We start from the raw sequence: 451965 nt of genomic DNA on the forward strand, positions 1-451965 counted from the left end.
CTTCCTTCATTTCGCGAAACTTCGCATGCTCTCGTGCGCTGTGAAGTTCCTCGGCAGTCATGTCGTTCATTGCACTCTCCCTATCGCACGCAGGATACCGCAAGCCGCAGGCCGAGTAAAACCTATGTGACGCGGGCGCGGAAATTGGGCTAAGGACCAAGGCGATGGCCATGTTGCCCTTCCGACCCACGCCGTTCTTCGCGCAGAAGAACCGGGCGTTCTGGAACCTCCAGCTCGGGGGTTGGGGCGGTGTGTTCCTGCTGCGCACCATGTCGGCCTTCGCGAACGGGCAGCCGTGGGATTTCCTGCTCGTGATCCTCATCACGACGATTACCGGCTTTTCGATCAGCCTCGTGCTGTCGGTCGGCTATCGCCAGCTGATCAACCGCCGCCCGCTCGTCACCTGGGGCGCGACCGCGATCATCCTCGCCTTCGCGGTGAGCCTCTACGCCTTTATCGACAGCTGGGTGCTCGACCTCTACCGGCCCGACAGCGAGGCGGGTTTCGCCCAGCGCTTCTTCGGCCTGTTCTTCGTCGACCTGACGCTGCTCGGCGCGTGGTCGGCGCTGTACTACGCGATCAATTTCTTCCTCCAGGTGGAGGAGCAGGCCGACCGGCTCGAGCGGCTCGAGGCGCAGGCCACCAGCGCGCAGCTCGCCATGCTGCGCTACCAGCTGAACCCGCATTTCCTGTTCAATACGCTCAATTCGATCAGCACGCTGGTCCTGCTCAAGCAGACCGAGCCGGCGAACGCGATGCTCACCCGCCTGTCCAGCTTCCTGCGGCACACGCTCGTCACCCAGCCGGGCGGCAAGGTCACGCTCGCGCAGGAAGTCGAGACGCTGAAGCTCTATCTCGGGATTGAGAAGATGCGTTTCGAGGAGCGGCTGCGGACCGATTTCCAGATCGACGAGGATGCCGCCAAGGCGTGCCTGCCGGCCATGCTGCTCCAGCCGCTGGTCGAGAATGCGATCAAATACGCCGTCTCGCCGCAGGAAGAAGGCGCGCGCATCAGCCTGTCGGCGCGCATCGTCGGACAGCGGCTGCGCATCGCCGTTTCCGATACCGGGCCGGGCATGCAGTCGGATAACCGCGGCCAGACGCTACCCGATGCGATTACCGGCAGCGACTCGGTTTCGACCGGCGTCGGCCTCGCCAATATCCGCGACCGGCTTGCACAGGCCTATGGCGATGACCACCTATTCGAAATACGCAGCCCCGCGCGCGGCGGTTTCACGGTGATCATCGAATTGCCGTTCGAGGAAGCGGAAGAAAACCCTTCACCCGGCGCCGCGCCGACCCCCGTCACGGACCAGACCGTAGCGCCGCTGCTGCCCCCTGCGACGGCGCGCCATCCGATTGGAACTTGAAATGACTATTCGCACCATCATCGTCGACGACGAGAAACTGGCCATCCAGGGCCTGCAGCTGAGGCTCGAGCCGTTCGAGGACGTGGAGGTGATCGACACCTGCGCCAACGGGCGCGAGGCGATCCGCAAGATCAAGACGCTCAAGCCCGACCTCGTCTTCCTCGACATCCAGATGCCCGGCTTCGACGGGTTTTCGGTGGTGAAGGGCATCATGGAGATCGAGCCGCCGCTGATCGTCTTCGTCACCGCCTTCCAGGAACACGCGATCCGCGCGTTCGAGGCCAATGCGGTGAACTACCTCATGAAGCCGGTCGACGAGGACAAGCTCGCCGACACGATCGAGCGCGTGCGCCAGCGTATCGCGGAGAAGAAGTCCGCCGAGGAAGCCGAGAAGCTGATGAACGTGCTGACCGAAGTCGCGCCCGATGCGGCGGAGGAATTCTCCGAAGGCGACGGCGAAAGCAGCGAACGCTACGAGAAGCTCATCAACGTCAAGGATCGCGGCCAGATCTTTCGCGTCGAAACCGACTCGATCGAACATATCGAGGCGGCGGGCGACTACATGTGTATCTACACCGGCGACAATTCGCTGATCCTGCGCGAGACGATGAAGGATCTCGAACGCCGCCTCGACCCGCGCAAGTTCCAGCGCGTCCACCGTTCGACCATCGTGAACCTCGACCAGGTCCGGCAGGTGAAGCCGCACACCAATGGCGAATGCTTCCTCGTGCTGGATTCCGGTGCCGAGGTAAAGGTGAGCAGGTCCTACCGCGACGTGGTCGCGCGTTTCGTGCATTGATGGTTTGCGAAGCCGCATCCGCGGCTTCGTCCTCGCTAGATGTGCAGCAAGCTGTACCCGCTGCGGGCGGGCGCCCTTGCGGACCCTGCGGGTCCGTCTAGAGAGTAAGCTATGACTTTTACTCTCAATGGTTTCGACCTCGAGGCTTTCGTTCGCGACACGCTGGCCGAGGATCTGGGCGAGGGGCTGCCCGGTGGCGGCAAAGACGTTACTTCCGAAAGCGTGATACCCGCCGATGCGCGGTTTTCCGGCGTCATGGACAGCCGCGACCCGATCGTCGTCGCGGGACTTCCGGTGGCCGAGGCGTTCTTCCGCGCGCTCGATCCGGGCATGACCATCGAACTGCTGGTCGAGGAGGGCGAATCCGTAGCGCCGGGCACCGACCTGATGCGGCTCGAGGGCAATGCGCGCGCGATGCTCACCGCCGAACGCAGCGCGCTCAACACCGTCCAGCACCTCTCCGGCATCGCGACCATGGTGCGCGAATATGTCCTTGCGATGGACAATCCCGACTGTACGCTGCTCGACACGCGCAAGACCATTCCCGGCCTGCGCCCTCTCGAGAAATACGCCGTGCGCATGGGCGGGGGCAGCAACCACCGCATGGGGCTGTGGGATGCCGCGATGATCAAGGACAACCACGTGCTCGTCGCCGGATCGGTCGGCGAAGCGGTGCGCCGCGCGGTCGATGCGGGAGTGAAGGACATCATCTGCGAAGTCGACCGGCTCGACCAGATCGAACCTGCGCTCGAGGCCGGGGCGACCCGCCTGCTGCTCGACAATATGGACCCGCCCACCCTGCGCGAGGCCGTCGCCATCGTCGCTGCGCGCGTGCCGACCGAGGCGAGCGGCGGAATCAATCTCGACACGATCGAGGCGAAAGCGGCGACCGGGGTCGATTACGTTTCCGTCGGCAGGCTCACCCAGAGCGCGCCCGCGGCCGACATCGGACTGGATTTCACGCCGCTATGATCGAGCGCGCGGTACGGAGCGGCGGCGCGCTCCTGTTCTTCCTTCTCGCCTTCGCCCTTCCGGCTACCGCAAATGCGCAGGCCTACCAGTGCCGCATGCCTGCGAGCATTGCCGTCCCGCAAGTGCGGCCCGATGCTCCTGCGCGCCAGCTTCCGGTCACCGGCTACACGCTCGCGATCAGCTGGAGCCCGGAGTTCTGCAAGGGCCGCGAAGGACAGGCGCGTCACCGCACGCAATGTTCGGGAAGGAACGGTCGCTTCGGCTTCGTCGTGCACGGGTTGTGGCCGGAAAGCCGGGGCAGCTGGCCGCAGTGGTGCCCGACCGCCGGCCGCCTGACCCCTGCCGAAACGCGGCGCAACATGTGCATGAGCCCGTCCGCCGCGCTGCTCGCGCGCCAGTGGGCGAAGCACGGCAGCTGCATGACGCGCCGCCCGGACACCTATTTCAAGGTCACGCGCATCCTGTGGGACTCGCTGCGCTTTCCGGAGATGGAGCGCCTCTCGCGCGAGGACGAGCTCACCGCCGGCCGCCTGCGCGAACGTTTCGTCGCAGCGAACAAGGGCTGGCGCGCCGATGCGGTCGGCCTCAAGCTCAACCGGCGCGGCTGGCTGCACGAAATCCGCCTGTGCTACGACAAGCGCTTCCGCCCGACCCGCTGCGACGCGGCGCGCTACGGCGCGAAGGACGGCGCGCAGCTGAAGATCTGGCGCGGGCTGTAAGCGGTGGACCTGAAGACACTCGGCGATAGCATTGCGCGCAGGCAGGCGGACTGGTGGTCTTTGCAGCGATATACTTCGTGATCCCGATCGAGCTGGCACTTTCGGCCATCGGGGCGAACTGGCAGCAGATCGGGATCTCCTACGCGGTTCTCTACGGAGTGATCGGGCTGGTCGGCCTCGGCGGCCACACCTCGGGCGAAAAGATCGGCTGGATCATGATCCTCGGCATGTTCTTCACCATTCCCGGCATCCCGGTGCTGTGCCTGCTGCTGAAGGGTTTCGGGGTCGCCACCTGACACGGCACGGCGAACGTTGATCTGCATCAATGACAGGTGGGCCGCAAAGAACCATCCTGCCTCCATGATCGAAATCGAGCGCCTGTCCGGCAGCGCCCACCGCATGGTGGTGATCGCCCAGTTCGACCAGTCCGATGCCGAGAAGCTGGTCGCATTCGCACGCGAGCGCCTCGACGCGGGCGGCTGCGGCAATTTGCTCATCGACGTGACATCGGTGAGCGACTTCACCTTCTCCGCCGTCGCCATCGAAATGGCGCATGTGCCGACGCTGGTGAAGTTCATCTACTCGCTCGGCAGGATTGCCGTCATCTCCGACGATGCATGGGTCCGCACCGGCGCGCGCCTCGAAAGCGCATTGCTGCCCGGCGTGGCTTACGCAGTCTACGACGACGACGAGGCCGATGCCGCGCGCGCATGGGTGCTTGGCGAGAGCGAAGGCGCGCATGCAGGGGCAGTCAGCGAGATCGAAATCGGCAAGCCCGGTATCCTCGCCTTCGAACTGGCGGGCCGGCTCGACCGCGAGGAATCCGAACGCGCCATCGCGCTGGTGCGCAAGCGGCTCGACGAAACCGGATCGTCGCGCTTCATGCTGGTCATCCGCAACTGGCACGGCTTCGACCTCGACCGCTTGGCGAGCCGCGAGGTGTTTTCCGGCAAGCTCGAGGTCGCGCGCAAGCTCGAACGCTATGCGATCGTCGGCGCGCCGAAATGGGTCGGCAAATATGCCGAGTTCACCGGGCTGTTCGTCGACGGCGAGATCAAGGCGTTCGACCTCGACCAGCAGGACGATGCGATCGCCTGGCTCGAAAGCTGAGGCCTAGCGTCTTTCCCTGAAGAACCCGCGCAGCATCTCCGCTGCCTGTTCTTCCCCCATGCCCGAATAGACTTCCGGCCGGTGCAGGCATTGCGGATGTTCGAACACGCGCGCGCCGTGGTCGACCGCGCCGCCCTTGGGGTCGGGTGCGGCGTAGTAGAGCTTTGCAATGCGCGCGTGGGAGATCGCTCCGGCACACATGGCGCAAGGCTCCAGCGTGACCCACAATTCGCACCCTTCGAGCCGCTCGTTGCCAAGTGCGCTCGCCGCCTCGCGGATCGCCGCGATCTCGGCATGGGCGGTCGGGTCGTGCGATTCGCGCGGATGGTTGCGGCCGCGCCCGATGACCTCGCCATCGCGCACCACGACGGCCCCGATCGGCACCTCGCCGGCCTCGGCAGCCTCTTGCGCGAGGGCGAGCGCCTGTTGCATGGGATCGGGAAGCGGCCAGCGGGTCATCGCAATGCCGCTAGCCCGCACCGCGCCGGGGCGCAACTTGGCTTGACGATTCGCCCCCTCACCGCTATGCGCGCGGCCTTCCGGGAAAACCCGAGTTTTTCATAGGGCCACCGAATCGCTTTGGCGGCCCGTAACTGCGAACGAACGAGAGATATCATGTCGCGCATTTGCGAACTGACCGGCAAGGGCCGCCAGGTGGGCAACAATGTCAGCCACGCCAACAACAAGACCAAGCGTGTCTTCCTGCCGAACCTGCAGAACGTCACCCTGCTGAGCGAAAAGCTCGACCGCAGCTTCAAGTTCCGCGTGTCGACCCAGGGCCTGCGCTCGGTCGAGCACAACGGCGGTCTCGACAACTGGCTGCTCAAGACCAAGGACGAGAAGCTGAGCTCGCGCGCCCTCAAGGTGAAGCGCGAACTCAAGAAGGCCGTCAAGGACGCTGCATGATTCGGGTGCGGTCAGGACATCCGTCCTGACCTTGCGGCACCGAACCATTGCAATAATGCTCAAGGGCGCGTGGCTCTGCTGCGCGCCTTTTGCTTTGCCTGCGATCCATCTGGCTTGGGCACCCAGCGCAGTTTCGCCAGGAGCGTACGCTGCAGCGTCGCATTGTTGTCGTCCGAGATCATCCAGAGGACGAAGCTGCCGTCCTCCTGCGGCACGACAGCCAGCCCCTCGTAATTGTCCTGCGGCAGCGCATCGCCGAAGTCGGCGAGCAACTCGCCGCTCCATTGCGCATCTTCTTCGAGACCGCGCGGATCGGCGATGAGGAGGCGGCTGCGGAAACCGGGCGGGATGCCCCATACGAGCTTCCTCGCAAGGATCAGCACGCGCCCGTCAGGCAGCGTCGCCATATCGACCGGGCGGAAGCCATCGGCCAGTTCGATAGCGAACCGCTGTGCCTTGGCGCCTTCCGTCGGGTCGCCGTCGAACACCAGTCCCGTATGGACCGAGCCGAACAGATTGCGCGGCCCTTCCGACAGCACGACGAAGCGTCCGTCCGGCAGGCGCGTCATCGCTTCGGCCCCCGAATTGGCCCCGAAGGCCTGCATGCGTTCGGGGCGCACCTGCGCCTCCAGCTCAAGCGCGCTCGTGCGGCGCTCGATCGTGTTGGTGCCTTCATAGGCGAGCCAGATCGTGTCGCTGTCCGGATCGCGCGTCATCGCTTCCACGTCGACCAACCCCTTGCGCGTGGTCGAATCGCCGCCGGTCCTCCCGAAGCGCGGTGCAATGGCTGCGTCGGATGGATCGAAGCGCAGGTAACGACCCGCATCGCTCGCAGCGAGCAGGCTGCCGTCATCGAGCGCGACAAGTGCGGAATAGCTGCCGAAGTGGCTGTTGGGGGTGGTCAGCTCCCACACCGCCTCGACCGTGATTTCACCCAGCTTCGGGCGCGCGACATCGAGTTCCCGAGCACCTAGGATCGACCGCTCGTCGAATGGCCTGGATGCACTGCGCAGGAATGTGCCCGGCGCGAGCGCCAGTGCCAGCAGGAGGGTGAGAATTACGCGGCGCATTGCCATGCCGCCCCCGAGTTCGCGCGCGACTTACCGGTCAGTTCATCGGCCCGGCGAACAGCAGGGGATCGAGCCGCGCGTCGCGCCACTTGATGCCCCAATGCAGGTGCGGGCCGGTCGCGCGGCCGGACGAGCCGATATTGCCGATATACTGGCCCTGCTCGACCCGCTCGCCCTCCTTCACCGCGATCTTCGAGCAATGCAGGAAGGCGCTGTTGAGGCCGTTGCCGTGGTCGATGATGAGCAAATAGCCTTCGAGGCTGAAAGGCTGCTCGGTCGCCAGCACGACAACCCCGTCGGCCGGGGCGACGAAAGGCGTGCCGCTGCCGCCGGTCGCGATGTCGATGCCGGAATGGTAGCTGCCCGGCTCGCCGCGATAGATCCGCTGGGAGCCGAAGCGGCCCGAAATACGCCCCTTCACCGGCCAGATGAAATCCTGCGTCCAGCCCTGGCTGTCGGCATTCACGCTGCGCGCGGCATTGATCTTTTCGAGTTCGGGTCGGCGGCGCTCCATGAAGGACGCGCTCGGACCGCCGCTGCGGCGCGCGACATTGACCCGCTCGATATTCCACGCGCGCTCCGAGACCGGAATCTCGCGGGTGATCGTGCGGCCGTCGGCGAGAGTTGCGACCAGCGTCTTGGCCGAACCGGCGTCGCGGTCGAAAGCCGCGAAGAAGCGGCGATTGCCGTCGAGCATCAGCGGCTCGCCGTCGATCGTCACCGATACGGTCCCGCGCGGTGCGGAGCCGCGCAGCCAGCCACCTTGCGTGATCTGGCCGTCGAACTGGAATTGCGGCTCGACCGGCATGGCGATGTCGTCATCGTCCGCCACCGCATCGGCGGCTGCGAGCGTGGTGCCAGCCGTATCGTCGTCCGCCTCGCCGCCCGCCGCAGCAGTGCAGGCGACCAGGGTCAGGCCGAGCGCACCGGCAAGACCGGCAAGACGGAATGGCGAGATGGAAATCATTCGCGGCCCGACAGGCGGCGCGTAGCGACAGCGGCGCTGGCGTAGGGCTCCTGATGCTCGACGCTCCAGTAGCGGAGCTCCTCGAGCGGGACGATCTCGCCCGTCACCGCACAGGTGACGTGCTGGCCGGGCTTGAGCACACGGAAGCCGTTCGGCCCGTAGGCGAGCTTCGCTTCTTCGTTTCGGGATGACATCAACATGGGTGCGCCTCTAGCATTGCCGGTGGTCGGTCTCAATCAATCGAACAAGTCGTCCTGCGCGGGCGAGGTTCCGGATTGCTTGCGTTTCCTGGCTGTGTTGGCAGGTCGTGCTTGAGCAGGGGCTGAATGACCCGCTTTTGCATGAGCGGCGGAACCGAGCGGGGCTGCAGAAATCGAACCGTCGGCGAATTCCACCTCGAAGCTTTCCGCACTGCCCGCGACCTTGGCGCTTCGGATGAGTTCGCCCGCCTTGTCCTTCACCAGCACGAAGCCGCGCGCCAGCGGTGCTTTCGGATCGAGTGAGGCATGCAGCCGAGCCAGCGCGGCAAGCCGCTCGGCTGCCCGCGTCGCGCGGTCCTGCAGCAGTTCGGGCCGCAGGCGCAGCGCGGACAGGCGATCGCCTGCGCGTGCGAGCCGCTGGTTGAGCATGGCGGGCGAAAGGCGCAGTGCCCCAAGTCGCTCGCGCCCCCTCGCAGCGGAATCGTTCAACCCGCGGCGCAGGCGCTCGGCCAGATCGTCGAGCTTCTGGGCCTGCGGCTGGAGCAGTGTTTCGGGCGTCGGCAGTCGCTCGGCGCGCGCAGCCAGCCGTTCGCGCCCGAGCGAGACCGGGCGCAGGATCGCGCGCTTCTTGCGCAGGGCGAAGTCGTCGAGCGTTGCGGAGAGTTCCGCCCGCACCGGCACCGCCATTTCCGCCGCGGCGGTGGGGGTCGGGGCCCGGCGGTCGGCAGCATAGTCGGCCAGCGTCGTGTCGGTTTCGTGCCCGACTGCGGAGATCACGGGGATCGGCGATTCCGCAATGGCGCGGACCACGATCTCCTCGTTGAAGCTCCACAAATCCTCGATCGAGCCGCCGCCGCGTGCGACGATCAGCAGGTCGGGCCGAGCGACCGGGCCGCCCGGTTCGATCGCGCCGAAGCCGCGCAGGGCAGCTGCAACCTGTTCGGCGGCGCCCTGTCCCTGCACCAGCACGGGCCAGACGATGACATGGCTCGGGAAACGGTCGGCAAGGCGGTGGAGGATGTCGCGGATGACCGAGCCGGTCGGCGACGTCACGACACCGATGGTGCGCGGCAGGAACGGCAGCGCCCGCTTGCGCTCGGGCGCGAACAGGCCTTCCGCCGCCAGCCGGGCGCGGGTCTTTTCCAGAAGGGCGAGCAAGGCACCCTCGCCCGCGACTTCCATCCGGTCGATCACGATCTGGTATTTCGAGCGACCGGGATAGGTCGTCAGCTTGCCGCTCGCGACCACCTCCAGCCCGTCTTCCGGGTTGAACGGCAGCCGCCCGGCATTGCCGCGCCACATCACCCCGTCGATCACCGCCTTCTCGTCCTTGAGGGCGAGATAGAGGTGGCCCGATGCTGCGCGCTTCACGCCCGAAAGCTCGCCGCGCAGGCGCACGAAGCCGAAGCGATCCTCCACCGTGCGCTTGAGCAGGGTCGAAATCTCGGTGATCGTGAGCGGCGCGGCGTTGTCGCCCTGCTTCTCGCGCGCTACCAGCCCGCCATTGCCGTCACTGGGATCGGGAGAAACCATGAATATCCTTCTGCTCGGATCGGGTGGGCGCGAACATGCGCTGGCCTGGAAGCTGGCGCAATCCCGCCTGCTCGCTGGAGACGAGGATAGGTTGTACGCCGCGCCGGGCAACCCCGGTATCGCCGATCATGCCCAGTGCATCGATCTCGATACGGCGGACCACGGCGCGGTCATCGCCTTTTGCGAGGGCGAGCGTATCGGCCTCGTGGTGATTGGCCCGGAAGCGCCGCTGGTCGACGGGCTCGCCGATTCGCTGCGCGAGGCCGGGATCGCCGTGTTCGGGCCTTCGAAAGCCGCCGCCCAGCTCGAAGGCAGCAAGGGCTTCACCAAGGACCTGTGCGAGCGCGCCGGCATACCGACTGCCGGCTATGTCCGCACGACCTCGCTCGACGAGGCGGTCCGCGCGCTCGACACTTTTGCCGCTCCCTATGTCCTCAAGGCCGACGGCCTCGCGGCGGGCAAGGGCGTGGTGATCGCCGCGACCCGCGAGGAAGCCGAAGCCGCGCTCGCCGACATGTTCGGCGGCCAGTTCGGCGAGGCTGGCGCGGAAGTCGTGATCGAGGAATTCATGGAGGGCGAGGAAGCGAGCTTCTTCGCGCTGACCGATGGCGCGACGATCCTGCCCTTCGGCACCGCGCAGGACCACAAGCGTGTCGGCGACGGGGACGTCGGCCCGAACACCGGCGGCATGGGCGCCTACAGCCCGGCCCCCGTGCTCGATGCGACGCTGTGCGGCGAAGTGCTCGAACGCATCGTCGTGCCCACGGTCAAGACCATGGCTGACGAAGGCATGCCCTATTCGGGCGTGCTCTACGCGGGCCTCATGCTGACCGAGGAGGGGCCCAAGCTGATCGAATACAATTGCCGTTTCGGCGACCCGGAATGCCAGGTGCTGATGATGCGGCTGGAAAGCGACCTCGGCGAACTGATGCTCGCCTGCGCCAACAATGCGCTCGGTGCGCAGCCGCCGGTCAAGCGCTCGCGCCAGACCGCGTTGACCGTCGTCATGGCAGCGAACGGCTATCCCGGAACGCCTGAAAAGGGCGGCGCAATCGATCTCGGCGAGGCCGAAGCTGGCGGCGCGAAAGTCTTCCATGCAGGGACCAAGCGCGAGGGCGAGCAGCTTGTTGCGAGCGGCGGCCGTGTGCTCAACGTGACCGCGATGGGCGACAATGTCACCGCTGCACAAAAGGCAGCCTACGAAGCGGTCGATGCGATCGACTTCCCGACCGCTTTCTGCCGCCGCGACATCGGCTGGCGCGAGATCGAGCGCGAGGCGAAAGGCTAGGCCGGTTTGACGCCGCGCAATTGCACGGCGCTGCGGCGCGTCCTAGACTGATCGCCCTTCGAGGAGCTTTCGACCATGCGTTCCATCCTGATTGCTGCCCCTGCCTTCCTTCTCGCCGCATGCCAGTCTTACGGTTCGGCCAGTGAACCGAACTCGGCAAGCGAGGCTGAAATCGTGAAGGAAGGGCCGAGCTGGGAGATCGAGGATATCGCCTTCGCGCAGGCCGCGTGCGGCGGGTGCCATGCGGTCGAGGACCCAGGCCTGTCGCCCAATCCGGAATCGCCGACTTTCGCCGAAATCGCGCGCCGCCGCGGTGTAACGCAGGCGACGCTGGCGACTTACCTGCGCGATGCGCACAATTATCCCGAGGCGATGGACTTCGAGCTGACCCAGCAGCAGGCAGACGCACTCGCCGCCTATATGATGACGCTACGCTGAGGAGCAGTTCGCGCTCAGCCAGTTGATAGCCGCCTGCTCGGCATCGGCCGCGGGCGTTTCGATATCCGGCACGATCGGTCCGTCGGCCACGCGCTCGAGCCGGTCGGCGGCATTGGCCACGGTCACCACCAGCCGCGCTCCGTCGCTCAGCGGGAAGGTCATGTTGGCGGTGCTGAACCCGCCCGAAGGCTGGCCGAAGCTCCGCACGCCTTCGCGCCCGATCAGCGCCAGCGCGACCATCTCGCCAGCACTGATAGTCCTGCGGTCGAGCAGCACTGCGACCGGCGCATCTTCGTTGGCTAGCCTGAAAGCGGGGCCAATCGCGGGATCAACCTCGCGCGCGCCCATGATGCCTTCCTCGGTCCGGGTCCAGGGCACCAGCCCGGTCTTGGTCACGAAATAGCCGAAGGCGCCTTCGCCGAGCAGCGGGTCGAGCCCCCACAGCATCGGCCACATATTGCCGCCGGTATTGCCGCGCAGGTCCACGACCCAGCCGCATGTGGCTTCGCTATCGAGCCGGGAGAGCGCCTGTTGCAGCGCGAGGGAATATTGCGATGCCAGCTCCTGCCCGCCGCGCAGCATGTTGAGCTGCGGAATGCTGACATAGCCCACGCCCTCATGCGCCATGCGCCCTTCGGGCAGCGGCGGGGCCTTGGGTTCGGGAGCGTCGGGACCGTTCTCGCGGCGATCCTGTTCGAGCACCTGCGGGGTGATAAGGAAGCTGTGCTTCTCGCCCAATTCGTCGATCAGCAGGCGGATCGCGAGATAGGTGTCACCGGTCGTCTCGGCGTCTTCGATCAGCCCGCGAGCGCGCGGTTCGAGCTGCGACCAGTCGACCGTCTCGGTCTTGTAGTGCCGCTCCTTCAGGAGCTTTGCGGCATGGTCGAAATAGGCTGCCGCCTCTTCGCTCGGCGCGGCGCTGAGCGGCGCGGCAAGCGAGGTGACCAGGCATGTGAGCGACAGGGCAATGAAACGCATGGCGACCTCCCGCCACGCGCTCTACCGCCTTGTTCCTGAACGGCAAATGGCCGCCGGATCAGCCGAGCTTTTCGGCCATCAGCGCCTTGAGATCGACTTCCGGACGCGGACCGTAGTGCGAAATCACTTCGGCCGCCGCGATCGCGCCGCGCTTGAGGCACTGCTGGAGGCTTTCGCCCTTGGCGTGGCCCGACAGGAAGCCTGCTGCGAACTGGTCGCCCGCGCCGGTCGTGTCGACGACCTTGTCGATCGGCTCGGCGGCGACTTCGGCGCGCTCGCCATTGGCAACCGCGATGGCGCCCTTCTCGCTGCGGGTCGCAACGAGGACCGGCACCTTCGGCGCGACGGCTTCGACGCCCGCATCGAAATCCTCGAGGCCGGTCAGCGTCGCCAGCTCGTGCTCGTTGACGAACAGGATGTCGATCACGCCGTCGTCGATCATCGAACGGAAATCGTCGCCATGCCGGTCGATCACGAAGCTTTCCGAAGCGGTGAAGGCGATCTTGCGGCCTGCGTTGCGGGCAACGTCGATCGCCCGGCGCATCGCGCGGCGCGGCTCTTCCGGATCCCACAGATAGCCTTCGAGATAGAGGATCGCGCCGCTGGCGATCAGTTCCTCGTCGAGCGCGTCGGCCGGCAGGTACTGGCCCGCGCCGAGGAAGGTATTCATCGTGCGCTCGCCATCGGGGGTGACGAAGATCAGCACGCGGCCGGTCGCCGGTTCGCCTTCGCGAGCGGGGGTGTCGAAATCGATGCCGGTTGCGCGCATGTCGTGGCGGAAGACTTCGCCGAGCTGGTCGTCGGCGACCTGGCCGATAAAGGCACACTGCAGGCCGAGAGTCGACAGGCCCGCGAGCGTATTCGCTGCCGAGCCGCCGGAAACCTCGCGCGAGGGCGGCATGGCCGAATAGAGTTCCTTCGCCCGGTCCTCGTCGATCAGCGTCATCCCGCCGCGGTTGAGCTGCAATTCTTCGATCAGCTCGTCCTGGCAGGATGCGATGACATCGACCACGGCATTGCCGATTGCGATTACGTCGTAACGGGGCTCGGTCACTGGGAAATCCTTGAATTCGGGAAAATGTGCCGCGCGCCTAGCCGCTATGGCGGCTCAGGCCAAGGCTTTGCGATTGACAGGGGGCCAAAAGCGGATTGAAGACGGACGGGATGATTTCCCTCCCCGCCGCAATGGGTCGCGCCGTCAGCCAGCTGAGCGATCCTGCCATCCTCAAGGTCCTGGTGAAGAGCGTGGCGATCACGCTCGGTATCCTCGTGGCCTTGGGGATCGCTGCCGGCACCGGGGTGGAAGCGCTGATCAGTGCCTATCGCTATGATTTCGGGGCGGAAATCGGCGCCATCGTCGCCGTGCTGCTGACCGTGGTCGGCGGCTGGCTGCTGTTTCGCGTCATCGCGCTGGCGGTCATCCAGTTCTTCGGCGACGAGATCGTGAAGGCGGTCGAGACGAAGCACTATCCCGATGCCCTAGCCAGTGCGCGCACGCTGACCTTCCGCGAAGAGCTGGTTGCGAGCCTCAAGGCGACCGGGCGCACTATCGGCTTCAACCTGCTGGCGTTCGTCGCCGCTATCCCGCTGATCGTCACCGGCGTCGGGCCGGCCATCGTGTTCTTCCTCGTCAACGCCTGGCTGCTCGGGCGTGAGCTGCAGGAACTGGCCTGGACGCGCCACCGCCACGATCCGGCTGCGCCCGCCCCGATCGGGCGGTTCGAGCGGCTGGCGCTCGGCGCGACCATCGCCGGGCTGCTCGTCATCCCGGTCGTCAACCTCATCGCTCCCGTCATCGGGGCAGCGACCGCCTGTCATCTCGTCCATCGCAAGAAGGAGGCGGCACGCGCCGCACCCGCCAATGCTGCGTAGAATTTCCCTCCTCGCCCTGCCCCTGCTGGCAGCCTGTTCGACCGTCACTCCGCCGCCGAGCCCCGGCACGACGCCCGATGCGCCGGTCACCCGCTCGCAGCCCTATGTCCCGCCGCCGCAGACGCAGCGCCCGGTCCAGCCGAGCACGCCGGGCGGTTTTCGCGCACCGCGGGTCATGAACCTGCCGGGTGTCGAAGGGCTGATCGGAGCCAATGCCGGGCAGATCACGCGCCAGTTCGGCGAACCGCGGCTCGATGTGGTGGAGGGCGATGCCCGCAAGCTGCAATTCAGCGGCGAGGCCTGCGTGCTCGACATCTATCTTTACCCGCTGTCGCCCGGAGCGGAGCCGACCGCGACCTATGTCGATGCGCGGCGCGCGTCCGACGGGCTCGACGTCGACCGGGTATCGTGCGTGAGGGCCCTGCTGCGCCGCTAGAAAAAGTAACTTGGATTTAAGGCTCTTGCGGCATCTTGGCGCGCGAAGACCGAGGGGCCAGCACATGAGTTTCCAGTTTAAAGAACTTGCACGTTCCGTCGCAGCCGACGGCCAGATCACGCCTGAAGAGCTGCTCGCACTGCGCCGGCTCGGCTGGGGCGATGGACAGATCACCCGCGAAGAGGCCGAGGCGATCGTCGAAATCAACCACGCCCTCTCCGAAACGAGCGGCGAGTGGGTCGACTTTTTCGTCGAGGCGCTGGGCGAATTCGTCCTCAACGGGACCGAGCCGCGCGGCATGTGCGACGAGGCGGAAGCCCAGTGGCTGATGTCCGCCCTCGACCAGGACGGCCGGCTCGAATCCATGGCCGAGCTCGAACTGCTCGTGCGGATCGTCGAGAAGTCGCGCAACGTGCCCCCCAGCCTGAAGAACTATGCCCTCAAGCAGATCGAGGCTGCCGTACTGACCGGCACCGGCCCGACCCGCTGCGGCGGCGAGCTGTCCGACCAGCACATAACCGGCGCCGAATGTCGCCTGATGCGCCGCATCATCTTTGCAAGCGGCGGCCATGGCCCGGCAGCGGTCACTCGCTACGATGCCGAAATGCTCTTCCGCGTGAAGGGCGAGACTCTCGGCGCGAACAATTCGCCCGAGTGGAAGCAGCTGTTCGTCGACGGGGTAGCGAATTACCTCAAGGGCTTCACGCTCGCCAATGCGCAGCTCGAACATGCCGTGATGAAGGACCTCGAAGCCTTCATTGCCGACAGCGAGGCCAGTGTCGGGCGCTTCATGGCGCGCATGGCCCGCGAAATGCCGCAGGTCCGCAACCATGTCGGCAAGGTGTTCGGCCACAAGCGTGCCGACTGGGGCTATACCGAGCGGGAAGCCGAGGGGAACATCGTCACCAATGCCGAGACCGAATGGCTCGAAAAGATGATCAATGCGGACGGCGAAGTGGACGAGCTCGAAAAGGCGCTGCTCAAGCGGCTCGAGGAAGACCTCGCCTGATCAGACCATAAAGCTTTCGCCGCAGCCACAGGCTCCCTTCGCATTGGGGTTTTCGAACACGAATCCGGCGGTGAAGTCGTCTTCCACCCAGTCCATCGTGCTGCCGACGAGGTAGAGCACGCTCGCCCCGTCGATGTAGAAAACGCCGCCGGGCGTTTCAATCTTCTCGTCGAACCCGGCCTCCTCGGTCACGTAGTCGACCGAGTAGGCGAGGCCCGAGCATCCGCGGCGCGGGGTCGAAAGCTTCACGCCGATCGCATCGTCGGGAGCCTGTGCCATCAGGTCGGCGACGCGCCGTTCGGCAGCGGGCGTCAGGGTGACCGCGGCGGGTCGTTCGCGCAGGGTCGCCTTGTCGGCCATCACAGCATCCCCAGTTCGAGCCGCGCTTCGTCGGTCATCTTGTCCGGGCCCCACGGCGGATCCCACACGAGATTGACCTCGGCATCGCGCACGCCCGGTACGCTTGCGGCGCGCAGTTCGACTTCGCCCGGCATGCTCTCGGCAACCGGGCAATGCGGCGTGGTGAGCGTCATGGTGACGATCACGCCAGCCTCGTCGTCGACCTCGACTCCGTAGATCAGACCGAGGTCGTAGATATTGACCGGGATCTCCGGGTCGTAAATTTCCTTCAGTGCGTCGATCACCGCCTGCTGCAGTTCGCCGCCGGGGCCGCCGACAGCTGCGCTTTCCGGCTTCTTCTGGAGGAAGCCTTCAAGGTAGTCGCGCTTGCGCTCGACCTTTTCGCTCATGGTTTCCACCGGTGTATCATCGACAGCGTCCTCGACCCGCGCACGCTTGGGCGGTTCGACATTGTCGACCTCTTCGACGGTGAACTTGGTGCCTTCGCTCATCCGAAAATCCTCTGGGTACGTTCGATCCCGCGCAGCAGCGCCTCGATATCGCTTTCGTCCGAATAGAGCCCGAAACTCGCGCGGGCGGTCGCGGGAACGCCGAGATGTTCCATCAGCGGCTGCGCGCAGTGGTGCCCGGCGCGGATCGCGACATTCTCTTCGTCCAATATGGTGCCGAGATCGTGCGGGTGAACCCCTTCCATCACGAAGGAGACGATCCCCGCGCTTCTTTCCGGCCCGAGCAGGCGGATCGAATTGATCCGCGACAGCGCCTCGCGCGTCTGGGCGGCAAGGCCGCTCTCGTGCTCGAACAGGCGCTCCATCCCGATCGCGTCGACATAATCGATGGCGGCATGCAGCGCGATCGCCTCGGTGATCATTGGCGTGCCCGCCTCGAAACGCTGCGGCGGCGGAGCATAGGTCGTCTTCGCGAAAGTGACCTTGTCGATCATCGAGCCGCCGCCCTGCCACGGGGGCATGGCATCGAGCAGTTCCTCGCGCGCCCACAGCGCGCCGATCCCGGTCGGGCCGTAGAGCTTGTGGCCGGAGAAAACGAAGAAGTCGCAGTCGAGCTCGTTCATGGCGAGACGCATGCGCGGCGCGCTCTGGCAGCCGTCGAGCAGCAGCTTCGCGCCGACTGCGTGCGCGGCCTTCGCCGCCCGTTTCGCACCCAGCACCGAGCCGAGCACGTTCGAGACATGCGCGAGCGCAACCAGCTTATGCTTGTCGGTCAGGTTCGCTTCGAGCCAGTCGAGGTCGATCAGCCCATCCCCGGTAAGCGGGCAGACGTCGATTTCGGCGCCCACGCGCTCGGCGAGCATCTGCCAGGGCACGATGTTCGAGTGATGCTCCAGCACGGAGAGCATGATGCGGTCGCCCGCGCCGATGTTCGCTTCGCCCCAGCTGGCAGCGACGAGGTTGATCCCCTCGGTCGCACCGCGCACGAAGACGACTTCGTTCTCGCTCGATGCACCTAGGAAATCAGCAGTGCGGCGCCGCGCGGCCTCGTAGGCGAGCGTCATCTCGGCCGAGCGCGAATAGACCCCGCGGTGGACGGTTGCGTAATCCTCGCCCAGCGCGCGGCTCATCGCTTCGATCACGGCTAGCGGCTTCTGCGCCGTCGCGGCCGTGTCGAGATAATGCCAGACCTTGCCTTCGCGGGTCTTCATGCCCGGAAAGTCGGCCTTGCGGTCGAGGATCACCGTTTCGCTCACAGCGAAGCATCCTCCAGGCTCGCCAGCGCGGCTTCGAGCAGGCGCTCGCGCTCAGCCTCGTCCTCGAGCGAGACCAGCGCATCGGCGATGAACGCCCGCACCAGCAGCGCCTTGGCGGCCTGCGGCGGGATACCGCGCGCGGCCATGTAATAGCGCGCCATTTCGTCGAGCTGGCCGACCGTTGCGCCATGCGCGCATTTCACGTCGTCGGCGAAAATTTCGAGCTGCGGCACGGCATTCGCGCTCGCCCCCTTTTCGAGCAGCAGGCCCTTGAAGTCCTGCGCGGCGTCGGTCTTCTGCGCATCGCGCACGACATCGATCGAGCCGAGGAAATTGCCGCTCGCACGGTTCCAGTGGACGGAGCGCACGACCTGGTTGCTGGTCGCCTCGGGTTCGGCATGGACGGCGTGGGTGACGAATTCGCGCACCGCCTCGCCGCCGCCGATGGTGACGCCGCCGAATTCGAAATGCGCGCCCTTGGCGAGCCGCACCTCGACTTCGACACGGCAGGACGCATTACCCGCGATGACGACATGCCATTCGGCCCGCGTGCCTTCGCCCAGCGTCAGCCGGTAGCGATGCAGCTCGGCCTTATCGGAGCCGACGACGAGCGCCTGCCGGTGCTCCTCGCCCGCAGCCAGCGTGACCTCCTGCCATGCGTCGAGCGCGCCGCTGCCGAGGCTTTCGAGCGCTGCCGTATCGGCATAGCGCCAGGCCTCGTCCTTGCGCGTTGGAAGGACCGCTGCCTCAGGCATCGGCCATCACCGCATCGTAGCCTTCGTTCTCGAGCCGCAGCGCGAGTTCCGGACCGCCCGTCTGGATGATCCGCCCGGCGGCGAGCACGCTCACCCGGTCGGGCTTCACCACGTCGAGCAGGCGCTGGTAGTGGGTGATGAGCAGCACGCCCTTGTCAGGCGCGCGCATGATCGCATTGATCCCCTCGCCCACCACGCGCAGTGCATCGATGTCGAGGCCGGAATCGGTCTCGTCGAGCACGGCGAACCTGGGATCGAGGATACCCATCTGGACCATCTCGGCGCGCTTCTTCTCGCCGCCCGAAAAGCCGACGTTCACGTTACGCTTGAGCATTTCCATGTCGAGCTTGAGCAGCTCGGCCTTTTCCTTCGCGAGCTTGAGGAACTCGCCGCCCGAAAGCGGTTCTTCCCCGCGCGCCTTGCGCTGCGAATTGAGCGCTTCGCGCAGGAACTGTACGTTGGAGACGCCCGGGATTTCGACTGGGTACTGGAAACCGAGGAACAGGCCTGCAGCGGCGCGTTCGTGCGGTTCGAGATCGAGCAAATCCTGCCCCATGAACTCGACCGAGCCGCCGGTCACTTCGTAACCCGGCCGGCCGCCGAGCACATAGGCCAGCGTCGACTTGCCCGCACCGTTCGGGCCCATGATCGCATGAACCTCGCCCGCCTTCACTTCGAGCGTGAGGCCGTTGAGGATCGTCTTGCCGTCGATTTCGGCGGTGAGGTTGTCAATCTTTAGCATGGTCGTTCCTGCTGTGGCGCTGGCGCGGGGCGCTCTGGCGCTGGTGTTCGCGGCGGGCTTCGCGCTTGTGAGCGATGCGTTCGCGCATGACGATGGTGAGGCGCTGGAGCACCTCGTCGATGTTCTCGAGAATGTCCTTCGCCGGAATGCGCATCACGCGGATGCCGACGGCTTCGAGGCTCTTGTCGCGGCGCTTGGCGAGCGCTTCGTTCTGCCCTTCCTCGTCGATCGCGAGCGCGAGGCCGAGGTTGTGGCAATTGAAGTCGACGATGGCCGAGCCGACCACCGCAAAGCGCTTGAACGTATAGCGCCCGAGGTCGGCCTTGGAGAAACGCTCCGCCAGCGCGGTATGGGCCTCGGTCGGGAAACGGCGCATCTCGCGCGCCTGCTCGTGCAGCGCATCGAGCCGCTTGTCGGAAATCTCCCAGCCCCGGCCCTTCTTCTTGAGATGGGGCGCGGTGTCGGCGGTTTCCGAGGGATCGCGTAGTCCGAGGGTCTTGCGGTTGGTCATGAATTTGCCGTCGATCCAAAGAATTGAGCCATGCCGAAGACAAATCCGGCTGCAATCAGGATTGCTACAGCGCCCCCGGCCAGAGCTTTGGCAATATTGCTGAAGTAGTTTTCCGGCAGACGTCCTTGCGTGGCCGCAGGCGCCTCAGGCAGGAAATGCGCTGATATGTTCTGGCTGGAGCTTATGTCACTTTCCGCCTGCTTGACGGTATCCAGAAGGAATTCGATCATTTCCCCGTTCTGCAGCGTGAGTTCGGCTGCAGGAAATGCGCCCTTGGCATCGGACAACTCACAGATCGCCAACTGAACCAAGGCGGCGGCGAGGATGGATCCGGTATGGTTGCGCGCCGCGAATCCGAGGTAAGTGTTGCCAAACTGGGGGTCGTACGGTGGCCACCCTTCTTCTTTGCTCATCTCTGCGCGCGGGATGACGTGGTAGTCGAAGCCAGTCTCCCGCCCATCAATCCTGACCGGGGTCCAGAAAGAGTGAGCTTCGTCGGCAAGATCGAACCCGTCGAAGAACGCAACCGAATAGCCTCGCTGGGCCAAGTGTTCGATGACGCGTCTAGCGCTCGGGATCGAGGCACGATCCAGATAGAGTTCGGTTTCGAGAAGGCTCAACCCACACTCCCTTCGAGGCTGATCGCCAGCAGCTTCTGCGCTTCGACGGCGAATTCCATCGGCAGCTCCTTCAGCACGTCCTTGGCGAAGCCGTTGACGATCAGTGCCACGGCCTCCTCCTCGTCCAGACCGCGCTGCATGGCGTAGAACAGCTGGTCGTCGGAGATTTTCGACGTGGTCGCCTCATGCTCGATCTGGGCGCTGGGGTTCTTCACCTCGATATAGGGCACGGTGTGCGCGCCGCATTCCGAGCCGAGCAGCAGGCTGTCGCACTGGGTGAAATTGCGCACGCCGTCGGCATTCGGCCCGACGCGGACGAGGCCGCGGTAGGTGTTGTTCGACTTGCCCGCCGAGATACCCTTGGAGATGATGGTCGAGCGGCTGCCACGACCGTTGTGGATCATCTTCGTGCCGGTATCGGCCTGCTGGTAATTGTTGGTCACCGCGACCGAGTAGAACTCGCCCACGCTGTCTTCGCCGTTGAGCACGCAGGAGGGGTACTTCCACGTGACCGCGCTGCCGGTTTCGACCTGCGTCCAGCTGATCTTGGACCGGTCGCCCTGGCACAGCCCGCGCTTGGTCACGAAATTGTAGATCCCGCCCTTGCCTGTCGCATCGCCGGGGTACCAGTTCTGGACGGTCGAGTACTTGATTTCCGCATCTTCCATCGCGACCAATTCGACCACTGCCGCGTGCAGCTGGTTCTCGTCGCGCATCGGCGCGGTGCAGCCTTCGAGGTAGCTGACGTAGCTGCCCTTCTCGGCAACGATCAGCGTGCGCTCGAACTGGCCGGTGTTTTCGGCATTGATGCGGAAATAGGTGCTGAGCTCCATCGGGCAACGCACGCCTTCCGGCACGTAGACGAAGGTCCCGTCGGAGAAGACCGCGCTGTTGAGCGTCGCGAAATAGTTGTCGCGCTGCGGCACGACGCGGCCGAGCCACTTCTTCACCAGCTCGGGGTATTCCTTGATCGCTTCTGAGATCGACAGGAAGATGACGCCCGCCTTCTTCAGCTCTTCGCGGAAGGTGGTCGCGACACTGACCGAATCGAACACCGCATCGACCGCGACCTTGCGCGCGCCCTTCACCCCGGCGAGCACTTCCTGCTCCGCCACGGGAATGCCGAGCTTGTCGTAGACTTCCTTGATTTCGGGATCGAGCTCGTCGAGCGATTCCAGCTGCGGCTTCTTCTTGGGCGCCGCGTAATAATAGGCGTCCTGGTAATCGATCTTGGGATAGCCGAGCTTGGCCCAGTCCGGCTCTTCCATGTCCTGCCACAGGCGGAAGGCCTTCAGGCGCCAGTCGAGCATCCATTCCGGCTCGCCCTTCTTAGCGGAAATGAACCGGACGGTATCTTCGTTGAGGCCCTTTTCGGCGAACTCGGTCTCGATCTCGCTCGACCAGCCGTGTTCATATTCGGCAGCCTTGGCGGCAGCCTCCTTCGCCTCGCGGTCCATCTCGGGTCGATCCTGCAGGTCGACGTCTTCGCTCATGCCACTTCCTTCTGCGCCGCAAGCTGCGTCAGCGGGATATCCGCCAGCGCGCCGCGCAGCGCCTCGTTCACTACCGGCCAATGGGGTTTGACCGCGCAATTATGGTCGACCGCACAATCTGTGCCGTCGATGCAGGCGGTAAGGGCAATCGGCCCTTCGACGGCCTCGACGATGTCAGCCACGGAAATCGCCGCCGCCGGACGGGCGAGCTGCAAGCCGCCCTTCGCCCCGCGCACCGAGCGCAAGAGGCCGGCCGCGGTAAGCTTGCTCACCAGCTTCTGCACGGTCGGTGCAGGCAGGCCGGTTTCGGCCGCAAGCTCGGACGCACTGACCCTGCCCCCGCCGCAATGGCGGGCCGCCTGGGTCATGGTGACCACGGCATAATCGGCAAGGTTCGACAGGCGCATCGGCTCTTCAACGGCAATTAAGACTGAATCGTTCCGAATTGCAGCTAGTGCGCAAAGCCGCCGTTTTCAACGCAAAACGCCTTGTTGCGAGTCGTTAGCAGCTTGTGCCTGGGCGCGTGGGTTCAGTCCGTAAAATGGCGCAGCGGGTTGAAGTTCTTGAGTTGCAGGAGGACTTGCAGGATCGGGTCCGACGGACCGCCGAGGCGCGAGGGTGTATAGCCGCAGAACCGGCGGATCTCGCGAACCATGTGCGGCTGGTCGTAGAAGGCTTCCGCGATCTGCGCTTCCTCCTCGTCGGTCAGGTCCTCTTTCGCCAGCAGCGCCGATGCCCGGACCGCGCGGAACTTGCGCGCGAGCGAAGCGGGCGGGAAGCCGAAATAGCGTTCCACCAGACGCTCGGCCTGGCGGCGCGAGTAAGCGAGGTTCGCGAAAAGATCATCGACGTCGGGATAAAGCGACTTTGCAATCCAGCGCAGGGTGGTTTCGATCAGCTTCTCATGGCGCGGAGGCAGGGCGCGCAGGCGCGGCTCGATCCAGTCGGACAGCCTGTCGCATGCTTCCTTCCCATCGATTTCCCCGGCACGGTAGGCGGTGTTGAGGTCGTGGGAGAAAGAGCTGATATCGGGTCCGAGCAATGTCTCGGCAGGCTTGATCCGGTCGAGGAATTCAGGCGCAGGCGTATCGGTCAATGCTGCCCAGCCGAGAGGCGAGAGCGATGCGCCATAGACGTGCCACGGGCCGCTGATCCGGAACGGAACGGCGGTGGTGAAGCCGCAAAACACATAGGCATCGCCCCTGACCGGGTCGGTCCCGGTAGGGAACTGCATTTCGCCTGCACCGCGCGGGAACATGACGAGCTGCCCCAGCGCGCCGGGATGCCGGTCCTCGATGATCTCGTCCTCCCAGATGAAATGGAAGTAGGCGAGGACGTGGCGCGCAAGGCGTTCGGGCGGATCGTAGTAGGTGAGAGAAAAACGGGGTGACATGACTAACCGGTTGCGACCCCGCTTCCATCAAGCCACCCCGAGTGCTGTCGATGAGAACACCGCGTACTCGAGATCGACAGACCCCCCGGGGAGCCCTTTAGCCAAGTGAAGTGCAATTCCATTGTATGTAGCCGACATTAACTGCTGTCCGGGTCCGTCGCAATTCCGGCGCCCCCGAACAGGTCGACCACGCCATAACCTTCCGGACCGAGCGTGTCGCTCGTGACAGTGAAGCCCTCGCCGCCGAGCCCGGTCGGCGTGCGGCCGGTAAAGCGGCGGATGTCGCGCACCATGTGCGCCTGGTCGAAGAAAGCATTGATCGCCTCGTCACGGATTTCGGACGGAACGTTCGGCTGCGACAGGATGGTCGCGGCGCGCATCGCCCGGTAGCGCTTCACGAGGCTCGCGGGCGGCTTGCCGAAGAACTTCTTGCACAGGCGCTGGACGTTTCGCTCGGTATCGCCGGTCGCCGCGATGAGCGCATCGATCGGCGGATTGAAGCTCGAGGAAAGCCACGCGACGGTTTTCTCGATGAATTGCCGTTCCCTGTCCGATGGCGGCAGGAGATTGTCGCGCAGGAAGGACGCAAGCGCCTCGCCCGCTTCCTGCGGCGTGCATTCGCCGGCCGCATAGGCATTCCCGATCGAGGCCAGGCTTTGCGCCACCTCGTCACCGATGAGGTCCTTTATGTGGTGAACCTGGTGCCCCGCGTCATCGACCGGCAGGTGGGCGAAAGACGCCCAGCCGAGAGACGTGAGCGAGATACCGCAGGCCCGCGCAGGCCCGGCGATGGAGAAGGGCGCGGCTTCCTGCATCGGAGCGACGACGAATGCGGGGCTGGACTCGCCAATGCGGTCTTCGGCGAATTGCATCCTCGCGGCGCCGGTCCCGAAAGAGATCAGCTGCGCCGAATAGGCCGGCAGGATGTCATCCAGCCGCTCCTCGTCCGTCGAGAACACGAAAAGCGTGTTCACATAGGGAGCGAGGTCTTCAGGGGCTGGGATGAATTCGAAGCGAAAACGCGGCTCCATCATTCCCCCATGATCGGTTCCGGACTTGCTTTGACCTCCGCGATCCAGGCGTCGACATTCTCTTCCATGATGTCGAGCGGCACCGGCCCGCTTGTCAGGATTGCGTCATGAAAACCCCGAATATCGAAGCGGGTTCCCAGTTCGCCGCGGGCCTTCTCGCGCAGTTCCATGATCTTCAGCTTGCCGATCATGTAGGCGGTCGCCTGCCCGGGATAGACCACGTAGCGTTCGATCGCCTTGCGGATATCGCCTTCCGGATTGGGGGTATTGTCGGTCAGGTACTGGATCGCTTCCTCGCGGCTCCAGCGCTTGTGGTGGATGCCGGTATCGACAACCAGTCGACAGGCTCTCCACAGTTCCATCCCCAACCGGCCGAAGTCGGAGTAGGGGTCGGTATAGAAGCCCATGTCCTTGCCGAGTTCCTCGGAATAGAGGCCCCAGCCTTCCGAATAGGCCGTCACCCCGCCGAACCGCCGGAAGGGCGGCACGTCGCCGAGCTGCGTCTGGATCGAGAGCTGCAGGTGATGGCCCGGCAGCCCCTCGTGATAGGCGAGCGCCTCGAGCTCGTTCTTCGACATGTCGCGAAGGTTGTAGAGGTTCACGTAATAGGTGCCCGGGCGCGAGCCATCGGGCGCAGGGCGCTGGTAGAATGCCTTGCCCGCGCTCTTCTCGCGGAATGCCTCGACCGGCTTGATGGTCAGCGGATCGGTCGGCAGCACGCCGAAAAATTCCGGCATGCGCTCGGCCAGCGCGTCGATCTTGGCCTGCGCGTCGGCGATATATTCCTCACGGCTGGTGTAGAAGAAGCGGTCGTCGGTGCGGGTGTATTCGAAGAAGTCCTGCAGGCTGCCTTCGAAGCCCACCTGCTTCATGATCGCGCGCATCTCGCCATGGATGCGGTCGACTTCGCGCAGGCCGATGTTGTGAATCTGGTCGGCGGTCAGGTCGGTCGTGGTGTAATTGGCGAGCAGCGCCTTGTAGTAGCCCGCCCCATCCTCGAAGCGCCAGATGCCGTCGTCGGTCGGTGCGATCGCCTGCTGGCGCTTCATTTCGGCAAGGAGCCGCTCGTAAGCCGGGCGGGCGCTCTCTTCCCAGCCGCGCAGCGCGTCTTCCTTCAGTGCCGTGCGCGCATCGTCATCGATGTCGAGCGCATCGACCTTGGCCATGAAATCCTCGAGGATGGCATTGCCGGTGCCTGCCGAGAGCAAGTTCTCGATGTCGGAGATGACATAGGGATAGACCCAGTCGGGCGGCATCACGCCTTTCGCCGCACGTTCGCGCGATTCGGCGGTCAGCGTGTCGACCACCGCGCCCATGCCTTCGATGCGGCTGGCGTAATCGGCAGCCTGGTCGGCATTGGAGACGCGGTGGATGTTGATCAGGAAGGCAGGCAGGCGGCTCTGCGCGCCGTTCATCTGGTCGAAAATGTAATCGTAGTCGCGATACGGCCACAGCGAAGCGCGGCGCTTCGCCAGCGCATCGAACAGGCGATAGGACAGCGCATCTTCCTGCGACATCTCGCGCTCGCCGAATTCCTCGCGCATGGTCTGGGCCGTCGACTGGAGCAGCCGGTACTCGCGCTCTTCGGCGGCATCGGAAAAATCGCCCCAGCGGCCGTAATCCTCGTCGCGAATCCCGCGATAGGACTTGGACAGCGGCGAGAGTTCCAGCTGCGCGGCATCATATTGCTCGAACAGCGTATCGATGTCGGCCGGGACCTGCTCGTCCGCGACTTCGGCGGCGGTGAGCGTCTCTTCCGGTTCGGCATAGGCGCCGGCGCAGGCTGCAAGCGAAGTGGTGGCGAGCGAAAGGGCGACGAGTTTCGCGACACGAAGGCTCATTTCAGGGGGTCTCCTCATCTTTATGGGGAGACCTCTAGACATGAATCTGCGGGTTTGACCAGACTCCGGGGAGTGCGCGCGGCGAGTGCGGGGAGGGCCGGATAAAAAAGGGGCGACCTTCCGAAGAAGGCCGCCCTCTAAAGTCAAGGAACTCTAGCATTGCTGCTTCGAGCCCTTCGGGTCGCAAGTCCTAACTAATGTGAGTCGCGATTCGGAGATTGTATGGAAGCGACACCTAATTGCTGAAATCGTGCTGTTTTCTGTAACAAAATTGTACAAAACCGCGCACCGCCGAGGGCAAACAACGGATTCGACAAGCGAATTCGGCGCGGTATAGGCGTTGCTGAAATGCTGTTTTCCCTCGCCCGCCCTGCGCTTTTCCTGCTCGATCCGGAGCGTGCGCACCGTTTGACGATCGCCGGACTGCGCAGCGCGCCTGCCCTGCCCAAGCCCCGATTCGGCCCGCTGGCGACGGAAGTCGCAGGCATCCGCTTTCCCAACCCGGTCGGTATGGCTGCCGGCTTCGACAAGGACGGGGAAGTGCCCGATGCGGTCCTCGGGCTTGGATTCGGCTTCACCGAAGTCGGCTCGATCACCCCGCGGCCGCAGGCGGGCAATCCAAAACCCCGCCTGTTCCGCCTGGTCGAGGATCGTGCGGTCATCAATCGCATGGGGTTCAACAATGGCGGCGCGCAGGCTGCTGCGGAGCGCCTCGAAGCACGCAAGGATCGTGGCGGCGTGCTCGGCATCAACATCGGCGCGAACAAGGATTCCGAAGACCGGATCGCCGATTACGCCGAGATGACCCGCATCATGGCGCCGCTCGCGACCTATCTCGCGGTCAATATCTCAAGCCCCAACACTCCCGGCCTGCGCGCGCTGCAGGACGAGGGCGCGCTGATTGCCCTGCTCGACGCGGTGTTCGACGCGCGGGGCAGCGAAGGACCGCCGGTGTTCCTCAAGGTCGCGCCCGACCTCGAACCTGCCGATGTCGATGCCATTTCCCGCATCGCGATCGACAAGGGTCTCGGCGCGCTGATCGTCTCGAACACGACGATCGACCGCCCTGCCCTCAAGTCCAGCCATGCGGGCGAGACGGGCGGCCTGTCGGGCGCACCGCTCAAGCCCAAGGCGCTCGAGCGGCTGCGCGATTTCCGCAAGGCGACCGGCGGCGCAATGCCGCTCGTCGGGGTCGGCGGGATTTCGAATGCCGAGGACGCGTGGGAGCGCATCCGTGCAGGCGCCAGCCTCGTCCAGCTCTACAGCGCGATGGTCTACGAAGGGCCGGGCCTTGCCGCGAAAATCGTCGCCGGGCTGGAACGGCTGATGAAGCGCGACGGCTTTTCGACCATTGCCGAGGCGGTCGGAAGCGAATAGCGCTTGGCTTCATGTTGAAGCGCTTCACCCTTCTCGCTGCGTCCGGCCTGCTGCTTGCAGGCTGCGCCACTTCCGCTCCGGTTTCCGAAACGAGCGTTGCATCCACACCGTCGCCGAGCGTCGGCGCAGTCAGCGCGGCCGATCCGCGGGCGGAGGACGCGGGCATGGCGATGCTGCAACAGGGCGGCAGCTCGGTCGACGCGGCGATCGCGACGATGCTCGCGCTCACCGTGGTCGAACCGCAGAGCTCGGGCATCGGCGGCGGCGGGTTCCTCGTTCGCGGGACGCCCGGCGGGGTGGTCGAGAGCTTCGACGGGCGCGAGACGGCACCTGCCGGTGCGACACCCGAATGGTTCCTCAACGATGACGGCTCGCTCCCGCCGTTCGGCGATTCCGTTCGCAGCGGGCTGAGCGTCGGTGTGCCGGGCAATATCGCGCTCGCGGCGCTGGCGCATGAAAAGCACGGCAAGCTGCCTTGGGCGAAACTGTTCGAGCCGGCCATTGCGCTCGCCCGCGAAGGTTTCGTCGTCAATCGCAGGCTGCACAATTCGCTCTCCCAGTCGAAGGACCGCGCCGCAAAGACCGTCAGCGGACGAGAGCTGTTCTTCACCGAAGCAGGCGAACCGCTGCCGGTCGGCACGCTGGTCGTGAACGAAGACCTCGCAAAGACGCTGGAACGGATTGCCGAGCGCGGGCCGGAAGAATTCTACGAGGGCGCGAATGCCGCCCTGCTCGCCGCGACCGTCTCCGCCGCAACGCCGCGCGATGGCGCGATGACCGAGGCCGACGTCACCGGCTACGAAGCGCAGCTGCGCGCACCGGTCTGCGGCAGCTACCGCGAACACCGTATCTGCAGCATGGGGCCGCCGACTTCGGGCGGGGTCGCGGTCATCCAGATCCTCACCCAGCTCGAACGCTTCGACCTTTCTGCGCTGGGCAAGGACAATCCGGTCACCTGGCACCTGTTCCTCGAAGCGCAGCGCCTCGCCTATGCCGACCGCGAGATATACCTTGCCGACAGCGATTTCATTTCGGTTCCGGTCGCCGGCCTGACCGACCGCGATTACCTTGCACAGCGCAGCGCGCTCATTTCGCCCGATGCACGCATGGCGAGCGTGGAGGCCGGCACGCCGGAAGGCGCGACGACCGCGCTGGCCGATGGCGACGAGCCGGAAGAGAAAGGCACGAGCCACTTCGCCGCGGTCGATGGCGACAATGTCATGGTCAGCTACACCTCGACCATCGAGGGCGCGTTCGGCTCGGGCCTGATGATGGGCGGGTTCTATCTCAACAACGAACTGACCGACTTCAGCCGCGCACCCGAGGTCGACGGCAGGCTGGTCGCCAACCGGGTCGAGGGCGGCAAGCGTCCGCGCAGCTCGATGTCTCCCACCGTCGTATGGGACCCCGAAGGCAAGCCGCTACTGATGGTCGGCGCGGCGGGCGGCAGCACGATTCCCGTGCAGACCGCGCGCAGCATCGTCGGCGTGATCGATTTCGGCCTGGGCGCGGAAGAAGCCCTCGGCCTGCCTTTCGTCATGGCGTTCGGAGACCGCGTCCTGCTCGAACAGGGAACCTGGCTCGAAGGGGCACAGGATGCCTTCAAGGCACTCGGCTATGGCGAGCTCATCCTGCGTGAGGCACCGGTCAAGGCGAATGCAATCCTGCGCGATGGCGACAGCTGGTCGAGCGCGCGCGATCCGCGTCTCGCCGACCAGGTCGAATCGCCCTGAGCGGCTGCTCGAAGCGCGCAAGCTTGCCGCTACGGCCTGCGCGGCCTAGAGCACCCGGCAATAACAGTTAGATAAAGACATCAGTGGGAGCAGTTGCCTTGCAGCTTTCCGATTTCGATACGGCGAACAATCTCGTCGAGCTTTTCCTCAGGCGCGCCGACGAGAAGGGCGATTTGCCGTTCCTCGGCGCCAAGCACGACGGCGAATGGCAGACCCAGAGCTGGCGCGAAGTCGCGGACAAGGTCTGCCTGCTGGCTGAGAACCTGCGCCGCATCGGGCTGAAGGACGGCGACCGCGTCGTCCTCGTGTCGGAGAACCGCCCGGAATGGTGCATCGCCGACCTCGCGATCATGGCGGCCAATTGCATCACCGTGCCGGCCTACATCACCAATACCGAGCGCGACCACGTCCATATCCTCGACAATTCGGGCGCGCGGGCGGTGATCGTCTCGACCGAGAAGCTGCTCCAGCCGCTCCATCCCGCGATCCAGGCGAGCGGCATCGCCGAACACGTCGTCGGCATCGAGGACCTGCACCGCCACCAGTCGGGCAGCTTCGATTATCACAGCTGGGACTCGATGCTCGCCGGGGATGCGGCCGAAGCGCGCAAGGCGGTCGAGGAGCGGATGGCGGATGTCGGGCGCGAGAAGACCGCCTGCATCATCTACACCAGCGGTACCGGCGGCGCCCCGCGCGGCGTGCTGCAGCACCACGGCATGATCCTGTGCAATGTGAAAGGCGCAGCCGAAATCCTCGCCAACGATTTCGGGATCGACGACGAGGAACGCTTCCTCAGCTTCCTTCCGCTGAGCCACGCCTACGAGCACACCGGCGGCCAATACCTGCCGATCGGCGTCGGAGCGCAGATCTACTACGCCGAGGGGCTGGAGAAGCTCGCCAGCAATATCGAGGAAACCCGCCCGACCATCATGGTCGTCGTGCCGCGCCTGTTCGAAGTGCTGCGCACGCGCATCATGAAGCAGATCGAGAAGCAGGGTAAGTTCCCGAACTACCTGATGGACAACGCCATCGCCATTGCCGAGCGGCAGAACGGCGGGCGCATGCGGCTTCGCGACAAGCCGATGAACCTGCTGATCGAGCGCACGCTGCGCCCGAAGATCCGCCAGCGTTTCGGCGGGCGGATGAAGGCGATGGTTTCGGGCGGCGCGCCGCTCAACCCGGATGTCGGCAGCTTCTTCGAGGCGATGGGCCTGACCATGCTGCAGGGCTACGGCCAGACCGAGGCCGGACCGGTGATCTCGTGCAACCGCCCGCGCGCCGGGCTCAAGATGGACACCGTCGGCCCGCCGATGGAAGGCGTCGAGGTGAAGATTGCCGACGACGGCGAAATCCTCGTGCGCGGCGAGCTCGTCATGCACGGCTACTGGCGCAACGAGGCGGAAACACAGCGCACGCTGGAAGTCGATCCGGCCGAACCGGATGCCGGTCCGTGGCTCCACACCGGCGACATCGGCCATCTCGACGAGAAGGGCCGGATCAAGATCACCGACCGCAAGAAGGACATGATCGTCAACGACAAGGGCGACAACGTCGCCCCGCAGAAGATCGAGGGCATGCTGACGCTCCAGCCCGAAATCGCGCAGGCGATGGTGAGCGGCGACAAGCGCCCCTACATCGTCGGCCTGATCGTGCCGGACGCGGAATGGGCGCTCGAATGGGCGCGGGCGAATGGCGAGAAGTTCGACATGACCGCGCTGCAGGACCTGCCCGCCTTCCGCAAGGCGGTGAACGAGGCGGTCGCGCGGGTGAACAAGGACCTCTCGGTGATCGAGAAAGTCCGCCAGTTCGCCTTCGCCGACGAGGCCTTCACCATCGAGAACGAGGAAATGACCCCCTCGATGAAAATCCGCCGCCACAAGATCCGCGAACGCTACCAGGAGCGGTTGGACGGCTTGTATCGCGGGTAAATCCGGGAAGGCTCGGACCCGAAGCCTGGTTGCGGCAGCCAAAGGCCGACCGGCCGCCGCGCCCACTGGCGCGAAAGCCTAAGGGGCCGGATGGCCCCGCCGGCGCCTGAGGCTCAAAGAAATTAAGCCGCCTCTTTCTCGATGAATTCGGGATAGAAGCTCGGGCGTGCGTCGCTCCAGCCGGGGGCGGTTGCGGCAGCTTCGCTCAGGCTCTGGAGCAGGATCTTGCGGCGCTGCGGGCGGATTTGCGGCAGGGCTGCGGCAGCGCAGAAGGCGCTCGGCAGCCACGGGCGCACTTCGGCACTCAGCAGGCGTTCGTAGAGGAAGCGGAAGGCGGAAAAGCCCTCGATCCGCTCCTGCGCGAGGTCGAAGGCAGCGACGCGGGTCAGCTTGCCGATGAAGCTCTCGATACCCTCGAGGCCGGTGTCGGCCGGAACGTGGTCACGCAGCGCCTTCAGGTCCTGGTAGGCGACGTATTGGCTGCGGATCGCGGCATTCTCGTCGGCCGTGCGGGCCCAGAGCTTGAAAGCGTCCTGCCGGCCGAGCCCGATATCGAGGCTGCGGCGGATATAGCGCTGTTCGGCGGCGGTGAAGCTCGCGAATTCGCGCATTTCGGCGATGGTCAACGATGCGGCACTGGTAGTCGGCATGGCGATACGTTCCCTGTTGCAGGGACACTGTCGCGCAGCATGGTTAATTTTGCGTTAGGGAGGCGCGCTCAAATCAATCCGGCGAGCGGGCTGCTCGGATCGGCATACTTGCGCGTTGCCATGCGTCCGGCGAGATAGGCCTCGCGCCCGGCTTCGACCGCCAGCTTCATCGCGCGGGCCATGCGGATCGGGTCCTTCGCCTCGGCAATCGCGGTATTCATCAGCACGCCGTCACAGCCCAGTTCCATCGCGACTGCCGCATCGCTCGCAGTGCCGACACCGGCATCGACCAGCACGGGCACGTTCGCGCCTTCGACGATCAGGCGGATGGTCACGCGGTTCTGGATGCCGAGCCCCGAACCGATCGGCGCACCGAGCGGCATCACCGCGACTGCGCCTGCATCTTCCAGCTGCTTCGCCGCGATGGGATCGTCGGTGCAATAGACCATCGGGTGGAAGCCCTCTTTCGCGAGCACTTCGCAGGCGCGGATCGTCTCGACCATGTTGGGATAGAGCGTGCGCGCTTCGCCCAGCACTTCGAGCTTCACCAGGTCCCAGCCGCCCGCCTCGCGCGCAAGGCGCAGCGTGCGGATTGCGTCTTCGGCGGTGAAGCAGCCGGCGGTGTTGGGGAGGTAGGTGACCTTCTTGGGGTCGATGTAGTCGGTCAGCATCGGCGCCTTGGGATCGCTGACGTTCACGCGGCGCACCGCCACGGTGACGATTTCCGCCCCGCTTGACTCGAGCGCGGCGGCGTTCTGCGCGAAATCCTTGTACTTGCCGGTGCCGACGATCAGGCGCGAGTTGAAGGTGCGCCCGGCGACGCTCCAGCTGTCGGCCTTGTTTGCCTCACCCTGCCCGCCGCCGACGAAATGGACGATCTCCAGCACGTCGCCATCGCCCAGCGGCGTGTCGCCAAGCTGCGAGCGCGGCGCGATCTCGCCATTGCGCTCGACCGCGACCTTGGCCAGTTCGAGATCGAGTTCGCGCACGAGGTCGGCGACGGTCTTGGCGGAAGTGCGGCGGGTCTCGCCGTTGACGATGACAGAAATCGGCTCGCTCATGGGGCGGGCAATAGCGCTCAATCCGTGTGGCACAACCTGTTTGCGCGCAGGTTGAGGATATGCGCGATCGAAACCAGCGCAACGCCGATGATCGTCAGCACCGCTTCATGCAGGCCATGCGGCAGGGCGAGCGCGCCGCCCATGAAGGACAGGCCCATCATCGCGACGACGAACGGCAGCGGGCGGCGATGCTTCAGCGCGCCCCAGCCGATCGCCACGGCAGCGACGACCAGCGCGATGACGAGGCCGAGCTCGTGCCAGATCGGGTTGAACAGCACTTCGCCGCCCAGTCCGAGGGCGGAAACGACCACGATGCTCGCAAGGCAATGCGCGGCGCACAGCCCGGAAAGGACCACGCCTGCACGGTCGAGCCTTGCTCGAATCGAGGAAACTGCCTGACGCATCGGAGCTCCCCATGTATGTTACGGTGTATCATTCTGCAAGCTGTGTTGCAGAGATTCGGCTTGCCTAGGCGGCAGGTGCTGCGCATTGGGAAGGCCATGACAAGCGCGCATGTCGATACCCCCGCGGCACAGGCCGCCTCCGCTCCGAACAATGGCCGTCCGCTCGCGATTGCCCGCTGGCTGTGGTTTGTCGCCGGTATGGTCGTGATCATGGTCATCGTCGGCGGGATTACCCGCCTCACCGAATCCGGCCTCTCGATCACCGAATGGAAGCCGATCACCGGCGCCCTGCCCCCTTTGAACGAGGCGGACTGGCAGGCCGAGTTCGAGCTCTACAAGCAGATCCCGGAATACAGGAATGTGACCGGCCCGGCCGGCATGACGCTGGCGGACTTCAAGTTCATCTATTTCTGGGAATGGTTCCACCGCCTGTGGGGCCGCCTCATCGGCCTCGCCTTCGCGGTTCCGTTGGCATGGTTCTGGGTCAAGCAGGCCATTCCGCAGGGTTACAAATGGCGCCTCGTCGCGCTGCTGGCGCTGGGCGGGCTCCAGGGCGCATTTGGCTGGTTCATGGTGCGCAGCGGCCTGTCGGGCGAGATGACCGATGTGAGCCACTTCTGGCTCTCGATCCACCTGCTCACTGCATTCTTCACGCTGGCGGGCCTCGTCTGGACCGCGCTCGACCTGAAGCGACTGGCGCAGATACCCGATGCGCGCCCGGCGAAGCTTACCGGCCTGTCGGTACTCGTCGCGCTGATACTGTTCGTCCAGCTGCTGCTCGGCGCGTGGGTCGCGGGGCTCAATGCCGGGCACGCCGCCTACGACTGGCCGCTGATGAACGGCATGGTGATGCCGGAATACGATAGCTCGCGCGGGCTGCTTTATGCGGTCACGCACGATCCCTTCCTGCTCCACTTCCTCCACCGCTGGTGGGCGTGGATCGCAGTCGGCGCATTGATCGTGCTGGCCCGCAAGGTCCGTCCGTTCGAGCGCAAGGCCTCGATCGCTATCCACACCGCCTTCGGGATCCAGATCCTGCTCGGCATCGCGACGGTGCTGACCGAGGTCGAGCTGTGGGTCGCAACCGCGCACCAGGGCGTCGGCGCGCTGCTCGTTGCGGCGACTGCCTGGGGCATGCACATCCTGGGGAGAGCACGATGACCGCAATGATCTGGAGCCCGTTCGCCTCCGAAGACGAGGCGAGCCTCGTCGCCCGCAAGCTGCTCGAGGAAAAGCTCGTCGGCTGCGCGAACATTGTGCCCGGCGTGCGCTCGATGTTCGACTGGGAAGGCGAGATTTACGAGGAAGGCGAAGTCGGCGTGCTGTTCAAGACCGACAATTCCCTGCTCGATCAAGCCGTTGCGCGCATTGAGGAATTGCATCCCTACGAAACTCCGGCCATTGTCGGCTGGCAATCCGATGCTGCTGGGGTCGCAACCGGCAATTGGCTCGGTCAGTTGGCAGGGAGCAAGAGTGGGACATCCAACAAGACGTGAGGCGCTCGCCCGCGCCGCGGGTTTCGCGGTGCTGGGTATCGGCCTTGCAACTCCGCTGGCAGCGCTGGCTGGCGCGCCGCACTTCGTGCCGCCGACCGGCCCTGCGCGGCTGAAGCGCACGCTCACGCGCGGCCTTTCGGGCGATGCTGCGATCGTCGTCCAGCGCAGCTGGGACGTCCGCTTCGAGCGCTCGTCTTCCGGCTACAGCCTGTCGGGCAAGCAGGTATCGGTCGCAGTCGATGCCCCGCCCGCGCTCGCGGCGCTAGCCGACATCGAACGCAAGAGGATCGCCGACGGCTTCCTGCCGATGGAGATCACCCCGGGTGGGATGATCGCGTCGCGAAGTGCAGTTCCCTCGAAAGAGGCGGTGGCCCAGGCGGTGGAAGTGGCAGCGCGCCTGTTCGAAGACGGCGGCATGCCGGCGCAAGATCGCGCGGCTGCAAATCGTTTCCTCGCGCACATCCACCAGTCGGCAAGCCAGTCGCTCAGCGCCCTTCCGACGGACCTGTTCATGCCCGTGTCCACTCGCCACCAGGCCAGCGAGGAAATCCTCGGCGCTGGCGGCGTGGCGGGCGAAGTAGGATCGGTTTTCACTGCCGAAATGGCCGAAAACGGCCATCACATGGCATGGGCGAAGCGTGTCGTGACCACCCGGATCGGTGGCGATGAGCGCGTGTCCTCGGACCTCTGGGAGCTCGTTTCCTAAGCCATCCGGACCGGACACGGTATTATTTTACCTCCGCCGAGACCCCCGGAAATGCTTGACTTGCACGCCGCAAGCGACCAATTGGCGCTCGCTGAGTGGCCCGGATCGGAAGATTCGGGCCCCATTGTTTGGCCGGACCCATGTGGGGAAGGCCGCACGACACTTAGGAACGGATACAAAGCCATGAAGGCTCTCACCAAGGTGACCCGGTCGATCAAGCCGGCCGAGGTCGAAAAGAAATGGCACCTGATCGATGCCGAAGGCCTCGTCGTCGGTCGCGTCGCTTCGATCATCGCCAACATCCTGCGCGGCAAGCACAAGCCGAGCTTCACCCCGCACGTCGATTGCGGTGACCACGTCATCGTCATCAACGCCGACAAGGTGAAGTTCACCGGCAAGAAGGCTTCGGACAAGCGCTATTACAAGCATACCGGTTATCCGGGCGGCATCAAGGAAATCAGCCCCGAGAAGGTTCTCGAAGGCCGTTTCCCCGAGCGCGTCCTTGAAAAGGCCGTCGAGCGCATGATCCCGCGTGGTCCGCTGGGCCGCCAGCAGATGAAGGCGCTGCACCTCTATGCCGGCACCGAGCACCCGCATGACGGCCAGAAGCCGGAAGTGCTCGACGTTGCCTCGATGAACCGCAAGAACAAGGCTACCGCGTGATGGCTGACGAAAAGAACACCGTTTCCGACCTGTCGGAACTCAAGGACATCGCCGGCGACGCTCCGGAAGCCGATGCCGCGAAGATCGCAGAATCGACCGCCCCGCTGCGCGAGCAGGAGCTCGACAAGCAGGGCCGCGCCTATGCAACCGGTCGTCGTAAGGACGCTACCGCTCGCGTCTGGCTGAAGCCGGGCACCGGCAAGATCACGATCAATGGCCGCGACCAGGAAGTGTATTTCGCACGTCCGACGCTCCGCCTGATCATCGACCAGCCGTTCTCGATCACCGATCGCCAGGGCCAGTACGACATCGTCGCCACCGTTCGCGGCGGCGGTCTCTCGGGCCAGGCCGGTGCGGTCAAGCACGGCATCTCGCAGGCTCTCGCCAAGTACGAGCCGGAGCTTCGCGCTACGGTCAAGGCTGCCGGCTTCCTCACCCGCGACAGCCGCGTGGTCGAGCGTAAGAAGTACGGCCGCGCCAAGGCACGCCGCAGCTTCCAGTTCTCGAAGCGCTAAGTTTCGAAGCTCGAACGAATTACGAAAAGGGGCGGTCCGGCAACGGGCCGCCCTTTTTCCATGTGCGCTATGCGGAGGGTGCGCGGTCGCGGCGCTCGACGTCGATCGCACCTTGGCGATCGACTGTCACGACATTGTAGGACGGGTCCGCCCCGCGCAGCCGGGTCGACAGCGTGCCCGCCCCGATCATGCGCATTGCATGGTTGCCGCGCGAGCGGACCTGGTCGAATGGCAGGTGGACATGACCCGTCAGCACTGCATCGGCCCCTGCCCTCGCCAGTTCCTCGAATGCCATGTCGCCGCGGATCGTCGGGTTCTTCCCGCCGTCCTCTGCCGGCAGCAGCGGGTGGTGGCAGGCGACGAGCTTGGGCCGCGGATCGCTGCGCAGTTCTTCCAGTCGCTGGAGCGCCGCATCGAGCTTGCGCCGCTTGACCACCCCGTCCGACCACGGAAAGCGCAGCTGCGCGCGCACATTGGTGTCGAAGGGCACGACGAGCACATGCTCCAGGCTGAGCTCGCTTCCCACCGCATCGCTCAACGCGCCGTAGCGCTTGTAGGGCTGGGTGAAGCGCTCCCACAGATTGTAATAGGGCATGTCGTGATTGCCGGGTTGCAGCATGATCGGCACGCCGAGCGAGGCGAACCAGTCCTGCGCCATGCGATACTGCCTGTGCGTCGCGCGCTGGGTGAGATCGCCGGTGCAGATCACCGCATCGGGCTGCTCGCGCGCGACATCGCTCGCGAACCAGTCGAGCGCCCCGCGGTCCTCGACCCCGAAGTGCACGTCGCTCACGTGGAAGATGCAGGTCGCTTCGCTGGCCATGTCAGGCGGTTAGCAGCCTTCTGACGTGTGTCTAGATACGCCCGCTCAGGATGAGCCACGCCGACAGGCCGTTGAGCAGCGAATAGATCGCATAGGCCCAAACGACGCTCGGCCAGCCGTTCGCGCCGAGGGCGAGCGCGGCCAGCAGTATGAGGAATTCGCAGGCGAAGGCGATCTTCTTCCCGTGCCCGCTCGAGAAGACCGACATCTGGCCCAGCAGCGGGTGGCCGCTTTCCATCACGGCCTTGTGAACGGCGAAATTGCCGATTCCGAACAAAAAGATGATCCCCAGAACAACAAAAGCAGCCATTGTGTCAGTTTCGCATAATCATTCGTCCGATGCCAACCGCCGTTTGTCGGACGTTTTTCGCCATCTGTCCGCAAGGCCCCTCCCCGGTCGGACGGATGACGCGTGTAATCGACCTCCGGATGCGACTCACCCGGCCGCTGCGTAGAACAACAATCAGCGGCAAGCCTTTCGCCCCCCTAACTCGGAAAGGCCCGCAGTTGGAGGAAGACTTATGAAACGCCCCCTTATCGCCACCCTGTCGGCAGCCCTGGCTCTCGGTACCGTTGCAGCCCCCGCAATCGCCGGTGAGACCCACCTCAAGGTCGCCTATGCCGACCTCAACCTCAACACCGTTGCCGGGCAGGAAACTCTCGAGCGCCGGATCGACGCGGCTGCCAAGAAGGCCTGTGGCTACGACGAGATCCGTACCGGTACCCGGATGCAGAACCGCGAAGTCACCCGCTGCTATCGCCAGGCCAAGAAGCAGGCGACCACGCAGATGGCCAGCGTCGTCAGCGACGCACGTCTCGGCGGCTAAACGCCCGGATCACCCCCTCACTCTCCTGCCGTGCGCACCCCGATAAGCCATGGCAGCGAGGCCCGGATCGGACCAGTCCCCCGATCCGGGCCTTCTTTTTTGCGCGGCAGCCACGCACCACCACACCCCGATCGAGCGGGGCCTTTTTCATGTGCAGTGCTGTCAGGATCGTGCCGCCTCAGCGGCCGGCCATCGCCTTGACCTTGGACAGGTAGGTGCGGCCGATACGCAGGGCCTCGCCATCCTCCAGTTCGACCGACCACACGCCGAGGCCGTCATGCCGCAGGCCGCGAATGGCTTCGCGCCGCAGGATGGTGGATCGGTGGATGCGGATGAACTCGGCAGGATCGAGGCGCTTCTCGAGCCCTGCGATGGTCTGCAAGAGCAGGTAGGTCCGGTCGGCGACGTAGAGGCGCACGTAATCGCGCTCCGCATCGATGCGGCTGACCTGGCCGACGTCGATCCGTAGCAGCTCCGAGCGATGCGGGACCCACAGCTCGGTGAGCCACTCGCTTTCCTTTGCGCTCACTTCGCCCTGGCGTTTGACTGCACGCTCGATCGCCCGGCCGAGCCGTTCGGGCGCGACCGGCTTGAGCACGTAGTCGACCGCGTCGAGGTCGAACGCCTCGACGGCGAAATGGTCGTGGGCGGTCACGAAGATCACCGCGGGCTTGTTTTCCTGGTCGGCCAGCTTTCGCGCAACCGAAAGGCCGTCCATCTCGGGCATGGTCATGTCGAGCAGGACGAGATCCGGTTCGAGCGCTTCGACCAGCCGCAAGGCGGCCGCGCCGTCATTTGCCGTGCCGACGACCGCAAGATCGTCGAGCTTGGCGCAGATCACCTGCATGCGCTCGACCGCGAGCGGCTCGTCATCGACGATCAGGGTGCGCATCGCGGGGGTCTTTTCGGTGTCGCTCATCTGTCCCTCACCCGTGCTTTCTAAGCGGGAGGCGAATCTCGGTGCAATAGCCCGCTTCGGTCGGGCCGGAGGTGATGCTGGCTTCCTTGCCGAACAGCGCTTCGAGACGGTCGCGGACATTGGTCAGTCCGATGCCGAAGCCCGGTTCGCCGAGGCCGTCGGCACCCGGGCCATCGTCGCACACGGTGACGGCGAGCCGCCCGTAATCCTCGCGCGCGGCAACGGTGATGGTCACCGGACGGGTAACCGGCGCAACACCGTATTTGACCGAGTTCTCGATCAGCGGCTGCAGGATCATGCCCGGAATGCGCGCATCCGACAGCTCGCCCGGCAAATCGAAGACCGGAATGAGCCGTTCGGGGAAGCGGACCGATTCGATCTCGAGGTAATGCGCCTGCAGCGCGAATTCGTCTGCCAGCGCGACATCCGAAGTCGGCTCGACCGCGAGGCTGTGGCGGTAGAAGCTGCTCATCGCCTGGATCATTTCCTCGGCGCGCTCGGGCTTGCCGGTCATCACCAGCGCGCTGAGCGAATTGAGCGAGTTGAACAGGAAGTGCGGATTGACCTGGTAGCGCAGCGATCGCAGCTCCGCCGCCTTGGCTGCGCTGCGGAAACGCTCGCCGCGCCGTTCGGCCGCACGCGCCTGCGATCCGGCGAACATGGCGAGATAGAGCGCAGCCCAGGAGAGAAAGAGGAAGTAGCGGCTGACCGCCATGTCGAGCAGGCCGAGCCACTGGAACTGCTCCAGCTCGGCTTCGCGGCGCGCCTGTTCCTCGGCCATAGCCTCTTCGAATTCCTCGCTGCGCGCACCGACGTCGTCGAGCACGCCGCCGGTGTCCTTCGGGCGCAGGCGGTTGAATTCGCGCTCCTGCACCTTCTGGTTGATCTGCTCCTGCACGGGGAGGAACATGACCTGGTTGATCTGCGCGATGAGGCCGGCCGCCGGCAGCGCGAGCAGCAGGGCGGCAGTGATCTTGACCCACATGGCACGCAGGTCGGTCAGGCGCAGCAGCAGCCACATTACCGTCGTGACAGCCACGCCGCCCATGCAGACCACCGCACGGCGCCAGAGCATCTCCTGCTGCAAATCCAGGCCGAAGGCTTGCTGCAGCTCGTAGGAAAGAATGAAGCCGCGGAGGGTGGTCAGCAGGAAATAGGCCACCCACAGGCCGATGATGGAAAGAGCGACGACCTTTACGGGAAGGGTCGGGTCTTCGTTAATCTGGTGTTCACGCGCCATTATGCCGCAACTTCTATCCCCCGCGCGCGCAGCAAGCCAGCGCCACGGTCGGCTGGAATCGCCCGTTCGTCGAGGGATTGGCGGCGCTGGACCGCCCGTCGGACCCTATGAGGTTTCGAGCAGGCCTTCCTCGGCGATCTTCTTCTTCCAGCGCGCCGGGGCGAGCGTGTGGACGTTGTTGCCCTGCGCATCGACCGCGACGGTGACCGGCATGTTCTCGACCGTGAATTCGTAGATCGCTTCCATGCCGAGGTCTTCGAAACCGACGACCTTGGCTTCCTTGATCGCGCGGGCAACGAGATAGGCCGCGCCGCCCGTCGCCATCAGGTAGGCGACCTTGAAGCGGCTGATCACGTCGACTGCATCGGCCCCGCGCTCGGCCTTGCCGATCATCGCGAGCAGGCCCTGGTCGAGCATCATCTCGGTGAACTTGTCCATCCGCGTCGCGGTGGTCGGGCCGGCGGGTCCGACGACCTCGCCCATCACCGGGTCGACCGGGCCGACGTAGTAGATCGCGCGGCCCTTGAAATCGACGGGCAGCTCCTCGCCCTTGGCGAGCATGTCCTGGATGCGCTTGTGCGCCGCATCGCGCCCGGTGAGCATCTTGCCCGAAAGCAGCAGGCGATCACCATGATCCCAGCTCGCCACTTCTTCCGGCGTCAGCGTATCGAGATTGACGCGCTTGGCCGCGCTGTCGGGCTGCCAGTTCACATCGGGCCATTCGTCGAGCTTGGGCGGCTCGAGATAGGCAGGCCCACTGCCGTCGAGCGTGAAATGCGCGTGGCGGGTGGCCGCGCAGTTCGGGATCATCGCGACCGGCTTGCCCGCTGCGTGGCAGGGCGCATCGTAGATTTTCACGTCGAGCACGGTCGACAGCCCGCCAAGCCCCTGCGCACCGACACCCTGCGCGTTGACCGCGTCGTAGATGTCGATCCGCAGCTTCTCGATATCGGTCTTGGGCCCGCGCTGCTTCAATTGCGCCATGTCGATCGGGTCCATCAGCGACTGCTTGGCGAGCTTCATGCAATGCTCCGCCGTGCCGCCGATACCGATGCCGAGCATGCCCGGCGGGCACCAGCCGGCGCCCATCGAGGGAATCTGCTCGATCACCCAGTCGACGATATTGTCGCTCGGGTTCATCATCTTGAACTTGGACTTGTTTTCGCTGCCGCCACCCTTGGCCGCGACATCGATGTCGACCCTGTCGCCCGGCACCATCTCGACCGAGAGGACGCAAGGCGTGTTGTCGCGCGTGTTGCGGCGGGTGAAGGCCGGGTCGGCGAGAATCGAGGCGCGCAGCTTGTTGTCGGGATGATTGTAGGCGCGGCGCACGCCCTCATCGACGACGTCCTGCAGGCTCATCGCCGAATCGAGGCGGCAGTTCTGGCCCCATTTGACGAAGACGTTGACGATCCCGGTGTCCTGGCAGATCGGGCGGTGGCCCTCGGCGCACATGCGGCTGTTGGTCAGGATCTGCGCGATCGCGTCCTTCGCCGCCGGGCCCTGCTCCGCCTCGTAGGCTTCGCCCAGCGCACGGATGTAGTCCATCGGGTGGTAGTAGGAGATGAACTGGAGGGCGTCGGCCACGCTCTCGATCAGGTCGCTCTCGCGGATGACTGTCATGTCGCTCATCGAATCCATACTCCTTCCGGTCGATTGCGGCCTCCCATAGAACCGCCCCGCCCCTAGCGTCAAAGCGCTTGGCCGATGAGCCTCTTGCGCCTATTGCGAGGGCCGTTGACCAACTGTGTTATTGGTGTAAGACACATGACTATGAATTTCGAAGCCGCCCGCCGTGCGATGATCGACAGCCAGCTGCGCACCAGCGGCGTGAACGAGGATTTCGTGCTCTCCCGCATGAGCACCGTCGCGCGCGAGGATTTCGTGCCGGAAGCATCGCGCAACGTCGCCTATATCGACCGCGCGATCCCGCTCGCCAATGGCCGCCGCATGGCCGCACCGCTGTTCTACGGTATGGTGCTGGCCGAAGCGCAGCCGTCTGCGGACGACAGCGTTCTGATCTTCGATGCCGGTAGCGGCTATCTCGCCGAGCTGGTCCGCCCGCTGGTCGCCTCGGTCGACACGGTCGATCCGGAAGAGGCTGCCGCCAAGTCGAGCAAGCGCAAGACCTATTCGCTCGTGCTGGTCGACGGCGCGATCGAGGAAGTCTCGCCGCATCTCGCAAAGCGTATCGCCGATGGCGGCCGGATCGTGACCGGCCTGTCCAGGGATGGCGTCACCCGCCTCGCCATCGGTCGCAAGACCAATAGCGATGTCGCGCTGCTGCCGCTCGCCGAGATCGGCATCCCGCGCCTTTCCGAATTCGACAAGCCGAAAGCCTGGAGCTTCTGACATGATACGACCGGGGGGGATTACAGCCCTGCTTCTCGGGGCAGCCTGCATTGCCACCCCGGCACAGGCCGACACGCTGCGCGAAGCGCTGGCTGAGGCCTATGTCACCAATCCGACGCTCGAAGCGGCCCGCGCCCAGCAGCGCGCAACCGACGAGACGGTGCAGATCGAACGCTCGCAGGGCCTGCCGGCTGTCGAAGGCTCAGGCGCCCTGACCGAGTTCCTGCGCCAGAACTCGACCAGCTTCTTCACCCCCGACCGCGTGCTGACCGCCGGTGTCGACCTTTCCGTGCCGATCTATTCGGGCGGCGCGGTCAGGAACTCGGTGCGTGCGGCCAAGGAACGCGTCGCGGCCGGCAGGGCGGACCTGCGCGGCATCGAGAGCGCGCTCTTCAGCCAGGTGGTCGCGGCCTATATGGACGTGATCCGCAATGAAGCGATCGTCGGCCTCAACGCGAATCAGGTCGACGTGCTCGCGGTGAACCTCCAGGCGACGACCGACCGTTTCGAGATCGGCGACCTTACCCGCACCGACATCGCCCAGTCGCAGTCGCGCCTCTCGCTTGCACAGAGCGACCTTCGCTCGGCGCAGGCCAATTTGATTGCCGCACGCGAGACCTACATCCGCCTCGTCGGCAGTGCGCCCGACGATCTCCAGCCGCCTCCGCCGCTGCCCGGCCTGCCTGCCTCGGCGGACGAGGCGGTCGACTACGCGCTCGAGAACAATCCCGACATCATCGCCGCGCGCGAGAGGGCGCAGGCCGCCGGATACGACATCGAAGTTGCCGGATCGCAGCGCCTGCCGCGCCTGTCGGTCTTCGCCGGCTACGACTACCAGAACACCCTCGGCAGCGTGGCCGACCGTCCGCTCGATCCGGACGATCCCAACAGCCCGACCGTGCCGAGCGACCAGACCGCCACGGCTGCACAGGCCGGTATTTCGCTGCGCATCCCGATCTTCCAAGGCGGCCGTCCCGCCGCGCTCCAGCGCCAGGCGACCGCGCGCGCCTCGGCAGCCTTCGAGCAGGTCATCGCCGCCGAACGCGAAGCGATCGCGCAGACCCGCGCCGCCTATTCGAGCTGGCTTGCGGCCAATGCGATCATCGAAAGCTCGCAAACGGCAGTCGATGCCGCCGAGCTCAGCCTCGAAGGCGTTCGCGCGGAAAACTCGATCGGCAACCGCACCATCCTCGACGTGCTCAATGCCGAGCAGGAACTGCTGCAGTCGCGCGTCCAGCTCGTCACCGCGCGGCGCAATGCCTATGTCGCAGGCTTCTCGCTGCTGGCCGCAATGGGCCGCGCCGAAGCGCGCGATCTCGGCCTCGACGACGAGGGCGTGCTCTACGACCCGGTGGTCAATTACGACCGGGTGAGCGGGCGTATCTGGGACTGGGACCGCGACCCTGCGCCGGAAGCCAAGTCCACGAGAACCGTTGACATTCCGGCCCCTACGGCGGAGATTCCGGCAAACGATTCACCGGCCGGGAACTGATTCACCGGCCACATCGGGGGCAAAGGGTCATGCGCCAGGACGGCGAAGCGTCGGTCGAGGAAATCCTCGAATCCATCAAGAAGGTCATCGCACGCGACAATCGCGAAGGCGCGCGCACGCTGCGCCAGAAGCGCGAGCGCGAGGGCGTTGCCGAGCACCTGCCCGAACCAGCCGATGCCGAAGAGGCGGAAGAAATCCTCGATCTCGGTGCTGCCGAATTCGTCGAGGAAGCCGATGACGAAGATGAGGGCGAAGAAGCGCTGATCACCGAATCGGCGCGCGCCTCCATGCGCGAAAACCTCGCTGCACTCGCCATGCTGGCCGAGCCCGGCGCGCAGCCGCAGATCGTTCGCTCGGGCGAAACCTCGCTCGAAGGGCTGGTGCGCGAAATGCTGCGTCCGATGCTCGCCGAATGGCTCGACAAGAACCTGCCGGGCATGGTCGAGAAGCTCGTCCGCGAGGAAATCAGCCGCATCGCCGGCAAGCGCGGCTGACGCCGCCCACACTTCGACGCTGCTGCAAAACCGCTTGGCGCTCGCCCGGCGAGCGGGTAACTGCGCGCGCATGATCAAAGCATTCGGGATAGCCGCCTCGCTTGCGGCGCTTGCCATTTCGGTTCCTGCCGCTGCCGACGACCACGCGGAAACGCGCCCGGCGATGAGCGCCAAGGACCTCGTCACCATGCCGCGCCTCGGTGCGCCGGTCGTGACCGGGGACGGACGCTACGCAGTCTACGGCGTGACCGACACCAATCCGGAAAGCTACGCGCGCAGCACAAGCTGGTACCTGCGCGATCTTGCCGATCTCGACGCCGATCCGGTGCTCCTCGATCTTCGCGGCAGTGCCTGGTCGCTCCAGTTCGGCAGCGACAACTGGCTCTACTTCCTGTCCGACCGCCCGCTCGACGGTGAAGGCGAAGACGACAGCTATGCCCGCGTCTGGCGCGTCGCGCTCGAAGCGAACGGCAACATGACCGGCCCGATGCTGGTGCTCGATCCGCACAACGGCATCGAGGGCTTCAAGCTCGCTCCCGATGCCAGCAAGATCGCCGTCTGGGCCGAAATTGCCCGGGAATGCGAGAAATTCGGCTGCGAGAACGACGGGAAGGCGCATCTGCCCGGCCCGGGCGACGGTCGTCTGTATGAAGGTAACGGCGGGTTCTACCGCCATTGGGACCAGTGGGAGACGCCGGGCACCTACAGCCGCGTGTTCGTCTTCGGCCTGGAAGATGGCGCGGCAGTCGGCGACGGCGCTGCGATGGACGGCGCGCTCGCCGACAGCGACCTCATCGGCGACACTCCGACCAAGCCGTTCGGCGGTGACGAGGAAATCGCCTGGGCGACCGATTCCTCCGGCATCTGGTTCGTTGCGCGCCGCGCCGGTGCCGACGAGCCGATGTCGACCAATACCGAGATCTGGTGGAGCGCGCTCGATGCAGCCGCACCGGTCAACATCACGGCGGACAACCCCGCCTACGATACCGCGCCCACGCCCTCGCCCGACGGCCGCTACCTCGCTTGGCTGGCCATGGCGCGGCCGAACTACGAATCCGACCGCCTGGTCGTGAAATTGCGCGACCTGCGCACCGGCGAAACGCGCGCGCTGACCGAAAGCTTCGATCGCAGCTTCGGCTCGCTCGCCTGGACGCCGGATTCGCGCTGGATCGTCGCCACGGCGCAGGACGTGCTCGATACACCGGCTTTCCGGATCGATCCGCGTAGCGGCAAGGTCGAGAAGCTCGACCTGATGGCCGGCAATGAAGCGCATATCGGCACGGTCACCCCGCTGCCGAACAAGCGCCTGCTGTTCACTCGCGACGCGATCAGCAGCCCGCGCGAGCTGTTCCTGTCGACCAACTGGAAACAGGCCCGTCCGCTGACCGACATCGGCACCGCCATCCTCGGCGAGCGCGCTTCGGTCGTGACCACGCGCTTCAATTTCCCGGGCGCGAATGGCGATACGGTATGGGGCCAGATCACCAAGCTCGAGGGCCATGAGGGCCCGATGCCCGCGATCCTCTACGTCCACGGCGGCCCGCAAGGCTCGTTCAACGACGGCTGGTCGAGCCGCTGGAACCCGCGCGTCGTCGCGAGCCAGGGCTATGCGGTCATCTCGGTCGATTTCCACGGCAGCACCGGATACGGGCAGGAATTCACCGACAGCATCAACCGCGACTGGGGCGGCAAGCCGCTCGAAGACCTCAAACTCGGCCTTGCCGCCGCGCTCGAGCTCGACCCGCAGATCGACGGCACGCGCGCCTGCGCCATGGGCGCGAGCTATGGCGGCTACATGATGAACTGGATCGCCGGCCAGTGGCCCGACCGGTTCGACTGCCTCGTCCAGCATGACGGCCTGTTCGACATGCGCAGCTTCTACTATTCGACCGAGGAACTGTGGTTCCCGCGCTGGGACTTCGGCGGCTCCTATGCCGAGCAGGCCGAACTCTACGAAAAGTGGAACCCGGTGAACCACGTCGACAAGTGGCAGACACCGATGCTGGTGATCACCGGCCAGAAGGACTTCCGCGTGCCCTATACGCAGGGCCTGCAGAGCTTCACCGTCCTGCAGGAGCGGAACATTCCTTCGCAGCTGCTGGTCTTCCCGGAAGAGAACCACTGGGTGCTCGGCGCGAAGAACTCGCTGCAGTGGCACAACACGGTCTTCGCCTGGCTCGACCGCTGGCTCAAGCAAGAGAAGCCCGCGGACGAGTGAGCAAGGAGGCAAAGCTCCGCAAGGCACGCCGCGCGCTCGACAAGATCGGCGGTGAGTCGCTCGATCGCCACATCTTCCTGTGCGCGGTGTCGGAAAAGCAGAAATGCTGCCGCCGCGACGATGGCAAGCTCGCCTGGGGCTATCTGAAAACCCGCCTCAAGGAACTGGGGCTGGCCGGGCCGAAGCAGGACGATGGCTCGGGCGGCATCCAGCGTACCAAGGCGGATTGCCTGCAGGTCTGCGCGATGGGCCCGATCGCCGTCGTCTGGCCCGACGGTGTCTGGTACCATAGCTGCTCGCCCGAGGTGCTCGAGCGGATCATCCAGGAGCACCTGATCGGCGGCAATCCGGTCGAGGATTATCGCCTGCGCGGTCCCGACGCCGCCTAGCGCCGATCCTCGTCTTCCATCAGGTCGGTCACGCTTTCGTCGTGGCCCGTCCCGCTGGAGAGGAAAATCAGCCCCATCAAACCTCCGGCAAGCAGCATCGAGAACCCGATGCCGAGCGCGATCGCGATGTAATAATGCACCGAGGCCTCGCTTTCGCCGTCGTAGAGCAGGGCGATCGCGAGCGCGACGACACCGATGGTCACCAGCAGCATGAAGCGCATGATCCGGCGATAGCGCGCCCAGGCGTATGCCGCGCTTTCCGGGTCGTCGAGGGGGGACTTGGGAATCATTTCGGGCAGCCTCATGCGCATGTCGTTCGCCGCTTTCAACCCGCGATTGGACGCCGCGGGGCAGGCGGTTTGGGGAATCGGGCTTTCCGTGGCACAATCCGCGAAAGGGAAAGGAGGTCCCGCCAGATGGAAATCGCCCAACTCATCGCCGGTCGCGCCAGCAGCGATGTCGTTACCTGCGAGGTCGACATGCCGGTCAGCCGCGTAATCGCCATGCTTGCCGAGAAACGCATCGGGGCGATCCCGGTCATGCGGGCGGGGCAGGTTGCCGGGATCTTCTCCGAGCGCGACGTCGTCTACCGCATGGCGGACGAAGGCGCGGCTTTCCTCGAGAGGACCGTCGGCGAGGTGATGACCGCGCCTGCCATCACGGTCGAGACCCGCACGACCGTGCTCGAAGCGCTCGGCCTGATGACGCGGCGCCGCATCCGCCACCTTCCGGTGGTCGAAAACGGCCACATGCGCGGCTTCATCTCGATCGGCGATCTCGTGAAATCGCGTATCGACGAAGTCTCGCACGAGGCCGAAGCGCTGCGCGAATATATCCAGACCGCTTGAGGAGGCGCGCGGGCGCTCCTAAATGGGCTGCATGGCCGAAGTGCTCACATTGACCGATGCCGCCGCAAAGCGCGTGGCGTGGATTGCCGAGAAGCAGGGCAAGCCCGCGATCCTGCGCCTGTCCGTCGAAGGCGGGGGCTGTTCGGGCTTCCAGTACAAGTTCGACCTCGCCGAAACGGCCGAGGGTGACGACGCGGTGAGCGAGACGGCCGGCGTGAAGCTGGTGGTCGATCCGGTCAGCCTCGACCTCGTCGGCGGAAGCGTGGTCGATTTCGTCGAATCGCTGGGCGGCGCGGCGTTCCGCGTCGAGAACCCCAATGCCGCCGCCGGCTGCGGCTGCGGCTCCAGCTTCGGTATCTAGTCATTCAAGTCTGACGAGGGCCGCAAGCGCGACCGCGGGCCGGCCGATCAGGCCGCCCCCGCGGAGGCATTTGCTCACCAAATAGGTCGCGAGCGCAAAAAGACTCTTAGACCCTCGTCGCTCGTTCAGGCATGAAGCGGCGCATGAAGATCGCCACCTACAACATCAACGGGATCAAGGCCCGCCTGCCGCGCCTCAAGGAATGGCTCGAGGAAACGCGTCCGACAGTCGCCTGCCTGCAGGAAATCAAGTCGATGGACGAAAACTTCCCGGCCGGGGAATTCGAGGAGATCGGCTACAAGGCGATCTGGCACGGTCAGAAGAGCTTCAACGGCGTTGCGATCCTCGTCGATGCGAATGTCGTACCCGATGGGCCGGTCGAAACGCAGCGCGGGCTCGGTATCGACGGCCCGAAAGAAGGCGAAGGCGAGCAGGCGCGCTATCTCGAAGCCGATGTGAACGGCGTGCGCATCGCCTGTATCTACCTGCCCAACGGCAATCCGCATCCGGGGCCGAAGTTCGACTACAAGCTCGCCTGGATGAAGCGCCTGCGCGAACGCATGGCCGAGCTATGGGCGCAGGAAATCCCGGCGGTCGTTGCCGGCGACTACAATGTCATCCCGGAAGACAAGGATGTCTGGTCGCCCAAGGCGATGGCATCCGATGCGCTGATGCAGCCGGAATCGCGCGATGCCTATTTCCGCCTACTCGGCGACGGCTGGACCGATGCGGTCGATACGCTCAACCCGCGCGGCGGAGTGTGGACTTACTGGGATTACCAGGCCGGCGCATGGCAGCGCGACCACGGCTTCCGCATCGACCACCTTCTGCTCAGCCCGGAACTGGCCGATCGCATGACCGCCGTCGGCGTCGACAAGGAATATCGCGGCCGCGAGAAAGCGAGCGATCACACGCCCGTCTGGGTCGAAATCGCCGGATAACGGAAAACGGGCCCCGCTCCGGTTGGGGAGCGAGGCCCGTATCTGGTCCCGTCCAGGGGCCGGTTACCGGTAGAAGGTGTGCGTCTTGATCGTCGCGCGCGCCTGCTTCGTGCGGGCCCAGCGCGGGCTCACGTAGTTGGCGTGGAAATAGAGCGAATCCTTCGCTTCGCTGTCCCACAGCCCTTCGTGCGCGATGCGTGCAATCTTCTTCGCGCGCTGCCACGCGTCGGTCGAGCGCGCGATGTTCGGCATGCGGCCGCCGCGGATGAAGGAGAACTGCTTGCGCTGGTGAACGACACCGCAATAGCTTTCCGGGAACACATCCGATTCAGCACGGTTGATGACCACCTGCGCAACGGCCAGCTGGCCTGCGAGCGGTTCGCCGCGCGATTCGAAATATACGGTGCCGGCAAGGCATTCCATTTCGCGCGAAAGCGACTGCGGGGCGTCGATCTGGGACACGAGCTCGTGCAGCGAATCCGCCTGGGGGGCGTCGCTTGCCTCGGTTGCGTCCTGTGAATTCGTTTCGGTTTCGTCCGGGAGCGGCTGGACCACTTCTTCCGAGACAAATGCGGGCACGACCTCTGCGGTCGCCTGTGCCTCGACTGCTTCCTGTTCGATCGCCGCCTGGGCGTTCGCGCCGGAAATCTCCGCGCTGGCAATCCCGGCAATGAGGGTCGCACCAATTGCGACCGCGCCGGTGAGGTGGGTCTTACGACTCATCGTACCTGGTCATTGAGCGGTGAACAGACACTGGCGCAGGCTGGAACCCGGTTCGCGTTGATTGCGATAAGGAAAGTTGGGTTCGATTGCAGCCTGCCGGCTGTTCCCCGTCTGCGTGCTAGCCGAGCGACCGAATTGCCGCCCGAACCGCCTGCGCACTCGGTTCGTCGAGGCGGCCAAATAGTTTCAATTGAAATTAAGTCAAGTCAGTCATGCTGCACTGCGACAAAACGTTCCGCATCCGCGACATCCAGCTCCACGATCCATAGATCGCTGTCCTGCGCACTGCGCTTGGCGATATATTCGTTGAATTCCTGTGGTTTTTCAGCGTCCTGCTCGCGCGTAAGGACGAATTTTCGCGACCCGTCGAGCTGCGGCATGCGCTCGTAAAGCCTTGCATTCGTGCCATTTTGCAACGTCACGATTAATATCGTGCCGGCATCGCGTTCACCCTTTGCGAGAACGGTCGCGAAACCCCCTGCAGCCTGCACCGCGCGAATCAGGCCGTTTACCTCGATATGGGCGGGAAGACGCTCGTCCACCGGCGGCGCTTCAGTCGAACTGGTAGCCGGGCAGGCCGGAGAGCGGGATGTGCGAGCGCATGAAGGTGCCCGTGCCGCGGCCGATCTCATCGCCCTCGGCATCGACCAGCCGCGATTCGGCGACGAAGACCCGGCGCTTGCCGCTGATCCACTGCCCTTCCGCAACGACCTCGCCCTCGCGCACCGGCTTGGTGAAATGGAGGTTGAAGGAGGTGGTCAGCAGGAAGCGATCGGTCACCAGCGTGTTGGCGGCGTAGAAGGCCGCATCGTCGAGCATCTTGAAATAGATCGTCCCATGCGCGGCGCCTGCCGCGTGGAACGACTGCGGGGTAACCTTGAAAACCAGCCGCGATTTGCCGCGAGCGGTGATCTCGAGCTTTGAATCGAACAGGTCGTTGACCGGCGCGGAGGCGTAGAGCTTCTCCAGCGCCCGAAAGTGGAGCTCGGCTCCGGTGGCGGGATCGTCAGGCGACGTCACGGTCCGAAACATTTGTCAGCAGGGCGAAGAGCGCCTCCGGGCTGGTCGCATCGGACAGCGCCTGGTGCGTCGCCTCGTCGCGCACGAGGCGCGAGATCGCGGCCAGTGCATGGAGGTGGCCGACGCCCGCATTCTCGGGAGAGAGCAGGCCGAAGACGAGATCGACCGACATGCCGTCCGCCGCAGCGAAATCGACCGGGGTCTCGAGCTTGAGCAGGACTGCCACCGGCCGGTTCAAACCTTCGATGCGCGCATGGGGAATCGCTACGCCGCGCCCGAATCCGGTGCTGCCCAGCGCCTCGCGCTCCTGTAGCGATTCGAGAACCGCGTCGCGGTCCACCGCATAGTTCCGCGCGAACATGTCGGCGAGAATCTCGAGTATCGACTGCTTGTTGGTGGCCGACCCCATGCACACGGCATCGGGAAGAAGTCGGAAGTAGGCGTCCATGATTTAGTCTTACGATCCAGTCACTTGGCCCGTCTTGCGCGAGCTTAGCATGCGTCCCAATTGGAATGGAATACCGGGTGGCCTCGGCCCCCTGCTCCCGGTCGATCCATCCGGTGGAAGCCCGCGACGCCGTAGCGTCAGCGGGGCTCAATGCGGTTCGACCCAGCCGATCGATCCGTCGTGGCGGCGGTAGACCATATTGTGCCTGCCAGTGCCAGCATTTTTGAAAAACAGTGCATTCGTATTGCGCAAATCGAGCATCATCACCGCATCGGCAACGCTCGCTTCGGGGATGTCGACCTTGGTCTCCGCAATGATCGGCGGTGCGTCGGGCGCTTCTTCCGTCTCGACCTCTTCGGCGGCGAAAATGGTATAGGCTGCCTCTTCCTCGCGCGCGGCATGATCGGCCTGTTCGTGGCGATCCTTGAGGCGGCGCTTGTAGCGGCGCAGCTGCTTGTCGATCTTGGCCGCAGCCTGGTCGAGCGCCTGGTGCGCATCATGCGCCTCGGCATGGCCCTTCACGATAGTGCCCTGCATCACATGGGTGACGATATCGCAGCTGAACGCGCCTGCCGGAGCCTTGCCGAACGTCACATGCGAGGAGATCGCGCGGTTGAAGTACTTCTCGACGATACCGTTGAGACGGTCGGACGCATGCTCCTGAAGGGCCGTGCCCGTTTCGACCTGGTGGCCCGAAATGCGGATATCCATAGTCGCTCCTCTTGTAGTCCTGTCCTGTCGGCGATCCCGTCTCAGTCACTCCAGATCGGTGACTCCATTTTCTTGATAAACGCCTGATGCCGCTCCAGTTCCTCTGCGGATGCGGAATGGGGGCGCGGCGCCCTGAATGTGCGTTCGATGCGCGTGGTGACCGAAGTGATCTCCTGCGTCACCTCGATCGTCTCGGCAGCGAGTTCGAGGCCGATCTGCCGCCCGCCGGTCAATTCGACATAGACCTGTGCGAGCAATTCGGCGTCGAGCAGCGCGCCGTGCTTCACGCGGTGGCTGCGATCGATCCCGTAGCGGGTGCACAGCGCATCGAGCGAAAGCTTCGCGCCGGGATGGCGCTTCTTCGCGATTGCGACGGTATCGACCATCCGGTCGAGCGAGATCGGCTCGCGCTCGATCAGGGCGAGCTCGTTGTTGAGGAAGCCGAAGTCGAAGCCCGCATTATGCGCAACCAGCGGCGCATCGCCGAGAAAGGCGAGCAGTTCGTCCGCCAGTTCGGCGAACAGCGGCTTGTCGGACAGGAAGGCGCTCGACAGGCCGTGCACGGCCTCGGCGCCTGCGGGCATGTCGCGCTGCGGATTGAAATAGGCGTGGTAGGTTTCGCCGGTCGCCACCCGGTTGACCATTTCGACGCAGCCGATTTCGACCATCCGGTCGCCCGTCTTGGGGTCGAGGCCGGTGGTTTCCGTGTCGAAAACAATTTCACGCATTGGTCAGGTTATCGGACTCAAATGCGCGTCGCACAAGGGGCCTGAAATCAATTTTTGCGCATCAATCCTTGCGCGGCGCTTCGGCCAGCTTCGGAATGAGGTTGTGCACCTGTGCCTCGGTTTCATGGAGCGCGAGACCGGTATCGATCACATGGTCGGCCCGCGCGCGCTTTTCCGCGTCGGGCACCTGGAGCGAGAGGATGTGCGCGAATTTCTCCGGCGTCATGTTCTCGCGTGCAAGGACGCGCTCGCGCTGGACCTCTGCAGGCGCTGATACCACGACGACGCTATCGACCGCCTCGTGTCCGCCCTTCTCGAACAGGAGGGGGATGTCGAACACGACGATTGGCGCACCAGCGTGCTCGATCAAAAATGCCTCGCGCTTGCGGGCGACGGCGGGGTGGACGATCGCTTCGAGCCGGGCGAGGGCGGTCTTGTCGCCGAACACCAGCTTGCCCAGCGCATCGCGCTCGACCCCGTTCGGGCCGGTCGATCCGGGAAACTCGGCCTCGATCGCATCGATCAGCTCGCCGCCTGCGCCCTGCATCGCGCGCACTTCGGCATCGGCATCGAACACGGGGACGCCGGCGCGCTCGAACATCTCGGCGACGGTCGACTTGCCCATGCCGATCGAGCCGGTGAGGCCGATAATGCGCGGTCTGGTCATCGGGACAATTCCTCCATCAATGCCGCATCGCCCTCGCGCGGCGGGGTTTCGCCGAAGAACAGGCGGAAAGCGGCGCGCGCCTGTCCGATAAGCATGGCGAGACCTTCGATCGTCGCAAAACCCTGCTTGCTGGCCGCGTCGAGCAGCGGGGTTCGGCGCGGCGCAGTTACGATATCGTAGACAAGGCTGCCGGGCGGCGCATGCGAGAGATCGAAGGCGAGGGCGGGCTGGCCCGTCATGCCGAGCGGGCTTGCATTCACCACGAGGTCGAAAATGCCCTCGCGGTCGTCGAAGACGAAATCGGTCGCAGCGCCAAAGTGATCGAGCGCGATCGCATGATGTTCGCCGCCGGGCGCGAGCTCGTCGAGCATCGCACGCGCCTTGTCCGGGTTGCGACCGGCAAGGACGAGAGTGAATCCCGCTTCCGACAGCGCAGCGACGATAGCCCGCGCCGCACCGCCTGTGCCAAGGATGCGCGCCATGCGAAAGAGGTGCGGCTTGCCCAGCTCTTCGCCGAGCGGCTCGAGGAAACCCGCCGCGTCGGTGTTGTAGCCGGTCAGCGTCCCGTCGGCTCCGCGCACGACGGTATTCACCGCGCCGATCTTTCGGGCAAGCGGATCGAGCCGGTCGAGCAGCGGAATGATCGCCTGCTTGTGCGGCATGGTAACATTGCACCCACGCCAGTCCGGGTCGCTCCGGCGCTCGCCGAGATAGTCCGCGAGACCCTCGGCAGTGACATGCTGCGCGCGGTAGTCGCCTTCGATCCCACTCTCACGCAGCCAGTGGCCGTGGATTGCAGGCGATTTCGATTGCGCGATCGGATCGCCGATCACCTCGGCATAGGGACGCTTGCTCATCGCGCGACCACGCCCTCTTCGCGCAGGGCCTCGAGCACCTGCAGCAGGGGCATGCCGAGGACCGTGAACTGGTCGCCGCGGATGGTTTCGAACAGGTGCGGGCCGAGCGCCTCGATCCGGAAGACGCCGACGCAATATCCGACCTCGGGCCATTCGGCATCGAGATAGGCGGCGATGAATTCCTCGCTCAGTTCTCGCACGCTGAGCGCCGCGCGGTCGTGGCCGACCCACAGCACCTGCTCGCCGCGCATGAGGGCGGCTGCGCTATGGAGCTGGATGGTCTTGCCGGAGAAGAAGCGCAAATGGCTTGCCGCATCTTCGCGCGATGAAGGCTTGTCGAACCGGCGGCCCTCGACTTCGACGAGGGAGTCGCTGCCGAGCACGATTGCATCGCCATGCGTGCGCGCCACATCGGCCGCTTTCGCCACTGCAAGCGCCTGCGCGATCTCTTCCGCCGGTGCGCCTTCCATCTCCGCTTCGAGCGCGCGCTCGTCGACGTTGGCCGGGATGCTCTCGTAGGCCAGGCCAAGCGCATCGAGCATCGCGCGGCGCGAGGCGCTTTTGGACGCCAGCACGAAGGAGCGAGGCTGGAGCGGCGAGACGCTCATATCGGCTTGCTGCCTTCGAACAGGTCCTCGCCGCGCCGCTCGCGCTCGCTCTTGAGGCGGATGACCGCAGCGGCCGTCTCCTCGATCGAGCGGCGGGTGACGTCGATTACTGGCCAGCCGTTGTCGGCAAACATGCGGCGGGCGAATTGCACTTCCGACTTCACCCTGTCGTTGTCGACATAGGACGTCTCGGTCGCCTCGTTGAGGCTGAGGAGCCGGTTGCGGCGGATCTGCACAAGCCGCTCTGGCGCGGTGGTCAGCCCGACGACCAGCGGCTTCTTCAGCTCGAACAGCTTCTTGGGCGGCGGGCTCTCGACCACCAACGGGATATTCGCAGTCTTGTACCCGCGATTGGCGAGGTAGATGCTGGTCGGCGTCTTCGAGGTACGCGATACCCCGGCAAGCACGATGTCCGCTTCCTCCCAGTTCTCCCACCCGACCCCGTCGTCATGCGCGATCGTGTAGTGGATCGCATCGACGCGGCGGAAATAGGCATCGTCCATCAGGTGCTGGCGACCGGGACGACCATGCGCTTCCTGCCCGAGCTGCGATTCCAGCGCCTCGGTCACCGCATCGAGCGCAGGTACGGCGGGCAGCGCAAGCTGGCGGCAGTGATCTTCCAGTCGCGCACGCGTTTCCGGATTGACCAGGGTGAACAGGACAAGCCCGGGATTGGCCGCAAGCTCGGGGACGATCCGGTCGAGGTGCTGGCGCGAGCGGACCATCGGCCAGAAATGGCGCACGATGTCCGCATCCTCGAACTGGGCGAGCGCGGCCTTGGCGACCATTTCCAGCGTTTCGCCGGTGGAATCGGATACCAGGTGCAGGTGGAGTCGGTTCACGCGCGCAGTCGCCTATCCGGCTTGTGGACAATGCGCGGCATAAACCACGGGATATCCCTGACGACAAGTTCGGGCAGGAAAACCGTGCCCGCTACGAGTCCTTCGATCGGCTTTTTTTCTCCAGCCCGGCAAGCTTCTCGACAGGCTGGGGAAAACGGGGAGAAAGAATCTTTGACTCAAGGTTCGTGCGGATTCGCAAGGGTGTCCAGACCCTGTTCAACCCGGGAGAAATCGGGCAGGGGCCGCCTGTCCCCAGTTTCCACAGGGCCAACAGACTCCTTCAATCCTTTTATAAATATCTATTTATTGTTTTAAGGACCCCTCGATGCCCGGTTCGCTTCTCGAAACCCTGCGCGGAAAACGCGCTGAGCAGGTCCCGCTCTGGCTTATGCGCCAGGCCGGTCGCTACCTGCCCGAATACCGTGCCTTGCGGGCGGAGAAGGGCGGGTTCCTCGACCTGGTCTACGATAGCGACGGGGCGGCGGAAGTGACGCTGCAGCCGATCAGGCGCTTCGGGTTCGACGGGGCGATCCTGTTCTCCGATATCCTGATCGTGCCCTATGCGATGGGCCAGAAGCTGGAATTCCTTGCCGGCGAAGGGCCCAAGCTCTCGCCCACGCTGGTCGACCATGCGCTCTTGAGCCTCGAGCCGGTACCCGATCGCCTTTCGCCGATCTACGAGACGGTCGCCAAGGTGAAGGCGGCTCTCGGTCCCGAGACGACGCTGCTCGGCTTTGCCGGGAGCCCGTGGACCGTCGCGACCTACATGGTGGCGGGCGAGGGCAGCCGCGACCAGCACGCGACGCGCGAAATGGCCTATCGCGACACCGCGGCCTTCGCAGCGATTATCGAGCGGATCGTCGATGTGACCGTCGGCTATCTCGAAGGACAGATCCGCGCCGGGGCGGAAGCGGTGCAATTGTTCGACAGCTGGTCGGGCAGCCTTGCCCCGCGCGAATTCGAACGCTGGGTCATTGCGCCCAATGCCGCGATCGTCTCGCGCCTGCGCGAACGCTGCGGCGATGTTCCGATCATCGGCTTTCCCAAGGGCGCGGGCGAGAAACTGCCCGCCTATATGCGCGAGACCGGGGTGGACGCAGCCGGCATCGACGAGACGGTCGATCCGGTATGGGCTGCGGCGAACCTGCCCGAAGGCATGCCGGTGCAGGGCAATCTCGACCCGCTGGTGCTGATGGCAGGCGGCGAAGCGCAGGATGCGGCCACCCGCGCCGTGCTTGAAGCGTTCGCGGAGCGTCCCCATGTCTTCAATCTCGGCCATGGTATCGGCCAGTTCACCCCGATCGAGAATGTCGAACGCCTCGTCGCCTTCGTGCGCGAGTGGAGGGGGTGACGCGCCGGGCCATAGGTCCTAGACGCAATCGCGATGCTTGAATTTCTCGCCTCGATCTATCCCTGGCTGAAGGCCGGACACATCATCTTCGTCATCTTCTGGATGGCGGGCCTGTTCATGCTGCCGCGCTTTTTCGTCTACCACCAGGAAGACGGTCCTGCCGGTAGCGATGCCGACGGCGTATGGATCGAGCGCGAGCGGCGCCTGCTCAAGATCATCCTCCTGCCCTCGATGATTATCGTCTGGGCGCTCGGCCTGCTGCTGGCTTGGGTCACCGGCGCATATGTCGAGGGTTGGTTCCACGCCAAGCTGCTCTTCGTGCTCGCGCTATCCGGCTACCACGGCTGGATGAGCGGCTATGCGAAGAAGCTGGCGCGTGGCGAGCGGACTCTCGAAGGCAGGAAGCTGCGCCTCTTGAACGAGGTGCCCGGCCTTGCCGCGGCAGTCGTCGTCGTGCTTGCGATTGTCCGCCCGTTCTGACCGATACGCCGAGCCGCTGATCAATTGACGAGGCCCGGCGTCAGGCGTATTTGCACACACATCAACCGGTTGAGCTTCCGACTCATACTGAAGCCGGGTCTGCTTTCTCCAAGCCCCTCACGACCTGCCGGCCACACCCCACTGGAATACCACTATGCATCTCAAAGACCTCAAAGCGAAAACCCCGGCCGAGCTCGTGAGCATGGCCGAAGAACTCGGCGTCGAAGGCGCCAGCACCATGCGCCGGCAGGACCTCATGTTCTGCATCCTGCGCGAGCTGGCCGACGACGAGGAATACGAAGAACAGATCATGGGCATCGGCACCATCGAGGTGCTGCAGGACGGCTTCGGCTTCCTGCGCTCGCCCGAAGCCAACTACCTCGCCGGTCCCGACGACATCTATGTTTCGCCGAACCAGATCCGCAAATGGGGCCTGCGCACCGGCGACACGGTCGAAGGCGAAATCCGCGCACCCAAGGATGGCGAGCGCTATTTCGCGCTGACCAGCCTCTCCAAGGTCAATTTCGACGATCCCGAAGCGGTTCGCATGCGGACCAATTTCGACAATTTGACGCCGCTCTATCCGGACGAGAAGCTGTCGCTCGACACGCTCGATCCGACGGTGAAGGACAAGTCGGCCCGCGTGATCGACATCATCTCGCCGCAGGGCAAGGGCCAGCGCGCACTGATCGTCGCGCCGCCGCGTACCGGTAAGACGGTGCTCCTGCAGAACATCGCCAAGGCGATTACCGACAACCACCCGGAAGTCTTCCTGCTGGTCCTGCTCGTCGACGAGCGTCCGGAGGAAGTCACCGACATGCAGCGCTCGGTGAAGGGCGAGGTGATCTCCTCGACCTTCGACGAGCCGGCAAACCGTCACGTCCAGGTCGCCGAAATGGTCATCGAGAAGGCCAAGCGCCTCGTCGAGCACAAGCACGACGTCGTCATCCTGCTCGATTCCATCACCCGTCTCGGCCGCGCCTACAACACTGTCGTCCCGAGCTCGGGCAAGGTGCTGACCGGCGGTGTCGATGCGAACGCCCTCCAGCGTCCGAAGCGTTTCTTCGGTGCAGCGCGCAACATCGAGGAAGGCGGCTCGCTGTCCATCATCGCCACCGCGCTGATCGATACCGGCAGCCGCATGGACGAAGTCATCTTCGAGGAATTCAAGGGCACGGGTAACAGCGAAATCGTCCTCGACCGCAAGGTCGCCGACAAGCGCATCTTCCCGGCGCTCGACGTCGGCAAGTCCGGCACCCGCAAGGAAGAGCTGCTGGTCGAGAAGGACAAGCTGTCGAAGATGTGGGTCCTGCGCCGCATCCTCATGCAGATGGGCACGGTCGACGCGATGGAATTCCTCCTCGACAAGATGAAGGATTCCAAGACCAACGAGGACTTCTTCGAAACGATGAACCAGTAAGGTTTGCATTCCCGTGGCCGGCGCTCGCAAGGTTGTCATTACCGGCGGGCCCGGCGCGGGCAAATCCACCCTGCTCGATGAACTGGCGCGGCGCGGCGAGCGGGTCGAACCCGAAGTCGCCCGCGCGATCCTGCAGGGGCAGGGCGGCATGGCCCTGCGAGCGGATGATCCGCACGGTTTCGCCCACGCCATGCTCGATGCCGAGCTTGCCTCCTGGCAGCGTGCGCATTCTTCGGGCGGGCTGACGATTTTCGACCGCGGCTTTCCCGATATTGCGGGTTTCCTCGCAGTCGAAGGCCTCGACATTCCCGAAGCTATCGAGCGTATCTGCCGCGACTACCGCTACGACGGGCCGATCTTCCGTGCCCCGCCATGGCGCGACATCTATCGCGGCGACGAAGAGCGCATCCAGACATGGCAGGAGGCAGTCGAAAGCGATGCCGCCGTCTCTGATGCCTGGCGCCGCTTCGGCTACGAGTTGATAGACCTGCCGCTAGCCCCGGTCGAGGAGCGGGTCGCCTTCATGCTCGGCCTATTGTGAGGCCTTCATCTTTTCGAGCATCGCGGCCATCTGCTCCCACACCTTGTTGACCGCCTTCAGGGGCCGCACCATCACTTTGAAATCGGTGATCATGCCATCCTCGTCGAAGCGGATGAGGTCGATGCCGTTGACGTGGATACCGTCCATCTCGGTGGTGAATTCGAGCATGGCGTTCTCGCCATCGACCAGCGTGCGGACATAGGCGAAACTGTCGTTGCCCAGCGTACTGCCCGCTGCCGAGAGATAGGCGACCACGATATCGCGCCCGCGCTGCGGCGTGTGGACGACGGGCGAGTGGAACACCGCGTCCTTATGGATGATCGATTCCAGCCCCTCGCGGGTGCTGCCGCCATCGATTACCTCGTGCCAGCGTTCCAGGCCTTCGCGTGCAGTCATGTTCGTCCCCTTCCTTCGGCACGGTCATGGAGCAGGGCGGGATTGCTGTCCACCATGGCGCAAACTTGCCTTTCGAACCGGTCGCGCTATTCCTGCGGCCATGTTGCGCCAATATCTCTACATCAGCACGGCACCCGGCCTGCCGCGGGAGGAAATCGAGAACATTCTCGAGGCATGCAAGCGCAACAACGAGAAGCGGGACGTCACCGGCCTGCTGCTCTACAACGGTCGCAATTTCATGCAGTTGCTCGAAGGCGATGCGGCAGACCTGTTCTGGGTCATGCGCAAGATCAGCAGCGACAAACGGCACAGCGGTATCTCGCGCCTCGCCGATATTGCGGTCGATGAACGCAGCTGTCCCGACTGGACGATGCGGCACGTCCAGATCGCCGACGATGTCGATGCTCGGCGCGCGAAGCTCGAAGCCGAGCTTCCGGACAATTTGCAGCGCAGGATCCGCGAGACGATCCTGAACTTCGCGATCCTGAACTAGCCGGCGCTCACACGGCGCGGCGGAAGCTCGTCGCCTGCGCGGCCTTCCAATGCCGCGCGAAGGCGGTGGCTTCCGGATTTTCCAGCAACGCACCTTCCTCGATAAAGGGATAGATCTTGTCGATCGCGTCCGAGCGGGCGCCATTGATGCGCTCTCGCATGTCCATCGGGCGGATTTCCCACGGGCTCTGCAAACCCATGGCGATGACGATCTCGCGCAGGGATTTGACCGTCTGGCGCTGGAACCGGGCGACGCGCGGCCCCTTGTCCTCGACGATCAGGCCCTGCTGACGCCAGGCTTTCTGTGTCGCGACGCCGGTCGGGCAATTGCCGGTATGGCAAGCCATCGATTGCACGCAGCCGAGCGAGAACATGAAGGGGCGGGCGGCATTGCACCAGTCCGCGCCCATGGCGAAGGCCTTGGCCATCTGCGCGCCCGAATGGAGCTTGCCCGACGAGGCGATCTTCACCCGGCTCTTGAGGCCCGTGCCGACCAGTGCGTTGCGCACGAAGACCATCCCTTCGCGCAGCGGCATGCCGACGCTGTTCGACAGCTCAAGCGGTGCCGCGCCCGTCCCGCCTTCGGCTCCGTCGACGGTAATGAAGTCGGGCGTGATGCCCGTTTCGAGCATCGCCTTGGTCATGGCGAAAATCTCGTGCGGCTGGCCGACGCACAGCTTGATGCCGACCGGCTTTCCGCCCGACATTCGGCGCAGCTCAGCAATCCATTCGAGCATTTCGATCGGCGTGGAGAAGGTCGAATGCGCCGCCGGCGAATTGCAGTCTTCGCCTTCGGGAATGCCGCGTGCCTCGGCGATTTCCTTGGTCACTTTGGTTCCGGGCAGGACGCCGCCATGGCCGGGTTTCGCGCCCTGGCTGAGCTTGATTTCGATCATCTTGACCTGATCGGCGCTCGCCCGGTCGGTGAACTGGTCGGGATCGAAACCGCCATCGCTGCGCCGGCAGCCGAAATAGCCGCTGCCGATTTCCCAGATCAGGTCCCCGCCATGCGCGCGGTGATAGCGGCTGATGCTGCCTTCGCCGGTATTGTGCGCAAACCCGCCCATCTTCGCGCCGAGGTTGAGCGCTTCGATTGCCCGTGCCGACAGCGAGCCGAAACTCATCGCGGAGATGTTGAGCAGCGCGCTCGAGTAGGGCTTCGTGCAATCCGGGCCGCCGATATCGAGCCGCCAGTACTCCGGCACACCCTCGTTCGGCTCGATCGAATGGCCGAGCCACTCGTATTCGTCGGAATAGACGTCAAGCTCGGTCCCCATGGGATGGGAATCGAGCTCGCCCTTCGCCCGCGCATAGACCAGCGCGCGTGCCTGGTGGCTGAAAGGACGCCCTTCGAGGTCATCCTCGACGATATAGGCCTGCGCGAAGGGGCGCAGGTCTTCCATGATCCAGCGGATCCGTGCTATCAGCGGATAGTTCCGCCTAAGTGCATGATTAGGCTGGAAGAAATCCCACACCGCGATCAGCGCGAGCGGCACCAGCAGGATGAGCAACCACACAGCCGGACGCCAGATCGTGCCGAGCCCGTAGGCTCCCGCGCACAAAGCGATGAGCAGGAGCGGTACGAGGTAACGCGGCGCGAGGATACGCACTGCCTTCGCTTAGCCCAGGTGCTGCGCGAAGAACTCCCAGGTCCGGCGATCGGCGACTTGCGCGCCTTCCTCGTCGCGCCGGTTGCCGTGTTCGGTCGCAAACCCGTGATCGAGCCCCTCGTAATCGTAGAGCGTCACTTTCTCGTGATCGTCGAGCGCCTCGTGCATCGCCTTTTGCGCATCGGGACCGACGAAGTGGTCGGCCGTCGGGATGTGCAGCAGCAGCGGGTTGGCGATCGCTTTCGCTTCATCGAGCATCTGGTCGATCATCACGCCGTAATAGCCGACCGAGGCGTCGATATCGGTGCGCGCGGCGGTCATGTAGGCAAGCCGGCCACCGAGGCAGTATCCGACGCAGCCGACCTTCTCGACGCCGGTTTCCGCGCGGATCCACTTGATCGTCGCTTCGATGTCGCGGACTCCGTCGTCCGGATCGTATTTGCCGAACAGGTCGAGCGCCTTGTTGAACTCGTCCTCGATATCCGGATCGAGCTGGAGGCCCGGCTCCATGCGGAAAAAGAGGTCGGGCGCAACCGCGAGGTAGCCTTCCTCGGCCCATTTGTCGCACTTGCGGCGAATGCCCGCGTTCACTCCGAAGATTTCCTGGATGACGATGATCGCCGCCTTGGGCTTGCCGGATGGTTTCGCGAAATAGGCAGAAAAGCTTTCATCGCCGGAAAGCGTGCTGATCGTGACGGATTCGCTCATTGGTAGTCTTCCCCTCGGGATTTGGGATTTGGACCGGAAACGCTTAACGCTTGCACCGCGCGCTTGCCAAACCCAGATTGCACAACACGTAATGGCCTAACGGAGGAAACGCGATGAAGGTCCAGATCGAAATCGACTGCACGCCCGAGGAGGCGCGGACCTTCATGGGCCTGCCCGATGTCGGCAAGGCGAACGACGTCTATGTCGATACCATCACCAAGGCGATGAAGGGCGCGTCCAATCCCGAACAGATGGCGCAGTTCGCCAAGCAGCTCGCGCCGATGGGCCAGATCGGGATGAAGATGTTCCAGAGCTTCGTCGAAGGCGCGGCGGCCGGCAGCCAGGGTGGCTCGCGCGGCGGCGGCAAGTCGGGCGACTGACGGGCCACCGGGCGCAATGGATACGATCTTCGCGCTCTCGAGCGGGCGGCCGCCTGCCGCGATCGCGATCGTCCGTATCAGCGGCCCGAAGGCGGGCGAGGCGCTGACGGCGCTTTCCGGCTCCCTCCCGGAACCGCGGCATGCAAGCCTGCGCCAATTGAAAGACCGGAAGGGCGGGGTGCTGGATAGCGCACTCGTCCTGTGGTTCCCGGGCCACGCGACCGCGACCGGCGAGGATCTTGCCGAACTTCATCTGCATGGCGGATTGGCCGTCGTTCGTGCCGTCGAAGAAGAGCTGGCGAAGCTCGATGGCCTTCGTGCAGCACAACCGGGCGAGTTTACCCGCCGCGCCTTCGCCAACGGCCGGATCGACCTCGCCGAGGCGGAGGGCCTTGCCGATCTGCTTGAGGCGGAAACCGAATTGCAGCGCCGCAATGCCATGGCGCTCGTGGGCGGGGCGTTCTCGCGGCAGGTCGAAGGCTGGCGCGAACAGGTGCTGTCGCTGTCCGCCGAGGTCGAAAGCGCTCTGGATTTCTCCGACGAAGACGATGTCGGCGAGGCCGATATCGATTTCGGTGCCAAATCGCGCAATCTTGTCGATGAATTGAGTGCCTGGCTGGCTCGTCCCTCGGCCGAACGGCTGAAGGAAGGTTACCGCGTGGTCCTTGCCGGCCCGCCGAATGCCGGAAAATCGTCGCTCTTCAATGCCTTGATCGACGACGAGGCGGCAATTGCAACCCCCATTCCGGGCACGACACGAGACGTTCTCGAGCGTCCCGTTTCGATCTCGGGCGTGCCCTTTACCTTTGTCGATACGGCAGGCCTGCGTGACGACGGTGACGATCCGATCGAGCGGATCGGGATCGAACGCGCGCGAGCCGAGGCGGCGAGGGCCGATCTCATTCTCTGGCTGGGCGATGAAGGGCTGGGACCGGATCGTGCGGTCGAGGTCGAAACGAAGATCGACATAGCTGGCGGCCGGGCAAAATCGAATGCCGAGTTTCGCGTATCTAGCACGACGGGGGAGGGTATCGATGCTCTTCGGACGGCGTTGGTCGAACGCGCGATGCGCTCGATGCCGCATCCGGGAGAACTGGCAATCCACCGCCGTCAGCGCGAAATCCTAGGCGAAGCTCATGAGGCGCTATCCTCTCTCGGGCAGCAACAAGACCTGTTGCTCGTTGCGGAACTGCTGCGTCAGGCACGGATCGCTTTCGATCGCCTGATCGGCCGTGCTTCGACCGAGGATATGCTCGACGCTCTGTTCGGGCGGTTCTGCATCGGAAAGTGAGCGATGGCGGGAAAGTGTTTCACGTGAAACATCGCTTTGACGATTTCCTCGCCGGGCGCTAATCGGCGCTCCATGCACTCCTACGAAATCATCGTAGTCGGCGGCGGACATGCCGGCGTCGAGGCGGCCTGTGCGGCTGCCCGCATGGGTGCGCGCACGGCCCTGGTCTCGTTCGAACGCTCTGCCATCGGCGCGATGAGCTGCAATCCGGCGATTGGCGGGCTCGGCAAAGGCCATCTGGTGCGCGAAGTCGACGCCCTGGACGGGGTCATCGGACGCGCTGCGGACGCAGGTGCGATCCACTATCGGATGCTCAATCGTTCGAAGGGCAGCGCAGTGTGGGGTCCGCGCGTCCAGGCCGACAGGCGCCTTTTCAAGGCGGAAGTCCAGCGCATCGTCGATCGGCAGGCCAACCTCGATATCGTCGAGGGTGAAGTGGCCGAACTCATCCTCGAAGGCGGCCGCGCAATGGGTGTGCGCCTCGCCGATGGGAGCGAGATTTCCGGCAAGGCAGTGATTCTGTGCACCGGGACCTTCCTCGGCGGAACCCTTTTCCGCGGTGAAGAGCGGATGACCGGGGGCCGTATCGGCGAGAATTCCGCACAAAAGCTCGCGGCACAGATGCGCGAGGCAGACCTGCCCATGGCGCGCCTCAAGACGGGGACACCGCCGCGGCTGAAGGGTGCGACCATCGACTGGGCGCGTCTCGAAGTGCAGGAATCGGACGGGGAGGGGTGGACCATGTCGCCGCTCTCCAAGGGGCGCCCGAACCCGGAGGTGTTCTGCGCGATCACCCGCACCAACGAGCGCAGCCACCAGATCATCCGCGACAACCTCCACCGCTCGCCGCTCTTCAGCGGGGCGATCGATGCGCAGGGGCCGCGTTACTGCCCTTCGATCGAAGACAAGATCCACCGCTTCGGCGACCGGGACGGCCACCAGGTATTCCTCGAGCCGGAAGGACTGGCCGACGATCTGGTCTATCCCAACGGTATCAGCACCTCGCTTCCGACCGACGTGCAGCTCGCGATGCTGCGGGCGATGGAAGGGCTGGAGCGGGTCGAAATGGCGGTCCCGGGCTATGCGGTCGAATATGACCACGTCGATCCGCGCGCGCTGACGAACGGCCTCGAATTGCGCGCGATTCCGGGGTTTTATTGTGCGGGACAGATAAACGGCACGACCGGATACGAAGAAGCGGCTGCCCAAGGGCTTGTCGCCGGAATGCACGCTGCGGCGAGTGTGCTCGGCAAGGAGCCGGTGAAGCTCGATCGCGCGAATTCCTATATGGCCGTAATGGTCGACGATCTCACCCTGCATGGTGTGACCGAACCCTACCGCATGCTCACCGCGCGCGCCGAATATCGCCTGCGCCTGCGCGCGAACAATGCGACGACGCGTCTGACCCCCCTTGGTATCGAGGCGGGGTGCATCGGGGAGGAGCGGCGCGCGTGGTTCGAACGGCGCGAGGACCTGCGCGGCAGGCTCACAGCGAATCTCGCCGAGCAAGTCGCTGCGACCGAGCTTGCTGATCAAGGCTTACCGGTTCGCAGGGATGGCGGGCGCAAGCCGCTTTCCGAATGGCTGCGGTTCGGCGGGATCGACCTTGAGGCACTCGCCCCTTGGGTGAGCGACGAATTCGCGCAAAACCCCGAGCTAGCCGAAGAGCTGGTGGAAGATGCGGCATACGCCCCCTATCTCGAACGGCAGGAGGCAGAATTGCGCGATCTCAGGGCCTCGTCCAGCGTTCGCCTCGACCCCGATTTCCCCTTCGGCGACGTACCGGGATTGTCGAACGAGATGGTCGAGCGCCTTAGCACTGCCAAACCCTCGGACATTGCTGCAGCCGGGCGGGTGAGGGGCATCACCCCCGCTGCTCTCTCCGCGCTGCTGGTCCACGCCCGCCGCCGCGAGCAGCGTGCCGCGTGAGTATTCTGACGACAGAAGCTGCCGCCAGGGACTTCGTCGCGGGTCTGTGCGACGAGGACGCCTTTGCGAAGCTCGAGCGCTTTGCGGAGTTGTTGCTATCTGAGAACGCACGCCAGAACCTGATCGCCAAGCCGACGGAAGCAATTTTATGGCAACGGCACATCGCGGACAGCGCCCAGCTGCTCGAGCATGTTTCACGTGAAACAACCGATCCGTGGCTGGACCTTGGTTCAGGCCCTGGCCTCCCCGGCCTCGTGATTGCAATCATGAGACCCGAAACACCGGTCGTTCTGGTCGAATCGCGAAGAAAAAGAAGCGATTGGTTGGTCGAAACCGCCCAGGCCTTGGGCCTCGCCAATGTCAGGGTCGAAGGCAAGCGTCTCGAACTGGTGGAGACGTTTCAGGCCGGGACAATCAGCGCGCGCGCCTTCGCCCCGCTACCGCGTATCCTCGACCTATCCGCAAGGTTCTCCACAATCGACACGCTCTGGCTGTTGCCCAAGGGGCGGTCGGCAAAGCAAGAATTGGATGACCTGCCGAAGCGACTCAGGCAAAAGTTCCACGTGGAACAATCGCGGACCGACGCTGAGGCAGGAATAATCGTCGGCCATTTGGGCAAGACGGCGCTCGCGAAGCTCGATGCGAAGCGCGCCAGAGGAGGGAATTGATGATCACCATCGCGATCGCGAACCAGAAGGGCGGGGTGGGCAAGACCACGACCGCAATCAACATCGCGACCGCCATGGCTGCAACCGGTTGGAAAACCTTGCTTATCGATCTCGATCCGCAGGGCAATGCCTCGACCGGCCTCGGCCTCGACGCTGCGCACCGTGAAGGATCGACCTACGACATTCTTGTCGACGAAGTGCCGCTTTCCGACTGCATTCACCCGACCGATATCCCGGGGCTCGACATCGTGCCGGCGACGGTCGATTTGAGCGGTGCCGAAGTCGAGCTGGTTTCAGTCGAAGATCGTACAGCGCGCCTGCACGCGGCCCTCGCAAACCACCAGGGGCACGAGATCTGTTTCATCGACTGCCCACCCTCGCTCGGCCTCCTGACGCTGAATGCGCTTGGCGCGGCCGATACGCTGCTCGTGCCGCTTCAGTGCGAATTCTTTGCGCTGGAAGGGCTTAGCCAGCTTTTGCAGACCGTCGAGCGCGTCCAGCAGCGCTTCAATCCCGATCTCGGGATCGTCGGCGTCGTCCTCACCATGTTCGACCGGCGCAACCGCCTGACCGACCAGGTTGCGGACGACGTGCGAGATTGCCTTGGCGAGCTGGTTTTCGAGGCAGTCATCCCGCGCAACGTGCGCCTGTCCGAAGCGCCGAGCCACGGCATGCCGGCGCTGATCTACGATCACAACTGCGCGGGGAGCCGCGCCTATATCACGCTGGCGCGCGAATTGATCGGCCGCCTGCCCGAGAGGAGGAAAGCCGCATGAGCAATCCGACCGATCCGATCCGTTTCTCTGTCCCGTCGCGCAGTGCGGCGGACAAGAAGAAGAAACTGGGCAAGGGACTCGGGGCGCTTCTCGGCGAAACGCGCCGCGAAGAGCCGCTCGTCAGCGAACGCCGTCCTGCACCGGCCAAGGGCGATGAGGCCGCAACTTCGCCCACCTCGGGCCTGTCGTCGCTTCCGGTGTCCGCCATCGAACCGCTGCCCGGCCAGCCGCGCCGGTTCTTCGACGAGGACGCGCTGAGCGAACTGGCGGCCTCGATCGAGGCGCGCGGTGTCATCCAGCCGATCATCGTGCGACCGCTTGCGGGTGGCCGCTACCAGCTCGTCGCCGGCGAGCGCCGCTGGCGCGCAGCGCAGAAAGCGCGCTTGCACGAGATTCCGGCGCTGGTGCGCGATCTGGAAGAACGTGAAGTCATGGCGTTGGCCCTGATCGAGAACATCCAGCGCGAAGATCTCAATCCTGTCGAAGAAGCGCAGGCTTATCAAAGACTTGCCGATGACGAGGGGATGACCCAGGCGGAGATCGCCAAGCTCGTCGACAAGTCGCGCAGCCATGTCGCGAACTTGCAGCGCCTGCTCGGCCTGCCGGACGATGTCCTCGCGCTGGTTGCCGAGGGCAAGCTCTCCATGGGCCATGCGCGTGCGCTGATCGGGCATGACGATGCGCTGGCGATCGCGCGTGAGGCCGTGGCGAAGAAACTGTCGGTGCGCGAAGTCGAAAAGCGCGTGCGCCAGGGCGCGACCGAGACCAAGCGGGCGACGCGCACGTCGCGCGATCCCGCGAAGGATGCCGACATTGCCGCGGTTCAGGCACATCTCGAGGAATTCCTCGGCCTGCCGGTCAAGATCAAGTCCGATGCGGACCCGCGCACCGGTGCGGTGACCATCCGCTATCGCACGCTCGATCAGCTCGACCTGATCTGCCAGCGCCTCACCGGCGGCGACATCTAGCGCTGCAATAAGCCCTGCGCAGGCCCGAAACGCCAAGCGGCGGGGGATAGAACGTGCCTGCGCGGTCCGTTCGCTTGTCGCGTGAATCGCGCAAACCTATGCTTTCGCGCGTCGCAATGCGCCTGCCGAACGCCCGGCAGGTGGGATCACGAGAGCCACGCACGCCTTGGTCGTATTTCGCCGCCTTCCCCGTCCCAGCCGCTGGAAACGGCTTTTCGGCCGCTCGCCGGAATTCCGCGCGCTGCTGTGGGAATGGATCGTGCCGCTGCTCTTCGCCGCTGCACTCGCCGCCGCGAGTGTGGCGGGCGCATTCCGCCTGTCGGACGGCTATTTCTTCGACCTGGTGACCGGTTTCGAGCCGGGGCGCGACCCGAAGGTCGTACTGGTCGAGCAGGACAAGGCCTATCTCGCACGCGGGGCAGGCCGGCACGCCGAATTGGCCTCTGCGAGCAAGGAAGCCGGCGCTGCGGGTATAGGATTCCGCGATGGGCGGGAAATTGCGCCGCGCAACTTCACGCAGACGGATACGGCGGTAACTGCGGGCTTCGGTGCCGAGCCAGTGCCCGCCAGCACAGCCTGGGCGCTCGCAACCGGACCTGAGCCCCTGTCTCCCGCAATCGCTGCCAGCGCGACCCTGATCGCTCCGGCGCAATACGGCATCTATCGCCGCCAGATGCCCGCGATCGAGGGTGTGGACGGTCCGATACCGACATTCGAGACGGCATTGGCCGGCGCCGCGCTGTCCGGTGAGACTTTCTATGTCCGCATGCCGCGCGCGCAGAACATTCCGCGCATCACCGCCACCCAATTGCTCGACCGCAGCTTCGCCCCCGGCGAGCTCGAAGGCCTGCGCCTGCTTGTCCCGCCCGCAAGCGAGGGGGCGCAGGCCAGGTTGACGACACCGCTCGATCCCGGTGCGCGCTCGGTCACGGCGAGCGTTTTCAGCGCCTATGCCGTGCAGGCACTGGCCGAAGGGCGCGCGGTAACGCTCGCGCCGCTCTATCTCGTGGTTCTCGCGCTGGTCGCCTTCTGCGTGTCGACGAGCCTGCTGTTCCGCCGGGTCGATGCCAAGCGCTTCCTCGCGCCGGTCGTTATCGTTGTTTCCTTCGTCGCGCTGGTCTGCGCAGCCGTTTTGCTGGTCTTCGGCAATGTCCTCGCGCCCGTTACCGCGATCGTGACCGGCATCGTCGGCGTGAGCCTGTGGCAGGTCATCCGGCGCGAGCGCATCCAGGACATTCGCCTCAACCGGGTGCTCGAGCGGGCGATCAACCTGTCCTTCGGCCGGGCGGCTTTCCAGGAGCAGCGCCAGATCCCCGCATTCCTGCGCGATGCATCCGATGTCCTCGGTTTCGCGCGCAGCATGGTCCTTGCACGCGAGGGGCAGGGCAAGTGGCAGGTGCTCGCTGCCCGCGATGCCGAACTGGGTGAGCTTGCGCTCGAAACCCGCGCGGCGCGACAGGTGCTGCGGGAAGCTTCGCTCAGGCGGCGCAGTGTTGCCGGGCAGGATGTCGCGCCGTGGGAAGGCGAGACACGCATCGTGTCCCTGTCCGAACCCGACGCGGAAACGGAAGCCTACTGGCTGTTCAATCGCCCGCGCAGGAGCGAAGCGGCACGCGCTCCGCGCTTGGCCGAAGCGCTTGCCCTGAGCGTTCGCCAGATGCAGCGCTGGCGCGACGTGCTGCTCGGCGGGAACAGCCTGACCGATCGCTATCGCCCGGTCGACGAGCGGGTCTCCGCTGCGGCGACGCTGATTACCGTGCAGGGCGAGCAGGTCCGCCAGGGGCTCGATGCACTCGATACGGCGGTGATGGTCTTCCACATTGTCGGCTTCCCGATCCAGGCCAATGCGACGATGGATGCGCTCTACGAAAGCGCCGGGCTTCCGCGAGAAACGACCAGCCTGCGCCAAGCGCTGCTCGCCTTCACCGAGCTGGAGGAAGGCCAGGTCGACGGGATCATCCGCGATCTCGTGCTCAACGGGGGCGAGATGCGCGTGCCGATGCGCGATTTCGGCACGCGCCAGCGGATGCTGCGCATCGCCGCGCCCGACCGGGTGGCGCGCGACTGGGAGCGGGTGATCGTGATGGAAGCAGTCGACATTTCCGAGCTCGACCAGCTCGCCGAGCTTCGCCTCGCCGTGGGCATGTTCATCGACCAGCAGCTGCGCAACGATCTCGAAGCGATCAACCTCGGCGCCGCGGTTGCATCGGACCCGCGCATCGCCGCCGACAAGCTGACCCGCGTCGTCGGCCGGATCAGGGACGTCGCCGCCCGCGCGACCGACCGGCTGGAGCAAGTGTCCGACCTCCTGAGCGAACGGCCCGAAGACATCGCCGGCGCAAGCTATCCGATCGATGCGCGCAAGGCAGTCGCCACCGCGATCGAAAAGGCCGAACCCTTTGCCGAGGAAATGCAGGTCACGATCGGTTCGAAGCTTCCGGGCATCAGCGGCTTCACCGTCGCCGAACCGCAGATGCTGACCGACATGGTCGAGGCGATGCTGCGCCTCGTAATCGCCGATACACCGGCAGGCAGCCAGGTCGACATCCTGCTGGAGGAACTCGACGGAAAGAGCTTCGTGCGCGTTTCCGGCGGGTTCGGAACGCCGTTCGAGCGGCTGATGGCGGCCTTCGATGCAGGTGCGGGCGAAACGCTTGCCGAGTTCCAGATCATTTCCGCCGGCATCCGCGAGGCGCTCGGCTGGGGCGGCGCGGTCTCCTACTGGTCCGCGGTCGGCAAGGGCTACAAGTTCAATATCCAGATGAGGCGCATAGGATGAGTTCGGCCAGGATCCTGATAATCGACGACGACGATCTCCTGTGCGACATGGTCGCCTCGATCCTCGAGCTCGAAGGCTACGAGACGGCTTTCGCGCACAATGGCAAGCAGGGGCTGGCGGCGCTGGAGGAGGGCGAATATGCGCTCATCCTGCTCGACCTCGTCATGCCCGAGATGGATGGCCTGCAGTTCCTGCGCACCGTCGGGACCAAGCATCCCTCGCATCCGCCGATCGTCGTCATGTCGGCCTCGGTCACCGCCGATATCTTCGAGGAAGGCAAGAACATCGGCGTTGCGGGCATGATCAAGAAGCCGGTCAAGCCGGGCCTGCTGACCGAAACCGTGCGCGCCGCGCTGGCCAAGGGATAAGGCTGCGCGATGCGGCACGGATGATGTCATGACGCTGCCGATCTTTCCCGAAGGCGGCCTTGCCAGCTCGGTGATCACCACCGTCTGGGTCGGCGTGTTCGTCCTGTGCTTCTTCAACCTGCGCTTCGGCTGGGTGCTCTCGGGCCTCGTCGTGCCGGGGTATCTCGTGCCGCTGATCATCGTGAAGCCGCTGGCGGCCGTGGTGATCGTGATCGAGGCGATCCTTGCCTACACGCTTGTCTGGGTCTTCTCGGAGAAGATCGGGCGCGGGCGCTATCCGAGCCTGTTCGGCCGAGACCGCTTCATGGGGCTTATCCTTGCAAGCGTGCTGGTGCGGCTGGTGCTTGACGGCTTCGCCTTGCCGGTTGCCGCCGAGTGGCTGGCGACCAACTGGAACCAGCAGCTCGACTGGCGCAGCGACTTGCAGAGCTTCGGCCTCGTCATCATTTCGCTGATGGCGAACCAGTTCTGGAAACCGGGGCTGCTGCGCGGGCTGGGCTCGCTCATCGTCGTGACCGGGCTGACGTGGCTGATCGTGCGCTACGGGCTGATGGAGTTCACCAATTTCCGCATGAGCGGGGTGAGCTACCTCTACGAGAGCCTGTCGAGCTCGGTCATCGCCAGCCCCAAGGCCTACATCATCCTGATCCTCACCGCGCTCTATGCCTCGCATATGAACGTCAAATACGGCTGGGATTTCTCGGGCATCCTGATCCCGGCGCTGATCGCGCTGCAATGGTACCAGCCGACCAAGATCCTGACCTCCTTTGCCGAGGCGATCGTAATCTACATGATCGCCCGTGCGCTGCTCAAGACGCCCTGGCTGGCCAATGCGACGATCGAGGGCGCGCGCAAGATGCTGCTGTTCTTCAACATCAGCTTCGCATTGAAGCTGCTCGTCGGCCATGCGCTGGTGCTGATGGCGTGGGATGTGAAGACGACCGACTTCTACGGCTTCGGCTATCTCCTTTCGACCCTGCTGGCGATCAAGGCGCACGACAAGGACATCTTCCCGCGCCTGATGCGCTCCACCTTGCAGGTCTCATTCGTGGGGGCAGGGGTCGGCAACCTAGTCGGCTTCCTCCTCGCCCTCGCGATACCGGCTGCGACGATCCAGCTTGGGTCGGGCTTCCGCGAAGGGCAGGCGGCGCGGGAGGATCGCCTGTTCGTCGCGGCAGTGGGCGATGCCTATCTGCGCGCGGCGCGCGGCACCAGCGCAGCCCTGACGAGCGAGAATGCCCGCGCGCTCGGCGATACGATCGAATTGCTCGAGGCGGATTTGCCGCCATTGCAGGCAGGGGCTGCCGCATCCGCAGGTGGCTGGTCGGTCGAGGTGCTGGGCGAGCGGCTGGTCGCGATCACGCGGACCGACGGGGAGGGGCGCGACCTGCTGCTGTTCGATCCGCAGGCGACGCGCGACCTCGCGGTGGTGGTCGAGGACCCGACTGCTTTCGCCGGGCTGTCGAGCGCGGCCCGGGTGATCAGGCGCGAGCAGGATGCCCGCTGGCTGATAATCGCCGCGCCCGATGCCCCCGGCACTTTGCCCGGCGAAACGGTTGTCGGCACTTTCGCGCAGAAATCCAAGGCTGGGCGATTGGCTATCCGGGCCGCCGGTGCGGGGCAGGGCGTGTCGCTCAGGCTCGCCGGCGAGGCAGGCTCCGTAGTCGATGTACGTGCGCTGCGGCCGATCCTGGGCGAGGGACGCGTGAGTTTCGATGGCATCGGGCGCTCGCTTGGCGAGAGCACCGTGTTCGGCGGAAGCCTGCTGCTCGACCAGGCAGCCCTGGCGCGACTGCTGCCGCCCGTATCGACGCGGGCACGCGGTGGATGTGTCGCTAACCCCGGTAACGAGGGACAGCCACGCATAACGAACGAAGAGCAACTCGCCTTCCTGCGCTTCGAAGTCGTCGATCCGCTCCTCGCCGATGTCGAGCGCAACTTCCTGACCGCGCCGCCGGCCGCCAATGCGCGCGCCATCGGCATGGCGATCGATCGCTGCACAATCGACGGCGGAAGCTTCATCCGCCTCGCTTCGCTGCCGGCGAGCTGGGACGGGCTCTATCTCTTTGCGCCCTCGGGCGACCCGGGCCTGCTGATCCAGGGTTATCTCCGCCGCGAAGTTCGCAGCACCGAGGCGCGCGATCCCGTGGCCGATCCGGAGCTTTCAGACCGCGCGGTGCGCTTCTTCACGCGTACCGACGCGCGCTACGCCTTCCTCGCCCCGCGCGAGCTGCAATATGACGAGGACCAGTCGCACGCCTTTGGCGTCGTGACGCAGGCAGCCATGCTGGCGCGCGATCCGCTCGAAGGGCAGGTCATCCAGTTCCGTCCGCGCCCGACGCGTGCACCCGGAAGCGGGCGCGCGGGTGAAATAGTCCTCGTCCCCGACAGGGTTTCGCTCGACGGGTCGGGCGAGCGCGATCTTCTCGCATTGTTCGAGCGCGCCGGGATGGAAGCGAGGGTTGCGGGCCGAAGCGAGGCGGATGCGGGTTTCGAAGCCTTCCCCTATCGCGCGCTGCAGGCGGCCCAGCATTTCGCGCAATACAGCTACACGATCGCCTTCGTACCGCGCAGCGAGGAGGGCGAGGAATGATCCGCCTCGGCACCCTCCTGCGGACCATTGAGCTTCTCGCGCTAGCCGCTGTTTTCGTCGCGGGCTGGCTCGCCTTGGGGCGGGACCTCGTCGATCTCGTCACCTCCGAGCGGATCGAAGGGCAGTCGGATGTCACGCCGGATTCGCGCTATCTCGTCTACGCGCTGCAGGAAGAGCGTCCGACGCCGTTCGTATTCTCGCGCCCGACGCAGCTCTTCCGTATCTCTTCGCTGCCGGTCATCGAACGCGAGGCGTGGGAGGCGACGGATAGCTGGAGCTACGGCTATCGCCTCGTCATGCGTGACAGCTCGGGCACTATCGTCGAAACCCGCGACATCTTCTCGCGCTCGCTCAGGCCCGACCGCATCCTGCCCTACAAGCGGCCGATCCGGTTCTTCCGCGGCGACGATGCGCTGATTTCGCTGAGCGACGACCTGGTGGTCGAAAGTGCAACTCCCATCGCATCGGTCGAGATGACCCCGGTCGAGGCGGATGCAGGTGTCGAGCAAATCGCAGTGCGGGTCTACCAGCGCCTGCCCTACAGCGATGCCGCCGCGCGCGCGGAATTCCAGCGTCGCAGCCCCGAAGAGCGCGCCATCTACGGCCGCGCGTCGGCGCTTCCGGCGGATATCCTCTCCGATACCGAGAAGGGCAACATCATCCGCAATCGCTGGCGGATCGTTGGGCCGGCCGGGGTTGCGGGTAGCGATTACACCGTGCGCATCGTCTACGAAGGGCGCCTGCCCGAAGCGCAGGAGGCGCAGCGATGAAACGCGCGCGCTTCTGGGCTATCGCCATGATTGCCGTGGCCGCCGCTTCGCTTCTTGCCGCCGACCTGTTCGGGCCATTCCTTCGTTCGGAGAGCTTCCATCGCCCCGGACGGATCGAGTTCGCGCGGGCGAAAGGACTGTTCGGCGACTGGCTTGCGCCGGGACAGGCGGGCGGCACGCCGGCAGGCTTCGAGCGCGCGGTCATTACCGATATCGAAGGCGCGAAGCTGCTTCGCGAACGTCCGGAGGATTGCCGCGGGCGGGGCGTCTACATGGCGCGCGATGGTTCGGCCCGCCCGCTCGCGATCGTCGCACCGCATCACGGGGCCGACCGCCATACCGGCCCGCTTGCGCTCGCCCTGTTCCGCGAAGGCGATGCGAAGGCGCTCGCCTGGAATTCCGCGCCGCGCCGACCGAGCGAGCGCTGCCCCGGCGGCGGCGATGTCGCGCGCGAGGCGCGGCATCACATGACAGCCTTCTCACTCGCCTTTGCCGAGGCCTTTCCGGGCGGACGGATCGTCCAGATCCACGGTTTCGAGCGGACCCGGCGCGAGACGGCTGCAGGAGCCGATGCGCAGATCATCGTCAGCGAAGGGAGCGATACGCCGTCCGACCGGCTGCTCGAGCTGGCCGACTGCCTGTCGATGCGGCTCCATCCGATCGAGGTGGCGGTCTACCCGATCGACGTGCCCGAGCTGGGCGCGCTCACCAACCGGCAGGGCCGCGCCTTGCGCGAGGCGGGCTTCGACGGTTTCGCGCATATCGAGCTGTCGGCCGAGCTGCGCCGTCGCCTGCTTGGCGACCGGGAGCTGCGCGACCAATTCCGCGCCTGCCTCGAGGACGGCCTCGCATGAGCCGCGCGCAGACTGCCCTCGATCACGCACTGCGGACCGGTATCGCGCCGACGCTGGTCGGCATTTACGACGATATCATCGCGGAAATGGTCGCGGCGAGTTCCAGCGCCGACGAGGGCGGCTGGGCCCCGCATTGCGCCGGTGCGACCGCGTTCGCGCGCACGAAGCTTGCGCGGATCGCCGAGCTGCATTCCGACGCGGCGCTGTTCAATGCGCGCTTCGCCAACGTCTCGGACGAGAAGGAGCGTCATGCCGCCATCCTCGACTTCGCGCGCAAGCTCGGGTCCGAGGGGCGCAGGCTGCGCGGCGATCGCCGGGGCCTGAGCGCCTATTTCGACGACGATGCGGTGCGCGAGCGCTATCGCCGACGCGTGGGCGAGGCCGAGCGGGCGCTCGCCTTCGCGCTCGAGCGGGCCGGGCTGTTCGCAGGACAGGCGCTCGCCAATGGCGAGATCGATGCGCAGTCGAAACTCCTCGCGCAGGACCTCGCGAACCTGCTGGTCGACACGCGCGCCTATCGCGGCGATGCGCGGATCAGGCAGTCGGCCCACCGTGCGCTCAAGCATATCGCCGAACTGTCCTCCGGCACGCTCGACGGGTTCTGGGTCGATGTCGCGATCCGCGATACGCGCCGCGCCGCGCTCGATGCGACCGAGAGCACATGGGCGCAGTGCGATGCCTTCGATACGCTGCTGGCACTCTCGCCGACCTCGCTATTCCCCGTGCTCGACAAGCGGCTCGCTGCGACGAGCGACCGCGGCAATGCTCTGCAGCAGGACAACCGGCTGTTCGTGCGCCGCCACCTTGCGCGCATGCTCGCGCGGGCGGTTGGGGAAGAGGAACGGCTCGCCACCTATCTGCGCCGTCTCGCCAACGACCGCGACGGTGCGGTCAGGCAGGCGGTCGCCGAGAGCTTGCCGCTCATGCCCGCGGAATATTTCGGCGGGCTCAGTGCCCGGTTGCGGGTCGACCGCGATCCGCAGGTGCGTGCCATGCTCTTCGCCGATCCCGAAGCGATGATCGGGACGGGCGGGCTGGATGGCTACATGCCCCATCTCCTGCGCGTGCTTTCACGCGACGAGGAGGAGTTCGTCCTGCGCGTCGCGATCCGCGCAGCGGCCGTGACCTGCGAGATGCTGGCCGAACTGGGCGATCCCGCACTTCGAGCGACCGGCTCCAAACTGCGCGCAGCGCTGGGCGAATTGCGCGAGCGGGTGGAGAGCCAGAAGATCCGGCGCTGGGCCGGCGAGGCTTCGGAACGCATATGGCTCGCCTGCGATGCGGAAGCGTGCGCGCTGGCAAACGAGATCGCGTCCCTTGCTGCACCCTTGCGCGAAGGCAGCGGCCGCTCCGTCCCGCAAATTCGCCAGGAGGTGCGCGGCGATCCCGACAAGGTCGGGCGGGTCCTCGCAGTCCTCGCGCAGGGCGGGTTCGGTTTCGACCTCACCGAAGCGCGCAGACCCCGGCTGATCCGCGGCGAACGCTTCAAGGCGCGGCTCTGGCGCATCCTCTTCGAGCTCGGCATCAGCGCGACCGACAAGCGCCAAGCGTTCCGCCATACGATCGGACGCGATTACGAGGGCACCGTGCTCGCCCCGCCTGCGCGCATGGCGGAGCTTGCGCCGACCAAGGTACCGGGTGAGCCGCTGTTCGTCAGCGCGGAAGGCGGTTGGCGCAACTATCTGCCGCTGCTCGACCATGTCCTTTCGGCAATCGACCAGGGTCGCACCGTGCGCATCTTCACCAGCGAGGGACGCACGCTGATCGTCCCGCCGAGCGGTCTGTTCGCGCGCTTTCGCACCTATTGGAAGATCAGCCGCGATTTCGCGCGCCTGTCGGGCCTGCGCAACAAGGGCGAAGGCTATGCCGAGGCGCTCGCCGCGCATGGCGTGGCGCTGGTCTACGAGCCCTACGAGGAGATGGTGCAGGAAGACGTACCCGCGCCCAGGCCCGACCCGTCCGTGGTCAAACTGTTCGAGCTGGGCGGTTTGCTGCTCGCCGTGCCGGTGCTGCTCGACAATGCGGTGACCTATTTCGCGACCGTCTTCGCCAATACGCTGGTCCAGCTGGGCGCCTTCGTCGCGATAGCCTTCGCGTGGTTCTTCGGACGGCACATTGTGCTTGGCTGGCATGCACGGCGCGTGCGGCGGGACATCCCGCTCGTCCTTGGCGGGTGGGGCACGCGCGGCAAGTCGGGGACCGAGCGACTAAAGGCCGGGCTGATCAATGCGCTCGGCCCGCCGCTCGTATCCAAGACCACCGGCTGCGAGGCGATGTTCCTCCAGGGCGAGCCCTTCGGCGGGCTGACCGAGATGTTCCTCTTCCGCCCCTACGACAAGGCGACGATCTGGGAGCAGTACAACCTGATCTCGATCGCGCGCCGGCTGAAGGCGCGGGTGTTCCTGTGGGAATGCATGGGGCTCAACCCCGCCTATGTCCGCGTGCTCCAGCAGGACTGGATGCGCGACGACATCGGGACGATCACCAATACCTATCCCGACCACGAGGACGTGCAGGGCCCGGCCGGGCGCAACATCCCGGAAGTCATGTGCGAGTTCATCCCGCACGATTCGATCCTCCTCACCACCGAGGAGGAGATGCTGCCGATCCTGCAGGAAGGGGCGGAGAAGGCGAACACACGGCTGCGCGCGGTCAACTGGCTGCAGGCCGGGCTGATCCACGAACGCCTGCTCGACCGCTTCCCCTATGCCGAGCACCCCTACAATATCGCGCTGGTCACCGCGATGGGCGACGAGCTGGGGCTCGAGGCGGATTTCTGCATCAAGGAAATGAGCGACCGCGTCGTCGCCGACTTGGGCGTCCTCAAGATCTACCCGCGCTCGACGATCGACGGGCGGACGCTCGAATTCGTCATGGGCATGTCGGCCAACGAGCGCTTCGGTGCGATGGGCAACTGGGACCGCATGGGCTTTGCCGACCACACGTTCGAGCGCGACCCGGGCATTTTCGTCTCGACCGTGGTCAACAACCGCGCCGACCGCGTGCCGAGAAGCCGGGTGTTCGCGCGCATGCTGGTCAACGACGTCTCGGCCGACCGGCACGTGCTCATCGGATCGAATATCGAGGGGCTCATCGGCTTCATCGAGGAAGAGTGGGACGCCTATGCCGCGAAGCTGACGCTGGTCGATGACGAGAAGGAGCCGCTCGCCATCCTCGACGCTCTGGCTGAAAACCAGCGCATCCCGCATTCGCGCGAGGCGATTGCTGCGCGGATCGCCGCGATGCTGACCGGCCTCGAAAGCCCTGCCGAGACGCAGGAAGTGCTCGCCGCACTGGATGGCGGTTCGCTCGACGCGATGGTGCAGGAACGGGTGCCCGCCCACGCCGACGAAATCGCCGCCCATGCCGCCGAGCTCGGCGAGTTGCACGCGCGCTACGAGAAGTTGCGCGGCGCAATTTCTTCCGGCGGCAATCCGGCTGGCCAGGATGGCGAGATGCGCGCACTGATGCGCGATGCCTTCATGCGCAAGCTCGTGCCCGTGCGCGATTTCTACATGAAGGGCGAGAACATCGTGCGGCTGGTTGCTCGCCAGACGCCGCCGGGCCTCGTCAATCGCATCATGGGCATGCAGAACATCAAGGGGACCGGGCTCGACTGGGTTTATCGCTGGCAGGCATGGGAAACCGTCCACCGCGCCTGCGAGGAAGCGCTGGGCGATGATCCCGCGCTGGTCGAACGCGGGCTGGCGCAATTGCAGACCTTCCAGGAATTCGGCGTGCTGAGCGAGCGCAAGGTCGAGGAAACGGTCGGAGCCCTGCGCAATTCGGACAATCTGCCGCAGGGGTTCGGGCAGGCGCAGCTCGACGGCATTCTCGCCCGGCTGAAGGAGCAGGTTTCCGCGTTTGGAGGCGACGAAACCGCAGATTCGGCCGATTCCGGCGCGAAAGACGGCGTTTTCGCGCGTTTTCGCGGCTATTTGCTCGATCTGGCGGAGGGATTTCTCGATGGCGGCGATGCGATCAAGCGGCGGCGCAAGGCGGACCGGATCTATCGCCTGCTGATCGAGGAGCGAATCAGCACGCCGCGCGCCGCGCTCGAGCTGAAAAAGCTCACATCGCGCCAGAAAGGCGGCTGGTTGGGGGCTGCGCTGGCGGAAATGCCCGCCAGACTGGGCAGAAACTAGAAGCGGTAGCCGATCCGCAGGTCGAGACGCGGCGCATCGGCATCGAAACGCATGTCGTTCGAGTTGCGGAACTCGTAACTCGCCTGCAAGCGCCCGTAGAGACCCCGGCTGCGCCCGTAGGCCAGGCCGATTTCGGGGGCGATCATCGTGTCGCGGCGCCTGTCCGCGGTCGGGTCGTCGGCAACGTAGCGTTCGTCATAGGTCCAGCGGCGGAATTCGACTTCCGGGCGCAGGCGCAGGTTCTTCGCGATCGGCACGCTGTAGCGCACGGCGGCGATCTGCCGGTCGTAGCTGCGGCGCACCGCGGTGCTGTCGATATTCTCGACGCGGAAGTCGGCGCGAATCCAGTGCCAGCTGCCGAGCCGCCGATTGTACTGGGCATCGAAACGCCAGCCATTGCCGGTCGAGCGGGCGAGATCGTCATATTCGCGTTCGCGGTACTGGGCGCGCAGGCGGACGCGGTTCTTGCGGTCCTCCCACTTTACTTCGGCCCGGACGCTGGTCTGGTCCGCCTCGCGCGATTCGAGCGTGACGATGTTTTCCGAGTGTCGCACTTCGACGGCGACCTCGACTTCGTCGGACAGCTCCTGGCGCAGGGTCAGGCCCGCTCCCACGCTTTCGCGGGTCGGGCGGGTATCGTCGGAATAATCGAAGATCGTCGCGTCGAGATCGAACTGGACGCTGGTGCGTCCGTTCTTCCAGGTGAAATCGGCCGAAGCGCTGGCGCCCACGCCGGAGCTTTCGACATCGGTGCCTTCGAACACGGCACGCTCGGCCTGGACTGCGCGAACGGATATGTCGCCCCCGACCTCGATGCCGTCCTTCGCCTGCGCTGCGTGCGGTACGGACAGCGCCGTGCCGATGGCGCACAGGGTCGTAAGCGCATGTTTTTTCAGGAAGGACATGGCGTCACGCCGCCTCCTCGAGCAGCGCGCGCGAACGTTCGAGCGCGTCCTGCAGGTTCTCCAGCGAAGCTTCGCGCAGGATGTCCACGCTCTCGCCAGCCGCATCGCTCAGTGCGTCCTCGCCGAACGCACCTGCCGTACCGGCGAGCTTGTGCAGGAGATCGCGGATGCGTGCGATCGTATCGGAAGCATGGTCGCGAGCGTCGGTCGCATCGCAGAGCAGGGCGAAGGTTTCCGCCTTGCGCAGTTCGTAGCGCATCTTGAGTGCAGCGCGCGGACCGGAAGGGCCGGTTTCGCTCGCAGGCTCGCTTTGCGGCGCCCAGGCGGCGACGGCTGCCGCCAGATCCGCGATCGAAACGGGCTTGGCGAGATAGGCCTGCATCCCGGAATCGGTGTAGGACTGGATCTCGGCCGGATTCACGGCAGCGCTGACTGCGATGATCGGCAATTCCTGCTCGGTAATGCCTTCGGCGCGCAGGCGCTTGGCCAGTTCGACACCGCCGAGCACCGGCATGATCGCATCGGCGAACAGCAGTGCGAAAGGCTTGCCGCGCTCGCGGGCGATACGGATGCGCTCGAGCGCCTCCAGCCCGTCGTCGGCAGTTTCGAGATCGATCCCGACCCGCTGCGCCATGAGCGACATCAGCTCGCTCGCAATCGGGTTGTCTTCTGCCAGCAGCGCACGCGTGCGCGATGCCGCCCGGGCAGGGGCGACAGGCTGTGCGGGAGTGCCAGCATCAAGTGGGCGCGGTTGAGCCATCGAGGCTCGTTTCGCAGCCCATGGTTAATTTGTGCCTAAGAAATTCCCGGGCGGGGAAGATTTACGCGAGCTTAGTCGCCCTTGGCGGGCTTCACGGTCCGCGTCTTCACGCGCTGGGTCTTTACCGGCTCGATCACGCGGCGGCGGGTCACTTCCTCGACCTCGACTTCCTCGTAGACCGTTTCCGGCTCGGTCACATATTCGACCGTCTCGCGAACGATCGTCTTGCGCTCGACCGGGATCATCACCGGGACATACATCACCGGCGCCGGGTAATAGGCATAGCCATAGGCGTAGGGATGGCCGTAGCCCTGGTGGCCATATCCGGCGAGGTAGCGGTCGAGGTAGTCCTCGCAATAATCGCGCGCACCGCCCTCGCGGTCGGCACGATCGACCGCGGAGCCGATCGCTGCCCCGGCAAGTCCGCCGACGCCTGCACCGATGAGCGTTCCGGCGAGCCGGTCGCCATCGGCGATGCGATTGCCGATCAGCCCGCCCGCTGCTGCGCCGAGGACGCCGCCGATGATGTCGCCGTCGCCGCCGCGCTCCGAGGAACGATAGCGCGCACGGCAATCCTCGAGCCATGCATCGCGGTCGAACTGCATCGGCTGCGGCGGCATCGCGTGATGCGGCATCTGCTGGCCGTGAGCCATGTGCGGCGCGGGCATGCTGCGATGGCGGATGATCTCGTAATGCTCTTCGCGCTCATACCCGGCTTCGGGGGCGGTTTCGTACTCGACCTCATATTCATTATGCGCGGCGGTTTCGACTTCGGTCACGGTTTCATAGACCGGTTCCGCACGGCGCAGGGGGATCGCCTTGGGGGAGGGGAGCGGCTGGACCACCGGCGCAGGCTCGAACACCACTTCCGGCATGGGCGCAGGTTCGGCGACCGCTTCGACTACCGGTTCCGCAACGGCCTCTTCGACCGCGTATTCGTAGGTCCGATCTTCATAGGTCATTTCCTGCGCGCTTGCGCTGGTCGCAAGAGCGGCGAGGCTGGCACCGACGGCGAGCGTCGAAATCCGGCGGGTGGTCATGCAATTTCCCCTTGAACATGCTGCACGCATTGCGCGCGTTAAGGGAAAATATACCAAGCGAGCGCGCAGAGTCCCCGCGCTTGGCGCGCAGTGTCCCGTTTCGGGGCGAACTCGCGACTAAATCGCGTTGGCGAGCCGCAGCGCGAGCGCTTCGACCCCGGCTGCATCTTCCTCGTCGAACCGCGCGAGTTCCGGGCTGTCGATGTCGATCACCGCGATCACTTCGCCGTCGCGCTTGACCGGCACGACCACTTCCGAGCGGCTCGCGGCATCGCAGGCGATATGGCCGGGAAAGTCGTGCACGTCGCGCACCAGCTGGGTCTCGCCGGTCGAGGCCGCGGTGCCGCACACGCCGATGCCGAAGGGAATGCGGATGCAGGCCGGACGCCCGGCGAACGGGCCGAGCACGAGTTCGCCGTCGACGACGCGGTAGAAACCCGCCCAGTTGATGCCGGGCAGGAACTCCCACATCAGCGCGGCGACATTGGCCATGTTGGCGACCGCGTCGCTTTCGCCATCGACCAGAGCGCCGGCGGCATCGACCAGCTGGCGATAGCGTTCCGGCTTGGGAAGGTCCGCATCGGGTTTGAAATCGTACATGGCAGTCCATCTAGGGCGCTGCGCCATTGCCGCAAGCCCCGCTTGGCCCTATTCCTCGCGGCCATGACCAGAACGCGCAAGATCATCCTCATCGTCCTCCTCGTCCTGTTCGGGCTCGGCCTCCTCGTCTGGTGGCTGCTCCAGGGCGATACGGCAGAGCTTTCCGTCGACGAGGTTTCGGGCACCGACCCGGTGCTTTCGGCCCCCGAGGGCGAGGCCATCCCGACGGTGAATATCGCCGAGCCGATCGGCTGGCAGGCGGACGAAGTGCCGACGGTCGCCGAAGGCCTGGCCGTGACGCGTTTCGCCGACGGGCTCGACCATCCGCGCGTCCTGCAGGCACTTCCCAACGGCGACATTCTCGTAACGCTGACCCGCGCGCCGAAGAAGGAAGGCGATGGCGGGATCACCGGCTGGATCGCCAACCTGCTGATGAGCCGTGCGGGCGCCGGCGGTGAATCGCCCAACCAGGTCGTGCTGCTGCGCGATGCGGACGGCGATGGCGCGGCCGAAGGGCGCTTCGTCCTGACCGAAGCGGTCGACAGCCCCTCGGGCATGGCGTGGCACGACGGCATGCTCTACGTCGCCAATCACGACAGCCTCGTCGCCTTTCCCTACGAACCGGGTGCGACCGAAATCACCGCCGAGCCGCGCAAGCTGATGGACCTGCCGCCGGGCGGTGGCCACTGGATGCGCAATATCGAGATCAACCCGGCCGGAACGAAGGTCTATGTCGCTGTCGGCTCGGTCTCGAACATCGGCGAGCAGGGTATGGAGATCGAGGAAGGCCGCGCGGCGATCCACGAATACGACATCGCGAGCGGCACTTCGCGCATCTACGGCGCGGGGCTGCGCAATCCCAACGGCCTTGCCTTCAACCCGTGGAGCGGAGAGCTCTGGACCACGGTGAACGAGCGCGACATGCTCGGCTCGGACCTTGTGCCCGATTACCTGACCAACGTTCCCGTCGGCGCGCAGTACGGATGGCCATGGGTTTATTATCGCGACAATATCGACGAGCGGGTCGACGGCCCGATCCCGACCTACGTCACCTCCTATGCGCGCAATCCCGAATATGCGCTCGGCCCGCATGTAGCGGCGCTTGGCCTCGTGTTCTCGCAGGCCGGTCACCGCATGGGCGAGGCGTTCTCGCAGGGCGCCTTCATCGCGCGGCACGGTTCGTGGAACCGCAAGCCCGCATCGGGCTACGACGTGGTCTATGTCGCCTTCGACGAGCGCGGCAATCCGCAGGGCAAGCCGGTGCCGGTGCTGACCGACTTCCTCAACGGCAAGGGCGAGACGCGCGGACGGCCGACCTGGGTCGAGTGGGCAGCCGACGGCTCTCTGCTGGTGAGCGACGATACCGCCGGCATCATCTGGCGGGTGATCGCTCCGGGCGCGGCGCCGGGCGGCGAGATCGTGCGCCAGCGCTCGGAATCGATGCCGCCGCAACGCGAACTGCGCGGCGATCCCTCGGCGGCCTTCACCGACGATTTCGCGCGCGAAGTGCCGATGCCGATCAACTGATCAGGGGTTCGCCAGCGCCTTCCCGGCGCGGCCGGCGATCTCGGTGATATATTGCCACGCCGTGCGCCCTGAGCGGGCGCCCCGCTGCGCGGCCCATTCGATCGCGTCACTCTCGCTCCAGTCGAGGCCGTAGCGCTCCGCATAGCCTGCAACGATGGCGAGATAGTCGTCCTGCGAGCACGCATGGAAGCCGAGCACGAGGCCGAAACGGTCGGCCAGCGCAAGCTCGTCGTCCGCCCGGTCGCGCGCGTGGCGCTGCTCGCCCGCGTCCATTTCGCGCGAGAGGATCGCGCGGTAGTTGCTCGTCACCGCAAGCCTGACATTGTCCGGCCGCGCCTCGATCCCGCCTTCTAGCAGGCTGCGCAACCGGCGCGGGCCTTCCATCGAGCCGGGTACGAAGCCGAGATCGTCGACATAGACGAGGAAGCGGCGTTCAATTTGCGCGAGATCGCGAAAGAGCGCGGGCAGACCGTCGATCCGTTCTGCGGAAAGCTGGATCAGCGCGATATCGCCGATCGCGCGTTCCTGTACGTCGGCGACGACCGAGCGCACCAGCGCCGACTTGCCCATGCCGCGGCTACCCCACAGCAGCATGTCGTGCGCGGCGACGCCCTTCGCATGCCGTTCGACATTGGCGAGGGTTGATGCCTTCTGCCGGTCGATACCGCGCATGAGGTCGAGCGGCGGTGCATCGATCCGCTCGATGCCGCGCGTTTCGGAGCCGGCCCAGACATAGGCCGGGCTGTCCGACCAGCGCGAGGCATCGTCCCGCGCCATGGCTATCAGCCTGCCAGCTGCTCGGCGTCGAGCGCGTAGAGCAAATCGGCCCCGCCGATCGCAGCGGCCTTCATGCCGAGCGCCTCGGGCACCACGTGGTCGAGGAAATAGCGCGTCGTGACCGGCTTGACCTTCGCCAGTGCCGGAGCCTCGCCGCCTTCGACCGCGCGCGCCTGGCGCAGCAACTGCCAGCCGGCGACCGCGATGGCCGACATGGCGGTGAAGGGCACGCTGCCCGCTAGGCGATCGTCGAGCGAACCCTCGTCGCGCATCCACTTGGCGATGGCCGCGCAGTCGCCGGCGAGCTGGAACAGCGCCGGCTCGTCCGCCGCGTCGCGCGCGATGTCTTCCATCAGCGCGGCATAGACCTCGCCATTCTCGAAACCGAGCTTGCGGGTGACGAGGTCGGCGGCCTGGATACCGTTGGTGCCTTCGTAGATCGGCGCAATGCGCGCGTCGCGATAATGCTGCGCCGCGCCCGTTTCCTCGACGAAGCCCATGCCGCCGTGGACCTGCACGCCGAGGCTCGCGACCTCGATGCCGGTGTCGGTGCCCCATGCCTTGATCATCGGCACAAGCACTTCGCCGCGGCGCTTGGCAGCTTCGTCGCCCAGCGTGCCGCGATCGACCTGGCCGGCGGTGTAGTAGAGCAGCGCGCGCGCACCTTCGGTCAGTGCCTTCATGCGCAGCACCATGCGGCGCACGTCGGGGTGCTCGATGATCGAGACCGGCGTCTTGTCGGGCGCGCCCGCGCGGGCCGACTGGACGCGCTCCTTCGCGTAATACAGCGCCTGCTGCAGCGCGCGCTCGGCGATCTGGACGCCTTGGCTGCCGACATTGATGCGCGCATTGTTCATCATGGTGAACATCGCCATCAAGCCGCGGTTTTCCGCGCCGACCAGCTCGCCCACGCATTCGCCGTTGTCGCCATAGCTCATGACGCAGGTCGGCGAGGCGTTGATGCCGAGCTTGTGCTCGAGGCTGACGCAGCGCAGGTCGTTCTTCGGCCCGAGCGAGCCGTCCTCGTTCACATGGTACTTCGGCACCACGAAGAGCGAGATTCCCGCGCTGCCTTCCGGCGCACCCGGTAGGCGCGCGAGGACGAGGTGGATGATGTTCTTCGCCAGCTCGTGCTCGCCCCAGGTGATGTAGATCTTCTGGCCCTGGATCAGGTACTTGCCCGCATGCTCGCCATCTTCGATCGGAGTGGCGGTCGCGCGCAGGGCGCCGACGTCGCTGCCGGCCTGCGGCTCGGTCAGGTTCATCGTGCCCGACCATTCGCCGCTCACCAGCTTCGGCAGGTATTTCGACTGCTGCGCTTCGCTCCCGTGATGCTCCAGCGCCTCGATTGCGCCGACCGACAGCATCGGCAGCAGGGTGAAGGCCATGTTCGCCGTGCCGAGGTTCTCGATCACGTTGCAGGCGAGGGTGAAGGGCAGGCCCTGGCCGCCGAATTCGGTCGGCGAGGCGATCGCGTTCCAGCCCTGCTCGACATAATGCTCATAGGCTTCGGCGAAGCCGTCAGGCAGGCGCACGACGCCGTTTTCGAGCACCGCGCCTTCGAGGTCGCCGACGCGGTTGAGCGGGGCGAATTCGCCGGCGGCGAACTGGCCGACGCCTTCGACGATGGCTTCGACCATGTCCTCTTCGGCGGCGGCATAGCGCTCGCTCTCGGCAAGGTCGGCAATGCCTGCGTTGACGCGGATGGCGAGAAGCTGGTCGTTGGTGGCGGGCGAGAAGGGGGTCACGGCTTTGTCGAGTCCTCTTGGCTTTGGGCTGCATCACCTATAGCTCGCAGGCATGACGGGCAAGAACGCTACGGAAACGCTACGGGCGGACGCGGCGGGAATCGCGCATGCCGCGGCGATTCTCGAACGGGGCGGTCTTGTCGCGGTTCCGACCGAGACCGTCTACGGCCTCGCCGCCCGTGCCGACAGCGCAGAAGCGGTCGCGCGGATCTACGCCGCCAAGGGCCGACCGAGCTTCAATCCGCTGATCGTCCATGTCCGCGATGCAGAGCAGGCGCAGGCCTATGCGCAGTTCGATGAGGCGGCGAGCCTGCTGGCCGAGAACCACTGGCCGGGGCCGCTCACGCTCGTCCTCCCGCGCAAGAAGGACGCAAACCTCGCACCCGCCGTCACTGCGGGATTGCCGACCATTGCGCTTCGCGCACCCGCGCATCCGGTGATGCATGAACTGCTCGGTGCGGTAGACTTCCCGCTCGCCGCGCCATCGGCCAATCGCAGCGGCTTCATCAGCCCGACCAGCGCTGCGCACGTCCTTGCCTCGCTCGACGGGCGGATCGATGCAGTGATCGACGGCGGCGAAAGCGAGGCGGGGCTGGAATCGACCATCGTTGCGATCCGCGAGGGCGGCAAATGGGACGAACTGCGCCCCGGGCCATTCGATACGGCGGCGATGCACCGCTTCTACTACGACCGACCGCTCGATCCGGAAGCGCATCGCGGTGGGGTCGAAGCACCGGGGCAATTGTCGAGCCACTACGCGCCCGGAAAGCCCGTCCGGCTCGAAGCGAGCGAGGCTCGCAACGGTGAATTCATGATCGGCTTCGGAGATGTCGCGGGCGACTGCACGCTCTCGTCATCGGGCGACCTGACCGAGGCGGCCGCCTCGCTCTATCGCTGTCTCCACGAGGCTGCTGTCTCGCAGCAGCCCGAGATTGCCGTCGCACCGATCCCGAACGAGGGCATCGGCAAGGCGATTAACGACCGCCTGCGCCGTGCTGCGGCCTAGCGCTTCGCATCAGTCGTCGACCGGTTCGACCGGGATCGTCGGGATGAGCTCCTCGATTTCGGCATAGGTCTCGCGAGCGTCTTCGCAGGCGTCCTCGTCGCCATCGAGGCAATCTTCGCGCTGCTTGGCATATTCGCGTTCCAGCTTGCCGAGCCGTTCTTCGCGCTTGCGGATTTCGCGCCCGCGCTTCTCGTCCGCTTCGGACTGGCTGGTCGTCGCCAGGTCGACCGCCTTGCCCGCAACCCGGACCGGCGCAGTCGCCACGTCGAACGCGGTCTTGGCGATGCACCCGCTGAGGAACATGCTCGATGAAACCAGTACCGAAACGAAAATGCCGCGCATGGACGATCCCTCCATGCGCGGCACTATAGGCGCGGTTTCTGGCGCGTCGATGAATTACGTGTTCGGTTCGGTTTCGACGTCGTCGCAGATCAGCTTGCCCGACCCGACCGTATTGGCCTTGCAGGTCGCGCCGCCCGTCACCGTAACGGTGCCCGAGCCGAAGATGTTCGCCTCGACATCGCCGCCGGATGCGAAAATCGCCTTGCCAGAGCCCGCGATGTTGATGTCGGCCGAACCGACCGTGATTTCGGCCATCGAGGCTTCTCCCGAACCGCCGAGATTGAAGTCGAGGCTGTCGGCCGTGCCCGAGCCGGTGAAGCTGCCGGAGCCGCCGATGTTCACGTCGAGCCTGCCGGCCTCGACCGAAGCCGCGCTCGCTTTGCCGGATCCGCCGATCGAGACAGTCGCGTCGCCCGACAGGCGATCGGCCTCGATCGTGCCCGAACCGGCGATATTCATCGTGTCGAGCGAAGGGATGGTGACGCGGATGGTCGCCGTGTTGTCGCCGCTCCAGTTCTTGCCTTCGCGATAGACGGCGAAATTGTCGCCGTCGCGGTCGAAGCGCAGCTTGTCGGTTACTTCCTCGTCGCCTTCGACCTCGATGGTGAAAGCATCGCCGGTGGTGACCACGATATTGTCGGGCCCTGCCAGCGTCACACCGGTCGGGGCATCGCCAGAGGTGTCGAATTCCGAGAGCGGAACGCCGTCGCCGTCGATCTGGATGTCCATGTCGTTGCAGGCCGCCAGCGTCGTCGCGAGGCCGATCGCGTAGAGGGGGCCGAGAATGTTGCGCGGGGTGAATTTCATCGTCGTCTCCGGTTTATCCCTGGTGGTGCGGACGGTCAGTCCAATTTCTTCGGCTTCTTGGCCTTTTTCGCTTTCTTGGGCTTAGCAGGCTTGGCCGGCTTCGCTGCCTTGGCGGGCTTTGCTTTCTTCGCCTTTTTCGCCTTGGGCTTTTCCGGCGCCGCAGGCGCTTCTTCCTCTGCCGGCTCGTTGGCGACCTTGCGCGCGAACTCCTTGCGGCGCGCGTCCATCGGCGGGCGCTCGTGCGGCCCGCGGTTCTCGCGCGGCGCGCAGTGGATCTTGCCCGAGCCGAGCGAAGTCGTCGTGAGCTTCGCATTGCCGAATACCATCAGCGTGCCGGAGCCCATGGTGGTCGCTTCGATCGCACCGTCGCTGGCGACCATTGCGTGGCCCGAACCCGCCAGGGTGATCTTCGCGGTTTCGACCTCGCAATGCGCGAGCATAGCCTTGCCGGAACCGGCGACATTGAGCTTGAGCTTTGCAGTGCTGCCGTCTGCCACCAGCATGCCCGAGCCCATGAGGTTCGCCTTGAGGCGCTCGATGGAAATCTCGTCGAGGACGATGATGCCCGATCCTGCAATGACGACCTTGGCCTCGGCTGCGAGCGCATTGGTCGAGATCATGCCCGAACCGGCGACGACGAGCGTGCGGGGGGCGGGCATGGTGACCTCGACATGCGCCACATCGCGCCCGTCCTTGCGCATGATGACCAGCCGGCCATCCTTGAGCGAATAGCGCAGGGCATCTGCGCCTTCGCCGCTCGCATTGATGCGGAAGGTCTTGCCCTCGGTGATTTCGACATTGGTCGAGCCCATCACGATAAGCTTTTCCGGTGCGGGCTGGGTCAGGTCGAGCTCGTCGAGCGTCTGGCCATCGTGCTCGCCGTCGAAATGGAAGCGGGCGCCATCGAAGCGGAAATTGGTCTTGTCGAACCGGAAGTTCTTGTCGTCGAACTTGCCCGACATCGCGGCTCCGACAATCGTTCCGACATTCCTCAGGATATCGTTGAGCATGGGGGTTCTCCAGCTAATGCGTATTGCTGATATAATACAGCAGGCATCCGCCTTCAACACCCCCAACGAAAAGGGCCGCCCAATCGGACGGCCCCTGTCGATACGAGAATGTCGCCCGTCGATCAGGCGTCTTCGGTGTTCTCGTAATACTGCGGCGCATGCTCGCGCAGCACGTCGAGGATTTTCTCGAGCGCGGTCGCCTCGTCGGTCTTCTCCATCGCCGCGAGTTCGCGGGCGAGACGGCTCGAGGCCGCTTCGAAGATCTGGCGTTCCGAATAGCTCTGTTCCGGCTGGTCGTCCGGACGGAACAGGTCGCGGGTGACTTCGGCGATCAGGACGATTTCGCCCGAGTTGATCTTGGCCTCGTACTCCTGCGCGCGGCGCGACCACATGGTGCGCTTCACCTTCGGCTTGCCCTTGAGGGTTTCCATCGCTTCCTTGAGCGTCTTGTCGCTCGACAGCTTGCGCATGCCGATCGATTCGACCTTGTTGGTCGGGACGCGCAGGGTCATGCGCTCTTTCTCGAAACGCAGGACGTAGAGCTCGAGCTGCATGCCCGCGATCTCTTCATTCTGCAGTTCGATCACGCGACCGACACCATGCTTGGGGTAAACGACGTAATCGCCCACGTCGAAGGCGGGAGCCTTGGCTGCCATACACAGTCCTTTCTAGCGGTCGGGAGCCCCCGGAAGCGACGAAAACCGACCCTTCGCCCGGGCCGTGTCAGCCCGGTCGGAACCGGATTGTGTTGTCGCGAGTGGTCCTGACCTTTCCGTTCTATCCTCCGTCGCCGGGACCAAACCGGCGCGGTTGATGGATTATATAACACAACCGCAACAAAATTGCGAGTCTTTCGCCTTTCAGCCTTGACTGCCCTCGGCATGGCGTTCGCGCGCGGCATTCAGCTCGGCTCCGAAGAGGAACAGGAAGGCGCTGAGATACAGCCAGGTCAGCAGCACGATGACCGCGCCGAGCGAGCCATAAGTCGCGTTGTAATTGGCAAAATTCGCCGAATAGTAGCCGAAGGCGGATGTCGCGATGAGCCAGCCGATCGCGAACAGCAGCGCGCCGGGCCACAGCGCCGGCCATCGGGGCGGCTGGCGACGATGCGGCGCTACCCGGTAGGCGAGCGCCGCTCCGCCGAATCCGGTCGCGCCGAGCAAAGCGAAAGCGGCTATGCTCGCGGCAATGCCGCCCAGCGCACTGGTCGCAGCGATCGCGAAGGCGGACACGCCGAAAGCCACGAGCGCGCCGATGGTGAGCAGGATGGCCACCAGGTTGAACTTGAGGATGTTGCGCGTCTCGTCCGCGCAAAAGGCGACATTGAGCGCGGTGATGATCGAGCCGGCACCGCTACGCGCGCTGAACAGCGACACGGCGAAAGCGGTGAGGAGCCCGAGACCCTTGGCACCTTTCGAACCCTCGACCACGCTGCGCAGCTGCTCTCCGACCAGATCGGCCGCCGATGCGGGCAAATTGCTCGCCAGCACCGCGACATGGCGCGCGACCGTAGCCGGCTCGGCGACAAGGCCATAGATCAGCACCGCCACGGCGAGCAGCGGCACCATCGCGAGGAATGCGAAATAGGCGATTCCCGCCGCAGTCAGCGAAATCGTGTTTTCGGTCGAGCGTGCCCAGGCGCGTTTGAGCAGGGTCAGCATGGCTGCGACCCGGGTGCGAAGATCAATCGCCTTCGCCCGGCTCCGGGGTGAAGTACTTCTCGAACTTGCCTTCTTCGCCCTTGTGCTCGTCGGCGTCCTCGGGCGGATCCTTCTGGCTCGTGATGTTCGGCCATTCGGCGGAGTACTTGGTGTTGAGCTCGAGCCACTTCTCGAGACCGTCCTCGGTATCGGGGAGGATCGCCTCGGCCGGGCATTCGGGTTCGCACACGCCGCAATCGATGCATTCCGAAGGGTTGATGACCAGCATGGTCTCGCCTTCGTAGAAACAGTCTACCGGGCACACTTCGACACAGTCGGTGTACTTGCATTTGATGCATGCGTCGGTGACGACATAGGTCATTGCGGTGTATTCCCTTGTTTCCTGCCCGCCGAGCGGGCCGTGCCCTGCGCTGCTATGGCGCTTTCACCCGCCGGGTCAAGCACCCGATAGCAGCTTTGCGCTTCATCAGCCGGTCCGCGCCGCACCGGCAATTGCTCAATCGCGACGACCGTGACCGGGTTCCCGAACGGCAAAGTGAGGACGTCGCCGACGCCGACCGGCTGGCTGCACCGGGTCACCCGCTCGCGGTTGAGGCGGATGTGCCCGCCATCGACCATCCGCTGCGCCAGGCCCCGCGTTCGCGTGAAGCGGCACCAGTGCAGCAGGCGGTCTATGCGCATTACCGGATGAGGTCAGCCAGCCCGGCGAAAGCATTGCCCTCGCGCGGCTTGGAGGGCTTGGCGCGTTCCTGCTTGCGGCGCGAAGGGCGCCACTCGAAGAAACCGGGCGCGGGCGGACCGAACGCCTTTTCGGCCAGCGCCTTGCCCGGCTGGTGGCGGAAACCTGCTGCGCCGAGCAGTCGGCGGAAGCTGTCGGGCGTGAGGCCGGTCGAGATGGCGAGCGAGGGGTCGAGGATGAACTTGCGGTTCTTCGACTTGGCGCGCGCTTCGTGTGCGGCGCGCAGCACCTTCTCCGCGACATCGACGCGCACCGCCTGTCCGCCGGCCGGGCGATAGCCCGAAGGCAGCTTCCTCTCGCCCTCGATCACCGGGATCATCGCTTCGTTGAGCGCGCGGCGATCGATGCCCATCGCGTTGAGCAACTTGCGCGGTGCAGGCTTGAGAAGGGCGGGGGCGAAAATGTCGAGCGCGCCGAAAGTGACGCCAAGCCGCCTCAGGAACGGCCGCATTTCCTTGGGCAAATGCTCGATCCCCGCCTTTTCGCGGCCGACATAGCCGTGACCCGAAATAACGTTGAGCAGCAATGCGCGGGCCTGCGACCCGGCATTGGGGTCCTGCGTCGCAGCTTCCATTTTCGCCAGCGGCTCAAGCGGTTCGAGCTGCTTGGCGAGCCAGGTATCGAGCGCCGCAACCAGCTTGGCGCGCGCTTCGTCCGGCAGCGCGTCGAGCTCGCGCGCAAGATCGAGCCGCGGCCTGGTCGGCGAACCCTCGACCACGAGCCTGGCGAGCAGGTGCCCGTCCCAGCGCAGCGCTCCCTTCTCGATGGTTACGCCGTCGAGCCCGCCGGCAACGAGGGCCTCGGCCCGCTCGGAAAGGATGCGCGGCAGGGCCTTCTCGCCTGCCGCGAGCAGCATCTTGCGATCGGCATGGTTGGCCGAATGGTCGACGGTGAAGCGGAAACCCTCGATCCGGCCGATCGCCTCGTCCTCGACCAGCAGGCTGCCGTCTTCGGCCAGCGTCACGGGCAGTAGGGAAGCATCCTGTCCCAGCGATTTCATCAGGATTGCAGTCCTTCTATTCACAAAACGTTCGGTCAGCCGGGCATGTAGCGCATCCGACAGCCGCGCTTCCACCGCCCTTGCGCGCGCAGCCATCTCGTCGCGCGCGAGCACCCAGTCGGGGCGCTGGCAGATGTAGGCCCAGCTGCGGATCGCCGCGATCCGGCCCTGCAGCGTATGGATGTCGCCCTGCACATTGTCGAGTTCGGCAATGCGCGCAGCGGCGAAGTCGGCCCCGATATAGCCGCCCCGCAAATCCTGCCACAGCCGCGCGACGAAGCGTGCATGGGTGTCGGGCCCGACCTGGCGGAAGTCGGGCAGCGAGCATGCTTCCCAGAAGCGGCGGACATTGCCTGCCCCGCGCACCCCGTCGGCAAGCGGCGTTTCCGCGAGGCGTTTGAGCACGGCAAGGTCGATCGATTCCGGGACGAGGCGCAGCTCTTCCTCTTCCGGTTTCGCCTCGAGGTCGGCGATCAGCGTCGCGATACTGTCGAACCGGGGTTCGGCCTCGCGCCAGAAAAGGCGGGTGATCGGGCGGAAGCGGTGTTCCTCGATCGCGTAGATCTCTTCCTCGGAAAACTCCGCCGGCTCGGCATGATGCCCGCCGACGCCGGAAAGCGTCCCGAACGTCCCGTCCTGCTGGTGTCGCCCCGCGCGCCCGGCGATCTGGGCCATTTCGGAAGGAGTCAGGCGGCGCTGCTTGACCCCGTCGAACTTGGCGAGCGAGGCGAAGGCGACGTGGCGCACATCGAGATTGAGGCCCATGCCGATCGCGTCGGTCGCGACGATGTAGTCGACCTCGCCCGCCTGGAACATGGCGACCTGCTTGTTGCGCGTTTCCGGGCTCAGCGCGCCCATCACCACCGCGCTCCCGCCGCGGAACCGGCGAAGCATCTCGGCCACCGCGTAGACCTGTTCGGCACTGAAAGCGACGATCGCGCTGCGCGGGGGAAGGCGCGAGAGCTTGCGCGCGCCGGCATGGGTGAGGGTGGAAAAACGCGGCCGCTCGATGATCTCGGCCCTCGGCACCAGCGCGCGAACCATCGGCTCGAGCGTTGCCGCGCCGAGCAGCATGGTCTCCTCGCGCCCCCGTGCGTGGAGCAGCCGGTCGGTGAATATATGCCCGCGCTCGCGATTGGCGCCGAGCTGCGCCTCGTCGAGCGCGACGAAGGCGTGGCCGCCGCCATCGCGCGGCATGGCTTCGGCAGTGCAGCAGAAATAGCGCGCTTCGGGCGGCTCGATCCGCTCCTCGCCGGTGATCAGCGCGACCTGTTTCTCGCCCTTGATCGCGACGACCCGGTCGTAGACCTCGCGCGCGAGCAGGCGCAGGGGAAAGCCGATGGCGCCGCTCGAATGGGCGCACATGCGCTCGATCGCGAGATGCGTCTTGCCGGTATTGGTGGGCCCGAGAACCGCCTTGATCGTGCTGTCCGTCACCCCCCTCATGTGGCAGCGCACATGCCGCGCGACAACCGCTGGCCCCTCGTCCGGGCGCGGGACACGCAGCTTGTCGACAGCCAAACGCACTTGACCGCAGATTAAGGCGATATTTACTTTAATTCCCGACGAACGAGGCGATAAGGCCACGAGTGGGTCTGGCCGCCGGTTTCTGGCGGCCCTTATTGGAGGGCGCGTTGTACAAACCGCGCAAAATCGAGGATTCCGCCGAGGCGGAGAATGGCAAGGACGTGCCCTGGCGGGCCGTGACCCTTGCGCATTCGCAGATCCTCGGAAAAGACGCCCCCGAACCCGCCCGGGTCGAAGAAGAGGCACATCATCGCCTCCAGCGCGGCGACGGCCTGCGCGAACGCTTCGACGAATGGCGTCATAACACTTCGGAAAAGATTGCCGCGATCGACATCGCGCCGGACCTTGCCGAGGCGATCGGCAGTCGCCGCTGGTTCCGCGGGCTGGGCACCATGCTCGCCCTGTCTGCAGCGGCGCTCGCCTTCTGGCCCGATTTCTCGCCGGTCGAGGCAGCGCCGGCGATGGATATCGACCAGACCTCGCGCGACGAATTCCGCAGCCAGATGATCATGCCGCTCGCGCTCGGCGCGGACAGCGGGCGCCACATGGGTGCAACCCCGGCGGTCAAGGAACTGGCCCGAGCGCCGGAGCGTCCGCAGCTCATGCTGGTGGCGACGCTTTCGCAGGGCGACAGTTTCGAACGCATGCTCCAGCGAGCAGGCGTCGGCAGCGGCGATGCGCAGCGGGTGAGCGAGCTCGTCGCGCGTAGCGTCGACCTGAAGGATATCGAATCCGGCACGCAGGTGGACATCACTCTCGGCCGCCGCGTGTCTCCCGGCACGCCGCGCCCCCTCGATGCGCTGAATTTCCGCGCCCGTTTCGACCTCGAACTCGCGGTCGAGCGCAATGGCGACAATCTCGCACTGCGCCGCATTCCGATCCGGGTCGACGAAACACCGCTCCGCATTCGCGGCACCGTGGGGCAGAGCCTCTACCGTTCGGCGCGTGCAGCAGGCGCTCCGGCGAGCGCGGTGCAGCAGTACCTCAAGGCGCTCGGCGAGCAGGTCGACATGGACCGCTCGGTCCGCGCCACCGATACCTTCGATATGATCGTTTCCTACCGCCGCGCGGCGACCGGCGAGCGACAGGCGGGCCAGTTGCTCTATGCCGGGATCGATCGCGGCGGGCAGCCGAACATCCAGCTGATGCGCTGGGGCAAGGACGGCCGTTTCTATGAGGCGTCGGGCGTCGGCGAACAGCGCAGCGGCCTGGTCCGCCCGGTTCCGGGCTCGATGAGCTCCGGCTTCGGCATGCGGCGCCATCCGATCCTCGGCTATCGCCGGATGCACTCCGGGCTCGACTTTCGCGCTTCCTACGGCACGCCGATCGTGGCCGTGACCGATGGGCAGGTGAGCGGGGCAGGCCGGATGGGCGGCTGCGGCATCGCGGTGCGGCTTTCGCACGGCGGCGGGCTGCAGACCCGCTATTGCCACATGAGCCGCCTTGCCGTGCGCAGCGGCCAGAATGTGCGGCGCGGGCAGGTGATCGGCTATGTCGGCTCGACCGGCCTCTCGACCGGGCCGCATCTCCATTACGAGATGTATCGCGGCGGCCGGGCGATTAATCCGCAAAGCGTCAACTTCGTCACCCGCGCGCAGCTGGAAGGCGAGGAACTGCGCCGTTTCCGCGAATCCCTCATCCGCCTCAAGACTGTCGACGAAGGCGCGGCACTGGCCGATCTCGAGCGCACGCCGGTTGAAATGGTCGACGAGGAACCCGCGCGCGAAATCGACAAGGTGGACCAGCCGAAGAAGGTCGGCTGACGGGGCGACTGACCGGGCGACGCGCAAGGCCGATTGAACCGGCCCGCCAATTGCGGCACACAGCCTCCCCATGACTGCCAGCTATCCCAATACGCGCCTGCGCCGGACCCGCGCTGCGGCGTGGAGCCGTGCGATGCACCGCGAAACCGTGCTCACGCCTGCCGACCTCATCTGGCCGCTCTTCGTCACCGAGGGGCAGGGCGTGGAGGAACCGGTCGCCACGCTTCCCGGCGTTTCGCGCTGGTCGGTCGACGGGATCGCCGCGCGCGCGAAGGAAGCCGTCTCGCTCGGCATTCCCTGCATCGCGCTGTTCCCCAACACCCCGCAGGACAAGCGCAGCGACGACGGGGCCGAAGCGCTCAACCCGGACAACCTCATGTGCCGCGCGATCAAGGCTGTGCGCGATGCCTGCGGCAGCGACATCGGCATCCTGACCGACGTCGCGCTCGATCCCTATACGAGCCACGGGCAGGACGGGCTGCTCGACGATGCCGGCTATGTCGTGAACGACGATACGGTCGCGGTGCTGGTCGACCAGGCGGTCAACCAGGCGGACGCGGGCGCGGACATCATCGCTCCGTCGGACATGATGGACGGCCGCGTGCGCGCGATCCGCATGGCGCTGGAGATGAACGCGCATCCCAACGTCCAGATCATGGCCTATTCGGCGAAGTATGCCTCGGCCTTCTACGGCCCGTTCCGCGATGCGGTCGGCTCGGGCGGGCTGCTGAAGGGCGACAAGAAGAGCTACCAGATGGATCCGGCGAACGGCGACGAGGCGCTGCGTGAAATCGAGCTGGATATCGCCGAGGGCGCGGACAGCGTCATGGTGAAACCGGGGCTTGCCTATCTCGACATTATCTGGCGCGCGAAAGAGCGCTTCGGCGTGCCGGTCTTCGCCTACCAGGTGAGCGGCGAATATGCCCTGATCGAAACCGGCGCTGCAGCAGGGATCGGCGACCGCGATGCGCTGCTGATGGAGAAGCTCATCGCCTTCAAGCGCGCGGGATGCAGCGGCGTGCTGACCTATCACGCGCCGGTCGCTGCCCGCCTGCTCGGAGCCTGACATGAGCGATTTCCGACACGAAACCGAGCGTCTGGTCCTGCGCGACTTCCACGGCGATGCGGACTGGGACGCGTTTTTCCGGGTCACCAATACGCCTGCGGTCATGCAATGGCTGCTCGGCGTGCTCGACGAGGACGGCATGCAAATGCAGCGCGGCCGGGTCGAAGCCTGCGCCAGGCGCAATGGCTTTTGCTTCTGGCTGATCGAGCGCAAGGACGACGGCGGTCACCTGTCGGGCGAAGTGCTCGGCTTTTGCGGCCTCAAGCGCGCCGATGCACCCGGGTCGAGCGTCGCGGACGAGTTCGAGATTGGCTGGCGGCTGCGCGAAGATGCCTGGGGCAAGGGCTATGCGAAGGAAGCCGCGCGGGCTGCGCTCGACCTCGCATTCGAGCGTTTCGGGGCCGAGGAAGTCCATGCTCTCACCGTCGATCCGAATGCGCCGAGCTGGGGGCTGATGATCGCGCTCGGCATGCAGCGGCGCGAAGACCTCGACTACGAGGACGAGCGCTTCGAGCCGCCCTTCCGCGACACGATCGTGTATTCGATCGACCGCGAAGGCTGGCGCAAGGCTCGCTGAAAAGGCCCGCTGAAGGGGTCTCTGGAGCGACTTTTCAAAGGGAATATTAACCATCGCAGCCTAACGCATTCGGGGCCGGATGCTGCGCGCCACCCGGGTCGCCAGGGGCGCTGAGGCAGGTCCGGATATCAGGGGGTTTTTCATGTTCGGACCGGCTCGGCTGCTCTTCACCGTAACCATTCTTACGGGCAGCTTCCTTCTCTTCCTCGTCCAGCCGCTCGTCGCGCGCATGGCGCTGCCGCTGCTCGGCGGCGCGCCCAATGTCTGGAACAGCGCGATGCTGGTCTACCAGGCGCTGCTGCTCGGCGGATATGCCTACGCCCATGCGCTTTCCACCCTGCCGATCCGGCGGCAGGCGATGATCCATCTCGCGCTGCTACTGGTCGCGGTGGTTTTCCTGCCGATTACCCTTGCCGAGCTTCCGCCCTCGCGCCCCGGGCTCGAGGCGCTGTGGGTCCCGGCACTGTTCGCACTGACCATCGGCCCGCTGTTCTTCCTCGTTTCCGCGCAGGCACCGCTGATGCAGCGCTGGTATGCCGCCGACGGCAAGGCGGGCGATCCCTATTGGCTCTATGCCGCGTCCAATGTCGGCAGTTTCGCCGGCCTGCTGAGCTATCCGCTGCTGTTCGAGCCGAACATGCCGCTCGACATGCAAAGCGGGATCTGGGCCGCGGGCTACGGCCTTCTCATCCTCCTCGTCGCGCTAGCCGCCTGGTCGCGCTGGAAGGGCGAGGACGTCGCCGCCCCGGTCGTCGCCGAAATCGAAGCCGAGGCCGAAACGGGCAACGACAGCATCGGCTGGCGCACCATCGCCCTGTGGCTCGCGCTTTCGGCAGTCCCCTCGGGCCTGATGCTCTCGACGACGACGCACCTCACGACCGACATCGTCGCAATGCCGCTGCTGTGGGTCATTCCGCTCGGCCTGTACCTGCTGAGTTTCTCGCTCGCATTCGCCGAGAAGAGCAATCTGGCCGACCTGTTCGTCAAGGTCGCGCCGGTCATAATCCTGTTCGCCGGCAGCCTTGCCATGCTGAGCAAGTCGCTGGCCGGCTTTTCGGGAGCGATCGCCTCGATCCTGCTGCTCTTCGTGGTCGCAGTTGCGCTTCACCGCCGCCTGTTCGCCCTGCGTCCCGCGCCGGAAAAGCTCACGCTGTTCTACCTCATGATGAGCGCGGGCGGTGCATTGGGCGGTCTCTTCACCGCGCTGTTCGCCCCGCTGATCTTCGACTGGGTGTGGGAGCACCCGATCCTCGTCCTCGCCGCCGCAGCCCTGCTTCCGGCACTGGCCCTGTTCGACTGGCAGGCGAAGTTCGGCATCGAGGGTGGCAAACGCCGGATCGCCACGATCGGCCTCGTCGTCCTGGCGGCAATCCTCGCCTTTGTACTCGTAAGGGCAACCGACAATGGTTCGGAAACCCTCGCATTCGTCGCCATGGCCGCGCTCTTCGTGCTCGGCGCGCTCGCCATCGGCAAGCGCTGGGCATTCGTCGCGGTGCTGCTCGCGCTGATGGTCGGCCGGGGCGGGGCGGAAACGCTCGAGACCTCGTTCGAAGGCGCGCGCGAGCGGAGCTATTTCGGCATCTACCGCGTGCAGGACAATGCGGAGACCGGCACGCGCGACCTGGCGCATGGCACGACGCTGCATGGCCGCCAGTTCCTCGATGCGGAGCGCAGGCTCGATCCGACGAGCTATTACGGCCCGACCGGCGGCGTCGGCCTCGCGCTGCGGGCTGCCGATGCGATGCACGGTCCCGATGCGAAGATCGGTATCGTCGGCCTCGGCGTGGGCACGCTCGCCTGCTATCGCACGCCGGATCAGGACTGGACACTCTACGAGATCGACCCGGTGGTCCTCGGCTATTCGACGGCCGGCCAGTTCTCCTTCCTCGACGAATGCGCGCCCGATGCGGAAAACGTCATCGGCGATGCGCGGCTCGAACTCGAGAAGCGCTCGGACGAGGAATACGACGTGCTGGTGATCGACGCGTTCAGCTCCGACAGCATCCCGCTGCACCTGCTGACGTCGGAAGCACTCGACATCTATCGCGGCGCGCTGGCCGAAAACGGCGTGCTCGTGTTCCATATCTCGAACCGCTACATCGACCTCGATCCGGTGATGGCCGCGCATGCCGAGGCGACCGGCTGGTCGGCACGCATCCGGCGCGATGCTCCGAAATCCGAAGTGCTCACGGCATCCGAATGGGTGGTGATGGCCCGTGACAAGTCGCGGCTGACTGAACTAGAGGCTCTCTATCCCGATGCGAAATGGTCGGACCTGCCTGCGCCCAAGGGCAAGGTTTGGACCGACGATCACGCATCGATCCTGCCTCACCTGCGGTGGGGCAAGCTGACCGGAGAGTGAGAATGACGAGCCGCCCTGGCGTGAACATCATCCCGATCCACGGGAAAACACCCAAGATCCACGAGACCGCCTTTATCGCGCCCGGCTGCACGATCATCGGCGATGTCGAAATCGGGGCGGGCAGTTCGATCTGGTACAATTGCGTGTTGCGCGCCGACGTTTTCACCATCCGCATCGGCGAGCGGACCAATGTGCAGGACGGCAGCGTCCTCCACTGCGACCCGCCGCGCCCCGGTGACGAGGGCGGCTCCCCGCTGGTGATCGGCGACGACGTGCTGATCGGCCACATGGCGATGGTCCACGGCTGCATTATCGAGGACCGCGGCTTCGTCGGCCTCGGAGCGATCGCGATGAACAAGGCGGTGATCGGCTCGGATGCCATGCTCGCCGCCGGCGCGATGCTGACCGAGGGCAAGAAGATGGGCCCGCGCGAATTGTGGGCCGGCCGCCCTGCGAAGAAGCTCAAGGACCTGACCGACGGCGCGATCGCCGGCATGCGCATGGGCGTGATGCATTACGCCGAGAATGCCAAGCACCATGCCGATGCGGTCGCTGCGGCCATGGGCGATGGCACGTCCCAAGCCTGATTTTCCCGATCGCGCCGCGATCCTCGCCCTGGCCGATGACGAAGGCAGGCTCGCGCTCAGGGTGACGCCCGGCGCACGCAGCGAATCCCTGTCGATCGATGGCGGCAAGCTGATCGTCCACACCCGGGCCAAGCCGCAGGACGGTGCCGCGAACACTGCGGTTCTCAAGCTGCTGGCGAAGGCGCTCGGCTGTGCGCCGTCCAGCCTGACCCTGTTGCGCGGCGCAACTTCGCGCGAGAAGTTGGTGCAGGTTAGTCCCTGATCAACGCCCGTAGCGCTTCGATCCGGTCCGCCTCGTGCGCGGGCTTGTCCCAGCGGATGCGGTGGATGCGCGGGAAGCGCATGGCAAGACCCGACTTGTGGCGCTTGCTTTCATGTACGCTGTCAAATGCGACTTCGAAAACGAGGCTCTTGTCGGTCTCGCGCACCGGGCCGAAGCGGTTGATCGTCTTTTGGCGCACGTGGCGGTCGATTTTCTTCAATTCCTCGTCGGTGAAGCCCGAATAGGCCTTGCCGACCGGCAGCAGGTCCGCACCCTGGTCCGGATCGCCGTCCCAGCAGCCGAAAGTGTAGTCGGAATAGAAGCTCGAGCGCTTGCCGCTGCCGCGCTGCGCATACATCAGCACGCAATCGACCAGCAGCGGGTCGCGCTTCCACTTGTACCAGTATCCGACCCGCCGCCCGGCGATATAGGGGCTGTCCTTGCGCTTGAGCATGAGGCCTTCGATCGCATCGTCGCGCGCGCCTTCGCGGATTTCGGCGAGATGATCGAAATCGCGCGCCTCGACTAGCTGCGAGAGGTCGAAGTGGCTGTTGGGCAGTTCGCCGAGCAGTTTCTCGAGCGTTTCGCGCCTCTCGCTCCAGGCTTGCTCGCGCAAATCCTCGCCGCGCCATTGCAGCACGTCGTAGAGGCGCACGAAGGCGGGGCTTTCGGTGAGCATCTTCTTCGATACGGTCTTGCGCCCGAGCCTTTGCTGGAGCGCGTTGAAGCTCGCCGCGCCCCCTTCCTCGCCGCCCTGGACCGCGCCGCGCACCAGTAGCTCGCCGTCGAGTATGCCCGGCACTTCGAGCGCATCGACCATTTCGGGGAAGGTCTGCGAAATATCGTCGCCCGAACGCGAATAGACCCGCGTTTCGCCGCCCGCATGGACGAGCTGGACGCGGATGCCGTCCCATTTCCACTCGGCCGCGTAATCGGCGAGGTCGACTTTCGTCTCCTCGAGCGGATGGGCGAGCATGAAGGGGCGGAACAGCGGCATGTTCTCGGTATCGGGCGGGTCCGCGCCTTCCGCTGCCCAGGCGAACAGCTCGGGATAGGGCGGCTCCAGCCCGTGCCAGTATTCCTCGACCTTCTCGACCGGCACATCGAAGGCCTGCGCGAAGGCGACCTTGGCGAGGCGGCTCGATACGCCGATCCGCATCGCACCGGTCGCAAGCTTGAGCAGCGCATAGCGGCCCGACGGGTCGAGCCGGTCGAGCAGCCGGGCGAGTTCGACCGGCGCGGTGCTGCGGTTGGTCGAGGATAGGATTTCAACCACTTGGGCAATGCTCGGCGCTGCCTTGGCGTCACTGTCGGGCGCGGGCCACAACAGGCTCGCGGTTTCCGCCGTATCGCCGACGAAATCGCGACTCAGCGTCCAGAGCACCGGGTCGATCCGGTCCTTCATCAGATTGCGGATGGTCGAGGATTTTACCGCGGGAAAGTCGAGCCCGTCGGACAAGGCGGCGAGCGCCCAGCCGCGATCGGGGTCGGGCGTCGCAAGCAGGTATTCCGAGATCAGCCGCAGCTTCTCGTTGCGGCTGCGCGTATAGACCAGCGCGTCGATCAGGGCGGCGAACTCCTCCACGCCTCAATCGTCCTCGTCGTCGTAGCCGACCAGCGCGAGAGCGCGGGCGCGGCGCTGGTTCAGCTGGCACCAGCGCAGCAGCGCTTCCTCGCGGCCGTGGGTGATCCAGTTCTCGTGTGCATCGACCTCCTGGATCGTGCGGGTGAGCTCGCCCCAGTCGGCGTGGTCGGAAATGACCAGCGGCAATTCGACATTGCGCTGGCGGGCACGCTGGCGCACGCGCATCCAGCCGCTCGCCATCGCAGTGACCGGATCGGGCAGGCGGCGGCTCCAGCGATCGTTGAGCGCGGATGGCGGGCTGACGATGACATGGCCGCGCATCTCGTCCTTCGTATGATCCGCCACTAAACGCAATTCGCCGAGGTCGACGCCGAGCTCTTCGTAGAGGCGGCACATCTTCTCCATCGCGCCATGGAGGTAGATCGGCTGGTGATGGCCGGCGCGGCGCAGTTCCGCGATCACGCGCTGCGCCTTGCCCAGCGCATAGGCGCCGACCAGCACGCAGCGGTCGGGATGCGCGTCGAGCCGGCCGAGCAGCTTGGCCATCTCGTCCTCGATCGGCGGGTGGCAGAACACCGGCAGCCCGAAAGTCGCCTCGGTGATGAAAATGTCGCAGGGCACGACTTCGAACGGCGGGCAGGTGGGGTCATGACGGCGCTTGTAATCGCCTGTAATAACGACCCTTTCACCCGCATGCTCGAGCAGGATTTGCGCGCTGCCGAGGACATGCCCGGCGGGGAAAAAGGTCGCGTCGACATCGCCCGGCAGGCGGATCGTTTCGCCATATTGGACCGGGATCGCCTTGTGCGGGATTTCGCCCGCATCGTCTTCAGCCCCGGTGCGATAGCGCAGTTCCATGATAGCGAGCGTCTCGGGCGTGGCGACAGTTTCGCCATGCCCGCCGCGTGCATGGTCGGCATGACCGTGGGTCACCAGCGCCTTGTCGACCGCGCGCGCCGGGTCGATCCAGCAATCGGCCGGCACGACATGGATGCCCCAGGGCTCGGGCCTGATCCAGGAGAAGGGTGCGCGCATGGTGCAACAACGAGAAGGGGTGCGAACCGTTTCCGGCGCGCGCCCCTTCGTATGTTCCGGCTGGAAAAGCCTAGCTCTTGTCGTCGCCCTTGCCGCCGTCGGCAGCGCCTTCCTCGGGCTTCATCGGAGCCTTCTTTGCGGGGGCCTTTTTCTTGGCCGCGGTCTTGCGCTTGGGCTTGGCCTTGGGCGGAGCAGGCGTGAGCTCGAAGCTCGGCTTGCCGTCCTTGACCGTGACATGCACCTCGCCGCCATCCGACAGCTTGCCGAACAACAGCTCCTCGGCGAGCGGCTGCTTGATCCGCTCCTGGATGAGGCGGCCCATCGGGCGCGCGCCGTAGAGCTTGTCGTAGCCCTTGTCGGCCAGCCAGTCGCGCGCATCCTTGTCGAACTGGATGTGGACGTTCTGCTCGGCCAGCTGCAGTTCGAGCTGGAGGATGAACTTGTCGACCACGCGAGCAACGGTGCTCTTGCCGAGATAGGCGAAGGGCACGATCGCATCGAGACGGTTGCGGAATTCGGGGGTGAACATCTTCTTCACCGCCTCGTCGCCCGCGTCTTCCTTCGACACGTCGCCGAAGCCGATGCCCTGGCGCGCCATGTCGGACGCGCCGGCATTGGTCGTCATGATGAGAACGACGTTGCGGAAGTCGACCGTCTTGCCGTGGTGGTCGGTCAGGCGGCCGTTATCCATCACCTGCAGCAGGATGTTGAACAGGTCCGGGTGCGCCTTCTCGATTTCGTCGAGCAGCAGCACGCAGTGCGGGTTCTGGTCGATCGCATCGGTCAGCAGGCCGCCCTGGTCGTAACCGACATAGCCCGGAGGCGCGCCGATCAGGCGCGAAACGCTGTGGCGCTCCATATATTCCGACATGTCGAAGCGCTTCAGCTCGATGCCCATGATCGAGGCGAGCTGGCGCGCGACCTCGGTCTTGCCGACGCCGGTCGGGCCGGAGAACAGGAACGAGCCGATCGGCTTGTCCGGATCGCGCAGGCCGGCACGCGACAGCTTCATCGCGGTCGACAGGCGGTGGATCGCCTCGTCCTGCCCGAAAACGACGTGCTTGAGGTCGCGTTCGAGGTTCTCGAGCGCCTTCTTGTCGTCCTTCGAAACCGATTTCGGCGGGATGCGCGCCATGGTCGCGATAACCGCCTCGATTTCCTTGGCGGTGATCTTCTTCTTGCGGCGGCTGGGCGGCACGAGCATCTGCATCGCGCCGACCTCGTCGATCACGTCGATCGCCTTGTCCGGCAGCTTGCGGTCGTTGATGTAGCGCGCCGACAGCTCGACCGCGGTCTTGAGCGCGTCGGGCGTGTACTTGACCTTGTGATGGTCCTCGAACGCGCTGCGCAGGCCCTGCAGGATCTTCACCGTGTCGTCGATCGTCGGTTCGTTGACGTCGATCTTCTGGAAGCGGCGCAGCAGCGCGCGGTCCTTCTCGAAGTGGTTGCGGAATTCCTTGTAGGTGGTCGAGCCGATGCAGCGGATCGAGCCGTTCGACAGCGCGGGCTTCAGCAGGTTCGAGGCATCCATCGCCCCGCCGCTGGTCGCACCGGCGCCGATGACGGTGTGGATCTCGTCGATGAAGAGGATCGCCTCGGGCATCTGCTCGAGCTCGTTGACGACCTGCTTCAAACGCTCCTCGAAGTCGCCGCGATAGCGCGTGCCGGCCAGCAGCGCGCCCATGTCGAGCGAGTAAATCACCGCGTCCTTCAGCACGTCGGGCACTTCGCCTTCGACGATCTTGCGCGCAAGGCCCTCGGCGATGGCGGTCTTGCCGACGCCGGGATCGCCCACATAGAGCGGGTTGTTCTTCGAGCGGCGGCACAGGATCTGGATCGTGCGGTCGACTTCGGGACCACGGCCGATCAGCGGGTCGACCTTGCCGGCCTCCGCCTTGGCATTGAGGTTGACCGTGAACTGGTCGAGCGCGGTTTCCTTCTTGTTGTCGGCCTTGCTCTCTTCAGCCTGGCCTTCCTCGGCACCCTTGGGCGCTTTCGATTCGAGCTGCTTGCCGCCCTTGCCGATGCCGTGGCTGATGAAGCTCACCGCATCGAGGCGGCTCATGTCCTGCTGCTGCAGGAAATAGACGGCGTAGCTGTCCCGCTCGGAGAAGAGGGCGACGAGCACGTTCGCTCCGGTCACCGTATCCTTGCCCGAGGACTGGACATGCAGGATCGCGCGCTGGACGACACGCTGGAAACCGGCGGTCGGCTGCGGATCGGAATCGTCCTCGGTCTTGAGCGACTGGTATTCCTGGTCGAGATACTGGCGCACCACGTCGCCGAGCTCGCCCGTGTCGACCCCGCAAGCGTCCATCACCTGCACCGCGTCCTCATCCTCGATCAGGGCGAGCAGCAGGTGTTCGAGCGTCGCATATTCATGGCGCCGGTCCGAAGCATGGGTCAGCGCCGTGTGGAGAGTCTTCTCGAGGTTCTGGGCAAAGCTGGGCATTCAACAGTCTTTCGTCGATGGAGACGGATATCCCCTGAACAGGGAGGATGAGAATTCGTGGTTAACATGGCCTAAACGGCCCGCACACGAAGCATTGCTATCGATATAGGAACGGGCCGGCTGATTTCGACCCCGCCCCTTCACGATGATGGCTTCCCGAACAGGGCATCGGCGGCCGCGCGGTGGGCGGAGGCCTTGTCGCGATGCGATTTGACCCGCTCGATCTCGGCTTCGAGCAGGGCGATGCGCTCGTCCAGCTCGTCCTGCGAATAGGGGCCGAGGTCCTCGCCTGCGAGCTTGCTCGCGGCATCGCCCTTGGGGCGCGGGAGGTCGTCGAGATCCATCGCCGACAAGTCTCGCCGGAACAGGCGCTTGCTGTCAATCGATCCCGCGTCTATTTCGGCGCATTCGTGCGGCCGCTGTCGCGCGTTCGCAACAAAGCTGCGCATTGGGGGCATGATGGCGCACGAATTACCGACAACCATGAAAGCCGCGCTGTTCGACCAGCCGGGCGATGCCGACGCGCTTGCGCTCGGCGAAGCGGAAGTGCCGATGCCGCGCGCGGGCGAGGTGCTGATCCGCGTCGCCTATGCGGGGGTCAACCGGCCCGATGTGATCCAGCGGCAGGGCCACTATCCCGCACCGCCCGGTGCCTCCCCGATCCTCGGGCTCGAAGTCGCAGGCGAGATCGTCGCGCTGGGCGAGGGTGTCGATCGCGAGTGGCTCGGCCAGGTCGTCTGTGCGCTGACGCCGGGCGGGGGCTATGCCGAGTTCTGCCGCACTCCGGTCGAACATTGCCTGCCGGTCGGCGATGCCTTGCCGCTCGACCATGCCGCGGCAATTCCCGAGACCCTGTTCACCGTGTGGCACAATGTCTTCCAGCGCGGCCACGCGCGCGAGGGCGAGCGCCTGCTGGTCCACGGCGGCACCAGCGGTATCGGGACCATGGCGATCATGCTCGGCAAGGCCTTCGGGCTCGAGGTTTTCGTCACCTGCGGCAGCGCGGAAAAATGCACTGCGGCGGAAAATTTCGGCGCCGATCATGCGATCAATTACCGCGAGGCCGATTTCGTCGAGCAGGTCAGGGAACTGACCGGCGGCGAAGGCGTGCATGTCGTGCTCGACATGGTGTCCGGCGATTATGTCGCGCGCAATCTGAAATGCCTCGCCGAAGACGGTCGCCACGTGACGATCGCGGTGCTCGGCGGGATGAAAGCCGAACTCAACATGGCCTTTATCATGAGCCGCCGCCTGACGCTGACCGGCTCGACGCTCAGGCCGCGCAGCGATGCATTCAAGTCGCTGCTATGCGCCGAGATCGAGCAGAACGCCTGGCCGCTGTTTCTCGACGGCGAGATCTGCCCGGTGATGGACCGCACCTTCCCGCTCGCCGATGCGGCGCAGGCGCACCGGCGGATGGAGCAGGGCGAGCACATCGGGAAGATCGTGCTCGAGGTCGCAGCGGGCTGACCTCGCGCAGCTCTCGCGCCGCTTGAGAGACTGACCCCAAACTGTCGCGAATTCGCTGAATCGTCACCGAAATGTGACGAGCGCGTCACACGTGCCTGTCATAGGCTCGGGGCAAATCGGTTGCTTCGAAGGGGTCCCGCCATGACCGATATGCCGTTCCCGCCCATTCCCGGTTTCCCGGCCGGCGACAATGTCGCGGACTTTCCCGCGCCCAAGCCGAAGGTCCCGGAAAAGACCATCGGTGAGCGCCGCCGCTTCCGCACGATATGGATCAGCGACATCCATCTCGGCACCAAGGGGTGCAATGCCGAGCTGCTGATCGACTTCCTCGACCATACCGATAGCGAGACGATGTATCTCGTCGGCGACATTATCGACGGCTGGCGCCTGAAGAAGAAGTTCTACTGGCCGCCGGAACACAACGACATCGTCTGGCGCATCCTCAAGCGTGCGCGGCGCGGTACGCGGATCGTCTTCATTCCTGGCAATCACGACGAGATGGTGCGGCCCTTTTCCGGCATGAATTTCGGCGGCGTGGAGATCATGCGCGCTGCGTTCCACGACACCGCCGATGGCCGCCGCCTGATGGTGCTGCATGGCGACGAGTTCGACACAATCATGCTCGCGCACCGCTGGCTCGCCTTCGTCGGCGACGCGCTTTACCACCTGATGATGAAGCTGAACGGCTGGGTCGCGCGGGTGCGCACCATGCTGGGCCTGCCCTACTGGTCGATCTCCAAGGCGGCCAAGCACAAGGTCAAGAACGCGGTCGAGTTCATCTCGAAATACGAGGAAGTGGTCGCCCGTGCCGCTGGCGAGCGCGGCGTCGATGGCGTGGTCTGCGGCCACATCCACACTGCCGAAATCCGCGAGTTCGAGCATGAGGGCAGGCGGGTCGAGTATTTCAACGACGGCGACTGGGTCGAAGGCTGCAACGCGCTGGTCGAGCATTTCGACGGGACGATGGAGCTGCTCCACTGGCCCGACGAGATGGCGAAGCGCGAAGCTGTGCCGGAGGCTGCCGAGCCAGGCGAAGTCGCAACCGAGCTGGAGGCGGCATGAACCGGATGACCCGCTTTGGCGCCGGCGACGTGTCGACCCACTCGCCCTTTCCGCATCGCATTGCGATCGTCAGCGATGCCTGGCTTCCGCAGATGAACGGCGTCGTGCGTACGCTGGCGACGACCTGCGACATCCTGCGCGAGTGGGGGCACGAGGTGACGGTAATCTCGCCCGACCGGTTCCGCTCGATGCCGTGTCCCACCTATCCGGAAATCCGCTTGGCTCTTGCGCCGCCGGGGGCCGTGGCACGCCAGCTTGCTGAAGCCCGGCCGGACGCGGTCCATATCGCGACCGAGGGTCCGCTCGGGCTCGCGGCGCGACGCTATTGCGTTGGGCAGGGGGTACCGTTCACGACCGCCTATCACACCCAGTTCCCCGACTATGTCGCCAAGCGCACCGGCATCTCGCCCGAAGTGTTCTGGCGCTATATCCGCTGGTTTCACAAGCCGGCCGAGCGGGTCATGGTCGCGACCGAAAGCATCCGCAGCGAATTGCGCGAGCACGGCCTTGAGAACCTGCATCACTGGAGCCGCGGGGTCGATCTCGAGTGCTTCACGCCCGATGCGCCGCTTCCTCCCGAGTATGCGACCCTGCCGCGCCCGATCATGCTCTATGTCGGACGCATTGCGGTCGAGAAGAATATCGAGGCATTCCTCTCTTGCGGTTACCCCGGCAGCAAGGTGGTGGTCGGCGATGGTCCGGCGCGCGCCGAACTCGAAGCTCGCTTCCCAGAGGCCCGTTTCCTCGGCAAGCGCATGGGCCGCGACCTCGCCGGATGTTACGCCGGTGCGGATGTCTTCGTTTTCCCGAGCAGGACCGACACTTTCGGCCTCGTCATGATCGAGGCGCTTGCCTGCGGCACGCCCGTCGCTGCATTCCCGGTCGCGGGGCCGGTCGATATCGTCACCGAGCCGACCGGAGCCTTGTCCGAAAACCTCGACCGCGCGATTGCCGCCGCCATCTTCTGCGACAGCGACGACTGCGCCGCCTTTGGCAGCACCTTCAGCTGGGAAGCGGCGACGAGGCAGTTCCTCGCCGGCCTCGTCTCGCTGGAGGAAGAAGCGCTGGCAGCCGCCTGATCAATAGGCGGGTAGCGCCTCGTCCATCGGCTGGCCGTATTCCGCCGCGTCGGCATCGGGATCGCTCATCGGTTCCGCACTGCTCGGGGCAATGGTCGTTTCCGAGTAGCTTTCCTCGTAATCGTAGCTCGGGCCCGAAGCGAAGCTCGGCATGCCGAAGGCCATGTTGCCGATCTCGTCGGTCAGCTGCACGGCGATGGCGACGCTGTTGATCGAATGGCCGAGTTCGCGCGCAGCGATATGCGCGCCGCCGCCATTGCCATAGGCGTCTGCCCAGTCGCGCAGGTCCTCTTCGAGCGAATCCTCGACCTTGTCTTCCGCGACGTATTTTTCCTCGCCGTCCATGAACACCGGGATCGCCGGCACGTCTACTGCCGCCGCGATGCGGCTGTTCTCGCCTTCGCCGGTGACGGTGAAGAGGATGGTCGCATCCTCCCAATCGCCATGCGCAGGGATGGTGAAGAGCACCTGCCCGGGGCCAGGCGTGCTGCGTTCCACGCGCTTGAGCGATAGCAGGCCGCTCATCTGGTTGGCGTCGATCTTGTTGAGTGCGGCTTCGACGTCGGCGGCATTGCCCGCGACATCGACCGTGAAGTCCGTTCCATCGCCGCATCCGGCCAGCGCCAATGCGGGAAGAATCACCATTCCCTTGCGAATCATTTTGCGTCCCCTCCCAAAAGAAGTCTGGGAGGCGGAATAAATATAAAAGCAAAACAAAGTTTTAAGTCGGGCAGGTAGGGCGGGCGAAGGTGGAAGTGCTTGCCCCCTCGGCCCGCTTGGCCTAGATCAGCCTCGCAACGGCCGCTCCGAAAGGGGCGGCCCTTCTATTTTCAGGTCCCGGAACGAGCCGGGCGGAGAAACGAAATGGCAGACCAACCCAAACCGCTCATGCCGCATGCGACCGCCACCTGGCTGGTCGACAACACCGGCCTCAGCTTCGAACAGATCGCCGAATTCTGCGGCCTGCACATCCTCGAAGTGCAGGCGATGGCGGACGATCTTGCCGGCAGCAAATACACCGGCCGCGACCCGCTGCACTCGGGCGAACTGACGCAGGAAGAAATCGACAAGGGCCAGGCGGATTCGTCCTACGTCCTCAAGATGCAGAAGGCCCCGGTCGAAGTGAAGCGGACCAAGGGCCCGCGTTATACGCCGGTTTCCAAGCGCCAGGACAAGCCGGACGGCATCGCCTGGATCCTGCGCAACCACCCGGAAGTGTCGGACGCGCAGATTTCCAAGCTGATCGGCACCACGCGCAACACGATCACCGCGATCCGCGAGCGTAGCCACTGGAACATCCAGAACATCCAGCCCAAGGATCCGGTCACGCTCGGCCTGTGCTCGCAGCGCGAGCTCGATGCCGTCGTCGCCAAGGCGGCCAAGAAGGCCGGGATTACCGACGCGGCTCCCGACGGCGAAGCAGCAACCAGCGACAAGGATCGCCTGATCGAGGAACTGCGCGCCGAACGCGATGCGAGCGAGAAGGCTGCCGCCGAAGCCGCGCAGGAAGCCGAAGCCGCTGCATGGCTCGAAGCCAAGCGCGCTGGCGAAGCTGCCGAGGGCGAGGGCGAATAAGCCTCGAGAGAAGCCGCAAGGTTTCGAAACAAAACGCGAAACAGGCGCTCCGGAGCGATCCGGGGCGCCTTTTCGCTTGCGCGCAGGTGATCGCTCCTGCATCTAACTTACATGGATGTCAGTAAGGTCGCCTATCACCATCCCAAGCCCTGGGACATGCCCATCGCCAAGCTGTCGGTGCCCGACATGTTCGCCCGCAGCGTCGCCGCATCGCCCGATGCACCGCTCGCGGAATTCATGGGCCGCACTTTCAGCTACCGGCAAATCCATGCGCAGGCGCGCCATTTCGCCGCCGCGCTGCAGGCGATGGGGTACAAGAAGGGCGACCGCATCGGCCTCTTCCTGCCCAATGTCCCGGCCTATATCGCCGCTTATTACGGCGCGATGATCGCCGGTGCGACGGTGGTCAATTTCTCGCCGCTCTATTCGGTCGACGAACTCGCCCATCAGGTCGAGGATTCGGGCACGCAGCTGCTCGTCACGCTCGATGTCGCATCGCTGTTGCCGACCGCGCTGGAAGTGCTGGAGAAGTCCTCGCTCGAGCGGCTGGTGGTCACGCGCCTGTCCGAAGCCCTCCCGACGGTAAAGGGGGTTGCGCTGAGGCTGCTGGGCCGCAAGCAACTCGCCCCGATCCCCAAGCGCGACGACGTCCTGCGCTGGGCGGACATCGTGACCCATGGCGAGCCGCTGAAAATCTCCATCGATCCCGAAGCCGATATCGCGCTGCTGCAATATACCGGAGGCACCACCGGGACGCCCAAGGGTGCGATGCTGAGCCATGCAAACCTCACTGCCAATGCGCAGCAGGTCGACGGCCTCGACCCGTTCGAGGACCGCGACGTAATCCTCGGCGTGCTGCCGTTCTTCCACGTTTTCGCCAATACCTGCGTGCTCAACCGCACGGTCCTGAAGCGCGGATGCATTTCGATGCTGCCGCGCTTCGACGCGAAGGATGCGCTCAAGACGATCGACCGCGTGAAGCCGACCAGCTTCCCCGGCGTTCCGACGATGTACCAGGCGCTGCTCGACCACGAGCGGATCGGGAAGACCGATTTCTCCTCGCTCAAGGTCTGCATCTCGGGCGGCGCGGCCCTGTCCGCACCGACGCGCGAGAACTTCGAGGCGGTTTCCGGCGCGCGCGTGGTCGAAGGCTATGGCCTGACCGAAAGCAGCGGCGTCGTGTCTGCCAATCCCTATGTCGGCGCGCGCCAGCCCGGCACCATCGGGCAGGTCCTGCCCGGCACGCTGGTGCGCCTGCTCGACAAGGAAGATCCGACCAGGCCCGCGCCTGATGGCGAGCCGGGCGAGCTGATCGTCAACGGCCCCCAGGTCATGCAGGGCTACTGGAACCGGCCCGAGGCCGACAAGGATGTCTTTGTCGAACTCGACGGGGAGCGCTGGCTGCGCACCGGCGATATCGCGGTGATCGGCGAGGACGGCTTCATCCAGATCGTCGATCGCAGCAAGGACATGATCTCGGTCGGCGGGTTCAAGGTCTTCCCGAGCCAGGTCGAGAACGTGCTGGTCGACCATCCGGCGGTGAAGGAAGCGCTCGTGATCGGTATGCCCGAGGATTACCGCGGCGAGGTGCCGCGCGCCTTCGTGACGCTGAACGAAGGCAGCGAGATCGCCGCGCAGGACATCGCCAAGTGGCTCAACGAACGCATCGGCAAGCACCAGCGGGTCGACAAGGTCGTCATCCGCGAAGAGCTGCCGAAGACGATGATCGGCAAACTCGACCGCAAGGCCCTGCGCGCCGAAGTCATCGACGACTGATCGCTACCGGAAGGCAGGCGCGCAAGAAAATGGGCGCCGTCCTCGCGAACGGCGCCCCTCTCCCACCTGTGAATTTCGTTTAGCCCGCGAGCGAGAGTTTCGGCTCGCCGTCGTCGCCGTCCTTCGGCGCGCCGTCCTTGCGTGTGACCGGCGACTGGGCCGGCGTATCGCTGCCGGGAACGCGGTGCGTGAAACGGCCTTCGACTTCTGCGCCTTGCTCGATGGTGAGCGTGTCGTAATGCACGTCGCCCTCGATCTTGGCCGAACGCAGCACGACGAGGTCGCGTGCGGTGATCGAACCGCGGACCGTGCCCGCCATGCGCGCGCTTTCCGCCTTGACCGCACCCTGGATCACGCTGACTTCGCCCTGCACGAGCGATGCGCATTCGATGTCGCCCTCGATCTTGCCGTCGACATGCAGCTCCGTGGTGGCGCTGACGTTGCCGGTGATGGTGACGTCGGTTCCGATGACCGAGAAAGTGCCGCTGTTGTTCGCCATCGGCTTAGGCACCGGCCTGCTTGGCCGAGCCTGCTGCTCGGACTTCTTTGAGAACATTGGGGGCTTTCTCCAGGAAAGGACGCGGATTGACCGCGCGATTGTTGATGCGCACCTCGAAGTGAAGGTGCGGGCCGGTCGAGCGCCCGGTGCTGCCGATGGCGCCGATGACGTCGCCCGCGTCGACCTGCTGGCCGACCTTGGCGTTGAAACGCGACATGTGGGCGTAGCGGGTCATCAGGCCGTTGCCGTGGCTCACTTCGACCGTCTTGCCGTAGCCCGACTTCCAGCCGACGTAGGTCACGCGGCCCTTGGCTGCCGAGTGGATCGGTGCGCCCATCGGGCCCTTGAAGTCGAGGCCGGAGTGCATGGCACCGGCGCGGGTGAAGGGATCGCTGCGATAGCCGAAGCCCGAGGAGATCGACGCACGGCTCGCCGGGGCGACCTGCGGGATGCCTTCGAGCGTACGCTCGAGCGCGGTCATGCGCGCAAGGCTGAGGCCGAGACGCTCGAAACGCGGGTCGAGGTCGCCGTTAGCGGCGCTTGCCAGCTGCTCGAGCGGACCACCCATCGCGCTGCGATCGGCATTGCGGATCATGCTGTCGGGGTTGAGGCCGAGATCGCGGATCGCCTTCGCGGCGCGAGCGGCGCGGCGGTCTGCGAAGCGGGTGAGGCGCTCGACGAAAACGAGCTGGCGGGCTTCGATCTTGGCGAGAGCGGCAGCTTCGGGGATCAGCGCGCTGACCTTGTCGACGGTCGCCTGCGCCTCGGTCGAGGAATCGCTGACGGTTTCTTCCGCGCGCACGTCGTCGGGCAGGCTATCGACCATCGCCTCGATGAATTCCTGGCGCTGCTGTAGGTCCGCGGCGACGTCGTCGAGCTGGTTGGAATAGGCGTCGAAACGCTCTTCCTTGGTCGCGACGCGCGCTTCGCGATCGAGCAGCGAAGCCCGCTCGGCCTCGGCGCGATACTGGCTCCAGCCCATCACGGCCATGGAGATGGCCCACGCGAAAAGCGCCGCCACGGCAATCGAGGCGGCGGCGATCTGCATGCGCGAAGTTATCTTGATGAAGCGAACCTGGCCCTGCGATCGCATGAAGAACTCGCGATCCGGAAACCAGGTGGCCAGGCGACGTCCCATACCGCCGGCAGTTCGTGAATTGTCCAAAGCGACCCCGTTATCGTGGCTTTTTGATTGATCGGGGCGCTAGCACGGGATTTCGGGCGCGTCGAATCGGAGTCGCGCGCGACTAGGCGAGTCGAAGGACTCGCGCGGTGAGTTGTTGTGAACCTTCTCACCTGAATGCCCAATGTCCGGGATTCGAAGCGGTTCCCGAAAGCGCTGACAATTTCCGATACGCTTGGTAACGACAGTCTACGAATGACCCGGAATCGCGATCTTCCCCAACGATTCAACCGCTTGCGGGGCGAGTCGTGAGAATCGGTCTGCTCGGCGGCAGTTTCAACCCGGCGCATGGCGGGCATCGGCGAATCTCCTTGTTCGCGAAAGAGGCCTTGGGGCTCGACGAAGTGTGGTGGCTCGTTTCGCCCGGAAACCCGCTCAAACCGCGGGCCGGAATGGCCCCCTTGACGTCACGCGTGCACTCCGCACTGGCAATGGCAAGGCGCGCCCCGATCCGGGTGAGCGCGATCGAACGGCAGTTCGGGACGCGCTACACGATCGACACGCTCCACGCGCTCAAACGGCGCTTTCCCGACCACGACTTCGTCTGGCTGATGGGCTCCGACAACCTTGCGCAATTCCACAGGTGGAAGGATTGGCGCGGCATAGCGCGTGCCATGCCGATTGCGGTCATCGCGCGACCCGGCTATGATGGCGATGCTGTTGCAAGCCCCGCAATGGCCTGGCTCGGAAGGCACCGCGTCTCCCCGGCCAGACTGAAATCGAGGGGCAGATGGAGTTCGCCGGCACTGGTGACCTTGCGTTTTGATCCCGACCCGCGTTCGGCCACGGCTATCCGCCGCGCCGATCCGGACTGGGCTTCGCGAATGCCCGATCGCTCGCCGCGCGACCAACTCACGCACAGGTTGATAGAGGAACCCGTCGCTTGACGCGTCAGTTACCTCGACATCGGCCCGCGTGCCACACCAACACCAGGAGCAATGACACCGCCTATGAACCAGGCGCAAACCGATATCGCCGCAAACGGCAATGGCATGACTAGCCCCGGCAACGCCGCCGACTTCGAAGCCGAGGAGGGCAGCGTGCTCGCCCTCGTGCTCGAACAGCTCGACGACGACCAGGCGCAGGACGTCGTGGTCATTCCGCTGGAAGGCAAGTCGAGCATCGCCGATCACATGGTCATCGCCTCGGGTCGCTCGACCCGGCAGGTGGCGTCCATGGCGCAGAAGCTGGCCGAAAAGATCAAGCAGGGCGGCTTCGGCCCGGCCCGGCTCGAAGGCCTGCCCGCTGCGGATTGGGTGCTGATCGATTCCGGTGACGTCGTCGTCCACCTGTTCCGGCCGGAAGTGCGCAGCTTCTACAACCTGGAACGCATGTGGGCATTCGGCGACGCCCCGCCGGTCGCAGCAGGCACTGCCTGACCTGACCTTTCGTGCCCGCAAGGCGCGCGGGCAAAGGATCGTTTGAAGCCATGCTCCTGCATGTGATCGCGCGCGGGAAGATCGCCCGCTCCCCCGAAGCGGACCTCGTCGCGCGATACGAGAAGCGCCTTACCTGGCCCGTCCGGCTGACCGAACTGCCGGAAACGGGCGGGAAAATTCCCGAACCGCAAACCCCTTTCCGCACCGTGCTGCTCGACGAGCGCGGAAAGGATATGCCGAGCGAGAAGCTGGCCGAAGTGCTCGGCCGCTGGCGCGACGACGGCATCCGCGAAACGCGCTTCGTGATCGGCGCGGCCGACGGCCACTCGCGCGAGGAGCGGGCCGAGGCGGATCTGCTGCTCGCATTCGGCAAGGCGACCTGGCCGCACCTGCTCGCCCGCGCGATGCTGATGGAGCAGCTCTACCGCGCGACGGCAATCCTTGCGGGTCATCCCTATCATCGGGCAGGGTGACGCCATGACGCGTCGCTATCTCGCTCTTTTCTCTTCGGCCGCACTCGCCGCACTCGTCGGCGGGGTCGCGCTTGCGCAGGGTGATGCGCCGGTCGAGGACGCCGATGCGATCCGCAAGCAGCTGCGCGATGCCCAGCGCGAAGCGCGTCAGGCGGAAGAGCGCGGCGAGCGTCTCGAAGCAGCCGCGCGCGAGGCGACCGAGGCGGCGGAGAAGACCGCGCGCGAAGCAGCAGCGCTTGCCGCGCGCATCCAGCAGGCCGAGGCGGGAATTGCGGCGGCCGAAGCACGCGTCGCTCTCATCAATCGCGAACGCAGCCAGCTGGCGAGCCGGCTTGCCGAACGGCGTGAGCCGCTCGTGCGCCTGACCGGCGCGCTGCAGAAACTCGCGCGCCGACCGGTCGCGCTTTCGGCGCTCAAGCCCGGTTCGCTGAGGGAGACGGTATACCTTCGCGCCATGCTCGAAAGCACCATCCCGCAGGTGCGCGAACGCACTGCCGCGCTGCGCGCCGAGATCGCGCGCGGCAAGGAGCTCGAGCGAGAGGCGAACCAGGCGCTCGCCGTCCTGCGCGATACGGAAACCCAGCTCGGCGATCGCCGCAAGCGCCTTGCCGCGATCGAGACCCGCCAGCGGCTCGCCTCGCGTCGTGCGGGCGGCGACGCCAGCCGCGAGAACGAGCGCGCCCTTGCTCTTGCAGAACAGGCGCGCGATCTCGACGAATTCATCGAACAGCTCGACCGCGCCGGCAGCCTGCGTTCCCAGCTGGCCGCCTTGCCCGGCCCCGTGATGCGCCCGGCAGAACCCGAACAGGCAGCACCTGTCTCGAACCCCTCCATTGCCGCATCGCCCACCGCAGCTGGCAGGCTCGCCTTCCAGCTGCCCGTTTCGGGCCGGACGGTCTCGGGCTTCGGCGAGCAATCGTCGGGCGGTGTCCGATCGACCGGCCTGACGCTGCGCCCGCGCGACGGTGCGCAGGTCGTCGCACCGGCCAAGGGCCGCGTCGCCTTTGCCGGGCCCTATCGCGGCTATGGACGGATCGTGATCCTCGAGCATGACGGCGACCTCACCAGCCTCGTCACCGGACTTGCCCGGACCGATGTCGCGGTAGGCGACGATCTGGTTGCGGGCGCCCCGCTCGGCGTCGCAGGCGTCGGGCAGCCCGAGGTGATGCTCGAAGTCCGGCGCGAAGGGCAGCCGATCAATCCGCTCGCCTTCATCCGCTAGTTAAGCCGCCCTGCCGCAATCGCGCCGCTTTGGGACGCCGCAGAATTCCTCATCTGGCGTTCAGGCGCCGCGCGCGATAGATTGTGCACAAAGGAAAGGCTCGACCCGATGAAATTTGCCGCACTTGCACGCTCTGCCGCCCTGGTGACCGCCGTGGCGCTGATTCCCGCCACTACGGCCGGGATGGCACAGGTGGACGGCAAGGCCGGGCCGGAGTTTTCCAAGCTCTTCGCGACCTACCAGCGCATCAAGGCGAATTACGTCGAGCCGGTCGATGACGAGAAGCTGATTCGCGGTGCGATCGACGGCATGCTCGCCTCGCTCGACCCGCATTCGGCCTATCTCGACGGTTCGGACCTCGAACGCCTCGAAACCATGATCGACGGCAATTATTCGGGTCTCGGCCTGTCGGTCGTGATGGACGATGGTGCGGTCAAGATCATTTCGCCCTTCCGTGGCAGCCCTGCCGATGAAGCCGGCCTAAAGGCGGGCGACTTCATCACCCACCTCGATGGCGAGCTGATCTACGGCGGCGACCTCGACGAAGCGGTCAGCCGCATGCGCGGGCCGGCAGGCACCTCGATCCGCCTGACCGTCTACCGTCCGGGCCGCGACGAGCCGTTCGACGTCAGCGTGACGCGCGGCGTGATCGAACTCGAACCGGTGACGCATGAAATCGCGGCCGGGAATATCGGCATCATCACCGTCAACGAATTCAGCCGCGACGTCGGCGCCGACGTGTTCGCCTCGTGGCAGGCGATGCGCCGCGAAGCGACCGGCCGGATCAACGGCCTCGTCCTCGACCTGCGCTCGAACCCGGGCGGTTCGCTCGACGAGGCGGTGGCGCTGTCCGACCTGTTCCTCGACAAGGGCCGCATCGTCTCGCAGCGCGGCCGCGCGCGGGGCGAAACCGTGCTCTACGATGCGGAGACCGCGTTCCGCGGCCAGATCGCGGAGGGCATTCCGATGGTCGTCCTGATCGATGCAGGCTCTGCTTCGGCTTCCGAGATCGTCGCCGGCGCGCTGCAGGACCACCGCCGCGCGGTGATCATGGGCGAGCGCAGCTTCGGCAAGGGCAGCGTGCAGTCGCTCCTCATCATGGGCAACGACAGCGCGCTCAAGCTGACCACCGCGCGTTACTACACGCCGGCGGGCCATTCGGTGCAGGAAGGCGGCATCAAGCCGGATATCCGCGTGCCGCAGCTGTCCGATCCCGACCTGGCGCGCCGCGCGAAATTCCAGATCCGCGAATCCGATCTCCGCGGCCATCTCGTCAACGAGGTCGGCCTCGCCGACAAGGATCTCGAAACCGACAAGTCGGCCGATCCGCGCTTCACCAAGACGGCGGAAGAGCTGAAGGAGCAGGGCATCGAGGATTACCAGCTGCATTACGCGCTGGAGACGCTGCGCCGCACTGCGCCGAACACGGTTGCGCGCCGCGACTGAGGCATTTAGCGCCGCCGGCATGACAATTTCGCCTTCGGACCGGCTCGCACAGCGACTCGCGCTCGGTATCCCGGCGCTGCTGCTCGGCGGTGCCTATATTTCCGAATACGGTTTCGGCCTGTTCCCGTGCGAAATGTGCTGGTGGCAGCGCTATCCGCATTTCGTCGCCATCGTGCTCGGCCTCATTTCCTATTTCGCCTCGCCACGCCGCCTGTGGATCGCGCTCGCCGCGCTGGCGGTCGTGGTTTCGGGCCTGATCGGAGGTTTCCATGCGGGCGTCGAATACGGCTGGTGGGAAGGTATCACCGATTGCGCGACCACCCAGTCGGGCGGCGGCAATGCACTCGACGATATCTTCAATGCGCCGCTGACGCGCTGCGACCAGGCACCTTGGAGCCTGTTCGGCGTTAGCCTTGCAGGTTGGAATTTTCTCATCTCGACGTTCGGCGGGCTGGCAGTGCTCGGCCTGCTGGCGCGAAGGAAGACTGTATGAGCAAGCATGTGACGACAAAGCCAGACACGGCCTCGATGATCCGGGTCGACCAGGCGGGCGAATTCGGCGCGACGCGCATTTACGAGGGCCAGCTCGCGGTCATGGGCGACCGGCATCCGATGTCGGCAGAAATTGCCCATATGGCGGCGCAGGAAGAGGTCCACCGTGCCAAGTTCGATGCGCTGATGGCGCGCCGCGGCGTTCGCCCGACGGCATTGCAGCCGTTCTGGTCGGTTGCCGGCTATGCGCTCGGCGCGGGCACGGCGCTGCTCGGCCCCGAGGCTGCGATGGCCTGTACCGCTGCGGTCGAGGAAGAGATCGACAAGCATTATTCCGAGCAGCTCGATGCGCTGGAAGAAGACGGGAGCGATCCCGAGCTCGCCGCCATGATCGAGCAGTTCCGCGAGGAAGAGCGAGAGCATCGCGACACCGCGATTGCAGCGGGCGCGGAGAAGGCTCCGGCCTATCCGCTGCTGTCGGGCGCGATCCGCCTCGGCTGCCGCGTCGCGATCAAGCTCGCCGAGCGCGTTTGATCTGGCCGCTTTCGCACCCATTTCGCTTCATATAGAGTTCACGCCTGCCCGCCGATGGTGGCGGGAGTATTTCGACCGACAGGAATTGCCATGAAAACGCTGATCGCCGCTTCGCTTGCTGGTTTCGCCCTTATCGCCGCGCCCGCCGCTGCGCAGGACGAGGCCGAAGCGCTCACCGACGATGTGCAGACCGCGATCGTCTATGGCGACGATGCCGCTCCGCCGTGCCCCGAAGGTCTGATCTGCGTCGTGGCGCGCCTGCCGGAGAACGACCGCTACCGCATTCCGGAAAACCTGCGCTTCAGCGAAGACCCGGAAAACACCGCCTGGGCGCAGCGCGTCGAGAAGCTCGAGCTGATCGGCGATTTCGGCATCATGTCCTGCTCGACCGCCGGTGCCGGTGGCTTCACCGGTTGTACCCAGCAACTGCTCGAACAGGCCTATGGCGAAAAGCGCACCGGCGCGAACGTCCGCTTCAGCGAGCTGATTGCAGCTGCGCGTGCCGACCGCCTTTCGCAGATCGACGAGCAGGCGGCCGAGGAACAGGCCCGCGTCGAACAGATCGAGCGCCAGTACATGGAGCGTCTCGAACGCGAGCGTGCTGCCGAAGTGCCGGGCGAGGGCGAGGAAGAACTGCCCCAGCCCGACGAGAACTGAGCAAAAGCGGAACAGGGCAAACGCGGCCTTAACCTTGCGCTGCTAGGGGGCGGGGCATGACCACGCGCACTATCCTGACCGTATTCGGCACACGCCCCGAAGCGATCAAGCTCTTCCCCCTGTGCCACGCGCTCGAAGCCGATGCGCGGTTCAATTCGCGCGTCTGCGTGTCCGGCCAGCATCGCGGCATGCTCGACCAGGTGCTCGAGATTGCCGGGATCGAGCCGCATCACGACCTCGATGTCATGCAGCCCGACCAGTCGCTCGACGCGCTTACCGCGCGGCTGTTGACCGGCCTCGGCGAGGTCATGGACGCCGAGAAACCCGATTTCGTGGTGGTGCAGGGCGACACTGCAACGGCCATGTGCGGTGCGCTCGCTGCCTATTATCGCAAGATCCCGGTCGCCCATGTCGAGGCGGGCCTGCGCAGCGGGAACATCCACCATCCCTGGCCCGAAGAGGTCAATCGCAAGGTCATCGGCAGTTTTGCCGCGCTCCATTTTGCGCCGACCGAAACCGCGGCCGAGGCGCTGCGGCGCGAGAATGTCGACCCGGCAAGCGTGCATGTCACCGGCAACACGGTGATCGACGCGCTGCACTGGATCACCGCCAAGATCGAGAGCGAGCCCGGACTCGCCAGGGACCTCGCCCCGCTGGAGGAGCGCTTCGCAGGCAAGCGGATCATCGGCGTCACCAGCCACCGGCGCGAAAATTTCGGTGGCGGGATGGAAGGCATTGCCGAGGCGATCCGGCGTCTCGCCGCGCGCGAGGATGTCGCGATGATCTTCCCGGTTCACCTCAATCCGAACGTGCGCAACGTGATGAATGCCCAGCTCGCCGGGCTCGACAACGTCGCGCTGATCGAGCCGCTCGACTATCCGCATTTCGCCCGCCTGCTCGACATCGCAGGGATCATGCTGACCGACAGCGGCGGCGTGCAGGAGGAGGCGCCTGCACTCGGCAAGCCCGTGCTCGTCATGCGTGAGACGACCGAGCGCCCCGAGGGTGTCGAGGCCGGGACTGCGAAGCTGGTGGGCACGGATGCCGACCGGATCGTCGAGGAAGCGACCCGCCTGCTCGACGACAGGGATGCCTATTCGGCCATGGCGAAGGCGCACAATCCCTTCGGCGACGGCAAGGCGACGCAGCGCATCGTGGAGCTGCTCGCAAGCTAGTCCCATCATTACCGCTATGTTTACCACTGCCGCGTAAGGCTGACCGCCGAAGTAAAGGCAGGACAGCAATGCGCGGCGATACCAAACCGGACGTATGTGTAATCGGGCTCGGCTATATCGGGCTTCCCACGGCAGCGATCATCGCCCGGGCGAATTGCCCGGTGACCGGGATCGACGTGTCGCAGCACGTGGTCGACACGATCAATCGCGGCGAGATTCACATCGAGGAAGTCGATCTCGACGGGCTGGTGCGCGGCGTCGTGCAGCGCGGCATGCTCAAGGCATCGACCCAGATCGTCCCGGCCGACGTATTCGTGATCGCCGTGCCGACCCCGTTCGAGAAGGACGGCCAGCACACCCCCGACGTATCCTACGTGATGGCGGCGGCGACCGAGGTTGCCGGCGTGCTCAAGAAGGGCGACTGCATCATCCTCGAATCCACCTCGCCGGTGGGCACGACGGAGCAGATGCGCGACCTGATCGCCGGGCTTCGCCCCGACCTCAAGCTGCCGGGCCTCACGACCGACACGCCGGATGTCTCGATCGCCTACTGCCCCGAGCGCGTCCTGCCGGGCAAGATTCTCGAAGAGCTGACGCATAACGACCGCTCGATCGGCGGCATCACCCCGCGCTGTGCGCGCAAGGCGCTCGCCTTCTACAAGCGCTTCGTGCGCGGGACCTGCGTCACCACCGACGCGAAAAGCGCGGAGATGACCAAGCTGGTCGAGAACGCCTATCGCGACGTGAACATCGCTTTCGCCAACGAGCTTTCGATCATCTCCGACGAAATGGGGCTCGATGTGTGGGAAGTGATCAAGCTCGCCAACCGCCATCCGCGCGTGAACATCCTCACGCCGGGTCCGGGCGTCGGCGGCCACTGCATCGCAGTCGACCCGTGGTTCATCATCAACGGTGCGCCCGAGCATTCGCCGCTGATCCGCACGGGACGCGAAGTGAACGATGCGAAGATGCACCACGTCGTCGCGCGCGCGGAAAAGCTCATTGCCGACAACCCGGGTGTGCCGGTTGCCTGCCTCGGCCTCGCCTTCAAGGCGAATATCGACGATTTCCGCGAAAGCCCGGCGCGCTTCGTCGCCTCGCGGCTGGCGCGCAAGTTCGGATCGCAGGTGTCGATCGTCGAGCCTTACGCGGGCGAGCTACCGATCGAGTTCAAGGATACCGGCGTCGAGCTGGTCGACCTCGACCACGCGCTGGAGAACTGCGGGATCCTGATCGTGCTGGTCGACCATGACGTGTTCAAGGTCGTGCCGAGCGAAGAACGCGCCCAAGCGCTGGTCTACGACACGCGCGGCATCTGGCCCGATGCGAGCATGGAACCGCGCAAGGAAGGCCTGCGCCTCGCAAGCTGATCGTTGAAGATGCGGTGCCAGCCCGCTCCCCCGCCCAGCCACCCGATATCGTGAACCGGTAGCCTATCGGGTGGCTGGGCGGGGGAGTGGGCCGGAACCGACTAGACCCGATAATAATCCCGATACCAGGCGACGAACTGGCGGATGCCCTCGCGGTAATCGGTTTCAGGCTTGTAGCCCGTCAGGCGGCGAAGCAGGTCTGCATTGGCCCATGTCGCGGGCACATCGCCCTTCTGCATGTCCATGTAGTTGCGCTTGGCCTTGATGCCGCATTCCTCCTCGATTGCCTCGATGAAGTCGAGCAGCTTGACCTTGTCGGAATTGCCGATGTTGACCACGCGGAACGGCGCGACGGGCGAGAGGCTGTCGCCTTCCTCGATGTCGTCCTTGCTTTCCGGGCGCTGGGGCACAGCGTCGATCAGCAGACGGATGCCGCGCACGAGATCGGTCACGAAAGTGAAGTCGCGGTACATCTCGCCGTGGTTGTAGATATCGATCGGGGTGCCTTCGAGGATACCCTTGGTGAACTTGAACAGCGCCATGTCGGGCCGGCCCCACGGGCCATAGACCGTGAAGAAGCGGAACATGGTCGTCGGCAGGTTCCACAGATGCGCATAGCTGTGCGCCATCGATTCGTTCGCCTTCTTGGTCGCGGCGTAGAAGGTCATCTGCGTCTCGACCCGCTCCAGCTCGTCGAACGGCATCTCGTCGTTCGCGCCGTAGACCGAGCTGGTCGAGGCCATCAGCAAATGGTCGACTTCCAGCTCGCGCGCGCATTCCATGATGTTGAACGTGCCGACGATATTCGCATCGAGATAGGCGCGCGGGTTCTCGAGGCTGTAGCGCACGCCCGCCTGCGCCGCGAGATGGACGATGACGTCGGGCTTTTCCGCCAGCATCAGTTCGCGCAGCGCGTCGAAATCCTCGAGCATGCCGATATGCGCGCTGAAATGCTGGTTCTGCAGCAGCATCTGGTGGCGGCGTTCCTTGATGCGCACGTCGTAATAGTCGGTCATCCCGTCGAAGCCGACGACTTCGAAGCCCTCCTTCAGGAGCAGCTGTGCGAGGTGGAAACCGATGAAACCGGCGGTGCCGGTGACGAATACCTTTCGCATGGAAATGTGCCTTCGTGGATTAGCGGGCGCCGAAGCCGCCTGCGATGACCCTCAGGGTCTTCAATGTGATCAGCAGGTCGAGCCACAGCGAGATGTTCTTCACGTAGTAGAAATCGTACCGCAGCTTGTCGGTCGCGGTATCGACCCCGGTGACGTGGCCCTGGTTGACCTGCGCCCAGCCTGTCAGGCCGGGGCGGACGATGTGGCGATAGGAATAGAACGGGATTTCGGTCTCGTACCATTCGGACAGGCTGAGCGCTTCGGGGCGCGGGCCGATCCAGCTCATGTCGCCCTTGAGCACGTTCCACGCCTGCGGCAGCTCGTCGAGCCGAACTTTGCGCAGGAAGCGCCCGACGCGGGTGATGCGATCGTCGTCGTCCTTGGTCATGGAATCGTGGCGCTGCGCATCGACATGGTCGTCGACCTTGCGCTCGCGCATGGTGCGGAACTTGACCATGCGGAAGACCTCGCCGCGAAAGCCCATCCGTTCCTGGACGAACAGCACCGGCCCCCTGGAATCGAGTTTGATCACGAGCGCGATGCCGAGCATCAGCAGGATCAGAACCGGCGAGAGCAGGATCACGGCGAGCACGTCGACCAGGCGCTTGGCGGCCATGTAGGGCAGGTTGGGGATGAGCGAGCCGAGCACGTTCTCGCTCAGCTGGTCGATCCGCACCTGCCCGGTCTCGAGCTCGGTGATCTGGCGGTAGTGATAGACCGGAATGCCCTTGAGGGCGGCCTTGGCGAAGAGGCGTTCCCATTCCGGGTGATGGTCGAAATGCAGGTCGCCGACGACCGACCCGTTGAGATTGCCGCTGTCGATCAGCGCCTCGAACTCTTCCTGCGAGGCGACCGCGACATGTTCGGGGCGCGGGCGCATCTCGGTCACTCGTCCGCCCGGCACGATATATTGCGCCTTGTTGCCGAGCCGCGTCCAAGCGGTGAGGACGTAGCTCGTCACCAGCGTCGCACCGGCGCACAGGCCGAACAGCGCGATCGAATAGGGCGAGCGCAGCATGCCGATCACCGCTGCCGCCGCCGCGAAAGCGAGCAGGTTGACCGGGATCACATAGGACAGGCGCCGCGCCTTGGCATATTGGCGCAAGCGCGAGAGGACGTACCAGCTCGCCACTGCTGCGCCGGTCGTCGCAGTCACCGTACCGACAACATAAGGCGCATCGATTAGTTCGGCCCGCCCGATCAGCCAGATGGCCGTCGGCATGGCGATCCCGAGCGCGAGATAGCAGAACAGCTGCACGCTCTGGTAGGCGAGCGGGTGGGTTCGCTGGAGCGCCTTGGGTTCGGCTTGCTGCATCAGCATAGGTCAGTCCCTCCGCCCGCAAGGCCTGCGGGCGCTGCGATCAATCCAATCCTGGCGGCCCTCCCACCGGGCCGCGGTCGAAGTCAGCCGAAGTCCTGCTCGAGGAACGGCTGCGATTTAACCACTTCGTCGATCCGCTGGAGCTGTTCGAGCAAGCCCTTGAGGCGGTCGAGCGGCACGGCGTTCGGTCCGTCGGACTTTGCGTTCGCCGGATCGGGGTGCGTTTCCATGAACAGGCCCGAGACGCCGACGGCAACTGCCGCGCGCGCGAGGACCGGAACGAATTCGCGCTGGCCGCCCGAGCTCTTGCCCTGGCCGCCGGGAAGCTGGACCGAGTGCGTTGCGTCGAACACGACCGGGCGACCCGTCTCGCGCATGATCGCGAGGCTGCGCATGTCGGAAACGAGGTTCTGGTAGCCGAAGCTCGCGCCGCGTTCGCAGACCATGATGTTGTCGCCGTCGTGCCCGGCTTCCTTCGATGCGGTCACGGCCTTCTCGACGACATTGGTCATGTCGCCCGGCGCCATGAACTGCGCCTTCTTGATGTTGACCGGCTTGCCGGCGGCAGCGACCGCCTGGATGAAATCGGTCTGACGCGCGAGGAAGGCCGGGGTCTGCATCACGTCGACCACTTCGGCGACGGCGGCGACCTGTTCCTTCTCGTGCACGTCGGTCAGCACCGGAATGCCGATCTCGCGCTTCACCTTGGCGAGGATTTCGAGGCCCTCATGCAGGCCCGGACCGCGGAAGCTCGTGCCCGAGGTGCGGTTCGCCTTGTCGAAGCTGCTCTTGTAGACGGTGTGGATGCCGAGCTCGTCGGCGATTTTCTTGACCGCTTCCGAAGTGCGCAGCGCCATGTCCTCGGATTCGATGACGCAGGGGCCCGCGAAGAGGAAAAAGGGCTGGTCGAGCCCGACAGTCTTGCCGCAAAGTTTCATGATCGTTTTGGTATCCGTCGAATCTGTGTGCTTGGAGGAAAGCCGATAGGCTTCGTAAATGCCAGTTTTGTGGCAGTCGCTTGACAGACGCCACTATAACATTGGTGCAGCGATGAAAAGTGGCGTCAGTCGATGCCCATGACCTGCAGCGACGCCTCGATATGCGGGATGTCGCTCGGGTTGTTGAGTTCCCATATCTCCCACTCGGGCGACTTCACCTCGACCACGCGGATCCTCGCGCCGAGATCGAGGAAGCGCAGCTGCTCCAGCCCTTCGAGCTGTTCGAGCAGCGTCGGCTCGCCTGCGACATAGCGGCGGAGCGCTGCCGGACGATAGGCGTAAAGGCCGATATGCAGCAGCACCGGAAGCGGCCCGTCGCCGATCTTGCCAAGGTCGAAATGGGGGATGATGCGCTTGGAGAAATAATGCGCATCGCCCGCGCTGGAGACGGCGGCGAATGTCCCGCCGACGATCTCGCGCTTCTCGTCCGCGACCAGCTTTTCATAAAGCGTGCGTCCGCAGCGCACGACCGGCGTCGCGACGTCGATCGAAGGGTCGGCGCGCATGGCGGCGATGAGGTCCTCGACGAACCAGTCGGGAATGAGCGGCGCATCGCCTTGCAAATTGACGACGATTTCCGGCTCCTCGTCGAGCGAGGAAAGCAGCTCGGCGCAGCGCTCGGTCCCGTTGCGGCAGTCCGAAGAGGTGTAGATCGCCTCGGCCCCGAAGCTGCGCGCGGCATCGAGGATTTCGTCGCTGTCCGATGCGACCACTACGCGGCTGGCCGAGCCGACACGCTTGGCGGCTTCCCAGCTGCGCTCGATCAGGGTCTTGGCCTCGCCCGAGGCACCCTTCAGCTCGGCAAGCGGCTTGCCGGGATAGCGCTGCGAGGCATAGCGGGCGGGAATGACGATGAGGATGTCGCCGGACATAGCTGGCTCCGTTGAATGATTGCGAGCGCGCTAGGCGTTCGGGCCGGTCGCGGCAAGTTCCGCAATGGCTTGGCGGTAACGCTCGATGACGATGGAAACGTCGTATTCCGCCGCCATCTTGGCGCGGCCCGCATCGCCCATTGCCTGGCGCTCTTCGGGTGAAAGCCCGGCGAAGCGCTCGAAGGCTTCGGCGAGGCTTGCCGCATCGCGTACCTTGCACAGCAGGCCCGACTTGCCGTCGTCGACTACAGCGCGGCAGCCGGGGACATCGGTGGTGATGACCGGGCGGCCCATGGCAGCGGCTTCGATCAAGGATCGCGGCGCGCCTTCGCGGTAGGAGGGCAGGACGACGCAGTGTGCTGCCTCGACGAAGGGGCGCACATCGTCGGTCGCGCCGAGATACTCGACGCTTCCATCGTCGAGATAGGGCTGCAGCTCTTCTTGCGTAATCGCCGTGCGGTTGGCCGCGCCGAGCGGGCCGAGCAATCTGAAACGGCAATCGGGGCGACGCTTGCGAACCATGCGCGCAGCTTCGAGGAATTCCATCGTCCCCTTGTCGCGGATCAGGCGCGAAATCATCAGGAACGAGAGGCCGCCATCCTCTGCGGGAAGCGGGCTCGCCGCGAATTGCGCGAGGTCGATGCCCGATCCCGGCAACAGCCGCATCTGCTCTTCGCGCAGGAGTCGGTTTTCGAGCAGGAACTCGCGGTCATCGGCATTCTGCACGAAGACGACCGGCAGCTTGCCCATGCCGCGGCGGTACAGCAGCTTTCCGGCGAGGAACATCGGCTTCGAGCCGAGGAAAATCGTCCCGAGCCCGGTGACATTCGGCAGGAAGGGCACGCCCATTCCGCCTGCCGCCATCGCGCCGAAGATGTTGTTCTTGATCGTGTAGCTCAGCACGATGTCTGGCTCGAGCGCACGGAAATGGCGGCGGAAATGGCCGACCATGCCGAGGTTCTGCGCAACACCCAGCCCGCGCACATCCATGGCGAGGTCGACGAAACGCGCACCGAGGCTTTCGAGCTTCTCGGCAGTCTCGTCGCGCGGGGCGAGGATTGTCACCTCGTGCCCGTCAGCCAGCAGCGCCTCGACCAGCGGCCGCCGGAAATTCCAGATATTCCACGCCGCGTTGACGGTCAGGACGATGCGCATCGCGCGAACCTCCGCTCAGGCCCGACGCTCAGGCAACGCCGGCGCGCAGGCAGTCGTGGATGTGGACGAGGCCGACGAAGCCGCCATCCTCGTCGAGCACCGGCAGTGCGCTGATCTTGCGCTCGTTCATCCGCGCCATCGCTTCCTTGAGCAGCATGTCGCTTTCCGCGGAAAGCGGGTCGCGCGTCGCCGTATCGATCGCGGTGCGGTCCATCAGCCCGTCGAGATTTCGGCGCAGGTCGCCATCGGTGATGATGCCGGCAAGCTTGCCGTCCTCGCCGACCACACCGGCAACGCCGAAGCCCTTGGCGCTCATTTCGACCAGCACTTCGCCCATCGGCTGGCTGGCAGAGACGACCGGCAATTCCTCGCCCGTGTGCATCACGTCGCGCACGCGCAGGAACTGTGCGCCGAGCTTTCCGCCCGGGTGGAAGACATGGAAATCCTCCTTCTGGAAGCCGCGCATCCGCATGACGGCAACCGCGAGCGCATCGCCCAGCGCGAGCGTGCAGGTGGTCGAGGTCGTCGGGGCCATGCCGACGCTGCACGCCTCGGGCGCCTGCGGCAAAAGCAGCGCGACATCGCCCTGGCGGGCGAGCGTGCTCTCGCCATTGCGGGTGACCGCGATCATCGCGATGTCGAACCGCGCGATATAGGCGAGCAGCCCGTGCAGCTCCGCCGTCTCGCCCGAATTGGAGATGACGATGCAGACGTCGTCCTTCGTGATCATGCCGAGGTCGCCGTGGCTCGCCTCGGACGGATGGACGAAGAAAGACGGCGTGCCGGTCGACGCCAGCGTCGCGGCGATCTTGTTGCCGATATGGCCCGACTTGCCCATGCCGGAGACGATCACGCGCCCCTTGCAGTCGTGCATCATCTGCGCCGCGCGGTCGAAATCCGCACCCAGCGCATCGGCCATCTGCTCGAGCGCGGCAATTTCGGTACGAAGCACTTCGGCGCCGCAGGCCGAGGGGCTGATTTCGCTGGTCATGTCGGTACTTTCGAGTTGTTCGGGGCGCCTCTTAGCGGCGTCAGTCGATCAATTCGAGGCCCAATGCGGCGATTTCTTCATCGCTCCTGCAAGTGAACATCCAGTCGCGCCGGTGCTTGTCGGCAACGATCGTCTCGCGGCGGGCAAATCCCTCCTCGCGGATATGGAACCAGCGATAACCGAGGCTTTCCAGCAGCTTCATCATTTCCGGCACGCGTTTGGCGCGGCGCAGCACTTCGCACACCATGTCGGGCTTGTGACGGGCGAGGAATTCGCGCGCACCGTCGAAGACTTCCATTTCGAACCCTTCGACATCGATCTTCACCGCGACGGGTCCGGGGCTGTCGAGGTGAAGGTCGTCGAGGCGCCTCATCGGCACGCGAACGCCGTGATCGGTGCTCCAGCCAATGTCGACCGAGGAGGCAAGCTGCCCGTCGGACTGGTTGTAGGGGATGCGGATTTCGCCGTCCTCTCCGCCGATCGCGACAAGCCGCGGGTGGACCCGGTCGCCGAGATCGTTGCGCAGTGTGTTCTCCCACAGGAGGAGGAAATTCTCGCCGACGATCTCGTAGGCATAGGCCTGCAGGCCAGGGTTCGATCGCGCGGCTGCAAGAGCGAACAGGCCGGTGTAGGACCCGATGTCGAGAAAGGTCGCGGCGTCGCGCGAGAATGCCAGCGCGGCCTTGAGCGCGTTGCGATCCTGCCCGCTGTCGAGCTGGCCCGCGCCCCAGAACACTTCCTGCGCGACATGGCAGCGATGTGGCTGCGCCAGCGAAACGCTCGCCCCGCTATCGAGCACCAGCCTGCTTTCGGGCACATTGACCGGCAGGCGCTTCTGCCAATTGCCCGGAAGCGCGCGCGCTGTACCGACCGCGACACGGCTGATCGGGCGTGCGGTCAGTAATCGCCGCGCAGTAGACTTAAGGATTTGCTTGATCGGCCCTCCCTCCAATCGCCGACTTGTCTAGCCGGGGCGAGTAGAGGGCGCAAGAAATCCAAGAAAACTGGAGTCGATACCCGTGCGTTGCCTTGCGAAATACCACAGCAGGATATTCCAGCAGACGCTCGCTCCGACATTGGCGAGGGCCGCTCCGATCAGCCCGTAGGCCGGGATAAGGGCGAAACACAATGCGACATTGATCGCCAGCGCGACGGCAGTCGTTCGCATGGCGATGAATTCGCCGTGGCTCATGATCAGCAGCGCATGCGCCATGCCGATCCCTGCGCTGAAGCAGAAGCCGAGCGAAACGATCAGCGCGGGTGTTGCGGCAGGGGCGAACTCCGGGCCGAACAGCAGCGTGAAGAGCCACTCTCCCGCTATCAGCAGGACAATCGGCAGCGGCAGTGCGGTCAGCAGGGCGAGCCGGGCGAGATAGCGAGCCGATTGCGCCGCAGACGCGGTATCGCCTTGCGCCAAGAAGTTGGAAAAGCGCTGGCCGGCCAGCATGTTGAGCGCGATGTAGCCGAAATTGGCCAGCATCGCGATCTGCAGCCCGGCGCGGTAGAGCCCGGTTTCTTCCGCCCCGCGCATACCGCCAAGGAGGAGCAGGTCGATATAGCCGTTGAGCTGCACCAGCCCCGCGCTCCCGGCGAGGGCGGCGGCACTGGCGATCCACATACGCCGCGTCTCGGGATCGACGTCGCGCAAGGGGCGAACCTGCGTTACGCGTGACAGGATCCATTGCCCGACGACTGCGCTCGCCAGTGCTGCAACGGCAACTGCGGCGAAGACGCCAAGCATGGTTTGCGCGAGGCCTTCGGGCTGCAGCAGCGCCCAGACCAGCCCGATCCCGCAGATGAGCAGTGCCGGGCGCAGTATCATCTCGGGAATCTGCGCGAGGGCAGGGCGGTCGATCCCGCGCAGGCTCGCCATCCGCAATGCGCTGACCTGGTCAGCCAGCAGCGCAATGGCGAGCAGGCCGATGGCGGAAAAGGCCACCGGCTCCAGCGCCTGCGCGATATCGTTGCTGCCGAAGGAAACGGCGAGCGCGCCTGCGACCATTGCAATCGAAGCGGTCACGAGAGCACCCATCGCGCCATATCGCGCCATCGATCGGGAGAGCCCGTCGAGGCGTCCCTGCTTCGCAACGCTCCTGAGCAACATCCCGGCCCAGCCGTTGGAAATCGGCACGGCGGCAAGCATCATCAGGGCGATGCAGAACGAATAGACGCCCAGCGCCTCGGTCCCGAAAGCGCGGGCCAGCACGATCGACACGCCAACGCCGAGCCCGGTTCCGACGACCCGCAGGCCGGCAACCGACACCGCCTGGGAGATGAGCTTGCGCAGCATCAGCCCGCCCGGCCGTGCTGCCACGCCTGGAACATCAGTACGTTCCACAGCAGCGTTTCATGGTCGCGCTTGCCGGACAGGTGCTCCTGCCAGCGGCGACGGATGGTGTCCGCGTCGAGCAGGCCGCTGCGGGCCAGTGCATCGCGCGACAGCTCGCTCTCGGCCCATTCGCGCAGGCCTCCGCGCAGCCAGCGGCCGACGGGGATGGAAAAGCCCGCCTTGGGCCGGTCGACCAGTTCGCGCGGGACGCGTGCGTAAAGCATGTCGCGCAGCAGGCGCTTGCCTTCCTTGCCGCCTGCGCGAAGTTCCTCCGGCAGCGACCAGGCGAAGCGGAAGAGATCGCGTTCGAGATAGGGCGTGCGCGTTTCGAGCGAGACGGCCATCGCCGCGCGGTCGACTTTTACCAGCACGTCGTCCGGCATGTAGTTGGCCGTATCGACCAGCATGGCACGCTGCGCGAAATCGAGCGCGGCGGCGCGCGCGTCCTGCCGCTCGCTAAGGCGCGAAAGGCGCGCATCGACCGACAGCATCGTCTCCGGCGCATCGGCGGTTGCCAGCAGCCGGTCGTGGAATGCGCGCTCGTCCTGCGTTGCCAGCACGCGGGCGAGTTTCTGGACCTTCTCGCTCGCGCGCCCTGCGGCGAGCTCCTTCGGCGCGAGCGGACCGGCGAGCCTCGTCGCCCCGTCGATCAACCCCTGCGGGATCGCAGCCAGCGCGCCGCCTGCGGCCTTGCGCAGCGGGGCGGGCAGTCCGGCGACGCGGTTCCACACGCGGGGGCCGTTGAAATAGCGGTTGTAGCCGCCGAAAATCTCGTCGCCCCCGTCGCCAGACAGCGCGACCGTCACATGCTCGCGCGCCATCTGCGAGACGAGGAAGGTCGGCACCTGGCTCGAATCCGCGAACGGCTCGTCATGCACATGCGCGATGCGCGGGATCGCGTCCTGCACCTGCGCGGGCGTCAGGACGAGCTCGGTATGGTCGGTCCCGAGATGCTCGGCGACGGCGCGCGCGGCGGGGCTTTCGTCGAAGCCGGGCACGTCCATGCCGATCGAGAATGTGCGCACCGGGCGGTCGGCCTGCGCCTGCATCAGCGCGACCGTCATCGAGGAATCGATCCCGCCCGACAGGAAAGCGCCGAGCGGTACGTCCGACATCAGTCGCCTGCCGGCCGAAGCCATCAGCAGCCGGTCGCCTTCCTCCCGCGCTTCCCGTGCAGAGCCTGCGAAAGTCGCACCTCGCGCCGCGAGCGCATCGCCTACCGCGTCCCACCAGGCGACGGGCTGCGGCATTCTTGCCTCGCGTATGTCGTCGAGCTTGACGGTGATGCGGTGCGCAGGCGGTAGCTTGGAAATGCCCTGCCAGATCGTGCTCGGGCCGGGGATGTAGGAATATTTGAAGAAGTCGCCGAGCGCATCGAGATCCATCGCGGGCGCGAAACCCTCGAGCGCTTCCATCGATCGCAGCTCGGAGGCGAACAGCAAACTGCCCTGCCACAGGCCGTAGTAGAGTGGTTTCTCGCCGAAAGCGTCGCGGACCAGCGTCAGCTCGCGCGTCTCGCGGTCGAACACCGCCATGGCGAACATGCCGTCGATCCTGTCTAGCACCGGCTGGATGCCGTCGCGCGCGAATGCTTCGAGTACGACCTCGCTGTCGGAATGACCGCGCCATTCGATCGGGCCGTATCGCGCTTCGAGATCGGCGCGGATGTCGAGGTAGTTGTAGACCTCGCCATTGAAGGCGAAGGCCATGCGGCCATCGTGCGAGACCATCGGCTGCGCGCCGCTCGGCGAAAGGTCGATGATCGAGAGGCGGCGGTGGCCGAGCGCGATCTGCGCCTCCCCATCGATCCACGCGCCATCCGCGTCCGGCCCGCGATGGACGATGGCATCGGTCATCGCCGTCAGCGACGCCGCCGCATCACCGACCGCTCCGAAGCCGAAAAATCCTGCCAGCCCGCACATTGAATTTCAGCCCCAGACCAAGTGTTCACGGCATACGGCGTAGCCGAGTGCGCGCCGCACATACTTTGGCAGGCCGCGGTTGCACAGGCCCTTGAACAGGCGCGGCATCAACTCAAAGGATGATTGAGCCTCGAGGCCCTCCAGAGTGGCGGGAGCCGCACAGACAGAGATGTCCCGCTTGCTGAGCGCGAAAGCCAGCATCAGCGTATCGCCCGAAACTATCGCGTGGGGATATTGCGGCGATCGCCACAGCAATCCCGAGATCTGCCCCTCAGGCGCCAGGCGGAAAATCGTGCCGTAGTCGGTAGAGGCATCGCTACTGATTGCCATGTTGAGGAGCGCCCGATGCACATCCGGCTCGAAATTACCGATCAGGGCGGTGCGGCCGTCGGCCAGTTCGAGCGGAAGGAACTTGCTCGCGTCCGATGGGAATGGAAGCGGGTAGGGCTCTTGCCATTCCCCTCCCACAAGTTCGGCCGCCCATAGCCTTCGATCCTCGGTGTTGTTGTTGCGAAGGATCACGTGTGCGGAATCTTGCTCGTTGGACATGACTACCGGCTCGTCGGGAAGATGCATGCCGAGCAGGCCAGGTGGAGGGGAATCAGGCCGCGGCAAGGGCTCGCTCAATTGCCAGGAATCGTCTCCGTCCACGCTTCGGGCAAGATAGGTCACGCGGTCTTGGTCGCGCACCGCCATCATCTGCGATTGTCCGAAACGACGCGGCGAATAATTGTTCAGGAAGCCTTCCAGGACGACACGGTTAGGCCGCCAGCCGCGCCCGTCGCCGAGCCATTCGCTTTCCAGGATGGCGATATTTCGCTCCTCCCTGTGCTCGGCCGAATTGGCGAACCTTTTCCCGTTGCGGAAAAACGTGTCGCCCGTGTGAGTTGCATGCCAGGCAAAAAGCTTTCCGTCCCGCTCGACGAAACCCCGCGCAATGATTCCGTGCCCGGCGACCGGCTCGGCAAGGATTTTTGGCGCGGTCCAGGTCGTGCCGTCGTTCGAAGTCGCATATTCGACAATGCTTCCTGGCTGGTCCTCGACGCCGTACCATCGGCTGAACATCACGAAGTATCGCCCATCGTACCGGGCAAGATAGGCATGGTTGCGGTACGGAAGGTCTCCATCGGCATTGGCCGTGCCGCCGGTTGCGACAAGCTCGCAGCTGAGAGGCAAATCCCTGATCTCGGTGGCTGTAAGCCTCGGGGCCGCTCCGTCGGGAATGCCTTGCTCGGAATAGTCGGAAATGCGGCTCGCGGGGCCAAGGACGAACCAGCCTATGCAGGCAACGAGCATCAGCGCACCCAATGCGGCGATCCCCGCAATCGCGCGCCGTATTCGCACCCTTGGGCTCTTCCGCTTGGTCATCCTTCTCGGGCTATCGGAGCTTTGTCCTTTGCTCCTTCGAGCAACGCTTCCCAATGATCGATAACCGCTTCGGCGGAGTACTCGGTGACACTCGCCGGTGCCGCTTCGCCGAGCGTGCGGCGTGTTTCGGGTTCCCGCATCAGCCTGCGCATCGCCTCGGCCAGCGCCTCCACCCGGTCGCTGCCGGGATTGACGAGGATGCCGTTCACGCCGTCCTCGATCAGCTTGGCGGGGCCGGCACAATCGGAAAAGCCGATGACCGGCCTGCCGCTCGCCATGGCCTCGATCGCGACCAGCGCGAGCGATTCATAGCGCGAGGGAACGACGGCGAAGGCAGCGCGGGCATATTCCGGCGGGACGTTCTTCTGCACGCCTGCCAGCTCGATCCGATTGCCATGCTTCGCCTGCGCGACAAGTGCCTCGATCTGCGGGCGAGTGACGCCGTCGCCGACAAGCCTCAGTCGCCAGTCGGGAAACTCGCCTGCGACGAGGTCGAAGGTTTTCACGAGTACGTCCTGCCCCTTTTCGACGCGCAAGCCGCCGACGCACAGGATCACTTTCTCCGGCTCGATCTCTCGCGCCGGGGCGAAGCTCGCCATGTCGACCGGGTTCGGCACGACGACGAGGTTGTCGCGGCTGGCGGGCGGATGCTCGTCGCGGATTACGTCGGAGACGACCGTCTTGGCGTAGCTGTGCTTCTGCACGAAGCTGACGAGTGCGCGCTGCAACGGGCGATCCTCGAAATGGGCCGCCGCCGTATGCTCGCTAAGCACCAGCGGCACGCCGGTCCCGAGCAGGCCGAAAAACACCGGCACATAGGTCGAATGCATGAACGCCGCTGCCGCATCGGGCTGGAGCTCGCGTGCGAGCCGGTGGAAGCGGCGCAGCGTAATCGGCACGGTCCAGCGCGGCGTCGGAACACCCGGTTCGCCGAACCCGAGGCGGTGGACCGGGATGTCGGGCGAGACATCGTAAAACAGGTCGCGCTCGAGCCGGTCGAAAGTGGCGATCGATACTTCGTGGCCGCGCGCGGACAGCGCGTTGGCCACGTCGACGAACACGCGCTCGGCCCCGCCGCCCTCGATGACCAGCCCCTTGATGGCAAACAGCAAACGCATGACCGGGCCTTAGGCCGCATCCTCGCCAGCGACCGGCTCGAGATCGATACGGGTCGGGCGCGTGACGAGGATTTTGGAGTCCTCGTCGAGCGGCTTGATCTCCTTGGCCGGATTGCCGCCTAGCAACATCATTTCGGACGTGAAGGCCTTGGTCACGACGCTGCCGATCCCGACGATGCAGAAGTCTCCGATTGCCGAGCGGGGCACCATCTGGATGCCCGAACCCATGTATGTATTGCGCCCGATGCGGATAGGCCCGTCGAGGTGGCGGTTGTGGGTCCACAAGCTGGACAGACGGCCGCCGAGAATGGCGTTGTCGCCGATCGTCACGCCGCCAGTGAAGTCGACTTTGTGCTGGGCGGTGATGATGCCCGCCTCGCCGAGCACGAAGTGGCCCGCTTCCTCGGCCGAAGCTGTCTTGCCGCTGTCGATATCGGCGTCGATGATCGAATTGATCTCGTTGAAGCGCGTGATCGAGCAGCGGTCGCCGAGCGTCACCGATCGTCCGCCGCGGATGATATTGCCGAAGCCGATTACCGCTTCGCTGCCCATGACGAAACGCTGGCAATGGATTACGAGGTTGCCGTGCCCGATGCGCGCGCCATCGGCGATTTCGCATTCGCCCGCGATCAACAGGCTAAGGCCGATCCTGACCTTCCGCCCGATCCGGTAGCCGAACACTATCCGGTAAAACGGCACTTTGAGGAAGGACGGCAGCGGCGCGATCAGCACCGCCAGCACCAGCCAGAGCTTCCCGGTTCTCCTGTTTACGCGCACGACTGACCCGCCACCCGTCAGAGCGGCTGCGGCGCGCGCATGTAGCCGGGCCGGTCGACGCCGAACGCCTGCAGGATCGAAGGCGCGACCTCGGTGGTCGAGATGCGATGGCTTTCGAATTCGCTGCGTTCGCCCAGGTCCTGCGGATCGTAGATCATCATTAGCCCTTCGGGGATGTGATAGGCGTTGGCGCCCGCTGCATCCTGCAAGTGAAGGTTGGTGAAGCCGAAGCTGCCAGGGTCGACCTTGTCTCCTTCGAACGTGACGACGAGATCGTCGATGTTCTCGGCCTTGAGCTCGAGGCGGAGCACGCCCGATCCAAGGTCCTGCACATCGATATGGTGCCCGCCGATGTCGAGCGCACCGAGTTTCTGAACGAGACGCTGGCGCGCATCTTCGGAGACCCACACGTTATATTGCGGGGCCATCGAGGGGCGCCGGTCCCATTCGCCCTCGGCAAGGCCCATCGCTGCCATCAGGCGCGAGAGGTTCGAGATCGTGACTGCGGTGTTGACCGGCTTGCGGTCTTCGACGGCGGCCTGCCCCATGCTCGTCGTCACGACCAGCTGGAACCCCGGGTTGCGGTCGCAGAAGCGCATCAGGTCCGACAGCTGGCTGTTCGCCTCGCGGATGGCGAAGGGGATTTCGCCCGCCCACTGGCTGGCCCAGTCCTCGGAGAAGCGGCCTGCCTCGTAGTCCTGCGGGAACAGCGCGGGCCAGTAGCGGTGCATCGAGGATGCGACGTGGTTGGTGAAGAAGAACGAGGCATCGGGCTTGTCCGCCGCGAGCGCCTGCAGGAAGAAGTCGAATGCAATCTGCGTCTGCGAGGTCCGGCGACGCACGATGCGGTCCTTGATGATCCGCTCCGAGGCGAGCTGCTTGCCGATCTTGCCGACGGTTGCCGGGCGCAGGCCAAGACCCGGCGCGCGGCGCAGGAAATCGACCGCGCCGCGAAGGGGAATGCCGCTCTTCACGTTGAGCGCGTTCTGCTCGACCATCGAGATGTTGAACTGCTGGAACGCTTCGTACTTCTGCGGGAAGCATTCGGGTCCGGCGGCGAAGGTATCGGGCACGAAAAAGGCGTATTCGTTCGCATCGGCCGGCAGCGGATAGCTGTGCAGCGATCCGAACACGCCGACCTTCTTGCCCGCATTCTTGAGCAGCGACCAGATCGGAGGAAGCTCGCGGTTCACATGCGACAGGTCCATCCCGAAGTCGGAGATGCCGTGTTCTTCATTGATCACGCCGCGATGAAGGGTCGGCCAGGTAATCCAGGGCGAGAGATGGCCGGTATCCTCGGCCACGGTTTCGTACTTGCGGGCGTGGGCGGCGAGGCGCCCGAGCGCGTTCATTTCCGGCAGCTTTGCGAAATGTTCGAAGATCCGCCGGGGAACTTCGTTCAATTCGTAAAAAATGGTCTTCTTCGGCTGCATTAATATCGCTCCGCAGAAATCATTCTGCACGTTCATATAGCTGACTGGGTTGCACCGGCCATAGTTGACCGACTATCGAAAACCTAGGGGAAATCGCCAGCCTGGAGCGGTCGCCCGCCAGAACTTTCGAGCGAGCTTGCTTTCATGTGGCCTTATCTGACTTTCATCGCGATTTTCGCAATTCCTGCGCTACTGCTCAACCGGCAGGAGATCTCGCGCCCTTATGCCGTGCTGGCATTTCTCGCCATCGTCCTGTTCGTCGGGCTGCGCCATCACGTCGGGATGGACTGGAACAACTACCTGCGTCTGATCTTCCAGGTCGACACGGCCCTCGACCTCGAGCGCTCCCTCTCAGTCAGTGAGCCGGGCTACTCGCTGCTCATGCTCATCTCGACCTACACCGGGATCGGGATCTACTTCGCCAACTTCGTGACTGCGATCGTGTTCGCCGCCGGGCTGATCATGTTCGCGCGCACATGTCCGTCGCCCAAGCTGGCGCTGCTGGCAGGAATTCCGTTTCTCACCGTCGTCGTCGCGATGTCGGCCAACCGGCAGGCGCTTGCCGCGGGTATCCTGATGATCGTGCTGTCGAAGTGGCGGACCAGCCCGGTCGCGTGGAAAGTCGGCCTGATCGCGCTTGCTGCCACCTTCCACTACAGCGCCGCGATGATGCTGATCTTCGTCGCCTGGGAAGCGAAGGTGCCGACTGCAGCGCGGATCGTCATGGGCGCAGTCTTCTTCGTCGTCGCATTCTACGTCCTCAACCAGCTCGGCCGCATCGAGTATGCCGCAACGACCTATCTCAGCGACGAAGAGCACGCGCAATCGAGCGGGTCGTATCTCCAGATGCTGCTGACGATCGTGCCAGCGCTCGCCCTGCCGCTGCTGTGGCGAAAACGGGACCTCCTGTTCGGGCCGACGATCATCCGGCGCATGGCGATCTTCGCGCTGGCGATCGCACCGGTTGGGTATTTCTTCCCGGTGGTGACCGCCCGCATCCTGATCTACTTCTTCCCGATGACGATGTATGCGATTTCCGCCCTGCCGAATATTTTCGCAGAACGCAGCAGGCCGATCGCCAGCATCGTGATCACCTTCACGCTCATCGGGCAGATGGTCGCATGGCTGACCTATTCGGCGAACAGCCTGCCGCACTTCCCCTATCGCAATTTCCTGCTCGTCGACGAGATCGAGCTCGAAACCGGGGTCGATTTCTAGACCAGCTCCAGCAGCCGGGCGATCTGCAGCCGTGCGCCGGGTTCTATAGCCGACCAGGCCTCGTCGAACGCCTCGCCGCGCGAGGCGCCGGTTAGTCGCGCGATTGCGCTGGCCAGTGCCTCTTCGCTTTCGACCAGCAGCGGATAGCGTGCGTAGAGCAGGTCAGATTGCAGCGGCGAGAGGCTGGCGACGATAACCGGCTGGCCGAGGCGCAAGCCATCGGTCATGACGGTCGAGGGCGTGGTGATCGCAGCGGAGAATTCAGCGAGCGCTTCATAAGGCAGGTCGGCAGGCCAGCGCGTGAAACCCGCCTTAGCGACTGCCTCCTGGAGCCGCTCGCGTTCGCTGCCTGGCACGATGTCGATCTGCGGGTGCGGTCGCCAGAATATGCGCGACGGGTCCTGCCCGGCCGCCTTGGCTGCATCGGCAACCCATTTGACCAGGCGGCAGTCGAGCCGCGAGCCGTGCTCGGCGAAGGCGGGGTGCTGCAGGTGCGTGTAGGACGTCAGCAGAGCCCAGTCGCCATTGCCCTGCGAAACCGCGGGTCGCTCGATCGGGATATGCATGCAGCGACCATAGGCCGGAAGTTTTTCGCCAAGCGCAGCATCGGCCCCGCTCGGGAATTGCGCCACGTCCGACAGTCCGGCGAAGGCCCAGCCGATATTCGTCCCGTGAACTGCGTGGATCGTGCGGATGCCGCTGGCCTGCATGGCCTGCTCGAGCTGGGAGGTATCGGCATTGCCCGTGTGGGCGAATATCGCGCGCTCGGTCGGCAGCCCGCTCGCGGCTTGGTGCCACCAGCGTGCATGTGCAGTGCCCAGAGCCATGCGAAAAGCCATGCCAATCCGGTCGCGAAAGGCGATCCTGCCCCGGTAGCCACGAGTTTCGCGCAGCCCTCGGGTGAGCAGGGAGATCGCTTGCGGAAGCGCTCCGATTGCAGCGCCCAGCGTTACCGGACGAATGTAAAGCGCGCCTTGCAGCTGGCCGTCGGGGTCGAAATTGCGAGCGGCGGCCTCGACGCCTGCCGCTGGCCGACCGACAAGGAGAACCTCTTTCTCCGCTACCTCATATTCGGCGAGCGCACGGCGCAGGTGGCGGGTGCGGGTGCTGTCCTCGGCATGTGCGGCGAAGACCGTCGCACCACGTTCGAGCAATCTGCGTGCCTTGCCCGGCGAAGTGCCTCCGTGCCGCGCAAGCAGCCACAGGAGGGTGGCGAGCGCGATGATGCTTGCAGCGATCTGGGTAAGCAAGCCGCCGCCCGCCGCGTCGTCGTCGCCAGTCCCGGCCGGCCCCATGGCGGAATGTGCGGCGAGTTCCAGTCGCCACAGCAGGTCCTCGACCTCGTCGACCGACCGCGTGGTGCGCGCCGTCGCATCGACGACCGGGTCGAGAGTGTCGCGCTCAGCCACCGCGCGCCATCGCCGCGATGTCGGCAAAAACCCGCTCCATTGCGCCGCGTCCCTCGGTCACGAACCTTTCGAGCTTCGCCCGCTCCTCGCCATGCCACTGCGCGGCGCGTTCGAGCAGGGCGTCGTCGATATGCGAGGCGTCGGGGATCGCGCGCCATGGCTCGAGCCCCGCATCCGCCAGCGTGGCCTCGATCTTGTGCGTGTTCGACCCGAGCGCGAGCAGAGGCGTTCCGGCGGCGAGCGCGAAGATCATCATGTGGAAGCGGCCCGTCACGATCAGCTCGCGCTCGGCGACAAGCGCGGTGAACTCGTCGCGCTCGTCGGTCTGCATCTGGTAGTCCTGCCACGTCGCGCGCAAGGCATCGCGTGCATGGAGCGGGTTGAGCAGCGCCGTCACGCTCGGATCGTAGCGCTTGAGCCAGCGCAGCATCTCCATCGGCGCGAGCGAAAGCTGGACGATCGGCAGCGGCTCGGCATCGATCGCCCACATCTTGCGATAGAGCGCGAGCGCCTTCGGCCCCTGCACGCTGTCGCAATAGCCGATGCCTTCGCGCGGCTCCCCGGCAAGCGGCGCATGGTAGAGCGCCAGGTCCGGGATGCGGCGCGGGGTGAAGCCATGCCCCACGAGTTCCGCCTCGCTGGCGCTTTCGCGTACGGTGACGATGTCGAAATCGCGCAGCATTTCGAGGCTCTCGGCCGAGTTTTCCTGCCACGTCGAATTGACCAGGAAAGCCTTCTTGCCGCGTTCCTTCGCATAGGGCCCGGCAGCGAGCAGCGCTTTGCCGGCCGGCCTGTCGTGATGGATCGTGCCCTCGCCGTTGACGATGATGCAGTCCGCCTCGCGGATGGCCGAGCGGACCGCGTCATCCTCGCGCCAGTTGGCATGGGCAGGCGCGCGCGCGACGATCTCGATGCCGTTCTTCGCGGCCAGCGTGTCGATCGTCTCGATGACGGTGGTGCAGCCGTGGTGGCGGTCGACCCGCGTATCGTTGAGCAGCACGGCCCGCACCGGGGCTGCGGCGCTGGCGGCTTCGCCCGTCACAGCCGGCCGTCGCTCTCTTCCTTGCCGAAGAGGCCCTTGGCATCGAAGAAGGCCGCGCCGTCCTTGCCATGCTCGCGCACGGCGGCGGCGCCCGCTTCGGCGAACTGGTGGTGTCCGACGGCGAGCAGGACCGCATCGTAGGCGCCGTTCGCCGGCTTGTCGGCAAGCGGGCGGATGCCGAACTCGTGCTCGGCCTCGTCCGCGTCGACCCACGGATCGTAGACGTCGACATCGGCGTGAAATTCCTCGAGCCGGTGAACGACGTCGGCGACCTTGGAATTGCGCAGGTCGGGGCAGTTTTCCTTGAAGGTCAGGCCAAGCACCAGAATGCGCGCCCCTGCCACCGGCAAACGCTTCTTGAGCATCAGGTGGACCAGACGGTCGGCGAGATAGTCGGCCATGGAATCGTTCACCCGGCGACCCGCGAGGATCATTTCGGGGTGATGCCCGACCTGCTGCGCCTTGTGGGTGAGGTAAAAGGGATCGACGCCGATGCAGTGCCCGCCGACGAGGCCCGGGCGGAAAGGCAGGAAGTTCCACTTTGTGCCCGCCGCTTCGAGCACGTCGCGCGTGTCGATGCCCATCTTGTCGAACAGGATCGCAAGTTCGTTGATCAGCGCGATGTTCACGTCGCGCTGGGTGTTCTCGATAACCTTGGCGGCCTCGGCCACTTCGATCGAGCTGGTCTTGTGGGTGCCTGCCGTCACCACTTCGGCATAGAGCGCATCGACCGCGTCGGCGACGTCCGGGGTGGAGCCGCTGGTCACTTTCACGATGGTGGCGAGGCGCCGCTCCTTGTCGCCCGGATTGATCCGCTCCGGGCTGTAGCCGGTGAAGAAATCCTCGTTGTGCGTAAGGCCCGAGACCCGCTCGAGCACGGGCACGCAAACCTCGCGCGTCGCGCCCGGATAGACGGTGCTCTCGTAAATCACGACGTCGCCTTTCGAGAGCGCGGCGCCGACGGTTTCCGAAGCCCTGACCAGCGGGGTGAGGTCGGGACGGTTTGCATCGTCGATCGGCGTCGGCACGGTGACGATGTAGACGCCGCAGTCCTTCAGGTCCGCCGGGTTGCAGCTGAAGGTGAGCTGCGACGCGGCGGCGAGGTCGCCTGCCTCCACCTCGAGCGTCTCGTCATGGCCTTTCGCGAGGTCGGCAACGCGCTTTTCACGGATGTCGAAACCGACGACCTTGCGCTTCTTGCCGAACTCGACCGCGACCGGCAGGCCGACATAGCCGAGCCCGATAACCCCAATCGTCTTGTCTGAAAGGTCCATGCGACACCAATTCCTAAGCCTGTGGCGCGGCGAGGTGCCGGCGCCCGTATCTACGTCGCGCGGTGCCTTGGGGAAGCCCCGCGCCTGCGTCAACCATGCATTCGATCCCGCGCCGCGCAACCGGCAGAGACACTTGACATAAGCGGCCCGCGAACCGAAACCCCGCGCGCATTCCGGCCCGGACATGACGTCCGGACCCAGTCGCGCCAGTTTTGCACGGATCGGGCCTTTTTCAGACATGAAGATCATTCGCAGCGAGTCTTTTGCCGCTGTTCGCCATGGCTGGGTCGCACTGGCTTTGTTCGCGGCGGTCGTCGCCGTCTTCGGCGGTAGCTCGCGCTTCGACGCGATCCAGCTGGCCGCCCTGCGCCCGCTTGCGGCGCTGTTCCTGATCCCGGCGATCTATTTCTTCGCGCGCGACCGCGTGGCCGATTTTCGCACGCCGCTGGTCCTGCTCTTGTTGCTCGCCGGGTGGATGGCGGTGCAGCTGATCCCGCTGCCGCCGGGCATTTGGCAGTCCCTGCCGGGCCGCGGTCCGGAGGCCGAGATGGGCGCAGCGCTCGGCATGAACGATATCTGGCGGCCGATCTCCATGGTCCCCTCGCGCACGCTCAATGCGCTGGCGAGCCTTATCGTGCCGATAACCGGCTTCCTCCTCGTCGCGTCGCTCGGCGCGAACAGGCGCACGCTGATCCTGCTGATCGTCGCGATCGGTTCGGCCAATGCCGCGCTCGGCCTGCTGCAGATCGTCGGCGGCAATCCCGACCCGCTCTATTTCTACGAGATCACCAACCGCGGTTCTCCGGTCGGCTTCTTCGCCAACCACAACCATTCCGCCGTATTGTCCGCGCTGACCCTCGTCGCGATCGCCTACAGCATCGCAATGCCGGAAATGGGTTTCAGCGAGGCGCTGCCCCGCATCGGCCTCGGCGCGCTGTTCCTGCTGGTCCTGCTCGCCGCGCTGGTGGGCGGTTCGCGTGCCGGCCTGCTGACCATGGTCCTGGCGCTGCTGGCGAGCGGTTTCCTGCTGTGGCTCGCAGTGCGGGTTTTCGCGCACAAGCGCATCCGTCACGGCGGGCAAACCGAAATCCGCCTCAAGGCGCACTGGATCCTGGCGCTCGCGGCAGTCGCGATCGTCGGCATCGTCGCAGTGTTTATCAGTGCGGATCGCATTCCGGCGCTGGAGCGCGTCGCGGCATCGGGATCGTTCGAGGACCTGCGCTGGGGCCTGCTCCCGACGCTCGGCACGATGATCCTGTCCTACGGCCTGCTCGGCAGCGGGTTCGGATCGTTCGAGGAAGTCTATCACATCCACGAACCCGACAGCCTGATGATCTCGTCCTACGTCAACATGGCGCATAACGACTGGGCCCAGCTGCTGATCGAGGGCGGCATTCCGGCCATTGCGATCCTCGTCGCCTTCTGCCTCTGGCTCTTCCGCACGCTTGCCTCGACGCCGTGGAGCGGACCGGCAGGTTTCGGGCGGCTGGTCTTCTGGCTGAGCGTCGGCGCGATCATCGCATTCGGAAGCCTGGTCGACTATCCGCTGCGCGCGCCGCTGTTCCAGCTGGTCGCGGTCTGGCTCGTCGCGCTGCTGTGCGTGGAGCGAGCCACTTTCAGGGACGGGCGCTAGGGACGCCTCGCGCCGCTACGGCGGCATGCCACGAACAGGGCAGGGCGCTGCTCTGGAAAAACATCTTTGACTATGCCAAGCCGACGGTTAAGGCCGCACGGGAACGGGATTTGAAGGGTCCGATGACGAGATTTACCAGCAAGTTGATTGCCGCCTTTGCGCTGGCAACGGTCCTGACGGGCTGTGCCAAGGACCGCAGTTTCGGCATGTCTCCCGATATCGAGGTCGCACAGCTCACCGAACTGCCCGCGCCGGCAGGGGTGACCGCCTATACGGTCGGCTCGCAGGAGCGGATCGAAGTGACCGTGCTCGATGCTGAGCGCCTGAGCGGCACTTACCTGACCGATGCCGAAGGCTACATCGCCTTCCCGCTCGTCGGCGACCTCTATGTCGGCGGCAAGACGCCCAACCAGGTCGCGCAGATGATCGCGGACCGGCTGCGCGGCGAATACATCGTCAATCCGCAAGTGCGCGTGCGCCCGGCCGAACTGCCCGTCCCGTCGGTTTCGATCGGCGGCGAGGTGGAGCAGCCCGGCACTTATCCGGCAGCGACCTCGCAGTCGCTCATTCGCGCGATCAACAATGCCGGCGGCCTGGCGGAATACGCAAAGTCGGACGACGTGCTGATCATGCGCGTCGTCGAGGGGCAGCGTTACATCGGGGTCTACAACATCGAAGGCATCCAGCGGGGCAATTACGCCGATCCGCTGATCTATCCGGGCGATATCGTCACCGTCGGCGATTCCCCTTCGCGGCGCACGCTGGATACAATCCTCCAGTTCATCCCGCTGCTTTCGACCAGTGCGATCCTGATCGATCGCACATTCAACTGATCGCGAGGGGTCCATGAACGCGAACACCACCACCGGCGATTACCCGGTCGTAAATCCCGCCCACGAAGGGCCGGGAAGCGATTTCTTCGGGCTCGACCTGGAACGCTTCTACATCCAGGCGCTCAACCTGAAGTACTGGATCCTCGGCATTCTCGCGCTTGGCCTGCTGGCCGGCGTGGTCGCAACCCTGCTGGCCACCAATCTCTACCGCTCGACCGCGCGGATCGAGATTTCGCGCGTGGTATCGAATGTTACCGATGCCGAACCGATCGAAATCGAGGGTCGCGGCGCGGACATCCAGTATTTCAACACGCAGTACGAACTGCTGGAATCGAAATTCCTCGCACAGCGCGTGATCGATGCCGGCAACCTCTCGCGTGACGAGGAATTCCTCACCGCTTTCGGTCTCGACGGCGGCGGTGAAGTGTCCGAGAGGCAGATCGAGCGGATCCTCCTGTCCAACGTGACGATCGACCCGGTCCCGAACTCTAGCCTCGTCGACATTCGTTTCTCCAGCCCGAGCCGCGCGGTTTCGGCCACGCTTGCGAACCTCTGGGCGCAGGAGTTCCTGCAGGCGAACTACGAGAAGCGCTTCGGAGCGAATATCGAAGCGCGCGAATTCCTCGAAGAACAGATCGAGGAACTGCGCGAGCGGCTGGCGCTGTCCGAGAAGGAATTGATTGATTACGCGAACGCCAACGAGATCGTCATTCTCGAGGCGAACCCGGATGGCGAAGGTTCCGAGACTGCCAGCAGCACGCTGGTCGGCGCGGAGCTCGCCTCGCTCAACCAGGCTCTCGCCGAAGCGACCGCCCAGCGCATCCAGGCGCAGGCTGCGCTGCGTGCCGGTGCGCGAAACGAATCCGGGGCCCAGGCGACTGCCGCCCTGCGTTCGCGCCTTGCCGAAGCACAGGCCCAGCTCGCCGAACTGCGCGCGAAATTCGGCCCCGGCTATCCCGAGATCAAGGCGAAGGAAGCCGAAGTCGCATCGCTGCGCGAAGCACTGAGCGGCGAAAGCGCGATCGACAACCAGGACGTCCAGGCCGCCTTCCGCAAGGCATCGCTGCAGGAACAGCAGCTGCGTGAACGGCTGAACCAGGTGAAGGGCACCTTCCTCGGACAGCAGAACCAGTCGATCCAGTACGGCATCCTCAAGCGCGAGGTCGATACCAACCGCCAGCTCTACGAAGCTCTCCTGCAGCGCTTCAAGGAGCTGGAAGCTGCCGGTGCGGGCAAGAACAACATGACGTTGATCGACGCGGCCGAACCGGCCGGCGCGCCCTATTCGCCTTCGCTGATCCGCAACCTGCTCGCCGGCCTCGTGGTCGCGCTGCTTGCCGCGATTGCCCTCGTCTACCTGCGGGAGACGATGGACCAGACGGTGCGCGATCCCAACGACGTGCGCCGCCGCCTCGGCCTCGCGCCGATCGGGCTCATCCCGCGCGTCGAGGGTGGCGATATCGTCGAGGATCTCGAACAGCGCAGTTCGGAACTGTCGGAGGCCTATGCCGCCGCACGCACGAACCTCGCTTTCCTCACGCCGAACGGTGCGCCGCGCGCGATCATGCTGACCTCGACCCGCCCGAACGAGGGCAAGTCGATTTCGGCCGTGGCACTCGCGCGCAGCTTCGCCCAGCTCGGCAAGCGCGTGCTGCTGATCGACGCCGACCTTCGCCATTCGGGCCTGTCGGACTTCATTGGTATCGATGCCGACCCCAAGCATGGCCTGAGCGCTGTGCTGTCGGGCAACAATGGCGACCTCAAGTCCTCGATCATCCCAATCGAGCCGCACGGGTTCGACTTGCTGCCGACCGGTCACAAGCCGCCGAACCCGGTCGAGCTGCTGGCAACCGATCGCCTCGCCCAGGTCGTGCGCGAAGCGGGCCAGCACTACGACCAGGTCCTCGTCGACGGTGCCCCGGTCCTCGGCCTTGCCGATGCGCTGGAAGTGTCGAAGGCAGTCGAAGGCGTGATCTACGTCGTCGAATCGAACGGCGTGAACATGCGCGCGATCGAAAACGCCCTGTCGCGCCTGCGCTCTGCCAATGCGACCGTCTTCGGCGCGCTGGTGACCAAGCTCGACCAACGCAACTCGACCTATGGCTACGGCTATGGCTACGGTTACGGCTACGGATATGGCGATGGCGAGGCCGACGAAAAGCCGGCGTAAGCGCGGGCCGAGCATTGCCGATCCGGCACGTGCGATCGTCGCCGTGCTGGCCGGCCTGCTCATTGCGGCCCTGCTTGCCCTGCAATCGATCAGCAGTGTCACGACGCGGCGTGCGCCCGACCTTGCCGTCTCGCTCATGCCGCTCAACGGCCTCGCGAAAGAGCAGCTCGCAGCGCGCCAGTTTACCGGCGGGGTGACGAAAGCGGACGAGGTCGTGCCCTCGGCCAAGGCCGCTACGCCGAGCGCGAGCGGAGCATTCGCCGGTGAGGCGCTGACGCCCAAGGCGATCGCGATCCTCGCGCTTGCCAGTGCCGACCCGGCGCAGCGCGACCGTATCCTTGCCGCTGCCACCAGCCTCAACCGCCGCGACCTGTTGCTGCAAGGCCTCGTTCTCGAAGAGCAGGTGAAGGCGCGCGACTATGCCGGTTCGCTGGCTACGCTCGACCGGCTGATGCGCGTCCATCCCGAACAGAAGCCTGCGCTGTTCCCGCTGCTGCAGCGCGCGCTGTCGGAAGACGACGCCATTCCCGCCTTTGCCGAAATCCTCGACGGGAGTTCGGACTGGCATGACGATTTCCTCGAGTTCGCAGTGCGCGATCCCGCTTCGCTTGCCGGGCTCGCCAGCCTTCGCGAGAGCGGCGATGTCGGCAGCGAGGAATTCGAGCGCCGCCTGATCCAGGGCCTCGCCGACAATGGGCAGGTCGACCGTGCCTATTCGCTGTTCCAGCTCGCCAGCGGGAAGAGCGCGGCACGCGGCACTGCCGGTCCGATCGACTGGCAGGCCGACTACGCCCCGTTCGACTGGCGCTTCGCCGACGAAGGCGGTTTCCGCGCCCAGCAGGGCCGGTTCGAGGAGCAGGCCGAAATCTACGTTCGCGGCGGCAAGGGCGGCCTGATCGCCGATCGCCTGATCCGCGCGCCCGCCGGCCGCTTCGCCATTCGCGCGACGCACCGCATCCAGCCGGTCGACCAGGTGCGCGACGTGCGCCTCCAGCTGCGCTGTGCCGGGAGCGAGACGCCCTTCTTCGACGAGCGTTTCGGGCGCGGGGAGAACCTGTTCGAAGTGGGCAGCGCGCCTGCCGGCTGCGAATTCATGAGCGTCGGCATCCAGGCGCGTGCCTGGTCGGGTCGCTCCGCGCTTCGCGGAACGATCGACCGGCTCGAAATCGTGACACTGGCGGCGCGGCCCGAACCGGCTGCAGCTGAAACCGAAGAGGCGTCCGGGGACGAGTAAGCCCGGCGAACGGGTGCCGCGCTAGTCGAGCGCGATGTCCGGCGCGTCTTCCTGCTTCATGCCGACGACGTGGTAGCCCGCATCGACATGGTGCGTCTCGCCCGTCACGCCCGAGCTCAGTTCGGACAGGAAATAGAGGCCCGAGCCGCCGACATCGTCGATCGTGATATTGCGCCGTAGCGGCGAATTCAGCTCGTTCCACTTGAGGATGTAGCGGAAGTCGCCGATCCCGCTCGCCGCGAGCGTCTTGACCGGTCCGGCACTGATCGCGTTCACGCGGATGTTCTGCGGGCCGAGGTCGTTGGCGAGATATTTCACGCTGGTCTCGAGCGCCGCCTTGGCGACCCCCATGACGTTGTAGTGCGGGATGACCTTCTCCGCGCCGTAATAGGTCAGCGTCAGGATCGACCCGCCTTCCGGCATCATCGCCGCCGCACGCTGCGCGACCGCGACGAGGCTGTAGGCCGAGATGTTCATCGTCATCAGGAAGTTGTCGAGGCTGGTGTCGACATATTTGCCGCGCAGTTCGTTCTTGTCGGAAAAGCCGATCGCGTGGACGACGAAATCGATCGTCTCCCAGCGCGCCTTGAGCGTTTCGAAAGCCTCGTCGAGCGCGGCCATGTCCGACACGTCGCAAGGGAAGGTAAAGTCAGAACCGAGCTGCTCGGCCAGCGGCTTCACGCGCTTCGCCAGCGCATCGCCCTGGTAGGTGAAAGCCAGCTCCGCGCCATGTTCGGCGAGCTGCTTGGCGATACCCCAGGCGAGGGACTTGTCGTTCGCGAGGCCCATGATCAGGCCGCGTTTTCCTTGCATCAGACCGCTCATGGGTCGTCCTCCTCGTTATCCGCGTCTTCGGCCGCCTCCTCTTCGGGGGTCACGGCGAGCGCGGCATTCAATTCTGCTCCGACGACCATCCCTAAGCCGACCAGCCAGAAAAAGAAAAGCGCGATCATGATGCCGGCGAGGCTGCCGTAGGTCAGGTCGTAGGTGAAGAACTGCCGCAGGACCGGCGGCATGGCGATGGTCACCGCCGCCCACCACAGCGCGACCAGCAGCGCCCCCGGCCATTTCGGGTAGCGGCGATGGCGATAGGCGCTTGGCGTCAGCGTGTAGAAGAGCAGGTAGATCGAGATGAAAATGCCGACCGCGGTGACGATATGCGACAACGAGAGGTGCGGCAGGGATTCGTCGAGCCTGGGCAGGAATGCATCGATGAACTGCTGGAGGGTCGAGATGACCACCTGGCCGAGCAGGCTGACGATCAGCAGGATCACCGCAGCGATGATCATCACGAAGGAGAACAGGCGATAGCGCCAGAAGGCGAGCGTCGCCTCGGTGCCGTATGCCCGGCGCAGGATCTCGCGGATGGTCTCGATCAGGCTGGAGACGGTCCACAGCCCGACCCCGGCGCCGACCCACAGCAGCCAGCCGCTGCGCGCATCGATCACATTGAGCGCAACCGGCTCGATCACGTTCGCGACCATCGGCGGCAGGGCGGAGAGAACCGCCGTCACGGTTGCCGCGCGCTCGTAATCCTCGCCGATCAGCGAGACGATGGCCGAACCGAGGATGAAGAAGGGAAAGATCGCGAGGATCGCCATGTAGGCAAGGTTGCCCGCATGGATGAAACCGTCGTTATACGAGCCGACCAGCGTGCGCTTGACGACTTCGAAGAAGCGGGTGCCCGGCCCGATCCGGTGATTGACGTGATGGGCGAGGGTGCGCGCTTCCTTGCGGCGTGCTTCAGGGGACAGCGAATGGACCAGCCGTTCTTCCGGTTCTCCCGGATGTTGGTCGCTCACGTATCTACACCCCGAGCTTGCTGCGTGGTTCGCCCTCGTCCTTCCACCCTTCGAGCCGCTTGGCAAGCGCTTCGAGGTCCTCGGGAAGCTGGATTTCCAGCGTCACCAGCTGGTCGCCGCGCGACCCGTCCTTCTTGGAAAAGCCCTTGCCTTTGAGGCGCATGACCGTCCCGCCATGCGTGCCGGGCTTGATCGTCAGCATCACCGTGCCATCGACGGTCGGGCATTTGACCTTCGCCCCGTTCACCGCCTCGTCGAGCGTGATCGGCAGGTCCATGCGCACGTCGTGGCCGTCGCGCTGGAAGAACTTGTGGCGATCGACCGCGATGGTGACGATGCCGTCGCCCGCGCCGCCCGGCCCCTGCTCGCCCTTGCCCTTGAGGCGCATCTGCGTGCCGTCCTCGACCCCGGCGGGAAGCTTGAGATCGATCGTCTTGCCGTCGGCGAGGGTGATGCGCTGGTCCGCGCGCGTCGCCGCCTCGACGAATGGCACGCGCAGGCGATAGGCGATGTCGGCACCTTTTCGCGGGGGAGGCGGGCGGCGCTGCTGGCCGAAACCGCCTGCAGGACCGCCGCGGCGCGCACCCCCGCCGCCGAACAGCCCGTCGAAAATATCGCCGAGGTCGAGCCCCTCGTTGCCGAAGCCCTCGAAATCCTGCGCGCGGTAGCCACGCTGGCCCGCGCCGCCGAATCCGCCGCCCATCCCGGCGAAGGGATTGGCCGGATTGCCCTCGGCATCGATCTCGCCGCGATCGAACTGGGCGCGCTTGTCCTTGTCGCTCAGCAGGTCGTAGGCGTTGGTGACTTCGCTGAAGCGCTCGGCCGCCTTGGGGTTGTCCTTGTTGCGGTCCGGATGGAGCTCCTTCGCCAGCTTGCGATAGGCGCTCTTGATCTCCTGCTCGGAGGCCGTGCGTGAAACGCCAAGAGTTGCATAGGGATCGCTCATGGCGTGTTAGCTAGGTGCTACAGTCTTTTCGCGCAAGCCGGATAGGCTTTGCACCGTGCGCGCTCGCGGGTAGGGGAGGCGCATGGCCGACCGTATTCCCGACGATCCCGCGCTCACCGAAAGCGCCATCCCCGCCTCCGATCCCTTCGCGATATTCGAAGAATGGTTCGCCGAGGCGCAGGATAGCGAGCCGAACGATCCCAATGCCATGGCGCTGGCGACCGCAACGCCGGAAGGCGCGCCATCGGTGCGCATGGTGCTTTTGAAGGGACACGGGCCGGATGGCTTCGTGTTCTACACCAACGCCCAAAGCCGCAAGGGGGGCGAGATCCGCGCCAACATGCAGGCCGCGCTCCTCTTCCACTGGAAGAGCCTGCGCCGCCAGATCCGCATCGAAGGCCCGCTCGAGGAAGTGAGCGCGCAGATGGCGGATGACTATTTCCATTCGCGCCCGCGCAAGTCGCAGGTCGCCTCGGCGGCGAGCGACCAGTCGCGTCCGCTCGATGACCGGCAGGTCTATTACGACCGCGTCGCGCAGGTCGAAGCCGAATATCCCGAGGGCGACATCCCGCGCCCGTCGCATTGGACGGGCTTCCGCCTGCGCCCCACTGCCATCGAATTCTGGCTCGACCGTCCGGGCCGGATGCACGACCGCCGCCGCTTCACCCTGTCGGGCGCGGCGGATGCGCTCGAATGGGACAGCACGCTGCTCTATCCATGAGCGAGAACCGCACCTGGCTGGCCAAGAGCGCTGCGGCCGCGTCGATCGTCACGGCGCTGTTCCTCATCGCTCTCAAGGCATGGGCGAGCGTGGAGACCGGCTCGACCGCCATGCTCGGCAGCCTTGCCGACAGCGCGCTCGACCTCATCGCCAGCATCGCGACTTTCATCGGCGTGTGGATCGCAGCGCAGCCGGCGGACGAAGACCACCGATTCGGCCATGGCAAGGCGGAATCGCTTTCGGCCATGTTCCAGGTCATGCTGATCGCGCTGTCTGCGGCAGGCATCGGTTTTCGCGCAGTGCTCCAGCTTGCCGAGGGCAACCGGACGAGCGCTGCCGAAGAAGGCATCGCGGTCTCGACCATCGCCATCGTCGCGACACTCGCGCTGCTGGCGTGGCAGAATTACGTTATCCGCCGCACGCGCTCGGTCGCGATCAGCGCGGACCATGTGCACTACCAGTCGGACCTGCTGCTCAACCTTGCGGTCATCGCGGCGCTCGCGCTCGACCAGTATGCGGGCTGGAAACAGGCCGACCCGATCTTCGGCCTCGCGATTGCGGCATGGCTCCTGTGGGGAGCATGGCGCGCTGCGAGCGAGGCGATCGACCATTTGATGGACCGCGAATGGCCGGAAGAGAAGCGCCAGCGCTTCGTCGAGCTGGCCGCGAAGCATCCGGAGCTTTCAAACCTCCACGACCTGCGCACCCGCACCAGCGGAACGCATGACTTCGTCCAGTTCCACGTCGACATGCCGGGCGACATGACGGTCGAGCAGGCGCACGACATCATCGAGCGGGTCGAGGCCGACCTGATGCAGCATTTCCCGCAGATGGAACTGCTCATCCACATCGACCCGGAAGGCCATGTCGACGAGCCGGACAATCCGCTCGCCGAGCAGGACGAATTCGAGAAACTGGAGAAGGGCGAATGAACCTACCCTACTGGCATGTCGACGCCTTCGCCGACGCCCCGTTCAAGGGCAACCAGGCGGCGGTCATGCCGCTCGAGGAATGGCTGCCCGACGATGTGCTGCAGGCGATCGGCGAGGAGAACAATTTCGCCGAGACCGCTTTCGTCGTGAAGGACGCGACCGGCGAGGCGGACTGGGAACTGCGCTGGTTCACCCCGACCTGCGAGATTCGCCTGTGCGGCCATGCCACGCTCGCTTCGGGCCATGTGCTGCTCGGGCGCGATGGCGGAGAGCGAGTGACGTTCCGCACGCGAAAGGTGGGCATCCTCGAAGTGCGGCGCAGCGATGCCGGCTACGAGCTTGCCCTGCCGGCCATCCCGACGACGCGCGGCGAATGGCCCGAAGCGGTCGCACTGCTGGGCGACGAGCCGCTCGAGGTGTGGCGCAATCCCGATGGCTACGATATCTTCCTGTTCGGCAGCGAAGCGCAGGTGCGCAGCCTCGATCCCGACGTGCGCGGTCTCGAGAAGCTCGGCGACAACCAGTTCATCTGCACTGCGCCGGGCGAGGATTTCGATGTCGTAAGCCGCGTCTTCGTACCCGGCGGCGGGGTCGACGAGGACAGCGTCACGGGCTCGGCCCATGCGGTGCTGACCTATTTCTGGGCGAACCGGCTGGGGCGGGCGAGCTTTACCGCCCACCAGGCCTCGCAGCGCGGCGGCGACCTTTCCTGCCGGCTCGACGGGGACCGCGCATGGCTCGGCGGCCCCTGCGTCACCGTGATCGAGGGTAGCTTCTACCTCTAGGGGTAAAGCGCGAGCACGTCGGCTGCTTCCTGCAGCATGGCTTCGCGCTCCGGCGCATTAGAGTGGCCGAGCCGCACCAGCGTCAGCTTCTGTTCGGGCGAGACGATCACATACTGGCCCATGTGCCCGATCATCGCGAACACGCTCTGCGGCGCGCGGTCGGGGAAGAGCGGGTGGTTGTCGGTCAGTTCGGTCGGCCGGTTGAGCCACGTCTGGAAGCCGTAATGCGCCGAACGCGGGCTGGGCGTCGTCATCAGCTCGACCCACTTGCGCGGAAGGAGCTGCGAGCCGCGATAGGAACCCTTGTTGCGCAGCCAGTCGCCGAAACGCGCCCAGTCGCGCGCCGTCGCATGCATCAGGCTGCCGCCGATCAGCGTGCCGCTCGCATCGTATTCCGGAACCACCGATTCCATCGCCAGCGGGTCGAAGATGCGCGCGCGCAGATAGGTGTCGACTGCATTGCGGCGAATTTCCGGATCCTCGCTGCCGGTGAGCACGCGGGCCGCGATGTCGGCAAGGATGACGGTGGTGTTGCTCGAATATTCGAAGGTGGCACCCGGCTCTGATTCGAGCGGCTGCGAGGCGGCGAAATCCGCCATGTCGTCGCGCCCGTCGAGGAACAGCATGCGCACCTCGCTGCTGTCGTAGGGCGGGCTGCCCGCTTCGGTATGCTCCAGCCCGGAGCGCATCTGCAGCAGCTGGCGCAGCGTTATCTCGCCGCGCGGATCGCCCGGGCGCGACCAGCGCTCGATCGGCACCGATTCGTCGAGCCGCAGCCGCCCGTCGGCGACCAGCATGCCAATCATGGCGGCGGTGACGGTTTTCGCCATCGACCAGCTGACGAAGCGCGTGTCCGCGTCGTAGCCCGGCGCATAGCGTTCGGCGACGATCTCGCCGCCGCGCATGAGGATGACCGCGCGCGTTTCGCCGAGGCCTTCCTTGGTGAAAAGGTCGTCGATCTCGCGCGCCAGCCGGTCCTTCGGAGCGCCCGCATCCTCCGCCACGGCGGCCAGCGCCTCTTCGGTCAGCGGGGCGGGCTCGGTCGGTGCATCGCCGCAAGCGGCAAGGGCTGGAACGAGCACGGCGGCGGCGATAAGGGATGCGAAACGCGAAGGCATGGTCGCCTCACTCGCGCAAGGAAACGGGTATTTCAATGGCCAATAACGCGCGCAAGTCCGGGACGGGCAAATGGCTCTGGGCGATCGGCGGTGTCGCATTGCTGATCGGCGGCGGAGCTTGGGCCTATGGCGAGGAAATCGACGGGCAGGCGCAGGCCGGCACGGCCTATATGGCCCGCGTCGCCTGCTCGTGCCGCTTCGTCGGCGGGCGCAGCCTCGACGATTGCGAGAAGGACAAGCTCGACGGGATGGAGCTCATTACCCTGGTCGACGATGTCGAGGAAAAGAGCGTCACCGCGCGCTTCCCGCTCGTTGCCGCCAATACCGCGACCTATCGCGAGGGTTACGGCTGCGTGCTGGAGGAATGGCGGGACTGAGCGAGGCCGCTCAGGCTTCGACCCGTTCGGTCGTCTCGATCCAGCCGCCGCCGACGACGCGCTCGCCGGCATAGATCACCGCCGCCTGTCCGGGGCTGACGCCGTATTCCGGTTCCTCGAAGCGGATCACCGTGGTTGCGCCGTCGCCCAGCGGGCCGTCGAGCGTGACGGGGACGGGCTTCGCAAGGCTGCGCACCTTGGCGGTGAGCGGCGCGTCGGGCAGCGGACCGATGCGGTTGGTTTCGATGATGGTGGCCGATTTCACCGCGAGCATGCGGCGCGGACCCACGCGCACTTCGGCGCTCTCGGCATCGATGCCGAGGACGTAGAGCGGTTCGGGCTGCCCGCCGATCTCGAGGCCTTTGCGCTGGCCTACGGTGTAATGGATGATGCCCTTGTGCTCGCCCAGCGTTTCGCCGGTCGCCGCATGGACGATGGCGCCGGGGGTGCCGCCTTCGGGGCGCATTTTCTCGACGATCTTGGCATAATTGCCGTCGGGCACGAAGCAGATGTCCTGGCTGTCGGGCTTGGCCGCATTGCGCAGGCCCGCCTGCTCGGCCAGCTCGCGCACCTGCGTCTTGGGCATGCCGCCGAGCGGGAAGCGCAGGAAGTCGAGCTGCTCCTCGGTCGTCGCGTAGAGGAAGTAGGACTGGTCGCGCGTCGCATCGAGCGCGCGGTGCAGTTCCGGTCCGGCAGCACCCTTCACCCGGCGCACGTAGTGGCCGGTCGCAAGGCAATCCGCGCCCAGCTCGCGCGCCATGCGCAGCAGGTCGGTGAACTTGGGGCCCATGTTGCAGCGGATGCAGGGGACCGGCGTGCGCCCGGCGAGGTAATCGTCGGCGAACTGTTCGACCACTTCCTCGCGGAAGGCGCTTTCGTGATCGTAGACGTAATGCGCGATGCCCAGCCGGTCGGCCACTGCGCGCGCATCGGCAATGTCGTCGCCCGCGCAGCATGCGCCCTTGCGCCCCGTTGCCGCGCCGTAGTCGTAGAGCTGGAGGGTGATGCCGATCACCTCCGCCCCGCTGGCTGCGGCGAGCGCGGCCACGACCGAGCTGTCGACGCCGCCGGACATGGCGACGACGATGCGGCTTTCGCTTGCCGGGCGGGCAAGATCGAACAGCGCGCCCGTATCGAGCGAGGGATCGAACAGCGTGGTCGGGGACATGGGCGCGCCCTTTACACACAGTGCCGCCGGAATGCGAGTCTTGCGAGGTATTGAGGGCGGCGGCGCGCGTCCGGTAATCCTAACCCCGGGTAAAGCCGGAATTTACCCGATCTTGACCTGTCGCCTTTATCGGAGGGCGAATGATGGAACACGCTCCCTTTGTTTCGGCCGTGAAAGCCGATGCGGATTCGCAGGAATTGCGCCGCCTCGACTGGAACGAGCTGGTCGCGCGCTTCGCTGCCGCGAACGAGCTGCGCCACACGTTGCGGGGGTCGCGTCGCGGCTCCGCACGGGTCGGCGATGGCAGTTTCGCACGGCTGGCGCAGGCCGGGAGCGGCACGGTTAACCTGTCTGAGGGCGGCGTTAACCATTCCGATTTAGCTCATGGCAAAACGCCGTCCCCCAATATCAAGTCCGACGCGCTGCCGAGCGGCACGAGCGCGGAAACCGGCGATAGAGAGTGCAAATGATCGAGAACCAGAAAATCCGCCCCGCACAGGTAATCGGCCCGCTCGGCGAACCGCTGACGCTGGACGATCTTCCCTCGCCGAAGACCAAGCGCTGGGTCGTGCGCCGCAAGGCCGAGGTCGTCGCTGCCGTCAACGGCGGATTGCTGACGATCGACGAAGTGCTCGAGCGCTATGGCCTCACGCTGGAGGAATTCGCTTCCTGGCAGCGCGCGGTCGACCGTTCCGGCATGCAGGGCCTGCGCGTCACGCGCATCCAGCACTACCGCGATCTCTACGAGCGCCAGCTCAAGTACTGAGTGCCGCCTGATCGGCCTGTCCACAGGGCAGGCTGACAATTCCCCTACGAAATCCTATCCCTTTGCAACCGATCGCCAACCAGGCGGGGGAACCGGTTTGCCCGGCGGAACGTTATTCTTCTGCCGGCTTCCGGCGCTAAAGGAGGAATAACAATGGGTTGGATTGCTACCATCATTCTCGGCGGCATCGCCGGCTGGCTTGCAAGCATCGTGATGAACCGCGATGCCTCCATGGGGATTTTCTGGAATATCATCGTCGGCGTGATCGGCGGCCTGATCGGCAGTGCGATCGGTAACGTCACCGGCTTCCTGACCGACGATGCAGGTTGGATCATGTATCTCATCACCGCATTCGTCGGCGCAATCGTGCTGCTGGCGGTGGCGAACATGGTCCAGCGCGGACGCGTTCGCTAAAACACTGCAATTATTGAACTACCGACGGGGCGGACCTTCCAGCAAGGTCCGCCCCATCTCGTTTCGGGGAACCATTCGTCGTCCACAAAAGTCGTCTGTCGAGAGTGGATTTTCCCCTTAGCCCAGCATGTCTAAGCCTTCTTGCACGTGGTGACATAGGGGTGTAATACACCCTCAAGCCGCATCAAGGGGTAAGGCATGAATTACGAAACGACCGTGCGCGCCGACCACGGTTCTGCTCTCGATGTTGATAATGCGGACTTCGCCGAAGGCGAGGCGCCTTCGCGCACGAAGCGCAATGTCCTCATCGTGGTCGGGATCATCATCGCGCTCGCGGTGGCGATCGGCCTGTGGTTCTTCAACCAGAACGGCGAAGCTGGCACGGCCGCCATGGCCGACCGCGAAGAGCAGGCTCCGGCCATCACCGTCGTCTCCCCCGGCGCATCGACCATCGAAGGCACGATCACCGCGACCGGCACGCTTGCCGCCCGCCGCGAACTGCCCGTCGGCATCGCCGGCGAGGGTGGCCGCGTGGTCAGCGTCCCCGTCGATGCAGGCGACTGGGTTTCAGCAGGCCAGGTGCTTGCCGTCATCGATCGCTCCGTCCAGACCCAGCAGGCTGCCAGCGCTGCAGCGAATATCGAAGTCGCCCGCGCCGATGCGCAGCTTGCACAGAGCAATCTCGACCGTGCGCTCCAGCTGGTCGAGCGCGGCTTCATCTCGAAAGCCGACATCGACCGCCTGACCGCGACGCGTGATGCCGCAGCTGCCCGGGTCAAGGTCGCGCAGGCCCAGCTGTCCGAACTGCGCGCCCGCAATGCACGGCTCAATGTCGTTGCCCCGGCTTCCGGCCTCGTGCTCGAACGCAACGTCGAGCCGGGCCAGGTCGTTTCGGCCGGTTCCGGCCCGCTGTTCCGCATCGCGCGCGGCGGCGAGATGGAACTGATGGCCGAAGTTAGCGAAAACGAGCTCGCCCAGCTTTCGCCCGGCGTTCCGGCGACCATCGTTCCGGCAGGGACCGACAAGGAATTCACCGGCCAAATCTGGCAGCTTTCGCCGACGATCAATGCGCAGAGCCGCCAGGGCACGGCGCGCATCGCGCTGCCCTATGCGCCCGAACTGCGCCCGGGCGGTTTCGCCAGCGCGCGCATCAACAGCGGCACCATCGTCGCACCGATGTTGCCCGAAAGCGCGATCATGTCGGATGAGGAGGGCAGCTTCGTCTTCGTCGTCGACGGCGAGAACAAGGTCCAGCGGCGCGCGGTCAAGACCGGCATCGTGACGCTCAACGGCATCGCGATCACCGAAGGTCTGACCGGCGATGAACAGGTCGTGCTGCAGGCAGGCGGCTTCCTGACCGAAGGCGAGACCATCTCGCCGGTGAAGGCCGAGGAGTAAGCCGCAATGAATTTCCGCAACATCTCCGCATGGTCGATCCGCAACCCGGTCATTCCGCTGGTTGCCTTCACCGCGCTGCTTTTCGCGGGGCTGCTCAGCTTTGCGCGGATGGATGTGGTGAACAACCCGGACATCGAATTCCCCGCGGTGCAGGTCAACATCTCGCAGCCCGGCGCCGCGCCGAGCGAGATCGAGAACCAGATCACCCAGCGGGTCGAGGCCGCGGTGCGTGCGGTCAACGGCGTCAACACGATCAACTCGACCGCGAGCGAAGGTAACAGCTCGACCTTCATCGAGTTCGAGATCGGCACCGACCCGAACGATGCCGTGGCCGAAGTGAAGAACGCGGTCGATACGGTCCGCGGCAGCCTGCCCGACGGCATCCTCGAACCGCGCATCCAGAAGGTCGAGATCGCCGGCGGCTTCCTCGGCATCTACGCGGTCGAAGCCGACGACATGACGATCGAACAGCTTAGCTGGTTCATCGATGATACGGTCGCCAAGCGCCTGCTGGCAGTCGACGGCATGGCCGAAGTCGGCCGCTTCGGCGGCGTCAATCGCGAGATCGAAGTCATCCTCGACCTCGACCGGATGCAGGCCCTCGGCGTCACTGCATCGCAGATCAATGGCGTGCTGCGGCAGGACAACCTCGATGCTGCAGGCGGCATGGCCGAAGTGGGCGGCACCCGCCAGTCGGTCCGCGTGCTCGGCAACAACGATTCCGCATACGACCTCTCGCAGCGCCAGATCCGCGTCTCGGGCGGCCAGACGGTCAAGCTCGCCGACGTCGCCACGGTGCGCGACGGCTATAGCGAGCGAACCTCGATCAGCATGGTGCGCGGCAAGGAAGTGGTGAACTTCTACATGTCGCGCGCGAAGGGCGCGTCCGACGTGACCGCCTTCGACCAGGCCAAGGTCATCATCGACGAGATCGATGCCGAGAACCCGGGCGTATCCTTCATCCCGCTGTTCAACACGGTGAAATACACCGAGGAGCAGTACGAAACCTCGATCGCTGCGATGGTCGAAGGCGCGCTGCTTGCGGTCGTGGTCGTGTTCCTCTTCCTGCGCGACTGGCGCGCGACGATCATCTCCGCCGTCGCCATCCCCCTGTCCGCGATTCCGACCTTCTGGTTCATGGACCTGCTCGGGTTCAACCTGAACCAGCTGTCCCTCCTCGCATTGGCCCTCGTGGCCGGGGTCCTGGTCGACGATGCGATCGTGGAGATCGAGAACATCGTCAGACACATGCGAATGGGCAAATCCGCCTACCAGGCGTCGATCGACGCGGCCGACGAGATCGGCCTGCCGGTCGTCGCGACCAGCTTCTGTATCGTCGCGGTGTTCCTGCCGGTCGGCCTGATGCCCGGTATCTCCGGCCAGTTCTTCAAGAACTTCGGCATCACCGTGGTCGTCGCCGTGCTCATGTCGCTGGCGGTAGCCCGCATGATCACGCCGATGCTGGCGGCCTATTTCCTCAAGGCGAAGGGCCATGCCGCCCATGGCGAGGGCAAATGGATGGACCGCTACATGGCCGTCCTTCGCTGGTCGCTCGACCGCGGCAAGATGTACGACCGGCGCGAAGGCCTGCCGGGCCCGAAGCGTCGCTGGCTCTACGTCATCGCCTTCATCGCGACGATCCTGGTCATGCTCGTGGTGCCTGCCGGCGTGGTCATGGCGAGCCATGGCATGATCGCCGGCCTCGGCATCCCCGATGCCGTGGGGACTGCGATTTCGTCCGACCCCGATTCCATCCTCGCGCTGATCGCGACGCGCATCATCGGCATCCTCCAGTTCGCCATCGCCATCGGTCTCGGCTTCGCTGCCGGCTGGCTGACGCTCAAGCTCATCGGCCTGCCGTGGCGCTTCTTCGGCGAACGCATCGGGCAGTCGTGGAAATATCTCGAGGCGCGCTTCTACGACCACCGCGCATGGATGCTGATGGTCGGCTTCTTCTCGCTGATGTTCACGATCCTGCTGTTCGGCACCGTGCCGGCGCAGTTCCAGCCGAACATCAACAGCGAGAACAGCCGCGTCGAAATCGAGATGGTGCCCGGCACCACGCTCGCGACGACCCAGCGCGTCGCGCGCGAAGTTGCCGACATCCTCTACGAACAGCCCGAGGTCGACATGGCGCTCGAGCGGGTCCGCGAAGGCCAGGCGACGATCTACATCACGCTCAAGGAAGACCGCGAGAAAACCTCGATCCAGTTCGAGCGCGATCTTGCCCCGACGCTGGCGAAGATCCCCGACGCGCGCGTGCGCTTCCAGTCGCAGTCCGGCGGCTTCGGTTCGGGCCGCGACCTGACCGTCATGCTGGCAGGCTCCGATCCGGAGCTGCTTGAAGCGACTGCGCAGCAGCTGGTCGAGGAAATGAAGGGCCTCGACACGCTCGTCGCGCCGCGTATCAGCGCCGACATCAACCGGCCCGAGATCATCATCGAGCCGCGCGAAGACCTCGCTGCCGAGCTCGGCGTGAGCACCATTGCACTCAGCCAGACGATCCGTATCGCGACCATGGGCGAGATCGAGCAGAACGCGGCGAAGTTCTCGCTGTCCGACCGCCAGATCCCGATCCGCGTCCGCCTCCCGCAATCCTCGCGGCAGGACCTGACGACGCTGCGCAACCTGCCGGTCCCGACCTCCTCGGGCGGTTCGGTCCCGCTCGAGCGCGTGGCCAACATCCGCTTCGGCTCCGGCCCGACGGCGATCCAGCGCTACAACCAGAACCGCCGGGTACTGGTCGGTGCCGACCTTGCGCAGGGCGTCATCAAGGGCGAAGCGCAGCAGCAGGTCGATGCCTTGCCGACGCTCGCCAACCTCCCGCAGGGCGTCATCCGCGACGTGGTGGGCGAGGACGAGTGGCAGCAGGAACTGGTCAGCAGCCTGTTCACCGCGATCATCGCCGGCTTCCTGCTCGTGTTCGCCGTGCTGGTCCTGCTCTACAAGCGACTGATGAGTCCGCTGGTCAACATGACCTCGCTGCTGCTCGCGCCGCTCGGAGGTATCTTCCTCGTCTGGCTCGTCGGCCAGCCGCAATCCATGCCGGTCTATATCGGCGTGCTGCTGCTGCTCGGCATCGTCTCGAAGAACTCGATCCTGCTGATCGACTTCGCGATCGAGGCAATGGATGCAGGGGTCGAGAAATACGAGGCGATCGTCGATGCGGGCCACAAGCGTGCACAGCCGATCGTCATGACCACCGTCGCCATGACGGCGGGCATGGTGCCGATCGCGCTGTCGCTTTCGGGTGACGGGGCATGGCGCGCACCGATGGGCACCATGGTCATCGGCGGCCTGATCCTTTCGACCGTGCTGACGCTGCTGATCGTTCCCGCGGGCTTCAGCCTGGCGGACGGTTTCGAGCGCCGCGTCGGTCCGTGGATGCGCCAGCGCTTCCTGACCTATCGTCCCGGTGATGCCGGCTCGCGCGGCGGGCATGGTCCCGAAACGCAGCCGCAGCCGCAGCCCGAAGGCCCGACCCCGGCGACGCGAATTTCGCCCGACGAGGGCCACCCGGCCGAGTGAGCGATAACCCCGATGCCGCGGTGACATCCGCCACGCGCCTGCCGCCCGACCGGGCGCGCAGGATGCGCTGGACCGCGACTGCGATGCTGTTCGTGATGGCGGCGGTGTTCGTCCTCACCAAGCAGTATCTCGGCGTGCATCCGGCGTGGGGCTACGCCCATGCCTTCGCCGAGGCCGCGATGGTCGGCGGGCTGGCCGACTGGTTCGCCGTCACCGCGCTGTTCCGCCATCCGCTCGGCATCCCGATCCCGCACACCGCGATCATCCCGGAAAACAAGGACCGCATCGCCGATACGATGGCGCAGTTCCTGCGGGAGAATTTCCTCACCCCGTCGGTCGTCGCGCGGCGCATGAGCGGGATGAATGTCGCAGGCGCAATGGGCGATTTTCTAGTCGCGCCGCAGGGCGAAACGCGCTCGCGCATCACCGGCGGCGCGGCGGAATTGCTCGCGGAAATCCTGGAATCGCTCGATCCGGCCCGGCTCGGCACACAGGTCCGCTCTGGCCTGAAGGGGCAGGTCGCCAAGATCGACGTCGCCCCGCTGCTCGGCCGGATGCTCGAAAGCGCGATTGCCGACAACAAGCACCTGCCGCTGATGGACGGGCTGATCCGGTGGACCGGCCTGACGCTCGAGGACAATGAGGAAACCGTCCGCGAGATCATCAAGACGCGCGCTAATGCCGTGCTGCGCTGGACCGGCCTCGACGAGCGGATTTCCAATTCGGTGCTCGACGGGCTCTATCGCCTGCTCGCCGAAGTGCTGGTCGATCCCGAACACCCGCTGCGCGGCAAGGTCGAGGAAGGCCTCGCGACGCTCGCGCAGGACTTGCAGCACGATCCCAAGACCCGCGAGCGGATCGAGAACCTCAAGCGCGAAATGCTCGAGAACCCCGCCGTCGCCGAATGGTGGATGGGCGTGTGGGAGCGTATCCGCCAGTCGCTGATCCGCCGTGCACGCGATCCCGACAGCCAGCTCGGCGGCGACTTGCGGCAGAGCCTCAGCGAACTGGGCGAGGCGCTCAAGAAGGACCAGCGCCTGCAGATGCAGGTCAACCGCTTCGCCCGCCGCACCGCGGTCGGCGTGGCGACGCGCTATGGCGACCAGATCGTCCAGCTCGTTTCGGAAACTGTGCGCCGCTGGGATGCCCGCACGCTGACCGACCGGGTCGAGGGCGCGGTCGGGCGCGACCTCCAGTTCATCCGCATCAACGGCACGCTCGTCGGCGGGCTGGTCGGCATGACCATCCACTTCATCGACAGCCTGATCTGATGGCCGGCCCGTGGCTCGAGACCGAACGGCTTGAGCTGTGGCAGCCCGATGTCGCCGACATCCACCCGCTGTTCGCCATCGTCTCCGAAGAGAACACGCGGCGCTACCTCGGTCCCGAGCCAACCATGCCCGACCACTTCATGCGCTTTACCCGCAATGCGGGCAGCTGGAGCCTCTATGGCTACGGCCTCCTGATGCTCCGCGAGCGCGGCGGCGACGGGCGACTGCTCGGCAATTGCGGGATATTCCATTCCTTCCGTGGGCTGGGCGAGGATTTCGACGACCGGCCCGAGGCGGGCTGGATCCTGAGCGAGGAGGCGGCGGGCAAGGGCTATGTCGGCGAGGCCATGCGCGCGATCTTCGACTGGTTCGATCGCGAGTTCGGTGCCGAGGTCGTGTGCCTGATCGAACCGGCCAACGCCCCGTCGATACGCCTTGCCGAAAAGCTCGGCTTCGAGCCGCTGCGCAGGGCAAACATGCCTGACGGATCGCCGGTCAACCTCTACCGCCGCCCGCCACCCGCCAGCTAGCCTGCCCGCAAGCGGCGCGATTTCTCTACAATCGGGTCATGGCAAAGGACCTTGCCCCTCCTACAAGCTGGCGCGAGTTCGAATTGCGCAGCGGCGAGCAGGCCGTAATCAACGGCGCGATGATGTGCGCGGTCTCCGACGCTTGCCTGCGCGTTGGTTCGGGCGCGAGCCTGCTCACGGCAGCGACGCTGTGGCACAGCAGGCGGCACGACGGCCTCGCCTCGTCGCTCTACTATGCGACACTGGCTGCAGCCGATGCCGGGCGGCTCGATCCGGAGACCCGCCACCGCCTGCTCGACCTGCTCGGGACGGTCGTCTCGCGCCTGCGGACCCATGCGGCGCAGGTCGAATGCGCGCGATATGCTGCGGCCATCGGTGCCTTCGATGCGCCCGCCGCGCTCGATGCAGCGAGGCGCCTTGCGACGATGGACAGTGCCGGGCGGCAGCCCGCGCCAAGGCTCTCCCAGGCGCCGGTCGGTAGTCATACCTAGCGCCGCGGCAAGCGCCCGGGAAAGCGGCATCCCTATCCTGACGAGACCGGACACGCGCCAGGGGAGCCGGAATGCCGTCACTTGCCAGCAGGATCGAGGAAGTCGCTTCGGCGATAGTGGCAGAACGCGGCCGCGAACAGGAGCGAGCCGACCGGCACTTCCGCCAGTTGCTCGAAATGCTCGGGCCGCGCATCCGCTATCTCGGCGCGCGCTACGGCCTGTCGGACATGCGCGAGGATGCATGGCAGGCCTGCGCGCTCGGCATCCACCGCGCCCTGCTGAGCTACGAACCGGGCAAGGCCAGTTTCTCGACCCATGCGACATGGCAGATGCGCGGCGAATTGCAGTCGCTGCGACACAGGGTCAGGCTCGACCAGCGCGATAGCGCCAAAGCCGCCGGGATCACCACGGTGGCGATCGAGGGACTGCGGCAGGGTGAGGCCCGGCAGTTGTTCGAGATCGTCGACGACGAGGCGCAGCCGGATGTCGAGCGCGCGGCTTCCGACCATCTCGCCTATCGCTCGATCAGCGCCCTGCTCGACCGCCTCGAGGCTACGCCTTCGGACCGATCGACCATGCTCGCGGCACTGTTCGGCGATTCCCCCCTGGGGGCCACCCGCGAACAGCGAGAGAAAGACCGGCAGGTCGTGCGGCGGCTGTCCCGCAATTGCCGCAAGCTGGTCGCCGGCTGAGCGGTTCGGCGCGGGCCGGGGTCCGGACAAAGAAAAGGCGGCAACGCAACGAAGCGAAGCCGCCTTTGCTTTGGATCGTCTAGCGCCCCGTGCGCCCGATGCTCACGCGCATCGGGCAGGGGCGCGGCAGGATCAGAGCTTGTCGGTAAGCTCCGGCACTGCCTTGTAGAGATCGGCGACAAGACCGATGTCCGCGACCTGGAAGATCGGTGCGTCCTCGTCCTTGTTGATCGCAATGATCGTCTTGGAATCCTTCATCCCGGCAAGGTGCTGGATCGCACCCGAAATGCCGATGGCGATGTAGACTTCCGGTGCGACGATCTTGCCGGTCTGGCCGACCTGGTAGTCGTTCGGCACGTAGCCAGCGTCGACCGCGGCGCGCGATGCACCGATGCCTGCGCCGAGCTTGTCGGCCAGCGGGGTGATGATCTGCTCGAAGGTTTCCGCGTCCTTGAGGGCGCGGCCGCCCGAGACGATGACCTTGGCGCTGGTCAGTTCCGGACGCTCGCTCTCGGCGATTTCGGCGCTGACGAAGCTCGAGATACCGGCGTCGCCCGGGCCCGAGATAGCTTCGACCGTGCCCGAACCGCCTTCGGCAGCGGCCTTGTCGAAGGCAGTGCCGCGAACGGTGATGACGAGCTTGGCGTCCGACGATTCGACCGTGGCGATCGCGTTGCCGGCGTAAATCGGACGGGTGAAGGTCTTCTCGCCTTCGACCGAAAGGATGTCCGAAATCTGCATCACGTCGAGCAGGGCTGCGACGCGCGGCGCGATGTTCTTGCCGGTGGTGGTGGCCGGAGCGACGAAAGCGTCGTGATGGCCCATCTGGTCGGCGATCAGCGGCGCGAGGTTTTCGGCCAGAGCGTGTTCGTAGGCGGGATCGTCGGCGAGGTGGACCTTGCCGACACCGGCGATCTTGGCGGCTTCGTCGGCGACTGCGGCGCAGCCCGACCCGGCGACCAGCAGGTGAACTTCACCCAGCTTCGAAGCGGCGGTGACGGCGGCAAGGGTGGCATCCTTGACGCTGTTGTTGTCGTGTTCGACCCAAACGAGAGTTTTCATGTTCTGAATCCTTGTTCTGTCTCGGCCCGCTTACGCGATGCCCAGGGCCTTGATCTTGGCGACGAGCGCATCGACGTCTTCCACCTTCTCGCCCGCCTGGCGGACCGGCGGTTCGGAGACGTTGGTGGTCGTCAGGCGCGGCGCGATGTCGACGCCGTAATCGGCCGGCGACTTGGTATCGAGCGGCTTTTTCTTGGCCTTCATGATGTTCGGCAGCGAAGCATAGCGCGGCTCGTTCAGGCGAAGGTCGGTGGTGATGATCGCGGGGAGCGTCAGCTTCACGGTTTCGAGGCCGCCGTCGACTTCACGCTTCACGACGACGCTGTCGCCATCGACTTCGACCGTATTGGCGAAGGTGCCCTGCGGACGCTCCATCAGCGCGGCGAGCATCTGGCCGGTCTGGTTCGAATCGTCGGAGATCGACTGCTTGCCGAGCATCACGATGCCCGGGTTTTCCTCTGCCGCGATGGCCTTGAGGATCTTGGCGACCGCGAGCGGTTCGACATCGACGCCGTCTTCGACTTCGACGAGGATCGCGCGGTCGGCACCCATGGCGAGCGCGGTGCGCAGCGTTTCCTGCGCCTTCGCCGGACCGATCGAGACCACGACGATCTCTTCAGCCTTGCCCGCTTCCTTGATGCGGATGGCTTCCTCGACGGCGATTTCGTCGAACGGGTTCATGCTCATCTTGACGTTGGCCAGGTCGACACCCGAACCGTCCGCCTTGACGCGCGGCTTCACATTGTAATCGATGACCCGTTTGACGGGGACGAGGATCTTCATCGTGTATCCTTCCTCTCTAGAATCGTTGGCGACCGCCTAACTTGCGTTTACGTAAACGTCAAGTTGGCCCGCCTCTCGGAATCCCAACGAATGCGCAGCTGCGCCCGTTCCGGCGACGCTAGGTGATTTTGCCGCTTGCCGCTACAACTCTCGGGCAGAGGAGGGCGATATGCGGGCAATCGGGAAACTGGCGCTGGCGGTGCTGGCCATGTGGGCACTGCCGCTGGGGGCGCAGGAAACGCGGGTCGGCGAGGAAGGCTTCGAATCGCCGCCTGCGACACTCGCGCAGATGGACTGGCTGGTCGGGCAATGGGCGGGCAAGGGCATCGGCGATGCGCCCGCGATGGAAAGCTGGCTCCCGCCGACGGGTGGCACGATGGTCGGGACTTTCGTGCAGGAAAGCGGCGAGGGCGGTATCCAGTTCACCGAACATCTCTACCTGATGGAGGAAGAGGGCACGCTCGTCCTGCGCCTCAAGCATTTCAACGCCGACCTCACCGGATGGGAGGAGAAGGCCGACATGCTCACCTTCCGCCTCGTCGCGATCGAGGATTGCGCGGCCTATTTCCACGCGCTCACCCTCAGGTGCGACAAGGGGGACGATGGCGAGGACGGGCTGGTCGCAGCGGTGCGGATGCAGTCCGGCGCGGAACTGCTGTTCCGGTTCGAGCGAATGGGCGACGCTGTGCCCGATGCGCCTGCTCCGCAGTGCGGCGAGGCTGCTTCGACCGCTGAGATGAACCAGTGCTATTCTTCGCTGCTCACCAGGGCGGCGGACAGGCGCAAGCAATATGTCGAAGCGGCAAGCGCGCTCTACGCTGATGCACCGGACGTGCAGGCTGCCATCGTCGAAGCCGAAGCGGCGTTCGATATTTACCGCGACCGTGAATGCAGGGCGAATTTCCGCAAGTTCGGCAATGGCAGCTTCCGCACGACTGCGCTGCTCATCTGCGCACTCGACATGACCGATGCACGCACGCGGACCGTGTGGAACAACTGGCTGGTCCCGATGGCCGACGGCGAGCAGCCGGTGCTCCCCGAACCCGGGCCGACACGCTGACGAGCTGACACGCAAGAAAAAGGGCCCCGCCAGCGACGTGCTGGCGGGGCCCTTGTCCCTATTGCTGGTCCGAGGCGGTTATGCCGCCTGCTTGACCTCCGCGACGATCTTGCGCGCGGCATCGCCGAGGTCGTCGGCCGGAACGATCGGCAGGCCCGAGTTGGCGAGGATTTCCTTGCCCTTCTCGACATTGGTGCCTTCGAGGCGGACAACCAGCGGAACGTCGAGCTCGACTTCCTTCGCGGCGACCACGATGCCTTCCGCGATCGTGTCGCAGCGCATGATGCCGCCGAAGATGTTGACGAGGATGCCCTCGACCGCCGGGTCCTTGAGGATGATCTTGAACGCCGCGGTGACCTTCTCGGTCGTCGCGCCGCCACCTACGTCGAGGAAGTTCGCCGGGAAGGCGCCGTTGAGCTTGATGATGTCCATCGTCGCCATGGCGAGGCCCGCGCCGTTGACCATGCAGCCGATGTTGCCGTCGAGCTTGATGTAGGCGAGGTCGTATTCGCTCGCTTCGACTTCTGCCGGGTCTTCCTCGGTCACGTCGCGCAGTGCTTCGACGTCCGGGTGGCGGAACATGGCGTTGCCGTCGAAGCTCATCTTGGTGTCGAGCACGAGCAGCTTGCCGTCTTCGGTTTCGACCAGCGGGTTGATCTCGAGCATCTCGCAATCGAGATCCATGAAAGCGGTGTAGAGCTGCTTGGTCAGCTTCTGGCACTGCTTGTTGAGATCGCCCGTCAGCTTGAGCGCGAATGCTGCCGCGCGGCCGTGGTGCGGCATGAAGCCCTGCGCCGGGTCGATGGTGATGGTGGTGATCTTTTCCGGGGTCGAGTGGGCGACTTCCTCGATGTCCATGCCGCCTTCGGTCGAGACGATCATGGCGACGCGGCCGGTTGCACGGTCGACCAGCATCGAGAGGTAGTATTCCTTGGCGATGTCGACGCCGTCGGTGACGTAGAGGCGGTTGACCTGCTTGCCGGCATCGCCGGTCTGGACGGTCACCAGCGTGTTGCCGAGCATTTCCTTGGCGTTCGCTTCGACTTCCTCGACGCTCTTGGCGAGGCGGACGCCGCCCTTGGCGTCGGGGCCGAGTTCCTTGAACTTGCCCTTGCCGCGGCCACCGGCGTGGATCTGGGCCTTCACGACATAGAGCGGGCCGGGCAATTGCTTCGCGCCTTCGACCGCTTCTTCGACGGTGAGGGCGGCATGGCCGGCGGGTACGCCGATGCCGTATTTCGCGAGCAGTTCCTTGGCCTGGTATTCGTGAATGTTCATCGAGCTGTCCGTTTCTGCGGGAAATGGGAATCTGCGCCGCGCATAAGCATGGATGGCCGCGCTTGAAAAGTGTCGTCTCTCAACCCTAGAGCAATTCGCATGATCGATCGTTCCCGCCTTGCCGATATCGTGCGCGAGGCCGGCCGCATGGCACACGACCTGTGGCCGGGCGCGGGCGGCGCTCCGCAGGCGTGGGAAAAGGAGCCGGGCAGCCCGGTGTGCGAGGCCGATATCGAGGTCGATCGCTTCCTCAAGCGCGAGCTTGGCGCGCTGCTTCCCTCGGCCGGGTGGCTGTCGGAAGAGACCGCCGATCACGCGGACCGGCTCGACAAGGGCCTGATTTGGCTCGTCGATCCGGTCGACGGGACGCGCGATTTCCTTCGCGGACGCACCGGCTGGGCGGTTTCGGTCGCGCTGATCAGCGAAGGGCGGCCTCTTATCGGAATGCTCGATGCTCCGGCGCGCGAGGAGAAGTGGCTGGCGATTGCGGGCCAGGGCGCATGGCGCAACGACGAACCTCTCAAGGCGTCGCGGCGCAGCGAGTTTACCGGCGCGCGCGTTCCCGCCGACAGCCTGATGAAAGTCGACCAGATTCTCCAGACGGTGGACAAGCCGAACTCCATTGCGCTGCGAGTCGCAATGGTGGCAGCCGACGAGGCGGACCTCGTTGCGACCCTGCGCTGGGGTTTCGAATGGGATATCGGCGCAGCGGCCCTGATCGCGCGCGAGGCGGGCGCGGCAGTGACCGACGCCTTCGGCAAGCAGCTCGCTTACAACAAGCGCGACCCGCGCGCCTTCGGACTGCTCGCAAGCGCGCCGGGCATCCACCGCGATGCAGTCGCCCACCTTGCCGAGCGGGCCGAGATCATCGCGCGGGACAAGTAGGGCGCCCGCCATATGAAAAGGGCGACCCGCGGGCCGCCCTTCTCGTAATCCTGACCGCTGAAGATCAGTTGCCTTGCGCAGATTGCGCCTGGGCTACGTCTTCCTGCGTGATCGGGATGATCTTGATCTCGACACGGCGATTAAGCGCGCGGCCCGATTCGGTCGAGTTGTCGGCGATCGGTGCAGTCTCGCCGAAGCCCTGCCAGCGAATGCGCGCAGAACGCACACCGCGCGACGACAGGTAGTTCGCAACCGCTTCGGCGCGCTGTTCGGACAGGCGCTGGTTAAACGATTCCGAACCGGTCGAATCGGTATGGCCGTAAACGTCGACCAGGCTGTCGGGATAGCGCACGAGGCTTTCGGCCACGGAATCGAGCGTATCGCGGAAGGCCGGCTTGATCGTGTAGCTGCCGACGTCGAAGGTCACGCCGTCGGGCAGGTTGACGAGGATGGCCGAACCATCGTCGACTTCGGTCACGTCGACGCCGGAACCGGCGGTCTCTTCCTTCAGCTCCTTGATTTGCTGGTCCATCTTGTAGCCGACCACGCCGCCGGCAACGCCGCCGACGCCCGCGCCGATGATGCGCCCGGTCTTGCCGCCGATGACACCGCCGAGCAGGCCGCCCAGCACCGCACCGCCGACACCGCCGATTGCGGTGCGCGAGACTTTCTGCTCACCGGTATTCGGATCGGTCACACAGCCGGAAACCGTCATCAGGGACAGAGCCGCGAAGCTCGAGACGAGAATTTTTGCTTTTTTCATAGTGGGGTACTCCCCTTCCTCCATGGTTACGCGGAACCGGTACGGCCCCACCGCTGCCGCCCGCGTTCAATAACAATACCATCGAGATGCCGTTCGCGTTCCTGAACACGGTTTTTGGGCACGCACGGGCTGGCGCGGCCCGGCATTTCTGCTAGCGCTGGAGGCGTGACACCATTTCCCTGGACCGACCTGTTCATCATCGCCGGGCTGATCGTGCTCAACGGCGTCTTCGCCATGTCCGAGCTGGCGATCGTTTCCGCGCGCACATCGCGCCTCAAGGCCGCGGCAGAGAAGGGCAGCCACAGCGCCAAGACTGCGCTCGCGCTGGCCGCGCATCCGGGCAAGTTCCTCTCCACCGTGCAGATCGGCATCACGCTCGTCGGCATCATTGCCGGTGCCTATTCGGGTGCGAGCCTCGGCGGCCCGGTGGGCGAGCGGCTGGCGGCGGCCGGCTTCCCGGCGGAGTATGCCGACCAGGCGGGCTTCGTGCTGGTGATCGTGCTGACAACCTATTTCAGCCTCGTCGTGGGCGAGCTGGTGCCCAAGCAGGTGGCCTTGCGCGCAGCGGTTCCGATCGCGCTGGTCATGGCGCGGCCAATGGACCTGATCGCCCGGATCGCCGCGCCTCTGGTCTGGGTGCTCGATACCTCGTCCGGCCTGCTCATCCGCCTGCTCGGCGTGCGGCCCGGTGGCCAGTCGAGCGTCACGGCCGAAGAGCTGCAGATGATCTTCGCCGAAGCGAGCCGGACCGGCGTGATCGAGGACGAGCAGAGCCAGATCCTTGCCGGTGTCGTCCGCCTCGCCGAGCGTCCGGTGCGCGAAGTGATGACGCCGCGCACGGAAATCGACTGGATCGACATCGATGCAGACGAGAAGGAAATCCGCAAGACGATCGAGGATACGCCGCATTCGCTGCTCCCGGTCGCGCAAGGCTCGCCCGACACGATCATCGGCGTGGTCAAGGTGCGCGAGGTCCTCGCAGCCCTAGTCGCGGGCAAGCAGGTCTCGCTGCGCAAGCTGCTGCGCCGGGCGGAAACCGTGCCCGACCAGCTCGATGCGCTGGATGCCTTGCGCGTGCTGCAGGGTTCGGGCGTCGCCATGGCGATGGTGCATGACGAATATGGCCATCTCGACGGGATCGTGACCCCGGTCGACCTGCTGACCGCGCTGGTCGGCCATTTCGAGAGCGACCGCGACATCGGCGATGCCCCGCCGATCGTCGAACGTCCCGACGGCAGCCTGCTGGTCGCGGGCGGCACCACAGCGGATGAGCTCGCAGACCGGCTGGGCCTCGATTATGGCGAGCAGCGCGAGTTTGCGACTGCCGCCGGCTTCGTGCTGTCGGTGCTGAAGAAACTGCCGAGCGAAGGCGAAAGCTTCACCGAGCAGGGCTGGCGCTTCGAAGTTGTCGATCTCGACGGACGCCGGATCGACAAGCTGCTCGTCAGCCCCGAAAAGGACTAGGACGCTTCTCGGCCACTAGGGCCGTATGAGCGAGGATATCGCACCCCGGATGGGGCGCGAGCCAACCTTCCAATTAACCCGGAATAACCGTTGAGGAGTTCGGGCCGTCGCCTTCGGGTGCGGCGATGATGTCGCGCGTCACGCGGCCCTTGGCGACCGTGTTGGTTTGCGGGTCGCCGATGCTCGAGCGGATGCCCGGAGCAGCCGAACCGGCGCGGTCGAGCGCGCTGGTTTCGACCGAGCTGCGCGGGGCCGGGCCGCCGAACAGCACTTCGAGAGCCTGCTCGCTCGCGCTGCCTTCGCTCGGTCGCGGAGCGCCAGGAGCGGGCGGGGTCAGGTTGAAGTCCGGCGGGACCACCAGCGGGGCCTGGCGGCTCACCGCCATCTCGTCCGGACGTTCACGGCCGAGGATACCGCCGCCGCTGCCGCAAGCCGCGAGCATGGCCGAGGTGCCGGCAATCAGGAGGATCTTGGTGGTGTTACGCATTGTCAGGCTCTCCGCGGCCATCGGCCGGTTCAGTCGTTGCTTCGTCTTCGTCCTTATCGCGAACGAACAGCGCGCGGGCAAGGATGATGACGACGCCGATGGTGATAGCCGCATCGGCGATGTTGAAGATCAGGAACGGGCGGAAGTCGCCCACGTGGAAATCGGCATAGTCGAGCACGTAGCCGAGCCGGAAGCGGTCGACGATATTGCCGAGCGCGCCGCCGAGGATCATCGACAGGCCGAGGATGTCGGCGAAGTTTTTCTCGCGCATCATCCACACGGTGACGACACCGGCGATGAGCGCGGTGAGGGCGACGAGGCCCCAGCGCATTTCCGGGCTGGTCGCCTCGAACATGCCCATGGAAACGCCGAAATTGTGCACCCGCGTCAGGTCGAAGAAGGGCAGCAGCTCGATATTCTCGCCCAGCTGCATGTCGAGATCGACGTCGATGATCTTCTTCACCCACTGGTCGACGGCGAAAAGCACCATCGCAAGGGCGAGGCCGAAAAGGCGCGGTCTGGTGAGGAAGCTCATGCTGCGGCGTCCATCGCTTCGACCACGCTTTCGCAGCGGTTGCACAGGTCGCCGTCTTCCTCGACTTCGGGAAGCAGGCGCCAGCAACGGCCGCATTTGTGGTCGGTTGTCCGGGAAACGCTCACCGTGTCGCTATCGCCGCGCTTGACTGACGCGGTGATGAACAGCTCGGCGAGTTGCTCGTCGGTGAAGCCTTCGGGCACGGCATCGGCCGGGACCGTCACTTCCGCCTCGAGGCCGGAGCGGATGACCTTCTCGCGGCGCAGCGGCTCGATCGCCTCGGTCACGCGTTCGCGCAGGTCGCGCAGCTTCGCCCATTTGGCGGCGTCCGCGCCGACCTTGGGCACGCTCGGCCATTCGAGCAGGTGGACGCTGCCCGACTGCTCGTCGTCTTCGGGATAACGTGCCTTCCACACCTCCTCGGCGGTGAAGACCAGCACCGGCGCGGCGTAGCGTACCAGCGCGTGGAACAACAGGTCGAGCACCGTGCGATAGGCATTGCGCTTGGGATCGTCCGGCCCGTCGCAATAGAGCGAATCCTTGCGGATATCGAAGTAGAAGGCCGACAGGTCCTCGTTGCAGAAATCGACGAGGTGGCGGGTGTAGGCGTTGAAGTCGTAATCATCGACCGCTTTGCGCAGCTTGTCGTCGAGATCGGACAGCAGCGAGAGGACGTAGATTTCGAGCTCGGGAATTTCCGCCGTGTCGCCCATGTCGCCGACGAAGCCGTCGAGTGCGCCGAGCAGGTAGCGGAAGGTGTTGCGCAGCTTGCGGTACTGGTCGCCGACGCCCTTGAGGATTTCATCGCCGATGCGGTGGTCCTCGGTGAAGTCGACCGAGGTCGCCCACAGGCGGATGATATCCGCGCCGTATTGCTCCATCACCTTGAGCGGATCGACCGTATTGCCGAGCGACTTGGACATCTTGCGCCCGTCGCTCGCCATGGTGAAACCGTGTGTCAGGATCTGGTCGAACGGCGCGCGGCCGCGCGTCGCGCAGCTCTGCAGCAGCGAGGACTGGAACCAGCCGCGATGCTGGTCGCTGCCTTCCAGGTAGAGGTCGGCGGGCCATTGCAGGTCCGGCCAGCGCCCCGATTCGAGCACGAATGCATGGGTGCAGCCCGAATCGAACCAGACGTCGAGAATGTCGGTGACCATCTCGAAATCGTCGGGATTGTGATCGGGGCCGAGGAAGGCGGCCTTGTTGGCCGAGTTCCAGGCATCCATGCCCTCCTCGCGCACGGCGGCGATGACGCGTTCATTGACTGCCGGGTCCTGCAGATAGGTCCCGTCGGGCCGCACGAAGAGCGTGATCGGCACGCCCCATGCGCGCTGGCGCGAAAGCACCCAGTCGGGGCGGCCTTCGACCATCGAGCCGAGGCGGTTGCGCCCCTTTTCCGGCACGAAGCGCGTTTCGGAAATGGCGCGCAGCGCACGCTCGCGCAGGGTCGTGTTGTCCTGGCTGACGAAAGGCGCGACTGCCGCGCCGAGCGGGCTGCCCGGGGCAACATCGAAATCGCCGGTGCCGAGCGGCTTGTCCATCGGCACGAACCACTGCGGCGTGCAGCGGAAAATGACCTTGGCCTTCGAACGCCAGCTGTGCGGGTAGGAGTGCTGGTAATCCTCGCTCGCCGAAAGCAGCGCGCCTGCATCGCGCAGGTCGGAGCAGATCGGGCCTTCAGGCGAATTGAACGGCTTGTTGATGACGCTGCGGCGACGCTCGTCTTCCCCGCCGAGCCAGTCCCAGTCATCGCGGTAGAGGCCGCCATTGGTGACGGCGAAGACCGGCTCGATGCCATGCGCCTTGCACAGCGCGAAATCGTCCTCGCCATGGTCGGGCGACATGTGGACGAGGCCGGTACCGCTGTCGGTGGTGACGAAATCGCCCGCAAGGAAGGGGCGCGGCTTGGCGTAGAAACCGCCAAGCTTGTGCATCGGGTGGCGAGCGATGGTCCCGGCGAGGTCGGAGCCCTTGCCGGACCATTCGACCGAATGGTTCGTGATGCCGATGCGCTCGGCGACCTGGGAAACCAGTGGCTCGGCGACGAGCACATGGCTCACAGAAGCTTCGCGACCCTCCATCGCGTTCACGTGCAGCAGGACGTAATCGACCTCCGGCCCGTAGGCCAACGCCTGGTTGACCGGTATCGTCCACGGCGTCGTCGTCCAGATCACCGCATGCGCGCCGACCAGGTCTGCAACCGGGCTTTCAGTGATCTCGAACGCCACGTCGATCTGGGTCGAGACGATGTCTTCGTATTCGACCTCGGCTTCGGCCAGCGCGGTTTCTTCCACCGGGGACCACATCACCGGCTTGGAGCCGCGATAGAGATTGCCCGCCTCGGCCAGCTTCATCAGCTCGGCGACGATCGTCGCTTCGCTTTCCTTCTGCATGGTGAGGTAGGGGTTGTCCCAGTCGGCGAGGATGCCGAGGCGCTTCAGCTGCTCGCGCTGCACGTCGACCCAGTGCTGGGCATAGGCGCGGCATTCGTCGCGGAACGCCTTTACCTCGGCCTCGTCGCGCCCGGCGCCCGAGAGGACCGGCTTGGTCTTCTTCGCCTTGCGGTACTGTTCCTCGACCTTCCACTCGATCGGCAGGCCGTGGCAGTCCCAGCCGGGGACGTAGGGCGCATCCTTGCCGAGCAGGTTCTGCGTGCGGCAGACGACGTCTTTCAGCGTGTGGTTGAGCGCGTGGCCGATGTGCATGTCGCCATTGGCGTAGGGCGGGCCGTCGTGGAAGATGAACTTCTTGCGGCCCTCGCGCGCCTCGCGCAGCTTGGAATAGAGGTCGATCTCCGCCCAGCGCGCAGCAATGCCCGGCTCCTTCTGGGGGAGGCCGGCCTTCATCGGGAAATCGGTCTTCGGCAGGAAGACCGTGTCTCGGTAATCGCGCTTTTCAGTCATGACGGGCGCGCGCTTAAAAGCCTTTTCGCTTCCGCACAATCTTTCTCCATCTGCGCCATCAGTTCATCGAGGCTGTCGAACTTCGCCTCGGGGCGCAGGAAATGGTGGAAGGCGACTTCGATTTCCTGTCCGTAGAGATCGCCCGAAAAGTCGAAGAAATAGGGCTCGAGCAATTCCTTGGGCGGCTCGAATTGCGGGCGCACGCCAATGTTCGCCGCGCCCTTCAGCTCCTCGCCGGTTGCGAGGATGCGGCCCGTCACGGCGTAGATACCGTACTTGGGCCGCAGGTAGCTCTCGATCGACAGATTCGCGGTCGGATAGCCGATCTCGCGCCCGCGCTTGTCGCCATGCTCGACGATGCCGCGAATGGCGAAGGGTCGGGTGAGCAGGCGGGCCGCTTCCTGCGGGTCGCCATTGCGCAGCGCTTCGCGAATGCGGCTGGAGGAGACGACTTCGCCCGTATCGCCGACCGGGCCGACGGTGCGCGCCTCGATGCCGCAGGTCTTGCCGACCTCGCGCAGCACGTCGACATTGCCGCCGCGCGCCTTGCCGAAGGTGAAGTCCTCGCCCGTCACCACGCCCGCCGCGCCGAGGCGCTTGCCGAGCAGCTCGGTGACGAAATCCTCGGCGCTGGTCCCGGCGAGCTCTCCATCGAAATGGAACACCAGCATCGCGGTCGCACCGGCGGCGAGATAAAGCTCCTGCCGCTGCTCCAGCGTGGTCAGGCGGAAGGGCGGTACGTCCGGCTTGAAGAAGCGCACGGGGTGCGGATCGAAAGTCGCGACAATGCTCGGCCGACCCTCTTCGCGCGCCCAGCGGATCGCCTCGCCAGCGACTGCCTGGTGACCCTTGTGGAAGCCGTCGAAATTGCCGAGCGCGATGATCGCGCCGTGCAGCGAATCGGGCACCGCCTCGCGATGGTCGAGCCACCTCATGCGCCCGGCTCCTCGCCTGCGCGGCAATAGGTCAGGAAGCTGAAGGCGGGCAGGCCGTTTTCTGCCGGGTGATCCTCGCGCGCGGCGACTTCCCATTCGGCGCCGAGCGGTTTCATGAAGGTATCGCCGGCGAATTCGGCATGGACCGCGGTCAGTTCGATGCGTTCGGCCATCGGGCGGAACACGTCGTAGACCGCCGCGCCGCCGATCACCGCGATCTCGCCGCTTTCGTTGTCCTTTTCCGCCAGCGCGCGCGCTTCGGAAACCGAGCGGGCTATCTCGACGCCGTCGCCGCCGAAATCGTCGCGCCGGGTAAGCACGATGTGGCGGCGGCCCGGCAGGAGGCCCGGGAGGCTCTCGAAAGTCTTGCGGCCCATGATCATCGGCTTGCCGAGGGTGAGCTGCTTGAAGCGCTTCAGGTCGGCCGGAATGTGCCACGGCAGCTTGCCGTCCCGGCCGATCGTGCCGTTCTCGGCGCGCGCGTAGATCAGGAAGATCGAACTGCTCACTGCGCGATCAGCCGTCCCATCCGGTGCGCGTGACATGACCCATCTTGCGCCCTTCGCGCGCCTTGGCCTTGCCGTAGAGATGGAGATGCGCGTGCGGGTCGGAAAGATGCTCGTGCGCGCTGTCGGCATCCTTGCCGATGATGTTGTCCATGCGCACGGTCTTCGCGATGGTCGAGGTATCACCCAGCGGCAGGCCGCAGATCGCGCGGATGTGGTTTTCGAACTGGCTCGTCGCAGCGCCTTCGATCGTCCAGTGGCCGGAGTTGTGCACCCGTGGCGCCATTTCGTTGAACACCGGGCCTTCGTGGGTCGCGAAGAACTCGAGCGTCAGCACGCCGACATAGTTGAGCGCATCGGCAACATGCCCGGCGAGCGCGCGCGCCTCTTCCGACTGCTTCACGATGACATCGCGCGCGGGCAGGGTGCTCTGGGCGAGGATGCCGCCGCGATGGTCGTTTTCCGGGCTGTCCCAGAAGCGCTTTTCGCCGTCCTTGCCGCGCACGAGGATGACCGAGAACTCGGCGTCGAATTCGACGAAGCCTTCGTAGATCGTCGGCACGTCGGGCACGCGCATGCCTTCTGCATCGCGTACCGTGTCGATCCGCCACTGGCCCTTGCCGTCGTAGCCGTCGCGCCGGGTCTTGAGGATCCCGGGCGCGCCGAGCCGGTCGACTGCGCTCGCAAGACCGCTCGCCGTATCGACCTTGGCATAGGCGGCCGGCTTTCCGCCGAGCCCTTCGACGAAGCGTTTCTCGCTCAGCCGGTCCTGCGCGGTTTCGAGCGCGCGCGCCGAACAGGCGAGCCGCGGTGCGATCGGGGCGAGCGGGCCGACCGGCACGTTCTCGAATTCCCAGGTGATCACGTCGCACTTCTGGGCGAAGGCAGCCATCGCCTGCGCATCGTCCCATGCGTTGCAGAAGAAGTCGTCGCACACTTCGGCCGCGACGCTGTCCTTCTCCGGCGCATAGGTGATGCAGTGATAGCCGAGCTGGGCTGCGGACATGGCCATCATCCGGCCGAGCTGGCCGCCGCCCAGGATCCCGATCGTGCCGCCCGGTGCGATCATTCCTCGGGCCGCTCCCCGACAGCATCGCTGCGCGCTGCGCGCCAGTCCTGCAAGCGCCGGGAGAGACCCTCGTCCGACAGGGCAAGAATGGCAGCGGCATAGAGCCCGGCATTGGTCGCGCCCGCCTCGCCGATGGCGAAGGTCGCGGTCGGCACGCCTGCCGGCATCTGGACGATGGAAAGCAGGCTGTCCTGCCCCGACAGCGCCTTCGACTGCACCGGCACGCCGAGCACCGGGAGATGCGTCAGCGCGGACAGCATGCCCGGCAAATGCGCCGCGCCGCCGGCCCCGGCGATGATTACATGGAAGCCCTCGTCCGCAGCCGACTTGCCGAAGTCGTACATCCTCTCGGGCGTCCGGTGGGCCGAGACGATACGCGCGTCATAGGCGACGCCGAGTTCGTCCAGCACCTTCGCCGCGCAGCACATGGTCGGCCAGTCGGACTGGCTGCCCATCACGATCGCGACCTTTGCTCCCCCCTTGGCCATCTCAGCTATCCTTCAAATAGTATCGCTCGCCCGGCGTCATCGCGTCGTCGAACTCGTAGATGATCGGCTGGCCGGTCGGAATCTCGAGCCCGGTGATATCCTCGTCGGAAATGTTCGACAGGTGCTTCACCAGTGCGCGCAGCGAATTGCCGTGGGCGGAAATGATCACCGTCTCGCCGCTCGAGAGCACCGGCAGGATCGCGCTTTCCCAATAGGGCAGCACCCGCTCGATGGTGAGCTTGAGGCTTTCGGTCTTCGGCACGTCGATCCCGGCATAGCGCGGGTCGCTCGACAGATCGTATTCGCTGCCCGGTTCCATTTCCGGCGGCGGAACATCGAAGCTGCGGCGCCAGATATGGACCTGCTCGTCGCCGTGCTTGTCGCGCGTTTCCTGCTTGTCGAGCCCGGTCAGCCCGCCATAGTGCCGCTCGTTGAGGCGCCAGTCCTTGGTTTCCGGGATCCACAGGCGGCCCGCTTCTTCCAGCGCCAGGTGCAGCGTCTTGATCGCGCGGGTCTGGAAGGAAGTGAAGGCGGTCGTCGGCAGGACGCCCTTGTCCTTGAGCAATACGCCCGCCGCCTTCGCCTCGGCGACGCCCTTCTCTGTCAGGTCGACGTCCCACCAGCCGGTGAAACGGTTTTCGAGGTTCCACTGGCTCTGGCCGTGGCGGACGAGAATTAGCTTGGGCAAGGAACTGCTCCTGCTTCGTTCGGGAGCACGTGCTGTTAGCTTTCCGCTCCGCCTTTGGAAAGCCCGCTTTCGCCCGATTCGCCGTCAATCTGGCGCGCCTGTGCCTTCCTGCGGCGCAGGTTCTCGCGCAGTTTTGCCGCTAGACGCTCCTCGCGCGACATATTCTTGTCCCGATCTTCACTCATGCGAAATCCCTTGGCGTTAATCGCACGAAGGCTCAAGCTTGGCTTGACATCGGGGCGATAGGCGACAATAGGCGCGCCCCTCGGACAGGCGCTGCTGTAGCTCAGTGGTAGAGCGCACCCTTGGTAAGGGTGAGGCCGGGAGTTCAATCCTCCCCAGCAGCACCATTCTCGCCGCAGGCGAGAATGTTATTTTCCGGCCTCAGGCGCCGGCGTTCGCATCCGCTCACTTGGCTATCCTCGCTCCCGCGGCTTTCGCCGCTCCGCTGCGGGCGGCACTTTGTGCCTATGGCTACCGCCACACCATTGATACGTCCCTCTTTCGCGATACAACGCGAGCCGAAGGCTTGCGCAAGGCCGACCGGCCGTCCGCAGCGACGCGACCTTCAGGTCGCACGAGCGAGGAGATCGCGCCCCGGATGGGGTGCGGGGAAAAAGGGACTCTCAGATGGACTTCACACTTACCGAGCAGCAGCGCGAACTCCAGGACGCGGCGCGCAAGTTTGCGCGGGCCGAATTGCCGGAGCTTGCGCGCGAGATGGAGGAGAAAGATTTCTCCGTCCCGCGCGAGATGATGCGCAAGTATGGCGAGATGGGTTTCCTCGGGGTCAACCTGCCGGAAGAATACGGCGGCCTCGGTCTCGGCCATCTCGAGGCGCTGCTGGTGCTCGAACAGTTCGCGATGATTTCCAATGCGGTCGCCTTCCCGATCTTCGAAGCGCTGGTCGGTCCGGTGCGCACGGTCGACAAGTTCGGCTCGGACGATCTCAAGGCCAAGATCATCCCGCAGGTCTGCGCGGGCGAGGCGACAGTTGCGGTCTCCATGTCGGAACCCAATGCCGGCACCGCGCTGACCGATCTCACCACCCATGCGCGCGAGGAAGGCGATCATTTCGTCCTCAACGGCTCGAAGCGCTGGACCAGCGGGGCGGGGCATGCGGAATATTACGTCACCTATTGCCGCCTGTCGGACGCACCAAGCGCGAAGGGCATCGGCGCATTGCTCGTTTCGAAGGACATGGAAGGCGTCAGCTTCGGCGCGCGCGAGGAGCTGATGGGCTTCCGCGGCATCGAGACGCGCGACATCCAGTTCGACGAGGTGCGCGTGCCCAAGGCGAACCAGATCGTGCCCGCCGGCGGCTTCGGCAAGCTGATGAGCGCCTTCGGCCTCGAACGCTGCGGCAATGCGACGCAGAGCCTCGGTGTCGCCGCAGCGGCGCTCGAACAGGCGCTGCAGTACACGCAGGAGCGCGAGGCGTTCGGCAAGCCGATCGTCGATTTCCAGGCGGTCCAGCTGAAGCTCGCCGAGATGGCGATGAAGGTCGAGGCCGCACGCCTGCTGATCTACCGCGCAGCGGTGAATGCCGAGAACGAGCCCGGCGGCCTGCCGAGCGTCTACGAATCGAGCGTTGCCAAGTGCTACGCCAACGAGATCGTGCGCGATGTCACCGCGCTCGGCATGCAGGTGATGGGCGGCTACGGCTATCACAAGGAATACGGCATGGAGCAGCGCCTGCGCGATGCTTACGCCTGGGGAATCGCGGGCGGCGCGATCGACGTGCAGAAGACCAACATCACCGCAGCGATGATCGGGCGCAGGTTCGACCAGCGGCGATAGGCTTTCGACCGATTTAGCCTTGCCGCCCAAGGGGGTGGGGCTAGAACATGGCGCCATGGACGAATTGACCAAGCTCGACCCGCGCTACGTAACCGTTTCGCGGATTTCCCTCGCGGCATCGGCGCTGCCGATCCTGATCGCAGCATTCGTGCTCGAGGGGGTCGATGTCCTGCCTTTCGGCGTGGTCATCGTGCCTGTGCTGCTGATCGCGGCCTTCGTCATCATCCGTATCCCGCTGCGCCGCTTCGAAGCGCGCGGCTATTCGATGAGCGAGGATCGCCTGCGCGTGGTGCGCGGGCTGCTGTTTCGCTCGGACACGGTGGTGCCTTTCGGGCGGGTGCAGCATCTCGACGTCGACCAGGGCCCGCTCGAGCGCGCTTTCGACCTTGCCACGCTGACTGTCCACACGGCGGGCGTGCACAATGCCTCGGTCCGCCTGCCGGGCCTTGCGCACGAAAACGCGGTCGCCATGCGCGAGGAAATCCGCGCGCATATCAAGCGCGAGACGGTGTGAGCCGCGCGTGAGCGAAGTCTCCGTACCCTCCACGGCCCCGCGCAGCATGGCTCCCGAGCGGCCCGAACCCGTACCGCAGCACACCAACTCGCTGAGCGTCGCCGCGCAGGCGCTCGCTTCGCTCCGCAATGCGCTTTTCCCGATGATCGCAGTGTTCTTCGGCTCGGGCTCGGGCGGCTTCGGAATGATGCTCGCGATCGGCATCGGGGTGCTGATCTTCGGTATCGGCATCATTGCCAGCTACCTGCGCTGGATGCGTTTCACCTACACGGTGGGCGAGCAGGACATCCGCGTCGAAAGCGGCATCCTCGCCCGCGCGGCCCGTTCGGTGCCTTACGAGCGCATCCAGGACGTTGCCCTGGAACAGGCGCTGATCCCGCGCCTGCTCGGCCTCGTCGAGGTTCGTTTCGAGACGGGCGCGGGCGGCAAGGACGAGCTGAAACTCTCCTATCTTGACGAAGCGGAAGGCGAGCGGCTGCGCGAACTCGTCCGCGCGCGCAAGGACGGGGTCGAGGCTTCTGGGGACACCGAAACCGCAGAGGGCGCTCCCGCCAAGGCCGAGGAACAGGGCGAACTGCTCTTCGCCATGGGCCCGACGCGGTTGGTTACCTTCGGCCTGTTCGAATTCTCGCTCGCGGTGTTCGCGGTGCTGATCGGCCTGACGCAGCAATTCGATTTCCTCCTGCCGTTCGACCTGTGGGACTTCGATGCGTGGGACGAGCAGCTTGCAGGGCCGGGCGCGGCGCTCGCCGGGCTCGGGCCTACCGCGCAGATCGTCGGCGGCATCATCGGCCTGGCAGCGCTCGTCGTAGTCGGTTTCGCGACCGGTGTGGTGCGTACGGTGACGCGCGACTGGGACTTCCGGCTCGAACGCACGGCCAAGGGCTTCCGCCGCCGCCGGGGCCTGTTCACCCGCACCGACGTGGTCATGCCGGTCCACCGCGTGCAGGCGCTCAAGATCGGCACGCGCATGATTCGCCGCCGTTTCGGCTGGCACGGCCTCAAGTTCGTCAGCCTCGCGCAGGATGCTGGCAATGCGAGCCACGATGTCGCGCCCTTCGCCCAGCTGTCCGAGATCGAGCCGATCGTTCGCGCAGCCGGGTTCGAGCCGCCTGCCGACGATCTCGACTGGCACCGCGCGAGCCGGAAATTCCGCACCGACAGCGCGCTGATCGAATTCGCCGTGCTCGCGCTGATTGCGCTCGGCGTGGCGATCTTCTCGCCGATCATGGAGCTGGCGCTGATCCCGCTCGGCATCGGTGTGCTGCTCGCCGCGCGGCAGCTGTTCCTGTGGCAGTACGACCGCAATGCGCTCACTGCGCGCCAGCTCTTCGTGCGCAGCGGCTGGCTCGCCCCGCGCACCGAGATTGCCGACCGGGTGAAACTGCAGTCGGTCGAGATCCGGCAAGGCCCGCTGGCGCGTGCGCGCGGCTATGCCACGCTGCACCTCGGGCTGGCCGGAGGTTCGCTGTCTGCCGAAGGCCTGCCGGCCGAACGCGCGGAGGAACTGCGCGAGGCAATCCTCTCCAGCATCGCCGGAACCGACTTCTCCGAACTCGTCGCCTAGCGCGCGAGGCGTCGCAGGATCGCGAAATTAAGCAGCACGCCGACGAGGCAGACCGCCCCTGCGACCCATGCGCTCTCGCTGTCGAAGACGCTCAGCAGCAGCGACCAGGGCAGTGCGAGGAACAGGGCGAACACCCCGCTCAACGGATCGGGTTCGATGCCGAACCAGCCGTTCGCGCTCATCGGGACCAGCGCCAGCGCGAAGAGTCCCGCGGCAAGATAGACCCAGGCGGCGCCCCCGAGGAGACGCCGCCACAACGGTTTATCGTCCGCCATCTATCAGCGTCGGCACTTCGGGTGCTGGCCGATGTCGCGGATGTCGTCGATCCGTCCGTTGACGGTGATCATCTGCAGGCACTGGCGCGAATCGCGCCGCCACCAGATCGTGTAGGAGCCGTTGCCGCTCTTGAACCCGTCGACATTGTCGAACCCGCGTTCGCGCAGGGCACTGTCGGCGCTCGAGGCGCGGGCACCTTCGAGGTCCTTGAAATAGACCGTCTGGTGATAGCCGCCACGACCGTGGTGGTAGCTGGTGTTGCGGTTACGCTGCGCAACGCCGGCCTGGTAGCCGCTCGAATAGGACTGCGAATTGTCCCAGTTGTGATAGGCGACCGAGTGCAGCCCGTCGTTGTAGCCGCGCTCGTAATGCGCCTCGTCGTTCACGTCGTCGTAGTGCTTGTTGTCGTCGTGGTGGTGCTTCTTGTGCCCGCCGAGCAGCGCGCCGAGCAGCAGGGCACCTGCCGCCACGCCGACTGCGGCGGCGACGTCACCGCCGCCGTCCTTCTGGTGGCAATCCGAATTCTTCGCATCGGTGATCGCTGTGTAGCGACCGTCATAGGTTTCCACGTGCACGCAGTTCTTGTGCTCGCGGTTCCACCAGTAGGAATGACGCGTGTTGTAGTCGCCGAGATTGCCGGTGATGTAGGTGTAGCCGCGTGCTTCGAGCGCGCTTTCGCCCGAGCTTGCCCTTGCGCCAACCAGGTCGGTGAGCGACCCGGCATTGCGAGCCAGCACCGGTGTCGCGACAAGCGCCGTGCAGGCGGCCAGTGCAACGGATTTCCTGAAAATACGCGTCATTCGACTCTCCCCTCGAGGTTTTCCGAGTCGCAAGCGTATCATAAGTTTGGAGAAACTCCGATGACGTAGCGTCAAAGACGCTCAGCCGGCCCGCAAATCGCTCCATTCGGGGTTCTCGTCGAACTTCTTCGCGACGTAGGAACAGCGTGCTTCGACCTTGAAGCCCTTCCTGCGCGCATCGGCGACGAGGTGCTCGACCAGCATGGCGGCGATACCCTTGCCGCCGATCGGCGGAGGCACCAGCGTATGGGTCGCGATGCGGACATTCTCGCCATCGGCCTCCCAGTCGAGATAGCCGCGATGGTCGCTGTCGGCGACATTGGCCGTATAGCGCCCGCCCGAACCGCGCACCGTGTGGGTTATCGTCACATCCACCAAAGAAGTTCTCCCTTCTTGCCAACTACGCGCGGCTGCGTCAGGGCGTTCCGCGATGGGCTCGAAGCAATTTCTCTCCGACAATGCCGCCGCTGTCCACCCCCGGCTGTGGGAGGCGATGCGCGCGGCCGACGAACCGGACGCGCCATACGACGGCGATGCGATCTCGCAGGAGCTCGATGCGCGCTTCACCGAACTGTTCGGGCGGGAGTGCGCCGCGCTGTGGGTCGCGACCGGAACCGCGGCCAATTGCCTTGCGCTTTCGACCATGGTCCAGCCGCACGGCGGCGTCGTGTGCCACGAGGAAGCGCATATCGAGGTCGACGAGGGCGGCGCGCCCGGTTTCTACCTCCACGGCGCGAAGCTGCTGCTGGCCGGGGGCGAAGGCGCGAAGATCACGCCTGACGGCATCGCCGCGGTGATCGACCCCATCCGCGACGATGTCCACCAGGTCCAACCGCATGCGATCTCTCTCACCCAGGCGAGCGAATACGGGCGCTGCTATCGCCCCGAAGAGCTTGCCGCGATCGGCGCACTGGCGAAGGAACGCGGGCTGGCTCTGCATGTCGATGGCGCGCGCTTCGGCAATGCCGTCGCCTTCCTCGGCTGCTCTCCGGCAGAAGCGGTCGGCCCGGCCGAGGCGCTGTCCTTCGGCTTCGTCAAGAACGGCGGGATGAGCGCGGAGGCGATCGTGTTCTTCGATCCCGACCTCGCCGATGTCGCGCGCTATCGCCGCAAGCGCGCGGGCCACTTGCAGAGCAAGGGCCGCTACCTCGCCGCGCAAATCGTGGCGATGCTCGAGAACGATCTGTGGCTCGACAATGCGCGCGCGGCCAATGCGGCGGCGGCGGAAATCGCCTCCTCCTGCGGCGGGCGGCTGATGCATCCGGTCGAGGCGAACGAGCTGTTCGTTCGCTGCACCGCCGAGGAACGCGAGGCTCTGCGCGCGCAGGGCTTCGGCTTCTACGACTGGGGCAGCGATGCGGCACGGTTCGTCACCGCGTGGAATTCCGACCCCGAGGCCGCTTCGGCGCTGGCGAAGGCCATCGCCGCGCTATGAACGCGCAGCAGCCGGGCGGTGCGAGCCTTCTCGAGCCGCGCAACCTTGCGGCCTTCATCCTCGTCAGCCTGATCTGGGGCGGGACATGGCTGGTCATTCGCGACCAGATTTCCGCCGTCTCGCCGACCTGGTCGATCTGCTACCGGTTCATCGTAGCGGCTGCCGGCATGTTCATGCTGGCAAAGATGCGCGGCGAGCCTTTCCGGCTGGGAGCGGGCGCATGGCCGTGGGTGCTCGCGCTCGGCCTCTTCCAGTTCTCGCTCAATTTCGGGTTCGTCTATCGGGCGGAAGCCTATGTCACCTCGGGCCTCGTCGCAGTGATTTTCGCGCTGCTCGTGGTGCCCAATGCGGTGCTGGGCAAGATCTACCTCGGCCAGCCGATCCGGCGCGAATTCGTCATCGGCTCCTCCATTGCCGCGATCGGCGTCGCAATGCTGTTCGCGCAGGAATACCGCGCCTCGCCCGCAACGCTCGGCGAAGTGCTGCTCGGCGCGGCGCTGTGCATCGGGGGCATCCTGTCTGCGAGCGTCGCCAATATCCTCCAGGCGACCGAGGGGGCGAAACGCCAGCCGCTGCTGACGCTGCTGGCATGGTCGATGCTGTGCGGCGCGGTGTTCAACGGCGTTGCCGCGCTGGCTCTCGACGGCGCGCCGCAATTTGACCCGCGCCCGGAATATGCGCTCGGCATTCTCTATCTCGGGCTTGCCGGTTCGGTCGTGACGTTCCCGCTCTATTACGGGCTGGTGCGCAAGGTGGGTGCGGGGACGGCCGCCTACAGTTCGGTGGTGGTGCCGGTAGTGGCGATGATCCTCTCGACCCTGTTCGAGGGCTTCGTCTGGGGGCCGCTGCCCGCCGCAGGGGCAGTCATCACGCTGGCAGGAATGGTGGTCGCGATGCGCGGCCGCAGCGCACCCCCGCCGCGCCGCGCTACGCCCGAGCCATGAGGGCGCGCAGCCCCTCGCGGTAGGTCGGATACTCCGGCTGCCAGCCGAGGACGCGTTTCGCCTTGCCGTTCGCGACGCGCCGGTTCTCCGCATAGAAACCGCGCGCCATGGGAGAGAGGTCGGCTTCCTCCATCGTCTGGAGCGGCGGCGGCTCGACACCGAGCAGGCGGCAGGCTTCCTCCGTCACCGCATTGCTGCTGGCGGGCAAATCGTCGCCGAGATTGTAGGCGCCTGCCGGAGCCTCGAGCGCAGCGAGCACCCCGCTCACGATATCGTCGACATGCACGCGGCTGAAGACCTGTCCGGGCATGTCGATGCGGTTCGCGCGCCCCTCGCGCACCCGGTCGAGCGCGCTGCGTTCCGGGCCGTAGATGCCGGGCAGGCGGAAGACCCGCGCGCCTTTCGCCAGCCACGCCGCATCGCATTCGGTCCGCGCGCTGCGTCGCCCGCCGCCGGTCGGGGTCGATTCGTCGACCCACGCGCCGCCCGCATCGCCGTAAACGCCTGTCGAGGACAGGTAGCCGAGCCAGCCGTGGCCCAGCGCATCGCCATAGCGATCGAGCACCGGGTCCGCGCCGCTTTCGCGATCGGGCGGGACGGAGGAGAGGACATGGCTCGCCGCCGACAGCGCTTTGCGAACCGCAGCCTCGTCGGCGAAATCGACATTGCCCGCGCTGCCGCTCGCATCGACCTGCCACCCGCGCTCTTCCAGCGCAGCGGCGATACGCTTCGCCGTATATCCCAGCCCGAAAATGAACATCCTCGCCATGCCCGCGTTGTAGCGGTTGGAGAGCCTCGCGAAAGGGAGTAGATGCAGCGCCCATGGATATAGCCCGCAACCCCGCCGTCACCGAAGAGAACACCCAGCTGGCCGATGCGCCGCCCGAGCCGAAGCAGCCGCCGCTGATCCGGCGCGAGGATTACCAGCCTTTTCCTTGGCTGGTCCCGCAGATTGCGATGAAATTCGACCTCGGCCTTGAGGCGACGCGCGTCGTTTCCACGCTGACCGTCGCGCGCAATGGCAATGCGCACCACTCGCCGACGATTCGCCTCAATGGCGACGGCCTGGAGCTGGTCTCGGTCACGGTCGACGGGGAGCCGGTCACCGACTGGTCGATGGACGAGGGCGATCTCATCCTGCCGCTTTCGGGCGACGCGCACGAAATCGAGATCGCGACCGAGATCGATCCTGCGGCCAACACGCAGCTCATGGGCCTCTATGCCTCCAACGGGATGCTGTGCACCCAGTGCGAGGCGGAAGGCTTCCGCCGCATCACCTTCTTCCCCGACCGGCCCGACGTGCTGAGCACCTATACCGTGCGCATGTCGGGCTCGAAGGAGCAATTCCCGATCCTGCTGTGCAATGGCAACAAGGTCGCGGAAGGCGAGGGCGAGAACGGCACCCACTGGGCCGAATGGCACGATCCCTGGCCCAAGCCGTCCTACCTCTTCGCGCTGGTGGCGGGCGACCTCGTCGCCAACAGCGGCACCTTCACGACCTGTGGCGGCCGCGAAGTCGAACTCAACGTCTGGGTGCGCGAGGCCGATCTCGCCCGCACCGACCACGCGGTCGAATCGCTGCGCAAGAGCATGCAGTGGGACGAGGAGGTGTTCGGCCGCGAATACGACCTCGACCTCTACAACATCGTCGCGGTGAGCGATTTCAACATGGGGGCGATGGAGAACAAGGGCCTCAACGTCTTCAACACGAAATACGTCCTTGCCGACCCCGATACCGCGACCGATGCCGATTTCGACGCTGTCGAAGGCGTGATCGCGCACGAATACTTCCACAACTGGTCGGGTAATCGCGTGACCTGCCGCGACTGGTTCCAGCTCAGCCTCAAGGAAGGCTTCACCGTGCTGCGCGACCAGCTGTTCAGCCAGGACATGCAGGGCGAAGCGGTCAAGCGGATCGAGGACGTGCGCATCCTGCGCTCCGCCCAGTTCCCCGAAGACAGCGGCCCGCTCGCACACCCGATCCGGCCGGATAGCTTCCGCGAGATCTCCAACTTCTACACCGCGACCGTCTACAACAAGGGTGCCGAAGTCATCCGCATGATGCGCACGATGGCCGGACCCGAGAAATTCCGCGCCGGGACCGACCTGTATTTCGACCGTCACGACGGCGAGGCGGCGACCTGCGAGGACTTCATCAAGGCGATCGAGGACGGGGCGGGGCTCGACCTCAAGCAGTTCCGCCTGTGGTATTCGCAGGCCGGCACGCCGAAGGTCGGCGTCGGCATGGAGCATTCGGGCGGCACGGTGACGCTGCGCCTCACGCAGCATGTCCCCGACACGCCGGGCCAGTCGAACAAGCAGCCGATGCAGATCCCGCTCAAGCTCGCCCTGTTCGACCGCGACAGCGGCGAGCACGACGGCGAAAAGCTGGTCGTGCTCGACAAGGCGGAAGACACCTTCACCTTCGACGGCTTTGCGAAACCTCCGGTACTGTCGATCAACCGCGGCTTCTCCGCCCCCGTCACCATCGAGCGGAGCCTCGCGAGCGAAGATCTCGTCTTCCTCGCCGCACGCGACGACGACAGTTTCGCCCGCTACGAGGCGATGCAGGAACTGGTGGTCGGCCATATCGTCGCCGCAGCGGGTGATGGTCTCAACGAGGCGGGCCGCGAGGCAGGGCGGGCGGCGATCCGCGAAGCCCTCGGCGCGATCCTGACCGACGAGAGCCTCGACGATTCGATGCGCGGCGAGCTGATGATGCTGCCGAGCCAGACCTACCTGATGGAGCAGATGCTGGTCGCCGACCCGGGCCGAATCCACGCCGAGCGCGAAGGGCTCAAGGCCTTCCTCGGCGAGGCGCTGAAGAGCGAATTCCACGCGCTCTACGACCGCGTCGAGAAGGTGCCTTACGACGGCGAGGGTGCACGCGGTGCGCGCAAGGTGAAGACGCAGGTGCTGGTCTATGCCGCTGCGAGCGACCCGGACAAGGCATCCGAACTCGCCGCCCACCAATATGCGAAGGCGGACAACATGACCGACCGCCAAGGTGCGCTGATGGTGCTCGCCGGGCTGCATACGGCTGCGCGGACGGACAAGCTGATCGACTTCTACCGCCGCTACCAAGGCAACGAGCTGGTGATCGACAAGTGGTTCAGCCTGCAGGCGATCTCGCTCCACCCCAATGCGATCGAGCATGTCAAGGCGCTGCGCGATCACGAGGACTTCACCATGCGCAATCCCAACCGGGTGCGCGCGCTCTACATGGCCTTCGCCGGCAATCCGCAGGCCTTCCACGCCGAGACGGGCGAGGGCTACCGCATGATCGCCGACCTCATCCTCGAACTCGACCCGATCAATGCCCAGACCGCGGCGCGCTTCGTGCCCTCGCTCGGCCGCTGGCGGCGGATCGAGCCGGTGCGCGCGGCGCTCATGCGGCAGGAGCTGGAGCGGATCGCGGCTGCGCCCAACCTGTCGCGCGACACTTACGAGCAGGTCAGCCGGTCCCTTGGTTGAGCCGCTGAGGGCCGGGATCCTCGGCGACATACCGCACGGCTTCATGACGCGGCGCGGCGGCGTGTCGAGAGGCATGGTCGCCGGCCTGCAATGCGGATTCGGCGCGGATGACGACGAGGATGCGGTGCGCGAAAACCGCCGCCTCGCAGCCGAAAGCGTACTGCCGGGCGGGACCCTCGTCACCGTCCACCAGACGCATTCTCCCGATGCGGTCGTGGTGCGCGAGCCGTGGAGCCTTGCCGACAGGCCCGAAGCCGATGCGCTGGTCACCGACCGGCGCGGCCTCGTGCTCGGCATCGTGACTGCCGACTGCGCCCCGGTCCTGCTCGCCGACGAGCGCGCTGGTGTCGTTGGAGCGGCCCATGCCGGCTGGCGCGGGGCGCATGGCGGCGTGATCGAGGCAACGCTTGCCGCGATGGAGCAACTCGGCGCCGGGCGCGGCAATATCGCCGCCGCCATCGGCCCATGCATCGCCCAGGCGAGCTACGAAGTGGACGACGGCTTTCGCGCAAACTTCGAGGAGGCCGACGAGCCCTATTTCGAGCGCGGGCGCGAGGGCCATTGGCAGTTCGATCTCGAAGGCTATGTCGCGCACCGCCTCGCCTGCGCGGGGGTGGGCCATGTCGAGCCAATGCGGCGCGATACCTATGCCGAGGAAGAAGCGTTCTATTCCTTCCGCCGGGCGACGCATCGCGGCGAGCCGAATTACGGGCGGCAGATGAGCCTCATCGCCCTGCCTGCGTGAGAATCGCGCACGCGCGGCCCGACCGGTTGCGCCCGAGCGAACGGATCGTGCCAAAAAGGCAGTTGGCACGCCGCGCTTTCCCGTCTATCAGCGCGCCCAAACCGGCACCGGAATGGCCGAAACGGGGTGTTCCCGCTGCAAGTGGGAGCGGCATTTACATGCAGGCAATCCGGCATCGGTCGAGAAAGCATTACCGCCGCGCGTCATGCGCGGAACCAGCTGTAGGGCAAGGCAGAATCAATGGCTGAAACCACTGGCACGGCGAATCCCGAAAATGTCGTCTCCGAAGACGGCGAGGGCGTCCGCCGCCGCGACTTCATTCACATCGCCGCAGTAAGCGCGGCCGGCATCGGCGGCGTTGCCGTCGTCTATCCGCTGGTCAGCCAGATGGCACCCTCGGCCGACGTCCTGGCCGAAAGCACGACCGAGGTCGACGTTTCGGGTATCGAGCCCGGCCAGTCGATCAAGGCGATCTTCCGCAAGCAGCCGCTTTTCATCCGTCGCCTGACGACCGAGGAAATGAACCAGGCGAATGCGGTTTCGCTCGGCCAGCTGCGCGATGCGCAGACGCTCGACGAGCGGACCAAGGAAGGTCACCGCGACGTTCTCGTCACCATGGGCGTGTGCACCCACCTCGGCTGCGTGCCGCTGGGTGCTGCCGAAGGCGAGAACAAGGGCGAGTTCGGCGGGTATTTCTGCCCGTGCCACGGCTCGCACTACGATACCGCCGGCCGTATCCGCAAAGGCCCTGCTCCGACGAACCTCGAGGTTCCGGAGTACGAATTCACCTCCGACACCGTCATCCGCGTCGGGTAAGAGGAAAGAGATCAGACCATGAGTTTTCCCTGGGCTCGCCAGTACGAACCGCAGAACGATTTCACCAAGTGGATCGACGAGAAGCTGCCGCTTCCGCGCCTCGTCTATAATGCAGTCGGCGCCGGCTATCCGGTTCCGCGCAACCTCAACTACATGTGGAACTTCGGCGTCCTCGCCGGTTTCTTCCTCGTCCTGCAGATCGTCACCGGCGTCATATTGGCCATGCATTATGCCGCCAATGCACAGGTCGCCTTCGCGACGACCGAGCACATCATGCGCGACGTCAACTGGGGCTGGATGATGCGTTACGCTCACGCCAACGGCGCGAGCTTCTTCTTCATCGTCATCTACCTGCACATCTTCCGCGGCTTCTTCTACTCCTCGTACAAGGCCCCGCGCGAGATGATCTGGCTGCTCGGCGTGGTCATCTTCCTGCTCATGATGGCGACCGCTTTCATGGGTTACGTGCTTCCCTGGGGCCAGATGAGCTTCTGGGGTGCCAAGGTCATCACCGGCCTGTTCGGCGCAATCCCGCTGGTCGGCGAGCCGATCCAGATCTGGCTGCTCGGCGGTTTCGCCCCCGACAATGCCGCGCTGAACCGCTTCTTCTCGCTGCACTTCCTGCTGCCCTTCGTGATCGCGGGTGTCGTCATCCTGCACATCTGGGCGCTGCACATCCCGGGTTCGTCGAACCCGACGGGCGTCGAAGTGAAGCAGGAAAGCGACACGGTTCCGTTCCACCCGTACTACACGGCGAAGGACGGCTTCGGGCTCGGCGTCATCATGATCCTCTTCACGATCATGGTGTTCTTCCTGCCGAACGCCCTGGGCCACCCGGACAACTACATCGAGGCGAACCCGCTCTCGACCCCGGCGCACATCGTTCCGGAATGGTACTTCTGGCCGTTTTACGCGATCCTGCGTGCCTTCACGATGGACTTCATCCTGCCGGCGAAGCTGTGGGGCGTCCTCGCGATGTTCGCGGCAATCCTGGTGTGGTTCTTCCTGCCCTGGCTCGACAAGTCGCCGGTGCGCAGCGGCCACTACCGCCCGCTGTTCCGCAAGTTCTTCTGGTTCGGCCTGATCCCCGCGATGATCGTCCTGTTCATCTGCGGCGGCGCGCCGGCTGAAGAGCCCTATGTGATGCTCAGCCAGATCGCCACGGCATACTACTTCCTCCACTTCCTGGTGATCCTCCCGATCGTCAGCTCGATCGAGAAGCCGGAGCCGCTGCCCTATTCGATCACCGAAAAGGTGCTGGGCGAAGATCCGAACGCCAAGCTCGGCGCGACCACCAAGGCCTGAGGACGAAAGAAAGATAGCGACATGATCCGTCTGTTTGGAATTCTGACCGGCCTCGTCTTCACCCTCGTGGTGCTGGTGGCCTTCGTGACCGGCGCCTATACGGCGGCGACCGAGGAAGCGACGCCGCATGCTCCCTACGAGCATCCGCGCGACATCGACTTCTCGTTCGACGGCCCCTTCGGCAAGTGGGACACCCAGCAGCTGCAGCGCGGCTACAAGGTCTACAAGGAAGTCTGCGCGGCCTGCCACGGCCTCAAGTACGTCGCCTTCCGCGACCTTGCCCAGCTCGGCTACAGCGAAGCGCAGGTGAAGGCCCTGGCAGCCGAATGGCAGGTCCCGGGTATCGATCCGGACACCGGCGAAGCGACCATGCGCGCCGGCGAGCCGACCGATTACTTCCCTTCGCCCTATCCCAACAATGTTGCGGCTGCCGCGGCGAACAACAACGCGATCCCGCCGGATCTCTCGCTGATCACCAAGGCGCGCGGAGACGGTTCGAACTACGTCGCGTCGCTGCTGACCGGCTACCAGGAGCCTTCGGCCGAGCTGCTCGCCGAATTCCCGGAAGTCGCTCCGGCACAGGGCCTGTACCACAACGTGTACTTCCCGAACCTCAACCTCGCGATGGCACCGCCGCTCACTTCGGACGGCCAGGTGACCTATGACGACGGGACCGAGGCGACGATCGAGCAGATGTCGACCGACGTGGCCGCGTTCCTGACCTGGACCGCAGAGCCGAAGATGCAGATCCGCAAGCAGACCGGTGTCTGGTTCCTCGGCTTCCTGCTCTTCGCGACCATCCTCGCCTATCTGTCGTACAAGCAGATCTGGGCAGGCATGAAGCCGAAGAAGCGCAAGGACTGATCGTTCTTCGCGATTGACATTCAGGGCGCCCCCGCACCAATCCGGTGCGGGGGCGCTCTGCGTTTGGGCGGACGTGGGAAATTGAGATGGGGGATGGAATGACGAGAGACGAGCTCAAGGCGCTGGTGCGCACCGTGCCCGACTTTCCCGAACCCGGCATCCAGTTCCGCGACATCACCACGCTCATCTCCCACGGCCTCGGCCTGTCGGCGGCGATCGGCCACATGGCCCAGCATGCGCGCGAGGCGCAGGCGCATGCCATCGCCGGAATGGAAGCGCGCGGTTTCATCTTCGGTGCGGGTGTGGCCACGCAACTCGGCCTCGGCTTCATCCCGGTGCGCAAGCCGGGCAAGCTGCCGGTAGCGACGATCGGCGTCGACTACGCGCTCGAATACGGCACCGACCGTCTTGAGATCGATCCCGGCGCGATCACGCAGCAGGAACGGGTGGTGATCGTCGACGATCTCATCGCAACCGGCGGCACGGCGCTCGCCACGGTGGACCTGCTGCGGCAGGCAGGTGCCACGGTCGAGCATGCGGTATTCGCCATCGACCTGCCCGACCTCGGCGGGGCCGACAAATTGCGCGAGGCCGGCGTCGAAGTCGCCTCGCTCATGGCCTTCGACGGGGCCTGATTGGCGCAGATCCGCTCTCTCGGGATAGATTCCCTCGCTCGGCCATTGATCGCCTGATATCCGAATTCTGGAGTGGATGTGGAAGAACAGGCTCTCGTAATTGCCCTCGTCGGCATGCTCGGCATCGGCGCGCAGTGGGTTGCATGGCGCACCGGCTGGCCGGCCATCGTGCTGATGCTCGCGGCCGGCTTCCTTGCCGGTCCGGTGCTCGGCCTGATGAATCCGGAGCACGCATTCGGCGAATTGCTCGAACCGATGGTCGCGATCGGCGTTGCACTGATCCTGTTCGAAGGCGGGCTGAGCCTCGACTTCCGCGAGCTTCGCCATTCGGGCGAAGCGGTCTGGCGCATGGCGACGCTCGGCGTGGTCATCGGCTGGGCGCTGGGTGCGGGTGCGGCGCATTTCGTTGCCGGACTAGCGGTGCCGGTCGCGGTGCTGTTCGGCGGCATTCTCGTAGTGACCGGGCCGACGGTCGTCATGCCGCTCCTGCGACAAAGCTCGGTCAAGACGCGGCCCGCTTCGATCCTCAAGTGGGAAGCCATCGTCAACGACCCGACGGGCGCGCTGTGCGCCGTCATCGCCTACGAATATTTCCGCAAGATCAGCGAAAACCCGGGCCAGAGCGTGTTCGAGATCGTCCCGCCGATGATCATCGCCGCGATCCTTTCCGGCCTGATCGGCTATGCCGCGGCAAAGGCCATCGCCTGGGCCTTCCCGCGCGGTGCGATACCCGAATTCCTCAAGGTCCCGGTGCTGCTGGTGACCGTCGTAGTGGTGTTCGTCTTCGCAAACACGATCGAGCATGAGGCGGGGCTCGTCGCGGTCACCGTCATGGGCGTCGCGCTTGCGAACATGCATGTCTCGAGCATCCGCTCGATCCACCCGTTCAAGCAGAACATCGCGGTCCTGCTCGTCTCGGGCATCTTCATCCTGCTGTCGGCCTCGCTGACGTGGGACGACCTCTACTACCTCGACCCGCGCCGGACCGAGGGTTTCCGCTTCATGCTGTTCCTCATCGCGCTGCTGTTCTTCGTGCGACCGGCGACGATCCTGCTCAGCCTGCTCGGCACGTCGCTGCCGTGGAACGAGCGGCTCTTCCTCGCCTGGATCGCGCCGCGCGGTATCGTACTCGTCGCGATCTCCGGTCTCTTCGCGCTGCGCCTCGGCGAGCTGGGTTTTGCCGATGGCAGCCTGCTCATCGGGCTGAGCTTCGCCGTGGTGGTCGCGACCATCGTCGCACACGGCTTCACGGTCGATCTCGTCGCGCGCTGGCTGGGCGTGAAGGGCACGACCCGCCCGGGCCTGCTGATCGTCGGCAGCACCCCGTGGACCATTTCGCTCGCCAAGCAGATGGAAGCGCTCAAGACCCCGGTCACCATCGTCGACCCGAGCTTCCAGCGCCTCGCGCTCGCACGGCGTGAAGGGCTGCCGACCTACCACGGCGAAATCCTCAACGAAGCCACCGAGCACAACCTCGACCTGACCCCGTTCCAGACGCTCGTCGCGGCGACCGACAACGAGGCCTACAATGCACTCGTGTGCAACGAGTTCGCCTACGAGATCGGGCGCGACAGCGTCTACCAGCTCGGCGAATCGACCGAAGAGACCGACCGCTACGCCCTGCCGCCGAGCATTCGCGGCCGCGCGATCTTCGAATCCGGTTTCGGGGTCGAGGACGTCAACGAACGCCAGCGCCAGGGCTGGGGCTGGCGCAAGACCAGGCTGTCGGACGAGTTTTCCTTCGCCGACGCGCAGGAGACGCTGCCCGAAGGCTCGCACATGCTGCTGGTCATGCGCGAAAGCGGGCGCCTGCGCTTCTTCACCCACGCCGCGCGGCCCGAACCGCGTTCCGGTGACACCATCCTGACTTTCGTTCCGCCCAAGACCGTGTCCGCCGAAGATGCGGCCGCGCGCAGGAAACCGGTCGAAGGCCAGCCCAAACCGCAGACAAGCTGATGCAACGAGAATTCGAAATGAAGCACCTCATCCTGTCTTTCACCGCAGTCTCGCTGCTCGCGTCATGCGAATATCGCGAGGACCCGCCCGAGCCGGAGCCGACCGAAAGCGCAACGCCGCGCGCGGAAGCGACCAATTCCATCTTCGATACCGAGGCCGGCGTCGAAATCGCGCCTGAGCCGCTGCTGCCGCTCGAGGTGACGGTCGGTTTCCCCGAAGGCGGCACGGAGCTGGACGAGGAGGCGATGCAGGCCATCTCGCAAATCCTCGAGAGCGAGCAACTCGCTTTCGGCGGTGCCATCGTCCTGCGCGGTCACAGCGATGCCGGCGGCAACGACACCGTCAATGAACGCACCTCGCGCGAGCGCGCCGAAGCGGTTGCAGCGCAGATGGTCGCGGCGGGCATTCCGGAGGATCGGATCGAGATCATCGCATTCGGCGAGCAGAACCCGCTCGAGCCCAATGCGCTTCCCGACGGCACGCCCAACGAGGAAGGCCGTGCGGCCAATCGCCGGGTCGAAGTGACGGTGGAAGTGCCCGAAGGCGCGGTGCGGAGGGCCTCGCCCAGCCCGGCAGCGAGCCCGAGCGGCGCGACCGGAAGCTAGTTGACCAGCGCGAGCACCCGCGCAGCCCATTCCGGCCGGCAGATGAGCAGGTCGGGCAGGTAGGTATCGGAATTGTTGTAGCGCAGCGGCGACCCGTCGACGCGCGAACAATGCAGGCCATGCGCCCGCGCCACTGCGACCGGCGCGCAATTGTCCCACTCGTACTGCCCGCCCGAGTGGAGGTAGATTTCCGCCTCACCGCGAACCACCGCCATCGCCTTCGCGCCGGCTGAACCCATCGGGACAAGCTCCGCCCCGATCGCCTCGGCGACTTCGACCGCTTCCTTCGCGGGGCGGGTGCGGCTGACGACCATGCGCGGGGTTTCCGCCGCTTCCGGCAAGGCAATCGGTGCATCCGAGCGCAGCACAGTCCCGCCGTTCAGCCCCGGAAGGCCGACCGCGCCGATGCTCGCCACGCCGTCGATCGCGAGGCCGACATGGATCGCCCAGTCGGAACGCTTCTCGCCATATTCGCGCGTGCCGTCGACCGGGTCGACGATCCAAACGCGCGACTTCGACAGGCGCTCGGGTGTGTCCTTGCTCTCTTCGGAAAGCAGCCCGTCGTCGGGGCGGTTCTCGCGGATCGCGGCGACGAGAAACTGGTTCACCGCCTTGTCGCCCGCATCACCCAAGGCCTTGCCGTCGAGCAGGCTCGATTCGCGCAGGTCGCAGGCGATCCGGCCCGCTTCCTCGGCGAGCCGTGCGGCGAGTTCTCCGTCGGTCATGCTCATTTGAGCGGGAGTATCCGTTCGACAATGTAGTCCGCAGCCTCTTCGACCGTCATATCCACCGTGTTGACGCGGATTTCGGGATTTTCCGGTGCTTCGTAAGGGCTGTCGATCCCGGTGAAGTTCTTAAGCTCGCCCGCGCGCGCCTTCTTGTAGAGGCCTTTCACGTCGCGCTCCTCGGCGACTTCCAGCGGCGTATCGACGAAGATTTCGATGAACTCGGTTTCCGCCATCATCTTGCGCACCATCTCGCGCTCGGCGCGAAAAGGACTGATGAAGGCAGTGAGCACGATCAGGCCAGCATCGGTCATCAGCTTGGCGACCTCGCCGATGCGGCGGATGTTCTCGATCCGGTCGGTCTCGGTGAAGCCCAGGTCCTTGTTCAGCCCATGGCGAACATTGTCCCCGTCGAGCAGGAAGGTGTGCCGGTTCATCAGGCTGAGCCGCTGCTCGACCGCATTGGCGATGGTCGACTTGCCAGAGCCGGACAGGCCGGTGAACCACAGCACGCGCGGCGTCTGGTTCTTGAGCGCGGCGTGATCCTCGCGCGTGATCGCGGTCGGCTGCCAGTGGACGTTCTGCGCACGGCGCAGGCTGAAATGCAGCATCCCTGCACCGACCGTCGCATTGGTAATCTTGTCGATCAGGATGAACCCGCCGAGCGCGCGGCTGTCTTCATAGGGCTCGAACACGATCGGCTTCTCGGTGTGGACCTCTGCCACGCCGATCGCGTTCAACTCGAGCGTTTTCGCCGCGAGATGGTCGAGCGTGTTGACGTTGATCTCGTATTTCGGAGCCTGCACCGTCGCGGTGACGTTCTGGCTCGCAAGCTTGAGCCAGTAGCCACGGCCGGGCTTCATCGCCTCGTCGCTCAGCCACACGATGGTCGCCTCGAACTGGTCGGAAGCCTCGGGCGGATCGTCCGCCGCGGCAATCACGTCGCCGCGCGAGCAGTCGATTTCGTCTTCGAGCGTCAGCGTGACCGACTGGCCCGCGACCGCTTCAGGGAGCGCGCCGCCGAAGGTCTCGATCGACTTGATCGTGCTGGTCTTGCCCGAAGGGACGACCCGTACAGCATCGCCCGGCTTGACCGCGCCGCTCGAAACCAGCCCGGCGAAGCCGCGGAAGTCGAGATTGGGGCGATTGACCCACTGCACCGGCATGCGGAAGCCGCGCTCCTGCGCGTGCGTATTGGCGAGGTCGACGCTCTCGAGGTGGTGGATCAGGCTCTGCCCGTCGTACCACGGCGTGTTGCCGGACGGTGCGGCGGTAATGTTGTCGCCGCGAAAGCCCGAGATCGGGATCGCGGTAAACTCCTCGATGCCGATCTCGTCCGCGAAGGCGCGATAGTCGGCAACGATCTGCTCGAAAGTGGCCCGGTCGTAATCGACGAGGTCCATCTTGTTCACCGCGAGCACGATGTGCCGGATGCCGAGCAGCTTGGCGATGTAGCTGTGGCGCCGCGTCTGGACGAGCACGCCCTTGCGCGCATCGACGAGGATCACGGCTGCATCGGCGGTCGATGCGCCGGTCACCATGTTGCGCGTATATTGCTCGTGGCCCGGGCAGTCGGCGACGATGAACTTGCGTTTCTCGGTCGAGAAGAACCGGTAGGCGACATCGATGGTGATGCCCTGCTCGCGCTCGGCGGCGAGGCCGTCGACCAGCAGCGCAAAGTCGATCTCCTGGCCTTGCGTGCCGACCCGCTTACTGTCGCTTTCGAGCGCGGCGAGCTGGTCTTCGAAGATCATCTTGGAATCGTAGAGCAGCCGCCCGATCAGGGTGGACTTGCCATCGTCGACGCTGCCGCAGGTGATGAAGCGCAGCAGCTGCTTGTTCTGGTGCTGCTCGAGATAGCTCTCGATATCCTCGGCGATCAGGCTGTCGGCTTCGTAGGAGGAACTGCGGTCGGCCATCAGAAATAGCCCTCCTGCTTCTTCTTCTCCATGCCGGCACCGCCCGCATCCTTGTCGATCACGCGGCCCTGCCGTTCGCTGGTGGTGGTGAGCAGCGTTTCCTGCACGACTGCAGACAGGGTCGTCGCCGTGCTCTCGACCGCGCCGGTCAGCGGCCAGCAGCCTAGTGTGCGGAAGCGGACCGAACGCATCGCGATCTCGGGCGTCTTGCCGAGAACCTTCTCGAGCCGCTCGACGTCGTCGGCCATGAACAGCCCGCCTTCCCATTCGAAGGTCGGGCGTTCGGCGGCGAAGTAGAGCGGGACGATCTCGATGCCTTCGGCCATGATGTATTGCCAGATGTCGAGCTCGGTCCAGTTCGACAGCGGGAAGACGCGGATGCTTTCGCCCTTCGCCTTCTTCGCGTTGTAGAGGTTCCACAGCTCGGGCCGCTGGTTCTTCGGATCCCATCCGTGGCTGGCGGTGCGGAAGGAGAATACGCGCTCCTTCGCGCGGCTCTTCTCCTCGTCGCGCCGCGCGCCGCCGAAGGCTGCGTCGAAGCCGTAATGGTCGAGCGCCTGCTTCAGACCTTGCGTCTTCCACATGTCGGTATGGAGCGGACCGTGGTCGAACGGGTTGATGCCGCGCTCGCGTGCTTCCTCGTTGTGCCAGACGAGCAGCTCCATCCCGCTCTCGCGCGCCATCTTGTCGCGCAGCGCATACATTTCGGCGAACTTCCAGGTCGTATCGACATGCAGCAGCGGGAAGGGCGGCGGCGCGGGGTGGAAGGCCTTGCGCGCCAGGTGCAGCATGACCGCGCTGTCCTTGCCGACCGAATAGAGCATGACCGGGCTGTCGGCCTCGGCCACCACCTCACGCATGATGTGGATGCTCTCGGCCTCGAGCCGTTCGAGATGGGTAAGCTCGCGCATATGCCTCGCGAAGTAGTGCGGGGGCATGCCGGCGCAATCAAGTTATGATTGCCGCAAGGAAAGCGCTCTATTGACGGAGCCAGCGCGCAGTGGCAATCGGCGCGACCGAGCGGGCGGGTATAGCTTAGTGGTAAAGCCCCAGCCTTCCAAGCTGGTTATGCGGGTTCGATTCCCGCTACCCGCTCCAACTTCCCAAAGCGTTGTGCAAGCTGGAGCGGTCGAGCGAAGCGGGTTCGATTGTCCTCGCTCCGCTCGTTCATCTACGCGGCTTCGCCGCTTCGATTCCCCGCTACCCGCTCCAACTCGCTCCCCCGAAAATCAGTCCTCCCACCAGTACCTGAGGCGCCGGGACGAACCGGTTTCGACCTCGTTCATGGTCGCCGCATCGTACATCCGGCCGCCGACCATCACGCGTTCGATATCGTCGGAGTTCGAAATATCGACGGTGGGGTCGGCCGAAAGCACCAAGAGGTCGGCGAGCTTGCCCGCCTCGAGGCTGCCGATCTCGCGGTCCATGCCGAGCGACCTTGCCGGGATGATGGTGCCTGCGCGCAAAGCCTCGGTCGGGCTCATCCCGCCGCGCACGAAGCTCCACAGCTCCCAATGCGCCGCGATGCCGGCCTGCTGGCCGTGCGCACCGATCGAGACGAGCACGCCCGCATCGGCGAGCTTTTTCGCCTCGCGCGCATTGTCGTCGTCGACGAAGGCCCAGTCGGGCGCCTTGGTCCGGCGCGCGGTCGATGCGAGCAGCTGGCGCGGCGGGGTGTGGACGAGCAGCGGGTTGTCGAACACGTCGGTCGCCTGGCGCCAGTAGGGATCGCCTGCAAGGCCGCCATAGGTCACCACGATGGTCGGCGTGTAATTGGTGTCGCTGCCGCCGAAGAACTGCACCACGTCGTCGTAGAAGATGTTGAGCGGGACATTGTGCTCGACCGTCGAATTGCCGTCGGCGACGAGGTTCATGTCCATGCCGAACAGCGAGCCGCCCTCGGCCACCACCAGCATGTTCTCGGCGCGCGAGGCGGCGACGACCATCTGGCGCTGCTCGCGGCGCGGCTGGTTGTAGTTCTTCACCGCGACGCCGCCCTGCGCCTTGATCCGGCGCACATGGGCGAGCGCATCCTCATAGCTGTTGATCTCGGCATAAACGCTCGGAGCCTTCGCGCCATAGATGATCTCGCCGGTCGAGAAGAGGCGCGGGGCAAGCAGCTTGCCTGCACGCTGGCGTTCCGATGCAGCGAAAATCTGGCTCGCCGAGGAACTGGGATCGAACATCGTCGTCGTCCCGAGTGCGAGCTGCTGGACGAGGGTCCAGTTCTGCTGCGGGACGAGATCGGCAGTGCCCTGCGGCCCGTGCGCATGCGCATCGACGAGACCGGGCATGATGACCTTGCCGTTCATGTCGACTTCGCGGAAGCCGGCGGGGATCGCCACGTCGCCGCGAGTGCCGACGGCGCGGATACGGTCGCCTTCGACCAGCACCACGCCATCCTCGATCGCGCCTGCGCCGTCACCGGTCATGGTCAGCACCCGCGCGCCGGTCAGCGCGAGGCGCGTATCCGGGACGGCCTTGGCCTGCGTCATCGCGAGCGAGACACCGGTGGTCGGCGGGGTGAAGTCGGTCTCGGCACCGGGCGCAGAGGGGAACAGCGCGCCGGTCGACACGGTGTAGAGCGTCGGGCCGAGGCTCCAGTGCAGGCGGTCGCCATCGCGCGACCAGCCGATGTAGTCCGCGCCGCCCTTGCTCGCGCGGGTCACGGGAAGCGCGCTCGATCCCTTGTCGACCGAAACGCTCGCGCCGCCCGGAAGCAGCGGCATGGCGAAGACCTCGTAGTTCTGGCGGAAGGCAACGAAACGCCCGTCCGGCGACACGCGGTAGTCGTTGACCAGCTCGCCCGTCGCATGGGTGCGCTCGTCCTCGCCCTCGAGGTTGGTCGAGACGAGCTGCAGCCCGTCGCCGCCGCGCAGCATGAAAACGCGGTCGTTCGCAGCGCCGAACTGCGGCGAACCGCCGCTGCGGCTGACGAGCTGTGCCCGGCCGCCGCTTGCCGGAACGCGGTAGACGCCCGGGTTCTCGGAATATTCGGGCGCGGTCAGGTAGCCGCCGCTGCCTTTTTCGAAGACGATGGTCTGGCCGTCGGGCGAGAATTGCGGGTTGCGATAATGGCCCGGCTGGCTCGTCACCATGCGCTCGCCGCGGCCGCGTGCATCGACCGTCACGATGCGGCCGAGCCCCTCGTCGCTCCAGCGCACGAAGGCGATGCGGCTGCCGTCACGCGACCATGCGGGGAAAGCCTCGAGGCTGTCGTCGCTGCTCGCCGTCAGCCTGCGCGGTTCGCCGCCGCCGGTCGATTTGACGTAGAGTTTGCCCAGCGTCTCGAAGACGACCTGCCCGCCGTCGGGCGAGACGCTGGCGTATTTCGGGATCGAAGTGGTGAAGCTGTCGGGCGCAACCTTGATCACCGGATGCGGCGCAGAGGCGATCAGGCGAATGTCCTTCACGCGGAAGGGAATCTCGCTCGCCTGGCCGGTCGAGGCGTTGACGCGGTTGAGCTTGCCGCCCGCCCAGAACACGATGTCGCGGCTGTCGGGCGTCCAGTCCATGTTCGGATAGACCCCGGTGACCGCCCAGGTTTCCTGCACGTCCTGGTCGAGCGCGCCGTAGACCATGCGCTCGGTCCCGGTTTCGAGGTTCTTGACCCACAGCTGCGACTGGTCCTTGTCGCGCCGCACGAAAGCGATGCTCTTGCCATCGGGCGAAGGCGTCGGGCGGACCGCGCCGCCAAAGCCGTCGACCGCAGTGGTGATTTCGCCGGTCTCGACGTCGTAGCGCTCGATCGCGAAAATGCCGGAATTGGAATCCTGCGCATATTCGAAGATCGGTCCGCCGGTCGTATTGCGCGTGTAGTAGATCGCACTGCCGTCGGGCGAATAGGTCGGCTCGCCCAGTTCCTTCTGGTGCGTCTCGTTCGGGCGCTTGACCAGCTTTACGCCGCCGCCGCCCGAGACGTGGTAGAGCCACACTTCACCCGTGCCGAGCGAACGGCCGGTGGTGAAATGCTTCTTCGCCGCGATGAAGCGCCCGTCCGGGCTCCAGCTCGGCTGGTTCAAGAGCCGGAAGCTTTCCCTGGTGAGCTGCTGCTTGTTGGAGCCGTCGCGGTCCATCAGCCAGATATTGTCGCCGCCTGCTCGGTCGGAGGTGAAGGCGATGCGGCTGCCATCGGGCGAAAAGCGCGGCTGCACTTCCCATGCGAGACCTTCTGCAATGCGCGTCGGCGTGCCGCCGGAAATCGGCATGGTGTAGATGTCGCCCAGCAGCGAGAATGCGAGGGTCGAGCCGTCGGGGCTGACGTCGACATCCATCCAGCTGCCCTCGTCGACATCGATCTCGACCGGGTTGAGGTCGAAGCGCGGCGGGTTGGTGACATCCCATTCCTTGCTTTCGCCATTGTCCGAGGTGTCTTCCGTTTCTGCGCCAGCGCCGAGCGGGGTGGCCTCCTGCGCGGACACGGCGGGGGCGACGAGCAGCGCGGCAAGGACCGATGCGACGGTATATTTCATGAAAACGACTCTCCCTGTTCGTTGCGCCGGTTTGTAGGAAGCCGCGGCGTCCAAGTCCATCGCGCCGGTCGAACCCGCATGCGTGTTAACCGGCGCGCAACAAGTCCCTGCGAAACTTGCATTTGACCGGGCGAGTGTCCGGGCGCATCCTGCGCAAAGCCATCGGGGAGTCCGCTGGCGTTACATCAATCGAGGGAGTCTCGATCATGGCAGACCAAGCCAAGGGCCAGCGCGCCCATTTCGGCGTCTTTATCGGACGCTTCCAACCCCTTCACATCGGCCACGAATACGTCATCCGCGAAGCGCTGGAGCGTGTCGACAAGCTCATCGTGCTCGTCGGTTCGGCCAATGTCGCGCGCGATCCGCGCAATCCCTTCAGCTATGCCGAGCGCGAGCACATGCTGCGCGCGGCCTTCGCCTATGAAATGGCGCAGGGACGGCTGATCGTCGAGCCGCTCGACGACCATCTCTATTCCGACACCGCCTGGGTTGCCGAAGTGCAGCGCCGGGTGCGCGAGATCGTGCTGCGCGAAGGCAATCCGGAAGGCTTCCCTGCCAACGGGATCAAGGATTTCCGCATCGCGCTCGCCGGCTACGGCAAGGACAATTCGAGCTTCTATCTCAAGCTCTTTCCCGAGTGGGACAGCATCCAGATCGACAGCCAGCACGGCACTTTCGGCGCGAGCGACATTCGCGACCGGCTGTTCCGCCGCATTCCCGAAGTGCCCTCCTCGATCCTGTCGAAAGGTGTCGCCGAACAGCTCGAGGAGTTCGCGAAGGGCGAGGCGTTCAAGATGCTGCTCGCCGAGCGCGAGTATCTCGATGCCTATCCGCAGGAATGGGGCGAGGGGCCATTCGTCACGGCCGATGCGGTGGTGATCCAGGCGGGCCACATCCTGCTCGTCGGGCGCGGCCAGTTGCCCGGCAAGGGCCTGCTCGCGCTGCCCGGCGGCTTCGTCGGCAAGGACGAGCGAATCCGCGATGCGGCGATCCGCGAGCTGCGCGAGGAGACGGGGATTTCCGATAGCAAGGGCCAGATCCCGCCGGCCATGCTGTCCAGCTTCATCGAGGATAGCGCGACGCGCGTGTTCGATGCGCCGGGCCGTTCGCTGCGGGGGCGGATCATCACCCACGCGTTTCTTTTCCGCCTGCCCGAGCGGCGCAATCTCGCGAAAGTGAAGGGCGGCGACGATGCGGCCCACGCGCGCTGGTACCGCCTCGGCGAACTCGAGCCGCAGATGCTGTTCGAGGACCACTGGTCGATCATCGAGCAGATGGCCGACCTCTGATTTCACCGGCGCGGGGGAGCCTCGCGCCACCAACACCCCAAGCATGTGAGGAGTTCACATCATGCAGAACCTGATCCTGGCTACCGACAGCTACAAGCACAGCCACTTCCTGCAGTATCCGCCCGAGGCGCGGCTGATCAGCGCCTATGGCGAGAGCCGTACCAACGGCTTCGCCGACGAAGTGCTGTTTCTCGGCCTGCAGCCCTTCCTGATCGACTATCTCGGCAAGCCGGTGAGCGCTGCCGATGTCGACGAGGCCGAAGCGATCTGCGCCGCGCACGGCGTCCCCTTCAACCGCGCAGGCTGGGATGCGATCGTGAGCGAATACGGCGGCTACCTGCCGCTGGAAATCAGCGCGCTGCCCGAAGGCGCGATGGTCCCGACCTCGGTCCCGCTTTTCCAGGTGGTCAATACGGACGAGCGCATGCCGTGGCTGACGACCTTCATCGAAACGGCGCTGCTGCGAGCGGTGTGGTATCCCACGACGGTCGGCACGCTCAGCCGCAAGTGCAAGAGTGTGATTGCCGCAGGGCTCGAGCAGACGAGCGAAGACCCGGCCGGGCAATTGCCCTTCAAGCTGCACGATTTCGGCGCACGCGGCGTATCGAGCGGCGAAAGCGCTGCGCTCGGCGGGATGGCGCATCTCGTCAATTTCGCCGGGACCGACACGCTCGAAGGCATCATGGCGGCGCGGCGCTATTACGGCGCCGACATGCCCGGCTTCTCCATCCCGGCAGCCGAGCACAGCACGATGACGAGCTGGGGCGAAGCGCGCGAGGCGGCAGCCTACGAGAACATGCTCGACAGCTTCGAAGGCGAAGGCGGCCTCGTTGCGGTCGTCTCCGACAGCTACGATCTCGACAATGCGGTCGAGGCGATCTGGGGCGGCAGCCTGAAGGACAAGGTCCTCTCGCGGCGGGGCACGCTGGTCGTGCGGCCCGACAGCGGCGACCCGGTCGAAACGCCTGCCCGCACGCTTGCGCGGCTGTGGGAGATCTTCGGGGGCGCGACCAATGCCAAGGGCTACCGCGTGCTCGACCCGCATGTCCGCGTGATCCAGGGCGACGGGATGAACGTCGACAGCATCGAGCGGCTGGTCGCCCGACTGGTGTCCGACGGCTTCGCGATTGACAACATCGCTTTCGGCATGGGCGGCGGGCTGCTGCAGCAGGTCAACCGCGACACGCTGCGCTTCGCGATGAAGGCAAACGCCATGCGCGATGCCGAAGGCAGCTGGCACGACGTCTCGAAGGATCCGAAGACCGATCCGGGCAAGGCGTCCAAGGCCGGGCGCCAGGCGGTGGTCGAGGAAAACGGCCGGATGGTTGCACGCAGGCTCGACGAGGTCGACGCCGGTGCCGACCTGCTGCGCCCGGTATGGCGCAATGGCGAGATGCTGGTGCGGCATTCCTTCGAGGACGTGCGCAAGCGCAGCTGGTCGTAGGAGCTGCCCAAAACTGAACGGGGCGGCGCGCCGTTGTGGCTGCGCCGCCCCGTCTGGTGTTCGCGAAAGGGGGGAGGGGTCTTTCGTCGAAAGCCGGGCATACCGGCCCTGGAAGGTCGGCATGCCCGACCCGTTGCAACCCGAAGGGCACTTGAAGCGCTCTTCGCGTCGCGAGGGTTAATAGGGATGCGATCACCCGCCCGCATGTCACCAATACGGGGGACGCGTCGCGGGTCTTGGTATTCAGCCGACAGCCATGTTGTCGATCAGGCGTGTGCCGCCGATCCGCGCTGCCACGAGCATTCGCATCGGCTTTTCAATGGTTTGCGTAAGAACTTCGAGGCTCGCAGCATCGGCGAGGTCGGCATAGTCGACCCGGTCGAAGCCTGCGCCCAGTAGCTCGTCCTCGAATGCGGCAAGCGTTCGCGTCACGTCCTGCCCGTCCTCGATTCGCGCGATCGCTTCCTTCATCGCGCGCGGGAGCGTGCCGGCGGCCTCGCGCTGTTCCGGCGAGAGGTAGCGATTGCGGCTCGACATCGCGAGCCCGTCCGCCTCGCGCACGGTCGGCACCCCGCGAATTGCGGAGACATGCGGGCGGGTGAGGTCGAGGTCGCGCGCCATGCGGCGGATCACCGCAAGCTGCTGCCAGTCCTTCTCGCCGAAACAGGCGATGTCGGGCAGCACCTGGTGGAACAGCTTGTTCACCACCGTTGCCACACCGTCGAAATGCCCGGGCCGGTCGGCCCCGCAAAAGCCCGAGCTCACCCCGCTCACGCTGATCGAGGTGGCGAAACCGCCCGGATACATTTCCTCGACCGTCGGCGCCCACAGCAGGTCGATGCCCTCAGTCTCGAGCATCCGGCTGTCTTCCTCCAGCTGGCGCGGATAGGCGTCGAGGTCCTCGTTCGGGCCGAACTGCGTCGGGTTGACGAAGATCGAGACGGCGACCGTGTCGGCCAGCTTCTTCGCCTCGCGCACCAGCGTCAGGTGCCCTTCATGCAGCGCCCCCATGGTCGGGACGAGCGCCAGCGTCCTGCCGCCCTCGCGCAATTTTGCGACGGCGTTTCTCAACACATCGAGATGGTTGACGGTTTGCACGGCTTCGGCCCCTCCGATAAACACTTGAACGGGCCCGCAGATAGACCCCGGTCCCGCCTCGTAGCAAGCAGCAGGAAGGCCAGCGCACGTGTCGAATACCCGCCCGCACCGTATCACTTTCGCCAATGAGAAGGGCGGCACGGGCAAATCGACCACGGCTGTGCATGTCGCGGTCGCGCTTGCCTATCGGGGGGCGAAGGTCGGCGCGATCGATCTCGACCCGCGCCAGCGTACCATGCACCGCTATTTCGAGAACCGCGCAGAGACCATGCAGCGCCGCGCGATCGACCTGCCGACGGCCAGCTGCGAAGTGTTCCGCGGCGACAGCACTCAAGAGCTCGACGCGATGATCGAGCGTGTCGGCGAAGGGATGGATTTCATCATCCTCGATACGCCGGGCCGCGACGACCAGTATGCCCGCCACGCCGCAACCGGTGCGGACACGCTGGTCACGCCGCTCAACGACAGTTTCGTCGATTTCGATCTCATCGGGCAGGTCGACGCGGAAACCTTCAAGGTCCGCCGCCTGAGCTTCTATGCCGAGCTGATCTGGGAAACGCGCAAGACGCGCGCGATGCAGCAGCGCAAGGAAATCGACTGGGTCGTGGTGCGCAACCGTTCCGGCCATGTCGAGGCGCGCAACATGCAGCGTATCGAGAAGGCGCTGCACGAATTGTCCAAGCGCGCCGGCTTCCGCGTGGTAAAGGGCCTGTCGGAGCGCGTGATCTACCGCGAGCTTTTCCCGAGCGGGCTGACCCTGCTCGACAAGGGGCACCTGGGCGAACTTGGAACCAGTCACCTCGTCGCGCGTCAGGAGATGCGTGCGCTGCTCGCCGGGTTGCATCTCAATATCCCGGAGCGAAATGGCAGCCCGCAGCTGGAGCTGGCCTGACACGTGCTCAAATACGCGCTCATCATCGGCCTCTTCGTGCTGATCTTCCGCTGGGCGCTCGGTGAATGGCCCTGGGCCTTCCTGTCCACCAAGTCGACCCGCAGCCAGGCGATCTTCCAGGCGCGCAGGCTACTGCGCGTGGAAAGCGGCGCTAGCAGGAATGACATAATCGCAGCGCACAAGCGGCTCGTCGCCATGGTCCATCCGGACAAGGGCGGCAGCAATGCGCAGGTGCACGAGGCGGATGCCGCGCGCGACCTGCTGCTCGACGAATTGCCCGACGAAGGAGCGCGGCCCGAATGACTCATCAGTTCCACCCGACCGTGCTGCGCGAATATGATATCCGCGGGATAATCGGCGAAACGCTCGGTCCCGACGATGCGCGCGCGATCGGGCGCGGGTTCGCAACCCTTTTGCGGCGCGCGGGCGGGACGACGGTGGCGGTCGGTTACGACGGGCGTGTCAGCTCGCCGATGCTCGAACACGCGCTGGTCGAAGGGCTGACGGCGAGCGGCTGCGACGTCGTGCGGATCGGCATGGGGCCGACGCCGATGCTCTATTACGCGGAAGCCTCAGCCGAAGATGTGCAGGGCGGCATTCAGATAACTGGCAGCCACAATCCCGCCAATTACAACGGCTTCAAAATGGTACTTCAGGGCCGACCGTTTTTCGGGGCGGACATCCTGAAACTCGGTGAAATGGCGGCCGCGGGCGACTGGGACGACGGGGCGGGAAGCTCCTCCACCCGCGATGTCCTCGACGCCTATATCGAGCGCATGCTCGAGCCCCTCGCGTCCATCGATGCAGGCGCGCTCGCCGGTATCAAGGTCGGCTGGGACGCGGGCAACGGCGCGGCCGGCCCGGCGCTCGAAAAGCTCGCCGCCCGGCTTCCGGGGGAGCATCACCTGCTGTTCACTGAAGTCGACGGTTCGTTTCCCAATCATCATCCCGATCCCACTGTCGAAGCCAACCTGGCCGACCTGAAGACGCTCGTCGCCGAGAAGAACCTCGACTTCGGAGTGGCATTCGACGGCGATGGCGACCGGATCGGCGCGATCGACGGCGAAGGCCGTGTCATCTGGGGTGATCAGTTACTCATGATTTACGCCGAAGACCTCCTCGCAAGACTACCTAGTGCGACGGTGATCGCCGATGTGAAGGCGAGCCGCGCGCTGTTCGACCATGTCGCGAAGCATGGCGGCAAGCCGGTCATGTGGAAGACCGGCCACTCGCTGATTAAGTCCAAAATGAAGGAAACAGGCGCGCCGCTGGCCGGCGAGATGAGCGGCCATGTCTTCTTCGCCGACGATTACTACGGCTATGACGATGCGCTGTATGCCGGGGTCCGCCTGCTCGCCGCCTCCGCGCGGCTCGGCAAGTCGGTGACGCAGTTACGGGGCGAGATGCCCGCGATGGTCAACACGCCGGAAATGCGCTTCCAAGTCGACGAAGAGCGCAAGTTCGCCGCGATCGACGAGGTCAAGGCGCGGTTGGCGGACAGTCCGGCCGATGTCGACGGGACCGACGGCGTGCGCGTCACCACCGATGACGGTTGGTGGCTGCTGCGGGCCTCGAACACGCAAGACGTCCTCGTCGCGCGCGCCGAAAGCGAGGACGAGGCGGGCCTTGCGCGGCTCATCGCCCAGATCGACGAACAGCTTGCCTTGTCCGGCCTCGAACGCGGCGAAAGCGTGGGCCACTGATTTCTTCGCGAAAGGATCGCACGACCATGTTCCGCAAGACCCTGCTCGCCGCCGGTGCGGCTCTTTCGCTCCTGTCCCAGCCTGCCCTGGCGCAGGACGAAATGGCGACGGAGGATCCCTTCGCCAGCATGGCCGCGATGTTCGAGGCCGAGCCGCTGACCGAGGAACAGCTCGCGCGCCTGCCGCTCGCGACGCAGATCGTCGACAAGGTCATCCCCGAAGGCGCGATGCAGGACATGATGGGCGAGATGTTCAACGGCATGCTCGGCCCGCTGTCGGCGATGGCGCAGGCCGATGCACGCTCCTACGTCGCCGAGCAGCTCGGCCTCTACGGCATGGATGTCCAGCTGGAGGAAGCGCAGGCGCAGGAAATCGCCAATATGGTCGATCCCGCCTGGCGCGAGCGGCGCAAGCGCGAAGCCGACCTCATGCCCGAGGTGATGGGCGACATGATGGCGGTGATGGAAGGCCCGATGCGCAAGGCCATGTCGGAGCTTTACGCGATCCATTTCACGAGGGCCGAGCTGGTCGATATCGACGCCTTCTTCTCCACCCCGTCGGGCGCGGCCTATGCCCGCAAGAGCTTCACCATGGCGAGCGATCCGCGGGTCATGGCAGCGACGATGGAAGCGATGCCCGCCATGATGGGCACGATCGGCGCTATGGAGGAAAGGCTGAAGGCGGCAACCGCGGACCTGCCGGCGGTGCGCACCTTCTCCGAGTTGAGCGATGCGGAAAAGGCGCGCATTTCGGCCCTGACCGGCATCAGCGTCGAGGAACTGGAGCAGATGGTTTCCATCGGTATCGGCGCCAATGCAGCGGTCGAGGCCGCCGCCGAGGATATCGAAGAGGCGGCGGGCAACTGACGAAATCAGGAACCATCGGCAGGGCTTCCGCGCTGGAACCCTGTCACATGTGTAACTTTCCTACCTCTGCCTGCACGCGCTGAATGGGCGATGCGGCGACCATACCGCCCGAGATCGAGGCGTGGTTTGCGGGGCGCGACTGGCGAATCCGGTCGCACCAGCGCGACATGTTCGATGCCGACCGGCGCGGGCATCATGCGCTGCTTGTCGCCGATACCGGGGCAGGCAAGACGCTCGCCGGGTTCCTGCCGACGCTCGCCGATTTCTGTCCCTCGACGTTCGGGGAAGACGGCGCGCCCGAGGGGCTGCACACGCTCTATGTCTCTCCGCTCAAGGCGCTGGCGCATGACGTGCAGCGCAACCTCGTCACCCCGGTCGAGGAGATGGGGCTGCCGCTGAAGGTCGAAACCCGCAGCGGCGATACTCCGTCGGACCGTAAGCGTCGCCAACGCAGCAAGCCGCCGCATGTCCTGCTGACGACGCCGGAATCGCTCTCGCTGCTGCTCAGCTATCCCGACAGCTTCGAGCTGTTCCGCTCGCTCAACCGCATCGTGATCGACGAAATCCACGCCTTCGCGACCGGCAAGCGCGGCGACCTGCTGGCGCTCAGCCTCGCGCGGCTTCAGGCTATTGCGCCGGGCCTCAAACGAAGCGCCCTTTCGGCTACGGTCGCCCAGCCCGAGGCGTTCCGCGAATGGCTTGCCCCGTTCGGCGATATCGACGAGGTCGAGCTGGTAGTGGGCGAGAAGGGCGCCGATCCGCAGATCGAGATTCTCCTCCCGGACGAAGAGCGCGTGCCGTGGGGCGGCCATGCCGCGACCTGGGCGATCCCGCAGCTGATGCAGCTGATCGCGGACAACAGCACGACCATCGTCTTCACCAACACGCGTTTCCTCGCCGAATACACCTTCCAGAACCTGTGGGACGTCAACGAGGAAAACCTGCCGATCGGCATCCACCACGGCTCGCTAAGCCGCGAGGCGCGGCGCAAGGTCGAAGGCGCGATAGCGCGCGGCGAATTGCGCGCGCTGGTGGCAACGGCAAGCCTCGACCTCGGTGTCGACTGGGGCGATGTCGATTGCGTGGTGCAGATGGGCGCGCCCAAGGGCTCCTCGCGCCTGCTGCAACGGATCGGCCGGGCCAACCACCGGCTCGACCTGCCGAGCCGCGCCGTGCTGGTACCCGGCAACCGGTTCGAATTCCTCGAGGCGACTGCAGCGCGCGACGCGGTGGAAGAAGGCAGGCGCGACGGGGAGGAATTCCGTCCCGGCGGCCTCGACGTCCTCGCCCAGCACGTGATGGCCTGCGCCTGCGCCGCACCGTTCCAGGAAGAGGAATTGCTGCGCGAGGTGCGTTCCTCGCTGTCCTATGCTTGGATCGACGAAGATGTATGGCAGCGCGTGCTGAACTTCGTGGCGACCGGCGGATATTCGCTGCGCGCCTACGACAAGTTCCGCCGCATCGTGCGCGACAAGCAGGGCGTCTGGCGGCTTGCCCACCCCGAACAGGCGGCGCGCCACCGGCTAAATGCCGGGATCATCATCGACGGCGAGATGCTGACGGTCCGCTTCAAGAACGGCCGCTCGCTCGGCAAGGTGGAGGAACGCTTCGCCGCCCAGCTATCGCCCGGAGATACCTTCGCCTTTGCCGGCATGACCGTCGAGGTCGAGCAGCTGAAGGACATGGACGTGATCGTCCGCGGCTCGTCCAAGGCGGCGATGATCCCCTCCTACGGCGGGGCTCGCATGCCACTTACCACCCACCTTGCCGACCGCGTGCGCGAGATGGTCGCCGACCGGGCAGGCTGGGGCCGCTTTCCCGACGATGTGCGCGAATGGCTCGAAGTGCAGGACTGGCGCTCGCAACTGCCGGGGCCGGAGATGCTGCTGGTCGAGAGCTTCCCGCACGCCAAGCGGCATTACACGGTCTATTATACGTTCGAGGGGTGGAACGCGAACCAGTCGCTCGGGATGCTGATCACCCGGCGGATGAACGACCGCGGGCTGATGCCGGGCGGGTTCGTTGCCAACGACTATTCGCTCGCGGTGTGGGGATTGCGGCCGGTGAAAGACCCCGCGCCGCTCCTCTCGCCCGACATCCTCGCCGAGGAATTCGTCGAATGGGTGCAGGATTCGCACCTGCTGCGCCGCGCGTTCCGCGAAGTCGCGGTAATCGGCGGTCTGGTCGAGCGCCAGCATCCGGGCAAGCGCAAGACTGGCAAGCAGGTCACCTTTTCGACCGACCTCATCTACGACGTGCTGCGCAAGCACGAGCCCGATCATGTGCTGCTCGAGGCGGCGTGGGCCGATGCGCGCGAGCGGATGACCGATGTGGGGCGACTCGGCTCGCTCCTCGACCGCTCGGCGGAGCAGCTGGTGCATGTCGAGCTCGACCGGGTCAGCCCGCTCGCCGTGCCGGTAATGGTGATGATCGGGCGCGAGAGCATCCCGCAGGGCGCGGTCGACGATGAATTGCTGCTCGAAGCGGAAAGCCTCGCCGATGCGGCCATGCGGGTCGACCCGCTGGGCGAGGTGTAGGGAAAGCGACTGCCGTCAACCAAGCGCCAGATCGGCTGGCCGTGGTCGAAGATCGGGCGTTCAGGCACCCGCATCGAATTCGCGGTATTTCTCGTTGCCGACGAAGCCGAACTTCGTGACCCCGCTGGCCTTAATGATGCTGAGCGTGCGAACCGCGGTACGGTAGCTGGCAAGCGGCTCGGGCTCGAACTGGAGCTCGGGCTCGACATCCATGTCGCGGGTTTCGCCAAGCAGCAGGGCGAGCTGCGCCTCGTTCACCGCCGTCCCGTTCCACAAGATGCGGTCCTGCGTGTCGATGACGATCTTGTTCTTCAGCGAACTGGGCTCGGGAATGTCCGGGCAGTTCGGCTGGCAGTTGGACGGCAGGTCGACCGGGATCGAATGGGTCGCGACGGGGATGGTGATGATGAACATCACCAGCAGCACCAACATCACGTCGATCAGCGGCGTGGTGTTGAGCTCGCTCATCGGCATTTCGCCATCTATCATCACGCTTCCGGCCATCGCACCTCTCCTTATTGATGTAATAACATCACATACTATGAGGGGTGAGCAAGAAGTATCGCGTTTTCAGCCGCAACCGATCGCGAGCGGAGCGGTCAGGCAAGGGCTAGCGGCGGTCCCGGAAAACGAAGCGCGCAAAGAAAAAGGGGCGGATCGCTCCGCCCCTTCTGTCTCTTTGATGGGTCGACCGGGTGCTTACTGCACGCCGCCTTCCTTGCCGAAGGTCCGGTACTTCTCGTTCCCGACGAAGCCGAACTTGGTCACGCCGCTCGCCTTGATGATGTTGAGCGTCTGGACCGAGATCTCGTAGCTGGCGAGCGGTTCGGGTTCGAACTGCAGTTCCGGCTCCGGATCGATGTCCTTCGTGATGTTCAGGTTGCGAACGAGCTCGCTCTCCGAGATGCCTTCGCCATTCCAGAGAATGGTGCCATCCTGCGTGAGCACGATCTTGTTCTTGATCGGGTCGATCATGTCTTCCGGGGGCGGGTTGTTATCCGGCACCGGGAGGTCGATGTTCACCGAGTGGGTCGCAACCGGGATGGTGATGATGAACATGATGAGGAGAACGAGCATGACGTCGATAAGCGGCGTCGTGTTCATTTCCATCATCGGCTCGCCATCGTCCTTGCCGCCTGACATTGCCATGGTGATGTACTCCTAAGTTTCTTCGTTCCGCGCCGGTCAGCCGTTCGGGTCGACCGGGTTGGAGATGAAGCCGACCGTCGGGTAACCAGCGGCCTGGACGTTGTAGATCGTGCCCGCGATGCAGCGCCACGGTGCATTCACGTCGCCGCGAATGTGCACCTGCGGGATCAGGTCCGGGTTTTCCCGAAGCTGGTCCGCGCCGCCCGCACGCTGGACGATGTTGTCGAGGCGTTCGAACGCGAGGTCGTAGAGTTCCTGCGAGGTAACCGGGGTGATATTGTTGAAATACACCCGGCATTCGCCGTCGCGGGTCGCCCCGGTAAAGCCCGAGTCCACCGTACCGGCAGTCGCACCCGATGCGTCCGTCGTCGAGACGGTGAGCAGCAGGTTCTCGACCTTGTCGTCCGATTCGATCGATTCGAGGATCGGAATACGAAGCTCTTCGATCGTCTGGATTGCGACCGGGACGGCGATCAGGAAGATGATGAGAAGGACGAGCATCACGTCGACGAGCGGCGTGGTGTTGATGTCCGACATCGGCGTCTCGCCGCCGTCGCCTCCCGTGGAAATGGCCATGGTTTAAATCCTATCCTGACTTTTTCTATCGTGACGGGCGGGGGAGGCAGGCATGACCGGCTTCCCCCGCAATCGTCTCGATCAGGCCTTCTTCGGCGGGACCGCGGCAGCCGGCTTTGCAGCCGGAGCGGTCGATGCAGCCTTGCCAGCCTGCTGGGTCGACGTCTTGGTCATGACGGCCGGGCGAACGGCACCCTTCGAGTTGATGTTCGCCAGGAGGTCGGTCGAGAAGCCGTGCAGCATCGAAGCGATGCGCTTGTTGCGGCTCTGCAGCCAGTTGTATGCAAGCACGGCCGGGACCGCGACGAGCAGACCGATGGCGGTCATGATCAGTGCTTCACCGACCGGGCCAGCGACCTTGTCGATCGAAGCCGAACCGGCGAGGCCGATGTTGATCAGTGCGCGGTAGATACCGATAACCGTACCGAGCAGGCCGACGAACGGAGCGGTTGCACCGGTCGTTGCGAGGAACGGCAGGCCGCCCGCGAGCTTGGCGTTGATCGAAGCTTCCGAACGGGTCAGCGAGCCGACCATCCAGTCGTGGGCTTCGAGGCTGTCGGTCATCTTGCCGTGCTCGTCTTCAGCCTTGAGGGCATCGTCGACGAGCTGGCGCCATGCGCTGTTCTTCTCGAGCTTGTTGGCGCCTTCACGAAGGCTGCCGGCACGCCAGAAGCTTGCGCGGACGTCCTTGTACTGACGCATGATCTTGTTCTGCTCGAGGAGCTTCGTGATCAGGATGTAGAACGAGCCGACCGACATGATGACCAGGACGCCGAAGATCGACCATGCGATCGCGCCACCCTGATTCATGGCTTCCCAGAACCCGAACTGGTTCTTCATTTCATTATCGCCGGCAGCTGCGGCTAGAAGTTCAATAATCATTGCGAGTGTCCTCTCAAAAAGACGTGTAATCCAAACTTGCGATCCGCGGAATCTCGGTATCGCGCTCCTTTACCTTATTCCGGAATCTGCCAGCGGACCGACTGCGAGTAGGTACCCGTAGTCTCATCGCCGTTGCCGTCGGTTGCCGGGCGGAAACGCGCCCGTCGTTCAACCAGGCTACAGGTGGCCTCGTCGAGTTCGGAATGTCCGCTCGAACGGGTCACGCGGCAGCTCTGGACACGGCCGTCCGTGCCCACGGTAACCGAGAAGCCGACCACGCCCTGGTATTCGCGACGAATCCAGCTCGAGCGATAGTCGTTATCGGTAACCCAGCCACCCGGGTTGTTGCGCGGTTCCGGGTTCTTAGGCTGGAAACGCGGCGGCGGGGGCGGCGGCGGTCCGGGGGGCGGACCGGGCGGCGGAATGCGCACGGCGATCGGAGCCGGCGGCGGCGGCGTATCCGTGACGCGGATCTGCGGCGGCGTGGTAGCCACGTTGATCGGCGGCGGCGGAGCAACCGGGGGCGGCGGGACCGTCTCGGGCACATCTTCCGGGGGCGGCGGCTCATCCTCGGGCTCGGGCGGCGGTTCATCTTCGATGTCCACCGTCGTCACGCGCTCGACCACATTCTGCACCGCTTCATAAGCAAGACCGGTGATGAGAACGTAGCCGATTGCGATATGGATCAGCGCCACGATGATGATTGCGATAATCTTGTTACCGCTCATCTCTTGGTCAGCGTAAGCCATTCAGTCGCATCACTCCATTATCATGCGCCGGGCATGGGCCCGGCCTCTCACCCCTAGGCAAGGCAGACTGCCCTGCCAGAGACTCAACCCTTCTGTCTACCCTGAACGCCTGACGCACCTGATGCCGTTACGGCTTACCGGACCCGTCAGGCCCGGTCAGGGCCTACTCCTCGTGCAGGCTCCCGACCTGCATCTCTCAGGGCGCGTCCTTAGCTACGAGTCGAAAGCCAAGCAAACGCTTTATCGGTTAACGCGCGATTCACGCCTGACTCCCTGAACACGTGAAACAGGAAATTCGTTCCGCGTTCATGCGCGAATGTCTAAGGGTCGCAATATGAAACACGCTACGCTCAAGACCGCACTCGCCCTCGGGCTCGCCACGACCCTTCCGCTTGCAGGGGGAGGCGCGACTGCGCAGGAGCCTGCCGCCGTCCCCGCCCTGACCTATGCCGACCTTGCCGACCTTGCCGGGGGTGCCGAGCTGGTCCTTAGGGCAGAGGTGAAGAAGCAGGTCGAGATCGAGCCCGAGCGGGCGCCGAACGTACCGCCCCAGCAGGTGCGGCTCTATATCGAGGCCGAGACGCAGACCCTGCTCGCGGGCAGTTCGCCGGTTGGCGAATCGCTCAAGTACCTGGTCGACGTGCCGCGCGATTCGCGCGGGCGTGCGCCCAAGCTGAAGAAGAAGGCGGTCCTGCTGTTCGCCAAGCCTGTGGCCGGCCAGCCCGGCGCACTGCGTCTCGTTGCGCCCGACGCGCAGGTCCTGTGGGACGAGGCGACCGAACAGCGCTTGCGGAACGTGCTCTCGCAGCTGGTCTCGCGTTCCGCGCCGCCGCAAGTGACCGGTGTGCGCGATGCGATCTCGATCTCCGGCACGCTCGTCGGCGAATCGGAAACGCAGATATTCCTCGAGACGGCAGGCGGCGATCCGGTGTCGATGACGGTGGTGCGCCGCCCCGGTCAGACCCCGCAATGGGGCGTTTCGTGGTCGGAAATCGTCGATCAGTCCGCCCGTCCCCCGGCGCCGGAAACGCTCGAATGGTATCGCCTCGCGTGCTTCCTGCCGGGTTCGCTCGATCGTTCGGCCGTCCTGTCGGACACGCCCGCCGACATGGCGCGCGCGCAGGCCGATTATCGATTCGTCATGGAGCAGCTCGGACCCTGCCCGCGCAATCGGAGCTAGGCGCGAGGCAAGACAATCTGGTTCCCTTCGCCTGCCCTGCGGCCCTACACCGGGCGCGATGAAACACTTGGGCAAACTCCATAAGAAAGCAGCGCGCCATGGCTGAGCCGCTGCGCATAGCCATTGCCGGTCTCGGGACCGTCGGCGCCGGCGTCGTCCGGCTGATCGAGACCAATGGCGAGCTGATAGCCAGGCGGGCCGGGCGCAAAATCGAGATCGTCGCCGTGAGCGCGCGTGACCGGCATCGCGACCGCGGGCTCGACCTCAAGGGAATCGCCTGGGAAGACGACATGACCGCCATGGCCGCGCGCGACGATGTTGATGTGGTGGTCGAACTGGTCGGCGGGGCTGACGGGCCCGCACTGACGCTGGCACGCGGTAGCCTTGCTGCCGGCAAGGGCTTCGTCACCGCCAACAAGGCGATGATCGCCCACCACGGCATCGAGCTGGCCGGTGCTGCCGAGAAGGCCGGGGCGGCGCTCAAGTTCGAGGCAGCCGTGGCGGGCGGCATCCCGGTGGTGAAGGGCCTGCGCGAAGGGGCGGCGGCCAACGCGCTCGACACGATCTACGGCGTGCTCAACGGCACAGCCAATTACATCCTCTCGACGATGGAGGAGACCGGCGCGGATTTCGGCGCGACGCTCGAGGATGCGCAGCGCCTCGGCTATGCCGAAGCCGATCCGACGTTCGACATCGAAGGCGTCGATGCGGCGCACAAGCTCGCCATCCTTGCCAGCATCGCATTCGGCACGCGGCTGGATTTCGATTCGGTAGCCTGCGAGGGCATATCGCGCGTGCGTGCCGCCGACATTCGCCGTGCCGACACGCTCGGCTATGTCGTGCGCCTCGTCGGCAGCGCGGAGATCGACCGTTCGAACGGCGAGGTCGCGCTGCTCCAGCAGGTGCGCCCGTGCCTCGTCCCCAAGAGCCATCCGCTCGCCCATGTGACCGGCCCGACCAATGCGGTCGTTGCGCAGGGCAACTTCTCCGGCCGCCTGCTGTTCCAGGGCGCCGGCGCTGGCGACGGACCGACGGCGAGCGCGGTCGTCGCCGACCTGATCGATATCGCGCGCGGCGATGTCGGTGCGCCTTTCAGCGTGCCGAGCGACGAACTCGCACCCATGCCCGCTGCCGAGGCGGGGCATCACACGGGGCAGACCTATATCCGCTTCACCGTGGCAGACCGGCCGGGCGTGCTGGCGGAAATCACCGCCGCGATGCGCGATGCCGGCGTCTCTATCGAGAGCCTCATCCAGAACGGCCGCGCCAAGGATGGCGGCGAAGTGTTGGTGGCAATGGTCACGCATGAAGGGCCGCAGGGCCATGTCGCCAAGGCGGTCGACCTGCTGTCCGGTTCAGAGAGCCTGACCGAACCGCCGCTGGTGATGCAGATTATCGAGGATTAGTCCTCGCTCGCATCCGGAGCGGCCTGCGCTTCGCTGTCCTCTTCTTCGACCTCTTCCGGCGAAACGTCACGCCCGAGCGGGGGCAGGCCGCGAGCGATCCTGTCCGCATCGGAGCCCGGCGGCGCCTCGGGCAAGGTCGAAAAGTCGATGAAATAGGCAGGCGGTGGCGGACAGGGATTGAGCCCGATGCCGCACAGCCCGCCGACGGTCGCCGGACCGCTGAAGATGCCGCAATTCGGGCCGCACGGATCGGGTGTCTGGGGATTGCCCCGGTTCATGGTCCGCGCGGCGTAGTCGTCCTGCGCTTCCTCGCGGCTGCGCAGGCGATGCTGTTCCGGATCGTCGGGCCCTTGCGCGCAGACGACGATCTCGTCGCCTTCCCCTTCCTCGCACTCCGGCTCGGGTTCCGGCGGTCCGTAGACGGCCTCGGCGCGCTCGAAGACCTGCTCGGCGGTGACTTCTTCGCGCGGAGTATCATCCTCCGGTGGAGATGCGCGCAAAGAGGGCGCAAGGATGTCGATCCTCTCCGGGCTGTCCTGCGCATATGCGGGAACGCAGAATGCCAGCGCGGCGGTGAAAGCAATGGGCAGGCTTCTCGACAATGCCACACTCCCCCTCTAAGCGCGCGTGCAGATGGACGCCAAACTGGGCCGAGGGACTGAATTGACCATGAATGAATCGCCGATTTCGCCGAGCAGCGTACTGGACCGCGTGCTCGTCCTCGAGATGGTCCGCGTGACCGAAGCGGCGGCCATCGCGGCTTCCAAGCTGATCGGTCGAGGCGACGAAAAGGCCGCCGATGCCGCCGCGGTCGAGGCGATGCGCAAGGCGTTCGACGAGCTTTACATGGACGGCACGGTCGTCATCGGTGAAGGCGAGCGCGACGAGGCGCCGATGCTCTATATCGGCGAGAAGGTCGGCGGCGCGCCGGGCAAGGGTCCGAAGATCGACATCGCGCTCGACCCGCTCGAAGGCACGACGATCACCGCCAAGGCCGGGCCCAACGCGCTGGCCGTGCTCGCGGCGGCGGAGGAGGGTTGCCTTCTCAATGCGCCCGACACCTACATGGACAAGATCGCCGTCGGCCCGGGCTATCCGGACGACATCATCAGCCTCGAGAAGAGCGTCAGCGAGAACGTGAAGGCAGTCGCCGAGGCGAAGGGTGTCGAGCCGGGCGAGATCATCGTCTGTGTCCTAGACCGGCCGCGCCATGCCGACATCATCGCCGAACTTCGCGAGCTCGGCTGCGGCGTGGTGCTGATCGGCGACGGCGATGTCGCAGGCGTGATCGCGACGAGCGATCCCGACACCACGATCGACATGTACATGGGCCAGGGCGGCGCGCCCGAGGGCGTGCTGGCGGCAGCTGCGCTGCGCTGCGTCGGCGGCCAGTTCAACGGCCGGCTGGTGTTCCGCAACGAGGACGAAAAGGCGCGTGCGCGCCGCCTCGGCATCACCGACTTCGACCGCATCTACAAGCTCGACGATCTTGCCAAGGGCGACTGCATCTTCGCAGCGACCGGCGTCACCTCGGGCTCGCTGCTCGACGGCGTGAAGCGCCTGCGCGGCGGCAAGATGACGACCGAGAGCGTCGTGATGCGCGCATCGAGCGGCACGGTCCGCTGGATCAGGGGTGAGCACCGGACCGGGTAAAACGGGCCATCTCGCCCTGTTGCAAAGCCGTTACGCTCGGCTAATCCGGTCGGGCAGCGATTCGCCGCTATCCGGGGACGATCCGACATGAAAATCATGGCCGCCAATTCCAATCTCCCGCTCGCGCGGGCGATTGCCGCCTATCTCGAAATGCCGCTGGTCGATGCCGGCGTGCGCCGCTTCGCCGACGAGGAAATCTTCGTCGAAATCCACGAGAACGTGCGCGGCGAGGACGTCTTCCTCGTCCAGTCGACGAGCTTCCCGGCGAACGACAATCTGATGGAACTGCTGATCTGCATCGATGCGCTCAAGCGCGCTTCGGCCAAGCGGATCACGGCGGTGGTGCCCTATTTCGGCTACGCCCGGCAGGACCGCAAACCCGGTCCGCGCACGCCGATCTCGGCCAAGCTGGTTGCGAACCTGATCACCGAAGCAGGGGCCGACCGCGTGCTCGCAGTCGACCTGCACGCCGGCCAGATCCAGGGCTTCTTCGACATCCCGACCGACAATCTCTACGCAGCGCCGGTCATGGCTGCCGATATCCAGGCACGTTACGGCGACCGCGACCTGATGGTCATTTCGCCCGACGTCGGCGGCGTTGTCCGCGCGCGTGCACTCGCCAAGCGGCTCGACAATGCGCCGCTCGCGATCGTCGACAAGCGTCGCGACCGCCCGGGCGAGAGCGAGGTGATGAACATCATCGGCGACGTCCAGGGGCGTCACTGCATCCTGATCGACGACATCATCGATTCGGGCGGCACGCTGTGCAACGCCGCGCAGGCCCTGCTCGACCAGGGTGCGAGCTCGGTCGCGGCCTACATCACTCACGGCGTCCTCTCCGGCGGGGCGGTCGCCCGCGTCGACGGGTCCGCGCTGACCGAGCTGGTCATCACCGATTCCATCCGCCCGACCGATGCCGCGCAGGATAGCGAGAAGATCCGCATCCTGACCATTGCGCCGCTGATCGGCGAAGCGGTTCGCCGCATCGCGGACGAGAGCTCGGTCAGCTCGCTGTTCGACTGACAGCTTCGCCTAAGGGGTGAAGGGCTTGCTCATCCACGGGCGCACTGCGCCCGGCTGGATGCGGTTGAGCTGTTCGAGCCTGCGCGCCTGCCGGATTTCGAGGCTGAGCGTGACGAGGCCGTTGCGCGCCTCGCGGAACTCGACCGGGGTCACGCCGAAGAAGGCCTGGAATTCGCGGATCTGGTGCGCCTGGTCGAAGAAGCGCAGGACGATTTCCTCCTCCTCCGCATCGGCGACGCCGCACAGCCTCGCCGCGAAGTCGAGCACGCGTGCGCGCCGCATGACCTGCTTGGGCGTCAGGCCGAAATCGCGCCGCACCGTCCGCTCCAGCGTGCGCATCGAGATGTCCCACTCCTCGGCGAACTCGGACACCTGGCGGTTCGGATCGGCAAAGGCCTGCGTTTCGAAAGCGAGTGAAATCTGGTTCGGCTCGGGTGCATCGGTGCGCGCGATGTAGTCGCGCATCCACTCTTCGAGCGCATCGAGCCACTCGGTCGGCTCGAGGTCGAGGTTGAACAGGCCGGTAAGCTCGCGGTCCTCGATGCCGACATATTCCATCGGCTTGATGCGATCGAGGAACTCGGCATCGTCCTTGCCGAACAGCGCGCGGATGGCGCCCGGCCTCAGCAGCAGGCCGGCGACCTTGTTGCCGCCGCGGTAGAGCAGCGGCCAGACCTTGGAATGCTGCCCGCACAGGAAGGTCTGGTCGCGGATCTGCAGCGGGCCCTCGGCCGTTCCGACCGTCCAGTCCGCACCGACGGCCGAGCGCAGGTAGCTGGCATCGTTGCACAGCTCGCCAAACTCTTCCTCGTTGGTGTTGGCATAGACATAGGCGACGAAGCAGCGGCCGAGCCACGGGCGAAGGTCTTCGGCCGGCTGGCGGTTGAAAGCCAGCGGCGTGCCGTCCTCGAGCTCGCCGGTCTCGGAATCGAACCGCTTCTGATTGTCCCCTGTGCCCCTGGCCATTGCGCCTGCCTCAGCTCCCTACGGCCAGGCGTCCGGCGCGCCAAGGCAATTCGTCGTCCGGCGCGATCCGCTCGAGTTCTTCGAGCCTTCGCGCCTGCCTGGCTTCCAGCGTCAGCGTCATAAGTGGTTGAGGACTACGGACGAACTGCACGGGTGTCATCCCGAAATATTGCGAGAAGTCCCGGTTGAGGTGGGACTGGTCGTAGTAGCGCAGCGCCAGTTCTTCGGCCTCGTTCTCGTCGGCGACGCCGCGCAGGCTGGCCGCCATGTCCATCGCGCGCGCCCGTCGCAGCACGGCCTTCGGCGTCATTCCGAAGTCGCGGCGGATTGTCCGCTCCACCTTGCGGGTCGAGCAACCGTGTTGCGCAGCGAACTCGGTAAGCGAGAGGTTCGGGTCGGCAAAGGTTGCCCGGTCGAAGGCCTGGGTCAGCGCATCGGGTTCCTTCGCGCCGCGCTGCATGATGAGGCGGCGCATGCATTCCTCGATGATGTCGAGCCACTCGCCCGCATCGCTCACGCCGTCGAACAGGCCGAGCAGGTCCTCGCTCGGCCCGACGATGTCTTCGTAGGGGATGATCCGGTCGAGCGTCGTGGCAAGGTCCGGACCTTCGAGCATGCGGCATGCGCCCGGTTTCAGGGCGATGCCGACAGTCGCGAAGCTGCCGCGCACGCTGATCGGCATGCGCTTCGTCTGCGGACCGAAGAAAAGCGCCGAGCGCTTGTAGAAGCCGGGGCCGTCCGCCGTTTCCGCATGCCAGTTGCCCGAGAAGAGCAGGCGGATGATGCAGGTGTCGGCGAACAGGCCGCAGGCGACCTGCATGTCATCGGGCATGGTGACATTGGTGGCGTAGAGGCGCGCGACCCACGGGGCGAGATCGGGCGCCGGGCCGCGGTTGACCGACAGCGGCTGCCCGTCGCGCGTAGCACCAAGCGCCGAGTTGATCCTCGAAAGGCCCTGTTCGACGCCGTCCATCAGCTACCGTCACTTTCGATGCCGTCCATCCACGGCCTCGTGCCGTCGGGCGCGACCCGCCGCAGTTCTTCGAGACGCCGCGCCTGGCGCGATTCGAGGTTCAGCGTCAGCAACGGACGCGTCTTCTCGACGAATTGCCGGGGCGTGCAGTCGAAGAAGGAATGGAACTCGCGAATCTGGTGGGACTGGTCGAAATACCGCAGCATGATCGCCTCGGTCTCGTCCTCGTCGAAGACCCCGCACAGGCGCGAGGCGAGGTCGAGTGCGCGGGCGCGGCGCAGGACGCGCTTGGGCGTCATCCCGAAATCGCGTTTGACGATCCGCTCGAGGGTTCGCGTGCTGATATCGTGCTGCTCGGCGAAGTCGGCCACCGAATAGGTCGGATCGGCGAAGGCGAGCCGCTCGAACTCGCGCGCGATGGTCGAGGGCGGCTCGGGCTGCCGTTCTGCGATGAGGTCGCGCATCATCGCCTCGATCCGGGCGATCCACTGCTCCGGGCTGTCTTTTGGATCGAAGCTCGATGCGTCGAACGGCTGGGGGAATCCCATGTCGGCGCTCGGCACGATGCGGTCGACCGTTTCGCTCTCTTCGGGAAAGCCGAGCGCATGGAGCGCGCCCGGCCTGAAGGAGATGCCGACGGTCATCACGTCGCCCGTGCAGCTGATCGGCATGGCGTGCGAGTGCGGACCGAAGAACGGCGTTTCCTTGAAGTAGCGCCCCGTCCCGTCGGCAGTGCTCGCGGACCATTGCCCGGCGAGCAGGACGCGCACGAAGGCCGTGTCGTTGAACATGTGGCAGTTGATGTTGGCCTCGCCGATCGCTTCCAGCTTGGCCGCCTGGACGCGGGCGATCCACGGTTCGAGGTCGCTTGCAGGCGCACGGTTGAGCGACAGCGGCGCGCCGCTGCGCGATACGCCCGTCTCAGGACGGTAGGCGGTATCACCCGCCTCTTCTGAGTGCCCCCGGGGGTTTGTCATTGCTGACCCGTTTTTGTCCTCGGACAATGTTTATCCTGTTTCGCCGCAAGGTGCAAAGCGCTCTCGCTATTGCGAAGAGCTTGACCGGCGGCCCCCGCTCGGCGAAGCGGCGCGCATGGCAAATTCACGTGACAAGGCCCTTGCCGAAAGGCTCGCCGATGCAGCCGGCGAGGCGATCCGCCCGCTGTTCCGGGGCGAATGGTCGCAGGAGCAGAAGGACGACAGTACCTTCGTGACCGAAGCCGACCGCGCGGCCGAGGCTGCGATGCGGCAGATCATCGAAGCGGAATTCCCCGGCGACGGCATCATCGGCGAGGAATACGGCACGCGCAACGAGGCCTCGGGGCGTCAGTGGGTGCTCGACCCGATCGACGGCACGACCAGCTTCATCGCCGGGCGCCCGATCTTCGGCACGCTGATCGCGCTGCTTCAGGACGGCTGGCCGGTGCTCGGCGTGATCGACCAGCCGATCGCGCGCGAACGCTGGGTCGGGCTGATCGGGCAGGGGACGACATTCAACGGCAAGCCGATAAAGGCGCGCGCGTGCAAGGAATTGTCCGACGCGGTGCTCGGCACGACCACGCCGCACCAGTTTTCAGGCGACGAGGTCGATGCCTTCATGGGCCTCGCCAAGTCGGTCGCCGAGCGCAAGATCATCTACGGCGGCGACTGCTACAATTACGGCCTCGTCGCGAGCGGGCATGTCGATCTCGTGTGCGAGGCGGGCCTCAAGCTCTACGACTTCGCGGCGCTCGTGCCGGTCGTCGAAGGGGCGGGCGGCACGATGAGCGACTGGCAGGGCAATCCGCTCGATGCCGAAAGCGACGGCCGCGTCCTTGCCCTCGGCGACCCTGCGCGGCTCGACGACGTGCTCGAGGCGATGGGGTAGCTTTGCCACCCCGCGGGAAGGCGCGCTTTTGACCTTGCCTTCTGCTGCAACGCACACTATTTGCGCGCCCTTCACCGACACGTGATTCATCTGCCGGTCTGGCCGAAAGGGCTGCCAGGGCTGGTTGGACGTGTCTCCGAACCGATATCCGTAAAGGAGATGAAAATGCCCAAGCTGAAGACCAAGAGCGGTGTGAAGAAGCGCTTCAAGATCACCGCAACCGGCAAGGTCAAGCACGGTGTGGCCGGCAAGCGCCACCGCCTGATCAGCCACAATGCGAAGTATATCCGCCAGAACCGCGGCACCACTGTCCTGTCGGAAGCCGACAGCAAGACGGTGAAGAAGTGGGCGCCTTACGGCCTCGACTGATCGCGAACTAAGGAGAAACTGATATGCCTCGCATCAAACGCGGCGTTACCACGCGCCAGAAGCACAAGCGGCTCCTCGACCAGGCCAAGGGCTATCGCGGTCGTCGCAAGAACACCATCCGCATCGCGCGCCAGGCCGTCGAAAAGGCCGGCCAGTACGCTTACCGCGACCGCAAGGTCAAAAAGCGTAACTTCCGCGCCCTGTGGATCCAGCGCATCAACGCGGCAGTCCGTCCGGAAGGCCTGACCTACTCGCAGTTCATGCACGGCGTTAAGCTCGCCGGCATCGAGCTCGACCGCAAGGTGATGGCCGACCTCGCCATGAACGAAGAAGCTGCGTTCAAGTCGATCGTCGAGCAGGCGAAGAAGGCCCTCCCGGCCTAAGCCTCGCGCACCAGCGAATACGAAGGGGCGGTCCGGCAACGGGCCGCCCTTTTTGTTTCGGCAGTCGGCGGTTCTACTTGCGCGGCTCGCAGCAATAGTCTTAGCCTTGCACGCACATAGCTTCCCTGGGTCGCAGAAACACCTTCGGGGCGTTGCATGACTGCCAGTTGCGAGCTCGAAGTCCGCTTCCACGATCTACCGGCGGACCTCGATCCCTACTTCACGACATTCTGCTACGGCGTCGTCACCGTGCACGATGGGGACGTGGTGCACGACGCGATGCAACCCGAATGGGGTACGCTGCGCTTCTTCCCGCAGGCCCAGCCGACCATCTTCGTCGACGGCCATGAAGCGATCGGCGGCGCCGGGTTCGTCGCCTCCGGCCCGACCAGCAGCCAGCTGGAATATACCCTCGGCACGACGACATTCTGGGGAGTTGGCCTACTCCCCCTGGGCTGGGCGACATTCATCGATTTCCCGGCCGACAGCATGGCCAATACGGTGGTCGACGGCATGGCCGATGAGCGCTTTGCAGGCTTTCGCGAGCTGGGAAAGAAACTGCTCGCCGCCAATCTCGACGAGGAGGCGGAGAAGGAAGTCATTATCGATTTCTTCCGTCACCGGGCGAAGCGCCACCCGGTCGATGCCGAGCGGATCGTGCGCATCCACCGCAGCCTGCTCGCCGAAGACCTGCCCGATGTCGCGACGCTGGCACAGATGTGCGATCTCAACCAGCGCACGCTTGCCCGGCTCTGCCGCCGCGCTTTCGGCTTCCCTCCCAAGCTGCTGCTGCGCCGCCAGCGCTTCATGCGCACGCTTGCCGCCTACATGCTCGAGGACAAGGCGACCTGGTCGGAAATGATCGACGAGCTTTATTACGACCAGCCGCAATTCGTGCGCGAGTGCCGCGAGTTCCTCGGCGTAACCCCCAGCGAGTACGCGGCCACCAAGCGTCCGATCCTCGATGCCTTCATCCGCGAGCGCCTGCGGCACCTGGGTGTGCCGGTCCAGACGCTTCAAGCGCCCGCTTCCTGACCTGCGGCTTTCGGGGCATGGGTTGGAATATCGCGGCAGGCGCGTTAGGCATCGCATCGGGTTGTAAATTCGCGACACGATTGCGCGACGAGGGCCGGGGAGGGCTCGATGACTACGGCTTGTGACATTGCCGTTCGTTTCCACGAGCCTCCGGTCGATCTCGCGCGCTATTTCACGACCTTCTACCGCGCCGATTTCTCCTGCCCCGATGGGCCGGTCCACGATGCTCTCCAACCCGAATGGGGCGGCGTCCGCTTCTTCGACGGAAAGAACCTGACCTCGCGCCTTGGCAAGGACCAGGTGCTTTCAGGGACCGACATTTCGGTGATGGGGCCGAGCAGCCAGCCGGTCGAATTCGAGATCGGGTCGGTCGCCTTCTGGGGCATCGGCCTCCTCCCGCTTGGCTGGGCGCGCTTCATGTCGGTTGGGGCGAGCGACTGGGCAAACCGGATCGGCGACGGACGGACCGAAGCGGACTTCGCGCATTTCCTGCCGCTGCGCGATCGCTTGAGCATTGCAGCCCGCGACGAGGAAAGCGACCTTGCGGCAATCGTGTCCTTCTTCCGCGAGCTTGTGGAGCGCACGAAGGAGCCCGACGAGCGCATCCTCGCCATCCACGAGATGCTGCTCGACCCGGACCTGCCCAATGTCGCCGCCATGGCGGAAAGCTGCGGCATGAACCCGCGCACGATGGAGCGCCTGTGTCGCCGCCATTTCGGCTTCCCGCCCAAGCTGCTGCTGCGCCGCCAGCGATTCATGCGCAGCCTCAGCAAGTTCATGCTCGACCCTTCGCTCGGCTGGATCGGCGCGCTCGATTCGCTCTATTTCGACCAGAGCCATTTCGTGCGCGACTGCCACACCTTCCTCGGCATGTCGCCGAGCGAATATGCCGCCCGGCCGCACCCCATCCTGTCTGCCTTCATGCGAGAGCGGTTGAAGTCGCACGGCTCGGCCGTCCAGACGCTCGACAAGCCCGGCTGATCTTTTCGGCCGAACAGGGGTCATCCCCTTTGCCTTGCGGCGCATTTACGGCTAGCGGGCCTTCGCCATGGACGATTTGCAAAACCGTACTCAAGAGGCCGTAGCCGCGGTCTCGAACGCCGCGTCGCTCGACGCGCTCGATGCGCTGCGCGTCGAAGCGCTGGGCAAGCAGGGCTGGGTCAGCCAGCTGCTCAAGACGCTCGGCAAGATGACGCCCGACGAGCGCCAGGAAAAGGCGCCGAAGATCCAGTCCGCCCGCGTGGCGATCGCCGATGCGATCGAAGCCCGCAAGGCCGCGATCGAGGCGGAAGAGCTGGAGCGTCGCCTCGCGACCGAGACGCTCGACCTCACCCTGCCTGCGCCGCAGACCCCGAAGGGCAGCGTGCACCCGGTGAGCCAGGTGATGGACGAACTGTCGGAAATCTTCGCCGACCTGGGCTTCGCCGTGAAGACCGGCCCGGAAGTCGAGGACGACTGGCACAACTTCACTGCGCTCAACATGCCGGAAAGCCATCCGGCGCGCGCGATGCACGACACATTCTATTTCCCGGACCATGACGGGGAAGGCCGCCGCATGCTGCTGCGCACGCACACCTCGCCGGTGCAAATCCGCACGATGGTCGCCGAGGGCGCGCCGGTGCGCATCATCGCGCCGGGCCGGGTCTATCGCAGCGACAGCGATGCGACGCACACGCCGATGTTCCACCAGATCGAAGGCCTGGTGATCGACCGCGACATCCACCTCGGCCACCTGAAGTGGACCCTCGAGACCTTCCTCAAGGCCTTCTTCGAGCGCGAGGATATCGTGCTGCGGCTGCGCCCGTCCTACTTCCCCTTCACCGAACCGAGCGTCGAGGTCGATGTCGGCTTCGAAGTGGTCGACGGCAAGCGCGTGCTCGGCGGCAGCGGCGATGCGCCGGGCCACGGCTGGATGGAGCTGCTCGGCTCGGGCGTGGTCAACCGCCGCGTGATCGAATTCGCCGGGCTCGATCCCGACGAATGGCAGGGCTTTGCATTCGGCGTCGGCGTCGACCGTCTCGCCATGCTCAAATACGGGATGGACGACTTGCGCGCCTTCTTCGACGGCGACCGCCGCTGGCTGCAGCACTACGGTTTCTCGCCCTTCGACCAGCCGACCCTCTCGGCCGGCGTCGGGGCGCCGATCGGAGGCCGGGCATGAAGTTCTCGCTCACCTGGCTGAAGGACCACCTCGAAACCGACGCTTCGGCGGCGGAGATTTCGGCTGCGCTCAACGCGATCGGCATCGAAGTCGAGGGTTTCGAAGACCCCGCCGACACGCTGGCCGGCTTCCGCGTGGCGAAGGTCCTCACCGCCGACCGGCATCCCGATGCCGACAAGCTGCAGGTCCTCACCGTCGATACCGGTGAAGGCGACCCGCTGCAGGTCGTATGCGGTGCGCCCAATGCGCGCGCCGGGATGAAAGGCGTGCTCGGCCTGCCGGGCGCGGTGGTTCCGGCCAACGGAATGCAGCTGCGCAAGAGCGCGATCCGCGGTGTCGAATCGAACGGCATGATGTGTTCGGTCCGCGAACTCGAACTGGGTGACGAGCACGACGGAATCATCGAATTGCCGGAAGACGCGCCGGTCGGGACGAGCTTCGCCGAGTACCGCGGCGCTTCACCCGTATTCGACGTCGCGATCACGCCGAACCGCCCGGACTGCATGGGCGTCTACGGCATAGCGCGCGACCTCGCGGCAGCAGGGCTTGGCACGCTCAAGCCGATCGCCTTTCCGAAGTTCGAGGCGCAGGGCGCTTGCCCGGTCGAAATCCGCACCGACGATCCGGAAGGTTGCCCGGCGTTCTACGGCCGCGTGATCAGGGGCCTGACGAACGGCGCTTCGCCCGACTGGCTCCAGCAGCGCCTGCTGAGCGCGGGCCAGCGGCCGATTTCGCTGCTGGTCGATCTCACCAACTACCTCATGCTCGCCTATGGCCGTCCGGCGCATGCCTACGATCTTGCCAAGCTGACCGGCGCGGTGGTCGCCCGCCGTGCGAAGGATGGCGAGCAGGTGCTGGCGCTCAACGAGAAAACCTACACGCTCGACGAGACCATGACCGTGATCGCCGACGACAGCGGCGTGCACGATATCGCCGGCATCATGGGCGGCGAGCATTCGGGCTGCAGCGACGAGACGACCGACGTGCTGCTCGAGATCGCCTATTTCGATCCCGACCGCATCGGGGCGACCGGGCGCAAGCTCGGCCTGACTTCCGATGCGCGCACGCGTTTCGAGCGCGGCGTCGACCCGGCATTCCTGCAGGACGGTCTCGACCTCCTGACCGGGCTCATCGTCGAGCTGGCAGGCGGCGAGGCGAGCGAGGCCGTTCAGGCCGGTTCCCCGCCGAGCGAGCCGAAGGTCGTCGCTTTCGACCCGGCGCTGACCGCGAAGATCGGCGGCGTCGAGATTGACGAGGACGAGCAGCAGCGCATCCTCCAATCGCTCGATTTCACCGTCGATGCGGGCGCGAAGCCGTGGTCGGTCACCGTGCCGCTGCGTCGCCACGACGTCGAAGGCGCGGCCGACCTGGTCGAGGAAGTCGTGCGCATCCACGGCCTCGACAAGGTCGAAAGCGTGCCGCTTTCGCGCGTCGATGGCGTCGCCCGCCCGACTGCCACGCGCGAACAGCTCGTCGAGCGGCGCCTGCGCCGTGCGGCTGCGGCAAGCGGCCTCGACGAAGCGGTCACCTGGTCCTTCCTGCCGACTGCCGATGCAGAGCATTTCGCCGAGGACGGCCAGAAGCTCTGGGTGCTCGACAACCCGATCAGCGAGGACATGAAGGCCATGCGCCCCTCGCTCGTTCCCGGACTGCTCGCGGCCGCCAAGCGCAATGCCGACCGAGGCGCCGCAGGCTCGCGCCTGTTCGAGATCGGTCGCCGCTATTTCCGCAATGCCGATGGCTCGAGTGACGAGAAACCGACGCTCGGCGTCGTGCTAGCAGGCGAGAAGGCGCAGCGGGCATGGGCCACCGGCAAACCGGTCGGTTTCGATGCCTATGACGCGAAGGCCGTCGCCGAAACGCTGCTGGCGGAAGCCGGCGCACCGGTCGACAAGCTAATGGTCATGGGCGACGCCGGACCGCAGTTCCACCCGGGCCAGTCGGCGACGCTTCGCCTCGGCCCGAAGAACGTGCTCGCGCGCTTCGGGGCGCTGCATCCGGCAACGCTCAAGGCGTTCGACATCGACGGCCCCGTCGTCGCGGTCGAAATCTTCCTCGACGCGATCCCGGCGCGCAAGGGCGGCAACCAGTTCGCCCGTCCGCATTACGCGCCGCCTGCGCTCCAGGCGATCATGCGCGACTTCGCCTTCCTCGTACCGGCAGACCTCGCCGCCAACGACCTGCTGCGCGCCGTGAGCGGCGCGGACAAGCAGCACATCGTCGATGCGCGCGTGTTCGACGTCTTTGCAGGCCAGGGCGTGCCCGAAGGTCACAAGTCGGTCGCGATCGAAGTCACGCTCCAGCCGGGTCAGAAGAGCTTCAAGGATGCCGAGATCAAGGCGATCTCCGACAAGATCGTCGCTTCGGCGACCAAGCTCGGCGCGACACTACGCGGATGAAGACCGCTTTCGTCACCGGAGCCACTGCAGGCATTGGCGAGGCCACCGTTCGCGCGCTGGTCGCGAATGGCTGGCGCTGCGTTGCGACAGGGCGGCGCAAGGAGAGGCTCGATGCACTCGTCGCCGAATTGGGGTCGGATAAGGTCCACCCCTGCGTCTTCGACGTGCGCGACGAAGCGGCGATGGATGCGGCGATTGCCGGCCTGCCCGAAGATTTTGCCGGGATCGACCTGCTGGTGAACAATGCGGGTCTCGCGCAGGGCCTTTCGCCCGCGCAGGAGGCCAACCTCGACGACTGGCAGACCATGATCGACACCAATGTCACGGCCATGGTCAAGCTGACGCGCAAGCTCTTGCCCGTGCTGATCGAGCGCAAGGGCGCAATCATCGCGATCGGCTCGGTCGCGGGCAGCTACATCTATCCCGGCGGCAACGTCTATGCCGGGTCGAAAGCCTTCGCGAACCACTTTACGCTCGCCTTGCGCGCGGACCTCCACGGCACCGGCGTGCGGGTGACGAGCATCGAGCCGGGCATGGTGGAAACCGAGTTCACCCTGGTCCGCACGGGAAGCCAGGAGGCCTCCGACAACCTCTATCGCGGCGCCGACCCGATGACGGGCGAGGACATTGCGAATACCATCCTGTGGATCGCGCAGCTGCCGCCGCATCTCAACATCAACCGTATCGAGCTGATGCCCGTGAGCCAGGACTTCGCCGGCTTCCGCGTCGCTCGCGACTGAGCTTCCATGACTTCCAATCGCCGCACTTTCGCGATCATTTCGCACCCCGACGCCGGTAAGACCACGCTGACCGAGAAGCTGCTGCTGCAGGGCGGCGCGATCCATCTCGCAGGCGAGGTCAAGGCGCGCGGTGCCGCGCGGCGCGCGCGTTCGGACTGGATGAAGATCGAGCAGCAGCGCGGCATCTCGGTCACCTCCTCGGTGATGACCTTCGAGAAGGAATATGACGGTGAGAAGATCACCTTCAACCTGCTCGATACGCCGGGGCACGAAGACTTTTCCGAAGATACCTATCGCACGCTGACCGCGGTCGATTCCGCCATCATGGTGATCGACGCGGCCAAGGGTATCGAGCCGCAGACGCGCAAGCTGTTCGAGGTATGCCGCCTGCGCAGCGTGCCGATCATCACCTTCGTCAACAAGGTCGACCGCGAAGGCCGCGATCCGTTCGAGACGCTCGACGAAGTGGCCGACATGCTCGCGCTCGACGTCAGCCCGCAGAGCTGGCCGATCGGCATGGGCGGGCAGTTCGAGGGCATTCTCGACTTCGCGACCGGCGACATCAGCCGCCCGGAAGGCGGGTCGAAGGAATTCCTCGGCAAGCGCGATAGCGATCCGGTGCCCGAACAGTGGGCCGAGCAGGTCGAACTGGCGCAGATCGGCTATCCCGAATTCGACCTCGAGGCCTATCGTAATGGCGACCTCACCCCGGTCTATTTCGGCTCGGCCCTGAAGAACTTCGGCGTCGAGGAACTGATCGACGCGATTGCCAAATATGCTCCGCCGCCGCGTCCGCAGCCTGCTGGCGAGGAACAGGTCAGCCCGGAACGCGACGAGGTGACCGGCTTCATCTTCAAGGTGCAGGCCAACATGGACCCGAACCACCGCGACCGCATCGCGTTCATGCGCCAGGTTTCGGGGACCTTCAAACGCGGCATGAAGCTGACGCCTTCGGGCCTCGGCAAGCCGATCGCGATCCACTCGCCGATCCTCTTCTTCGCGCAGGACCGCGAAATCGCCGACACGGCGGAGGCGGGCGACATCATCGGCATTCCGAACCACGGCACGCTGCGCGTCGGCGATACGCTGAGCGAGAAAAACCAGCTGCGCTTCACCGGCCTGCCGAACTTCGCGCCGGAAATCCTGCGCCGCGTCGTGCTCAAGGACCCGACCAAGACCAAGCAGCTGAGGAAGGCGCTCGACGACCTGTCCGAGGAAGGCGTCATCCAGGTCTTCTATCCCGAGATCGGCGGGCAGTGGATCGTCGGCGTCGTCGGGCAGCTGCAGCTCGACGTGCTGATCTCGCGCCTCTCGGCAGAGTACAAGGTCGAGGCCGCGCTCGAAGCCGCGCCCTTCGCAACCGCGCGCTGGATCAAGGGTACGGGCGAGGCGCTGCGCCAGTTCGAGGAATTCAACCGCGCCAACCTTGCACGCGACCGCGACGGCGACCTCGTCTTCATGGCGAAATCGCCGTGGGACGTCGGCTACCAGGAAGAAAAGAACCCCGAGCTCAAGTTCTCCGCGACGAAGGAACGGTGACAGATGCGCGGCGCGTGCCTAGCATAAGGGCATGGCCGATTTCTTCGATACGCTGAACGCCGATCACGAAGCGATGATCGCGCAGCAGCCGGTGTTCTTCGTGGCGACGGCTGCGCAGGATGCACGGATCAATCTCAGCCCCAAGGGCTATGACGCCTTCCGCATCCTGGCGCCGGACAGGGTCGCCTATCTCGATCTCGGCGGGTCGGGCAACGAGACCAATGCGCACCTGATGGCCGACGGGCGCATCACCATCATGTTCTGCAATTTCCAGCAGCCCGCGCTGATCCTGCGCATCTATGGCAGGGGCCGGGCGGTGCTGCCGGCGGATCCGGAGTGGGATACGCTCGCCGCGCATTTCACCCTGCTGCCCGGTACGCGCCAGATCTTCGACATATCGGTCGAGAGCGTGCAAACGAGCTGCGGCTACGGCGTCCCGCTGATGACCTTGGACAAGGAGCGCGAGACTCTGACCAAGTATCACGCGCGAAGCGATCCCGACGAATGGGCGGAGAAATATTCGCAGCGCGATACCAGCATCGACGGATTGCCCGCCCGACCGACCGATCGCTTCATCGCGGGCGATGCGGGAACCGGTCGGGGCTGAGGGCGATTGCAAGCCACGTGCGCCTGAAGTTCGCCAGCTACAATATTCACAAGTCCGTCGGCACCGACGGCAAGCGCGATGCCGACCGGATCGTCACCGTCCTGCGCGAAGTCGATGCGGACATCATCGCATTGCAGGAATCGGACTATCGCTTCGGCCAGCGGGCGAGCACGATCCCGCGCGCCATGCTCGACGACACGCCGTGGAAAGCGGCCCCGGTCGCCAAGCGTCGCCGCAGCCTCGGCTGGCATGGCAACGCGCTGCTGGTTCGGCGCACCTTCGACGTCCTTTCTTCCGAGCCTATGGAACTGCCCACGCTGGAGCCGCGCGGGGCGGTGCGGTGCGACCTCGATGTAGGGGGCTTGCGAGTGCGGGTGGTCGGGATGCATCTCGACCTCTCCGGCCTCAGGCGCCGGGACCAGATCCACGCCGTGCTCGACCACGTGGGTGAATGCGACCCGCCATGCCCCACGGTGCTGATGGGCGATTTCAACCAGTGGGGCACCCGGACGGGCGCGATGCAGGCCTTCGGCGACCATTGGCACGTGCTCGATACCGGACGCAGCTTTCCGAGCCGCCAGCCGATTGCGCGTCTCGACCGGATCGTCACCTCGCCGGAGTGGGGCTGCCTCGAACAGCACGTCCACCACAGCGCGATGGCGACACGCGCTTCGGACCATTTGCCCATCGTGGCCGAACTGGAACTGCCCGAATTTTCATCACTGACTGAAAATTAGGCAGTAAACCTGCCCTCGCGCAGCAATCATGCGCGCTCAAGGGCTGGATTCTCGCATTATTTCGAATTGGCACGGGTTTTGCTGCGTATGCGAAGCCGGTGATCGACCGGTGCACCAGACCGGGGGGCTAGATGAAATACATCATCGCCATCATCAAACCATTCAAGCTCGACGAGGTCCGCGAGGCGCTGAGCGCTATCGGCGTCGCGGGCATGACCGTGTCCGAGGTCAAGGGCTTCGGGCGTCAGAAAGGCCAGACCGAGATTTATCGCGGGGCCGAATATTCGACCAACATGCTGCCGAAAGTGAAGCTCGAGATCGCCGCGGCCGATGCCATTGCGGACCAGGTCGTCGAGACGATCACGCAGACCGCCAGCACGGAAAGCATCGGCGACGGCAAGATCTTCGTCCTCGACCTCGCTTCCGCGACCCGCATTCGCACTGCCGAAACCGGCGAGACCGCGCTGTGAGCGGCTTTCCAGACATGAAGGATACTCCCATGATCCGCAAACTCGCAGGCGTGGCGACCGGTCTCGGCGCTTCGCTATTCGTATCGACCGCCGCTTTGGCGCAGGAAGTCGCCGAAGTGGCGGAGGCCGCACCGGCCGTTCCGAACCCGGGCAACAACGCCTGGATGATGACCGCCACGGTTCTCGTGATGCTCATGATCCTGCCGGGCCTTGCGCTGTTCTACGGCGGCCTGACGCGTTCGAAGAACATGCTTTCGACAATGACCCAGGTCGGCGCGACGGCCTGTCTCGCCATGATCATCTGGGTGATGTGGGGCTATTCGCTGGCGTTCGGCGATACCTCTTATGAAGGTACGCTGGGCCTCTTCATCAGCGGCGGGAGCTACTTCCTCGCCGGAACCGATGCGAGCAGCACCGCCGCGACCTTCACCGATGAAGTCATCAGCAAATACGTCTTCATCAGCTTCCAGATGACCTTCGCCGCGATCACCGCTGCACTCATCCTCGGCGCGACTGCCGAGCGCATGAAGTTCAGCGCGGTGATGATGTTCGTGCCGATCTGGCTGACCATCGTCTACTTCCCGATCGCGCACATGGTTTGGGCTGCCGATGGCCTGCTGTTTGTCGACGGTGCACTCGACTTCGCCGGCGGCACGGTGGTGCACATCAACGCCGGTGTCTCGGGCCTCGTCCTTGCCTACCTGCTCGGCAAGCGCCGCGGCTATCCGGCAGAGCCGATGCCGCCGCACTCGATGACGCTGACCATGGTCGGCACCGGCCTGCTGTGGGTGGGCTGGTTCGGCTTCAACGCCGGTTCCGCACTCGAAGCGGACGGTTCGGCCGGCCTCGCGATGATCAACACCTTCGTCGCTACCGCTGCCGGTGCGCTCACCTGGATGGTGATCGAGAAGCTGGCCGGTCACAAGGGTTCGGCTCTCGGCTTCTGTTCGGGCGTCATCGCCGGCCTCGTCGCCGTCACGCCTGCTGCCGGTAACAGCGGCCCGTTCGGCGCCATCCTGCTCGGCATCGTCGCTTCGGCCATCTGCTACTTCGCGGTCGCCAAGGCCAAGGCGAAGTTCGGCTACGACGACTCGCTCGACGCCTTCGGCATCCACGGTGTCGGCGGCATGGTCGGCGCAGTCGGCACCGCCGTCGTCTACCAGGCATTCCTGGGCGGACCGGCGGGCGACGACGCCAACGCGCTCGGCACGCAGCTCTGGATCCAGATCAAGGGCGTGCTCATCACGATCGGTTGGGCCGGGATCGGCACGCTGATCGCGGGCTACCTCGTCAAGCTGACCATCGGACTTCGCGTCGACGAAGAAGCCGAGGTCAACGGGCTCGACATCTCCGAACACGGAGAGCGCGCCTACAACTAACACCCAGGTACGGCGGGTCCGGGAAATCCTCTCCCTTCCCGGTCCCGCCGCACGACGTTCCTCCTGCGAACACAACAACTGACAAGGGCCGGAGCCAGCCGCTCCGGCCCCTTTTTTATGCTCCGGCAAAAAATGCAGGTGATTCAATTAGGCAACACAAGATTCCGAAAAATGCAACTCAATGACAATTGCGTTGCAATAGGCGCAATCGTCGGTAGGCAAGTCGGTCAGGAGTCGTATTTTTGGGAGAGAATACATGCAGTCAGCAATCCGCAAGACCTGTCTCGCCTCGGTTTCGGCGTTCGGCATCAGCGTGCTCGTCGCTTCACCGGCGATGGCGCAAAGCAACACGGACCAGAGCGCGGCGAACAACAGCCGCGTCGATAGCCCGGCCATCGTCGTAACCGGTACCCGCCAAGCCGATCGCTCGGCGGCAGACACCGTCGCACCGATCGATGTCGTCTCCGGTGCGGAGCTGACCAACCAGGCCGACAGCGACATCAGCAATTTGCTGCGCGTCGCGGTGCCTTCGTTCAACGTCAACACCCAACCGATTTCGGATGCGGCAACTCTCGTTCGTCCTGCGAACCTGCGTGGTCTCTCTCCCGACAACACGCTGGTCCTCGTCAACGGCAAGCGCATGCACCGTGCCGCGGTCATCGCTTTCCTCGGCGGCGGTATCTCGGACGGCTCGCAAGGCCCCGACGTTTCGACCATCCCGGCGATCGCCATCAAGCAGCTCGAAGTGCTACGTGACGGTGCATCCTCGCAATATGGTTCGGACGCCATCGCGGGCGTGATGAACTTCATCCTCAAGGACGATGCCGAAGGCGGCATGGTCACCGGCAAGTGGGGTTCCACCTACGAAGGTGACGGCGACAACTACCTCATCGGCCTCAATGTCGGCCTGCCGATCACCGATGCTGGCTTCCTCAACCTGAGCGCCGAATATGGCGAATCCGACGCGACCAGCCGTTCGGTCCAGCGCGACGATGCCGCGGCCCTGATCGCCGCCGGCAACACTGCCGTCGCCGACCCGGCGCAGATCTGGGGCCAGCCGAACGTCAACGACGACTTCAAGTTCTTCGCAAACTTCGGCATCGACCTCGCGCCCGACATCACGCTCTACGCTTTCGGCAACTATGCCGAGCGCAATGTCGACGGCGGCTTCTTCTTCCGCAACCCGACCAACCGCGCCGGCGTCTATCGCGGCCCGCTGGTCGATCCGAATACCGGTTTCGCCGATCCCAATGGCGTGGCCTCGGTGCTCGTCGGCGACCTGTCGATCAACAACACGGGCGATTGCCCGGCCGGCATTCCGCTGACCGGAACCAACGGGCTTATTCCGGATCCGACCATACTCGCAGCGGTTTCGGCGGACGCGAACTGCTTCTCCTTCGTGGAGCTGTTCCCCGGTGGTTTCACCCCGCGCTTCGGCGGCGATTTGGAAGATTACTCGATGGCGGGCGGCCTGCGCGGCCAGCTGTTTGGCGGTCTCGATTTCGACCTCAGCTACCGGCACGGCCGGAACAAGGTCGATTTCTTCATCCGCAACACGATCAACGCCTCGCTCGGCCCGAACACGCCGACCGAGTTCAACCCGGGCGGCTATTCGCAGACGGAAAACGTCGTGAACCTCGACCTCGGCTACAACTTCCAGGTCGGCAGCGGCAGCGTCTATGTCGCAGCCGGTGCGGAGTATCGTGACGAGACGTTCAGGATCTTCGCCGGCGACCCGGCATCGTTCGAACTCGGTCCGCTCGCGCAGCCGACCGCGGCCTATCCCTTCGGTCAGGGCTTCTCGACCAGCTCGAACGGCTTCGGCGGTTTCTCGAACAACGCAGCCGGCTCCAGCAAGGAAGACAACAAGGCGGTCTACCTCGACGTCGAGGCCGACCTGATCGAGGCACTGACGCTGCAGGCGGCGGTCCGCTACGAAGACACCAAGAGCTTCGGCGACACCACCACCTGGAAGCTCGGCGCGCTCTATCGCCTGTCGGACAACTTCCGCCTGCGCGGGACCTACTCGACCGGCTTCCACGTGCCGACCGCAGGGCAAGCTAACGTCATCAACGTCACCACGCAGTTCTCCAACGGGCAGCTGCAGGACGAAGGTACGTTCCCGCTGTTCAGCCCGGCCGGCCTGATCGTTTCCGACTTCATCGCGGACACGACTGCCAATGGCGGCCTCGGTCTCCCGCGCCCGACGCTCGGGCCGGAGGAAGCCGACAGCTTCACGGCAGGTGTCGCGGGCGACTTCGGCAACGTGACCTTCACGCTCGATTACTTCAACATCAAGCTGAAGGATCGCATCTCGCGTTCGTCGACCATCAACTTCACCAACGCGCTGCTGTATCTCGCGGACCGTGAAGGGGTGATGGTGACCTCGACGAACACGGCGGGCCTGCTGGCGGAACTCGATGCGGCGAATGTCATCGACCGCAACGACTTCACCGGCTTCGAGGACCTTACGTCCTTCGCCTTCTTCAACAATGCGTTCGATACGCGCACGCAGGGCATCGACTTCGTTGCCAACGCGCGCCTCGACCTGACCGAAGCAGGCCGGACGCAGGCGACGCTGGCGATCAACTACACCAAGACCGACGTGGTCGATGCCGACCCGACGATCTCGGCTACGCGTATCCGCCAGCTGGAAGAGAACCTCCCGAACTGGAAGGGCTTCTTCAACCTGACGCATGAAGAAGGGCCGTTCCGCGGCCTGCTTCGCGCCAACTACTACGGCAGCTTCTACGAAGCGCACCTCGACGATGGGACGCTTCCGATCGACGCAGGTTCGCGGGTCACCTTCGATGCCGAGCTCGGCTACGAAGTGATCGAAGGGCTGGAACTCACCGTCGGCGCCCAGAACCTGCTCGACACCTATCCGACCCGGAACCCCTATGCGGGCATCGCCGGTGCGGAATACACGGTGACCTCGCCCTTCGGCTTCAACGGGGGCACCTATTACATCCGCGCCCGCTTCCAGTGGTAAGACCAAGGCCGATCGATGTAACGAGGGGGAGGGGCCGCAAGGCTCCTCCCTTCTTCTTTGGGGTCGTGCATTCGGGGGAGCGATTCCATGCCTGACATCCGCCTTGCGACGCAGGACGACCGCGAGGTGATCGCCGACCTCATGGAGCGCGCGATCGCCGAACTGCAGAAGGGCTTCCTGACCGACGAGCAGATCGAATCCTCGCGCGCAGGCATGGGGCTGGACCTCCAGCTGATAGAGGACGGGACCTATTTCTGCGTCGAGGACGAAGGCCAGCTAGCCGGTTGCGGCGGCTGGTCGCGCCGCGCGACGCTATATGGCGGGGACCATTCGGCCGGGCGCGATTCCCGCCTGCTCGACCCGGCGAGCGAACGCGCGCGGATCAGGGCGATGTACACCCACCCCGACCATACACGCAAAGGCATCGGCAGCCTGATCCTGAAGGCGGCGGAGGACGCGGCGCGCGCCGAGGGCTTCGCAGAGATCGAGATGGCCGCGACGATGGCGGGCAAGCCCTTCTACCTCACCCACGGCTACTGCGTGGAGAGCGAATGGTTCGACACGCACGGCAAGGTGCCGGTGCCGCTCGCAACGATGGCGAAGCGCCTCTAGGCGCGCTCGGCCTCGAGAATGAAGTCGGCGCAGCGTTCGCCGATCATGATGCTCGGCGCGTTGGTATTGCCGCTGACGATCTTCGGCATGATCGAGGCATCGGCGATCCACAGCCCCTCGACACCGCGTGCCTTCAGCTTCGTATCGACCACCGCGTCCTCGTCCGAGCCCATGCGGCAGGTGCCGACCGGGTGGTAGACCGTATCCGCCCGGTTGCGGATCAGCTCGTCGAGCTGGGCATCGTCGTCGAGGTCGATCGGGTGGCGATCGGTCGGCTTGTATTCGGCGAGCGGTCCGGTGTCGACGATCCGGTGCGACAGGCGAACGCCTGCGCGCATCACCGCCATGTCGCGCTCGTCGTCGAGGAAGTTCGGGTCGATCCGCGGCGCATCGGCGGCATCGGGTGAATTGAGGCGGACGGTGCCGCGGCTTTCCGGTCGAAGGACGCAGGCATGCAGCGAGAAGCCGTGCCCCTTCACCTTCTCGCGCCCATGATCCTCGAGGACAGCCGGGACGAAGTGCCACTGCACGTCGGGCGCGGGGGCATCCTCGCTCACCGTCCAGAACCCGCCAGCCTCGGCATAAGGCGTGGTCATGATGCCGGTACGCTTGCGGCGGTGTTCGATGATCGCCTTCGCCATGCGCGCGGTGCCGGCAAGGCTGTCGCCGATCGGCACGGTCGATTCGGTTTCCCAGCCGGAGACGTAGTCGATGTGGTCCTGCAGGTTCGAGCCGACCTCCGGCTTGTCGAGCACAACCTCGATGCCATGCTCTTTGAGGTGCTCTGCCGGACCGATGCCCGATGTCATGAGAATCTGCGGCGAATTGAATGCGCCGGCGCTCAGGATCACGCCGCCCTTGGCGCGGATCACCTCGCGCTTGCGGCCGCTCTTGATCGCAACGCCGACGACGCGGCCGTTCTCGACGACCAGTTTTTCGACCAGCGTCTTGGTGCGAACGTGGAAATTGCCCTGCTCGCGGATCGGCTCGACATAGGCGCGCGCAGCCGACCAGCGCTCGCCGTTGCGCTGCGTCACCTGGTAGAGGCCGAAGCCTTCCTGCTTCTCGCCGTTGAAGTCGCCGTTCTCGCGCAATTGCAGCGAGGCGGCACTTTGCACGAAGGCATGGCTCGTCGGGTTGGCCCATTTCTGGTCGGAGACGAACAGCGGCCCGCCTTCGCCGTGATACTCGTCCGCCCCGCGCTCGTTGCTTTCGGCCTTCTTGAAGTAGGGCAGGACGTCGTCGTAGCCCCAGCCGTCGCAGCCCATCGCGGCCCAGTTGTCGTAGTCCCAGCGATTGCCGCGGATATAGACCATCGCGTTGATCGCGGAGGAACCGCCAAGACCCTTGCCGCGCGGCTGGTAGCCGATGCGGCCGTTGAGGCCCTTCTGCGGCACCGTCTCGTAGCGATAGTTCGAGTTCTTTAGCAGGAAGGGCATGAAGCCCGGCGTCTTGACCAGCAGGTTGTTGTTCCGCCCGCCCGCTTCGACGAGGCACACCCGGCGCGTCCCGTCGACCGCGAGCCTGCCGGCGACCGCGCTTCCCGCGCTGCCGCCACCGATGACGATATAGTCGTAGTCAGCCATGTCCTCTCCTTTTCGGGCGCGAAGCTATGCCGCTTCGTTCTGCCCTGGAATAGTGTTGTCCTGTCCGGGCGGCTCCGCATTGCCTTGCCGTTCGAGCCAGCGCGCGCGGATCATGTCGGACGTGTCGCGGCTGCCGTCATGCGTCCAGCCAGGCTCGCGCCAGAGGTAGGACAGCTTGTGGCGCCACGGTGCCGCGGCGAGGTCGCGCGCGATGCCGATCCATTCGTGGAACACCGCCCACAGCAGGTTGAAGCTGCCGAGTTGCTTCACGATGCCGTAGCGGATGCGCTCTTCGTCCGGGCGCTCTTCCTCGAAAGTGCCGAACATCCGGTCCCAGATGATGAAGACGCCGGCGTAGTTGCGGTCGAGATAGCGCGGATTGGTCGCATGATGGACGCGGTGGTGGCTTGGCGTGTTCATCACCGCCTCGAACCAGCGCGGCATCTTGCCGATCGCCTCGGTGTGAATCCAGAACTGGTAGATCAGGTTGAAGCCCGCGCAGATCGCCAGCATGCCGGGATGGAACCCGATCAGCACGAGCGGCAGGCGAAACACGAAGCTTCCCGCAAAGAACCCGGTCCAGGTCTGCCGCAGCGCAGTCGACAGATTGTAGTGCTGGCTGGAATGGTGGTTCACATGGCTCGCCCAGAACCAGCGGACGCGGTGGGCGGTGCGGTGGAACAGGTAATAGGCGAGGTCGTCGAGCACGAAGGCAATCGGCCAGACCCACCATTGCCAACCTATGTCGGCAAGGCGGAACTGGTAGAGCCATAGCGACAGCGCGACGACGAAGCCGCCGAACAGAACGCCGGCGACCGTGCTCCCCAGCCCGAAGGCGAGGCTCGTCAGCGTGTCGCGCGGCTCGTAGGCCTCGGGACGCTTCTTCCACGACCACAGCATCTCGGCGAGGACCAGGCCGACAAACAGCGGCACGGCATAATCGACCGGCGAGAAACCTTGCGCCCACTCAGGCATGGCGCTTCTCCAGCCGCCGCAGGCTCGAGGCCCATTCCTGCGCCTTCGCGCCGAGGTTGAGCGTGACCGATCCGAACGGCTTGTCCTCCGCCTCGATCGTCAGGAAGCCCTGGTCGAGCCGCGCCTCGGGCCGGTGCTCGATCAGGCGCGAGGCGAAATGCGTGCCGTGGCGCCGCAGCAGCAGGATACGCCCGCGCGCATCGCGCATGAGCGCGCTGTAGCCGGCACGGTCGATCGCGATCTCCACCGGGTCGAAACCGCAGACGGCTTCCTCGGCAAGCTCGCGCGCTTCTTCTTCGCTGCGGATCCGCCGGTCGCCGCCGAGTTTCATCCGGCCCGCAAGCCATGCAAGCGCGAGAATCGCGAGCAGGGAACCGCCGAATTGGATGAGCTCGGGCATGGGGAGTTACTGACACAAATGTCAGTGCCGGTCGAGAGACTCTTCTGGCCTTGGAAGCTGCCGATTGCGCCGATACAAGGGCGCTTCGGAAGAGGACTGACATGAACAAACTGACCTTGCTTGCCGCTGCCGCATCGGTAGCGTTTTCCCCCGCACTCCACGCCCAGACCGCCGACCCGGTTGCCGAGGTCTCTGCACAGACCGACCGCACGAGCCGCGTCGCGCAGCAGATCTGGGACTGGGCCGAACTCGGCTATCTCGAAACCCGCTCCAGCTCGCTCCTGCAGGACGAGCTCGCCGCCGAGGGCTTCACGGTCGAGCGCGGGGTTGCCGATATCCCGACCGCATTCGTCGCCGAATGGGGCGAGGGCGGTCCGGTCATCGCGATCCTCGCCGAGTTCGACGCACTTCCCGGAATCACGCAGTCCGGCTCCGCCAGCCGCGATCCGATGGACGAAAAGGCTGCGGGCCATGCTTGCGGGCACAATCTGTTCGGTGCCGGCTCGCTGACCGCTGCCATCGCAGTCAAGCGCTGGCTCGAGAAGACCGGGACGCCGGGGCGCATCCGCCTCTACGGCACGCCGGCAGAGGAAGGCGGCTCGGGCAAGGTCTACATGGTCCGCGCCGGCCTGTTCGACGATGTCGACTTCTCGATCCACTGGCATGCCGACGACGAGAACAGCGCGGCAGCGCGCACCAGCCTTGCCAACCGTTCCGCCAAGTTCCGCTTCCGCGGCGTTTCGGCCCATGCGGCCGGCGCTCCGGAGCGCGGCCGCTCGGCGCTCGACGGGGTCGAGGCGATGAACATGATGGTCAACATGATGCGCGAGCACACCAGCATGGATACGCGCATCCACTACGTGATTACCGAGGGCGGCGCGGCCCCGAACGTGATCCCGGATTTCGCCGAGGTCTTCTATTACGTGCGTCACTCGGACGCCGATGAAGTCCGCGCGCTGTGGGAACGGCTGGAGGACACCGCGCGCGGCGCGGCGCTCGGCACCGGGACCAAGGTCGAGTGGGAGATCATCCACGGCAACAACCCGCTGCTCGTCAACGAGACGCTGGCGAAAATGATGGATGCGAAGCTGCGGCAGGTCGGCGGGATCGAATATACCGCGGAAGAACGTGCCTGGGCCGAAGAGCTTTCCAAGTCGCTCGGCGATGCGGCCCGCCCGCTGGAAAGCGCAGGGCAGATCCAGCCCTACCAGAAGTCGCTCGGCTACGGGTCGACCGACGTGGGCGATGTCAGCTGGGCGACGCCGACGGTCGGCGTGCGCACGGCGACCTGGGTTCCGGGAACGAGCTCGCACAGCTGGCAGGCGGTTGCCGCCAGCGGCCATTCGATCGGCCACAAGGGCGCACAGCTTGCGGCCAAGTCGATGACGCTTGCCGCAGTGGAGCTGTTCACCAATCCCGAGCTGCGGGAAGCTGCCAAGGCGGAATTCGATGCCTCGCGCGGCGAGGGATACGAATATGTCTCGCTGCTCGGCGACCGTCCGCCGCCGCTCGACTATCGCCGCTGATCAGCCCTTCGCGCGCTGGGCGAGGACGTCCATCGCCATGCGCACCGGCGTGATGTCGTAGCCCGCTTGCCGGGCAGCGGCTGCGATCGCGTCGGGGTCGCCGCCCTGTGCCGCTTGCGCGAGCGACCACAGCAGGGTCGAGCGCGTGCCGCTGCGGCAGAAGGCCAGCACCGGCCCCTCGGCTGCATCGAGCGCTTCGAGCATGGCGGTTACCTGCGGCTCGCCGAAGCCAGACCCGCCGACCGGGATCGCGCGGTAGGCAATACCGGCATCCTTCGCTGCCTGCTCGACCGCAGCGCCTTCCGGCTGGTCGGGAGCCTCGCCGTCGGGGCGGTTGTTGACGATCATCGCGATGCCGAGTGCCTTCGCCTCTGCGACTTGCGCCGGATCGATCTGCGGACTGGCGTACATGCTGTCGGACAGCTTGCGAAAGTCGCTCATGCCGCGCTCTCCCGCGCTTCGGCAGCCGCTTTTGCCCGGCGGTTGCGCTGGACGATATTGAGGATCTCGACCGAGACCGAGAAGCCCATGGCCGCGTAGATGTAGCCCTTGGGCACATGGAAGCCGAAGCCGTCGGCGATCAGCACGAGGCCGATCATCACGAGGAAGGCGAGAGCGAGCATTACCAGCGTCGGGTTCTTCTCGATGAATTTCGCCAGCGGATCGGCTGCGATCATCATCACGCCGACGGTTATGACGACGGCGGTGACCATGATCGGGATCTCGTCGGTCATGCCGACCGCGGTGAGGATCGAATCGACCGAGAATACGAGATCGATCGCGACGATCTGGGCGATCACCGCACCGAACGTGGCCGTCGCGGCCTGGGCAACGCCGGGCGTCTTGTCGAGCAAATCGCCCGAATCGTCTTCCGGCTCCATCGAGTGATGGATCTCTTTCGTGGCCTTCCAGAGCAGGAAAAGCCCGCCCGCCAGCAGGATCAGGTCGCGGCCCGAGAACGCCGTTTCGAAAGTCGGTTCGCCATAGGGGCCGGGAGCGCCGGTGATCCCGAGATCGAACAGCGGGGTCTGCAAGGTGACGATCCAGCCGATCAGCATGAGCATGGCGATACGCAGGATGAGCGCGAGGCTGAGGCCGATCCGGCGGGCCTTCTGCTGGTGCTCTTCGGGCAGCTTGTTCGAGAGAATCGCGATGAAAATCAAATTGTCGACGCCGAGCACGATCTCGAGCGCGATCAGTGTCAGCAGGGCCGCCCAGGCGGCGGGATCGGAAAGCAGCGCCATGATATCCATGCGCGGCCTGATGCGCGCTCGCCGCCTTGCTGGCAAGTATCGGCGCATACGAAAATGTCACAATTTTGCGTGAATAGGGGCCTATGGCTTAAATCATTCGCGCAACATGGGTTTGTGCGCTATGACAGATGCCTTGAGGGGGTCACGGCGTTTCCGTGTGCTCCTCACGTGTCCGGCGCGTTCCCCGTTCGCGCGGCGGATGCCACTCGCAAGAGGGCGGGGACGAAGGCGAATTTTTTACTATGGGTTACGATAGGGGCCGCCGCGGCCGCGGACGCGACAAGCGCGACAACATTGGCGAAGAAGGTTTCGATCCGTTTGGAGGAGCGCCGTCTGGCGGCGGATTCGGCGGCGATTTCGGTGGAAATAACGACCGCTACGGCGGCGGCGGTGGCGATCGCTTCGGCGGCGGCGGCGACCGCTTTGGCGGAGGCCCGCGCGGCGGCGGCGGTGGCGGTGGCTATCGCGGTGGCGGTGGCGGCGGCGGTCCGCGCGGCGGTGGCGGCGGTGGCGGCGGTTTCAACCGCATGCCCGCCCAGGTCGTCGGCACCGGCAAGGGGACCGTCAAGTTCTTCAACGCCCAGAAGGGTTTCGGCTTCATCCAGCAGGAAACCGGCGGCGAAGACGTGTTCATCCACATCAGCGCTGTCGAGCGTGCGGGCCTCGAAGGCCTCGCCGAAGGGCAGGAGCTCGAATTCAACCTGGTCGATCGCGGTGGCAAGGTCTCCGCGCAGGATATCCAGGTCGTCGGCGACGTGATCGAGGTGGAGCAGCGTTCGGCCGCTCCGCAGCGTGAACTCACCGGTGAGCGTGCAACCGGCACGGTCAAGTTCTTCAACTCGATGAAGGGTTTCGGCTTCCTCGTTCGCGACGACGGCCAGCCCGATGCATTCGTGCACATCAGCGCGGTCGAACGTTCCGGTCTCCAGGGTATCAACGAAGGCGAACGCTACGAGTTCGACCTCGAAGTCGACCGACGAGGCAAGTATTCGGCGGTCAATCTCGTCCCTGTCGAAGGGTAACGGACAAACGACCGTCGCGGCTTGAAGCGGCCCGTTCGATCGGGCATTTCAACGCCGAACCGAAACTGCGATGGCGGCTCCTTCGGGGTCGCCATTTGCATTTGCCAGAACGATAAAGAAACGAGACTGCTTCAATGGCTATCACCCCGCTCATGCCCGTCTATCCCCGCTGCGGTGTCCGCCCCGTGCGCGGCGAGCACTGCCACCTGATCGACGAGGGCGGCACGCGCTATCTCGACTTCGCGAGCGGTATCGCGGTCAACCTGCTCGGCCACAGCCACAAGGGGCTGATCGGCGCGATCCAGAAGCAGGCGGAAACGCTGATGCACGTCTCGAACCTCTATGGCAGCCCGCAGGGCGAGGAACTGGCGCAGCGCCTGGTCGACGAGACCTTCGCCGACACCGTGTTCTTCACCAATTCCGGCGCAGAGGCCGTCGAGGCGGCGATCAAGACGGCGCGCGCCTATCACCAGTCGCAGGGCAATGAGGATCGCTACGAGCTGATCACCTTCACCAACGCGTTCCACGGGCGCACGATGGCCACCATCAGCGCTTCGAACCAGGAGAAGATGCATCACGGCTTCAAGCCGCTGCTGCCCGGTTTCCAGTATTGCGAATTCGACAATCTCGAGATGGCGAAGTCGCTGATCGGTCCCAAGACCGCAGGCTTCCTCGTCGAACCGATCCAGGGCGAGGGCGGTATCCGCCCCGCATCCGACGAATTCATGAAAGGCCTGCGTGCACTCGCCGACGAGCACGACCTGATGCTCGTCCTCGACGAAGTGCAGTGCGGCGTTGCGCGTACCGGCAAGCTTTATGCCTACGAACACTACGGCATCACGCCGGACATCGTCGCGACGGCCAAGGGCATCGGCGGCGGCTTCCCGCTCGGCGCCTGCCTTGCTACCGAAAAGGCCGCGCGCGGCATGACCTTTGGCACGCATGGCTCGACCTATGGCGGCAACCCGCTCGCCATGGCCGCCGGCATGGCGGTGATGGACGCGGTCGCGAACGACGAGTTCCTCGCCGAAGTGACCGAGAAGGGCGAGCGCATCCGTACGCGTCTCGAACAGTTCATCGGTAACTATCCCGACCTGTTCGAACTGGTTCGCGGCAAGGGCCTGATGCTTGGCATCAAGATGAAGGTCGAGAGCCGCCCGTTCTTCGTGCACCTGCGCGACAATCACCAGCTCCTCACCGTGGCGGCGGGCGACAATACGCTGCGCGTGCTGCCGCCGCTGGTGATCGGTGATGCGGAAATCGACGAGTTCTTCGACAAGCTCTCGGCCGGTGCGGCCGACTACACGGTCCCGGAAGCGGCCTGATGGCGGGCGCGTCCGGGAGCAAAGCGCCAGCGACGCGCCATTTCCTCGATCTCGCGGATGCCGGCGGTGACGCCATCGCCGCGATGATCAACGACGCGCAGGATCGCAAGGCTGCGCGGCGCAGCTGGCCCAAGGGACAGGCCGATGCGGACAGGCCGCTCGATGGCCATGTCCTGGCGATGATATTCGAGAAGAACTCGACGCGAACGCGCGTCAGCTTCGATATCGCGATGCGCCAGCTCGGCGGGTCGTCGCTGATCCTCGACAGTGCCACCAGCCAGCTCGGCCGCGGCGAGACGATCGCCGACACCGCGCGTGTCCTCAGCCGGATGTGCGATGCGATCATGATCCGGACCGACAATCACGCGAAGATCGAAGAGTTGGCACGCCATGCCTCGGTCCCGGTGATCAACGGCCTGACCGACGCATCACATCCCTGCCAGATCGTCGCCGACCTGCTGACGGTGATCGAACACGGCAAGGCGTTGCCGGGGCTCGAAGTCGCGTGGTTCGGGGACGGGAACAACGTCCTCAACTCGATCCTCGAGGCCGCCGGACTGATGAAGTTCAACGTCCGCGTCGCGACGCCTGAAGGGTTCGAGCCCGATCCGGCATGGATTGAGAAAGCGCGTGCCGGCGGTGCCCGGGTCGACCTGACGAACGATGCCGACGAGGCCGCTCGCGGGGCGGACGTGCTGGTGACCGACACATGGGTTTCGATGGGCGATACCGATGCCGAGAAGCGCATCGCGGCCATGCGACCATACCAGGTCAACGAGGCGTTGATGGCGCTCGCCAAGCCCGATGCGATCTTCCTGCATTGCCTTCCCGCACATGTCGGCGACGAGGTCGACGAGGCCGTGTTCGAAGGGGCGCAATCGGTCGTGTTCGACGAAGCCGAGAACCGCATTCACGCGCAGAAATCGGTCCTGCTCTGGGCGTTCGGGAAGCTGTGAGACACGCAGGTCTGGTCTAAGCGGCGTCAGACCCCATATCTGCGCCATGACCGACACCAGCGAAACCTACACCGACCAGGTTCTCAATTTCACCATCCCTTCGCGCGATGCGCGCGGCCGTATCGTGCGCCTCGATAATGTGCTCGATGAAATCCTCGCAGCACATTCCTATCCCGCGCCGATCGCCCACCTGCTGGCCGAGGCCGTGACGCTGACTGCCCTGATGGGCGGGCTGGTCAAGGAAGAGGGTGCGCAGATGACGATGCAGGCGCAGAGCCAGGAAGGCATCGTGCGCCTGATGGTGTGCGATTTCCGCGCCGGTGAGATCCGAGGGTATGTCGAATACGATCGTGCGCGGCTCGACGATCTCGGCATCAATCCGTCGCTCGAAACGCTGTTCGGCGACGGTTATCTCGCGATCACCTTCGACCGCGCCAAGCAGGGCGGGCGCTATCAGGGTATCGTGCCGCTCGAGGGCGCGTCGCTCTCATCCGCCTGCGAGAACTACTTCTTCCAGTCGGAGCAGGTTCCGACCCTCATTCGTATTGCAGTACGGCGGGAAGGCCAGCGGACCGTTGCTTCGGGCCTGCTGATCCAGCACCTGCCCGACGGTGAGGAAGGGCGCGAGCGCCTCCATGCCCGGCTCGACCATCCGCAGTGGGAGCATGTCGCGACCATGGCCGGGAGCATTCGCCATGACGAACTGCTCGACCGTGCGCTCTCGATGGAAGCGCTCGTGTGGCGGTTGTTCCATGAAGAAGACGAAGTCCGCGTGCGTCCGGGCGTGCTGCTCGAGCGAGGGTGTCGCTGCACGGCGGAGCATTACGAATCGATCCTATCGCGCTTCTCCGAGGAAGAGCGCGTCGAAATGCGTGACGAGGAAGGCCTGATCCAGGTCGACTGCGCTTTCTGTGCTAAGGTATTCCCGATCGCCCTGTGACGGCTTGTCGCTCGAGAAACACGGTTCGTCGTAAGGTCGTATTCATGCAATCGCGCTACAATCGCGAGCGTACAAAGGTAGTCCGATGAATCGCATGGCAAAAACAGGAACTTGGTGGAAGGCGTCGCTGGCTGGCGGCCTGCTTGCGCTCGGGTTCTATCCGGCGGCAGCGCAGGCGCCTTCCCTCGCGATGCTCGAGCAGCTGACCAAGGGCGAGTGGGAAATCCGTTTCCGCGACGGATCGCCGGCGCGCAAGATCTGCCTGCGGACCGGCCACGAGCTGATCCAGCTCAAGCACAGCGCGCGCGGCTGCAATCGCTACGTGGTCGAGGATAGCCCCAAGGAAGTGACCGTGCAGTACACCTGCAGCGGGCAGGGCTATGGCCGGACCAATATCCGGCGCGAAAGCAGCACGCTTGTCCAGATCCAGGGGCAAGGCATCGACGGTTCCTCCGAGCCCTTCCAGTTTTCCGCAGAAGCGCGCCGCGTCGGCAGCTGCAGCTGATATCCTCCTGATTTCGAGCGTTGTTGCGAGATCGCCAAATTGCGGTTAGCGCATCGCGATGCACTCCGCGCAGCCCCAGAATGACAAACCGGCGGTGGTCTTGCTTTCCGGCGGGCTCGATTCGATGGTCTCTGCCGGCATCGCGCGTGAGCAGGGCTATGCGCTCTATGCGCTGACGATCGACTACAACCAGCGCCACCGTATCGAAATCGAAAGCGCTCGTCGGCTGGCGAGCGAGCTTGGCTGCCGACGACATGTCGTGCTGCCGCTCGACCTGTCGATTTTCGGTGGGTCGGCGCTGACCGACGATATCGAGGTTCCGACCGAAGGCGTCGGCGACGAAATCCCGGTGACCTATGTGCCGGCGCGTAATCTCGTCTTCCTGTCGCTGACGCTTGCCTGGGCGGAAACCGTCGGCGCGTCGGACATTTTCATCGGCGTCAATGCACTCGACTATTCGGGTTACCCCGACTGCCGCCCTGAATTCATCGCGAGTTTCCAGGAAACGGCCCGGCTTGGGACGAAGATCGGCGCCGAAGGTGCCGAGATCACGATACATGCGCCCCTGCAGCACATGGGCAAGGCGGAAATCGCCAAGGAAGCAAACCGGTTGGGCCTCGACCCTGCGCTCAGCTGGTCGTGTTATGCGCCAAGTGTGGATGGCCGCCCCTGCGGGCTATGCGACAGCTGCAGATTGCGGCTCAAAGGGTTCGCCGAGGCGGGATTGAAGGACGGATTGGACTATGTCGACTACCCAGAGTGAAATGCCGGCTGCGGCCGAGACCGCTGCGAGCACAGACAAGGTCCCGGCCTACAGCTGGTACGCGCTGAGCGTTCTGGTCATCATCTACGTCCTGAATTTCGTCGACCGCAACATCATCTCGATCCTTGCAGAAGACATCAAAGCCGACCTCGGCCTGCGTGACGATCAAATCGGCTTCCTCTACGGAACCGCATTCGGGGTATTCTACGCCCTCTTCGGCATTCCCCTCGGGAAACTCGCGGACAGCTGGCACCGCGTCCGCCTGATGACGGTCGGCCTTGCCGTATGGTCGGCCTTCACCGTGCTTTCCGGTTTCGCGAAGAGCTTCGCAGCTTTGAGCGTAGCTCGGATCGGGGTCGGAGTCGGGGAAGCCACGGCCAGCCCGAGCGCTTATTCGCTCATTTCGGACTGGTTCCCCAAGAAGATGCGGGCGACCGCGCTCGCAATCTATTCCTCCGGCCTGTACCTTGGTGGCGGCGTGTCGCTGCTCATTGGCGGCGCGATCGTCGAGCGGTGGAACGAGGCTTATCCGGTAGATGCGCCCTTGGGTCTCGTCGGCTGGCAAGCGGCATTCATCATCGTCGGTCTGCCGGGGCTTCTGCTTGCAATGCTCGTCTTTACCCTGCGCGAGCCGGTGCGCGGTGCGAGCGAAGGCATCGCGACGCCGCCGGCGAAAGACCCGTTCCGCGGATTTTTCCGTGAACTGATTGCGGTCATCCCGCCATTCACCCTGATCGGTGCGGCCCAGGCCGGTGTGCGCGGTATCGTGATCAATCTGGTTGGCGCAGCGGTTATCGGCGCGGTCGCATTCGGAATGGCGCTGGTAACCGAAAGCTACCAGCAGTGGATCGCGATCGGGATCGGCTATTACGCGATCTTCTCTTGGGCTTCGACGCTGAAGCGGCGCGATGCCCCGACATTCAAGCTGATCTGGGGGACACCGGCTTTCCTCACCACCATTCTCGGTTACGGCATGGTGGCCTTCATGTCCTACGCCGCTTCCTTCTGGGCGGCGCCCTACGCGATCCGCATCCTTGAAGAAGCGCCGTCCACTGCCGGCTGGTGGATCGGTGGTCCTGGTGCCCTCGGCGGCTTCCTCGGGGTCATCCTGGGCGGACGCATGGCCGACTGGATGCGAGCCCGCAATCCTGCCGGCCGTCTCGTGGTCGTCGCATTCGGCCTCGTCGCGGCGGCACCATTCCTGTTCCTGATGTTCACCACCAATGATCCGACGGTGTTCTACATCGCCGCTTTCCTGCAATCGATGTTCGGTAGCTCCGCACTGGGCGGGGCAGCGGCGACGACGCAGGATCTGGTCCTGCCACGCATGCGCGGCACGGCCACCGCGACTTTCTTCCTCGCGACAACGCTGGTTGGGCTTGCGCTCGGGCCTTACATGGCGGGACAGGTGTCGACCATGGCGGACAGCCTCTCGACCGGCGGGCTCAGCCTGCTGATTGCGGTGCCGATCGGCCTCATCCTGCTTGCGATTGCATATCGCACCGTGCCTGAAGCAGAGCGCAGCGTGCAGGAAAGAGCGCGCGAGGCAGGCGAAGAAATCTAGGCAGTCCTCGCCGCCCCTGGCGTGATTAGCGAAGCCCTCGCGCAAGAACGCCAGCGGTGCGCATCGGCACACCACTGGCGTAACTGAGTCGATCAATGGCGTGGTGCGCTGCTAGACGCGCTCGAGCACCCCGCAAGCGACACGTGAACCCGCCGCACCGGACGGATTGGTCCGATAGTCGTCCGCGCCTGCGTGGATGACTACGGCCGTGCCGTCATCGTCGAACAACCATTCCTCGAGCTGAGCCCGGTCGCCATCGAGCTCTACGGTCAAAGTGGCGGTTCCGTTCTCGTTGACGTCCAGGTTCGGCAAGTCGCCGAGATGCGATCCGCCGTCCGAGAGCGTGCCATGATCATTGCCGAGCGGATTGAGGTGACCGCCAGCGGAGGTGAAATCCGGGCGGCGGCATTCGCCGGTCTCGTGGAGGTGAAAGCCGTGCGCTCCCGGAGTGAGGCCGGTAGCTACGATCGAGAGCTGCAGACCGTTGCCGTCTGCCAGAAGCTGGGCGGTGCCGACCGGAATGCCGTTGGAAAGCGTGACTCTTGCAGAAGCGACGCGGTCGGTCGGTATGTCGCCGATTGTCGAGCAGGCTGCGAGAACGGTTGCAGCGGCAGTCAGGCCAAGCGCAGCTAAAATGGTCTTGAAGGTCATGGCAGTCCCCTTTGATTGCGGTTTTCCCTGACCCAACGAAAAAGGGGCCGGATTGCTCCGGCCCCTCTTCATCTTTTCCGCTGTGCGGAAGCTTACATGCCCGAACCCGGACCGTAAGTGATTTCCACGCGGCGGTTCTGAAGTTCGCGAACGCCGTCGGCGGTCGGAACACGAAGCTGCGTTTCACCGAATGCTTCGCTCGAGATGCGAGCATCGGGGATGCCGCGGCTCGTGAGGTAAGCACGGACCGAAGCGTTACGACGCTGCGAGAGGCCTTCGTTGTAGACCTTGGTACCCGAGGTATCGGTGTGACCGGCCAGCATGACTGCAGCGGTGCCGCAGTTCGAGTAGGCCGAAACAGCGTTGTTCAGGATGGTAGCCGCTTCAGGCGTGATGTCCGACTTGTCCCATTCGAAGAAGACAATGTACGGGCCCTGCTTGCAGACTGCCGGTTCTGGACGTGCCGGGCAGGTAGCCGTTGCCGGGATCACCGAGCCGTTCCAGCAGGTCTGGGTCGGCGGCGGCGGCGGGGTCGGACGTGCCGGGCACGCTTCCGTCACCGGGATCACCGAACCGTCCCAGCAGGTCTGGGTAGCGATTTCAGCCGGACCACCGAAGTTGTAGGTCAGCGTACCGAGGATCGAGTGGGTACGAAGCGTACCTTCGTTGTCACGACCGAGGGTGTCGACCAGTTCGACGTTCTCGGCAGTGAACATGCGGTAGCGAAGACCAACGTCCCAGCTGTCGCTCAGCGGAGCGCGGACACCGGCGAGGAGCTGCCAAGCAAGGCCGCTGCTCGAGTCGTCGAAGACGCCCGGGGTGCGCGGGTTGGCGCTGGCGTGAACGTCGGTGCGTGCAACACCGATACCACCGCCGGCGAAAGCCTGCAGGCCGTCGTCCGGACCGAAGTCGAACAGGCCGTTGACCATGAAGCTCAGCGAGTTGACGTCGCCGGCAGCCGGGTAAACACCAGCCGGCGTAACGCCGATGGAGTTGCCGTCGATACGCGGGAGACCCGCGGAGTCAGCCGAAAGGTTGTCGATGTCGCCTTCGCGGAAGCTGGCTTCAGCTTCGAGGCGGAATGCGCCGAAGTCGTAGCCGACGACGCCGCCGAAATCATAACCTTCCTGAGTGTCGGTCGTGACGGTGCCAGCACCGTCGTTGACGTCGAACTCGGTATCCTGGACGATCATCGGACCGCCCTGAACTTCGACGTACCACTGACCGTCACGGGCGAGAGCAGGCGAAGCAAGGGCCGTCGAGGCCATCGCCATGCCAATGACGAGTTTCCGCATTATATAATTCCCCTTTTTAGCGAAATTGAGCCACCGATTGGCTGTTTTCTAACTTTTCCCTCCGAGAGAGGCAAGCGATCAATCCTGTCAAACTGTTGCAAGAATGTCGCTCTTCGCCTTCACCTCCGAAAAAATCGACTGAATCCCTCGTGGAGTAGCCAAGCAACGTCACTGGCACCGAATTGTTCCTATTCTGTTACGGAAAGGATTCCAGACACTTCCAAGGCTTCGACCAGGGCGGTGAATGCGGCGCGGAGTTCTTCGTCGACTACTGTGCCGCCGCTCGGCTGCTCCGGGCTTGCCGCGCGCCTCCAACCGTCGCGAAACAGCAGGAACTGCGAAGTCGACCGATCGAACAGTTTCATGCCCGGTGTCGGCGCAATGAAGTGCCAGGCGCCTGCCTGCCATCCTGCAAGCGCGCCCGCGCGCCCGAACCAGTCCTCCGAAGGGTTTTCACCGATGAGCCAAAACTCGCCGTCTTCAGGCGCCGCAGGCGGCGTGTCCGCCTCTCCGAGGACTGCGGCGTGATGGAGAAAATCGGCGAGGCAGAGCGCCTGGTTGAGGAAGAATTCCTTCTGGGCTTGGCCGGGAAAAAGCAGGGGCAGGCCGAATCGGGCGGTCCGGTCGGGAAACGGTGAGGCGAAAGTCATGATTCACTCCAGTATTTGCGCATTAGTATCCGCTGTTCTTCAAGCGAGGTTCGTGAGGAAGAGTGCTGCCGACCGGTCCGAGAGGCCGAGCTGGCGGACCCAGACGGGCTGATTTGCGTATTGGGCGATCGTCGGGGCCGGGAGCACGAAGGCGGGTTGCGAGGTCTCGAACCTGGCGGACGGTGAGTCTTCCGGTCCGACGCCGACCTCGTATCGTTCGAATTCCTCGTTGAGGCGCACCTCCAGGTCCCGGTCCCAAAGCCAGGCACCGCGCGCGCGCCGCGTCCAACCGAGATGGAGATCGCCATTGTCAGCGAGGGTCGAAGAACCGTGCACCGGCATGAGCGGGCGCCGGGTCAGGCCCGGGTTGGCAATCTCGGCAAAGGCAGGCTCGTCATCGCCTCGCCCGATTGCTGCAAGCCTGTCGACCGAGGCGCTACCTGACGTATCGTCCCCGACAGATGTCAGTCCGCTTTGCATATATAATATGTCTGTTCCCGCAGCGTGACCTGCGAGCGCGGCCGGTTCGGTCCCGCCCCTTCCGCGCGCGTCACGATGTCAAGGTAAAAGTGCCAAATAGGTTAGACACTATCCGGTTGCGTGCCATCGCCGGGTGCCGTAATCGGCGCGAAACGGCCAAGGGATCGCCTTTTCTCATGATCATGAAACCGCTTCGCGGCCTGTACGACTGGACGATGGACAAGGCCGCGCACCCCAAGGCCGTGTGGTGGCTCGCGCTGTTCAGCTTCGTCGAGGCGAGCTTCTTCCCGATCCCGCCGCACCCGCTGCTCGGGCTGATGTGCCTGGCAGAACCGAAGAAGGCGATCCGCTTCGCTGCGGTCGCGACCGGTTTCTCGGTGCTCGGCGGGTTGTTCGGTTACCTGATCGGCTGGGGGCTCTACGACCTTGTCGGCGAACAGCTGCTCTCCGCGCTCGGGCTCTCGGAAGAGTTCCCGCAGGCCGCCTGCTACCTGCGCGAATACGACTGGGAGGCGATCGTCATCGCCGGCGCGACGCCCCTTCCGTTCAAGCTGCTGACGATCACGGCGGGCTTCATCTCGATGAACCTCGTGACCTTCATCCTTGCCAGCATCGCCGGCCGCGCGATGATCTTCATGACGGTGGGCATCCTGTTCCGCCTGTTCGGGGCGCCGATCAAGCGCGTGATCGACGAATATCTCGGCACGGTAACGACCGTCTTCGTCCTGCTCGTGGTCGGCGGCTTTATCGCCATCGGCCAGCTCGGCGGGGACGAGGGCGATGCGAACGACCCCTGCGCCAACGTCACCTCGATCGAAGCCGCCTCAGCCTAAAGCCGCGAGCCGCAAGGCTTCGGCATCGCGCACGGTAATCGCGCCGTAGCTGCGCTCGATCAGGCCTTCCTTCTCGAGTTCGCGCAGGCAGGCATTGGCGGTCGCCCGGCTGAGGCCGAGAAAATCGCCCAGCTCATGCTGCGTAATCGCGACCTGGCGCGGTTCCTCGGAAATGCCCGCGAGGTTGCCGAGTAGCCCCGCGACCCGCGCGCGGCTCGTCCCGCGGCGCATCCCGCCGATCACGTCGAGCAATTCCTGCTGCTGCTGCGACAGCGCGCCAAGCATCGCCCGCATCGCATCGGGCCGCGCGGCGATTGCCGCCTCGAAACGCGGCGCGGTCAGCAGCCGTGCAGTGCTCGCCCCGCGCGAAATCGCGTCGACCACGCGCGGCCGCTTGGAGAACATCGCCAGCTCGCCGTAGGAATCGCCCGGGCCGAGCAAAGCGACCCCGCGAAACTCGCCATTCGCGAGGAACTGCCCGACCGACACCGAGCCGCTCTCGATCAGCCAGAAACCCTCCGCCTCGTCGCCCCGCTGCTGGATGAGTTGCCCGTCGGAAAAGGATCGCAACGGGGCATCGGCCCGCAGCGCCTCCTGCAGGTCCTCGGGCAAGACCGAGAACAGCATCGGCGCCAACAGCGAGCGCGAGGGAGATTGTAAACTATTCGACATTCTTCGCTGTCGATAGGCGCTATTCCGCCTCCACTCAAGGAGGACCCAGCCATGCCCACTTCGACCATTGCGATCCTGGCGATCTATCTCGGCTTCGCGCTGCTCGAACTGTGGCGCTCTAACCTCTTTTCCAAGGCAGAGCAGACGCGCGACGACGGGATCGTCGAAATCGTCAGCACGGTCATGCTGCTTGGCGTGACGCAGCCTGCGGTGCTGTTCACCTCCGCCGCCATCGCCGGATGGATCGCGCCCGAATATGCCGGCGCGCTGGCGGGCATCAACATCTTCGCCGCGATCGCGCTGTTCCTGATCCTCGACGACATGATGCAGTACTGGTGGCACCGCGCGAGCCATTCGACGCCGTGGCTCTACAACCTCCACCGTGCGCATCACAACGCGCGCTACATGAGCATCCGCCTCGTGTACCGCAACAACGTGATCTATTACGCGATGATGCCGGGCATCTGGCTCTCGGGCGTGCTGATCTATCTCGGCCTCGGCTGGGTATATGCGGGCTACATCGTCGTGAAGCTGCTGGTCATCACCGGCGCGCATTCCGACGTCGCCTGGGACAAGCCGCTCTACAAGATCAAATGGCTCTCGCCGGTCATGTGGGTGGTCGAGCGCACGATCTCGACCCCGGCGACGCACCATGCGCACCATGGTCGCCATGCCGACGACCCGGGAACCCATTACAAGGGCAATTACGGAAACCTGCTGTTCTTCTGGGACGTGCTGTTCGGCACGGCCAAGATCACGCGCACCTTCCCGCAAAGCTACGGGGTGGAGAACCTGCCCGAGGCGAAACTCGGCCAGCAGCTGCTGTGGCCGATCTTTCCCGAGAACAAGGACATGCCCGAACCTGTTGGAGAGGAGGCGGTCCCCAAGACCGCCTGACGCCCGCAACGCACCCTCGCGAGTGCGGGCTGCGGCCGGGGGAGGGAGAGGCCCCCGGCCGCATTTGATTCCGGGCTAGCCCTCGAACTTGGTGTCGAGGGTGATCTCGCAGTTCAGCAGCTTGGAAATCGGGCAATTGGCCTTGGCATCGGCAGCGAGTTCCTCGAACTTCGCCTGCTCGAGCCCCGGCACCTTGCCCTTGGTCGACAGTGCGGACTTGGTGACGGTGAAACCGTCGTCGCCGCGCTCGAGCGTGACCTCGGCCGCCGTCACCACCGTGCCGTCCTCGAAGCCCGCCTCGGCGAGCTTGAACGACAGCGCCATGGTGAAGCAGCTGGCATGCGCGGCCGCGATCAGTTCTTCCGGATTGGTCCCCGGCTCGTCCTCGAACCGCGTCTGGAAACCATAGGGCTGGGCGGCCAGGGCTCCCGAGCCGGTCGAAACGTGACCATGACCCGACTTGCCGAGGCCTTCGTAAGTTGCGCTACCCGTGTTGACTGTTTTCATCGTGTGTTCCTTCCACACGATGAGACGGTCCCGCGGCCAGCCGGTTCCGAAATTGCGTTGCTTCGGCAGGGACGCATCCGCGCCCCGCTTGGCTGTCAGTCGATAATCCCGATCGCCTTGCCGGCGCGTTCGAACATGCCGAGGATCGTGTCGACTTCCTCGTCCGAATGTTCGGCGCAGAGCGAGCAGCGCAGCAGTGTCATGTTGGCGGGCGTTGCCGGCGGGCGCGCGAGGTTCACGTAGAGCCCTTCCTTGAGCAGCGCTTCCCACATTGCCGCGCCCTTCTGCAGGTCGGGCATGATGACCGCGATGATCGCGCTCTGCGGCTCGTCGGTGCAGAGCTCGAAGCCCAGTGCCTTGAGGCCGCCGTGCAGTCGCTTGGAATTCTCCCACAGGTGCGCGCGCTTGTTATGGCCGTGCATCAGCTTGCGGATCGAGGTCGCGGCGGTCGCGACCACGCTCGGCGGGAGCGAGGCGGTAAAGACGTAGGGACGGCAGACGAGGCGCATGATTTCGAACTTGGGGTGGTTCGAAACGCAGAAGCCGCCGACGGTGCCGACGCTCTTGGAGAAAGTGCCGATGATGAAATCGACATCGTCGATCACGCCGGCTTCCTCGACCACGCCGCGGCCGTTCTCGCCGATGAAGCCCATCGAATGCGCTTCGTCGACCAGCACCATCGCGCCGTATTTCTTGGCGATGGCGACCATTTCCTTGAGCGGCGCTACGTCGCCCAGCATCGAGTAGACGCCTTCGAGCACGACGAGCTTTCCGGCATCTTCCGGAATGCGGCGCAGGCGCTTTTCCATCGCCTCGATGTCGTTGTGGCGGAAGGGCACGATTTCCGCATCGCCCATCTTGCAGCCGTCGTAGATCGAGGCGTGGCTGTCGATGTCGAGGACGATGTAGTCGCCCTTGCCCGCGATGGTGCTGATGATCCCGAGATTGGCCTGGTAGCCGGTCGAGAAGACCATCGCGTGGTCCATGTCGTAGAATTCCTTGAGCGCTTCCTCGCACTCGCGGTGGCCCTGGTAGGTGCCATTGAGGACACGGCTGCCGGTCGTGCCCGTGCCGAAATCGGCCAGCGCCTGCTTGCCCGCATCGACCACGTCCGGGTCGAAGGTCATGCCCATGTAGTTGTAGGTGCCGAGCAGGATCGTGTCGCGCCCGTTGCAGATGGCGCGGGTCGGCGAGAGCACCTTTTCCATCACGAGGTTGAACGGATCCTCCACCCCGCTCGCGAGCAGCCCTTCGCGCATGGCGATGAGGTCGTCGAATTTGGAGAACAGGTCCTTCGAGTGGCCTTCCAGCTCCTGCGGCTGGTCCGGCTGGCTGATGCCTTCGCTCATTTAGCTGTCCTGTAGCTTGGTAACCGCGTCGACGAGCTGGCCGTAGGTCTCGATCTCGGCCTGCTGGTTCATGCTGATGATGATGTCGAACTCGTCCTCGATCGCCGCGACGAAGTCCATCACCGTCAGGCTGTCGAATTCGAGGTCGTTGGCGAAAGTCGTCTCGTCCTTGATCTCGACTTCCTTCTTGTTGAAGGGCTCGATCAGCGAACGGATCGTGGTGTCGACTTCGGCGCGGTCCATAGGTGCGGTTCCAGTTTGTTTGGGCGGCGGAGCGGTGCCCCGCATCAATGTCGGCGGCAAAGCGGGACTTGCCCCCGCTTGTCAAGCCGCAGCGGCAGTGGCAGGTTCCCGACGCGAGCCGAAGCGGCGGCGTGAAGCCGGGGGAAACACATGGCCGAACAGGACGATAAGGCGCCCGAGACGGCACCTGCGAAAGAGGCGGAGAAGAAGCCGCCGGCCAAGCCGGTGACCTATTCCAACCATGCAATCCATCTCGTTCGCACGGTGCAGAACAACACGCTCTCGCTTTCGCAGATGGCCGACAACAAGGCCTCGATCCTGATGGGCGCGACCTTCCTCGTCTTTTCCATCTCGGTCAGCCGCTCTTTGACGGGCGAGCTGCCGGTCTCGCTCGCGATCCTCGCGGTGTTCGCTTTCCTGAGTTCGCTATGCGCAGTGATGGCGGTGCTGCCTTCGACGAAATCGATCGAGCTGCCGGAAGACAAGCGCAACGAGCTGTTCTTCGGGCAATTCCACGAACTCGACGAAGAGGAATGGAAAACCCGGGTCCTCGCGCAGATGGAAACCGACGAGAAGACTTTCCGGGCGATGCTGCGCGACATCTACCAGAACGGCCAGGTGCTGCAGAACAAGAAGTACAAGTACCTCGGCTATGCCTACCGCATTTTCATTACCGGGCTGGTGGTGACGGTGATCGTGTTCGGGATCGAGATGTCCCAGCAGTATTGGGGCTGAGCTCGCCTCAGTCGACCAGCTTGCGCACCGTCGTCATGAACGGGCCGATCGATACCGGCTTCGACAGATATTCGGTCGCCCCGGCATCGCGGATCCGGTCCTCGTCGCCCTTGCCGGCATAGGCGGTCACCGCCAGCACCGGCACGTCCTTGAGCGACGCATCGCGGCGCATGGCCGAAATGAGGTCGAGGCCCGAGATATTGGGCAGCTGGATATCCATGATCGCCAGGTCGGGCGCAAAGGCGCGCGCGGCGTTGAGCGCCAGTTCGCCGTCGGCCACCGGCTCGACCTCGAAGCCGTTTGCCTTCAGCACGTCGCAGAACAATTTCCGGTTTAGGTCGTTGTCCTCGACAACGAGGATTCGCTTTGCCACTAGGACCGCTCCGCTGATTTCGACCTTTGAACTCCATAGGCGCTTTATGACCGAGGCCGCCCGGTGACAATTACGCAGACCGGCAAATCCCCCGCGCTGACCCGCAGCGAGGCCGAAACGCTGGCGCTCGCCGCGCTCGGCTGGGTGCTGGGCGACGACCAGCGGGCGGAGCGCCTGCTGGCGCTGACCGGCCTCACGCCCGACCAGTTGCGCGAGCAATTGAACGATCCGGCGGTGCTGGCCGCCGTGCTCGATTTCCTCGCGCGCCACGAACCCGATTTGATGAAAGCGTCCGAAGCCCTCCAGGTTCAGCCGCAGGTGCTGGTTTCGGCGCAGGAGATACTTTCCCGATGAGCAAGCCGCTGGTCATTTCCGATTGCGACGAAGTGCTGCTGCACATGGTCGCGCCGTTCCGCGACTGGCTCGCCGAAACGCAGGGCGTCACGTTCCGCATGGAAGGTGCGAGCTTCGCCAATGCGCTGCGCTGGACCGAAAGCGGCGAGCCGCTTGCCGAGAAGGACATCTGGCGCATGCTCGGCGGTTTCTTCGATACCGAGATGCATCGCCAGAACCCGATCGCGGGCGCGGTCGCCGGGATCAACGAGCTCGCCAGCCACGCCAACGTCGTGATCCTCACCAACCTCAACGACGAGCGCCAGGCCAAGCGCACCGAGCAGCTGCTCGCGCACGGCATCGAGGCGCGCGTTTTCACCAACCAGGGTCCGAAGGGCCCCGCGCTGTCGGCAATAATGGACGAATACGCGCCGAGCCGCGCGATCTTCATCGACGACTTGCCGCAGCATCACGAATCCGCCGCCGAGACGGTCCCGCATCTCACCCGCCTGCACCTGTGCGGCGAACCGATGCTGGCGCCGCATATCGATTGCGCGCATGAGGCGGGCCATGCCCATGCGCGGATCGACACGTGGGAGCATGCCCTGCCCTGGATGCTCGACGTGCTCGACGGCAAACACGACAAGAAGGACAAGTAATGAGCATTGATGCACGCCTCGAAGAACTCGGGATCACCCTGCCGGAAGCGGCCGCGCCGGTCGCCAGCTACGTGCCGGTCGTGGTCGAGGGCGGTTTCGCCTATCTGTCCGGCCAGCTCCCCTTCGTCGACGGCAAGCTCGTCACCGGGCGGCTGGGCGAGGACGTATCGCTCGAAGACGGCACGCAGGCCGCGCGTGCCTGCGGCCTGATGATCCTCGCGCAACTGCGCAATGCGGGCATCTCGCTCGACCGGGTGAAGCGCATCGTGAAGCTCGGCGCTTTCGTCAGCTCGACTGCCGATTTCACCGACCAGCCCAAGGTCGCCAATGGCGCATCGGAACTGATGTTCGAGGTCTTCGGCGACATCGGCCGCCACGCGCGCAGCGCGGTCGGCGTTCCGGTCCTGCCGCTGGGTGCGGCAGTCGAGGTGGATGCGATCATTGCTATCGAAGGCGCTTGACGACTGGCGCTCGCCGCCGCCGCGCGCGGCCCGGGTCAAGTGGCTCGGCGAGTGGGACTATGCGCATCGCGGGCTGCATGCCTCGGGCACGCCGGAAAATTCGCCCTCGGCCTTTGCCGATGCGATTGCGGCGGGCATGGGCATCGAGCTCGACGTCCAGCGCACCGGCGATGGCGAGGCACTGGTCTTCCATGACTGGGAGCTCGACCGGCTGACCGACGCGAAGGGCGCGGTGCTCGATATCCCGCTCGCCAGGCTGGAAACGATCGCGCTGTCGGGTTCCTCCGACAACATCCCGAGCCTCGACCGCGTCCTCACCCAGATCGCGGGCAGGGTGCCGGTGCTGATCGAAATCAAGTCCAAGCGCGACAAGGGGGTGCGCCCGCTGTGCCTTGCGGTGCGCCGCGCGCTCGAGGGGTATCGCGGCCATCATGCGGTGATGAGCTTCGACCCGCGCGTCTCGCGCTGGTTCGCGGTGCATTCGCCGCGCACGGTGCGCGGGCTGGTGGTGACCGAAGAGAACGAGAAGGGCTGGCGCGGCGACTGGCGGCGGCGCTTCTCGCTGTGGCACGCACGCCCCGATTTCCTCGCCTACGACGTGCGCGACTTGCCGAGCAAGTTTGCCGCCAGCCAGCGGGCGAGGGGGCTTCCGGTGCTCACCTGGACGGTGCGCTCGCCGGACTTACGCGAAGTCGCGCTCGCTTATGCCGACGCGCCGATTGCCGAGGGCGACGGCATCGAATGAGCGAAGAGCCCGTCATCGCGAAAGTCGCCGGCTCGGTCGGCGCGCTCGCGCGTGACGAATGGGATGCGCTGGCGGGTGGCAATCCGTTCATGTCCCATGATTTCCTCACTGTGCTCGAGGATTCGGGAAGCGTGGGCGCGAGGACGGGCTGGCAGCCCGCGCCAATCGTCATCGAAGGCGCGGACGGGAAACTCTCCGCCGCATTGCCTGCCTATCTCAAGGGGCACAGCCAGGGCGAATACGTGTTCGACCACGCCTGGGCCGATGCCTATGAGCGCGCCGGGGGCCAATATTATCCCAAGCTCCAGATCGCCGCGCCTTTCACCCCTGCGACCGGTCCGCGGCTGCTCTTGCAGGACGAAGCGCTTGCCGCACCGCTGCTGAATGCCGCAGCGCAATTATGCCTCCAGAACGGTTTCTCCTCGGCTCATGCGACTTTCATCGAGCCGGGGCAGTGCGAATTGTTCGAGAAGGCAGGCTGGATGCTGCGCAGCGATATCCAGTTCCACTGGAGCAATCGCGGCTACGAAAGTTTCGACGATTTCCTCGCCGCGCTCGCATCGCGCAAGCGCAAAGCGATCCGCAAGGAACGCGCCGGTGCGCAGGAAGGCGTCGAGATCAGGCGCCTGTCGGGTCACGAGATCAGGCCAGAGCACTGGGACGCCTTCTGGCTGTTCTACCAGGACACCGGCGCGCGCAAATGGGGGCGGCCTTACCTGACGCGCGAGGCCTTCGACCTGCTGGGCGAGCGGATGGGCGAGAAGCTGTTACTGGTGCTCGCCTATGAGGATGGCGCGCCGATTGCCGGAGCGCTCAATTTCATCGGGCCGGATGCGCTCTACGGCCGGTACTGGGGCTGCAGCCGCGACAAGCGCTTCCTGCATTTCGAGCTGTGCTACTACCAGGCGATCGATGCCGCGATCGAACGCGGGCTGTTGCGGGTGGAAGCGGGCGCGCAAGGCGGGCACAAGCTGGCTCGCGGTTACGAACCGGTCGAGACTTTCTCGGCGCACTGGATCGCCGATCCCGGCTTTGCCGAAGCGGTCGCCGATTTCCTCGAACGCGAGCGGGCGGGCGTCGCGCTCGACCAGAATTACCTGAGCGCCAAGACGCCCTTCAGGAAATCCTAGGCAGCCTTGCGCGCATCGTCGGCGAGCCACTGGCGCGCACGGCGCTGGGCTTCGGCGATTTCGCGGGCGGTCATTTCGTCCGACACGTCTGCACGGCACCAGGCGGCTTCCTCATGACCCTTGGAAGCGGCGAGGTTGAACCAGCGGTGCGCTTCGATCAGGTCGCACGGCGCGCCGTGGCTGCCGGTCGAGTAAGCGACGCCGAGGTCGAACAGAGCGGTCACATCGCCATTGCTTGCAGCCGCGAGGCATTTCGCCACCAGCATGTCGCCGGCGATGGTATCGGCTTCGACGGGCTTGCCGCCTTCGATCGGAGTGAGTTTCATTTCCTGGTCCCCCGTTTCGCGGCAGCCCCCTGCTACCGCTTGAAACGGGTTTTCTTCGGAACATGGTCAATAATTGGTTAACGCCGCGCCCAAAAACCTTGTTCTTGCTGCCCGGCGGTTCGGCAAAGCTTCATATTTGCCGGTCTATGAAACCCATTACAGATTGCGCCTTGTGCGCATGGGGAGGCGCTTCTATAGGCGCGCCACGGGTAGCGGCCAACGGACCGGAAAAAATTCGGACGGACTGGTTCACACAATGACTGAACTAAGCGGGTTTCGAGGATTTCATGGCAAGCGCGGCATCTAACGATGCAGATATCCTGAAGAGAATTAAGGCTTCTTTCGAGCCTGACTACGTCCCTTCCGACGACGAAGAATACATGAGCGACAAGCAGCTGGATTACTTCCGCATGCTGCTGATCGAATGGAAGCGCTCGATTCATTCGGCATCGACCGCGACGCTCCAGTCGCTGCAGGACGGTCCGATCCGCGAACCCGATCTCAACGATCGCGCGTCGAGCGAGACCGACTGGGGCATCGAACTGCGCACCCGCGACCGGCAGCGCAAGCTCATTTCCAAGATCGATTCCGCGCTTCGCCGCATCGACCAGGGCGAATATGGTTACTGCGAAGTGACCGGCGATCCGATCGGCCTGCGCCGACTCATCGCGCGTCCCGTCGCAACCATGACGGTCGAGGCACAGGAAGCGCACGAACGGCGCGAAAAAATCTCTCGCGACGATTGATTTCAATAGTTTAGCTGCCTGCGGGCGCGCGAAATTTTTGAAATCCTTTATGCTTCGATAACCAATCGGACTGTATCAGGCGGGGCACGCCGAATGAGCGTGCAAAACGGCAACCCTGACGAGAGGCCCCGCATCGAATGTCCGCAATCGACACACGCCATATCTCGCGTGACAGCCTGTTCCTTTTCGCCGAGGTCAAGCTCGACGGAACGGAGACGGGAGAGCGTGTAAAAGTGCGCAATCTGTCGGCGGCCGGCATGATGGCCGAAGGTGGGCCCAAGGTTCAGCGCGGCGCGAGCATTGCGGTCAAGCTGCGCAATATCGGCTGGGTCGATGGTTCGGTTGCCTGGGTGCAGGACAATCGCTTCGGCATCGCATTCGCCGAAGAGATCGATCCGCGCCTTGCGCGTCAGGCGGAGACCAGCGCGTCGTTCGAAACGCCGCGCTATGCCAAGCCCTCTTCTCTTCTGCCGCCCGGCTCGGTTTCGGACCCGAGGCGCCTGCGCAAGGTGTGACGCGGTCCGGCCTCGCCGGAGCTTCTTTTCGAAAATACGCGCTGACCCGGACGGGCTGACTTGCTATCGCGCAGCCGATGCATTTCGCGCGCGCCCTCGTTCTTGCCGTCGCAGGCTTCGCAGCGCTCTCCTCCTGTTCGTGGGTCGAGGGTGAGGACGATGCCGATATCGCGCTGATCGGCGAGGCGGGCGAAGTCGAATATACCGGTCTGCGCTTGTCGCCCGCCGGGCAGCTGCTCAAGCAGGCGACTGCCGAGGGGCTGGTTGCCTTCGATGCGAATGGCGATGTCGTCCCGGCGGTCGCCGAACGCTGGATCGTGACCGACGACGGGCTGTCCTACATCTTCCGCCTGCGCGATTCGAACTGGCCCGACGGCGCACCGCTATCGGCAGAAGGCGTGGCGAGCCGCTTGCGCCAGACGATCGAGCGGCTGCAGGGCACGTCGCTCGGCTACGACCTCGCAGTGATCGACGATATCCGTGCGATGGCAGGCAGGGTGATCGAGATCCGCCTCGAATATCCATCGCCCGAATTCATGCGCCTGCTCGCCCAGCCCGAGCTCGGCCTGATGCAGGGCGAGGCGGGGCTGGGGCCTATGCGCGCGCAGGGCGAGGAAGGCACCTACGTCCTCCAGGCCGTGCCGCCCGAAGAGCGCGGCCTGCCAATGATCGAAGAATGGGAAGAAACCGTCCGCCCGGTGACTTTCGCCGTGCTGCCGGCGGACGAAGCCATTGCCGGTTTCGACGATGGCGCTTTCGACGTCGTGCTCAATGGCCGGCTGCAGGACCTGCTGCTGGTCGACACCGGCCCGCTTTCGCGCGGGACGATCCGGATCGACCCGGTCGCCGGGCTGTTCGGCCTTTCCGTCACCCGCCCCACCGGGCTGCTGTCCGAGCCGCTGCAACGCGAAGCCGTCGCCATGGCGATCGACCGTGCCAGCATCGGACAGGCATTCAACATCGGCGGCTGGGCGCCCTCCACGCGGATCGTGCCCGAGCTCGGCGATCTTGCGGACGGTCCGCTGCCCGAACGCTGGGCCGGTCTCACCATCGACCAGCGCCGCGCAGAGGCCGCGCGCCGCATCGCGCTGTGGCAATCGGCGAGCGGCGAGCCGGCGCGCATCACCGTATTCCTGCCGCAGGGGCCGGGGTCCGACAGGCTCTTCACCGCGCTGGCGAGCGATCTTGATGCGGTCGGCGTCTCGCTCGCACGGGTCGAGAATGTCGCCAATGCGCAGCTCGTGCTGCTCGACCGGGTGGCGCGCTACCGCGACCGGCGCTGGTTCCTCAACCAGTTCAATTGCCGCGTTCGCCGGATCGGCTGCTCGCGCGAGACCGACCTGCTCGTCGCTGCGTCCCTGCGCGCAGAAACGGGTGCGGAACGCCAGCGCCTGCAGATCGAGGCGGAAAGCATCCTGCTCGACGAAAACCTCTACATCCCGCTCGGCCCGCCGATCCGCTGGTCGCTCGTACGCGGCGGGGTCGACGCCTTCGAGCCGAGCCCCTCGGGGCTGCATCCCTTGTTTCCCTTCGCGCGCCGTCCCATCTAGGTTCCAGTCAGGAGGAATGAATGGCAGGAATCGATCGTCCGGAAATCGTCGGCCTCGAATTGCCGACCGGGACCGACCCCGTGTCGGTGCGCAAGCGTATCGAGGCGATGGAAATGCTGCTCGAACGCAGCTTCCGCATTCCCGGCATCAATTACCCGATCGGCCTCGACGCGCTGGTCGGCCTCGTCCCTGTGCTCGGCGATATCGTGACGACCGCGATGGGCGCCTACATCGTGTGGGAAGCGCGCAACCTGAACATGCCGCGCTGGAAAATCTGGCGCATGATCGGCAATGTCGGCATCGACGCCGCGCTCGGCGCAGTCCCGGTGGTAGGCGATGCGGCCGACATCCTGTTCCGCTCGAACACGCGCAACCTGCGCATCGTGAAGAAGCACCTCGACAAGAATTTCCCGTCGAGCCGCATTATCGAAGGCTGAGGCCAAGATAGTTTCACCCGAGACGACTTCGCGCTAGGGCCTGCGGTCATGGCGAAGGACGTTACCTACTCATCCTATCTCGATCTCGAGCGCATCCTCGGCGCGCAGCATCCTTCCTCGGATGCGCATGACGAGATGCTGTTCATCATCGTCCACCAGGCGAGCGAGCTGTGGCTCAAGCTGTGCCTGCACGAGCTGACCGAGGCCCGCGCGCATATCATGGACGACCGGCTGCGGCCGGCCTTCAAGATGCTCGCCCGCGTGGCGCGTGCGCAGGGGCAGCTGATTCAGAGCTGGGACGTGCTGAGCACCATGACGCCGCACGACTATTCGACCATCCGCCCGCACCTCGGCGGGTCTAGCGGCTTCCAGAGCGCGCAGTACCGGATGATGGAATTCCTCCTCGGTGGCCGAAAGCCGAACATGATCACCATGCACGAGGCGACGCCCGATGTGGCCGAGGCCCTGCGCGAGGAACTGACGCGGCCGAGCATCTATCACGAAACGATCAAGCTGCTTGCGCGCCGCGGTTTCGACATTCCCGCCGAAGTGCTGGACCGCCCGGTCGACGCGCCCTGGACCCACTCGCCGCAAGTCGAGGCGGCGTGGGCGAAGATCTACCAGGACCCGAAGGAGCACTGGGATCTCTACGAGTTGGCGGAAAAGCTGGTCGATCTGGAATACCACTTCCAGCGCTGGCGCTTCGGGCACCTGAAGACAGTCGAGCGGATCATCGGCTTCAAGACCGGCACCGGCGGAACGCCCGGCGTGCCTTATCTCGAAGGCGTGCTCAAAGCGGCCTTCTTCCCCGAACTGCTCAGCGTGCGGACCGCGCTCTGATGGCCGACCGGCGCATCTGGGATATCAGCCAAGTCCTGCGCCCGGGCCTGCCGGTGTGGCCGGGCGATACCGAGTTCGCCTTCGAACGCAGCTGGCGGATGGAAGATGGCTCGCCGGTCAATGTCGGGCGGATGACGATGAGCACCCATTCGGGCACGCATGGCGATGCGCCGCTGCATTATTCGCAAGGCGCGGCGGATGCGGCTTCCATGTCGCTCGATCCCTATCTCGGCGAATGCCTGGTGGTCGATGCGCGCGGCGCTTCGGGGGCGATTCAAGTCGCCGACCTGCCGGAGATCGACGGCGTGGCGCGCGTGCTCTTCCGCACCTTCGAGGCGTTTCCGCACGAGCAATGGGATAGCGAATTCACCGCGATCGCGCCCGAGACGATCGCATGGCTGGCGCAGCGCGGCGTCGTACTTGTCGGGACCGACGCGCCATCGGTCGATCCGCAGGAATCGAAGACGATGGATGCGCACAAGGCGGTGCTCCAACACGACATGCGCATCCTCGAAGGGCTGGTGCTCGATGACGTGCCGGCGGGACGATACGAGCTGATCGCCCTGCCGCTAAAGATCGCGGGAGGCGATGCCGGTCTGTGCCGCGCAATCCTGAGGGAGCTGGCATGAGCCTGATCGAACAAGCGCGCGAGTTCGACGCGGCCGACCCGCTGCGCGATTATCGCAGCCGCTTCGACCTCCCCGAAGGCGTGATCTATCTCGACGGCAATTCGCTCGGCGCGCTGCCGAAGGCGACGCGCGAGCGAATCGGCCATGTGGTCGATTCCGAATGGGGCCGCGATCTCATCCGCAGCTGGAACCCGACCGAGGCGGGCGGCGACTGGATCGCCATGCCGCAGCGCATCGGCGCGAAGATCGCCCCGCTGATCGGCGCGCGCGAACACGAGGTGATCGCCTGCGACAGCGTGTCGGTGAACCTCGCCAAGCTGATCGGCGCAGCACTCCACATGCGCCCCGATCGCAAGGTCGTGCTGTCCGAACCGGGCAACTTCCCGACCGACCTCTACATGGTGCAGGGCAGCCCTGCCGAGCAGCGCCTGGCCGGGCGCGACGCGATCCTCGATGCGCTGGACGAGGATGTAGCGCTGCTCATGCTGACCCACGTCCACTACAAGACCGGCGAGATGTTCGACATGGCCGCGCTCACCCGCGCGGCGCAGGAAGTCGGCGCGCTGGTGCTGTGGGACCTGTCGCACTCGGGCGGAGCGGTGCCGGTCGATCTCGACGGATGCGGCGCGGATTTCGCAGTCGGCTGCGGCTACAAATATCTGAACGGCGGCCCCGGCGCGCCCGCCTATGCCTATGTCGCCGAGCGCCATCACGATGCGCTGGTCAATCCGGTGAGCGGCTGGATGGGGCATGCCGCCCCGTTCGAGTTCTCCGACGAATATCGCCCTGCACCCGGCGTCACCCGCTTGCTCGCAGGGACGCCGCCGATCCTCTCGATGGCCGCGCTCGAAAGCGGGGTCGAGCTGGTCGCGGAGATCGGGATGGAGCGCCTTGTCGGAAAGTCGCGTCACATGAGCGAGTTTTTCCGCGCCGCCATGGCCGAGCATTGCCCGGACCTCGCCTGCGTCAGTCCGCAAGATCCGGCCCGGCGGGGTAGCCAGCTCTCCTTCCGACACCCGGAAGCCTACGCCCTGTGCCAGGCGCTGATCGCGCGCGGCATCATCGGCGACTTCCGCGCGCCCGACATCCTGCGCTTCGGCTTCGCGCCGGCCTATGTCGGTTTCGAGGACGCGGCCAAGGCCGTCCTCGCGCTCGCGGAAATCCTCGATAGCGGGGAATGGGATTGCGAGGAGTTCAAGCGCCGCGCCGCGGTAACCTGAGCGCGCGCTACTCTTCCAGTTCGATGTCCCAGTAGAGCCAGTCGCGCCACGTTTCGTGGAGGTAGTTCGGCGGGAAGCTCTTGCCGGTCTGCTGCAACTGCCAGCTCGTCGGGCGGATCGGATCGACCATCAGCTGCATATGCGCCTGCCTCGGCGTGCGGCCGCCCTTCTTCATGTTGCAGGGCGCGCAGGCGGTGGCGATGTTTTCCCAGCTCGTCTTCCCGCCCAGCCGGCGCGGCACCACGTGGTCGAAGGTCAGGTGGTCTTTCGAGCCGCAATACTGGCAGGTGAAGCGATCGCGCAGGAACAGGTTGAAGCGCGTGAAGGCGGGCCATTCGCTCTGCTTCACATAGTCGCGCAGGGCGATGACGCTGGGGATCTGCATGTCGAGCGAGGGCGAGTGGACGCGCCGCTCGTAACTCTCGACGATGGTCACCCGGTCGAGGAACACCGCCTTGATCGCGGTCTGCCACGGCCACAGGCTCAGCGGATAATAGGATAGCGGCGTGTAGTCCGCGTTGAGCACGAGCGCCGGGCAAGCCGACAGATTCCTCGTCGGATCATCCTCGGCGCGTCTCAGCTGCGCCGCTCGCTCCATCAGTTCGGCCTTGAACACTGCCCGCGTTCCTCCCCGATTGATTGCAAGGGAACACTTGCCCAAAAAAACGTCAAGCCTGTTACAGGTGCGCAATCCACAGCGAATTTATGTAGCGTTTCCCGCGAGTCGCACGATGAGGAGTGTCAAGCGCCAGATGACCGTGACCCGCTTCGCCCCGAGCCCGAACGGTCCGCTGCATCTCGGCCATGCCTATGCCGCGATCATTGCGCATGATCTCGCGAAGGAGCGGGGCGGGCGGTTCCTCCTGCGGGTGGAAGATATCGACGGCCCGCGCTCGCGCCCCGAATTCGCCGAGGCATTCCGCGAAGACCTCGCCTGGCTCGGGCTCGAATGGGAGGAAGTGCCCGCGCAATCGACCCGGCTGGCAAGCTACGAGGAAGCGGCGCAGCGCCTGCTCGCCGAGGGCTATCTCTACCCCTGCACCTGCACCCGTGCCGAGATCGAGGCGATGCGGCCGCGGCTCGGCAAGGAGGGGCATATCTATCCCGGCACCTGCAAGGGGCGCTTGCTCGACCCGGAAAAGCCGGCCGCCCTGCGGCTCGATATCGACCGGGCCCTGAACGATGTCGGCGAGCTGAGCTGGCATGACGAGCTGGCGGGCGAGCAACGTGCCGATCCGCGCGAGTTCGGCGACGTCGTGCTGGTGCGCAAGGATGCTCCCGCGAGTTATCACCTCGCCGCGACGCTCGACGATGCCGCCGATGGCATCACATTGGTGACGCGCGGCATGGACCTGTTCCCCGCAACGCACATCCACCGCCTGTTGCAGGCGCTGCTCGGCCTGCCGGTTCCGACGTGGCACCACCACAAGCTGCTGTTCGACGAAAGCGGCCGCAAGCTCGCCAAGCGGCGCGGTTCGAAAGGACTGTCGGATTTGCGCGCCGAGGGAATAGATGGGAAAGCGCTTGCAACCGATTTGCGCGCCGGGCGTTTCCCGGCTGGAATTTCCCTCGATCCTTCCTAGGTAGGTTGCATGACACAATTTCTCATCATCGTCCTCATCGTGCTGTGCGGACTTGTCGTCTTTTCGCTCATCAAGGGCATCGTCGCCTTCCTCAAGACGACCAAGATCGACCTCGAGAACAACACGGGCGAAACCGCGACCGACATGCAGCTGGCGCAGAACAAGGCGATGTTCGCGCGCATCAAGTACCAGGCGCTCGCCATCCTCGTGGTTGCCGTGATATTGATGCTGAACCAGTAACGCTTTCCTCGGGGAGGAGGGGCAATGGTCAAGCTCAACAAGATCTACACCAAGACCGGCGACGACGGTTCGACCGGCCTTGTCGACGGCTCGCGCACACCCAAGCACGGGCCGCGCATCGACGCGATCGGCGCGGTCGACGAAGCCAACAGCGCGATCGGCTGGGTCGGCGCACTGCTCGCGGCGAGCGACTTCGCGACCGAGCTGTTCCGCATCCAGAACGACCTGTTCGACCTCGGAGCCGACCTTGCGACGCCGGGCGAGGATTTCGAACCGAGCGAGACGGTGCTTCGCATCGTTGCTCCGCAGGTGGAGTGGGTCGAAGCGCGGATCGACGCGCTGACCGAGCATCTCGAGCCGCTCGACAGCTTCGTCCTGCCGGGCGGGACCGATTCAGCCGCCCGCGCACATGTCGCCCGCGCCTCGATCCGCCGGGCCGAGCGCGCCATGTCGGCCCTCGCGGCCCTGGAGCCGGTCAATCCGCAGGCACTCGCCTATATCAACCGCCTGTCGGACTATTTCTTCGTCCTCGCCCGCTCGCTCAACGACCATGGCGAGCGCGACGTGAAGTGGGTGCCGGGCGCAAACCGCTAGCCAGCACCGCCAAGGCCCGCTAACAGGCCGCCTTTGCTGCACTTGCGAAGGAAATTGCGGACATGAAGAAAGTCGCCGTCATCGGTGCGGGCCAGATGGGTTCGGGCATCGCGCAGACCGTCGCGCAATTCGGCCACGAGGTCATGCTGTCAGACGTCAGCCTCGAACTCGCGCAGGCCGCTGTCGGCCGGATCGATGCGGGGCTCGCAAAGCTCGTCGAACGCGGCAAGGTCGATGGCGCGGAAGCCAAGGCGACCATGAGTCGGATCACCCCGGTCGGCGACTACGCACCCATGTCGGAAGCGGACCTGATCATCGAGGCCGCGACCGAGAAGGAAGAGATCAAGAAGGCGATCTTCGAAGCGGCGGGCAAGGTGCTTGCGAGCGACGCGATCATGGCCTCGAACACCAGCTCGATCCCGATCACCCGCATGGCGAATTATTCGCCCGACCCGGCTCGCTTCATCGGCCTGCACTTCTTCAACCCGGTCCCGGTGATGAAGCTGATCGAGGTCATCCCCGGCCTTGCGACCGCAAAGGCGACGACCGATGACATCGTCGAATTTGCCGAAAGCCTCGGCAAGGAAGTGGTCCTGTCGCAGGACGAGCCGGGCTTCGTCGTCAACCGCATCCTGCTGCCGATGATCAACGAGGCGATCTTCGTCCTCGGCCAGTCGACGGCGAGCATCGAGGATATCGACAAGGGCTGCCGCCTCGGCCTCAACCACCCGATGGGCCCGCTGCAGCTGGCCGATTTCGTCGGGCTGGATACCTGCCTCGACATCATCATGGTGCTCTACAAGACGACCCGCGATGCGAAATATCGTCCCGCGCCGCTGCTGGTGAAATATGTCGAAGCCGGCTGGCTCGGTCGCAAGACGGGCAAGGGTTTCTACGATTATTCGGGCGAAATGCCGGTTCCGACGCGCTGATTGTCGGAACCGCCGCGCCGTGCGGTCCGTTGGTTGTGCAAAGGAGATTTTGCATGACCGACACCAAGGTAGAGAGCCAGGAAGCCCGCCAGGCGAACCTCGCGCCCGAAACGCACAACGACGAGCAGGACGATCATCGCAACCAGGCGCAGGAAGTCGCCGAGCAGGCGATGGCGACCACCGCCGCGACGCGCAGTCCGACCGAGAGCGAGAAGAGCGACAACAGCTCCGGGCTGATGAACGATTCGACGCAGGACACGATCGATCACATGCGCGACATGGAAAGCTCGGGCCGGATCGACATGGACGCCTTCAAGGGCGAGCCGAACCACGACGACAATGTCGACAAATATGGCGAGAGCAACAAGCTCGACGGCCTGCGCGGGGACGGTTCCTAGAGCGGCTTGCCGCCGAGGCCGCCGTCCCGCAGCAGCCACAGCGCGACGACCAGCAGGACGGCCCCGGAACTCACCGTGTAGCTCAGCCAGCGCATATGCAGCGCGCGCGGTGCATCGACCGCGTGCGTTTGCAGGCGCGACAGTGATGCGCAGGCGTTCCGCTGTGCCGACCACGACACGACGCCGCCGATGATGATGAAGATGGTGGCGATCCCCTGCGCGAGCCATGGGGGTTCGAATTCGCCGAAGACGGCCCTGAAACCGAGCCCGATACCGATGGCTGCGAAGGCCGTTCTCAGCCAGCCGGCGTAAGTCCGTTCGGTTGCCTGTACGGTGCGATCTTCGGCCCAATCGGTGCGGTTTTCCGCCCAGTCGGTGCGCTTTTCCGCAAGGTCAGTCGAGTTGTCCTTCTTCTCCGCCATCGACGGTAGTAACGGATTCCTCGACACCGGGTTCCGTCGAGACCAGCGGCTCGATATCCCGCGGCGTCGGGTCGAAACCGACCGGATCGATGCCCGACGGGTCGATACCCGCAGCATCGTCGACCAGGTCGTCGTCCGAGGCACGGTATTCCTCGCGCTCCGAACGCTCGGGGCGCTGCGATCGTGAGGAGCGGCGCTCGTTGACCCGTTCGATCGTCTCGCGATGTTTTTGCATGTCCGCCATGAGCTCGCGCGATGTGTCGCGCTGTTCTTCCGACGGCACGAGAACGGCCGCGCCTACCAGCACGACACCCATGATACCCAGCGCGACGACGCGCATGTCGATACGGCCCGATGACATAACCCGTTCGATATAGCGAAACGGGGTTAACGTTCGGTAGGGCTGGCCGCCTTCTTCAATTCGTACAGGATTTCAAGCGCATCGCGCGGGGAGAGCGCGTCGACATCGAGCGCATCGAGCCTGTCGCGCAGCTCGTCGCGGGCTTCCTCCACCGGTTCGCTCGCGGCGGCGAACAGCGGCAGATCGCCGAGGCCTGCCGCGATGCCGCCGGTTTCCGCACGCCCCTTTTCGAGCCTGTCGAGGACCGATTTTGCCCGCGCGACGACCGGTTTCGGAATGCCGGCAAGCTTGGCAACCGCGAGGCCGTAGCTGCGGTCCGCCGCGCCCATTGCGAGTTCGTGGAGAAGGACGAGGTCGCCCTTCCATTCGCGCGCGCGAACATGGTGCAGCGAGAGCGCGTCGCAGCTTTCCGCGAGCCGCGAAAGCTCGTGATAATGGGTCGCGAACAGGCAGCGGCAGCGATTGGTCTCATGCACCGCCTCGACCACCGCCCATGCGAGCGCGAGGCCATCGTAAGTGGATGTGCCGCGCCCGACCTCGTCGAGAATGACGAAGCTTCGTTCCGTCGCCTGAGCGAGGATTGCCGCGGTTTCGACCATCTCGACCATGAAGGTCGAGCGCCCGCGCGCGAGATTGTCCGACGCGCCGACGCGGCTGAAGAGCCGGTCGACCAAGCCGATGCGTGCCGTCTTCGCAGGCACGAACCCGCCCGCCTGCGCGAGCAGCACAATAAGCGCGTTCTGGCGCAGGAAGGTCGATTTGCCGCCCATGTTCGGACCGCCGATCAGCCACAGCCGGTCGTCCGGGCCGAGCGAGCAGTCGTTGGCAACGAAGCGCTCTCCCGACCGGGCGAGGGCGGCTTCGACAACCGGATGGCGTCCTTCGCATATGTCGAGGCAGGCATCGGGCAGGATTTCCGGTTCGCACCAGTCGCCCTCTGCCGCGCGCTCCGCCTGCCCGGCGGCGACGTCGATCCGCGCGAGCGCGGCGGCGGTCGCGGCGATGGCCTCGCGCGCGGCGACGACTTCGCCGACAAGCTGCGCGAAGTGCTGTTCTTCTAGGGCAAGCGCATGGCCGCCCGCTTCGCTGATGCGTCCGGCTTCCTCGTGCAGGCTGAGCGAGTTGAAGCGCACCGCGCCCTTCATCGTCTGGCGATGGGTGAAGCCGCTGTCGGGGGCCATCAGCGCGTCTGCATGGCGGCTCGGCACCTCGATGAAATAGCCGAGCACGCCGTTGTGCTTGATCTTGAGCGAAGAGATGCCGGTGTCCTCGCGGTAGCGGCTCTCGAGCGCGGCGATCGCGCGGCGGGCATTGCCCGACACCTGCCGCAACTCGTCGAGCGAGGCGTCGTATCCTTCCGCAATGTAGCCGCCGTTCGATCGCTCGGTCGGCGGCGCGGGGACCAGTGCGCGCTGCAAATGGTCGACCAGCGCGCCGTGCCCGGCCATTGCGGGAAGCAGCGCCTCGAGCAGGGCGGGGCGGTCGGGCTTGGCGGCGAGGTGGTCGCGAATGCGCCGCGCTTCTCCCAGCCCGTCGCGGATCTGGCCGAGATCGCGCGGGCTGCCGCGTTCGGCGACCACGCGGCCGAGCGCACGCCCGATGTCGGGCAGCGAGCGCAGGACTTCGCGCAGGTCGGCGCGCAGCAGCGGGTCGCGGTGGAACCAGCGGACAAGCTTGAGCCGCTCGGCAATGGCGTTTTCGTCGCACAGCGGGGCGGACAGGTCCTCGGCCAGCAGCCGGGCCCCTGCGCCGGTCACGCAGCGGTCGATTGCTGCGATCAGGCTGCCCTGCCGCGTTCCCTGCTGGGAGGCGAGGATTTCGAGGCTGGTACGTGTCGCCTCGTCCATCGCCAGATGCTTCTCGCCAGCCCGCACCACCGGCGGCAAGAGGAAAGGCAGCGAGCCGCGCCCGGCGTGTTCGAGATAGGCGACAAGCCCGCCTGCCGCCGCCAGCATCGCGCGGTCGAAATCACCGAAGGCGTCGAGCGTCGCGACGTCGTGCAGTGCCTTCAGCCGCGCTTCGCCTTCCTCGCTCGAAAAGCTGGAGCGCGCGCGTTCGATGGCTGCGTCGGGAAAGGGCTCGAAGCCTTCGGGCACGACCAGTTCGCTCGCCCCGATCCGTGCGAGTGCCGCACCCGCCGCTTCGGGCTCGAAGCTTTCCAGTTCCATCCGCCCGGTCGAAATGTCGCAGCTCGCAAGGCCGAGGCGCCCGCGCACCTCGCACAGCGCGGCTAGCACATTCGCCCGGCGCGGTTCGAGCAGCGCTTCCTCGGTCAGCGTGCCTGCAGTGACGAAGCGCACGATGTCGCGCTTCACCAGCGCCTTCGACACCGGCGAGCCTTCGCGGCGTGCACGTTCCTTCGCTTCTTCGGGCGTTTCGACCTGTTCCGCGATGGCGACACGGCAGCCGGCCTTGATCAGCCGGGCGAGATAGCCTTCCGCCGAATGGACCGGCACGCCGCACATCGGCACCGGTTCCCCGCCGTGCTCGCCGCGCGTCGTCAGCGCGATATCGAGGATGGCGGCGGCTTCTTTCGCATCGTCGAAGAACAGTTCGAAGAAGTCGCCCATCCGGTAGAACAGCAGGCAGCCTTCGGCCTCCGCCTTCAGCGCCAGGTACTGTTCCATCATCGGGGTGGGTTTGCCCGCCATGGGGACGGGTAAAGCGAGGGGCGCGCGATTCGGGAAGGGCGGGCAATTGCCTTTCCCCTGTCGCCTTTCCCCTATCCCTTGCCGTATTGCTTCGCTAAGCGCGCCAGACGTAACGGAAATACCAAGGGGGATCCAATCGTGGACGACGAAAAGCCCGGCAGCTTCACCACGCGCGAGGCGCTGTTCTATCACGAGACGATCCGGCCCGGTAAAATCGAGATCATCGCCTCGAAGCCGATGGCTTCCCAGCGCGACCTCAGCCTCGCCTATTCGCCGGGCGTCGCCGCGCCGGTCGAGGCCATTGCCGAGAACCCGCAGCTTGCCGCCAATTACACCGCGCGCTCGAACCTCGTCGCGGTCATTTCCAACGGGACCGCGATCCTCGGCCTCGGCAATCTCGGCGCGCTTGCCTCCAAGCCGGTGATGGAAGGCAAGGCAGTGCTGTTCAAGCGCTTCGCCGACGTCGATTCGATCGACATCGAGCTTGCCACCGAAGACCCGGATGCCTTCATCAACGCGGTCGCGCTGATGGAACCGACCTTCGGCGGCATCAACCTCGAGGATATCAAGGCGCCCGAGTGCTTCATCATCGAGCAGGCCCTGCGCGAACGGATGAACATTCCGATCATGCATGACGACCAGCACGGCACGGCGATCATTACCGCCGCCGGGCTGCTCAACGCCTGTCACCTGACCGGGCGCGACATCAAGGATGTGAAGGTCGTGGTGAACGGCGCGGGTGCCGCCGCCATCGCCTGTACCGCGCTCGTCAAGGCGATGGGCGTGCAGCACGACAACGTCATCATGTGCGACCGCTCCGGCCCGATCACCCCGAACCGCGAAGGCGTCGACCAGTGGAAGAGCGCCCACGCGGTAGAAACCAGCGCGGGCAGCCTCGAAGAAGCCCTCGTCGGGGCTGACATCTTTCTCGGCCTGTCGGCTGCCGGTGCGCTCAAGCCGGAGTGGGTCAAGAAGATGGCCGACAAGCCGATCATCTTCGCCATGGCCAACCCGGTGCCGGAAATCATGCCCGACGATGCGAAGGCCGTGCGCCCCGATGCGATCGTCGCGACCGGTCGCTCGGACTTTCCGAACCAGGTCAACAACGTGCTCGGCTTTCCCTTCATCTTCCGCGGCGCGCTCGACGTGCAGGCGACCGCGATCAACGAGGAAATGAAGATCGCCGCGGCCGAGGCTATCGCCACCCTCGCGCGCGAACGCGTGCCGGAGGAGGTCGCGGCAGCCTACGGCGTGAACCACAAGTTCGGCACCGACTACATCATTCCCGCGCCGTTCGATCCGCGCCTGATGGAAGTCGTCTCCTCCGCGGTCGCGCAGGCCGCGATGGACACCGGCGTCGCGCAGGCGCCAATCGCGGACATGGATGCCTATCGCCTCGACCTGAAGGCGCGGCTCAATCCGACGACCGCGATCCTCACCAACGTCTACGAGATCGCCAAGGCGAATCCGAAGCGCGTGGTCTTCGCCGAAGCGGAAGAGGACGTGGTGCTGCGCGCCGCGATCCAGTTCCGTGATTTCGGCTACGGCAAGCCGATCCTCGTCGGGCGGACCAAGGCGGTCGCCGACAAGCTGCACCAGCTCGGGGTCGAGAACCCGGGCGACTACGAGATCCAGAACTCGGCCGATTCCGAATACGTCCCGCAGATGGTCGAGTACCTCTACAAGCGCTTGCAGCGTAAGGGTTACACCGAGCGCGACGTGCGCCGCATGGTCAACCAGGAACGCAACGTCTTCGCCGCGCTGCTGGTCGCACTCGGCCACGGCGATGCGGTCATCTCCGGCCTCACGCGCACTTTCGCGCAGACCGCGCGCGAGATTAACCGCGTGCTCGATCCCAAGCCCGGCGCGGTGCCTTTCGGCATCCACATGATGATCGGCAAGAACCACACGACGTTCCTTGCCGACACGACGATCAACGAGCGCCCGAGCGCCGAGCAGCTCGCCCATATCGCCAAGGAAACCGCCGCCGTTGCCCGCCGCATGGGCCACGAACCGCGCGTTGCCTTCCTCTCCTATTCGACCTTCGGCAACCCTTCGGGCCAGTGGCTCGCCAATATCCGCGAGGCGGTGGCGCTGCTCGACGAGGAGAAGCCGGATTTCGAATACGAAGGCGAAATGGCGCCCGATGCCGCGCTCAACACCAAGGTGATGGAGCTTTATCCGTTCAGCCGCCTGTCCGGGCCGGCGAATGTGCTCATCATGCCGGGCCTGCAGTCGGCCAATCTGTCGGCGAAGTTGCTGCGCGAACTGGCGGGCAATGCGACCATCGGTCCGATGCTGATCGGCATGGAAAAGCCGGTGCAGATCGCCCCGATGACCGCCATCGCCCCCGACGTGCTGACGCTGAGCGTGCTCGCAGCGGCCGGCGTCGTCGGCTGATCCGGGCAGCGTAATCGCGATGCAGCCGATCGCTTGCCAGCGGCACCGCTTCGCCATTCCCGGCGACGTGCATTATTTGAACTGCGCCTACATGGCCCCGCTCGCCGACACGGTAGTCGAAGCGGTCGAGCGCGGCGCGCGGCGCAAGCAGCGTCCGTGGGAAGTGCGGCCCGAGCACTTCTTCAGCCTATCAGAGCATTTCCGCGAGCGGGCGGCGGCCATCATCGGCACGCCGGGCGACAATCTCGCGATCGTGCCCTCGGTCAGCTACGGGCTCGCTATCGCGGCGCGCAACCTGCCGTTCGCGAGCGGGCAGCAGATCGTCACGCTCGCCGACCAGTTTCCCTCCAACGTCTATCCCTGGCGCGAGCTGGCGGCGGGCAAGGGCGGGGAGGTCGTCACAGTCCGGCGCGAGGCCGGGGCCTGCTGGAGCGAAGCCGTGCTCGACGCGATCGGTCCGGACACCGCAATCGTCGCACTGCCGCATTGCCACTGGGCCGACGGGCGGAAAGTCGATCTCGAAGCCGTCGGGCGCAAGGCGCGCGAACATGGCGCGGCGCTGGTGCTCGACCTGACGCAGTCGCTGGGCGCGATGCCGATCGACTTCGCCGCCGTGCAACCCGATTTCGCCGTCGCGGCCTGCTACAAATGGCTCTTCGGCCCCTACGGGATCGGCATTCTCTACGCCGATCCGAAGTATCTCGACGGCACGCCGATCGAGAACAACTGGATCAACCGCGGCGGGTCGGAAGATTTCGCCCGGCTGGTCGATTATCGCGACGACTTCCAGCCCGGTGCGCGGCGCTTCGACATGGGCGAGAAGAGCAATCCGCCGCTGCTCGAAGGCGCGAGCGCGGCCATCGACTTCCTGCTGGAATTCGGGGTCGAGGCGATTGCCGAAACGCTCGGCCGCGAGACCTGCTCCATTGCGAAAGAGGCGGGTGAGCTTGGCCTGAAGTCCGCCGGGCTCGAAACCCGTGCGAACCATTTCCTCGCGCTCGAATTTCCCGACGGCGTGCCCGATGGGCTGACCGACCGGCTGGCGGAAAAGAACGTGCTCGTCTCGCTACGCGGCAATTCGCTGCGCGTTACTCCGCACCTTTACAACACGCCGGAAGACCGCGCCGCGCTGATCGCGGCCCTGCGCCCGGACTGAGGCAAGCGCCTAGCGCCTGAGATACTGGAAGTACCAGACCTCGTGGCCATAGACCGTGCGCGCCTTGTGCTCGTAGCGGGTTTCCGGCCAGCCCGACGGACGGTTCTCCCAGTCGCTGCGCCCATCGACTTTCCATTCGAACGCGTCGGTGTGGCGCTGCATCACCATCAGTGCGTGGCGCAAATAGACCGGGTGGTCGGTCCCGAAGCGGAAGACGCCGCCCGGTTTCAGTTTCGCCGCGAACATCTCGACCGGGCCGTCGTTCATCATCCGGCGCTTGGCATGCTTGTTCTTCGGCCACGGATCGGGATGCAGCAGGTAGAGCATCGTCAGCGAGCCGTCGGGCACGCGGCTGAGCACTTCCAGCGCATCGCCCATATAGAGCCGCACGTTGGCGAGCTTCTGGTCCTCGATATGTGTCAGCGCCTGCGCGACGCCGTTGACGAAGGGCTCGGCGCCGATGAAGCCATGGTCGGGCAGCAGGTCGGCGCGGTAGGCGAGATGCTCCCCGCCGCCGAAGCCGATCTCGAAATGCATCGGGCGATCATGCCCGAGCAGGCGCTCTGACGTGACCGGGCCTTCCTCCGGCACGGCGATCTGCGGATAGAGATTGTCGACCAGCGCCTGCTGGCGCGCGCGCAGCGGCTTGCCCTGGCTGCGGCCATACAGCCGGTTGAGGGTTGTCGGGTCGCCTTCCTTGAATGCACTCATGCGCGGCCCCGTAGGCCAAGCGGCGCATAAAGAAAACACCCGGAGCGTCGCCGCCCCGGGTGCCGAATTCCCGTCCAGGATTAATTCGCTTAGGCGGCTTCCGCCGTGCTTTCCGGGTCGCGCAGCACGTAGCCGCGGCCCCATACGGTCTCGATATAGTTCTCGCCGCCGCATGCATGGCTGAGCTTCTTGCGCAGCTTGCAGATGAAGACGTCGATGATCTTGAGTTCCGGCTCGTCCATCCCGCCATAGAGGTGGTTGAGGAACATTTCCTTGGTCAGCGTGGTGCCCTTGCGCAGCGAAAGCAGCTCGAGCATCGCGTATTCCTTACCGGTGAGGTGGACGCGGGCGCCGTCGACTTCGACGGTCTTCGCATCGAGGTTCACGGCAAGCTTGCCGGTGCGGATGATCGACTGGCTGTGGCCCTTCGAACGACGCACGACGGCGTGGATGCGGGCGACCAGCTCTTCGCGGTGGAAGGGCTTGGTCACATAGTCGTCGGCGCCGAAGCCGAACGAGCGGATCTTGGAGTCCATTTCGGCAATGCCCGAAAGGATCAGGACCGGCGTCTGCACCTTGGCGACGCGCAGCTTCTTGAGCACGTCGTAGCCATGCATGTCGGGCAGGTTCAGGTCGAGCAGGATGATGTCGTAATCATACAGCTTGCCCAGATCCAAGCCTTCTTCGCCGAGGTCGGTCGAATAGACATTGAAGCCTTCGGTCGTGAGCATGAGCTCGATGGCCTTCGCCGTGGTCGGCTCGTCCTCGATCAACAGTACGCGCATGGGTAGGTCCCCCTTTGCCCCAGAACTCTTTCAGTCCAATCCGTGCGGTAACCCCTCGCTAAGAGGTGTTGCCCTTCATTAACCACACAAGGTCTGAACGGAAAAGGTTAACGTCGCGTAAAAGGGCGCGTTAGAAATTTGTGAGTCTTTTGAGTCACAGTGGTTTATCGGCCGTTTACCGGACCGGCCCGCCGCCTAGATCCCGGCGATCTTCTTCGCCCGCCGCCGCTGCACGCTGGAGCCGATGCCCATCGCCTCGCGATATTTCGCGACCGTGCGGCGGGCTATATCGAAGCCTTCCGCCTTGAGCAGTTCGACCAGCTTGTCGTCGGAGAGGATCTTCTTCGGGTCCTCCGCATCGGTTAGCGTCTTGATGCGCGCCTTGACCGCCTCGGAGGACGCGCCTTCGCCGTCCGCGCTGCCGACGCCGCTGGTGAAGAAGTACTTCAGCTCGAAAGTGCCGCGCTCGCAATGCAGGTACTTGTTGCTGGTCACGCGGCTGACCGTGCTTTCGTGCATTTCGATCGCTTCGGCCACTTCGCGCAAGGTGAGCGGCTTCAGTTCCGACACGCCGCGGCGGAAGAAACCGTCCTGCTGCTTCACGATTTCGGCTGCCGTCTTGAGGATCGTCTTCTGCCGCTGGTCGAGCGCCTTGATCAGCCAGTTCGCATCGGCGAGCTTTTCGCCCAACCAGGCGCGGCTTTCCTTGTCGGTGCAACCGCCTTTCAGCTCGACGTAGTATTCGCGGTTCACGACGAGGCGCGGCAGGGTCGCCTCGTTGATCTTGATATCCCAGCCCTGCGCCTCGTTGGACGAAAGCAGGATGTCGGGCACGACCGCGGCTTCCGCGCTGCCGCCGTATTTGAGGCCCGGCTTCGGATCGTATTCGCGCAGCTCGGACAGCATGTCGGCGAAATCCTCGTCATCGACATCGCACATGCGCTTGAGGCGCGCGAACTCGCCCTTTGCGACGAGGTCGAGATTGTCGATCAGCCGCGCCATGCACGGATCGTAGCGGTCCGCTTCCTTCGCCTGCAGCGCGAGGCATTCGGAAAGCGAGCGCGCGCCGACGCCGGTCGGATCAAGCGACTGGACGGCTTCGAGTGCGCGTTCGACCTCGCCCGGCATCACCCCGAGCGATCCGGCCACTTCGCGCAGGTCCGCCGCAAGGTAGCCCGCTTCATCGAGCAGTCCGATCAGGTGGTGCGCGATAAACTCCTCGCGCGCATCGCCTGCGACCGCGCCGATCTGTTCGAGCAAGTGCTCGGCAAGCGTCGGCCCGGCATCGGCGCGGTTTTCGAGGTCCGGCATTTCGCTGCCGAGTGATCCGGCAGCGCTGCCCCACTCGCCGTCGCCCGTGTCGCGGTCGCGGTCGAGCGCGCCTGCATCGATGTCGAGCGCGGCCTCGCCGGCACCTGCGTCGGCTTCGGGCTCGGGGAGCGAGAAATCGTCATCGGCTGCGGACTGATCGCCGGCCTCGCGGCTGACCTCGCCTGCCTCTAGCAGCGGATTGGCTTCGAGCGCTTCGCCGATGAAGGTTTCGATTTCCAGATTGGACAGCGCCAGCAGCTTGATCGCCTGCTGCAACTGCGGCGTCATCACCAGCGATTGCGTCTGCCGGAGGTCTAGTCTCGGACCCAGCGCCATCGATCAGGTCACAATGTAAATGAGTCGCCCAGGTAGAGGCGGCGCACGTTTTCGTCGGCTACGAGATCCTGCGGCGTGCCCGCGAAGAGCACCTGGCCGCCATATATGATGCACGCGCGATCGACGATATCGAGCGTCTCGCGCACGTTGTGATCGGTGATGAGCACGCCGATGCCGCGCTGCTTCAGGTCCTTCACCAGGTCGCGGATGTCGCTGATCGACAGCGGGTCGATCCCGGCGAAGGGTTCGTCGAGCAGCATGATCGACGGTTTCGCGGCGAGCGCGCGGGCGATTTCGCAGCGGCGGCGTTCACCGCCCGACAGCGCCATCGCCGGGCTTTCGCGCAGGCGGGTAAGGCCGAATTCGTCGAGCAGGCGTTCCAGTTCCGCCTTGCGGGTTTCCGGGTCCGGCTCGACCATTTCGAGCACGCAGTTGATGTTCTGCTCGACCGTCATGCCGCGAAAGATGCTGGTTTCCTGCGGCAGGTAGCCGAGGCCGAGGATCGCGCGGCGATACATCGGCAGGTTGGTCACGTCCTCTTCGTCCATGAGGATGCGGCCGCTGTCGGGCTTCACCAGTCCCATGATCGAATAGAAGCAGGTCGTTTTGCCCGCACCGTTCGGGCCGAGCAGGCCGAGCACTTCGCCCTTGCCGACGGTGAGCGAAATGTCGGTCAGGACCGCGCGCTTGTCGTAGCTCTTGGCGATCGAAATGACTTCGAGACCGCCATTGGGAAGCGGCGCACGCGCGTCGGCCGACGGGGCCTCTTCCGGATGCTCGGTAACATTCATCAGGGTCTCTTTAGCAATGGAAAGCCCCTTGCAAACCCCTGCGGCGCAGGATTTGGCAAGATTCCTGCATGGTTCTCGTTTGAACGGGTATCAGGTTCGACGAAACGCAACATTTGTTGCATTGTGGTTACCAAACTTGATCGCGGGGCCGGGATTTGAGATAGTCCGACTCGGACGAGGACAAAGGAGGCGCACATGGGCAAGGCGCTCGACAAAACAGTCGCACAGAATCAATCGGTTGAGCATCGCCATTCGACGGACTGGCGAAAGAAGATGAGCGACAATGTCGCCTACGCTCTGCTGACTTACACGGGCTTGCAGATCTTCGTGACCACCGGGGCGATGAAATCGACCGGCATGTCGATCCTGCCCTATCTCGCGCTCGTGGTGCTCGTTGCCGGTATCATTCCGGCCTGCCGCGCCTTCGAACGGCGCTGGCGCAACCTGTCCGACGAGGATGCCGCAAGCATGGAACTCGCCGGTGCATTCCGCCGCGACCAGGTCATGCTGTGGTTGCTCGCCATCGGGCTGCCCTTCCTGATCACCGGCGTGATCAAGGGTCTCGCCGCGCTCTTCTAAGCGCGCTTGCCGCAAATTCCGCCTGCCCCTAAGCCGGGCGCATGATCACCAAGCAAACCGCGCTCGACAGCGCCCAACGGCTCGTCGCGCTTGCCCGCGCCGCCGGAGCCGATGCAGCCGACAGCGTCGCCACCGCGAGTGCATCCGAAAGCGTGACCGTGCGTCTCGGCGACCTCGAGGATGTCGAGCGGTCCGAGGATGAATCGGTCGGCCTTCGCGTATTCGTCGGCAAGCGGTCCGCCAGCGTCAGCGGGAGCGACCTGTCGGAAGACGGCCTTGCGCAGATGGCCGAACGCGCGGTGGCAATGGCCCGCCACGCTCCAGAAGACCCTTACGCACAGCTTGCACCCGAAGACCTGCTCGCCCGCGGCCCCTTCGCCGATTTCGACCTGAAGGATGCGGACGAACCCTCGCCTGAAAAGCTGCGCGAGAAAGCTCTCGAGATCGAGGATGCGGCGCGCGCCGTCGAAGGCGTGACCAATTCCAACGGGGCAAGCGCGGGTGCGGGCCGTTCGCTCGCCGCGCTGGTGACCAGCAATGGTTTCGCCGCCGCCTACGAAGCTTCCAACCGCTACTACAGCGCAAGCATGATCGCGGGCGAGGGCGATGCGATGCAGCGCGATTACGAAGCGCGCTCGGCCCGCCATACGGAAGACCTGCCCGAGGCGGCGGAGATCGGGCGCGAGGCAGCGCGGCGGGCTGTCGGGCGGCTCGATCCCAAGCGATTGCCCAGCGGGGCGATGCCGGTCCTGTTCGACCCGCGTGTCGGCGTCTCGCTCGTCGGGCACCTGATCGGCGCGATGAGCGGCATGTCCGCGGCGCGGCGTTCGACTTTCCTGCTCGACCGGCTTGAGGAAGAGCTGTTCGATCCCTCGATCCGCATTCTCGAAGACCCGCACCGTGTGCGCGGAATGCGCTCGCGCCCGTTCGATGGCGAGGGACTGCCGACCACGCCGCGCGCGCTGGTGGAGCACGGCCGCGTCACCGGCTGGCTCGCCAATATGGCCGCTGCCGCACAGCTCGGTATTGCGCCGACCGGCCACGCGGTGCGCGGCGCGTCGGGCGCTCCGGGTATCTCGGTGAGCAATGTCGACCTGCTTGCAGGCGACCAGTCGCCCGAGGAACTGATGGCCGACATCAAGGACGGCGTCTTGGTCACCGAACTGATCGGTCAGGGCGTCAATGCGATCACCGGCGACTACAGCCGCGGCGCGTCGGGGCGGCGGATCCGCGACGGCAAGCTGGCCGAGCCGGTGTCCGAATTCACCATCGCCGGGAACCTTGTGCCGATGTTCGCCGCTTTACGGGCAGCGAACGATCTCGAAACCGATCGCGCGATCAATGTGCCGACGTTGCGGGTCGACGGGATGACGATAGCGGGGGAGTAAAGAATGCGGGAATGGATGCGCTGGCTGATCGGGTTTTCGCTGCTGCTGGTGGCGGGGCCCGCCTTTGCGATCCTGCCCGCCGCCCCCGAGACGAGCGAGCCGGCCATCGCCGCGCCAGCAACCCCGCTGGAGGAAACGCGCGACCCTGAAGCCGACACACGCATCGAGACGCGCATTCGGGAAATCTTTGCCGAAGTCCCCTCACTCGCCGCAGTCGAGGTTGAGGTGTCGGAAGGCGTCGTAACACTGACCGGCTCCGCCCCTGACCAGGCGGCGATCGACCGCGCCGAAACCATCGCGAGCCGCTTCGACGTCGCAACGGTCGAGAATTCGATCGAGCGCGATGTATCGGTCGACAGTGGTATCGGCGCGCTTGAATCGCTGAGCGACCGTATCGCCGGATGGGGCAAGCTTGCCCCGCTGGTCGGGGTCGCGCTGCTCGTCGCTATCATCATCGGCGCATTCGGCTACCTGCTAGCAAGCTTCTCCGGCTTCTGGAGGCGCGTGACGCCCAACCCCTTCCTCGCCGAACTGGTAGCAAGCGCGATCCGCTTCGTATTCGTCGTTATGGGTCTCGTCATTGCGCTCGACATGCTCGGGGCGGGGGCATTGCTCGGCGCGGTCCTCGGCGGCGCGGGTGTCATCGGTATCGCACTCGGCTTCGCTATGCGCGACACGATCGAGAATTACGTCGCCTCGCTCATGCTCAGCCTGCGCCAGCCGTTCCGGGCGAACGACCATGTGCTGATCGACGACAAGGAAGGCCGCGTCATCCGGCTGACGAGCCGCGCGACGATCCTCATGACGCTGGACGGCAACCATTTGCGCATTCCCAACAGCCAGGTCTTCAAGGCGGTCATCCTCAATTACACGACCAACCCGCAGCGCCGCTTCGAATTCGAGCTGGGCATCGATGCCGACGACGATCCCAATGCCGCGCGGCACCTGGGGCGCGAAACCCTGAAAGGGCTGGCCTTCGTGCTCGACGAACCGCCGCCCGAAGCGCGGGTCGAGCAAGTCGGCGACAGCAATATCGTGATCAAGTTCCTCGGCTGGATCGACCAGCGGGAAGCCGACTGGTTCAAGGCCAAGAGCCGCGCCATCGCCGCGGTCAAGGCAGCGCTGGAAGATGCCGGTTTCGGCCTGCCCGAGCCGATTTACCGCCTGCGCTTCGATGCACGCACCACGCCGCTGCCGCTACAGAACGTAGAGCTCCACGCGGCCAGCCCCGCTCCGGCGCCCGCCGTGGCCGAGCCGGAGAAGAAGCCTGCCGTCGTTGCTCCGGTAAGCGAGGACGTCACCCCGCAAGACGAAATCGCGCAGATGGTCGAGGAAGAGCGCAAGGCGGGCGGCGGCGATCAGGACAAGGACCTGCTCGACCACAGCCGGCCTACTGAATGATTTTTGGGCAAGCGCATCCGCGCTTGCATCCTCGGCGCTAATCCCTCCGCTACGCTTCGGGGCACCTGCGGGCGGGCGGTCGCCCTTGCGGCGGGCCGGAGCCCGCCGAAGTTCGCCTACTTATTCTTGTTATACCGCTCGATTGCTTCTTCGACGATCCGGCGGGCCTCTGCGGCGTCGCCCCAGTTGCCGACGCGGACCCACTTTTCGGCTTCGAGATCCTTGTAGTGGGTGAAGAAGTGCTCGATCTGCTGGAAGATGATCGAGGGCAGGTCCTTCGTCTCGCCGACGTCGGAGTAATACGGGAAGGTCGTGTCGACCGGCACGCAGATCAGCTTTTCGTCGCCGCCGTGCTCGTCTTCGAGGTTCAGCACGCCGATCGGGCGGGCGCGCACGACGCAGCCTGCAATGAAGGGCGAGCGCGCGATGACCAGCGCGTCGAGCGGGTCGCCGTCGGGCGACAGCGTGTGCGGCACGAAGCCGTAGTTCGCCGGATAACGCATCGGCGTGTGCAGGATGCGGTCGACGAACAGCGCGCCGCTTTCCTTGTCGAACTCGTACTTCACCGGCTCGCCCCCGGTCGGAACCTCGATAACGACGTTCAGGCTCTCGGGCGGATTGTCGCCGGCGGGAATTTTATCGATACGCATGTGCGGGGTCCTGTGATTTTGTTTGCGGCCCCTCTCCCGGATTTGCGGGCGCTCTAGCGCGCGTTGCGGCATTGCGGAAGGGGGCAGTTGGCCCTAATCGCGCCGACATGAGCAAGAATACACCACAGGCCATCCGCGGAACGCAGGACATTTTCGGTGTCGACGCGGAAGCCTTCGCCTTCGTCGTCGAAACCTTCGAGCGCGTGCGCAAGCTCTATCGCTTCCGCCGGGTCGAAATGCCGGTGTTCGAAAAGACCGAGGTATTCGCCCGCTCGATCGGCGAGACGACGGATATCGTGTCGAAGGAAATGTATTCCTTTGAGGACCGCGGCGGGGAATCGCTCACCCTGCGTCCCGAATTCACGGCCGGTATCGCGCGCGCATTCCTGACCAACGGCTGGCAGCAGCACGCGCCGCTGAAGGTCGCGACGCATGGCCCGCTGTTCCGCTACGAGCGCCCGCAGAAGGGCCGCTACCGCCAGTTCCACCAGATCGACGCGGAGATCATCGGCGCGGCCGAACCGCAAGCGGATGTCGAACTGCTCGCCATGGCCGACCAGATCATCCGCGAGCTCGGCATCGAGGGCGTGACGCTGCATCTCAACACGCTCGGCGATGCGGACAGCCGCGAGGCCTGGCGCGCCGCGCTGGTCGAGCATTTCCGCGCGGTGAAGGACGAGCTGTCGGAGGATTCGCAGGAGCGGCTCGAGAAGAATCCGCTGCGCATCCTCGACAGCAAGGACCGCCGCGACCGGAAGTTCGTCGCCGATGCACCCAAGATCGACCAGTTCCTGTCGGACGAGGCCAAGGCGTTCTTCGACGCCGTCACCAGCGGCCTGGATGCAGCGGGAGTCAAATGGACGCGCGCCGAAAGCCTCGTGCGCGGGCTCGACTATTATCGCCACACCGCCTTCGAATTCATTCCCGACGAGGGCAGCGACGCGGCCGGCAAGCTCGGCAGCCAGAGCACGATTCTGGGCGGCGGGCGCTATGACGGGCTGATGGAAAGCCTCGGCGGCCCGGCGACCCCGGCGGTCGGCTGGGCTGCGGGGATCGAACGCCTGGCGATGCTGGTGGGCGATATCGCCGAACCCGGGGCTGAGCTTGCCGTCATCCCGCTCGGCGGCGATGCAGAGGTGCGCGCAACCGAAGTCGCCCAGCACCTTCGCAACGAACAGTTCTCCGTCGAGGTGTTCGCGCGCGGCAATGTGAAAAAGCGCTTCAACCGGGCGGACCAGTCGGGTGCGAAAGCCGCGATCATCATCGGCGAAGACGAGCTCGCCTCGGGCAAGCTGCAGTTCAAGGATCTCGCGACGGGCGAGCAGGAAGCCGTCGAAATGGACGATCTGACCGATCGCGCATGGGACCTGCGTCTCGAGGACGATTTCGACGCGATGGACGAGCGCCTCGACAAGCTGGAAGAAGACGTCCGCTCGCTCGGAGAGCGCGATTGAGCGTCGTCCCTCCCGAACGCCTCGACCAGATCGCCAACCGCTTCGCAGAACTCGAAGCGCGCATGGCGAGCGGCACGCTAGAGGGCGACGCGTTCGTTCAGGCGAGCCGCGATTATGCCGAGCTCGAGCCGGTGGCGAAAGTCGCGGCCGAGGTGAAGGCGATGCGCGCGGAAATCCTCGAGCTGGAAGACATGCTCGCCGATCCGGAAATGAAAGCGATGGCGGAAGAGGAGCTCTCCGCAATCCGCGACCGCCTGCCCGAGGCGGAGCGCCAGCTCGCGATCGCCATGCTCCCCAAGGACAGCGCAGACAGCAAGCCCGCCATGCTCGAAATCCGCGCTGGCACTGGCGGGGACGAGGCGGCGCTGTTCGCGGGCGATCTCTACCGGATGTACGAACGCTTCGCTGCCGAACAGGGCTGGCGCGTCGAGCCGGTCAGCATGAATGCGAGCGAAGTCGGCGGTTTCAAGGAAATTGTCGCCAACGTCACCGGGCAGGGCGTGTTCGCCAAGCTCAAGTTCGAAAGCGGCGTCCACCGCGTCCAGCGCGTGCCGGTGACCGAGAGCGGGGGGCGCATCCATACCTCGGCGGCGACCGTGGCCGTGCTGCCCGAACCCGACGAGGTCGATGTGCAGATCGAGGACAAGGACCTCAAGATCGACATCTACCGCGCGAGCGGGGCAGGCGGCCAGCACGTCAACACGACCGACAGCGCAGTGCGCATCACCCACCTGCCGAGCGGTATCGTCGTCACCCAGCAGGACGAGCGCAGCCAGCACAAGAACCGCGCCAAGGCGATGCAGGTGCTGCGCGCGCGCCTCTACGAAAAGATGCGCGACGAGGCGCAGGGTGCCGAGGCCGAAGCACGCAAGGCGATGGTCGGCAGCGGCGACCGGTCCGAGCGCATCCGGACCTATAATTTCCCGCAAGGGCGCGTGACCGACCACCGCATCGGGCTGACGCTGCACAAGCTCGACGAAGTGCTCGCCGGGCCGGGGCTAACCGAACTGGTCGATGCGCTCATCGCCGAAGACGAAGCCAAGCGCCTTGCTGCGCTGAGCGAGTGACGCCGGTGGCGGATGTCGCTGCAGCCATGCGCGAAGCGACGCAGCAGCTGTCCGCCGTGTCGGACACTGCAAGGCTCGATGCCGAACTGTTGATGGCCGAAGCACTCGGGGTCTCACGCTCCGACCTGTTGCTGCGACACCAGAAGACCGAAGTCCCGGCGCGGTTCGCCGAATTCCTCGCCCGCCGCATGCGCCACGAACCGGTCGCCTATATCCTCGGGCGGCAGGAGTTCTTCGGACGCGAATTCCTGGTCACCGACGACGTGCTGATCCCGCGCAGCGATAGCGAGACCGTGGTCGAAGCGGCGCTCGAGGCCGCGCCCGGCTTCGGGCGAGCGCTCGATTGCGGCGTAGGTTCGGGCGCGCTGCTGCTCACCCTGCTGGCCGAGCGGGAGGGCAGCGAGGGTGTGGGCATCGACCGTTCGCTCGGCGCGCTATCGGTCGCAGCCGCCAATGCCGCGCGGCTCGATCTTGCCGAGCGCTGTCACATGCTGAAGCGCGACTGGCACGAGGAGGGATGGCGCGAAGGCCTCGGCACATTCGACCTCGTCATCGCGAATCCGCCCTATGTGGAAGACGATGCCGAACTGGCGCACTCGGTTCGCGGATTCGAGCCCGCCGGCGCGCTGTTTTCCGGTCCGGAGGGGCTCGACGACTACCGGGCGCTCGTGCCGCAATTGCGCTCGCTGCTCAGCGAATCGGGGATAGTCGTGCTCGAAATCGGTGCATCCCAAGGCGAATCGGTCGCTGGAATCGCTCGCGAATCCGGCTTTACGGCGGAGTTGCGCCGTGATCTCGCCGGACGGGCCCGGGCGCTGATTCTGCGATAAAGGCTTGGCAAACGCCCCGGCAGGCTCTACCTGTTTGTCAAGGCCAGCGGTTTACGGCGTGCCGGATCTCCCGACAGCGTTGTTTCCCGCCGGGTCTTAAGCTCCAACATTTGCATATGCGTCCGGGCCGGTGGGGCCTCGCGATACGGTTAGCAGATGGGGCACCGTGACCGGTAATACGCCCGGCACGGCGAGGGGTCATGCGACAGGGCTGCCAGTTAGCGAAAGCGCCCGTGTCCCAAAGGTAAGGAAGAGTATTCCTTGAACAACAATCGCAATAATCGCCGCCGTGGTCGCGGGAATCGCAACCAGGGCGGAGGCAACCAGGCCAACCGGATCGACAGCCGTGCGCGCGGTAATGCGCCCCAGCTGCTCGACAAGTACAAGAAGCTTGCCCAGGACGCGCAGCACAATGGCGACCGCGTGCAGGCCGAGTATTACCTGCAGTTTGCCGATCACTATTTCCGCGTAATCGCCGACAACAAGGCCCGCCAGGACGAAGCGCGCTCCAAGCGTGACGACGGCCGCGGCCAGTCGCAGGACGATGACGACGACAACGACGGCGACGATCGCCGCAGCGGCAAGGAGCGCGGCGAGAAGAAGGGCAAGGGCCGTTCGCGCCGCGACGATCGCGAAGCTCCCAAGCCCAAGCGCGGTGCGGAAGGCGACGATAGCGACGGTTCGGACAACCCCTTTGCAGCCGGCTCCGACGACGACGAAGCGCCCAAGAAGCGCCGCGCCCGCAAGCCGCGCGAGGCACAGGGTAATTCGGATGACAATTCCGACGATGGCGAAATCGACGCTTCGGTCCTGCCGCCGTCGATCTCGGATGCTGCCGATGAAAAGCCCAAGCGCCGCGCTTCGCCGCGCCGCCCCAAGCCGAGCGGTGACGGGGAAGCGGTCGAAGCGGTCGGCTGATCAATCGTCTTGACCCGGTAATGCTGGCTCGAAAAAGGGCTCGGATATGAACGGGTTGGCAAAAATCTTAGACTGGCTGGCAGCACACCCGCGTCTCGCGGCGATGCTGTTCGGCCTCATCGCGGCCTGCGGTTTCCCGCCGCTCCATGTCTGGCCGCTGACGTTGCTCGGTGTGGCTGGCCTCGGCTGGCTTGCATGGCGCAGTGAGAGCGCGCGCCGCACATTCGGCCTCGGCTGGCTGTTCGGCGTCGTGCATTTCACCTTCGCCAACAACTGGATCGCGACCGCCTTCACTTACCAAAGCGAAATGCCTGCCGCGCTCGGCTGGCTCGCGGTGCCGCTGCTCTCGCTCTACCTCGCGGTCTATCCCGCGCTGGCGGTCCTCGCCGCATGGCTGATTGCAGGGCGCTCGCGCAAATTCGGCGCCTTCGCGCTTGCCTTTGCAGGCGCATGGGTAGTGACCGAGTGGCTCCGCAGCTGGGTTTTCACCGGCTACGCCTGGGACCCGCTCAGCCTCGCACTACTGGGACCGTTCGACCGCCCCGGAATCGCAGCGGCCCTCCCATGGTTCGGCACCTATGCGCTGTCGGGTTTCCTCGTGCTTGTATCGGGCGGCATCGCGCTTGCCATCATGCGCCGCCGGTTCGTCGCCGTGGCGACCGCGTTCGCGGCGCTCGCGATCGGCATGTATCTGCCCGCGGGCGAGCGAGAGGAAGGCACGCTCGCGTTCACTCTTATCCAGCCCGATACGCGGCAGGACGAGCTGAACGACCCGACGAAGTTCGAAGAGCAATTCGCCCGCACGGCTATGCTTTCGCGCAAGCAGCGCGATGTCGAGCGCAGGCTGGTCCTGTGGCCCGAATCCGGCGTTCCCGACTATCTCGAAGACGGTTATCCCACGCGTTACTACGTCCGCATGACCGCCAATGCCGACCCGAAATTCGCGCGCGAGCGGATCGGGCGTGTCATCGGCGAGGATGCGGTCGTGCTGACGGGCGCGGTCGATCTCGAAATCGAGGATGACCGGGCGGTCGGTGCGCGCAACGCGGTCACCGCGATCAACTCGGCGGGCGAGATCGTCGGCAGCTACGACAAGGCGCACCTCGTGCCCTATGGCGAATACCTCGCCCTTCGCTGGCTGCTCGAACCGCTCGGCGCCTCGCGCCTGGTAGCCGGCACGATCGACTTCTGGCCCGGGCCGGGCCCCGACACGATCGAGCTCGGCGAGTGGGGCAAGGCGGGCGTGCAGATCTGCTACGAAATCGTCTTTTCGGGCCAGGTCGTGAATGCCGCGAACCGCCCCGACTACATCTTCAACCCCTCCAACGACGGCTGGTTCGGCGCCTTCGGCCCGCCGCAGCACCTCGCGCAGGCGCGCATGCGGGCGATCGAGGAAGGGCTGCCGGTCCTGCGCTCTACCACCACCGGGATCAGCGCGGTCATCGATGCCGACGGGGTGGTGCGCAGCTATATCGGCATGCACAAGGCAGCGCGGATCGACGGCTATGTCCCGCCTGCCAAACCGCCGACGCTGTTCAGCCGGCTGGGCAACTGGCTGGCAATGGGATGGGCTGCGCTGCTAATTCTCGCATCGCTTGTTGCCACGCGACGGGGAGCGCGTTAGACCTCGCAGCGGACATAAAGATTTCTTTATATGGGGTCCCATGCGCAGCGAATTCCTGTTCACTTCCGAGAGTGTTTCCGAAGGCCATCCGGACAAGGTTTCGGACCAGATTTCCGACGCCATCGTCGACCTGTTCCTGGCGAAAGACCCCGAGGCGCGCGTTGCCTGTGAAACGCTGACGACGACCCAGCGCGTGGTGCTCGCCGGTGAAATTCGCGGGCAGGGCATCATGGATACCGACGGTAACTGGGCTCCGGGCGTCGAGCAGGAAATCGAGGATACCGTGCGCAATATCGTGCGCGAGATCGGTTACGAACAGGGCGGTTTCCACTGGAAGACGCTGGTCTTCGAAAACCACCTCCACGGCCAGAGCGCGCATATCGCCAAGGGCGTCGATGCGAGCGGCAACAAGGACGAAGGCGCGGGCGACCAGGGCATCATGTTCGGCTTCGCCTGCGATGAAACGCCTGACCTGATGCCGGCGCCGATCGACTACAGCCACAAGATCCTCGCCCAGTTGGCGCAGGACCGCAAGAACGGCACCGCGCCCTTCCTCGAGCCGGACAGCAAGAGCCAGGTCACGCTGCGTTACAAGGATGGCAAGCCGGTCGCCTGCACGGCCGTCGTCGTCTCGACCCAGCATGCGCCGGGCTATGACGAGGGCGAGAAGGAAGCCGAGCTCCACGCCTATGTGAAGGGCGTCGTCGGCAATATCCTGCCCGACGGTTTCATTTCCGATGCGACCAAGTGGCACATCAACCCGACCGGCAGCTTCGAAATCGGCGGCCCCGATGGCGATGCGGGCCTCACGGGGCGCAAGATCATCGTCGACACCTATGGCGGCGCTGCGCCGCATGGCGGCGGTGCATTCAGCGGCAAGGACCCGACCAAGGTCGATCGCTCGGCTGCCTACATCACGCGCTATCTCGCCAAGAACATCGTCGCTGCCGGCCTCGCCAAGCGCTGCACGATCCAGCTGAGCTATGCCATCGGCGTGTCGCAGCCGCTGTCGCTCTATGTCGACACGCACGGTACCGGCACGGTCGACGATGCGAAGCTCGAAGAGGCGATCTCGTCGATCGAGAAGCTCGGCGGCCTGACCCCGCGCGCGATCCGCACGCACCTGGGGCTCAACAAGCCGATCTACCGCCAGAGCGCCGCCTATGGCCACTTCGGCCGCACGCCGGAAGGCGATGCCTTCCCGTGGGAGCGCACCGACCTTGTCGACGACCTGAGGGCCGCACTCGGCTGAGGATCAGTCCTTCGACTTGCCGGGAATGAAGCGCGCGACCTTCGCGCCGAGCTTCATCAGCGTGACCAGTGTCGATTTCGGCAGGCCGCGTACGTCCTCGTACCAATGCGATAGCGTGCCGATGAATTCGTGCATCCGGCCAATCCGCTCGCGGATATGGACCGGCACGTCCTGCTTCGCTTCCAGCTCTTGGGTCAGGCGGCGCAATGTCTCGATCGTCGGGTCGATCTCGCGCCGCTTTCGCTCCGAAACGATGCGGGTGAGCATCTCCCACAGATCGGTCTCGGCAGTGAAATGGTCGCGCCGGTCGCCTTCGATATGCGTGCGCCGCACGATCCCGTAGCCCTGCAGCTCTTTCACCCCGTTGGACACGTTGGAACGGGCGAGACCGAGCGTCTCGCAGATTTCCTCGGCATTGAGCGGGCGGTCGGAGAGGTACAGCAGCGCATGGATTTGCGCGACCGAGCGATTGACACCCCACTGCGTCCCCATCTCCCCCCAATGGAGGATGAATGCGCGCGCTTCGGGAATGTCGAACGGGTTCATCGTGTCACCGATTTCTGTCAAAAGAGAAATAGTCTATCGGTGCGGGGTGTCAACCAATCGGCATGACTGCAGCTGTGCGGCCACGCTTCAGCTAGGAGCGAGCAAACCCATCTGTATACCGGCCAGTCGCGCTAGCTGCGCGCAGCTTCAGCTGACGTAGTGGGCGGTCGTCTTTTCGGCGACTTCCTCTGCGCTTACGCCAGGTGCGAGTTCGATCAGCTTGAACGGGCTGTCGTGGTCCGGGCGATGGAACACGGCGAGGTCGGTCACGATCATGTCGACCACGTTCTTGCCGGTCAGCGGCAGGGTGCATTCGGGAATGAACTTGGGGCTGCCGTCCTTCGCGGTGTGTTCCATCACTACGATGATCTTCTTGACGCCCGCGACGAGGTCCATCGCACCGCCCATGCCTTTGATCATCTTGCCCGGGATCATCCAGTTGGCGATGTCGCCGTTCTCGGCCACTTCCATCGCGCCGAGCACGGTAAGGTCGATGTGCCCGCCGCGGATCATCGCGAAGCTCGCCGCGCTATCGAAATAGGCGCTGTGCGGCAGTTCGCTGATGGTCTGCTTGCCCGCATTGATCAGGTCGGCGTCGACCTCGTCGTCATAGGGAAAGGGGCCGATGCCGAGCATGCCGTTCTCGCTCTGCAGCGTGACGTGCATGCCTTCGGGAATGTGGTTCGCGACCAGCGTCGGGATGCCGATGCCGAGATTGACGTAGTAGCCGTCCTCCAGCTCTTTCGCGGCGCGGGCAGCCATTTCGTCACGGGTCCAGGGCATGTCTTACAATCCTTCCTGCAGGGGCAGAGGGGTGAGGAACCAGCCCGCGCCGACCAGCTCTTCGAGCGGCTGGGCGGTGCTGCGGTCCTTGAGATAGAAAAAGAGCTCGTCGAAATCGCCGCGCGTGTCGCCGGCGATGGCGACGAGGCAATGGGTCTCGCCGATTTCCTTGCGGCGCAACTGCTTGCGATCCTCGGCATTGCGCATCAGCAGCAGGCTGTCGTCGCCGTCCGGGTCGAGCCCGCCTGCGGCAAGCGCGCGGCGCACCTCGCCGGCGCGCACGGCGGGAAGGGTCGAAACCCAGAAGATGTCGACCTGCTGGAGGCGCAGGGCATTGAGCATCTGGCCGAGCATGCGGTTGGGCGGCGGCGAACTGGCCGGGTCGAAGGTCTGCTCGCCGGGATCGAGGTCGATCGCAACCGCGGGCGGACGGATCGAACAATCCGTGCGGTCGGGGCGCAGCAGTCCGGGCGCGCTCAGCAGTGCAGAATCGCGCTCCTGCTCGACCGGGTCGCGGCGGGCCTGGCTGTCGACATAGGAATAGAAGGCGTCGTAGGCGCGCAGGGATAGCGGTTCGGCCTGGCCTGCGGGGCGCGCCGAGGGCGACGGTGCTGCGAGGGCTGGAGCGGGGCCAGCTTCCGCAGCCAGCTCTTCGATGTCCCCGCTCGCCGCTTCGAGAGGCTGTGCGAGACCGGGCGCGGCAGCCAGTTCGACCGTTTCGGCCGCAGGCACGAGTTCCGCCTCGCCTTCCTCAACAGCAGCGACTGGGTTCTGCACCTGCGCCGCTGCTTCGGGGGCAGCCTCCGCCTCGGGCCTCTCTTCCTTGTCGCCGCGCGTGAAGAGGGCACCGCCGGCAACGACGGGGATCGCCGCCGCGACACAGCCGCCGAGCGCGAGCGTGCTCGCCGCAAGGCACAGGCCGGTGATGATGCCGCGCGAACGCATGGCCGGGCTATGCAGCCTCGCGCTCGCGGGTGGTGCGGAATTCGATCTTCTTGTCGTAGGGCGCGCCCACGATCATCCGCTGGACGTAGACGCCCGGCAAGTGGATGCAATCGGGATCGAGCGAGCCGACGGGCACGATTTCCTCAACCTCGACGACGCAGACCTTGCCGCAGGTGGCGGCGGGCAGGTTGAAGTTGCGCGCGGTCTTGCGGAACACGAGGTTGCCCGTCTCGTCCGCCTTCCACGCCTTGACGATCGACAGGTCGGCGAAGATGCCGCGTTCGAGGATGTAGTCCTCTCCATCGAAGCTCTTCACTTCCTTGCCCTCGGCAACCTTCGTGCCGACGCCGGTCTTGGTGTAGAAACCGGGAATGCCTGCGCCGCCGGCGCGCATGCGTTCGGCCAGCGTGCCCTGGGGGCAGAATTCCACCTCCAGTTCGCCGGAGAGGAACTGGCGTTCGAATTCCTTGTTCTCGCCGACGTAGGACGAGATCATCTTCTTCACCTGCTTGGTCCGCAGAAGCTTGCCGATACCCTCGTTGTCGATCCCGGCATTGTTGCTGGCGAAAGTGAGGTTCTGCACGCCGCTGTCGCGAATCGCGTCGAGCAGGCGCTCCGGGATGCCGCACAGGCCGAAACCGCCCGAGGCGATCAGCATGTCGTCGCGCAGCACGCCTTCGAGGGCGCTGGCGGCATCGGGGTAAAGCTTGTTCATATCGGCTCCCTGTGTTCGCGCCGGTCTTTAGGCCGCCGGGGCGAAGCTGTCACCCTCTTACGGCAGCCATTCCGTAGCGTTTTTCGGAGTCTATGCTGCAATGCGGCATGTGGCGAGCGGAAAATGTGGGCCACTTTAAGTCATTGTAATACCGTTATAAACTCGATTTTACACTCGAAGGCAGTTTGTTGCAAAACATGCAACACCGCTCTATCTTTTCGCACTTGCACAAAAGACAGGCCGGCAGCATATTCACTTCTGCCTTTCAGGCATCCTCTCCCAAGACTTTATAGCCCCGGTGGTTCTTCCGCCGGGGCTTTTTTCTTGCCTAAGGCGAAATTCCAAGGCGCTTCCGGCACCATCCGCGTCGTCACTCATTTGCAAGAGGCAAGGCCCGTCCCTAGCTAGGTACGAGCCAATCCGCGCTGGATGAGGGAGCCCCTGCCACATGGCCGAAGCCGAAGCCGCCGTCGAAGAGAATTCCGTTCGCTTGCAAGTCGCTGCCGCACGGCAGGAAGAAAGCGGGCAGGGGATCGTGCGCATCCCGCGCACAGCATTCCAGGCGCTCGGCATTACCGAAGGCGATACGGTCGAGATCGAAGGCAAGCGCGTTACCGCGGCGATTGCCATGGCGGCTTACGACGAGGACCAGGCGCTCGACGTCATCCGGCTCGACGGGTTGCAGCGCGGCAATGCCGAAGTCGGCTCGGGCGAGCATGTCCATGTACGCCGCGCCGAGAGCCGCCCCGCCAAGCGCGTCGTCTTCGCTCCGGCCCGCCGCGAAATGCGCCTGCAGGGACCGACGCAGGCGCTGAAGCGTAACTTCTTCCGCAAGCCGCTGCTGACCGGCGACCTCGTTGCGACGACTGGCCAGCAGCCGGTCCAGAACATGCCGCCCGAAGTGCAGCGCATGTTCAACGCGCCGGCCTATGCGCTTACGCAGATCCGTCTCTCGGTCGCCTCGACCACGCCCAAGGGCATCGTCCATATCGACGAGGATACCGAGGTCGAGCTGCGCGCCGAATACGAGGAACCGCGCGATCCGCGCGCGGGTGTCAACTACGACGACGTCGGCGGGATCGACGAGACCATCCAGCAGCTTCGCGAGATGGTCGAGCTGCCGCTGCGTTATCCCGAATTGTTCACCCGCCTCGGCGTCGACCCGCCCAAGGGCGTGCTGCTGCACGGCCCGCCCGGGACCGGCAAGACCCGCCTCGCCCAGGCCGTCGCGAACGAGAGCGATGCCGAGTTCTTCACCATCAATGGCCCGGAAATCATGGGCTCGGGCTATGGCGAGAGCGAGAAGCGGCTGCGCGAGGTGTTCGAACAGGCCACCAAGTCCGCGCCCGCGATCATATTCATCGACGAGATCGATTCCATCGCGCCCAAGCGCGACCGCGTTTCAGGCGAGGCGGAGAAGCGCCTCGTCGCCCAGCTCCTGACCCTGATGGACGGGCTGGAAGCACGCGCGAACCTCGTGGTCATTGCGGCGACCAACCGGCCGGATTCGATCGATGAGGCACTGCGCCGTCCGGGTCGTTTCGATCGCGAGATCGTGATCGGCGTTCCCGACGAGAGCGGCCGCCGCGAAATCCTCGCGATCCATACGCGCGGCATGCCGCTGGGCGACAAGGTCGATTTGCAGGAGCTCGCCAAGACGACGCATGGCTTCGTCGGCGCGGACATCGCCGCGCTCGCGCGCGAGGCGGCGATCGATGCGGTGCGCCGGATCATGCCCAAGATCGACCTCGACGAGCGCGAGGTTCCGCAGGAAGTGCTCGACGAGCTTTGCGTGACGCGGGAGGATTTCCTCTCCGCCCTCAAGCGCGTCCAGCCCTCCGCCATGCGCGAAGTCATGGTGCAGGTGCCCAATGTTTCCTGGAGCGACATCGGCGGCGTCGAGGACGCGATCGAGAAGCTCAAGGAGGGCATCGAGCTTCCATTCAAGAATGCCGAGGCCTTCCAGCGCCTGGGTATCCGCCCGGCGCAGGGCTTCCTGCTCTACGGCCCGCCCGGCACCGGCAAGACGCTGCTCGCCAAGGCAGTCGCCAAGGAAGCGGAAGCGAACTTCATCTCGATGAAGAGCTCGGACCTGCTATCCAAGTGGTACGGCGAGAGCGAACAGCAGATCGCCCGCATGTTCCGCCGCGCTCGCTCGGTCGCGCCTTGCGTCGTCTTCATCGACGAAATCGACAGCCTCGTTCCCGCACGCGGGTCGGGGCAGGGCGAGCCGCAGGTGACGGGCCGCGTGGTCAACACGATCCTTGCCGAGATGGACGGGCTGGAAGACCTCCAGTCGGTCGTCGTCATCGGCGCGACCAATCGCCCGACGCTGGTCGACCCGGCACTGCTGCGCCCGGGCCGCTTCGACGAGCTGGTCTATGTCGGCACGCCCGACAAGGCGGGCCGCGAACAGATCCTCGGCATCCATACCGCGAAGATGCCGCTGGCGGACGATGTCTCGCTGGCGGACCTCGCGGCCAAGACCGAGCGCTATACCGGCGCGGACCTCGAAGACGTCGTGCGCCGTGCCGGCCTCAACGCACTGCACCGCGCGGGCGGGGACGTGCAGAACGTCAATGCGGCGGACTTCAAGGAAGCGCTCGACGACAGCCGTCCGACCGTGACGAGCCAGATGGAAAGCGAGTATCGCAAGATGCGCGGCGAGCTGAAGAAGCGTGCGGCGCAGGTCCAGCCGATCGGCTTCATCCACGAAGGCATGGTCGAACCCGTCCGCGACCGCAAACACGGCAGCGACGGCGATCAGGCGACCCCGATCGAGTAAGTCCTAGGGTTCGCCGGCCTTCTCGTGGCCGCGCGGCACTTCGAGCCGGTGGCGGATCAGCGCATCCGGCTGGTTTTCGCGCAGCCACTTGAGCATGTGTTCGCGCGTGTCGCAGCGCAGCTGCCACAGGTCGCCGATCGTGCCCGAGCTCATCGACAGGCGCAGCTCGACGCTTTCGGGATAGGCTTCCGTCATCAGCAGCGCGATATTGCGGCCGTCGAAAAGCTCGTGGCCTTTGACGAACCGCTCGAACTCGGCGCGGATCGGGTCGATATCGGCAATCGGGTCGAGGTGGAGGAAGACCGGGCCGGTCAGCTTCTCGCTGACGCGCGACCAGTTCTCGAAGCTGTTGTCGAGGAAACGGCTTGTCGGCACGACCAGCACGCGCTCGTCCCAGGTGCGCACGGTGACGAAGCTCATGCGGATTTCCTCCACGCGTCCCGCTTCCCCGTCGACCTTGACGAGATCGCCGAGACGCAATGGCTGGGTCAGCGCCATCTGGAGGCCGGCAATCAGGCTCTTGAGCGCAGGCTGCGCCGCGGCACCGACGGCGAGGGCGGCGAGACCGGCCGATGCCATCAGCGTCACGCCGATATCGCGAACGCCGGGGATATTGAGCATGACGAGCGCGATGGTGATGATGATCACCGCGACCTTCGCCGTGCGGGTCAGGATCGCGATGCGCGTGCTGTGCGATCGCACTGCGACCGGGTCGTAGCGGCTCTCCGCATCCTCGCGCAGCCCGATGCCGAGCGCGCTGATGAAGGAATAGACCACCCAGCCGAGCAGCACCGGCGTCAGCCATTTGGCCGCAAGGTCCCAGCCGGCACCGACCAGCGCATCGGCATGGGCCGCGATCGAAAGCGCGAAACCGATCATCGCCCAGCGCATGGGCTTGCGCATGGTGCGGATGATCGCATCGTCGAGCTTGTAGCTCGTGCGTGCGGCGACCTTGCGAAGAACCGTGAACAGCACCCAGTGGATCGCCAGCGCGATCGTGATCGGAACCGCAAGGCCGATCGCGGTCACGATCAGGTGTTCGGTATCGAGCGTCCAGCCGCTGAGGCGTAATCTATCAAGCATTGCGGCGGACCTATGGGGCCTTGCCCGTCAATTCAACCCGTTGCGGTTCCTGGGCAGCGCCGGTCAATGCGCTGCATCCCAGCTCTTGCCGGTGCCGATTTCGATCCCGAGCGGGACATCGAGCTTCACCGCGGGCTGCGCGGCTTCGGCCATCACCTTCTCGATGATCGGCGAGGCAGCTTCGACATCGCCTTCGGGCAGTTCGAACACGAGTTCGTCGTGCACCTGCAGCAGCATGCGCACATGGCCGAGGCCGGCTTCCTCCAGCGCGGGCATCATGCGGGCCATGGCGCGCTTGATGATATCGGCGCTGGTACCCTGGATCGGTGCATTGATCGCCGCGCGCTCGCTACCCTGCCGTTCGGCCTGGTTCTTCGAGTTGATCCGCGGGAACCACGTCTTGCGGCCGAACAGCGTTTCCGAATAGCCGCGCTCGCGCACGGTCTCGAGCGTTTCGGCGATGTAGCGCTGGATGCCGGGGAAACGTTCGAAATAGCGGTCGATCATCGCCTGCGCCTCGTCGGGCTCGACGCCGAGGCGACCGGCGAGGCCCCAGCGGCTGATGCCGTAGAGTATCGCGAAGTTGATGGTCTTGGCCTGCGCACGCGTGTCGCGCGTGACCTCGCCATACATTTCTTTCGCCGTGCGGGCGTGGATGTCCTCGCCGTTCGCGAAGGCATCCTTCAGCGTGTCGACATCGGCCATGTGCGCGGCCAGCCGAAGCTCGATCTGCGAATAGTCGGCCGCGAGCAGGACATTGCCGTCCTCCGGCACGAATGCTTCGCGGATCTGGCGGCCGATCGGGGTGCGGATCGGGATGTTCTGCAGGTTGGGGTCGGTCGAGGACAGGCGCCCGGTCTGCGCGCCGACCAGCGAATAGCTCGTGTGGACGCGGCCCGTCGCGGGATTGATCGCGGCTTGCAATGCATCGGTGTAGGTCGACTTCAGCTTCGAGAGCTGGCGCCATTCGAGCACCTTGTCGGCAATCTCCGCACCTTCGCCCGACAGGCGCTCGAGCACTGCCTGGTCGGTCGAATACTGGCCGCTCTTGCCCTTGCGCCCGCCCTTGTAGCCGAGCTTGTCGAACAGGATATCGCCCAGCTGCTTGGGACTGCCGATGGTGAATTCCTCGCCCGCGATCTCGTGGATCTGCTTTTCGAGCCTGCCGGTCTCGGTCGCGAATTCTTCCGACAGCTTGGCGAGGCGCGCGCGGTCGACCTTGATGCCGTGGCGCTCCATCTGGGCGACAACGGGAATGAGCGGGCGGTCGACCCGCTCGTAGACCTTCGTGCCGCCCTCGATCGCGAGGCGCGGCTTCAAATGCGCGTGGAGGCGCCAGGTGACGTCCGCATCCTCGGCAGCATATTCGGTCGCCTTGCCGAGCGGCACTTCGCCGAAGGGGATCTGCTTCTTGCCCGTGCCGCACACGTCCTTGAAGGCGAGCGGCGTGTGTCCCAGGTGGCGCTGCGACAGCTCGTCCATCCCGTGTCCGCCGCCGATACCGTCCTGTCCGCGGCCCGCATCGAGCGCGAAGCTGATGATCATCGTGTCGTCGATCGGCGACACTTCGACCCCGTAGCGCGCAAGCACGTTGAGGTCGTACTTCCCGTTCTGGAAGACTTTCAGCACGGCATCGCTCGCGAGCAGCGGCTTCAGCGCCTCGAGCGCTTCGTCGCGGTCGATCTGTTCGGGCTTTTCGTCGAACATGTCGGTCCCGCCATGGGCGAGCGGGATGTAGCAGGCCTCGCCCGCGCCGGTAGCAAGCGAGATGCCGACAAGGTCGGCCTGCATTGCATCGAGCGCGCTGGTTTCCGTGTCGACCGCGACGAGCCGGGCGGCGAAGGCCTTCTCGATCCATGCGTCGAGCGCCTCGCGGGTCTGTACGCAGTCGTACCCGGTGCGGTCGACCGGAGGAAATTCGGGCAGCGGCTGGCGGTTGCCCTGGCTCGTCCCCTCGGCCGCCTTGGTCTGGGCCTTTTCGGGATTGAGGTTGTTCGGCCGGTCGGGGCTGCCGGTCCCGGCATCGAGCCGGCGCAGCAGGCTGGTGAAGCCGTGCTTTTCGAGGAAGGCTGCCAGCGGCTCGGGCGGCACGCCGTCGAGCTTGAAGTCGTCGAGCGGCTCGGGGAGCTCGCAGTCCTCCTTCAGCGTCACCAGCACGCGGCTGAGTTCCGCATCGCCGCGGTGCTCGAGCAGGCGCTCTTTCAGCTTGGACTTCTTCATGCCCTCGGCAGCATCGAGCGCGGCGGTCAGGTTGCCATGCTCGGCAATGAGCTTGGAAGCGGTCTTGGGGCCGATGCCGAAGATACCGGGGATGTTGTCGACCGAATCTCCCATCAGCGCGAGGACGTCGCCGACCAGTTCGGGCGGCACGCCGAACTTCTCCTGCACTTCTTCGATATAGATGCGCTGGCTCTTCATCGTGTCGAGCATGTCGATCCGCGCGCCGTTCTCCTCCCCGACCAGCTGCATCAGGTCCTTGTCGGACGAGACGATGGTCACGTCCCAGCCTTCGCGCTGCGCTGCGCGGGCGTAGGATGCGATGAGGTCGTCGGCTTCCAGCCCCTGTTCCTCGATGCAGGGCAGGCTGAAGGCGCGCGTCGCATCGCGGATCAGCGGGAATTGCGGGCGCAGGTCTTCGGGCGGTTCGGGCCGGTTGGCCTTGTACTCGGGATAGATCTCGTTGCGGAAGCTGGTCGAATCCTTGTCGAGGATGACCGCGAGGTGGGTCGGCCCCTCCGCCTTGTCGAGATCGTCCGCCAACTTCCACAGCATGGTGGTGTAGCCATAGACCGCGCCGACCGGCGTGCCCTCGGGGTCGGTGAGCGGGGGCAGGCGGTGATAGGCCCGGAAAATATAGGACGATCCGTCGACCAGGTAGAGATGGTTCTTGTCAGCCATGATCGCGGCGGTAGCATGCTCGCCAGCGCCGGTCATTCGCTATCGTCTGGAAGTTGTTGACGAGGCTGGAGCCCGCAGAATTCCGCGATTTCGTCGAAAATAAGGCGAGAAAAAGGCAAATTGTGGCGAAAGTGCTTGCATCGTCACAATCTCGCCATTATTGATTCGCTCCAGAAGCCATCCACTAATGGGGGGTTTCGGCAGGTACCCAGCACGGGGCTTGCTTCAATCACTCGCTGTTTAAGGGAATTGAACCTATGCGTAAGATCGTTCTTGCTGCCGCTGCTGGCGCTGCTGCTCTCTCGCTCGCTGCTTGCTCGGAAGGCACCGAAGACGCTGCTGAAGCTACCGCTGAGTCGGCTATGGCTGACGCTGAGTCGGTTGCTGACGAAGCTGCTGCTACCGCTGAAGAAGGCGCTGAAGCTGTTGCTGACGCTGCTGACGAAGCTGCTACCGAAGCTGAAGCTGCTGTCGAAGGCGAAACCGAAGCTGAAGCTGCTGCTGACTAATAGCGCGCTTTACTTCGTAGAAGAGGGCGGTGCCGCAAGGCGCCGCCCTTTTTCTTTGTCCAACGTAGATGTGGGGGGCGAAGCGCCCGTTTCTCAGCCGCCGTTGCCGAACGGGGCGTTGGCGTAATTGCGGCTCGGCTTGTTGACGTAGCCGTCATACAGCGCGCTGGCGATTTCCGCGATGCGCGCTTCCCGGTTCAGACGCGTCCCCTGGCCGGTGACGTAGATCGCAACGGCGATCGCGCGGCCATCGGGCGACTGGATAATGCCGATGTCGCTCGAAGTGTTGTTGAGCGAGCCGGTCTTGTGCGCGACGTTCGCGCTTGCCGGCAGCAGGGCCGGGATACGGCGCTTGCCGGTCACGCAGCGCTCCATCGCGCCGAGGATGACGCGGCGGCTCGAAGCCGAGAGGAACTTGCCCTGGTAGAGGCCGGTAAGCAGCTCGACCATCGCCTTGGGCGTCGCGCTGTCGCGCTTGTCGATGAACGTCGCCGGATCGTATTCGCCGTCGTCGCGCACCAGCGTGGCGATGTCGCGGGTGAGCTGGAACTCGCCGATGCCATTGCGGCGCATCCAGTCGTTCACGGCCGACGGGCCGCCCACGACATCGAGCAATGCGTCGGTCGCCGGGTTGCTCGAGCGGGTGATCATCAGCTCGATCAGTTCTTCGGCCGGAAGGTACTTGCCGCGGCGCACCGGGGCGCGGTCGGATGAATATTTCGCCGAGCGGACCGGGATCAGCAGCGGGAATTCGCTCGACAGGCTCCAACGGCCCTGCTCGACCCCTTCCATGAAGGTCGCGGCGATCGCGATCTTGCTCGTGCTTGCCATCGGGAAACGCTGGTCGCCGAGGATCGAAATTTCCTCGCCCGTCGCGAGATCGACCGCGGCGACGCCGATCCGGCCCTTGTCGCCATCGGCCAGCATCGCGATGCGCTTTTCGAAGCCGGTTTCGTAGACCGCTTCGTAGCTTTGCGGAGTGCGCGCCTCGGTTCCGAGGATCCGGTCGAAGGCTGCGTTGAGCTGGGCCTGGTCCTGCGCTGCTGCCTGCGTCGGCAGGAGCGCCGCTGCGCCAAGCGCGGCGGCCGCGCCCAGGCTGGAGAGCCAGTTCAGTCCCTTTTTCATTCGACAACCCATATCAGTTTTGTGGTTGGCGAAAGCTTAACGGGCGCGCTTTCCCTCCAGCAAGCAATTTCGCGACGAAAAGTGTCGCGTTGGCGACCAAATCGTTCTTCAGGCTTCGCTGATGGCCTTTTCGACGCGCTGAATCGGTTCGCCGGTCAGCGTCTTGTCGATTTCGCCCGCAAGGCGCTTCTCGAGTTCGGAATGGTAATGATGCCGCATTTCGCCCAGCGTCTTGGGGTCGGCAATGATCAGTAGGTCATCGATCTCGCCACTGATGCACTTGCTGTTGAGGCATTCCGCTGCAGCAGCGCCGTGCGCTAGTTCGTCGAGCTGCGTCGAGCCGTACTTCTGTCCGATCTCGTCCTGGTGCCTTACGCCGGCACTGAAATTCGTGGCCGTGAGGTCCGGCTTTTCCAGTTCGGTCAGCTTCGGTTCGAAGATCTGGCCGTCGTTGCGATAGAGGGTGAAGTTTTCTCCATCGATAAGGGCGACATGGGCCTTGTGCGGCAGTTTCATGGGGTTTCCTCCTTTGTCTGCCTTACCAACGAACGAATATGACATTCGTTGCCGCTTGTGCGCAACTTCGCGTGATGCAATGCTCGCGCCCATGGGAGGAACGACAATGACGCCCGATCGCCTGCGCGACGGGCTCGCCGGAGTAACGAAGCGGGCCGGACTGGGGCCACCGGGCGAGCCGCGCAGGCTGACCGGCGGGGCGACCATGGAAAGCTGGCGTTTCTCGGCGGGCGGTGAGGATTTCGTCCTCCGCCGCGCGCCAAGCCTCGAGTTCATGGAGGGCCGCCCGTTCGGCCACGATAGCGAGGCTGCGATCATCGAAGCAGCGCGCAAGGCAGGGGCGACCGCGCCCGAGGTCGTCGCGAGCCTCGAACCGGCAGACGGTCTCGGCAGCGGGTTCATCATGCGCGCTCTGCCCGGCACGCCCGACCCGCGCGCCATCCTGGCGATGGATACACCCGATCTCCTGCTGGCGGATGTCGCGCGCGATCTTGCGCGTATTCACGGGCTGAAGCGCGAAGAGCTGCCAGGCGACGTTCCGGAGATGGATTATGCGGAAGGCGTTGCAGGCCTGCGCCAACAGTTCGAGGAAGCGGGCGCGGACCGGCCGATCATCGCGCTCGGCCTGAAATGGCTGGAAGACAACCTGCCCGAACGGGTTGAGCCGGTGCTCAACCACGGCGACTACCGCCTCGGCAACATCCTTGCCGAAGACGGGCGGCTGACCGGCGTGCTCGACTGGGAACTGGCGCATTTCGGCGACCGGCACGAGGACATCGCTTTCGGCTGCATGACCGTGTGGCGCTTCGCCCGCATCGACCGGCCCGCGCTGGGCCTCGGCTCGCTGGAGGATTACTTCTCAGCCTACGAAGCGGAGAGCGGGGTGGCGGTGGACCGCGACCGGTTCCGTTTCTGGCTGGTCTATCGCACCGTCTGGTGGGCGCTCGGCTGCATCCGCATGGCCGATTTCTGGCGCCGCGGCGAGGATCGCATGCTCGAACGCGTGGTCATTTCGCGCCGGACGAGCGAGAACGAACTCGACCTTCTCCTGTTGCTCGACGACGATCTGCATCCGGGCATCGTCGACAAGGAACGCATCCCGGCCGGCGAAATCGATCGCGGCGAGGCCAACACGGCCGAGATTGCCGAAGCGATTTCCGAGTGGCTCGCCACCATCAAGGACAAGATGGAAGGGCACGACCGCTTCCAGCTGGCGGTCGCCCGCAATGCGCTCGGCATGATTTCGCGCGAGCATCGCATCCTGCCGCGCAGCACCGATCGCGAACTCGCCGACGATTTCCTGTCGGGGCGGCGGCAGATGGGCAGCGATCCCGCGATTGCACGCCTGCGCCGCGATGCGCTCGACAAGCTGGAAGCCGACGTACCGAAATACCCCGCGCTCGCCGTGGCGAGGAAGAAATGGGCCAAAGAAGAGATTAAGGCAGAGGACTGACCGATGGACTTCAATATCCCGCAAGAACTGGAAGACTACTACGCCGAACTGGTTCGCTTCATCGAGAGCGAGATCGAACCGCTCGAACAGCAGGACGACAACATCCGGTTCTTCGACCACCGGCGCGAATGGGCGCGGACCAATTTCGAGGAAGGCGGGCTGCCGCGCCACGATTGGGAGGAGCTGCTGCGCGAAGCACGCAAGCGGGCCGATGCCGCCGGACACTGGCGGTTCTCCGCGCCGAAGAAATATGGCGGCAAGGATGGCTCCAACCTCTGGATGGCGGTGATCCGCGACCGCTTCGCCCGGCGCGGGCTGGGGCTGCACAATGACTTGCAGAACGAGCACAGCATCGTCGGCAACTTCCCCTTCGTCGCCATGTTCGAAACCTTCGGCACGGAAGAGCAGAAGCAGGAATTCATCCTCGGCGGATTCGAGGGGACGCGCCGCGTCGCTTTCGGACTGACCGAGCCCGACCACGGCTCCGACGCGACCCACATGGAAACGAAAGCGGTCCGCGAAACCCGCGACGGGGTCGAGGGCTGGCGGATCGACGGCGAGAAGATGTGGATCACCGGCATGCATGTCGCGACGCACTGCGCCATGTTCGCCCGCACGAGCGGCGAGGATGGCGATGCGCGCGGGATCACCTGCTTCCTCGTTCCCAACCCGACCGAAGGATTGGAGATCGAGGAGTGGCTGTGGACCTTCAACATGCCGACCGATCACCCGCGCCTCAGCGTCAACAACGTCTGGGTTCCGGACAGCGCGATCCTCGGGCGTGAGGGCTACGGGCTCGCGCTGGCGCAGAGCTTCGTCCACCAGAACCGCATCCGGCAGGCGGCATCGAGCCTCGGCGCGGCGCAGTTCTGCGTCGACGAAAGCGTGAACTATGCGCGCGAGCGCAAGCCGTTCGGCGAGGAGCTGGCGAAGAACCAGGCGATCCAGTTCCCGCTTGTCGAGCTGGCGACCCAGTGCGAAATGCTGCGCCTGCTGATCTACAAGACCGCGTGGGAGATGGACAACATGCCGCATGAGGAGATCGAGAAGACGATCTCCGACAAGGTCAGCATGTGCAATTACTGGGCGAACCGGCTGGTCTGTCAGGCGGCCGATCGCGCGATGCAGGTGCATGGCGGCATCGGCTATTCACGCCACAAGCCGTTCGAGCACATCTATCGCCACCACCGCCGCTACCGGATCACCGAAGGCGCGGAAGAGATCCAGATGCGCAAGGTCGCGGCCTACCTCTTCGGCTATCTCGGCCCGAACCGGCGCTAGGCCTTACGCTTTCGCCATTCCGGGAAGCTCGCCGATCGCGGCCTCGACCTGCTCGCGCGAGTAGGGCTTGACCGCGACCGGCACGCTTTCGAGATCGCCCGGGATCGTGTCTCCGCCGCCGTAGCCGGTAGCGAAGATGAAGGGCACGCCCATTTCCATCAGGCGCTGCGCGGTCGGTTCGGCGGATTCGCTGCCGAGGTTGAAGTCGAGCATCGCGAAATCGATCGACTTGTTGTCCAGGATCGACGCGGCGGCGTCGTTGCGCGAGGCGAGATGGACCTCCTTCGCGCCCATGTCCTGCATGAGCCCTTCGGCATCGAGCGCAATCAGCGCGCTGTCTTCGAGGATGAGGACGCTGCGACCTTCGAGCGAGATGTGCTTGGCGGCGGTCTTGCGGAACTTCGCGGGCGCTTCGCTTTGCTTTTCGCAAGGCATGATGAAGCGCGCCGGGACGACGAATTCGCCTTCCATCCCGGCGGTCTTGTAGTGCACTTCGGCAGTCCCGCCGAGCTCGTGCGGGATCGAACTCGTGATGATCGTCGTGCCGAAGCCCTTGCGCTTGGGCGGCATCACTGCCGGACCGCCGCGCTCGCGCCATGACATGCGAAGGTCGCCGCCCGGCATCAGCTCAAGCCCGATCTCGACCCTGCCGCTGTCGCTCAGCGCACCGTATTTCGCCGCGTTGGTGGTCAATTCGTGCACGACGAGGGCGAGCACCGTGAACCCGTCGGGCTTTACCAGCACATCGTCGCCCGACACGATCAAACGGTCCTTCTTCGCATCGAGATAGGCCTCGGCCTCGGTCGCGATCAGGCCCTTGAGGCTGGCCGGGCTCCACTGGTCGGCGGTCAGCTGGTCGTGTGCGCTCGCGAGCGACTGGATGCGGTGGCCGAGCGTCTCGACGAAGGCTTCGATATCGGTCTCGCGATCCTTCGACTGGCCGACCAATGCGCGGATCAGCGCGAGGATATTGCGTACGCGGTGATTGAGTTCGGCAATGAGCAGTTCCTGCTGCTCGGCTGCCTTCTTGCGCTGCTCCGAAGCCTTTTCGGTCATCCGCAGGACCACTTCGAGCAGGGTCGTGCGCAGGATTTCCGCGACTTTCAGTTCCGCGCGCGTGAACGGCTTGGATGATCCGCGCACCAGCTCGGACCATTCCTCGAAGCTCTTGCGCGGCGTGAGGCGCGGGCCGTTGGGGCCGTGTTCGATCGACTTTTCCTGGTCGCCCGCCCAGCGCACCGAGCGCAGCTCTTCCGCGCGGAACAGGACCACGTAGTCGCGCGGCGTTCGTGTTACCGGGATGGCGAGAAGTCCGGCGACTTTTGCAGAGTACTCCTCCGCTTCGGACAGCAGGTCGGAGGCCCGGTTGGTCGCATAGACCTCGCCCGGGTTTTCGCGGTTGAGCGCGTTGATCAGCCGCTCGAACTGGTCCTTGTTGGGCGTGAGGCCGCTCAGCGAACATTCGCCCTCGACCCATACGCCGACGCCGTCTGCCGGGATCGCACCGCCGATCGTGTCCGACAGCCACTCGGCATTGGCGAGGTCGCTGGAGTTGTCGGCGGCTGCGGCTGAAAGGCGGCTCGCGATATCGCGGCCACGCTCGGTCAGCAGGTCGTCCTCGCTGCGCAGCACGCGTTCGAGCTGGAGCGAGAAGATCTGCCCGAACAGCTCGACCCCGCTGCGCTCGGCAAAGCTGAGGTTGCGGGGGGAATAATGGTGGCAGGCGAACAGCCCCCAAAGCTTGCCGTCGACGGTGATCGAAACCGACAGCGAGGCGACGACGCCCATGTTGCGCAGATATTCGATGTGGATCGGCGATACGGCGCGAAACAGCGACATCGACAGGTCGAGCGGCTCGCCGCGGTCTGATGGCTCGATCACCGCGACTTCCGCATTGGCGTCGGCGAGGATGCGGAAGGGGTTGCGCAGGTAGAGCGCGCGGGCCTGCTGCGGGATATCGCTCGCCGGATAATTGAGGCCGAGGAAGCTGTCGATGTCCTTGGCAAGCGCCTCCGCCGCCACTTCGCCTGCACCGGTCGGGCCGAAGCGATAGGCCATCACGCGATCGAAGCCGGTCATCTTGCGCATCTGGCGCACGCCTTCGCGCAGCAGCGCCTCGACCGAAGTGGCCTGCCCCAGTTGGCCGATGGAGGACCGGATCAGCGAGGAGACCTCGATCTGGTCGCCCTTGCTCGGTTCGGCCTCGATCAGGATCGACGGGCCCGAGAAATGCAGCGCGACATCGTGCGACTGGCCGTTGCCGAACAGGTCGAGGCCGAAAATGCGCTCGACGGAATCGGGCTGGCCGAGCGCCGCAAGCCTGCCGCGCAGCTGCTTGATCGCCGTGTCGGTAAAATAGGCGGTGAGCGGTTCGCCGAGGATTTCTTCCGCTGGCTTGCCGAATGCATCCTGCGTCTTGGCCGCGTGGCGGATCATCCAGTCGGCGGAGGTGGCGACAAGGAAGCCGAACGGCTGGATCGTGCCGGGAATATGTATCGGCTCGCGATCGCAATTGGTCAGCGTTACGGCTTGAGGTTTGTTCACGCGGCGATCCCTGTCGGTGTGTGGCGCATTGCGCATTCGGTAAAGCGAAGGAAAAGGTGCCGCGCACCCGCCTTCGCATCTTCGAGCCATTCCGGCCCTTCGCGCGCCGCCTCTTGGTCGAGCGCGTCGCAGAAATTGTTCCAGTGCGTGCCGAGATCGCTCGGCGGGGAGAGATAGGCCCTCGTCGTCCCTTCGGGCACTTGCTTCACCAGCTGCTTGCCGCCGAGGCGCGAGCCTTCGATGACATATTGCATCCCCCAGATTGCCCCGGGCGAGCGGGGAGCGCCGCTTGTTTCCAGAAGCGGCGCAATGCGCAGGGCCTCGCAGTCTTCCAGCAGGTCTGCCGAGCGGGCACGGTAGCCCGCCCAGCCTTCGGCGGTGAAGCCTTCCTCGAGCGGAAGGATCGCGGCTGCATGCGCGCTGATGAAAGCGCGGTAACCGTCGGCACAGGCAAGGTCGAAGCCTTCGAACGCACGCTCGGTCGCATCATGCAGGTCGGCGGTATGGGACTTCAGGGCCTGGCGCGCAGAGGATTTACCGACCGAACGGGGACTGCCCGAACGGCTGTACGGGCACGATTGTGCTGCCCGATCCGGTGCGTGCTGGTGCACCCTTGTCTTCCCCCTTCGAATAACTTCGGTTTGGGCACAACGGACACAAAGCAATTTTGTGCCGACAATATTTTGCAATTCCGAAATATTTTTGCCCGAAACCTGTCGGAGGACGATTTCCTGCAACCCGTGCGAGTGGCGTGACCTGGGTGCGTCTAACCGCTAGTGGGCGTGGGACAAGGAGAAAACGAGATGGGCGACTGGACGATCGGGATCATCGGGGGCAGCGGCCTCTACCAGATCGATTCCCTCGAGGATGCACAATGGATCCGCGTGAACTCGCCCTTCGGCGAGGCGTCCGACGAAATCCTGTGCGGCCGGATCGGCAATGTGAAGCTGCGCTTCCTGCCGCGCCACGGCCGCGGACATCGCATACCTCCGTCGGAAGTGAATGCGCGGGCCAACATCGACGCGCTCAAGCGCGCCGGCTGCACCGATATCCTCGCCATCTCCTCGGTCGGGAGCCTGCGCGAGGAGCTCGAACCCGGGAGTTTCGTCGTTGTCGACCAGTTCATCGACCGCACGTCCAAGGGGCAGGGGGCCAGGCCCTCGACCTTCTTCGGCACCGGCATGGTCGCCCATGTCAGCATGGCCGAACCGGTCTGCGAGCGGCTTTCCGGTTTCGCTGCGAGTGCAGTCGAGAAGGCAGGCGGCAAGGTCGCGAAGGGCGGGACCTATCTCGCGATGGAAGGCCCGCAGTTCTCGACCCGCGCCGAAAGCCACCTCTACCGCGAATGGGGCGCGGACGTGATCGGCATGACCGCCATGCCCGAGGCCAAGCTCGCGCGCGAAGCGGAGATGCCATACGCGCTCGTCGGCATGGTGACCGATTACGACTGCTGGCGCGAGGATGCTGCCTTCGTCGAAGTGAGCGAAGTGATCGCGCAGATGCAGTCGAACGGCGACATCGCGCGCGCCGCGGTCGAGCATTTCATCGCCGGGCTGCCCAAGACCCGCAAGGTATCGCCGCTCGACACGGTGCTCGACCATGCCGTGATTACCCCGCCCGATGCGCGCGACCCGCAGATGCTCGCGCGCCTTGACGCTGTTGCCGGGCGGATACTCTAGCCCCGGCCCAAATCCTTCCTTCGCCGTTAACCCTCAATCGCAACCGCGTTGCAGGGGGCCACGGGATAGCTCAGCCGCACTATGGCAAAGCTGTCCCTCATCCGCCGACTCGCGCCGCTGGGCGTTCTCGTCGCCGCGACCACCGCAACGCCGGCCCAGGCCGGTGCGTTTTCCGGCAACATCGCCGTGCCGGCGCTCGCGCTACCGAGCATCACTTTCGTGGTGCAGGGTATCCAGCCGATGAGCGCGCAGCAGGACTGCGTGGCTCCGCTCGCGGCGAACGCGCAGGTCCCGGCGCAAAACCAAGCTATGTCGAAGTCGGCAGCCATCCTCGGTGGACAGATGAGCGCGCTCGATCGCATCCGTGCGCAGCAGACGGGCGAGATCTCGACCATGCCGGTCGAAGAGCCGGTCGTTGCGGCAACTCCGGCCGTCGCCGCACCATGTGCAGGGCAGGGGACGGTGCCGGGCTTCGCAGTCCCGCAGCCGGTCGCCGCGATCGACTATGGCGCACGCAATGGTGAAATCCTCGGATCGATGAAGCTGCCGATCCGCCGCACGAAGTTCGATGCCGACTGGGCACGCGTTTCGAGCCGTGGGCTGAGCTCGCGCGACATGCGCCGCTCGATCGGCACGACCGAGCTTGCCGGGATGGAAGGGCTCCAGCGCGTCAACGCCTGGGTCAACACCAACATCGCGCACCAGTCGGACCGCGCGGCCACCGGAAAGGCCGACAGCTGGGCCGATGCCCGCTCGACGCTGCGCAGCAAGAACGGCGACTGCGAGGATTTCGCGATCCTCAAGATGCAGATGCTCGCCAGTCTCGGCTACTCGCGCGAGGACATGACGCTGACCCTTGCGCGCGACCTGGTGCGCGGCGCGGACCATGCCGTGCTCATCGTGCGCGAGGGCGGTCAGTACTGGATGCTCGACAACGCGACCAACACCGTGCTGCCGGCGCATCGCTCCTACGACTATCGCCCGGTTATGAGCTTCGGTGAAGGCAAGACCTGGCTGCACGGCTACGCCATGCCGGCCAAGCGGCTCGATTACCGCTCGGTCATGGCCGTTTCGAGCGCGCGCCGCACCGGCTTGAACAGGTAAGACAGGACCGATTTGCGCCCGGTGATGATCTCGACATCGCAGATCATGCCGGGGACGATCGGGAATTCCTGGTTCCCCTTGCGCACGAAGGCGCGGTCGGTTTCGATCAGCACCGTGTAATAGGCCTCGCGCTCGGCCTCGTCGTAGACGCTGTCGGCCGAGACATTCGTGACCTCGCCGGGCAGGCCGCCGTAAGTCGCGAAGTCGTAGGCGGTGATCTTCACATTCGCGCGGTCGCCGACCTTGATGAAGGCGATGTCCTTGGGCGCGACGCGCGCCTCGATCAGCAGCTTCTCGCCGACCGGCACGACCTGCATGATCTTCTCACCCGCATTGACGAAGCCCCCGATGGTGGTCACCTGCAAGTCGTTGACGATCCCGTCGACTGGCGAGCGTAGCTCGTTGCGGTCGCGCCGGGCCTCGGCCCCGCGGATGGTTTCCTCGTTCACCGCGATGCGCGTGGCGACTTCGCTGCGCTCGGCGAGCGCCTGCTGGCGGAACTCGGAACGGGCGGAGCTGAGATCGGCCTGCGCCTGGCTGATCGAGGCACTCGCGCGCGCGACGGCCTGGCGTGCGGCCGACAGCCGACCTTGCGTATCGACGAGGTCGCGCTGGGCGGTAAGCAAATCGGTCTGCGGGACGATCCCCTGCCGCGCGAGCGGTTCGAGCATGTTCACTTGCTCGCGCGCGAGGCGGACGCTGTTTTCCAGTGTCGAGACGGTCGAACGGGCCTCGGAAAGATCGCGGCGGCGCTGCTCGATCGCGGCAGCCAGTGCGCGCTCACGGCTTTGCGCGGTGGCAAGGCGCGCCTGCTGGAGGCGGCGCTCTTCGGCGCAAACAGTCCCGGGCTCGCAGCTCGCGCCGCCCGAGCGGTTTGCTTCGCCTTCGAGCCGCTGGGCGCGGGCAGCGAGGCGTTCGTTCTCGGTGCGAAGCTGGCCAAGCTCGGACGATGCCATCGCGTCGTCGAGCCGGACCAGCAGCTGGCCCTGCTTCACCGACTGGCCGCTGCGCACGAGGATTTCGGAGACGACCGAAGGCTCGGCCGGCTGGACGAGCTGCGTCTTGCTCGACGGGATCACCTTGCCGGTGCCGCGCGTCACTTCCTCGGTCTGGGCAAAGGCCGCCCAGATGGCGAGCAGCAGGATGCAGGCAGCCGATACGGCGATCAGCTTGCGGTTGGGATCGAGGTCGCGAAACCCGTCAATCACGCTCATCTAGGGTGCTCTCGCTATCGGGCGCCTGGCCGCCCTGTTTTGCAATCGATGCTTCGTAGATCCCGCCGGTATTGACCGGATCGGGGATCGACAGGCGCCATTCCTTGGTCGTGTCGATCCGCCCGCCGACATCGCTCGGCGCGTGACGGTCCTTGATGTCGGGCACGACGGTCAGGCCGGTGACGAAGTTCTGCTCCGGCTCGAGCGATTCCAGCCCGTCGAGGCGATCGGCTTCGAGGCGCTTGAGACGGTCCCAGTTGAGCGCGGGGATCGCCTCGCGGCCGGCCCAGCGGGCGCTGAAGGCGCGCGAGCGGCCCGCGGAGCCGGGGAAGCGGTAGAAGATATGCGCGCCGATCTTGGTCACCTTGCCGAGGCGGAAGGCCCAGCGCGGCAGGACGTAATCGGCGTGATAGTGCGTCGAGGTGCCGACCGATTTCTCGATATGGCCGCCAAGCGCCGCAATCGCGACATCGCGCGAGGCCTGCCACTTGCTGGCCATCGGGCGGCGCAGCAGCGATCCGTCGCAGGTGAAGCTGAACTGGCAGACGCGCTGGTTCGAGCCTTCGTAGACCACGCCGCAGACCGAGTTCGGATAGAGCGGGTGGCGCAGCCGGTTGAGCACGACCTGCGCGACCGCGCGCTTGCCCGCGACCGGCTCGTTGGCGGCCTCGTAATAGATCGCCTGCGTCATGCATTTGAGCGCGTTGTCGTAAGTCGGCCCGGACAGGTCGCCGAGCCGCCACTTGCCCATGCCTTCGAGCGGTTGCTTCGACAGCGGGATCATCGCGTTGCGATCCTGCGCGCTGGTGCCTTCGGCAACCAGCGGCTCGCCGCTCGGAACCGAGGCGAGCTTGAGCTGGACGATTTCCGGCGCGAATTGCGGCTGGAGATCGTCGAGGCTGGTCGAATGCGCGCTGCCGAGCAGGAATGCGAAGGGCAGGGCGGCGATCGGCGCAAGCTTGCCTTTCAGGCCGAGCAGGATGGCGGTGAAGTTCATGCCTCGATGCCTCCGCTCTGGCGGGCCTGCGCGAGGATCTGTTCCTTCGGTCCGTCGGCGACGATGCGGCCCTGGTCGAGCACGATGATACGGTCGCACAGGCTGAACAGCGCCGGGCGATGCGTCGCCACGACCAGCGTCTGTTCGGGCTGGAGCTTTTCACGCAGCCGGTCGACGAACAGCGCCTCGGTGCGCGAATCCATGTTGCCGGTCGGCTCGTCGAGCACGAGCAGTTCCGACGGGCTGACGAAGGCGCGGGCGAGCGCGATGAAGGCCCGCTGTCCGCCCGAGAGGCGGCGACCCTGCTCGCCCACCTGGCGGTCGAAACCGACCTCGTCGCGGGCGATGAATTCCTCTGCGCCAACGGCCTTGAGCGCCTCGTGCAGCTGCGGTTCGGCCGCATCCGGGCCGCCGAGCTGGAGGTTGTCCTTGACCGAGCCGGTGAAGAGCAGCGCGTCCTGGCCGACGAAGCGGAATGCGCGGCGCAGGTCCGAGGGGCGGAACTGGCGGCTGTCGATCCCGTCGACCAGCATCGCACCGTCGCTTGGCGGGTAGAGGCCGCACAGGATGCGCCCGAGCGTCGACTTGCCCGAGGCGACGCGGCCGATCAGCGCGATCTTCTCGCCCGGCTGGATCGTCAGGTCGACCCGATCGAGTGCGGCGCGCGCGGCATCGGGATAGGCGAAGCTGCAGGCATCGAGCTTGATCGAGCAGCGGCGCGGAACGGCAGGCGGCGAAGTACGGCCGAGCGTGCGCTCGTCCTCGCCGTCGAACAGGTTCTCGATGCTGGTCAGCGTCTCGCGGGCCTGGCGCGCGCGGGTCAGCAGGAAGGCGATTTGGCCCGCCGGTGCGAGCGAGCGCGATGACAGCATGACGATCGCGATGATCGCACCCATGGTGATCGCGCCGCTGTCGAACAGGTAGTAGCCGCCGATAATCAGCGAGATGGTCGAGATCTGCTGGAACGAGCTGGCGAGCCCGACCGCGATCGAGTTGATGCGCTTGAGGCGCTGGTGCGAGCGGCTGCCGATGTCGGACAGCGTGTACCAGCGGCCCATGATCGAACCTTCGCCCGCAAGGCTCTTGAGCGTTTCGGCACCGGCGACCGATTCGACCAGCAGCGTCTGCTGCAGGCCGTGGTCGGACTGTGCATCGCGCGCCGCTTCTGAGACCTTGCGCTGCAGGATGAAGCCGGCGATCCCCATCAGGATCATTGCCGTGATCGGGACGAGCGCCAGCCAGCCCGCGATGATCGCGATCACGCCGACGAAGACGAACAGGAAAAGCAGGTCGACCACCAGCACGACGCTGGTCGAGGCGAAGAATTCGCGCACGTTGCCATATTCGGAGACGCGCGCGGCGAGCGCGCCGGTGCTGCCCTGGCGCGAGGCGAGGGGCAGGCCGATGACGCGGCTGAAAATCTTTTGCGACAGGCGCATGTCGAGCCGCCGCCCGATCTGGTCGACGACATTGGTGCGCGCGGTGCGCAGCGCGAATTCGAGCGCGAAGGCGAGCAGTACGCCGACGCCGAGCACCCACAGGGTCGAGACCGCCTTGTTCGGGATCACGCGGTCGTAGACGTTCATCGTGAACAGCGGCAGCGCGAGCGCGAGCAGGTTGATCAGCAGCGAGGCGAGCAGCACCGAACGGAACGCGCGGCGTTCCTTGTTGAGCTCGCTCCAGAACCAGTGGTGGCGCGCCTTCTTGTACCAGGGCGAGCCCTGTTCGCGCAGCCGGTCGGGATCGCCAACGACCGAATACATCCCGCCGCCGAATTCCTCGGCGAAGGCCTTGCGATCGACCCACACGTCTTCGCCGCTTTCGGGCGTCCACAGCAGGACCTGGTCGCGCGTGACCTGGCGGATGATCGCGGGTGCCGCCTCGCCGCGTTCGACGAGGGCCGGGTAGAGGTCCTCGTCCAGCGGCAGGCGCTTGCGCTCGATCCGGTCGTAATTGAGCCCGGCAAGCTCGAGCGCCGCGCCGGCCTGGTGCATCGGGGTGCGCCCCTCGGCATCCTTGGCGAGAGTATGACCCTGCGCCGCGTCGAACGGCAGCCCGAAATGTCGGGCCAGTTCTTCGACGCAGGCGAGAAGGGGATCGGCCGTGGCGGCGTGCGGAATGTCCGTCATTTGCATCAAGGCCGATCCGATCCCGTTCTACTCATTCAGTCGGCGTATCGCCGACGCTGCGTTTCGGCAGGCAGGCTCGGCCCGTAGTCGAACCGCTGGCGCTCCTCCATGCCCGCACCCGCGCCGGGCGCGATGCTGAGGGCGTCGAGGAACTGGTTCGTCGAGGCGAGGACCTGGTACTGCGCGAAAAGTTCGGAGAAGCGCGAAGTCTCGCGCCGCACCTGCGTGCTGTAGCGCGCATTCTGCGAATCCAGCACGTCGAGCAGCGAGCGCCGCCCGATGTTGAACTGGCTGCGATAGGACAGCAGCAGGTCGTCGCTGACCTGCGACTGGCGTTCCAGCGCAGAACCCACGCGGCGCTGCGACTGCATCGCAGTCCATGCATTGAGCACGTCCTGCTCCGCTTCGCGGGTCACCTGGTGGAGACGGAAGCGGGCCTGCGAGGCACGGCGCACCATTTCCTGGTACTTCGCGCGGTTGATCCCGCCGTCGAAGATGTTCCAGCGCAGGTACACCCGGCCCATCACATCGTTGGTCTCGCCGCTGAAGCCGTCGATATCGTCACCGATGCGGCCCGTCAGGTCGACGCCGATGGTCGGATAGAGATCGCCCTTGGCCGACATGGCCAGCGCATTGGCTGCATCGACATCGGCCATCGCCTCGCGCACCAGCGGGTTCTTCGTGCGCGCAAGGCCCACGGCAGCTTCCTTGGTGTTGGGCATGTTGGCCGCAAGGTTCGGCGGCAGGGTCACGCTGTCGACCGTCAGGCCGGTCAGCGCGCGAAGGGCGATCTTCGCCTCTTCGAGCGACTGCAGCGCTTCTTCCTGGCGCACGATCGCGGCCTGCAGCCGCTCTTCGGCCTGCTGCTGGTCGGCTACGCTGATCGAGCCCTGGCTGACGCCTTTGCCCAGGTCGCCGACGAGCGACTGGTGGAAGGCGGCATTATCGACCGAGGCGGCATAGATGCGCTGCTGGAGCAGCACGTCGAGATACTGCCTTGCAACCTGCAGTGCGACGAACTCCGAACGCTCGACGACGCGCAGCGATGCACCATCGACGCGCGAGGCCTGGCGCAGCAGCTCGCCGCGACGACGACCGAAGTCGAAGATCGTCCAGTCGGCCTTGGCCTGCGCCTCGATCGGATAGAGCTCGTCATCGGCAATGCCGAGCGTGCGGCGGGTGTTGTTCTCGAGCCGGCGGATGCCTGCCGAAGCCTCGATATCCACGCGCGGCGCATAGAGGCCCTGGGCCTGCTCACGCTCGAACTGGATGGCTTCGGTATTCATCTGCGCCTGGATCACCTCGGGGTTGGTCTCGACGGCGATCGCAATGGCCTCCTGCATGGAGATGGCATCGTCCTGCGCGATTGCGGCGCTTGACGTACCGGCCAGCAGGCTGGCGGCGGCGAGCTTGAGGAAAGTCTTTTTCATGGTCCCTGCTCCCTCAGCGAACTTCGATTTCGACACGGCGGTTCTGCGGGTTGCGCACGCCGTCTGGCGTCGGCACGCGCGGTTCGCTTTCGCCCCGAGCACGGGTCTCGATCATGCTCGCGGGCACGCCCATGGCGCCCATTTCGTCGGCGATCGCCTGCGCGCGGCGCTGCGAAAGGCCGTCGTTGTAGGCATCGCTGCCCGAACGGTCGGTGTGGCCGGTGACGACGAAGGCGTTCCAGCCACACTGCTGGTAATTGCCGCGCACGAAGCTCAGCGTGTCGCGCGCCGAAGCGGGCGGCACTGCGCTATCGAAGTCGAAGAAGATCGCTCCGATGACCGGACGTTCGCACTCGGGCTGAGGCGTCGGCTCGGGCTTCTCGATGATGCGCTGGCGCGGCACCATCATCATGCGCTGGTAGGCATCGTCGCACTTGCCGATGCTAACCGGATCCTTGGTGCCCGACTTGAGATAGCCCAGCGCGATACCGCACTGCGCTTTCGCGTCGATCGCCCAGAGATACCGCGGGTCGTCGGCATTGACGATCGCGCTGTCGTTCGAGGTCGTGATCGCCGCCTGGTAGCGCATATCGATCGCATCCCTCAGTGCAGAGCCGTCGAGCGACATGAGATCGCCTCCGTCCTGCGCCATCGCGGGCGCCGATAGGGCCCCGAGGGCGAGGCCCGTCAGTGCAAGTGCTGTCCTGTAGTCAGTCATGGTGGTCCCCCATGTTGTCATGCATGTCGCATTACCCCTGCGCCGCAGCGAGTGCCGCTGCGTCGTCTGCCGCGTCGAAGGTTTCGAACGGCGTCATGGACATCGGTCCGAAGTCGGGCGCTTGGTCCAGAAGCCCGCTTTCGCTGCTGTTCATGATCGCATTGAACGAAACCGGTCCGACCGGATTTCCTGCCAGTGCATCGATGATCGCATCGACACCCTGCGCTTCGTAAAGTTCGCCGACGAGATGGCCGACGTCCGGCAGCATGCCGAACTGGCCGCCCTGGCCTTCGAGCATCGCATCTTGCGCCATGCCGGTAGCTTCCAGCGTGAGCAGCGCATCCATCATCGACGGTGCGATTGCGTGGACGCCGGCATCGAACACCGGAACCGCGTCGAACAGGCCCGACGGCTCGTTCGAGAGCACGAGATCGGGCGCGCCGATATCGCTGAGCTCGAACATCGAAGCCGGGGCAAGGTCGAGCGACCAGTCGTCGATCATGCGCGTCTCGCTCGTGATCTCGGCCAGCTGCTGCGGACCGTTCGAGACGAGATAGTTGCTGAGGCTGAAGTGCTCGATCGCCATGCTCGCGGCCGGACCGCCCCAGGCCTGCCAGACGCTGAGGTCGCCCGACATCGCATCGATCCGCGCATCGCCCAGGTCGCCCATCGCATGGCCGGTGTCGGGGTAGCCGAACAGGCCCGCTGCAGCGGCGAAACTTGCAGCCTCGGCCGTGCGGCGCGCATTGGTCTGCTCTGCACCGATCTGGAAGCTGGCATCGGCTGCCGTTCCGGTCGAGCCGTCTGCCTTGGTGAACGAGGCGAGGCCGTGGACGACCACGTCGCCGCCTGCCGTGACGTAGCTGTTGCCGTCGGAAACGAGGCTCAGCGAGACGATCCCGGCTTCGGCCAGCGAGACGAGCTCGCCCGCGTCGCTCACGCCGTTGCCGTTGGCGTCCTGCCACACGGCGAACTGCGCATAGGCTGCGTCGGAAGCATCGAGCATGCCGTCGCCATTGCCGTCGTGATTGGCGGCAATCGCTTCGAGGTCGCTCATGCCGGCGCCGCCGAAGACGAACTCCGAAGCACCCGACACCATGCCGTCGCCATTCGCGTCATGGACGAGAATGCCGTCGTCGCTGCCGACCCAGGCGGTTGCGCTGGGCGCGCCGTCGCCGTCGTAATCGAACGCGACACCCGCTTCGAGGCCGACGAATTCGACGCCGTCGCCATCGAGGTCGAGCGCGACCGGCGGTGCAGCCGGCTGGGCCGTGATGGCGAGGTTGCCCGAGAGGACGATGTCGCCATCGCCGTCCTGGATCGCGATCGGAACGTCGAAGGAAACCGGGTCATTGGTAACCTGCACGGTACCGAAGTCGCCGATCTTGAATGGCCGACCGCCGACATTCTCGAAGACGATCGAGTTGTAGCCGTCGGCAGTGAAGGCAGCGATCCGCGTCTCCGAAACGACGCCGGACACGTCGACATGCCCGCTCGGGTCGAAGATGACCGTGAAGCTCTGACCACCGATCGTGTAGGTGCCGTTGGCCGTGATATCGAGCGAGTCGTTGTTATACGAAATCGCGATTTCGGTGATTATGTCCTTCACACCGTCGCCGACATCGTCATTGCCGTCGGTTCCGGTCGTCGCATTGTCGTCCGAAGCCGTCAGGCGCACCGTGCTCTGCTTGGTTCCGCCGGAGATGGCGGTGAACAGGGCCGAAGCACCGTTGGCAGTGTAGTGACCGTCGAACGAATGGTTCTGGTTCGCTCCGACAGAATAGTCGCCGCCACTGACAGGGCTGCCCGCCAGGTCGACCACGAAGTCGACGCGCATGGCTTCCCCGGTCTTCACCGAGTTGCCGTCGCTGATGCCGCCTTCGTTGGCGTTCGTGTTGACCGTGCCGCTTTCGGTTCCGCTCGGGGCGGTTCCGCCGTTTTCGAGCGGGGTCAGCAGCAGATCCTGGCTGCCGGTGACGAGCGGCTGGTTGAAGCCCGCCCATGCGCCGTTGCCGCCGACGAAGTCGTAGCCATCGTCGTTGAAATCGACGTTGCGAAGCGAGTCGATCGGCTGCGAAATGGTGATCTTGTACTGATCGTCCGAGCCGGTCGGCTGCAGCTCGATGCGGAACACCTCGCTATCGTCGCTTTCCTTGGTCGCGACCAGCACCGTGCCGCCGCCGCTGATCGTGTACTCGAGGTCGACGAGGCCCGAAGTGAGGCCCTGAGCGAGCAGAGCATCGATCGTGTTGCCGGTGCCGTAGCTCTGGCCGGTGAAGATGATCGCACCCGCACCGTCCGCGCCGTAGTTGTTGTCGACATCGTTGTCGCCGTCGAGGAACGCGGTGTTCATGCCGCCCGGCGCGTTGGTGACATTCACCGAGAACGCGGTGACCGCCAGCGGGATATCGTCGACGATATTGATCGAAATCGTCCCGTCGACCGTGTTCCCGTTCGCATCCGAAGCGGTGTAGGTGAAGCTTTCCGCGTTGAGCTGGGTCGTCACACCGTCGTCCGCTGCCGGGTTCGTCGTGAACGGATCGGTCAGCGTGTAGGTGAAATCGCCGGTGGTGTTGTTGATCTTGAGCGTACCATAGGTGCCCGCGATCGTCGTGAACCCGCCGGCAACCGTGCCGCCCGCGATCGAGTATTCGGTCGCACCGGTCACGGTGACATTGCCCGTCGCCGTTTCGGTCGTCTCGCTGGGCATGGAGCCGGTGACATTGGATGCGACGACATCATTGCCGGTCGCAGCATCGTCCATCGCCTCTTCGTAGACCGTCACGCTCTCGTCGTCGCCGACGAGGGTGACTGCCGTCACGTCGATCGTCAGCGTCGTAGTGACGAGGTCGCCGTCGCCGTCGATGATCGTGTAGACGAAGGTGTCGGTCTGGTTGGCATCGATCGTGTCCGGAGCGACCGAGTAGGTGTAGCTGCCGTCCGCATTGAGGATCAGCGTGCCCCATGCACCCGGGATACCCGTGCCGCCGAGGCCGCCGCTGACCGGAGCGCTCGTGTCGCTGCCGGCTGCAACGCCCACCACCGGGCCGCTTGCGCCATACCCGTCGGCACCCGGCTCGTCGGCACCGGTTGCGCCGCTCGTCGTGCCGGTTCCGTCGAGCACATTGCCGCCGGTGCTGGCACCTTCGGTCACGCTGTCGGTGTCCGGATTGGCGATCGGAGCATCGTCCTGGACGACCACTTCGATGCTTTCGGTAGCGATATCGCCATCGCTATCGGTCACGCGAACCGGGAAATTCTCACCCGTGATGATGTCGGCGCCATCGGAGATGCCGTCGCCATCGTTCGGATCGTTGTCCGGGTGCGTGTCGAGATTGTCTTCGAGCGTGTAGGTGTAGGTGTAGTTACCAGCGCCGTCGGAGAAGACCGTCAGCGTGCCGTTGTCGCCAGTGACCGTGATCGGCACGGCATTGGTGGCGGCTGTCACATCGACCCAGTTGCCGTCCTTGTCCTGGATCTCCAGCTTCGCAAGGGTGTCGTTGCCGGTCGTGATCGTGAAGAACCCGTTGGCGTTGATATGGCTGTTGCTGCCGAACGAGGTGCCTTCCGGTTCGCTGCCACGAGCAGGAAGACCATCTTCGTTCACGATCATGTCGAAATCATCGATCGTCGGGGTGGAGTCTTCCGCGATCGTCAGCGTGACCGTTGCGGTCGAGCTGTCGCCGTCGCGATCGGTGATCGTGTACTGGAAGCTGTCCGCACCGCTCTCGCCGGCGTTCGGCGTGTAGGTGAACGTGCCGTCGTCGTTGTAGACCACCACGCCCTTGGTCGCAGCGGTGGTAACCGCAACGCCGCTGACCGGATGGGTGTTGGTGTAGTCGACGTCGTCCGCACCATCGGTGTCGTTGTCGAACGCGGTGGTGATGGTGAGCGGGGTGTCCTCCGCCACGGCGAACGGACCGTCGTCGTCCGCATCCGGACCATCGTCGTTGAAGGTGAGGTTGGCAGCAATGCCGATGCTCGCATCGTCGCTGTCGCCGTCGCCATCGGTGCTGGTCGCGGTGAGCGTGATCAGCCCGTCGGTCGTGATCGAGACCGGATCGTCCGGATCGTTCGCATCCGGATGGGTCAGCGCGCGCAGCTGGTCGAGCGTGACCGTGCCAGCGGTCGGACCGGTCGCGACGACCGAGACCGTGAACACCGGCTCGCCGGTCGCTGCATCGGTTGCATCCGTACCCTCGCGGCCGACCACCTGGCCGCCTTCGAGGAACAGGAAGACGCTGTTGCCGGTGGCAACATCGACCAGCCCGCTGTCGACCCCGCCCGGAGCCGAGACGCCGAGGGTGTAGACCGTACCGGCCGAGCCGTCGGCACCGAAGTTGGTGCTGAACGCGTCGGCGAAGCTCGCATCGTCATTGGTGGCAAGGTCGGTCTCGTCGACCGTCAGGCTGGCTTCGCTGCCGGTGGTGGTAACCTCCGGAGCATCGTCGAGCACGGTGACCTGTACCGTGGTGGTTGCCTGGTCGTCGTCGCTGTCGGTGACGCGCACGGCGAAGTTCTCGCCGATCAGCGTGTCGTCAGCATCGGAGATGCCGTCGCCATCGTTCGGGTCGTTGTCCGGATGGGTGTCGAGGTTGTCCTCCAGCGTGTAGCTGTAGGAGTAGGTGCCCGCACCGTCCGAGGTCACCGTCAGCGTACCGAAGTCGCCGGTGACCGTGATCGGCGTGCCGACCGTGGCGGCGGTCACATCGATCCAGTTGCCGTCCTTGTCCTGCACCTCGAGCGTCTTGAGCGTGTCGTTGCCCGTGGTGATGACGAAGCTCTCGGTCGAGGAGATGTGGCTGTTCGAACCGAACGAGGTGCCTTCCGGCTCACCCGTGCGGGCCGGCAGGCCGTCCTCGTTGACCGACAGGTCGGTGTCGGTGATCGTCGGCGTTGAGTCTTCCGCGATGGTCAGCGTGACCGTGGCGGTCGAGCTGTCGCCGTCGCGATCGGTGATCGTGTACTGGAAGCTGTCCGCACCGCTCTCGCCGGCGTTCGGCGTGTAGGTGAACGTGCCGTCGTCGTTGTAGACCACCACGCCCTTGGTCGCAGCGGTGGTAACCGCAACGCCGCTGACCGGATGGGTGTTGGTGTAGTCGACGTCGTCCGCACCATCGGTGTCGTTGTCGAACGCGGTGGTGATGGTGAGCGGGGTGTCCTCCGCCACGGCGAACGGACCGTCGTCGTCCGCATCCGGACCATCGTCGTTGAAGGTGAGGTTGGCAGCAATGCCGATGCTCGCATCGTCGCTGTCGCCGTCGCCATCGGTGCTGGTCGCGGTGAGCGTGATCAGCCCGTCGGTCGTGATCGAGACCGGATCGTCCGGATCGTTCGCATCCGGATGGGTCAGCGCGCGCAGCTGGTCGAGCGTGACCGTGCCAGCGGTCGGACCGGTCGCGACGACCGAGACCGTGAACACCGGCTCGCCGGTCGCTGCATCGGTTGCATCCGTACCCTCGCGGCCGACCACCTGGCCGCCTTCGAGGAACAGGAAGACGCTGTTGCCGGTGGCAACATCGACCAGCCCGCTGTCGACCCCGCCCGGAGCCGAGACGCCGAGGGTGTAAGCGGTGGAACCGGCACCATCGGCGCCGAAGTCCGTAGTGAAGGAGCCCGCAAAGCTCGCGCTGTCGTCGGAAGCGAGGTTCGTCTCGTCGACGGTGAGGCTGGCTTCGCTGCCGGTAACGGTCACTTCCGGACCATCGTCGGCGAACAGGATATTGCCGCCGAGATCGAGCGTGTCGGTGCTCTCCGCCTGGTCGCCGTCGCGGTCGGTAATGGTCGCCGTGCCCGACAGGGTGACGAGATCGGTCGGAAGCGGGATCGTCTGCGCGTCGTAATTCGTCGTATCGCCCGGCAGCGGGTGATCGATCTCGGCAAATTGCGTCAGGGTAACGATGCCGTCGCCGTCGACCGTGATGGTGAAGATCACGCTCGCATCATCGGTCGCAGGCTCGCTGCCGGCGGTCGAGCCGACCACCGTGCCATCGTCGCGCTGGTAGAGGAAGATGTCCGCGCCATCGCTATCGAGGCCGCTGTCGTCGCCTTCCGCAACTTCGAGCAGCAGCTCGAAATCCCAGGTGATCGAACCGGCATCGTCAGCGCCGTAATCGAATGCCGAGACCGTGAAGGAATCGGTGAAGTTCGCGGACGAGCTCGCGGTATCGAACGCGCCGCCGATGGTCTCGGCGTCCTGCGTTTCGAGAGTGACAGTGTCGCCATCGGTCGCCGTGGCGGTGATCGAGGGGCCATCGTCGAGGAAGCGCAGCGCATTGCCGATCGATACGGTCGCATCGTCGGTGTCGCCGTCGCCGTCGGTGACCGTAGCGGCCAGCGTGATGAGATCGGCCGAAGCAAGGTCGGCCGGATCGTTCGGATTGGTCGCATCGGCGTGGACGACAGCGCGATCCTGGTCGAGCGTGACCGTGCCTAGTGTGTCGACCGAAACGGTGAATACCACTTCGCCCGTAGCGGCATCGGCAGCGTCGGTGCCTTCGCGGGCGACGACTTCGCCGCCTTCGAGGAAGAGGAACACTTCATTGCCGGTGGCGGTGTCGACCAGCCCGGTCGGACCATCGCCCAGGCCGAGGGTGAAGCCGTCGACCGTGCCCGGGCCATCGGCATTGTAGCTCGGCGTGAACAGACCGGCGAAGCTGGCGCTCGCATCGGTACCGAAGTCCGTCTCGTCGACAGTGAGCGAGGAATCCTGCGGCGGGGTGGTGTCGAGGGTCGGAAGATCGTCCGACACGCCGACCGAAGCCGAAGCGGTAGCGGTATCGCCATCGAGATCCGTCGCGATGACAGCGACCGAGCCGAGATCCGCCAGATCGTCGACATCGATGGTCGGGTGGTCATCGTAATTGTCGTTGAGCGTCGCGGTGACGGTGGCGGTCGTATCCGTCACCGACAGGTCGAGCGTGACGACCAGGCGGCCGCCGTCCGAACCGGTGATCTGCGTGTCGCTGACGCGCACCCAGGTGAGGCCGCCGCCGAGACCCGAGGTATCGCCGAACACGATCGAAACGATCGGGTCCGAGCCCTCGGTGAAGACGATGTCGTCGCTCGCGAAATCCGGGCCGGCGGGCGTGCTGCCCTTGGCCAGGTTCTGGTCGTCGACCGTGAGCGAGATGTCGTCGCCGGCAGACGGGTCCTGCCCGTCGGTGATGGCGATCGCCTGCGAGGCGGTGGCGGTATCGCCGTCGCCGTCGGTCAGCGTGTAGGTGAAGCCTGCCTGGACCGGGCCGGAGGTCTGGTCGAGACCCGGGTTCGGATCGAAGGTCCAGTTGCCGTCGGCATCGAAGGTGTAGTCGCCCTTCGCGGTCGAGACCGGCGTCGTGCCGGTCGCGGCGATGGCATAGTCGGTGCCGTCGATATTGACCGAGGTGACACTGCCGCCGTCCGCGCCGGTGCTGTCGTTGGCAAGCACATTGCCGCCGACGCTGGCCGGGGCCGAAGCATCTTCGGCGATCGAAGCATCGTCTTCGTCGAGTGCGGTGGGCGCATCGTCGTTGAACAGGATCGTCAGGTTCGTCGCGGTGGACGAGCCGTCGCTGTCGGTGACGGTGAAGTCGATCGAGGCAACCGCGTTGGTCGCTTCATCGTTCGGGCCACCTTCATTGAGGACGTTGGTGAGCAGGGTGACCTGGTAGTCGCCGCTTGCCGCGTCCGTGATTTCGACCGTGAACAGGTCGGTCCCGCTGCGCGCCCCGCTGCTGATGGTCGCCGTAAGCGTGCTGCCCGAAACCGTGTAGGTGACCTCTTCGAGGCCGACAATCGCGGTGCTGCCGTTCAGCGCGGCATCGAAGGTGATCGTCGCGGGCGTGTCGTTGAACACGTTGAAGGCGAGCGTGCCGGTGAAGCTGGCTTCGCTCGTGTCAGCTGCATCGTCGCCATCGTTTGCATCGATATCGCCGGCGGTCGAGGCCGGGTTGCCGCCGGCAAGACCGTCGTCATCGACCGTCGCGGTGCGCTCGCCGCCGGTCGGCAGCGAATCGTCGAGCAGGGTGATCGTGGCGGTCGCGGTCGAAACGTCGCCGTCGCCATCGGTGATCGTGTAGTCGAAGGTGACCGTGCCTTCTTCGGCCTGTCCCGGCGTGTAAGTGAAGGTGCCGTCGCCATTATAGGCGAGCGAGCCCGTCCCGCTGAGCGTGCCGTCGACCAGCGCGATGTCGCCGAACTGGACGCTGTCCGCGCCCTGGGTGTCGTTGGCGAAGACGTCGATCGTGACCGGCGCATTCTCCTGCGCCTGCGTTTCGCCATCGTCGCGCGCGGTCGGGACATCATCGATGATGTCGATCACCAGCGTGGTCGACGCGGTCGAGCCGTCGCTGTCGGTCACGGTGAGCGAAAAGCTGTCGCTGTCGGGATCGGACAGCGTGTTGTCGCTCAGCGTGTAGCTATAGGTGTAATTGCCCGACGTCTCGGTGATGGTCAGCACGCCCCTCGAGGTCGTGACCTGGCCGCCGCCGGTGACGTTGACGCCATTGATCACGAGCGAGGCGAGCGTGTCGCCGCCGGTGGTGATCGGAATGCTGCCTTCGGCCGTCTCGCCATTGCCGGCTGCATCCGAACCTTCCGCTTCGCCCGTACGGGCAGGCAGGCCGGCTTCATCGACGTCGTCATCGCCTTCGACTGCGATGGTCGGGGTCGAATCGTCCTCGAGATTGATCGTAACCGTGGCGGTCGAAACGTCGCCGTCGCCATCGGTGATCGTGTAGTCGAAGGTGACCGTGCCTTCTTCGGCCGGTCCCGGCGTGTAGGTGAAGGTGCCGTCGCCATTGTAGGCGAGCGTGCCCGTGCCGGTGAGCGTGCCGGCGACTGCTGCAACGTCACCCGGCTGCACGCTGTCGGCGCCCGGCGTATCGTTTGCGAGAACGTCGACCGTGACCGGCGCGTTTTCCGACACCTGGTCTTCGGTATCGTCGACGGCTTCGGGTTCGTCGTCGACGATGTTGATGGTGAAGGGGGCGGAATCCGAGTCCCCGTCCACATCGGTGACCGTGATGGTGAATGTGACCGACGTATCGTCGCCCGCGGTATTGTCGCCGAGCGTGAAGGTATAGGTCAGCGAGCCGCCGTCCGGATCGAAAGCGACGATCGTCAGCGTGCCTTCCGGAACGGTAATGACCTGGCCTGCGCCGGTGATGACGACATCGTTGATCTTCACTTCGGCCACGCCGTCGAGCGCTTCGAATGTGATCGTACCGGTGGTCGCTTCAGTCGGAGCCGGTTCGTTCGAACCCTCCGATTCGCCGTCGCGGGCCGGCAGGCCTTCTTCGTTGACGACAGTGCCGTCGCCGATTTCCGGGACCGAAATGATCGTTACCGGAGCGTTGGCGATCTGGATCGTCAGCGTGGTCGAAGCCGTGCTGCCGTCGCTGTCGGTGAGCGTGTAGGTGAACACGTCCTCGACGCCGCCGGGCGTGCCGTCGAAGCGCTGGTAGGTGTAGCTGCCATTCGGCTGGATGGTCAGCTGGCCGTATTCGCCGGTGATCACCATCGTGCCGTCGGACGAAACCTCGTCGCCGGCAGAGTTCGAGATCGAGGTGAGCAGCGCATCGTCCGCGCCGACCTGGTCGACATTCTCGTCGACGGTGCCTTCACCGGTGATGACATTGCCGTCGATCGGATCGTGCGAGCCGGCCGGGACCTGGTCGACATCGGCCGCGACGATCGGCTCGTCGTCGATGACGAGGATCAGCAGCGTGGCCGAAGCCTCGTCGCCGTCGGTGTCGCGCACGGTGACGGTGAAGAAACCGTCTTCGGTGCGGCCCAGAAGGTTGTCGTCCAGCGTGTAGCTGAAGCCGATCGCGCCTTCCGCGATGCTGGTGATGGTCAGCGTGCCGTCGGGCGAGACGAAGGTCTGGCCGACGGTGGTGATTTCGACGCCGTTGATCAGGACCGCATCGGTGCCGTCGGGCGATTCGTAGCTGATCGTGCCGGTGGTCGTTTCGCCATTGCCGGCAGCTTCGGTGCCTTCCGGCTCGTCGCCGCGTTCGGGCAGGCCGGCTTCATCGACGGTTGCCGCGGCATCGATCGCGCCGACCGGGTTGTCGGGCGTGATGATGATGACTGTCGGCTCTTCGTCGACGAGATCGGGAATGACCTCCTCGTCTTCCGGCGCTTCGAACAGCAGCTCGGTGTAGGGGAGGAGGTTGCCGAGGTCGAAGGCGTCCTGGATCGGGCCGCTGTCTTCGGCGAAATTGTTGCCCGAGCTCTGGACCGGGCCGGCCTCCGGCTCGAGATCTTCACCCAGCAGGAGCGAGGCGAGGTTGAGCGGCGGGACCGCTACGCCTTCGAGCACCAGCTGGGGCACGAAGATCGCGCCGTCGGGAATGACATAGGTCGTGCCGTCGACAGTGAAGACGATGTCGCGGCCCTGCACCTCGAGGTCGTCGAGCGTGGTGCCCGGCGGAAGTGCGAGAACGCCCTGCGCGTCCGGCGTCAGGATGACGCGGTTGATGCCCGGCCCCTGGCCGACACCCGGTTGCGCGCTTTCCGCCTGCAGGTTTTCATCCTGCAGATTGGCCTCGGCCTCTGCGTTCTCGAAAGCTTCGCGGTTCTGATCTTCGTAGTTCATATCGCACACGCCTCAATCCGTTGGACGCGGGAATCGCGCCCAGTCGCAGGATCGTTTGTGTGCTGTGTTCCCCCGTGCTGGGGAGGTCGACAGACTGTCCGGTTCCGTCAAGCAGGACCCGTCCGATCCTGCGACCCATTTTGGTGGCTCCGCCTTTCAGCGACTCGGAAAGAATCGCCTGGCAAAGTCCTTATCGGGGCGAACAGATCAGGATTCGGATATGGTTTCAAGCCTGTTAACCGTAAGCGAAAAGGGAGGAATTCCATTTCGGGACGGTTTTTTGCGAGCGGTGAACGCTCTCATGCCACGCCTGTGGCAGGCGCGGGTTAGTCGCTTGTTAGCGGGGTGGTTCAGGCGATCGCGGCGCGCTGGCGGTAAGTGACGTTCACTCGCTCCGACAGCAGGATGTAGGGCAGCCAGATCGCTGCGCTGATCAACACCTTGGTGATGTTGCCGTCGAGCAGGGTGAGGAGCGGACCGACCACGCTTTCCGGAACGCCGCCCACCGCGTTGAGGCGCTGGGCGATGATCAGCTGCATGATGATGTCGAGGCCCCAGACGAAGGCCAGCATGCGCGGGAAAAGCGGGATGTTGCGCAGCGCCATGACGAAGGCGACCATGTAGAAGAAGTTCATGATGACGAGATCCGCCGTCATGCTCATGAACAGGGTCTGCCCCCATTCGGGCGCGTGCTTGCTCATCGCGGGGACCGCGGCGAGATATTCGAAAGTGCGGATGCCGACATTCAGCAGCAGGCCGACCAGCAGCGAGACCATAAAGCCGACCGGGCCGAACGCGGGGCTCTTGCGCGCGTCCTCGCGCGATAGCTTGCGCCAGCGGCCGAAGATGGCGAAGCGGAACTGCGGCTGCTCCTGGCTTTCTTCCGAAGCGAAGGCATTGCGCGCCAGCATGAAGCCGGCGATCGGCGCGAGCAGGATCGCGGCATAGGCATATATGGTGGGCAGCGCATCGCCGAGATTATGGATCGGCGAAGCGGGGCGCATCAGCTTGGCGAAGAACAGCGGAGCCATCAGGCCGAGCCACCCTAGCGCGACCAGGTGCATGCGCGATTCGAGGAAGCGGGTGATGACGAGAGAGCGCTCGTACAGGGAGCGGCCGTAGGCCGAAATCCCATCCCTGACAGTGTTGACGATGGCTTTCATCGAAGCGCGCTCCCGGTAATTTTCTTATCTTACCACACGCCAAATACGCGGGGCAATTGCGCAGGTTCCGCGATTCGGGCCCGAATCGACCGCAAACCGCCTAAACCCCTGATAAGAAAAGACACACATTAACCATTTGGGGTAATCAAATCCGTCTCTAAGGTATTCAGAAAAAAGGTAAAAATATTGTTATCACGAAGTAGTTGACGCTTCGGGACGATCAGGGGAAGATCAAAGTGTTCCGAGGGACTTGCGTGTTTTGGAGCTGCGTGAACGTAGCTCAGATAACAAGAACACGGTCGCGCAGGTCCAGATAACCATACCCCTCGGACAAGGGCTGACCGGAAATAGATGCCGGTGCCTTTTGTTAACTCCTCTCATGACGGGAGGATCCAACTTTGGGGTATGACGATGAAAACCTTCCTGAAAACCTTCCTCGCTGACGAGTCGGGCGCTTCGGCGGCTGAATACGCTCTGATCATCGCCGTTGTCGGCGTTGGCATCGGTGCAGCGGCCATGATCCTTGGCGCAAACGTCGAGCAGGCTGTTGGTAACGCTGCCAACGAAGTCAACGACTGTACGACTCAGGCTAACGCTCCGACGTACACCGATGGCGGTGCTGGTACCGACTACGTCGACGGCCAGGCCTGCTAAGGTCCGAATTGGGGCTCGCACCATCCGTGGTGCGGGCCCTTTTTCTCTTTAGACTTTTAGTCCGCTGCAACCGGGGGGTCGGCGATGGGTAACCGCAATCTTTTGATTCTCATTGGCGCTATCGTGATCGGCCTGATCGCGGTGTTCCTTGCGAATTCCTACTTCTCCGGCGTCGAACAACGCCAGGAGCGCGTTGCCGAAGAGCAGCAACTCACCCGTATCGCGGTTGCCACGCAGCCGCTCGAATTCGGGGCACCCCTTACGCCGGAAAATGTCCGGCTCCAGAATTTCCCGGCCGCCTCGGTTCCCGAAGGCGCCTTCACCAATCTCGAACAGCTTCTGAACGGCAGCCGCGTCGCGCTGCGCCCGATCGTGCCGAACGAGCCGATCCTGGCGAGCAAGGTATCGGGCCTCGATGGGCGCGCGGTGCTTTCGGCGAACCTGCCGGAAGGCATGCGCGCCGTGTCCATCCCGGTCGGCGCCGTCACCGGCGTTTCCGGTTTCGTGCGCCCGGGCGACGTCGTCGACGTGCTGCTGACCCGCAAGATTCCGGGCGAAGGGGCGAGAGCCGAAGACCTGATGGTCGATGTCATCATGGAGCGCGTTCCCGTGCTCGCGATCAACCAGACCGCGAGCGAGAATGCGACCGAGCCGCAGGTCGGCAAGACGGCCACGATCCAGGTCGACCTGTTCCAGGCCCAGAAGCTCGCGATCGCAGAGAAGCTGGGCACGCTCAGCCTCGCGCTGCGCAATGTCGAGAGCGACGATGCCGAGGCCGCGCTGACCGTTACCTCGCGCGATATCGGCAGTGGCGGCTATTATATCGCCGCCCGCCAGCAGCCGGCTGCTCCGGCTCCCACTAATTTCTATCCGGCGGCGCAGACGCAGGCCGCGCCCGCTGCCGGTTCCGTTTCTCGCGCCATCACCGGTCCGTCGATGACGATCTATCGCGGTACCGATGGCGAAGAATATCCAGTCGGCCGCCTGGGGGGGAGGTAAGACGATGAAACGCCTTGCAACAGCACTGGCGCTGAGCCTTGCAGCGACCACGCTCGCCGCGACGCCGGCCCACGCACAATACGACAGCTACAGCCTGCATGCAGGCGAGCTGGAAGTCCCGATCAACAAGAGCCAGGTGGTCACCTCCGATCGCGTGATCGACCGGGCGATGATCGGCAATGACGAGATCGCGGATATCCTGCCGATCTCCGACAAGTCGGTTTACGTCCTCGGCAAGGCGATGGGCACTACCAGCCTGACGCTTTACGATCGCTCCAACCGCGTTATCGCGGTGATGGATGTCAGCGTCGGCCCGGATGCGACCGGTATCCAGAAGCAGTTCGAACGCCTGATCCCGGGCGAGAACATCGACGTCGGCCTGTCCAACGGCTCGCTCGTGCTTTCGGGCATGGTGACCGATCCGGGCGCTGCCGATCGCGCTGCACGTATCGCGCAGGCATTCGCCGGCGACCGCGTGGTCAACCTCATCTCGGTCGGCGGCAGCCAGCAGGTCATGCTGGAAGTCCGCTTCGCCGAAGTGAACCGCAATATCGGCGAGGAACTGGGCGTCGGCGGTTTCGCTGGCTCCGACGACGGCGATTTCAATGCGGCAGTCGGCAGCGGCGCAAGCGCCCGCGCCGGCGATTTCGGAACCGAACTCGGCCTTTCCGAAATCACCGGATCGTTCGGCCTGTTCCAGTCGCTCTTCCGCATCGGCGACGTGAATATCGAGGCTTTCCTCGACACGCTCGAGCGCAAGGGTTTCTCCAAGACGCTGGCCGAACCGACCCTCGTCGCGCTTTCGGGTGAACGCGCATCGTTCCTCGCTGGCGGCGAGTTCCCGGTCCCCGTGGTCCAGAGCGGCCAGGGCGGCGGTGCCGGCAATGCCATCACGGTCGAATTCAAGCCCTTCGGCGTGAGCCTCGGCTTCACTCCGACCGTGCTCGGCGACAAGGTCATCAACCTGGTGGTCGAGCCGGAAGTGAGCTCGATCGACCCGTCGGCCTCGATAACGATCAATGGCCTCGTCGTTCCGGGCCTGCAGACCCGCCGCGCGAGCACCACGCTCGAACTGCGCGACGGTGAAAGCTTCGCGCTCGCAGGGCTGCTGCGGACCGAATACCAGACCAATGTCGAACAGCTCCCGATCCTCGGCTCGATCCCGATCATCGGTTCGCTGTTCCGCTCGACCCGCTTCCAGAAGGGCGAGACCGAACTGCTGATCATCGTGACGCCGCGCCTCGTCAAGCCGATCCGGCCCGACCAGGTGAAGCTACCGACCGACCGGGTGGCAGATCCCGACGTGGTCGAAACGCTGCTCAACGGTGACGACTACCAGCCCGTGAAATTGCCGCAGACCGCGCCGCAGTCGGTCGCAGAAGGAGATGACGGCTATGAATATTAAGCGACTTCTTCCGCTCTGCGCCGTGGCAGCGATGCTCGGCGGCTGTGCGACCTATCACAGCGCGGGCGCAGGCCAGCTCGACCCGGCCGACTTCGGTGAAGCCAACCGGCAGACCTATGCCGCGATGATCATCGATCCGGATCCGGAATACACCGAGGACATGGAAACCAGCGGCGAACACGCCTCCGATGCGGTCGAACGCTACCGCGAAGGCACTGTGAAGCAGCCGGTTAGTCAACGCACCACTGCGGGCCCCCGGTAAGTAGGAGAGAGTAGGACCCACGCCATGCGCAGGAACGGCATCAAGGCATTCATCAGCAACGAAGCGGCCGCAATCGCTCCGATGTACGCGATTGCCCTGTTCGGTCTTGTCGGCATCGCAGGGGTGGGCTTCGACTACGGGCGGCTCATGTCGATGGACTCCGAGCTGCAGAACGCCGCCGACCAGGCCGCGCTCGCCGCTGCGACCCAGCTCGACGGGCGCGAAGGGGCGATGGTGCGGGCGCGCAATGCCGCGAACGACTATCTCGCCAGCGCGGACAGCCAGTGGGTCAACCAGACCCGCATGTCGAACGATGGCGAGGGCCGGGCGATCACCGCCGACATCCTCACCTTCCGTTTCTACGAAAGCTACGACGGCGAGACCGATACTTTCGGCACCGAGATTACCGACGACGAGGACGCGGAAGATGCCAATGTCGTCTCGGTCACGGTCAACGGCCGCGAGGTGTTCTACGCGCTGACCCCGATCGTCGGGGCGATCTCCTCGGGCGACATCGCGGCCAATGCGGTCGCCGGCTTGCAGGCTGCGTCCTGCAACGTGCCGCCGCTGATGTTCTGCGCGCCGAGCGGGGACAACAATTTTCCCACGGACGATGACATCGGTATCGGCATCGACCTGCACGAGGCGCCGCAATCGACCGACTTCTTCGCGCCTGGCAACTTCGATTTCCTCGCCATCGATTACGAGGGCATCCGCAATAACGAGCAAAACAAGACACTCGGATTGAATTCCGACCTTGCAGGTTGCACCGGTGCAGTGATTGAAACCCGCCCCGGCAACCGCACGCCCGAAGTGCGCGCAGTCAACACGCGGTTCGATCTGTACGGTCCCGGAACGCCCAACTGCCGTAGCGGCGGCGATTTTTGTCCTGCTCAAGTCGTTCGCCACAACAGCGTTCGGCGGGTCACCTTCAACGGCAACAATCCGAACAATTCTTGCAGCACCTTGACCGGCGGTGACATCATCCCGGTCTCCGAAGTGCCTGCCAGCCTCAACGTGGGGAACCAGGGTTTCCCGCTCGATGCGTGTCAGATCAGCGGTTCCTGCTTGAGCTTCGGCGACGGGAACTGGGATGCCAACTCCTACATGATGAACGTCCACGGGCAGCCGAATGCAGGCGTGATCCCGGGTCTCGACCTCGACGGCAACGGGACGATTACTCGCTACGAGGTCTACAAGTGGGAACTGGCCGATGCGAGCCGGCGGCAGCCCCGCGAGCTCGGTCGTATCGTCGACGGCAACCGGACCACGCTCTACTGCTCGGCGCCGACGCCGACGAACGGCACGCCGGTCATACCTTCGACTACGCAGAAAGACCGAAGGGTCGTAACGGTCGCGTCGGTCGATTGCACCGATCTGTCCGGCCGCGATGCGATCAAGACGATCCGTTGGGTCGATCTGTTTCTGCTCCAGCCAGCCAATATTACATCGAGCGACAAGCAGATCCTCGCCGAGATTGTCGGCCCGGCACAGCGCCCGGGTGGCGGGCAGGCCTTCCAGTATTACGGCCGCAACAAAGCGGTGCTGCTGCGATGATCCGCCGTTTCCGCCATGATACGCGCGCTTCGGCTGCCGCCGAATTCGCCCTCTCGCTGCCGATGATGCTGGCGTTGCTGTTCTGCGGCTTCGAAGCGGGCCATTTCTTCTGGACCGAGCACAAGCTCGTGAAGTCGGTCCGCGACGGGGCGCGCTTCGCCAGCCGGATCGACGTGAGCGACCTGTGCACCGGCAATACCGTCGCCATGTCGAGCGACGTCGAAACGCAGATCCAGAACCTCACCGCGACGGGCAGCATCTCCGGCGGTACGTCGAAAGTGCCCGGCTGGAATGCCTCGGACGTCCAGGTGACCGTCGGCTGCGAAGCTTTCGTCGCCACCGGTATCTACACCGATCTCGGCGCGCAGGGACCGCTGGTCACCGTCTCCTCCGGCTCGGTCGCCTATCCGTCGCTGTTCAACGGCCTCGGCATCATCGACTCCACCTTCAACATCAGCGCTGAATCCAGCGCTGCAGTGATCGGGATCTGAGCCATGATGCGACGCTTCTTCTCCGATCGAACCGCGGCATCCGCAGCCGAGTTTGCCCTCGTCCTGCCGGCGGCGCTCATCCTGCTGTTCGGCATCATCGATGTCGGTCGCTACGCTTGGCAGTTAAACGAATACGAAAAGGCGACCCAGATGGGCGTGCGCCACGCGGTCGTGACCAATCTCGTGTCGGCCGCGCTCGCCGACGACACGCTGACCTATGTCGGCGACGAGAGCTGCGGTGCGGCCCTGCTGCCCGGCCAGCGCATCTGCGCCGACGCGCTCGGTACGATCACCTGCACCTCGAGCGGCTGCACCTGCACGGGCAATTGCCCGACCAACGCCAACACGATCGACAGTGATGCGTTCAATGCGCTGGTTGCACGGATGCAGACGTACCAGCCGCGGCTCGAGGCGAGCCAGGTCCAGATCAGTTACAGCGGCTCCGGGATCGGCTTCGCAGGCGATCCGAACAAGCCCGAAATCTCCCCGATCGTGACGGTTCGCATCGACAATGCGCGCTACGATTCGATCGGCCTTTCCCTGGTCGGCGGCACCATTGCGCTGCCCGATTTCTCCTACTCCCTCCCCCTCGAAGACGCGCAGGGAAGCGCGTCGAGCTGACATGCAGGTAAGACAGTGAACACTCCGATCCTCCTCAAGACGCAAATGGGAAATCAATTGCCCTCCAATTGCCATGTGATCGCATCGGCGCATTACGTCGAACCGCTGCAGGCCGCCCTGTCCGGCTCGGAAAACGTGCCGCTGGTCTATGACGCGCTCGATGCCGATGCGCCGCTCGACAATGCGATCATCGGCGATGCCTCGCTCGTCGTCGTGGAGATCGACACCTCTTGCTCGAACTCGCTCGGCCGGATCAGCCAGATCCGTCGCCAGCGCCCGGACCTGCCGATCATCGCCGCGATCGCTTCGGCCGATGTCACGCTCGTCAGCGCCCTGCTGCGCCAAGGAGTGAACGATGTCGTATCGCTGCCTTTCGAGGCGGACGAGCTGGTCGCGCAGATCTGCGACATTTCGACCTCGGCGATCGACTCGCCGCAGCCGCAGCTCGCTCCGATGACGGCCATCGTTGGAGCTTCGGGCGGCGTCGGCGCGACGACCGTCATCACCCACCTTGCCGCCGCTCTTGCGAACAGCGACGAACAGTCGATCGAATGCTGCCTGGTCGATCTCGACATGCAGGTCGGCGATGCGACCCAGCTTGCCGGTGGATCGGCCGCGATCAGCGTGCTCGACCTGCTCGAAGGCAGCGAACGGCTGGACGAAGACCTGGTCCGCAATGCGAGCATGCATTCGAGCTTCGGTTTCTCCGTCCTAGGCGCGCCGTCCACCATCACTCCGATCGAGGACGTGCAGGTCGACGAGCTGCTGCGGATGCTGCGTCTCGCGCGTTCGGCATTCGATCACGTGCTGCTCGAACTTCCCGGCGCGTGGACCAACTGGTCGCTTTCGGCCGCATGTGCCTGCGACCGCATCATCCTGATCATCGACGAAAGCGTTACCAGCATTCGTCATGCGAAGCGCTGCCTCGAACTGTTCGAGGTGGCCGACATTCCCAGCGACGTTATCTCGATCGTCGTCAATCGGCAGAACAAGAAGCTGTTTCAGGCCATCAAACCGAAAGACATCGAGCAGACGTTGCACCGTGAAGTGATCGGCACCCTGCCGCTGGACAAGGGCGACCTTGCCAAGGCGGCCGATCGCAACACGCTGATCTGGGAAGAGAACAGCCGCTCGGCCTTCGGGAAGCACATTTACGAACTGGCTGCATTGATTGCAGGCGAGAGCGGAGGACACTGAAATGAACTGGTCGGTAAAGCGCGCTGAATTCGACGCGGCGGAGCCGGCCGACCTGCCGGTGTCCCCGCTCGCCCCGAAGAACCAGACCGAAGAGGAAAAGGCGCATGCCAAGGCGCTCGATCTCAAGGTCGGCGTGCACCGGGGCCTGCTCGACAAGATCAACCTGGGCGCGCTGGAGACGATGCCGCGTGACCAGATCCGCACGGAAATCACCGACATCATCGGCGAAATCCTTGCGTCCAACAACGAAGCGCTCAACCGCACCGAGCGGGAAGCGCTGGTCGAGGACGTCCTCGACGAACTGCTCGGCCTCGGCCCGCTCGAGCCGCTGCTGCAGGACGAGAGCATCACCGATATCCTGGTGAACGGCCCGGACACCGTCTTCGTGGAGCGCTACGGCCTGCTCGAGCGTGTCCCGACCCGCTTCCAGGACGACAAGCACCTGATGCGGATCATCCAGAAGATCGTCAGCGCGGTCGGACGCCGCGTCGATGAATCCTCGCCCTTCGTGGACGCCCGTCTTGCCGACGGTTCGCGTGTAAACGCGATCGTCGCGCCACTCGCGGTCGATGGTTCGCTGCTCTCGATCCGTAAGTTCGCCAAGAAGCGGATCAACATCGAGAAGCTCATCGAGCTCGACAGTGTGCCCGAAGTCATGGCGCAGGTGATGGAAGCGGTCGTGCGCTCGCGCAAGAACGTGCTCATCTCTGGCGGTACGGGTTCAGGTAAGACGACGCTGCTCAACGCCATGTCCTCCTTCATCGACACGCGCGAGCGTATCGTCACGATCGAGGACAGCGCCGAGCTCCAGCTGCAGCAGGAACACGTCGCGCGTCTCGAAACCCGCCCGCCGAACATTGAGGGCAAGGGCGAAGTCACCCAGCGCGACCTGGTGAAGAACGCCCTGCGTATGCGCCCCGACCGCATCATCGTGGGCGAGGTTCGTGCCGGCGAGGCATTCGACATGCTGCAGGCCATGAACACGGGCCACGACGGCTCGATGACCACGGTTCACGCCAACACGCCGCGCGACGCGCTCTCGCGTCTCGAACAGATGATCGGGATGAGCGGGATCGACATTTCCGACCGCTCCTCGCGCGCGCAGATCGCATCGGCGATCAACGTCGTGGTTCAGGTCGGTCGTCTTTCCGACGGTCGACGCAAGGTGCTCAGCCTGTCGGAGATTACCGGCATGGAATCGAACACCATCACCATGCAGGAAATCTACCGCTTCCACGTCACCGGTCGCGACGAGGATGGCAACGTCCTCGGCCGGTTCGAGGCGACCGGTATCCGGCCCAAGTTCCTCGCGGACGCCCATGCCAGCGGCATCGACCTGCCGGCCGAACTGTTCCGCCCAGAATACGAGTTCGACTGATGCTTTCGGAAACCGCCATCCGCCTCATGGTCCTGATCGCGATTTTCGCGTCGATCTTCGCCGTCTCGCAGCTGTTCCTGAATTTCGCCTGGTCGCGCACCGTCCATACCCATGCGGTGAACAAGCGCCTGCGGATGATCAAGCAGGGCAGCTCGCGCGAGGAGGTCATGGCCGCGCTGCGCAAGAACGCACCGCGCGAATACGACAACCTTCCGCCCTTCATTTCGCGCATGATCCAGTCGATGCAGCGCAATGTGATGGCGGCCAACCTGCCCTTTACCGGGGTGCAGGCGCTGCTCGCAATGATCGGCGGTTTCGCCGTGGTCACCGTGATCATGCTGATCCTGATCGTGACCTCGGGCTTCACGCTCGGCGCGGGCGTGGTTGTCATGGCGCTCGCCATCGCCGGCTGCGCGACGATCCTTCTGCCGGTGCTGATCTTCAACGCGATCGCCCAGAAACGCCGCAAGCGGATCGAGGAGCAATTCCCGGTATCGCTCGACGTCTTCGTGCGTGCGCTGCGTGCCGGCCACCCGGTCGCTTCGGCGATCGACCTGCTGACGCGCGAGATGGAAGACCCGATCGGCAGTGAATACGGCCTCGTCGCGGACGAAGTATCCTACGGCGCGGACCTGACCGATGCACTCGCCGGCATGGCGGAGCGCTGGGACCTCGAAGACATCCGCATGTTCGTCGTCTCGCTGAGCGTGCAGAGCGAAACCGGCGGTAACCTCGCCGAAATCCTCGAGAACCTGACCGACGTGATCCGCGCCCGTGCGAGCCTTTACATGAAGGTGCGCGCGCTGAGTTCGGAAGGCCGCATGACCGGCTGGATGCTGACCATCCTCCCGGTGCTCGCCTTCGTCGGCCTGTTCTCCGGCAACCCGGGTTTCTATCTCGATGTGGCGGGCGACCCGATGTTCATATTCGGCTTCGCGATCCTGATCACGCTCTACATCATGGGCTTCCTGATGATCCGCAAACTGATCGACATCAAGGTGTGACATGATCGACCTTTTTGCCAACAGTCCTGTCGCCCGCATTACCCTGCTGATCGCCCTGTTTGCGGTCGTCGTGTTTCTTGCTTTCGTCGGCCTCAATGCGATTGCCCAACGGCGCACGGTGCGTGCGGGGTTGAAGGAGATCAGCACGACCGAAACGCAGGAAAGCTCGACCGCCAGCCTGAGGGCGCGCGAACGCGAGACCGCTTGGAGCCAGCTTGCCAAGATGATCGAATCGAGCGGGCTCAACCTGACCGACACGAAGGACCAGCGACTGCGCGAGAAGATGGTGCAGGCGGGCTACACCTCGCCTTCGGCCCCGCGCATCTTCACCCTGGTGCGCCTGCTGATGATTTTCCTGCTGCCGGGCATCTATCTCCTGATCGTGCTGACCCGGCCGGACCCCCCGGGCTTCCTGACGATCTACATCGTCGGGTCGATCCTGGGTCTCATGGGCCTCTACCTGCCGAACCTCTTCATCACCGCGAAGGCCGACCGCCGGCGCGAGCAAATCGTCAACGGCTTTCCCGACTGCCTCGACCTGATGCTGGTATGTATCGAAGCGGGTCTCGGTATCGAGGCGGCGATGGACCGGGTGGGCCGCGAAATGGTCCGCTCGCACCCGCTGGTGTCCAAGCTGATCCAGGTCACCGTTCTCCAGCTTCGCGCAGGTGCGACGCGCGAGGAGGCATTCCGCAAGCTGGCCGACATGGCCAGCGTCGATGAAATCCGCTCGTTCTCGACCCTGCTGATCCAGTCGGACAAGCTGGGTACGAGCATTGCGAGCACGCTGCGGACCTACGCGGCGGAAATGCGCGAGAAGCGCCGTATGCGGGCCGAAGAGAAGGCGCACCGGCTGCCGGTGCTGATCTCGATCCCGCTCGTCGTCTTCATGCTGCCGACCATGATCGGCGTCATGATGCTGCCGGCGAGCATTCGCATGGTCCGTGAGATTTTCCCAATGATGATAGGGGGGTAAAGCCATGAACAGGACAGTTACCGCAACGCTTCTGATCGGCTCGGCACTGGCGATGGCAGGCTGCGCGTCTCCGTTCGGCAAGACCGAACGCTATGCGCGCGCCACTACGGCAGATCTCGAGCAGGCCGACTTCTCGAGCTATTTCGCGCAGCGCCTGAACGACGGGAAACTCCACCTGCGAGCTGGCCAGCTGAGCCATGCGATTACCGCCTTCCGCCAGGCCGCGGTCGATGCCCGCTACAAGGGCGAAGCGCTCAACGGCATGGCGATCGCGTATGACAAGCTCGGCCGCCATGACCTTTCGCGTCGCTATTTCGGCGAAGCGATCGCCGCTGCGCCCGAGGACATGCGTTTCCAGCGCAATTTCGCCCGCTTCGAAGGCCGCGCCATGCGCCGCGCACAGCTGCGCGACGAGCGTGTAGAGCTCGCGGCGCGCGAAGCGACCAAGGTCGACGAGATGGTGCCCGAAGTGGCCGCCGCGCTCGACCAGCTGCGTCCCGATGCCGCCGTCCGGATCGCGCCGACGCGCAGCCGGATCGAGCGTGTCTCGCGCGGCGAGGTGCAGATCCGCACCTCGACTTCGGGCGCGAACGATCGCCCGACCGTCGCCGTGCCGCGCCGCGCCGTGGTCGAGCGTCCGGATGTCGTCCACGTCGCAAGCCGCAAGGACGACGGGAAATACCCGCTCGTCTTCAACGTGACGCGCGAGATGGATAAGCCGAACCAGCGCGCCTATCCGCTGCGTATCTCGATGAACGCGAAGAACGGTGATTGACCCCCAGCTCCTGCTGGGTCCCGCCGCTGTCTGTTTCGCGTCCTGCATGATCGCAGGCGCAGTTTTGGACATTCGCGACCGGCGCATACCCAACTGGCTCTCCGGCATCACGCTGGTGCTCGGCCTCGTGTTCGGCGTACTGAGTTCGGAGTGGCTTATTGCCGCTGGGCACCTTGGCCATGCGGTTATCGCGCTGCTTGTCGGCATGGGGCTCTTCGCGCTCGGCATGTGGGGCGGGGGAGATGGCAAGTTCTATGCCGCGACTGCCGCGTGGTTTCCGCTGCTCGACGTCTTCCAGCTGGTCTTCTCGATCTCGCTTGCAGGCCTTGCGGTGGTGCTAGGCTGGCTCGGCTGGCGGCGCATGCGCGGCATGAAAGCGAGCAAGTACGACGATGCCGGCGTCCCCTATGGCGTTGCGATCGCAGCGGGCGGCGCAGTCCTGTTCTTCTGGCGCGCGGGGCTCGGATAAGTCATGATGCCCGAGATGGTCCTGCGATATGTCAGCCTGGCCGTCCTTCTGGGCCTTACCCTGCTGCGCTCCGACGGCGGCGCGCCTGTAGGCGAAAACGGTTGGGCCGATCGGGCCGACGCGAATTACGTCGTACGCTTCGAGATGCCGAGTGCATCGCCGGCCAGTGCCGAGGAAATCGTCGAACTCACCCTTTCGGACCCCTACGTGCCGCCGGCTTCCGAAGCTGCGGAAACGCAGCGGTTGAATGTGCCGAGCCGCCGGGAAAGCGTGGCTTCCGCCTTCGCGGCGCCTGCTCCGCAAGAGGAGATCGCGGGGGTCCTGCCGGTCGATTTCGATCTCGCCCAGCCGAAGCAGACCGGCGCGAAAACGCGCATCACCTATCGCGGCAAGACCAAGGAAACGCCGATCAAGGTGACCAATGGCGGCGAAGTACTCGTCGCGCCGGAAGAGCTCGCTGAAATCGTCGGCAAGGAAAAGACCGCCGAGCTCGGCGAGGATGCAGTGACCTTCGACAAGCTGCGCGATGCGGGATATGCGGTGCGCTACGACCCGGTCGGCGACCAGGTCACCATTACCGATCCGTCCTGAGGTTTACGCCGAACAGCTGGCCCCGCCGAGCACACAGAAACGCGCGCAATGCGGGTGGTTGAGCGCGATCTCGCCGGACGCTTCTTCCAGCGTTGCGCCCATGTCGAAGCCCTCGTCGTAAGGAATGAGCGTGCAGGCCGCGACGCGCGGCGCGTCCTCGCCCTTGCGGTGAACGACCATGCGGCTGGTGGCGCACATGATCTCGGCGGGAGACTTGCCGAGGATCGACCAGCAATCGGTCGTGATTTCGGCAATGTCCTTGGTCTCGTCCATTTCGGGGAACAGGACGAGGCGCATCGGGTCGTGCGCATCGATACGGATCGAATGCTCTGCGAACAGCTGCGCATAGCCGCCGCGCGCGTCTTCCATCCCTTCGCCGGGCAGTAGCCGCCCCGCAACCGCGATGGAAAAGCCGTTGTCCGACAGCCATTTGAGGCCCGACAGGCCCGGCCCCCAGCTGTTCGGTCCGCGTTCGCCTTCGTGCCCGGCCTGCGTGTGGTGGTCGAGGCTGACGCGAATGGTCAGGCGCTCGCCAAACCGCTCGCGCAGGGCGAGCAGCGCGGCTTCGTGGCGCCGCATCGGCTTCATAGCGTTGGACAGCACCAGTGCCTCGAACCCGCGTGCGAGCGTGTCTTCCAGCATCGCGAGGAACTGCGGGTTCATGAACGGCTCGCCGCCGGTAAAGCCGATCTCGCGCGTGCCGATCGCCTGCGCTTCGTCGAGGAAGCGCGCGACGTCCTGTGCGCCGATATAGACCAGCGCATCGTTGGTCGGACTGCTCTCGATATAGCAGGTCGCGCAGGCGAGATTGCACAGCGTGCCTGTGTTGAACCACAGCGTCTCGAGCTTGGTCAGCGGCACGCTCGCCCGGCGCTCGCCCTTGGCAGTCCACTGCGGGTCGGAGAATTTCGCCTGCGGCAAGGCTTCGCCCTCGACCCGGAAGGGAGATGGGCCGGTCGGCGCATTGCGCGATTTTGTTCGGGCGGCGGAGGCCATGTCGGTCAAGCGAAGGTCCTGCGAAGTTTCGCCACCAGTGCCGCATATTTCTTCGGCAGGCTACCGAAGACGGTCGGCTCCCACGCGGCGAAGGCGGCGGCCTTCGAGATTTCGCTGCGGGTCGGATAGCTGATGATTGCACTGCCGAGCGCGAAGGTGCTGCTCTTGCCGGTGATGGTCTGGGTGAAGGGTAGCAGCAGTTCGCCTGCATTCTTGCCGACGATGCTGACGCCGAGCACCTTCTTGCCCTTCAGCACCATTTTCATGTGCCCGCGGGTCGCGTCCTCGGCGATGGCGCGCTCGTTGTGGTCGAAGCCTTCCTTCACCACCGTCACCGCATCGCCATGCTTCTCGCGCGCCTCTTTCTCGGTCAGGCCGATCTGGGCGACTTCCGGCTCGGTATAGGTACACCAGGGCAGGGCGGAGTAATCGACTTTCGTCGGAATGCCGGTGACGATCTCGAGCGCCACGTTGGAGCCTTCGTAGCCCGAGGCATGGGTCAGCCGCGGCCCTTCGCGGCAATCGCCGATGGCGTAGATCGACTTGATCGAACTGCGGCGGCGCTTGTCGGTCCTGATGCCGTTTTCACCCAGCTCGATGCCGAGTTCCTCCAGCCCGAAGCCCGCGACATTGGCCTTGCGCCCGACCGCCACCAGCAGGTGCGAGCCGGACAATTCCTCGGTGCCGCCATCGGTGAGGTCGACACGGACCTGCAGCGCGCCGGCGCTGCTGGACACCTTGCCCGCCTTGCCGTCGACGAAGCGCACGCCTTCCTCTTCCATCACCTCGCGCACGACGGCGACCGATTCCGGGTCGTCGCGGCCCATCAGCGGTCCCGGGTTGACGACCGTCACTTCTCTGCCGAGGCGGCGGAAGGCTTGCGCCATTTCCATCCCGATGACCCCGCCGCCGATAATGACCAGGTGTTCGGGCTGTTCGGTGAGGTCGAACAGGTTCTCGTTGGTGAGATAGGGCACGCCATCCAGCCCCTCGATCGGCGGGACGAAGGGTTTCGAGCCGGTCGCGACAACGATGCGCGGTGCGGTCAGCGTGCGGCCCGCGACTTCGACCGAATGCTTGCCGGTCACGCGCGCCCAGTCCTGGATCACCTCGACGCCCATCTCCTCGAAGCGTTCGGGGCTGTCGTGCGGATAGATATGCGCGATCGCATCGTGGATGTGCTTGTGGACGCCTGCCCACTCGACCTTCGGTTCGGCGAGGGTCACACCGTGCCGGGTCGCGGTCCGCGCTTCGGCCGCGCGCTTGGCGGCGGTGATCAATGCCTTGGACGGCACGCAGCCGTTGTTGAGGCATTCGCCGCCCATCTTGTGGCCTTCGATCAGCGCGGCCTTCAGCCCGAACAGCGCGACACCGCCCGCTGCGGTCAGGCCGGCAGCGCCGCCGCCTATCACGATAACGTCATGGGTGAATTTCATTGTTCCCCTCACGTAACCTTATATGGCTTCGAGACGAAGCGGTTATTGGGGCGGTTATTGGGCGCAACGCCGATCATGGCCCTCCATTCGGAGCCGGGGGACTGGAAGTTACATGAATATCGAAAACAGCCGGGACTATTACGGCAAGGTCCTGCAAGGATCGGACGACCTCAAGACCGACGCCTGCTGCACGCTTGAAGCTCCTCCGCCGGAAATCATGGCCGCCATGCGCAATGTCCACGAGGACGTGCGAGCGCGCTACTATGGCTGCGGCCTCGTCGCCCCGCAGGCGATCGAGGGGTGCCACATCCTCGACCTCGGTTCGGGCAGCGGGCAGGATGCCTATATCCTCGCACAGCTGGTCGGCGAGAACGGCAGCGTCACCGGCGTCGACACGACGCCCGAACAGCTCGCCGTCGCAAACCAGCACCTCGAATGGCACCGCGAGAAATTCGGCTATGCGAAATCGAATGTCGCCTTCGTCGAGGGCGATATCGAACAGCTCGACGCGCTCGGCCTGCCCGAGGGGCATTTCGACGTCATCGTGTCGAACTGCGTCATCAACCTCGTCGCCGACAAGCAGGCGGTATTTGCCGCTGCATACAAGCTGCTGAAGCCGGGCGGCGAGATGTATTTCTCCGATGTCTATGCCGATCGCCGGGTGCCAGCGCAGTTGCAGGCGGACCCGGTGCTGCATGGTGAATGCCTGTCCGGCGCGCTCTACTGGGGCGACTTCATCGCGCAGGCGAAGGCTGCCGGTTTCGCCGACCCGCGGCTCGTTACCAGCCGCCCGCTCGGCATCGGCGATCCGGCGGTGGCTGAAAAGCTCGACGGCATCGCCTTCTATTCGGCGACCTATCGCCTGTTCAAACTCGACCTCGAGATGCAGTGCGAGGATTATGGCCAGGCGGTGCGCTACAAGGGCAGCGTGCCGGGGCAGGAGCGGGTCTTCGAGCTCGACGGCCACCACCATATCGAGCGCGGGCGCATGTTCCCGATCTGCGGCAACAGCTGGAAGATGCTCGCCGGCACGCGCTTTGCCGAACACTTCGAGTTCTTCGGCGACTTCTCGACCCATTACGGCGTTTTTTCCGATTGCGGCATCGCCGTTCCCTTCGGGGCGGGCGAAGGCTCGACCCCCGATACGCCGGCCGCCTGCTGCTGATGCGGATACTGGTGACGGGTGCCGCCGGGCTGGTCGGCGGGGAGGTTTGCGCGCGGCTGGTCGCGGCGGGGCATAGCGTTACCGCGCTGGTCCACCGCAACCGCGACATCTGCGCGAATGACAATTCACCGGTAGCGGTCGCGCACATCCTCTCCGGCGATGTATCGCAGGACCGTTTCGGCTGGGAGGAAGCCGAGTTCGCGCGAGTTGCGGAGAGCCACGACCTGCTGATCCACTGCGCGGCTACCGTCCGCTTCGACCTCGAGGAGGATGACTACCGCGCGGTCAATGTCGGCGGCACGGCCAATGCGCTGGCGCTCGCGAAAGCAGGGGGGATGCGCTTCCTCCATGTCAGCACGGCCTATGTCTGCGGCACGCGCGATGGAGTGATCCGCGAAGGCGACCCGCTTCCCGAGAGCGGCTTTGCCAATGGCTACGAGGCGAGCAAGGCTGCGGGCGAGCGGCTGGTGAAGAGGAGCGGTCTCGACTGGGCCATCGCGCGCCCTTCGATCGTCGTCGGCGAACATGCGAGCGGCGCGATCCGCCAGTTCGACACGACCTATGCAGCCTTCAAGCTGATCGCAGAAGGCCGCGTGCGACACATGCCCGCGCGTAAAGGTGCGACGCTCGACTTCGTGCCGATCGATCATGTCGCTGGGGGTATAGTTGCGATTGCAGAGAGAATGGACGCGGCGACGGCGGACTCACCCTCCCGGGACGGCAGTTCCGGCGTCTACCACCTCGTCTCGGGCCAGCCGCTGCCGGTGGAACGGTTTACGGGTGCAATCGGCGCCTACCCGCAATTCCACGAACCCGATCTGGTCGCACCGGAAGATTTCGACCCGGCGCAGCTGCCGGCTCTCGAACGCCGCCTGTTCCGCCGCGTGGCAGGGCTCTACGCGAGCTATTTCCAGCGCGACCCGCATTTCGACGATGCCGGCTTCCGCGCGCTGACCGGCAGGTCGTGTCCGGAGACGGGCGAGGCCTATATCCGGCGGCTCATCGACCACTGCATCGCGGTCGGTTTCCTGCCTGCTAGCGAATGTGCGGATAGTGCTCTGACAGGCGCGACCTAGCGCCGACGGCCCAGAGAATGCCGACCTTGAAGTAGATCCAGTTCGCCTTGAGCGGACCCCAGGCGGCGATCCTGCGGTCGCTCGTCTCGACCACGCGGCGCACCATGCGGATCTTGCCGAGGCGCGCGAATTTCACGCACAGGTCGGCCTCTTCCATGATCGCATCGCCCGGGGTGCAGCCGCCGATTTCGCGGAACTGCTCGCGCCGGAAGAACATCGCGTGATCGCCGAACAGCAGCCGCACGCCGCGCACGAACAGGTGCGGGCGCGTGATGAGCGGCGCGTACCAGGTCTTGATGAAATTGTGCGCGCTGGTGACCCAGCGAGTCTTGTGCTCACCGCGGATGAGCGGGGTGAAACTGGCGAGCGCGATCCGCTCGTCCGCCAGCGTCTCGCGGATGACGCTCACCATATCGCGCGGCGGCTTGGTATCGGCGTGGAGCACCACGACGAGTGGGGCGCTCGCAACCTCGACGCCGGTGTTGATCTGGTGCCCGCGCCCGGCTTCCGTCCCGATGAGGTGCCAACCAACCTCGCGCACGAGGTCGCAGGTGCGGTCGCGGCTGCCGCCATCGACCACGATCACCTCGGCAGGGGGCGGGTCGAATGCGGCGATGGTTTCGCGCAAGGCGGGCAGCGCCTTTTCCTCGTCGAGCACGGGAATGACGATGGCGACGCCGGGTGCGCTCACGGCAGGAAGTCCGGCCAGTCCTCGAGATCGGCTGCGGTATCGATGTCCGACAGCTCGGGCAGGACGGCGGCGCGCATGCCCCTTCGCACGAAACGGCGAACCGTCTCCTCGAAGACGCGCTCGGTGCTCCACGGCATGTCCTTGAAAGCGAAGCCCGCATCGCTGTTGAAGCCGAGCAGGTAATAGCCACCGTCGCGCGCCGGGCCGATCACCATCTCTTCCTTGGCGAGCGTGTCGTGCGCAGCCCACAGCAATTGCGGGGTGAGGCCGGGGCAGTCGCTGCCGATGACGATGGCGGGTGCCTCGACGCGCGCAAGCTTGTCCGACAGGTCGCCGTCGCCCTGGTCGACCACGGTCAGATCTTCGCCGAGCCCGGATTTGAAGGCATCGGGATGCGCGCCGGTCACGCGAAGCTCGAACGGGATGCCGCTCGCCCGCGCAACGCCGACGGTATGGGCGAGCAGGCGGGAGTAGATCGCCGCCGCCCCCTCTTCGCCGAACTCCGGGATCAGGCGGGTCTTCGCCTTGCCGGGTTCGGGCCAGCGGGCGAAGATCGAGAGCGTGGGGCCATGCATCGCGCCTGCCGTAACGGCTCGACGAAAGGCTGGCCATAGGGCATGGGCGGGCAATGTCTCGCGGCAAGACCCTTTTCGCGATTGCAGCCGGCGCCGCCGTGGTCGGGCTGATGATCGCCGAGCGCAAGCGGCCGCTCCGCCAGCAGACCCAGCCCGACATCACGCGCAACCTGCGCAATTTCGCAATGGGCGCAAGCTGCGCGGTCATCGTCTCGGCAATCGAGGAACCGCTGTGCCAGCGCATCGCGGCGAAGAACCTCTCCGAGCGGCGCGGCTTCGCACAATGGATGCCGAAACCGCTTCGCGTCCTCGCCGGCGTGGCAGCGATGGATTACGGTTTCTACCTGTGGCACGTCGCGACGCACAAGGTGCCGTTCCTGTGGCGTTTCCACCGGGTCCACCATATCGACCGCGACATGGACATGAGCACCGCGGTGCGGTTCCATTTCATCGACATGCTGGTCTCGCTGCCGTGGCGCCTGGTGCAGGTCCGCCTGTCGGGTGTGAGCCCGAAATCGATGCGCCTCTGGCGCAATTTCTTCAACGCCTCGATCCTGTTCCACCATTCGAACCTGCGCTTGCCCGACGGGATGGACGAAACGCTCTCGCTCGTCCTGACGACGCCGAAGATGCACGGCATCCACCACTCGAAGCGGGTCGAGGAGATGGACAGCAACTGGACCAGCGGCCTCAGCTTCTGGGACCGGCTCCACGGCACCTTCCGCAGCAGCCCGCCGCCCGAAGCGATCGATATCGGCGTCGACGACATCCATGCCGACATGGACGTGGTGTTCACCCGCAGCCTCGTCGCCCCGTTCGAGGACCAGCCCGAGCGGCGCTAGGCAAATTTCGGAACCCTCTGCCCTCGCGCTCGTCATAGCGGGTGAGGCAATCGGGGACTTCGAGTGAACTTTCGCAAAATTCTTTTCGGACTGGTTTTCGGGCTGCTCGCTCTCATGCTGGTCGCGAGCCTCGTCTCGCTGATCGACACCAATCGCGGGATCGTGCGCATGCTCGATTTCGTGCGCGAGCCGATGATCTACCTTGCGGTCCTGCTCGGCGTCGTGGCGATATTCGCCGTCGCGGGCCGGCGGATCATTGCCGCCGGGCTGGCAGTGCTGGTGATCGGCATCAACCTGTGGCGCATCTGGCCCTACACCGTGTTCGCTCCGACGCAGGTTCCCTTGCCCGACGATGTCGACGGCATGAGCTGCGCGAGCGTGCTCGCCTTCAACGTGCTCCAGCCGAACGATCGCTACGATGAAACCGCCGCGCTGATCGAGCGGGTCGATCCCGACATCCTGCTATTAATGGAAACCAACGAGACGTGGCTCGCCAAGCTCGAGCCGCAGCTTTCCGCCTATCCCCACCGCGTCGACATGCCGCTCGACAACAAATACGGCATGGCCTTCGCCACCCGCCTGCCGGTCGAGAAGGCCCGCATGGTCGCGAATACCTCGGCCGACACGCCGACGCTTTATGCGACCTTGCAGATGGAAGACGGCGCGCGCTTCGAAGTCATTGGCCTGCACCCGCGCCCGCCACTGCCGGGCGAAAGCACGGCCAAGCGCGATGCCAATATCGCCAGGGCCGGGCGCGAGACGCCCGACAGCCTGCCGAACGTGCTGGCGATCGGCGATTTCAACGACGTTCCGTGGTCGCGCACGACCCAGAATTTCGTCCATGAAGGCGGCTATCTCGATCCGCGCGCCGGTCGCGGGAGCTTCGCGACCTTCCCTGCTGACTATGTCTTCGTCGGCTGGCCGCTCGACCAGATCTTCATCAAGGAAGGCGTTCGCGTCGAAAGTTTCGAAATCGGCGAGGATGTCGGCTCGGACCACCTGCCGCTCATCGCGCGGGTGTGCGTCGATCCGGCGAGCGGTGGCAGCTAGCTTCCGATCGCCTTGCGCACATCGCCGACGAAGCGGGAATTGCGCACTGCGTGATAGATCATCCGTGTCGCGATGCGGCCGGGCAGCTTCATGTCGCGCTGGACCTGCAGCATGAGCAGCACGCGCGGCTCGCTCGTCTCGTTCCAGACTTCGTGGCGATAGGTTTCGTCGAACACCAGCCATTCGCCCTCGCGCCAGCGATGGATTTGACCGTCGATCGCGATTTCGCAGCGTCCCGGTGTCGTCGGCAGCATGATCGGCAGGTGGCAGTTGAGCCATGACTTGGTGAGGCCGCGATGGAGCGGGACATGCGTGCCCGGCTCCATGATCGAGAGGAAGGCGACGATCACGCCGGGGATCGAGGCAACCAGCTCGCTCGTGCGCGGGCAGCGCGCCTCGTTCTCGGCAGCGTGATAGCCGTAGCCCTGGAAGAAGAAGCTCTTCCACGCCGGTGTCGAGGCGATACGGCGGTGGTCGGGCGAAATCTTGCCGAAAGGCGGGATTTGCGCGCGCTCGCGGATCAGCGGCTCGATCTCTGCGCGTATCTCGCGCCAGTGCGGGGCAACTTCCGCGAGGCCGGGGACCAGTGCCGGATCGATGACCGGATCATCGCCGATGCGCGACTGGCGGGCGAGGAAGCGGTTGACCGGATCGCGCAGGCGTTTGCCGAAAGCGACGAGCCCTTTCTGGCTCGGCCGCACATAACGCTCGCCGGGTGGCGCCTGGCCCGCGCCACTTTCCGTACGAGCGACCCCTTGCTCGTCCGATTCCCTTAGCATGGGGGCAAGGATACATCGCTCGGTGCGAAGGGATTGGCAGGAATCGACAGGCTGCCCAGTAGTGCTGGCAAAACGAAAAAGGCCCGGCGGATCGCTCCGCCGGGCCCCTTTTTCTCGGTGTCGGATGACGCCTGGGCTTAGAAGCCCATGCCGCCGCCCATGCCGCCCATGTCGGGCATTGCCGGGGCCGGCTTGTCGTCCGGCTTCTCGACGATCGCGGCTTCCGTCGTGATCAGCAGGCCGGCAACCGAAGCTGCGTCCTGCAGTGCGGTGCGCACGACCTTGGTCGGGTCGATGACGCCGGCAGCCACGAGGTTTTCGTAGGTGTCGGTCGCGGCGTTGAAGCCGAGGGTTTCGTCATTCGCGTCCATCAGCTTGCCTGCGACGACGGCGCCGTCGTGGCCTGCGTTGCTGGCGATCTGGCGAACCGGAGCCTGCAGCGCACGGCGGACGATGTCGATGCCGCGGGTCTGGTCGTCGTTCGCGCCTTCGAGGCCGTCGAGCGTCTTGGTCGCGTAGAGCAGCGCGGTACCGCCGCCCGGGACGATGCCTTCTTCGACGGCTGCACGGGTTGCGTGCAGGGCGTCGTCGACGCGGTCCTTGCGTTCCTTCACTTCGACTTCGGTCGCACCGCCGACCTTGATCACGGCAACGCCGCCAGCGAGCTTGGCCAGGCGTTCCTGCAGCTTCTCGCGGTCGTAGTCGGACGAGGTGTTGTCGATCTGCGTGCGGATTTCACCGACGCGAGCCTTGATGTCGGCTTCGTCACCGGCACCGTCGACGATCGTGGTGTTGTCCTTGTCGATGGTGACGCGCTTGGCCTGGCCGAGCATGCCGAGCGTGACGTTCTCGAGCTTGATGCCGAGGTCTTCGCTGACCATCTCGCCCTTGGTGAGGATCGCGATGTCCTGCAGCATGGCCTTGCGGCGATCGCCGAAGCCCGGAGCCTTGACCGCAGCAACCTTGAGGCCACCGCGCAGCTTGTTCACGACGAGGGTCGCGAGCGCTTCGCCTTCGATGTCTTCCGCGATGATCAGCAGCGGACGGCCCGACTGGACGGCCGCTTCGAGCACCGGCAGCATCGACTGCAGGTTCGACAGCTTCTTCTCGTGGATCAGGATGTACGGGTTTTCGAGTTCGACCGTCATCTTGTCCGGGTTGGTGATGAAGTAGGGCGACAGGTAGCCGCGGTCGAACTGCATGCCTTCGACGGTTTCGAGTTCGAATTCGAGACCCTTGCTCTCGTCGACGGTGATCACGCCTTCCTTGCCGACCTTTTCCATGGCTTCGGCGATCTTCTCGCCGACTTCACGGTCGCCATTGGCCGAAATCACGCCGACCTGGGCGATTTCTTCCGAGCCGGAAACGTCCTTCGAACGGCCCTTGAGATCGGCGACGATCTTTTCGACCGCGAGGTCGATGCCGCGCTTGAGGTCCATCGGGTTCATGCCGGCAGCAACCGACTTCATGCCTTCGTTGACGATCGCCTGCGCCAGGACGGTCGCAGTGGTCGTGCCGTCACCGGCGGCGTCGTTCGCCTTCGATGCGACTTCCTTGATCATCTGCGCGCCCATGTTCTCGAACTTGTCCTTCAGTTCGATTTCCTTGGCGACGGTGACGCCGTCCTTGGTGATGCGCGGTGCGCCGAAGCTCTTGTCGATGACGACGTTGCGACCCTTCGGGCCGAGCGTCACCTTCACGGCGTTTGCGAGCGTATCGACGCCCTTGAGGATGCCTTCGCGCGCGTCGCGCGAGAATTTCACGTCCTTGGCAGCCATTGGTGTTTCTCCTGGAATTCTTCGTTGTGTTGGAATGCGGTGCGATCAGCGGATCAGGAAATGATCCCCATGATGTCGCTTTCCTTCATGATCAGCAGGTCTTCGCCGTCGATCTTGACTTCGGTGCCCGACCACTTGCCGAACAGGACGCGGTCGCCTGCCTTCACGTCGAGGGCGATACGGTCGCCATCGTCGTCGCGGGCGCCTTCACCGACGGCGACGACTTCGCCTTCGCTCGGCTTTTCCTGGGCGCTGTCGGGAATGATGATGCCGCCAGCGGTCTTCTGGTCGGCTTCGATGCGACGAACCAGAACGCGGTCGTGCAGCGGACGAAATGCCATGTGTCTGACCTTTCTCGTAAGAGTGGTGAAAACTGTCGTTGGCACTCACACGGATAGAGTGCCAGCGCAGGCGCATATGTGTATGCGGCTCACGCGAGTCAACGGGGGTTCGGACAAAAAAGTTGCGGCGTTTTCGCCGAGGCGTGGCGCAGCCTAGGCGGCTCGCAGCGGGCGGTTGGTCAGTCCCAGCCGGTCGCGCCGGTACCAGCGCCATGTAAGCAGGATCGCGGCGAAGAAAAGGCCCGTGGCAAGGCCGATCCACACGCCCACGCCTTCGAGCGGGGTGGCAAAGCCCAACACCAACGCAACGCCGATCCCGGGCACCCAGTAGCTGAAGGCGGCGATCCACATCGGCACGCGCGTATCCTGCAGTCCGCGCAGCGCACCGGCTGCGACCGCCTGCATCCCGTCGAACAGCTGGAAGGCTGCGGCGATGACAAGGTATTTGAGCGCGAAGCCGACCAGCACGGCGTTCTTCGCATCCCACGGATCGAGATAGATCGCGAGCAGCGGCATGGGCGCAAGGATCATCGCGCTGGCGGTCAGCGCCATGAAGCCGGTGCCGAGCGCGATGCCCGTCCAGCCTGCCCGAGCCATCCCTTCAGGATCGCGCGCGCCGTAGAAATAGCCGACCCGGATCGTCGCCGCCTGTCCGACGCCGAAAGGCACCTGGAAAGCGAGCGCGGCGATCTGCAGCGCGACCGTATGCGCGGCGAGCTGGGCGGTGCCGATATTGCCCATCAGGAAAGCGGCAGCACCGAAGATGCCCGCCTCTGCCGTGATGGTCAGCGCGATTGGCGTGCCGATGCGGATCACCTGCCAGAAGCGGTTCCAGTCCGCCGACCACCAGCGCCCGAAAATGCGGTAGCGATGCAGCCCCTTGGTCAGCCGGATGGCGAGGACATAGGCGAGCACGACCATGATCGAAGTGATGATCGTCGCAACCGCCGCACCGCGCAGGCCCAGTTCCGGCGCGCCGAAATTGCCGAAGATGAAGGCGTAGTTCGCAAACCCATTGATCAGGATGCCGAGCCCGGTGATCGCCGTCGCGAAGACCGGGCGGCCGAGCGCCGAGACATAGCTGCGCAGCACATTCGCGATCAGCATCGGGATCATCGAGAAGACGAGGATCACGTTGTAGCTCGTCGCGAGGCCGATGATCGTTTCCTGCTGGCCGGTCGCGCGCATGATCGGGCCGAGCAGCAGGCACAGCCCCATCCCTGCGATGCCGGCGATGATCGAGAGCCACAGCGCCATGCGCGTCGCGCGGCGCACCGGGCGCAGAGCAGGGCCCCGCTCGCCCAGTTCGGCGGCGATGACGGGTGCGACCGCCCCGGTCAGGCCGGACAGCGCCCACATGACGAGGCCGAACAGCGCGACCGCGATGGCCGATGCGGCGAGCGGTTCCTCGCCGAGGCGCGCGATAAACATGACGTCGATCGCGTAGGTGAGCATCTGCAGGAGATTGGCGAGCGCCAGCGGCCAGGACAGCCGAAGCGTGGCTCCCAGTTCCATGCGCCAACCGTTTGCGGCGGCTTTCGAGGCTTGCTCAATATCCATGGCAGCCGGCCCGGATAGGCGCGTGCCGGGCTGCCGGGAAGGGGCGGGGGGTCAAGTCGCGGCGCTTTGTCGGGCGCCGCGACTATCGGGCAACAGCCGGTCAGCCGCCGAGCTGAGCGTCCTGCAGGCGGCCGACGAGGTCGGCGAGCATGCGTTCCTTGGCGCTGTCGCCGAGCGAACCGGCAGCGCGGGCGAGGGCCTGCATCGCAGCCGGCGCCGGAGCGCTGGAGTTGTCGCGCAGTTCCTCGAGCCCGCTACGCAGGCCTTCGGGTGCAGTGAAGCCGTCGCGGCGCTCGAGCTGGTCGAGATAGGCGAGGGCGACGACCGGGGAATCCTCCCAGGTGACCGGATACTGCTGCTGCGGGTTGAAGGTCTCGCCCTGGCTCGCAAGCTTGGCGGCGGCAATCTCGTTCTCGGTCAGGAATTCGCCCGGCGCGAGTTCGAGCACGTCGAGGCCGCGGGCGATCTCGGTGCCGTAGATGCGGCCGTTGTACCAGTAGACCGACCAGAAGCCGCCCATCGCCATCTGGTCGGCATTCACCGGACCGCGGTCGAAATAGGCGATTTCATAGGGCTTGTCGCTGTCGGTGAAGTCCATCAGCGAGATGCCGCCCTGGTACCATGCCTGGACGAAGATATCGCGGCCCGGAACCGGCACGAGCGAGCCGTTGTGCGCGACGCAGTTTTCCATCTCGCCCTGCGCGGCGGGCAGCTTGTAGAGGCTGCGCGCTTCGAGCTGGCCGTCGACGATGTCGTAGATCGCGTCGGCGCCCCAGTCGCGCGGGTCGTAGGTCTTGCAGCGCGGACGGCCACCGCCGCCCCACTCGTCGGTGAAGACGACCTTGGTCCCGTCGTTGTTGAAGGTCGCCGAGTGCCAGTAGGCGAAGCCCTTGTCGGTCACGTCGTCGATGCGCTTGGGCGCGCGCGGGTCGGAGATGTCGAGCACGATGCCGTTGCCCGAGCATGCGCCCGCCGCGATCGCCTTTGACGGGAAGATGGTGATGTCGTGGCACTGGTCGGTCGTCGCGGTGCGCTGCGTGCCTTCCCCGTGGTCGCCGCCGCCCCACAGGCCGTCGATCTTGTCGCCATCGGCGAAGACGCGCGGGGAATCGATGATGCGCGAAGCAGCCGGATTGGCCTTCGGGATCTCGATCACGTCGATGCTGAAGAGCGCGGAACCCTTGTCGCCGCTGCCGAAGATCGAGCAGCCGGCCAGCTCTTCCTCGTCACGCACGCGCGAAGTGCCCGAGTTGTAGACGAGGATGGTGTCGGCATCTTCCGCCACCACCGAATGGGTGTGCGAGCCGCGGCAGGTCTGCACCTGGCCGACCTGGACCGGTGCGCGCAGGTTGGAAATGTCGAAGATGCGCAGGCCGCGGAAGCGTTCTTCGCTGACATCCTCGTCGATCCCGCCAAGGCCGCAGTCGACCCGGCCGCGGGTCTGTTCGACCGACATGATCAGCAGGTCGCCGACGATCGAGACGTCGCCCTGGCCGCCCGGGCAGACGACCGAGCTGACGAGCGAGGGCAGCTTGTCGCCCGATATGTCGTAGATGTTGAAGCCGTGGTAATTGCCGACCACCAGCGTGTCGCCGGTGAAGGCCATGTCGGTGTTGGCGAAGTTCAGCAGCGGCGAACGCTCGCTAAAGGCGGTCTTGCGGTCCTGCGCAGGATCGCGGCCTTCCTCGTCATCGTCCTTCGCGGCTTCCTCGATCGCCTTCATCGCCATGCGCAGCGCGGCCATCGCCTCGTCGGTCGGGTCCTTTTCGCCCTCGTCCCCGGATGCTTCCGTGGTCTCGGTCGGCTTGCGCTCGATCGGGCTCTTGGCCGCGGCTTCGAGACGCAGGCCCGCCGGGTTTTCCGGATCGAAGAAGCCTGCCGGCTTGGGCAGCGTGCCGACGAGGGTGAGGCCCTTGATCGCCTGTTCGGCATCCATGAAGCCTGCCTTGAGCGTGGTGCGCGGATCGTCCGAAAGACCTTCGAGCAGCTCGTTCATCCGGTCGATCTCGGCCCGCTGGTCGGAGCGGACATCGGTGGTGAAGCGGTAGAGAACCGGATCGTAGGCCGCGCCTTCGGACCCGAACAGCGCCTCCACCATGTCGAGCGCGCCCTGGTGGTGCGCCATCATCAGCGTGAGGAACAGGCGGTCGAACTCGGTGCCTGATGCAGCCGCGAGCTGCGCCATCTGCTCCGGCGTCGCCATGCCCTTCATGCCTTCGTGCATTGCGCCCATCGAATGGCCCATGCGTGCATGCGCAGCCGGGTCGGGCGCGGTCTGGCCACGCTCGCGCAGCCAGCCCTGCATGAAGGCGATCTCGTCGTCCTGTCCGGCGGAAATGCGCCCGGCGATCGCGACGATGTCGGGATTGTTGGTGCGGTCTTCGACCAGCTCGACCATCTGCACCGCCTGGAAGTGGTGCGGGATCATGCCCTGCATGAAATCGACGTCGGCCTGGGTATAGCGCGCCGCGACCACCTTGATCGCGTCTTCGGCGCCGATCTGGCGGCTTTGCTGCCCGGGCGCGCCCGGCTGGACGATCGGTGCGTCCTGCGCGGCGGCGGGCGCTGCGGCGAGCAGCGATGCGGTTGCAACGGTTGCGAGAAGGCGAGTCTTTGCCAGCATGAAATCAGTCCCCTGAAGAAATCAGGCGGACTTGCTGGCCGATTGCGCATCCAATGTGAAGCGCATTCGTGGGCCGGAATATGTCGGTCGTCGATTTGGGCGCGCTGGCCCAAACGAAAAAGGGCGGCACCTTGCGGCACCGCCCTTGTCGGATCTCGAAAACGAGATCGAAGCGTAAGCGAAAAGCTTACTTCAGTTCGACGGTACCGCCGGCTGCTTCGATCTTGCCCTTGATTTCTTCGGCTTCTGCCTTGTTGACGCCTTCCTTCAGCGGCTTCGGCGCACCTTCGACGAGAGCCTTCGCTTCGCCGAGGCCGAGACCGGTGATGGCGCGGACTTCCTTGATCACCTGGATCTTCTTGCCACCGTCGCCGGTGAGAATGACGTCGAATTCGTCCTTCTCTTCAGCAGCAGCAGCGTCGCCGCCAGCAGCCGGAGCGCCTGCAACTGCAACAGCAGCAGCAGCGGAAACGCCCCACTCTTCTTCAAGTGCCTTGGCAAGCTCAGCGGCTTCCAGGACGGTCAGCTTCGAAAGTTCTTCAACAAGCTTGGCGATATCGGCCATGATGTTTCACTCCAAAATAATCGGCGGGGCGGATTAGGTTTGCCCCAATGAATTCGTGCGTTTGCTTGGAACCGCTTACGCCGCTTCCTTGGCGCCCTGGGCACCGAAGACGCGGGCGAGCTTGGCGGCGGGTGCATTGACGACCTGGGCGATCTTCGTCGCCGGGGCGTTGATGAGACCCACCAGCTTGCCACGCAGCTCGTCGAGGCTCGGCATCGAGGCGAGTGCCTTGACCCCTGCTTCGTCGAGCATCTGGCCGCCCATCGAACCGCCGACAATTTCAAGCTTGTCGTTGGTCTTGGCGAATTCCACCGCAGCCTTGGCCGCTGCTACCGGATCTTCCGAATAGGCAAGAGCGGTCGGGCCGGTGAGGTATTCCTCGAGGCCCTCGTACTGGGTGTCCTTCAGGGCGAGCGTAGCAAGGCGGTTCTTCGCAACCTTGTAGGACGCACCGGCTTCACGCATCTTCCCGCGCAGTTCGGTGGACTGTGCCACCGACAGGCCGAGGTTGCGGGTGACAACCACCACGCCGACCTCGTTGAAGACCGCATTGAGCTGGGCGACCGCTTCGGTTTTCTGCGAACGATCCATGCCATACTCCTTCACTATGACCGCACCCGGATGGCTCCGCGCACGGCCGGCTCATGTTTGTCCATGCCTCTGGTAGAGACACGGGCGAGTCCGTTGATGGGGAAGGAGGAACGCGAAGCATCGCGCCGGATGCAGGAGGCCCGTGGGCGCGCCTGCGAGAATCTCTTTTCCCCGTCTAGGCTGGAAATTAAGAAGGCCAGATCGCCTTCACCAACTGTCTCGGACGGATGACCCTTGGGCAAAAGCCGCCGGGTCGGGGCGCGCAAATAGCCGGATTCGCGCTCAAGTCAAGCTTTCGGGCGGGTCCTTGCGCGTTGCAACGACCCAGCTCGAAGCGGCAACCAGCGCGGCGAGCCAGCCGACCACCAGCGAATCCACTGCCAGCATCGCCCACTTGATCGCCTCGCCGGGCACGAAGACCGCACCGACGCCGAGCGCGTAGTGGACGATCATGAGCGGCAAGGATGCAATGATGCTGAAGGCGATTGCCCACGGGATTTGGCGCCACATCTGCGCTGCACTCTCCTGCGGGCTGATGAAGATGCCGAGCGGCGCGGCAGCGATAAAGCGCGCGAGCAGCGGGGTCGCGATGAAGCCCGCGACCGCGAGGACGAGGGCACCGGTGCTCATGCCCTCGAAAACGAACAGGCCGAGATAGCTGAAACCCGCCTGCAGGACGAAGATCACGGCGAACAGCTTGACGGCGCGCGGTTCGAGCGTCCGGGCGGCAGCTGCATCGCGGTTGCCGGCAAGGAAGCGGATCACGCTGTAGCCGATGAGCGAAATGGCAAGCGTTTTCGCATAGCCCGCGATCATCCGGCCGGGGTCGCTTTCCGCCGCCCGCATGCCTTCCGTGCCCGTGTACATGCCGGCCTGCATTTCGACGTAGTGCTGGACGAATTCGACCGCGATCGGGATGAGTGCGATCAACGGGCAGGCGAGCAGGAATGCCCAGCTCTCGCGATGCACATATTTGAAACCCTGCCAGAAATTCATGATTTGCGACCCCCTTTGAGTGAGGGCGCGCGATGAGAAATCCAGAGCCGGAATGCAAGAAGCCCCGCGATCCGAGTTGTGGATCGCGGGGCTTCGAAGTCCGGAATATCCGGTTGGATTACATGCCGTCGGCCTGGTCTTCCAGAGCGTCGGCCTGCTCTTCGAGAGCAGCTTCCTGCGCTTCGTTGCCAGCGTCTTCGGCAGCGTCGGCCTGCTCTTCGAGCAGTTCAGCCTGCTCGTCAATCACTTCGCCGGCAGCTTCGGTAGCTTCAGCTTCGACGTCCTGGGCTTCTTCAGCCGGAGTGTCGCAAGCAGCGATGGCGAAAGCGAGCGGCAGGGCCGCGATTGCAAACTTCTTCATTTAGGTTTCCCCTTGAACTGTGCCGGGCAAAGATTGCCCCGACCGCGCTACCAATGCGCGACCGGGGCAACGGTTCCAAGAAGAAATCCGGAAAATTAGATAGACGGTTCAGTTTCGTAGGCGAGCAGGTCGCCCGGCTGACAGTCCAGTTCCCGGCAGATCGCTTCGAGGGTCGAAAAGCGGATCGCCTTTGCTTTCCCTGTCTTGAGGATCGAGAGGTTGGCGAGGGTCAGGCCGACACGCTCTGCCAGTTCGGTCAGCGTCATGCGGCGTTCGTGGAGCAGGTCGTCGAGCTTGACCATGATGCGGGTTCCTTCTGCGCTGGTGGTTGCAGGTGCCATCACACGGTTCCTTCCAGGTCTTCGCGCATCGCGGCGCCGTGGCGGAACACGCGGGCGAGGATGAACAGGACGATGACCATCAGGATGCCCGTGAGGTCGAGGCCGGCATCGACGGTGACATTCTCGTTTTCGATCTTGTCCGCCCACTTGGCGAGGAACAGGCCCAGTCCGGCGAGCGGGACCATCAGCACCTGCAGCGCGAGCAGCAGCCATGCCATCATGCTGAGGCGGTCGGCATTGATCGGTGCGAAGGGATCGCCTTCACCCACGGTCGAGATGATCGCGCGCAGCTTGCCGAAGAACACGAAGACGATCGAGACCGCGACGATCGCGAGCAGGGACAGTCCGACGACTGCCAAGACGGGAAACTCCCCGACCTTGGAGCCCACTTCGGCCTGGATTTCCGCATCGATCTTGTCCTGTGCGAACAGCATCACGGGAATGAGGATTGCCAGGACGACTGCGGCAATCGCCATCGCGCCCTGCATGAAAATGGTGATGACCTTGCCGGCGAGGAGCAGCGGGTCGTTGATCTGGAACTTGCTCATGGATTGGCCCCTTGTTGATCGGGTGCGGGCGGTCAGGCCAGCACCGGCATCGCGGTTGCAGCCTGCGCGGCCGGGACGGTGATGACCGGCGCCCAGGTGGCGATGACGATGAAAACGGCCGCGAAGGCAGCGACGGTCTGGTTGGCAAAACGTGACATTTATCGATCTCCTTTAATCTCAATATCGATAATCAATAAGTGCGATTCGGCATATTGTCAATCGATAATATCGAAAAACGATATTTCGTTGATTGAAAGGCGATAATCGGCGGATCGGCGCAGGCGCATTGCGGCCGGTGGAGGTTTGGTCCGGCGGCCGAATGCGCCTATAAGTGGCTCTACCAAGGGCGAAAGCCGCATATCCGGGGGGAATGCTTGGGAATGAGAGCCGCGCTTTGAGGGTTGGATCTCTCTTCGTCAGACTGACGGTGTTCTACGGGCTCGTGACCGGGCTCGTGGTGCTTGCGGTGACCGTGCGGCCCGAACTGACCGGCTTCCTGCCGATCGGCGGGGCACAGACCCTCTTGTCCGGCCCGTCGCCGACCGAACCGCTGCCCAGCATCCAGATCGGTGCCAACAGCGTCGCGAACCTGCGCGGCTCCATATTATGGCTGTTCATCGCCGTTGCCGGTGCGTTGCTGACCACGCTGCCGGTCACCTGGACCTACATCTCCAGCCGCAATCGCAAGGAATACGACCAGGCGCTGGTCGAGACGATGATCGTGCTGCCGATCGCGGTGACCTCGATCGTGGTCATGGTGCACAATTCGCTCGCGCTGGCTTTCTCGCTGGCCGGGATCGTCGGCGGGGTCCGCTTCCGCAACACGCTCAAGAGCTCGGGCGATGCGATCTATATCCTGCTCGCCATCGGCATCGGGCTGGCAGCCGGGATCGGTGCGCTCGAAATTGCGCTCGTGATGACGGTGATGTTCAACTACGCCTTCACCCTCCTGTGGGTCGCCGACTACGGCGCGCTATCGGGCGCGCACCGCTACCTGCGCCCCAACCATGCCGAGGATCCGGCCGAGCCGGGAAAAGACGGCGAACCGCCGGTCGACGAGCATGAGCAATCGGGCGAGGGGGCGAGCAGCGGGCAGGGCGACCGCCCGGCCTAGCGACACTTGTCGTAGATGTTGCGCTTCACCGATCTCTCGTCGGCCACGCTTTTGTAATAGCCGTCGAGATAGCGCAGCATGTCCTCGCGCGTGCGCTGCTCGAGGCCGGGGATCGCGCGGATTTCCGCCTCGAATTGCGGACGCAGCCGCCGCAGCCGCTCGATCTCTCCGGGCACCAGAGAATTGAGCGAGCAGAACCCGCGATAGACCCGCGTCCTGACCGAATTCGTGCCCAGCGCGGCATTGGGATAGGCATAGGGCGCATCGACCATGCCCGAATTGTCGAAATCGTAGGGGACAGGCGTCAGGTCGCGCCGCGCGCTCTTGCTTTCGCCGAGCAGTTTGGAGTTGTGGCAGCAGTCCGTCGGGTCCGGCCCGACGACCATCGCCCAGTCGGTATTGCCGATCATGTACTGGAACATGGCGAAGCGCGCCGCCGCCTCGCGGTTGAGCAGGTTCGAGCCGATATTGCCGATGTCGACTTCCTTGACCCCCAGCCTGCGCGCCGCATCGTCGGCGTCCTCGATCAGGAAACCCGGCCGCGCGGCGACGACATCGCCATCGTCGAGATAGGTCACCTGCGCGAGGCGGACCTTGAGGCTCTCCGGCGTGACGACCGAATAGAGCCGGTACATCGCATATTCGCGCAGCACGTACTGGTCGTATTTCTCGCGGGTGCTGCAATGGGTGACAAGCTTGATGCCGCCCTGTTTGTGGAACAGCGATGTCTCGGCAGGCTTGGCGGAGAATTCGATCCGCAGCGGGGGGAACTTGCAGTTCTCGCCCTTGCGGCGCGATTTCCCGCGCGCCGACAGGCTGATCGCATGGCTCTCGCCCGCCGCCTGCAGCCTCGCCGGATGCGGGTCCATCGAGCGTTCGGCGCGGTTGACGATCGTCTTGATCGGGCCGGTCAGCGTGATGTTGAGCCGCTCATCCGATGCAAAGAGCGGCGTGACCTTTTCCTTCGCGGAACTCTCATCGCTCTGTGCCGATGCCCCGCTGCCAGCGAGCAGAAGCAGTCCGAGTGCTGCTGCAATACGCTTCATTCGTTCGCACCTTCGCTCGCGACCGGACCCAGCGGCAGCGGCTTGCTGGTCCACTCCCCGTCGACACCTCTTTGGTGCGCGAAGGCCTTGCCGCCGAGCAGGACGAGGAAACTCGCCGGCCCGCCGTAATGGGCGGCAATCCCGGTATCGGCTCTGATCAGCCGTCCGCCGGAGCTGGCAACGATCCCCTCGATCGAAGGCGTGTGGCCAACGACCAGGCGGCTGGCACCATGATAGGCGAGGACCTGGTCGAGCTCTTCGGCGACCGATGGCCGCGTGGGAGGCGTAGGGACCTCCTCGCCGATTTGAGAGGCGACCTGGTTGCGCGGTTCGCGGAAGATATTGCCGCGATACCAGAGCGGCCCGAGCGTATCCTCGGTCGGGTGGCGGTTCTCGACCATCTCGCCGTCGATCGCTGCCGATACCGACGCATTGATCTCGCCGAGCGGGCGCAGCGCCCGTTCGACGCTCAAGCCGCCATGGACGAAGAGCGTATCGCCGAGCTGGACCACGGCCGGCAGGCTGCGCGCCCACTCGCCGAGCTCGCCGTCGGCAGACCACGCCTTGCGGTGGTTGATCGAGCCGAGCGGGGTATTCGCGTACCACCGCGCCTTGGCTTCTTCGGGGGTCAGGGGCGGGTCCTGCGCTGCGTAGAAAGCGACGATGGATTTCTCGTTCGCATCCCAAACGAGGTCGCGGCGGCGCTTGGAATTGCGGTCCTTGAGCGCCTCGAACTCGCCGGGGTGGACATAGCGCAGGTCGCCGATCGCATTCATCGCCTCGTGATTGCCGAGCAGCACTATGACCTGCCCGCCATCGTCCGGCGCATCGCGCTGGAGCTTCTGCAAATCATGGATGATCTTGAGCGAATCCGGACCCCGGTCGGTCACGTCGCCGAGCTGGACCAGTACCGTATCCCCGCCGACCCACTTGCCGTGACCGTCGACGATCCCGGCCGCCTGCGCGATTTCACGCCACGCTTCGAAGTCGCCATGCAAATCGCCGACAGCGACGATCCGGCGCGCGTCGTCCTGCGCGCTGGCGAAGGTCGAGAATGTCAGGACGAAGGCTGCGGCGAGCAGGGCCAATAAGGCGCGGAGGCGGGCCAGCGGCCCCGCGGTCCGCGCTTCGCTCACGACTCACTCTTCCCAATGCACCACATGCTCATCGCTATACCAGTTTTTGACGGTAATTGCCTCTCCCGCCTCGGTTTCGCGCCGGGCAATCGGTGTCACGCGGTTGAGCCAGCTGATGCCGGCGGCGGACCCCGGCGGGTTGGCATAGGTTACGCCGGGGAGGAATTTGAGTGCGAACCACTGGGCGATGGCACTGACTTCGCCGCCGGTGCTCGTAAGTTCGACCTGAGATTTCGCGCTCAGCGGCGGGTCCTCATGCGCGGTCCAGCGAAATTCGAAAGCGCTCGCCGCCTCGCTCCGCAATTCGAGCTTGGGATTATTGCTGCGGATGGTCTGCACCGGTGCGAAATGCCGCGCGAAGGGCGAGAGATCGAAACCTTCGACCGACCCGAGCGGAGGGTGGATCGCGGGGAGACTGGCGAGGGCGATCTCGATGCTCGCTTCCTCCGGGATGAAGATAGCGTCGTTCGTGACCAGCTCGGCGCGCGCATGGGCAAGGGCGGTCAGGACGCCTTCGCTCAGCAGATTGTCGGAGAAGATTTCCGAAACGACGCAATCGACCCCGCCGCCAAGGTCGCGTTGGCGATCGAGCTGGAAGGACGGGCGGTCGATCACCGTGATCCGGTCGGACAGGCCATTGAGCGCGATGATCTTGCGGGCGGTGGCAGCAAGGCGCGGGTCCTGTTCGCAGGCGATCACCGACGCCGCACCCGCGCGCGCCGCCATCATGGCCAGCAGGCCCGACCCGGTGCCGATATCCAGCACGCGCCTGCCCGGCACCAGCGCCTCGATCGCCGAGCGATAGGCCCGGTTGCGCTGCGCATCCTCGAGCATACTCGCATGAAAGCGAGGGACGCGGTGTGTCTCGATGATGCGGCAGACCTGCTCGATCAATGCGTCGCCCTGGTTCGCTGCCCGGGCACGTTCGACCAGTTGCAGCGCCATCGCCTTGCTGCCCTGCGCCAGCAGTTCATTGCCATGCGCCAGCAACCGGGCCGGGTCGCCCAGGATCGTCGAGTTTGTCCCATTCCCCATGGGAGCGTCTTGGCAAAAGCGCACGCCCAAAGCCACCGCCAAAACGCGCGGTCAGGCCGCCTTGTGCTAGCGTTTGACAAGCGCGGGTCCAAATCCTACATGCCCGTCCGACCGCACGCTTCGAGCAAGGCTGATTCATGCGCGGGAATCGGCCACAGGATGGAAGCGGCGTTTCCATATTCGCGACGCTTTGAATAGCTGCAGCAGCATCGGGGAACCGGTGCGTCTTCGCTGCGGCCTTTTCGCGTCTTTGGATATGGCGTCCACCGTGCAGGACAGCAAATCCCGTCGATCCCGCACCGGGGCGACACAGATAAAGAGGCACTAAACCTCCTATGGCGACCAAGGCGAAAGCAACCGCGAAGGCTCCGGCCCGCGGCACCGCGAAAAAGCGCATCCGCAAGATTTTCGGCGACATCCACGAAGTCGTCGACATGCCCAACCTCATCGAGGTCCAGCGCGAGAGCTACGAACAGTTCCTGCGCTCGAACAAGGAGATCGACTACGTCTCCGGCCTCGAGAAGACGCTGCGCTCGGTTTTCCCGATCCGCGACTTCGCCGGCACCGCCGAGCTCGACTTCGTGCATTACGAACTCGAACCGCCGAAGTACGACACCACCGAATGCCGCCAGCGCGGCATCACCTACGCGGCCCCGATGAAGGTCACGCTGCGCCTGATCGTCTTCGAAGTCGACCAGGAAACCGAAACCCGCTCCGTCCTCGATATCAAGGAGCAGGACGTCTACATGGGCGACATGCCGCTCATGACCGGGAACGGCACCTTCATCATCAACGGCACCGAGCGTGTCATCGTCTCGCAGATGCACCGTTCGCCGGGTGTCCTGTTCGACCATGACCGCGGCAAGACCCACTCCTCGGGCAAACTGCTGTTCGCTGCCCGCGTCATTCCCTACCGCGGTTCGTGGCTCGACTTCGAGTTCGACGCGAAGGACATCGTCAACGTGCGTATCGACCGCAAGCGCAAGCTACCGGTTACCTCGCTGCTGTTCGCCCTCGGCCTCGACGCCGAGGACATCCTCCACCACTTCTACCAGACGGTCGAGTGGGAACGCGCCAAGGACGGCTGGAAAATTCCGTTCGTTGCCGAACAGTGGCGCGGCCAGAAGCCGGCATTCGCACTGGTCGATGCCAAGACCGGCGAGGAAGTGTTCGAAGCCGGCCAGAAGATCAGCCCGCGTGCCGCCAACAAGGCTGCCAAGGATGGCCTCAAGACGCTGCTGCTGCCGACCGAGGAAGTCTTCGGCCGCTATGCCGCGCGCGACATGATCGACGAGAAGACCGGCCGCATCTACATTGAGGCGGGCGACGAAGTGTCGCCGGACAACCTCGAAGTTCTCGACGGCGCGGGCATCGACAAGCTCGAACTGCTCGATATCGACCACGTCAACACCGGCCCGTGGATCCGCAACACGCTTGCGGTCGACAAGGCCGAGAACCGCGACGAGGGCCTGGAAGCGATCTACAAGGTCATGCGTCCGGGCGAACCGCCGACCAAGGAAACCGCCGAAGCGCTGTTCGAAGGCCTGTTCTTCGATAGCGAGCGCTACGACCTGTCGGCAGTCGGCCGCGTGAAGCTCAACATGCGTCTCGGCCTCGATGCCGAAGACACCGTGACCACGCTGCGCAAGGAAGACATCCTCGCCGTGGTCAAGGAAATGGTCGACCTCAAGGACGGCAAGGGCGAAGTCGACGACATCGACAACCTCGGCAACCGCCGTGTCCGCTCGGTCGGCGAGCTGCTGGAAAACCAGTACCGCGTCGGCCTGCTGCGCATGGAGCGCGCGGTGAAGGAACGCATGAGCTCGGTCGACGTCTCGACCGTCATGCCGAACGACCTGATCAACGCGAAGCCGGCCGTCGCTGCCGTGCGCGAGTTCTTCGGTTCCTCGCAGCTCTCGCAGTTCATGGACCAGACCAACCCGCTGTCGGAAGTCACCCACAAGCGCCGCGTCTCGGCGCTTGGCCCGGGCGGTCTTACCCGTGAGCGCGCAGGCTTCGAAGTCCGCGACGTCCACCCGACGCACTATGGCCGTATCTGCCCGATCGAGACGCCGGAAGGCCCGAACATCGGTCTGATCAACTCGCTCTCCACCTTCGCCCGCGTCAACAAGTACGGCTTCATCGAAACGCCGTACCGCAAGGTCGAAGGCGGCAAGGTGACCGGCGAGGTCGTCTACCTGTCCGCAATGGAAGAGCAGAAGCACGCGGTCGCGCAGGCTTCGGCAGAACTCAACGACGACGGTTCGTTCGTCGAGGAAATGGTCTCGGCCCGCCAGGAAGGCGAGTTCGTGATGCTGCCGAACGACCAGATCACACTGATGGACGTTTCGCCCAAGCAGCTGGTCTCGGTCGCCGCATCGCTCATTCCGTTCCTGGAAAACGATGACGCGAACCGCGCACTGATGGGCTCGAACATGCAGCGCCAGGCCGTGCCGCTCGTGAAGGCGGAAGCGCCGTGGGTCGGCACCGGCATGGAAGAAACCGTTGCGCGCGATTCCGGCGCGGCGATTTCGGCCACGCGCGGCGGTATCGTCGACCAGGTCGACGCGACCCGTATCGTGATCCGCGCGCAGGGCGACGTCGAACCCGGCCAGTCGGGCGTCGACATCTACCGCCTGCAGAAGTTCCAGCGTTCGAACCAGAACACCTGCGTCAACCAGCGTCCGCTGGTGAAGGTCGGCGACATCGTCGAAGCAGGCGACATCATCGCCGACGGTCCTTCGACCGATCTCGGCGAACTGGCGCTGGGCAAGAACAGCCTCGTCGCGTTCATGCCGTGGAACGGCTACAACTACGAGGACTCGATCCTGATCTCCGAACGCATCGTGAAGGACGACGTCTTCACCTCGATCCACATCGAGGAATTCGAGGTCATGGCCCGCGACACCAAGCTGGGTCCGGAAGACATCACCCGCGACATCCCGAACGTCGGCGAGGAAGCGCTGCGCAACCTCGACGAAGCGGGCATCGTCTACATCGGCGCCGAAGTGCACCCGGGTGACATCCTCGTCGGCAAGATCACGCCGAAGGGCGAAAGCCCGATGACGCCGGAAGAAAAGCTCCTGCGCGCCATCTTCGGTGAAAAGGCCAGCGACGTGCGCGACACCTCGCTCCGCCTGCCGCCGGGCGTTGCCGGCACGATCGTCGAAGTCCGTGTCTTCAACCGCCACGGTATCGAGATCGACGACCGTACCCGTGCGATCCAGAACGAGGAAATCGAACGCCTCAAGCAGGACGCGCAGGACGAACGCGCGATCCTCAACCGTGCGACCTACAACCGCCTGCGCGACATGCTCGTCGGCCAGACCGCTTCGGCAGCGCCCAAGGGCGTCAAGAAGGGCACCAAGATCGACGAGGAACTGCTCGAAGGCATCGAGAAGCACGAGTGGTTCAAGTTCGCCGTCGCGGACGACAACCGCCAGGCGCAGATCGAAGCGGTGAAGTCGCAGTACGACGAAGCCGTGAAGGGCATCGACGAGAAGTTCGAAGACCGTAAGGAAAAGCTCGAACGCGGCGACGAACTCGCCCCGGGCGTGCTCAAGATGGTCAAGGTCTTCGTCGCGGTGAAGCGCAAGCTGCAGCCGGGCGACAAGATGGCCGGCCGTCACGGTAACAAGGGCGTCATCTCGCGCATCCTGCCGGTCGAGGACATGCCGTTCCTCGCCGACGGTACGCCGGTCGACATCGTCCTCAACCCGCTGGGCGTGCCTTCGCGCATGAACGTCGGGCAGATCTTCGAGACCCACCTCGGCATGGCCGCGCGCGGGCTCGGTCACCAGATCAAGGACGCGCTGGAAGACTGGCGGGCGAAGAACCCGGATGCCAAGCCGGGCAAGCCGCCGGCGGTGCTCGTGGACAAGCTCAAGGAAGTCTACGGCGACCGCTACGAGGACGAGATCGAAGCGCGCTCGAGCGACGAGATCTTCGAACTCGCCGGCAACCTCACCGCGGGCGTCCCGATGGGTACCCCGGTGTTCGACGGCGCACGCGAAGGCGACGTGACGGTCCAGCTCGAAAAGGCTGGTCTCGACGCGGACGGCCAGTCGGTCCTCTACGATGGCCGCACCGGCGAAGCTTTCGACCGCAAGGTGACCGTGGGCATCATCTACATGCTCAAGCTGCACCACCTCGTCGACGACAAGATCCACGCGCGTTCGATCGGCCCGTACTCGCTCGTCACCCAGCAGCCGCTGGGCGGTAAGGCGCAGTTCGGCGGCCAGCGCTTCGGTGAGATGGAGGTCTGGGCACTCCAGGCCTACGGTGCAGCCTACACGCTGCAGGAAATGCTCACCGTGAAGTCGGACGATGTGATCGGCCGTACCAAGGTCTACGAAGCGATCGTCAAGGGCGACGACACCTTCGAAGCGGGCATTCCGGAGAGCTTCAACGTTCTCGTGAAGGAAATGCGCAGCCTTGGCCTCAATGTCGAACTTCGCTCGCTAAGCGACGACGACGAGGACGACGATCCGGCGATGCAGATCGCGGCGGAATAGGGGAGCTACGCGCTCCCCACCGCTTCCGCCCGAGAGAATTCACCCGACAGGGAATAAGTCATGAACGAACTGACCAAATTCACCAACCAGCTGGCCAAGCCGGAAACCTTCGACCAGATCCAGATCGGCATCGCTTCGCCTGAGCGCATCCGTTCGTGGTCGTTCGGCGAGATCAAGAAGCCGGAAACGATCAACTACCGTACGTTCAAGCCCGAGCGCGACGGCCTGTTCTGTGCGCGCATCTTCGGTCCGGTGAAGGACTACGAATGCCTGTGCGGCAAGTACAAGCGCATGAAGTACAAGGGCGTCGTCTGCGAGAAGTGCGGCGTCGAAGTCACCGTGACCAAGGTCCGCCGCGAGCGCATGGGCCACATCGAGCTCGCCGCTCCGGTCGCGCACATCTGGTTCCTCAAGTCGCTGCCCTCGCGCATCGGCCTGCTGCTCGACATGCAGCTCAAGCAGCTTGAGCGTATCCTCTACTTCGAGAGCTATGTCGTCACCGAGCCGGGCCTCACGCCGTTGGAGAAGTTCCAGCTGCTGACCGAGGACGAACTGCTCGAAGCGCAGGACGAATACGGCGAAGACGCTTTCAGCGCCGGCATCGGTGCCGAAGCGGTCAAGATGATGCTGATGGATCTCGACCTCGAGCAGGAGCGTGAAGACCTCCTCGAAGAGCTCGCGACCACCAAGTCGGCGCTCAAGCCGAAGAAGATCATCAAGCGCCTCAAGGTCGTCGAGAGCTTCATCGAATCCGGCAACCGTCCGGAATGGATGATCCTCGAAGTCGTGCCGGTCATCCCGCCGGAACTGCGCCCGCTCGTCCCGCTGGACGGCGGCCGTTTCGCGACTTCGGATCTCAACGATCTCTATCGCCGCGTAATCAACCGCAACAACCGCCTCAAGCGCCTGATCGAGCTGCGTGCGCCGGACATCATCGTCCGCAACGAGAAGCGCATGCTGCAGGAATCGGTCGACGCGCTGTTCGACAACGGTCGCCGCGGCCGCGTCATCACCGGCGCGAACAAGCGTCCGCTCAAGTCGCTGTCCGACATGCTCAAGGGCAAGCAGGGCCGCTTCCGCCAGAACCTGCTCGGTAAGCGCGTCGACTATTCGGGCCGTTCGGTCATCGTGACCGGTCCGGAACTCAAGCTGCACCAGTGCGGCCTGCCGAAGAAGATGGCGCTCGAGCTGTTCAAGCCGTTCATCTACGCCCGCCTCGACGCCAAGGGCCTGAGCATGACGCTCAAGCAGGCGAAGAAGTGGGTCGAGAAGGAACGCAAGGAAGTCTGGGACATCCTCGACGAAGTCATTCGCGAGCACCCGGTCCTCCTGAACCGCGCACCGACGCTCCACCGTCTCGGCATCCAGGCTTTCGAGCCCGTGCTGATCGAGGGCAAGGCGATCCAGCTGCACCCGCTCGTCTGTTCGGCCTTCAACGCCGACTTCGACGGTGACCAGATGGCAGTCCACGTGCCGCTTTCGCTGGAAGCCCAGCTCGAAGCGCGCGTGCTGATGATGTCGACCAACAACATCCTCTCGCCCGCCAACGGCAAGCCGATCATCGTTCCTTCGCAGGACATGGTCCTCGGCCTCTATTACCTGTCGATGGAACGCCAGGAAAAGACGCCCGAGTTCCTCGAGAACGAGGATGGCTCGAAGGAAGAAAAGCTGCCGCGCTTCGCCGACATGGCCGAAGTGCACCAGGCGCTCGAAACCAAGGCCGTCACGCTGCACACCAAGATCATCGCCCGCGTTCCGCAGGCCGATGAAGACGGCAAGATCGTGATGAAGCGCTTCGTCACGACGCCGGGTCGCATGCTGATCGGCGAATGCCTGCCGAAGAGCCACAAGGTTCCCTTCGACATCGTCAACCGCCTTCTGACCAAGAAGGACATCGGCGACGTGATCGACGAAGTGTACCGTCACACCGGCCAGAAGGACACGGTGCTGTTCGCCGACGCCATCATGGTGCTGGGCTTCCGACACGCGTTCAAGGCGGGCATCTCGTTCGGCAAGGACGACATGATCATCCCGCACGAGAAGGACAAGCTGGTCGAAGAGACCAAGGCGCTCGTCTCGGACTACGAACAGCAGTACCAGGACGGCCTGATCACCCAGCAGGAAAAATACAACAAGGTGATCGACGCTTGGAGCCGTTGCGGCGACCAGGTGGCCGACGCGATGATGGAGAAGATCAAGTCGCAGCCGATCGACAAGGACGGCAAGGAAGCGCAGATCAACTCGATCTACATGATGAGCCACTCGGGCGCGCGTGGTAGCCCCGCGCAGATGAAGCAGCTCGCCGGTATGCGCGGCCTCATGGCCAAGCCGTCGGGCGAGATCATCGAACAGCCGATCATCTCGAACTTCAAGGAAGGCCTGACCGTCCTTGAGTACTTCAACTCGACCCACGGCGCTCGTAAGGGCCTCGCGGATACGGCGCTCAAGACGGCGAACTCGGGTTACCTGACCCGTCGTCTGGTCGACGTTTCGCAGGACTGCGTGATCGTCGAGGAAGACTGCAAGACCGACAACGCGCTCGAAATGCGTGCCATCGTCCAGGGCGGTAGCGTGATCGCTTCGCTCGGCGAGCGCATCCTCGGCCGCACGGTCGCCGAAGACATCGTGAACGCCGCCACCGGCGACGTGATCGTCAAGGCCGGCACGATGGTCGACGAAGCGATGGTCAAGGACATCGAGGCTGCCGAAGTGCAGCAGACCAAGATCCGTTCGCCGCTCGTCTGCGAAGCGGAGCAGGGCGTCTGCGCCAAGTGCTACGGCCGTGACCTCGCTCGCGGTACGCCGGTCAACATCGGCGAGGCTGTCGGCGTTATCGCTGCACAGTCGATCGGTGAGCCTGGCACGCAGCTTACGATGCGTACCTTCCACATCGGCGGTGCGGCACAGCTCAACGAAACGAGCCACCTCGAAGCCATTTCGGACGGTAAGGTCGCCTATCGCGACATGCCGACCATCGTGGACAAGAAGGGCCGCATCCTGAGCCTTGCACGCAACGGCGAACTCGCGGTCATCGACGCCGAAGGGCGCGAGCGCGAAATCCACAAGGTGCCTTACGGTACCGTCCTGATGCACAAGGACGGTGCCAAGGTGAAGGAAGGCGATCGCCTTGCCGAGTGGGACCCGTTCTCGCTACCGATCATCACCGAGCAGTCGGGTACGGTGAAGTTCCAGGACCTCGTCGAGGGCACCACCCTCGAAGAACGCGTCGACGATGCCACCGGTATCGCCCAGCGCGTGGTCACGGAAAACCGCGCCACCGGCCGCAAGAAGAAGGAAGAGCTGCGTCCGCGCCTCACCCTTCTCGGTGAAGGCCAGACCGACGACGGCGAAACCGAAGCGCAGCGCTACATGCTCGCTCCGGGCACGACGCTCTCGGTCGAGGACGGCCAGCACGTCGAAGCCGGTGACATTCTTGCCCGTGCCTCGCGCGAAGCCGCCAAGACGCGCGACATCACCGGTGGTCTGCCGCGTGTTGCCGAGCTGTTCGAAGCGCGTATTCCGAAAGACAATGCGATCATCGCCAAGATTTCGGGCAAGATCGAATTCGTTCGCGAATACAAGGCGAAGCGCAAGATCGCGATCGTTCCCGAGGAAGGTGATGCAGTCGAGTACCTGATCCCCAAGACCAAGGTGATCGACGTGCAGGAAGGCGACTTCGTGAAGAAGGGCGACACGCTCATCTCCGGTTCGCCCAACCCGCACGACATCCTGGAAGTCCTGGGCGTCGAGGCACTCGCCGAGTATCTCGTCAACGAGATCCAGGAAGTCTACCGACTGCAGGGTGTGAAGATCAACGACAAGCACATCGAGGTGATCGTTCGCCAGATGCTGCAGAAGGTCGAGATCACCGACGGTGGCGACACCGTGCTGCTGCCGGGCGAACAGGCCGACCTGGAAGAAATGAACGAAGAGAACGCCAAGCTCGGCCGCAACAAGAAGCCTGCGCAGGGTACGCCTATCCTGCTCGGCATCACCAAGGCCTCGCTGCAGACCCGCTCGTTCATCTCGGCCGCCTCGTTCCAGGAAACCACGCGCGTCCTCACGCAGGCCGCCGTGGAAGGCAAGAAGGACACGCTGATCGGTCTCAAGGAGAACGTGATCGTGGGCCGTCTCATCCCCGCCGGTACCGGCGCGGGAATGAACCGCATGCGCGTCACCGCCTCGAGCCGCGACGCCGCCCTTCGCGCCCAGTGGAAGAAGCAGCAGGAAGCGCTGATCGCTGCCAACACGGCAGAGGAAGAGCACGCAGCCGAACTCGCCCAGGGCGAAGAAGCTGCGATCGGCGACGATCCGCTGGCGAAGGTCGAGGGTGAAACCCACGGCACCGACGCCGATGCAGGCGAATACCTGAACGAAGACGCGAAGGACGGCGAATAAGCCCCTCCTTCCAGCGTAATCGCGCAAATCGAAAGGCCCCGCCGGAGCGCTCCGGCGGGGCTTTTTCTTGTCCCGCTATCGGGCTAACGGGACGCCATGGTAATTACCCGTTTCGCCCCTTCGCCGACCGGCCGGCTGCATGTCGGCAATATCCGCACCGCGCTCCACAACTGGATGCTCGCGCGGAAGAGCGGCGGCAATTTCCTGCTACGGATCGACGACACGGATGCAGAGCGTTCGAAAGAGGAATATGTCGAGGCGATCCGTGCCGATCTCGCCTGGCTCGGCCTGACGCCCGACGGCGAGGAGCGCCAGTCGGAGCGGCTGGATAAATACGAAGCGGCGTTCGAGGCGCTCAAGGCTGCGGGCCGTGTCTATCCGGCTTATGAGACGGCGCAGGAATTGGAGGTCAAACGCAAGATCCAGCTCGGGCGCGGGCTACCGCCGATCTACGATCGCGGGGCGCTCAAGCTGACCGATGCGGAGCGTGCGGCGAAGGAAGCGGAAGGCATCGCGCCGCACTGGCGCTTCAAGCTCGACCATGACGAGCCGATCGCGTGGGAAGACGGCGTGCGAGGGAGCCAGAAGTTCGATCCCGCGCAGCTTTCCGATCCGGTCGTGCGCCGGGCCGACGGATCGTGGCTCTACATGCTGCCGAGCGCCGTGGACGACGTTGACATGGGCGTCACGCACGTCCTTCGCGGCGAGGATCACGTCTCGAACACAGCCGTACAAATCCAGATATTTACCGCACTAAATGCTGCAGGATTTGCTGCAGCAAGAAGTGCAGCAAAAACCCATCCCGATTTCGCGCATGAGGCGCTGCTCGTCGGCAAGGAAGGCAAGCTGTCGAAGCGCCTCGGCTCGCTCGGCTGCGATGCATTTCGCGACCAGGGGCTCGAGCCCATGGCGATCATATCGCTGCTCGCGCGGCTGGGTACCTCGCAGCCGGTTGAGCCCTTCCTTGACGTCGCGCCGTTGGTCGAGAGCTTCGACCTTTCCACCTTCGGGCGCGCCCCGGCCAAGTTCGACGAGGCCGAACTGCTGCGGCTCAATACCGCGATCGTCCACCAGCTGCCGTTCGAGGCGGTGCGCGGTTTCGTGCCCGAAGGCTTCACCGAAGCTGCCTGGCATGCGATCCGCCCGAATCTCGAAAAAGCGAGCGAGGTCGTCGAGTGGTGGCAGATCGTCACCGGACCGATCGAGCAGCCCGAATTTACGGACGAGGACAAGGTCTATCTCGCGCAAGCCGCGGGTGCGCTTAGCTGGGGCGACGATCCGTGGCACGCGCTCACAGGGGCGCTGAAGGAGAGCACCGGGCGCAAGGGCAAGGCGCTGTTCCTGCCGCTGCGCCAGGCGCTCACCGGCATGAACCACGGCCCCGATATGGGCGAGCTCCTGCCGCTGATCGGCGAGGAAGAGGCGCGCTCCAGGCTCGCAAAAGCGGCGGAATAGCGCGCTTTCGACAGGTTTCAGATAACGGTTCATCGCACCGACGGCTCGAAATAACCGTTCGGGCGGGAATGTTGTCAAAAACGTTCATGTGTTAGACAGGACGCCTCGACGAACGGGAAATCCATGGCGTTCGGGTCGCGTCCACACGCCGTATAGCTATCACAGCGAACAAAATGGATTTCCGTCAGCCGGACGCGTCTTTGCAGGCGTGGCCGGATGAAAGGCCACGAGTTTGGCAGCCGGTTGGCGAGATTTGAAGGAGAAGACTTATGAATTTCGTTTCCAGGAAGTCGGGCAGCCTTGCGGCTCTCGCCCTGCTCGCGCTTGCCGCGCCGGGCGTGGCTACCGCGCAGCAGAGCGCGCCCGAAGGCGACGTTATGACCACCGTTTACGGCCAGGCTCCGGCCGACCTTGCTGGCCTGCCCGAAGGTCCGGAGATCGAAGGCCAGATCATCGCGCGTGCGGGCAACCGCATGGAAGTGCTCGGCACCGACGGCGTGCGCACCATGATCACCCTGTCGCAGGCGACCGACATCAAGGCGAGCGGCGGCTTCCTCGGCCTCGGCCGTACCGCGCTCGATGAAGGTTCGCTGCTCAACGGCCTGCCGGTGACGGTCGAGACCGTGCAGTGGGGCGACGGCCTCATCGCCAGCGAAGTCCGCCTGCGCGGCAAGGACCTCAAGGTCGCATCGATGATCCGCAGCGGCACCTCGCAGCGTTTCGAGCAGCAGGGTGCTGCAATCGAAGAGAACGCTGCCGCCACCGAGGCCCTGCGTGGCCGCATGGGCGACATCGACAAGTACAACATCAAGGGTACGACCAACGTCTACTTCGACACCGGCAAGTGGAACCTGTCGGACGACGCGCGCCAGAACCTCTGCCGTGCGGCGAGCGAAGCCGAAGCGATGGACAACGCCCTGCTGCTCGTCGTCGGCTACACCGACTCGGTTGGCAGCCAGGACTACAACCAGGTCCTGAGCGAGCGCCGTGCAGGCCGCGTGGTCAACTTCCTCCAGCAGGAATGCGGCTGGAAGCCGTGGCGCATGCTGACCCCGACGGGCATGGCGGAAGCCGATCCGGCGGCGGACAACACGACCGCTTACGGCAAGGCGCAGAACCGCCGCGTTGCAGTCAACATCCTCGTCTCCAAGAGCGTCGACGGGATGTAAGTCGGGAAAACGACTTTTCTGATCGGGAAGGGCGGGCCGGCGGGCTCGCCCTTTCTTTTTGGGCTCAGCCGCGGTGCTTTTCGAGCTCGTCGCCCGCCAGCGTCACGACATGCAGCAGGTTCGTGCTGCCCGGCGTTCCGAATGGCACGCCGGCAAGCGCGATGAGCTTGCTGCCCGCCTTGCCGAAGCGGTGGCGCAGCGTCATGCGCTTGCCCTTGGCGATCATCTCTTCGAAGCTGCCGATGTCCTTCGTCGCGACTGCATGCGCGCCCCACAGCAGGGCGAGGCGGCGGGCGGTCTTCATCGAGGGCGTGAGGACCAGCATCGGCACGCTCGGGCGTTCGCGCGCGACGCGCCGCGCAGTCGAGCCGCTGCCGGTGAAGACGGTGATCGCGCTGATCGGAACGGTATCCGCGATGGTCATACAGGCATGGCTGAGCGCATCGGCGGTCGTCGAATCCGGCGGCGTGTCGAGCAGGCGGACCCGCTCGATATAAGCCTCGTCCTGCTCTACCTGGGCGGCGATCTTGTCCATGATCGTGACCGCTTCCTCGGGCCAGTCGCCCGCAGCGGTCTCGGCCGAGAGCATGACCGCATCGGCCCCGTCGTACACCGCATTGGCGACGTCGGAGACCTCCGCGCGCGTCGGGGCGGGGCTCTCGATCATGCTTTCGAGCATCTGCGTCGCGACGATCACCGGTTTGCCCATGAGGCGCGTCTTGTTGACGATGAGCTTCTGGAGCGGCGGGACCTCCTGCGGCTCCAGCTCGACGCCGAGGTCGCCGCGCGCGACCATCACGCCGTCGGCCATCTCGATGATCTCGTCGAGACGGCGCACCGCCATCGGTTTCTCGATCTTGGCGCACAGCGCGCCGCGGCCGCCCATCAGCTTGCGCGCTTCGGCAAGGTCTTCGGGGCGCTGGACGAAGGAGAGGCCGATCCAGTCGGCGCCGTTCTCCATCGCGAAGGCGAGGTCCTTGCGGTCCTTGTCGGTCAGCGCCGGGATCGGCACTTCGGCATCGGGGATGTTGACGCCCTTGCGGTCGGAGATGACCCCGCCGACTTCCGCCGAACACAGGATCTTCTCGTCGTCCGCCTCGATCACGCGCAGGCGAATCTTGCCGTCGTTGATCAGCAGGCGCTGGCCCTTTTCGAGCAGGCCGAACAGCTCGGGATGCGGCAGTTCGACGCGGGTCTCGTCGCCCGGTTCGGGATTGCGGTCGAGCGTGAAGTGGCCCGAGTGGCGGATGACCGCCTTGCCGTCCTTGAACTTGCCGACCCTCAGCTTCGGCCCCTGCAGGTCGCAGAAGATCGCGATCGGCCGGTGGAATTCCTTTTCGAGGTCGCGGATCGCCTTCATCGTCTGGGCGTGGATCGCGTGTTCGCCATGGCTCATGTTGACGCGGAATGCATCGACGCCGGCGCGGAACAGCTTGCGGAGCATCTCCGGTTCGCGACTGGCCGGGCCGGTGGTGGCGAGAATCTTGACCTTGCGACCGCGCGGGTCGAGCTTGGCGTGATCGGGCTGTGACATGGCAGGCAGCTATGGCACAGCTTCGTTGCAAGACAAGGAAAAGCGCCAGATGGATACGAATTCAACCGACCCGCTCGATCAACTCGACGATGCCGTAGCGGCAGCGGCCTTCCGGCGGCTGGTGCGGCACCTGCGCCATCGCCACGATGCGCAGAATATCGAGCTGATGGGGCTTGCCGGTTTCTGCCGCAATTGCCTCGCCGACTGGATCCGCGAAGCCGGTTACGAGGGCGACAAACCCGCCGCGCGCGAGCTCATCCACGGCATGCCGATGGACGAATGGAAAGCCACGCGCCAGAGCCCTGCAAGCGAGGAACAGATCGCGGCGATGGAAGCGAGCCTCGCCAAGAACCAGCCGGACCTTCGCTAGCGCAGCCATGGCCGAGCGGGTCGATGCCGTCGTCGTCGGGGCAGGGGTCGTCGGCCTCGCCATCGCGCGCGAACTGGCGCTTTCGGGCCGCGAGGTGCTGGTGCTGGAGGCGTTGGACCGCTTCGGCAGCGTCACCAGCAGCCGCAACAGCGAAGTCGTGCACGCCGGGATCTACTATCCCGAAGCCTCGCTGAAGACCCGCTTGTGCATCGAAGGACGCGCGATGCTCTATGCGTTCTGCGAGAAGCGGGGCGTGGCGCATCGCAAGATCGGCAAGCTCGTCATTGCGCACGAGGCGTCGCAGCTTCCCGAACTCGAACGCCTCGCTGCCCACGCGTCGAGTGTCGGGACAGGAGATGTGGGCCTGCTAGATGCGGCCCAGGCGCGCGCACTCGAACCCGCGCTGGACTGCGCAGGCGCGATGCTTTCGCCGGAAACCGGGATCGTCGACAGCCATGGCCTGATGCTCGCCTTGCTCGGCGAAGCGGAGGCGCATGGGGCGCAGCTCGTAACCCGCAGTGAGGTGACGGCGGCCCGGCGCCTGTCCGACGGCTGGCGCATCCATGTGGGCAGCGACGCCATGGTCGATGCCGAAATGCTGGTGAATGCCGCGGGCCTCGGCGCGCAGGCACTGGCCCGCCGGATCGAAGGTTTGGGCGAGGCGCATATCCCCAAGCTGCACTACGCCAAGGGCAGCTGGTTCGCCTACGCCGGCAAGGTCCCGTTCGGGCATCTCGTTTATCCGCTCCCCGAGCCGGGCGGGCTGGGCGTGCACCTTACGCTCGACCTTGCAGGCCAGGCGCGCTTCGGGCCCGATGTCGAATGGATCGAGGAGCCGGATTATACGCTCGATCCTGCCCGCCATGCCCCTTTCGCCGAGGCTGCCCGCCGTATCTGGCCGGGGGTCGAACCCGCCAAGCTCGCGCCCGCGCTCGCCGGTATCAGGCCCAAGCTTTCGGGGCCGGGTGAGCCCAATGCCGATTTCCGCATCGACGGTCCGCAGGCGCATGGCTGCCCGGGCCTGGTGAACCTGTTCGGGATCGAGAGCCCGGGTCTCACCGCCTCGCTGGCAATCGGACGACACGTTTCCGGCCTGCTCCGCGAATAATCGCGCGCACCCCCTTACAACCTCGCGCAGCCGACGCTATCGCAGCCCCAACGCGCGACTGGTTCGCGATTCTCACATCATCCGGAGTTTGCACACATGGCTGAAGCCACCGACGACCGCCTGCGCCTTCTGATCGAGCGCATCGAACGCCTCGAGGAAGAGAAGAAGGGCATCGCCGACGATATCCGCGACGTCTACGCCGAAGCGAAGGCGGTCGGCTACGATCCCAAGATCATGCGTCAGGTCGTGCGCCTGCGCAAAATGAAGCCGGACGATCGCAGCGAGCAGGAAACCATTCTCGAAACCTACAAGGCCGCGCTCGGCATGGGCTGATTTCCTTGATTTTTCCGCTGTATTACGCTAGTAATACGGCACACGGAAAATCAAAGGAGAACACTTCATGGCAGGACCCTGGAAAGACGCGCGCGGCATTACCGTGACGACCACCCCCACGATCGAGGGGCAGCCGATCCAGCAGTACCTCGGCATCGTCACGGGCGAGGTTATCGTCGGCGCGAACCTGTTCCGCGACCTGTTCGCCAATATCCGCGATATCGTGGGCGGGCGCTCGGGCAGTTACGAGCGCATCCTGCGCGACGCGCGCGAACAGGCGATCCAGGAAATCCAGGCCGAATGCGCTTCGCTCGGCGGCAATGCGGTGGTCGGCATCGACCTCGACTACGAGGTCATCGGCGACACCGGCTCGATGCTGATGGTGTCCGCCAGCGGGACCGCCGTGAAAATCTGAGCCATTCGCTAATTGTTGAAGCGCGGGCGCGGCTGGGCTAGGCCGCGCCCGTTCTCATTTCCACGCCCGATTCAAGAGTTCCCATGGCAGGCCATTCCAAATTCAAGAACATCATGCACCGCAAGGGTGCGCAGGATAAGAAGCGTTCCAACCTCTTCTCCAAGCTGAGCCGCGAAATCACCGTGGCCGCGAAGATGGGCACGCCCGATCCGGACATGAACCCGCGCCTGCGCCTCGCCGTGAACACGGCCAAGGCGCAGTCCATGCCGAAGGACAATATCCAGCGCGCGATCGACAAGGCGTCGGCGGCCGACGGCGAGAACTATGAAGAGGTCCGCTACGAAGGCTACGGCCCGGGCGGCAGCGCGATCATCGTCGAGGCGCTGACCGACAACCGCAACCGCACCGCTACCGCCGTGCGCACCGCCTTTTCGAAGAACGGCGGCAACCTCGGCACCGAGGGCAGCGTCCAGCACGGCTTCGAACGTCTGGGCCTGATCGAATACCCGGCCAGCGTCGGCGACGAGGAAAAGGTCCTCGAAGCCGCGATGGAAGCGGGCGCTGAGGACATCGAGAGCTCGGAAGACGGCCACACCATCTGGACCGCTGCCGACGACTTGCACCAGGTCGCGAGCGACCTCGAAAAGGCGCTCGGCGAGGCGGAGAACGTCAAGCTCGCGTGGAAGCCCAACATCACCGTCGAACTCGACGAGAAGGCTGCCGCCACGCTGCTCAAGCTGGTCGACACGCTGGACGATGACGACGACGTGCAGACTGTCTGGGGCAATTACGACATCTCCGACGAGATCATGGAGAAGCTCGGTTGAACTGGAAACGATGGGCCTTGCTGATCGCGGTGCCCATCGTGCTCTATGTCGGCTGGCAGCTTTACCGGTACTATTTCTGGAGCGTCTGCACGCTCCCGTCCGGTGCGCCCTGCTGACGGGGCGGCCTTAAGCCATGACCATCATCCTCGGACTCGACCCCTCGCTCAGCTGCACCGGCTGGGGCGTCATCAGGGTCGAGGGATCGCGCATCGCGCATATCGCCAACGGCCAGATCCCGACCGGGGCGAAAGAACCGATGGCCGAGCGCCTCGCAGCGCTCCAGTCCGGTATCGCAGAGGTCATCGCGGCGCATCGCCCCGACCGCGCGGCGGCGGAGGAAGTCTTCGCCAACAAGAACCCGCAATCGACGCTCAAGCTCGCACAGGCCCGCGGTGCAGTGCTCGCGGCGTGCGGCAGCGCAGGCCTTGCGGTGAACGAGCACGCGGCGCGGCTGGTCAAGAAATCGGTCGTCGGCACCGGCGGGGCGGACAAGACGCAGGTCCAGGCCATGCTGAAAGTCCTGCTACCCGGTACGCAGCTTGCAGGCGCCGATGCGGCCGACGCCCTCGCCGTAGCGATCGCCGACGCGCATCTTGCAAAATCGTTCTAGGACAGGTTCATGAGCATAGATTTCTACGGCATTCCGAACTGCGACACGGTCAAGAAGGCGCGCAAGTGGCTTTATGCGAAGGGCATCGAATACACCTTCCACGACTACAAGAAGGAAGGCGCCGATGCCGGGAAGCTGGCAGCGTGGATCGAGGCCAAGGGCGTCGACACGGTGCTCAACCGGCGCGGCACGACCTTCCGCAAGCTGTCGGACGAGCAGAAGGCGGATATCGACGCTGCCAAGGCCGTCGCCTTGCTGAAAGACAACCCGAGCATGATCAAGCGGCCGATCGTCGAACATGACGGCGGGCTGTTGGTCGGGTTCAAGGACGACGAATGGGACGCGGCACTGTGCTGAGGTTGGTCGTCGCATCGCTGGTCGCGGTGGCATCGCTGGGTTCGGCTCCAGCCCTCGCTCAGCCGGCGGGGGACTTCCTCGTCATCGCGCACCGCGGGGCCAGCGGCGAGCGACCCGAGCATACGCTGGCCGCCTATGAACTCGCGATCGACCAGGGCGCGGACTACATCGAGCCCGACCTCGTCGTGACCAAGGACGGGGTCCTCGTCGCGCGGCACGAGAACGAGATTTCCGGCACGACCGACGTCGCCGACCGCGAGGAATTCTCCGCCCGCCGCCGCGCCAAGGAAATCGACGGCGAGTTGATCAACGGCTGGTTCGCCGAGGACTTCACGCTGGCCGAATTGCGGACCCTGCGCGCCAAGGAGCGCCTGCCCGGCATCCGCCGCCAGAACATGCGCTTCGACGGGCTCTACCAGGTCCCGACGCTGGAAGAGATCGTCAAGCTGGTCCGCGCCAAGGAAGCCGAGACCGGCCGCCGGATCGGCCTCTATCCCGAACTCAAGCACCCCGATTTCCTGCTGCAGGAAGAGGGCATCGACACGGTCGACCTGCTGCTGATCGAGCTGCGCAAGCTCGGCGTCACGCCGGACGATCCGGTCTTCATCCAGAGCTTCGAGGTCGGCCCGCTCCAGCGGCTCGACAAGCGCAGCGACTTCAAGCTGGTGCAATTGCTCGAGATGAACGGCGGCCCGGCGGACGAGCCGGACATGCGCTATGCCGAAATGGTCACGCCTAGCGGGCTGGCGGAGATCGCAGCCTATGCCGATGCGATCGGCGTCGACATGCGCCTGCTGTTCGACGAAGGGCTCGATCCGACGCCCGTGATCAAGGATGCGAAGGCTGCAGGCCTTGCGGTTCATGCATGGACGCTGCGCAAGGAAAACGCTTTCCTGCCGCCTGCGCTGCAATCGCAGGGTGGGGAGAGCGCGGTCGGCAATCCCGAGGCGCTATTGCAAATGCTCTACAAGCTCGGCGTGGATGGGGTCTTTACCGACGATCCGGGGCGGACCGCCAAGGCGCTCAATCGCGGCGCGCGCTGAGGATGTAGTTCAGGCTCTCGTCGTCCGACAGGTGGAGGCCTTTCGCCGGGCTGAAACCGATCCCGGTGCGGGAGGTGACGGTGAGGCCCGCCGCCGAAAGCAAGTCGCCAAGTTCCTCCGGCGTGACGAAATCGTCCCAGTGGTGCGTGCCCTTGGGGACTGCGCCGACCGCCTCGGCTGCGCCGACCAGCAGCAGCCTGCTCGCCGCGGTGCGGTTGGGAGTGGAGAGCACCATCAGCCCGCCGGGCGCAAGCTTGCCCGCCAGAGCCGCGATAAATGCAGCCTTGTCCGCGACATGCTCGAGCACTTCCATGCTGGTGACGAGATCGAATGTGCCGATGTCGAGCGATGCGATGTCGCCCGCCATGTAGCGGATATCGAGCCCCGCTCCTTCAGCGTGCGCCGCTGCCGCCTGCACGTTCTCCGGCGCCGCATCGACCCCGGTGACCGCAGCGCCGAGCCGGGCAAGCGGCTCGCACAGCAGGCCCGCGCCGCAGCCGACGTCGAGCGCGCTTTTTCCGGCAAGCGGGCGCACATTGTCGATGTCGCAGGCCCAGTGCATGTCGACAGCCTCGCGGATGAAGCGAAGGCGCACCGGGTTGAGCTTGTGCAGCATGGCGGAGGAACCCTTGGGGTTCCACCATTCGCTGGCGAGCTTGCCGAAATGGGCCGCTTCCTCGGGCCGGATCGTAACGCCGTTGTCCATCGTCATCCTTCGTCGCTGGAACGAGCCTAGAGCGCGCCCCTGTCTGCCCTTTCCGACACGCTGGCGAAGAGATCGTTCCCCCAGCTCGAGGCCGCTTCGCCGAACAGCCAGTCGGGCGGGGTGATCTCCGGACCTTCACCCGGCGGCAGGGGCGGGGTGAAATAGCCGAGCGCGTAGCTGCCCATGGCGTAACCGAGCAGCGCGCGCAATTGCGGGCTGAAATCCTTCGCTATTTCGGGCGGGCAGGAGAGATACTGGTTCTCCTCCTGCCGCAGCCAGCCGAGGCAGTAGGTGATGTTCAGCCCCATGCGGTCGGCGTCGCTCTCGTTCTTGCCGCCCGAATGGATGACCGAGCCGGAATAGACCAGCACCGAGCCGGCCTTCATCTCGGCATAGCTGATCTCGTGGTCCTCGGCATGGCGTTCCGGGTCCCAGTTGTTCGATCCCGGAACGACGCGGGTCGCGCCGTTCTCGCGGGTGAAATCGGTGACTGCCCAGATGGTATTGAGCTGCGGCTCCAGCTCGCGCGGCAGGAAGCCGCCCCATGCCAGCCGGTCGCGGTGGAGCACCTGCGCGCCTTGCCCCGGGAAGATGCGGATGAGCTGGGTCAGGTGGAGCTGGTAGGTATCGCAATACTCCTTGAGGAAGGCGTCGCAGGCCCCGATCAGCCGGTCGTCCATCACGAGGTCGCGGCAGGCTGCCGATCGCGCGACGAGCGCGCCAGTGCGGCTCGTCTGCCGGCCGGTGAAATCGTCCATCCCCATCGGCGTCGCCTCGACATAGGGCATGATCTCGCCCTTGAGTGCATCGAGCTGGCCGGGCGCCATTGCATCGTCGATGATGCAGGCTCCGTCGCGCTTCAGCAGCTGGGCGATTTCCCCGGGCGCGATATCGCGCGGCACATGGACTAGCTCGGCCATCGTCTCTCTCCTCCGGCTGGCAATCAACGCTATCGCCGGCCAAACAGCAAGTCCGCTTGTCATTCCGGCGAGCCGCCCCTAACCCGCCACTTCCGGTTTCGAACGGCAGGAGAGACGATCCTTGGCGCGTATCGTGATGAAATTCGGCGGCACTTCGATGGCCGGCACCGAGCGCATCCGGCGCGTGGCCAATATCGTGCGCCGCCAGCAGGCAGCTGGCCACCAGGTCGCCGTCGTCGTGTCCGCCATGGCGGGCGAGACCGACCGGCTGGTCAATTTCTGCCGCGAGGCGCATGCGCTCTACGATCCGGCGGAATACGACGTGGTCGTCTCCAGCGGCGAACAGGTGACGAGCGGATTGCTCGCGCTCACCCTGCAGGGGCTGGGCTGCAAGGCGCGCAGCTGGCTCGGCTGGCAGCTGCCGGTGAAGACCGTCGAGGCGCATGCCAAGGCGCGGATCGAGAGCATCGAAGCACCCGACATGATCGCCAGCCTCGAAGCGGGCGAAATCGCGGTCATCCCGGGCTTCCAGGGCGTCGGCGAGGATGGCCGCATCACCACACTGGGGCGGGGCGGGTCGGACACCTCGGCCGTGGCGGTCGCTGCTGCAATCGATGCCGACCGGTGCGATATCTACACCGATGTCGACGGGGTCTATACGACCGACCCGCGCATCGTCGCCAAGGCGCGCAAGCTCAAGGCGGTGACCTACGAGGAAATGCTCGAGCTCGCGAGCGTCGGGGCCAAGGTGCTCCAGACCCGCTCGGTCGGCCTTGCGATGAAGGAGGGCGTGCGCGTGCAGGTCCTCTCCAGTTTCATCGACGACGACGCCACCCCGGCGGACGAATTGCCCGGCACGCTGATCGTGTCGGAAGCGGAAATGGACCAGATCCTTCAGGAGGGCGACATGGAACGCCAGCACGTAACCGGTATCGCGCATGACAAGAACGAGGCGAAGATCATCCTCACCCGCGTGCCCGACAAGCCGGGTGCGGTGGCGCATATCTTCGATCCGCTCGCCAAGGCGTCGATCAATGTCGACATGATCATCCAGAACGTCGGCCGCGACAAGGGCGAGACCGACGTGACCTTTACCGTGCCGCAGGCCGACCTTGCGCGGGCTCAGGCATTGCTGGAGGACAAGCGCGAGGACATCGGCTTCAACCGCATCATAACCGACAGCCAGATCGCCAAGATCAGCGTCGTCGGTGTCGGCATGAAGAGCCACGCGGGTGTCGCCGCGACCATGTTCCAGGCGCTGGCCGATCGCGGGATCAACATCCAGGCGATAACCACCTCGGAAATCAAGGTCAGCGTCATGATCGACGAGGACGAAACCGAACTGGCGGTGCGCGTGCTGCACACCGCCTACGGTCTCGACGCCCAGGACGAAGCGGCCTGAGGCGCCGGCCTGCTCAGGCGGGCCAGCCGAAGATCATCACGTTCATCAGCCGGCCGGGCAGCAGGAATGCGACCAGCCCGGGGATCAGCAGCGCGCCGAAGAACAGGCCGAGGATTTCCTGCTTGTGCTTCTTCATGTCGCCGGCCCGCGCGCTGGCGATGACCTTGTAGCTGCTCCACAGCGTGAGCGGCACGAAGATATGGATGAAGCTGAAGCTACCGCTCGTCTTGATGAAGATCGCCGCGGTCGCGGTGGTGACCATCAGGCCGATCCAGATCTTGCCGAGCATCTTGTGCCGCTTGCCGCCCTTGGGCGCGAGCAGCAGGTAGCCGCCGAGCGGGATCGCCGGCAGCACGGTCGAGACGTGGATCGCGATGGCAAGCTCGCGGATATTGGGGTGCGCAGGCGCGAAGCCGAAGACGCCGCGGAAAATCGCGAGCAGGGCTGCCGAGGTGAGGAGGATCGTCACGGCGGCGACGAGCCCGCGCGTCACGGGTCCAATATCGAAGCCCGGCTTGGCAGCGGACTTGGTGAAAGGCAGTGCGAGAGTGGACATGGCTGGCTCCATTCGTGTTCGTTGGAGCCACCATGCCGCGAGCCCTTTCGCGGGCAATCGAGCCTGCGCCGGTCGCAGGGGCACTTCGCGAAAAGCGCGCAAATGCTGGCGTTTGCCACTTTACGAAGCGCGAACGGGCGTTAGTTTCGCCTGTCATGAGCAGCAAGGAACCCGGTCCACGCGCCGCTCTGGTGCGCAAGATCATCATCGATCTCTCGATCATGACGGTGATCGGCCTGGTGCTCGCCGTGATCGGGCCGTTCGGCAGTGCCGAGGCACCGTTTGCGCTGCGGCTGGTGAGCTGGCTCGGCCTCGCATACCTCGGATACGTGGTCTACAGCCCGATGGGCTGGATGGTCGAGCGCGCACACACCGCGCTTCACTTGCCGCGCATCGGCCTGTGGGTCGGGGCGGTGCTGATCGCAACGGTTCCGCTGGCGATCCTGATCTGGATTATCGGCTTCCTGCCGGGCCCCATTCCCTCTCCGACGCTGCCCGATGCGCTGGGCACCTATCTCAATGTGCTGGTCATCGGCGCGAGCATTACGGCGATTTTCTACCTCATTGAGAGCCGCAATGCGGTCGAAGATGCCGCGCCCGCTTCCCAGCCTGCCGCGCAGGAAGAGGCCGATGAGGTTGGGCCGCGCTTCATAGAACGGCTGCCTGCGCATCTCGGCAGCGACCTGATCGCGCTGGAGATGGAGGACCACTACGTCCGCGCGCACACCGCGCTCGGCTCCGAGCTGGTCTTGATGCGCCTGCGCGATGCGGTGGCGGAACTCGACGGAATCGAGGGCGAGCAAGTCCATCGCAGCTGGTGGGTGGCGCGCCATGCGGTCGAGGACGTGCGGCGCGAGGGGCGCAATATCCGCCTCGTCCTGCCCAACGGCCTGGAAGCTCCGGTGTCGCGCAATGCCGCGCCCGGCCTGCGCGACAAGGGCTGGATCTAGCGCTTTCTCCAAGGCCGAATGCAAAACTCCCCGCAGTCGGCGAACTGCGGGGAGCCTTGTCGGCCGGGGGGATTATCCGGCCCACGGAATGTCCGTGCGGGTATCAGCTATGGTACTTGGCGTAGCTGAGGTCGAAGCGGTCGGCGTCCATCACCTTGGTCCATGCCTTCACAAAGGTGTCGACGAACTTCTGCTCGCCGCCATTCTCGGCAAAGACTTCGGCGATTGCGCGCAGCTGCGAGTTCGAACCGAAGACGAGGTCGGTGCGGGTCGCACGCCACTTCTCGGTGCCTTCCTTGCGGCAGCGACCGACGAATTCCTCGTCACCGCTCTCGTCGACCACTTCCCACACCGTGCCCATTTCGAGCAGGTTGACGAAGAAGTCGTTCGACAGCGTGCCCGGACGGTCGGTCAGGACGCCGATCTTGGAGCCGTGCTGCGCGTGCTTGGTGACAGCACCCAGCGCGCGCATGCCGCCGACCAGCGCTGTCATCTCGGGGATCGAGAGGCCGAGCAGGTGCGCCTTGTCGACCAGCATGTCCTCGGTCTTCACCGAAGCCTTGGTCTTCAGGTAGTTGCGGAAACCGTCGGCGAAAGGCTCGAGCGGCTCCCAGCTCTCTGCATCGAACTGGTCTTCCGTCGCATCGCCGCGGCCGGTGGTCACATCGACGCTGACGTTGAAGCCGCCGTCCTGCGCTGCCTTCTCGATCGCTGCCGCACCGGCGAGCACGATGGCATCGGCCATCGAGATGCCGCCGCGAAGCTCGTCGAGCTTGTTGAGCACCTTGGTCAGCTCTTCCGGATCGTTGACCTTCCAGTTGCGCAGCGCATCGAAGCGGATGTGCGCCCCGTTGGCACCGCCGCGGTGGTCGGAGTTGCGATAGGTCGAGGCCGAAGCCCAGGCCGCCTTGACCAGCTCGCTGACCGTCAGCCCGCTCGAGAGGACGTCGGACTTGAAGGTCGCGACTTCCTTTTCGGTCGGCTGCGAGCCGGCGGGGATCGGATCCTGCCAGATCAGGTCTTCTGCCGGCACTTCCGGGCCGAGGTAGCGGACCTTGGGACCCATGTCGCGGTGGCACAGCTTGAACCATGCGCGGGCGAAGGCATCGTCGAGCGCCGCCTGGTCGTCACGGAAGCGCTCGGAAATCTTGCGATATTCCGGGTCGCGCTTCAGCGCCATGTCGGCGGTGGTCATCATGGTCGGGACCTTCTTGGACGGATCGCGCGCGTCGGGCGCCATGTCCTCGGGGTCCGGATTGATCGGCTGCCACTGGTTCGCGCCGGCCGGGCTCTGGACGAGCTCGTATTCATATTTGAACAGCAGGCGGAAATAGTCGTTGCCCCACTCGGTCGGGTTCGGGGTCCACGCGCCTTCGATGCCCGAGGTGGTGATGTGACCCTTGCCGATTTCTTCCGGGTCGGTCAGCCAGCCGAAGCCCATGGTATGCAGGCTCTCCCCTTCCGGCGCCTTGCCGAAAGTATCGGACGGCTTGGCACCATGCGCCTTGCCGAACGCGTGCCCACCGGCGGTAAGAGCGACGGTTTCCTCGTCGTTCATCGCCATGCGGGCAAAGGTTTCGCGCATGTCGCGGGCCATGCCTTCCGCATCGTGCGGATTGCCGCCCGGGCCTTCCGGGTTGACGTAGATGAGGCCCATCTGGATCGCGGCCAGCGGGTTGTCGAGCGCCTTGCCTTCATCGGGGATGATGCGGGTTTCGGCGCCTTCGTCGACCCACTTTTCTTCCGTGCCCCAATAGACAGTTTCCGGCTCGAACACGTCCTTGCGGCCGCCGCCGAAGCCGAAGACCGGGCCGCCCATGCTTTCGATGGCGACGTTACCGGTCAGGATGAAAAGGTCGGCCCAGCTGATGTGCTTGCCGTACTTCTGCTTGATCGGCCACAGCAGGCGGCGTGCCTTGTCGAGGTTGCCGTTGTCGGGCCAGCTGTTGAGCGGGGCGAAGCGCTGCTGGCCGCTGCCTGCACCGCCGCGACCGTCGCCGGTGCGATAGGTGCCCGCCGCGTGCCACGCCATGCGGATGAAGAACGGGCCGTAGTGGCCGTAGTCCGCCGGCCACCATTCCTGGCTGTCGGTCATCAGCGCGGTCAGGTCTTCCTTCAGCGCCTTGTAGTCGATCGCATTGAAGGCTTCGCAGTAATCGAAGTCTTTGTCCATCGGATCGGCGCTGCGGCCTTCCTGGGTGAGAATGTCGAGCTGGAGCGCGTCGGGCCACCAGTCGCGGTTGGTCCGGCCAAGCAGGCCGCGCATGCCTCCGTCACCGTGGAACGGGCATCCGCCGCTCATTTCTCCGGTCTTCATATCCATGGCATCCTCCTGAGTCGTTTGAATTATGGGCCTGATGTGCGCCTTCGCGATTAATTCGTCCAATCGATTAATTGTCACATAGTAATCGTTTTGACCGCATGTCTTTGACCGGGCGCAAACCGCCAGCAAACGGGGAGGATATGCCGTGCGAGGCTTGCGGCGGATCGCGGCTGGTCCTAAGCGCCTCGACCATGAGCAGCTATCCCAAGACCAGCCGCCTGATGCAGCGCGGCACCGATTTCCTCGGCTCCGAATATGCCATCCTGTGCGGCGCGATGAGCTGGGTATCGGAACGCAATCTCGTCTCCGCGATCAGCAATGCGGGCGGCTTCGGGGTGATCGCATGCGGCGCCATGACGCCCGACCTGCTCGACACCGAGATCGCCGAAACGAAGAAGCTGACCGACAAGCCCTTCGGCGTGAACCTCATCACCATGCATCCCGACCTGATGGATCTGATCGAGGTTTGCGGGAAGCACGGCGTGAGCCATGTCGTGCTTGCTGGCGGCATTCCTCCCAAGGGCAGTGTCGAGGCGATCAAGGCGCATGGCGCCAAGGTCATCGTGTTCGCGCCGACGCTGGCGCTCGCCAAGAAGCTGCTGCGCTCGGGCGGCGATGCGCTGGTGATCGAGGGCATGGAAGCGGGCGGCCATATCGGCCCTGTCTCGACCAGCGTGCTCGCGCAGGAATTCCTGCCCGAACTGGCCGACGACCACATCGTCTTCGTCGCCGGGGGTATCGGCAAGGGCCAGGCGATTGCCGGCTACCTCGAAATGGGCGCCGTCGGCGTGCAGCTCGGCACGCGTTTCGCCTGTGCGAGCGAGAGCATTGCGCATCCCGATTTCAAGAAGGCCTTCTTCCGCGCCAATGCGCGCGATGCGATCGCCAGCGTGCAGGTCGACCCGCGCCTGCCGGTCATCCCGGTGCGCGCGCTGAAGAACAAGGGCACCGAGGAATTCACTGCCAAGCAGATCGAAGTCGCCGGAATGCTCGACCGCGAGGAAGTCGCGATGGCCGAGGCACAGCTGCAGATCGAGCACTACTGGGCGGGTGCATTGCGCCGCGCGGTGATCGATGGCGATGTCGAGAACGGCAGCCTGATGGCCGGGCAGAGCGTCGGCATGGTCAAGGCCGAAGAGCCGGTCGCCGACATCATTGCGCAGCTGATGGCGGAAAGCGAAGAAGCATTGTCGAGGCGCTGAGCCTTTCGGCACACGAACGGTCGGTACCTGTGCGGTTGCCCGCTGGCTGAAGCGGGCAGCTATTTCTTCGTCGCGATACCTTCGACATTGGCGAGCCGGATGAGTCGCGCGCGTCGGTCGTGCGGGTCGACTTCGGATGTCACGACACCCTTGGTCTTGAGGCGCTCTATCGCGAGGTAGAAGCCGCGATAGGACGATTCCGAAGCGAGCAGCAGCTCCTTGATGCGGGCGTCACCGTGATTGAGCAGGTGCATGATGATGCGCCCCTCGATCGTGAACACCTCGACCCCGGCCTGCCCGAAGGCACGCGAAAATTTCGTCAGACTGTCATTCACCGGAATCGACCACTTGATTGCATTTGCGGAATGTCGCTGAGATACAATTCGCGCCCCCGAAAATGTCGCGCAAATACAATTTGCGACCTAAAAATGTCGCTTTCATACAAAATCTATATCTTTGTTAAACACAGATGCCCCCCAGCGACGCGTATATCTACTACCTATATTCGGAATCACGTGCGAACTAGGGCATTCGCATTCCATTTGTATATATAAAAGTATTACTCAAAAGCGATATCAAAAGAACAGTAATTCAAGTAGCCCCACTTCAACTGGGTCCACGGGTCGCCTGGTTGATAACAATTGTTAGCTTTCCTTTTGAGGGGTTATTTATGCGTACTATGAATTTTGCGGGCCGCGCAGCGATTGCTGGCCTGATGACCGGCGTCGCAGGGGGCGCGCTGGTGGTTGCAACTCCGGCCGCGGCACAGTCGGCTGAAACGTGCACGGTCTTCTCGGACGGTTTCGTTCTTTGTACTGAGCCGAATGGCGACGTCGATTATCGTCTAAGCCCCGATTACGCGGCTATGGCTGACGGCGCCTATGATAACCTCGACAGCAAGATCGAGCAGACCGCTCCGACCGAAGCCGAAACCGAGGCGGCCCAGGCAGAGCTCGATGCCGCCAACGCAGCGGCAGCGGACCTGAATGAAGCATCTGCTGCTGTCGAAGCGTCGCTGACGGACGAGAACCTCGCTGCCTTCGAAGCAGTCGATACCGCCCAGACCGGCTTCGAAGATGCTCTGGCGGTGGAAAGCGATGCTGCCGACGCATTCGTCGCGGCCCAGACTGCATTCGATGCTGCAGCTGACGATCTGACCGCAGCCAATTCTGACGTGACCGATGCGAGTGTCGCTCTTAGCAACGCGCAGGATGATGTCGACGCGGCCCAGGCCGCATACGACGCGGATCAGACGCCGGCGAACCTGGCTGCACTCAACGATGCTCTTGCAGCGCGTGCAGACGCTCAGCAGAATCTCGCTGATGCCGAAGCCGCGCGTGCCGATGCACTGGCCGACGCCAATGCAGCAGCCGCTGACCTGGCAGCAGCCCAGGGCGCCTTTGACGATGCAGTTGCAGCTCGCGTCGCGGCCGCCGACGATCTCGCCGACGCCGTTACCGCACTCGACACCTCGCTCGCTTCGAACGACGATTTTGTCGATGCGATTACGGATGCCGGCTTCACCGCTGACGCCGCCGGTCTCACCGCTCTGAACGACAATACCGAAGCGGCAAATCAGACGGCTGCAATCGAGCAGGCTCAGTTTGACGCGCTGGACGACATTACCAATACCTACGCACGTGCTCGCGACGTTCTTGTTCCGGCTGCTGAGAGCGAGAATGCTGCAATTGCCGCAGCCTCTCAGGCTCTGCTTGGCGATCCGCGTGCGGACGAGACCGACTTCGAAATCGAAGCTGTTGCGGCTCTGGTCGATCACGAGGGTCGCATCACCGCGAACGAAGAGCAGCTCGCTGACCACGAAGTTCGCATCACGGCAAACGAGGAAACCCTCGCTGACCACGAAGTTCGCATCACGGCAAACGAGGAAACCCTCGCTGACCACGAAGTTCGCATCACGGCAAACGAGGAAACCCTCGCTGACCACGAAGTTCGTATCACCGAAAATGAAGCGACCCTCGTAGAGCATGATCAGCGCATTGCTACGAACGCTGCCGCGATCGTCGAGGAAGCGGAAGTCCGCGCTCTCGCCGACGCTCAGTTGCTCGACCGCATAACGTCGGAAGAGAACGCTCGTATCGCTGCTGACACGGCCCTGCAGAACCAGATCACTGGCCTCAGCACCCGCGTCGGCAACATCGAGACCCGTCTCGACGACCTCGACGATGCAGTTGCCAGCTCGACCGCTACGGCGATCGCACTGGGCGGCATGGGCTTCCTGCCGGACACGAAGTTCAACCTCGCCGTTTCGGGCGGTTTCTACGAAGGCGCGAACGCAATCGCTGCCAACGTCGGCATCCGCGTGAACGACAAGGTTGCCATCACCGCAGGTGTCGGTGGCGGCCTGAACAAGGGCGGCAAGGTCGGTGGCCGCGTCGGCATCATCTTCGGCTGGTAATCCCTGACCAGTCAGATTGACCGACAATCAGGAGCGGCCCGGGGCGAAGAGTCCCGGGCCGTTTCCTTTTGCGCGGGTGAAGCCCCGCAAACCGCAGCTTGTCCCCGCTGGCACCAGTTCGATCTTGCCGAACGGCAGCCCCCGCGTCAGGAGGGGGCATGTCAGAGCCTCTCGTCCTTACCCTTAGCTGTGCCGACCGCCCCGGTATCACCGCGCGCGTGACCTCGTTCCTGTTCGAGCGCGGCGGCAATGTCCTCGAAGCGCAGCAGTTCAACGATAGCGAGAGCGGCCGTTTCTTCATGCGGGTCGAATTCGATCCCGGCGCGGCATCGCGCGACATGCTTCGCGAGGATTTTGCCGGGGTCGCGGCTGAATTCGCGATGGACTGGAAGCTCGCTTTGCGCGACCGGCCGCGCCGCGTCCTGCTGATGGTCAGCAAGTTCGATCACTGCCTTGCCGATCTGCTTTACCGCTGGCGCATCGGCGAACTGCCGATGGAGCCAGTGGCGATCGTCTCCAACCATCCGCGCGAGGCCATCAGCCATACCGATGTCGGCGACATCCCGTTCCACCACCTGCCGATCACCCGGGATACCAAGCCCGCGCAGGAAGCGCGGGTCCGCGCCATCGCGCAAGAGACCGATGCGGAGCTCGTCGTTCTCGCGCGCTACATGCAGATCCTTTCGGACGAGCAGGCGGCGCATTTCTCGGGCCGGTGCATCAACATCCACCATTCCTTCCTGCCCGGCTTCAAGGGCGCGAAACCCTATCACCAGGCGCATGCGCGCGGCGTGAAGATGATCGGCACGACCGCTCACTACGTGACGCGCGATCTCGACGAAGGGCCGATCATCCACCAGGACGTCGAGCCGATCAGCCATGCCGACAGCCCGGAAGAGCTGGTCCGCAAGGGGCGCGATATCGAGCGCCGTGTGCTGGCCGAAGCGGTGCGGCTCCATCTGGAGGAGCGAGTGCTCCTCAACGGCCAGCGTACGGTGGTCTTCTCCGGCTGAGCGCTACTTGCTCAGCCCCGCGTCCTTGTCCTCGTTCGCGCGGAAGATGATGTATTCGCGGATCGCGTCGATCTCGTTCTTGTCGAGCGATCCGGCGAAGCTCGCCATGCCGCGATCCTTCAAGATGCCGTCATGTACGACCGCCAGGAACGCCTGCTGGTTGGCGAGCGTGCTGCTGCGCCGCAGGTCGGGCAGCACGTTCGATCCGACCGCAGCCGGAGCGTGGCACACCGCGCAATAGCGTGCATAGTGCTTGCCGCCCGCCGCGATCTGCGCTGCGTCCGCGCGGCTCGGCGGCGGGTCGAGGGGCAGGCTCGCGAGTGCCGGCATATCGGGCAGCTGCGCTTCGCCGCCGATCTTGAACACCAGCAGGCGGCTGATGTTCTGCACCGGCGCCTTGCTGTTGAGCAGCTCGCCATCGACCGTGATCGCATAGGCGCCGCCCCAGCCGGCCAGCACGGCGACGTATTGTTCGCCATTGACCGTGTAGGTGATCGGAGGTGCGACAACGCCGGTCTGTGCGGGGAAGCCCCACAGCTTCTCTCCCGATCCGGCATCATAGGCGTTGAATTCGCTGCCCGCCGTGCCCTGGAACACGAGCCCGCCGCCGGTGGCCAGCAGGCCGCCGTTCCACGGACCCGGGTGCTCGACCGTCCAGCGCGGCTCCTGCGCGACCGGATCCCAGGCGACCAGCATGCCCCGCAGCGTGCCCGCTACCTCGCGGCGCACGCCCATGTCCGGAGGCAGGTCGCCCGCGCCGAGGTCGAAGCCGACGTTGAAGCCGCGATTGCGGTCGGGTTTCCAGTTGGCTTCCGGCGCATACATCATGCCCGCCTCGAAGGCCGGGATGTACACGAGGTTCTCGCCCGGGTGATAGGCCATCGGGTGCCAGTTGTGCCCGCCGAGCGCGCCCGGAGTGACGAGCGCCGGCTTGCCGGTCTTGTCGATCCGCGCCTCGGGGTTCTCGATCGGGCGGCCCGCGTCGTCGATCGCAGTCGCCCAGTTCACCGTGACATAGGGCTCGGCCGAGATGAATTCGCCGGTCGCGCGGTCGATGACGTAGAAGAAGCCGTTCTTCGGTGCCTGCATCAGCACCTGGCGTTCCTTGCCGTCGATTTCCATGTCGGCGAGCATGATGTGCTGCGTCGCCGTGTAGTCCCACGTCTCGCCCGGCGTCGTCTGGTAATGCCAGACATAGTCGCCCGTGCTCGCGCGGATCGCGACGATGCTCGAGAGGTAGAGGTTGTCGCCTTCACCGGTGCCGTCTTCGCCCGGCGAGCGATAGGCGCGGTTCCACGGGCTGCCGTTACCGACGCCGATGTAGAGCAGGTCGAGATCGGGATCATAGGCCATCGAATCCCACACGGTGCCGCCGCCGCCGATGCCGTTCTCGCTGCCGAGGACATCGCCGAACCAGGTTTCCGAAGCCTTCTGGAGGTATTCCGGGTCGTCGGAGGAATCGCTGTCGGGCACGGTGTAGAAGCGCCAGATCTCTTCGCCGTCATCGACGTCGTATGCCGCGATATAGCCGCGCACGCCGAATTCGGCCCCGCCATTGCCGATCAGCACCTTGCCGTCGATCACGCGCGGCGCGCCGGTGATGGTGTAGGACTGGTCCTGGTCGACCGTGACCTTCTCCCAGCGCACTTCGCCCGTATCGCGGTCGAGTGCGATGAGGCGGCCATCGAGCGTGCCGAAGAACAGGGAATCGCCCCAGGCCGCCATGCCGCGGTTGACGACGTCGCAGCATGCCTTGACGCCCGTCTCGCCGGGAACTTCCGGATCGTATTCCCACAGCGGCTCGCCGGTCGCCGCGTCGAAGGCCTTCACCTTGCTCCACGCGGTGGTGAGATAGAGCTTGCCGTCCATCACCAGCGGGGTCGCTTCCTGGCCGCGCGCGGTATCCATGTCGGCGAACCAGGCGAGGCCGAGGTCGGCGACGTTTTCCTTGTTCACTTGGTCGAGCGGGGAATAGCGCTGCTCGGAATAGGTCCTGCCGTGGGTGATCCAGTTGGCAGTATCGTCGCCCGCATTGATCAACCGGACGTTGTCGATGCCGCCTTCCGGCATCTCCTTGTCGCCGCAGGAGGCGAGGCCGAATGCCGCCCCCAGCATGAGAATTGGCGCAGCCAGCGCGATCCGCTTCATAGTCCTCTCCCTTAAGGCGCGACTCTGTCGGTCGCGCTTTGCAACCGATGTTGCCGAGGACTTGGCCGCTTGTCTATCCACCATGAGCGGGAACGGGGGTGTAACGCAGAGCGTTGGTCGCTCGAAGAACGGCCAACAGGAGGGTTTTTGCATGTGCGATGAGAGCAAACTGCAGCGCTGGGCGAAGGACCGTATCAGCCGCCGCGAATTCGGAATGCTGGGCGGTGCGGCTGCGATCGCAGCCTGCACGCCGATGGAATCGAACGCCGACGAGACGATCGGCCTGCCTGCCATGAGCGAGCGCGCCGTAAGCTTCGACACGGCTGACGGAACCATGGACGGATTCTTCGTCGCCCCCGTTTCCGGTCCGGCACCCGGCGTCATCCTCTGGCCCGACATTGCCGGACTGCGCGAGAGCAAGCGCAACATGGCCCGCCGCCTCGCCGGGCGCGGCTATTCGGTCCTTGTCGCCAATCCGTACTACCGCGACGTGACCGGCCAGCAGTTCGAGGACTTTGCCGACTTCATCGACCAGGGCGGGTTCCAGAAGGTGCGTCCATGGCGCTCCAAGCTCGATGCCGAGGCAATCATGCGCGATGCGGCAAGCGTGGTCGCCTGGCTCGATGCGCAGGGCGAAATCGACACATCGCGCGGTATCGGCACGCAAGGTTATTGCATGGGCGGCCCCTTCACCATGTGGAGCGCTGCCGCCGTGCCGGGGCGGGTGAAGGCAGCGGCCAGCTTCCACGGCGGCGGCCTCGTTCGCGACGACAATACGATGAGCCCGCACCGCCTGATGGACGATATGCAGGCATCGCTGCTCATCGCCATCGCGCAGGACGACGATGCGGACGACCCGGACCACAAGACCATCCTGCGCGAAGCTGCTGCGGAGGCCGGACGCAAGGCCAAGGTCGAAGTCTATGCCGGCGACCACGGCTGGACCGTCCCGGACTCTCCGGCTTACGCCGAAGCGGCGGCCGAGAAGGCGTGGAGCGACCTGCTGGAGCTTTACGCAGCGGCTCTCTGAATTCGCGCCCGCATTTACTTCCCTCGCGAGGCCCCGCGCGCTACCATGCGTGCCGGAAGTCTTTGGGAGGGTTCGTAAATGGGTGGTTTTCTTACGCTGGTCCTGATCGTCGCGGTTCTCGCGCTGATCCTGTTCACGACCGTGCGCGTCGTGAAGCAGGGCTTTGTCTACACGATCGAGCGGCTCGGCAAGTTCACCAAGGCGGCGGAACCCGGCCTCCATATCCTCGTGCCCTTCGTCGATCGCATCGGTCGCAAGATCAACATGATGGAGCAGGTGCTCGACATCCCGGGCCAGGAAATCATCACCAAGGACAACGCCATGGTCGGCGTGGACGCGGTGGTCTTCTTCCAGGTGCTCGATGCGGGCAAGGCTGCCTACGAGGTCGCCAATCTCTACGCCGCCATCATGGCTCTTACCACGACCAACCTGCGCACGGTGATGGGCAGCATGGACCTCGACGAAACGCTTTCGAAGCGTGACGAGATCAACGCGCGCCTCCTCAGCGTCGTCGACCACGCGACCTCGCCCTGGGGCGTCAAGATCACCCGCGTCGAGATCAAGGACATCCGCCCGCCGATCGACATTTCCGAAGCCATGGCCCGCCAGATGAAGGCCGAGCGCCTCAAGCGTGCCGAAATCCTCGAGGCGGAAGGCGACAAGACCAGCTCGATCCTCCGCGCCGAAGGTCGCAAGCAGTCGGCCATCCTCGAAGCGGAGGGCAAGCGCGAAGCCGCTTTCCGCGACGCCGAAGCGCGCGAGCGTGCGGCAGAGGCCGAAGCGCGGGCTACCGAAATGGTCAGCAACGCCATCGCCGACAGCGGCAGCGCGGCGATCAACTACTTCGTCGCCCAGGAATACACCAAGGCGGTCGGCAAGTTCGCCGACAGCCCGAATGCCAAGACCATCCTGTTCCCGGTCGAAGCGACCCAGCTCATCGGCTCGCTCGGCGGTATCGGCGAGCTCGTGAGGGGCACGTTCGACGGCAGCGAGGGCACGGTCTCGACCGGCAATCCCTCGGGCACGCCGATCGCCGATCGTCGCCCGCGGACCAGCGTGCCGCGTTCCTCGGGCGGGAATAGCTGATGGACCTGCTCGACAATCTCGACCCGGCGCTGTGGTGGCTGGTCATCGGCCTCGCCTTCGCCGCGCTCGAACTCGTCGTGCCCGGCGTCTACCTGATCTGGCTTGCCGCCGCCGCGCTGACGACCTCCGCGCTGACCTTCGTGCTCGACCTCGGGATCGCGGTGCAGGTGGTGAACTTCGTCTTCCTGTCGCTGATCATCGTCTATTCGGCCAAGCGCTGGCTGCGCGACCGGCCGATCGAAAGCAGCGACCCGATGATGAACCGCCGCGGCGATCGCCTCGTCGGCGAGCAGGCGGTCATCACCGTCGCCATCGACGGCGGGGAAGGGCGCGCGCGTCTCGGCGACAGCGAGTGGATCGCGCGCGGTGCGGACCAGCCGGTCGGCACGCGGGTGCTCATCGCGGCCGTGAAGGGGCCGATCCTGGAAGTCGTGCCGCTCAAATCGCCGGAAGAAGCCGGCGACACGCTGCCGCCGGCGACCGCCGACTAGCTCAGGCCATTTTCACGCGGCCGGTGAAGCGGCCGTGCTTGCGATAGCGGACCATCCACTTTTCGAGGAACAGGCCGAGCGGCCTCGGCTCGATGCCGAGCTTGTCGAAGCCGGGATACTCGCCCGAGACGACGTTGCCCTGCTTGAGCAGCGTCCACTGATCGCTCGACATCGGCGTGCCGGGAAGGGCGGCGAAAGCTCCCGAAGCCGCATCGGGCATCGGCAGGAACGTCCGCTTGCGACCCTGCGCTTCGGCAATCCGCTCGTTGATCTCCATCATCGAGACCTGCTCCGGGCCGCCGAGCTCGTAAGTCTTGCCGCCATGAGCCTTGGGATCGGCCAGCGCGACGCGAACCGCTTCTGCGACGTCATCGACATAGACCAGCTGCAGCTTCGCCTCGGGCGCGAACACCGGCAGCACCGGGAAGGTGCGGATGAGGCCGGCGAACATGTTCAGGAAGTTGTCGTCCTTGCCGAAGATGATCGACGGGCGAAGGATCGTCGCCTTGGGGAATGCCTCGAGCACCAGCTTTTCGCCCAGCGCCTTGGCGCGTGAATAATCCGCCTCGCTTTCGAGATCCGCTGCAATCGCGCTCACCTGCACGAAAGCGCTGGCACCTGCCGCCTTGGCCTTTTCTGCCAGCATGCCGGCAGATTCGCCCATCAGCTTCATAAGGTCGCCCTCGAAACTGCCGACGAGGTTGACCACCGCATCTACGCCCTGGACCGCCGCCTCGACGCTGCGTTCGTTCGTCAGGTCGACCCGGGCAAGCTGGAGCTGGCCGAGATTCGCCAAGGGCTTGAGATCGCGCGCCTTCTCGGGATGGCGCCCCGCCACGCGCAGCCGCGCGCCGCATTCGAGCAATGCCTGGGCGACATAGTTGCCGAGGAATCCGGTCCCGCCCGTGACGAGGACGAGCTTGCCGTTGAGGGGATGAGTCTGTGCCATGCGGCGATCCGTTCCGTAGGTATGGTTTGCAGGTTTACGCGCTGCGCCTTGCCGCAACGGGCGAGCCATCGCAACCGTTCCGGTGAGACAAGGTGCATCGGGATTGCGATTTGCGTTGACAAGCCGCGCGCCGCTTCGCTAACGGCGCGCCTCATTCGCGATGCGGAGCACTCTGGCCCGCAACGCAGGTGTGCCCAGATGGCGGAATTGGTAGACGCGCCGTCTTCAGGTGGCGGTGGGGGCAACCCCGTGGAGGTTCGAGTCCTCTTCTGGGCACCATTTCTCTTAAAAATTGCAATAAAATCAATGCTTTAGGCCAGATTGTTAAATTTGGCCCACCTTTTCGTCCACCTCACTTTTGGCGATGTGGTGATGCGCTATGGTGTCCTATGTTCAGCTCATTTGAACCGATGGGGATGGGCAAATGTCGGCAAAGGCTAAATCCAAGATTGAAGCGAAAGAGCTTCTCATAGAGATCGAAGCTTTCGAGCAGTCCTACCACATCGCTGACCACCGCGCTGAAATTGGCCGGGTCGACGACGAAGCGATCATCGATATTCATGGCGCAATTGTCCGCGCTGGCGACCATGATCAGGATTCAAAGGTTGAGCGCGCAGAGGTGTCGCTCGTTTGCTCAGAGCAGTATCACTCCGACCCTGACCAATCAGAGCCACAGCAGCCAATGTTGATGACGGCGAGCGTACGCAAAGGGGTTTTCCAAGCTCTCGCTTACCTTCCTCCCGCACCTTTTTGGGCGCTTCCCGAGATGATTGCTTCGGGGCGAGTCACCCATGTCGTTGCGGGTTATCGCACAGCGCCACGCAAAGACTCGATGCTCCACGCTTTGTACTTTGCATCCCACACGAACATCGATGGGTCAGCGTGGGCACACCAAGGCGAACGCAGCCGATCGTAAGCGATTGTCCTTGCTTCACATTGCTTCGCTGATAGCCTCTCCAGTGCCTCGGGGGCTTTTGCCAACCTTCGAGCATCGCGATGCTCTTCAATTAGGAGACATCGTGATGAGGATTTTGTCGAAGCGTCAGGTCAAGGAGCTAGTACTGTATTCGCCTCAGCACATCGCACGCCTGGAAAAGGCCGGCCAATTCCCCAAGAGGGTACAGCTTGGCCCGAGCCGGGTCGGATGGGTTGAGGACGAAGTGCTGGACTGGCTGCAGAAGCGCCTGGAAGCCCGAGACGAACCTGTCCGGCACTCCTGAAAAGGAGCGGGTGGTCGAGTTTGCAAGCTCGGCCACCCAACTGCATTGCAAGGACAGATCGCACTAAGGCGTGTATTATTGCACTAGGCGCTTAAAATTCGCCACGAAACATGGGATCAAGCAATCGACCAATCAAAATAGCTGGAAATCATCGTAGAATGCTCCTCGACAACAAGACTCATGGCCGGGTTTCTGACGAACTTCGAAGGAGTATCGAGCCGGAATCAAAGCTCGCAGTCTTGACCGGGCTTTTTACGGTGTTCGGCTTCGCTACCCTAAAGAGCGAGCTCTCTAAAATCGACAGCCTCAAGCTCATGCTTGCTGATGGCGGTGCAACAGAACCTATAAACCTCGCAGGTGGCGCTGATGAGATTGGTCTCAAGGCCGAACTGGACCTTCAGTATATCGCTGCTGAGTGTGCGCAGTGGGTCCGAAAGAAGGCCGAGGTTCGCTCTTTGTCTGGCGCTCCAATCCGCCAGAATCTTTTCCATGTGAGCCAGCGTGACGGAGACGCGGTGGCCATCTCGGGGACTTCTGACCTGACTGCACCTGGGCTAGGCGCTGTCCCATCCAGTACTTTCGCCATGAACACCGTTGCGACCGATCGAGCCGCCACTCAGCAGCTTATCGACTGGTTTGATACAATTTGGAATGATCCTACCGCTATAATCCAAGCGAAAGAGACTCTGCTAGACGCTCTCGAAAACCTCGCAGCTGATAAGCCTGCAAACCTCCTCTATTTCCTTACCCTTTTCACGATTTTTCGAGACTTTCTCGACGAGATCGATGAGGACAACATCATCCGATCCAAGACGGGGATCAAAGACACGATCGTATGGAACAAGCTCTACAAGTTCCAACGCGACGGGGTGCTTGGCGCGATCGACAAGCTCGAAAAGCACAATGGCTGCATCGTTGCTGACAGCGTCGGTCTTGGTAAGACATTTGAAGCGCTAGCGATCATCAAATACTATGAGCTCCGCAACGATCGCGTCCTGGTGCTCGCTCCAAAGAAGCTTCGCGAAAACTGGACTGTCTACACGATAAACGACAAGCGAAACGTACTCGCGGGCGACCGCTTCAACTTCGATGTACTCAATCACACCGATCTCAGCCGTGAGACCGGTAAGTCAGGCGAGATCAATCTCGAAACCTTGAATTGGGGCAACTACGACCTGGTTGTGATCGATGAGTCCCACAACTTCCGGAACAACAACCCGCGAGCTGATGGCGTTACACGTTATCAGCGCCTCATGGAGGAGGTGATACGCAAGGGCGTCAAAACGAAAGTTCTGATGCTATCGGCGACACCGGTCAACAACCGGCTCAACGACCTCAAGAATCAGGTCGCCTTCATCACCGAGGGCCAGGACAAGGCTTTCGCCGATGCTGGGATTGCTAGCATAGAGGTCACGCTTCGGCGGGCGCAGACACAATTCAATAGTTGGCTGAAGTTGCCCGAAGCAGAACGCAAGCCTGAGGCTTTGCTGGAAAGCCTAAACTTTGGCTACTTCAAGCTTTTAGATCTTCTTACGATCGCTCGCTCGCGACGGCATATCGAGAAGTACTATGACATCTCGGAGATCGGCAAATTCCCTGAACGCCTAAAGCCGCAAAACGTCAAAGCTGACATCGACAAGGCTGGTGCGTTTCCGCCCCTCAAGGATATCAACCGCTCTATCAAGAAGCTCTCGCTAGCGGCCTATGCCCCGCTTGATTACCTCAGGAACGATAAGCAAGAAGAATATAGCCGCAAGTACGACCAACAGGTCAAAGGCGGCAAATCCACACTCAAGCAAGTCGATCGAGAGCGCAGCCTGATTCACTTAATGCGCGTCAACATGCTCAAGCGCATGGAAAGCTCGATCCACTCATTCGCTCTCACCACGGAGAAAATTCACGCGCAGGTTGAGGCGATGCTGGCGAAGATCGAAGCGCTTGAAAGTGAAGAGATCGAAGAGTTGAGCATCGAGGACATCGAAGCCGACTCTCCTGAACTTGAGGACCTCATGATTGGCCGCAAGGTCAAAGTGCTCATTCAAGACTTGGACCTTGTTCGGCTCAAGCAAGACTTGGAAGCTGACAGGGTCTTGCTAGCCTATCTCCTCGAAGAAGCTCGCCAGGTTGAAGCCGACGATGACGCCAAACTGCAAGCCCTGAAAGACACGATCTCAGCCAAGCTCAAAAACCCGATCAACGAAGGAAACAGGAAGGTAATGGTCTTCACCGCGTTCTCGGACACTGCGGAATACCTCTACTCACACATTCACGATTGGGCGTTGCAGAAGTTTGGATTGCACAGCGCTTTGATCACAGGTTCCGGCACCAACAAATGCACGATCAAGGGGTTAGGCCGCGACCTGAACTCTCTCCTCACCAACTTCTCACCCGTCTCGAAGGAACGTGAAAAGGTTGATCCTGATGCGACCGATGAGATCGATATCCTGATCGCCACAGACTGCATCTCCGAAGGTCAGAACCTTCAAGACTGCGATATGCTGGTGAACTACGACATTCACTGGAACCCCGTGCGGATCATCCAGCGCTTTGGCCGTGTCGATCGCTTGGGCTCTTGCAATGACGCTATCCAGCTGACCAACTTTTGGCCGAATATGGAGCTCGACGAGTATATCAATCTAGAAGCTCGCGTGAGCGGACGCATGGTGTTGCTCGATATCTCAGCCACCGGCGAAGAAAACGTCATCGAGTATGACGAGACCAAGCAGATGAATGATCTCGAATACCGCCGGAAGCAGATGCAGCAGCTTCAGGATGCGGTGATCGACCTTGAGGATATGGACGGCAGTGTTTCCATCACGGACATGACGCTGAACGATTTCCGCATGGACCTCTCTAGCTTCATGAAGGACAATCTCGCCACCTTGGAAGGCGCACCTACCGGCTTCCACGCAGCCATCACCGCGAGCACGCCGGAGGCGGTTCCTGGCGCGATCTTCTGCCTCCGCGACGTGAAGGCTATAGTGCAGAACGAGGATAGCTATGCCCTCGCGCCCTACTATCTCGTCTATGTCTCCGAGACAGGCGAGATCGTCTTCAATCATCTCCAAGCGAAGAAGAGCCTAGACCTCTTCAAGAAGCTCGCTGCAACCATGGCTGAGCTCGACGACGCGGCCATAAATGCGGTCCAGGCCGAAACGAAGAAGGGCCGCGACATGAGCCACTATTGCGACCTTCGTGACAAGGCGATCGAAAGCATTGTCGGCAAGACGGAAGAGAAAGGCGTCGAGAGCCTATTCACACGCGGCGGTACGAGCCTCACCAAGGATCATCTCAAAGGGAGCGATGACTTCGAGGTTGTAAGCTTCCTGATCGTCAAAGCCGCAGCATGATAGAGACACTCTTTGCCAGCATGGAAATCCCGGAGGCCTGCTTGCTCGACAAGCCGGTCTACAAGAAGATGTTTCTCGACAATGCCGAGCTGGACCAGACCGACAAGAAAGCCCTGAGCCAAGATGCCGATCGCATCCGCTGGCGCTACACATTGAAACCTGAAACGATCAACATTCGCCCGTTTCAGGACGGCACGCACGACTACCCCGAAGTTGCAATCCTTTCGATCGAGCTCAGCAGCTCAAACAGGGCGCGGCGTATCGCCGCGTTCATGCATCGGGCCATTCCTTATCCGTTGATCCTTGTGTTCGAGCATGAGGGCAAGCTGAGCATTGCAGTGGCTGAAAAGCGTATCAACCAGGCAGATAAGTCCAAGATGGTGATCCTTGATCGCTGGCAGACCGACTGGTTCGATCCAAAGCGCGCCAATGCACCTATCTCTGCTTTCCTTGACGCAATCGCATTGCATCGATTGCCAGGGACCAATTTCTACGCCCTCTATGAAGCCTTCCAGGCGCAGGTCATTCAGCTAATCGCTAGCGAGCGCACAGGTACATTTGCTCCAGTGCCGATTGAAGAGTCGAAGGTGCACGCAGAGGCACTAAAGGAAATTGATGGCTTGGAACGTGAGATTGCCGAGCTAAAGTCGAACCTGAAGCGCGAAAAACAAATGAGCCGTAAGGTCGACCTGAACAGTAAAATCAGAAGTCGTAAGAATGCTATACTTGCACTTGAAGCTCGCCTAAGGCTTAATGATTAGAAATCAAGAAGATAGAATATGGAAAAAGTGACCCAAGAAGACGGACAAAGCGCGGATGTTGTCGGCAATAACATCGAGAAACTGCAAGGGCTATTTCCCGATGCATTTGAGGATGGGCGAGTTAATTTTGAGGTCCTTCGTCAATTGCTGGGAGACGCGTCGGTCCTGGAGGAAGGCGAGGAAAAATACGGACTCAACTGGCATGGAAAAAAGAAGGCGCGGCAAATTGCACTGACCCCCAGCCCAGGAACTCTCCTGCCGTGTGCTGAAGAAAGCACTGACTGGGAAGATACGAAAAACATATTTATTGAAGGGGACAATCTGGAGTCACTCAAGCTGCTCCAGCGGAGTTATGCGGGCAAGGTCAAACTAATCTATATTGATCCTCCCTATAACACAGGCAGTGATTTTGTTTACCCTGATAATTATGCCGACAATCTAGACACATACTTGAAATACACGGGCCAGGTCGACGATGATGGCATGAAGTTCTCATCGAATACGGAAACTGGCGGTCGTAAGCACACAAATTGGCTAAATATGATGTTGCCACGATTGAAGGTGGCGAAAAATCTTCTTTCCCGAGATGGTGCAATATTCATTTCGATCGATCAAAATGAGCAGCCTCAGTTACAAGCTCTGTGTGATGAGGTTTTCGGATCAGAGAATCTCATCTCCTGTATTACCGTGATAAACAACATGAAGGGCCGAAACGATAAAAAGAATATCGCAACGGCTCACGAATATTTGCTTGCCTATGGGATGCCTGATTTCGAATCTCTCGGCGTTCCTTTGACCGACGAACAACTGAAGGAATACAAGCACGAAGACGACAACGGGGAGAAATATGCCCTCCGAGATCTACGGAAGAGAGGTCGTCCCGATCGCCGAGAAGATCGGCCAAACATGTACTTCCCAATATTCTTTGATGAGGCGAAACAAACCTGCTCGCTTGAACGGCGATTAGCGACCGACATTGAGATCACTCCCAAGCGCGGTGACAAGAGTGATGGCCGTTGGCGATGGGGCTTTGAAACCGTCAAAGAGAACTTAGACATCCTGCACGCGAAGTACTCAGCGAAGAAGGATAGGTGGGATATCGAGCATAGGGTCTATCTGAACCCAGGAGTGCGGGCTGAAGTCAGTGATGAAGAGGATGACGACGACGACAACGTCCAAAGGACCTCCAAACCAAAATCTTTCTGGTGGGGCGGTGAAATTTCGACCGATGTCGCAAATCGCGAATTCAAGAAGCAGTTTCCTGGCTCCAATCCGGACTATCCGAAGTCTCCCTATTTGCTCGAGAAGATTGTCCACATGGCAACTCGTCCCGGCGATTTGGTATTAGATTTCTTTGCTGGTTACGGGACGATGGGTGACACGATCTATCGTCTGGCTGGAGCCGGTCAGGGCCGACGTTTCATACTTATCCAGTTGCCTGAAGAGATCGACCCGGACGATAAGGATCAGGCCGCTACTCGAAAATATTGCGCTGATAATGGCATAGCACCAAGGATTTCTGAGCTAGCCAAGGAGCGTCTCAGAAGGTCTGCCTCAGTTGTACGCGAGCAATCGGAAACTGACGACGGTGACTTTGGGTTCCGTGTTTTCAAGCTAGCTAATTCCAACTTATTGGCTTGGAATCCCGACAAGAGCGATCTTGAGGGAACTCTCGATATTCATGCGGCGCGGCTGATCGACGGCCGAGACGATGGTGACTTACTCTATGAGCTGTTACTGAAACGTGGGGTCGATTTGGCAACGCCAATCGAAACAAAGAAATTTGACGGCAAAGAAGTCCACAGCATCGGATTTGGTGTTCTATTTGCGTGCCTAGCAAAATCTATCGAGAAAGCCGAGGTTGATCGCATCGCACAAGGCATACTCGACTGGCACAAGGAGTTGGAGCCAGAGACGGACACACATGTCTTCTTCCGCGATAGCGCATTCGAGGACGACATCGCGAAAACCAATATGGCCGCCATCCTGGAGCAGAACGGCATAACGCACGTTCGCAGCCTGTAGCGGATCGACTATGCCAGAGATGAAACTCCATTTCGAAGACGATCTTGATTACCAGCAGGCCGCAATTGCCTCGGTTGTCGATCTGTTCAAAGGCCAGGAAATCTCCCGGTCCGAGTTCACAGTCACTTACCGCCCAGAAAGTGTCTCACAAGCCAGCCTAGGGCTCGTGGAGAGCGATCTGGGCGTGGGCAACCGTCTCCAGCTGATCGATGAAGAGCTCCTTGAAAACCTCGCTGAGGTGCAGCTCGACAACGGCCTCTATCAGGACAAGGTGCTCCAATCCGGCGACTTCACCGTAGAGATGGAGACAGGAACCGGAAAGACCTACGTCTATCTGCGCACCATCTTCGAGCTGAATAAGGAATACGGCTTCACCAAGTTCGTGATTGTGGTTCCTTCGGTCGCGATCAAGGAAGGCACCTACAAAACCCTCGAAATCACCCGCGACCACTTCGAGAATCTCTACCCAAAGGCCAAGGGGTACGAGTATTTCACATACGATTCCAAGAAGCTCGGCCAGGTGCGCAACTTCGCCACTAGCTCGACGATCCAGATCATGGTCACCACGGTTGGCGCGATCAACAAGAAGGACGTCAACAACCTCTACAAACAGAGTGAGAACACAGGCGGCGAGAAGCCGATCGACCTGATCAAAGCCACCAATCCGATCATCATCGTCGATGAGCCGCAAAGCGTAGATGGCGGTCTCAAAGGTGCCGGTAAGACGGCCCTTGCGGCGATGAACCCGCTTTGCACGCTTCGCTATTCAGCGACCCACGTCGACAAGCATCACATGGTCTATCGCCTGGACGCGGTGGATGCCTATGAGCGAGGTCTGGTCAAGCAGATTGAAGTCGCCTCGCTCGAAATCGAAGGTGGCCACAACAAGCCCTATGTGAAGCTGCTTTCAACGCATAACAGGCAGGGATCGATCACGGCAAAGGTCGAGCTCGATATCGCCAGCGGCAAGGATGTGAAGCGCAAGATTTTGACCGTCGAGGACGGAGATGATCTGGAGCAGCTCACAAACCGCGCTGTCTACGAGAATATGCAGATCGGGACGATCACCGTTGGTCCCGAAGAGACGATCGAGCTCAAGGGCCCTGGTCTCGACAAGACGCTTAAGCCGGGCATGTCGCATGGCGGCGTCGATCCCGATGAACAAAAGCGGCTCATGATCCGTCGCACGATCAAGGAGCATTTGGATAAGGAGCTGCGCTTCAAAGAAACGGGCCGCCCGATCAAGGTGCTGAGCCTCTTCTTCATCGACAGCGTTGAGCACTACCGGAAATATGACGATGACGGGAATGAGCTGAAGGGCAAATACGCTGAGATGTTCGAAGAGGAATATCGTCGGCTCGCCAAGCTGCCTGACTACCACACGCTGTTTGCGAGCATCGATCTCGATGAGGAGGTTGAAGAGCTCCACAACGGTTATTTCTCGATCGATAAAAATAAGAAATTCCAGGAACCATCCAAGAAAGCCAACGGTGAAATCGCGGACAATGCGGCCAACCGCGACAACGCTGAGCGCGCCTACAACCTCATAATGAAGGACAAGGAGAAGCTGCTCAGCTTCGATACGAAGCTCAAGTTCATCTTCTCCCATTCTGCTTTGCGCGAAGGCTGGGACAACCCGAATGTCTTCCAAATTTGCACGCTGCGCGACATGGGCACCGAACGGGAGCGCCGTCAGACGATCGGGCGCGGATTGCGCTTGGCTGTAATCAGTGATGGTACCGAGAAAGGTAAGCGCATTCGAGGCAACGAGGTCAACACGCTGACCGTTGTTGCGACTGAAAGCTATGAGGACTTTGCGCGAAATCTTCAGACTGAAATCGAGAAAGATACGGGTATCAAGTTCGGCATTGTTGAACCACACCAATTCGCGGCCATTCAGGTTAAGAACGAAGATGGTGAGGCTAAGCCTCTGGGCACTAATGCATCGGAAAAGCTCTGGCAGCATCTCAAGCAGGCCGAATTGATCGATGGAAAAGGCCGCGTCCAGGACAGCCTAAAGGCTGCGCTCAAGGAGGGTACACTACAGATTCCCGATGAATTTGCGGAGCAAGCCGACGAAATCAAAGCGATCCTCAAGAAGCTTGCTGGGCGTCTCGACATCAAGAACGCGGACGAGCGCAAGATCATCCGCACCCGAGAAGCAGTGCTTCAAAGCCCAGAGTTCAAAGCCTTGTGGGATCGGATCAAGCACAAGACGACCTATCGGGTCGAGTTCGACAATGCGAAGCTGATTGAAGACTGTGCAATCGCTATCCGCGACAGTGAACCGATCACAAAGACGCGAGCCCGTTTCCGCAAAGCCGGGATCGAGATCGGCAAAGGTGGCGTCGAAGCCAAGGATGGCGATGTCGGCAACTACACCACGATCAATGAAGACGACATCGACCTGCCTGACATCATAACCGAGCTCCAGGACCGCACTCAGCTTACTCGCAAAAGCATCGTCGATATTCTGATCAAGAGCGACAGGCTCCAGGATTTCAAACGCAATCCGCAGCAGTTCATCGATCAAGCTGCCGAAGGAATCACTCGCACCAAACGCTTAGCGTTGGTCGATGGCATCAAATACCGGCGTATCGGTGACGACCATTTTTATTGTCAGGAGCTTTTCGAACAGGAGGAGCTCAAGAGTTACATGAAGAATGCGGTGAAGGCCGAAAAGTCAGTCTTCGAATATGTGGTCTACGATTCTGAAGGCACGGAAAAATCCTTCGCGGAAGACCTCGAAAGCAATGAAGCCGTAAAGGTCTACGCGAAGCTCCCCGCGTGGTTCAAAATCCCGACGCCACTTGGCACATACAACCCAGACTGGGCGGTCCTTGTCGAACAGGACGGTGAGGAAAAGCTCTTCTTCGTTGTTGAGACAAAGAGCAGCAGTTGGTGGGATGATTTGCGTCACCAAGAGGGTGCCAAGATCAAATGCGGTGAGAAACACTTCAGGGCGATCGAGGCGGAAACCAACCCGGCGAAATTCATCAAGGCAACATCGGTCGATGGAGTGATGAAGCACGTTTAGGACAACGCAACCGGCTTTGGGGGGAAGCAATAATGGAATGTCATGCTTGCGGAGCAGAACTCGATCCGCGCGATAAGTTTTGTTCGAAGTGTGGAGCGATCACCGAACGCGGCAAAGGCGCTAGCGAGCTTGCAGGTCGATATGTGGCGGAGCTCGCCGATGGCTTTGGAAAGCTCATTGCCGCAGCCCTTGGCTATGTCACCGATCCTGAGAATCGAAAGAGAGTCGCAATTGGCGGAAGTGTAGCCCTGGTGCTGCTCATATCTCTTACGAGCAATCCGATCTCGCGCGGCGTCGGTGGTTTGTTTTCTTCTGTACCCGATGGCCCGACTTACAACGATGATGGTACACCCAACTTCGCGGGGTATGAGGACGTGTTCCTTGCAGAACGGGCATCATACGATGTCACCGGGCAAGCCAACGTGCGTGATTTTCCAACCGGCGAGGGCACAAACGTCATCGGAACCCTGGTTGCGGGCGAGACAGTTCAAGCCCAGGAGGTGATGGCATTCGATCCGCTATCGAGGTGGTTGAAACTGGCCTCAGGCGGATATGTTTGGGGCGCTAACCTATCGCCGATAGGCCCAGCCCCAGAGCCCAGATTGCCTATGTTCCCGCCCAGCTTTCAAGGAAGTTGGTCTACCCGCGAGTCCTGCGATCGCAATGGCGCGGATATCTTTGTCGATATCGGACCCAGAACCATTTTCGTTCAAGGAAACCGGAGTGATCTCATCCGCACAATCGAGGATGGCAGCTCATTTCCGACCTATGTAATTCGCCCGACGGCTAACCCGGACACCGAGATGCAAATCTCGATCGACTATTCAGCAAACGGGCGCTGGATCATTCTGAATCACAAAGAGCCCGAAGACATAGGCGTCTGGAGTTTGCATGATCCAGAAATGCCATGCCATTTGCTCTATCGCTGATGAGGATACGTGACCGGCTTACTCTATCCCCATGCTGACAGCTTGCCGATCCCCATCCATAGCTACACATCCAGCATCACGGCGGCGCACATTGCGATGGGGATGCAGAATGACTTCAAGATCTTTCTCTACTTAATTTACGAGAAATATCTTGAAGTTGCGCGAGCCCATTATTGGTTCACGGGGCCACAATAAACTTGACCCTGACAGCCTCTATTCTCCATCCTAAGACCTCAAACCACATGGAATAGGGGCATCCATGGATATTCTCTTAAAACGCGAACAGAATCGAAATTGGCGAGGACGGGTTGTCTTCCGGCTTTGGGCCAAGGCTGAGATGTCTGATGACGAGCGAGCTTTGATTGACCGCTATGATATGGGCGATTCATGCCTGATTGCCGCTGACGACTTTGACCATCTAAAAGGTGCCATGGTCATTGGTTTCGTAGCGTTTCTGATTGGGGGTCTCTTTGGAGCCTTTGCATCAGATGAAGTCTTGGGCGGCCTGGCCTTCGGCGTCATCACTGGAGTTGGCGCTGGATACTGGTGGCTTAACGAAAAGCGCGAGACCATCTGGATGCGCGATCTACTTTATGGCCGCAGGTTCAAATGCGACAGCATCATCGAATTAGCTCAGAAAGAAGCGATGCTCGACAATGCGTGCATTGCGCTTCGCCAAGTGGTCGAGACCGCCAAGCATTGGGACGGCGTTGAGACTCGACCCGTGCCGGTCTTGCCGCCAGAAGAGGCCAAGGAAGTGGTCTTAAGGCTGGGCTGACATGGCTTCAGACATTGGCGCCAAGCTTCACAGTTTCTTGCATGGGTTGATCAGACCCAGCGAGAAGGATCTTGTTCGTCGCCAATGGGAAGAGGTCGCCCGTCAGTTTGATTCACATGACCTGCGAACCATCGAAGAGCGTGAGCGCCGGATCGCTTCTATCGCAACCGAAGTGCGATTCCAGCTTTTTGGCGATGCGCCGATGAATGATCAGGATGGTGTCATCCTGAACCTCGTTTTGCAGCTCTTCGACTACGACCAGCTTTTTGTGCTGCCAGAGGTTGATTGGGAGCGAGAGCGCACGATCGCTGAGCTATGGGAAATCCGCGAGGAGCTGACCCGCCAACAGAAATTACTCGACAGCTTCGATCGCCATGCTGAGCTGATCCAATTGTCAATCTTAGCGATGCTCCGGCCAATTTATGAGGCGTGCCCCGCACTGCTTGACGAAGCGGATTCATCAGATGGCATCTCGGTTCCAACTGACCTTTTGCGCAGCCTGGGAGATACTGGCGAAGTCACTGAGCAGGTGTTTGGCGTCAGTTTCGCGCAAGAGCTTGTTGAAGCCGATTTGCTTACCAATCTTCGCCAGCGGCTAGAATACAATCTGATCGCGGCATCAGGGGGCAACCCTTCCGATCCCTCCAGCTTCAAGCGGGCTCCAAGAATGCCCAGCCAGTTCGATGCGAAGACCCCGGAGATATTGGTTGAAACCTATCTCGGTGGCACACCGCTGGCTGCGCTGTTCGATCAGGAACTGACCTTCACCATTCCCACCAAGTCACGCTTTGAACATCAGCACATTGTCGCGGGCTCAGGCCACGGCAAAACGCAGACGCTGCAATATCTGATCGCGCAAGATCTAGCCGCGATGGAGGATGAGAAGCGCACGGTCATTGTACTCGATAGCCAAGGTGACTTGATCAACAACATTGCCAAGCTCGATGCCTTTGGTCCTGCAGGGGATCTGCACGATCGGCTTGTTCTGATCGATCCGACTGACGTTGAGTATCCCGTCTCGCTCAATCTCTTCGATGTCGGCCAGAAGCGGCTCGACGGGTACGCACCGCTTGAGCGCGAGCGTCTGACAAACTCAATCCTGGAGCTCTACGACTTCGTGCTTGGCACGCTGCTCGATGCGCAGATGACGCAGAAGCAGAATGTGATCTTCCGCTATGTCACACGGCTTATGCTGCATATCCCGGATGCGACGATCCACACGCTACGCGAGCTGATGGAGCCAGGCAGCGAGGTGAAATTCGCTGAGCATATCGCCAAGCTCGAGGGGACGGCCAAGCACTTCTTCGAGACCGAGTTTGCCTCGCGTGAGTTCGAGCAGACCAAGAAGCAGGTGCTTCGCCGCCTTTGGGGCATCCTCGAAAACCAGACATTCGAGCGGATGTTCTCGCATCCTCGGTCTAAGCTCGATCTCTTCACCGAAATGAACGCTGGCAAGGTCATCCTGATCAACACAGCTAAGGACCTGCTCAAAGAGCAAGGCACCGAAATCTTCGGGCGGTTCTTCATCGCTATGATCGCGCAGGCTGCTCAAGAGCGTGCAACTCTGCACGGCTCTGGGCGCGTGCCGACCATGGTCTACATTGACGAGGCCCAGGACTACTTTGATCGCAACATCGGCCTGATTCTCGCTCAGGCGCGCAAGTACAATGTCGGCATGGTGCTCGCGCACCAATATCTCGGCCAGCTTGAGCCCAAGCTCCAGGAAGCCTTTGCCGCCAACACCGCGATCAAGTTTGCTGGCGGCGTATCAGCCAAGGATGCGCGTTCGCTTGCGCCGATGCTCTACACCGATCCAGCCTTCATCGAAGCGCAAGGCAAAGGCAGCTTTGCAGCGCATATTCGCGGGGTCACGAAGCACGCTGTGCCGCTCTCATTCCCGTTCGGTTACTTGGAAGACCTTCCGGTCATGTCGCCGCAGGGCCGCGCTGCGCAGCGTGAGATCATGCGCGAGCGTTATGCGGTGCATCATTCTCAGATTGGCAAAGACCAGAGCGCCGAAGATGCGCCGGTGGCCGATGAAAGCGGTGAGCCAGGCGGTGATGATCCAAAGCCTGAAAAACCCAAGCCACGTGGCCCGCAACCCAAGGGGCCATCAGGTTCCGACGCTCAAGCCGAAGCAGTGAACCAGTCGGATGATGAAAAGCCGTCAAATCAGGGCAAGACCGGACGTGGGCATATCGATCCCACACCGGGCGAGGACTGGTGAATTTTGTTGCTGACCATGGCGTCCCAAGCCTGAAAATGGGTTCACACTTCTGAATTTGCTGCACGGTTACAGGCCAGCATTACGTGCATAAAAGAGCGGTCCTCCAAAGCTTCAAGAGGACCACGCCATGTCTCCAAAACCGAAATTCGACGCACTAGGGCGACGCCGTCGCACCAAGCCAACGGCAACTGGTAAGCGCATCACACCGCAACCGCGCGATCTGCTTTGGTTCGAAAAGATCGCGGAGCATGGGCCCTTGCCGTCTTCGTTTCTGCTGGCGTTCGCCAAAGACACGCACGCTAGCGAGAAACGAGCGAAAGAACGCTTGACCGATCTCTTCAACGAAGACTGCACGCCTCATACGGGTGCTTACCTCACACGCCCGGCGCAGCAGTTTCGAACGCTCGATGCGCGCTACAACCAGCTTGTCTATGATCTTTCGCCGGCGTCAGTCTCTGCCCTTCGAAAAAGCGGCAGCGCCATCCGGCCAGCGCGCTCAGGCCCCTGGCAGCATAGCCTGATGGTGAGCTGCATCACCGCGTCGATCGAGCTGGCGTGCAATGAGCGCGACGACATCAATTTCGTCCCTCAATCGAAGATTCTGGCTCGCGCTGGAGCAAGTCTGCGATGGACCACCGAAATCTGCGATCCAGATAGCGGCGCATCCTATGAGAAGGACTTGCTCCCCGATGCAGTCTTTGGGCTGGAGTATATGACGTCAGAGGGAAAGCGCTATCGCTTCTACGCTGTTGAAGCCGACCGAGCGACCGAACCGCTGCGTTCGGCTGAGATCCACCGCAAGAGCTTCCTGCGTCACCTTCTGCAGTACGAAGGCTACATCGAAGGTGCCGGATATCAGGAGCACTTGGGCCTGACTGCGCCGATGATGGTACTCAACGTCACCACTAGCGAAGAGCGTATGCGAAGAATGCTCGCCTTGACCGCTGAGCTGTTCCCAGAGGGTAATTCCTACCAGCTGTTTCAGGTTTGGAATGCTTTTGGGACGGATCTGTCTCCCCCCAGACCAAGACTGGACTTTATCCGGAGCGTTTGGATCAGGCCAAGCCTCCCAAGCATTTCATTGTCCTTCTGACGGCGACGGCGCGAGAATATCTCTGCTGGCATGCTTATTTCGTGATGGCAAAAATGTACTCCAATCGAAACAGAACTCTCGTCCTGGATCACTGCAGTCTGTCATCAGTTGCGCACTGCCGTAGCCCCGCCAGAAAACCTCCCGATCGGTCATATTGATCAGGGTCAGAATGGGTTTTTTCCGAGACGTCGTCATGCTACTCTCGGCCTGAGCAAAATCTTCCGAACGCTGATACAGCGCGCATCTTGCCCTCTCGGCTGCAGGGTGAACTTGACCTAATGATCAAGCTGAAATTGTCCCTGCTTCTAAGTCGTTCTGATGTCTGACCAGGTTTCCAGCCTGCAATGCAACCGACTTGAGATCAGATAGGTCCAGGGTCGCTGCAAACAGCTCATCCTCGCTGCCCACAACAGAGTGCTGGCTCTGCAAGCCTGCCAGCGACTTCAGATCATCGTGGTGGGGGTAGAGCAACATCAGATCGGGACACTGGTAGATTCTGCCGTAGGCCATCATCTGATAGACGTCTGACTGGCTCACGCCCTGCTTGGGATCGTCGATCGATGGGGCCAAGCGCTTCCACTTGGTGTCGATGATCATTACCCGCTCGGACCCTCGGCGGATGATGATGTCCGGCTTTGTCATGAAGAGGCGCCGACCTGTCAGGGCGCGGTCGACATCCAATTCTGCAAGGCAATGCAGCCGTCCGCCCTGGAGATCGACCTGAAGGCCTGTACCGGCAAGCGCGCGCCTGAGTGTTCGCCCTACGAACTCCTCGAATAGGGTGTTCATCTCGAACAGCAGCGAAAACCCTCGTCCGTGGCCGCTGGTCGTCGTCTGGAAGCGTTCGCCGAGTAGGAGTCTGGCGAGCTTGAGAAGATCCTTCCAGCGGGCATTGGTGCGGTCGAGGATCACGCTGTTCCAGCGCAGCGACTGCACCGGCACGTCGCTCACGTCGGCAAAGGCAAAGGAAAGCTCGCGCAGCCTGCGCTGATTGTGTGTGGACCGCGACAGCTGCAGCAGGCGGGCAACGGCGGCCTTCATGATCTGGTTGAGGGGGATATCGCTCGACAATTCATCGAAGCGGCACGCCAGCCGGTCAGGGCTTGCAGCCAGCGTGGAGAACTGCCGAATGATGTCGAGCCGCCCGCGCAGCGTCGGAATGTCTTCTTCCATGGAGACGTAGCGGCGAGACAAACCAAGATGGACGGCTTCGAAGAGCCTGTCACAGAAGAGACGGATCAGGACCTCGAGCAGGCTTTCATCCTGCCAGCCGAGCCGCGCCATCTGACCTGCGGCAATATTGAGATCGAGCGCAACGGCGAGCATGTGCACGAGATTGCGGCGGATCTGGGCCTGGCTTGCCGCGCTGTCGCCATCGCCAAGCCCGTCGATCTTGGGAAGGATTTCGAGTGTGCAATCCTGAGCAGCGATAACGCCGACAACCTGCTGCGCGCGCAGTGCAGTCCGGCCATGCTGCAAGATGCGGGCGCCTTCCTCGCCGCCAAGCGGGTTGGCGCGCGCCACGGCGGCGATCCGGTCAGCGGCCCATTCGGGTATTTCCTCGGGCCCGTCGCCGTAGCGGATCTTGCGCCATTCAAGGACTGTGCGGCTGATCATGCAAAGGCGTCGTAGACACTGTCGTCAAAGGTGTCGCGAACCTGCCAGCGCCAGCGATCTTCGCTGAAGCCGTCTGACTGGATGCCAGCCGGTGGAGTCAGCTGGGTGCGGGTTAGAAAGCGGCCTACTCCTTCAGCATCGCCCAGAACGAGAGCGACCTTGTTCCAGTCCTCGTAGAAATATTCGGCGAGGAGCGGGATGACCCGGTGCCGCATCGTCTCGTGGACGTCTTCTATCGTCCAGCAATTCATGAAGTAGGCGTGGCCGATCTGATGCTCGCGGTCGAAGAGATATTCGATCCGCTCGTTGAGTCGGCGCAGCAATCCAACCAGGGGCACGCCCGTTCGTTCGGCGGCATCCTGGAGCAATTCGGGCTCGGGCATGAGCTCGCGAAAGGTGAACCGGCGACGAAGCGCGGTATCGAGGAGCGCGATCGAACGGTCGGCGGTGTTCATGGTGCCAATGATGTGGAGGTTGTCGGGTACCCCGAAGACATCGCCGGAATAGGGAAGCTTGACGGTCGTCTGGTTGGTCCCGCCGATCCGCTTATCTTCCTCGATGAGCGTAATGAGCTCGCCGAAGACCTTGGAGATATTGGCGCGGTTGATCTCGTCGACAATGAGAACGAACTGGTCAGGAGAGGTGTCGGAAGCCGGTGCATTGCCCGGCAGCAGCCGTGAGAGCGCCTCGAGCTTCATCCGGTTACGCTTCAGCAGATAGCAGGTGCGCATCGTGAACTTGCCATCATGGATGGTCTCAACGGGTAAAGATTCGTCGAGGACGAGGAGCCAGCGAACGGCGCGGCGATGGTTGTATTCGCGGACGTCTGTCGGCGCGTATTCGTATGGGCCGACAATCTCGCCAATCGCGCGGAAGCTTGAATTTCCATCCGGAACAATGACGATGTCGCCCTCCTTCATGGAGCTGCGGAATCGCCATAGCTGTGAGATGTTGCCATCCGAACCATGCGTGCCTGGATGAAGGTCGTTCCACTTGTCGAAGATGGCCTGATAGTCATCGTAACGGGGGTCGGACCAGTCGACTTCGCCGCCCCAGCCCAGAACGATGTAATTCCCTTCAATGGCAGCATCATAGATATGATCTTCGCTGCCCGCTCGGCCAAGAGACATCTTGAAGAACTCGCGACCGCTGAGGTCGAGCCCGGTTGGCCTGCCGGCATTGCGCCGGGATTGCTGCGCAAGCGCGGATATTTCCCGAAATATCCCTCGCTTGGGCTCCAGACGGAAACCAGCCGCTGCGCCTTCATCTTCACCTTCACCGCTCCCTGTCTCGGGCCGCAGGCCTTCGACAAAGTCTTCATAGGCATAGGATTGGTGGAAGGTGACAAAACCGATCTGCCCCGCCTCGACGAGCGTGTCGTAGCGCGCCTTCAGTTCGGTTCGGTCATCGGGAGCCGAGCCATCGCAGAGCTGCACGGCTTCCTTCGCTGTCCGATAAGTCTTCCCGGTCCCGGGAGGGCCGTAGAGAATGAGATTAGTGGGTCTGGGCATGGGCTTGGTCTCATCGTGATCTGAATGATTGTCGAGCTGTGCTGCGTCCTGGGCCTCCCTGACGACCCAAATGAATCCCTGGACGTCCCAGAGATCGCGCGGCTGCCAGCCCCATTCCTCGAATTTCTCGAAGAGCGTCTCGGCAAGGTCGAGGACCGCTGCATATTCGTTCTGGTCGAGGGGATTGTTTCCGAAGGGAGACTTGCCCGTCAGCGCCTTGCCTGCGCGCCAGAGGGGATCCGTATTGATCCCCATCGCCTCTGCCGGATGTGCAAGGGCCAGCAGCATCGAGGGAATGTTACGGCTCTCGCTGTAAGGCTGGCTCTTCTGACCTTCACTGAGAATGGGCCATGTCGCCTGTACGAAGCGATCGAGGGCTACGGCTGGATCGTCATCGGACAGGATCAGGCTTCCTGCTTCGGCTTCGAGGATCCCCGGATGAGCCTCGCGCAGAGCCTTGATCCGGGCATCGGTGCGCCAGCCGAGGAGTCCTGATTGCGGTCCAGTCAGAATATCAAGGAGGCGGCCGCCCAGTTCTTCTTCGGACAAGGATTCATCGTCCAGCGCTGCCCGGGCCTCCTCAAGGAGGGCTTCCTTGTAGCCGCGCTCTTCATCGAAATACCCGCCTTCGCTTGCGGTGAAACCAGTCCGCTCCAAATCAGGGAACTTGCTGAGAAAGCGCTGCTTGAGCCGTTCGAGCTCGGCTGCATCGAGCCTCTCATCGAGGCTGTCTACCACCCTGAATCCCAGACGCGATATGAGCTCGCGCGAACGGGTGGCATCACGGATCTGGGCATCGGCTCCCTCGACGGCGCGCAGCGCGACGTTGGCGATGGCCTTGCAGGGGTAGAACTTGCCGTCCTCGGCAATCCAGTAGGTTCTGGGCCGCCTGAAGCCATGCTTGTCGAGGAACGGGTCGGTCCCGAGTTCTTCGCATTCGCGGATTGCGGCCAGGACAGCCGCGCGGGTCAGCGCGCCTGCGCCTGATCCTTGCGCCTCGTACCAGTCGAGAACGCGGTCGAAGCTTGCCCGATCGGCGAATGTGATCTTGATAACCTCGCGTGGCTGCGCGCCGCCGGGCGGCATGTGCTTGAGGCGGCGGGGGAGATTGGCCTGGCGTCCCTGGTCCGGGGCATAATATGTCGGCGAGCCTGCTGGCGGGGGATTGTCTCTGCCGCCTTCAATCCAGATCCGGACCGATTGCCCTTCCTTTTCCAGCGCGACCTGGCGCTCATCGGCCAGAGCAAAGCTCGTGACATACTGGTTGCCGGTGTCCTTGATGGTCGGGATCTCCTCACCGTAGCGTCGCTTCAATTCGCGCTCGGCCGCTGCGATGTCGAATACGCCCTCAGCATTAAGCCTGAAGGTAAAGCGGACGGTCGAGGAATTGGCGGGTCCGGCACGGTCGACCAGCTCGCCATCGATCAGCTCGGCAAACTTGCGGCTGTCGAGTGCACTGCAGACGGCTGGCATGGCATTGGCGAGCTCGAGATCGCGGTGGATATCCCCTGAAACCACCGAGAACTGGTCTTCGCCTCTCCGGCGAGCCGGGGTCGCGTAATTGGCGGCGACGTGCTGGCGAATCCGGTCCGCCTGGCTCATATCACCTGCGGCTGCCTCGCCGTTCCTGAAACGGACATAGGCTGACACTGCCGACTTGTAGCCTGAAAGGCTGTCGTAGACCTTTCCGTCAATTTCAAGCCCGGAAGGGTTCGGCTTGCCCGCCGCCTGATCGGCAGCGGTATAGGTCAGCTTCTCGAAGATGCTCGCGCAGCCATCGTTATCGAAAGCTGCGTCGAGGTCGCCGAAGTGCTTTTCGACCCGCCGCAGATCGGAGATCCGCGTCGAGATCGAGCTTGCTACCAGGCCCTCGCTCGCCATCCATTCCCTGAACTTGTCTTCTCTCACCAGCGAAATACCCCCGCGCGCATCTTCCAAATTTCTCCGTTTCGATCCAGTCGCTTCTTCAATTACTTGCCTCGTTATTGAGCCAGGCGAGCGTATTGACGAGCTTCAGGTGTTCGACCGTTGTCGCCTCCAGTTCAAGGAGCCGTGGATTCGCGAGGACGATCGCCAGCGTGCGGGCACGGCTGATCGCCACGTTGAGACGGTTCTTCGAGTAGAAGAAGTCGACATGCCGCGGCAGATCGTCCGGGCTCGATGTCACCATGCTAACGATGACGATCTCGGCTTCTTGCCCCTGGAACTTGTCGACCGTGCCCACGCGTGCCCCATCGGGCAAAGCGGCCTTGAGCGCGTTCACCTGCATGTTGAACGGGGTCACCACGAGTATGTTGTCGAGCCCAATTGTACCCTTGCCCCCTTCGCGGTCGGTGAAGGCCTGTCCCAAGAGCCCCGCTACCAATTCGACAACCTTCGCCACCTCCTCCTCGCTTGATTGGCGGCAGCCCGCATGCGTCATCGAAAGCATGCGGATGCCATGAGGAAGCGCTACGCTTGGCGCCTTCTCGTCGAGGAGCAACTCCTGATTTGCGCAATCTGGATGCGACTTGAGCCGGCCATCATAGACCGCCGCGGAAATGAAACCGCTGATATCGGGGTGCATGCGCCAGCTGGTGTCGAGCAAGATGCCGCGATCGGGCGCTATCGTGGCCTCATTCTGGAGCAGATAGTCGAGCGTCGACAATCCGCTTTCGCCAGGATGCGCGCCTTGGATGGGTTGGCCCAGCTGCATCTGATCGCCGACCAGGATGATGTTCTGGGCAGCCGCACCCATAGCGAGCAGATGGCCCAGCGATACCTGGCCCGCCTCATCCACGATCAAATAGTCGAAGCGCTGATCGAGGTCGCCCCGCGCGAACAACCAAGCGGTCCCGCCGACCAGCTGGTAATCACCATCCTCGATGTCTTTGGCATCGGTGACATCCTCCAGCATGCTGCCCCTAAGGTAGCTGTCCTTGTCACCTGCGCTCGCCTTCTTGGCTCCATGAATATGGTAGCCATCCTCAAGCGCGACCTCCTCCACTTTCGCCAGCAGATTGTTGATCGCCTTGTGGCTGTTCGACGAGACGCCAATACGCTTTCCCGCCTTGAGCAGGGCGAGGATCATGTGGGCGCTCGTGTAGGTCTTGCCGGTCCCCGGCGGGCCCTGAATGAAGAGCGAGGAATGGTCCAAGGTTAGAGCACGCATGGTGGCCGCTTCGATGAGCGATTGCCCCGCCTGTACGACTTCGCCTGAGGTGCCGTCGGTAAACCGCGGCCGCGAACGTTCGATCACATCCACCAGCGCTTGGTAGGGGATCGCAGCGCTGCCGCCTGCGCTCGCCCAGCTTCGCACGACACGTTCAACGGCGGCTTCGAGTATGTCTGTGCCGATGGGCCAGCTCGGAATGACCGAGCCATTCTCCGGCCAGTCGGTCCCACTTTTCTTACCGCGCTTGAGCTCGACAACACCGCTTTCGAGATCGAGGTCGAACACACTGCCAAGCCGCTCCAGGCTTGGCGCGTGCAGGACTGTGCTGCCGATGCGGAGCTTCGTATCCTGGTGCGCAAAGCGATAGCGCGCCACGATTGACTGCTTTTCGGGTCGCTGCCAATCCTCGCCGTCAGGCTCGATGCCGCCAATGCAATCGCCATCGTCGACCAGTTCGTCTTCCTCGCGCTCGCAGCGATCGAAGATTGCCCAAAGCTCAGGCTTACGCGCCCGGTAGTGAAAGTCGAGCAAGTGGCTTGCAAGCTCGCGCCCTCGCTCTGACAGGCACACCGCGCCCGTGCGGACCTTGTTACGCAGCGCTTCGCGCGCCTCTTCGGCTTGGCGCGCCTCCTCGCTCTTCTCCTCTGACGGAGCCTCGGTACTCGGCTGCCAAAACGGGATCTCAGGTCGCAGCGACAAGAGCCAATCGCGCAGGCCTTCGGTGTTCTCACAATCGACCTTGTTATAGGCGAGGATCCCGTCGAGCAGGGCCTGCTCTCCGTTTTCGCGCCAGCGATGGTAATGCACGATCGATTGATCGGCCTTGGTGACATCCTCGCCGCGGCTTTCAGCAAAGAAAGTCTCCAGCGTCTTGAGGCTAAGGTCGGGTTCCGAGGTGCGGATCGCTCCGCGCACGATCGAGTAGAGATCGACGAACTTCTCAGCGCGAAGCATCTCATCGACCGCGTGTTCGCGGCTCGCGAACCGTGTCGAGAGGCGGCGCAGCACCGTCACCTCATAGGGCGCGTAGTGATAGATGTGCGCCTCGAGATGCTCGGCCAGGTGATCGCGAAAGAAATCAACCATGGCCTCGAACGCCTCTCGTTCGGCTTGGCGGTCATGGCCCCATTCGTAGCGAAAGACCGGTTCGCCGTGAGCATCGCGAAGATGCACACCCCAAAGATACTCGAGCCCGTCGGGATAGAGCGGATCGCCTTCCAGATCGAAAAAGAGATCGTGCGGGCTGGGCGCCGGCATACGGGCAAAACCGCGACCTGGTTCGATGGGCAGCAATTCCGTTGTCGGTTCACCGCCGCGCCTGGCCACCTGCAGCGCGGCCTGCGCGCGCAAGCGCTCGAAGGTCTTGGGAGCGAGCTTCGGGATCGAAGTGCCCGCTTCAAGCGCAGCCAGTTCCGCCACCGCCTCAATCCCTGCAGCCCTAAGCTTGGTGATCTGTGATGTCTGAATGCCAGCCACCAGGCTCAAATGGTCCTCCTCGCGCCAGCGCTCCGCGCAAAGATCGCGCCACCCGCAATGGGTGCAGGCGCTGCACGGCTCGGGCCGTGTCTCGGTGATCTCCTGGTCCACAAAATCGAGATAGCGGCCTTGCGCGGAGGCAAGCGTGTGTTCGAACTCAACCCGCCGGAAGCTCACCTCGCTCTTGTCACCAAGGACAAGATGCATCTCATGCGGAGCCACGCCTTGGACCTTGGCAATGAGGTCCGAATAAAGCGCCAGTTGCAGCACGTGCTTGGGGCTGGGGGTACGCGCAAGCTTCGTATCGATCACTTCGTAGGAGTGATCGCCGAGCTGCGAAGGCACATCCACCCGGCGCAAAAAGTCCGCGAAACCATGCCAGGGCTGATTGAGGAACGTCGCCTGGTAGATGATCTCCGCGCCATCACGCATCGCCGCCAAGGTCGCTTCGGCCTGCGCTTCAAGCGGGGCGTCGTTGTCGATCTCGATCACCTGCAGCTGCTGCTTCAGATCTTCGAGATACGCTCCTTCATGCGCGTGTCCCGCGTCCTGGACGAGGACCGTCGATTCATCATCGACTGCGCGATCGGGCAGCGACGAGGGATCGCGCAGCTTCTGCAAATTGAGCGCAACAGCGTGACGGCAGCCCAAGAAAGCATTGAGGTCGCTAGCTGAATGGAGAAGCTGGCCGTCGTAAAAGCGCATTAGGTTGATCTCGCCGTTAGGTGTTGCACCACTTCGCATGTCGAGCGGCGTCCGCGATTGCGGTATGATCGCTTATTGCTGACCGACATGACAAAAGCAGTCACCCCCACGGATCTCGATTTCTCCTCATGGGTAGGATGGAAAGTCCTGGCGGCGGTGGGGGTGCACGAGCTCGGCGAGCTGCGGAGGTTCTAAGACTTCCACTCCATCGCCCCAAGCATAGAGATGCCAGGCCATTTCAAGATGGCCGGAGGCGTTGAAGCGCACCACCAAGGAGCCGTCCTCAAGAACTTCACTGGTCTGTGAAGGGTGAAATAGGAAACGCGCTGCGCGGTCTGCCGCATCTGGCGCAAACTTCCACACGACCTCGCCATACTCCTGGTCATTGTGAAAAGAACCAAAGGCACGCTCTGCATAGGCGTTGAGATCAAAATCCTCAGGATACGCAAAGCTCTGATCCAGCACCTCGGCCTCACTTATGTCCTCGACGCGGTAATGCCGATTGCGTCCGTCCCTCTTGGCTGTGTCGATACCGACCAAGTAGCGGCGCGTGCCAAGCAAAAGACCGAGCGGCTCAACCTCCCGCCAAGTGGCCCCCTCATCAGCCCGGCTTTGGTAAGCAATCCGAAGCCGGAACGGCCCTTTTAGTGCTTCGGCAATCGCTGCGTCGACGGCGCTATCTTGATCAGGGCGCGGGCCTGGCCTTGCGGCATATCCCATGGCCTCCAGGATCGCTTCTTCGTCGGTTGCTAGCCGCGACGAGCTTTCATTCGGGATGAGCGCGTGGACCTTTTGATCAAGCTCTTTGAGGGCTCGTACCTCAGCGTTCATTCCTGCACGGTCGAGCTGCTCAATCGCGCTCTTGAGAGCGACCAATTCGTCCAAACCGGGTGACAGCAGCGGCGCCACAGCGCGCGCTGGGACGCGCCAGTAATGCCGTCCGTCGTAGCCGACATAATGCTCGGTTGCGGGGAAGGCCTCCTGCAGGGCCACCACCATTCGTTGAGCGGTTCGCCTCACGCATCCGAACTCACTCTCGACATCGGTGAGGCAAACACCTGTTCGCCCGCCGGCCATCATGGCCAGCCGCAGCAGATCCACGGCTTTGGAAAATGACATGCAGCACAGCTCCTCGCTAGGGTGACCGATTCTGTCGCCCTCCTTTCGTAGATTGGATTCGTCACCAAGCAAAGAGGAGCAAAACCATGAACTTGACCCATCACGCCGCCGCCCGAATCCAGCAGCGCGGTATTCCGCACGCGGCCGTCGATGCCATTTTGGCCTATGGCCGCCGTCGTCGGCATGACGGCGCCGATGTCTACTTTCTCGACAAGAAGTCGAGGTCGCGCATGGCTCAGGCGATTGGCGCGCAGACCTATTCGAAGCTCGAACGTTCGCTCAACAGCTACCTGGTTGTGGGCGATGACGGTGCGATCATTACCGCTGCCCATCGGCTAGGCCGGCTTAAGTTCTAGCTCGTGCGATCAGACTTGACGCCGCGAACTAATTCACAAATTCTAGAAGTTTAGAGCTTTGCTCTTTGGGGGAAAAATGATTCCAGCAGGTTCTCGTGTTCGGCTAAGAAATGACCCGAGTGTGGTCGGCATCGTAACTGACGAGCCGCAGACAGAACGTGGCGGGCGCCCCTTCCAGAAGATTGAACTGCCGACAGGGCGCAGGCGTGTCGTCCCAGCCAATCAGCTCGAAATCGTGCAGGAAGAAGCCGATGCATTCATCGACCTAAAGGACGGCAAGTTCTCTGCGCCCTCCGACCTGCGCCGCGCCATTACGCATTTGCGGATGACCGGCCGCCTGGCTGACATGATCTACAGTTTGGGTGCGACCAACACCGATTTTCACGCCTATCAGTTCAAGCCGGTTCTCAAACTACTCAACTCGCCATCGCGCGGACTGCTGATCGCGGATGAAGTGGGTCTCGGCAAAACCATTGAGGCCGGGCTTGTTTGGACCGAACTTGTCGCTCGGTTCGATAGCCGGCGTCTGCTGATCGTCTGCCCGAAACCGCTGTGCGAAAAGTGGCGCGACGAACTGCGCAACAAGTTCAATATTACAGCGCATATCTGCCAAGCAGATCAGCTTCTTCAGTTCTTGAAGGATGATCGTGCCGGCGGCGAGGGATTCGCGGCAATCGCATCGCTACCGAGTCTCCGTCCACCAAAGGGTTGGGATGATCCCGCTGAAGGTAAGAACGGTGCGCGGGTCGAACTCGCGGAATATCTCGAAGAGGCCGACGGTGATCTCTTCGACCTCGTCGTGTTCGATGAAGCCCACCATCTTCGGAATACCGAGACGATGAACCACCGACTTGGCCAATTGGTGTGCGAAGTTGCGGATCATAAGCTGTTCTTGTCGGCAACGCCGATCAATCTGCGTGCCAATGACCTGCGCGCGCTGCTCAAGCTCATCGACCCCGACACGTTCGAACGCGAATGGCTGTTCGATCTGCTGCAGGATGAGAACGAACCCTACGTCCGTGCCTGGGAAGCCGCGCGCGATCCGCGCGCGTCATTCGATCATCTTGAAGAGCTCATTTCTGAGCTTCCCGCAGGCCAGGTCCTGAAGACCGGAAAGCGTCTCGAGCGGCTGCGTGAGGAGCTGGCGAAGGGCATGCAAGACACGCCTGCCAATCGTGTGCGGATTGCCTCTCGTCTCGAAGAGATGTCCTTGCTCGGCACGATCATCAATCGCACCAGAAGGCGAGATGTGGCGGAATTTAAGGTCGAGCGTCGTCCAACCACCGTGCGCTGGCCGATGGCGCAAGTCGAACGCGACTTCTACGAAGCCGCCAGCGACGAGATCGCCAACTATGCGCTCATCAACGACATCAACGAGCGTTTCCTGCTTGCGCAAACGCAGCGCTTGCTCGCCTCAAGTCTCCCTGCGGCCTATCGTCATTGGGGCACCCGAACTGGCAATCTCTCGCTCGATGATGACGACAACGAATACCGCTATAAGACTTTGCCTGGTCCTCTGACCGAAACGCTTGGTGCGATTTGCGATGACCCTCACGTTCTCGCCGCACTCGAGGCAAGCGATACCAAGTTTCAGCGGCTCGTGGAGTGGCTGCGCAAAATCCGCCAAGATCATTCCGATGAGAAGGTCATCATCTTCTCTAGTTTCCGTAAGACGATCGATTACTTGGCGCGCCGCTTAGATGATGCCGGCTTGGAATCGATCGAACTCCATGGCGGGATCGATCTCGATCGACAGACGATCGTCAATCGCTTTGCCGATGCCCCTCCCGGTACGGTCTTGTTGACGTCGGAGGTGGGTGGTGAAGGTCTTGACCTGCAGTTTTGCCGAATCCTCTTCAATTGGGATTTGCCTTGGAATCCGATGCGCGTCGAACAACGGATCGGTCGTATCGATCGTATCGGACAGCAATCTCCTTCTATCGACATCATCAACCTCATCGCCAAGGACACCATTGAGGAACGCGTCTACGAACGTCTTTATGAGCGCCTTGGGATCATTCGCAGCACGCTGGGCGATTTCGAACCCATTCTCGGCGAGATCATTCGCGATATCGAGCTTGCGCTCGTCAATCCCGAACTGACCGAAGAACAAAAGGTCGCCGAACTCGACCGTTCGGTCCTCGCCGCAGAGAAGCGCAAGGCGATTGCCGAAGAGCTTGAGCAGGAAGCGCCAGGCCTCATCGCTCATGGCGACAGCATTCTTCAGCGGATCAATGAAGCTCAAGCGCCGCACAAACGGCTCACGCCAGAAGACTTGCGCGATTACATCGCTGGTGTCCTGGTCTCCGCCTACAAGGGAAGCAGCGTGGAGCCGATTTCAGACGTGGAGATCGACGCTTACAAGATCAGGCTTTCCGCCACCGCCGACGTGGAATTCAACCAATTCCGAAATACAAGAGCGCGCCGATACCCCACGAGGTTCTCGCGCGACGGAACCAGCGGCGTCCGGTCGGTTTTCGGAAGTAATCCGCAGCCTTCAAAATACCGCGCGATCGAAGCAATTCCGATGACGCACCCATTGTCGCGCTTTGCCGCCGAGCAATTGGATAAGCGCCAGGCAGGCCTGCGCGCAAAGCCGGTCACAGCGATTGAAACTTCCAATCGCGCCGGATGGAACCTTCCTTCAGGGCGCTATGTCTTCCTTGTTGAACGTTGGTCGATTGAAGGGATCGTCCCTGTCGACAAACTGGCCTTCGCTGCCTGCTCCTTCACAGGCGATAGGCTGCTTGAAGAGGACCAGGCCGAGCGTGTTCTCATCGAGAGTCTCACCAGTGAAGCGCGCATGACGAGCCTCTCAAGCGGGGATTGCGATCGCGCTCATGACCTTGCTGCCGATGTCTTGGCGGGACGGTTGGAAGAGCGCCGTTTGGACTTCGAGGATGCCGAAGCTGCCCGCCACTTCGACTTGGTCAGTACCCAGAAGGCCTTGATCGAGGAGCATCGGACCCGCGAGACCAAGAAATACAAGGAACGGATTTCCGATCTGCAGTTCTCGCAAAACCTCAAGCGGCGCAATCTGATCCCAGCGCTCGAGGGCAAGTTGCAGAAGGTTCTTGCTCGTCTCGAGCTTCGTGAAAACGAGATCCGTCAGCGCGAAGATCTGCTCAGCTACGAGGAGCCCCTTCTTGTGGGCATAGCGGTCATCGACATTACCGGAGACGGCGCATGAGCAAGTCGAACGGTAGCCTCGCGGACCAGCTGCAAGCGCTTGGCGTCGCAAAGCAGAAGGCACCGAACCAGCCCAACAAGAAGAAGAGCAAGAAACCTGTTTCCGATTTTCGCTCGAAGGCGCGTGAGCCAAGCGTCGCGGACCTCGAAGCGGAGATGAAGCAGAAGCTTGCTGAGGCCAATGCCCAGACCGAGCACGCCGAACAGACAAAGGCGCGCGAGATCAAGCCGGCCAAGCGCAATGCTACCCCTGTTATCGTCGAGACGCGAAAGAGCCCGCCGTCTCGAACAGTGGACCCTGGCCGCAAGCCCAGCAAGGCAGTGCGACCGGTCAAACAGCCGAAGGGGCAGTTGACGAAGTCAGCGTCAAAGCGGCTTCATTACGAGCCAAAGCCTGCGGTGAAGGAAGCTCCCAATGCGCCGGCCAAGGCCGCTCCCGCTCCGAAGCACAAGCCTGCACCGCCGCCCGAACCTTCGCCCCAAGAAATTCCAGGTGAGACCATGCCGTTTACCGCCGCTGAGGCGTTCGCGCACATTACGCGAATTGTTGGAGGCTCAACGCCTGCCATCGAAGAGCGTCCCAGTAGGATTCAATCGGGCGAAGCACGCCGATTGGATGACGCCGTTCGAAGCGGAGCTGAGTGGCTTCGCGACAATCCTGAACCCGATTTCGACAATGGCTTTGTCGTAGGCTTCGACTTTGGCACCAGCTCATTGAAGGTCGTGGTTCGCGATCCCTATGTCGCGGGCAATCCTGTTGCAGCACTGCCAGCGCCTGCGGAGCTGCGTTCCCAAGGCCATCCGTACTTGTGGCAGACGGTCGTTTGGTTTGATCCTACCAACGAGACCTTCCGGCTCTACCCGACGCCCGGCGCGATCACACTAGAAGGCTTCAAAACTGGTATCATCGCGGGGAAGGGCTCAGAGCCCATTTGCGACGAGCCCAAGATTTCCCGATCTGAAGGCGCTAGCGCCTTTATCGCGCTGCACCTTTGCCACCTTCTCGGATGGTATGCGAAGGAGAAGCCCCTGGCGCGCAGCAAGGCGAAGAATTTCCTCGCTATCAATATCGGCGTTCCGGTTGCGACTAGCGATAATCCAGATGCATTGCAGCCGTTCAAGGAAGTGGTTCGCGCCGCCGCCGAATTGGCGTGCTCCTGCGAACCTATGACGCTCGAACGGGTCAGAGCGGCCTTGGATATGGTCCAGGCAGAAGATCTGCCCGGCGGGTTCGACCTCATTCCCGAGCTCAGTGCAGCGCTCGTTGGTTACGCCAGTGATCCGAACTCACCCTGGGGCGCGCACGTCCTGGTTGATGTCGGAGCATCGACGCTCGACATGGTCGCCTTCAACCTCGTCGAGAATGACGATGAAGCCCAGATCAAGGCCTTTTCCGCGAGCGTGGAACTACTTGGCGCGGCGGCATTGGAGATTGCGCGTAGTAAAGCCATCGCAGACGCGGACTTTCTCAAGGCATGCAACCATCAGTTTGGCGACACCTATGGTTATGCCTGTCGCGAGGATGTCGCCCCCATGAGCTTCAGCAAGAAATGGAATCCTGATCGCAAAGATGTTCAGCTCGTGGTGACCGGAGGTGGATGCGCCACCTCGGTGCATTCGGGCTTCATAAAGGATCTCAGGAGTCCGACCCGCGTGCTTGGCCAAGGTGATATTGCTCGTCCAGAACCTCCGCGTGAAATTGCTGCGATTGACTGTGATCGATCGCGTCTGTTGTTGGCGTTTGGCCTGGCACATGACATTCCCGATATTCCACCGCCTACGCTTCCGTCGCGTATCCCGAAGATCGGTCCGAAGCCTCAGGACGGACCGACTTATGTTGGCCCCGAACAAACATGAGACAATCAGTAGTTTGAAAGAAAAGGACACCGCCTGAGCGATGTCCAAGTTTGCGCTGACGCCTAATATTCTGAAGCCAGCATAATCGTGAGAACGCGCTTCGTTATGTCCAGATCTGAAGGATCCTCGCTGCCCGACGTCATGTCGAGTGCGTAGTAATCAATCTTCCAGAAGATCCGCTGCCCACCATGATCGAACGCGCCAAAGTCGTGTTCGCCATGCGGGTCGTTGTCGTGGTCGAACTGGTCGAAACCGGCCACCTTAGCGGCAACCGCTTTCATCCCTTCATCGCCAAGCTCTTTGATGCCTGGCGTGATGAAGATGTCGCCGCCAATCCCAGACCGGCGAAACCTGTCATTGAGGCGCCGGATACGCGCTGTCTTCTCTTTGTCCATGATGTGCTCTCCTGCAAAATCCGGCAACACACGATTGCAGCCGGAGCCGTGCAGAAGAGCTGGGCGACCGAGATCTCATGGCCGCGCCCTCGTTTGCTTGATGGAAAACACCAAGGGCGCTGCCCTTTCGTTTTCCAAAGCATGAAATGCATGGGGCCGTGACTCGCTCTCCTTTCGTCGGGCTGCGTCCGCACCACCCCCAAGGCATTTCACGCTTTCCTTTTCCCATCCCGTTCTCGCCGAAGGGCAGGGCCGATGGTTACATCGGCCCAATTTGATTGAAGCAGCGCCTCTTCGCGCTGCCTCATCTCGAAGAACTGAAGAACTACATTTTGCTCGCAAGGAACATCGCTCCTCCTTGCGCAGCTTGATGGCCAAGCGCCAGAGCTTCGAACAAGACCATCTGATGCGGTTCGCGATCCCGGAACGTCCGTGAGGGAACCTTGCTTTCAAACTCCGGATGTTTGTCAGCCAGGTAGCGCGCCTCATCGAACCGAGTGCGAAAGAGCTTCTCTCGCTTCATGGGCAGAAGCTGCGCGTTCGATTGTGCCGCTTCATCCTGGATGGCTTTGAGTAGAGCCTGCGTTCTTACGCCTTTGCGTGTCCCCGCTGCGGTGTCCTCCATCACAATGAATGTGGGAAGCAGCAGGTCGATAAACTCCCTCGCAAAGCTGGCTGCCTCGTCCGGATTGAGTGCGGCGCGCTTCGATGTTTGCCAGGTGGCAAGCTGCCCATCCTCGATAAACACGAAACTGACCCTTCGATATCCGGCGGCAAACGCCAGAAAGCTAAGCCCCCGCATGATTCTGGGTTAAGGCGGCCGTCAGCTCCCTATCCAGTCGTTTCAGAGTGTTGTCTCGATTAAAGTTGGCCTCTTTGGCCTCTGCCACCTCAGGAAGGTCTGGCAGGTTGCGAAACAGCGCTTCGCGGGCGGATTGCATGATCTCCTGATAGACCTGCGTGAAGCTTCGATTGTAGATGATCGAGAGCCTGCACATTTGCTCGATTGTCGGTGGTCTGACGCCCTCTTCAAGGGCAGCAACGTCCTGGCTTCCAAGCTCTAGCAAGATGCAAAGGTCACGCTGTGACAGTCCTGCTTTTCTGCGGGCCGCGCACAGATCATGCGCAAATTGTGTGAACATATTTGGTTGGATTAAACTTGTAATGTCCACCTAAACATTATCGCGCATCCCAGAGCGGCTCTAGTACGCCCGCAAGCCCCAATCCCCACTTTTGTGGCAGAGGGTTATGTCGCCGATTTCATGCCCTAGACCGACGCTGTGCGAGGCGCGCACGCTCCTTCGGAAAGGTTGTCACCTTTCCGGATTGGTGCCTCACACAGCGTCGGTGGTAATACAGCCTCGCTCCCTGTGAGGGGCAGAATATCGCGCTGCGCGAAGGGCCGTCTAGTCCGCCCTACCATTAGAGCACATGGCATAATGCGCGGGCGCACTAGTCGGCCCGCCTTAGCCCATTGCACAATTGGCTTGATGCAATCTCACATCGTGCTCGGCAATGCAGACACACGGCGCGGCCCACGTGCCTTTTCGATCAGCCCCAATGATCGCCTCAACCATCAATATGTGATCGGGCAAACCGGCACCGGGAAGTCGACGCTTCTGGCGAACATGGCGGTCCAGGATGCGAAGCTCGGCAACGGGTTCTGCTTGATCGATCCGCACGGTGATCTGGCTGACGAATTGTCCGAGCTGATCACAGCTCCACATATCCATTGGCGTGTGGGAGATCCGGATTGCCCCTATGGCTACAATCCACTCACCAAAGTGCCGCAAGCGCGCCGCCCTTTGGTCGCGTCGGGTTTTGTCGAAACCCTCAAGAAGCAATGGGGTGACAGCTGGGGCCCACGCATGGAGCACTTACTGCGACAGGCCGTTCTTGCGCTACTCGATCAACCTTCAGCCACCATGGCCGACATTGTCCGAATCTATGTCGACAAAGGCTTTCGCCAAACGGCTCTAACCCGGCTTGTCGATCCTCAACTTCGAGCGTTCTGGCATGATGAATTCCCGCGCATGAATTACCTCACAGCGATCGACGGCGTTGCGCCGATCGCCAACAAGGTGGGGGCGTTTCTCGCAAACCCAGAGGTGCGCGCTTCGCTTTGCGAACCTCAAAGCCCAATCCGCTTTCGCAAGGTGATGGACGAAGGTCAGATCATCCTGGTTGGCCTGGCGAAGGGGCGCGTTGGCGCGGACATAGCCAACGTTGTCGGTGGTCTCGTCATGACCAATATCCTCAATGCGGCGATGACCCGTCACGAGCTGCCATTGCAGGATAGGCGACCATTCTTTCTCTACGCCGATGAGTTCCATGCATTCACCACTGCCAGCGCCGCAGATTTGCTCTCAGAGGCCCGGAAATACGGCCTAGGCTTCATCGCCAGCCACCAACATCTCTCACAAGCTGACAAGGCCGTTGTGGACGCTGTGATTGGCAATGCAGGCACAATTCTATCGCTGCGTATTGGCGCACAGGATGCGCCGCTGATCGCCAAGCAATTTGGAGAGATCGAGCCGCGCTACTTCCCGCAGCTGCCGAATTATCGCGGTTTTGCCCAGCTGATGGTCGATGGCCACAAGCGCAAGCCGTTCTCATTTCAGACCCTGCCGCCTGCCACAAAACAGTGAGTTGGGAGTTCTGGGCGGACTAGGCTGGGCCGGATCGTTCAAGATACGCTTAATGGGTATGGACCCTCGCCTAGAAGCCTATCTCAAAATCTGCCGCGAAATCTATGAGCGCCGCATTCTTGATGGCACCTGGCCATGGATGGACGACTCGCAAGAATCTGAAAATATGGTAGGTTCTGAGAACAACAATAAGGACTTATGAAGCGGTGTTTTGCCTACATTCGCGTCTCAACTGTTAAGCAAGGTGAGGGCGTTTCCCTCGAGGCGCAGCAAGAAGCGATCACGCGTTTTGCGAGTCAGCACAACCTCTCGATCATCCAGTGGTTCGAAGAGAAGGAGACCGCTGCAAAACGCGGTCGGCCACAGTTCAACAAGATGGTTCGTGAGCTCAGAAATGGGCGCGCCCATGGCCTGATCATTCACAAGATTGATCGCTCTGCTCGCAACCTTGCCGATTGGGCCAGGATCGGAGACTTGGCTGATGCAGGCATCGATATCCATTTTGCGACTGAGAGCTTAGATTTTCGGTCACGTGGTGGGAGGCTTGCTGCTGATGTGCAAGCGGTAGTGGCTGCCGACTACATTCGGAACCTGCGCGATGAGTGCATCAAAGGCATGAATGGCCGCCTCAAGCAGGGTTATTATCCGTTCCGAGCTCCGATCGGCTATCTCGACAATGGCAGGGCACGGCCCAAAACGCTTGACCCTCTCAGAGCAGGTTTGGTGAGGGAAGCATTCGAACTTTATGCTTCGCGTCGCCATTCGCTGAGAACGCTTCATGCGGAACTGCAAAAGCGTGGCCTCACCAATCGCCAAGGCGGCAAGCTGACTTTGCGCGGGCTTGAGACAATCCTGAGAAACCCATTCTACACGGGAGTGATTTTCATCAGGCGTACCGGAGCTACATTTCAGGGCAATCACGAGCCGCTGATCTCGGCAAATCTGTTTCAACGCGTGCAAGACGTAAAGGCTGGCAAGGCTGGACCAAAAGTGACCCGGCACAATCATCTGTATCAAGGCCTCTTCCGGTGTGGGGCGTGCGATGGCCCTATGGTTCCCGAACGCCAAAAAGGCACCGTCTACTATCGCTGCCAGCGCCGTGATTGCATCACGAAAACAGTCCGCGAAGATCAGATTGCAGCCTCAATTCGATCATGCTTGGCCAACGCCCAGCTCACTGAACAAAATGCCAGAGATGCCCGCCTGGCAATTCGCGGTTGGGTCGCAGAGCGAAAGAACCAGAATGACGATCAGAGCTTAGTTCTTCGAGAAAGCAACCTGCACAGTCGGAAAGCTAGGCTGACGGACGCTCTAGTTGACGGGATGATAGAGCGTGAGGACTACAAAGAACGACATAAGGCGCTTGTGCTTGAAGAGCAGATCCTTCGAGAAGAACGGGCTGCATTCGCTTCACTAGACGCGAAAGCCGAAAATCTGCACTCGGTGATCGAACTCACAAAAAACCTTACGCAGGGCCATGATTTGGCAGATCGGCAGCAGAGACGTGCCATTGTCGAAATGGCAACATCGAACCGAACTGTGACCGGCAAAAAGGTATGCATTGAGCCGCAGGATTGGCTTCAAGGGCTCAAAAGCATCTCGGCCGTCCCCTCTGGTGAACCATCTCGAGACAGAGATCGAACTATCAATGAGATCATTCATGGCATTCCCAGCATACAACAATGAGCCAAATAGTTCAGAACCCAGTCGCACGGATTGCTTGAGGCTAGACAGCTCAAGTCCCAGCAGAGTTTCCTTTTGGTGGGCGAGAAAAAGTCCGATCAATTGGTTTCGTGTGTCTGCAACTCGGATACTGGTTGCAGCCTAAGAACGTGGATCCATTCGGTCCCTGCCGCTCCACCATCTGCCCAACGAGACAAGCGGGGCACTGATCGAGCTCCTCACCGTCTATTGTTTCGAAACGGACGTTCTCACCCGAAATCTCGCATAGCTCGCGGATGAAGCGTGAGGGTTTCCGATCATTCGCCAGAAGGAAAGTCCCGCGGCTAGCTCTCGTTAGCGCAACGTAGAATAGCCGTCGCTCTTCAGCGTATGAGTAGGTCTCTGGTCGCGGAATCACCAGATTCAGAAGTTCGTCATCTTCGATCCGGCTTGGCACTCCATAGTCCCCCTCACTGACGTCGAGGAGGATCGTGTAATCCGCTTCGAGACCCTTCGCGCGATGAAAGGAAAGGCCACTGACTTCGATATTTGCATAGTCGGGTTCGCGAATCTTGAAGGGATCTAGGTGATTATAGCGCCACAACACCAAGACCTTCATTTTTTGTCCTGGCTCAGTCCTCCATTGCTCGGAAATGCCTTCTAGGAACGCGTCGAGGCGCGCTAACAGAGTTTGGCAGGCAGATTCGAAACTGGGCTTTTTCCATTCGACCTTGACCGGAATGATCCTGATCGAACGCGCGATTGCTGGGCGCGTCGATCGCACAGTCTTCCCGATCTGCTCTGGATTGCGCTGGACGAACTTTGCGGCGGTCTCGGCGATAAGCTGATTGCAGCGGTAGGTTTGCTCGAGACGCCCCTGCCAGCAGGGTCCAAAATTCGCCTCAAACTGGGTGAAAATGGTGATGTCAGAGCCGGCAAAGCGATAGATCGACTGCCAGTCGTCACCTACCGCGAAGACTTTGCTGAACGGCCGTTGATGTTTGAGCGCCTTGATGAGGCTCGCTCGCGGGTCCGAAATGTCTTGGAATTCGTCGACCAGGATCAGAGCGTAGGGGCTTTTGTACTGGCCAGTCTCTATTAGACGGACAGCATCGCCGATCATGGAGTCGAAATCGATCCGGCCTTCGCCATCGAGCTTTTGCGAATACGCCTGCGAAATCTTCCACACTGCCTCTGCGAAGCGAGTTGCACGGGCCTTATCGTGAAGGCTCTTGGCGCGTTCAAGAAGCATGTCCAGGTTGAGATGGCTAGCCCGGATATGCTTGATGCAGACCGCGATTAGCTTGTGGTAATGCTTGATCACCACCGGTTCGAGCGCCTTCAGAATTTCTTCCGTATCACGCCTCTCGAGAGGAATGTCGCGTTTGCCGAGTTCTTCCTCCAACCGAGAAAGGAGTGTGACTTTGGTAGCCTGCGCAGACGTCGTCTCAAAGAAATCAAGTTCGCTTCTGCGATAGGCCGACCGCTTTTCTTGCGCATGCTCGGCGTAATTAGGGAATGGGGATGACCCATCAGCGTTGATCGCGAAGTGTTCGTGGAGCGTTTCGGATTGGGGATAAAAGAAATCGGGATGAACGTGGCGGACCGAGCCGTCGGGATCGCTTACAGCCAACTGTCGTTCGTAATCGAAATGGACAGAATTGACCCACAACCAGTCGGCTATGCGCTTCTCCTGCAATGATTTGACGAAAACCCCTGAAAGCGTTCCGACAATAGAGGAACCTTTGTCGATCCGGTCAGCAATGTACCGACGGTAGTCGTCCTCGGAATCGAAAGTCTCGGCTGGGATATCTGCCTTCTGGAATATCGTGAGCAAATCGATCCATAGGCGATGAAAATCCGCGTCTTTCTCCATCAGCTCCTTGACCAGCTGATCGATAACACGCGCCTCTCCAGCCGGGTGCTCGACCCAATTGGCCAGCTGAGGGGGTTTTCCTTCCGTTTCTTCAATGATCCCACGGCCAAGAGCGTGAAACGTCGTTACCTTGCATTGCAGCTCATCCTCGTCGAGCTGTAGCTGCCGGGCGATGCGCTCCTTGAGTTCGTCTGCGGCGCTACGGTTGAAAGCCAGCACTAGGATTTGGTCTGGTTCGTAGAGATTCTTCTCCAGGGCGTATGAAACCTTCCCGACCATGGTCGCCGATTTTCCTGATCCGGCAGACGCAACCAGCAGGTTATTGTCTTCGAGGCGGATGCAGGCTTCTCGCTGCTCCTGTGACAGGCAAAAGCCTCCAAGGTCATCAAAGAACGATCTGTACCTTTTCAGTTCGGTCACAACGAAAGCTTCGTTGTACTGATGCCTGACCCACGGATTGGTCAGGATCTCAAACGATTTTGGAAGATGCTTTTGTAGCGACCCTGGTAAAAGCGCGGGATCGAACAGCGGGTGAGAAAGTGCCTTGGAGGCGCCACCGGGAACCTGCGATATCGCCTTGGCAATGTCGGCGTGAGCTAGGTACTGACGACTGCCTTCTGTCATTTCCCGGATCCGTTCATCGACTGACGTCAGCTGTGCCTTGTTCTGTTCGATGAGCGTCGAGAGATAGCGATTGATAAACGCCAGGGTTTCTAAGGCGATCTCAGACGCGGCAGTCGCGCCAAGGCCCGAGAAGCGATGAGTTTGCTCATTCGTCCGGATTTCCACCGTATGCCAGAGTAGACCCTTCGCAGTCGAAACAGCGTTGATCTCGAGACAGGCCAAATCGAAGGCGCCGTCTGAGAAGCAGGAAATGCGGTCTCGCACTGAACCGTTCATCACCAGCTTCCAGTTTTGCAGACGGAAGAGGCGAGCCCACAAGCTTGGTTTGAAGGTTCGGTTACGGCCGATCATATAGTCTTTTCTCTCGCTTTCCGATTTGTGATCACGGCAACTCCTAAAGTCCAAAGAAAACGCAATATTACATAGAGGGCTTGCCGAATGTTCAATGCCGTACTTCGGCCTCGCGCAGCATCCCAATAATCGGTTCTGGCGTGTATCTCTTCCGTGCCATTCTTTAGCTCCTTTCAAGCCGCAAATAGCCGCCATCACCACAAACGATCTTGCCTCGCCCTGCAGGACTGCCTTACGCTACGCTTCAGGCCGTCCAGCAGGGCGACCATAACCGCCGGAACTCTAACTTGACCGGTGGGCCACCCTGATGGGGCAGGTCAGTGATGAAGGTCTTCTCCGTCTGATGGATCAAGCCGAAGGTCAGATTGAACGCTTCCGCTCGGAATGCTTGGCATCTGGCCGGTGTGCGCCTGAGCCGAAGGCTTGGCACGCTCTATTCAAAACTATCACCAAAGGGTTTTCGCGAGAGGAGTGGCCGCCGCTGCCATTGATCTTGGGTGCTTCCGAGGCATCTCCACAATCAAAACTGGATCGATTGATCGAGCATTTGGAATGGGCAGGATCGCGAAACAAAACCACTGAAGCCTTCGACTTTCTCGCGGCTTTGACCGATCAAGATTGGCAGACTGCGAAGAAGGAGAACTGGCACTCGACGAGCTATTGGGTCCTCGATGAAAAGGATGAGGCGGAATAATGGCCGTGCTAGCAGAAGCCATTTCGGTGATCATTCGGGCTGATCGGCTCCTCGCTGCTTTTGACGGTGATTGGGACGCCTTCAAGGGGATCGTGCCGAACGCAACGCTATGTGCCGATGGAGAGATCGCGAGGGTAGGTTTCATGTCCCCAGCCGAAGTGGAAGCATTCTGCAATCGGCTTGAAACAGTCGGCCTAGTCTACCGTGCTTCAGAGGTGGCAGTCGACTTCACGGTAGCCGATCAACAACGCGGCCTGATGTACCCAACCCCTTGGCTGGAATGTGGGAAGATCCCTTGGCAAGGAAGAGAGGAGCAGATGATCACGGCTTGTAGGCTGAAAGGCAGCGAGGTGCAGCAGGTGGTTATGCCTGACGGCTGGGAATGGGAAGGCTCGCTCTCTCAGGATTTTTTGTTTCTGCAAACTGGTCGGGATCCAGGGGGGCAATCCAACTGATGGGCAGAGGGAGCTATAGTGGCGGATCAACGATTATCGGTCCTCACAGCAAGGGTTGGTTCTCGAAATCGAATGGCCCTGAGGAGCCGCTGCCACAGGAAGTGCTCGATCAGATCGAGGCCAAACGCGACAAACGTAAGGCTGAGAAGAAGCGCAAGAAAATCGCCGCAAAGAAGGCAGGGAAGCTCAGCGCCAGAGAGCGCGCGGAAGAAAAGGCGGCTCGCGATCGCGCCAAGGCGGCAGCTAGCGATGTGACCGTGGAGGTTCGCAGAACCCGAAAGGTTCAGCAAATCAAGAAGGTGTGAAGGTGCGCTGATGGCTTGACCTGCCCCCAGAGAAGTGAGCCACACTGAGAGTTAGGATTTCGGCTATTTGCGGCTTGTGACCTGCCCCATCAGGGTGGCCCACCGGTCAAGTCAGAGTTCCGGCGGTTATGTTCGCCCTGCTGGGCGGCCTGAAGCGTAGCGTAAGGCAGTCCTGCAGGGCGAGGCAAAATCGTTTGTGGTGATGGCGGCTTTTGGCGCTTCCTAAGCCGATATCGGCAGCAAAAGATGGCTTTCCCAAGCGACAAGCAATGAACGCCGCCTCTCTAGTCGATCTGATCGCTGATAAGCTCCAACAACCCCAGCATCGACATGGTGGCCTAACGCCCCTTCCTTGACCTCAAAGGCGGCATCAGTTTGCTCCTCAGCCCACGTGCGAAACGTAGTTCTGAAGCCGTGTGGTCTGGCCTCGTATCCTTCTCTCTTCATGAAAGTCGACATAGCCATATCGGAGATTGGCTTGCCGCGCAGCGCTGGGAAAAGATACTTATTCGGCGAGCGTTCCCTTGCGATGTCGACTATTGCGATTGCTTCCGCGCTTAGTGGCACGCGATGCTCGCGCCCAGTCTTCGTGCGCTCGGGTGTGAGCTTCCAAACGCCATCCTCAAACTCATTGATGGTAGCGAGGCGAACTTCGCTGGTCCTGGCGGCAGTGAGGATGAGGAAACGCAAGGCTAGTGCCGCGGTATGCTCCTGATCGCAAAGCCAACGATAGAACTTTGGCGCATCGGCGTATGGCATCGATGGTATGTGCTCAGTCTTGTGCCGCTGTTTGCCGAGAAGAGCCCTTGCTTTCATAGTTGCCTGCAGATCGACTTCGAGCCCTAACGCAGCTGCGTACTTGAGCGTTTGCCCGATGTGCCCGAGTGACTTGCGAGCGGTCTCCGCTTTGCTGTGCCAAAGCGGCTCCAGTGTCTTCTTGATCATGTGCTGGTCAATGTCCTCGACCGGGATGTTGCCGATCTTGGGCAGAACATGGTTTTCAAGGAGGCCGAGCCAGCGTTTGACGGCGTTGGCATTCTTGAGTTCGGCCTTCTTGGCCTCGAAACAGCCTCGCGCCGCCTCTGCAAGCGTCACGACGTTCGGGGCTTGGCGCTGCTTCGCCCGCTCCACAATCGGGTCTAGGCCGTCGCGAACCGCTTTTCGGGCTTCAGCAGCCCTCTCACGCGCTTCTGCGATTGATACGTCGGGCCAGGAACCCAAACCCATCTCACGCCGCTTGCCACGAATAACGAGACGGACAATCCACTTGCCAGCGCCCTTAGATC

General features: G+C 64.3%; 424 protein-coding genes and 3 tRNA genes (2 of these 427 only partly in view). 235 read left to right on the plus strand and 192 right to left on the minus strand.

Going from position 1 to position 451965, the window contains the following annotated elements; translation table 11 throughout:
- Nucleotides 1-70, minus strand: partial view of an HD domain-containing protein gene (locus EO245_RS02120; RefSeq protein ID WP_234026934.1) — the beginning only. 545 nt of this gene lie to the left of the window's left edge; only the first 70 of its 615 coding nucleotides appear in the window; it begins with the start codon at nt 68-70; its stop codon lies off the left edge, out of view.
- A gap of 94 nt (nt 71-164) precedes the next feature.
- Between EO245_RS02120 and EO245_RS02125 the strand changes: the two genes are divergently transcribed.
- From EO245_RS02125 to EO245_RS02150, 6 genes are all read left to right on the plus strand, one after another.
- Entirely contained in the window at nt 165-1370 is a 1206-nt protein-coding gene (locus EO245_RS02125; RefSeq protein WP_128891379.1) for a sensor histidine kinase, read from the plus strand.
- Between the two features lies 1 nt (nt 1371).
- Nucleotides 1372-2169 (plus strand): LytTR family DNA-binding domain-containing protein, encoded by a 798-nt coding sequence (locus EO245_RS02130; protein WP_128891380.1) that lies wholly within the window; start codon nt 1372-1374, stop codon nt 2167-2169.
- Nucleotides 2170-2280: 111 nt separating this feature from the next.
- On the plus strand, nt 2281-3141 hold the full coding sequence (nadC, locus tag EO245_RS02135) for a carboxylating nicotinate-nucleotide diphosphorylase (protein ID WP_128891381.1): 861 nt from the start codon (nt 2281-2283) through the stop codon (nt 3139-3141).
- Complete coding sequence (locus EO245_RS02140) at nt 3138-3860, plus strand: ribonuclease T (RefSeq protein WP_128891382.1); 723 nt, start codon at nt 3138-3140, stop codon at nt 3858-3860. Before nadC ends, EO245_RS02140 begins: the two co-directional genes overlap by 4 nt.
- 53 nt (nt 3861-3913) lie before the next feature.
- A complete protein-coding gene (locus EO245_RS02145; RefSeq protein WP_128891383.1) occupies nt 3914-4156 on the plus strand; it encodes a hypothetical protein in 243 nt (80 codons plus the stop codon).
- Nucleotides 4157-4220: 64 nt separating this feature from the next.
- Entirely contained in the window at nt 4221-4970 is a 750-nt protein-coding gene (locus EO245_RS02150) for an STAS/SEC14 domain-containing protein (RefSeq protein WP_128891384.1), read from the plus strand.
- Nucleotides 4971-4973: 3 nt separating this feature from the next.
- On the opposite strand, the gene tadA is transcribed toward EO245_RS02150, so the two are convergent.
- Nucleotides 4974-5429 carry a tRNA adenosine(34) deaminase TadA gene (tadA, locus tag EO245_RS02155; RefSeq protein WP_128891385.1) on the minus strand — a complete coding sequence of 152 codons (456 nt, stop codon included), beginning with the start codon at nt 5427-5429 and terminating at the stop codon, nt 4974-4976.
- A 156-nt stretch (nt 5430-5585) separates the two neighbouring features.
- Between tadA and rpmB the strand changes: the two genes are divergently transcribed.
- On the plus strand, nt 5586-5876 hold the full coding sequence (gene rpmB, locus EO245_RS02160; protein WP_128891386.1) for a 50S ribosomal protein L28: 291 nt from the start codon (nt 5586-5588) through the stop codon (nt 5874-5876).
- Nucleotides 5877-5935: 59 nt separating this feature from the next.
- Here rpmB and EO245_RS02165 read toward each other — a convergent pair whose 3' ends face one another.
- The 4 genes from EO245_RS02165 to xseA are packed head-to-tail and all read right to left on the minus strand — an operon-like array spanning nt 5936 to nt 9646.
- Nucleotides 5936-6952, minus strand: coding sequence for an esterase-like activity of phytase family protein (locus EO245_RS02165; protein ID WP_128891387.1), 1017 nt, complete (start codon nt 6950-6952; stop codon nt 5936-5938).
- 31 nt (nt 6953-6983) lie between these two features.
- On the minus strand, nt 6984-7913 hold the full coding sequence (locus EO245_RS02170) for a M23 family metallopeptidase (protein ID WP_128891388.1): 930 nt from the start codon (nt 7911-7913) through the stop codon (nt 6984-6986).
- Nucleotides 7910-8113 (minus strand): DUF2093 domain-containing protein, encoded by a 204-nt coding sequence (locus tag EO245_RS02175; RefSeq protein WP_128891389.1) that lies wholly within the window; start codon nt 8111-8113, stop codon nt 7910-7912. Before EO245_RS02175 ends, EO245_RS02170 begins: the two co-directional genes overlap by 4 nt.
- 36 nt (nt 8114-8149) lie before the next feature.
- Nucleotides 8150-9646, minus strand: coding sequence for an exodeoxyribonuclease VII large subunit (gene xseA / locus EO245_RS02180; protein WP_128891390.1), 1497 nt, complete (start codon nt 9644-9646; stop codon nt 8150-8152).
- On the opposite strand from xseA, the gene purD reads away from it, so the two are divergent.
- Nucleotides 9645-10934 carry a phosphoribosylamine--glycine ligase gene (gene purD, locus EO245_RS02185; RefSeq protein ID WP_128891391.1) on the plus strand — a complete coding sequence of 430 codons (1290 nt, stop codon included), beginning with the start codon at nt 9645-9647 and terminating at the stop codon, nt 10932-10934. The genes xseA and purD overlap by 2 nt on opposite strands.
- A gap of 75 nt (nt 10935-11009) precedes the next feature.
- Complete coding sequence (locus EO245_RS02190; protein ID WP_128891392.1) at nt 11010-11372, plus strand: cytochrome c; 363 nt, start codon at nt 11010-11012, stop codon at nt 11370-11372.
- Here EO245_RS02190 and EO245_RS02195 read toward each other — a convergent pair.
- Both EO245_RS02195 and EO245_RS02200 read right to left on the minus strand, forming a co-directional pair.
- Complete coding sequence (locus EO245_RS02195; RefSeq protein ID WP_128891393.1) at nt 11364-12350, minus strand: S41 family peptidase; 987 nt, start codon at nt 12348-12350, stop codon at nt 11364-11366. The genes EO245_RS02190 and EO245_RS02195 overlap by 9 nt on opposite strands.
- 58 nt (nt 12351-12408) lie before the next feature.
- Nucleotides 12409-13404 carry an adenosine kinase gene (locus EO245_RS02200; protein ID WP_128891394.1) on the minus strand — a complete coding sequence of 332 codons (996 nt, stop codon included), beginning with the start codon at nt 13402-13404 and terminating at the stop codon, nt 12409-12411.
- 131 nt (nt 13405-13535) lie between these two features.
- On the opposite strand from EO245_RS02200, the gene EO245_RS02205 reads away from it, so the two are divergent.
- The 3 genes from EO245_RS02205 to EO245_RS02215 all read left to right on the plus strand — a co-directional run bounded on the left by EO245_RS02205 (nt 13536) and on the right by EO245_RS02215 (nt 15667).
- A complete protein-coding gene (locus EO245_RS02205) occupies nt 13536-14222 on the plus strand; it encodes an EI24 domain-containing protein (RefSeq protein ID WP_234026935.1) in 687 nt (228 codons plus the stop codon).
- Nucleotides 14212-14658: a hypothetical protein gene (locus EO245_RS02210; RefSeq protein ID WP_128891396.1), complete on the plus strand. Its 447-nt coding sequence runs from the start codon at nt 14212-14214 to the stop codon at nt 14656-14658. The genes EO245_RS02205 and EO245_RS02210 overlap by 11 nt, the downstream gene beginning before the upstream one ends.
- A 64-nt stretch (nt 14659-14722) precedes the next feature.
- Nucleotides 14723-15667, plus strand: coding sequence for a hypothetical protein (locus tag EO245_RS02215; protein WP_128891397.1), 945 nt, complete (start codon nt 14723-14725; stop codon nt 15665-15667).
- On the opposite strand, the gene EO245_RS02220 is transcribed toward EO245_RS02215, so the two are convergent.
- From EO245_RS02220 to EO245_RS02275, 12 genes are all read right to left on the minus strand, one after another.
- Nucleotides 15668-16027 carry an iron-sulfur cluster assembly accessory protein gene (locus tag EO245_RS02220; RefSeq protein WP_128891398.1) on the minus strand — a complete coding sequence of 120 codons (360 nt, stop codon included), beginning with the start codon at nt 16025-16027 and terminating at the stop codon, nt 15668-15670. It lies immediately after the preceding gene.
- Entirely contained in the window at nt 16027-16518 is a 492-nt protein-coding gene (locus EO245_RS02225) for an SUF system Fe-S cluster assembly protein (RefSeq protein ID WP_128891399.1), read from the minus strand. The genes EO245_RS02220 and EO245_RS02225 overlap by 1 nt, the downstream gene beginning before the upstream one ends.
- Nucleotides 16515-17687 (minus strand): cysteine desulfurase, encoded by a 1173-nt coding sequence (locus EO245_RS02230; RefSeq protein ID WP_128893424.1) that lies wholly within the window; start codon nt 17685-17687, stop codon nt 16515-16517. The genes EO245_RS02225 and EO245_RS02230 overlap by 4 nt, the downstream gene beginning before the upstream one ends.
- A 41-nt stretch (nt 17688-17728) precedes the next feature.
- Nucleotides 17729-18487, minus strand: a complete 759-nt coding sequence (locus tag EO245_RS02235) for a SufD family Fe-S cluster assembly protein (protein ID WP_128891400.1) — start codon at nt 18485-18487, stop codon at nt 17729-17731.
- Entirely contained in the window at nt 18480-19229 is a 750-nt protein-coding gene (gene sufC, locus EO245_RS02240) for a Fe-S cluster assembly ATPase SufC (protein ID WP_128891401.1), read from the minus strand. The genes EO245_RS02235 and sufC overlap by 8 nt, the downstream gene beginning before the upstream one ends.
- Nucleotides 19216-19740, minus strand: a complete 525-nt coding sequence (locus EO245_RS02245; RefSeq protein ID WP_128891402.1) for an endonuclease domain-containing protein — start codon at nt 19738-19740, stop codon at nt 19216-19218. The genes sufC and EO245_RS02245 overlap by 14 nt, the downstream gene beginning before the upstream one ends.
- Entirely contained in the window at nt 19737-20360 is a 624-nt protein-coding gene (locus EO245_RS02250) for a hypothetical protein (RefSeq protein ID WP_128891403.1), read from the minus strand. Before EO245_RS02250 ends, EO245_RS02245 begins: the two co-directional genes overlap by 4 nt.
- Complete coding sequence (gene sufB, locus EO245_RS02255; RefSeq protein ID WP_128891404.1) at nt 20357-21853, minus strand: Fe-S cluster assembly protein SufB; 1497 nt, start codon at nt 21851-21853, stop codon at nt 20357-20359. Before sufB ends, EO245_RS02250 begins: the two co-directional genes overlap by 4 nt.
- Nucleotides 21850-22260, minus strand: a complete 411-nt coding sequence (locus EO245_RS02260) for an SUF system Fe-S cluster assembly regulator (RefSeq protein ID WP_128891405.1) — start codon at nt 22258-22260, stop codon at nt 21850-21852. Before EO245_RS02260 ends, sufB begins: the two co-directional genes overlap by 4 nt.
- Before the next feature lie 122 nt (nt 22261-22382).
- Nucleotides 22383-23246, minus strand: coding sequence for a helix-turn-helix domain-containing protein (locus EO245_RS02265; protein ID WP_128891406.1), 864 nt, complete (start codon nt 23244-23246; stop codon nt 22383-22385).
- A 137-nt stretch (nt 23247-23383) separates the two neighbouring features.
- On the minus strand, nt 23384-24280 hold the full coding sequence (locus EO245_RS02270; RefSeq protein WP_128891407.1) for a helix-turn-helix domain-containing protein: 897 nt from the start codon (nt 24278-24280) through the stop codon (nt 23384-23386).
- Complete coding sequence (locus EO245_RS02275) at nt 24277-26118, minus strand: DUF885 family protein (protein WP_128891408.1); 1842 nt, start codon at nt 26116-26118, stop codon at nt 24277-24279. Before EO245_RS02275 ends, EO245_RS02270 begins: the two co-directional genes overlap by 4 nt.
- A gap of 348 nt (nt 26119-26466) precedes the next feature.
- Here EO245_RS02275 and EO245_RS02280 point away from each other — a divergent pair, with 348 nt between their 5' ends.
- The 3 genes from EO245_RS02280 (at nt 26467) to EO245_RS02290 (ending at nt 31156) form a co-directional block, all read left to right on the plus strand.
- Nucleotides 26467-27495 (plus strand): quinone-dependent dihydroorotate dehydrogenase, encoded by a 1029-nt coding sequence (locus EO245_RS02280; RefSeq protein WP_128891409.1) that lies wholly within the window; start codon nt 26467-26469, stop codon nt 27493-27495.
- An 11-nt stretch (nt 27496-27506) separates the two neighbouring features.
- Nucleotides 27507-29228: a gamma-glutamyltransferase gene (gene ggt, locus EO245_RS02285; protein WP_128891410.1), complete on the plus strand. Its 1722-nt coding sequence runs from the start codon at nt 27507-27509 to the stop codon at nt 29226-29228.
- Between the two features lie 98 nt (nt 29229-29326).
- The gene (locus tag EO245_RS02290) at nt 29327-31156 is read left to right on the plus strand and encodes a long-chain fatty acid--CoA ligase (RefSeq protein ID WP_128891411.1); all 1830 of its coding nucleotides are present in this window, start codon (nt 29327-29329) and stop codon (nt 31154-31156) included.
- Between the two features lie 122 nt (nt 31157-31278).
- Here the strand turns inward: EO245_RS02290 and EO245_RS02295 are convergent, their stop codons facing one another.
- The 3 genes from EO245_RS02295 to EO245_RS02305 all read right to left on the minus strand — a co-directional run bounded on the left by EO245_RS02295 (nt 31279) and on the right by EO245_RS02305 (nt 33271).
- Nucleotides 31279-31806: a hypothetical protein gene (locus tag EO245_RS02295; RefSeq protein ID WP_128891412.1), complete on the minus strand. Its 528-nt coding sequence runs from the start codon at nt 31804-31806 to the stop codon at nt 31279-31281.
- A gap of 68 nt (nt 31807-31874) precedes the next feature.
- Entirely contained in the window at nt 31875-32867 is a 993-nt protein-coding gene (gene thiS, locus EO245_RS02300; RefSeq protein WP_128891413.1) for a sulfur carrier protein ThiS, read from the minus strand.
- Nucleotides 32868-32884: 17 nt separating this feature from the next.
- Nucleotides 32885-33271, minus strand: coding sequence for a MerC domain-containing protein (locus EO245_RS02305; protein ID WP_128891414.1), 387 nt, complete (start codon nt 33269-33271; stop codon nt 32885-32887).
- A gap of 96 nt (nt 33272-33367) precedes the next feature.
- Here EO245_RS02305 and EO245_RS02310 point away from each other — a divergent pair, with 96 nt between their 5' ends.
- The 5 genes from EO245_RS02310 to rpsI all read left to right on the plus strand — a co-directional run bounded on the left by EO245_RS02310 (nt 33368) and on the right by rpsI (nt 36651).
- Nucleotides 33368-34432 (plus strand): COX15/CtaA family protein, encoded by a 1065-nt coding sequence (locus EO245_RS02310; RefSeq protein ID WP_128891415.1) that lies wholly within the window; start codon nt 33368-33370, stop codon nt 34430-34432.
- Complete coding sequence (cutA, locus tag EO245_RS02315) at nt 34429-34767, plus strand: divalent-cation tolerance protein CutA (protein WP_128891416.1); 339 nt, start codon at nt 34429-34431, stop codon at nt 34765-34767. The genes EO245_RS02310 and cutA overlap by 4 nt, the downstream gene beginning before the upstream one ends.
- The gene (locus EO245_RS02320; protein WP_128891417.1) at nt 34745-35473 is read left to right on the plus strand and encodes a hypothetical protein; all 729 of its coding nucleotides are present in this window, start codon (nt 34745-34747) and stop codon (nt 35471-35473) included. The genes cutA and EO245_RS02320 overlap by 23 nt, the downstream gene beginning before the upstream one ends.
- A 183-nt stretch (nt 35474-35656) precedes the next feature.
- The gene (gene rplM, locus EO245_RS02325) at nt 35657-36136 is read left to right on the plus strand and encodes a 50S ribosomal protein L13 (protein ID WP_128891418.1); all 480 of its coding nucleotides are present in this window, start codon (nt 35657-35659) and stop codon (nt 36134-36136) included.
- Nucleotides 36136-36651 carry a 30S ribosomal protein S9 gene (rpsI, locus tag EO245_RS02330; RefSeq protein ID WP_128891419.1) on the plus strand — a complete coding sequence of 172 codons (516 nt, stop codon included), beginning with the start codon at nt 36136-36138 and terminating at the stop codon, nt 36649-36651. Before rplM ends, rpsI begins: the two co-directional genes overlap by 1 nt.
- Before the next feature lie 67 nt (nt 36652-36718).
- On the opposite strand, the gene EO245_RS02335 is transcribed toward rpsI, so the two are convergent.
- Both EO245_RS02335 and EO245_RS02340 read right to left on the minus strand, forming a co-directional pair.
- A complete protein-coding gene (locus EO245_RS02335; RefSeq protein ID WP_128891420.1) occupies nt 36719-37474 on the minus strand; it encodes a metallophosphoesterase in 756 nt (251 codons plus the stop codon).
- Between the two features lie 31 nt (nt 37475-37505).
- Entirely contained in the window at nt 37506-37784 is a 279-nt protein-coding gene (locus EO245_RS02340) for a hypothetical protein (RefSeq protein WP_128891421.1), read from the minus strand.
- A gap of 211 nt (nt 37785-37995) precedes the next feature.
- On the opposite strand from EO245_RS02340, the gene EO245_RS02345 reads away from it, so the two are divergent.
- Complete coding sequence (locus tag EO245_RS02345) at nt 37996-38301, plus strand: UrcA family protein (RefSeq protein WP_128891422.1); 306 nt, start codon at nt 37996-37998, stop codon at nt 38299-38301.
- A 178-nt stretch (nt 38302-38479) separates the two neighbouring features.
- Here the strand turns inward: EO245_RS02345 and EO245_RS02350 are convergent, their stop codons facing one another.
- The 3 genes from EO245_RS02350 to EO245_RS02360 all read right to left on the minus strand — a co-directional run bounded on the left by EO245_RS02350 (nt 38480) and on the right by EO245_RS02360 (nt 42092).
- Nucleotides 38480-39220, minus strand: a complete 741-nt coding sequence (locus EO245_RS02350) for a LytTR family DNA-binding domain-containing protein (RefSeq protein WP_128891423.1) — start codon at nt 39218-39220, stop codon at nt 38480-38482.
- 7 nt (nt 39221-39227) lie between these two features.
- Entirely contained in the window at nt 39228-40460 is a 1233-nt protein-coding gene (locus EO245_RS02355; RefSeq protein ID WP_128891424.1) for a sensor histidine kinase, read from the minus strand.
- A 105-nt stretch (nt 40461-40565) separates the two neighbouring features.
- Nucleotides 40566-42092, minus strand: a complete 1527-nt coding sequence (locus EO245_RS02360; RefSeq protein ID WP_199798670.1) for a fumarate hydratase — start codon at nt 42090-42092, stop codon at nt 40566-40568.
- 141 nt (nt 42093-42233) lie between these two features.
- Here EO245_RS02360 and EO245_RS02365 point away from each other — a divergent pair, with 141 nt between their 5' ends.
- The 5 genes from EO245_RS02365 to EO245_RS02385 all read left to right on the plus strand — a co-directional run bounded on the left by EO245_RS02365 (nt 42234) and on the right by EO245_RS02385 (nt 47405).
- Complete coding sequence (locus tag EO245_RS02365) at nt 42234-42812, plus strand: protein-L-isoaspartate O-methyltransferase (RefSeq protein WP_234026936.1); 579 nt, start codon at nt 42234-42236, stop codon at nt 42810-42812.
- A 1-nt stretch (nt 42813) separates the two neighbouring features.
- Nucleotides 42814-44304, plus strand: a complete 1491-nt coding sequence (locus EO245_RS02370; RefSeq protein WP_128891426.1) for a TolC family outer membrane protein — start codon at nt 42814-42816, stop codon at nt 44302-44304.
- 29 nt (nt 44305-44333) lie between these two features.
- On the plus strand, nt 44334-44798 hold the full coding sequence (locus EO245_RS02375) for a DUF2497 domain-containing protein (protein ID WP_128891427.1): 465 nt from the start codon (nt 44334-44336) through the stop codon (nt 44796-44798).
- 70 nt (nt 44799-44868) lie between these two features.
- Entirely contained in the window at nt 44869-47016 is a 2148-nt protein-coding gene (locus EO245_RS02380) for a S9 family peptidase (RefSeq protein ID WP_234026937.1), read from the plus strand.
- The gene (locus EO245_RS02385) at nt 47013-47405 is read left to right on the plus strand and encodes a ferredoxin (protein WP_128891428.1); all 393 of its coding nucleotides are present in this window, start codon (nt 47013-47015) and stop codon (nt 47403-47405) included. Before EO245_RS02380 ends, EO245_RS02385 begins: the two co-directional genes overlap by 4 nt.
- Here the strand turns inward: EO245_RS02385 and EO245_RS02390 are convergent.
- Nucleotides 47402-47695: a hypothetical protein gene (locus tag EO245_RS02390; protein ID WP_128891429.1), complete on the minus strand. Its 294-nt coding sequence runs from the start codon at nt 47693-47695 to the stop codon at nt 47402-47404. The genes EO245_RS02385 and EO245_RS02390 overlap by 4 nt on opposite strands.
- Nucleotides 47696-47821: 126 nt before the next feature.
- Here EO245_RS02390 and EO245_RS02395 point away from each other — a divergent pair, with 126 nt between their 5' ends.
- The 3 genes from EO245_RS02395 to xth all read left to right on the plus strand — a co-directional run bounded on the left by EO245_RS02395 (nt 47822) and on the right by xth (nt 49555).
- Nucleotides 47822-48253 carry a CBS domain-containing protein gene (locus EO245_RS02395; protein ID WP_128891430.1) on the plus strand — a complete coding sequence of 144 codons (432 nt, stop codon included), beginning with the start codon at nt 47822-47824 and terminating at the stop codon, nt 48251-48253.
- 31 nt (nt 48254-48284) lie between these two features.
- Nucleotides 48285-48614, plus strand: a complete 330-nt coding sequence (gene erpA, locus EO245_RS02400; RefSeq protein WP_128891431.1) for an iron-sulfur cluster insertion protein ErpA — start codon at nt 48285-48287, stop codon at nt 48612-48614.
- 143 nt (nt 48615-48757) lie between these two features.
- The gene (gene xth, locus EO245_RS02405) at nt 48758-49555 is read left to right on the plus strand and encodes an exodeoxyribonuclease III (protein ID WP_128891432.1); all 798 of its coding nucleotides are present in this window, start codon (nt 48758-48760) and stop codon (nt 49553-49555) included.
- Between the two features lie 63 nt (nt 49556-49618).
- Here xth and EO245_RS02410 read toward each other — a convergent pair whose 3' ends face one another.
- The 10 genes from EO245_RS02410 to EO245_RS02455 form a co-directional block, all read right to left on the minus strand.
- Nucleotides 49619-50278, minus strand: coding sequence for a cell wall hydrolase (locus EO245_RS02410; protein ID WP_128891433.1), 660 nt, complete (start codon nt 50276-50278; stop codon nt 49619-49621).
- 206 nt (nt 50279-50484) lie between these two features.
- A complete protein-coding gene (locus EO245_RS02415) occupies nt 50485-50820 on the minus strand; it encodes a DUF1491 family protein (RefSeq protein ID WP_128891434.1) in 336 nt (111 codons plus the stop codon).
- A 10-nt stretch (nt 50821-50830) separates the two neighbouring features.
- Entirely contained in the window at nt 50831-51298 is a 468-nt protein-coding gene (locus EO245_RS02420) for a PaaI family thioesterase (protein WP_128891435.1), read from the minus strand.
- The gene (locus tag EO245_RS02425) at nt 51285-51746 is read right to left on the minus strand and encodes a PTS sugar transporter subunit IIA (protein WP_128891436.1); all 462 of its coding nucleotides are present in this window, start codon (nt 51744-51746) and stop codon (nt 51285-51287) included. The genes EO245_RS02420 and EO245_RS02425 overlap by 14 nt, the downstream gene beginning before the upstream one ends.
- A 147-nt stretch (nt 51747-51893) precedes the next feature.
- Nucleotides 51894-52457 (minus strand): ribosome hibernation-promoting factor, HPF/YfiA family, encoded by a 564-nt coding sequence (gene hpf / locus EO245_RS02430; protein ID WP_128891437.1) that lies wholly within the window; start codon nt 52455-52457, stop codon nt 51894-51896.
- A gap of 41 nt (nt 52458-52498) precedes the next feature.
- A complete protein-coding gene (gene dnaQ / locus EO245_RS02435) occupies nt 52499-53185 on the minus strand; it encodes a DNA polymerase III subunit epsilon (protein ID WP_128891438.1) in 687 nt (228 codons plus the stop codon).
- Nucleotides 53186-53246: 61 nt separating this feature from the next.
- Nucleotides 53247-53852, minus strand: coding sequence for a dephospho-CoA kinase (gene coaE / locus EO245_RS02440; RefSeq protein ID WP_128891439.1), 606 nt, complete (start codon nt 53850-53852; stop codon nt 53247-53249).
- Nucleotides 53849-54709: a shikimate dehydrogenase gene (gene aroE, locus EO245_RS02445; RefSeq protein WP_128891440.1), complete on the minus strand. Its 861-nt coding sequence runs from the start codon at nt 54707-54709 to the stop codon at nt 53849-53851. Before aroE ends, coaE begins: the two co-directional genes overlap by 4 nt.
- A complete protein-coding gene (locus EO245_RS02450; protein ID WP_128891441.1) occupies nt 54706-55317 on the minus strand; it encodes a nucleoside triphosphate pyrophosphatase in 612 nt (203 codons plus the stop codon). Before EO245_RS02450 ends, aroE begins: the two co-directional genes overlap by 4 nt.
- Complete coding sequence (locus tag EO245_RS02455) at nt 55314-56159, minus strand: pyruvate, water dikinase regulatory protein (RefSeq protein WP_128891442.1); 846 nt, start codon at nt 56157-56159, stop codon at nt 55314-55316. Before EO245_RS02455 ends, EO245_RS02450 begins: the two co-directional genes overlap by 4 nt.
- A gap of 325 nt (nt 56160-56484) precedes the next feature.
- On the opposite strand from EO245_RS02455, the gene hemE reads away from it, so the two are divergent.
- The 4 genes from hemE (at nt 56485) to EO245_RS02475 (ending at nt 59951) form a co-directional block, all read left to right on the plus strand.
- A complete protein-coding gene (gene hemE / locus EO245_RS02460) occupies nt 56485-57510 on the plus strand; it encodes a uroporphyrinogen decarboxylase (RefSeq protein ID WP_128891443.1) in 1026 nt (341 codons plus the stop codon).
- Between the two features lie 33 nt (nt 57511-57543).
- Entirely contained in the window at nt 57544-57990 is a 447-nt protein-coding gene (locus EO245_RS02465; RefSeq protein WP_128891444.1) for a CopD family protein, read from the plus strand.
- Nucleotides 57991-58144: 154 nt separating this feature from the next.
- Nucleotides 58145-59410 (plus strand): transcription termination factor Rho, encoded by a 1266-nt coding sequence (gene rho, locus EO245_RS02470; protein ID WP_128891445.1) that lies wholly within the window; start codon nt 58145-58147, stop codon nt 59408-59410.
- A gap of 13 nt (nt 59411-59423) precedes the next feature.
- Nucleotides 59424-59951: an AAA family ATPase gene (locus EO245_RS02475; protein WP_128891446.1), complete on the plus strand. Its 528-nt coding sequence runs from the start codon at nt 59424-59426 to the stop codon at nt 59949-59951.
- Here EO245_RS02475 and EO245_RS02480 read toward each other — a convergent pair.
- The gene (locus EO245_RS02480; RefSeq protein WP_128891447.1) at nt 59943-60347 is read right to left on the minus strand and encodes a nuclear transport factor 2 family protein; all 405 of its coding nucleotides are present in this window, start codon (nt 60345-60347) and stop codon (nt 59943-59945) included. The genes EO245_RS02475 and EO245_RS02480 overlap by 9 nt on opposite strands.
- Nucleotides 60348-60447: 100 nt before the next feature.
- Here EO245_RS02480 and EO245_RS02485 point away from each other — a divergent pair, with 100 nt between their 5' ends.
- Entirely contained in the window at nt 60448-60840 is a 393-nt protein-coding gene (locus EO245_RS02485) for a BLUF domain-containing protein (RefSeq protein ID WP_164931247.1), read from the plus strand.
- Nucleotides 60841-60847: 7 nt separating this feature from the next.
- Here EO245_RS02485 and EO245_RS02490 read toward each other — a convergent pair whose 3' ends face one another.
- Together EO245_RS02490 and EO245_RS02495 are read right to left on the minus strand one after the other, a co-directional pair.
- Entirely contained in the window at nt 60848-62449 is a 1602-nt protein-coding gene (locus EO245_RS02490; RefSeq protein ID WP_128891449.1) for an FMN-binding glutamate synthase family protein, read from the minus strand.
- Between the two features lie 9 nt (nt 62450-62458).
- Entirely contained in the window at nt 62459-63157 is a 699-nt protein-coding gene (locus EO245_RS02495) for a dienelactone hydrolase family protein (RefSeq protein WP_128891450.1), read from the minus strand.
- 113 nt (nt 63158-63270) lie between these two features.
- On the opposite strand from EO245_RS02495, the gene EO245_RS02500 reads away from it, so the two are divergent.
- From EO245_RS02500 to EO245_RS02555, 12 genes are all read left to right on the plus strand, one after another.
- Nucleotides 63271-63537 (plus strand): DUF6489 family protein, encoded by a 267-nt coding sequence (locus EO245_RS02500; protein ID WP_128891451.1) that lies wholly within the window; start codon nt 63271-63273, stop codon nt 63535-63537.
- Nucleotides 63538-63553: 16 nt separating this feature from the next.
- Entirely contained in the window at nt 63554-64828 is a 1275-nt protein-coding gene (mnmE, locus tag EO245_RS02505; protein ID WP_128891452.1) for a tRNA uridine-5-carboxymethylaminomethyl(34) synthesis GTPase MnmE, read from the plus strand.
- Nucleotides 64829-64900: 72 nt separating this feature from the next.
- The gene (gene mnmG / locus EO245_RS02510; protein WP_128891453.1) at nt 64901-66757 is read left to right on the plus strand and encodes a tRNA uridine-5-carboxymethylaminomethyl(34) synthesis enzyme MnmG; all 1857 of its coding nucleotides are present in this window, start codon (nt 64901-64903) and stop codon (nt 66755-66757) included.
- A gap of 2 nt (nt 66758-66759) precedes the next feature.
- Nucleotides 66760-67425: a 16S rRNA (guanine(527)-N(7))-methyltransferase RsmG gene (rsmG, locus tag EO245_RS02515; protein ID WP_128893427.1), complete on the plus strand. Its 666-nt coding sequence runs from the start codon at nt 66760-66762 to the stop codon at nt 67423-67425.
- Nucleotides 67425-68201 carry a ParA family protein gene (locus EO245_RS02520; RefSeq protein WP_128891454.1) on the plus strand — a complete coding sequence of 259 codons (777 nt, stop codon included), beginning with the start codon at nt 67425-67427 and terminating at the stop codon, nt 68199-68201. The genes rsmG and EO245_RS02520 overlap by 1 nt, the downstream gene beginning before the upstream one ends.
- Nucleotides 68198-69169 carry a ParB/RepB/Spo0J family partition protein gene (locus EO245_RS02525; RefSeq protein ID WP_128891455.1) on the plus strand — a complete coding sequence of 324 codons (972 nt, stop codon included), beginning with the start codon at nt 68198-68200 and terminating at the stop codon, nt 69167-69169. The genes EO245_RS02520 and EO245_RS02525 overlap by 4 nt, the downstream gene beginning before the upstream one ends.
- Before the next feature lie 166 nt (nt 69170-69335).
- A complete protein-coding gene (locus EO245_RS02530; protein ID WP_128891456.1) occupies nt 69336-71948 on the plus strand; it encodes a hypothetical protein in 2613 nt (870 codons plus the stop codon).
- Nucleotides 71945-72316, plus strand: coding sequence for a response regulator (locus tag EO245_RS02535; RefSeq protein ID WP_128891457.1), 372 nt, complete (start codon nt 71945-71947; stop codon nt 72314-72316). The genes EO245_RS02530 and EO245_RS02535 overlap by 4 nt, the downstream gene beginning before the upstream one ends.
- A gap of 28 nt (nt 72317-72344) precedes the next feature.
- The gene (locus EO245_RS02540) at nt 72345-74909 is read left to right on the plus strand and encodes a poly-gamma-glutamate biosynthesis protein PgsC/CapC (RefSeq protein WP_128891458.1); all 2565 of its coding nucleotides are present in this window, start codon (nt 72345-72347) and stop codon (nt 74907-74909) included.
- A complete protein-coding gene (locus tag EO245_RS02545; RefSeq protein ID WP_128891459.1) occupies nt 74906-75679 on the plus strand; it encodes a hypothetical protein in 774 nt (257 codons plus the stop codon). The genes EO245_RS02540 and EO245_RS02545 overlap by 4 nt, the downstream gene beginning before the upstream one ends.
- Nucleotides 75676-76533: a hypothetical protein gene (locus EO245_RS02550; protein WP_128891460.1), complete on the plus strand. Its 858-nt coding sequence runs from the start codon at nt 75676-75678 to the stop codon at nt 76531-76533. The genes EO245_RS02545 and EO245_RS02550 overlap by 4 nt, the downstream gene beginning before the upstream one ends.
- The gene (locus EO245_RS02555; protein ID WP_128891461.1) at nt 76530-80678 is read left to right on the plus strand and encodes a hypothetical protein; all 4149 of its coding nucleotides are present in this window, start codon (nt 76530-76532) and stop codon (nt 80676-80678) included. The genes EO245_RS02550 and EO245_RS02555 overlap by 4 nt, the downstream gene beginning before the upstream one ends.
- On the opposite strand, the gene EO245_RS02560 is transcribed toward EO245_RS02555, so the two are convergent.
- The 4 genes from EO245_RS02560 to EO245_RS02575 all read right to left on the minus strand — a co-directional run bounded on the left by EO245_RS02560 (nt 80675) and on the right by EO245_RS02575 (nt 83983).
- The gene (locus tag EO245_RS02560) at nt 80675-81583 is read right to left on the minus strand and encodes a hypothetical protein (protein WP_128891462.1); all 909 of its coding nucleotides are present in this window, start codon (nt 81581-81583) and stop codon (nt 80675-80677) included. The genes EO245_RS02555 and EO245_RS02560 overlap by 4 nt on opposite strands.
- 4 nt (nt 81584-81587) lie before the next feature.
- Nucleotides 81588-82343, minus strand: coding sequence for a response regulator (locus tag EO245_RS02565; protein ID WP_128891463.1), 756 nt, complete (start codon nt 82341-82343; stop codon nt 81588-81590).
- Between the two features lie 71 nt (nt 82344-82414).
- Nucleotides 82415-83383, minus strand: coding sequence for a glycine zipper domain-containing protein (locus EO245_RS02570; RefSeq protein WP_128891464.1), 969 nt, complete (start codon nt 83381-83383; stop codon nt 82415-82417).
- 117 nt (nt 83384-83500) lie between these two features.
- Nucleotides 83501-83983: a GAF domain-containing protein gene (locus EO245_RS02575; RefSeq protein WP_128891465.1), complete on the minus strand. Its 483-nt coding sequence runs from the start codon at nt 83981-83983 to the stop codon at nt 83501-83503.
- Between the two features lie 63 nt (nt 83984-84046).
- Between EO245_RS02575 and EO245_RS02580 the strand changes: the two genes are divergently transcribed.
- Complete coding sequence (locus tag EO245_RS02580; protein WP_128891466.1) at nt 84047-85510, plus strand: sorbosone dehydrogenase family protein; 1464 nt, start codon at nt 84047-84049, stop codon at nt 85508-85510.
- Here the strand turns inward: EO245_RS02580 and EO245_RS02585 are convergent, their stop codons facing one another.
- Both EO245_RS02585 and EO245_RS02590 read right to left on the minus strand, forming a co-directional pair.
- Nucleotides 85511-86287, minus strand: coding sequence for a DUF815 domain-containing protein (locus EO245_RS02585; RefSeq protein ID WP_128891467.1), 777 nt, complete (start codon nt 86285-86287; stop codon nt 85511-85513).
- Between the two features lie 5 nt (nt 86288-86292).
- Nucleotides 86293-88035 (minus strand): acyl-CoA dehydrogenase, encoded by a 1743-nt coding sequence (locus tag EO245_RS02590; protein WP_128891468.1) that lies wholly within the window; start codon nt 88033-88035, stop codon nt 86293-86295.
- A gap of 52 nt (nt 88036-88087) precedes the next feature.
- Between EO245_RS02590 and EO245_RS02595 the strand changes: the two genes are divergently transcribed.
- Nucleotides 88088-89041, plus strand: coding sequence for an L-threonylcarbamoyladenylate synthase (locus EO245_RS02595; RefSeq protein ID WP_128891469.1), 954 nt, complete (start codon nt 88088-88090; stop codon nt 89039-89041).
- Between the two features lie 9 nt (nt 89042-89050).
- Here the strand turns inward: EO245_RS02595 and EO245_RS02600 are convergent, their stop codons facing one another.
- From EO245_RS02600 to EO245_RS02635, 8 genes are all read right to left on the minus strand, one after another.
- Entirely contained in the window at nt 89051-89383 is a 333-nt protein-coding gene (locus tag EO245_RS02600; RefSeq protein ID WP_128891470.1) for a hypothetical protein, read from the minus strand.
- Nucleotides 89384-89437: 54 nt separating this feature from the next.
- Nucleotides 89438-90190, minus strand: a complete 753-nt coding sequence (locus EO245_RS02605) for a GIN domain-containing protein (RefSeq protein ID WP_128891471.1) — start codon at nt 90188-90190, stop codon at nt 89438-89440.
- Nucleotides 90191-90225: 35 nt separating this feature from the next.
- Complete coding sequence (locus tag EO245_RS02610) at nt 90226-91200, minus strand: head GIN domain-containing protein (protein ID WP_128891472.1); 975 nt, start codon at nt 91198-91200, stop codon at nt 90226-90228.
- 122 nt (nt 91201-91322) lie between these two features.
- Nucleotides 91323-91856: a CarD family transcriptional regulator gene (locus EO245_RS02615; RefSeq protein ID WP_128891473.1), complete on the minus strand. Its 534-nt coding sequence runs from the start codon at nt 91854-91856 to the stop codon at nt 91323-91325.
- A 204-nt stretch (nt 91857-92060) separates the two neighbouring features.
- Nucleotides 92061-92861, minus strand: a complete 801-nt coding sequence (locus EO245_RS02620) for a YihY/virulence factor BrkB family protein (RefSeq protein ID WP_128891474.1) — start codon at nt 92859-92861, stop codon at nt 92061-92063.
- 22 nt (nt 92862-92883) lie between these two features.
- Entirely contained in the window at nt 92884-93222 is a 339-nt protein-coding gene (gene fdxA, locus EO245_RS02625) for a ferredoxin FdxA (protein ID WP_128891475.1), read from the minus strand.
- Nucleotides 93219-93542 (minus strand): RNA-binding S4 domain-containing protein, encoded by a 324-nt coding sequence (locus tag EO245_RS02630; RefSeq protein ID WP_128891476.1) that lies wholly within the window; start codon nt 93540-93542, stop codon nt 93219-93221. The genes fdxA and EO245_RS02630 overlap by 4 nt, the downstream gene beginning before the upstream one ends.
- A complete protein-coding gene (locus EO245_RS02635; RefSeq protein ID WP_164931248.1) occupies nt 93542-96046 on the minus strand; it encodes a helicase-related protein in 2505 nt (834 codons plus the stop codon). Before EO245_RS02635 ends, EO245_RS02630 begins: the two co-directional genes overlap by 1 nt.
- Before the next feature lie 188 nt (nt 96047-96234).
- On the opposite strand from EO245_RS02635, the gene EO245_RS02640 reads away from it, so the two are divergent.
- The 6 genes from EO245_RS02640 (at nt 96235) to EO245_RS02665 (ending at nt 102744) form a co-directional block, all read left to right on the plus strand.
- The gene (locus EO245_RS02640; protein ID WP_234026938.1) at nt 96235-97890 is read left to right on the plus strand and encodes a M23 family metallopeptidase; all 1656 of its coding nucleotides are present in this window, start codon (nt 96235-96237) and stop codon (nt 97888-97890) included.
- Nucleotides 97891-97960: 70 nt separating this feature from the next.
- Nucleotides 97961-98956 carry a porphobilinogen synthase gene (hemB, locus tag EO245_RS02645; RefSeq protein WP_128891477.1) on the plus strand — a complete coding sequence of 332 codons (996 nt, stop codon included), beginning with the start codon at nt 97961-97963 and terminating at the stop codon, nt 98954-98956.
- Between the two features lies 1 nt (nt 98957).
- Nucleotides 98958-99533: a GNAT family N-acetyltransferase gene (locus EO245_RS02650; RefSeq protein ID WP_128891478.1), complete on the plus strand. Its 576-nt coding sequence runs from the start codon at nt 98958-98960 to the stop codon at nt 99531-99533.
- Between the two features lie 142 nt (nt 99534-99675).
- On the plus strand, nt 99676-101895 hold the full coding sequence (locus EO245_RS02655) for a spermidine synthase (RefSeq protein WP_128891479.1): 2220 nt from the start codon (nt 99676-99678) through the stop codon (nt 101893-101895).
- Between the two features lie 2 nt (nt 101896-101897).
- On the plus strand, nt 101898-102482 hold the full coding sequence (locus tag EO245_RS02660; RefSeq protein ID WP_128891480.1) for a gamma carbonic anhydrase family protein: 585 nt from the start codon (nt 101898-101900) through the stop codon (nt 102480-102482).
- On the plus strand, nt 102463-102744 hold the full coding sequence (locus EO245_RS02665; protein ID WP_128891481.1) for a DUF167 domain-containing protein: 282 nt from the start codon (nt 102463-102465) through the stop codon (nt 102742-102744). The genes EO245_RS02660 and EO245_RS02665 overlap by 20 nt, the downstream gene beginning before the upstream one ends.
- On the opposite strand, the gene EO245_RS02670 is transcribed toward EO245_RS02665, so the two are convergent.
- From EO245_RS02670 to EO245_RS02685, 4 genes are all read right to left on the minus strand, one after another.
- Nucleotides 102734-104329 (minus strand): cisplatin damage response ATP-dependent DNA ligase, encoded by a 1596-nt coding sequence (locus EO245_RS02670; protein ID WP_128891482.1) that lies wholly within the window; start codon nt 104327-104329, stop codon nt 102734-102736. The two genes, EO245_RS02665 and EO245_RS02670, sit on opposite strands and share 11 nt — an antisense overlap.
- Before the next feature lie 3 nt (nt 104330-104332).
- A complete protein-coding gene (locus EO245_RS02675; RefSeq protein WP_128891483.1) occupies nt 104333-105364 on the minus strand; it encodes a ligase-associated DNA damage response exonuclease in 1032 nt (343 codons plus the stop codon).
- A gap of 70 nt (nt 105365-105434) precedes the next feature.
- Entirely contained in the window at nt 105435-107816 is a 2382-nt protein-coding gene (gene clpA, locus EO245_RS02680) for an ATP-dependent Clp protease ATP-binding subunit ClpA (protein WP_128891484.1), read from the minus strand.
- Between the two features lie 140 nt (nt 107817-107956).
- Nucleotides 107957-108160, minus strand: a complete 204-nt coding sequence (locus EO245_RS02685; RefSeq protein ID WP_128891485.1) for a DUF1192 domain-containing protein — start codon at nt 108158-108160, stop codon at nt 107957-107959.
- Between the two features lie 139 nt (nt 108161-108299).
- Between EO245_RS02685 and EO245_RS02690 the strand changes: the two genes are divergently transcribed.
- The 3 genes from EO245_RS02690 to EO245_RS02700 all read left to right on the plus strand — a co-directional run bounded on the left by EO245_RS02690 (nt 108300) and on the right by EO245_RS02700 (nt 111427).
- Entirely contained in the window at nt 108300-109286 is a 987-nt protein-coding gene (locus tag EO245_RS02690) for an NAD(P)H-quinone oxidoreductase (protein ID WP_128891486.1), read from the plus strand.
- Between the two features lie 141 nt (nt 109287-109427).
- Complete coding sequence (locus tag EO245_RS02695) at nt 109428-110348, plus strand: UDP-2,3-diacylglucosamine diphosphatase (protein WP_234026939.1); 921 nt, start codon at nt 109428-109430, stop codon at nt 110346-110348.
- A 5-nt stretch (nt 110349-110353) separates the two neighbouring features.
- Nucleotides 110354-111427: a glycosyltransferase family 1 protein gene (locus EO245_RS02700; protein ID WP_128893431.1), complete on the plus strand. Its 1074-nt coding sequence runs from the start codon at nt 110354-110356 to the stop codon at nt 111425-111427.
- Here the strand turns inward: EO245_RS02700 and EO245_RS02705 are convergent, their stop codons facing one another.
- Entirely contained in the window at nt 111428-112087 is a 660-nt protein-coding gene (locus EO245_RS02705) for a hypothetical protein (protein ID WP_128891487.1), read from the minus strand.
- 204 nt (nt 112088-112291) lie between these two features.
- Here EO245_RS02705 and EO245_RS02710 point away from each other — a divergent pair, with 204 nt between their 5' ends.
- On the plus strand, nt 112292-113002 hold the full coding sequence (locus tag EO245_RS02710) for a DUF1013 domain-containing protein (RefSeq protein ID WP_128891488.1): 711 nt from the start codon (nt 112292-112294) through the stop codon (nt 113000-113002).
- A 111-nt stretch (nt 113003-113113) separates the two neighbouring features.
- A complete protein-coding gene (locus EO245_RS02715) occupies nt 113114-114778 on the plus strand; it encodes a long-chain fatty acid--CoA ligase (protein ID WP_128891489.1) in 1665 nt (554 codons plus the stop codon).
- Nucleotides 114779-114857: 79 nt separating this feature from the next.
- Here the strand turns inward: EO245_RS02715 and EO245_RS02720 are convergent, their stop codons facing one another.
- Both EO245_RS02720 and EO245_RS02725 read right to left on the minus strand, forming a co-directional pair.
- Nucleotides 114858-115277 carry a polymer-forming cytoskeletal protein gene (locus tag EO245_RS02720; protein ID WP_199798673.1) on the minus strand — a complete coding sequence of 140 codons (420 nt, stop codon included), beginning with the start codon at nt 115275-115277 and terminating at the stop codon, nt 114858-114860.
- Between the two features lie 4 nt (nt 115278-115281).
- Nucleotides 115282-116415: a peptidoglycan DD-metalloendopeptidase family protein gene (locus tag EO245_RS02725; RefSeq protein ID WP_234026940.1), complete on the minus strand. Its 1134-nt coding sequence runs from the start codon at nt 116413-116415 to the stop codon at nt 115282-115284.
- 269 nt (nt 116416-116684) lie between these two features.
- Here EO245_RS02725 and EO245_RS02730 point away from each other — a divergent pair, with 269 nt between their 5' ends.
- The 10 genes from EO245_RS02730 (at nt 116685) to wecC (ending at nt 125208) form a co-directional block, all read left to right on the plus strand.
- Nucleotides 116685-117347, plus strand: coding sequence for a nicotinate-nucleotide adenylyltransferase (locus EO245_RS02730; protein WP_255416961.1), 663 nt, complete (start codon nt 116685-116687; stop codon nt 117345-117347).
- Between the two features lie 105 nt (nt 117348-117452).
- Nucleotides 117453-117839, plus strand: coding sequence for a ribosome silencing factor (gene rsfS, locus EO245_RS02735; RefSeq protein ID WP_128893433.1), 387 nt, complete (start codon nt 117453-117455; stop codon nt 117837-117839).
- A 50-nt stretch (nt 117840-117889) separates the two neighbouring features.
- Nucleotides 117890-118312 (plus strand): 23S rRNA (pseudouridine(1915)-N(3))-methyltransferase RlmH, encoded by a 423-nt coding sequence (locus EO245_RS02740; protein WP_128891492.1) that lies wholly within the window; start codon nt 117890-117892, stop codon nt 118310-118312.
- Nucleotides 118313-118316: 4 nt separating this feature from the next.
- Entirely contained in the window at nt 118317-119534 is a 1218-nt protein-coding gene (locus EO245_RS02745) for a murein hydrolase activator EnvC (protein WP_128891493.1), read from the plus strand.
- A gap of 108 nt (nt 119535-119642) precedes the next feature.
- A complete protein-coding gene (locus EO245_RS02750) occupies nt 119643-120980 on the plus strand; it encodes a S41 family peptidase (protein WP_128891494.1) in 1338 nt (445 codons plus the stop codon).
- Between the two features lie 19 nt (nt 120981-120999).
- Nucleotides 121000-121473, plus strand: coding sequence for a disulfide bond formation protein B (locus EO245_RS02755; protein ID WP_128891495.1), 474 nt, complete (start codon nt 121000-121002; stop codon nt 121471-121473).
- Nucleotides 121470-122006, plus strand: a complete 537-nt coding sequence (locus EO245_RS02760; protein WP_199798674.1) for a demethoxyubiquinone hydroxylase family protein — start codon at nt 121470-121472, stop codon at nt 122004-122006. Before EO245_RS02755 ends, EO245_RS02760 begins: the two co-directional genes overlap by 4 nt.
- A 90-nt stretch (nt 122007-122096) precedes the next feature.
- Entirely contained in the window at nt 122097-122663 is a 567-nt protein-coding gene (locus EO245_RS02765) for a hypothetical protein (protein ID WP_128891496.1), read from the plus strand.
- 56 nt (nt 122664-122719) lie between these two features.
- Nucleotides 122720-123838, plus strand: a complete 1119-nt coding sequence (wecB, locus tag EO245_RS02770) for a non-hydrolyzing UDP-N-acetylglucosamine 2-epimerase (RefSeq protein WP_128891497.1) — start codon at nt 122720-122722, stop codon at nt 123836-123838.
- Nucleotides 123839-123906: 68 nt separating this feature from the next.
- Entirely contained in the window at nt 123907-125208 is a 1302-nt protein-coding gene (gene wecC, locus EO245_RS02775; protein ID WP_128891498.1) for a UDP-N-acetyl-D-mannosamine dehydrogenase, read from the plus strand.
- Nucleotides 125209-125309: 101 nt separating this feature from the next.
- Here wecC and EO245_RS02780 read toward each other — a convergent pair whose 3' ends face one another.
- The 13 genes from EO245_RS02780 to EO245_RS02840 all read right to left on the minus strand — a co-directional run bounded on the left by EO245_RS02780 (nt 125310) and on the right by EO245_RS02840 (nt 140607).
- Nucleotides 125310-126323: a GDP-mannose 4,6-dehydratase gene (locus EO245_RS02780; protein WP_199798675.1), complete on the minus strand. Its 1014-nt coding sequence runs from the start codon at nt 126321-126323 to the stop codon at nt 125310-125312.
- A 19-nt stretch (nt 126324-126342) separates the two neighbouring features.
- On the minus strand, nt 126343-127644 hold the full coding sequence (locus tag EO245_RS02785) for a sugar transferase (RefSeq protein WP_128891500.1): 1302 nt from the start codon (nt 127642-127644) through the stop codon (nt 126343-126345).
- A gap of 83 nt (nt 127645-127727) precedes the next feature.
- Nucleotides 127728-128582, minus strand: coding sequence for a 3-deoxy-8-phosphooctulonate synthase (kdsA, locus tag EO245_RS02790; protein WP_128891501.1), 855 nt, complete (start codon nt 128580-128582; stop codon nt 127728-127730).
- Between the two features lie 125 nt (nt 128583-128707).
- Entirely contained in the window at nt 128708-129514 is an 807-nt protein-coding gene (locus tag EO245_RS02795) for a 3-deoxy-manno-octulosonate cytidylyltransferase (protein WP_128891502.1), read from the minus strand.
- 30 nt (nt 129515-129544) lie between these two features.
- Nucleotides 129545-130669 carry a glycosyltransferase family 4 protein gene (locus EO245_RS02800; protein ID WP_128891503.1) on the minus strand — a complete coding sequence of 375 codons (1125 nt, stop codon included), beginning with the start codon at nt 130667-130669 and terminating at the stop codon, nt 129545-129547.
- Nucleotides 130670-130697: 28 nt separating this feature from the next.
- Nucleotides 130698-131660 (minus strand): SIS domain-containing protein, encoded by a 963-nt coding sequence (locus EO245_RS02805; RefSeq protein WP_128891504.1) that lies wholly within the window; start codon nt 131658-131660, stop codon nt 130698-130700.
- 40 nt (nt 131661-131700) lie between these two features.
- A complete protein-coding gene (locus EO245_RS02810; RefSeq protein WP_128891505.1) occupies nt 131701-132612 on the minus strand; it encodes an FkbM family methyltransferase in 912 nt (303 codons plus the stop codon).
- Between the two features lie 12 nt (nt 132613-132624).
- The gene (locus EO245_RS02815) at nt 132625-133974 is read right to left on the minus strand and encodes a lipopolysaccharide biosynthesis protein (RefSeq protein WP_128891506.1); all 1350 of its coding nucleotides are present in this window, start codon (nt 133972-133974) and stop codon (nt 132625-132627) included.
- On the minus strand, nt 133950-135911 hold the full coding sequence (asnB, locus tag EO245_RS02820; RefSeq protein WP_128891507.1) for an asparagine synthase (glutamine-hydrolyzing): 1962 nt from the start codon (nt 135909-135911) through the stop codon (nt 133950-133952). Before asnB ends, EO245_RS02815 begins: the two co-directional genes overlap by 25 nt.
- Before the next feature lie 6 nt (nt 135912-135917).
- Nucleotides 135918-137279: an exo-alpha-sialidase gene (locus tag EO245_RS02825; RefSeq protein ID WP_128891508.1), complete on the minus strand. Its 1362-nt coding sequence runs from the start codon at nt 137277-137279 to the stop codon at nt 135918-135920.
- Nucleotides 137276-138397 carry a glycosyltransferase family 4 protein gene (locus EO245_RS02830; RefSeq protein ID WP_128891509.1) on the minus strand — a complete coding sequence of 374 codons (1122 nt, stop codon included), beginning with the start codon at nt 138395-138397 and terminating at the stop codon, nt 137276-137278. The genes EO245_RS02825 and EO245_RS02830 overlap by 4 nt, the downstream gene beginning before the upstream one ends.
- A gap of 9 nt (nt 138398-138406) precedes the next feature.
- The gene (locus EO245_RS02835) at nt 138407-139174 is read right to left on the minus strand and encodes a hypothetical protein (protein WP_128891510.1); all 768 of its coding nucleotides are present in this window, start codon (nt 139172-139174) and stop codon (nt 138407-138409) included.
- 17 nt (nt 139175-139191) lie between these two features.
- Nucleotides 139192-140607 (minus strand): hypothetical protein, encoded by a 1416-nt coding sequence (locus EO245_RS02840; protein WP_128891511.1) that lies wholly within the window; start codon nt 140605-140607, stop codon nt 139192-139194.
- 144 nt (nt 140608-140751) lie between these two features.
- Here EO245_RS02840 and EO245_RS02845 point away from each other — a divergent pair, with 144 nt between their 5' ends.
- A complete protein-coding gene (locus EO245_RS02845; protein WP_128891512.1) occupies nt 140752-141825 on the plus strand; it encodes an EpsG family protein in 1074 nt (357 codons plus the stop codon).
- Here the strand turns inward: EO245_RS02845 and EO245_RS02850 are convergent.
- From EO245_RS02850 to EO245_RS02860, 3 genes are read right to left on the minus strand one after another with little or no spacing between them, the layout of a single operon-like run.
- On the minus strand, nt 141822-143234 hold the full coding sequence (locus EO245_RS02850; protein WP_128891513.1) for a hypothetical protein: 1413 nt from the start codon (nt 143232-143234) through the stop codon (nt 141822-141824). The two genes, EO245_RS02845 and EO245_RS02850, sit on opposite strands and share 4 nt — an antisense overlap.
- Complete coding sequence (locus tag EO245_RS02855) at nt 143227-144276, minus strand: polysaccharide pyruvyl transferase family protein (protein WP_128891514.1); 1050 nt, start codon at nt 144274-144276, stop codon at nt 143227-143229. Before EO245_RS02855 ends, EO245_RS02850 begins: the two co-directional genes overlap by 8 nt.
- Nucleotides 144273-145550: a nucleotide sugar dehydrogenase gene (locus EO245_RS02860; protein WP_128891515.1), complete on the minus strand. Its 1278-nt coding sequence runs from the start codon at nt 145548-145550 to the stop codon at nt 144273-144275. Before EO245_RS02860 ends, EO245_RS02855 begins: the two co-directional genes overlap by 4 nt.
- Before the next feature lie 238 nt (nt 145551-145788).
- Between EO245_RS02860 and EO245_RS02865 the strand changes: the two genes are divergently transcribed.
- The 4 genes from EO245_RS02865 to EO245_RS02880 all read left to right on the plus strand — a co-directional run bounded on the left by EO245_RS02865 (nt 145789) and on the right by EO245_RS02880 (nt 151420).
- Nucleotides 145789-147183, plus strand: a complete 1395-nt coding sequence (locus EO245_RS02865; protein ID WP_164931249.1) for an O-antigen ligase — start codon at nt 145789-145791, stop codon at nt 147181-147183.
- Nucleotides 147184-147305: 122 nt separating this feature from the next.
- Entirely contained in the window at nt 147306-148016 is a 711-nt protein-coding gene (locus tag EO245_RS02870; RefSeq protein WP_128891517.1) for a polysaccharide biosynthesis/export family protein, read from the plus strand.
- Nucleotides 148017-148029: 13 nt separating this feature from the next.
- The gene (locus EO245_RS02875) at nt 148030-150186 is read left to right on the plus strand and encodes a polysaccharide biosynthesis tyrosine autokinase (RefSeq protein ID WP_128891518.1); all 2157 of its coding nucleotides are present in this window, start codon (nt 148030-148032) and stop codon (nt 150184-150186) included.
- Nucleotides 150158-151420, plus strand: coding sequence for a hypothetical protein (locus EO245_RS02880; protein ID WP_128891519.1), 1263 nt, complete (start codon nt 150158-150160; stop codon nt 151418-151420). The genes EO245_RS02875 and EO245_RS02880 overlap by 29 nt, the downstream gene beginning before the upstream one ends.
- A 21-nt stretch (nt 151421-151441) precedes the next feature.
- Here EO245_RS02880 and fabI read toward each other — a convergent pair whose 3' ends face one another.
- From fabI to EO245_RS02895, 3 genes are read right to left on the minus strand one after another with little or no spacing between them, the layout of a single operon-like run.
- Nucleotides 151442-152245: an enoyl-ACP reductase FabI gene (gene fabI, locus EO245_RS02885; protein WP_128891520.1), complete on the minus strand. Its 804-nt coding sequence runs from the start codon at nt 152243-152245 to the stop codon at nt 151442-151444.
- Nucleotides 152242-153222 carry a YihY/virulence factor BrkB family protein gene (locus EO245_RS02890; protein ID WP_128891521.1) on the minus strand — a complete coding sequence of 327 codons (981 nt, stop codon included), beginning with the start codon at nt 153220-153222 and terminating at the stop codon, nt 152242-152244. Before EO245_RS02890 ends, fabI begins: the two co-directional genes overlap by 4 nt.
- Before the next feature lie 4 nt (nt 153223-153226).
- Complete coding sequence (locus EO245_RS02895) at nt 153227-154168, minus strand: DnaJ C-terminal domain-containing protein (protein WP_128891522.1); 942 nt, start codon at nt 154166-154168, stop codon at nt 153227-153229.
- 82 nt (nt 154169-154250) lie between these two features.
- Between EO245_RS02895 and pdxH the strand changes: the two genes are divergently transcribed.
- From pdxH to EO245_RS02910, 3 genes are read left to right on the plus strand one after another with little or no spacing between them, the layout of a single operon-like run.
- Nucleotides 154251-154889 carry a pyridoxamine 5'-phosphate oxidase gene (gene pdxH / locus EO245_RS02900; RefSeq protein ID WP_128891523.1) on the plus strand — a complete coding sequence of 213 codons (639 nt, stop codon included), beginning with the start codon at nt 154251-154253 and terminating at the stop codon, nt 154887-154889.
- Nucleotides 154886-155821 (plus strand): cation diffusion facilitator family transporter, encoded by a 936-nt coding sequence (locus EO245_RS02905; RefSeq protein ID WP_128891524.1) that lies wholly within the window; start codon nt 154886-154888, stop codon nt 155819-155821. The genes pdxH and EO245_RS02905 overlap by 4 nt, the downstream gene beginning before the upstream one ends.
- The gene (locus EO245_RS02910; protein ID WP_128891525.1) at nt 155818-156606 is read left to right on the plus strand and encodes a PhzF family phenazine biosynthesis protein; all 789 of its coding nucleotides are present in this window, start codon (nt 155818-155820) and stop codon (nt 156604-156606) included. The genes EO245_RS02905 and EO245_RS02910 overlap by 4 nt, the downstream gene beginning before the upstream one ends.
- Here EO245_RS02910 and EO245_RS02915 read toward each other — a convergent pair.
- Nucleotides 156603-157724, minus strand: coding sequence for a serine hydrolase (locus EO245_RS02915; RefSeq protein ID WP_128891526.1), 1122 nt, complete (start codon nt 157722-157724; stop codon nt 156603-156605). The genes EO245_RS02910 and EO245_RS02915 overlap by 4 nt on opposite strands.
- A gap of 35 nt (nt 157725-157759) precedes the next feature.
- Between EO245_RS02915 and EO245_RS02920 the strand changes: the two genes are divergently transcribed.
- Nucleotides 157760-158101: a hypothetical protein gene (locus EO245_RS02920; protein WP_128891527.1), complete on the plus strand. Its 342-nt coding sequence runs from the start codon at nt 157760-157762 to the stop codon at nt 158099-158101.
- Between the two features lie 10 nt (nt 158102-158111).
- Here EO245_RS02920 and mnmA read toward each other — a convergent pair whose 3' ends face one another.
- A complete protein-coding gene (mnmA, locus tag EO245_RS02925) occupies nt 158112-159269 on the minus strand; it encodes a tRNA 2-thiouridine(34) synthase MnmA (RefSeq protein WP_128891528.1) in 1158 nt (385 codons plus the stop codon).
- 140 nt (nt 159270-159409) lie between these two features.
- Between mnmA and EO245_RS02930 the strand changes: the two genes are divergently transcribed.
- The 9 genes from EO245_RS02930 (at nt 159410) to EO245_RS02970 (ending at nt 168359) form a co-directional block, all read left to right on the plus strand.
- Entirely contained in the window at nt 159410-159739 is a 330-nt protein-coding gene (locus EO245_RS02930; protein WP_128891529.1) for a hypothetical protein, read from the plus strand.
- On the plus strand, nt 159736-160035 hold the full coding sequence (locus tag EO245_RS02935; protein WP_128891530.1) for a DUF1153 domain-containing protein: 300 nt from the start codon (nt 159736-159738) through the stop codon (nt 160033-160035). Before EO245_RS02930 ends, EO245_RS02935 begins: the two co-directional genes overlap by 4 nt.
- Nucleotides 160036-160188: 153 nt before the next feature.
- Nucleotides 160189-160449 (plus strand): GlsB/YeaQ/YmgE family stress response membrane protein, encoded by a 261-nt coding sequence (locus EO245_RS02940; RefSeq protein WP_128891531.1) that lies wholly within the window; start codon nt 160189-160191, stop codon nt 160447-160449.
- 198 nt (nt 160450-160647) lie between these two features.
- Nucleotides 160648-161847, plus strand: a complete 1200-nt coding sequence (locus tag EO245_RS02945) for an efflux RND transporter periplasmic adaptor subunit (protein WP_128891532.1) — start codon at nt 160648-160650, stop codon at nt 161845-161847.
- 6 nt (nt 161848-161853) lie between these two features.
- Nucleotides 161854-165375 (plus strand): efflux RND transporter permease subunit, encoded by a 3522-nt coding sequence (locus EO245_RS02950; protein ID WP_128891533.1) that lies wholly within the window; start codon nt 161854-161856, stop codon nt 165373-165375.
- Nucleotides 165376-165437: 62 nt separating this feature from the next.
- Entirely contained in the window at nt 165438-166646 is a 1209-nt protein-coding gene (locus tag EO245_RS02955; RefSeq protein ID WP_128893435.1) for a DUF445 domain-containing protein, read from the plus strand.
- Nucleotides 166646-167176, plus strand: a complete 531-nt coding sequence (locus EO245_RS02960) for a GNAT family N-acetyltransferase (RefSeq protein ID WP_128891534.1) — start codon at nt 166646-166648, stop codon at nt 167174-167176. Before EO245_RS02955 ends, EO245_RS02960 begins: the two co-directional genes overlap by 1 nt.
- Before the next feature lie 38 nt (nt 167177-167214).
- Nucleotides 167215-167667, plus strand: coding sequence for a flagellar biosynthesis repressor FlbT (locus EO245_RS02965; protein ID WP_128891535.1), 453 nt, complete (start codon nt 167215-167217; stop codon nt 167665-167667).
- A gap of 71 nt (nt 167668-167738) precedes the next feature.
- Complete coding sequence (locus EO245_RS02970; protein WP_128891536.1) at nt 167739-168359, plus strand: sigma factor; 621 nt, start codon at nt 167739-167741, stop codon at nt 168357-168359.
- Between the two features lie 132 nt (nt 168360-168491).
- Here EO245_RS02970 and EO245_RS02975 read toward each other — a convergent pair whose 3' ends face one another.
- Nucleotides 168492-169421 (minus strand): electron transfer flavoprotein subunit alpha/FixB family protein, encoded by a 930-nt coding sequence (locus EO245_RS02975; RefSeq protein WP_128891537.1) that lies wholly within the window; start codon nt 169419-169421, stop codon nt 168492-168494.
- Between the two features lie 30 nt (nt 169422-169451).
- Nucleotides 169452-170204, minus strand: a complete 753-nt coding sequence (locus EO245_RS02980; RefSeq protein WP_128891538.1) for an electron transfer flavoprotein subunit beta/FixA family protein — start codon at nt 170202-170204, stop codon at nt 169452-169454.
- A 169-nt stretch (nt 170205-170373) separates the two neighbouring features.
- Here EO245_RS02980 and EO245_RS13345 point away from each other — a divergent pair, with 169 nt between their 5' ends.
- Nucleotides 170374-171264, plus strand: a complete 891-nt coding sequence (locus EO245_RS13345) for a DUF6265 family protein (protein WP_164931250.1) — start codon at nt 170374-170376, stop codon at nt 171262-171264.
- A gap of 78 nt (nt 171265-171342) precedes the next feature.
- On the opposite strand, the gene sucC is transcribed toward EO245_RS13345, so the two are convergent.
- Nucleotides 171343-172542 carry an ADP-forming succinate--CoA ligase subunit beta gene (gene sucC / locus EO245_RS02990; RefSeq protein WP_128891539.1) on the minus strand — a complete coding sequence of 400 codons (1200 nt, stop codon included), beginning with the start codon at nt 172540-172542 and terminating at the stop codon, nt 171343-171345.
- A 99-nt stretch (nt 172543-172641) separates the two neighbouring features.
- Here sucC and EO245_RS02995 point away from each other — a divergent pair, with 99 nt between their 5' ends.
- The gene (locus EO245_RS02995) at nt 172642-173427 is read left to right on the plus strand and encodes a 3'(2'),5'-bisphosphate nucleotidase CysQ (protein WP_128891540.1); all 786 of its coding nucleotides are present in this window, start codon (nt 172642-172644) and stop codon (nt 173425-173427) included.
- 64 nt (nt 173428-173491) lie between these two features.
- On the opposite strand, the gene EO245_RS03000 is transcribed toward EO245_RS02995, so the two are convergent.
- Nucleotides 173492-174190, minus strand: coding sequence for an OmpA family protein (locus EO245_RS03000; protein ID WP_128891541.1), 699 nt, complete (start codon nt 174188-174190; stop codon nt 173492-173494).
- A gap of 165 nt (nt 174191-174355) precedes the next feature.
- On the opposite strand from EO245_RS03000, the gene EO245_RS03005 reads away from it, so the two are divergent.
- Nucleotides 174356-175654 carry a hemolysin family protein gene (locus EO245_RS03005; RefSeq protein ID WP_128891542.1) on the plus strand — a complete coding sequence of 433 codons (1299 nt, stop codon included), beginning with the start codon at nt 174356-174358 and terminating at the stop codon, nt 175652-175654.
- A 73-nt stretch (nt 175655-175727) separates the two neighbouring features.
- Here the strand turns inward: EO245_RS03005 and EO245_RS03010 are convergent, their stop codons facing one another.
- The 9 genes from EO245_RS03010 to EO245_RS13350 are packed head-to-tail and all read right to left on the minus strand — an operon-like array spanning nt 175728 to nt 183450.
- The gene (locus EO245_RS03010) at nt 175728-176141 is read right to left on the minus strand and encodes a DUF3035 domain-containing protein (protein ID WP_128891543.1); all 414 of its coding nucleotides are present in this window, start codon (nt 176139-176141) and stop codon (nt 175728-175730) included.
- Nucleotides 176134-176676, minus strand: a complete 543-nt coding sequence (gene lspA / locus EO245_RS03015) for a signal peptidase II (protein WP_128891544.1) — start codon at nt 176674-176676, stop codon at nt 176134-176136. Before lspA ends, EO245_RS03010 begins: the two co-directional genes overlap by 8 nt.
- Nucleotides 176673-179579, minus strand: a complete 2907-nt coding sequence (ileS, locus tag EO245_RS03020) for an isoleucine--tRNA ligase (protein WP_128891545.1) — start codon at nt 179577-179579, stop codon at nt 176673-176675. The genes lspA and ileS overlap by 4 nt, the downstream gene beginning before the upstream one ends.
- A complete protein-coding gene (locus tag EO245_RS03025) occupies nt 179576-180514 on the minus strand; it encodes a bifunctional riboflavin kinase/FAD synthetase (protein ID WP_128891546.1) in 939 nt (312 codons plus the stop codon). The genes ileS and EO245_RS03025 overlap by 4 nt, the downstream gene beginning before the upstream one ends.
- Nucleotides 180511-181023 carry a dihydrofolate reductase gene (locus tag EO245_RS03030; protein ID WP_234026941.1) on the minus strand — a complete coding sequence of 171 codons (513 nt, stop codon included), beginning with the start codon at nt 181021-181023 and terminating at the stop codon, nt 180511-180513. Before EO245_RS03030 ends, EO245_RS03025 begins: the two co-directional genes overlap by 4 nt.
- A gap of 7 nt (nt 181024-181030) precedes the next feature.
- Nucleotides 181031-182089 (minus strand): 5-(carboxyamino)imidazole ribonucleotide synthase, encoded by a 1059-nt coding sequence (locus EO245_RS03035; RefSeq protein WP_128891548.1) that lies wholly within the window; start codon nt 182087-182089, stop codon nt 181031-181033.
- Nucleotides 182086-182577, minus strand: coding sequence for a 5-(carboxyamino)imidazole ribonucleotide mutase (gene purE, locus EO245_RS03040; protein WP_128891549.1), 492 nt, complete (start codon nt 182575-182577; stop codon nt 182086-182088). The genes EO245_RS03035 and purE overlap by 4 nt, the downstream gene beginning before the upstream one ends.
- Nucleotide 182578: 1 nt before the next feature.
- Entirely contained in the window at nt 182579-183265 is a 687-nt protein-coding gene (gene gpmA / locus EO245_RS03045) for a 2,3-diphosphoglycerate-dependent phosphoglycerate mutase (RefSeq protein ID WP_128891550.1), read from the minus strand.
- Nucleotides 183266-183300: 35 nt separating this feature from the next.
- Nucleotides 183301-183450, minus strand: coding sequence for a hypothetical protein (locus EO245_RS13350; RefSeq protein ID WP_164931251.1), 150 nt, complete (start codon nt 183448-183450; stop codon nt 183301-183303).
- A gap of 90 nt (nt 183451-183540) precedes the next feature.
- Between EO245_RS13350 and EO245_RS03050 the strand changes: the two genes are divergently transcribed.
- The 4 genes from EO245_RS03050 (at nt 183541) to EO245_RS03065 (ending at nt 187146) form a co-directional block, all read left to right on the plus strand.
- Nucleotides 183541-183615: transfer RNA gene (locus EO245_RS03050), tRNA-Thr, on the plus strand.
- A gap of 280 nt (nt 183616-183895) precedes the next feature.
- The gene (locus EO245_RS03055) at nt 183896-185065 is read left to right on the plus strand and encodes an acyl-CoA dehydrogenase family protein (RefSeq protein ID WP_128891551.1); all 1170 of its coding nucleotides are present in this window, start codon (nt 183896-183898) and stop codon (nt 185063-185065) included.
- A gap of 55 nt (nt 185066-185120) precedes the next feature.
- Nucleotides 185121-185579: a PH domain-containing protein gene (locus EO245_RS03060; protein WP_128891552.1), complete on the plus strand. Its 459-nt coding sequence runs from the start codon at nt 185121-185123 to the stop codon at nt 185577-185579.
- Nucleotides 185580-185586: 7 nt separating this feature from the next.
- Nucleotides 185587-187146, plus strand: a complete 1560-nt coding sequence (locus tag EO245_RS03065; protein WP_234026942.1) for a PH domain-containing protein — start codon at nt 185587-185589, stop codon at nt 187144-187146.
- Here the strand turns inward: EO245_RS03065 and EO245_RS03070 are convergent.
- From EO245_RS03070 to EO245_RS03080, 3 genes are all read right to left on the minus strand, one after another.
- A complete protein-coding gene (locus EO245_RS03070) occupies nt 187143-187328 on the minus strand; it encodes a hypothetical protein (RefSeq protein WP_128891553.1) in 186 nt (61 codons plus the stop codon). The two genes, EO245_RS03065 and EO245_RS03070, sit on opposite strands and share 4 nt — an antisense overlap.
- A gap of 96 nt (nt 187329-187424) precedes the next feature.
- A complete protein-coding gene (locus EO245_RS03075) occupies nt 187425-188222 on the minus strand; it encodes a hypothetical protein (RefSeq protein ID WP_128891554.1) in 798 nt (265 codons plus the stop codon).
- 81 nt (nt 188223-188303) lie between these two features.
- Nucleotides 188304-188597: a GNAT family N-acetyltransferase gene (locus tag EO245_RS03080; RefSeq protein ID WP_370246170.1), complete on the minus strand. Its 294-nt coding sequence runs from the start codon at nt 188595-188597 to the stop codon at nt 188304-188306.
- 55 nt (nt 188598-188652) lie between these two features.
- Here EO245_RS03080 and EO245_RS03085 point away from each other — a divergent pair, with 55 nt between their 5' ends.
- Both EO245_RS03085 and EO245_RS03090 read left to right on the plus strand, forming a co-directional pair.
- The gene (locus EO245_RS03085; protein ID WP_128891556.1) at nt 188653-189657 is read left to right on the plus strand and encodes a low specificity L-threonine aldolase; all 1005 of its coding nucleotides are present in this window, start codon (nt 188653-188655) and stop codon (nt 189655-189657) included.
- A complete protein-coding gene (locus tag EO245_RS03090) occupies nt 189654-190601 on the plus strand; it encodes a DMT family transporter (RefSeq protein ID WP_128891557.1) in 948 nt (315 codons plus the stop codon). Before EO245_RS03085 ends, EO245_RS03090 begins: the two co-directional genes overlap by 4 nt.
- Here the strand turns inward: EO245_RS03090 and EO245_RS03095 are convergent.
- Nucleotides 190585-191370: an SDR family NAD(P)-dependent oxidoreductase gene (locus tag EO245_RS03095; protein WP_128891558.1), complete on the minus strand. Its 786-nt coding sequence runs from the start codon at nt 191368-191370 to the stop codon at nt 190585-190587. The two genes, EO245_RS03090 and EO245_RS03095, sit on opposite strands and share 17 nt — an antisense overlap.
- A 53-nt stretch (nt 191371-191423) precedes the next feature.
- On the opposite strand from EO245_RS03095, the gene pepN reads away from it, so the two are divergent.
- The 8 genes from pepN to EO245_RS03135 all read left to right on the plus strand — a co-directional run bounded on the left by pepN (nt 191424) and on the right by EO245_RS03135 (nt 201001).
- Entirely contained in the window at nt 191424-194075 is a 2652-nt protein-coding gene (gene pepN, locus EO245_RS03100) for an aminopeptidase N (protein ID WP_128891559.1), read from the plus strand.
- A 43-nt stretch (nt 194076-194118) separates the two neighbouring features.
- The gene (gene pgeF / locus EO245_RS03105; RefSeq protein ID WP_128893437.1) at nt 194119-194820 is read left to right on the plus strand and encodes a peptidoglycan editing factor PgeF; all 702 of its coding nucleotides are present in this window, start codon (nt 194119-194121) and stop codon (nt 194818-194820) included.
- Between the two features lie 240 nt (nt 194821-195060).
- Nucleotides 195061-195636 carry a ubiquinol-cytochrome c reductase iron-sulfur subunit gene (petA, locus tag EO245_RS03110; protein ID WP_128891560.1) on the plus strand — a complete coding sequence of 192 codons (576 nt, stop codon included), beginning with the start codon at nt 195061-195063 and terminating at the stop codon, nt 195634-195636.
- Nucleotides 195637-195654: 18 nt separating this feature from the next.
- Nucleotides 195655-196941, plus strand: coding sequence for a cytochrome b/b6 (locus EO245_RS03115; RefSeq protein ID WP_128891561.1), 1287 nt, complete (start codon nt 195655-195657; stop codon nt 196939-196941).
- A gap of 21 nt (nt 196942-196962) precedes the next feature.
- Nucleotides 196963-197805 (plus strand): cytochrome c1, encoded by an 843-nt coding sequence (locus EO245_RS03120; RefSeq protein ID WP_128891562.1) that lies wholly within the window; start codon nt 196963-196965, stop codon nt 197803-197805.
- A gap of 98 nt (nt 197806-197903) precedes the next feature.
- The gene (locus tag EO245_RS03125) at nt 197904-198440 is read left to right on the plus strand and encodes an adenine phosphoribosyltransferase (protein ID WP_128891563.1); all 537 of its coding nucleotides are present in this window, start codon (nt 197904-197906) and stop codon (nt 198438-198440) included.
- A 78-nt stretch (nt 198441-198518) separates the two neighbouring features.
- The gene (locus EO245_RS03130) at nt 198519-200396 is read left to right on the plus strand and encodes a sodium:proton antiporter (RefSeq protein WP_128891564.1); all 1878 of its coding nucleotides are present in this window, start codon (nt 198519-198521) and stop codon (nt 200394-200396) included.
- 17 nt (nt 200397-200413) lie between these two features.
- The gene (locus EO245_RS03135) at nt 200414-201001 is read left to right on the plus strand and encodes an OmpA family protein (RefSeq protein WP_164931252.1); all 588 of its coding nucleotides are present in this window, start codon (nt 200414-200416) and stop codon (nt 200999-201001) included.
- Here the strand turns inward: EO245_RS03135 and EO245_RS03140 are convergent.
- The 3 genes from EO245_RS03140 to cysD are packed head-to-tail and all read right to left on the minus strand — an operon-like array spanning nt 200998 to nt 204556.
- On the minus strand, nt 200998-201726 hold the full coding sequence (locus EO245_RS03140) for a 3'(2'),5'-bisphosphate nucleotidase CysQ (protein ID WP_128893438.1): 729 nt from the start codon (nt 201724-201726) through the stop codon (nt 200998-201000). The two genes, EO245_RS03135 and EO245_RS03140, sit on opposite strands and share 4 nt — an antisense overlap.
- Before the next feature lie 2 nt (nt 201727-201728).
- Nucleotides 201729-203645: a sulfate adenylyltransferase subunit CysN gene (gene cysN / locus EO245_RS03145; protein ID WP_128891566.1), complete on the minus strand. Its 1917-nt coding sequence runs from the start codon at nt 203643-203645 to the stop codon at nt 201729-201731.
- Nucleotides 203645-204556, minus strand: coding sequence for a sulfate adenylyltransferase subunit CysD (cysD, locus tag EO245_RS03150; protein WP_128891567.1), 912 nt, complete (start codon nt 204554-204556; stop codon nt 203645-203647). Before cysD ends, cysN begins: the two co-directional genes overlap by 1 nt.
- A 113-nt stretch (nt 204557-204669) precedes the next feature.
- Here cysD and EO245_RS03155 point away from each other — a divergent pair.
- Nucleotides 204670-204743 (plus strand) — tRNA-Gly (locus EO245_RS03155).
- A 131-nt stretch (nt 204744-204874) separates the two neighbouring features.
- On the opposite strand, the gene EO245_RS03160 is transcribed toward EO245_RS03155, so the two are convergent.
- Nucleotides 204875-208117: an amidohydrolase family protein gene (locus EO245_RS03160; protein WP_128891568.1), complete on the minus strand. Its 3243-nt coding sequence runs from the start codon at nt 208115-208117 to the stop codon at nt 204875-204877.
- A gap of 206 nt (nt 208118-208323) precedes the next feature.
- Between EO245_RS03160 and EO245_RS03165 the strand changes: the two genes are divergently transcribed.
- Together EO245_RS03165 and EO245_RS03170 are read left to right on the plus strand one after the other, a co-directional pair.
- Nucleotides 208324-209406 carry a bifunctional nicotinamide-nucleotide adenylyltransferase/Nudix hydroxylase gene (locus EO245_RS03165; protein ID WP_128891569.1) on the plus strand — a complete coding sequence of 361 codons (1083 nt, stop codon included), beginning with the start codon at nt 208324-208326 and terminating at the stop codon, nt 209404-209406.
- 61 nt (nt 209407-209467) lie between these two features.
- Nucleotides 209468-210850: a nicotinate phosphoribosyltransferase gene (locus EO245_RS03170; RefSeq protein ID WP_128891570.1), complete on the plus strand. Its 1383-nt coding sequence runs from the start codon at nt 209468-209470 to the stop codon at nt 210848-210850.
- A 243-nt stretch (nt 210851-211093) separates the two neighbouring features.
- On the opposite strand, the gene panC is transcribed toward EO245_RS03170, so the two are convergent.
- On the minus strand, nt 211094-211948 hold the full coding sequence (gene panC, locus EO245_RS03175) for a pantoate--beta-alanine ligase (RefSeq protein ID WP_128891571.1): 855 nt from the start codon (nt 211946-211948) through the stop codon (nt 211094-211096).
- A gap of 88 nt (nt 211949-212036) precedes the next feature.
- Between panC and EO245_RS03180 the strand changes: the two genes are divergently transcribed.
- From EO245_RS03180 to EO245_RS03200, 5 genes are all read left to right on the plus strand, one after another.
- Nucleotides 212037-212840 carry a division plane positioning ATPase MipZ gene (locus tag EO245_RS03180; protein ID WP_128891572.1) on the plus strand — a complete coding sequence of 268 codons (804 nt, stop codon included), beginning with the start codon at nt 212037-212039 and terminating at the stop codon, nt 212838-212840.
- A 3-nt stretch (nt 212841-212843) separates the two neighbouring features.
- The gene (locus EO245_RS03185) at nt 212844-213143 is read left to right on the plus strand and encodes a J domain-containing protein (RefSeq protein ID WP_128891573.1); all 300 of its coding nucleotides are present in this window, start codon (nt 212844-212846) and stop codon (nt 213141-213143) included.
- Nucleotides 213140-214543 (plus strand): phosphoglucomutase/phosphomannomutase PgmG, encoded by a 1404-nt coding sequence (gene pgmG, locus EO245_RS03190; RefSeq protein WP_128891574.1) that lies wholly within the window; start codon nt 213140-213142, stop codon nt 214541-214543. Before EO245_RS03185 ends, pgmG begins: the two co-directional genes overlap by 4 nt.
- Nucleotides 214544-214569: 26 nt before the next feature.
- Nucleotides 214570-215409: a DUF2059 domain-containing protein gene (locus tag EO245_RS03195; RefSeq protein WP_128891575.1), complete on the plus strand. Its 840-nt coding sequence runs from the start codon at nt 214570-214572 to the stop codon at nt 215407-215409.
- A gap of 83 nt (nt 215410-215492) precedes the next feature.
- A complete protein-coding gene (locus EO245_RS03200; protein ID WP_128891576.1) occupies nt 215493-217946 on the plus strand; it encodes a ligase-associated DNA damage response DEXH box helicase in 2454 nt (817 codons plus the stop codon).
- Between the two features lie 60 nt (nt 217947-218006).
- On the opposite strand, the gene EO245_RS03205 is transcribed toward EO245_RS03200, so the two are convergent.
- From EO245_RS03205 to EO245_RS03225, 5 genes are all read right to left on the minus strand, one after another.
- Nucleotides 218007-218450 carry a biopolymer transporter ExbD gene (locus EO245_RS03205; protein ID WP_128891577.1) on the minus strand — a complete coding sequence of 148 codons (444 nt, stop codon included), beginning with the start codon at nt 218448-218450 and terminating at the stop codon, nt 218007-218009.
- Between the two features lie 195 nt (nt 218451-218645).
- The gene (locus EO245_RS03210; RefSeq protein WP_128891578.1) at nt 218646-219095 is read right to left on the minus strand and encodes a biopolymer transporter ExbD; all 450 of its coding nucleotides are present in this window, start codon (nt 219093-219095) and stop codon (nt 218646-218648) included.
- 36 nt (nt 219096-219131) lie between these two features.
- Nucleotides 219132-219671, minus strand: a complete 540-nt coding sequence (locus EO245_RS03215; RefSeq protein ID WP_199798676.1) for a biopolymer transporter ExbD — start codon at nt 219669-219671, stop codon at nt 219132-219134.
- 81 nt (nt 219672-219752) lie between these two features.
- Nucleotides 219753-220553 carry a MotA/TolQ/ExbB proton channel family protein gene (locus EO245_RS03220; RefSeq protein WP_128891579.1) on the minus strand — a complete coding sequence of 267 codons (801 nt, stop codon included), beginning with the start codon at nt 220551-220553 and terminating at the stop codon, nt 219753-219755.
- Nucleotides 220554-220627: 74 nt separating this feature from the next.
- Entirely contained in the window at nt 220628-221302 is a 675-nt protein-coding gene (locus EO245_RS03225; protein WP_128891580.1) for an energy transducer TonB, read from the minus strand.
- Between the two features lie 334 nt (nt 221303-221636).
- On the opposite strand from EO245_RS03225, the gene EO245_RS03230 reads away from it, so the two are divergent.
- Nucleotides 221637-222482, plus strand: coding sequence for a hypothetical protein (locus EO245_RS03230; RefSeq protein WP_128891581.1), 846 nt, complete (start codon nt 221637-221639; stop codon nt 222480-222482).
- Nucleotides 222483-222580: 98 nt separating this feature from the next.
- On the plus strand, nt 222581-223888 hold the full coding sequence (locus EO245_RS03235) for a homoserine dehydrogenase (RefSeq protein ID WP_128891582.1): 1308 nt from the start codon (nt 222581-222583) through the stop codon (nt 223886-223888).
- Here the strand turns inward: EO245_RS03235 and EO245_RS03240 are convergent.
- On the minus strand, nt 223885-224490 hold the full coding sequence (locus EO245_RS03240) for a hypothetical protein (RefSeq protein WP_128891583.1): 606 nt from the start codon (nt 224488-224490) through the stop codon (nt 223885-223887). The genes EO245_RS03235 and EO245_RS03240 overlap by 4 nt on opposite strands.
- A gap of 67 nt (nt 224491-224557) precedes the next feature.
- Here EO245_RS03240 and glpX point away from each other — a divergent pair, with 67 nt between their 5' ends.
- Nucleotides 224558-225541 (plus strand): class II fructose-bisphosphatase, encoded by a 984-nt coding sequence (gene glpX, locus EO245_RS03245; protein ID WP_128891584.1) that lies wholly within the window; start codon nt 224558-224560, stop codon nt 225539-225541.
- 87 nt (nt 225542-225628) lie between these two features.
- Nucleotides 225629-226564 (plus strand): ribose-phosphate pyrophosphokinase, encoded by a 936-nt coding sequence (locus EO245_RS03250; protein ID WP_128891585.1) that lies wholly within the window; start codon nt 225629-225631, stop codon nt 226562-226564.
- A gap of 9 nt (nt 226565-226573) precedes the next feature.
- Here the strand turns inward: EO245_RS03250 and EO245_RS03255 are convergent, their stop codons facing one another.
- From EO245_RS03255 to EO245_RS03265, 3 genes are read right to left on the minus strand one after another with little or no spacing between them, the layout of a single operon-like run.
- Nucleotides 226574-227530: a helix-turn-helix domain-containing protein gene (locus EO245_RS03255; protein WP_128891586.1), complete on the minus strand. Its 957-nt coding sequence runs from the start codon at nt 227528-227530 to the stop codon at nt 226574-226576.
- A gap of 10 nt (nt 227531-227540) precedes the next feature.
- Nucleotides 227541-228503 carry a helix-turn-helix domain-containing protein gene (locus EO245_RS03260; RefSeq protein ID WP_128891587.1) on the minus strand — a complete coding sequence of 321 codons (963 nt, stop codon included), beginning with the start codon at nt 228501-228503 and terminating at the stop codon, nt 227541-227543.
- Nucleotides 228503-229480 (minus strand): AraC family transcriptional regulator, encoded by a 978-nt coding sequence (locus tag EO245_RS03265; protein WP_128891588.1) that lies wholly within the window; start codon nt 229478-229480, stop codon nt 228503-228505. The genes EO245_RS03260 and EO245_RS03265 overlap by 1 nt, the downstream gene beginning before the upstream one ends.
- A 115-nt stretch (nt 229481-229595) precedes the next feature.
- Here EO245_RS03265 and hisN point away from each other — a divergent pair, with 115 nt between their 5' ends.
- The 15 genes from hisN (at nt 229596) to EO245_RS03340 (ending at nt 245792) form a co-directional block, all read left to right on the plus strand.
- Nucleotides 229596-230369 (plus strand): histidinol-phosphatase, encoded by a 774-nt coding sequence (gene hisN / locus EO245_RS03270; protein WP_128891589.1) that lies wholly within the window; start codon nt 229596-229598, stop codon nt 230367-230369.
- A 165-nt stretch (nt 230370-230534) separates the two neighbouring features.
- Complete coding sequence (gene rpmI / locus EO245_RS03275) at nt 230535-230738, plus strand: 50S ribosomal protein L35 (RefSeq protein WP_067693021.1); 204 nt, start codon at nt 230535-230537, stop codon at nt 230736-230738.
- A 23-nt stretch (nt 230739-230761) separates the two neighbouring features.
- Nucleotides 230762-231121 carry a 50S ribosomal protein L20 gene (gene rplT / locus EO245_RS03280; RefSeq protein ID WP_128891590.1) on the plus strand — a complete coding sequence of 120 codons (360 nt, stop codon included), beginning with the start codon at nt 230762-230764 and terminating at the stop codon, nt 231119-231121.
- Between the two features lie 156 nt (nt 231122-231277).
- Nucleotides 231278-232156: an AraC family transcriptional regulator gene (locus tag EO245_RS03285; RefSeq protein ID WP_128891591.1), complete on the plus strand. Its 879-nt coding sequence runs from the start codon at nt 231278-231280 to the stop codon at nt 232154-232156.
- Between the two features lie 108 nt (nt 232157-232264).
- A complete protein-coding gene (locus EO245_RS03290; RefSeq protein WP_128891592.1) occupies nt 232265-233137 on the plus strand; it encodes an AraC family transcriptional regulator in 873 nt (290 codons plus the stop codon).
- A gap of 67 nt (nt 233138-233204) precedes the next feature.
- Nucleotides 233205-234317, plus strand: coding sequence for a phenylalanine--tRNA ligase subunit alpha (pheS, locus tag EO245_RS03295; RefSeq protein WP_128891593.1), 1113 nt, complete (start codon nt 233205-233207; stop codon nt 234315-234317).
- A complete protein-coding gene (pheT, locus tag EO245_RS03300; RefSeq protein WP_128891594.1) occupies nt 234314-236716 on the plus strand; it encodes a phenylalanine--tRNA ligase subunit beta in 2403 nt (800 codons plus the stop codon). Before pheS ends, pheT begins: the two co-directional genes overlap by 4 nt.
- On the plus strand, nt 236713-237456 hold the full coding sequence (locus EO245_RS03305; RefSeq protein WP_128891595.1) for an SDR family NAD(P)-dependent oxidoreductase: 744 nt from the start codon (nt 236713-236715) through the stop codon (nt 237454-237456). Before pheT ends, EO245_RS03305 begins: the two co-directional genes overlap by 4 nt.
- Nucleotides 237457-237462: 6 nt before the next feature.
- Nucleotides 237463-238995: a peptide chain release factor 3 gene (locus EO245_RS03310; protein WP_128891596.1), complete on the plus strand. Its 1533-nt coding sequence runs from the start codon at nt 237463-237465 to the stop codon at nt 238993-238995.
- A gap of 31 nt (nt 238996-239026) precedes the next feature.
- Nucleotides 239027-239602 (plus strand): pyridoxamine 5'-phosphate oxidase family protein, encoded by a 576-nt coding sequence (locus EO245_RS03315; RefSeq protein WP_128891597.1) that lies wholly within the window; start codon nt 239027-239029, stop codon nt 239600-239602.
- Nucleotides 239603-239619: 17 nt separating this feature from the next.
- The gene (locus tag EO245_RS03320; RefSeq protein ID WP_128891598.1) at nt 239620-240339 is read left to right on the plus strand and encodes an endonuclease/exonuclease/phosphatase family protein; all 720 of its coding nucleotides are present in this window, start codon (nt 239620-239622) and stop codon (nt 240337-240339) included.
- A 131-nt stretch (nt 240340-240470) separates the two neighbouring features.
- On the plus strand, nt 240471-240809 hold the full coding sequence (locus EO245_RS03325; RefSeq protein ID WP_128891599.1) for a P-II family nitrogen regulator: 339 nt from the start codon (nt 240471-240473) through the stop codon (nt 240807-240809).
- A 29-nt stretch (nt 240810-240838) separates the two neighbouring features.
- On the plus strand, nt 240839-242188 hold the full coding sequence (locus EO245_RS03330; RefSeq protein ID WP_128891600.1) for an ammonium transporter: 1350 nt from the start codon (nt 240839-240841) through the stop codon (nt 242186-242188).
- Nucleotides 242189-242444: 256 nt separating this feature from the next.
- Entirely contained in the window at nt 242445-245180 is a 2736-nt protein-coding gene (locus EO245_RS03335) for a TonB-dependent siderophore receptor (RefSeq protein WP_128891601.1), read from the plus strand.
- A gap of 87 nt (nt 245181-245267) precedes the next feature.
- Nucleotides 245268-245792, plus strand: coding sequence for a GNAT family N-acetyltransferase (locus EO245_RS03340; protein ID WP_128891602.1), 525 nt, complete (start codon nt 245268-245270; stop codon nt 245790-245792).
- Here the strand turns inward: EO245_RS03340 and EO245_RS03345 are convergent.
- Genes EO245_RS03345 through EO245_RS03355 form a run of 3 tightly spaced genes read right to left on the minus strand, consistent with a single transcriptional unit; the run spans nt 245789 to nt 248753 of the window.
- Complete coding sequence (locus EO245_RS03345; protein WP_128891603.1) at nt 245789-247378, minus strand: GMC family oxidoreductase; 1590 nt, start codon at nt 247376-247378, stop codon at nt 245789-245791. The genes EO245_RS03340 and EO245_RS03345 overlap by 4 nt on opposite strands.
- Before the next feature lie 24 nt (nt 247379-247402).
- A complete protein-coding gene (locus tag EO245_RS03350; protein ID WP_128891604.1) occupies nt 247403-248353 on the minus strand; it encodes a sterol desaturase family protein in 951 nt (316 codons plus the stop codon).
- Entirely contained in the window at nt 248346-248753 is a 408-nt protein-coding gene (locus tag EO245_RS03355; protein ID WP_128891605.1) for a hypothetical protein, read from the minus strand. Before EO245_RS03355 ends, EO245_RS03350 begins: the two co-directional genes overlap by 8 nt.
- Before the next feature lie 101 nt (nt 248754-248854).
- Between EO245_RS03355 and EO245_RS03360 the strand changes: the two genes are divergently transcribed.
- Nucleotides 248855-250279 carry an amidohydrolase gene (locus EO245_RS03360; RefSeq protein WP_128891606.1) on the plus strand — a complete coding sequence of 475 codons (1425 nt, stop codon included), beginning with the start codon at nt 248855-248857 and terminating at the stop codon, nt 250277-250279.
- Here the strand turns inward: EO245_RS03360 and EO245_RS03365 are convergent, their stop codons facing one another.
- Both EO245_RS03365 and EO245_RS03370 read right to left on the minus strand, forming a co-directional pair.
- Nucleotides 250280-250720, minus strand: a complete 441-nt coding sequence (locus EO245_RS03365) for a TIGR01244 family sulfur transferase (protein WP_128891607.1) — start codon at nt 250718-250720, stop codon at nt 250280-250282. It abuts the gene before it with no gap.
- Nucleotides 250717-251532, minus strand: coding sequence for a TerC family protein (locus EO245_RS03370; protein ID WP_128891608.1), 816 nt, complete (start codon nt 251530-251532; stop codon nt 250717-250719). The genes EO245_RS03365 and EO245_RS03370 overlap by 4 nt, the downstream gene beginning before the upstream one ends.
- Before the next feature lie 242 nt (nt 251533-251774).
- On the opposite strand from EO245_RS03370, the gene EO245_RS13560 reads away from it, so the two are divergent.
- The 7 genes from EO245_RS13560 to EO245_RS03405 all read left to right on the plus strand — a co-directional run bounded on the left by EO245_RS13560 (nt 251775) and on the right by EO245_RS03405 (nt 258607).
- Nucleotides 251775-252554, plus strand: coding sequence for a cold-shock protein (locus EO245_RS13560; RefSeq protein ID WP_128891609.1), 780 nt, complete (start codon nt 251775-251777; stop codon nt 252552-252554).
- 134 nt (nt 252555-252688) lie between these two features.
- Nucleotides 252689-253879: an aspartate aminotransferase family protein gene (locus EO245_RS03380; RefSeq protein ID WP_128891610.1), complete on the plus strand. Its 1191-nt coding sequence runs from the start codon at nt 252689-252691 to the stop codon at nt 253877-253879.
- On the plus strand, nt 253879-254835 hold the full coding sequence (gene argF / locus EO245_RS03385) for an ornithine carbamoyltransferase (protein WP_128891611.1): 957 nt from the start codon (nt 253879-253881) through the stop codon (nt 254833-254835). Before EO245_RS03380 ends, argF begins: the two co-directional genes overlap by 1 nt.
- Before the next feature lie 46 nt (nt 254836-254881).
- Nucleotides 254882-255775, plus strand: a complete 894-nt coding sequence (locus tag EO245_RS03390; protein WP_128891612.1) for an Hsp33 family molecular chaperone HslO — start codon at nt 254882-254884, stop codon at nt 255773-255775.
- A 94-nt stretch (nt 255776-255869) separates the two neighbouring features.
- Nucleotides 255870-256280, plus strand: a complete 411-nt coding sequence (locus tag EO245_RS03395) for a hypothetical protein (RefSeq protein ID WP_234026943.1) — start codon at nt 255870-255872, stop codon at nt 256278-256280.
- A gap of 58 nt (nt 256281-256338) precedes the next feature.
- Nucleotides 256339-257043, plus strand: coding sequence for a 7-cyano-7-deazaguanine synthase QueC (gene queC / locus EO245_RS03400; RefSeq protein ID WP_128891613.1), 705 nt, complete (start codon nt 256339-256341; stop codon nt 257041-257043).
- On the plus strand, nt 257024-258607 hold the full coding sequence (locus EO245_RS03405) for a spinster family MFS transporter (protein ID WP_370246171.1): 1584 nt from the start codon (nt 257024-257026) through the stop codon (nt 258605-258607). The genes queC and EO245_RS03405 overlap by 20 nt, the downstream gene beginning before the upstream one ends.
- A gap of 111 nt (nt 258608-258718) precedes the next feature.
- Here the strand turns inward: EO245_RS03405 and EO245_RS03410 are convergent, their stop codons facing one another.
- The 4 genes from EO245_RS03410 to EO245_RS03425 all read right to left on the minus strand — a co-directional run bounded on the left by EO245_RS03410 (nt 258719) and on the right by EO245_RS03425 (nt 261683).
- Nucleotides 258719-259258, minus strand: coding sequence for a superoxide dismutase family protein (locus EO245_RS03410; RefSeq protein WP_128891614.1), 540 nt, complete (start codon nt 259256-259258; stop codon nt 258719-258721).
- Between the two features lie 92 nt (nt 259259-259350).
- The gene (locus EO245_RS03415; RefSeq protein WP_128891615.1) at nt 259351-260553 is read right to left on the minus strand and encodes an OmpA family protein; all 1203 of its coding nucleotides are present in this window, start codon (nt 260551-260553) and stop codon (nt 259351-259353) included.
- 188 nt (nt 260554-260741) lie between these two features.
- Entirely contained in the window at nt 260742-261203 is a 462-nt protein-coding gene (locus EO245_RS03420) for a DUF2793 domain-containing protein (protein WP_128891616.1), read from the minus strand.
- 39 nt (nt 261204-261242) lie between these two features.
- The gene (locus EO245_RS03425; protein WP_128891617.1) at nt 261243-261683 is read right to left on the minus strand and encodes a hypothetical protein; all 441 of its coding nucleotides are present in this window, start codon (nt 261681-261683) and stop codon (nt 261243-261245) included.
- 176 nt (nt 261684-261859) lie between these two features.
- Between EO245_RS03425 and EO245_RS03430 the strand changes: the two genes are divergently transcribed.
- A complete protein-coding gene (locus EO245_RS03430) occupies nt 261860-262516 on the plus strand; it encodes a YqaA family protein (RefSeq protein ID WP_128891618.1) in 657 nt (218 codons plus the stop codon).
- On the opposite strand, the gene EO245_RS03435 is transcribed toward EO245_RS03430, so the two are convergent.
- Entirely contained in the window at nt 262508-263143 is a 636-nt protein-coding gene (locus EO245_RS03435) for a Crp/Fnr family transcriptional regulator (RefSeq protein WP_164931253.1), read from the minus strand. The genes EO245_RS03430 and EO245_RS03435 overlap by 9 nt on opposite strands.
- 96 nt (nt 263144-263239) lie before the next feature.
- Here EO245_RS03435 and EO245_RS03440 point away from each other — a divergent pair, with 96 nt between their 5' ends.
- Nucleotides 263240-264085: a sterol desaturase family protein gene (locus EO245_RS03440; protein WP_128891620.1), complete on the plus strand. Its 846-nt coding sequence runs from the start codon at nt 263240-263242 to the stop codon at nt 264083-264085.
- Between the two features lie 75 nt (nt 264086-264160).
- Here EO245_RS03440 and EO245_RS03445 read toward each other — a convergent pair whose 3' ends face one another.
- The 3 genes from EO245_RS03445 to EO245_RS03455 all read right to left on the minus strand — a co-directional run bounded on the left by EO245_RS03445 (nt 264161) and on the right by EO245_RS03455 (nt 266184).
- A complete protein-coding gene (locus EO245_RS03445; RefSeq protein ID WP_128891621.1) occupies nt 264161-264592 on the minus strand; it encodes an OsmC family protein in 432 nt (143 codons plus the stop codon).
- 95 nt (nt 264593-264687) lie between these two features.
- A complete protein-coding gene (locus tag EO245_RS03450; RefSeq protein WP_128891622.1) occupies nt 264688-265941 on the minus strand; it encodes an aminotransferase class I/II-fold pyridoxal phosphate-dependent enzyme in 1254 nt (417 codons plus the stop codon).
- Nucleotides 265942-266184, minus strand: coding sequence for an acyl carrier protein (locus EO245_RS03455; RefSeq protein WP_128891623.1), 243 nt, complete (start codon nt 266182-266184; stop codon nt 265942-265944). It lies immediately after the preceding gene.
- Nucleotides 266185-266334: 150 nt separating this feature from the next.
- Here EO245_RS03455 and EO245_RS03460 point away from each other — a divergent pair, with 150 nt between their 5' ends.
- The gene (locus tag EO245_RS03460; protein WP_234026944.1) at nt 266335-266919 is read left to right on the plus strand and encodes a Pycsar system effector family protein; all 585 of its coding nucleotides are present in this window, start codon (nt 266335-266337) and stop codon (nt 266917-266919) included.
- A gap of 7 nt (nt 266920-266926) precedes the next feature.
- Here EO245_RS03460 and EO245_RS03465 read toward each other — a convergent pair whose 3' ends face one another.
- Complete coding sequence (locus tag EO245_RS03465; protein ID WP_128891624.1) at nt 266927-267292, minus strand: response regulator; 366 nt, start codon at nt 267290-267292, stop codon at nt 266927-266929.
- A gap of 63 nt (nt 267293-267355) precedes the next feature.
- Here EO245_RS03465 and EO245_RS03470 point away from each other — a divergent pair, with 63 nt between their 5' ends.
- From EO245_RS03470 to EO245_RS03490, 5 genes are read left to right on the plus strand one after another with little or no spacing between them, the layout of a single operon-like run.
- Entirely contained in the window at nt 267356-267646 is a 291-nt protein-coding gene (locus EO245_RS03470; RefSeq protein ID WP_234026945.1) for a DUF3572 domain-containing protein, read from the plus strand.
- Nucleotides 267643-268284, plus strand: a complete 642-nt coding sequence (locus EO245_RS03475) for an HAD family hydrolase (protein WP_128891625.1) — start codon at nt 267643-267645, stop codon at nt 268282-268284. Before EO245_RS03470 ends, EO245_RS03475 begins: the two co-directional genes overlap by 4 nt.
- Nucleotides 268284-268745 carry a RidA family protein gene (locus EO245_RS03480; RefSeq protein WP_128891626.1) on the plus strand — a complete coding sequence of 154 codons (462 nt, stop codon included), beginning with the start codon at nt 268284-268286 and terminating at the stop codon, nt 268743-268745. The genes EO245_RS03475 and EO245_RS03480 overlap by 1 nt, the downstream gene beginning before the upstream one ends.
- Nucleotides 268717-269490, plus strand: coding sequence for a glycerophosphodiester phosphodiesterase family protein (locus EO245_RS03485; RefSeq protein WP_128891627.1), 774 nt, complete (start codon nt 268717-268719; stop codon nt 269488-269490). The genes EO245_RS03480 and EO245_RS03485 overlap by 29 nt, the downstream gene beginning before the upstream one ends.
- Nucleotides 269487-270620 carry a GNAT family N-acetyltransferase gene (locus tag EO245_RS03490; protein WP_128891628.1) on the plus strand — a complete coding sequence of 378 codons (1134 nt, stop codon included), beginning with the start codon at nt 269487-269489 and terminating at the stop codon, nt 270618-270620. Before EO245_RS03485 ends, EO245_RS03490 begins: the two co-directional genes overlap by 4 nt.
- Here EO245_RS03490 and EO245_RS03495 read toward each other — a convergent pair.
- The gene (locus tag EO245_RS03495; protein WP_128891629.1) at nt 270617-270946 is read right to left on the minus strand and encodes a sel1 repeat family protein; all 330 of its coding nucleotides are present in this window, start codon (nt 270944-270946) and stop codon (nt 270617-270619) included. The genes EO245_RS03490 and EO245_RS03495 overlap by 4 nt on opposite strands.
- Before the next feature lie 287 nt (nt 270947-271233).
- Here EO245_RS03495 and dksA point away from each other — a divergent pair, with 287 nt between their 5' ends.
- From dksA to kynU, 7 genes are all read left to right on the plus strand, one after another.
- Nucleotides 271234-271692 carry an RNA polymerase-binding protein DksA gene (gene dksA / locus EO245_RS03500; RefSeq protein WP_128891630.1) on the plus strand — a complete coding sequence of 153 codons (459 nt, stop codon included), beginning with the start codon at nt 271234-271236 and terminating at the stop codon, nt 271690-271692.
- A 137-nt stretch (nt 271693-271829) separates the two neighbouring features.
- Nucleotides 271830-272207: a PilZ domain-containing protein gene (locus EO245_RS03505; RefSeq protein ID WP_128891631.1), complete on the plus strand. Its 378-nt coding sequence runs from the start codon at nt 271830-271832 to the stop codon at nt 272205-272207.
- A 77-nt stretch (nt 272208-272284) separates the two neighbouring features.
- Entirely contained in the window at nt 272285-273757 is a 1473-nt protein-coding gene (locus EO245_RS03510) for an ABC transporter substrate-binding protein (protein WP_128891632.1), read from the plus strand.
- Between the two features lie 20 nt (nt 273758-273777).
- Entirely contained in the window at nt 273778-274194 is a 417-nt protein-coding gene (locus EO245_RS03515) for a DUF4112 domain-containing protein (RefSeq protein ID WP_128891633.1), read from the plus strand.
- A 48-nt stretch (nt 274195-274242) separates the two neighbouring features.
- Nucleotides 274243-275034, plus strand: coding sequence for a tryptophan 2,3-dioxygenase (locus EO245_RS03520; protein ID WP_128891634.1), 792 nt, complete (start codon nt 274243-274245; stop codon nt 275032-275034).
- A complete protein-coding gene (gene kynB / locus EO245_RS03525) occupies nt 275034-275663 on the plus strand; it encodes an arylformamidase (RefSeq protein WP_128891635.1) in 630 nt (209 codons plus the stop codon). The genes EO245_RS03520 and kynB overlap by 1 nt, the downstream gene beginning before the upstream one ends.
- A 2-nt stretch (nt 275664-275665) precedes the next feature.
- Nucleotides 275666-276883, plus strand: coding sequence for a kynureninase (kynU, locus tag EO245_RS03530; RefSeq protein WP_128893444.1), 1218 nt, complete (start codon nt 275666-275668; stop codon nt 276881-276883).
- Between the two features lie 7 nt (nt 276884-276890).
- On the opposite strand, the gene EO245_RS03535 is transcribed toward kynU, so the two are convergent.
- On the minus strand, nt 276891-277499 hold the full coding sequence (locus EO245_RS03535) for an HNH endonuclease (RefSeq protein ID WP_128891636.1): 609 nt from the start codon (nt 277497-277499) through the stop codon (nt 276891-276893).
- Nucleotides 277500-277635: 136 nt separating this feature from the next.
- Here EO245_RS03535 and gluQRS point away from each other — a divergent pair, with 136 nt between their 5' ends.
- From gluQRS to EO245_RS03560, 5 genes are all read left to right on the plus strand, one after another.
- Nucleotides 277636-278466: a tRNA glutamyl-Q(34) synthetase GluQRS gene (gene gluQRS, locus EO245_RS03540; RefSeq protein ID WP_128893445.1), complete on the plus strand. Its 831-nt coding sequence runs from the start codon at nt 277636-277638 to the stop codon at nt 278464-278466.
- 9 nt (nt 278467-278475) lie between these two features.
- Complete coding sequence (locus EO245_RS03545; RefSeq protein ID WP_128891637.1) at nt 278476-278706, plus strand: hypothetical protein; 231 nt, start codon at nt 278476-278478, stop codon at nt 278704-278706.
- Nucleotides 278707-278730: 24 nt separating this feature from the next.
- Entirely contained in the window at nt 278731-279300 is a 570-nt protein-coding gene (locus EO245_RS03550) for a cob(I)yrinic acid a,c-diamide adenosyltransferase (RefSeq protein ID WP_128891638.1), read from the plus strand.
- Nucleotides 279301-279362: 62 nt separating this feature from the next.
- Nucleotides 279363-280232 carry a 3-hydroxyacyl-CoA dehydrogenase NAD-binding domain-containing protein gene (locus EO245_RS03555; protein ID WP_128891639.1) on the plus strand — a complete coding sequence of 290 codons (870 nt, stop codon included), beginning with the start codon at nt 279363-279365 and terminating at the stop codon, nt 280230-280232.
- Between the two features lie 53 nt (nt 280233-280285).
- Entirely contained in the window at nt 280286-280630 is a 345-nt protein-coding gene (locus EO245_RS03560; protein WP_128891640.1) for a hypothetical protein, read from the plus strand.
- Here the strand turns inward: EO245_RS03560 and EO245_RS03565 are convergent.
- From EO245_RS03565 to mutS, 3 genes are read right to left on the minus strand one after another with little or no spacing between them, the layout of a single operon-like run.
- Nucleotides 280627-281052 (minus strand): YidH family protein, encoded by a 426-nt coding sequence (locus EO245_RS03565; RefSeq protein ID WP_128891641.1) that lies wholly within the window; start codon nt 281050-281052, stop codon nt 280627-280629. The genes EO245_RS03560 and EO245_RS03565 overlap by 4 nt on opposite strands.
- On the minus strand, nt 281024-281413 hold the full coding sequence (locus EO245_RS03570; protein ID WP_128891642.1) for a hypothetical protein: 390 nt from the start codon (nt 281411-281413) through the stop codon (nt 281024-281026). The genes EO245_RS03565 and EO245_RS03570 overlap by 29 nt, the downstream gene beginning before the upstream one ends.
- Nucleotides 281414-281439: 26 nt before the next feature.
- On the minus strand, nt 281440-284064 hold the full coding sequence (mutS, locus tag EO245_RS03575; RefSeq protein WP_234026946.1) for a DNA mismatch repair protein MutS: 2625 nt from the start codon (nt 284062-284064) through the stop codon (nt 281440-281442).
- A 138-nt stretch (nt 284065-284202) separates the two neighbouring features.
- On the opposite strand from mutS, the gene EO245_RS03580 reads away from it, so the two are divergent.
- Both EO245_RS03580 and EO245_RS03585 read left to right on the plus strand, forming a co-directional pair.
- Nucleotides 284203-286464 carry an NADP-dependent malic enzyme gene (locus EO245_RS03580; RefSeq protein ID WP_128891643.1) on the plus strand — a complete coding sequence of 754 codons (2262 nt, stop codon included), beginning with the start codon at nt 284203-284205 and terminating at the stop codon, nt 286462-286464.
- Nucleotides 286465-286483: 19 nt separating this feature from the next.
- A complete protein-coding gene (locus EO245_RS03585; RefSeq protein ID WP_128891644.1) occupies nt 286484-287620 on the plus strand; it encodes an aminotransferase class V-fold PLP-dependent enzyme in 1137 nt (378 codons plus the stop codon).
- A 9-nt stretch (nt 287621-287629) separates the two neighbouring features.
- Here EO245_RS03585 and EO245_RS03590 read toward each other — a convergent pair whose 3' ends face one another.
- The 4 genes from EO245_RS03590 to lptB all read right to left on the minus strand — a co-directional run bounded on the left by EO245_RS03590 (nt 287630) and on the right by lptB (nt 291554).
- Entirely contained in the window at nt 287630-288331 is a 702-nt protein-coding gene (locus EO245_RS03590) for a tRNA (guanosine(46)-N(7))-methyltransferase TrmB (RefSeq protein WP_128891645.1), read from the minus strand.
- 89 nt (nt 288332-288420) lie between these two features.
- Complete coding sequence (ctrA, locus tag EO245_RS03595) at nt 288421-289116, minus strand: response regulator transcription factor CtrA (protein ID WP_128891646.1); 696 nt, start codon at nt 289114-289116, stop codon at nt 288421-288423.
- Nucleotides 289117-289311: 195 nt separating this feature from the next.
- Nucleotides 289312-290763 carry an RNA polymerase factor sigma-54 gene (rpoN, locus tag EO245_RS03600; RefSeq protein ID WP_128891647.1) on the minus strand — a complete coding sequence of 484 codons (1452 nt, stop codon included), beginning with the start codon at nt 290761-290763 and terminating at the stop codon, nt 289312-289314.
- A gap of 8 nt (nt 290764-290771) precedes the next feature.
- Nucleotides 290772-291554 carry an LPS export ABC transporter ATP-binding protein gene (lptB, locus tag EO245_RS03605; protein WP_128891648.1) on the minus strand — a complete coding sequence of 261 codons (783 nt, stop codon included), beginning with the start codon at nt 291552-291554 and terminating at the stop codon, nt 290772-290774.
- A gap of 273 nt (nt 291555-291827) precedes the next feature.
- Between lptB and EO245_RS03610 the strand changes: the two genes are divergently transcribed.
- Genes EO245_RS03610 through EO245_RS03620 form a run of 3 tightly spaced genes read left to right on the plus strand, consistent with a single transcriptional unit; the run spans nt 291828 to nt 294922 of the window.
- The gene (locus EO245_RS03610; protein ID WP_234026947.1) at nt 291828-292133 is read left to right on the plus strand and encodes a hypothetical protein; all 306 of its coding nucleotides are present in this window, start codon (nt 291828-291830) and stop codon (nt 292131-292133) included.
- A gap of 41 nt (nt 292134-292174) precedes the next feature.
- Nucleotides 292175-293521, plus strand: a complete 1347-nt coding sequence (locus tag EO245_RS03615; protein ID WP_128891650.1) for a TldD/PmbA family protein — start codon at nt 292175-292177, stop codon at nt 293519-293521.
- Between the two features lie 3 nt (nt 293522-293524).
- On the plus strand, nt 293525-294922 hold the full coding sequence (locus tag EO245_RS03620; RefSeq protein ID WP_234026948.1) for a mechanosensitive ion channel family protein: 1398 nt from the start codon (nt 293525-293527) through the stop codon (nt 294920-294922).
- 116 nt (nt 294923-295038) lie between these two features.
- Here the strand turns inward: EO245_RS03620 and ppa are convergent, their stop codons facing one another.
- Nucleotides 295039-295572 carry an inorganic diphosphatase gene (ppa, locus tag EO245_RS03625; protein ID WP_128891651.1) on the minus strand — a complete coding sequence of 178 codons (534 nt, stop codon included), beginning with the start codon at nt 295570-295572 and terminating at the stop codon, nt 295039-295041.
- A 107-nt stretch (nt 295573-295679) separates the two neighbouring features.
- On the opposite strand from ppa, the gene hisS reads away from it, so the two are divergent.
- From hisS to metK, 6 genes are all read left to right on the plus strand, one after another.
- Nucleotides 295680-297026 (plus strand): histidine--tRNA ligase, encoded by a 1347-nt coding sequence (gene hisS / locus EO245_RS03630; protein ID WP_234026949.1) that lies wholly within the window; start codon nt 295680-295682, stop codon nt 297024-297026.
- Nucleotides 297023-298093 carry a peptide chain release factor 1 gene (gene prfA / locus EO245_RS03635; RefSeq protein ID WP_128891652.1) on the plus strand — a complete coding sequence of 357 codons (1071 nt, stop codon included), beginning with the start codon at nt 297023-297025 and terminating at the stop codon, nt 298091-298093. Before hisS ends, prfA begins: the two co-directional genes overlap by 4 nt.
- A 26-nt stretch (nt 298094-298119) precedes the next feature.
- A complete protein-coding gene (gene prmC / locus EO245_RS03640) occupies nt 298120-298923 on the plus strand; it encodes a peptide chain release factor N(5)-glutamine methyltransferase (RefSeq protein WP_128893448.1) in 804 nt (267 codons plus the stop codon).
- Between the two features lie 261 nt (nt 298924-299184).
- Nucleotides 299185-299841: a DUF4167 domain-containing protein gene (locus EO245_RS03645; RefSeq protein WP_128891653.1), complete on the plus strand. Its 657-nt coding sequence runs from the start codon at nt 299185-299187 to the stop codon at nt 299839-299841.
- 46 nt (nt 299842-299887) lie between these two features.
- Nucleotides 299888-301465, plus strand: coding sequence for an apolipoprotein N-acyltransferase (gene lnt / locus EO245_RS03650; protein WP_128891654.1), 1578 nt, complete (start codon nt 299888-299890; stop codon nt 301463-301465).
- Between the two features lie 40 nt (nt 301466-301505).
- Nucleotides 301506-302717: a methionine adenosyltransferase gene (metK, locus tag EO245_RS03655; RefSeq protein ID WP_128891655.1), complete on the plus strand. Its 1212-nt coding sequence runs from the start codon at nt 301506-301508 to the stop codon at nt 302715-302717.
- A 3-nt stretch (nt 302718-302720) separates the two neighbouring features.
- Here the strand turns inward: metK and EO245_RS03660 are convergent, their stop codons facing one another.
- From EO245_RS03660 to EO245_RS03675, 4 genes are all read right to left on the minus strand, one after another.
- Nucleotides 302721-303284: a GbsR/MarR family transcriptional regulator gene (locus tag EO245_RS03660; RefSeq protein ID WP_234026950.1), complete on the minus strand. Its 564-nt coding sequence runs from the start codon at nt 303282-303284 to the stop codon at nt 302721-302723.
- Between the two features lie 126 nt (nt 303285-303410).
- Nucleotides 303411-304046 (minus strand): CoA transferase subunit B, encoded by a 636-nt coding sequence (locus tag EO245_RS03665; RefSeq protein WP_128891656.1) that lies wholly within the window; start codon nt 304044-304046, stop codon nt 303411-303413.
- A 3-nt stretch (nt 304047-304049) separates the two neighbouring features.
- Entirely contained in the window at nt 304050-304991 is a 942-nt protein-coding gene (locus EO245_RS03670) for a hypothetical protein (RefSeq protein WP_128891657.1), read from the minus strand.
- 7 nt (nt 304992-304998) lie between these two features.
- Nucleotides 304999-305706 carry a CoA transferase subunit A gene (locus tag EO245_RS03675; RefSeq protein WP_128891658.1) on the minus strand — a complete coding sequence of 236 codons (708 nt, stop codon included), beginning with the start codon at nt 305704-305706 and terminating at the stop codon, nt 304999-305001.
- Nucleotides 305707-306154: 448 nt separating this feature from the next.
- Between EO245_RS03675 and EO245_RS03680 the strand changes: the two genes are divergently transcribed.
- Nucleotides 306155-308491, plus strand: coding sequence for a CDC48 family AAA ATPase (locus tag EO245_RS03680; RefSeq protein ID WP_128891659.1), 2337 nt, complete (start codon nt 306155-306157; stop codon nt 308489-308491).
- A 3-nt stretch (nt 308492-308494) separates the two neighbouring features.
- Here EO245_RS03680 and EO245_RS03685 read toward each other — a convergent pair whose 3' ends face one another.
- Together EO245_RS03685 and polA are read right to left on the minus strand one after the other, a co-directional pair.
- Entirely contained in the window at nt 308495-309574 is a 1080-nt protein-coding gene (locus tag EO245_RS03685) for a mechanosensitive ion channel family protein (RefSeq protein ID WP_128891660.1), read from the minus strand.
- A gap of 63 nt (nt 309575-309637) precedes the next feature.
- Entirely contained in the window at nt 309638-312472 is a 2835-nt protein-coding gene (gene polA, locus EO245_RS03690) for a DNA polymerase I (protein ID WP_128891661.1), read from the minus strand.
- 273 nt (nt 312473-312745) lie between these two features.
- Between polA and EO245_RS03695 the strand changes: the two genes are divergently transcribed.
- Nucleotides 312746-313108, plus strand: coding sequence for a hypothetical protein (locus tag EO245_RS03695; RefSeq protein ID WP_164931254.1), 363 nt, complete (start codon nt 312746-312748; stop codon nt 313106-313108).
- Here EO245_RS03695 and EO245_RS03700 read toward each other — a convergent pair.
- Entirely contained in the window at nt 313075-314106 is a 1032-nt protein-coding gene (locus EO245_RS03700; RefSeq protein ID WP_128891663.1) for a serine hydrolase, read from the minus strand. The genes EO245_RS03695 and EO245_RS03700 overlap by 34 nt on opposite strands.
- Nucleotides 314107-314214: 108 nt before the next feature.
- Nucleotides 314215-314622 (minus strand): host attachment protein, encoded by a 408-nt coding sequence (locus tag EO245_RS03705; protein ID WP_128891664.1) that lies wholly within the window; start codon nt 314620-314622, stop codon nt 314215-314217.
- Between the two features lie 91 nt (nt 314623-314713).
- On the opposite strand from EO245_RS03705, the gene EO245_RS03710 reads away from it, so the two are divergent.
- Nucleotides 314714-316075 carry a phosphotransferase gene (locus EO245_RS03710; RefSeq protein WP_128891665.1) on the plus strand — a complete coding sequence of 454 codons (1362 nt, stop codon included), beginning with the start codon at nt 314714-314716 and terminating at the stop codon, nt 316073-316075.
- A 3-nt stretch (nt 316076-316078) separates the two neighbouring features.
- Entirely contained in the window at nt 316079-317356 is a 1278-nt protein-coding gene (locus EO245_RS03715) for an acyl-CoA dehydrogenase family protein (protein ID WP_128891666.1), read from the plus strand.
- 3 nt (nt 317357-317359) lie between these two features.
- Here the strand turns inward: EO245_RS03715 and EO245_RS03720 are convergent, their stop codons facing one another.
- The gene (locus EO245_RS03720; protein ID WP_234026951.1) at nt 317360-319900 is read right to left on the minus strand and encodes an HWE histidine kinase domain-containing protein; all 2541 of its coding nucleotides are present in this window, start codon (nt 319898-319900) and stop codon (nt 317360-317362) included.
- Nucleotides 319897-320511, minus strand: coding sequence for a biliverdin-producing heme oxygenase (locus tag EO245_RS03725; protein ID WP_128891668.1), 615 nt, complete (start codon nt 320509-320511; stop codon nt 319897-319899). The genes EO245_RS03720 and EO245_RS03725 overlap by 4 nt, the downstream gene beginning before the upstream one ends.
- 192 nt (nt 320512-320703) lie before the next feature.
- On the opposite strand from EO245_RS03725, the gene mtnP reads away from it, so the two are divergent.
- Together mtnP and EO245_RS03735 are read left to right on the plus strand one after the other, a co-directional pair.
- Complete coding sequence (mtnP, locus tag EO245_RS03730; protein WP_128891669.1) at nt 320704-321579, plus strand: S-methyl-5'-thioadenosine phosphorylase; 876 nt, start codon at nt 320704-320706, stop codon at nt 321577-321579.
- A gap of 81 nt (nt 321580-321660) precedes the next feature.
- On the plus strand, nt 321661-322683 hold the full coding sequence (locus tag EO245_RS03735) for a transglutaminase-like cysteine peptidase (RefSeq protein ID WP_128891670.1): 1023 nt from the start codon (nt 321661-321663) through the stop codon (nt 322681-322683).
- Here the strand turns inward: EO245_RS03735 and EO245_RS03740 are convergent.
- The 7 genes from EO245_RS03740 to EO245_RS03770 all read right to left on the minus strand — a co-directional run bounded on the left by EO245_RS03740 (nt 322629) and on the right by EO245_RS03770 (nt 340916).
- Entirely contained in the window at nt 322629-323897 is a 1269-nt protein-coding gene (locus tag EO245_RS03740) for an HlyD family type I secretion periplasmic adaptor subunit (RefSeq protein WP_128891671.1), read from the minus strand. The genes EO245_RS03735 and EO245_RS03740 overlap by 55 nt on opposite strands.
- On the minus strand, nt 323884-324894 hold the full coding sequence (locus EO245_RS03745) for a cell wall hydrolase (RefSeq protein ID WP_128891672.1): 1011 nt from the start codon (nt 324892-324894) through the stop codon (nt 323884-323886). The genes EO245_RS03740 and EO245_RS03745 overlap by 14 nt, the downstream gene beginning before the upstream one ends.
- The gene (locus tag EO245_RS03750) at nt 324891-327023 is read right to left on the minus strand and encodes a type I secretion system permease/ATPase (RefSeq protein ID WP_164931255.1); all 2133 of its coding nucleotides are present in this window, start codon (nt 327021-327023) and stop codon (nt 324891-324893) included. Before EO245_RS03750 ends, EO245_RS03745 begins: the two co-directional genes overlap by 4 nt.
- Nucleotides 327024-327058: 35 nt before the next feature.
- Nucleotides 327059-328453 (minus strand): TolC family protein, encoded by a 1395-nt coding sequence (locus EO245_RS03755; RefSeq protein WP_128891674.1) that lies wholly within the window; start codon nt 328451-328453, stop codon nt 327059-327061.
- Between the two features lie 13 nt (nt 328454-328466).
- Nucleotides 328467-329171 carry an OmpA family protein gene (locus EO245_RS03760; protein WP_234026952.1) on the minus strand — a complete coding sequence of 235 codons (705 nt, stop codon included), beginning with the start codon at nt 329169-329171 and terminating at the stop codon, nt 328467-328469.
- 31 nt (nt 329172-329202) lie between these two features.
- A complete protein-coding gene (locus tag EO245_RS03765; RefSeq protein WP_128891676.1) occupies nt 329203-339753 on the minus strand; it encodes a DUF5801 repeats-in-toxin domain-containing protein in 10551 nt (3516 codons plus the stop codon).
- Between the two features lie 350 nt (nt 339754-340103).
- Nucleotides 340104-340916, minus strand: a complete 813-nt coding sequence (locus tag EO245_RS03770) for a DUF2569 domain-containing protein (protein ID WP_128891677.1) — start codon at nt 340914-340916, stop codon at nt 340104-340106.
- 405 nt (nt 340917-341321) lie between these two features.
- On the opposite strand from EO245_RS03770, the gene EO245_RS13485 reads away from it, so the two are divergent.
- The 14 genes from EO245_RS13485 (at nt 341322) to EO245_RS03840 (ending at nt 353295) form a co-directional block, all read left to right on the plus strand.
- Complete coding sequence (locus tag EO245_RS13485; protein ID WP_370246172.1) at nt 341322-341570, plus strand: Flp family type IVb pilin; 249 nt, start codon at nt 341322-341324, stop codon at nt 341568-341570.
- Between the two features lie 84 nt (nt 341571-341654).
- On the plus strand, nt 341655-342569 hold the full coding sequence (cpaB, locus tag EO245_RS03780; RefSeq protein ID WP_128891678.1) for a Flp pilus assembly protein CpaB: 915 nt from the start codon (nt 341655-341657) through the stop codon (nt 342567-342569).
- A gap of 4 nt (nt 342570-342573) precedes the next feature.
- A complete protein-coding gene (locus tag EO245_RS03785; RefSeq protein ID WP_128891679.1) occupies nt 342574-343974 on the plus strand; it encodes a type II and III secretion system protein family protein in 1401 nt (466 codons plus the stop codon).
- Nucleotides 343964-344236 (plus strand): hypothetical protein, encoded by a 273-nt coding sequence (locus tag EO245_RS03790; protein ID WP_128891680.1) that lies wholly within the window; start codon nt 343964-343966, stop codon nt 344234-344236. Before EO245_RS03785 ends, EO245_RS03790 begins: the two co-directional genes overlap by 11 nt.
- 24 nt (nt 344237-344260) lie before the next feature.
- Nucleotides 344261-345793: a pilus assembly protein TadG-related protein gene (locus EO245_RS03795; RefSeq protein WP_128891681.1), complete on the plus strand. Its 1533-nt coding sequence runs from the start codon at nt 344261-344263 to the stop codon at nt 345791-345793.
- On the plus strand, nt 345790-346284 hold the full coding sequence (locus EO245_RS03800; RefSeq protein ID WP_128891682.1) for a TadE/TadG family type IV pilus assembly protein: 495 nt from the start codon (nt 345790-345792) through the stop codon (nt 346282-346284). The genes EO245_RS03795 and EO245_RS03800 overlap by 4 nt, the downstream gene beginning before the upstream one ends.
- Nucleotides 346285-346287: 3 nt before the next feature.
- Nucleotides 346288-346905: a TadE/TadG family type IV pilus assembly protein gene (locus tag EO245_RS03805; protein WP_128891683.1), complete on the plus strand. Its 618-nt coding sequence runs from the start codon at nt 346288-346290 to the stop codon at nt 346903-346905.
- Nucleotides 346906-346950: 45 nt separating this feature from the next.
- Nucleotides 346951-348102: an AAA family ATPase gene (locus tag EO245_RS03810; protein WP_128891684.1), complete on the plus strand. Its 1152-nt coding sequence runs from the start codon at nt 346951-346953 to the stop codon at nt 348100-348102.
- A gap of 1 nt (nt 348103) precedes the next feature.
- Nucleotides 348104-349480 carry a CpaF family protein gene (locus EO245_RS03815; protein WP_128891685.1) on the plus strand — a complete coding sequence of 459 codons (1377 nt, stop codon included), beginning with the start codon at nt 348104-348106 and terminating at the stop codon, nt 349478-349480.
- The gene (locus tag EO245_RS03820) at nt 349480-350484 is read left to right on the plus strand and encodes a type II secretion system F family protein (RefSeq protein ID WP_128891686.1); all 1005 of its coding nucleotides are present in this window, start codon (nt 349480-349482) and stop codon (nt 350482-350484) included. The genes EO245_RS03815 and EO245_RS03820 overlap by 1 nt, the downstream gene beginning before the upstream one ends.
- A gap of 1 nt (nt 350485) precedes the next feature.
- A complete protein-coding gene (locus EO245_RS03825; RefSeq protein WP_128891687.1) occupies nt 350486-351460 on the plus strand; it encodes a type II secretion system F family protein in 975 nt (324 codons plus the stop codon).
- 4 nt (nt 351461-351464) lie between these two features.
- Entirely contained in the window at nt 351465-352235 is a 771-nt protein-coding gene (locus EO245_RS03830; protein WP_128891688.1) for a hypothetical protein, read from the plus strand.
- Nucleotides 352236-352281: 46 nt separating this feature from the next.
- Nucleotides 352282-352704, plus strand: a complete 423-nt coding sequence (locus EO245_RS03835; protein ID WP_128891689.1) for a prepilin peptidase — start codon at nt 352282-352284, stop codon at nt 352702-352704.
- A gap of 3 nt (nt 352705-352707) precedes the next feature.
- The gene (locus EO245_RS03840; protein ID WP_128891690.1) at nt 352708-353295 is read left to right on the plus strand and encodes a hypothetical protein; all 588 of its coding nucleotides are present in this window, start codon (nt 352708-352710) and stop codon (nt 353293-353295) included.
- A 3-nt stretch (nt 353296-353298) separates the two neighbouring features.
- Here the strand turns inward: EO245_RS03840 and EO245_RS03845 are convergent, their stop codons facing one another.
- Entirely contained in the window at nt 353299-354291 is a 993-nt protein-coding gene (locus tag EO245_RS03845) for a radical SAM protein (RefSeq protein ID WP_128893450.1), read from the minus strand.
- A gap of 5 nt (nt 354292-354296) precedes the next feature.
- Nucleotides 354297-355727 carry an NAD(P)/FAD-dependent oxidoreductase gene (locus tag EO245_RS03850; RefSeq protein ID WP_128891691.1) on the minus strand — a complete coding sequence of 477 codons (1431 nt, stop codon included), beginning with the start codon at nt 355725-355727 and terminating at the stop codon, nt 354297-354299.
- Nucleotides 355728-355839: 112 nt separating this feature from the next.
- On the opposite strand from EO245_RS03850, the gene EO245_RS03855 reads away from it, so the two are divergent.
- Together EO245_RS03855 and EO245_RS03860 are read left to right on the plus strand one after the other, a co-directional pair.
- Nucleotides 355840-356892, plus strand: a complete 1053-nt coding sequence (locus EO245_RS03855; RefSeq protein ID WP_128891692.1) for a methyltransferase domain-containing protein — start codon at nt 355840-355842, stop codon at nt 356890-356892.
- Nucleotides 356892-357968 (plus strand): SDR family oxidoreductase, encoded by a 1077-nt coding sequence (locus tag EO245_RS03860; RefSeq protein WP_234026953.1) that lies wholly within the window; start codon nt 356892-356894, stop codon nt 357966-357968. Before EO245_RS03855 ends, EO245_RS03860 begins: the two co-directional genes overlap by 1 nt.
- On the opposite strand, the gene EO245_RS13490 is transcribed toward EO245_RS03860, so the two are convergent.
- Both EO245_RS13490 and EO245_RS13495 read right to left on the minus strand, forming a co-directional pair.
- Nucleotides 357928-358659: a glycosyltransferase gene (locus EO245_RS13490; RefSeq protein WP_234026954.1), complete on the minus strand. Its 732-nt coding sequence runs from the start codon at nt 358657-358659 to the stop codon at nt 357928-357930. The two genes, EO245_RS03860 and EO245_RS13490, sit on opposite strands and share 41 nt — an antisense overlap.
- Nucleotides 358656-359234 (minus strand): TIGR04282 family arsenosugar biosynthesis glycosyltransferase, encoded by a 579-nt coding sequence (locus EO245_RS13495; RefSeq protein WP_234026955.1) that lies wholly within the window; start codon nt 359232-359234, stop codon nt 358656-358658. The genes EO245_RS13490 and EO245_RS13495 overlap by 4 nt, the downstream gene beginning before the upstream one ends.
- A gap of 53 nt (nt 359235-359287) precedes the next feature.
- Here EO245_RS13495 and EO245_RS03870 point away from each other — a divergent pair, with 53 nt between their 5' ends.
- Together EO245_RS03870 and EO245_RS03875 are read left to right on the plus strand one after the other, a co-directional pair.
- Complete coding sequence (locus tag EO245_RS03870) at nt 359288-360076, plus strand: sterol desaturase family protein (RefSeq protein WP_128891694.1); 789 nt, start codon at nt 359288-359290, stop codon at nt 360074-360076.
- A 63-nt stretch (nt 360077-360139) separates the two neighbouring features.
- Nucleotides 360140-361126 (plus strand): endonuclease/exonuclease/phosphatase family protein, encoded by a 987-nt coding sequence (locus tag EO245_RS03875; RefSeq protein ID WP_128891695.1) that lies wholly within the window; start codon nt 360140-360142, stop codon nt 361124-361126.
- On the opposite strand, the gene EO245_RS03880 is transcribed toward EO245_RS03875, so the two are convergent.
- From EO245_RS03880 to EO245_RS13535, 12 genes are all read right to left on the minus strand, one after another.
- A complete protein-coding gene (locus tag EO245_RS03880; protein ID WP_128891696.1) occupies nt 361123-361905 on the minus strand; it encodes an aspartyl/asparaginyl beta-hydroxylase domain-containing protein in 783 nt (260 codons plus the stop codon). The genes EO245_RS03875 and EO245_RS03880 overlap by 4 nt on opposite strands.
- Before the next feature lie 137 nt (nt 361906-362042).
- Complete coding sequence (gene groL, locus EO245_RS03885) at nt 362043-363683, minus strand: chaperonin GroEL (RefSeq protein WP_128891697.1); 1641 nt, start codon at nt 363681-363683, stop codon at nt 362043-362045.
- Between the two features lie 53 nt (nt 363684-363736).
- Nucleotides 363737-364024 carry a co-chaperone GroES gene (gene groES, locus EO245_RS03890; protein WP_128891698.1) on the minus strand — a complete coding sequence of 96 codons (288 nt, stop codon included), beginning with the start codon at nt 364022-364024 and terminating at the stop codon, nt 363737-363739.
- Nucleotides 364025-364177: 153 nt separating this feature from the next.
- Entirely contained in the window at nt 364178-365539 is a 1362-nt protein-coding gene (locus EO245_RS03895) for an MATE family efflux transporter (RefSeq protein WP_234026956.1), read from the minus strand.
- A gap of 145 nt (nt 365540-365684) precedes the next feature.
- Nucleotides 365685-368207: a DUF305 domain-containing protein gene (locus EO245_RS03900; RefSeq protein ID WP_128891700.1), complete on the minus strand. Its 2523-nt coding sequence runs from the start codon at nt 368205-368207 to the stop codon at nt 365685-365687.
- Between the two features lie 187 nt (nt 368208-368394).
- Nucleotides 368395-368772 carry a 50S ribosomal protein L7/L12 gene (gene rplL, locus EO245_RS03905; protein WP_128891701.1) on the minus strand — a complete coding sequence of 126 codons (378 nt, stop codon included), beginning with the start codon at nt 368770-368772 and terminating at the stop codon, nt 368395-368397.
- 75 nt (nt 368773-368847) lie between these two features.
- Nucleotides 368848-369363, minus strand: a complete 516-nt coding sequence (gene rplJ / locus EO245_RS03910) for a 50S ribosomal protein L10 (RefSeq protein WP_128891702.1) — start codon at nt 369361-369363, stop codon at nt 368848-368850.
- Between the two features lie 282 nt (nt 369364-369645).
- A complete protein-coding gene (locus tag EO245_RS03915) occupies nt 369646-370359 on the minus strand; it encodes a hypothetical protein (protein WP_128891703.1) in 714 nt (237 codons plus the stop codon).
- 118 nt (nt 370360-370477) lie between these two features.
- Nucleotides 370478-370720, minus strand: a complete 243-nt coding sequence (locus EO245_RS03920; RefSeq protein ID WP_128891704.1) for a hypothetical protein — start codon at nt 370718-370720, stop codon at nt 370478-370480.
- Nucleotides 370721-370815: 95 nt separating this feature from the next.
- Nucleotides 370816-371061, minus strand: coding sequence for a helix-turn-helix transcriptional regulator (locus EO245_RS03925; RefSeq protein ID WP_128891705.1), 246 nt, complete (start codon nt 371059-371061; stop codon nt 370816-370818).
- Entirely contained in the window at nt 371061-371609 is a 549-nt protein-coding gene (locus EO245_RS03930) for a DUF2975 domain-containing protein (RefSeq protein WP_128891706.1), read from the minus strand. Before EO245_RS03930 ends, EO245_RS03925 begins: the two co-directional genes overlap by 1 nt.
- A gap of 32 nt (nt 371610-371641) precedes the next feature.
- On the minus strand, nt 371642-371767 hold the full coding sequence (locus tag EO245_RS13535) for a hypothetical protein (protein ID WP_255416951.1): 126 nt from the start codon (nt 371765-371767) through the stop codon (nt 371642-371644).
- A gap of 236 nt (nt 371768-372003) precedes the next feature.
- On the opposite strand from EO245_RS13535, the gene EO245_RS03935 reads away from it, so the two are divergent.
- Nucleotides 372004-372723 (plus strand): DUF4956 domain-containing protein, encoded by a 720-nt coding sequence (locus tag EO245_RS03935; RefSeq protein WP_164931256.1) that lies wholly within the window; start codon nt 372004-372006, stop codon nt 372721-372723.
- Here the strand turns inward: EO245_RS03935 and EO245_RS03940 are convergent.
- The 3 genes from EO245_RS03940 to EO245_RS03950 are packed head-to-tail and all read right to left on the minus strand — an operon-like array spanning nt 372720 to nt 375940.
- Nucleotides 372720-373769 carry a hypothetical protein gene (locus EO245_RS03940; RefSeq protein WP_128891708.1) on the minus strand — a complete coding sequence of 350 codons (1050 nt, stop codon included), beginning with the start codon at nt 373767-373769 and terminating at the stop codon, nt 372720-372722. The genes EO245_RS03935 and EO245_RS03940 overlap by 4 nt on opposite strands.
- Complete coding sequence (locus EO245_RS03945) at nt 373766-374905, minus strand: metallophosphoesterase (protein ID WP_128891709.1); 1140 nt, start codon at nt 374903-374905, stop codon at nt 373766-373768. The genes EO245_RS03940 and EO245_RS03945 overlap by 4 nt, the downstream gene beginning before the upstream one ends.
- 3 nt (nt 374906-374908) lie before the next feature.
- Nucleotides 374909-375940, minus strand: a complete 1032-nt coding sequence (locus EO245_RS03950) for a 50S ribosomal protein L11 methyltransferase (RefSeq protein ID WP_128891710.1) — start codon at nt 375938-375940, stop codon at nt 374909-374911.
- A gap of 335 nt (nt 375941-376275) precedes the next feature.
- Between EO245_RS03950 and rpoB the strand changes: the two genes are divergently transcribed.
- The 4 genes from rpoB to EO245_RS03970 all read left to right on the plus strand — a co-directional run bounded on the left by rpoB (nt 376276) and on the right by EO245_RS03970 (nt 387476).
- Entirely contained in the window at nt 376276-380454 is a 4179-nt protein-coding gene (gene rpoB / locus EO245_RS03955; protein ID WP_128891711.1) for a DNA-directed RNA polymerase subunit beta, read from the plus strand.
- Nucleotides 380455-380514: 60 nt separating this feature from the next.
- Nucleotides 380515-384852 (plus strand): DNA-directed RNA polymerase subunit beta', encoded by a 4338-nt coding sequence (gene rpoC / locus EO245_RS03960; protein ID WP_128891712.1) that lies wholly within the window; start codon nt 380515-380517, stop codon nt 384850-384852.
- A gap of 96 nt (nt 384853-384948) precedes the next feature.
- On the plus strand, nt 384949-386307 hold the full coding sequence (gene gltX, locus EO245_RS03965; RefSeq protein WP_128891713.1) for a glutamate--tRNA ligase: 1359 nt from the start codon (nt 384949-384951) through the stop codon (nt 386305-386307).
- Nucleotides 386308-386576: 269 nt separating this feature from the next.
- The gene (locus EO245_RS03970) at nt 386577-387476 is read left to right on the plus strand and encodes an OmpA family protein (RefSeq protein WP_128891714.1); all 900 of its coding nucleotides are present in this window, start codon (nt 386577-386579) and stop codon (nt 387474-387476) included.
- 64 nt (nt 387477-387540) lie between these two features.
- On the opposite strand, the gene pyk is transcribed toward EO245_RS03970, so the two are convergent.
- The gene (pyk, locus tag EO245_RS03975; RefSeq protein ID WP_199798677.1) at nt 387541-389010 is read right to left on the minus strand and encodes a pyruvate kinase; all 1470 of its coding nucleotides are present in this window, start codon (nt 389008-389010) and stop codon (nt 387541-387543) included.
- Between the two features lie 49 nt (nt 389011-389059).
- Here pyk and EO245_RS03980 point away from each other — a divergent pair, with 49 nt between their 5' ends.
- The 9 genes from EO245_RS03980 to EO245_RS04015 all read left to right on the plus strand — a co-directional run bounded on the left by EO245_RS03980 (nt 389060) and on the right by EO245_RS04015 (nt 394073).
- On the plus strand, nt 389060-389380 hold the full coding sequence (locus tag EO245_RS03980) for a DUF1244 domain-containing protein (RefSeq protein WP_128891716.1): 321 nt from the start codon (nt 389060-389062) through the stop codon (nt 389378-389380).
- 7 nt (nt 389381-389387) lie between these two features.
- On the plus strand, nt 389388-390488 hold the full coding sequence (locus EO245_RS03985; RefSeq protein WP_128891717.1) for an NAD(P)/FAD-dependent oxidoreductase: 1101 nt from the start codon (nt 389388-389390) through the stop codon (nt 390486-390488).
- A 96-nt stretch (nt 390489-390584) separates the two neighbouring features.
- Complete coding sequence (locus EO245_RS03990) at nt 390585-390821, plus strand: DUF2312 domain-containing protein (RefSeq protein ID WP_011415813.1); 237 nt, start codon at nt 390585-390587, stop codon at nt 390819-390821.
- 97 nt (nt 390822-390918) lie between these two features.
- Entirely contained in the window at nt 390919-391236 is a 318-nt protein-coding gene (locus tag EO245_RS03995; protein ID WP_128893452.1) for a heavy metal-binding domain-containing protein, read from the plus strand.
- An 83-nt stretch (nt 391237-391319) separates the two neighbouring features.
- A complete protein-coding gene (locus EO245_RS04000) occupies nt 391320-392063 on the plus strand; it encodes a YebC/PmpR family DNA-binding transcriptional regulator (RefSeq protein ID WP_128891718.1) in 744 nt (247 codons plus the stop codon).
- On the plus strand, nt 392060-392179 hold the full coding sequence (locus EO245_RS13500) for a tetratricopeptide repeat protein (RefSeq protein ID WP_164931257.1): 120 nt from the start codon (nt 392060-392062) through the stop codon (nt 392177-392179). Before EO245_RS04000 ends, EO245_RS13500 begins: the two co-directional genes overlap by 4 nt.
- A gap of 17 nt (nt 392180-392196) precedes the next feature.
- Nucleotides 392197-392673, plus strand: a complete 477-nt coding sequence (gene ruvC, locus EO245_RS04005) for a crossover junction endodeoxyribonuclease RuvC (protein WP_128891719.1) — start codon at nt 392197-392199, stop codon at nt 392671-392673.
- Nucleotides 392674-392682: 9 nt separating this feature from the next.
- Entirely contained in the window at nt 392683-393030 is a 348-nt protein-coding gene (locus EO245_RS04010; RefSeq protein ID WP_128891720.1) for an arsenate reductase, read from the plus strand.
- Nucleotides 393009-394073 (plus strand): glycerophosphodiester phosphodiesterase, encoded by a 1065-nt coding sequence (locus EO245_RS04015; protein WP_128891721.1) that lies wholly within the window; start codon nt 393009-393011, stop codon nt 394071-394073. The genes EO245_RS04010 and EO245_RS04015 overlap by 22 nt, the downstream gene beginning before the upstream one ends.
- Here the strand turns inward: EO245_RS04015 and ubiG are convergent.
- Both ubiG and EO245_RS04025 read right to left on the minus strand, forming a co-directional pair.
- Nucleotides 394054-394779 carry a bifunctional 2-polyprenyl-6-hydroxyphenol methylase/3-demethylubiquinol 3-O-methyltransferase UbiG gene (ubiG, locus tag EO245_RS04020; RefSeq protein WP_128891722.1) on the minus strand — a complete coding sequence of 242 codons (726 nt, stop codon included), beginning with the start codon at nt 394777-394779 and terminating at the stop codon, nt 394054-394056. The two genes, EO245_RS04015 and ubiG, sit on opposite strands and share 20 nt — an antisense overlap.
- 26 nt (nt 394780-394805) lie before the next feature.
- Nucleotides 394806-395699 carry a phytanoyl-CoA dioxygenase family protein gene (locus EO245_RS04025; RefSeq protein ID WP_128891723.1) on the minus strand — a complete coding sequence of 298 codons (894 nt, stop codon included), beginning with the start codon at nt 395697-395699 and terminating at the stop codon, nt 394806-394808.
- A 121-nt stretch (nt 395700-395820) separates the two neighbouring features.
- Between EO245_RS04025 and EO245_RS04030 the strand changes: the two genes are divergently transcribed.
- Entirely contained in the window at nt 395821-397101 is a 1281-nt protein-coding gene (locus EO245_RS04030; RefSeq protein ID WP_128891724.1) for an aspartate kinase, read from the plus strand.
- A gap of 13 nt (nt 397102-397114) precedes the next feature.
- On the opposite strand, the gene EO245_RS04035 is transcribed toward EO245_RS04030, so the two are convergent.
- A complete protein-coding gene (locus tag EO245_RS04035) occupies nt 397115-397657 on the minus strand; it encodes a DUF2306 domain-containing protein (protein WP_128891725.1) in 543 nt (180 codons plus the stop codon).
- 155 nt (nt 397658-397812) lie between these two features.
- Here EO245_RS04035 and EO245_RS04040 point away from each other — a divergent pair, with 155 nt between their 5' ends.
- Complete coding sequence (locus EO245_RS04040) at nt 397813-398607, plus strand: LytTR family DNA-binding domain-containing protein (protein WP_128891726.1); 795 nt, start codon at nt 397813-397815, stop codon at nt 398605-398607.
- Nucleotides 398608-398710: 103 nt separating this feature from the next.
- Here the strand turns inward: EO245_RS04040 and katG are convergent, their stop codons facing one another.
- Nucleotides 398711-400930 (minus strand): catalase/peroxidase HPI, encoded by a 2220-nt coding sequence (katG, locus tag EO245_RS04045; RefSeq protein ID WP_128891727.1) that lies wholly within the window; start codon nt 400928-400930, stop codon nt 398711-398713.
- A gap of 191 nt (nt 400931-401121) precedes the next feature.
- Here katG and EO245_RS04050 point away from each other — a divergent pair, with 191 nt between their 5' ends.
- The gene (locus tag EO245_RS04050; protein ID WP_199798679.1) at nt 401122-402132 is read left to right on the plus strand and encodes a nitronate monooxygenase family protein; all 1011 of its coding nucleotides are present in this window, start codon (nt 401122-401124) and stop codon (nt 402130-402132) included.
- A 59-nt stretch (nt 402133-402191) separates the two neighbouring features.
- Here EO245_RS04050 and EO245_RS04055 read toward each other — a convergent pair whose 3' ends face one another.
- The gene (locus EO245_RS04055; protein ID WP_128891729.1) at nt 402192-402467 is read right to left on the minus strand and encodes a helix-turn-helix domain-containing protein; all 276 of its coding nucleotides are present in this window, start codon (nt 402465-402467) and stop codon (nt 402192-402194) included.
- Nucleotides 402468-402802: 335 nt separating this feature from the next.
- Here EO245_RS04055 and EO245_RS04060 point away from each other — a divergent pair, with 335 nt between their 5' ends.
- Entirely contained in the window at nt 402803-404548 is a 1746-nt protein-coding gene (locus tag EO245_RS04060; protein WP_128891730.1) for a YadA C-terminal domain-containing protein, read from the plus strand.
- 158 nt (nt 404549-404706) lie between these two features.
- Nucleotides 404707-405561, plus strand: coding sequence for a formyltetrahydrofolate deformylase (gene purU / locus EO245_RS04065; RefSeq protein ID WP_128891731.1), 855 nt, complete (start codon nt 404707-404709; stop codon nt 405559-405561).
- Between the two features lie 3 nt (nt 405562-405564).
- Here purU and EO245_RS04070 read toward each other — a convergent pair whose 3' ends face one another.
- Nucleotides 405565-407709 carry a PQQ-dependent dehydrogenase, methanol/ethanol family gene (locus EO245_RS04070; protein ID WP_128891732.1) on the minus strand — a complete coding sequence of 715 codons (2145 nt, stop codon included), beginning with the start codon at nt 407707-407709 and terminating at the stop codon, nt 405565-405567.
- Nucleotides 407710-407860: 151 nt separating this feature from the next.
- Here EO245_RS04070 and EO245_RS04075 point away from each other — a divergent pair, with 151 nt between their 5' ends.
- The 3 genes from EO245_RS04075 (at nt 407861) to EO245_RS04085 (ending at nt 410316) form a co-directional block, all read left to right on the plus strand.
- Entirely contained in the window at nt 407861-408739 is an 879-nt protein-coding gene (locus EO245_RS04075; RefSeq protein WP_128891733.1) for a dienelactone hydrolase family protein, read from the plus strand.
- A 78-nt stretch (nt 408740-408817) separates the two neighbouring features.
- Entirely contained in the window at nt 408818-409825 is a 1008-nt protein-coding gene (locus EO245_RS04080) for an SPFH domain-containing protein (protein WP_128891734.1), read from the plus strand.
- Nucleotides 409825-410316, plus strand: coding sequence for an NfeD family protein (locus EO245_RS04085; RefSeq protein ID WP_164931258.1), 492 nt, complete (start codon nt 409825-409827; stop codon nt 410314-410316). The genes EO245_RS04080 and EO245_RS04085 overlap by 1 nt, the downstream gene beginning before the upstream one ends.
- Nucleotide 410317: 1 nt before the next feature.
- Here EO245_RS04085 and EO245_RS04090 read toward each other — a convergent pair whose 3' ends face one another.
- Complete coding sequence (locus EO245_RS04090; RefSeq protein ID WP_128891735.1) at nt 410318-411265, minus strand: complex I NDUFA9 subunit family protein; 948 nt, start codon at nt 411263-411265, stop codon at nt 410318-410320.
- A gap of 192 nt (nt 411266-411457) precedes the next feature.
- Between EO245_RS04090 and EO245_RS04095 the strand changes: the two genes are divergently transcribed.
- From EO245_RS04095 to EO245_RS04145, 11 genes are all read left to right on the plus strand, one after another.
- A tRNA-Leu gene (locus tag EO245_RS04095) sits at nt 411458-411544 on the plus strand.
- 145 nt (nt 411545-411689) lie between these two features.
- Complete coding sequence (locus tag EO245_RS04100) at nt 411690-412181, plus strand: hypothetical protein (RefSeq protein ID WP_128891736.1); 492 nt, start codon at nt 411690-411692, stop codon at nt 412179-412181.
- 106 nt (nt 412182-412287) lie between these two features.
- Nucleotides 412288-412485 (plus strand): AlpA family phage regulatory protein, encoded by a 198-nt coding sequence (locus EO245_RS13575; RefSeq protein ID WP_081888610.1) that lies wholly within the window; start codon nt 412288-412290, stop codon nt 412483-412485.
- A 158-nt stretch (nt 412486-412643) separates the two neighbouring features.
- Nucleotides 412644-415835, plus strand: a complete 3192-nt coding sequence (locus EO245_RS04110) for a helicase-related protein (protein ID WP_128891737.1) — start codon at nt 412644-412646, stop codon at nt 415833-415835.
- Nucleotides 415832-416596, plus strand: coding sequence for a DUF4391 domain-containing protein (locus EO245_RS04115; protein WP_128891738.1), 765 nt, complete (start codon nt 415832-415834; stop codon nt 416594-416596). Before EO245_RS04110 ends, EO245_RS04115 begins: the two co-directional genes overlap by 4 nt.
- Before the next feature lie 18 nt (nt 416597-416614).
- The gene (locus EO245_RS04120) at nt 416615-418621 is read left to right on the plus strand and encodes a site-specific DNA-methyltransferase (RefSeq protein ID WP_128891739.1); all 2007 of its coding nucleotides are present in this window, start codon (nt 416615-416617) and stop codon (nt 418619-418621) included.
- 19 nt (nt 418622-418640) lie between these two features.
- The gene (locus tag EO245_RS04125) at nt 418641-421658 is read left to right on the plus strand and encodes a type III restriction-modification system endonuclease (protein WP_128893454.1); all 3018 of its coding nucleotides are present in this window, start codon (nt 418641-418643) and stop codon (nt 421656-421658) included.
- 32 nt (nt 421659-421690) lie between these two features.
- Nucleotides 421691-422587 carry a zinc ribbon domain-containing protein gene (locus EO245_RS04130; protein WP_128891740.1) on the plus strand — a complete coding sequence of 299 codons (897 nt, stop codon included), beginning with the start codon at nt 421691-421693 and terminating at the stop codon, nt 422585-422587.
- 259 nt (nt 422588-422846) lie between these two features.
- Nucleotides 422847-423365, plus strand: coding sequence for a hypothetical protein (locus EO245_RS04135; RefSeq protein ID WP_128891741.1), 519 nt, complete (start codon nt 422847-422849; stop codon nt 423363-423365).
- A gap of 1 nt (nt 423366) precedes the next feature.
- The gene (locus EO245_RS04140) at nt 423367-425592 is read left to right on the plus strand and encodes a type IV secretory system conjugative DNA transfer family protein (protein WP_128891742.1); all 2226 of its coding nucleotides are present in this window, start codon (nt 423367-423369) and stop codon (nt 425590-425592) included.
- 127 nt (nt 425593-425719) lie between these two features.
- Complete coding sequence (locus EO245_RS04145; RefSeq protein ID WP_128891743.1) at nt 425720-426685, plus strand: replication-relaxation family protein; 966 nt, start codon at nt 425720-425722, stop codon at nt 426683-426685.
- A gap of 282 nt (nt 426686-426967) precedes the next feature.
- On the opposite strand, the gene EO245_RS04150 is transcribed toward EO245_RS04145, so the two are convergent.
- The 4 genes from EO245_RS04150 to EO245_RS04165 form a co-directional block, all read right to left on the minus strand.
- Complete coding sequence (locus EO245_RS04150) at nt 426968-428302, minus strand: McrC family protein (protein WP_128891744.1); 1335 nt, start codon at nt 428300-428302, stop codon at nt 426968-426970.
- Complete coding sequence (locus EO245_RS04155; RefSeq protein ID WP_128891745.1) at nt 428299-431751, minus strand: AAA family ATPase; 3453 nt, start codon at nt 431749-431751, stop codon at nt 428299-428301. The genes EO245_RS04150 and EO245_RS04155 overlap by 4 nt, the downstream gene beginning before the upstream one ends.
- 28 nt (nt 431752-431779) lie before the next feature.
- Complete coding sequence (locus EO245_RS04160; RefSeq protein WP_128891746.1) at nt 431780-435148, minus strand: TM0106 family RecB-like putative nuclease; 3369 nt, start codon at nt 435146-435148, stop codon at nt 431780-431782.
- 126 nt (nt 435149-435274) lie between these two features.
- A complete protein-coding gene (locus EO245_RS04165; protein ID WP_164931259.1) occupies nt 435275-436267 on the minus strand; it encodes a YafY family protein in 993 nt (330 codons plus the stop codon).
- Nucleotides 436268-436353: 86 nt separating this feature from the next.
- Here EO245_RS04165 and EO245_RS04170 point away from each other — a divergent pair, with 86 nt between their 5' ends.
- From EO245_RS04170 to EO245_RS04180, 3 genes are all read left to right on the plus strand, one after another.
- On the plus strand, nt 436354-436623 hold the full coding sequence (locus EO245_RS04170) for a hypothetical protein (protein WP_128891747.1): 270 nt from the start codon (nt 436354-436356) through the stop codon (nt 436621-436623).
- Between the two features lie 121 nt (nt 436624-436744).
- Nucleotides 436745-439813: an SNF2-related protein gene (locus tag EO245_RS04175; protein ID WP_234026957.1), complete on the plus strand. Its 3069-nt coding sequence runs from the start codon at nt 436745-436747 to the stop codon at nt 439811-439813.
- A complete protein-coding gene (locus EO245_RS04180; protein ID WP_128891748.1) occupies nt 439810-441669 on the plus strand; it encodes a hypothetical protein in 1860 nt (619 codons plus the stop codon). The genes EO245_RS04175 and EO245_RS04180 overlap by 4 nt, the downstream gene beginning before the upstream one ends.
- 62 nt (nt 441670-441731) lie before the next feature.
- On the opposite strand, the gene EO245_RS04185 is transcribed toward EO245_RS04180, so the two are convergent.
- The 3 genes from EO245_RS04185 to EO245_RS04195 all read right to left on the minus strand — a co-directional run bounded on the left by EO245_RS04185 (nt 441732) and on the right by EO245_RS04195 (nt 443206).
- Nucleotides 441732-442064, minus strand: coding sequence for a DUF3768 domain-containing protein (locus EO245_RS04185; protein ID WP_128891749.1), 333 nt, complete (start codon nt 442062-442064; stop codon nt 441732-441734).
- A 325-nt stretch (nt 442065-442389) separates the two neighbouring features.
- Nucleotides 442390-442866 carry a hypothetical protein gene (locus tag EO245_RS04190; protein WP_128891750.1) on the minus strand — a complete coding sequence of 159 codons (477 nt, stop codon included), beginning with the start codon at nt 442864-442866 and terminating at the stop codon, nt 442390-442392.
- Nucleotides 442853-443206: a helix-turn-helix transcriptional regulator gene (locus tag EO245_RS04195; protein ID WP_128891751.1), complete on the minus strand. Its 354-nt coding sequence runs from the start codon at nt 443204-443206 to the stop codon at nt 442853-442855. Before EO245_RS04195 ends, EO245_RS04190 begins: the two co-directional genes overlap by 14 nt.
- A gap of 348 nt (nt 443207-443554) precedes the next feature.
- On the opposite strand from EO245_RS04195, the gene EO245_RS04200 reads away from it, so the two are divergent.
- Nucleotides 443555-444712 (plus strand): type IV secretory system conjugative DNA transfer family protein, encoded by a 1158-nt coding sequence (locus tag EO245_RS04200; RefSeq protein WP_128891752.1) that lies wholly within the window; start codon nt 443555-443557, stop codon nt 444710-444712.
- Nucleotides 444713-444910: 198 nt separating this feature from the next.
- Complete coding sequence (locus EO245_RS04205; protein WP_128891753.1) at nt 444911-446398, plus strand: recombinase family protein; 1488 nt, start codon at nt 444911-444913, stop codon at nt 446396-446398.
- A 49-nt stretch (nt 446399-446447) separates the two neighbouring features.
- Here the strand turns inward: EO245_RS04205 and EO245_RS04210 are convergent, their stop codons facing one another.
- Nucleotides 446448-449225 carry a UvrD-helicase domain-containing protein gene (locus EO245_RS04210; protein WP_128891754.1) on the minus strand — a complete coding sequence of 926 codons (2778 nt, stop codon included), beginning with the start codon at nt 449223-449225 and terminating at the stop codon, nt 446448-446450.
- A gap of 307 nt (nt 449226-449532) precedes the next feature.
- On the opposite strand from EO245_RS04210, the gene EO245_RS04215 reads away from it, so the two are divergent.
- The 3 genes from EO245_RS04215 (at nt 449533) to EO245_RS04225 (ending at nt 450679) form a co-directional block, all read left to right on the plus strand.
- Nucleotides 449533-449919 carry a hypothetical protein gene (locus EO245_RS04215; protein WP_128891755.1) on the plus strand — a complete coding sequence of 129 codons (387 nt, stop codon included), beginning with the start codon at nt 449533-449535 and terminating at the stop codon, nt 449917-449919.
- Nucleotides 449919-450374, plus strand: a complete 456-nt coding sequence (locus tag EO245_RS04220; protein WP_128891756.1) for a hypothetical protein — start codon at nt 449919-449921, stop codon at nt 450372-450374. The genes EO245_RS04215 and EO245_RS04220 overlap by 1 nt, the downstream gene beginning before the upstream one ends.
- A 101-nt stretch (nt 450375-450475) precedes the next feature.
- On the plus strand, nt 450476-450679 hold the full coding sequence (locus EO245_RS04225; RefSeq protein ID WP_128891757.1) for a hypothetical protein: 204 nt from the start codon (nt 450476-450478) through the stop codon (nt 450677-450679).
- Nucleotides 450680-450901: 222 nt separating this feature from the next.
- On the opposite strand, the gene EO245_RS04230 is transcribed toward EO245_RS04225, so the two are convergent.
- Nucleotides 450902-451965, minus strand: the 3' portion of a protein-coding gene (locus EO245_RS04230) for a site-specific integrase (RefSeq protein WP_199798680.1). It continues 88 nt past the right edge of the window; the window shows 1064 of its 1152 coding nt (coding positions 89-1152); its start codon lies beyond the right edge, outside the window — the gene reads right to left on this strand; it ends in the stop codon at nt 450902-450904.

It is taken from the genome of Erythrobacter sp. HKB08, assembly GCF_004114695.1.
In the GTDB taxonomy this organism is placed as follows: domain Bacteria; phylum Pseudomonadota; class Alphaproteobacteria; order Sphingomonadales; family Sphingomonadaceae; genus Parerythrobacter_A.

What these genes read in the sequence shown, in the direction of transcription:
- EO245_RS02425 (WP_128891436.1), bottom strand. Translation starts at nt 51,746, where the DNA reads ATGGACGCCTACTTCCGACTTCTTCCCGATGCCGTGTGCATGGGGTCG.
- EO245_RS04140 (WP_128891742.1), top strand. Translation starts at nt 423,367, where the DNA reads ATGGCTTCAGACATTGGCGCCAAGCTTCACAGTTTCTTGCATGGGTTG.
- lnt (WP_128891654.1), top strand. Translation starts at nt 299,888, where the DNA reads ATGAACGGGTTGGCAAAAATCTTAGACTGGCTGGCAGCACACCCGCGT.
- EO245_RS03200 (WP_128891576.1), top strand. Translation starts at nt 215,493, where the DNA reads ATGGGCGATGCGGCGACCATACCGCCCGAGATCGAGGCGTGGTTTGCG.
- EO245_RS03480 (WP_128891626.1), top strand. Translation starts at nt 268,284, where the DNA reads ATGAGCATTGATGCACGCCTCGAAGAACTCGGGATCACCCTGCCGGAA.
- EO245_RS02920 (WP_128891527.1), top strand. Translation starts at nt 157,760, where the DNA reads ATGGCCAATAACGCGCGCAAGTCCGGGACGGGCAAATGGCTCTGGGCG.
- EO245_RS03410 (WP_128891614.1), bottom strand. Translation starts at nt 259,258, where the DNA reads ATGACCTTCAAGACCATTTTAGCTGCGCTTGGCCTGACTGCCGCTGCA.
- dnaQ (WP_128891438.1), bottom strand. Translation starts at nt 53,185, where the DNA reads ATGCGTGAAATTGTTTTCGACACGGAAACCACCGGCCTCGACCCCAAG.
- EO245_RS03570 (WP_128891642.1), bottom strand. Translation starts at nt 281,413, where the DNA reads ATGTCATCGGGCCGTATCGACATGCGCGTCGTCGCGCTGGGTATCATG.
- EO245_RS13560 (WP_128891609.1), top strand. Translation starts at nt 251,775, where the DNA reads ATGGGTTACGATAGGGGCCGCCGCGGCCGCGGACGCGACAAGCGCGAC.
- EO245_RS03615 (WP_128891650.1), top strand. Translation starts at nt 292,175, where the DNA reads ATGATCACCAAGCAAACCGCGCTCGACAGCGCCCAACGGCTCGTCGCG.
- EO245_RS03460 (WP_234026944.1), top strand. Translation starts at nt 266,335, where the DNA reads ATGGCCGAACAGGACGATAAGGCGCCCGAGACGGCACCTGCGAAAGAG.
- EO245_RS03770 (WP_128891677.1), bottom strand. Translation starts at nt 340,916, where the DNA reads ATGAAAGCCATCGTCAACACTGTCAGGGATGGGATTTCGGCCTACGGC.
- mtnP (WP_128891669.1), top strand. Translation starts at nt 320,704, where the DNA reads ATGGGCGACTGGACGATCGGGATCATCGGGGGCAGCGGCCTCTACCAG.
- cysD (WP_128891567.1), bottom strand. Translation starts at nt 204,556, where the DNA reads ATGCGCGAGCTTACCCATCTCGAACGGCTCGAGGCCGAGAGCATCCAC.
- EO245_RS03035 (WP_128891548.1), bottom strand. Translation starts at nt 182,089, where the DNA reads ATGATCGCACCGGGCGGCACGATCGGGATCCTGGGCGGCGGCCAGCTC.
- EO245_RS04110 (WP_128891737.1), top strand. Translation starts at nt 412,644, where the DNA reads ATGCTCCTCGACAACAAGACTCATGGCCGGGTTTCTGACGAACTTCGA.
- EO245_RS02795 (WP_128891502.1), bottom strand. Translation starts at nt 129,514, where the DNA reads ATGTCCGGCGACATCCTCATCGTCATTCCCGCCCGCTATGCCTCGCAG.
- EO245_RS04015 (WP_128891721.1), top strand. Translation starts at nt 393,009, where the DNA reads ATGGGACGCGGCACTGTGCTGAGGTTGGTCGTCGCATCGCTGGTCGCG.
- EO245_RS03880 (WP_128891696.1), bottom strand. Translation starts at nt 361,905, where the DNA reads ATGCTAAGGGAATCGGACGAGCAAGGGGTCGCTCGTACGGAAAGTGGC.
- EO245_RS03205 (WP_128891577.1), bottom strand. Translation starts at nt 218,450, where the DNA reads ATGGCCGGAAGCGTGATGATAGATGGCGAAATGCCGATGAGCGAGCTC.
- EO245_RS02235 (WP_128891400.1), bottom strand. Translation starts at nt 18,487, where the DNA reads ATGCCTGAGGCAGCGGTCCTTCCAACGCGCAAGGACGAGGCCTGGCGC.
- EO245_RS03520 (WP_128891634.1), top strand. Translation starts at nt 274,243, where the DNA reads ATGGCGAAGGACGTTACCTACTCATCCTATCTCGATCTCGAGCGCATC.
- EO245_RS02825 (WP_128891508.1), bottom strand. Translation starts at nt 137,279, where the DNA reads ATGACCAAGCGGAAGAGCCCAAGGGTGCGAATACGGCGCGCGATTGCG.
- EO245_RS02570 (WP_128891464.1), bottom strand. Translation starts at nt 83,383, where the DNA reads ATGACCACCCGCCGGATTTCGACGCTCGCCGTCGGTGCCAGCCTCGCC.
- pheS (WP_128891593.1), top strand. Translation starts at nt 233,205, where the DNA reads ATGGACGATTTGCAAAACCGTACTCAAGAGGCCGTAGCCGCGGTCTCG.
- hisS (WP_234026949.1), top strand. Translation starts at nt 295,680, where the DNA reads ATGAGCAAGAATACACCACAGGCCATCCGCGGAACGCAGGACATTTTC.
- EO245_RS02865 (WP_164931249.1), top strand. Translation starts at nt 145,789, where the DNA reads ATGAAGATCATTCGCAGCGAGTCTTTTGCCGCTGTTCGCCATGGCTGG.
- EO245_RS02365 (WP_234026936.1), top strand. Translation starts at nt 42,234, where the DNA reads ATGAATTTCGAAGCCGCCCGCCGTGCGATGATCGACAGCCAGCTGCGC.
- EO245_RS02340 (WP_128891421.1), bottom strand. Translation starts at nt 37,784, where the DNA reads ATGGCTGCTTTTGTTGTTCTGGGGATCATCTTTTTGTTCGGAATCGGC.
- EO245_RS03210 (WP_128891578.1), bottom strand. Translation starts at nt 219,095, where the DNA reads ATGGCAATGTCAGGCGGCAAGGACGATGGCGAGCCGATGATGGAAATG.
- ruvC (WP_128891719.1), top strand. Translation starts at nt 392,197, where the DNA reads ATGACCATCATCCTCGGACTCGACCCCTCGCTCAGCTGCACCGGCTGG.
- rpoB (WP_128891711.1), top strand. Translation starts at nt 376,276, where the DNA reads ATGGCGACCAAGGCGAAAGCAACCGCGAAGGCTCCGGCCCGCGGCACC.
- cysN (WP_128891566.1), bottom strand. Translation starts at nt 203,645, where the DNA reads ATGGCCGACCGCAGTTCCTCCTACGAAGCCGACAGCCTGATCGCCGAG.
- rpsI (WP_128891419.1), top strand. Translation starts at nt 36,136, where the DNA reads ATGGCTGACGAAAAGAACACCGTTTCCGACCTGTCGGAACTCAAGGAC.
- hpf (WP_128891437.1), bottom strand. Translation starts at nt 52,457, where the DNA reads ATGGATATCCGCATTTCGGGCCACCAGGTCGAAACGGGCACGGCCCTT.
- EO245_RS02480 (WP_128891447.1), bottom strand. Translation starts at nt 60,347, where the DNA reads ATGACTGCACGCGAAGGCCTGGAACGCTGGCACGAGGTAATCGATGGC.
- EO245_RS02265 (WP_128891406.1), bottom strand. Translation starts at nt 23,246, where the DNA reads ATGTCACCCCGTTTTTCTCTCACCTACTACGATCCGCCCGAACGCCTT.
- EO245_RS03160 (WP_128891568.1), bottom strand. Translation starts at nt 208,117, where the DNA reads ATGAAATATACCGTCGCATCGGTCCTTGCCGCGCTGCTCGTCGCCCCC.
- hemE (WP_128891443.1), top strand. Translation starts at nt 56,485, where the DNA reads ATGCCCGGTTCGCTTCTCGAAACCCTGCGCGGAAAACGCGCTGAGCAG.
- EO245_RS02965 (WP_128891535.1), top strand. Translation starts at nt 167,215, where the DNA reads ATGGCAAAGGACCTTGCCCCTCCTACAAGCTGGCGCGAGTTCGAATTG.
- EO245_RS02895 (WP_128891522.1), bottom strand. Translation starts at nt 154,168, where the DNA reads ATGAGCGATCCCTATGCAACTCTTGGCGTTTCACGCACGGCCTCCGAG.
- EO245_RS04160 (WP_128891746.1), bottom strand. Translation starts at nt 435,148, where the DNA reads ATGCGCTTTTACGACGGCCAGCTTCTCCATTCAGCTAGCGACCTCAAT.
- EO245_RS03855 (WP_128891692.1), top strand. Translation starts at nt 355,840, where the DNA reads ATGAATATCGAAAACAGCCGGGACTATTACGGCAAGGTCCTGCAAGGA.
- EO245_RS03070 (WP_128891553.1), bottom strand. Translation starts at nt 187,328, where the DNA reads ATGAGCGCGAACGGCTGGTTCGGCATCGAACCCGATCCGTTGAGCGGG.
- EO245_RS02690 (WP_128891486.1), top strand. Translation starts at nt 108,300, where the DNA reads ATGAAAGCCGCGCTGTTCGACCAGCCGGGCGATGCCGACGCGCTTGCG.
- EO245_RS02605 (WP_128891471.1), bottom strand. Translation starts at nt 90,190, where the DNA reads ATGAAATTCACCCCGCGCAACATTCTCGGCCCCCTCTACGCGATCGGC.
- queC (WP_128891613.1), top strand. Translation starts at nt 256,339, where the DNA reads ATGCACTCCGCGCAGCCCCAGAATGACAAACCGGCGGTGGTCTTGCTT.
- EO245_RS04035 (WP_128891725.1), bottom strand. Translation starts at nt 397,657, where the DNA reads ATGTCCACTCTCGCACTGCCTTTCACCAAGTCCGCTGCCAAGCCGGGC.
- EO245_RS03555 (WP_128891639.1), top strand. Translation starts at nt 279,363, where the DNA reads ATGAAGAAAGTCGCCGTCATCGGTGCGGGCCAGATGGGTTCGGGCATC.
- EO245_RS03545 (WP_128891637.1), top strand. Translation starts at nt 278,476, where the DNA reads ATGACACAATTTCTCATCATCGTCCTCATCGTGCTGTGCGGACTTGTC.
- pdxH (WP_128891523.1), top strand. Translation starts at nt 154,251, where the DNA reads ATGGCCGACCGTATTCCCGACGATCCCGCGCTCACCGAAAGCGCCATC.
- wecC (WP_128891498.1), top strand. Translation starts at nt 123,907, where the DNA reads ATGCGCGGCGATACCAAACCGGACGTATGTGTAATCGGGCTCGGCTAT.
- EO245_RS03285 (WP_128891591.1), top strand. Translation starts at nt 231,278, where the DNA reads ATGACTGCCAGTTGCGAGCTCGAAGTCCGCTTCCACGATCTACCGGCG.
- EO245_RS03395 (WP_234026943.1), top strand. Translation starts at nt 255,870, where the DNA reads ATGGCAAAAACAGGAACTTGGTGGAAGGCGTCGCTGGCTGGCGGCCTG.
- EO245_RS02410 (WP_128891433.1), bottom strand. Translation starts at nt 50,278, where the DNA reads ATGAGTCGTAAGACCCACCTCACCGGCGCGGTCGCAATTGGTGCGACC.
- EO245_RS03700 (WP_128891663.1), bottom strand. Translation starts at nt 314,106, where the DNA reads ATGAAAAAGGGACTGAACTGGCTCTCCAGCCTGGGCGCGGCCGCCGCG.
- EO245_RS03830 (WP_128891688.1), top strand. Translation starts at nt 351,465, where the DNA reads ATGAACAGGACAGTTACCGCAACGCTTCTGATCGGCTCGGCACTGGCG.
- ileS (WP_128891545.1), bottom strand. Translation starts at nt 179,579, where the DNA reads ATGACTGAAAAGCGCGATTACCGAGACACGGTCTTCCTGCCGAAGACC.
- EO245_RS03820 (WP_128891686.1), top strand. Translation starts at nt 349,480, where the DNA reads ATGCTTTCGGAAACCGCCATCCGCCTCATGGTCCTGATCGCGATTTTC.
- EO245_RS02390 (WP_128891429.1), bottom strand. Translation starts at nt 47,695, where the DNA reads ATGATTCCCAAGTCCCCCCTCGACGACCCGGAAAGCGCGGCATACGCC.
- hisN (WP_128891589.1), top strand. Translation starts at nt 229,596, where the DNA reads ATGGCAAATTCACGTGACAAGGCCCTTGCCGAAAGGCTCGCCGATGCA.
- EO245_RS03670 (WP_128891657.1), bottom strand. Translation starts at nt 304,991, where the DNA reads ATGCGTTCGCGCGGCATCATCACCGGCCTGTGCCTTGCGGCGAGCACG.
- mnmE (WP_128891452.1), top strand. Translation starts at nt 63,554, where the DNA reads ATGGATACGATCTTCGCGCTCTCGAGCGGGCGGCCGCCTGCCGCGATC.
- rho (WP_128891445.1), top strand. Translation starts at nt 58,145, where the DNA reads ATGCATCTCAAAGACCTCAAAGCGAAAACCCCGGCCGAGCTCGTGAGC.
- EO245_RS02520 (WP_128891454.1), top strand. Translation starts at nt 67,425, where the DNA reads ATGATCACCATCGCGATCGCGAACCAGAAGGGCGGGGTGGGCAAGACC.
- EO245_RS03560 (WP_128891640.1), top strand. Translation starts at nt 280,286, where the DNA reads ATGACCGACACCAAGGTAGAGAGCCAGGAAGCCCGCCAGGCGAACCTC.
- EO245_RS02945 (WP_128891532.1), top strand. Translation starts at nt 160,648, where the DNA reads ATGAATTACGAAACGACCGTGCGCGCCGACCACGGTTCTGCTCTCGAT.
- polA (WP_128891661.1), bottom strand. Translation starts at nt 312,472, where the DNA reads ATGGCTGACAAGAACCATCTCTACCTGGTCGACGGATCGTCCTATATT.
- EO245_RS02525 (WP_128891455.1), top strand. Translation starts at nt 68,198, where the DNA reads ATGAGCAATCCGACCGATCCGATCCGTTTCTCTGTCCCGTCGCGCAGT.
- ggt (WP_128891410.1), top strand. Translation starts at nt 27,507, where the DNA reads ATGTTGAAGCGCTTCACCCTTCTCGCTGCGTCCGGCCTGCTGCTTGCA.
- EO245_RS02860 (WP_128891515.1), bottom strand. Translation starts at nt 145,550, where the DNA reads ATGGACCTTTCAGACAAGACGATTGGGGTTATCGGGCTCGGCTATGTC.
- pepN (WP_128891559.1), top strand. Translation starts at nt 191,424, where the DNA reads ATGGATATAGCCCGCAACCCCGCCGTCACCGAAGAGAACACCCAGCTG.
- EO245_RS02370 (WP_128891426.1), top strand. Translation starts at nt 42,814, where the DNA reads ATGATACGACCGGGGGGGATTACAGCCCTGCTTCTCGGGGCAGCCTGC.
- EO245_RS02650 (WP_128891478.1), top strand. Translation starts at nt 98,958, where the DNA reads ATGAGCGATTTCCGACACGAAACCGAGCGTCTGGTCCTGCGCGACTTC.
- EO245_RS03765 (WP_128891676.1), bottom strand. Translation starts at nt 339,753, where the DNA reads ATGAACTACGAAGATCAGAACCGCGAAGCTTTCGAGAACGCAGAGGCC.
- rplM (WP_128891418.1), top strand. Translation starts at nt 35,657, where the DNA reads ATGAAGGCTCTCACCAAGGTGACCCGGTCGATCAAGCCGGCCGAGGTC.
- EO245_RS02225 (WP_128891399.1), bottom strand. Translation starts at nt 16,518, where the DNA reads ATGAGCGAAGGCACCAAGTTCACCGTCGAAGAGGTCGACAATGTCGAA.
- EO245_RS02660 (WP_128891480.1), top strand. Translation starts at nt 101,898, where the DNA reads ATGACGAGCCGCCCTGGCGTGAACATCATCCCGATCCACGGGAAAACA.
- EO245_RS03095 (WP_128891558.1), bottom strand. Translation starts at nt 191,370, where the DNA reads ATGGCGAGGATGTTCATTTTCGGGCTGGGATATACGGCGAAGCGTATC.
- EO245_RS04090 (WP_128891735.1), bottom strand. Translation starts at nt 411,265, where the DNA reads ATGGCACAGACTCATCCCCTCAACGGCAAGCTCGTCCTCGTCACGGGC.
- EO245_RS02700 (WP_128893431.1), top strand. Translation starts at nt 110,354, where the DNA reads ATGACCCGCTTTGGCGCCGGCGACGTGTCGACCCACTCGCCCTTTCCG.
- prmC (WP_128893448.1), top strand. Translation starts at nt 298,120, where the DNA reads ATGCGCGAAGCGACGCAGCAGCTGTCCGCCGTGTCGGACACTGCAAGG.
- EO245_RS04070 (WP_128891732.1), bottom strand. Translation starts at nt 407,709, where the DNA reads ATGAAGCGGATCGCGCTGGCTGCGCCAATTCTCATGCTGGGGGCGGCA.
- EO245_RS02635 (WP_164931248.1), bottom strand. Translation starts at nt 96,046, where the DNA reads ATGAGGGGGGTGACGGACAGCACGATCAAGGCGGTTCTCGGGCCCACC.
- fdxA (WP_128891475.1), bottom strand. Translation starts at nt 93,222, where the DNA reads ATGACCTATGTCGTCACCGACGCATGCATCAAATGCAAGTACACCGAC.
- rpmI (WP_067693021.1), top strand. Translation starts at nt 230,535, where the DNA reads ATGCCCAAGCTGAAGACCAAGAGCGGTGTGAAGAAGCGCTTCAAGATC.
- EO245_RS03895 (WP_234026956.1), bottom strand. Translation starts at nt 365,539, where the DNA reads ATGGAACTGGGAGCCACGCTTCGGCTGTCCTGGCCGCTGGCGCTCGCC.
- EO245_RS03755 (WP_128891674.1), bottom strand. Translation starts at nt 328,453, where the DNA reads ATGAAAAAGACTTTCCTCAAGCTCGCCGCCGCCAGCCTGCTGGCCGGT.
- xth (WP_128891432.1), top strand. Translation starts at nt 48,758, where the DNA reads ATGAAGATCGCCACCTACAACATCAACGGGATCAAGGCCCGCCTGCCG.
- pheT (WP_128891594.1), top strand. Translation starts at nt 234,314, where the DNA reads ATGAAGTTCTCGCTCACCTGGCTGAAGGACCACCTCGAAACCGACGCT.
- EO245_RS04125 (WP_128893454.1), top strand. Translation starts at nt 418,641, where the DNA reads ATGAAACTCCATTTCGAAGACGATCTTGATTACCAGCAGGCCGCAATT.
- EO245_RS03420 (WP_128891616.1), bottom strand. Translation starts at nt 261,203, where the DNA reads ATGACTTTCGCCTCACCGTTTCCCGACCGGACCGCCCGATTCGGCCTG.
- EO245_RS04115 (WP_128891738.1), top strand. Translation starts at nt 415,832, where the DNA reads ATGATAGAGACACTCTTTGCCAGCATGGAAATCCCGGAGGCCTGCTTG.
- EO245_RS02580 (WP_128891466.1), top strand. Translation starts at nt 84,047, where the DNA reads ATGACCAGAACGCGCAAGATCATCCTCATCGTCCTCCTCGTCCTGTTC.
- EO245_RS03790 (WP_128891680.1), top strand. Translation starts at nt 343,964, where the DNA reads ATGAATATTAAGCGACTTCTTCCGCTCTGCGCCGTGGCAGCGATGCTC.
- EO245_RS03750 (WP_164931255.1), bottom strand. Translation starts at nt 327,023, where the DNA reads ATGACGGACATTCCGCACGCCGCCACGGCCGATCCCCTTCTCGCCTGC.
- EO245_RS04010 (WP_128891720.1), top strand. Translation starts at nt 392,683, where the DNA reads ATGAGCATAGATTTCTACGGCATTCCGAACTGCGACACGGTCAAGAAG.
- EO245_RS03825 (WP_128891687.1), top strand. Translation starts at nt 350,486, where the DNA reads ATGATCGACCTTTTTGCCAACAGTCCTGTCGCCCGCATTACCCTGCTG.
- EO245_RS03350 (WP_128891604.1), bottom strand. Translation starts at nt 248,353, where the DNA reads ATGCCTGAGTGGGCGCAAGGTTTCTCGCCGGTCGATTATGCCGTGCCG.
- EO245_RS03665 (WP_128891656.1), bottom strand. Translation starts at nt 304,046, where the DNA reads ATGCCCTGGACCCGTGACGAAATGGCTGCCCGCGCCGCGAAAGAGCTG.
- EO245_RS02130 (WP_128891380.1), top strand. Translation starts at nt 1,372, where the DNA reads ATGACTATTCGCACCATCATCGTCGACGACGAGAAACTGGCCATCCAG.
- EO245_RS03390 (WP_128891612.1), top strand. Translation starts at nt 254,882, where the DNA reads ATGACCGACACCAGCGAAACCTACACCGACCAGGTTCTCAATTTCACC.
- EO245_RS02620 (WP_128891474.1), bottom strand. Translation starts at nt 92,861, where the DNA reads ATGCTGACCCTGCTCAAACGCGCCTGGGCACGCTCGACCGAAAACACG.
- EO245_RS02830 (WP_128891509.1), bottom strand. Translation starts at nt 138,397, where the DNA reads ATGCGTTTGCTGTTTGCCATCAAGGGGCTGGTCATCGAGGGCGGCGGG.
- EO245_RS02500 (WP_128891451.1), top strand. Translation starts at nt 63,271, where the DNA reads ATGAAGGTCCAGATCGAAATCGACTGCACGCCCGAGGAGGCGCGGACC.
- EO245_RS02495 (WP_128891450.1), bottom strand. Translation starts at nt 63,157, where the DNA reads ATGAGCGAATCCGTCACGATCAGCACGCTTTCCGGCGATGAAAGCTTT.
- ppa (WP_128891651.1), bottom strand. Translation starts at nt 295,572, where the DNA reads ATGCGTATCGATAAAATTCCCGCCGGCGACAATCCGCCCGAGAGCCTG.
- EO245_RS02375 (WP_128891427.1), top strand. Translation starts at nt 44,334, where the DNA reads ATGCGCCAGGACGGCGAAGCGTCGGTCGAGGAAATCCTCGAATCCATC.
- EO245_RS03315 (WP_128891597.1), top strand. Translation starts at nt 239,027, where the DNA reads ATGGCCGATTTCTTCGATACGCTGAACGCCGATCACGAAGCGATGATC.
- clpA (WP_128891484.1), bottom strand. Translation starts at nt 107,816, where the DNA reads ATGCCCAGCTTTGCCCAGAACCTCGAGAAGACTCTCCACACGGCGCTG.
- groL (WP_128891697.1), bottom strand. Translation starts at nt 363,683, where the DNA reads ATGGCTGCCAAGGACGTGAAATTCTCGCGCGACGCGCGCGAAGGCATC.
- cutA (WP_128891416.1), top strand. Translation starts at nt 34,429, where the DNA reads ATGACCGCAATGATCTGGAGCCCGTTCGCCTCCGAAGACGAGGCGAGC.
- EO245_RS03325 (WP_128891599.1), top strand. Translation starts at nt 240,471, where the DNA reads ATGAAATACATCATCGCCATCATCAAACCATTCAAGCTCGACGAGGTC.
- EO245_RS02615 (WP_128891473.1), bottom strand. Translation starts at nt 91,856, where the DNA reads ATGGCAGCCAAGGCTCCCGCCTTCGACGTGGGCGATTACGTCGTTTAC.
- EO245_RS03290 (WP_128891592.1), top strand. Translation starts at nt 232,265, where the DNA reads ATGACTACGGCTTGTGACATTGCCGTTCGTTTCCACGAGCCTCCGGTC.
- EO245_RS03165 (WP_128891569.1), top strand. Translation starts at nt 208,324, where the DNA reads ATGGCAGACCAAGCCAAGGGCCAGCGCGCCCATTTCGGCGTCTTTATC.
- EO245_RS02310 (WP_128891415.1), top strand. Translation starts at nt 33,368, where the DNA reads ATGACAAGCGCGCATGTCGATACCCCCGCGGCACAGGCCGCCTCCGCT.
- EO245_RS02710 (WP_128891488.1), top strand. Translation starts at nt 112,292, where the DNA reads ATGGCAGACCAACCCAAACCGCTCATGCCGCATGCGACCGCCACCTGG.
- EO245_RS02745 (WP_128891493.1), top strand. Translation starts at nt 118,317, where the DNA reads ATGACGCGTCGCTATCTCGCTCTTTTCTCTTCGGCCGCACTCGCCGCA.
- EO245_RS02275 (WP_128891408.1), bottom strand. Translation starts at nt 26,118, where the DNA reads ATGAGCCTTCGTGTCGCGAAACTCGTCGCCCTTTCGCTCGCCACCACT.
- EO245_RS02800 (WP_128891503.1), bottom strand. Translation starts at nt 130,669, where the DNA reads ATGCGCATCGTCCTGACCGTCAACGCGGCGTGGAATATCTGGAATTTC.
- EO245_RS03255 (WP_128891586.1), bottom strand. Translation starts at nt 227,530, where the DNA reads ATGGCCAGGGGCACAGGGGACAATCAGAAGCGGTTCGATTCCGAGACC.
- rplL (WP_128891701.1), bottom strand. Translation starts at nt 368,772, where the DNA reads ATGGCCGATATCGCCAAGCTTGTTGAAGAACTTTCGAAGCTGACCGTC.
- pgeF (WP_128893437.1), top strand. Translation starts at nt 194,119, where the DNA reads ATGACGCGGCGCGGCGGCGTGTCGAGAGGCATGGTCGCCGGCCTGCAA.
- EO245_RS04100 (WP_128891736.1), top strand. Translation starts at nt 411,690, where the DNA reads ATGTCGGCAAAGGCTAAATCCAAGATTGAAGCGAAAGAGCTTCTCATA.
- EO245_RS03260 (WP_128891587.1), bottom strand. Translation starts at nt 228,503, where the DNA reads ATGGACGGCGTCGAACAGGGCCTTTCGAGGATCAACTCGGCGCTTGGT.
- xseA (WP_128891390.1), bottom strand. Translation starts at nt 9,646, where the DNA reads ATGGTTTCTCCCGATCCCAGTGACGGCAATGGCGGGCTGGTAGCGCGC.
- EO245_RS02935 (WP_128891530.1), top strand. Translation starts at nt 159,736, where the DNA reads ATGATCGAGAACCAGAAAATCCGCCCCGCACAGGTAATCGGCCCGCTC.
- EO245_RS03870 (WP_128891694.1), top strand. Translation starts at nt 359,288, where the DNA reads ATGTCTCGCGGCAAGACCCTTTTCGCGATTGCAGCCGGCGCCGCCGTG.
- EO245_RS02695 (WP_234026939.1), top strand. Translation starts at nt 109,428, where the DNA reads ATGACCGATATGCCGTTCCCGCCCATTCCCGGTTTCCCGGCCGGCGAC.
- tadA (WP_128891385.1), bottom strand. Translation starts at nt 5,429, where the DNA reads ATGACCCGCTGGCCGCTTCCCGATCCCATGCAACAGGCGCTCGCCCTC.
- EO245_RS03170 (WP_128891570.1), top strand. Translation starts at nt 209,468, where the DNA reads ATGCAGAACCTGATCCTGGCTACCGACAGCTACAAGCACAGCCACTTC.
- EO245_RS03800 (WP_128891682.1), top strand. Translation starts at nt 345,790, where the DNA reads ATGATCCGCCGTTTCCGCCATGATACGCGCGCTTCGGCTGCCGCCGAA.
- EO245_RS04200 (WP_128891752.1), top strand. Translation starts at nt 443,555, where the DNA reads ATGCAATCTCACATCGTGCTCGGCAATGCAGACACACGGCGCGGCCCA.
- EO245_RS03380 (WP_128891610.1), top strand. Translation starts at nt 252,689, where the DNA reads ATGGCTATCACCCCGCTCATGCCCGTCTATCCCCGCTGCGGTGTCCGC.
- EO245_RS02805 (WP_128891504.1), bottom strand. Translation starts at nt 131,660, where the DNA reads ATGACCAGCGAAATCAGCCCCTCGGCCTGCGGCGCCGAAGTGCTTCGT.
- erpA (WP_128891431.1), top strand. Translation starts at nt 48,285, where the DNA reads ATGGCCGAAGTGCTCACATTGACCGATGCCGCCGCAAAGCGCGTGGCG.
- EO245_RS04130 (WP_128891740.1), top strand. Translation starts at nt 421,691, where the DNA reads ATGGAATGTCATGCTTGCGGAGCAGAACTCGATCCGCGCGATAAGTTT.
- EO245_RS02905 (WP_128891524.1), top strand. Translation starts at nt 154,886, where the DNA reads ATGAGCGAGAACCGCACCTGGCTGGCCAAGAGCGCTGCGGCCGCGTCG.
- EO245_RS04205 (WP_128891753.1), top strand. Translation starts at nt 444,911, where the DNA reads ATGAAGCGGTGTTTTGCCTACATTCGCGTCTCAACTGTTAAGCAAGGT.
- EO245_RS03010 (WP_128891543.1), bottom strand. Translation starts at nt 176,141, where the DNA reads ATGCGTAACACCACCAAGATCCTCCTGATTGCCGGCACCTCGGCCATG.
- EO245_RS03060 (WP_128891552.1), top strand. Translation starts at nt 185,121, where the DNA reads ATGGACGAATTGACCAAGCTCGACCCGCGCTACGTAACCGTTTCGCGG.
- EO245_RS13495 (WP_234026955.1), bottom strand. Translation starts at nt 359,234, where the DNA reads ATGCATGGCCCCACGCTCTCGATCTTCGCCCGCTGGCCCGAACCCGGC.
- EO245_RS04180 (WP_128891748.1), top strand. Translation starts at nt 439,810, where the DNA reads ATGAGCAAGTCGAACGGTAGCCTCGCGGACCAGCTGCAAGCGCTTGGC.
- EO245_RS03310 (WP_128891596.1), top strand. Translation starts at nt 237,463, where the DNA reads ATGACTTCCAATCGCCGCACTTTCGCGATCATTTCGCACCCCGACGCC.
- EO245_RS02210 (WP_128891396.1), top strand. Translation starts at nt 14,212, where the DNA reads ATGCTGCGTAGAATTTCCCTCCTCGCCCTGCCCCTGCTGGCAGCCTGT.
- EO245_RS03850 (WP_128891691.1), bottom strand. Translation starts at nt 355,727, where the DNA reads ATGAAATTCACCCATGACGTTATCGTGATAGGCGGCGGCGCTGCCGGC.
- EO245_RS02870 (WP_128891517.1), top strand. Translation starts at nt 147,306, where the DNA reads ATGACGAGATTTACCAGCAAGTTGATTGCCGCCTTTGCGCTGGCAACG.
- EO245_RS02740 (WP_128891492.1), top strand. Translation starts at nt 117,890, where the DNA reads ATGCTCCTGCATGTGATCGCGCGCGGGAAGATCGCCCGCTCCCCCGAA.
- lspA (WP_128891544.1), bottom strand. Translation starts at nt 176,676, where the DNA reads ATGAGCTTCCTCACCAGACCGCGCCTTTTCGGCCTCGCCCTTGCGATG.
- EO245_RS02940 (WP_128891531.1), top strand. Translation starts at nt 160,189, where the DNA reads ATGGGTTGGATTGCTACCATCATTCTCGGCGGCATCGCCGGCTGGCTT.
- EO245_RS13350 (WP_164931251.1), bottom strand. Translation starts at nt 183,450, where the DNA reads ATGAGTGAAGATCGGGACAAGAATATGTCGCGCGAGGAGCGTCTAGCG.
- EO245_RS03740 (WP_128891671.1), bottom strand. Translation starts at nt 323,897, where the DNA reads ATGAGCGTGATTGACGGGTTTCGCGACCTCGATCCCAACCGCAAGCTG.
- EO245_RS03370 (WP_128891608.1), bottom strand. Translation starts at nt 251,532, where the DNA reads ATGGATATCATGGCGCTGCTTTCCGATCCCGCCGCCTGGGCGGCCCTG.
- EO245_RS04145 (WP_128891743.1), top strand. Translation starts at nt 425,720, where the DNA reads ATGTCTCCAAAACCGAAATTCGACGCACTAGGGCGACGCCGTCGCACC.
- EO245_RS02350 (WP_128891423.1), bottom strand. Translation starts at nt 39,220, where the DNA reads ATGAGCGACACCGAAAAGACCCCCGCGATGCGCACCCTGATCGTCGAT.
- EO245_RS02540 (WP_128891458.1), top strand. Translation starts at nt 72,345, where the DNA reads ATGACGCTGCCGATCTTTCCCGAAGGCGGCCTTGCCAGCTCGGTGATC.
- EO245_RS04050 (WP_199798679.1), top strand. Translation starts at nt 401,122, where the DNA reads ATGAGCAGCTATCCCAAGACCAGCCGCCTGATGCAGCGCGGCACCGAT.
- EO245_RS03985 (WP_128891717.1), top strand. Translation starts at nt 389,388, where the DNA reads ATGGCCGAGCGGGTCGATGCCGTCGTCGTCGGGGCAGGGGTCGTCGGC.
- gltX (WP_128891713.1), top strand. Translation starts at nt 384,949, where the DNA reads ATGGTAATTACCCGTTTCGCCCCTTCGCCGACCGGCCGGCTGCATGTC.
- cpaB (WP_128891678.1), top strand. Translation starts at nt 341,655, where the DNA reads ATGGGTAACCGCAATCTTTTGATTCTCATTGGCGCTATCGTGATCGGC.
- EO245_RS03430 (WP_128891618.1), top strand. Translation starts at nt 261,860, where the DNA reads ATGATCATGAAACCGCTTCGCGGCCTGTACGACTGGACGATGGACAAG.
- purE (WP_128891549.1), bottom strand. Translation starts at nt 182,577, where the DNA reads ATGGCCAAGGGGGGAGCAAAGGTCGCGATCGTGATGGGCAGCCAGTCC.
- EO245_RS03405 (WP_370246171.1), top strand. Translation starts at nt 257,024, where the DNA reads ATGTCGACTACCCAGAGTGAAATGCCGGCTGCGGCCGAGACCGCTGCG.
- EO245_RS02380 (WP_234026937.1), top strand. Translation starts at nt 44,869, where the DNA reads ATGATCAAAGCATTCGGGATAGCCGCCTCGCTTGCGGCGCTTGCCATT.
- EO245_RS02780 (WP_199798675.1), bottom strand. Translation starts at nt 126,323, where the DNA reads ATGCGAAAGGTATTCGTCACCGGCACCGCCGGTTTCATCGGTTTCCAC.
- EO245_RS04150 (WP_128891744.1), bottom strand. Translation starts at nt 428,302, where the DNA reads ATGATCAGCCGCACAGTCCTTGAATGGCGCAAGATCCGCTACGGCGAC.
- EO245_RS13575 (WP_081888610.1), top strand. Translation starts at nt 412,288, where the DNA reads ATGAGGATTTTGTCGAAGCGTCAGGTCAAGGAGCTAGTACTGTATTCG.
- EO245_RS02465 (WP_128891444.1), top strand. Translation starts at nt 57,544, where the DNA reads ATGCTTGAATTTCTCGCCTCGATCTATCCCTGGCTGAAGGCCGGACAC.
- EO245_RS02270 (WP_128891407.1), bottom strand. Translation starts at nt 24,280, where the DNA reads ATGATGGAGCCGCGTTTTCGCTTCGAATTCATCCCAGCCCCTGAAGAC.
- EO245_RS02560 (WP_128891462.1), bottom strand. Translation starts at nt 81,583, where the DNA reads ATGTCCTTCCTGAAAAAACATGCGCTTACGACCCTGTGCGCCATCGGC.
- EO245_RS02705 (WP_128891487.1), bottom strand. Translation starts at nt 112,087, where the DNA reads ATGATTCGCAAGGGAATGGTGATTCTTCCCGCATTGGCGCTGGCCGGA.
- EO245_RS03980 (WP_128891716.1), top strand. Translation starts at nt 389,060, where the DNA reads ATGGATACGAATTCAACCGACCCGCTCGATCAACTCGACGATGCCGTA.
- rpoN (WP_128891647.1), bottom strand. Translation starts at nt 290,763, where the DNA reads ATGGCGCTGGGTCCGAGACTAGACCTCCGGCAGACGCAATCGCTGGTG.
- EO245_RS02395 (WP_128891430.1), top strand. Translation starts at nt 47,822, where the DNA reads ATGGAAATCGCCCAACTCATCGCCGGTCGCGCCAGCAGCGATGTCGTT.
- EO245_RS04000 (WP_128891718.1), top strand. Translation starts at nt 391,320, where the DNA reads ATGGCAGGCCATTCCAAATTCAAGAACATCATGCACCGCAAGGGTGCG.
- EO245_RS03235 (WP_128891582.1), top strand. Translation starts at nt 222,581, where the DNA reads ATGGCTGAGCCGCTGCGCATAGCCATTGCCGGTCTCGGGACCGTCGGC.
- EO245_RS02950 (WP_128891533.1), top strand. Translation starts at nt 161,854, where the DNA reads ATGAATTTCCGCAACATCTCCGCATGGTCGATCCGCAACCCGGTCATT.
- EO245_RS03340 (WP_128891602.1), top strand. Translation starts at nt 245,268, where the DNA reads ATGCCTGACATCCGCCTTGCGACGCAGGACGACCGCGAGGTGATCGCC.
- EO245_RS02675 (WP_128891483.1), bottom strand. Translation starts at nt 105,364, where the DNA reads ATGCGCGCACCCTTCTCCTGGATCAGGCCCGAGCCCTGGGGCATCCAT.
- EO245_RS02245 (WP_128891402.1), bottom strand. Translation starts at nt 19,740, where the DNA reads ATGACCAACCGCAAGACCCTCGGACTACGCGATCCCTCGGAAACCGCC.
- EO245_RS02665 (WP_128891481.1), top strand. Translation starts at nt 102,463, where the DNA reads ATGGCACGTCCCAAGCCTGATTTTCCCGATCGCGCCGCGATCCTCGCC.
- EO245_RS03085 (WP_128891556.1), top strand. Translation starts at nt 188,653, where the DNA reads ATGGGCTCGAAGCAATTTCTCTCCGACAATGCCGCCGCTGTCCACCCC.
- EO245_RS03920 (WP_128891704.1), bottom strand. Translation starts at nt 370,720, where the DNA reads ATGAAGAAGTTTGCAATCGCGGCCCTGCCGCTCGCTTTCGCCATCGCT.
- asnB (WP_128891507.1), bottom strand. Translation starts at nt 135,911, where the DNA reads ATGTGCGGGCTGGCAGGATTTTTCGGCTTCGGAGCGGTCGGTGATGCG.
- EO245_RS02125 (WP_128891379.1), top strand. Translation starts at nt 165, where the DNA reads ATGGCCATGTTGCCCTTCCGACCCACGCCGTTCTTCGCGCAGAAGAAC.
- EO245_RS03440 (WP_128891620.1), top strand. Translation starts at nt 263,240, where the DNA reads ATGCCCACTTCGACCATTGCGATCCTGGCGATCTATCTCGGCTTCGCG.
- EO245_RS03335 (WP_128891601.1), top strand. Translation starts at nt 242,445, where the DNA reads ATGCAGTCAGCAATCCGCAAGACCTGTCTCGCCTCGGTTTCGGCGTTC.
- EO245_RS03435 (WP_164931253.1), bottom strand. Translation starts at nt 263,143, where the DNA reads ATGCTGTTCTCGGTCTTGCCCGAGGACCTGCAGGAGGCGCTGCGGGCC.
- EO245_RS03135 (WP_164931252.1), top strand. Translation starts at nt 200,414, where the DNA reads ATGAAGCACCTCATCCTGTCTTTCACCGCAGTCTCGCTGCTCGCGTCA.
- EO245_RS03125 (WP_128891563.1), top strand. Translation starts at nt 197,904, where the DNA reads ATGACGAGAGACGAGCTCAAGGCGCTGGTGCGCACCGTGCCCGACTTT.
- EO245_RS03495 (WP_128891629.1), bottom strand. Translation starts at nt 270,946, where the DNA reads ATGAAACTCACTCCGATCGAAGGCGGCAAGCCCGTCGAAGCCGATACC.
- EO245_RS03450 (WP_128891622.1), bottom strand. Translation starts at nt 265,941, where the DNA reads ATGAGCGAAGGCATCAGCCAGCCGGACCAGCCGCAGGAGCTGGAAGGC.
- EO245_RS03815 (WP_128891685.1), top strand. Translation starts at nt 348,104, where the DNA reads ATGAACTGGTCGGTAAAGCGCGCTGAATTCGACGCGGCGGAGCCGGCC.
- EO245_RS02260 (WP_128891405.1), bottom strand. Translation starts at nt 22,260, where the DNA reads ATGCGCCTGTCGAACCTTGCCGATTATGCCGTGGTCACCATGACCCAG.
- EO245_RS02840 (WP_128891511.1), bottom strand. Translation starts at nt 140,607, where the DNA reads ATGCAGCCGAAGAAGACCATTTTTTACGAATTGAACGAAGTTCCCCGG.
- mutS (WP_234026946.1), bottom strand. Translation starts at nt 284,064, where the DNA reads ATGGCGGGCAAACCCACCCCGATGATGGAACAGTACCTGGCGCTGAAG.
- EO245_RS03835 (WP_128891689.1), top strand. Translation starts at nt 352,282, where the DNA reads ATGATCGCAGGCGCAGTTTTGGACATTCGCGACCGGCGCATACCCAAC.
- EO245_RS03120 (WP_128891562.1), top strand. Translation starts at nt 196,963, where the DNA reads ATGATCCGTCTGTTTGGAATTCTGACCGGCCTCGTCTTCACCCTCGTG.
- EO245_RS03550 (WP_128891638.1), top strand. Translation starts at nt 278,731, where the DNA reads ATGGTCAAGCTCAACAAGATCTACACCAAGACCGGCGACGACGGTTCG.
- EO245_RS02165 (WP_128891387.1), bottom strand. Translation starts at nt 6,952, where the DNA reads ATGGCAATGCGCCGCGTAATTCTCACCCTCCTGCTGGCACTGGCGCTC.
- rsfS (WP_128893433.1), top strand. Translation starts at nt 117,453, where the DNA reads ATGACTAGCCCCGGCAACGCCGCCGACTTCGAAGCCGAGGAGGGCAGC.
- EO245_RS02230 (WP_128893424.1), bottom strand. Translation starts at nt 17,687, where the DNA reads ATGAAGACCCGCGAAGGCAAGGTCTGGCATTATCTCGACACGGCCGCG.
- lptB (WP_128891648.1), bottom strand. Translation starts at nt 291,554, where the DNA reads ATGAATGTTACCGAGCATCCGGAAGAGGCCCCGTCGGCCGACGCGCGT.
- EO245_RS03355 (WP_128891605.1), bottom strand. Translation starts at nt 248,753, where the DNA reads ATGCCCGAGCTCATCCAATTCGGCGGTTCCCTGCTCGCGATTCTCGCG.
- EO245_RS13485 (WP_370246172.1), top strand. Translation starts at nt 341,322, where the DNA reads ATGACGATGAAAACCTTCCTGAAAACCTTCCTCGCTGACGAGTCGGGC.
- EO245_RS02715 (WP_128891489.1), top strand. Translation starts at nt 113,114, where the DNA reads ATGGATGTCAGTAAGGTCGCCTATCACCATCCCAAGCCCTGGGACATG.
- EO245_RS03305 (WP_128891595.1), top strand. Translation starts at nt 236,713, where the DNA reads ATGAAGACCGCTTTCGTCACCGGAGCCACTGCAGGCATTGGCGAGGCC.
- EO245_RS03760 (WP_234026952.1), bottom strand. Translation starts at nt 329,171, where the DNA reads ATGACTGACTACAGGACAGCACTTGCACTGACGGGCCTCGCCCTCGGG.
- EO245_RS04190 (WP_128891750.1), bottom strand. Translation starts at nt 442,866, where the DNA reads ATGCGGGGGCTTAGCTTTCTGGCGTTTGCCGCCGGATATCGAAGGGTC.
- katG (WP_128891727.1), bottom strand. Translation starts at nt 400,930, where the DNA reads ATGGATATGAAGACCGGAGAAATGAGCGGCGGATGCCCGTTCCACGGT.
- EO245_RS03025 (WP_128891546.1), bottom strand. Translation starts at nt 180,514, where the DNA reads ATGAGGTGGCTCGACCATCGCGAGGCGGTGCCCGATTCGCTGCACGGC.
- EO245_RS13535 (WP_255416951.1), bottom strand. Translation starts at nt 371,767, where the DNA reads ATGTCACGTTTTGCCAACCAGACCGTCGCTGCCTTCGCGGCCGTTTTC.
- EO245_RS02630 (WP_128891476.1), bottom strand. Translation starts at nt 93,542, where the DNA reads ATGCGCATAGACCGCCTGCTGCACTGGTGCCGCTTCACGCGAACGCGG.
- EO245_RS03990 (WP_011415813.1), top strand. Translation starts at nt 390,585, where the DNA reads ATGGCTGAAGCCACCGACGACCGCCTGCGCCTTCTGATCGAGCGCATC.
- EO245_RS03925 (WP_128891705.1), bottom strand. Translation starts at nt 371,061, where the DNA reads ATGGCACCTGCAACCACCAGCGCAGAAGGAACCCGCATCATGGTCAAG.
- EO245_RS03475 (WP_128891625.1), top strand. Translation starts at nt 267,643, where the DNA reads ATGAGCAAGCCGCTGGTCATTTCCGATTGCGACGAAGTGCTGCTGCAC.
- EO245_RS04040 (WP_128891726.1), top strand. Translation starts at nt 397,813, where the DNA reads ATGAGCAGCAAGGAACCCGGTCCACGCGCCGCTCTGGTGCGCAAGATC.
- EO245_RS02975 (WP_128891537.1), bottom strand. Translation starts at nt 169,421, where the DNA reads ATGAAAACTCTCGTTTGGGTCGAACACGACAACAACAGCGTCAAGGAT.
- EO245_RS03900 (WP_128891700.1), bottom strand. Translation starts at nt 368,207, where the DNA reads ATGCTGGCAAAGACTCGCCTTCTCGCAACCGTTGCAACCGCATCGCTG.
- EO245_RS02205 (WP_234026935.1), top strand. Translation starts at nt 13,536, where the DNA reads ATGGGTCGCGCCGTCAGCCAGCTGAGCGATCCTGCCATCCTCAAGGTC.
- EO245_RS03345 (WP_128891603.1), bottom strand. Translation starts at nt 247,378, where the DNA reads ATGGCTGACTACGACTATATCGTCATCGGTGGCGGCAGCGCGGGAAGC.
- EO245_RS02685 (WP_128891485.1), bottom strand. Translation starts at nt 108,160, where the DNA reads ATGGATCTCGACGACCTCCCGCGCCCCAAGGGCGATGCCGCGAGCAAG.
- EO245_RS03705 (WP_128891664.1), bottom strand. Translation starts at nt 314,622, where the DNA reads ATGAAACTGCCGCACAAGGCCCATGTCGCCCTTATCGATGGAGAAAAC.
- EO245_RS02555 (WP_128891461.1), top strand. Translation starts at nt 76,530, where the DNA reads ATGAGCCGCGCGCAGACTGCCCTCGATCACGCACTGCGGACCGGTATC.
- EO245_RS02150 (WP_128891384.1), top strand. Translation starts at nt 4,221, where the DNA reads ATGATCGAAATCGAGCGCCTGTCCGGCAGCGCCCACCGCATGGTGGTG.
- argF (WP_128891611.1), top strand. Translation starts at nt 253,879, where the DNA reads ATGGCGGGCGCGTCCGGGAGCAAAGCGCCAGCGACGCGCCATTTCCTC.
- pgmG (WP_128891574.1), top strand. Translation starts at nt 213,140, where the DNA reads ATGACTCATCAGTTCCACCCGACCGTGCTGCGCGAATATGATATCCGC.
- mnmA (WP_128891528.1), bottom strand. Translation starts at nt 159,269, where the DNA reads ATGTCCCCGACCACGCTGTTCGATCCCTCGCTCGATACGGGCGCGCTG.
- EO245_RS02170 (WP_128891388.1), bottom strand. Translation starts at nt 7,913, where the DNA reads ATGATTTCCATCTCGCCATTCCGTCTTGCCGGTCTTGCCGGTGCGCTC.
- thiS (WP_128891413.1), bottom strand. Translation starts at nt 32,867, where the DNA reads ATGAGCGAGCCGATTTCTGTCATCGTCAACGGCGAGACCCGCCGCACT.
- EO245_RS03610 (WP_234026947.1), top strand. Translation starts at nt 291,828, where the DNA reads ATGAGCGACAATGTCGCCTACGCTCTGCTGACTTACACGGGCTTGCAG.
- EO245_RS03415 (WP_128891615.1), bottom strand. Translation starts at nt 260,553, where the DNA reads ATGCGGAAACTCGTCATTGGCATGGCGATGGCCTCGACGGCCCTTGCT.
- EO245_RS03620 (WP_234026948.1), top strand. Translation starts at nt 293,525, where the DNA reads ATGCGGGAATGGATGCGCTGGCTGATCGGGTTTTCGCTGCTGCTGGTG.
- EO245_RS03195 (WP_128891575.1), top strand. Translation starts at nt 214,570, where the DNA reads ATGTTCCGCAAGACCCTGCTCGCCGCCGGTGCGGCTCTTTCGCTCCTG.
- EO245_RS03425 (WP_128891617.1), bottom strand. Translation starts at nt 261,683, where the DNA reads ATGCAAAGCGGACTGACATCTGTCGGGGACGATACGTCAGGTAGCGCC.
- fabI (WP_128891520.1), bottom strand. Translation starts at nt 152,245, where the DNA reads ATGAGCGGTCTGATGCAAGGAAAACGCGGCCTGATCATGGGCCTCGCG.
- EO245_RS02585 (WP_128891467.1), bottom strand. Translation starts at nt 86,287, where the DNA reads ATGGCGCGGGACGATGCCTCGCGCTGGTCGGACAGCCCGGCCTATGTC.
- EO245_RS03795 (WP_128891681.1), top strand. Translation starts at nt 344,261, where the DNA reads ATGCGCAGGAACGGCATCAAGGCATTCATCAGCAACGAAGCGGCCGCA.
- gluQRS (WP_128893445.1), top strand. Translation starts at nt 277,636, where the DNA reads ATGACCGTGACCCGCTTCGCCCCGAGCCCGAACGGTCCGCTGCATCTC.
- EO245_RS02755 (WP_128891495.1), top strand. Translation starts at nt 121,000, where the DNA reads ATGACAATTTCGCCTTCGGACCGGCTCGCACAGCGACTCGCGCTCGGT.
- EO245_RS03565 (WP_128891641.1), bottom strand. Translation starts at nt 281,052, where the DNA reads ATGGCGGAGAAGAAGGACAACTCGACTGACCTTGCGGAAAAGCGCACC.
- EO245_RS02720 (WP_199798673.1), bottom strand. Translation starts at nt 115,277, where the DNA reads ATGGCGAACAACAGCGGCACTTTCTCGGTCATCGGAACCGACGTCACC.
- hemB (WP_128891477.1), top strand. Translation starts at nt 97,961, where the DNA reads ATGACTGCCAGCTATCCCAATACGCGCCTGCGCCGGACCCGCGCTGCG.
- EO245_RS02545 (WP_128891459.1), top strand. Translation starts at nt 74,906, where the DNA reads ATGATCCGCCTCGGCACCCTCCTGCGGACCATTGAGCTTCTCGCGCTA.
- kynB (WP_128891635.1), top strand. Translation starts at nt 275,034, where the DNA reads ATGGCCGACCGGCGCATCTGGGATATCAGCCAAGTCCTGCGCCCGGGC.
- EO245_RS03805 (WP_128891683.1), top strand. Translation starts at nt 346,288, where the DNA reads ATGATGCGACGCTTCTTCTCCGATCGAACCGCGGCATCCGCAGCCGAG.
- EO245_RS03215 (WP_199798676.1), bottom strand. Translation starts at nt 219,671, where the DNA reads ATGGCCATTTCCACGGGAGGCGACGGCGGCGAGACGCCGATGTCGGAC.
- EO245_RS04060 (WP_128891730.1), top strand. Translation starts at nt 402,803, where the DNA reads ATGCGTACTATGAATTTTGCGGGCCGCGCAGCGATTGCTGGCCTGATG.
- EO245_RS02995 (WP_128891540.1), top strand. Translation starts at nt 172,642, where the DNA reads ATGATCGATCGTTCCCGCCTTGCCGATATCGTGCGCGAGGCCGGCCGC.
- EO245_RS02220 (WP_128891398.1), bottom strand. Translation starts at nt 16,027, where the DNA reads ATGGCCGACAAGGCGACCCTGCGCGAACGACCCGCCGCGGTCACCCTG.
- EO245_RS03490 (WP_128891628.1), top strand. Translation starts at nt 269,487, where the DNA reads ATGAGCGAAGAGCCCGTCATCGCGAAAGTCGCCGGCTCGGTCGGCGCG.
- EO245_RS03745 (WP_128891672.1), bottom strand. Translation starts at nt 324,894, where the DNA reads ATGAACTTCACCGCCATCCTGCTCGGCCTGAAAGGCAAGCTTGCGCCG.
- EO245_RS03715 (WP_128891666.1), top strand. Translation starts at nt 316,079, where the DNA reads ATGGACTTCAATATCCCGCAAGAACTGGAAGACTACTACGCCGAACTG.
- EO245_RS03090 (WP_128891557.1), top strand. Translation starts at nt 189,654, where the DNA reads ATGAACGCGCAGCAGCCGGGCGGTGCGAGCCTTCTCGAGCCGCGCAAC.
- EO245_RS03735 (WP_128891670.1), top strand. Translation starts at nt 321,661, where the DNA reads ATGGCAAAGCTGTCCCTCATCCGCCGACTCGCGCCGCTGGGCGTTCTC.
- EO245_RS02785 (WP_128891500.1), bottom strand. Translation starts at nt 127,644, where the DNA reads ATGCTGATGCAGCAAGCCGAACCCAAGGCGCTCCAGCGAACCCACCCG.
- EO245_RS02970 (WP_128891536.1), top strand. Translation starts at nt 167,739, where the DNA reads ATGCCGTCACTTGCCAGCAGGATCGAGGAAGTCGCTTCGGCGATAGTG.
- EO245_RS02535 (WP_128891457.1), top strand. Translation starts at nt 71,945, where the DNA reads ATGAGTTCGGCCAGGATCCTGATAATCGACGACGACGATCTCCTGTGC.
- EO245_RS03225 (WP_128891580.1), bottom strand. Translation starts at nt 221,302, where the DNA reads ATGGCTTACGCTGACCAAGAGATGAGCGGTAACAAGATTATCGCAATC.
- EO245_RS03785 (WP_128891679.1), top strand. Translation starts at nt 342,574, where the DNA reads ATGAAACGCCTTGCAACAGCACTGGCGCTGAGCCTTGCAGCGACCACG.
- EO245_RS02845 (WP_128891512.1), top strand. Translation starts at nt 140,752, where the DNA reads ATGTGGCCTTATCTGACTTTCATCGCGATTTTCGCAATTCCTGCGCTA.
- glpX (WP_128891584.1), top strand. Translation starts at nt 224,558, where the DNA reads ATGAATGAATCGCCGATTTCGCCGAGCAGCGTACTGGACCGCGTGCTC.
- EO245_RS02280 (WP_128891409.1), top strand. Translation starts at nt 26,467, where the DNA reads ATGCTGTTTTCCCTCGCCCGCCCTGCGCTTTTCCTGCTCGATCCGGAG.
- kdsA (WP_128891501.1), bottom strand. Translation starts at nt 128,582, where the DNA reads ATGAAACTTTGCGGCAAGACTGTCGGGCTCGACCAGCCCTTTTTCCTC.
- EO245_RS03330 (WP_128891600.1), top strand. Translation starts at nt 240,839, where the DNA reads ATGATCCGCAAACTCGCAGGCGTGGCGACCGGTCTCGGCGCTTCGCTA.
- EO245_RS03515 (WP_128891633.1), top strand. Translation starts at nt 273,778, where the DNA reads ATGGCAGGAATCGATCGTCCGGAAATCGTCGGCCTCGAATTGCCGACC.
- EO245_RS04075 (WP_128891733.1), top strand. Translation starts at nt 407,861, where the DNA reads ATGTGCGATGAGAGCAAACTGCAGCGCTGGGCGAAGGACCGTATCAGC.
- EO245_RS02360 (WP_199798670.1), bottom strand. Translation starts at nt 42,092, where the DNA reads ATGAGCGACATGACAGTCATCCGCGAGAGCGACCTGATCGAGAGCGTG.
- EO245_RS02915 (WP_128891526.1), bottom strand. Translation starts at nt 157,724, where the DNA reads ATGCCTTCGCGTTTCGCATCCCTTATCGCCGCCGCCGTGCTCGTTCCA.
- EO245_RS04135 (WP_128891741.1), top strand. Translation starts at nt 422,847, where the DNA reads ATGGATATTCTCTTAAAACGCGAACAGAATCGAAATTGGCGAGGACGG.
- rplT (WP_128891590.1), top strand. Translation starts at nt 230,762, where the DNA reads ATGCCTCGCATCAAACGCGGCGTTACCACGCGCCAGAAGCACAAGCGG.
- EO245_RS02140 (WP_128891382.1), top strand. Translation starts at nt 3,138, where the DNA reads ATGATCGAGCGCGCGGTACGGAGCGGCGGCGCGCTCCTGTTCTTCCTT.
- EO245_RS02955 (WP_128893435.1), top strand. Translation starts at nt 165,438, where the DNA reads ATGCGCTGGACCGCGACTGCGATGCTGTTCGTGATGGCGGCGGTGTTC.
- EO245_RS03585 (WP_128891644.1), top strand. Translation starts at nt 286,484, where the DNA reads ATGCAGCCGATCGCTTGCCAGCGGCACCGCTTCGCCATTCCCGGCGAC.
- EO245_RS03250 (WP_128891585.1), top strand. Translation starts at nt 225,629, where the DNA reads ATGAAAATCATGGCCGCCAATTCCAATCTCCCGCTCGCGCGGGCGATT.
- EO245_RS03930 (WP_128891706.1), bottom strand. Translation starts at nt 371,609, where the DNA reads ATGAGCAAGTTCCAGATCAACGACCCGCTGCTCCTCGCCGGCAAGGTC.
- groES (WP_128891698.1), bottom strand. Translation starts at nt 364,024, where the DNA reads ATGGCATTTCGTCCGCTGCACGACCGCGTTCTGGTTCGTCGCATCGAA.
- EO245_RS02610 (WP_128891472.1), bottom strand. Translation starts at nt 91,200, where the DNA reads ATGCTCAACGATATCCTGAGGAATGTCGGAACGATTGTCGGAGCCGCG.
- EO245_RS03510 (WP_128891632.1), top strand. Translation starts at nt 272,285, where the DNA reads ATGCATTTCGCGCGCGCCCTCGTTCTTGCCGTCGCAGGCTTCGCAGCG.
- EO245_RS02550 (WP_128891460.1), top strand. Translation starts at nt 75,676, where the DNA reads ATGAAACGCGCGCGCTTCTGGGCTATCGCCATGATTGCCGTGGCCGCC.
- EO245_RS02335 (WP_128891420.1), bottom strand. Translation starts at nt 37,474, where the DNA reads ATGGCCAGCGAAGCGACCTGCATCTTCCACGTGAGCGACGTGCACTTC.
- EO245_RS03680 (WP_128891659.1), top strand. Translation starts at nt 306,155, where the DNA reads ATGGCCGAAGCCGAAGCCGCCGTCGAAGAGAATTCCGTTCGCTTGCAA.
- sufB (WP_128891404.1), bottom strand. Translation starts at nt 21,853, where the DNA reads ATGAGCGAAGACGTCGACCTGCAGGATCGACCCGAGATGGACCGCGAG.
- EO245_RS04185 (WP_128891749.1), bottom strand. Translation starts at nt 442,064, where the DNA reads ATGGACAAAGAGAAGACAGCGCGTATCCGGCGCCTCAATGACAGGTTT.
- EO245_RS02750 (WP_128891494.1), top strand. Translation starts at nt 119,643, where the DNA reads ATGAAATTTGCCGCACTTGCACGCTCTGCCGCCCTGGTGACCGCCGTG.
- EO245_RS02565 (WP_128891463.1), bottom strand. Translation starts at nt 82,343, where the DNA reads ATGGCTCAACCGCGCCCACTTGATGCTGGCACTCCCGCACAGCCTGTC.
- EO245_RS02910 (WP_128891525.1), top strand. Translation starts at nt 155,818, where the DNA reads ATGAACCTACCCTACTGGCATGTCGACGCCTTCGCCGACGCCCCGTTC.
- ubiG (WP_128891722.1), bottom strand. Translation starts at nt 394,779, where the DNA reads ATGGACAACGGCGTTACGATCCGGCCCGAGGAAGCGGCCCATTTCGGC.
- EO245_RS02450 (WP_128891441.1), bottom strand. Translation starts at nt 55,317, where the DNA reads ATGAGCGTCTCGCCGCTCCAGCCTCGCTCCTTCGTGCTGGCGTCCAAA.
- EO245_RS03685 (WP_128891660.1), bottom strand. Translation starts at nt 309,574, where the DNA reads ATGCTTGATAGATTACGCCTCAGCGGCTGGACGCTCGATACCGAACAC.
- EO245_RS04210 (WP_128891754.1), bottom strand. Translation starts at nt 449,225, where the DNA reads ATGATCGGCCGTAACCGAACCTTCAAACCAAGCTTGTGGGCTCGCCTC.
- aroE (WP_128891440.1), bottom strand. Translation starts at nt 54,709, where the DNA reads ATGAGCAAGCGTCCCTATGCCGAGGTGATCGGCGATCCGATCGCGCAA.
- EO245_RS04080 (WP_128891734.1), top strand. Translation starts at nt 408,818, where the DNA reads ATGGGTGGTTTTCTTACGCTGGTCCTGATCGTCGCGGTTCTCGCGCTG.
- metK (WP_128891655.1), top strand. Translation starts at nt 301,506, where the DNA reads ATGCGCAGCGAATTCCTGTTCACTTCCGAGAGTGTTTCCGAAGGCCAT.
- EO245_RS04195 (WP_128891751.1), bottom strand. Translation starts at nt 443,206, where the DNA reads ATGTTCACACAATTTGCGCATGATCTGTGCGCGGCCCGCAGAAAAGCA.
- rpoC (WP_128891712.1), top strand. Translation starts at nt 380,515, where the DNA reads ATGAACGAACTGACCAAATTCACCAACCAGCTGGCCAAGCCGGAAACC.
- EO245_RS02980 (WP_128891538.1), bottom strand. Translation starts at nt 170,204, where the DNA reads ATGAAGATCCTCGTCCCCGTCAAACGGGTCATCGATTACAATGTGAAG.
- sufC (WP_128891401.1), bottom strand. Translation starts at nt 19,229, where the DNA reads ATGCTAAAGATTGACAACCTCACCGCCGAAATCGACGGCAAGACGATC.
- EO245_RS02880 (WP_128891519.1), top strand. Translation starts at nt 150,158, where the DNA reads ATGGCGAGGCCGACGAAAAGCCGGCGTAAGCGCGGGCCGAGCATTGCC.
- EO245_RS02875 (WP_128891518.1), top strand. Translation starts at nt 148,030, where the DNA reads ATGAACGCGAACACCACCACCGGCGATTACCCGGTCGTAAATCCCGCC.
- petA (WP_128891560.1), top strand. Translation starts at nt 195,061, where the DNA reads ATGGCTGAAACCACTGGCACGGCGAATCCCGAAAATGTCGTCTCCGAA.
- ctrA (WP_128891646.1), bottom strand. Translation starts at nt 289,116, where the DNA reads ATGCGCGTACTGTTGATCGAGGACGAGCCGACCACGGCGAAGGCCATC.
- EO245_RS03845 (WP_128893450.1), bottom strand. Translation starts at nt 354,291, where the DNA reads ATGGCCTCCGCCGCCCGAACAAAATCGCGCAATGCGCCGACCGGCCCA.
- EO245_RS02345 (WP_128891422.1), top strand. Translation starts at nt 37,996, where the DNA reads ATGAAACGCCCCCTTATCGCCACCCTGTCGGCAGCCCTGGCTCTCGGT.
- EO245_RS03140 (WP_128893438.1), bottom strand. Translation starts at nt 201,726, where the DNA reads ATGACCGACGGAGAACTCGCCGCACGGCTCGCCGAGGAAGCGGGCCGG.
- EO245_RS04170 (WP_128891747.1), top strand. Translation starts at nt 436,354, where the DNA reads ATGAACTTGACCCATCACGCCGCCGCCCGAATCCAGCAGCGCGGTATT.
- EO245_RS03840 (WP_128891690.1), top strand. Translation starts at nt 352,708, where the DNA reads ATGATGCCCGAGATGGTCCTGCGATATGTCAGCCTGGCCGTCCTTCTG.
- EO245_RS02725 (WP_234026940.1), bottom strand. Translation starts at nt 116,415, where the DNA reads ATGGGACGTCGCCTGGCCACCTGGTTTCCGGATCGCGAGTTCTTCATG.
- EO245_RS03970 (WP_128891714.1), top strand. Translation starts at nt 386,577, where the DNA reads ATGAATTTCGTTTCCAGGAAGTCGGGCAGCCTTGCGGCTCTCGCCCTG.
- EO245_RS04085 (WP_164931258.1), top strand. Translation starts at nt 409,825, where the DNA reads ATGGACCTGCTCGACAATCTCGACCCGGCGCTGTGGTGGCTGGTCATC.
- EO245_RS03710 (WP_128891665.1), top strand. Translation starts at nt 314,714, where the DNA reads ATGGGAGGAACGACAATGACGCCCGATCGCCTGCGCGACGGGCTCGCC.
- EO245_RS03360 (WP_128891606.1), top strand. Translation starts at nt 248,855, where the DNA reads ATGAACAAACTGACCTTGCTTGCCGCTGCCGCATCGGTAGCGTTTTCC.
- EO245_RS02215 (WP_128891397.1), top strand. Translation starts at nt 14,723, where the DNA reads ATGAGTTTCCAGTTTAAAGAACTTGCACGTTCCGTCGCAGCCGACGGC.
- wecB (WP_128891497.1), top strand. Translation starts at nt 122,720, where the DNA reads ATGACCACGCGCACTATCCTGACCGTATTCGGCACACGCCCCGAAGCG.
- nadC (WP_128891381.1), top strand. Translation starts at nt 2,281, where the DNA reads ATGACTTTTACTCTCAATGGTTTCGACCTCGAGGCTTTCGTTCGCGAC.
- EO245_RS03675 (WP_128891658.1), bottom strand. Translation starts at nt 305,706, where the DNA reads ATGAACAAGCTTTACCCCGATGCCGCCAGCGCCCTCGAAGGCGTGCTG.
- EO245_RS02930 (WP_128891529.1), top strand. Translation starts at nt 159,410, where the DNA reads ATGATGGAACACGCTCCCTTTGTTTCGGCCGTGAAAGCCGATGCGGAT.
- EO245_RS02175 (WP_128891389.1), bottom strand. Translation starts at nt 8,113, where the DNA reads ATGTTGATGTCATCCCGAAACGAAGAAGCGAAGCTCGCCTACGGGCCG.
- EO245_RS02295 (WP_128891412.1), bottom strand. Translation starts at nt 31,806, where the DNA reads ATGCCGACTACCAGTGCCGCATCGTTGACCATCGCCGAAATGCGCGAA.
- EO245_RS03455 (WP_128891623.1), bottom strand. Translation starts at nt 266,184, where the DNA reads ATGGACCGCGCCGAAGTCGACACCACGATCCGTTCGCTGATCGAGCCC.
- EO245_RS04215 (WP_128891755.1), top strand. Translation starts at nt 449,533, where the DNA reads ATGGGGCAGGTCAGTGATGAAGGTCTTCTCCGTCTGATGGATCAAGCC.
- EO245_RS03860 (WP_234026953.1), top strand. Translation starts at nt 356,892, where the DNA reads ATGCGGATACTGGTGACGGGTGCCGCCGGGCTGGTCGGCGGGGAGGTT.
- EO245_RS02595 (WP_128891469.1), top strand. Translation starts at nt 88,088, where the DNA reads ATGACGGGCAAGAACGCTACGGAAACGCTACGGGCGGACGCGGCGGGA.
- EO245_RS02355 (WP_128891424.1), bottom strand. Translation starts at nt 40,460, where the DNA reads ATGGCGCGTGAACACCAGATTAACGAAGACCCGACCCTTCCCGTAAAG.
- EO245_RS03810 (WP_128891684.1), top strand. Translation starts at nt 346,951, where the DNA reads ATGGGAAATCAATTGCCCTCCAATTGCCATGTGATCGCATCGGCGCAT.
- EO245_RS03505 (WP_128891631.1), top strand. Translation starts at nt 271,830, where the DNA reads ATGTCCGCAATCGACACACGCCATATCTCGCGTGACAGCCTGTTCCTT.
- EO245_RS02960 (WP_128891534.1), top strand. Translation starts at nt 166,646, where the DNA reads ATGGCCGGCCCGTGGCTCGAGACCGAACGGCTTGAGCTGTGGCAGCCC.
- EO245_RS04220 (WP_128891756.1), top strand. Translation starts at nt 449,919, where the DNA reads ATGGCCGTGCTAGCAGAAGCCATTTCGGTGATCATTCGGGCTGATCGG.
- purU (WP_128891731.1), top strand. Translation starts at nt 404,707, where the DNA reads ATGTCAGAGCCTCTCGTCCTTACCCTTAGCTGTGCCGACCGCCCCGGT.
- EO245_RS03265 (WP_128891588.1), bottom strand. Translation starts at nt 229,480, where the DNA reads ATGACAAACCCCCGGGGGCACTCAGAAGAGGCGGGTGATACCGCCTAC.
- EO245_RS02575 (WP_128891465.1), bottom strand. Translation starts at nt 83,983, where the DNA reads ATGTACGATTTCAAACCCGATGCGGACCTTCCCAAGCCGGAACGCTAT.
- EO245_RS03950 (WP_128891710.1), bottom strand. Translation starts at nt 375,940, where the DNA reads ATGGGGAATGGGACAAACTCGACGATCCTGGGCGACCCGGCCCGGTTG.
- EO245_RS04165 (WP_164931259.1), bottom strand. Translation starts at nt 436,267, where the DNA reads ATGTCATTTTCCAAAGCCGTGGATCTGCTGCGGCTGGCCATGATGGCC.
- EO245_RS02195 (WP_128891393.1), bottom strand. Translation starts at nt 12,350, where the DNA reads ATGCGTTTCATTGCCCTGTCGCTCACATGCCTGGTCACCTCGCTTGCC.
- EO245_RS03230 (WP_128891581.1), top strand. Translation starts at nt 221,637, where the DNA reads ATGAAACACGCTACGCTCAAGACCGCACTCGCCCTCGGGCTCGCCACG.
- EO245_RS04120 (WP_128891739.1), top strand. Translation starts at nt 416,615, where the DNA reads ATGGAAAAAGTGACCCAAGAAGACGGACAAAGCGCGGATGTTGTCGGC.
- dksA (WP_128891630.1), top strand. Translation starts at nt 271,234, where the DNA reads ATGGCAAGCGCGGCATCTAACGATGCAGATATCCTGAAGAGAATTAAG.
- EO245_RS04025 (WP_128891723.1), bottom strand. Translation starts at nt 395,699, where the DNA reads ATGGCCGAGCTAGTCCATGTGCCGCGCGATATCGCGCCCGGGGAAATC.
- sucC (WP_128891539.1), bottom strand. Translation starts at nt 172,542, where the DNA reads ATGAACATTCACGAATACCAGGCCAAGGAACTGCTCGCGAAATACGGC.
- pyk (WP_199798677.1), bottom strand. Translation starts at nt 389,010, where the DNA reads ATGTCACAGCCCGATCACGCCAAGCTCGACCCGCGCGGTCGCAAGGTC.
- EO245_RS13345 (WP_164931250.1), top strand. Translation starts at nt 170,374, where the DNA reads ATGCGGGCAATCGGGAAACTGGCGCTGGCGGTGCTGGCCATGTGGGCA.
- purD (WP_128891391.1), top strand. Translation starts at nt 9,645, where the DNA reads ATGAATATCCTTCTGCTCGGATCGGGTGGGCGCGAACATGCGCTGGCC.
- EO245_RS02760 (WP_199798674.1), top strand. Translation starts at nt 121,470, where the DNA reads ATGAGCAAGCATGTGACGACAAAGCCAGACACGGCCTCGATGATCCGG.
- EO245_RS03590 (WP_128891645.1), bottom strand. Translation starts at nt 288,331, where the DNA reads ATGAGTGCATTCAAGGAAGGCGACCCGACAACCCTCAACCGGCTGTAT.
- EO245_RS03485 (WP_128891627.1), top strand. Translation starts at nt 268,717, where the DNA reads ATGCGATCATTGCTATCGAAGGCGCTTGACGACTGGCGCTCGCCGCCG.
- EO245_RS02190 (WP_128891392.1), top strand. Translation starts at nt 11,010, where the DNA reads ATGCGTTCCATCCTGATTGCTGCCCCTGCCTTCCTTCTCGCCGCATGC.
- mnmG (WP_128891453.1), top strand. Translation starts at nt 64,901, where the DNA reads ATGCACTCCTACGAAATCATCGTAGTCGGCGGCGGACATGCCGGCGTC.
- EO245_RS02765 (WP_128891496.1), top strand. Translation starts at nt 122,097, where the DNA reads ATGAAAACGCTGATCGCCGCTTCGCTTGCTGGTTTCGCCCTTATCGCC.
- EO245_RS02600 (WP_128891470.1), bottom strand. Translation starts at nt 89,383, where the DNA reads ATGCGCGGCATTTTCGTTTCGGTACTGGTTTCATCGAGCATGTTCCTC.
- rpmB (WP_128891386.1), top strand. Translation starts at nt 5,586, where the DNA reads ATGTCGCGCATTTGCGAACTGACCGGCAAGGGCCGCCAGGTGGGCAAC.
- rplJ (WP_128891702.1), bottom strand. Translation starts at nt 369,363, where the DNA reads ATGGATCGTTCGCAGAAAACCGAAGCGGTCGCCCAGCTCAATGCGGTC.
- EO245_RS03915 (WP_128891703.1), bottom strand. Translation starts at nt 370,359, where the DNA reads ATGAATTTCTGGCAGGGTTTCAAATATGTGCATCGCGAGAGCTGGGCA.
- EO245_RS02305 (WP_128891414.1), bottom strand. Translation starts at nt 33,271, where the DNA reads ATGCGTCAGGCAGTTTCCTCGATTCGAGCAAGGCTCGACCGTGCAGGC.
- EO245_RS03940 (WP_128891708.1), bottom strand. Translation starts at nt 373,769, where the DNA reads ATGAAGCGTATTGCAGCAGCACTCGGACTGCTTCTGCTCGCTGGCAGC.
- coaE (WP_128891439.1), bottom strand. Translation starts at nt 53,852, where the DNA reads ATGACCAGACCGCGCATTATCGGCCTCACCGGCTCGATCGGCATGGGC.
- EO245_RS02655 (WP_128891479.1), top strand. Translation starts at nt 99,676, where the DNA reads ATGTTCGGACCGGCTCGGCTGCTCTTCACCGTAACCATTCTTACGGGC.
- EO245_RS03055 (WP_128891551.1), top strand. Translation starts at nt 183,896, where the DNA reads ATGGACTTCACACTTACCGAGCAGCAGCGCGAACTCCAGGACGCGGCG.
- EO245_RS03365 (WP_128891607.1), bottom strand. Translation starts at nt 250,720, where the DNA reads ATGAGCGACTTTCGCAAGCTGTCCGACAGCATGTACGCCAGTCCGCAG.
- EO245_RS03445 (WP_128891621.1), bottom strand. Translation starts at nt 264,592, where the DNA reads ATGAAAACAGTCAACACGGGTAGCGCAACTTACGAAGGCCTCGGCAAG.
- EO245_RS02485 (WP_164931247.1), top strand. Translation starts at nt 60,448, where the DNA reads ATGTTGCGCCAATATCTCTACATCAGCACGGCACCCGGCCTGCCGCGG.
- EO245_RS03075 (WP_128891554.1), bottom strand. Translation starts at nt 188,222, where the DNA reads ATGACGCGTATTTTCAGGAAATCCGTTGCACTGGCCGCCTGCACGGCG.
- EO245_RS03115 (WP_128891561.1), top strand. Translation starts at nt 195,655, where the DNA reads ATGAGTTTTCCCTGGGCTCGCCAGTACGAACCGCAGAACGATTTCACC.
- EO245_RS03000 (WP_128891541.1), bottom strand. Translation starts at nt 174,190, where the DNA reads ATGAAAAAAGCAAAAATTCTCGTCTCGAGCTTCGCGGCTCTGTCCCTG.
- EO245_RS03220 (WP_128891579.1), bottom strand. Translation starts at nt 220,553, where the DNA reads ATGATTATTGAACTTCTAGCCGCAGCTGCCGGCGATAATGAAATGAAG.